At 62.4% G+C, this 451,906-nt stretch carries 396 protein-coding genes, 1 other RNA gene, 14 pseudogenes and 2 riboswitches (2 of these 413 only partly in view); of the genes and pseudogenes, 182 read left to right on the top strand and 229 right to left on the bottom strand.

The genetic code is table 11. The features are described from left to right. The 5 genes from parE to ACNQP3_RS26530 form a co-directional block, all read right to left on the bottom strand. On the bottom strand, positions 1–1,169 hold the 5' portion of the coding sequence (parE, locus tag ACNQP3_RS26510) for a DNA topoisomerase IV subunit B (RefSeq protein WP_060493956.1). It extends 736 nt beyond the left edge of the window; 1,169 of the gene's 1,905 nt are visible here — the first part of the coding sequence; its start codon is at positions 1,167–1,169; its stop codon lies beyond the left edge, outside the window. Positions 1,170–1,204: 35 nt separating this feature from the next. Further along, positions 1,205–1,813: a YqiA/YcfP family alpha/beta fold hydrolase gene (locus ACNQP3_RS26515; protein ID WP_012274480.1), complete on the bottom strand. Its 609-nt coding sequence runs from the start codon at positions 1,811–1,813 to the stop codon at positions 1,205–1,207. A gap of 110 nt (positions 1,814–1,923) precedes the next feature. Then, a complete protein-coding gene (gene cpdA, locus ACNQP3_RS26520) occupies positions 1,924–2,724 on the bottom strand; it encodes a 3',5'-cyclic-AMP phosphodiesterase (protein WP_012274481.1) in 801 nt (266 codons plus the stop codon). Between the two features lie 85 nt (positions 2,725–2,809). After that, a complete protein-coding gene (locus ACNQP3_RS26525) occupies positions 2,810–3,262 on the bottom strand; it encodes a DUF1249 domain-containing protein (protein WP_041166609.1) in 453 nt (150 codons plus the stop codon). Then, a complete protein-coding gene (locus ACNQP3_RS26530) occupies positions 3,253–3,870 on the bottom strand; it encodes an NUDIX domain-containing protein (RefSeq protein WP_012274483.1) in 618 nt (205 codons plus the stop codon). Before ACNQP3_RS26530 ends, ACNQP3_RS26525 begins: the two co-directional genes overlap by 10 nt. Before the next feature lie 185 nt (positions 3,871–4,055). Here ACNQP3_RS26530 and ACNQP3_RS26535 point away from each other — a divergent pair, with 185 nt between their 5' ends. Beyond that, positions 4,056–4,802 carry an RsiV family protein gene (locus tag ACNQP3_RS26535; protein ID WP_012274484.1) on the top strand — a complete coding sequence of 249 codons (747 nt, stop codon included), beginning with the start codon at positions 4,056–4,058 and terminating at the stop codon, positions 4,800–4,802. On the opposite strand, the gene cytX is transcribed toward ACNQP3_RS26535, so the two are convergent. Next, complete coding sequence (gene cytX / locus ACNQP3_RS26540) at positions 4,771–6,054, bottom strand: putative hydroxymethylpyrimidine transporter CytX (RefSeq protein ID WP_012274485.1); 1,284 nt, start codon at positions 6,052–6,054, stop codon at positions 4,771–4,773. The two genes, ACNQP3_RS26535 and cytX, sit on opposite strands and share 32 nt — an antisense overlap. Positions 6,055–6,219: 165 nt before the next feature. After that, entirely contained in the window at positions 6,220–8,100 is a 1,881-nt protein-coding gene (gene thiC / locus ACNQP3_RS26545; protein WP_060515505.1) for a phosphomethylpyrimidine synthase ThiC, read from the bottom strand. Between the two features lie 155 nt (positions 8,101–8,255). Beyond that, positions 8,256–8,362: riboswitch (TPP riboswitch) on the bottom strand. A 160-nt stretch (positions 8,363–8,522) separates the two neighbouring features. Here thiC and ACNQP3_RS26550 point away from each other — a divergent pair. After that, positions 8,523–9,959 (top strand): TolC family outer membrane protein, encoded by a 1,437-nt coding sequence (locus ACNQP3_RS26550; RefSeq protein ID WP_012274487.1) that lies wholly within the window; start codon positions 8,523–8,525, stop codon positions 9,957–9,959. 90 nt (positions 9,960–10,049) lie between these two features. Here ACNQP3_RS26550 and waaA read toward each other — a convergent pair whose 3' ends face one another. Continuing rightward, positions 10,050–11,321 carry a lipid IV(A) 3-deoxy-D-manno-octulosonic acid transferase gene (gene waaA, locus ACNQP3_RS26555; RefSeq protein ID WP_264316610.1) on the bottom strand — a complete coding sequence of 424 codons (1,272 nt, stop codon included), beginning with the start codon at positions 11,319–11,321 and terminating at the stop codon, positions 10,050–10,052. A gap of 11 nt (positions 11,322–11,332) precedes the next feature. Next, positions 11,333–12,223 carry a LysR family transcriptional regulator gene (locus tag ACNQP3_RS26560; RefSeq protein ID WP_041166801.1) on the bottom strand — a complete coding sequence of 297 codons (891 nt, stop codon included), beginning with the start codon at positions 12,221–12,223 and terminating at the stop codon, positions 11,333–11,335. Positions 12,224–12,310: 87 nt separating this feature from the next. Between ACNQP3_RS26560 and ACNQP3_RS26565 the strand changes: the two genes are divergently transcribed. The 4 genes from ACNQP3_RS26565 (at position 12,311) to ACNQP3_RS26580 (ending at position 15,727) form a co-directional block, all read left to right on the top strand. Continuing rightward, positions 12,311–12,643, top strand: a complete 333-nt coding sequence (locus ACNQP3_RS26565; protein WP_012274490.1) for a DMT family transporter — start codon at positions 12,311–12,313, stop codon at positions 12,641–12,643. A 78-nt stretch (positions 12,644–12,721) separates the two neighbouring features. Beyond that, positions 12,722–13,897, top strand: a complete 1,176-nt coding sequence (locus ACNQP3_RS26570; RefSeq protein ID WP_060515509.1) for an NAD(P)/FAD-dependent oxidoreductase — start codon at positions 12,722–12,724, stop codon at positions 13,895–13,897. Then, positions 13,894–14,706, top strand: coding sequence for an aldo/keto reductase (locus ACNQP3_RS26575; protein WP_012274492.1), 813 nt, complete (start codon positions 13,894–13,896; stop codon positions 14,704–14,706). The genes ACNQP3_RS26570 and ACNQP3_RS26575 overlap by 4 nt, the downstream gene beginning before the upstream one ends. 52 nt (positions 14,707–14,758) lie before the next feature. Next, complete coding sequence (locus ACNQP3_RS26580) at positions 14,759–15,727, top strand: hypothetical protein (protein ID WP_012274493.1); 969 nt, start codon at positions 14,759–14,761, stop codon at positions 15,725–15,727. Between the two features lie 30 nt (positions 15,728–15,757). On the opposite strand, the gene hldE is transcribed toward ACNQP3_RS26580, so the two are convergent. From hldE to ACNQP3_RS26595, 3 genes are all read right to left on the bottom strand, one after another. Further along, complete coding sequence (gene hldE / locus ACNQP3_RS26585) at positions 15,758–17,179, bottom strand: bifunctional D-glycero-beta-D-manno-heptose-7-phosphate kinase/D-glycero-beta-D-manno-heptose 1-phosphate adenylyltransferase HldE (RefSeq protein WP_012274494.1); 1,422 nt, start codon at positions 17,177–17,179, stop codon at positions 15,758–15,760. A gap of 130 nt (positions 17,180–17,309) precedes the next feature. After that, positions 17,310–19,118 carry a lipid A export permease/ATP-binding protein MsbA gene (gene msbA, locus ACNQP3_RS26590; RefSeq protein WP_012274495.1) on the bottom strand — a complete coding sequence of 603 codons (1,809 nt, stop codon included), beginning with the start codon at positions 19,116–19,118 and terminating at the stop codon, positions 17,310–17,312. Positions 19,119–19,133: 15 nt separating this feature from the next. Further along, positions 19,134–20,309, bottom strand: a complete 1,176-nt coding sequence (locus ACNQP3_RS26595) for an O-antigen ligase family protein (protein ID WP_012274496.1) — start codon at positions 20,307–20,309, stop codon at positions 19,134–19,136. 100 nt (positions 20,310–20,409) lie between these two features. On the opposite strand from ACNQP3_RS26595, the gene ACNQP3_RS26600 reads away from it, so the two are divergent. Then, the gene (locus ACNQP3_RS26600; protein ID WP_012274497.1) at positions 20,410–21,015 is read left to right on the top strand and encodes a hypothetical protein; all 606 of its coding nucleotides are present in this window, start codon (positions 20,410–20,412) and stop codon (positions 21,013–21,015) included. Between the two features lie 3 nt (positions 21,016–21,018). Here ACNQP3_RS26600 and ACNQP3_RS26605 read toward each other — a convergent pair whose 3' ends face one another. The 9 genes from ACNQP3_RS26605 to putP form a co-directional block, all read right to left on the bottom strand. Then, positions 21,019–22,110, bottom strand: a complete 1,092-nt coding sequence (locus ACNQP3_RS26605) for a glycosyltransferase (protein WP_060494398.1) — start codon at positions 22,108–22,110, stop codon at positions 21,019–21,021. A 37-nt stretch (positions 22,111–22,147) separates the two neighbouring features. Beyond that, a complete protein-coding gene (locus ACNQP3_RS26610; RefSeq protein WP_012274499.1) occupies positions 22,148–22,921 on the bottom strand; it encodes a glycosyltransferase family 2 protein in 774 nt (257 codons plus the stop codon). Between the two features lie 65 nt (positions 22,922–22,986). Then, positions 22,987–23,943 carry a glycosyltransferase gene (locus ACNQP3_RS26615; protein ID WP_060515513.1) on the bottom strand — a complete coding sequence of 319 codons (957 nt, stop codon included), beginning with the start codon at positions 23,941–23,943 and terminating at the stop codon, positions 22,987–22,989. Between the two features lie 48 nt (positions 23,944–23,991). After that, positions 23,992–25,395: a PIG-L deacetylase family protein gene (locus ACNQP3_RS26620; RefSeq protein WP_264317311.1), complete on the bottom strand. Its 1,404-nt coding sequence runs from the start codon at positions 25,393–25,395 to the stop codon at positions 23,992–23,994. Continuing rightward, positions 25,392–26,288, bottom strand: a complete 897-nt coding sequence (locus tag ACNQP3_RS26625) for an antimicrobial resistance protein Mig-14 (protein ID WP_060515515.1) — start codon at positions 26,286–26,288, stop codon at positions 25,392–25,394. Before ACNQP3_RS26625 ends, ACNQP3_RS26620 begins: the two co-directional genes overlap by 4 nt. After that, the gene (locus tag ACNQP3_RS26630; RefSeq protein ID WP_012274503.1) at positions 26,288–27,418 is read right to left on the bottom strand and encodes a glycosyltransferase; all 1,131 of its coding nucleotides are present in this window, start codon (positions 27,416–27,418) and stop codon (positions 26,288–26,290) included. Before ACNQP3_RS26630 ends, ACNQP3_RS26625 begins: the two co-directional genes overlap by 1 nt. After that, positions 27,402–29,159 carry a carbamoyltransferase gene (locus tag ACNQP3_RS26635; RefSeq protein WP_012274504.1) on the bottom strand — a complete coding sequence of 586 codons (1,758 nt, stop codon included), beginning with the start codon at positions 29,157–29,159 and terminating at the stop codon, positions 27,402–27,404. Before ACNQP3_RS26635 ends, ACNQP3_RS26630 begins: the two co-directional genes overlap by 17 nt. A gap of 107 nt (positions 29,160–29,266) precedes the next feature. Then, positions 29,267–30,103: a 23S rRNA (adenine(2030)-N(6))-methyltransferase RlmJ gene (locus ACNQP3_RS26640; protein ID WP_012274505.1), complete on the bottom strand. Its 837-nt coding sequence runs from the start codon at positions 30,101–30,103 to the stop codon at positions 29,267–29,269. A gap of 106 nt (positions 30,104–30,209) precedes the next feature. Further along, the gene (putP, locus tag ACNQP3_RS26645) at positions 30,210–31,688 is read right to left on the bottom strand and encodes a sodium/proline symporter PutP (protein ID WP_060494400.1); all 1,479 of its coding nucleotides are present in this window, start codon (positions 31,686–31,688) and stop codon (positions 30,210–30,212) included. 357 nt (positions 31,689–32,045) lie between these two features. On the opposite strand from putP, the pseudogene ACNQP3_RS26650 reads away from it, so the two are divergent. The 5 genes and pseudogenes from ACNQP3_RS26650 to putA all read left to right on the top strand — a co-directional run. Further along, positions 32,046–32,210: pseudogene (locus ACNQP3_RS26650) on the top strand (transcriptional regulator); the annotation flags it as partial. Between the two features lies 1 nt (position 32,211). After that, entirely contained in the window at positions 32,212–32,820 is a 609-nt protein-coding gene (locus tag ACNQP3_RS26655; RefSeq protein WP_131949441.1) for an acyl-homoserine-lactone synthase, read from the top strand. Between the two features lie 14 nt (positions 32,821–32,834). Continuing rightward, positions 32,835–33,146 (top strand): annotated as a pseudogene (locus ACNQP3_RS26660) (hypothetical protein); the annotation flags it as partial. Between the two features lie 284 nt (positions 33,147–33,430). Continuing rightward, positions 33,431–34,180, top strand: coding sequence for a helix-turn-helix transcriptional regulator (locus tag ACNQP3_RS26665; RefSeq protein ID WP_006119203.1), 750 nt, complete (start codon positions 33,431–33,433; stop codon positions 34,178–34,180). A 3-nt stretch (positions 34,181–34,183) separates the two neighbouring features. After that, positions 34,184–37,648: pseudogene (putA, locus tag ACNQP3_RS26670) on the top strand (trifunctional transcriptional regulator/proline dehydrogenase/L-glutamate gamma-semialdehyde dehydrogenase); the annotation flags it as partial. A gap of 432 nt (positions 37,649–38,080) precedes the next feature. On the opposite strand, the pseudogene ACNQP3_RS26675 reads toward putA, so the two are convergent. Continuing rightward, positions 38,081–38,191 (bottom strand): annotated as a pseudogene (locus tag ACNQP3_RS26675) (DUF3077 domain-containing protein); the annotation flags it as partial. Positions 38,192–38,826: 635 nt separating this feature from the next. Between ACNQP3_RS26675 and ACNQP3_RS26680 the strand changes: the two are divergent. Together ACNQP3_RS26680 and ACNQP3_RS26685 are read left to right on the top strand one after the other, a co-directional pair. Further along, positions 38,827–39,981 carry a YcaO-like family protein gene (locus tag ACNQP3_RS26680; protein ID WP_264316611.1) on the top strand — a complete coding sequence of 385 codons (1,155 nt, stop codon included), beginning with the start codon at positions 38,827–38,829 and terminating at the stop codon, positions 39,979–39,981. Position 39,982: 1 nt separating this feature from the next. Then, a complete protein-coding gene (locus ACNQP3_RS26685) occupies positions 39,983–41,632 on the top strand; it encodes an ATP-binding cassette domain-containing protein (RefSeq protein WP_264316612.1) in 1,650 nt (549 codons plus the stop codon). Between the two features lie 135 nt (positions 41,633–41,767). Here the strand turns inward: ACNQP3_RS26685 and ACNQP3_RS26690 are convergent, their stop codons facing one another. Continuing rightward, positions 41,768–42,031 (bottom strand): DUF3077 domain-containing protein, encoded by a 264-nt coding sequence (locus ACNQP3_RS26690; RefSeq protein WP_043198192.1) that lies wholly within the window; start codon positions 42,029–42,031, stop codon positions 41,768–41,770. 1,005 nt (positions 42,032–43,036) lie between these two features. Between ACNQP3_RS26690 and ACNQP3_RS26695 the strand changes: the two genes are divergently transcribed. From ACNQP3_RS26695 to yccS, 7 genes are all read left to right on the top strand, one after another. After that, a complete protein-coding gene (locus ACNQP3_RS26695) occupies positions 43,037–44,839 on the top strand; it encodes an acyl-CoA dehydrogenase (protein ID WP_264316613.1) in 1,803 nt (600 codons plus the stop codon). Positions 44,840–44,870: 31 nt separating this feature from the next. After that, positions 44,871–46,313: a TldD/PmbA family protein gene (locus ACNQP3_RS26700; RefSeq protein ID WP_264316614.1), complete on the top strand. Its 1,443-nt coding sequence runs from the start codon at positions 44,871–44,873 to the stop codon at positions 46,311–46,313. Further along, positions 46,313–47,632, top strand: a complete 1,320-nt coding sequence (locus tag ACNQP3_RS26705; RefSeq protein ID WP_264316615.1) for a TldD/PmbA family protein — start codon at positions 46,313–46,315, stop codon at positions 47,630–47,632. The genes ACNQP3_RS26700 and ACNQP3_RS26705 overlap by 1 nt, the downstream gene beginning before the upstream one ends. Positions 47,633–47,741: 109 nt before the next feature. After that, positions 47,742–49,169: a multidrug transporter subunit MdtD gene (gene mdtD, locus ACNQP3_RS26710; protein ID WP_060494365.1), complete on the top strand. Its 1,428-nt coding sequence runs from the start codon at positions 47,742–47,744 to the stop codon at positions 49,167–49,169. Between the two features lie 112 nt (positions 49,170–49,281). Continuing rightward, the gene (dbpA, locus tag ACNQP3_RS26715) at positions 49,282–50,619 is read left to right on the top strand and encodes an ATP-dependent RNA helicase DbpA (protein WP_264317312.1); all 1,338 of its coding nucleotides are present in this window, start codon (positions 49,282–49,284) and stop codon (positions 50,617–50,619) included. 128 nt (positions 50,620–50,747) lie between these two features. After that, complete coding sequence (locus tag ACNQP3_RS26720; protein WP_264316616.1) at positions 50,748–51,929, top strand: NAD(P)/FAD-dependent oxidoreductase; 1,182 nt, start codon at positions 50,748–50,750, stop codon at positions 51,927–51,929. Positions 51,930–52,012: 83 nt separating this feature from the next. After that, positions 52,013–54,196: a YccS family putative transporter gene (yccS, locus tag ACNQP3_RS26725; protein WP_264316617.1), complete on the top strand. Its 2,184-nt coding sequence runs from the start codon at positions 52,013–52,015 to the stop codon at positions 54,194–54,196. Between the two features lie 33 nt (positions 54,197–54,229). On the opposite strand, the gene ACNQP3_RS26730 is transcribed toward yccS, so the two are convergent. Further along, on the bottom strand, positions 54,230–54,967 hold the full coding sequence (locus ACNQP3_RS26730; protein WP_012274515.1) for a substrate-binding periplasmic protein: 738 nt from the start codon (positions 54,965–54,967) through the stop codon (positions 54,230–54,232). Positions 54,968–55,120: 153 nt separating this feature from the next. Between ACNQP3_RS26730 and ACNQP3_RS26735 the strand changes: the two genes are divergently transcribed. After that, on the top strand, positions 55,121–55,573 hold the full coding sequence (locus tag ACNQP3_RS26735; RefSeq protein ID WP_069942947.1) for a GNAT family N-acetyltransferase: 453 nt from the start codon (positions 55,121–55,123) through the stop codon (positions 55,571–55,573). Between the two features lie 114 nt (positions 55,574–55,687). Here ACNQP3_RS26735 and ACNQP3_RS26740 read toward each other — a convergent pair whose 3' ends face one another. From ACNQP3_RS26740 to tkt, 9 genes are all read right to left on the bottom strand, one after another. After that, complete coding sequence (locus tag ACNQP3_RS26740) at positions 55,688–55,984, bottom strand: winged helix-turn-helix domain-containing protein (protein WP_012274517.1); 297 nt, start codon at positions 55,982–55,984, stop codon at positions 55,688–55,690. Between the two features lie 12 nt (positions 55,985–55,996). Then, complete coding sequence (locus ACNQP3_RS26745) at positions 55,997–56,497, bottom strand: M48 family metallopeptidase (protein ID WP_264317313.1); 501 nt, start codon at positions 56,495–56,497, stop codon at positions 55,997–55,999. 39 nt (positions 56,498–56,536) lie between these two features. Beyond that, the gene (locus tag ACNQP3_RS26750) at positions 56,537–58,663 is read right to left on the bottom strand and encodes a putative bifunctional diguanylate cyclase/phosphodiesterase (RefSeq protein ID WP_060515464.1); all 2,127 of its coding nucleotides are present in this window, start codon (positions 58,661–58,663) and stop codon (positions 56,537–56,539) included. 214 nt (positions 58,664–58,877) lie between these two features. Further along, positions 58,878–59,942 (bottom strand): class II fructose-bisphosphate aldolase, encoded by a 1,065-nt coding sequence (fba, locus tag ACNQP3_RS26755; RefSeq protein ID WP_012274520.1) that lies wholly within the window; start codon positions 59,940–59,942, stop codon positions 58,878–58,880. A 100-nt stretch (positions 59,943–60,042) separates the two neighbouring features. Then, on the bottom strand, positions 60,043–60,372 hold the full coding sequence (locus ACNQP3_RS26760) for an MliC family protein (protein WP_012274521.1): 330 nt from the start codon (positions 60,370–60,372) through the stop codon (positions 60,043–60,045). 63 nt (positions 60,373–60,435) lie between these two features. After that, positions 60,436–60,687, bottom strand: a complete 252-nt coding sequence (locus tag ACNQP3_RS26765) for a hypothetical protein (RefSeq protein ID WP_016489511.1) — start codon at positions 60,685–60,687, stop codon at positions 60,436–60,438. After that, positions 60,687–61,850 carry a phosphoglycerate kinase gene (locus ACNQP3_RS26770; RefSeq protein WP_012274523.1) on the bottom strand — a complete coding sequence of 388 codons (1,164 nt, stop codon included), beginning with the start codon at positions 61,848–61,850 and terminating at the stop codon, positions 60,687–60,689. Before ACNQP3_RS26770 ends, ACNQP3_RS26765 begins: the two co-directional genes overlap by 1 nt. Positions 61,851–61,862: 12 nt before the next feature. Then, positions 61,863–62,924 (bottom strand): erythrose-4-phosphate dehydrogenase, encoded by a 1,062-nt coding sequence (epd, locus tag ACNQP3_RS26775; protein ID WP_012274524.1) that lies wholly within the window; start codon positions 62,922–62,924, stop codon positions 61,863–61,865. 190 nt (positions 62,925–63,114) lie between these two features. Next, positions 63,115–65,112 (bottom strand): transketolase, encoded by a 1,998-nt coding sequence (tkt, locus tag ACNQP3_RS26780; RefSeq protein WP_060515463.1) that lies wholly within the window; start codon positions 65,110–65,112, stop codon positions 63,115–63,117. 228 nt (positions 65,113–65,340) lie between these two features. Here tkt and ACNQP3_RS26785 point away from each other — a divergent pair, with 228 nt between their 5' ends. From ACNQP3_RS26785 to ACNQP3_RS26800, 4 genes are all read left to right on the top strand, one after another. After that, entirely contained in the window at positions 65,341–66,333 is a 993-nt protein-coding gene (locus tag ACNQP3_RS26785) for an ArsR/SmtB family transcription factor (RefSeq protein WP_264316618.1), read from the top strand. 18 nt (positions 66,334–66,351) lie between these two features. Next, positions 66,352–67,542: a methionine adenosyltransferase gene (gene metK, locus ACNQP3_RS26790; protein WP_003249375.1), complete on the top strand. Its 1,191-nt coding sequence runs from the start codon at positions 66,352–66,354 to the stop codon at positions 67,540–67,542. 145 nt (positions 67,543–67,687) lie between these two features. Then, on the top strand, positions 67,688–69,388 hold the full coding sequence (ligB, locus tag ACNQP3_RS26795) for an NAD-dependent DNA ligase LigB (RefSeq protein WP_264316619.1): 1,701 nt from the start codon (positions 67,688–67,690) through the stop codon (positions 69,386–69,388). Positions 69,389–69,519: 131 nt separating this feature from the next. Beyond that, entirely contained in the window at positions 69,520–69,912 is a 393-nt protein-coding gene (locus tag ACNQP3_RS26800; protein WP_012274528.1) for a DUF1090 domain-containing protein, read from the top strand. Between the two features lie 70 nt (positions 69,913–69,982). Here the strand turns inward: ACNQP3_RS26800 and ACNQP3_RS26805 are convergent, their stop codons facing one another. After that, positions 69,983–70,441: a c-type cytochrome gene (locus tag ACNQP3_RS26805; RefSeq protein WP_060494506.1), complete on the bottom strand. Its 459-nt coding sequence runs from the start codon at positions 70,439–70,441 to the stop codon at positions 69,983–69,985. A 119-nt stretch (positions 70,442–70,560) separates the two neighbouring features. Here ACNQP3_RS26805 and ACNQP3_RS26810 point away from each other — a divergent pair, with 119 nt between their 5' ends. Next, positions 70,561–71,712 carry a murein transglycosylase A gene (locus ACNQP3_RS26810; protein ID WP_264316620.1) on the top strand — a complete coding sequence of 384 codons (1,152 nt, stop codon included), beginning with the start codon at positions 70,561–70,563 and terminating at the stop codon, positions 71,710–71,712. 50 nt (positions 71,713–71,762) lie between these two features. Here the strand turns inward: ACNQP3_RS26810 and ACNQP3_RS26815 are convergent, their stop codons facing one another. Both ACNQP3_RS26815 and ACNQP3_RS26820 read right to left on the bottom strand, forming a co-directional pair. Next, positions 71,763–72,149 carry an MAPEG family protein gene (locus tag ACNQP3_RS26815; protein ID WP_012274531.1) on the bottom strand — a complete coding sequence of 129 codons (387 nt, stop codon included), beginning with the start codon at positions 72,147–72,149 and terminating at the stop codon, positions 71,763–71,765. Positions 72,150–72,176: 27 nt separating this feature from the next. After that, on the bottom strand, positions 72,177–73,010 hold the full coding sequence (locus ACNQP3_RS26820; protein ID WP_012274532.1) for an EamA family transporter: 834 nt from the start codon (positions 73,008–73,010) through the stop codon (positions 72,177–72,179). 180 nt (positions 73,011–73,190) lie between these two features. On the opposite strand from ACNQP3_RS26820, the gene ACNQP3_RS26825 reads away from it, so the two are divergent. Further along, positions 73,191–74,426, top strand: a complete 1,236-nt coding sequence (locus tag ACNQP3_RS26825; RefSeq protein ID WP_012274533.1) for a cation:proton antiporter — start codon at positions 73,191–73,193, stop codon at positions 74,424–74,426. Between the two features lie 32 nt (positions 74,427–74,458). Here the strand turns inward: ACNQP3_RS26825 and ACNQP3_RS26830 are convergent, their stop codons facing one another. Further along, positions 74,459–74,860, bottom strand: a complete 402-nt coding sequence (locus ACNQP3_RS26830; protein WP_012274534.1) for an acyl-CoA thioesterase — start codon at positions 74,858–74,860, stop codon at positions 74,459–74,461. Between the two features lie 179 nt (positions 74,861–75,039). Further along, a riboswitch (S-adenosyl-L-homocysteine riboswitch) is annotated at positions 75,040–75,136 on the top strand. Between the two features lie 20 nt (positions 75,137–75,156). On the opposite strand from ACNQP3_RS26830, the gene ahcY reads away from it, so the two are divergent. From ahcY to ACNQP3_RS26855, 5 genes are all read left to right on the top strand, one after another. After that, a complete protein-coding gene (gene ahcY / locus ACNQP3_RS26835) occupies positions 75,157–76,566 on the top strand; it encodes an adenosylhomocysteinase (protein WP_012274535.1) in 1,410 nt (469 codons plus the stop codon). A gap of 122 nt (positions 76,567–76,688) precedes the next feature. Then, complete coding sequence (gene metF / locus ACNQP3_RS26840; protein WP_012274536.1) at positions 76,689–77,534, top strand: methylenetetrahydrofolate reductase [NAD(P)H]; 846 nt, start codon at positions 76,689–76,691, stop codon at positions 77,532–77,534. Positions 77,535–77,627: 93 nt separating this feature from the next. Beyond that, positions 77,628–78,704 (top strand): hypothetical protein, encoded by a 1,077-nt coding sequence (locus tag ACNQP3_RS26845; RefSeq protein ID WP_060515460.1) that lies wholly within the window; start codon positions 77,628–77,630, stop codon positions 78,702–78,704. Positions 78,705–78,755: 51 nt separating this feature from the next. Further along, positions 78,756–79,544 (top strand): substrate-binding periplasmic protein, encoded by a 789-nt coding sequence (locus tag ACNQP3_RS26850; protein WP_012274538.1) that lies wholly within the window; start codon positions 78,756–78,758, stop codon positions 79,542–79,544. Positions 79,545–79,761: 217 nt separating this feature from the next. Beyond that, positions 79,762–81,654 carry a DEAD/DEAH box helicase gene (locus ACNQP3_RS26855; RefSeq protein ID WP_264316621.1) on the top strand — a complete coding sequence of 631 codons (1,893 nt, stop codon included), beginning with the start codon at positions 79,762–79,764 and terminating at the stop codon, positions 81,652–81,654. An 85-nt stretch (positions 81,655–81,739) separates the two neighbouring features. Here ACNQP3_RS26855 and ACNQP3_RS26860 read toward each other — a convergent pair whose 3' ends face one another. The 3 genes from ACNQP3_RS26860 to ACNQP3_RS26870 all read right to left on the bottom strand — a co-directional run bounded on the left by ACNQP3_RS26860 (position 81,740) and on the right by ACNQP3_RS26870 (position 84,954). Continuing rightward, positions 81,740–82,318: a YceI family protein gene (locus tag ACNQP3_RS26860; protein WP_012274540.1), complete on the bottom strand. Its 579-nt coding sequence runs from the start codon at positions 82,316–82,318 to the stop codon at positions 81,740–81,742. Positions 82,319–82,350: 32 nt separating this feature from the next. Then, a complete protein-coding gene (locus ACNQP3_RS26865; protein WP_060515458.1) occupies positions 82,351–82,902 on the bottom strand; it encodes a cytochrome b in 552 nt (183 codons plus the stop codon). 201 nt (positions 82,903–83,103) lie between these two features. Then, on the bottom strand, positions 83,104–84,954 hold the full coding sequence (locus ACNQP3_RS26870; RefSeq protein ID WP_012274542.1) for a flavin monoamine oxidase family protein: 1,851 nt from the start codon (positions 84,952–84,954) through the stop codon (positions 83,104–83,106). 210 nt (positions 84,955–85,164) lie between these two features. Here ACNQP3_RS26870 and ACNQP3_RS26875 point away from each other — a divergent pair, with 210 nt between their 5' ends. From ACNQP3_RS26875 to ACNQP3_RS26885, 3 genes are all read left to right on the top strand, one after another. Further along, positions 85,165–85,656: a hypothetical protein gene (locus ACNQP3_RS26875; protein WP_012274543.1), complete on the top strand. Its 492-nt coding sequence runs from the start codon at positions 85,165–85,167 to the stop codon at positions 85,654–85,656. A 79-nt stretch (positions 85,657–85,735) separates the two neighbouring features. Continuing rightward, a complete protein-coding gene (locus tag ACNQP3_RS26880; RefSeq protein WP_060494672.1) occupies positions 85,736–87,142 on the top strand; it encodes an adenosylmethionine--8-amino-7-oxononanoate transaminase in 1,407 nt (468 codons plus the stop codon). A 174-nt stretch (positions 87,143–87,316) separates the two neighbouring features. Next, the gene (locus ACNQP3_RS26885) at positions 87,317–88,036 is read left to right on the top strand and encodes a 16S rRNA (uracil(1498)-N(3))-methyltransferase (protein ID WP_069942951.1); all 720 of its coding nucleotides are present in this window, start codon (positions 87,317–87,319) and stop codon (positions 88,034–88,036) included. Here the strand turns inward: ACNQP3_RS26885 and trhA are convergent, their stop codons facing one another. The 7 genes from trhA to ACNQP3_RS26920 form a co-directional block, all read right to left on the bottom strand. Further along, on the bottom strand, positions 88,037–88,654 hold the full coding sequence (gene trhA / locus ACNQP3_RS26890) for a PAQR family membrane homeostasis protein TrhA (protein ID WP_012274546.1): 618 nt from the start codon (positions 88,652–88,654) through the stop codon (positions 88,037–88,039). It lies immediately after the preceding gene. A 61-nt stretch (positions 88,655–88,715) separates the two neighbouring features. Beyond that, a complete protein-coding gene (locus ACNQP3_RS26895) occupies positions 88,716–89,189 on the bottom strand; it encodes a chemotaxis protein CheW (protein WP_012274547.1) in 474 nt (157 codons plus the stop codon). Further along, on the bottom strand, positions 89,182–94,125 hold the full coding sequence (locus ACNQP3_RS26900) for an Hpt domain-containing protein (RefSeq protein ID WP_012274548.1): 4,944 nt from the start codon (positions 94,123–94,125) through the stop codon (positions 89,182–89,184). Before ACNQP3_RS26900 ends, ACNQP3_RS26895 begins: the two co-directional genes overlap by 8 nt. A 22-nt stretch (positions 94,126–94,147) precedes the next feature. Next, positions 94,148–96,172 carry a methyl-accepting chemotaxis protein gene (locus ACNQP3_RS26905; RefSeq protein ID WP_223296421.1) on the bottom strand — a complete coding sequence of 675 codons (2,025 nt, stop codon included), beginning with the start codon at positions 96,170–96,172 and terminating at the stop codon, positions 94,148–94,150. Between the two features lie 47 nt (positions 96,173–96,219). After that, positions 96,220–96,774: a chemotaxis protein CheW gene (locus ACNQP3_RS26910; RefSeq protein ID WP_012274550.1), complete on the bottom strand. Its 555-nt coding sequence runs from the start codon at positions 96,772–96,774 to the stop codon at positions 96,220–96,222. Next, entirely contained in the window at positions 96,771–97,136 is a 366-nt protein-coding gene (gene pilH, locus ACNQP3_RS26915; protein ID WP_012274551.1) for a twitching motility response regulator PilH, read from the bottom strand. Before pilH ends, ACNQP3_RS26910 begins: the two co-directional genes overlap by 4 nt. A 47-nt stretch (positions 97,137–97,183) precedes the next feature. Further along, positions 97,184–97,585, bottom strand: a complete 402-nt coding sequence (locus ACNQP3_RS26920) for a response regulator (RefSeq protein WP_012274552.1) — start codon at positions 97,583–97,585, stop codon at positions 97,184–97,186. 154 nt (positions 97,586–97,739) lie between these two features. On the opposite strand from ACNQP3_RS26920, the gene gshB reads away from it, so the two are divergent. The 14 genes from gshB to ACNQP3_RS26990 all read left to right on the top strand — a co-directional run bounded on the left by gshB (position 97,740) and on the right by ACNQP3_RS26990 (position 111,603). Then, a complete protein-coding gene (gene gshB, locus ACNQP3_RS26925; RefSeq protein WP_060494475.1) occupies positions 97,740–98,693 on the top strand; it encodes a glutathione synthase in 954 nt (317 codons plus the stop codon). A 91-nt stretch (positions 98,694–98,784) separates the two neighbouring features. Next, positions 98,785–99,690 carry an energy transducer TonB gene (locus tag ACNQP3_RS26930; protein WP_060494474.1) on the top strand — a complete coding sequence of 302 codons (906 nt, stop codon included), beginning with the start codon at positions 98,785–98,787 and terminating at the stop codon, positions 99,688–99,690. 166 nt (positions 99,691–99,856) lie between these two features. Next, positions 99,857–100,426 (top strand): YqgE/AlgH family protein, encoded by a 570-nt coding sequence (locus ACNQP3_RS26935; RefSeq protein ID WP_012274555.1) that lies wholly within the window; start codon positions 99,857–99,859, stop codon positions 100,424–100,426. Next, positions 100,426–100,851, top strand: a complete 426-nt coding sequence (gene ruvX / locus ACNQP3_RS26940) for a Holliday junction resolvase RuvX (protein WP_003249316.1) — start codon at positions 100,426–100,428, stop codon at positions 100,849–100,851. The genes ACNQP3_RS26935 and ruvX overlap by 1 nt, the downstream gene beginning before the upstream one ends. 49 nt (positions 100,852–100,900) lie before the next feature. Next, on the top strand, positions 100,901–101,419 hold the full coding sequence (gene pyrR, locus ACNQP3_RS26945) for a bifunctional pyr operon transcriptional regulator/uracil phosphoribosyltransferase PyrR (RefSeq protein WP_012274556.1): 519 nt from the start codon (positions 100,901–100,903) through the stop codon (positions 101,417–101,419). 12 nt (positions 101,420–101,431) lie between these two features. Next, positions 101,432–102,436 carry an aspartate carbamoyltransferase catalytic subunit gene (locus tag ACNQP3_RS26950; protein WP_008099987.1) on the top strand — a complete coding sequence of 335 codons (1,005 nt, stop codon included), beginning with the start codon at positions 101,432–101,434 and terminating at the stop codon, positions 102,434–102,436. After that, positions 102,433–103,704 carry a dihydroorotase gene (locus ACNQP3_RS26955; protein ID WP_012274557.1) on the top strand — a complete coding sequence of 424 codons (1,272 nt, stop codon included), beginning with the start codon at positions 102,433–102,435 and terminating at the stop codon, positions 103,702–103,704. The genes ACNQP3_RS26950 and ACNQP3_RS26955 overlap by 4 nt, the downstream gene beginning before the upstream one ends. A gap of 257 nt (positions 103,705–103,961) precedes the next feature. After that, positions 103,962–104,492, top strand: a complete 531-nt coding sequence (hslV, locus tag ACNQP3_RS26960) for an ATP-dependent protease subunit HslV (RefSeq protein WP_003249309.1) — start codon at positions 103,962–103,964, stop codon at positions 104,490–104,492. Between the two features lie 76 nt (positions 104,493–104,568). After that, positions 104,569–105,912 (top strand): ATP-dependent protease ATPase subunit HslU, encoded by a 1,344-nt coding sequence (gene hslU / locus ACNQP3_RS26965; protein WP_012274558.1) that lies wholly within the window; start codon positions 104,569–104,571, stop codon positions 105,910–105,912. A gap of 88 nt (positions 105,913–106,000) precedes the next feature. Continuing rightward, the gene (locus ACNQP3_RS26970; RefSeq protein WP_012274559.1) at positions 106,001–106,378 is read left to right on the top strand and encodes a gamma-butyrobetaine hydroxylase-like domain-containing protein; all 378 of its coding nucleotides are present in this window, start codon (positions 106,001–106,003) and stop codon (positions 106,376–106,378) included. Positions 106,379–106,646: 268 nt separating this feature from the next. Next, complete coding sequence (gene phaC / locus ACNQP3_RS26975; RefSeq protein WP_264316622.1) at positions 106,647–108,326, top strand: class II poly(R)-hydroxyalkanoic acid synthase; 1,680 nt, start codon at positions 106,647–106,649, stop codon at positions 108,324–108,326. A gap of 62 nt (positions 108,327–108,388) precedes the next feature. Further along, on the top strand, positions 108,389–109,240 hold the full coding sequence (gene phaZ / locus ACNQP3_RS26980) for a poly(3-hydroxyalkanoate) depolymerase (RefSeq protein WP_012274561.1): 852 nt from the start codon (positions 108,389–108,391) through the stop codon (positions 109,238–109,240). 52 nt (positions 109,241–109,292) lie between these two features. Further along, complete coding sequence (gene phaC, locus ACNQP3_RS26985) at positions 109,293–110,975, top strand: class II poly(R)-hydroxyalkanoic acid synthase (protein WP_060494472.1); 1,683 nt, start codon at positions 109,293–109,295, stop codon at positions 110,973–110,975. Positions 110,976–110,988: 13 nt separating this feature from the next. Continuing rightward, the gene (locus tag ACNQP3_RS26990; protein ID WP_012274563.1) at positions 110,989–111,603 is read left to right on the top strand and encodes a TetR/AcrR family transcriptional regulator; all 615 of its coding nucleotides are present in this window, start codon (positions 110,989–110,991) and stop codon (positions 111,601–111,603) included. Positions 111,604–111,724: 121 nt separating this feature from the next. On the opposite strand, the gene ACNQP3_RS26995 is transcribed toward ACNQP3_RS26990, so the two are convergent. Both ACNQP3_RS26995 and ACNQP3_RS27000 read right to left on the bottom strand, forming a co-directional pair. Continuing rightward, entirely contained in the window at positions 111,725–112,501 is a 777-nt protein-coding gene (locus ACNQP3_RS26995; protein WP_264316623.1) for a phasin family protein, read from the bottom strand. Positions 112,502–112,511: 10 nt separating this feature from the next. Then, positions 112,512–112,931, bottom strand: coding sequence for a phasin family protein (locus ACNQP3_RS27000; protein ID WP_012274565.1), 420 nt, complete (start codon positions 112,929–112,931; stop codon positions 112,512–112,514). Between the two features lie 177 nt (positions 112,932–113,108). On the opposite strand from ACNQP3_RS27000, the gene ACNQP3_RS27005 reads away from it, so the two are divergent. Next, positions 113,109–117,806 carry a DUF6543 domain-containing protein gene (locus tag ACNQP3_RS27005; protein ID WP_264316624.1) on the top strand — a complete coding sequence of 1,566 codons (4,698 nt, stop codon included), beginning with the start codon at positions 113,109–113,111 and terminating at the stop codon, positions 117,804–117,806. A gap of 12 nt (positions 117,807–117,818) precedes the next feature. On the opposite strand, the gene ACNQP3_RS27010 is transcribed toward ACNQP3_RS27005, so the two are convergent. Beyond that, positions 117,819–118,094, bottom strand: a complete 276-nt coding sequence (locus tag ACNQP3_RS27010; protein WP_012274567.1) for a polyhydroxyalkanoic acid system family protein — start codon at positions 118,092–118,094, stop codon at positions 117,819–117,821. A 124-nt stretch (positions 118,095–118,218) separates the two neighbouring features. On the opposite strand from ACNQP3_RS27010, the gene ubiE reads away from it, so the two are divergent. The 13 genes and pseudogenes from ubiE to ACNQP3_RS27075 all read left to right on the top strand — a co-directional run bounded on the left by ubiE (position 118,219) and on the right by ACNQP3_RS27075 (position 128,325). Further along, positions 118,219–118,989, top strand: coding sequence for a bifunctional demethylmenaquinone methyltransferase/2-methoxy-6-polyprenyl-1,4-benzoquinol methylase UbiE (ubiE, locus tag ACNQP3_RS27015; protein WP_012274568.1), 771 nt, complete (start codon positions 118,219–118,221; stop codon positions 118,987–118,989). Further along, on the top strand, positions 118,989–119,612 hold the full coding sequence (locus tag ACNQP3_RS27020) for a ubiquinone biosynthesis accessory factor UbiJ (RefSeq protein WP_012274569.1): 624 nt from the start codon (positions 118,989–118,991) through the stop codon (positions 119,610–119,612). The genes ubiE and ACNQP3_RS27020 overlap by 1 nt, the downstream gene beginning before the upstream one ends. Further along, a complete protein-coding gene (gene ubiB / locus ACNQP3_RS27025) occupies positions 119,609–121,231 on the top strand; it encodes a ubiquinone biosynthesis regulatory protein kinase UbiB (RefSeq protein ID WP_264316625.1) in 1,623 nt (540 codons plus the stop codon). The genes ACNQP3_RS27020 and ubiB overlap by 4 nt, the downstream gene beginning before the upstream one ends. 72 nt (positions 121,232–121,303) lie before the next feature. After that, on the top strand, positions 121,304–121,696 hold the full coding sequence (gene hisI / locus ACNQP3_RS27030; protein WP_012274571.1) for a phosphoribosyl-AMP cyclohydrolase: 393 nt from the start codon (positions 121,304–121,306) through the stop codon (positions 121,694–121,696). A gap of 1 nt (position 121,697) precedes the next feature. Then, positions 121,698–122,033, top strand: a complete 336-nt coding sequence (locus tag ACNQP3_RS27035) for a phosphoribosyl-ATP diphosphatase (RefSeq protein WP_012274572.1) — start codon at positions 121,698–121,700, stop codon at positions 122,031–122,033. A gap of 25 nt (positions 122,034–122,058) precedes the next feature. After that, positions 122,059–122,331: a twin-arginine translocase TatA/TatE family subunit gene (locus ACNQP3_RS27040; RefSeq protein ID WP_012274573.1), complete on the top strand. Its 273-nt coding sequence runs from the start codon at positions 122,059–122,061 to the stop codon at positions 122,329–122,331. A 3-nt stretch (positions 122,332–122,334) separates the two neighbouring features. Then, on the top strand, positions 122,335–122,712 hold the full coding sequence (gene tatB, locus ACNQP3_RS27045) for a Sec-independent protein translocase protein TatB (RefSeq protein ID WP_012274574.1): 378 nt from the start codon (positions 122,335–122,337) through the stop codon (positions 122,710–122,712). Then, positions 122,709–123,497, top strand: a complete 789-nt coding sequence (gene tatC / locus ACNQP3_RS27050; RefSeq protein WP_012274575.1) for a twin-arginine translocase subunit TatC — start codon at positions 122,709–122,711, stop codon at positions 123,495–123,497. Before tatB ends, tatC begins: the two co-directional genes overlap by 4 nt. Further along, on the top strand, positions 123,494–124,201 hold the full coding sequence (locus tag ACNQP3_RS27055) for a 16S rRNA (uracil(1498)-N(3))-methyltransferase (RefSeq protein ID WP_012274576.1): 708 nt from the start codon (positions 123,494–123,496) through the stop codon (positions 124,199–124,201). The genes tatC and ACNQP3_RS27055 overlap by 4 nt, the downstream gene beginning before the upstream one ends. A 218-nt stretch (positions 124,202–124,419) precedes the next feature. Beyond that, a pseudogene (locus ACNQP3_RS27060) lies at positions 124,420–125,364 on the top strand (methyl-accepting chemotaxis protein); the annotation flags it as partial. A gap of 141 nt (positions 125,365–125,505) precedes the next feature. Continuing rightward, positions 125,506–126,219, top strand: a complete 714-nt coding sequence (locus tag ACNQP3_RS27065) for a methyl-accepting chemotaxis protein (RefSeq protein WP_371321170.1) — start codon at positions 125,506–125,508, stop codon at positions 126,217–126,219. A gap of 162 nt (positions 126,220–126,381) precedes the next feature. After that, positions 126,382–127,470: pseudogene (locus ACNQP3_RS27070) on the top strand (methyl-accepting chemotaxis protein); the annotation flags it as partial. Positions 127,471–127,611: 141 nt separating this feature from the next. Beyond that, complete coding sequence (locus tag ACNQP3_RS27075) at positions 127,612–128,325, top strand: methyl-accepting chemotaxis protein (protein ID WP_370739374.1); 714 nt, start codon at positions 127,612–127,614, stop codon at positions 128,323–128,325. A 34-nt stretch (positions 128,326–128,359) separates the two neighbouring features. Here the strand turns inward: ACNQP3_RS27075 and ACNQP3_RS27080 are convergent, their stop codons facing one another. The 14 genes from ACNQP3_RS27080 to hutC all read right to left on the bottom strand — a co-directional run bounded on the left by ACNQP3_RS27080 (position 128,360) and on the right by hutC (position 145,624). Continuing rightward, a complete protein-coding gene (locus ACNQP3_RS27080) occupies positions 128,360–129,094 on the bottom strand; it encodes an amino acid ABC transporter ATP-binding protein (RefSeq protein ID WP_003249271.1) in 735 nt (244 codons plus the stop codon). Then, positions 129,087–130,049, bottom strand: a complete 963-nt coding sequence (locus ACNQP3_RS27085) for an amino acid ABC transporter permease (RefSeq protein WP_012274579.1) — start codon at positions 130,047–130,049, stop codon at positions 129,087–129,089. The genes ACNQP3_RS27080 and ACNQP3_RS27085 overlap by 8 nt, the downstream gene beginning before the upstream one ends. Before the next feature lie 79 nt (positions 130,050–130,128). Further along, on the bottom strand, positions 130,129–130,926 hold the full coding sequence (locus tag ACNQP3_RS27090; RefSeq protein WP_025752328.1) for a transporter substrate-binding domain-containing protein: 798 nt from the start codon (positions 130,924–130,926) through the stop codon (positions 130,129–130,131). Between the two features lie 252 nt (positions 130,927–131,178). Further along, positions 131,179–133,752 (bottom strand): glucans biosynthesis glucosyltransferase MdoH, encoded by a 2,574-nt coding sequence (gene mdoH / locus ACNQP3_RS27095; protein ID WP_264316627.1) that lies wholly within the window; start codon positions 133,750–133,752, stop codon positions 131,179–131,181. Then, positions 133,745–135,484: a glucan biosynthesis protein G gene (locus tag ACNQP3_RS27100; protein ID WP_209976282.1), complete on the bottom strand. Its 1,740-nt coding sequence runs from the start codon at positions 135,482–135,484 to the stop codon at positions 133,745–133,747. The genes mdoH and ACNQP3_RS27100 overlap by 8 nt, the downstream gene beginning before the upstream one ends. 263 nt (positions 135,485–135,747) lie before the next feature. Then, complete coding sequence (dtd, locus tag ACNQP3_RS27105; protein WP_012274583.1) at positions 135,748–136,185, bottom strand: D-aminoacyl-tRNA deacylase; 438 nt, start codon at positions 136,183–136,185, stop codon at positions 135,748–135,750. Then, positions 136,182–137,153, bottom strand: a complete 972-nt coding sequence (gene pip, locus ACNQP3_RS27110; RefSeq protein ID WP_012274584.1) for a prolyl aminopeptidase — start codon at positions 137,151–137,153, stop codon at positions 136,182–136,184. The genes dtd and pip overlap by 4 nt, the downstream gene beginning before the upstream one ends. A 77-nt stretch (positions 137,154–137,230) precedes the next feature. Then, the gene (gene hutG, locus ACNQP3_RS27115; protein ID WP_012274585.1) at positions 137,231–138,034 is read right to left on the bottom strand and encodes an N-formylglutamate deformylase; all 804 of its coding nucleotides are present in this window, start codon (positions 138,032–138,034) and stop codon (positions 137,231–137,233) included. Between the two features lie 10 nt (positions 138,035–138,044). After that, positions 138,045–139,250 carry an imidazolonepropionase gene (gene hutI, locus ACNQP3_RS27120; protein WP_012274586.1) on the bottom strand — a complete coding sequence of 402 codons (1,206 nt, stop codon included), beginning with the start codon at positions 139,248–139,250 and terminating at the stop codon, positions 138,045–138,047. Between the two features lie 15 nt (positions 139,251–139,265). After that, positions 139,266–140,669, bottom strand: a complete 1,404-nt coding sequence (locus ACNQP3_RS27125; RefSeq protein WP_012274587.1) for an amino acid permease — start codon at positions 140,667–140,669, stop codon at positions 139,266–139,268. A gap of 159 nt (positions 140,670–140,828) precedes the next feature. Then, positions 140,829–142,361 carry a histidine ammonia-lyase gene (gene hutH / locus ACNQP3_RS27130; protein ID WP_012274588.1) on the bottom strand — a complete coding sequence of 511 codons (1,533 nt, stop codon included), beginning with the start codon at positions 142,359–142,361 and terminating at the stop codon, positions 140,829–140,831. Between the two features lie 107 nt (positions 142,362–142,468). Continuing rightward, the gene (gene hutU / locus ACNQP3_RS27135) at positions 142,469–144,142 is read right to left on the bottom strand and encodes a urocanate hydratase (RefSeq protein WP_012274589.1); all 1,674 of its coding nucleotides are present in this window, start codon (positions 144,140–144,142) and stop codon (positions 142,469–142,471) included. A gap of 202 nt (positions 144,143–144,344) precedes the next feature. Further along, the gene (locus ACNQP3_RS27140; protein WP_012274590.1) at positions 144,345–144,917 is read right to left on the bottom strand and encodes a HutD family protein; all 573 of its coding nucleotides are present in this window, start codon (positions 144,915–144,917) and stop codon (positions 144,345–144,347) included. Next, the gene (hutC, locus tag ACNQP3_RS27145) at positions 144,914–145,624 is read right to left on the bottom strand and encodes a histidine utilization repressor (RefSeq protein ID WP_171577230.1); all 711 of its coding nucleotides are present in this window, start codon (positions 145,622–145,624) and stop codon (positions 144,914–144,916) included. Before hutC ends, ACNQP3_RS27140 begins: the two co-directional genes overlap by 4 nt. A gap of 145 nt (positions 145,625–145,769) precedes the next feature. Between hutC and ACNQP3_RS27150 the strand changes: the two genes are divergently transcribed. After that, positions 145,770–147,134, top strand: a complete 1,365-nt coding sequence (locus ACNQP3_RS27150; protein ID WP_012274592.1) for a formimidoylglutamate deiminase — start codon at positions 145,770–145,772, stop codon at positions 147,132–147,134. Between the two features lie 31 nt (positions 147,135–147,165). On the opposite strand, the gene ACNQP3_RS27155 is transcribed toward ACNQP3_RS27150, so the two are convergent. The 5 genes from ACNQP3_RS27155 to ACNQP3_RS27175 all read right to left on the bottom strand — a co-directional run bounded on the left by ACNQP3_RS27155 (position 147,166) and on the right by ACNQP3_RS27175 (position 152,529). Then, the gene (locus ACNQP3_RS27155; RefSeq protein ID WP_012274593.1) at positions 147,166–147,738 is read right to left on the bottom strand and encodes a lipocalin family protein; all 573 of its coding nucleotides are present in this window, start codon (positions 147,736–147,738) and stop codon (positions 147,166–147,168) included. Next, positions 147,735–147,989, bottom strand: coding sequence for an outer membrane protein assembly factor BamE domain-containing protein (bamE, locus tag ACNQP3_RS27160; protein WP_003249234.1), 255 nt, complete (start codon positions 147,987–147,989; stop codon positions 147,735–147,737). Before bamE ends, ACNQP3_RS27155 begins: the two co-directional genes overlap by 4 nt. A 222-nt stretch (positions 147,990–148,211) precedes the next feature. Further along, a complete protein-coding gene (locus tag ACNQP3_RS27165) occupies positions 148,212–148,808 on the bottom strand; it encodes a DUF924 family protein (protein ID WP_012274594.1) in 597 nt (198 codons plus the stop codon). 3 nt (positions 148,809–148,811) lie between these two features. Further along, a complete protein-coding gene (locus ACNQP3_RS27170) occupies positions 148,812–149,822 on the bottom strand; it encodes a class 1 fructose-bisphosphatase (RefSeq protein ID WP_012274595.1) in 1,011 nt (336 codons plus the stop codon). A gap of 256 nt (positions 149,823–150,078) precedes the next feature. Beyond that, the gene (locus ACNQP3_RS27175) at positions 150,079–152,529 is read right to left on the bottom strand and encodes a glycogen/starch/alpha-glucan phosphorylase (RefSeq protein ID WP_012274596.1); all 2,451 of its coding nucleotides are present in this window, start codon (positions 152,527–152,529) and stop codon (positions 150,079–150,081) included. Positions 152,530–152,713: 184 nt separating this feature from the next. On the opposite strand from ACNQP3_RS27175, the gene ACNQP3_RS27180 reads away from it, so the two are divergent. Then, on the top strand, positions 152,714–153,118 hold the full coding sequence (locus ACNQP3_RS27180) for a YkgJ family cysteine cluster protein (RefSeq protein WP_003249225.1): 405 nt from the start codon (positions 152,714–152,716) through the stop codon (positions 153,116–153,118). A gap of 113 nt (positions 153,119–153,231) precedes the next feature. On the opposite strand, the gene typA is transcribed toward ACNQP3_RS27180, so the two are convergent. Together typA and thiI are read right to left on the bottom strand one after the other, a co-directional pair. Continuing rightward, complete coding sequence (gene typA, locus ACNQP3_RS27185) at positions 153,232–155,052, bottom strand: translational GTPase TypA (RefSeq protein WP_012274600.1); 1,821 nt, start codon at positions 155,050–155,052, stop codon at positions 153,232–153,234. Between the two features lie 128 nt (positions 155,053–155,180). After that, entirely contained in the window at positions 155,181–156,635 is a 1,455-nt protein-coding gene (gene thiI, locus ACNQP3_RS27190; RefSeq protein ID WP_012274601.1) for a tRNA uracil 4-sulfurtransferase ThiI, read from the bottom strand. A gap of 427 nt (positions 156,636–157,062) precedes the next feature. Here thiI and glnA point away from each other — a divergent pair, with 427 nt between their 5' ends. From glnA to ntrC, 3 genes are all read left to right on the top strand, one after another. Further along, positions 157,063–158,469, top strand: a complete 1,407-nt coding sequence (glnA, locus tag ACNQP3_RS27195; protein ID WP_012274602.1) for a type I glutamate--ammonia ligase — start codon at positions 157,063–157,065, stop codon at positions 158,467–158,469. A gap of 364 nt (positions 158,470–158,833) precedes the next feature. Further along, a complete protein-coding gene (glnL, locus tag ACNQP3_RS27200) occupies positions 158,834–159,919 on the top strand; it encodes a nitrogen regulation protein NR(II) (RefSeq protein WP_003249215.1) in 1,086 nt (361 codons plus the stop codon). Further along, positions 159,916–161,352 (top strand): nitrogen regulation protein NR(I), encoded by a 1,437-nt coding sequence (ntrC, locus tag ACNQP3_RS27205; protein WP_060493013.1) that lies wholly within the window; start codon positions 159,916–159,918, stop codon positions 161,350–161,352. Before glnL ends, ntrC begins: the two co-directional genes overlap by 4 nt. A 458-nt stretch (positions 161,353–161,810) precedes the next feature. Here the strand turns inward: ntrC and ACNQP3_RS27210 are convergent, their stop codons facing one another. Next, positions 161,811–162,248, bottom strand: a complete 438-nt coding sequence (locus tag ACNQP3_RS27210) for a hypothetical protein (RefSeq protein ID WP_041166611.1) — start codon at positions 162,246–162,248, stop codon at positions 161,811–161,813. Here ACNQP3_RS27210 and trmL point away from each other — a divergent pair. Then, positions 162,247–162,708: a tRNA (uridine(34)/cytosine(34)/5-carboxymethylaminomethyluridine(34)-2'-O)-methyltransferase TrmL gene (trmL, locus tag ACNQP3_RS27215; RefSeq protein WP_012274606.1), complete on the top strand. Its 462-nt coding sequence runs from the start codon at positions 162,247–162,249 to the stop codon at positions 162,706–162,708. The genes ACNQP3_RS27210 and trmL overlap by 2 nt on opposite strands. Before the next feature lie 58 nt (positions 162,709–162,766). Here the strand turns inward: trmL and secB are convergent, their stop codons facing one another. From secB to ACNQP3_RS27230, 3 genes are read right to left on the bottom strand one after another with little or no spacing between them, the layout of a single operon-like run. Continuing rightward, positions 162,767–163,252, bottom strand: coding sequence for a protein-export chaperone SecB (gene secB / locus ACNQP3_RS27220; RefSeq protein ID WP_012274607.1), 486 nt, complete (start codon positions 163,250–163,252; stop codon positions 162,767–162,769). Between the two features lie 39 nt (positions 163,253–163,291). Beyond that, positions 163,292–163,546 (bottom strand): glutaredoxin 3, encoded by a 255-nt coding sequence (gene grxC / locus ACNQP3_RS27225; RefSeq protein ID WP_003249204.1) that lies wholly within the window; start codon positions 163,544–163,546, stop codon positions 163,292–163,294. 1 nt (position 163,547) lies between these two features. After that, on the bottom strand, positions 163,548–163,961 hold the full coding sequence (locus ACNQP3_RS27230; RefSeq protein WP_012274609.1) for a rhodanese-like domain-containing protein: 414 nt from the start codon (positions 163,959–163,961) through the stop codon (positions 163,548–163,550). A gap of 206 nt (positions 163,962–164,167) precedes the next feature. Between ACNQP3_RS27230 and gpmI the strand changes: the two genes are divergently transcribed. The 4 genes from gpmI (at position 164,168) to ACNQP3_RS27250 (ending at position 169,333) form a co-directional block, all read left to right on the top strand. Then, a complete protein-coding gene (gene gpmI / locus ACNQP3_RS27235; protein ID WP_179027039.1) occupies positions 164,168–165,703 on the top strand; it encodes a 2,3-bisphosphoglycerate-independent phosphoglycerate mutase in 1,536 nt (511 codons plus the stop codon). Positions 165,704–165,845: 142 nt separating this feature from the next. Then, positions 165,846–167,162, top strand: coding sequence for a murein hydrolase activator EnvC family protein (locus ACNQP3_RS27240; protein ID WP_060493012.1), 1,317 nt, complete (start codon positions 165,846–165,848; stop codon positions 167,160–167,162). 78 nt (positions 167,163–167,240) lie between these two features. Next, the gene (locus tag ACNQP3_RS27245; protein WP_012274612.1) at positions 167,241–168,557 is read left to right on the top strand and encodes a S41 family peptidase; all 1,317 of its coding nucleotides are present in this window, start codon (positions 167,241–167,243) and stop codon (positions 168,555–168,557) included. An 8-nt stretch (positions 168,558–168,565) separates the two neighbouring features. Then, complete coding sequence (locus tag ACNQP3_RS27250) at positions 168,566–169,333, top strand: divergent polysaccharide deacetylase family protein (protein WP_264316628.1); 768 nt, start codon at positions 168,566–168,568, stop codon at positions 169,331–169,333. Between the two features lie 47 nt (positions 169,334–169,380). On the opposite strand, the gene ACNQP3_RS27255 is transcribed toward ACNQP3_RS27250, so the two are convergent. Together ACNQP3_RS27255 and ACNQP3_RS27260 are read right to left on the bottom strand one after the other, a co-directional pair. Beyond that, positions 169,381–174,060: a dermonecrotic toxin domain-containing protein gene (locus ACNQP3_RS27255; protein ID WP_264316629.1), complete on the bottom strand. Its 4,680-nt coding sequence runs from the start codon at positions 174,058–174,060 to the stop codon at positions 169,381–169,383. A 168-nt stretch (positions 174,061–174,228) separates the two neighbouring features. Next, entirely contained in the window at positions 174,229–176,175 is a 1,947-nt protein-coding gene (locus tag ACNQP3_RS27260) for a BCCT family transporter (RefSeq protein ID WP_223296422.1), read from the bottom strand. Positions 176,176–176,708: 533 nt separating this feature from the next. Here ACNQP3_RS27260 and betI point away from each other — a divergent pair. The 7 genes from betI to trxC all read left to right on the top strand — a co-directional run bounded on the left by betI (position 176,709) and on the right by trxC (position 188,023). Continuing rightward, on the top strand, positions 176,709–177,365 hold the full coding sequence (betI, locus tag ACNQP3_RS27265) for a transcriptional regulator BetI (protein WP_012274616.1): 657 nt from the start codon (positions 176,709–176,711) through the stop codon (positions 177,363–177,365). Between the two features lie 39 nt (positions 177,366–177,404). Next, positions 177,405–178,877, top strand: a complete 1,473-nt coding sequence (gene betB / locus ACNQP3_RS27270; protein ID WP_012274617.1) for a betaine-aldehyde dehydrogenase — start codon at positions 177,405–177,407, stop codon at positions 178,875–178,877. A gap of 77 nt (positions 178,878–178,954) precedes the next feature. Then, positions 178,955–180,652 (top strand): choline dehydrogenase, encoded by a 1,698-nt coding sequence (gene betA / locus ACNQP3_RS27275; RefSeq protein WP_012274618.1) that lies wholly within the window; start codon positions 178,955–178,957, stop codon positions 180,650–180,652. 266 nt (positions 180,653–180,918) lie between these two features. Further along, complete coding sequence (locus ACNQP3_RS27280) at positions 180,919–182,661, top strand: potassium/proton antiporter (RefSeq protein ID WP_012274619.1); 1,743 nt, start codon at positions 180,919–180,921, stop codon at positions 182,659–182,661. 35 nt (positions 182,662–182,696) lie between these two features. Beyond that, on the top strand, positions 182,697–186,005 hold the full coding sequence (gene mscK, locus ACNQP3_RS27285) for a mechanosensitive channel MscK (RefSeq protein ID WP_264316630.1): 3,309 nt from the start codon (positions 182,697–182,699) through the stop codon (positions 186,003–186,005). A 45-nt stretch (positions 186,006–186,050) separates the two neighbouring features. Continuing rightward, on the top strand, positions 186,051–187,511 hold the full coding sequence (gene selO / locus ACNQP3_RS27290; RefSeq protein ID WP_012274621.1) for a protein adenylyltransferase SelO: 1,461 nt from the start codon (positions 186,051–186,053) through the stop codon (positions 187,509–187,511). A gap of 77 nt (positions 187,512–187,588) precedes the next feature. Then, a complete protein-coding gene (gene trxC / locus ACNQP3_RS27295) occupies positions 187,589–188,023 on the top strand; it encodes a thioredoxin TrxC (RefSeq protein WP_012274622.1) in 435 nt (144 codons plus the stop codon). Here trxC and ACNQP3_RS27300 read toward each other — a convergent pair. Both ACNQP3_RS27300 and ACNQP3_RS27305 read right to left on the bottom strand, forming a co-directional pair. After that, entirely contained in the window at positions 188,020–188,793 is a 774-nt protein-coding gene (locus ACNQP3_RS27300) for a ParA family protein (RefSeq protein ID WP_012274623.1), read from the bottom strand. The two genes, trxC and ACNQP3_RS27300, sit on opposite strands and share 4 nt — an antisense overlap. A 76-nt stretch (positions 188,794–188,869) precedes the next feature. Beyond that, the gene (locus tag ACNQP3_RS27305; RefSeq protein ID WP_060493006.1) at positions 188,870–189,769 is read right to left on the bottom strand and encodes a LysR family transcriptional regulator; all 900 of its coding nucleotides are present in this window, start codon (positions 189,767–189,769) and stop codon (positions 188,870–188,872) included. Positions 189,770–189,934: 165 nt separating this feature from the next. Between ACNQP3_RS27305 and ACNQP3_RS27310 the strand changes: the two genes are divergently transcribed. Next, positions 189,935–191,122: an MFS transporter gene (locus ACNQP3_RS27310; protein WP_223296423.1), complete on the top strand. Its 1,188-nt coding sequence runs from the start codon at positions 189,935–189,937 to the stop codon at positions 191,120–191,122. Between the two features lie 35 nt (positions 191,123–191,157). On the opposite strand, the gene ACNQP3_RS27315 is transcribed toward ACNQP3_RS27310, so the two are convergent. From ACNQP3_RS27315 to pilM, 12 genes are all read right to left on the bottom strand, one after another. Then, entirely contained in the window at positions 191,158–191,505 is a 348-nt protein-coding gene (locus ACNQP3_RS27315; RefSeq protein ID WP_012274626.1) for a YgiW/YdeI family stress tolerance OB fold protein, read from the bottom strand. 116 nt (positions 191,506–191,621) lie between these two features. Beyond that, positions 191,622–192,686, bottom strand: coding sequence for a uroporphyrinogen decarboxylase (hemE, locus tag ACNQP3_RS27320; protein WP_060493005.1), 1,065 nt, complete (start codon positions 192,684–192,686; stop codon positions 191,622–191,624). Between the two features lie 128 nt (positions 192,687–192,814). Further along, positions 192,815–194,233, bottom strand: coding sequence for an FAD-dependent oxidoreductase (locus tag ACNQP3_RS27325; RefSeq protein ID WP_003249156.1), 1,419 nt, complete (start codon positions 194,231–194,233; stop codon positions 192,815–192,817). A gap of 106 nt (positions 194,234–194,339) precedes the next feature. Next, on the bottom strand, positions 194,340–198,785 hold the full coding sequence (gene gltB, locus ACNQP3_RS27330; RefSeq protein ID WP_012274628.1) for a glutamate synthase large subunit: 4,446 nt from the start codon (positions 198,783–198,785) through the stop codon (positions 194,340–194,342). Between the two features lie 19 nt (positions 198,786–198,804). Beyond that, on the bottom strand, positions 198,805–199,029 hold the full coding sequence (locus tag ACNQP3_RS27335) for a hypothetical protein (protein ID WP_141729057.1): 225 nt from the start codon (positions 199,027–199,029) through the stop codon (positions 198,805–198,807). Between the two features lie 129 nt (positions 199,030–199,158). Beyond that, on the bottom strand, positions 199,159–200,763 hold the full coding sequence (locus tag ACNQP3_RS27340; RefSeq protein ID WP_012274629.1) for an AAA family ATPase: 1,605 nt from the start codon (positions 200,761–200,763) through the stop codon (positions 199,159–199,161). A 15-nt stretch (positions 200,764–200,778) separates the two neighbouring features. After that, positions 200,779–201,876 (bottom strand): 3-dehydroquinate synthase, encoded by a 1,098-nt coding sequence (gene aroB / locus ACNQP3_RS27345; protein ID WP_041166613.1) that lies wholly within the window; start codon positions 201,874–201,876, stop codon positions 200,779–200,781. A 95-nt stretch (positions 201,877–201,971) separates the two neighbouring features. Further along, the gene (gene aroK / locus ACNQP3_RS27350) at positions 201,972–202,490 is read right to left on the bottom strand and encodes a shikimate kinase AroK (RefSeq protein ID WP_041166614.1); all 519 of its coding nucleotides are present in this window, start codon (positions 202,488–202,490) and stop codon (positions 201,972–201,974) included. Positions 202,491–202,494: 4 nt separating this feature from the next. Further along, positions 202,495–203,757 carry a type IV pilus secretin PilQ gene (locus ACNQP3_RS27355; RefSeq protein ID WP_264316631.1) on the bottom strand — a complete coding sequence of 421 codons (1,263 nt, stop codon included), beginning with the start codon at positions 203,755–203,757 and terminating at the stop codon, positions 202,495–202,497. Further along, positions 203,687–204,697, bottom strand: a complete 1,011-nt coding sequence (locus tag ACNQP3_RS27360; protein ID WP_012274633.1) for a pilus assembly protein PilP — start codon at positions 204,695–204,697, stop codon at positions 203,687–203,689. The genes ACNQP3_RS27355 and ACNQP3_RS27360 overlap by 71 nt, the downstream gene beginning before the upstream one ends. Further along, positions 204,694–205,230 carry a PilN domain-containing protein gene (locus tag ACNQP3_RS27365; RefSeq protein ID WP_012274634.1) on the bottom strand — a complete coding sequence of 179 codons (537 nt, stop codon included), beginning with the start codon at positions 205,228–205,230 and terminating at the stop codon, positions 204,694–204,696. The genes ACNQP3_RS27360 and ACNQP3_RS27365 overlap by 4 nt, the downstream gene beginning before the upstream one ends. Then, positions 205,227–206,108, bottom strand: a complete 882-nt coding sequence (gene pilM, locus ACNQP3_RS27370; RefSeq protein ID WP_012274635.1) for a type IV pilus biogenesis protein PilM — start codon at positions 206,106–206,108, stop codon at positions 205,227–205,229. Before pilM ends, ACNQP3_RS27365 begins: the two co-directional genes overlap by 4 nt. A 181-nt stretch (positions 206,109–206,289) precedes the next feature. On the opposite strand from pilM, the gene ACNQP3_RS27375 reads away from it, so the two are divergent. Then, complete coding sequence (locus ACNQP3_RS27375; protein ID WP_370739375.1) at positions 206,290–208,740, top strand: penicillin-binding protein 1A; 2,451 nt, start codon at positions 206,290–206,292, stop codon at positions 208,738–208,740. Positions 208,741–208,923: 183 nt separating this feature from the next. Here ACNQP3_RS27375 and ACNQP3_RS27380 read toward each other — a convergent pair whose 3' ends face one another. The 3 genes from ACNQP3_RS27380 to rpmE all read right to left on the bottom strand — a co-directional run bounded on the left by ACNQP3_RS27380 (position 208,924) and on the right by rpmE (position 211,409). After that, positions 208,924–210,192: a malic enzyme-like NAD(P)-binding protein gene (locus ACNQP3_RS27380; RefSeq protein WP_041166616.1), complete on the bottom strand. Its 1,269-nt coding sequence runs from the start codon at positions 210,190–210,192 to the stop codon at positions 208,924–208,926. A 177-nt stretch (positions 210,193–210,369) separates the two neighbouring features. Continuing rightward, on the bottom strand, positions 210,370–211,191 hold the full coding sequence (locus tag ACNQP3_RS27385) for a thermonuclease family protein (RefSeq protein ID WP_012274638.1): 822 nt from the start codon (positions 211,189–211,191) through the stop codon (positions 210,370–210,372). 2 nt (positions 211,192–211,193) lie between these two features. Then, a complete protein-coding gene (gene rpmE / locus ACNQP3_RS27390; RefSeq protein WP_012274639.1) occupies positions 211,194–211,409 on the bottom strand; it encodes a 50S ribosomal protein L31 in 216 nt (71 codons plus the stop codon). A gap of 167 nt (positions 211,410–211,576) precedes the next feature. Here rpmE and ACNQP3_RS27395 point away from each other — a divergent pair, with 167 nt between their 5' ends. From ACNQP3_RS27395 to ACNQP3_RS27405, 3 genes are all read left to right on the top strand, one after another. Further along, positions 211,577–213,796 (top strand): primosomal protein N', encoded by a 2,220-nt coding sequence (locus ACNQP3_RS27395; RefSeq protein ID WP_060493001.1) that lies wholly within the window; start codon positions 211,577–211,579, stop codon positions 213,794–213,796. Between the two features lie 120 nt (positions 213,797–213,916). Next, positions 213,917–215,653: an arginine--tRNA ligase gene (argS, locus tag ACNQP3_RS27400; RefSeq protein ID WP_012274641.1), complete on the top strand. Its 1,737-nt coding sequence runs from the start codon at positions 213,917–213,919 to the stop codon at positions 215,651–215,653. A 1-nt stretch (position 215,654) separates the two neighbouring features. Beyond that, positions 215,655–216,353: an SPOR domain-containing protein gene (locus ACNQP3_RS27405; RefSeq protein WP_012274642.1), complete on the top strand. Its 699-nt coding sequence runs from the start codon at positions 215,655–215,657 to the stop codon at positions 216,351–216,353. Positions 216,354–216,390: 37 nt separating this feature from the next. On the opposite strand, the gene ACNQP3_RS27410 is transcribed toward ACNQP3_RS27405, so the two are convergent. Next, positions 216,391–216,810, bottom strand: coding sequence for an NINE protein (locus ACNQP3_RS27410; RefSeq protein WP_012274643.1), 420 nt, complete (start codon positions 216,808–216,810; stop codon positions 216,391–216,393). A gap of 166 nt (positions 216,811–216,976) precedes the next feature. Between ACNQP3_RS27410 and ACNQP3_RS27415 the strand changes: the two genes are divergently transcribed. Beyond that, positions 216,977–217,603 (top strand): C40 family peptidase, encoded by a 627-nt coding sequence (locus tag ACNQP3_RS27415; RefSeq protein WP_264316632.1) that lies wholly within the window; start codon positions 216,977–216,979, stop codon positions 217,601–217,603. A gap of 111 nt (positions 217,604–217,714) precedes the next feature. Here ACNQP3_RS27415 and ACNQP3_RS27420 read toward each other — a convergent pair whose 3' ends face one another. Beyond that, positions 217,715–218,713 (bottom strand): type IV pilus twitching motility protein PilT, encoded by a 999-nt coding sequence (locus ACNQP3_RS27420; RefSeq protein ID WP_012274645.1) that lies wholly within the window; start codon positions 218,711–218,713, stop codon positions 217,715–217,717. A 65-nt stretch (positions 218,714–218,778) separates the two neighbouring features. On the opposite strand from ACNQP3_RS27420, the gene ACNQP3_RS27425 reads away from it, so the two are divergent. The 9 genes from ACNQP3_RS27425 (at position 218,779) to ACNQP3_RS27465 (ending at position 225,337) form a co-directional block, all read left to right on the top strand. After that, on the top strand, positions 218,779–219,465 hold the full coding sequence (locus tag ACNQP3_RS27425) for a YggS family pyridoxal phosphate-dependent enzyme (RefSeq protein WP_012274646.1): 687 nt from the start codon (positions 218,779–218,781) through the stop codon (positions 219,463–219,465). Between the two features lie 38 nt (positions 219,466–219,503). Further along, a complete protein-coding gene (gene proC / locus ACNQP3_RS27430; RefSeq protein WP_060492999.1) occupies positions 219,504–220,322 on the top strand; it encodes a pyrroline-5-carboxylate reductase in 819 nt (272 codons plus the stop codon). 10 nt (positions 220,323–220,332) lie between these two features. Next, positions 220,333–220,923, top strand: a complete 591-nt coding sequence (locus ACNQP3_RS27435; protein WP_012274648.1) for a YggT family protein — start codon at positions 220,333–220,335, stop codon at positions 220,921–220,923. 88 nt (positions 220,924–221,011) lie between these two features. After that, complete coding sequence (gene metX, locus ACNQP3_RS27440; protein ID WP_012274649.1) at positions 221,012–222,151, top strand: homoserine O-succinyltransferase MetX; 1,140 nt, start codon at positions 221,012–221,014, stop codon at positions 222,149–222,151. Between the two features lie 7 nt (positions 222,152–222,158). Further along, a complete protein-coding gene (gene metW, locus ACNQP3_RS27445) occupies positions 222,159–222,779 on the top strand; it encodes a methionine biosynthesis protein MetW (protein ID WP_012274650.1) in 621 nt (206 codons plus the stop codon). A gap of 22 nt (positions 222,780–222,801) precedes the next feature. Beyond that, on the top strand, positions 222,802–223,236 hold the full coding sequence (locus ACNQP3_RS27450; RefSeq protein WP_012274651.1) for a DUF4426 domain-containing protein: 435 nt from the start codon (positions 222,802–222,804) through the stop codon (positions 223,234–223,236). After that, on the top strand, positions 223,233–223,829 hold the full coding sequence (gene rdgB, locus ACNQP3_RS27455) for an RdgB/HAM1 family non-canonical purine NTP pyrophosphatase (protein ID WP_012274652.1): 597 nt from the start codon (positions 223,233–223,235) through the stop codon (positions 223,827–223,829). Before ACNQP3_RS27450 ends, rdgB begins: the two co-directional genes overlap by 4 nt. Continuing rightward, entirely contained in the window at positions 223,826–225,001 is a 1,176-nt protein-coding gene (gene hemW, locus ACNQP3_RS27460) for a radical SAM family heme chaperone HemW (protein WP_012274653.1), read from the top strand. The genes rdgB and hemW overlap by 4 nt, the downstream gene beginning before the upstream one ends. A gap of 9 nt (positions 225,002–225,010) precedes the next feature. Next, positions 225,011–225,337, top strand: a complete 327-nt coding sequence (locus tag ACNQP3_RS27465; protein WP_003249095.1) for a DUF3392 domain-containing protein — start codon at positions 225,011–225,013, stop codon at positions 225,335–225,337. Positions 225,338–225,376: 39 nt separating this feature from the next. On the opposite strand, the gene ACNQP3_RS27470 is transcribed toward ACNQP3_RS27465, so the two are convergent. From ACNQP3_RS27470 to ACNQP3_RS27490, 5 genes are all read right to left on the bottom strand, one after another. Next, positions 225,377–225,529, bottom strand: coding sequence for a hypothetical protein (locus ACNQP3_RS27470; RefSeq protein ID WP_171577240.1), 153 nt, complete (start codon positions 225,527–225,529; stop codon positions 225,377–225,379). Between the two features lie 459 nt (positions 225,530–225,988). Beyond that, positions 225,989–226,711 (bottom strand): tRNA (guanosine(46)-N7)-methyltransferase TrmB, encoded by a 723-nt coding sequence (trmB, locus tag ACNQP3_RS27475; protein WP_004575478.1) that lies wholly within the window; start codon positions 226,709–226,711, stop codon positions 225,989–225,991. Between the two features lie 9 nt (positions 226,712–226,720). After that, complete coding sequence (locus ACNQP3_RS27480) at positions 226,721–227,533, bottom strand: thiazole synthase (protein WP_003249091.1); 813 nt, start codon at positions 227,531–227,533, stop codon at positions 226,721–226,723. A 54-nt stretch (positions 227,534–227,587) separates the two neighbouring features. Further along, the gene (gene thiS / locus ACNQP3_RS27485; RefSeq protein ID WP_012274654.1) at positions 227,588–227,788 is read right to left on the bottom strand and encodes a sulfur carrier protein ThiS; all 201 of its coding nucleotides are present in this window, start codon (positions 227,786–227,788) and stop codon (positions 227,588–227,590) included. 102 nt (positions 227,789–227,890) lie between these two features. Then, a complete protein-coding gene (locus tag ACNQP3_RS27490) occupies positions 227,891–228,262 on the bottom strand; it encodes a DUF423 domain-containing protein (RefSeq protein ID WP_012274655.1) in 372 nt (123 codons plus the stop codon). Between the two features lie 64 nt (positions 228,263–228,326). Between ACNQP3_RS27490 and mtgA the strand changes: the two genes are divergently transcribed. Continuing rightward, a complete protein-coding gene (mtgA, locus tag ACNQP3_RS27495) occupies positions 228,327–229,037 on the top strand; it encodes a monofunctional biosynthetic peptidoglycan transglycosylase (RefSeq protein WP_060493015.1) in 711 nt (236 codons plus the stop codon). Between the two features lie 179 nt (positions 229,038–229,216). Here the strand turns inward: mtgA and rpoH are convergent, their stop codons facing one another. The 4 genes from rpoH to ftsY all read right to left on the bottom strand — a co-directional run bounded on the left by rpoH (position 229,217) and on the right by ftsY (position 233,411). Further along, positions 229,217–230,071: an RNA polymerase sigma factor RpoH gene (gene rpoH / locus ACNQP3_RS27500; RefSeq protein WP_015272155.1), complete on the bottom strand. Its 855-nt coding sequence runs from the start codon at positions 230,069–230,071 to the stop codon at positions 229,217–229,219. 111 nt (positions 230,072–230,182) lie between these two features. Beyond that, on the bottom strand, positions 230,183–231,208 hold the full coding sequence (gene ftsX / locus ACNQP3_RS27505; protein WP_012274658.1) for a permease-like cell division protein FtsX: 1,026 nt from the start codon (positions 231,206–231,208) through the stop codon (positions 230,183–230,185). Then, positions 231,205–231,876, bottom strand: a complete 672-nt coding sequence (gene ftsE, locus ACNQP3_RS27510) for a cell division ATP-binding protein FtsE (protein ID WP_012274659.1) — start codon at positions 231,874–231,876, stop codon at positions 231,205–231,207. Before ftsE ends, ftsX begins: the two co-directional genes overlap by 4 nt. A 2-nt stretch (positions 231,877–231,878) precedes the next feature. Continuing rightward, the gene (gene ftsY / locus ACNQP3_RS27515) at positions 231,879–233,411 is read right to left on the bottom strand and encodes a signal recognition particle-docking protein FtsY (protein ID WP_264316633.1); all 1,533 of its coding nucleotides are present in this window, start codon (positions 233,409–233,411) and stop codon (positions 231,879–231,881) included. A 231-nt stretch (positions 233,412–233,642) separates the two neighbouring features. Between ftsY and ACNQP3_RS27520 the strand changes: the two genes are divergently transcribed. The 6 genes from ACNQP3_RS27520 to ACNQP3_RS27545 all read left to right on the top strand — a co-directional run bounded on the left by ACNQP3_RS27520 (position 233,643) and on the right by ACNQP3_RS27545 (position 240,896). Beyond that, the gene (locus ACNQP3_RS27520; protein ID WP_012274661.1) at positions 233,643–234,998 is read left to right on the top strand and encodes a M16 family metallopeptidase; all 1,356 of its coding nucleotides are present in this window, start codon (positions 233,643–233,645) and stop codon (positions 234,996–234,998) included. Further along, positions 234,991–236,481 (top strand): M16 family metallopeptidase, encoded by a 1,491-nt coding sequence (locus tag ACNQP3_RS27525; protein WP_012274662.1) that lies wholly within the window; start codon positions 234,991–234,993, stop codon positions 236,479–236,481. Before ACNQP3_RS27520 ends, ACNQP3_RS27525 begins: the two co-directional genes overlap by 8 nt. Further along, positions 236,481–237,083 carry a 16S rRNA (guanine(966)-N(2))-methyltransferase RsmD gene (gene rsmD, locus ACNQP3_RS27530; protein WP_012274663.1) on the top strand — a complete coding sequence of 201 codons (603 nt, stop codon included), beginning with the start codon at positions 236,481–236,483 and terminating at the stop codon, positions 237,081–237,083. Before ACNQP3_RS27525 ends, rsmD begins: the two co-directional genes overlap by 1 nt. Positions 237,084–237,175: 92 nt before the next feature. Beyond that, complete coding sequence (locus tag ACNQP3_RS27535) at positions 237,176–238,477, top strand: M16 family metallopeptidase (RefSeq protein WP_264316634.1); 1,302 nt, start codon at positions 237,176–237,178, stop codon at positions 238,475–238,477. Further along, entirely contained in the window at positions 238,470–239,843 is a 1,374-nt protein-coding gene (locus ACNQP3_RS27540) for a M16 family metallopeptidase (protein ID WP_264316635.1), read from the top strand. Before ACNQP3_RS27535 ends, ACNQP3_RS27540 begins: the two co-directional genes overlap by 8 nt. Before the next feature lie 60 nt (positions 239,844–239,903). Then, positions 239,904–240,896 (top strand): hydrolase, encoded by a 993-nt coding sequence (locus ACNQP3_RS27545; protein ID WP_264316636.1) that lies wholly within the window; start codon positions 239,904–239,906, stop codon positions 240,894–240,896. Between the two features lie 12 nt (positions 240,897–240,908). Here the strand turns inward: ACNQP3_RS27545 and ACNQP3_RS27550 are convergent, their stop codons facing one another. Beyond that, complete coding sequence (locus tag ACNQP3_RS27550; RefSeq protein WP_012274667.1) at positions 240,909–241,763, bottom strand: sulfurtransferase; 855 nt, start codon at positions 241,761–241,763, stop codon at positions 240,909–240,911. A 35-nt stretch (positions 241,764–241,798) separates the two neighbouring features. After that, positions 241,799–242,464 (bottom strand): TetR/AcrR family transcriptional regulator, encoded by a 666-nt coding sequence (locus ACNQP3_RS27555; protein ID WP_060493828.1) that lies wholly within the window; start codon positions 242,462–242,464, stop codon positions 241,799–241,801. 151 nt (positions 242,465–242,615) lie between these two features. Here ACNQP3_RS27555 and ACNQP3_RS27560 point away from each other — a divergent pair, with 151 nt between their 5' ends. The 5 genes from ACNQP3_RS27560 to ACNQP3_RS27580 all read left to right on the top strand — a co-directional run bounded on the left by ACNQP3_RS27560 (position 242,616) and on the right by ACNQP3_RS27580 (position 247,112). Further along, positions 242,616–244,046: a coniferyl aldehyde dehydrogenase gene (locus ACNQP3_RS27560; protein WP_060514436.1), complete on the top strand. Its 1,431-nt coding sequence runs from the start codon at positions 242,616–242,618 to the stop codon at positions 244,044–244,046. Positions 244,047–244,056: 10 nt separating this feature from the next. Next, the gene (locus ACNQP3_RS27565) at positions 244,057–244,542 is read left to right on the top strand and encodes a hypothetical protein (RefSeq protein WP_012274670.1); all 486 of its coding nucleotides are present in this window, start codon (positions 244,057–244,059) and stop codon (positions 244,540–244,542) included. A gap of 20 nt (positions 244,543–244,562) precedes the next feature. Beyond that, positions 244,563–246,161: a GMC family oxidoreductase gene (locus ACNQP3_RS27570; protein ID WP_264316637.1), complete on the top strand. Its 1,599-nt coding sequence runs from the start codon at positions 244,563–244,565 to the stop codon at positions 246,159–246,161. Positions 246,162–246,273: 112 nt separating this feature from the next. Then, positions 246,274–246,753, top strand: a complete 480-nt coding sequence (gene coaD / locus ACNQP3_RS27575; RefSeq protein WP_012274672.1) for a pantetheine-phosphate adenylyltransferase — start codon at positions 246,274–246,276, stop codon at positions 246,751–246,753. A 107-nt stretch (positions 246,754–246,860) separates the two neighbouring features. Next, positions 246,861–247,112 (top strand): YfhL family 4Fe-4S dicluster ferredoxin, encoded by a 252-nt coding sequence (locus ACNQP3_RS27580; RefSeq protein ID WP_009683359.1) that lies wholly within the window; start codon positions 246,861–246,863, stop codon positions 247,110–247,112. A 148-nt stretch (positions 247,113–247,260) separates the two neighbouring features. Here ACNQP3_RS27580 and mutM read toward each other — a convergent pair whose 3' ends face one another. Together mutM and ACNQP3_RS27590 are read right to left on the bottom strand one after the other, a co-directional pair. Beyond that, positions 247,261–248,073 carry a bifunctional DNA-formamidopyrimidine glycosylase/DNA-(apurinic or apyrimidinic site) lyase gene (gene mutM, locus ACNQP3_RS27585; RefSeq protein WP_012274673.1) on the bottom strand — a complete coding sequence of 271 codons (813 nt, stop codon included), beginning with the start codon at positions 248,071–248,073 and terminating at the stop codon, positions 247,261–247,263. A 3-nt stretch (positions 248,074–248,076) separates the two neighbouring features. Continuing rightward, positions 248,077–248,895 (bottom strand): HDOD domain-containing protein, encoded by an 819-nt coding sequence (locus tag ACNQP3_RS27590; protein WP_171577246.1) that lies wholly within the window; start codon positions 248,893–248,895, stop codon positions 248,077–248,079. Between the two features lie 182 nt (positions 248,896–249,077). On the opposite strand from ACNQP3_RS27590, the gene ACNQP3_RS27595 reads away from it, so the two are divergent. Next, the gene (locus tag ACNQP3_RS27595) at positions 249,078–250,274 is read left to right on the top strand and encodes a class I SAM-dependent rRNA methyltransferase (RefSeq protein ID WP_012274675.1); all 1,197 of its coding nucleotides are present in this window, start codon (positions 249,078–249,080) and stop codon (positions 250,272–250,274) included. Positions 250,275–250,545: 271 nt separating this feature from the next. Further along, positions 250,546–252,387, top strand: a complete 1,842-nt coding sequence (gene ilvD, locus ACNQP3_RS27600) for a dihydroxy-acid dehydratase (RefSeq protein WP_012274676.1) — start codon at positions 250,546–250,548, stop codon at positions 252,385–252,387. 61 nt (positions 252,388–252,448) lie between these two features. Here ilvD and ACNQP3_RS27605 read toward each other — a convergent pair whose 3' ends face one another. The 4 genes and pseudogenes from ACNQP3_RS27605 to ACNQP3_RS27620 all read right to left on the bottom strand — a co-directional run bounded on the left by ACNQP3_RS27605 (position 252,449) and on the right by ACNQP3_RS27620 (position 255,593). Further along, complete coding sequence (locus ACNQP3_RS27605) at positions 252,449–253,537, bottom strand: macro domain-containing protein (protein ID WP_060493824.1); 1,089 nt, start codon at positions 253,535–253,537, stop codon at positions 252,449–252,451. Continuing rightward, positions 253,537–254,031, bottom strand: a pseudogene (locus tag ACNQP3_RS27610) (DUF4433 domain-containing protein); the annotation flags it as partial. The pseudogene ACNQP3_RS27610 and the gene ACNQP3_RS27605, both read right to left, overlap by 1 nt. Then, entirely contained in the window at positions 254,028–254,477 is a 450-nt protein-coding gene (locus ACNQP3_RS27615; protein ID WP_256217835.1) for a DarT ssDNA thymidine ADP-ribosyltransferase family protein, read from the bottom strand. The pseudogene ACNQP3_RS27610 and the gene ACNQP3_RS27615, both read right to left, overlap by 4 nt. A 60-nt stretch (positions 254,478–254,537) precedes the next feature. After that, complete coding sequence (locus ACNQP3_RS27620; RefSeq protein WP_264316638.1) at positions 254,538–255,593, bottom strand: haloacid dehalogenase-like hydrolase; 1,056 nt, start codon at positions 255,591–255,593, stop codon at positions 254,538–254,540. A gap of 244 nt (positions 255,594–255,837) precedes the next feature. Here ACNQP3_RS27620 and ACNQP3_RS27625 point away from each other — a divergent pair, with 244 nt between their 5' ends. Next, positions 255,838–257,229 (top strand): L-cystine transporter, encoded by a 1,392-nt coding sequence (locus ACNQP3_RS27625; RefSeq protein WP_264316639.1) that lies wholly within the window; start codon positions 255,838–255,840, stop codon positions 257,227–257,229. Between the two features lie 35 nt (positions 257,230–257,264). Here ACNQP3_RS27625 and ACNQP3_RS27630 read toward each other — a convergent pair whose 3' ends face one another. Beyond that, entirely contained in the window at positions 257,265–257,780 is a 516-nt protein-coding gene (locus ACNQP3_RS27630; protein WP_060493820.1) for a dihydrofolate reductase, read from the bottom strand. A gap of 54 nt (positions 257,781–257,834) precedes the next feature. On the opposite strand from ACNQP3_RS27630, the gene ACNQP3_RS27635 reads away from it, so the two are divergent. Then, positions 257,835–259,226, top strand: coding sequence for a DUF2868 domain-containing protein (locus tag ACNQP3_RS27635; RefSeq protein ID WP_081366133.1), 1,392 nt, complete (start codon positions 257,835–257,837; stop codon positions 259,224–259,226). After that, positions 259,219–260,583: a GTPase/DUF3482 domain-containing protein gene (locus ACNQP3_RS27640; protein ID WP_012274682.1), complete on the top strand. Its 1,365-nt coding sequence runs from the start codon at positions 259,219–259,221 to the stop codon at positions 260,581–260,583. Before ACNQP3_RS27635 ends, ACNQP3_RS27640 begins: the two co-directional genes overlap by 8 nt. A gap of 17 nt (positions 260,584–260,600) precedes the next feature. Here ACNQP3_RS27640 and ACNQP3_RS27645 read toward each other — a convergent pair whose 3' ends face one another. From ACNQP3_RS27645 to ACNQP3_RS27670, 6 genes are all read right to left on the bottom strand, one after another. After that, positions 260,601–261,149, bottom strand: coding sequence for a phosphonate degradation HD-domain oxygenase (locus tag ACNQP3_RS27645; protein WP_012274683.1), 549 nt, complete (start codon positions 261,147–261,149; stop codon positions 260,601–260,603). Positions 261,150–261,223: 74 nt separating this feature from the next. Further along, positions 261,224–262,249, bottom strand: coding sequence for a putative 2-aminoethylphosphonate ABC transporter substrate-binding protein (locus tag ACNQP3_RS27650; protein ID WP_012274684.1), 1,026 nt, complete (start codon positions 262,247–262,249; stop codon positions 261,224–261,226). Between the two features lie 18 nt (positions 262,250–262,267). Next, complete coding sequence (locus tag ACNQP3_RS27655) at positions 262,268–263,992, bottom strand: putative 2-aminoethylphosphonate ABC transporter permease subunit (protein WP_060493817.1); 1,725 nt, start codon at positions 263,990–263,992, stop codon at positions 262,268–262,270. Position 263,993: 1 nt separating this feature from the next. Beyond that, positions 263,994–265,052, bottom strand: coding sequence for a putative 2-aminoethylphosphonate ABC transporter ATP-binding protein (locus tag ACNQP3_RS27660; RefSeq protein ID WP_012274686.1), 1,059 nt, complete (start codon positions 265,050–265,052; stop codon positions 263,994–263,996). 234 nt (positions 265,053–265,286) lie between these two features. Beyond that, complete coding sequence (locus ACNQP3_RS27665; protein WP_012274687.1) at positions 265,287–266,156, bottom strand: LysR family transcriptional regulator; 870 nt, start codon at positions 266,154–266,156, stop codon at positions 265,287–265,289. A 9-nt stretch (positions 266,157–266,165) separates the two neighbouring features. Beyond that, on the bottom strand, positions 266,166–268,418 hold the full coding sequence (locus ACNQP3_RS27670; RefSeq protein WP_264316640.1) for a heavy metal translocating P-type ATPase: 2,253 nt from the start codon (positions 268,416–268,418) through the stop codon (positions 266,166–266,168). A gap of 82 nt (positions 268,419–268,500) precedes the next feature. Here ACNQP3_RS27670 and cadR point away from each other — a divergent pair, with 82 nt between their 5' ends. After that, positions 268,501–268,944 (top strand): cadmium resistance transcriptional regulator CadR, encoded by a 444-nt coding sequence (cadR, locus tag ACNQP3_RS27675; RefSeq protein WP_012274689.1) that lies wholly within the window; start codon positions 268,501–268,503, stop codon positions 268,942–268,944. A 41-nt stretch (positions 268,945–268,985) separates the two neighbouring features. Here the strand turns inward: cadR and ACNQP3_RS27680 are convergent, their stop codons facing one another. The 3 genes from ACNQP3_RS27680 to ACNQP3_RS27690 are packed head-to-tail and all read right to left on the bottom strand — an operon-like array spanning position 268,986 to position 271,614. Further along, on the bottom strand, positions 268,986–269,957 hold the full coding sequence (locus ACNQP3_RS27680) for a thymidylate synthase (RefSeq protein WP_264316641.1): 972 nt from the start codon (positions 269,955–269,957) through the stop codon (positions 268,986–268,988). 51 nt (positions 269,958–270,008) lie between these two features. After that, positions 270,009–270,815, bottom strand: a complete 807-nt coding sequence (gene lgt / locus ACNQP3_RS27685) for a prolipoprotein diacylglyceryl transferase (RefSeq protein WP_003249027.1) — start codon at positions 270,813–270,815, stop codon at positions 270,009–270,011. 16 nt (positions 270,816–270,831) lie between these two features. After that, positions 270,832–271,614, bottom strand: coding sequence for a sulfite exporter TauE/SafE family protein (locus tag ACNQP3_RS27690; protein WP_264316642.1), 783 nt, complete (start codon positions 271,612–271,614; stop codon positions 270,832–270,834). A gap of 129 nt (positions 271,615–271,743) precedes the next feature. Between ACNQP3_RS27690 and ACNQP3_RS27695 the strand changes: the two genes are divergently transcribed. Continuing rightward, entirely contained in the window at positions 271,744–272,490 is a 747-nt protein-coding gene (locus ACNQP3_RS27695) for an NRDE family protein (RefSeq protein WP_071984744.1), read from the top strand. Between the two features lie 32 nt (positions 272,491–272,522). On the opposite strand, the gene ptsP is transcribed toward ACNQP3_RS27695, so the two are convergent. Continuing rightward, positions 272,523–274,802 (bottom strand): phosphoenolpyruvate--protein phosphotransferase, encoded by a 2,280-nt coding sequence (gene ptsP, locus ACNQP3_RS27700; RefSeq protein WP_012274693.1) that lies wholly within the window; start codon positions 274,800–274,802, stop codon positions 272,523–272,525. Positions 274,803–274,824: 22 nt separating this feature from the next. Further along, a complete protein-coding gene (locus tag ACNQP3_RS27705; protein WP_003249017.1) occupies positions 274,825–275,304 on the bottom strand; it encodes an RNA pyrophosphohydrolase in 480 nt (159 codons plus the stop codon). 141 nt (positions 275,305–275,445) lie between these two features. Between ACNQP3_RS27705 and ACNQP3_RS27710 the strand changes: the two genes are divergently transcribed. After that, the gene (locus tag ACNQP3_RS27710; RefSeq protein WP_060514455.1) at positions 275,446–276,102 is read left to right on the top strand and encodes an HAD family hydrolase; all 657 of its coding nucleotides are present in this window, start codon (positions 275,446–275,448) and stop codon (positions 276,100–276,102) included. 72 nt (positions 276,103–276,174) lie between these two features. Here the strand turns inward: ACNQP3_RS27710 and ACNQP3_RS27715 are convergent, their stop codons facing one another. Further along, on the bottom strand, positions 276,175–276,600 hold the full coding sequence (locus tag ACNQP3_RS27715) for a DUF2269 domain-containing protein (RefSeq protein ID WP_012274695.1): 426 nt from the start codon (positions 276,598–276,600) through the stop codon (positions 276,175–276,177). Between the two features lie 38 nt (positions 276,601–276,638). Then, positions 276,639–278,153, bottom strand: a complete 1,515-nt coding sequence (gene ilvA, locus ACNQP3_RS27720; RefSeq protein WP_060493812.1) for a threonine ammonia-lyase, biosynthetic — start codon at positions 278,151–278,153, stop codon at positions 276,639–276,641. A 133-nt stretch (positions 278,154–278,286) separates the two neighbouring features. Between ilvA and rpiA the strand changes: the two genes are divergently transcribed. Further along, a complete protein-coding gene (gene rpiA, locus ACNQP3_RS27725) occupies positions 278,287–278,961 on the top strand; it encodes a ribose-5-phosphate isomerase RpiA (RefSeq protein ID WP_012274697.1) in 675 nt (224 codons plus the stop codon). A gap of 115 nt (positions 278,962–279,076) precedes the next feature. Here rpiA and ACNQP3_RS27730 read toward each other — a convergent pair whose 3' ends face one another. The 4 genes from ACNQP3_RS27730 to ACNQP3_RS27745 form a co-directional block, all read right to left on the bottom strand. Next, a complete protein-coding gene (locus ACNQP3_RS27730) occupies positions 279,077–279,979 on the bottom strand; it encodes an SdiA-regulated domain-containing protein (RefSeq protein ID WP_060493811.1) in 903 nt (300 codons plus the stop codon). A 90-nt stretch (positions 279,980–280,069) separates the two neighbouring features. Then, on the bottom strand, positions 280,070–280,987 hold the full coding sequence (locus ACNQP3_RS27735; RefSeq protein WP_012274699.1) for an SdiA-regulated domain-containing protein: 918 nt from the start codon (positions 280,985–280,987) through the stop codon (positions 280,070–280,072). A 181-nt stretch (positions 280,988–281,168) separates the two neighbouring features. Continuing rightward, on the bottom strand, positions 281,169–281,834 hold the full coding sequence (locus ACNQP3_RS27740; protein ID WP_264316643.1) for a fumarylacetoacetate hydrolase family protein: 666 nt from the start codon (positions 281,832–281,834) through the stop codon (positions 281,169–281,171). Between the two features lie 21 nt (positions 281,835–281,855). Continuing rightward, complete coding sequence (locus ACNQP3_RS27745) at positions 281,856–283,253, bottom strand: FAD-binding oxidoreductase (RefSeq protein ID WP_060493810.1); 1,398 nt, start codon at positions 283,251–283,253, stop codon at positions 281,856–281,858. Positions 283,254–283,424: 171 nt separating this feature from the next. On the opposite strand from ACNQP3_RS27745, the gene serA reads away from it, so the two are divergent. Then, the gene (gene serA, locus ACNQP3_RS27750; protein WP_012274702.1) at positions 283,425–284,654 is read left to right on the top strand and encodes a phosphoglycerate dehydrogenase; all 1,230 of its coding nucleotides are present in this window, start codon (positions 283,425–283,427) and stop codon (positions 284,652–284,654) included. A gap of 46 nt (positions 284,655–284,700) precedes the next feature. Here the strand turns inward: serA and ACNQP3_RS27755 are convergent, their stop codons facing one another. Further along, positions 284,701–285,177 carry a DUF4399 domain-containing protein gene (locus tag ACNQP3_RS27755; RefSeq protein ID WP_012274703.1) on the bottom strand — a complete coding sequence of 159 codons (477 nt, stop codon included), beginning with the start codon at positions 285,175–285,177 and terminating at the stop codon, positions 284,701–284,703. A 223-nt stretch (positions 285,178–285,400) separates the two neighbouring features. On the opposite strand from ACNQP3_RS27755, the gene ACNQP3_RS27760 reads away from it, so the two are divergent. Further along, a complete protein-coding gene (locus ACNQP3_RS27760; RefSeq protein WP_012274704.1) occupies positions 285,401–285,892 on the top strand; it encodes a transporter substrate-binding domain-containing protein in 492 nt (163 codons plus the stop codon). Positions 285,893–285,953: 61 nt separating this feature from the next. Here the strand turns inward: ACNQP3_RS27760 and ACNQP3_RS27765 are convergent, their stop codons facing one another. Both ACNQP3_RS27765 and ACNQP3_RS27770 read right to left on the bottom strand, forming a co-directional pair. After that, positions 285,954–286,457 (bottom strand): DUF523 domain-containing protein, encoded by a 504-nt coding sequence (locus tag ACNQP3_RS27765; protein ID WP_012274705.1) that lies wholly within the window; start codon positions 286,455–286,457, stop codon positions 285,954–285,956. Beyond that, complete coding sequence (locus tag ACNQP3_RS27770) at positions 286,444–287,076, bottom strand: 2OG-Fe(II) oxygenase (RefSeq protein ID WP_041166805.1); 633 nt, start codon at positions 287,074–287,076, stop codon at positions 286,444–286,446. The genes ACNQP3_RS27765 and ACNQP3_RS27770 overlap by 14 nt, the downstream gene beginning before the upstream one ends. 113 nt (positions 287,077–287,189) lie before the next feature. On the opposite strand from ACNQP3_RS27770, the gene ACNQP3_RS27775 reads away from it, so the two are divergent. After that, entirely contained in the window at positions 287,190–287,942 is a 753-nt protein-coding gene (locus ACNQP3_RS27775) for a DUF2059 domain-containing protein (protein ID WP_012274707.1), read from the top strand. On the opposite strand, the gene ACNQP3_RS27780 is transcribed toward ACNQP3_RS27775, so the two are convergent. Next, positions 287,943–288,869: an alpha/beta hydrolase gene (locus ACNQP3_RS27780; RefSeq protein WP_060494356.1), complete on the bottom strand. Its 927-nt coding sequence runs from the start codon at positions 288,867–288,869 to the stop codon at positions 287,943–287,945. A gap of 248 nt (positions 288,870–289,117) precedes the next feature. On the opposite strand from ACNQP3_RS27780, the gene ACNQP3_RS27785 reads away from it, so the two are divergent. Next, entirely contained in the window at positions 289,118–289,687 is a 570-nt protein-coding gene (locus ACNQP3_RS27785; RefSeq protein WP_060494355.1) for a DUF6436 domain-containing protein, read from the top strand. Here the strand turns inward: ACNQP3_RS27785 and ACNQP3_RS27790 are convergent. Beyond that, positions 289,666–290,232, bottom strand: coding sequence for a sugar O-acetyltransferase (locus tag ACNQP3_RS27790; protein ID WP_012274710.1), 567 nt, complete (start codon positions 290,230–290,232; stop codon positions 289,666–289,668). The genes ACNQP3_RS27785 and ACNQP3_RS27790 overlap by 22 nt on opposite strands. 87 nt (positions 290,233–290,319) lie before the next feature. Between ACNQP3_RS27790 and ACNQP3_RS27795 the strand changes: the two genes are divergently transcribed. Beyond that, positions 290,320–292,683, top strand: a complete 2,364-nt coding sequence (locus ACNQP3_RS27795; RefSeq protein ID WP_264316644.1) for a penicillin acylase family protein — start codon at positions 290,320–290,322, stop codon at positions 292,681–292,683. Between the two features lie 35 nt (positions 292,684–292,718). Here ACNQP3_RS27795 and ACNQP3_RS27800 read toward each other — a convergent pair. Beyond that, positions 292,719–293,363, bottom strand: a pseudogene (locus tag ACNQP3_RS27800) (transporter substrate-binding domain-containing protein); the annotation flags it as partial. On the opposite strand from ACNQP3_RS27800, the gene rhlR reads away from it, so the two are divergent. Then, positions 293,362–294,087: a transcriptional regulator RhlR gene (rhlR, locus tag ACNQP3_RS27805; RefSeq protein WP_347063173.1), complete on the top strand. Its 726-nt coding sequence runs from the start codon at positions 293,362–293,364 to the stop codon at positions 294,085–294,087. The pseudogene ACNQP3_RS27800 and the gene rhlR sit on opposite strands and share 2 nt — an antisense overlap. Here the strand turns inward: rhlR and ACNQP3_RS27810 are convergent. The 18 genes and pseudogenes from ACNQP3_RS27810 to ACNQP3_RS27895 all read right to left on the bottom strand — a co-directional run. Beyond that, positions 294,087–294,317, bottom strand: a pseudogene (locus ACNQP3_RS27810) (glutamine ABC transporter substrate-binding protein); the annotation flags it as partial. The gene rhlR and the pseudogene ACNQP3_RS27810 overlap by 1 nt on opposite strands. Beyond that, complete coding sequence (locus ACNQP3_RS27815) at positions 294,314–295,087, bottom strand: amino acid ABC transporter ATP-binding protein (RefSeq protein WP_012274713.1); 774 nt, start codon at positions 295,085–295,087, stop codon at positions 294,314–294,316. The gene ACNQP3_RS27815 and the pseudogene ACNQP3_RS27810, both read right to left, overlap by 4 nt. Next, entirely contained in the window at positions 295,084–295,743 is a 660-nt protein-coding gene (locus ACNQP3_RS27820; protein WP_060494352.1) for an amino acid ABC transporter permease, read from the bottom strand. Before ACNQP3_RS27820 ends, ACNQP3_RS27815 begins: the two co-directional genes overlap by 4 nt. Then, positions 295,724–296,389, bottom strand: coding sequence for an amino acid ABC transporter permease (locus ACNQP3_RS27825; protein WP_012274715.1), 666 nt, complete (start codon positions 296,387–296,389; stop codon positions 295,724–295,726). Before ACNQP3_RS27825 ends, ACNQP3_RS27820 begins: the two co-directional genes overlap by 20 nt. A 323-nt stretch (positions 296,390–296,712) precedes the next feature. Next, positions 296,713–297,498 carry a MetQ/NlpA family ABC transporter substrate-binding protein gene (locus ACNQP3_RS27830; protein WP_012274716.1) on the bottom strand — a complete coding sequence of 262 codons (786 nt, stop codon included), beginning with the start codon at positions 297,496–297,498 and terminating at the stop codon, positions 296,713–296,715. Between the two features lie 175 nt (positions 297,499–297,673). After that, positions 297,674–298,504: a sigma 54-interacting transcriptional regulator gene (locus tag ACNQP3_RS27835; RefSeq protein ID WP_012274717.1), complete on the bottom strand. Its 831-nt coding sequence runs from the start codon at positions 298,502–298,504 to the stop codon at positions 297,674–297,676. 64 nt (positions 298,505–298,568) lie between these two features. Then, the gene (locus tag ACNQP3_RS27840) at positions 298,569–299,150 is read right to left on the bottom strand and encodes an alpha/beta hydrolase (RefSeq protein ID WP_012274718.1); all 582 of its coding nucleotides are present in this window, start codon (positions 299,148–299,150) and stop codon (positions 298,569–298,571) included. A 194-nt stretch (positions 299,151–299,344) separates the two neighbouring features. Beyond that, positions 299,345–299,746, bottom strand: coding sequence for an ExbD/TolR family protein (locus ACNQP3_RS27845; RefSeq protein ID WP_012274719.1), 402 nt, complete (start codon positions 299,744–299,746; stop codon positions 299,345–299,347). 1 nt (position 299,747) lies between these two features. Then, positions 299,748–300,467 carry a MotA/TolQ/ExbB proton channel family protein gene (locus ACNQP3_RS27850; protein WP_264316645.1) on the bottom strand — a complete coding sequence of 240 codons (720 nt, stop codon included), beginning with the start codon at positions 300,465–300,467 and terminating at the stop codon, positions 299,748–299,750. Between the two features lie 30 nt (positions 300,468–300,497). Then, on the bottom strand, positions 300,498–301,298 hold the full coding sequence (locus tag ACNQP3_RS27855; protein WP_012274721.1) for an energy transducer TonB: 801 nt from the start codon (positions 301,296–301,298) through the stop codon (positions 300,498–300,500). A gap of 403 nt (positions 301,299–301,701) precedes the next feature. Then, positions 301,702–302,691 (bottom strand): sulfate/molybdate ABC transporter ATP-binding protein, encoded by a 990-nt coding sequence (locus tag ACNQP3_RS27860; protein ID WP_012274722.1) that lies wholly within the window; start codon positions 302,689–302,691, stop codon positions 301,702–301,704. Between the two features lie 3 nt (positions 302,692–302,694). Beyond that, a complete protein-coding gene (cysW, locus tag ACNQP3_RS27865; protein WP_012274723.1) occupies positions 302,695–303,567 on the bottom strand; it encodes a sulfate ABC transporter permease subunit CysW in 873 nt (290 codons plus the stop codon). Between the two features lie 11 nt (positions 303,568–303,578). Continuing rightward, entirely contained in the window at positions 303,579–304,397 is an 819-nt protein-coding gene (gene cysT, locus ACNQP3_RS27870; protein ID WP_012274724.1) for a sulfate ABC transporter permease subunit CysT, read from the bottom strand. 185 nt (positions 304,398–304,582) lie between these two features. Next, positions 304,583–305,590, bottom strand: coding sequence for a sulfate ABC transporter substrate-binding protein (locus ACNQP3_RS27875; RefSeq protein ID WP_012274725.1), 1,008 nt, complete (start codon positions 305,588–305,590; stop codon positions 304,583–304,585). Between the two features lie 48 nt (positions 305,591–305,638). Continuing rightward, positions 305,639–305,821: a sulfur starvation response protein OscA gene (gene oscA, locus ACNQP3_RS27880; RefSeq protein WP_012274726.1), complete on the bottom strand. Its 183-nt coding sequence runs from the start codon at positions 305,819–305,821 to the stop codon at positions 305,639–305,641. Between the two features lie 194 nt (positions 305,822–306,015). Beyond that, positions 306,016–309,078, bottom strand: a complete 3,063-nt coding sequence (locus tag ACNQP3_RS27885; protein WP_012274727.1) for an efflux RND transporter permease subunit — start codon at positions 309,076–309,078, stop codon at positions 306,016–306,018. Then, a complete protein-coding gene (locus ACNQP3_RS27890; protein WP_264316646.1) occupies positions 309,075–310,142 on the bottom strand; it encodes an efflux RND transporter periplasmic adaptor subunit in 1,068 nt (355 codons plus the stop codon). Before ACNQP3_RS27890 ends, ACNQP3_RS27885 begins: the two co-directional genes overlap by 4 nt. Next, on the bottom strand, positions 310,139–311,227 hold the full coding sequence (locus ACNQP3_RS27895) for an efflux RND transporter periplasmic adaptor subunit (protein WP_012274729.1): 1,089 nt from the start codon (positions 311,225–311,227) through the stop codon (positions 310,139–310,141). The genes ACNQP3_RS27890 and ACNQP3_RS27895 overlap by 4 nt, the downstream gene beginning before the upstream one ends. Positions 311,228–311,499: 272 nt before the next feature. On the opposite strand from ACNQP3_RS27895, the gene ACNQP3_RS27900 reads away from it, so the two are divergent. Next, positions 311,500–311,955 carry an REP-associated tyrosine transposase gene (locus ACNQP3_RS27900; protein WP_264316647.1) on the top strand — a complete coding sequence of 152 codons (456 nt, stop codon included), beginning with the start codon at positions 311,500–311,502 and terminating at the stop codon, positions 311,953–311,955. A 107-nt stretch (positions 311,956–312,062) separates the two neighbouring features. Here ACNQP3_RS27900 and ACNQP3_RS27905 read toward each other — a convergent pair whose 3' ends face one another. The 7 genes from ACNQP3_RS27905 to ACNQP3_RS27935 form a co-directional block, all read right to left on the bottom strand. Then, on the bottom strand, positions 312,063–312,956 hold the full coding sequence (locus ACNQP3_RS27905; RefSeq protein ID WP_012274731.1) for an ABC transporter permease subunit: 894 nt from the start codon (positions 312,954–312,956) through the stop codon (positions 312,063–312,065). Beyond that, positions 312,953–313,873 (bottom strand): ABC transporter permease subunit, encoded by a 921-nt coding sequence (locus ACNQP3_RS27910; protein WP_012274732.1) that lies wholly within the window; start codon positions 313,871–313,873, stop codon positions 312,953–312,955. Before ACNQP3_RS27910 ends, ACNQP3_RS27905 begins: the two co-directional genes overlap by 4 nt. Beyond that, the gene (gene potA, locus ACNQP3_RS27915; RefSeq protein ID WP_012274733.1) at positions 313,870–315,012 is read right to left on the bottom strand and encodes a polyamine ABC transporter ATP-binding protein; all 1,143 of its coding nucleotides are present in this window, start codon (positions 315,010–315,012) and stop codon (positions 313,870–313,872) included. Before potA ends, ACNQP3_RS27910 begins: the two co-directional genes overlap by 4 nt. A 60-nt stretch (positions 315,013–315,072) precedes the next feature. Further along, complete coding sequence (locus ACNQP3_RS27920) at positions 315,073–316,167, bottom strand: polyamine ABC transporter substrate-binding protein (RefSeq protein WP_060494596.1); 1,095 nt, start codon at positions 316,165–316,167, stop codon at positions 315,073–315,075. 158 nt (positions 316,168–316,325) lie between these two features. Beyond that, positions 316,326–317,423 (bottom strand): polyamine ABC transporter substrate-binding protein, encoded by a 1,098-nt coding sequence (locus tag ACNQP3_RS27925; RefSeq protein ID WP_012274735.1) that lies wholly within the window; start codon positions 317,421–317,423, stop codon positions 316,326–316,328. 170 nt (positions 317,424–317,593) lie between these two features. Further along, positions 317,594–318,955, bottom strand: coding sequence for an aspartate aminotransferase family protein (locus ACNQP3_RS27930; protein WP_264316648.1), 1,362 nt, complete (start codon positions 318,953–318,955; stop codon positions 317,594–317,596). Between the two features lie 48 nt (positions 318,956–319,003). Beyond that, on the bottom strand, positions 319,004–320,362 hold the full coding sequence (locus tag ACNQP3_RS27935; RefSeq protein WP_012274737.1) for a glutamine synthetase family protein: 1,359 nt from the start codon (positions 320,360–320,362) through the stop codon (positions 319,004–319,006). 574 nt (positions 320,363–320,936) lie between these two features. On the opposite strand from ACNQP3_RS27935, the gene ACNQP3_RS27940 reads away from it, so the two are divergent. Then, a complete protein-coding gene (locus ACNQP3_RS27940; protein WP_012274738.1) occupies positions 320,937–322,313 on the top strand; it encodes a glutamine synthetase family protein in 1,377 nt (458 codons plus the stop codon). Between the two features lie 151 nt (positions 322,314–322,464). Here the strand turns inward: ACNQP3_RS27940 and argA are convergent, their stop codons facing one another. Beyond that, on the bottom strand, positions 322,465–323,763 hold the full coding sequence (gene argA / locus ACNQP3_RS27945) for an amino-acid N-acetyltransferase (RefSeq protein WP_264316649.1): 1,299 nt from the start codon (positions 323,761–323,763) through the stop codon (positions 322,465–322,467). 124 nt (positions 323,764–323,887) lie between these two features. Then, positions 323,888–325,030, bottom strand: coding sequence for an acetylornithine deacetylase (argE, locus tag ACNQP3_RS27950; RefSeq protein WP_012274740.1), 1,143 nt, complete (start codon positions 325,028–325,030; stop codon positions 323,888–323,890). A gap of 117 nt (positions 325,031–325,147) precedes the next feature. On the opposite strand from argE, the gene ACNQP3_RS27955 reads away from it, so the two are divergent. Beyond that, positions 325,148–326,515: a CYTH domain-containing protein gene (locus ACNQP3_RS27955; protein WP_012274741.1), complete on the top strand. Its 1,368-nt coding sequence runs from the start codon at positions 325,148–325,150 to the stop codon at positions 326,513–326,515. Positions 326,516–326,688: 173 nt separating this feature from the next. Here the strand turns inward: ACNQP3_RS27955 and ACNQP3_RS27960 are convergent, their stop codons facing one another. Continuing rightward, positions 326,689–327,159, bottom strand: coding sequence for an Lrp/AsnC family transcriptional regulator (locus ACNQP3_RS27960; RefSeq protein ID WP_012274742.1), 471 nt, complete (start codon positions 327,157–327,159; stop codon positions 326,689–326,691). 126 nt (positions 327,160–327,285) lie between these two features. Here ACNQP3_RS27960 and ACNQP3_RS27965 point away from each other — a divergent pair, with 126 nt between their 5' ends. The 3 genes from ACNQP3_RS27965 to ACNQP3_RS27975 all read left to right on the top strand — a co-directional run bounded on the left by ACNQP3_RS27965 (position 327,286) and on the right by ACNQP3_RS27975 (position 329,778). Next, positions 327,286–327,591 (top strand): hypothetical protein, encoded by a 306-nt coding sequence (locus ACNQP3_RS27965; protein WP_012274743.1) that lies wholly within the window; start codon positions 327,286–327,288, stop codon positions 327,589–327,591. A 110-nt stretch (positions 327,592–327,701) separates the two neighbouring features. Further along, positions 327,702–329,375: a GspE/PulE family protein gene (locus ACNQP3_RS27970; RefSeq protein ID WP_060493206.1), complete on the top strand. Its 1,674-nt coding sequence runs from the start codon at positions 327,702–327,704 to the stop codon at positions 329,373–329,375. Between the two features lie 88 nt (positions 329,376–329,463). Next, the gene (locus ACNQP3_RS27975) at positions 329,464–329,778 is read left to right on the top strand and encodes a DUF2388 domain-containing protein (RefSeq protein WP_060493205.1); all 315 of its coding nucleotides are present in this window, start codon (positions 329,464–329,466) and stop codon (positions 329,776–329,778) included. Between the two features lie 51 nt (positions 329,779–329,829). Here ACNQP3_RS27975 and gcvP read toward each other — a convergent pair whose 3' ends face one another. From gcvP to ACNQP3_RS28025, 10 genes are all read right to left on the bottom strand, one after another. Next, complete coding sequence (gcvP, locus tag ACNQP3_RS27980) at positions 329,830–332,703, bottom strand: aminomethyl-transferring glycine dehydrogenase (protein WP_012274746.1); 2,874 nt, start codon at positions 332,701–332,703, stop codon at positions 329,830–329,832. A 132-nt stretch (positions 332,704–332,835) separates the two neighbouring features. Continuing rightward, the gene (gene gcvH / locus ACNQP3_RS27985; RefSeq protein ID WP_012274747.1) at positions 332,836–333,219 is read right to left on the bottom strand and encodes a glycine cleavage system protein GcvH; all 384 of its coding nucleotides are present in this window, start codon (positions 333,217–333,219) and stop codon (positions 332,836–332,838) included. A 51-nt stretch (positions 333,220–333,270) separates the two neighbouring features. Beyond that, a complete protein-coding gene (gcvT, locus tag ACNQP3_RS27990) occupies positions 333,271–334,353 on the bottom strand; it encodes a glycine cleavage system aminomethyltransferase GcvT (protein ID WP_012274748.1) in 1,083 nt (360 codons plus the stop codon). A 123-nt stretch (positions 334,354–334,476) separates the two neighbouring features. Next, positions 334,477–336,099, bottom strand: coding sequence for an ABC transporter permease (locus ACNQP3_RS27995; protein ID WP_060493204.1), 1,623 nt, complete (start codon positions 336,097–336,099; stop codon positions 334,477–334,479). Between the two features lie 162 nt (positions 336,100–336,261). After that, the gene (locus ACNQP3_RS28000; RefSeq protein ID WP_012274750.1) at positions 336,262–337,263 is read right to left on the bottom strand and encodes an extracellular solute-binding protein; all 1,002 of its coding nucleotides are present in this window, start codon (positions 337,261–337,263) and stop codon (positions 336,262–336,264) included. Positions 337,264–337,481: 218 nt separating this feature from the next. After that, entirely contained in the window at positions 337,482–338,699 is a 1,218-nt protein-coding gene (locus ACNQP3_RS28005; RefSeq protein ID WP_171577245.1) for a 2-octaprenyl-3-methyl-6-methoxy-1,4-benzoquinol hydroxylase, read from the bottom strand. Positions 338,700–338,708: 9 nt separating this feature from the next. Further along, positions 338,709–339,191 carry a DUF4442 domain-containing protein gene (locus ACNQP3_RS28010; RefSeq protein ID WP_264316650.1) on the bottom strand — a complete coding sequence of 161 codons (483 nt, stop codon included), beginning with the start codon at positions 339,189–339,191 and terminating at the stop codon, positions 338,709–338,711. Further along, a complete protein-coding gene (ubiH, locus tag ACNQP3_RS28015; protein WP_012274753.1) occupies positions 339,188–340,387 on the bottom strand; it encodes a 2-octaprenyl-6-methoxyphenyl hydroxylase in 1,200 nt (399 codons plus the stop codon). Before ubiH ends, ACNQP3_RS28010 begins: the two co-directional genes overlap by 4 nt. Beyond that, a complete protein-coding gene (gene pepP / locus ACNQP3_RS28020) occupies positions 340,384–341,718 on the bottom strand; it encodes a Xaa-Pro aminopeptidase (RefSeq protein ID WP_060493203.1) in 1,335 nt (444 codons plus the stop codon). The genes ubiH and pepP overlap by 4 nt, the downstream gene beginning before the upstream one ends. Before the next feature lie 21 nt (positions 341,719–341,739). Beyond that, on the bottom strand, positions 341,740–342,294 hold the full coding sequence (locus ACNQP3_RS28025) for a YecA family protein (RefSeq protein WP_016489744.1): 555 nt from the start codon (positions 342,292–342,294) through the stop codon (positions 341,740–341,742). Between the two features lie 181 nt (positions 342,295–342,475). Here ACNQP3_RS28025 and ACNQP3_RS28030 point away from each other — a divergent pair, with 181 nt between their 5' ends. The 4 genes from ACNQP3_RS28030 (at position 342,476) to ACNQP3_RS28045 (ending at position 343,866) form a co-directional block, all read left to right on the top strand. Further along, complete coding sequence (locus ACNQP3_RS28030) at positions 342,476–342,658, top strand: TIGR02449 family protein (protein WP_041166806.1); 183 nt, start codon at positions 342,476–342,478, stop codon at positions 342,656–342,658. After that, the gene (locus ACNQP3_RS28035) at positions 342,655–342,975 is read left to right on the top strand and encodes a cell division protein ZapA (RefSeq protein ID WP_010955726.1); all 321 of its coding nucleotides are present in this window, start codon (positions 342,655–342,657) and stop codon (positions 342,973–342,975) included. The genes ACNQP3_RS28030 and ACNQP3_RS28035 overlap by 4 nt, the downstream gene beginning before the upstream one ends. 17 nt (positions 342,976–342,992) lie before the next feature. Further along, positions 342,993–343,172, top strand: a non-coding RNA gene (ssrS, locus tag ACNQP3_RS28040) — 6S RNA. Between the two features lie 85 nt (positions 343,173–343,257). Continuing rightward, positions 343,258–343,866: a 5-formyltetrahydrofolate cyclo-ligase gene (locus ACNQP3_RS28045; RefSeq protein ID WP_060493202.1), complete on the top strand. Its 609-nt coding sequence runs from the start codon at positions 343,258–343,260 to the stop codon at positions 343,864–343,866. An 18-nt stretch (positions 343,867–343,884) separates the two neighbouring features. On the opposite strand, the gene ACNQP3_RS28050 is transcribed toward ACNQP3_RS28045, so the two are convergent. Then, on the bottom strand, positions 343,885–344,037 hold the full coding sequence (locus ACNQP3_RS28050; RefSeq protein ID WP_012274758.1) for a hypothetical protein: 153 nt from the start codon (positions 344,035–344,037) through the stop codon (positions 343,885–343,887). Positions 344,038–344,216: 179 nt separating this feature from the next. Between ACNQP3_RS28050 and ACNQP3_RS28055 the strand changes: the two genes are divergently transcribed. From ACNQP3_RS28055 to ACNQP3_RS28070, 4 genes are all read left to right on the top strand, one after another. Beyond that, entirely contained in the window at positions 344,217–344,666 is a 450-nt protein-coding gene (locus ACNQP3_RS28055; RefSeq protein WP_060493201.1) for an EVE domain-containing protein, read from the top strand. Between the two features lie 95 nt (positions 344,667–344,761). Further along, on the top strand, positions 344,762–345,721 hold the full coding sequence (locus tag ACNQP3_RS28060; protein ID WP_264316652.1) for an HlyD family secretion protein: 960 nt from the start codon (positions 344,762–344,764) through the stop codon (positions 345,719–345,721). Then, complete coding sequence (gene rbbA / locus ACNQP3_RS28065; protein WP_264316653.1) at positions 345,718–348,438, top strand: ribosome-associated ATPase/putative transporter RbbA; 2,721 nt, start codon at positions 345,718–345,720, stop codon at positions 348,436–348,438. Before ACNQP3_RS28060 ends, rbbA begins: the two co-directional genes overlap by 4 nt. A gap of 1 nt (position 348,439) precedes the next feature. Further along, on the top strand, positions 348,440–349,552 hold the full coding sequence (locus tag ACNQP3_RS28070) for an ABC transporter permease (RefSeq protein WP_012274762.1): 1,113 nt from the start codon (positions 348,440–348,442) through the stop codon (positions 349,550–349,552). Positions 349,553–349,645: 93 nt separating this feature from the next. Here the strand turns inward: ACNQP3_RS28070 and ACNQP3_RS28075 are convergent, their stop codons facing one another. Further along, a complete protein-coding gene (locus ACNQP3_RS28075) occupies positions 349,646–350,050 on the bottom strand; it encodes a flagellar basal body-associated protein FliL (protein ID WP_012274763.1) in 405 nt (134 codons plus the stop codon). A 157-nt stretch (positions 350,051–350,207) separates the two neighbouring features. Between ACNQP3_RS28075 and ACNQP3_RS28080 the strand changes: the two genes are divergently transcribed. Further along, positions 350,208–351,185 carry an NADPH:quinone oxidoreductase family protein gene (locus ACNQP3_RS28080; RefSeq protein WP_012274764.1) on the top strand — a complete coding sequence of 326 codons (978 nt, stop codon included), beginning with the start codon at positions 350,208–350,210 and terminating at the stop codon, positions 351,183–351,185. Between the two features lie 53 nt (positions 351,186–351,238). Here ACNQP3_RS28080 and ACNQP3_RS28085 read toward each other — a convergent pair whose 3' ends face one another. The 5 genes from ACNQP3_RS28085 to trxA all read right to left on the bottom strand — a co-directional run bounded on the left by ACNQP3_RS28085 (position 351,239) and on the right by trxA (position 356,507). Next, complete coding sequence (locus ACNQP3_RS28085; RefSeq protein ID WP_012274765.1) at positions 351,239–351,889, bottom strand: gamma-glutamylcyclotransferase; 651 nt, start codon at positions 351,887–351,889, stop codon at positions 351,239–351,241. A 246-nt stretch (positions 351,890–352,135) separates the two neighbouring features. Next, positions 352,136–353,104, bottom strand: coding sequence for a CDP-6-deoxy-delta-3,4-glucoseen reductase (locus tag ACNQP3_RS28090; protein ID WP_264316654.1), 969 nt, complete (start codon positions 353,102–353,104; stop codon positions 352,136–352,138). Then, positions 353,104–354,570: a 4-hydroxy-3-polyprenylbenzoate decarboxylase gene (ubiD, locus tag ACNQP3_RS28095; protein ID WP_012274767.1), complete on the bottom strand. Its 1,467-nt coding sequence runs from the start codon at positions 354,568–354,570 to the stop codon at positions 353,104–353,106. Before ubiD ends, ACNQP3_RS28090 begins: the two co-directional genes overlap by 1 nt. A gap of 123 nt (positions 354,571–354,693) precedes the next feature. Next, entirely contained in the window at positions 354,694–355,953 is a 1,260-nt protein-coding gene (gene rho / locus ACNQP3_RS28100) for a transcription termination factor Rho (protein WP_003253661.1), read from the bottom strand. A 227-nt stretch (positions 355,954–356,180) separates the two neighbouring features. After that, positions 356,181–356,507, bottom strand: a complete 327-nt coding sequence (trxA, locus tag ACNQP3_RS28105; RefSeq protein ID WP_012274768.1) for a thioredoxin TrxA — start codon at positions 356,505–356,507, stop codon at positions 356,181–356,183. Positions 356,508–356,763: 256 nt separating this feature from the next. On the opposite strand from trxA, the gene ppx reads away from it, so the two are divergent. Beyond that, positions 356,764–358,266: an exopolyphosphatase gene (gene ppx, locus ACNQP3_RS28110; RefSeq protein WP_012274769.1), complete on the top strand. Its 1,503-nt coding sequence runs from the start codon at positions 356,764–356,766 to the stop codon at positions 358,264–358,266. Here ppx and ppk1 read toward each other — a convergent pair. Continuing rightward, positions 358,253–360,496, bottom strand: a complete 2,244-nt coding sequence (gene ppk1 / locus ACNQP3_RS28115; protein ID WP_060515343.1) for a polyphosphate kinase 1 — start codon at positions 360,494–360,496, stop codon at positions 358,253–358,255. The genes ppx and ppk1 overlap by 14 nt on opposite strands. A 213-nt stretch (positions 360,497–360,709) precedes the next feature. Between ppk1 and ACNQP3_RS28120 the strand changes: the two genes are divergently transcribed. After that, positions 360,710–361,354 carry a DedA family protein gene (locus ACNQP3_RS28120; RefSeq protein WP_151884243.1) on the top strand — a complete coding sequence of 215 codons (645 nt, stop codon included), beginning with the start codon at positions 360,710–360,712 and terminating at the stop codon, positions 361,352–361,354. A gap of 501 nt (positions 361,355–361,855) precedes the next feature. Here ACNQP3_RS28120 and ACNQP3_RS28125 read toward each other — a convergent pair. Beyond that, a pseudogene (locus ACNQP3_RS28125) lies at positions 361,856–362,482 on the bottom strand (sterol desaturase family protein); the annotation flags it as partial. Between the two features lie 112 nt (positions 362,483–362,594). Between ACNQP3_RS28125 and elbB the strand changes: the two are divergent. Then, on the top strand, positions 362,595–363,254 hold the full coding sequence (elbB, locus tag ACNQP3_RS28130; protein ID WP_012274772.1) for an isoprenoid biosynthesis glyoxalase ElbB: 660 nt from the start codon (positions 362,595–362,597) through the stop codon (positions 363,252–363,254). Between the two features lie 96 nt (positions 363,255–363,350). On the opposite strand, the gene ACNQP3_RS28135 is transcribed toward elbB, so the two are convergent. Next, complete coding sequence (locus ACNQP3_RS28135; RefSeq protein ID WP_012274773.1) at positions 363,351–363,803, bottom strand: YaiI/YqxD family protein; 453 nt, start codon at positions 363,801–363,803, stop codon at positions 363,351–363,353. Between the two features lie 166 nt (positions 363,804–363,969). On the opposite strand from ACNQP3_RS28135, the gene ACNQP3_RS28140 reads away from it, so the two are divergent. Then, positions 363,970–366,825, top strand: coding sequence for a class I adenylate cyclase (locus ACNQP3_RS28140; RefSeq protein ID WP_264316655.1), 2,856 nt, complete (start codon positions 363,970–363,972; stop codon positions 366,823–366,825). 116 nt (positions 366,826–366,941) lie between these two features. On the opposite strand, the gene rnk is transcribed toward ACNQP3_RS28140, so the two are convergent. The 3 genes from rnk to cyaY form a co-directional block, all read right to left on the bottom strand. Further along, on the bottom strand, positions 366,942–367,352 hold the full coding sequence (gene rnk, locus ACNQP3_RS28145) for a nucleoside diphosphate kinase regulator (protein ID WP_012274775.1): 411 nt from the start codon (positions 367,350–367,352) through the stop codon (positions 366,942–366,944). Positions 367,353–367,498: 146 nt separating this feature from the next. After that, the gene (locus tag ACNQP3_RS28150; RefSeq protein ID WP_012274776.1) at positions 367,499–367,723 is read right to left on the bottom strand and encodes a DUF1289 domain-containing protein; all 225 of its coding nucleotides are present in this window, start codon (positions 367,721–367,723) and stop codon (positions 367,499–367,501) included. Position 367,724: 1 nt separating this feature from the next. Beyond that, a complete protein-coding gene (gene cyaY / locus ACNQP3_RS28155) occupies positions 367,725–368,057 on the bottom strand; it encodes an iron donor protein CyaY (RefSeq protein ID WP_012274777.1) in 333 nt (110 codons plus the stop codon). A 190-nt stretch (positions 368,058–368,247) separates the two neighbouring features. Between cyaY and lptM the strand changes: the two genes are divergently transcribed. Genes lptM through ACNQP3_RS28185 form a run of 6 tightly spaced genes read left to right on the top strand, consistent with a single transcriptional unit; the run spans position 368,248 to position 372,867 of the window. Continuing rightward, positions 368,248–368,460, top strand: a complete 213-nt coding sequence (lptM, locus tag ACNQP3_RS28160) for an LPS translocon maturation chaperone LptM (protein ID WP_012274778.1) — start codon at positions 368,248–368,250, stop codon at positions 368,458–368,460. A 9-nt stretch (positions 368,461–368,469) separates the two neighbouring features. Continuing rightward, positions 368,470–369,717 carry a diaminopimelate decarboxylase gene (gene lysA / locus ACNQP3_RS28165; protein WP_012274779.1) on the top strand — a complete coding sequence of 416 codons (1,248 nt, stop codon included), beginning with the start codon at positions 368,470–368,472 and terminating at the stop codon, positions 369,715–369,717. A gap of 4 nt (positions 369,718–369,721) precedes the next feature. Continuing rightward, positions 369,722–370,552, top strand: coding sequence for a diaminopimelate epimerase (gene dapF / locus ACNQP3_RS28170; protein WP_012274780.1), 831 nt, complete (start codon positions 369,722–369,724; stop codon positions 370,550–370,552). Between the two features lie 13 nt (positions 370,553–370,565). Beyond that, a complete protein-coding gene (locus tag ACNQP3_RS28175; protein WP_012274781.1) occupies positions 370,566–371,276 on the top strand; it encodes a DUF484 family protein in 711 nt (236 codons plus the stop codon). After that, positions 371,276–372,175 (top strand): tyrosine recombinase XerC, encoded by a 900-nt coding sequence (gene xerC / locus ACNQP3_RS28180; protein ID WP_012274782.1) that lies wholly within the window; start codon positions 371,276–371,278, stop codon positions 372,173–372,175. The genes ACNQP3_RS28175 and xerC overlap by 1 nt, the downstream gene beginning before the upstream one ends. Then, positions 372,172–372,867 (top strand): HAD family hydrolase, encoded by a 696-nt coding sequence (locus ACNQP3_RS28185; RefSeq protein ID WP_012274783.1) that lies wholly within the window; start codon positions 372,172–372,174, stop codon positions 372,865–372,867. Before xerC ends, ACNQP3_RS28185 begins: the two co-directional genes overlap by 4 nt. Before the next feature lie 84 nt (positions 372,868–372,951). On the opposite strand, the gene sutA is transcribed toward ACNQP3_RS28185, so the two are convergent. The 3 genes from sutA to glnK form a co-directional block, all read right to left on the bottom strand. Continuing rightward, positions 372,952–373,281 (bottom strand): transcriptional regulator SutA, encoded by a 330-nt coding sequence (gene sutA / locus ACNQP3_RS28190; RefSeq protein WP_011536349.1) that lies wholly within the window; start codon positions 373,279–373,281, stop codon positions 372,952–372,954. A gap of 429 nt (positions 373,282–373,710) precedes the next feature. Beyond that, positions 373,711–375,042 carry an ammonium transporter gene (locus ACNQP3_RS28195; RefSeq protein ID WP_016712640.1) on the bottom strand — a complete coding sequence of 444 codons (1,332 nt, stop codon included), beginning with the start codon at positions 375,040–375,042 and terminating at the stop codon, positions 373,711–373,713. A 46-nt stretch (positions 375,043–375,088) separates the two neighbouring features. Beyond that, a complete protein-coding gene (gene glnK, locus ACNQP3_RS28200; protein WP_002555808.1) occupies positions 375,089–375,427 on the bottom strand; it encodes a P-II family nitrogen regulator in 339 nt (112 codons plus the stop codon). A 372-nt stretch (positions 375,428–375,799) separates the two neighbouring features. Here glnK and ACNQP3_RS28205 point away from each other — a divergent pair, with 372 nt between their 5' ends. From ACNQP3_RS28205 to ACNQP3_RS28215, 3 genes are read left to right on the top strand one after another with little or no spacing between them, the layout of a single operon-like run. Beyond that, the gene (locus ACNQP3_RS28205) at positions 375,800–376,060 is read left to right on the top strand and encodes an accessory factor UbiK family protein (RefSeq protein WP_041166618.1); all 261 of its coding nucleotides are present in this window, start codon (positions 375,800–375,802) and stop codon (positions 376,058–376,060) included. Then, on the top strand, positions 376,061–376,414 hold the full coding sequence (locus tag ACNQP3_RS28210) for a gamma-glutamylcyclotransferase family protein (protein ID WP_060493196.1): 354 nt from the start codon (positions 376,061–376,063) through the stop codon (positions 376,412–376,414). Positions 376,415–376,452: 38 nt separating this feature from the next. Then, positions 376,453–376,881, top strand: coding sequence for a TOBE domain-containing protein (locus tag ACNQP3_RS28215; RefSeq protein ID WP_012274787.1), 429 nt, complete (start codon positions 376,453–376,455; stop codon positions 376,879–376,881). 29 nt (positions 376,882–376,910) lie between these two features. Here the strand turns inward: ACNQP3_RS28215 and ACNQP3_RS28220 are convergent, their stop codons facing one another. Then, the gene (locus ACNQP3_RS28220; RefSeq protein ID WP_264316657.1) at positions 376,911–378,905 is read right to left on the bottom strand and encodes a DUF4034 domain-containing protein; all 1,995 of its coding nucleotides are present in this window, start codon (positions 378,903–378,905) and stop codon (positions 376,911–376,913) included. A gap of 215 nt (positions 378,906–379,120) precedes the next feature. Here ACNQP3_RS28220 and ACNQP3_RS28225 point away from each other — a divergent pair. From ACNQP3_RS28225 to ACNQP3_RS28245, 5 genes and pseudogenes are all read left to right on the top strand, one after another. Then, positions 379,121–380,257 (top strand): annotated as a pseudogene (locus ACNQP3_RS28225) (YifB family Mg chelatase-like AAA ATPase); the annotation flags it as partial. 462 nt (positions 380,258–380,719) lie between these two features. Further along, complete coding sequence (locus tag ACNQP3_RS28230) at positions 380,720–381,565, top strand: site-specific integrase (RefSeq protein ID WP_264316658.1); 846 nt, start codon at positions 380,720–380,722, stop codon at positions 381,563–381,565. Continuing rightward, positions 381,558–383,261 carry a site-specific integrase gene (locus tag ACNQP3_RS28235; RefSeq protein WP_264316659.1) on the top strand — a complete coding sequence of 568 codons (1,704 nt, stop codon included), beginning with the start codon at positions 381,558–381,560 and terminating at the stop codon, positions 383,259–383,261. The genes ACNQP3_RS28230 and ACNQP3_RS28235 overlap by 8 nt, the downstream gene beginning before the upstream one ends. Next, positions 383,261–385,309: a hypothetical protein gene (locus tag ACNQP3_RS28240; RefSeq protein ID WP_264316660.1), complete on the top strand. Its 2,049-nt coding sequence runs from the start codon at positions 383,261–383,263 to the stop codon at positions 385,307–385,309. The genes ACNQP3_RS28235 and ACNQP3_RS28240 overlap by 1 nt, the downstream gene beginning before the upstream one ends. Further along, positions 385,290–385,727, top strand: a complete 438-nt coding sequence (locus ACNQP3_RS28245; RefSeq protein WP_029380251.1) for a hypothetical protein — start codon at positions 385,290–385,292, stop codon at positions 385,725–385,727. The genes ACNQP3_RS28240 and ACNQP3_RS28245 overlap by 20 nt, the downstream gene beginning before the upstream one ends. A 233-nt stretch (positions 385,728–385,960) precedes the next feature. Here ACNQP3_RS28245 and ACNQP3_RS28250 read toward each other — a convergent pair whose 3' ends face one another. Then, complete coding sequence (locus tag ACNQP3_RS28250) at positions 385,961–387,391, bottom strand: DUF2971 domain-containing protein (protein ID WP_264316661.1); 1,431 nt, start codon at positions 387,389–387,391, stop codon at positions 385,961–385,963. A 538-nt stretch (positions 387,392–387,929) separates the two neighbouring features. Here ACNQP3_RS28250 and ACNQP3_RS28255 point away from each other — a divergent pair. After that, positions 387,930–388,949, top strand: a complete 1,020-nt coding sequence (locus ACNQP3_RS28255; RefSeq protein WP_264316662.1) for a hypothetical protein — start codon at positions 387,930–387,932, stop codon at positions 388,947–388,949. Positions 388,950–389,643: 694 nt separating this feature from the next. Here the strand turns inward: ACNQP3_RS28255 and ACNQP3_RS28260 are convergent. The 9 genes from ACNQP3_RS28260 to nthB all read right to left on the bottom strand — a co-directional run bounded on the left by ACNQP3_RS28260 (position 389,644) and on the right by nthB (position 395,820). Further along, positions 389,644–390,627: an acetamidase/formamidase family protein gene (locus tag ACNQP3_RS28260; protein ID WP_034139337.1), complete on the bottom strand. Its 984-nt coding sequence runs from the start codon at positions 390,625–390,627 to the stop codon at positions 389,644–389,646. A 119-nt stretch (positions 390,628–390,746) separates the two neighbouring features. Beyond that, positions 390,747–391,361, bottom strand: a complete 615-nt coding sequence (locus ACNQP3_RS28265; RefSeq protein ID WP_052199002.1) for an ANTAR domain-containing response regulator — start codon at positions 391,359–391,361, stop codon at positions 390,747–390,749. Continuing rightward, on the bottom strand, positions 391,358–392,551 hold the full coding sequence (locus ACNQP3_RS28270; protein ID WP_218176382.1) for a transporter substrate-binding domain-containing protein: 1,194 nt from the start codon (positions 392,549–392,551) through the stop codon (positions 391,358–391,360). Before ACNQP3_RS28270 ends, ACNQP3_RS28265 begins: the two co-directional genes overlap by 4 nt. Positions 392,552–392,560: 9 nt before the next feature. After that, positions 392,561–393,091, bottom strand: a complete 531-nt coding sequence (locus ACNQP3_RS28275) for a DUF1097 domain-containing protein (protein WP_264316663.1) — start codon at positions 393,089–393,091, stop codon at positions 392,561–392,563. After that, positions 393,091–393,807 carry a CbtA family protein gene (locus tag ACNQP3_RS28280; RefSeq protein WP_054572004.1) on the bottom strand — a complete coding sequence of 239 codons (717 nt, stop codon included), beginning with the start codon at positions 393,805–393,807 and terminating at the stop codon, positions 393,091–393,093. The genes ACNQP3_RS28275 and ACNQP3_RS28280 overlap by 1 nt, the downstream gene beginning before the upstream one ends. Before the next feature lie 13 nt (positions 393,808–393,820). Beyond that, a complete protein-coding gene (locus tag ACNQP3_RS28285) occupies positions 393,821–394,015 on the bottom strand; it encodes a CbtB domain-containing protein (RefSeq protein ID WP_034139340.1) in 195 nt (64 codons plus the stop codon). A 50-nt stretch (positions 394,016–394,065) separates the two neighbouring features. Beyond that, positions 394,066–394,416: a nitrile hydratase accessory protein gene (locus ACNQP3_RS28290; RefSeq protein WP_052199003.1), complete on the bottom strand. Its 351-nt coding sequence runs from the start codon at positions 394,414–394,416 to the stop codon at positions 394,066–394,068. Between the two features lie 2 nt (positions 394,417–394,418). Beyond that, the gene (gene nthA, locus ACNQP3_RS28295) at positions 394,419–395,084 is read right to left on the bottom strand and encodes a nitrile hydratase subunit alpha (RefSeq protein WP_052199004.1); all 666 of its coding nucleotides are present in this window, start codon (positions 395,082–395,084) and stop codon (positions 394,419–394,421) included. 52 nt (positions 395,085–395,136) lie between these two features. After that, positions 395,137–395,820 carry a nitrile hydratase subunit beta gene (gene nthB, locus ACNQP3_RS28300; RefSeq protein WP_034139341.1) on the bottom strand — a complete coding sequence of 228 codons (684 nt, stop codon included), beginning with the start codon at positions 395,818–395,820 and terminating at the stop codon, positions 395,137–395,139. A gap of 765 nt (positions 395,821–396,585) precedes the next feature. Between nthB and ACNQP3_RS28305 the strand changes: the two are divergent. After that, a pseudogene (locus ACNQP3_RS28305) lies at positions 396,586–396,758 on the top strand (histidine ABC transporter substrate-binding protein); the annotation flags it as partial. A 63-nt stretch (positions 396,759–396,821) separates the two neighbouring features. On the opposite strand, the gene ACNQP3_RS28310 reads toward ACNQP3_RS28305, so the two are convergent. Further along, a complete protein-coding gene (locus ACNQP3_RS28310) occupies positions 396,822–397,298 on the bottom strand; it encodes a ProQ/FinO family protein (protein ID WP_034139343.1) in 477 nt (158 codons plus the stop codon). Positions 397,299–397,583: 285 nt separating this feature from the next. On the opposite strand from ACNQP3_RS28310, the gene ACNQP3_RS28315 reads away from it, so the two are divergent. Then, positions 397,584–398,429, top strand: a complete 846-nt coding sequence (locus tag ACNQP3_RS28315) for an AraC family transcriptional regulator (protein ID WP_017338310.1) — start codon at positions 397,584–397,586, stop codon at positions 398,427–398,429. A 44-nt stretch (positions 398,430–398,473) separates the two neighbouring features. Here ACNQP3_RS28315 and ACNQP3_RS28320 read toward each other — a convergent pair whose 3' ends face one another. Beyond that, positions 398,474–398,983: a YkgB family protein gene (locus ACNQP3_RS28320; protein WP_200645981.1), complete on the bottom strand. Its 510-nt coding sequence runs from the start codon at positions 398,981–398,983 to the stop codon at positions 398,474–398,476. Between the two features lie 504 nt (positions 398,984–399,487). Between ACNQP3_RS28320 and ACNQP3_RS28325 the strand changes: the two are divergent. The 3 genes and pseudogenes from ACNQP3_RS28325 to ACNQP3_RS28335 form a co-directional block, all read left to right on the top strand. After that, positions 399,488–399,943 (top strand): annotated as a pseudogene (locus ACNQP3_RS28325) (ATP-binding protein); the annotation flags it as partial. Between the two features lie 175 nt (positions 399,944–400,118). Continuing rightward, positions 400,119–401,906 (top strand): monovalent cation:proton antiporter-2 (CPA2) family protein, encoded by a 1,788-nt coding sequence (locus tag ACNQP3_RS28330; protein ID WP_179027467.1) that lies wholly within the window; start codon positions 400,119–400,121, stop codon positions 401,904–401,906. A gap of 391 nt (positions 401,907–402,297) precedes the next feature. Then, the gene (locus ACNQP3_RS28335) at positions 402,298–402,591 is read left to right on the top strand and encodes a hypothetical protein (RefSeq protein ID WP_012274791.1); all 294 of its coding nucleotides are present in this window, start codon (positions 402,298–402,300) and stop codon (positions 402,589–402,591) included. A gap of 176 nt (positions 402,592–402,767) precedes the next feature. On the opposite strand, the gene ycaC (ACNQP3_RS28340) is transcribed toward ACNQP3_RS28335, so the two are convergent. Beyond that, positions 402,768–403,397 (bottom strand): isochorismate family cysteine hydrolase YcaC, encoded by a 630-nt coding sequence (gene ycaC, locus ACNQP3_RS28340; RefSeq protein WP_012274792.1) that lies wholly within the window; start codon positions 403,395–403,397, stop codon positions 402,768–402,770. Positions 403,398–403,532: 135 nt separating this feature from the next. Here ycaC (ACNQP3_RS28340) and ACNQP3_RS28345 point away from each other — a divergent pair, with 135 nt between their 5' ends. Beyond that, a complete protein-coding gene (locus tag ACNQP3_RS28345; protein ID WP_012274793.1) occupies positions 403,533–404,444 on the top strand; it encodes a LysR substrate-binding domain-containing protein in 912 nt (303 codons plus the stop codon). A 76-nt stretch (positions 404,445–404,520) separates the two neighbouring features. Here ACNQP3_RS28345 and ACNQP3_RS28350 read toward each other — a convergent pair whose 3' ends face one another. The 3 genes from ACNQP3_RS28350 to ycaC (ACNQP3_RS28360) all read right to left on the bottom strand — a co-directional run bounded on the left by ACNQP3_RS28350 (position 404,521) and on the right by ycaC (ACNQP3_RS28360) (position 407,724). After that, a complete protein-coding gene (locus ACNQP3_RS28350; RefSeq protein WP_012274794.1) occupies positions 404,521–406,503 on the bottom strand; it encodes an amidohydrolase in 1,983 nt (660 codons plus the stop codon). Between the two features lie 166 nt (positions 406,504–406,669). After that, the gene (locus tag ACNQP3_RS28355) at positions 406,670–406,978 is read right to left on the bottom strand and encodes a hypothetical protein (protein ID WP_012274795.1); all 309 of its coding nucleotides are present in this window, start codon (positions 406,976–406,978) and stop codon (positions 406,670–406,672) included. A 116-nt stretch (positions 406,979–407,094) separates the two neighbouring features. Further along, entirely contained in the window at positions 407,095–407,724 is a 630-nt protein-coding gene (gene ycaC, locus ACNQP3_RS28360) for an isochorismate family cysteine hydrolase YcaC (RefSeq protein ID WP_264316664.1), read from the bottom strand. 232 nt (positions 407,725–407,956) lie between these two features. Between ycaC (ACNQP3_RS28360) and ACNQP3_RS28365 the strand changes: the two genes are divergently transcribed. Beyond that, on the top strand, positions 407,957–409,384 hold the full coding sequence (locus tag ACNQP3_RS28365) for a mechanosensitive ion channel family protein (protein WP_041166807.1): 1,428 nt from the start codon (positions 407,957–407,959) through the stop codon (positions 409,382–409,384). A 46-nt stretch (positions 409,385–409,430) separates the two neighbouring features. Here the strand turns inward: ACNQP3_RS28365 and ACNQP3_RS28370 are convergent, their stop codons facing one another. Both ACNQP3_RS28370 and ACNQP3_RS28375 read right to left on the bottom strand, forming a co-directional pair. Beyond that, entirely contained in the window at positions 409,431–410,717 is a 1,287-nt protein-coding gene (locus tag ACNQP3_RS28370; protein ID WP_012274798.1) for an NAD(P)/FAD-dependent oxidoreductase, read from the bottom strand. A 187-nt stretch (positions 410,718–410,904) separates the two neighbouring features. Further along, positions 410,905–412,395, bottom strand: coding sequence for an aldehyde dehydrogenase family protein (locus ACNQP3_RS28375; RefSeq protein ID WP_012274799.1), 1,491 nt, complete (start codon positions 412,393–412,395; stop codon positions 410,905–410,907). A 136-nt stretch (positions 412,396–412,531) separates the two neighbouring features. On the opposite strand from ACNQP3_RS28375, the gene ACNQP3_RS28380 reads away from it, so the two are divergent. Together ACNQP3_RS28380 and ACNQP3_RS28385 are read left to right on the top strand one after the other, a co-directional pair. Beyond that, positions 412,532–413,422, top strand: coding sequence for a LysR family transcriptional regulator (locus ACNQP3_RS28380; protein ID WP_060515119.1), 891 nt, complete (start codon positions 412,532–412,534; stop codon positions 413,420–413,422). Positions 413,423–413,562: 140 nt separating this feature from the next. After that, a complete protein-coding gene (locus tag ACNQP3_RS28385; RefSeq protein WP_060515120.1) occupies positions 413,563–414,957 on the top strand; it encodes a VOC family protein in 1,395 nt (464 codons plus the stop codon). A 51-nt stretch (positions 414,958–415,008) separates the two neighbouring features. Here ACNQP3_RS28385 and ACNQP3_RS28390 read toward each other — a convergent pair whose 3' ends face one another. Continuing rightward, positions 415,009–415,935, bottom strand: coding sequence for a LysR substrate-binding domain-containing protein (locus ACNQP3_RS28390; protein WP_012274802.1), 927 nt, complete (start codon positions 415,933–415,935; stop codon positions 415,009–415,011). Positions 415,936–416,092: 157 nt separating this feature from the next. On the opposite strand from ACNQP3_RS28390, the gene ACNQP3_RS28395 reads away from it, so the two are divergent. Further along, on the top strand, positions 416,093–417,481 hold the full coding sequence (locus ACNQP3_RS28395) for a NorM family multidrug efflux MATE transporter (RefSeq protein WP_012274803.1): 1,389 nt from the start codon (positions 416,093–416,095) through the stop codon (positions 417,479–417,481). 71 nt (positions 417,482–417,552) lie between these two features. On the opposite strand, the gene ACNQP3_RS28400 is transcribed toward ACNQP3_RS28395, so the two are convergent. After that, positions 417,553–419,217, bottom strand: coding sequence for a putative bifunctional diguanylate cyclase/phosphodiesterase (locus ACNQP3_RS28400; protein ID WP_012274804.1), 1,665 nt, complete (start codon positions 419,215–419,217; stop codon positions 417,553–417,555). Positions 419,218–419,510: 293 nt separating this feature from the next. Here ACNQP3_RS28400 and rep point away from each other — a divergent pair, with 293 nt between their 5' ends. Together rep and ACNQP3_RS28410 are read left to right on the top strand one after the other, a co-directional pair. Further along, positions 419,511–421,520 carry a DNA helicase Rep gene (rep, locus tag ACNQP3_RS28405; protein ID WP_012274805.1) on the top strand — a complete coding sequence of 670 codons (2,010 nt, stop codon included), beginning with the start codon at positions 419,511–419,513 and terminating at the stop codon, positions 421,518–421,520. Between the two features lie 64 nt (positions 421,521–421,584). Next, positions 421,585–422,157, top strand: coding sequence for a xanthine phosphoribosyltransferase (locus ACNQP3_RS28410; RefSeq protein WP_003253535.1), 573 nt, complete (start codon positions 421,585–421,587; stop codon positions 422,155–422,157). Positions 422,158–422,279: 122 nt separating this feature from the next. Here the strand turns inward: ACNQP3_RS28410 and ACNQP3_RS28415 are convergent, their stop codons facing one another. From ACNQP3_RS28415 to dadA, 5 genes are all read right to left on the bottom strand, one after another. After that, positions 422,280–424,136: an acetyl-CoA hydrolase/transferase C-terminal domain-containing protein gene (locus ACNQP3_RS28415; protein ID WP_264316665.1), complete on the bottom strand. Its 1,857-nt coding sequence runs from the start codon at positions 424,134–424,136 to the stop codon at positions 422,280–422,282. Positions 424,137–424,301: 165 nt separating this feature from the next. Next, positions 424,302–424,706: a c-type cytochrome gene (locus ACNQP3_RS28420; protein ID WP_033693936.1), complete on the bottom strand. Its 405-nt coding sequence runs from the start codon at positions 424,704–424,706 to the stop codon at positions 424,302–424,304. A gap of 154 nt (positions 424,707–424,860) precedes the next feature. Continuing rightward, on the bottom strand, positions 424,861–425,409 hold the full coding sequence (locus ACNQP3_RS28425; protein WP_012274808.1) for a cupin domain-containing protein: 549 nt from the start codon (positions 425,407–425,409) through the stop codon (positions 424,861–424,863). Between the two features lie 109 nt (positions 425,410–425,518). Continuing rightward, positions 425,519–426,592, bottom strand: a complete 1,074-nt coding sequence (gene alr, locus ACNQP3_RS28430; RefSeq protein WP_060515121.1) for an alanine racemase — start codon at positions 426,590–426,592, stop codon at positions 425,519–425,521. 146 nt (positions 426,593–426,738) lie between these two features. Then, the gene (gene dadA, locus ACNQP3_RS28435; RefSeq protein WP_012274810.1) at positions 426,739–428,043 is read right to left on the bottom strand and encodes a D-amino acid dehydrogenase; all 1,305 of its coding nucleotides are present in this window, start codon (positions 428,041–428,043) and stop codon (positions 426,739–426,741) included. 156 nt (positions 428,044–428,199) lie between these two features. Here dadA and dadR point away from each other — a divergent pair, with 156 nt between their 5' ends. After that, entirely contained in the window at positions 428,200–428,688 is a 489-nt protein-coding gene (gene dadR, locus ACNQP3_RS28440) for a transcriptional regulator DadR (RefSeq protein ID WP_003258963.1), read from the top strand. A 2-nt stretch (positions 428,689–428,690) separates the two neighbouring features. Here the strand turns inward: dadR and ACNQP3_RS28445 are convergent, their stop codons facing one another. After that, entirely contained in the window at positions 428,691–429,044 is a 354-nt protein-coding gene (locus ACNQP3_RS28445; protein ID WP_060494042.1) for a YkgJ family cysteine cluster protein, read from the bottom strand. 129 nt (positions 429,045–429,173) lie between these two features. Here ACNQP3_RS28445 and ACNQP3_RS28450 point away from each other — a divergent pair, with 129 nt between their 5' ends. Beyond that, entirely contained in the window at positions 429,174–430,466 is a 1,293-nt protein-coding gene (locus tag ACNQP3_RS28450; protein WP_264316666.1) for an NAD(P)/FAD-dependent oxidoreductase, read from the top strand. Between the two features lie 156 nt (positions 430,467–430,622). Here ACNQP3_RS28450 and ACNQP3_RS28455 read toward each other — a convergent pair whose 3' ends face one another. Further along, on the bottom strand, positions 430,623–430,853 hold the full coding sequence (locus ACNQP3_RS28455) for a DUF1127 domain-containing protein (RefSeq protein ID WP_012274813.1): 231 nt from the start codon (positions 430,851–430,853) through the stop codon (positions 430,623–430,625). A gap of 178 nt (positions 430,854–431,031) precedes the next feature. On the opposite strand from ACNQP3_RS28455, the gene ACNQP3_RS28460 reads away from it, so the two are divergent. Beyond that, complete coding sequence (locus tag ACNQP3_RS28460) at positions 431,032–432,462, top strand: PLP-dependent aminotransferase family protein (protein WP_171577243.1); 1,431 nt, start codon at positions 431,032–431,034, stop codon at positions 432,460–432,462. Between the two features lie 60 nt (positions 432,463–432,522). Then, entirely contained in the window at positions 432,523–434,076 is a 1,554-nt protein-coding gene (locus tag ACNQP3_RS28465) for a phospholipase D family protein (protein ID WP_264316667.1), read from the top strand. Between the two features lie 39 nt (positions 434,077–434,115). On the opposite strand, the gene ACNQP3_RS28470 is transcribed toward ACNQP3_RS28465, so the two are convergent. Both ACNQP3_RS28470 and ACNQP3_RS28475 read right to left on the bottom strand, forming a co-directional pair. Next, positions 434,116–435,255, bottom strand: a complete 1,140-nt coding sequence (locus ACNQP3_RS28470; protein WP_012274816.1) for an MFS transporter — start codon at positions 435,253–435,255, stop codon at positions 434,116–434,118. Between the two features lie 104 nt (positions 435,256–435,359). Further along, positions 435,360–436,853: an aldehyde dehydrogenase gene (locus tag ACNQP3_RS28475; RefSeq protein WP_012274817.1), complete on the bottom strand. Its 1,494-nt coding sequence runs from the start codon at positions 436,851–436,853 to the stop codon at positions 435,360–435,362. A gap of 196 nt (positions 436,854–437,049) precedes the next feature. Here ACNQP3_RS28475 and ACNQP3_RS28480 point away from each other — a divergent pair, with 196 nt between their 5' ends. Next, entirely contained in the window at positions 437,050–437,409 is a 360-nt protein-coding gene (locus ACNQP3_RS28480; protein ID WP_060494039.1) for a cupin domain-containing protein, read from the top strand. 70 nt (positions 437,410–437,479) lie between these two features. Here the strand turns inward: ACNQP3_RS28480 and rpmG are convergent, their stop codons facing one another. Continuing rightward, on the bottom strand, positions 437,480–437,635 hold the full coding sequence (rpmG, locus tag ACNQP3_RS28485; protein ID WP_003253507.1) for a 50S ribosomal protein L33: 156 nt from the start codon (positions 437,633–437,635) through the stop codon (positions 437,480–437,482). An 11-nt stretch (positions 437,636–437,646) separates the two neighbouring features. Further along, positions 437,647–437,883: a 50S ribosomal protein L28 gene (gene rpmB / locus ACNQP3_RS28490; RefSeq protein ID WP_003253504.1), complete on the bottom strand. Its 237-nt coding sequence runs from the start codon at positions 437,881–437,883 to the stop codon at positions 437,647–437,649. A gap of 361 nt (positions 437,884–438,244) precedes the next feature. Here rpmB and ACNQP3_RS28495 point away from each other — a divergent pair, with 361 nt between their 5' ends. Further along, the gene (locus tag ACNQP3_RS28495; RefSeq protein ID WP_264316668.1) at positions 438,245–439,852 is read left to right on the top strand and encodes an ABC transporter substrate-binding protein; all 1,608 of its coding nucleotides are present in this window, start codon (positions 438,245–438,247) and stop codon (positions 439,850–439,852) included. A 61-nt stretch (positions 439,853–439,913) separates the two neighbouring features. Here ACNQP3_RS28495 and radC read toward each other — a convergent pair whose 3' ends face one another. Further along, the gene (gene radC, locus ACNQP3_RS28500) at positions 439,914–440,594 is read right to left on the bottom strand and encodes a RadC family protein (protein WP_012274820.1); all 681 of its coding nucleotides are present in this window, start codon (positions 440,592–440,594) and stop codon (positions 439,914–439,916) included. 128 nt (positions 440,595–440,722) lie between these two features. On the opposite strand from radC, the gene coaBC reads away from it, so the two are divergent. The 4 genes and pseudogenes from coaBC (at position 440,723) to argB (ending at position 444,843) form a co-directional block, all read left to right on the top strand. Then, a complete protein-coding gene (gene coaBC, locus ACNQP3_RS28505) occupies positions 440,723–441,934 on the top strand; it encodes a bifunctional phosphopantothenoylcysteine decarboxylase/phosphopantothenate--cysteine ligase CoaBC (protein WP_264316669.1) in 1,212 nt (403 codons plus the stop codon). Between the two features lie 5 nt (positions 441,935–441,939). After that, positions 441,940–442,395: a dUTP diphosphatase gene (gene dut / locus ACNQP3_RS28510; protein ID WP_264316670.1), complete on the top strand. Its 456-nt coding sequence runs from the start codon at positions 441,940–441,942 to the stop codon at positions 442,393–442,395. A 144-nt stretch (positions 442,396–442,539) separates the two neighbouring features. Next, positions 442,540–443,907, top strand: a pseudogene (locus ACNQP3_RS28515) (phosphomannomutase/phosphoglucomutase); the annotation flags it as partial. 30 nt (positions 443,908–443,937) lie between these two features. Further along, entirely contained in the window at positions 443,938–444,843 is a 906-nt protein-coding gene (gene argB, locus ACNQP3_RS28520) for an acetylglutamate kinase (protein ID WP_004575216.1), read from the top strand. A gap of 79 nt (positions 444,844–444,922) precedes the next feature. Here the strand turns inward: argB and pyrE are convergent, their stop codons facing one another. Then, positions 444,923–445,564, bottom strand: a complete 642-nt coding sequence (gene pyrE / locus ACNQP3_RS28525; RefSeq protein WP_003253405.1) for an orotate phosphoribosyltransferase — start codon at positions 445,562–445,564, stop codon at positions 444,923–444,925. Between the two features lie 80 nt (positions 445,565–445,644). Here pyrE and ACNQP3_RS28530 point away from each other — a divergent pair, with 80 nt between their 5' ends. Further along, positions 445,645–446,424 carry an exodeoxyribonuclease III gene (locus ACNQP3_RS28530; protein WP_003253401.1) on the top strand — a complete coding sequence of 260 codons (780 nt, stop codon included), beginning with the start codon at positions 445,645–445,647 and terminating at the stop codon, positions 446,422–446,424. 61 nt (positions 446,425–446,485) lie between these two features. Here ACNQP3_RS28530 and rph read toward each other — a convergent pair whose 3' ends face one another. Continuing rightward, positions 446,486–447,208 carry a ribonuclease PH gene (gene rph, locus ACNQP3_RS28535; RefSeq protein ID WP_012274825.1) on the bottom strand — a complete coding sequence of 241 codons (723 nt, stop codon included), beginning with the start codon at positions 447,206–447,208 and terminating at the stop codon, positions 446,486–446,488. A 228-nt stretch (positions 447,209–447,436) separates the two neighbouring features. Between rph and ACNQP3_RS28540 the strand changes: the two genes are divergently transcribed. Beyond that, positions 447,437–448,300 (top strand): YicC/YloC family endoribonuclease, encoded by an 864-nt coding sequence (locus tag ACNQP3_RS28540; RefSeq protein ID WP_012274826.1) that lies wholly within the window; start codon positions 447,437–447,439, stop codon positions 448,298–448,300. Positions 448,301–448,313: 13 nt separating this feature from the next. Further along, positions 448,314–448,934, top strand: a complete 621-nt coding sequence (gene gmk / locus ACNQP3_RS28545) for a guanylate kinase (RefSeq protein WP_012274827.1) — start codon at positions 448,314–448,316, stop codon at positions 448,932–448,934. A gap of 115 nt (positions 448,935–449,049) precedes the next feature. Here gmk and ACNQP3_RS28550 read toward each other — a convergent pair whose 3' ends face one another. The 3 genes from ACNQP3_RS28550 to ACNQP3_RS28560 form a co-directional block, all read right to left on the bottom strand. Then, positions 449,050–450,591, bottom strand: coding sequence for an APC family permease (locus tag ACNQP3_RS28550; protein WP_012274828.1), 1,542 nt, complete (start codon positions 450,589–450,591; stop codon positions 449,050–449,052). A 119-nt stretch (positions 450,592–450,710) separates the two neighbouring features. After that, positions 450,711–451,478 (bottom strand): gamma-glutamyl-gamma-aminobutyrate hydrolase family protein, encoded by a 768-nt coding sequence (locus ACNQP3_RS28555; RefSeq protein WP_012274829.1) that lies wholly within the window; start codon positions 451,476–451,478, stop codon positions 450,711–450,713. Positions 451,479–451,482: 4 nt separating this feature from the next. After that, a protein-coding gene (locus tag ACNQP3_RS28560) for a glutamine synthetase family protein (protein WP_012274830.1) crosses the window boundary here: on the bottom strand, positions 451,483–451,906 show its final stretch. The gene runs 959 nt beyond the window's last position; 424 of the gene's 1,383 nt are visible here — the last part of the coding sequence; the start codon falls outside the window, past its right edge; its stop codon occupies positions 451,483–451,485.

The raw sequence follows: 451,906 nt of genomic DNA on the forward strand, positions 1-451,906 counted from the left end.
ACCTTTTTACTGGCCTTGAGGCGGCGCCCGGCGTTGCTGATGGCCAGCTCTGCCAGTTGCATGCCCAGCTCGGGGTGGGCGTTGAGCCAAAGGCTGAAGGCGTCCTTGACCACGCCGGAAACGAACGCGGCCGCCTCGCGCGATGACAGGCGCTCTTTGGTCTGCCCAGAGAACTGCGGCTCCTGCATTTTCATCGAGAGCACGAAGGAAATGCGCTCCCAGATGTCCTCTGGCGCAAGCTTCACGCCACGCGGCAGCAAATTGCGGAACTCGCAGAACTCACGCATGGCATCCAGCAGGCCCTGACGCAAGCCGTTGACATGGGTGCCGCCCTGAGCGGTGGGGATCAGGTTGACGTAGCTTTCCTGGATGCTGTCGCCACCTTCTGGCAACCACAGCAACGCCCAGTCCACGGCTTCCTTGTTGCCAGCCAGGCTGCCGCAGAACGGCTCGTCGGGCAGACGCTGGAATTCGCTGACCGAATCGACCAGGTAAGAACGCAGGCCATCTTCATAATGCCACTCGACCTTCTCGCCGCTGGCCTTGTCCTCGAAGGTGACCAGCAGGCCCGGGCACAGTACTGCCTTGGCCTTGAGCACGTGCTTGAGGCGGCTGATGGAGAACTTGGCCGAGTCGAAGTACTTGGGGTCGGGGCTGAAGTACACGCTGGTGCCGGTGTTGCGCTTGCCGACCGAGCCGACCACTTCCAGCTCGCTGGCCTTGAAGCCGTCGGCGAACGTCATCTGGTATTCGTTGCCGTCACGTTTGACACGCACGCGCACCTGGGTCGACAGGGCGTTGACCACCGAAATGCCCACACCATGCAGGCCGCCAGAAAACTGGTAGTTCTTGTTGGAGAACTTGCCGCCAGCGTGCAGCTTGGTGAGGATCAGCTCGACCCCGGACACGCCCTCTTCCGGGTGGATGTCCACCGGCATGCCACGGCCGTCGTCGCTGACTTCCAGCGAGTGGTCGGCATGCAGGATGACCTGCACCGAACGCGCGTGGCCGGCCAGGGCTTCGTCGACACTGTTGTCGATGACTTCCTGGGCCAGGTGGTTGGGGCGGCTGGTATCGGTGTACATGCCCGGCCGCTTGCGGACCGGGTCAAGGCCCGAGAGGACTTCGATGGCGTCTGCGTTATAGGCGCTAGCGCTGGGATTGGCCATAGGGTCTCGTCGTCAGTCTGGTGAGTGCAAAAAAGTCAAAATACAGAAAAATCGAGCGCAGCATACTGCCCACGGGCAATGCCGGCGAACGCCAACAGTGCCGGCAGGCGCTCGGCGAAGCCTTGGAAGCTGTGGTCGCCACCGGCCTGAATGCGCAGGGCACAAGCACGGTAATAGCGCTCGGCGTGGCGATAGTCCAGGGTTTCATCGGCGGTCTGCAGCCACACTTGATAGCGGCTGGCATCTACCGGGGCCGGCACTTCCAGCTCGGCCAGTGCCTGCACGTGGTCGTGGGTCAGCTCCCAGGTTTCACCGCTGTAGTGATTGCGCTGGGTGCCCAGGTAACCGTCGAAATGCTTGTGCGGGGTTACCGCCGGGTTGACCAGCAACGCCTTGAGGCCATGGCGCTCGGCCAGATGGGTGGCATAGTAGCCGCCGAGCGAACTGCCCACCAACAGTGGCGCACCAAGTTCGGCGATGGCCGCTTCGAGCTGGGCGATGGCCTGACGTGGGTGGTGGTGCAAGGCGGGCACACGTAGCTGGGCCGACAAGCCCAGTTGCTGCATCACGGCTTCGAGCTGGCGCGCCTTGGTCGAAAGCGGCGAGCTGTTGAAGCCATGGATATAGAGGATGGAACCCGACATGCTGCCCCCGGAATCTGTGGCTTCGCGCCTGATGGTGCGGGCGCAGGGACGCGCAGTGTAGCGCGTTCGCCGGGTTTTGACGCAGTGTCACGGGTTTCGCAACAATTTCTTCAATACCCTGGGCTATCGAAGTCGAGTTTCACAGCGAAGTCCAGCGCCCGCTCCACCCCGGTTTCCAGCCGCCCGTCGGCATGCAGACGCAACCAGCGGTAGCCCGGCTGTTCTTCGCTCACTTTGAAGTCTTCGCTGCGTGCGGCGAACTGGATACAGGTCGACGGAGTAGCCAGCAAACGCCGCCCCCCGCGTACTTCATCCCACTCCTGATGCACATGCCCCCACAGCAAGGCCCGCACCTGTGGATAACCCTCGACAATGTCGAACAGCGCCTGGGCATTGCGCAAGCCGATCGGCGCGATCCAGGCGCAGCCAATGTCCACCGGCTGATGGTGGAAACACACCAGGCAATGCCGCTCGCCCGCATCTTTCAAGGCTTCTTTCAACACGGCCAACTGGCCATCTTCGAGAAACCCGTGGGTAGCGCCGTGCACGGCGGTGTTGAGCATGATGACGCGCCACGTACCCATATCGGTGACCGCTTGTACCAGCTCTGGCGCCACGTGCGCCATCACCTGGGCCTCGTCATGGTTGCCCGGCAACCAGCGGGTGGGCGCGGCAAACGTTGCGGTCAGTTCACGAAACGCTTCATAGGATGCAACGCTGGCGTCCTGGGACAGGTCGCCCGTACACAGCAACAAATCGACAAGCGGCTGCTCGCGCCGCACCTGGGCCACCACATGGCGCAGGCTGTCACGGGTTTTCAGGCCCAGCATGCTGCCGGCCGGGTCGGCGAACAGGTGGGCATCAGTCAGTTGCACCACATGCACGGGGCGGGATTGGTCTGGCGGCGACAACGGCCATCTCCTCGAACGATTTCAGCACGAATTATGGCTGCGCGAAGGTCACGAGCAAACACCCGCAACCGACCCACGTCACAATTCAGCGAACACTTGCCAGTTCATGGCCACAGGCCAGGCAGTGGCTGAGCCATTCACCGAGGAACAGGTTGAGCTGGGCCTTTTCGTCCGGCTGATGCATGGCCGCGTTCGGGTAGGGGTAAATACTGCGCAGGCGCCGGGTGTGTTCGGCGCTGACCACTTCGGCCATGCGTGCATCGTGGTACACCTGCACCTCCAGGTGCGGCACGGGCAACCACGGCAGGCTGTGTTCCTGGCGCACATGCAGGGTGGTGGTATACGGGCAGGCCAGGACCACGTCGAGTACCAGCACGCCAAGCATCTGGTCGCCCTGGGTCATACCGATACGGCGCGAGCTTTGAGTGGTGCGCATGTCAGGCAACAGACGCATCAGCCGGGCGTAGTTGGCCTCGCAGGCTGCCTGCAGCCCGACCAGGTCGACTCGATAGCGCTCACGCAGCAGGTTCACTTCCACATACCTCGTACTTCGTCACGGTTCAGCGCCAGCCATTGCAGGCCAATGATGGTCGCTGCGTTGCAGATGCGCCCGTCGCGCACCGCCTGCAAGGCATCCTCGAACGACCACACACGCACACGGATGTCTTCACCCTCTTCTTCCAGGCCATGCAGGCCGCCCGCGCCCTGGCTGCTGCAACGGCCAAGGAACAGGTGAACATATTCGTCACTACCGCCAGGCGACGGGAAGTAACGCGTCATAGGCCACAGGGCGCTGAATGTCAGGCCAGCTTCTTCCTCAGCTTCGCGGTGAGCGACTTCCTCGGGTTGCTCGTCCTTGTCGATCAGCCCGGCAACCATTTCGATCAGCCAGGGGTTATCGACCTTGTCCAGTGCACCCACACGGAACTGTTCGATCAGCACCACTTCATCGCGCAACGGGTCGTACGGCAGCACGCACACGGCATCATGGCGCACGAACAGTTCACGGCTGATCTCGCGGCCCATGCCCCCGGCAAACAACTCATGGCGCAGGCGTAGCTTGTCGAGCTTGTAAAAGCCCTGGAAGCAATTGGCCCGCTCGATGATTTCGAAGCCCTTGGGCACTGAGTTCAACGCGTCTGACATGGAAATCCTCATTACCTCGAATACTGCTTCGCGCCATCCTACTCTGCACGCCTGCCGGTTTCACCCCTTTCTGGCAACCGCTGGCGCACTCGGGACAGCAGGTCTTCACTCTGTTAGCTTAGTGGCGAACTGAAGGCCGCGCAGACGGTCAAAGGCCGACTTTTCCCTGTTCTGCAAGGATCATCATGACACTTGTCAAACTGACTTCCGTGGCCGTGCTGGCACTCGCTCTAGGCGCCTGCCAGAGCCTGTTCACGCCCAACTACCGGGCTCCGCTCGAGGTCAAGCGCGACGCCTGGGAGCATGTCAAACCCGGCTGCAGCGAGCGTGACTGCCCGCTGGTGAATATCGACATGGTCCACTTCCCGGCCCTGCCCAAGCTCGATGGCATCGTTGAAAAACGCCTGCTGCAATTGACCGAAGACAATCAGCATGGCACCGCGCCAAGCACCCTGCAGGCCTACGAACAGCAATACCTGGCCAATGCCGACAAACGTAACAGCAGCTACTTGCAGGCCAAGGTACGCGAGCAGCATGACGGGCTGGTGATCATCGAGTTGTCCAGCTACCTGGACAGCGGTGGCGCCCACGGCATGCCGGGGCGTGGCTTCATCAACTACTCGCGCAAGCTGGACAAGGTACTGACCCTGCAGGACATGTTGGTGCCGGGCCAGGAGGACACCTTCTGGAAAACCGTCGAGGAGTCACACCGCGCCTGGTTGATGAGCGTGGGCATGGACAAGGACGCCGAGTTCGTCAAAACCTGGCCGTTCAAGAAGTCGCCGCACATCGCCCTGACGTACGGCGCGGTAGTGGTCAAGTACGAGGTCTATGCCATCGCGCCCTACTCCATGGGCCACGTGGAATTGAAGATCCCCTACCCACGCCTCAATGGCGTGCTCAAGCCTGAGCTGTTTCCCGGCCGCGGCTGAGGCTTAGCAGCCCATGCAGCACACCTGCCAGCAGCAATGCTGGCAGGGTAGCGCCCAGTTCCGGTGCATTAGCGGCAATCAGGTGATAGGCCGCCACACCCGCAAACCAGGCCACCAGCGCTTGCCAGTGCAAGCCATCGATTTGCGCAGGCAGGCGACGACGACGGATCACGTAATGGTCCATCAGCACCACACCGAACAGCGGCGCGAATACCGAACCGATCAGCAACAGGAAGTTCTCATACTGGGCCAAGGGGGCCAGCAGGGCGATCAAGGTGCACAGCACGCCGATCGCAAGTGCCAGGTGCTCGACCTTCAGCGGCAGCAGCACACCGGTTGAAACTGCCGCCGAGTGGATGTCGGCGAAGGCTTTTTCCGACTCATCCAGCAGAATCAGCAGCAACGGGATACCCATGCCGGCCCCCGCCAGCGCCAGCAGCAGCGCATTGACTTCGCCACTGGCGGCGAAAGCCAGGGTGTAGGCCACGCCCAGGCTCATCAGCCAGGTGTTGCCGATGAAATAGCCCACGACCGTGCCACCGAACACATGCTTGCCGTTGCGGGCGAAACGCGAGTAGTCGGCAATCAGTGGCAACCAGGACAGCGGCATGGCGATGACGATATCAAAGCCCACCGCCAGGGACATCGAACCGTCACCCGCGCGGCTCCACAGATCAGCCAGGTCGGCCTTGGCGAACAGGTTCCAGGTGAGCCAGACGCAAGCGCCCAGCAGCAACCAGATCCCCCAGGCGCGCAGCACCTTGCGCACGAAGGCCAGTGGCCCGCTGACGGCCAGCAAGGTGGCTAGCGCACCGAAACACAGGGTCCACAGCATCGGGCTGTTCCAGGCACTCTCCTCACCGAAGGCTCGCGCGCCCAACAGGCTGGCAGCATCGCGCATGACGATGATTTCGAACGCGCCCCAGCCCACCAGTTGCAGCAGGTTGAGCAACGCCGGCAAACGCGCGCCATGGCTGCCCAGGCTGAGTTTCAACGTGCCCATGGCGGACAGGCCGGTGTCGCTGCCGATCACCCCGGCGGCGCCCAGCAACAGCACACCGACACCGGTGCCCAGGGCGATGGCCAGCACCGCGCCGGCAAGGCCCAGGCCTGGCGCCAGCATGGCACCGACTTGCAGCACCATCAGGCCGATGCCTAGGGAGAACCACAGCGAAAACAGGTCGCGGGCACCGAAGATACGCTGGTGGGTGGGGACCGGGTGGTCGGGGGAGAATTGGCTGGGTGATGTCATGGTTGGCGCTCGCCGGCAATGTTGTTGGTGTTCTTGGCAAGGACTTCGTCCTCGAATCGCGACGCAAGGCCGCTTCCACAGGGGCCGCGAAGGCCTTGAGCCTTGTGCGGTCCCTGTGGGAGCGGCCTTGTGTCGCGAAAGGGCCGCTAAGCGGCCCCAGCGTTCTTACACTTTGTGGTACAGCTGGCTGCCTTCCTGGCGGAACCGCTCGGCCTGCTCACGCATGCCTTCTTCGACCGTCACATCCACGGCCTCGATCTTGGCGGCGTACTCACGCACTTCCTGGGTGATCTTCATCGAGCAGAACTTCGGCCCGCACATCGAGCAGAAGTGCGCGACCTTGGCCGATTCCTTCGGCAGCGTCTCGTCGTGGAAGGCACGGGCCGTGTCCGGGTCAAGGCCAAGGTTGAACTGGTCTTCCCAACGGAACTCGAAACGCGCCTTCGACAGGGCGTTGTCGCGAATCTGCGCACCTGGGTGGCCCTTGGCAAGGTCGGCGGCATGCGCGGCGATCTTGTAGGTGATGATGCCGGTCTTGACGTCGTCTTTGTTCGGCAGGCCCAAATGTTCCTTGGGCGTGACGTAGCACAGCATGGCGCAACCGAACCAGCCGATCATCGCCGCACCAATACCCGAAGTGATGTGGTCGTAGCCCGGAGCAATGTCGGTGGTCAGTGGGCCGAGGGTGTAGAACGGCGCTTCGTCGCAGCACTCCAGCTGCTTGTCCATGTTCTCTTTGATCAATTGCATCGGCACGTGGCCAGGGCCTTCGATCATGCACTGCACGTCGTGCTTCCAGGCAATCTTGGTCAGTTCACCGAGGGTTTCCAGCTCACCGAACTGCGCGGCGTCGTTGGCGTCGGCAATCGAGCCAGGGCGCAGGCCGTCGCCCAGCGAGAAGCTGACGTCGTAGGCCTTCATGATTTCGCAGATTTCGTCGAAGTGGGTGTACAGGAAGTTTTCCTTGTGGTGCGCCAGGCACCACTTGGCCATGATCGAGCCCCCACGGCTGACGATACCGGTGACACGCTTGGCGGTCAGCGGCACATAACGCAGCAGCACACCGGCGTGGATAGTGAAGTAGTCCACCCCCTGCTCGGCCTGCTCGATCAGTGTGTCGCGGAACAGCTCCCAGGTCAGGTCCTCGGCCACGCCGTTGACCTTTTCCAGGGCCTGATAGATCGGCACGGTGCCGATCGGCACCGGCGAGTTGCGGATGATCCACTCGCGGGTTTCGTGAATGTGCTTGCCGGTGGACAGGTCCATGACCGTGTCCGAGCCCCAGCGGATGCCCCAGGTCAGCTTGGCCACTTCTTCCTCGATCGAGGACCCCAAGGCGCTGTTGCCGATGTTGCCGTTGATCTTCACCAGGAAATTGCGGCCGATGATCATCGGCTCAACTTCCGGGTGGTTGATGTTGGCCGGAATGATCGCGCGGCCACGGGCGATTTCCTGGCGGACGAATTCGGGGGTGATTTCTTTCGGGATGTTGGCACCGAAGCTGTGGCCAGCGTGCTGCTCTTTGAGCAGGCCAGCTGCACGGGCCTCCTGCAGCTTCATGTTTTCGCGGATGGCCACGTATTCCATCTCGGCGGTGATGATGCCCTGGCGGGCATAGTGCATCTGCGAGACGTTGGCGCCCGCCTTGGCACGACGCGGGTTGCGCACATGGGCGAAACGCAGCTTGGCCAGCTCGGCGTCGTTCAGGCGCTGCTGGCCGAAGTCGGAGCTCAGGCCGTCCAGGCGCTCGGTGTCACCGCGGGCGTCGATCCACGCTGAACGCACGTCGGCCAGGCCTTTGCGCACGTCGATAATCACGTTGGGGTCGGTGTATGGGCCGGAGGTGTCGTACACCAGCACCGGGGCATTGGTCTCGCCACCAAAATCGGTAGGGGTGTCATCCAGGCTGATTTCACGCATGGGTACACGGATGTCCGGGCGCGAGCCTTCGACATAGACCTTGCGCGAACGCGGGAACGGTTGCACGGACTGCTGATCGACTTGTGCCGATTCGCTGAGGTTGATCGCTTTTTCTTGTTTGGTCATCACAGGCTCTCCAGACGGCTTCCTAGCAGTGGAATGTCGGGGTGAACCTGAAACGCGCGGACGCACCCTCTTTGGAGTGCAGTGCCGGGTATGGGGGTGCCTGAAGCTGCATGCAGCTGTGACAATCCCGGACCTGGCACAAGAGGCTCCCCGGGAAGGCGAGCAATCTTGTTCCCTACGCAGGCGCTAACCTGATCAGGTTCAACGGGATCCGCACCTCTGCGATCTCAGCCTTTGCTTCAAGGCACCCCGACAAGAACCTGCGCAGTCTAGACTGGAGTGGTCGGCAAAGCCAAGCGGGTAAATGCGCGGATGATGAAAGGCACACCAAGCGATTGTTGCCGGGTGCGCATGGCACTACACTGGCCCGTCGCGCGATACTCAACAGTTCAGTAATTAAATTTCGTACAAGGATTGCCTCTATGCTGCGCAAACTCTCACTGGCGATAGCCGTGTCTTGTGCGTCCAACGGAGTGGTCTGGGCAGCGGACGTGCCCCAATCAGTAAAGACCGACCTGGTCAGCGTCTATCAGGAAGCGGTCGACAACAACGCCGACCTGGCGGCGGCACGCGCCGATTACGGCGCCCGCAAAGAGGTGGTGCCCCAAGCCCGTGCCGGGTTGCTGCCAAACCTGTCGGCCGGCGCCGAAATGCTGAACACGCGCACCAAGCTGGACGAACCATCGACCACCAGCAACCGCAGCGGCAACACCTGGAGCGCCACCCTGGCTCAGCCGATCTTCCGCGCTGACCGCTGGTTCCAGCTGCAAGCGGCCGAAGCGGTCAACGAACAGGCAGCGCTGGAGCTGTCGGCGACCGAGCAGAACCTGATCCTGCAAACCGCGCAGAACTACTTCGCCGTACTTCGCGCACAGGACAACCTGGCCGCGACCAAGGCCGAGGAAGCGGCCTTCAAACGCCAGCTGGACCAGTCCAACGAACGCTTCGACGTCGGCCTTTCCGACAAGACCGACGTGCTGCAGTCCCAAGCCAGCTACGACACCGCCCGGGCCAACCGGATCATCGCCGAACGCCAGGTGCAAGACGCCTTCGAGGCCCTGGTGACCCTGACCAACCGCGAATACACCTCGATCCAGGGGGTGGTGCACACCCTGCCGGTGCAGGTGCCTACACCTAACGACGCCAAGGCCTGGGTAGAAACCGCTGGTCGCCAGAACCTCAACCTGTTGGCGACCAACTACGCGGTTTCCGCCGCCGAAGAAACCCTGCGCCAGCGCAAGGCCGGCCATGCGCCGACCCTTGACGCAGTGGCCAAGTACCAGAAAGGTGACAACGACAACTTCGGTTTCACCAACCCCGCACCAGCCCCCGTCACGCGCTACGGCGGCGATGTCGAGCAGACCAGCATCGGCCTGCAACTGAACATCCCGATCTACAGCGGCGGCCTGACCAGCTCGCAGGTGCGCGAGGCCTACCAGCGCCTGAGCCAGAGCGAGCAGCAACGCGAAAGCCTGCGCCGCCAGGTGGTGGAAAACACCCGCAACCTGCACCGCGCGGTGAACACCGATGTAGAGCAGGTACAGGCGCGCAAGCAGTCGATCATCTCCAACCAGAGTGCGCTGGAAGCCACCGAAATCGGTTACCAGGTCGGTACACGCAACATCGTCGACGTGCTCGATGCCCAGCGCCAGCTGTACACCTCGGTGCGCGACTACAACAACAGCCGCTATGACTACATTCTCGACAACCTGAGCCTGAAGCAGGCAGCCGGCACCCTGAGCCCGCAAGACCTGCAGGACCTCAAGCGTTACCTGAAAGCGGACTACAACCCGGACAAGGACTTCCTGCCACCGGACCTGGCGGCTGCCGCGGCGAAGAACTTCGAGCGCCGCCCTTGAGATAGATGTTGGCTTTTTCGCGGGCTCGCCCGCTCCCACAATTCAAATCCTGTGGGAGCGGGCAAGCCCGCGAAGAAGGCGATGCAATAATCAGCGGATAAGCGCACTCAGCCCATCGAGCAAGCGCTGCAGCGCCCCCTGATTGGCCTGCATCACCGCCCTGCCCGCCTCACCCATGCGTTGGGCATCCTGCGGCAGCTCGACCAGACGCCGCACAGCACCGGCCAGTCCATCGGTATCATCCACCTGCTGCAACGCCCCCGCCTCGCGCAGCATCGCGCTGATTTCTAGGAAGTTGAACACATGCGGCCCCATGAGCACCGGCAAGGCAAGCGCCGCAGGCTCCAACGGGTTGTGCCCGCCGGTCGCTACCAGGCTGCCACCGACGAAGGCAATGTCGGCCAAGGCATACAGGAACAGCAGTTCGCCCATGGTGTCGCCCAGCAATACCCGGGTTTGCCCATCGACCGGCGTGCCAGCAGAACGGCGCACGGTGGCGAATTGCTCGCTGCACAACGCGTGTACCGCATTGAATCGCTCGGGATGGCGCGGCACCAGGATCAGCAAGGCATCGCCATGCACCTGCAACAACTGCCGGTGCGCCTGCAAAATCAGCGCATCCTCGCCTTCATGGGTGCTGGCAGCAATCCACACCGGGCGCTGCTCGGCACCCCACTGCTCACGCAGTGCCTTTGCACGTGGTAGCAGTTGCTCATCAATCTGCAGGTCGAACTTGATCGAGCCGGTGACCTGCACGCACTCAGTGCGCGCACCCAGGTCACGGAAACGCTGCGCCTCGGTTTCGGTCTGCACGGCAATCAGGCTCATTTCGGCCAGCATCGGCCGGGTCAGCTTGGCAAAGCGCCCATAACCACGGGCCGAGCGCTCGGATAACCGCGCATTGGCCAGCGCTACCGGAATCCCGCGTTTGGCGCACTGGTGGATGTGGTTGGGCCACAGCTCGGTTTCCATGATGATGCCCAGCTTCGGCCGCACATGGTCGAGAAAACGCCCCGCCGCCCATGGCAGGTCGTAGGGCAGGTAGCAGTGCTGCACGCGCGGTTCGTCGGCGAACATGGCGCGAATACGCTCGGAACCGGTGGGAGTCATGCAGGTAAGGGTGATGGGCAGTTCGGGGTAGGCCTTGAGCAGGGCACGCACCATGGGCGCGGCAGCAATGCTCTCACCCACCGACACCGCATGCACCCAGATGCCGCCCTGGCGCATGGTCGGCAGCTTGAAGGCAAAGCGCTCACCGATACGCTGGCCATAGGCCGGCGCCTTGCGTGCGCGCAGGTACAGGCGCAGCGCAACCAGCGGCAGGCCCAGGTGAAACAGCAAGGTATAGAGTGTTCTGTTCATGGCGGCGAAGTTTACCCGATCGCACGCAGGTGTACTGCAAAGCGCTCGGCCAGCCACTGCGCAGCGGGCCCCAGTGGCTCATCGCGGCGCCAGGCCAGCTCCGCCACCAGCGCCGGCGGGCGCCACTCACTGTCCAGTTCGACCATGTGCGCCTGGTAGGTCGGGTACTGCACCACGTGCCGCGGCAGCCAGGCCCAGCCCAGACCACGCATCAGCAGTTCAGCCATGGCGTAGAAGCTGTCGGCACGCCATACCTGCGGGCTGATTGCCTCGCCGCCAGGGTAACCGCTTTGCTGTGGGGTGATGAGTAATTGCCGGTGGCGCGCCAGTTGCTGGCGGGTTGCCCGGCCTTGCCCCGCGAGCGGGTGGCCGACTGCGCACACCGTGACCATTTCGACGCTGCCCAGGACGCGACGCTCCAGCGAAGACGGGATGCTTTCATGGTGGAAGAACAGCCCCAGATCGGCTCGGCGCTCAACCAGCTTGCGCGCTACATCGCCCTGGGCGCCGCTGGCCAGTTGTACCTCCAGGTACGGGAAGCGGCTGGCCAGTTCGTCGAGGCTGTCGATCACCGGTTGATAAGGCATGGCCTCATCCTGAGCAACCCGCAGCAAGGCCTCCTGCCCACGCATCAGGGCCAGGGCGCGACCATCCAGGTGTTCGCACTGGCGCAGCAGTTCGCGGGCGTCTTCCAGCAACGCGCTGCCACTTTCGGTCAGTTTTGGTTGCCGGCCGCTGCTGCGCTCGAACAACGTGACACCCAAGTCTGCTTCCAGCAGGGCGATGGCATTGCTGATGGCCGATTGGGCCTTGCGTTGTTCGCGGGCCACGGCAGAAAACGAGCGCAATTCGGCGACGCGCAAAAAAATACGCAACTGCTCCAGACTCCATTGCTCAGCCATCATCCTATCCCCATATCAGATAGGTAATGACTTTACCGCATCTGGCCAAGGTCTAGAATGCCCAACCAGTTACCGGAGGATCCCGCCATGAATGCCTACACCTACCTCGCCATTGCCATCTGCGCAGAAGTCATCGCCACCGCTTCGATGAAAGCGGTGAAGGGCCTGAGCACGCCGTTGCCACTGCTGCTGATGGTGGTGGGGTATGGCGTTGCCTTCTGGATGCTGACCTTGGTGGTGCGCAGCATTCCTGTAGGGATTGCCTATGCCATCTGGTCGGGGCTGGGGATTGTGCTGATCAGTGTGGCGGCATTGGTGATCTACGGGCAGAAGCTCGATGTGCCGGCGATGCTGGGCATGGCCATGATTGTGGGGGGCGTGGTGGTGATACAGCTGTTTTCGAAAGCGGCTGGGCACTGAGGCTGGCTTGCCGGCGATAGGGCCCTCTCAGGTATAGCCTGTATACTTGCCAGCTGTCCCAGTCTTCGAGGTACCGCCATGCCATCTGCCATTTCCACTGACGTGCTGATCGTCGGCGCCGGGGTCGCAGGCCTCTGGCTCAATGCCCGCCTGCGCCGCCAGGGCTACTCGACAGTGCTGGTGGAGCGCGCCAGCCTTGGCGGCGAGCAGACCATCAAGTCGCAGGGCATCATCCACGGCGGCACCAAGTACGCCCTGCACGGTGCCCTGACCGGCGCCTCGGAAGCCATTGCCGACATGCCGCGCCGCTGGCGCGAAGCCTTGAGCGGCAGCGGCGAACTGGACCTGAGCGGCACTCGCCTGCTGTCCGATGCGCACTACCTGTGGTCGCCAGGCACCCTGGCCGGCAACCTCACCAGCTTCTTCGCCAGCAAGGCCGTACGTGGGCGAGTCGACCAAGTAAAAGGTGAGCAACTGCCGCCGGCCCTGCAAGACCGCGCCTTCAAGGGCAAGGTTTACCGCCTGGCCGAACTGGTCATCGACGTGCCCAGCCTGCTGGCCAACCTGGCCGAACTGGCGGGCGACAGCCTGCTGGCTGGGGAGCGCATTGAGCCGCTGCGCGAAAACGACGAGCTGGTCGGCCTGCGCGTTGACGGTCGCGACATCCGTGCCCAACGCGTCGTGCTCAGCGCCGGCGCCGGCACCGAGGAACTGCTGCACGCCCTGGGCCTGAACCAACCGGCCATGCAAACACGGCCGCTGCACATGGTCATGGCCAAAGGCGCCAACCTGAAACCCCTTTACGCTCACTGCCTGGGTGGCGGGCCCAAGCCGCGCGTTACGGTGACCACTCATCCGGCAGCCGATGGCCAGTGGGTCTGGTACCTGGGCGGCGACCTGGCCGAAGCCGATGGCGTGGCGCGCGAGCCAGCCGCACAAATCGCCGCAGCGCAAAAGGAAATCGCCAACCTGCTGCCATGGGTCGACCAAAGCTTGGTGCGCTGGGCCACCCTGCGCGTCGACCGCGCCGAACCTGCGCAATCGGGCCTGGTACGCCCGGACAATGCCTTCCTTGCCGACCAGCAGCGCCTGCTGGTGGGCTGGCCGACCAAGCTGGCGCTGGCACCTGACTTCAGCGACCGGGTCATCAGCCACCTGGAGCGTGACGGCATCCGTCCACAAGCACAAGCCGACCTGGCCGACCTGCCACGCCCACCGCTGGGCGTACCGGCTTGGGAGCAACTGCTGCCATGACCTTGCCAACCCTGCACGACTTCCATCGCCCGCTGGGCAGCACCGGCTTCAAGGTTTCACCGCTGGGCCTGGGCACGGTAAAACTGGGCCGCGACCAAGGTGTGAAATACCCCACCGGCTTCACCATCCCCGGCGATGACGAAGCCCGCTTGCTGCTGGCCCAGGCCCGCGAGCTTGGCATCAATCTGATCGACACCGCCCCGGCTTATGGCCGCAGTGAAGAACGCCTCGGCCCGCTGCTGCGCGGCCAGCGCGATGAATGGGTGATCGTCAGCAAGGTCGGCGAAGAATTCGATCAAGGCCAATCGCATTTCGATTTCAGTGCCGCCCACACCCGCCGCTCGGTGGAGCGCAGCCTGCGACGCCTGGAAACCGACCGCATCGAACTGGTACTGGTACATTCCGACGGTAACGACCTGGCCATCCTCGAACAGCAGGAGGTCTACCAGACCCTGGCAGCGCTCAAGCAGGAGGGCAAGATCCTTGGCTTCGGCCTGTCCGGCAAGACCGTCGCCGGCGGCCTGAAGGCGCTGGAGCAAGGCGACTGCGCCATGGTCACCTACAACCTCAACGAGCAGGCAGAACGCCCGGTGCTGGACTACGCTGCCGAACACGGCAAGGCCATCCTGGTAAAAAAGGCCCTGGCCAGCGGGCATATCTGCCTGGCCCCGGGCGTTGACCCGGTGCAGGCCAGCTTTGAGCTGCTGTTCGCCCACCCCGGCGTCAGCAGTGCTATCGTCGGCACCATCAACCCGTTGCACCTGGCCCATAACGTGGCCACCGTCGCCCGTATCCTGGGCCAGCATTGAGTTACCCCTGGCCCAAGGGCCAGGAGACTGACCCGACGCAAGGAGTAGCCTCGTGGCGCGAACGCTGATCCGCAAGAACCCGAGCAACTTCAAGACACTGCCACTGCATGTCGAGGCCACGGCTGAAGGCCTGATCTACCAAAGCATCGGCATGCCGCTGAACTTTGCCCAGACCCAGCAGCGGCGCAAGGCGATCCAGTTACCCGACGTGCAGCGTTTTGTGGTCGAACTGGCAAACCTGGGCGTGTCGGTGCGCCTTACCCTGCATTGGCAAAACCGCGATTACTGGGTGCTGGTGCGCCAGCGCCGGCAAGACCGTGGCGACGTGGTGCTGAAACTGATTTCCGGTTATGTACCGGCGCAGGAGTTGAACCTGCCGCTGCACACGGCTGTGCAGGAAGTGGCCGAGGAGTGCCTGCTGGAAACCCCAGAGGGCTGGCTTGGCGGGCGTTTCAACGATACCTGGCTGCCCGTCCCTTACGCTGCCGCCCTGCACTACCGTGAAACGCCGCACTTCGTGCTGGCCCCGCAGTCCGGCGCAGCACGCCCGGTACACTGCGGCCAGCTGATGCTGCTGGAGCGCCCACGGGCCTATGTGCACTTGCCCACCGCCTCGCTGCAACTGATCTACGATATGCGCCTGCAGGTACCCCGTGAGGCCAAGAAACTCAGCCTGTTCCACGTCGATGAACGGCTGGAGGGCGGCCAGCTGGTGGCGCGACTCAACCGCAAACGGCCAGACCTTTATCTGATGCCGTTAAAGGACGGCCAGCCGCTGGCGGAGCTGTATACGCTTAAAAAGGATGAGCTGGTGCCGGCGAGCACACGCGGGCTGTACCTGGCCGAGAGTTTTGCCCGGCAGGAAGGCTGGGTGGTGGCGGATGAGCGGGTACGCTGGAAGGACTGGGTGAAGCAGCAGGGGCTGGTGGAAAACAAGCCGGTGAAGGCATCGCACCTGCAGCGCTTTGGCGACAAGGCGCGGGCACTGCTGGAGCGGGCTCGTACTAGCCTGAACAAGTGATAGCGGGGCTGCTCTGCAGCCCCAGCTGTATCAGTTCTTGCGAATCTTCTCGACAATCGCCGTGGTCGAGCTGTTCTCGACCAGCCCCAGCACCTTCACGGTGCCGCCATAGGCCTTGACGATATCGGCACCCACCACCTGGTCGATGCCGTAGTCGCCACCCTTGACCAGCACATCCGGCTTGACCTGGCTCAGCAGGTTTTCCGGGGTGCCTTCCGGGAAGCTGATCACCCAGTCCACCGCGCCCAAGCCGGCCAGTACGGCCATGCGCCGGTCGACACTGTTGATTGGCCGGCCCGGCCCTTTCAGGCGGCTGACCGAAGCATCGTCGTTGACCGCGACGATCAGGCGATCGCCTTGGGCCCGTGCCTGTTCCAGGTAGGTGACATGCCCGGCATGCAGGATGTCGAAGCAGCCGTTGGTGAAGACGATCTTCTCTTTGTGTGCCCGCGCGTCATCGATGGCCAGCAGCAGTTGCTCCAGGCCCAGCACACCGCGCTCGGAGCCTTCCTCACGCTGGATGGCGCGGCGCAGTTCAGGGGCGCTGATGGCCGCCGTACCCAGCTTGCCGACCACGATGCCTGCCGCCAGGTTGGCCAGGGCCACAGCATGGGGCAGGTCCTCGCCAGCGGCAATGGCTGCGGCGAGGGTGGAGATGACGGTATCACCGGCACCGGTCACGTCGAACACTTCACGTGCCCGCGCCGGCAGGTGCAGCGCCGGCTGGCCCACGCGCAGCAGGGTCATGCCGTGCTCGCCACGGGTTACCAGCAAGGCGCCGAGGTCCAGGTCCTGCAGCAGTTGCAAACCCTTGGCAACCAGGTCGGCCTCATCGGTGCAACGGCCAACGATGGTCTCGAACTCGCTGAGGTTCGGGGTGATTAGGCTGGCACCACGGTAAATGGAAAAATCCTTGCCCTTGGGGTCGGCCAGCACCGGAATGCCTTTGGCCCGCGCCGCCTGGATCAGGCTTTGGTGATTCTTCAGCGCGCCTTTGCCGTAGTCGGACAGAACCAGCACCTTGACGCCCTCGAGCAGGCTGTCGACCTCGGTGGCCAGCGACAATGGGTCGGTGGCGAACGGCTCTTCGAAATCGATACGCAGCAGTTGCTGGTGACGGCTCATGACCCGCAGCTTGACGATGGTCGGCTGGTGCGCGATGCGCTGGAACACCGAACGCACACCGGCAGCCTGCAGGCTGTTGGCCAGGCTGTCGGCAGCTTCGTCCTGGCCGGTGACGCCGATCAGCGAAGCCGGCGCGCCCAGCGCGGCAATGTTCAAGGCAACGTTGGCCGCGCCGCCGGGGCGATCCTCGATTTGATCGACCTTGACCACCGGGACTGGCGCTTCAGGCGAAATACGCGAAGTACCGCCATGCCAGTAGCGGTCGAGCATGACATCGCCGACCACCAGTACCGGGGCTTGATCGAAACGCGGCATGGACAACTTCATGGGCAACCCATATGGAAATAATGAACAGGGGCAGGATATTAGCACAGGGTAGTCGACGGCTTTATGGCCAGATCGTACCCAGAAAATTCCCGTGACAATCGGGGCCATGACGGCCCCGATCAAGGAGGGTTCAGGTGATATCGGCCTTGGCCGGCTCATCCAGGCCCATGGCATGCAAGCGGGCATAATGGCCATTGGCCGCAAGCAGCTCGGCATGCGTGCCACGCTCGACCAGGCGGCCCTGGTCCATGACCAGGATCTGGTCGGCCTTCTCGATCGTCGACAGGCGGTGAGCGATCACCAGCGTGGTACGGCCTTGCATCACGTGATCCAGGGCAGCCTGGATATGCCGCTCGGACTCGGTATCCAACGCAGAAGTAGCCTCGTCGAGGATCAGCAGCGGCGCGTTTTTCAGCAGCGCCCGTGCAATTGCCAGGCGCTGGCGCTGGCCACCGGACAGCAGTACACCGTTCTCTCCCACTTCGGTATCGAAGCCCTTCGGCAGCCGGTCGACGAACTCCTTGGCGTAGGCATCGGCTGCGGCGGCTTCGATGTCTGCGCGTGGGGCACCGGCCAAGTCACCGTAGGCGATGTTGTTGGCCACGGTGTCGTTGAACAGGGTGACGTGCTGGGTTACCTGCGAAACATGGCGACGCAGGTTGCGCAGGCGATAGTTTTCGATTTCCACGCCATCGAGCAGAATCTGCCCCTGGTCGTGGTGATAGAAGCGTGGGATAAGCGCCGCCAAGGTCGACTTGCCACTGCCGGAACGGCCGACCAGGGCGATCATCTGCCCAGGTTCGGCGACAAAACTGATGTCGCTCAGCACTTCACGCTCGGTACCCGGGTAGGTGAAGCTCAGGTTGCGCACTTCCAGGCGCCCTTCCACACGCTCCTTCTCGACAGTACCGGTGTCCAGCTCAGGCTCTTCGTCCAACTGCTCGAAGATGCTCTCGGCACCTGCCAGGCCCTTCTGGATGGTCGAGCTGACTTCTGACAGCTGGCGAATCGGCTTGGGCAGCAGGCCAGCAGCAGTGATATAGGCTACCAGGTCACCGGCGGTGGACTCGCCCCGCAGGAACAGCACCAGGAACATCAGCGCGGCCATGGCGCTGTAGATCACCAGTTGCAGCATCGGCGTGTACAGCGAGCCGGTCTTGGTCATGCGCAGTTGCTTGTCGGTGTTGCTCTGGCTGGCTTTGCCGAAACGCTGCTCCTCGTAGGCCTCGCCGCCGAAGCTGCGGACCACGCGGTAGCCCTGGATGGTTTCCGACGCCACGTGGGTAACGTCGCCCATTGCCACCTGGATCTTCTTGCTCTGCTTGCGGAATTTCTTGCTGGCGATGCTGACCATGACCGCGATCACCGGCAGGATGGCGACCATCACCAGGGTCAGGTGCCAGTTCATCCACAGCAGGTAGGCAAACAGGAACACCACGGTCAGGCCTTCGCGGATCACCACCTTGATGGCATCGGTGGCCGCGCCGGTGACCATGGTCACGTTGAAGGTGATGCGCGAAATCAGGTGACCGGAGTTGTGGTTGTCGAAGTAGCGGTTAGGCAGCACCAGCAGCTTGTTGAACAACTCCACACGCAGGTCGTGCACCAGGCACAGGGACACCTTGGCCAGGAAGTAGTTGCCGAGGAACGAGCCCAGGCCCTGCCAGGCGGCGATCAGGATGATCAGCAGCGGCACCGCCTGCAGCAATTGCAGGTCACGCAGGTAGGGCACGTTGGGGAACAACACCGCTTCGGGGTTGCTCAGGCCATCGACGAAATACTTGAGAATGCCGGCCAGCATCGGCTGGGTCGAGGCAAAGATCACGAAACCGACAATGCTCAGCAGGAAAATGCCGACATAGGGTTTCACATAGCTCAGCAGCCGGAAGTAGATCTTCAGGCTGGAGGTGTGCTCCGCCGGTCGCGGGGTTTCGGCCATTATCGAGCTCGCTGTTCAGGTTGAACCGGAAATTTTACCACAGGCGTCATTTTCGGCACGCCCCCATGGCAGCATCATGGCAAGGCCCACCGGCAGCCAGCTGATGAACCATTCGGCACGCGGCGTACCAGTGAGGCTGGCAGCATCGAACTGCATGGCCAGGGTCGAATACACCCAGAACCCCAGCAGGACCTTGCCGAACAGGGTGCCGCGCGCGCGCACGATTTCACCCAGCGTGAACAGCCATACCATGGTCCACAGCAGCATACCGGGCAGCCCCATCTCGACCGCGATGTGGGTGAACATGTTGTGGGTATGGTCAAAATGCTTGCCAACCGCACTCACCTCGTAGGCCGAGCCCAGGCCCAGGCCAGTCCAGGGATGCGCGGCAATCATGTCCACCACAGCATGGAAGATTTCCGGCCGGTACGACGAGCCACGCTTGGCGATCAGATCGTACACCAAGTAGAAAGCAAGGCCCGTGGCAATGACTGCGAGGATGGAAAACACTCGGCTGTGGCGGTCGCGGAACCACAGCGGCGCCATCACCACGGTGATCACCAGCGCCAGAAGCGCCCCACGGCTCTGGCTGAGCATGGCGAAGGCCCCCAGGCAAGCCAGTGCCGCCAGCCACAACAGCTGCAAGCCTCGTTGCCGAGGTGGCTCGTAGAGCAGGAAGAGCACGGCCGAGCCAATGACATAGGCGCCCAGGATGGGGTGGGATATCTCACCGATACCCGCCAGCCTCATCAGCAAAGGCATGCGCTGCAACCCATAGAACTTGATGATCGAGACCAGTGCCGCAATGGCCAGTAGCGCGCTGCCAAGCAGCAACAGCTGGCGAATACGGCCCAGGCCAAGCTGGGCGAGCAACGGGAAAGCCAACAGGAACACCAGGATGTAGAGCAGCCGTTTGATCTCGCGCCCGTCATCTTCCGCAGATGACCACACCAGGCTCAGCCCGCTCCAGGCCAACAGCAGCAGCACGCTCCCCCACAGCGCCGGCTGGCGCTTCCAGGCCTGCACCAGCACGTCACGCGCCGACCAGGCCAAGACCAGCGTCGGCAGCCACAGGAACAACACCAGCCCCTGCTGATAAACCTTGTTGCTCGGTGCCAGGGCAATCGCCGCCAGGAACCAGACCAGACCCAAACCTAACCAGGCCCGTGCCCAGCTTTTTTGATACAACATCCTTTCCCCCGATGAATCAAAGACACCATCCATGGTGCTACAGCATTATTTTCGGCATTATTGCCGGTCATTTTGCTCGCCAGACGACAAGGCTCTATTCATGCAATGCTCCCGGCTCACCCAGGTCGACTTCGATCAGCTGACACAAGGCGCACAGGTGCTTGAGGCAGACAGCCATGGTGCCAAAGTCTACCTGCTCGCGAATGGAAATTTCCTTAAGGTTTTTCGTAGGAAGCGACTGATTTCATCTGCGCTTTTGCGCCCTTACTCCCAGCGCTTTGTCGATAACGCCGCGCAGCTGGCGCAACTGGGCATCCCCACCCTCGAGGTGATCAGCCAGCACAAGCTCGACCTGCCTGGCCGCACCGCCGTGCTGTATCGCCCGCTGCCCGGGCGCACGCTGCTGCAGATGTCGCGCGATGAAGGCTTCAGCTGGGACGTTTACCTGCCACGCCTGATCGAACTGATTCGCCAGCTGCACCGCAGCGGTGTGTACTTTCGCTCGCTGCACCTGGGCAACGTGGTGGTCACCCCCGACCAGCGCCTGGGCCTGATCGACGTGGCCGATATGCGTTTCCTGCGCCCGCCGCTGTCGGCACGCATGATTCGGCGCAATGTGCAGCATATGGTGCGCTATATCGAGCGGGAGAACCTGGGCGACCGGTTCCCCCTCGCCGCCTTCGAGGCAGCCCTGCTGGCGCGCTGAGCGTCAGCTGCGCAACAGGCTCTGCGAGCCGTTGCAGAACGCCTGCCAGGCCTGCTCCGGCGCCAACGCCTGGCGCTGCTGCGCGGCAACCGCCGAAGCGCTCAACGCCGAACAACGCTCGATCGCCTCGGCCCAGGCGCTCTCGTCGGCAATGGGCAGGTAGCCCCCGGTGTCGCGCAACTGCTCGCGGAACACTTGCAGGTCGCTGCACACCACCGGCACATCGGCCATCACGGCCTCTTGCACTACCAGCCCCAGCCCTTCGGAACGCGAAGGCACCAATAGCCAGTCGAAGGCCCGATACAACTGCTGCAGGTCTTCGCGGTGGCCACATAGATGAACCCGCCCAGCCAGGCCCAGCGCGTCGATACGTGCCTGGAGCGCGGCGTGCTGCGGCCCCTCGCCAATGATCGCCAGTTGCAGGCTCGGTTGCCGAGCACAGGCTTTGGCGAATGCCTCGATCAGCATTTCAAAGCCCTTGCTCTCTACCAAACGCCCTACCGCACCCAACATCACCCCGCCGGCCTGAGGCAATCGCAGCGCCTGCCTGGCCTGGTCCCGGCTCAGCAACGGCTCGACGAACGCCAGTGGGTCGAGCGCCATGCGTAGCGTCTGCACCGGCCTGCCCAGATCGCGTTCCAGCGACTCGGCCAAGGTCTGCGACACCGCTGCGATACTCAGGCGCTCGGCCGGGAGCCTGCGCAACAGGCGAATATCGCTGGCGTGCAGACGCGTCTTGCCATGGAACAGCACCTTGGCGCGCACCTCGGGAATGTTCTGCAGCAACGGCAGCACCAGCCGCGCGACGCCAATACCGTCGAGCAGCACGATTTCTGCCCTGGCTTCGGCCAGCGCCTTGCGCAAGCGCATGCGCAGCCACGGGCGAAGCAAGCGCCACAAGTGCCGCCCTTTGAGCGCACGTGACGGCATGTGCCACTCCCGGGTAGAACCGAGCCCACAGCAGAGCCCGCTGCCCAGCAGCAGCCAGTTACTGATCCGGGCATCGGCACCCGCGTTCGACAACACCTGCCGATGCACCTTGTGGATGGACATGTACGGCGTTCCACCCGCCCACATCATATTGACGATGTTCATGGGCCCTCTCCCGCTCATGTCAGGTGGGACAGCGACTTCATTGAACAAAAATGGTGATACCCATGCCGATCAAGGCACCCGTCACCAGCGTCAATGCCAGCTTTATCCGATCACGTTGACGACGCTTGGCCTTACGCTCCACTTCAATGGGCAAGGTCACGTGATTACCGAATCCTGTGTGCAAGACTGCATCACCCTCCAAGGTGACCGCTGTCAGATTTAACTCAGCGTAGCGTCGGGAAAGCGCCTTCTCTCCAGCATAGGCGGCAAATGGCGCGCAGCGCTGGTAATCGCTCAAGCGACGCAGGCCAGGATTGAGCGAGAATGCCTGCCATTCGGCTTTTTCGGAAAGCAGCGGATAACACGGCACGCCGGCGATTACCTGGCGATCACCCAGGTGGATGTACGGGCTGTGGATAGCCAGGTCGTGGGCATGGCTGCGCAGCCACACCTGCAACAGGTTGGGGCTGACCTCCAGAATGGCCCGCGAGTCTTCGACGAAGCCTTGGCGGTAGAAATGCCAGTCGTCTTCGCAGTGAAAGATGTACGGCGTCTTGACGTGGCTGTAAGCCAGGTCGATAGACGGCAATTGGCCAAGCTTGGGCCGATTGACGAACACCTTGCAGTACGGCTTCCAGTGCTCCGGCACAGCGGCATGCACGGCATCGTCACCGGAATCTTCGGTGATGAATACCTCGCGAATGGGCGCGGTGTTGTAGCGATCGAAACTCTCAAGGGTGTCTTTGAGCAGATCGAACCGCCCACAACTGGTCACGACGAGCGTGACGTCACTCTCATTTGAAAAGCGCACCGGACTCCCTCCGCATTGCGACTGTCGGCTTTCAACAACCCGCTCCTGGGCGTGAAAGCTCTTATTTAGATGCCCAGCTTCAGGCGCAGCCGCTGCCATGCAGACAATGGCGGGTGGGGCCTGAGCGCCGGGCGCATGTGGTCGACGATGCTACGTCCAACTGCGCCGAAACTGAAACGGGAAACCGCCAAATGGCGGCCATTTTCTGCAATCTGCCGGGCCAGATCAGGGTCCGCGCGCAAGCGGCGGAGCTTTTCCTGAAGGGTCGGGATGTTGTCATAGAACACCACGTTGTGCATGTCCTGCAGGCCCAATGCGCGGTTTTCTTCCTCGCCCTGGTCGTACGCCAGCAACACACAGCCACAGGCCATGGCTTCGAAGTTCTTGATCATGTATTCGCCCATACCGACGTCGGCACTGACGAAAAAACGGATACGGTTGAGCGTGTTGCAGTAGTCCTCACCCGACTTGGTGCGGGTTACCAGCAGGTTCTCGACCTGCCCCAACTCGTCCAGCAGCGCCTTGCGACCACTGTAGGCCACGCTGTTGACACTGCCGACGAAGGCCAGTTCGATATCGCGCTCACGCCCCTGGTCCGTCAGCAACTGCTCGTCGTAGCCCTTGGGCACGAATACCGCGTCAAAACCCTCCTGGCGCAGGCGTTCGCTGACCATGTAGCCAGAGCTGATCACCCGGGCCCATGGCAGTTGCCGGTAATGGGCGCTGAACTTGCCGGTGTACTTGCACGGGATGTAGTTCTGGTAGGCGTCGTGCTCGAGGATGACCAGGTTCGGCACGGTACGGATGAAGGCCACCTGGCGTATCTCCTGCTTGAAGCGCAGGAAGAACACGATGCGGTCATAGCGTTCAACCTGCACTTCACGCTTGAAATAGCGACGCAGGTTGCGTTGGTCTTCGCTGGTCAGCCAGCGCAGGTCGCATTCGCAGTTGGCCGCGACGCCGTCGTACAGGCGGTCGAGAATCGCCCGCTGTTCCTTCTGTACCAGAAATAGGACTTTCATTGCTTTCCTTGGGCGCTCTGCGCCATCGCGGTCAACCATGGGGCGTGCTTACAGTTCACGTCGCCAGAACAGTTCGTGTCGGCGCACGGCCTTGCGGAAGAACTCGTTCTCCCCATAAGGCGACGGCCGACGCGCGGCCAGCCAGCGTTGCAACCAGCGGCGCAGGCGGCGCTTGAACGGCGCGGGCGGCTGCAGGTCGTGCATCATGCCCAGGGCCATGGCCTTGTCGTGCTGGGTAGCCCGGTCCAGGACCAGGCTGCAAGGTGCCCAGGCCTGCGCAGCGCTCAACTGCGGAGGCAGGGCCACGCCATCGCCGCTGTCGCCCATAGGCCAGCGGTCGTTGTCATGCAGGTGGTTGGCATAGCACAGCAGGGTTTGTGGCTGCCAGGCCAGGCCTTGCAGGGCTTCCAGCACTGCCGCCTGAGCGCAGATGTGGTCGGGATGCGGGTCGAGTTGCGGGTGCGGCATCACCAACACCTCTGGCCTTGCCAGTTCCAGCAAGGCACGCAGGTCGGCCAGCAGGTTGTGCCAGGTTGGCGCGCCATCGCGGTCGCCCGGCAACGGGAACGGGTTGAACTGGCGGAACAGGCGAATATCGGCGAGGTCGGCTTCACGAGAAACGGCAGGCTGGTCGGGCGCGGCCTGCATGGCAGGCAGTTGCAGGCAGAAGTAACCCAGCTGCACGCAACGCGACTCCGGCACACCGGCCCAACGCGGCACGGCGATGCTGTCCCAGGCACGCAGGCGGCCCTTCAGACGCGCGGCCTCAGCTTTTGCCAGGCCCATCTGTTGATAATGCTCGGCCTCGATCTCACCGGCGGTCAGGGTCACCACCCAGGTTTCGTCGGCCTGACTGTACAGGCCATACGCGGCCAGCTCGGCGTCGTCGGCATGTGGCGCGATTACCATCACCCGACGCCGCTGCAGCTCGACCGCTGGGGTTTTCCACAGCCGAGCCTGGCCTTGCAGCCGGCAATGCCGACCGCGCAGGCACAACGTGCCGGCTTGCAGCGGCGCAGCCAAGCCAGTCAGATTGAGGAAGCGCACGCCATCGACACCACGCTCGAACGTTTGCCGATCGGACTGATCGGCAGCGGTCAGCTCGACCCGAGGGTCGAGAAACCGCCCCAGCCAGCTGCTTTTTACGTGCAGCTCAAGCACCAGGGTTTCGTCGCCCTGCAGCGCGCACTCGGCCTTGAGCAGACCGTCCTGCAGGCTGGCTGGTACCGGTTGCGCCTGGTCGCCAAAGTCGTAGGCATAGTCCTCACCTGGCGCATAGAACAGGTGGTCGGCAAACCAGGCTTCATGGGCAGCCCAGAGCAGCGGCAACAGCAGCAGTGGCAGCCACCACCAGCTGAAAACACCGAGGGCGACAAGCGCGACCAGGCCCACCAGCAGGCCCAGGCGCTTGTTGCGCCGGTGGCGCTTGAGCAACTGCTGCTTGCGGCTCACGCCTGATACACCGGCACGGGGTTGCACCAGCGGTCCTTGTACTCGCGGTCGGCACGGCCGAACGAGAACCGCAGTGGCTTGTTGCGCGCGCGGGCATCTTCCCAGGCGGCCTGGGTATTGAGGAAGCTCAGCACACTGCCGGGGCTGAAGGCCTTGGTTTCAGGGTCGACGCCGCCATTGATGTATTCGACGCTGATCCATTCTGGCGCTTCGACGCGGTACACCAACTGGATGGCAATCGGCTTGCCGTCCAGCAGCAGCACCGAGCCGATCAGCAGCTCGCGCAGGCGCTCCAGCACATCGGCCATGCGCTCGGCGCCTGTGGCTGGAAAGCCCCAGCGGCGCAGGAACAGGTCGCAGTACATGCTGGCGATGTCCTGGGCAGCGAAGTCACTGATCGGGCGCACCACGCCGCCCGCCTCTTCCAGCAGACGCAGTTCGCGGCGCTGGTTGTAGCGAAACTTCTTCGACAGATCTTCGGGCGCCCGGGCCATCGCCAACTGCTCCTTCTGCGCCTTCAGGCCGCTGAAGCGCCCTTGGTTCAGCTCGGACAGGTAACGCACGGTATGGCGCAACGGTGCCGCGGCATCGGCCGCCGCCGGCAGGATGATTTCGGCATTGCCAAGGTCGAACAGGGCTTTCTTGCCGGCACGCTTGAGCACGTCCTTGGCCAGCGCCAGGTGGTGCCCCCAGGTGGGAATGGCGGCCTTGAGCTCACCGGCCTGATACCAACCCAGGTATCGCACCGGGATCTGCGCCAGATCAGCCAGTTGCTCGACCACCAGCGGATGGGTGGCGACACTGCCACCAAAGCGCGCCCATGCCTCGGCATAGGCCTTGGCGTCGACAGTTTGCCAACCGCGTTCGCGGAAGGCCTGGATACGATTGAGCATCAGGCCTGCCCCACCAGCGCACGCACCTGCGGCAGCTGCCAGAAGGCCTCGCGCACTGCCTGGTCGGAGAAACGCTCACGCAGGCGCTGCAGCATGTGCTCGGCACAAGCCTGGCGCTGCTCGGCGTCCAGCGTGGCCATGTGCTTCAGGCCTTGAGCCAGCTGGGCAGCATCGCCCAACGGGAACAGCACGCCAACACCCTCGACGACTTCGCGGGCACCGCCACAGGCCGTGGCCAGCACCGGCACGCCGGCGACCATGGCTTCGAGCAGGACCATGCCGAACGGCTCATGGTCGGAGCTCAGGGCGAACACATCGAAGGCCTGGAAGTAACGCCGCGCATCCGGCACCTGACCCAGGAAGTCCACCTGCCCGGCAATACCGAGCTCGGCAGCCAAGGCCTTGAGTTCGTCCGCCAGGCGGCCCTTGCCGAGGATAGCCAAGCGAGCACCCGCCGGCAGCCCCGGCAGCGCTTGGGCAAAGCCACGCAACAAAGTGGCCTGGTCCTTGTCCGGGTGCAAGCGCCCGACGTTGCCGACGATCCACGCCTGCGCATCCAGGCCCAGGGCCTGGCGCGCCTCGGCATGCGGCACCAGGGCCATTTGCAGGGCGTCGATGTCGATGCGGTTGTACAGGGTCTGGATGCGTTCGGCCGGCCACTGTGGCAGGCACCGACGCATGTCGTCACGCACCGCGTCCGACACACCCAGCAGGCTCAGGCGCTTGCTGAACAGGTTGGCGAACAGCCGGCGGCCCTTGCGCTCATAGTCACCAAAGGCATGGTGCACGCCAATCACCGGCAGGCCGGTACCCAGCAGGGCGACGTAGATGGGCTTGAAGCGGTGGGCGATGCAGAAGGCGAAGTTGCGCTCGGCCGCGATCCGCCGCAACGCGCGGATCGCCCCGAGCTTCAAACCGCGCACGGCCTTGGAGCTGAACTCCAGGAACAACACCTCGTCCGACGCACAGCCGGCCGCTACCTGCGGGTCGGCTGCCCCGGTGAGGAACACCGTGGTGACCTGGTAGCCACGCCCCTGGAACAGGCTGGCGTACTGACGGGCGCAGTCGAGGAAAGGCCCGTCATAACCATGGCAGAACTGCAGGATGCGCGGTTCAGAGCGGCTGGTCATAGGCGGCGGCGCCGTCCTTCACGACCAGGATGTCTTCCATGATCAGGTACTGCAGGTCCGAGCCGAAGAACATGTTCAGGGCATCGGTCGGTGAGCAGATCATCGGTTCGCCACGGCGGTTCAGCGAGGTGTTCAGCGACACGCCGTTGCCGGTCAGGTCTTCCAGCGCCTTCATCATGTCGTAGTAGCGCGGGTTGTACTCGCGCTTGAGCACCTGGGCACGCGAAGTGCCGTCCTCGTGCACCACTTCCGGTACGCGCGTCTTCCACTCCTCAGCCACTTCGAAGGTGAAGGTCATGAATGGCGCCGGGTGGTCGACCTTGATCATCTGCGGGGCAACGGTGTCGAGCATCGACGGGCAGAAAGGTCTCCAGCGTTCACGGAACTTGATCTGGTGGTTGATGCGGTCGGCCACGCCTTCGACGCTCGGGCAGCCAATGATCGAACGGCCACCCAGGGCACGCGGACCGAACTCCATGCGGCCTTGGAACCAGGCCACCGGATTGCCATCCACCATGATCTTGGCGATCTGCTGGGGCATGTTCTCAAGCTTGCGCCACTTCGGCTGGTTCGGATGACGGGCGCAGGCGGCAATCACGTCCTCGTTGGAGTACGAAGGGCCGAGGTAGACGTGTTCCATCTTCTCGACCGGTACGCCACGGGCGTGGGAAACGTAGGCTGCGGCGCCAACGGCAGTGCCGGCGTCGCCGGAGGCCGGCTGGACGAACAGTTCCTTCACGTCCGGGCGGGCGATGATCTTCTGGTTGAGCTTGACGTTCAGCGCGCAGCCGCCGGCGAAGGCCAGCTTGCCGGTTTCACGCAGGGTGTCGCCCAGGTAGTGGTCGATCATCTGCAGCGCCAGCTTCTCGAACAGCGCCTGCATGCTGGCCGCGTAGTGGATGTACGGCTCGTCGGCGATGTCGCCTTCGCGCTTGGGGCCCAGCCATTCGATCAGTTTCGGCGAGAAGTAGAAACCCTTGCCCTTCTCTTTATAGCGGCGCAGGCCGATGACGTTGGCGTACTCGGTGTTGATCACCAGCTCGCCGTTTTCGAAGCTGGCCAGGCGCGAGAAATCGTACTTGCTGGCGTCGCCGTAAGGCGCCATGCCCATGACCTTGAACTCGCCATCGAGCATCTCGAAGCCGAGGAACTCGGTGATCGCGCCGTACAGGCCGCCCAACGAGTCCGGGTCGAAGAATTCCTTGATCTTGTGGATCTTGCCGTTTTCGCCGTAGCCAAAGAAGGTGGTGGCGTACTCGCCTTTACCGTCAATGCCGAGAATCGCGGTTTTTTCCTTGAAGCCCGAGCAGTGGTACGCACTGGAAGCGTGGGCCAGGTGGTGCTCGACCGGCTCGATCTTGACCTTTTTCGGGTCGAAGCCCAGTTGCTCCAGGCACCAGACGATCTTCTTGCGGTAGCGCTTGTAGCGACGGTTGCCCATCAGGATGGCGTCGAGGGCGCGATCCGGGGCGTACCAGTAGCGCTTGGCATAGTGCCAGCGCGCCTTGCCGAACAGGCTGATCGGGGCGAACGGGATGGCTACCACGTCGACGTCGGACGGCTTGATGCCTGCCTGTTCCAGGCAGAACTTCGCCGACTCGTAGGGCATGCGGTTCTTCGCATGCTTGTCACGCACGAAGCGCTCTTCTTCGGCGGCGGCAATCAGCTTGCCGTCAATGTACAGGGCCGCGGAAGGGTCATGGCTAAGGGCGCCGGACAGGCCAAGAATCGTCAATGCCAAGGGATTAGCCTCTTCATTCGGTAAAAATGCGCCAGCTGCCTCTTGGGCGGGTGGCGGCTAAAGGGCGGAATTATAACGCAAACATGTGCGCAACGCGGCAACCTGTATTATTCGGCGATCAGCCAATCCATGCGGTAGCTACCGTCCGTCTGCGCCAGCTCTTTGGCCAGCCAAGGCAACAACTCCTTGAGCTCTTCTTCCAGGCCCCACGGCGGGTTGGCGATGGCCAGGCCCGAACCATTAAGGCCCTGCGGGCTGTCCTGGTGGTGCACGTATAGCTCGACCCGCAGCAATTTCGGCGCGCCGGTGCTGGTCAGGTCCTGGTAATAGCGGGTCAGCGAGCGCTGGTCCTTGATCGGGTACCAGATGGCCACAACCGTCTGACGCATGCGGCCAATCGCCTCTTTCATGGCATTGGTGCAACGCTTGAGCTCATCGGCCTGTTCGAACGGCGGGTCGATCAGCATGATCGCGCGCTTTTCCTGCACAGGCAGCAAGGCACGCGGCACATGCCAGCCTTCGCCCAGATGCACGACCACGCGCGGGTCTTTCTTCATGTTCTCTTTGAGCAGCGGGCCGTCTTCGGGGTGCTTCTCGTTGAGCAGGGCACGGTCCTGCTGGCGCATCAGGCGGCGGGCCAGTTCGGGCGAACCTGGGTAGTAGCGCAGCTCGCCGTCGGCGTTCAGGCGCTTGATGACGCGCAGGTAGTCGTCGGCCATGGCCGGCAGGTCATCGCGGTTCCACAGACGAGCGACGCCTTCCAGGTACTCGCCGGTGCGAGTTGCCTGGTCGCCTTGCAGGTCGTACAGGCCAAGGCCTGCGTGGGTATCGATGTAGGCGAACGGCTGCTCCTTGCGCGACATCAGGGCGATGAGGCGGGTCAGCACGATGTGTTTGAGGACGTCGGCGTGGTTGCCGGCGTGGAAGGCGTGACGATAGTTCATGGCAACTCCTGCGGGGAGGGCAAGTTTACCTTGCCTTGCAGGCGGAGTCAGGCCTGGCTGCTGATTGGCGGCGCCCGCTGAGCAGGCGCCGCCAATTCAACGGGTGTTACTTGTCAGCGTGGTACGCCGCATCGGCAGTCTCGAAGCGCTGCACCATCGCCTTCGAAGGGCTGCCCATCTTGCTCACCAGCACGATGGCGATGCTCGCCAGCAGGAAGCCTGGGATGATTTCGTACAGGCCCCAGGTATCGATCTGCTTCCACACGATCACGGTCACTGCGCCCACCACGATACCGGCCAGTGCGCCGTTGCGGGTCATGCCTTTCCACAGTACCGAAATCAGCACCACCGGGCCGAAGGCAGCGCCGAAGCCGGCCCAGGCGTAGGCCACCAGGCCCAGCACGCGGTTTTCCGGGTTGGCAGCCATGGCAATGGCGATCAGGGCTACGGCCAGCACCATCAGACGGCCGACCCACACCAGCTCGAGCTGCGAAGCGTTCTTGCGCAGGAACGACTTGTAGAAGTCTTCGGTCAGGGCACTGGAGCACACCAGCAGTTGGCAGCTCAGGGTGCTCATCACCGCCGCCAGAATGGCCGACAGCAATACACCGGCGATCCATGGATTGAACAGGATCTTCGCCAGCTCGATGAACACGCGCTCGTGGTTTTCGGTCACCGGGCCCGCCAGATCAGGGTTGGCCGAGAAGTAGGCGATACCGAAGAAGCCCACGGCACAGGTACCGGCCAGGCACAGAATCATCCAGGTCATGGAGATGCGACGGGCTTTGGCAATCGATTTCACCGAATCGGCGGCCATGAAACGCGCCAGGATGTGCGGCTGACCGAAATAGCCCAGGCCCCAACCCATCAGCGAGATGATGCCAATGAAGGTAGCGCCCTTGAACATGTCGAAGTTGGCCGGGTTGACCGCCTCGATGGCAGCGAAGGTGGTGTCGAAGCCACCCGTGGAGATCAGCACGATCACCGGGGTCAGGATCAGCGCGAAGATCATCAGCGAAGCCTGCACGGTGTCGGTCCAACTTACCGCCAGGAAGCCACCCACGAAGGTGTAGGCGATGGTCGCCGCGGCGCCGGCCCACAGGGCTGTCTCGTACGACATGCCGAAGGTGCTTTCGAACAGACGGGCACCGGCAACGATGCCGGAAGCGCAGTAGATGGTGAAGAACACCAGGATGACGATCGCCGAAATGATCCGCAGCAGGCCGCTTTGGTCTTCGAAACGGCTGGAGAAGTAGTCCGGCAGGGTCAGTGCGTCACCGTTGTGTTCGGTCTGCACACGCAGACGGCCGGCCACGAACAGCCAGTTCAGGTAGGCACCAACGGTCAGGCCGATGGCGATCCAGGCCTCGGACAGGCCCGAGAAGTAGATGGCGCCCGGCAGGCCCATCAGCAGCCAGCCGCTCATGTCGGATGCGCCGGCAGACAGCGCGGTGACCACGCTACCCAGGCTGCGACCGCCCAGAATGTAATCGGAAAGGTTGTTGGTGGCGCGATAGGCGGCGAAGCCGATCAGCACCATTGCCGCGATGTAGACCACAAAAGTGATCGTTAGTGGATTGCCCATGCGTGTGCCCTGGCGTTTGTTTTTATCTCATGCACAACCGCAGCCATGGCGGTTGCACCCAGGCGGCGAATCCTATGCAACAACGCAAAGCAGGTGCAACCATTTTTCATTTGCAAGTTGCACCTTGCCGAGCATTTTTCGTAACAGCAGCCTTTTTGCTCCTTTTTGGAGCAAAAAGGCGGTTTTTCAGAATAAAACGCACCGAAAGCACCCCTTTTCAAGGTGTGGAAATGCCTGTCGGACGAGTTGCACCTTCTTCAGAAAAAATTCGGGTTGCACCTGGTTGCACCCGAATTGTCCTACAGCTACTCTTGGCGCCAGCTTAGGCCACAGCCGTGGCAATAACGAGGATAAGAAATGGCGACGACCACCCTTGGGGTCAAACTCGACGACCCGACCCGTGAGCGACTCAAAGCAGCTGCGCAGTCCATTGACCGCACGCCGCACTGGTTGATCAAGCAAGCGATCTTCAACTATCTGGAGAAGCTCGAGGGTGGTGCCACCCTGACCGAACTCAACGGTCATGCGGACCTTCGTTCACGAAGAAGGGCGGTTACCACACGAACTTGCAGCGGATCTCGGGCGCTACCGGCGCCGCGTGTTCGTCGAACAACTCGGTTGGGAGCTCCCGTCGGCGAACGAAAGCTTCGAGCGCGACCAGTTCGATCGCGACGATACCGTGTACGTGTTCGCGCGAAATGCCGGCGGCGACGTGTGCGGATGTGCGCGCCTGCTGCCCACGACGCGCCCGTATCTGCTGCAGTCGCTGTTCGCCGACCTGATCGCCGCAGACATGCCGCTGCCGCAATCGGCGGCCGTCTGGGAGCTGTCCAGGTTCGCGGCGACCGACGACGAAGGCGGGTCGGGCAATGCCGAGTGGGCCGTGCGGCCGATGCTCGCGGCCGTGGTCGAATGCGCGGCGCAGCTCGGCGCGCGGCAGCTGATCGGCGTGACGTTCGCGAGCATGGAGCGGCTGTTCCGCCGGATCGGCATACACGCGCACCGCGCAGGCCCGCCGAAGCAGGTGGACGGACGTCTGGTGGTCGCATGCTGGATCGATATTGATCCGCAAACGTTTGCGGCATTAGGAATCAAGCCGGGGCAGGCAGCCCGGCAAGCCATCGCCGCCTGAATGTCAGCAACCTGGCCGATGATGCCGGTGAAGTCCAGGCCGACCACAGCCACCAGTGCTTCCTCGAATTCGCCGAGAGCATCCTGCCGCAGTCGGTACTGCGCTCGGCGATCACTGCCGCCTACCGCCGCCCCGAGCAGGAAGTGGTGCCGATGCTGCTGGAGCAGGCACGCCTGAGCGCGCCATTGGCCGAAGCCACCAACAAGCTGGCAGCCGGCATCGCCGAAAAACTGCGCAACCAGAAGAGCGCTGGCGGCCGTGCCGGCATCGTCCAGGGCCTGTTGCAGGAGTTCTCGCTGTCGTCCCAGGAAGGCGTGGCACTGCTGCAGATTGAGTAACCGTGAATGTTTGTACAAATGTTTCAAAGATGTTACTATGAGTGTCCCGGCCAGCATCACTTTATATTTTGTGACGTCTGGCCGGACGTTTTCCCTAGTGTTGGCTGTTTTAGCGACCTGGCCGTACAGGTCAGGTTTTTTTTTACCGCTAAACAACTGAAGCCATTGTAACCTCTGAATGATTCATTGTAAGTTACTCTTAAGTATCATCTTGCCTGTACTATAGTGCAGGTTAAGTCCACGTTAAGTAAAAGAAGCAGCATGGAGCCTGAATGTTTTCTTTTTTCCTTGAAAATCAAACAATAACGGATACGCTTCAGACTTACATACAGAGAAAGTTATCTCCGCTGGGTAGTCCGGATTACGCTTACACTGTTGTGAGCAAAAAAAATCCTTCAAATGTTCTGATTATTTCCAGTTATCCTGACGAATGGATTAGGTTATACCGCGCTAACAACTTTCAGCTGACCGATCCGGTTATTCTCACGGCCTTTAAACGCACCTCGCCGTTTGCCTGGGATGAGAATATTACGCTGATGTCCGACCTGCGGTTCACCAAAATTTTCTCTTTATCCAAGCAATACAACATCGTTAACGGCTTTACCTATGTCCTGCATGACCACATGAACAACCTTGCTCTGTTGTCCGTGATCATTAAAGGCAACGATCAGACTGCGCTGGAGCAACGCCTTGCTGCCGAACAGGGCACGATGCAGATGCTGCTGATTGATTTTAACGAGCAGATGTACCGCCTGGCCGGTACCGAAGGCGAGCGAGCCCCGGCGTTAAATCAGAGCGCGGACAAAACGATATTTTCCTCGCGTGAAAATGAGGTGTTGTACTGGGCGAGTATGGGCAAAACCTATGCTGAGATTGCCGCTATTACGGGCATTTCTGTGAGTACCGTGAAGTTTCACATCAAGAATGTGGTCGTGAAACTGGGCGTCAGTAACGCCCGACAGGCTATCAGACTGGGTGTAGAACTGGATCTTATCAGACCGGCAGCGTCAGCGGCCAGGTAGTGAATGTGCCTGGCCGAAGCGCTGCTGCGCATCCCTGACAAGGGCACCCGCGACGCGCTGATCCGCGACAAGATCAGCACCGGCAACTGGCAGCCGCACCTGGGCAACAGCCCGTCGCTGTTCGTCAACGCCGCTACCTGGGGCCTGCTGCTGACCGGCAAGCTGGTCAGCACCCATAACGAATCCGGCCTCACCTCCTCGCTCACCCGCATCATCGGCAAGAGCGGCGAGCCGATGATCCGCAAGGGCGTCGACATGGCCATGCGCCTGATGGGCGAGCAGTTCGTCACCGGTGAAACCATCGCCGAAGCCCTGGCCAACGCCAGCCGCTTCGAGGCCAAGGGTTTCCGCTATTCCTACGACATGCTCGGCGAAGCCGCGCTGACCGAACACGACGCGCAGAAGTACCTGGCGTCCTACGAGCAGGCCATCCACTCGATTGGCAAGGCCTCCCATGGCCGCGGCATCTATGAAGGCCCAGGTATCTCGATCAAGCTGTCGGCACTGCACCCACGCTACAGCCGTGCCCAGTACGAGCGCGTGATGGAAGAGCTGTACCCGCGCCTGCTGTCGCTGACCCTGCTGGCCAAGCAGTACGACATCGGCCTGAACATCGACGCTGAAGAGGCCGACCGCCTGGAGCTGTCGCTCGACCTGCTCGAGCGCCTGTGCTTCGAACCTTCGCTGGCGGGCTGGAACGGCATCGGTTTCGTCATCCAGGCCTACCAGAAGCGCTGCCCGTACGTGATCGACTACGTCATCGACCTGGCCAAGCGCAGCCGCCACCGCCTGATGATCCGCCTGGTTAAAGGCGCCTACTGGGACAGCGAGATCAAGCGTGCCCAGGTCGAAGGCCTGGAAGGCTACCCGGTGTACACCCGCAAGGTGTACACCGACGTGTCCTACGTTGCCTGCGCCCGCAAGCTGCTGGCCGTACCAGAAGCCATCTACCCGCAGTTCGCCACCCACAACGCCCACACCCTGTCGGCCATCTACCACATCGCCGGGCAGAACTATTACCCGGGGCAGTACGAGTTCCAGTGCCTGCACGGCATGGGTGAGCCGCTGTATGAGCAAGTGGTCGGCAAGATTGCCGATGGCAAGCTGAACCGCCCGTGCCGCGTCTATGCGCCGGTCGGCACCCACGAAACACTGCTGGCCTACCTGGTACGCCGCCTGCTGGAAAACGGCGCCAACACCTCGTTCGTCAACCGCATCGCCGACCACTCCATCTCCATCCAGGAACTGGTCGCCGACCCGGTCGCCAGCATCGAGCGCATGGGCACCCAGGAAGGCAGCATCGGCCTGCCGCACCCACGCATCCCGCTGCCGCGCGACTTGTATGGCAACGAGCGGGCCAACTCGGCCGGCATCGACATGGCCAACGAACACCGCCTGGCGTCGCTGTCCTGCGCCATGCTGGCCACCGCTCACAACGACTGGAAAGCCGCCCCGCTGCTGGCCTGCGCCGCCAGCGATAGCGCTGCCGTGCCGGTGCTGAACCCGGCCGACCTTCGCGATGTGGTGGGCCATGTGCAGGAGGCCACCGTCGCCGATGTCGACAACGCCATCCAGTGTGCACTGAACGCCGCACCGATCTGGCAGGCCACCCCACCCGCCGAACGTGCCGCCATTCTGGAGCGCACCGCCGACCTGATGGAGGCCGAGATCCAACCGCTGATGGGCCTGCTCATCCGCGAAGCCGGCAAAACCTTCGCCAACGCCATCGCAGAGGTGCGTGAAGCCGTGGACTTCCTGCGCTACTACGCGGTGCAGGCACGCAACGACTTCAGCAACGACGCCCACCGCCCGCTGGGCCCGGTGGTGTGCATCAGCCCATGGAACTTCCCGCTGGCGATCTTCACCGGCCAGGTGGCCGCAGCCCTGGCTGCCGGCAACCCGGTACTGGCCAAGCCCGCCGAGCAAACCCCGCTGATCGCCGCCCAGGCCGTGCGCCTGCTGCTGGAAGCCGGCATCCCCGAGGGCGTGCTGCAGTTGCTGCCAGGCCGCGGTGAAACCGTCGGTGCTGGCCTGGTCGGTGACGAGCGCGTCAAAGGCGTGATGTTCACCGGCTCCACCGAAGTCGCCCGCCTGCTGCAGCGCAACGTCGCCGGTCGCCTGGACAACCAGGGCCGCCCGATCCCGCTGATCGCCGAAACCGGTGGCCAGAACGCGATGATCGTCGACTCCTCGGCACTGACCGAGCAGGTGGTGATCGACGTGGTTTCCTCGGCCTTCGACAGCGCTGGCCAGCGTTGCTCGGCCCTGCGCGTACTGTGCCTGCAGGAAGACTCCGCCGACCGCGTGATCGAAATGCTCAAGGGCGCCATGGCCGAAAGCCGCCTGGGCTGCCCGGACCGCCTGGCCGTGGACATTGGCCCGGTGATCGACGCCGAAGCCAAGGCCGGCATCGAGAAGCACATCCAGGGCATGCGTGAAAAAGGCCGCTCGGTCTATCAGGTTGCCATTGCCGATGCTGCCGAGATCAAGCGCGGCACCTTCGTCATGCCAACCCTGATCGAGCTGGACAGCTTCGACGAGCTCAAGCGTGAAATCTTCGGCCCGGTACTGCACGTGGTGCGCTACAACCGCCGCAACCTGGACCAGCTGATCGAGCAGATCAACAACTCTGGCTATGGCCTGACCCTCGGCGTGCACACCCGCATCGACGAGACCATCGCCAAGGTGGTGGAAACCGCCAATGCCGGCAACATGTACGTAAACCGCAATATTGTCGGTGCGGTGGTGGGCGTGCAGCCGTTCGGCGGTGAAGGCCTGTCCGGCACCGGCCCGAAAGCAGGCGGCCCGCTGTACCTGTACCGCCTGCTGTCGACCCGCCCGGCCGACGCGATTGGCCGCCACTTCCAGCAGCAGGACGGCGAAGGCAAGCCAGACCGCACCCTGCACGAACAGCTGATCAAGCCGCTGCATGGTCTGAAGGCCTGGGCCGAGAGCAACCAGCTGGCTGACCTGGCTGCGCTGTGCGACCAGTTCGCCAGCCAGTCGCAAAGCGGCATCGCCCGCCTGCTGCCAGGCCCGACCGGCGAGCGCAACAGCTACACCATCCTGCCGCGCGAGCACGTGCTGTGCCTGGCGGACAACGAAGCCGACCTGCTGGCGCAACTGGCTGCGGTACTGGCCGTTGGCAGCTCGGCGGTGTGGGCTGACAGCGAACCGGGCAAGGCCCTGCGTGCCCGCCTGCCGCGTGAGCTGCAGGCCAAGGTCAAGCTGGTGGCGGACTGGAACAAGGATGACGTGGCGTTCGACGCCGTGATCCACCATGGCGACTCGGACCAGCTGCGCAGCGTGTGCCAGCAGGTGGCCAAGCGCGCCGGGGCGATCGTCGGTGTGCACGGGCTGTCCAGCGGGGATCACCAGATTGCGCTGGAGCGGTTGGTGATTGAGCGGGCGGTGAGTGTGAATACTGCGGCGGCGGGTGGTAACGCCAGCCTGATGACCATTGGCTGAGGCTGAGGGTTGTTGAAGAAAAGGGAGGGCTTAGGCTCTCCCTTTTTTATGGGCGGTTGTCTTGAGATAGGGTTGGGCTGACAGGTTCTCGCCACAGCATTATCTGCGCCTGTGAGACCGAGCGCCGCCCGCGCGGCGCATCGCGACGCAAGGCCGCTCCTACATTTGTTTCGGGTCAGTCTCTCCTGTGCCTATGGCGCGCGTACCCTGGGTGGCATGGCTGGAGATCGATAAAGAGCGACTGCGTCCCCTTCGATACCTCATGGAACACACAAGGCGGACAGCGGTGGTCTCACAGGATGGACTGGCCCGAAACAAATGTAGGAGCGGCCTTGCGTCGCGATGCGCCGCGCGGGCGGCGCTCGATCTCATAGGCGCAGAATTTGTTGTGGCGAACACCTGTCAGCCTTCATGCAATCCGAAGGCGACCACTCACTGCTTCATGCCCAACTCGGCATCATCCATCAGCGCCTTGGCCATGGCGCTCAGGTAATGCGCAGCCCATATCATCATCGGTTTCTCGTCCATCAGCCCGGTGATGGTCGGTGCCCCGGTGGTATGCCGGCAAATTTGCTTTACCAACCAGATCGAGCGCCGCCCGCGCGGGCTTCGCAGTACAAGGCTGCCCATCTCTTTCTGGCAAGTTAGGTCTGCACCAATGCGTAAGATTGGCTTGTTTCTTCGGCGTTCTATCTAGAGGAACACCAAGAACCAGGTGATTCCCCAGAAACAACCTTCCCCCCGGACCGATCATGACCCGCCTCTCTGTTGAGGGATCGTAATCCTTTCAGTGTTTTACAAAAAATTTAACCCCCCTAACCCTCCACAAGCGCCAACCCGTTAATTAATGGGTGATTTTTCTGACCCTTCGAAGAAGTGTAGGAATAAAGCTACAAATGCCAGAAAGAATTCCTACGCCGATCTTCCACTAAGAATTCCGGGCAGATCTTGAACCAAGGAAAAAACAAGTGATACAAAAGCCCTGCGCAAAAAGCGCACTCAAACCAACTCTATAGGAGCAGTAGCCATGGGACGTCGTCGTTCTGAAATCAATACTCTGCAAATCCCTCGCGTGATGAACTACACATTTACCGAGTCCGAGATTGAGTTCCTCAACATGCTGTAAGCCATAAACCAGAAGGGGCTTAGCCCCTTCTGGTCCGACATAGGAGCTAGAGATGATTACCGAACGCGAGCTGACCACAGAAGAAGCATACAACCGCCTGATAAGACTGCATCAGCACTTGGGCCTTCACTCGAAAACAAAACTATCAAAAAATAATAGCTTGGTCGCCACATGCCACTTATACAACAGCGCCTACCAAGAAGTGTCCTGCGGTGCAGGAAAGGGAGAACACTGTGAGCTAGGAGCTCTTGCTGAAAGCTTAGAGCATTACTTTGTCGACAAGTCGACGCCAACCACCATCGCAAGCGAAAAAATTTTGCAGTCGATAGACCCGTTTGACGACTGGCTACTAAAGTCAATCCCGCCTCATTGCCAAATACCTTACTTTGGACTTCAAGCACTGGACAGCTATGACGAAATAAAAATACCCGCGATACTGATAGCCCCCTCCTCCAGAAATACCGATGAGATTGAGAAAACCGCGGCAGGGTATCTTGCCAAATATGCGACCAATTCTGGCACAGCTATTGGCTGTACTGAGAGCGAAGCTCTCTTACACGCCATAAATGAATCTATCGAACGCCACACCCTGTCGATGTACTATCTATCGCTTTGCAACCTGACCTCCCCCCTAGAGATCTACCGACCCTCCAATTCATTTCTGGAAGACACCTTCACTCACGACAAGAAACTTTTGCGCCACGCAAGCAACCTAGAAATATACTTGACCCACGATTTCTATGACGTTCCATTTTGCATTGCTATCTCTCGCAACAAAAAAGAAGGCTCTCTCAGCGGCATCGGCTCGGGAAGCTCCATAAACCCATCGATTGCAATGTACCGCGCTGTAACTGAACAGATTCAGTGCGAACAACTTTCCGGACCGAAAGAAAAACAAGAAGATCTCGCCACGAAGAAAGTGCTTGCCTACTCAGAAAAACTTTCTCAACTTCTACACCCACGCCCTAAGTACAACGCGCCTGAATATCATCCGCCTCGTATAGAACTCAGCGTACGCGGACAGATCAAGCGCACGCTAATCAACCTGGGCAAGAATAATAAAACCGTATTCTACCGCACCCTATATGAGCACCCCGACTTCGCCACAGTCGTACAAGTTTTTATACCCGGACTGGAGCGCTTCCATTTGATAAGGTCCGGGATTCCAGTCGCGCCGCAAAGCGCGTTCAAACGCATAAGGCAATGATATGCATATATACCGAGGCATACTCGCCGCCCTGAGCGCGACCTTAGTTCTCAAAGTCGCGACCGTCGTACCTGCCCTGATCCTGGCTGACATTATCGACAACCTGTCCACCTCGGCCTCGTCTTCTCTCGTTCTGCTCGGTGCCTTCATATGCCTTGTCGCCCTACAAGCCTCGTTGACCCCTTTGCAAGCCTGGTGCCTGGCGCGGCTCTGCCAGGAGCGCGTGAAGCAGCTTTCCATGCGCTGGTGCCGAGGGTTGCTGGACAAACGCTTCGAGGCCTATGGACAACTCCATGGCGGAACCTTGGTGAAGGTACTGGATAGAGGAATTACGGCCCAGGAGCGATGGCTAGGCTTTCTGATCGGCTCGGCATGGCCGGTACTGGTCGAAGCTGTGGTACTGATCACGCTGTTCACGTACCTCGGAGCTACCTCGGTATTGATCGGCCTGGTCCCCTTGAGCTTGGCGTATCTGTGGGCAAACGATCGGCTGGTGCGCTGGCGCCGGCCCCGTATCGAGGCAGTCAACTCGCGGGAGGACGAACTGGCGGAACAATGGGTTGATACCTTCGCCAGCGCCTCAACGGTCAAGCTGGAGAAGGCCGAGGATGCCGCAATGATTCCCGTGAACCAGACACTGTCGGGCTATGCCGACTCAGCGGTAGGGGTTGCCTACAGTGGCGGATGGCTTCAGGGCTTGCGTACTCTATTCATTGGCCTGGGCAGTGGTGGTTTGCTCTTGTGGGGTATCCAAGATCAATCACAGGCAACACCGCATCTGAGCCTGGGCGAGCTTGTTGCCCTCTTTACCCTGGTGAGTGGATTGCTCGCCGGCGTTGCACAACTGGCGGAAGCCTGGCGGGTGCTCGACCAATTCAGACTCGACAAACGCAAGCTCGAACACTGGCTCGGGCTTCCTGTGTTCGGACCGACAGTCTCCATAGAGGCAGAACCCAAAAATGAAAACGCAGGGCTTTGCATTACCCCCTGCCAACTCAGCGCTCGAAACGCGCTGCAACTGCTGATCGATGAGCCCTTGGTAATTCGTGCAGGAGAACGGGTCGCACTGGTTGGGCCCAGCGGGTGCGGCAAGTCGACACTTCTGCATGCGCTGGCAGGAACGGTATTCCAGTTGCGCAAGCATGTTTACTTGCACGGCAGATGCCTGGCTGCGCTCGGCGCGTGTGAGCAGTTCCGTCGTTTACGACTCTGCCCTCAGGATGCGTACTTCATACCCGGTCCACTGCCTCGCGCAGTCCTGTTCGAGCATGCTCATGATCGCGTTCAAATCGAACGGTGGCTTGAACACCTGGGGCTGAGCAAAGACTGGTACGAGCTTGATCTGGATGCACGCGCGGAATCCATTTCGGGTGGCGAAGCACGCAGGCTGATGTTGCTTCGCTTGCTTAACCGGCCCGGCGAATTCAATTTTTTTGACGAGCCCACAGCTGGGCTTGATGCCGGATCGGCTGCGCGAACCTGGGATCTGCTGTTCGAAACATTCCAAGGGAAAGGGCTGATCTGCGTAACGCACGATCAGAGTGCCCTGTCACGCTTTGATCGGGTGATCACCATGAGCGAGGGACGGATCATCAACCAAGAGAAAACGAAGATCGCTCAGGACGCTGGGCTACCGGGCGCTCGCACATAACCTACATTGCATTACCAGACCCTGTAGGAGCGGCCTTGTGTCGCGATCCGCCGCGCGGGCGGCGCTCGATCTCACAGGCGCAGAAGTTGTTGTGGCGGACACCTGTCAGCCTTCATGCGATCCGAAGGCGACCACTCACTGCTTCATGCCCAACTCGGCATCATCCATCAGCGCCTTGGCCATGGCGCTCAGGTAGTGGGCAGCCCAGATCATCATCGGCTTCTCGTCCATCAGGCCGGTGATGGTCAGTTCGCGTACATAGCCCATCAATTCCGACGACTGCTCGCGGGCGTCCCTGCAGGGGATGCCGGGCTCGATTCGGAACAGTGGATGCGTGCCGTTTTCGCCTTGGTAAAAAGCGGTCTTGCCGACGGTGAACTGGGTGTCTTCTGTTGTCATTGTTCAATCACCTGAAAATTCTCTAGTGCCTGGGCGGGCCCTTTCGCGGGTTTACCCGCGAAGAGGCCCGTCCAAGCGACACATCACACAAGCCTTAATGCAAAGGCCGAGGCCCTACGGGCATCTGGGCTGAAGCAGCATTGCCTGATGCACCACGGTGGCGGCACATAGCGCGTAGTCCGTGGCCTGGATCAGGGTGTCTTCAAGGGAATGGGCGTTATGGGGTGGATCGAGGACTATCTTCAGCATCATGGTTCACCTAGTGATAAAGGCCACCACACACCTGCTGTCAAACAAGAGGGTGGCAGCTGTACATGGGTTGACAGACCGGTAGGCAAACCAAAACCCGGCGCACACGAAGTGCCCCATGCACAGCTGCCATAAAGGCAGAGCCATGCGGTTTGACCTAAGCAGCCTGTCAAAGCCGGTCACTGATTTGGCAGCGACCACCCGAGACTAGGGCCCGATCCAGAGCACCGCAATGGCTTGAAGGGGTTTGGGAGTATGTTTGGGGAATGGACTACATGGAATAGGTGAAAACCTAAAATTGTCTGCCGAAACTGGCCGGAATGCGGTGAGGCTGGAAGGTGTTCGACTCACCCTTTGCAGCGCCTGTGAGATCGAGCGCCGCCCGCGCGGCGCATCGCGACGCAAGGCCGCTCCTACATTTGTTTCGGGCCAGTCTCTCCTGTGCCTATGGCGCGCGTAGCCTGGGTGCATGGCTGGAGATCGATAAGAGCGACTGCGCCCCCTTCGATACCGCATGGAACAAACAAGGCGGGCAGCGGTGGCCTAACAGGATGGACTGGCCCGAAACAGATGTGGGAGCGGCCTTGCGTCGCGATGCGCCGCGCGGGCGGCGCTCGGTCTCACAGGCGCAGAAAGCATCAAGGCAAGCACCTGTATGCCCCACCCGTTCTAAACCCATATCACCCAAACCTATTAACCTCCCCCCACACCACCCGATTCCCTACACTCGCAGCATCCCGCCTCAGGACCGCCCCCATGCCCGAGACCCTGCTCAGCCCTCGTAACCTGGCCTTCGAGCTCTACGAAGTACTCGACGCCGAAGCCCTCACCCAGCGCCCGCGTTTCGCCGAGCACAGCCGTGAAACCTTCGACGCGGCACTGACCACCGCCCGCACCATCGCCGAAAAGTACTTCGCCCCGCACAACCGCAAGGCCGACGAAAACGAGCCGCGCTACGTGGATGGTCGCGCGGAGCTGATCACCGAGGTGAAGCCTGCCGTCGACGCCTTCCTCGAAGCCGGCTTTCTCAACACCAACCGGGACTTCGAGGTGGGTGGCATGCAGCTGCCCAGCCTGGTGTCGCAGGCCTGCTTCGCCCACTTCCAGGCCGCCAACGCCGGCACCACGGCCTACCCATTCCTGACCATGGGCGCAGCCAACCTGATCGAGAGTTTCGGCACAGAGGAACAGAAGCGCCTGTTCCTGCAACCGATGATCGAGGGCCGCTACTTCGGTACCATGGCGCTGACCGAGCCCCACGCCGGCTCGTCTCTGGCCGACATCCGCACCCGCGCCGAACCTGCACCCGACGGCAGCTACCGGCTCAAAGGCAACAAGATCTTCATCTCCGGTGGCGACCACGAACTGTCGGAAAACATCGTGCACATGGTGCTGGCCAAGCTGCCGGACGCCCCGCCCGGGGTGAAAGGCATCTCGCTGTTCATCGTGCCCAAGTTCAACGTCAACCCGGACGGCAGCCGTGGCCCGCGTAACGACGTGCTGCTGGCCGGCTTGTTCCACAAGATGGGCTGGCGTGGCACCACCTCCACCGCGCTGAACTTCGGCGACAACGGCGAGTGCGTCGGCTACCTGGTGGGCCAGCCGCACCAGGGCCTGGCCTGCATGTTCCAGATGATGAACGAGGCGCGTATCGGCGTCGGCATGGGTGCAGTGATGCTAGGTTACGCCGGCTACCTTCACTCGTTGGAATACGCCCGACAGCGTCCGCAGGGCCGGCTACCGGACAACAAAGACCCACACAGCCAAGCGGTGCCGATCATCGAACATAGCGATGTAAAGCGCATGCTGCTGGCCCAGAAGGCTTACGTGGAAGGTGCCTTTGACCTGGGCCTGTATGCCGCCCGTCTATTCGACGATACTCACACCGCCAGCGAAGAAAGCACCCGCCAGCAGACCCAGGAACTGCTCGACCTGCTGACTCCGATCGTCAAGTCGTGGCCGTCGACGTTCTGCCTCAAGGCCAACGAACTGGCGATCCAGATTCTCGGCGGCCACGGCTACACCCGCGAATATCCGGTGGAACAGTATTACCGCGACAACCGCCTGAACCCGATTCACGAAGGCACCGAGGGTATTCAGTCGCTCGACTTGCTTGGCCGCAAGCTGGCGCAAAACAATGGCGCCGGGCTCAAACAACTCATCCGCCTGATCGCCAACACCGGCGAGCGCGCCAGCCACCACCCCAACCTCGACCCACTGCGCCAGCCACTGGAACAACTGGTCAACCGCCTGCAAAGCGTAACGCTGGCCCTGCTCGGCGACCTGGCACAAGGCAAAGTCGCTGGCACCCTGGCCAACTCAGCCCTGTACCTCAAGGCTTTCGGCCATTGCGTGATCGGCTGGCGCTGGCTGGAGCAGGCGATTCACGCCGAGCTTGGTTTGCTCAAGGGCAACGCTGCCGACCGCGACTTCTACCTCGGCAAGCTCCAGGCCGCACGTTATTTCCTGACCTGGGAAGTACCGGGCTGCCATAATGAGCTGGCATTGCTAGAGGCGCGCGACGATACCTGCCTCGCCATGCAAGACGGGTGGTTCTAGGGGGAGCCACCGTGTACACGGAGGCTTTTGCATGTTCGATTCCAGCGCCCTGCTGCGCCAGCGCTTCGCCGCGCTGCGCAGTACGGCCGAGTTGTTTTCCCTGCGCCATGTGAAACAGTCGCACCAGGCGCTGTCGGTTCGGCGCAACGTTGCCGAACCACCGTTCTTCAGCCAGGACGAAGGCGCCATGCTCACCGTGCGGGTCAACGGCGTGGAGGCCTATGCGGCCACCGCCGACATGTCCCAGGCCGGCCTGCAACGCGCACTGGAACAAGCCGAGGCACTTGCCCGGCAGATCGCTCCGCACAGCCTGCTGGACCTGCGCGAGCAGCCGGTGACCAGCGCTCGTCACGACCACCTCTCACCCCATTTCGACCAGCCCGTGCCTAGCCTCGCCGACTGCCTCGGCCTGCTGGCTGCCGAATCGGCCAGCGTGCCAAAGGACAGCCGCCTGGTGGACTGGCAGGCCAGCCTGGGCCTGAGCCTGGTCGAGCAAACCTACCTGAACTCGGCCGGCGCCGAGCTACGCCATGCCCAGCGTTTCCTGTTCCCAGGCCTGGGTGTGACCGCCAGCGACGGCCAGGATAGCCAAAGCCGCAGCCTGGGCCGCGACAACTTCGGCCAACAGGGCGGTTTCGAGATCATCGAGCGCTGCGGACTGGTCGGCGCCGCGCGGCAGGTCGCCGACGAGGCACTGCAACTGCTGATGGCCCCCAACACCCCAAGCGGCCCGCGCGACCTGCTGCTGATGCCGGACCAGATGATGCTGCAGATCCACGAGTCCATCGGCCACCCGCTGGAGATGGACCGCATCCTCGGCGACGAGCGCAACTACGCCGGCACCAGCTTCGTCAAAGCCAGCGACTTCGGCCACCTGCAATACGGTTCCAGCCTGCTGAACGTAACCTTCGACCCGACCATCGGCGAAGAGCTGGCCAGCTACAGCTTTGATGATGACGGCACCCCGGCCAGCAAGCAGTTCCTGATCCGCGACGGCCTGCTGCTGCGCCCACTGGGCGGCGCGCTGTCGCAGTTCCGCTCTGGCCTGGACGGCGTGGCCAACAGCCGCGCCTGTGGCTGGAACCGTGCCCCGATCGACCGCATGGCCAACCTCAACATCGAACCGGGCGACCAAAGCCTGCAGCAGCTGATCCAGGGCATCGAGCACGGCATCCTGATGCGTACCAACCGTTCCTGGTCCATCGACGATGCGCGCAACAAGTTCCAGTTCGGCTGCGAATGGGGCCAACTGATCGAAAATGGCGAGCTGAAGGGCATCGTCAAGAACCCCAACTACCGTGGCATCTCCGCGCAGTTCTGGCTCAACCTGTCGGCCGTCGGCGACCGCAGCACCTTCCAGGTACTGGGCACGCCCAACTGCGGCAAGGGCGAACCCAACCAGGTGGTGCGGGTCGGCCATGCCTCGCCGGCCTGCGTGTTCCGCCAGATCGACGTATTCGGAGGAGACGCCTGATGCAACATGCTTTCGAAACCCTGGTCGGGGATGTGCGCGCCGCCCTGCAAGCAGGCGAACAGTTCACCCTCGGCTACAGCGCCGAACAGTCGCAATTCGTGCGTTTCAACCACGCCAAGGTGCGCCAGGCCGGTGAAGTGAGCCAGGCCAGCGCTCAACTGCGGCTGGTGCACGATGGCCGCCAGGCGGAACAGCAAGTGACCTTGAGTGGCGAGGTGCAGGTGGACCGCCAGCGCCTGGCCGATGCTCTGGCGCAATTGCGCCAGACCCTGCCGCTGTTGGCCCTCGACCCCTACCTGCGCCTGGACGAAAGCGCCTGGCACAGCCACAGCCTGCAAGAACAACCACTGCCCGAGCTGGACGAAGTGCTGGCCTTGCTCGACAGCGAGGCAGGTGACCTGGACCTGGTCGGCATCTACGCCGCAGGCCCTATCTGCCGAGGCTTTGCCAGTTCGTTCGGGGCCTTTGGCTGGCACCAGGCCAACAGTTTCAACTTCGACTGGAGCCTTTTCCACGAAAACGGCCAGGCGGTGAAGGCCAACTATGCCGGCCAGCTGTGGAGCGCCGAAGACTTCATCGCACGCCTGCGCCAGGCACGTGAACAACTGGGCTTCCTCGGTCGCCCGGCGATCACCCTCAAACCGGGAAGCTACCGCGCCTACCTGGCCCCGGCAGCCATGGACGAGATCGCCGGCATGCTCTGCTGGGGCGGTTTTTCCGCGCAGGCCCTGGCCACTGGCAACAGCGCCCTGCAGCGCTTGTACAACGGCGATGCACGGCTGAGCCCGCTGGTGAGTTTCACCGAGCAGGTCAGCGGGTCGCTAAGCCCGGCGTTTTCCGACGAAGGTGCGCCGCGCCTGGATGTGCCGTTGATCCAGCAGGGCCAGGCCCAGCAGCGATTGATCAGTGCGCGCAGTGCGGCCGAGTTCGAGCTGCTGGCCAATGGCGCCGACAGCTACGAGTCGCCCTGTGCGCTCAGCCTGGCACCGGGTAACCTGGCCAGCGAGCAGGTCCTTGAGCGACTGGGTACTGGGCTGTACATCAGTAACCTGTGGTACCTGAACTACTCTGACCTTCCGGCAGCGCGGATGACCGGTTTGACCCGATTCGCCACTTTCTGGGTGGAAAACGGGCAGATCCAGGGGCCGGTAAGTACCATGCGTTTCGATGACAGCCTGTACAGCCTGCTCGGCAGCCAGCTGGAGGACCTGACCCAGGCGCGCGAAATGATCCTGTCGACCAGTACCTATGGACAGCGCAGTACCGGGTCGAGTCATTTGCCGGGGGCACTGGTCAAAGGCCTGACCCTGACATTGTGATAGGCATTAGCGGCCTCTTCGCGGGCAAGCCCGCTCCTACAGGGAACGCACAATCCTTGTAGGAGCGGGCTTGCCCGCGAAGAGGCCGGCACTGACAAACGAGGAAGTCATGCCCGAACGCACCCCGCTGGACCCCGTCACCGCCCGCTGGATCCCCTGGGTGGTGGCCATCGCCTTCTTCATGCAGTCCCTGGACGGCACCATCCTCAACACCGCGCTGCCGGCCATGGCCCGCTCGCTGGCCGAAGACCCGCTGCGCATGCAGGGCGTGATCATCGCCTACATGCTCACCGTGGCACTGCTGATCCCTGCTTCGGGCTGGATCGCCGACCGCTTTGGCACCAAACGCATCTTCTTCAGCGCCATCCTGCTGTTCAGCTTCGGTTCGCTGCTGTGCGCCGCCGCCAACAGCCTGGGCTTCCTGATCTTCGCCCGCGTCGTGCAGGGACTGGGCGGTGCGCTGATGCTGCCGGTTGGGCGGCTGGTGGTGCTGCGTGCTTACCCGCGCAGCGAACTGGTGCGAATCATGAGCTTCATCACCATCCCCGGCCTGCTGGGGCCATTGTTGGGCCCCACGGTCGGTGGCTGGCTGGTGGAAATCCTCAGCTGGCACTGGATCTTCCTGCTCAACCTGCCGGTTGGCCTGATCGGCTGCATTGCAGTATGGAAGTTCATCCCGGACCTGCGCGGGGCGGAGCGAACCTCGTTCGACGGCCCCGGCTTCCTGCTGTTCGGCGCGGCGATGGTGCTGATCACCATCGCCATGGAAGGCCTGGGCGAGTTGCACCTGCCGCACTTGCGGGTCATGTTGCTGCTGTTCGCCGGTATGGCCTGCCTTGCCGCCTACTGGCTGCGCGCCGGGCGCGACCCGGAGCCACTGTTCTCGCCCAGCCTGTTCCGCGTGCGTACCTTCGCCATCGGCATCCTCGGCAACCTGTTCGCCCGCCTGGGCAGCGGCGCCCTGCCCTTCCTGGTGCCATTACTGCTGCAGGTGGCGCTGGGCTACTCTCCGGCGCAGGCTGGCATGAGCATGATCCCGCTGGCGGCGGCGGCCATGCTTGCCAAGTCCATCGCCAGGCCGCTGATCGAGCGGTTCGGCTACCGCATCATCCTCACCGGCAACACGTTGCTGCTGGGCCTGCTGCTGGCCAGCCTCGGCCTGGTCGACGAGCAAACGCCCTACGCCGTGCTGTTGATCCAGCTGGGCCTGCTGGGCGCGGTCAACTCCATGCAGTTCACGGCCATGAACACGGTAACCCTGATCGACCTGGACGACGCCAGCGCCAGCAGCGGCAACAGCCTGCTGTCGGTGGTCGCGCAACTGGCGCTGAGCCTGGGCGTGGCCTGCGCCGGCGCACTGCTCGGCGGCTTTACCGCAGCGGGCAGTGCCGAGGGCGTGGAAAGCACCCTGGGCGCCTTCCAGCTGACCTTCGTCACCATCGGCATCATGGCCATGCTGGCGGCGGCGATCTTCCTGCAACTGGCGCCGACGGACGGAAGGCGTGCCCGTCGTCCGGAACAACACATGGAACCATAGGGCGAATGGCCACGAGGCTGGTAGACTGTGCGGCATTTTTCGCTTCGCAACGCAGGCCCGCCTCGTGACCACCGAATCCACCGCCTTTGCCACTCTGCCGTTGTCCACCGCCATGCTGGCGAACCTGGACGCCCTCGGCTATGCCTCGATGACGCCGATCCAGGCCCAGAGCCTGCCAGTCATCCTCAAAGGCCAGGACCTGATCGCCCAGGCCAAGACCGGCAGTGGCAAGACCGCCGCCTTCGGCATCGGCCTGCTCAACCCGATCAACCCGCGCTACTTCGGCTGCCAGGCACTGGTGCTGTGCCCTACCCGCGAGCTTGCCGACCAGGTGGCCAAGGAACTGCGCCGCCTGGCCCGCGCCGAGGACAACATCAAGATCCTCACCCTGTGCGGCGGCGTTTCGCTGGGCCCGCAAATCGCTTCGCTGGAGCACGGTGCGCACATCATCGTCGGCACCCCAGGGCGCATCCAGCAACACCTGGACAAAGGCACCCTGGTGCTCGATGGCCTCAACACCCTGGTACTCGACGAAGCCGACCGCATGCTCGACATGGGCTTCTTCGATGCCATCGCCAGCATCATCGGCAAGACCCCGGCGCGCCGCCAGACCCTGCTGTTCTCGGCCACTTACCCGGCTGGCATCAAGCAGCTGGCCGCCGACTTCATGCGCAACCCGCAGCAAGTCAAGGTCGAGAGCCTGCACACCGACAACCAGATCGAGCAGCGCTTCATCGAGATCGACCCGCAGCACCGCCTGGAGGCCGTCACCCGCGTGCTCGGCCACTACCGCCCGCAGTCCTGCGTGGCGTTCTGCTTCACCAAGCAGCAGTGCGAGGACGTGGTTGCCCACCTGACCGCCAAGGGCATCGTCGCCCAGGCCCTGCACGGCGACCTGGAGCAACGTGACCGCGACCAGGTGCTGACCATGTTCGCCAACCGCAGTAGCTCGGTGCTGGTGGCGACCGACGTGGCCGCGCGTGGCCTGGACATCGATGGCCTGGACATGGTCATCAACGTGGAACTGGCACGTGATGCGGAAATCCACGTGCACCGTGTGGGTCGTACTGGCCGTGCTGGCGAGAAAGGGACCGCGGTCAGCCTGGTGGCACCGGCCGAAGGCCACCGTGCCCAAGCCATCGAAGACCTGCAGAAAAGCCCGCTGCGCTGGGACTCGCTGGACAGCCTGAAGAACAAGGGCGGCGAACCACTGCTGCCGGTGATGACCACGCTGTGCATTGCCGCTGGCCGCAAGGACAAGCTGCGCCCTGGCGACATTCTCGGTGCACTGACCGGTGATGCCGGGATCCCGGGCAAGCAGGTGGGCAAGATCGCCATCTTCGACTTCCAGGCGTTCGTGGCCGTGGAGCGGGCGTTGGCCAAACAGGCCATGCAGCGACTGAACAGCGGCAAGATCAAGGGTCGCGCCCTGAAAGTCCGCATTATCTAAAGCCAGGCAAGGTCCCTGTGGGAGCGGGTTTACCCGCGAATTCGATGGTGCGTGCACCGCCCTATTCGCGGGTAAACCCGCTCCCACAGGTTCGGCGTAGCCATTACGAATCCAGATAGGTTTATACCGTGCACTCCACCGACGTGATCATCCTCGGCGCCGGCGCCGCCGGCCTGATGTGCGCCCAGCTCAGCGCCCGCCGTGGCCGCCGGGTACTGCTGCTCGACCACGCCAACAAGCCAGGCAAGAAGATCCTCATGTCCGGCGGCGGGCGCTGCAACTTCACCAACATGTACACCGAGCCAGCCAACTTCCTGTCGCAGAATGCGCACTTCTGTAAGTCGGCCCTGGCCCGCTACACCCAGTGGGACTTCATCGAGCTGGTGTGCAAACACGGCGTGGCGTACCACGAGAAGAAACTTGGCCAGCTGTTCTGCGACAACAAGGCCAGCGACATCCTCGACATGCTGCTGGCCGAATGCGACGAGGCCGGCGCCGAGATCCGCATGCACACCAGCATCGAACAGATCGAGAAGACCGAAAACGGCTACCTGCTGCAGACCAACGGCGGCCAGTTCGCCTGCCAGTCGCTGGTGATCGCCACTGGCGGGCTGTCGATTCCGACCCTGGGCGCCACAGGCTTCGGCTACCAAGTGGCGCGCCAGTTTGGCCACGCGCTGCTGCCGACCCGCGCCGGCCTGGTGCCGTTCACCATCACCGAGCCCCAACTCAAGGCACTGTGCACCGAGTTGTCCGGCACCTCGCTGGATTGCACCGCCAGCTGCAATGGCACCAGCTTCCGCGAGAACCTGCTGTTCACCCACCGCGGCCTGAGCGGCCCGGCAATCCTGCAGATCTCGTCGTTCTGGGAAGCCGGTGACACGGTCGAGATCAACCTGCTGCCCGACCGCGATGCGCTGACCTGGCTGCAACAGATGCAGGCCGAACGCGCCAACGCTGAACTGAAGACCGTGCTGGGTGAAGTGTTCACCCGCAAGCTGGCCAACCTGCTGGCCGAGCAGTGGTTCGAGTCCAAGCCGATGAAGCAGTACACCCCAGCGGAGCTGGCGCAAATCGCCGAAAAGCTGGCGAACTGGCAAGTGGTGCCGGCCGGCACCGAAGGCTATCGCACCGCCGAAGTGACCTTGGGCGGCGTCGATACCCGCGAAGTGTCGTCCAAGACCATGGAGTCGCTGAAAAGCCCTGGGTTGTACTTCATCGGCGAAGTGCTGGACGTCACCGGCCACCTGGGCGGTTTCAACTTCCAGTGGGCCTGGGCATCGGCCAACGCCGCAGCGCAGTTCGTGTAGAGTAGAATCCATTCAGCAGCACGGAACGCTTCTTGCTGGCCCGTGCTGCATTGCATTCTTCGCTCACTGCCTAGCAGGCCATCATGTCATCGAGCTCGTTCCGTCAGTCACTGCGTCGCCTGTGGGGCCAAGACAAGTTCAGCTACAGCATCCGGGTCACCATCGCCCTCACCGGCAGCCTGGCCCTGTGCTGGTACCAGAACGAGATGGCCCTGCTGATTCCGCTGTTCCTCGGCATCATCGCCAGCGCCCTGGCCGAAACCGACGACAGCTGGCAAGGCCGCCTTAGCGCCTTGGCCGTTACCCTGGTGTGTTTCGCCATCGCTGCGCTGGCGGTCGAACTACTGTTCCCCTACCCCTGGGTCTTTGTGGTCGCCCTAGCCCTCGCGGCGTTTGGCCTGACCATGCTCGGCGCCTTGGGCGAGCGCTATGGTGCGATTGCCTCGGCGACACTGATCACGGCGGTTTACACCATGATCGGTGTGGACCAGCGCGGCGGCCAAGTGACGGACTTCTGGCACGAGCCGCTGCTGCTGGTGGCGGGTGCGGCCTGGTACGGGCTGCTTTCAGTACTTTGGCAGGCGCTGTTTTCCAACCAGCCGGTGCAGCAGAGCCTGGCCAAGCTGTTCTACGAACTGGGCAGCTACCTCAAGCTGAAGGCCAGCCTGTTCGAACCGATCCGCACCCTCGACGTCGAGGCCCGGCGCCTGGAGCTGGCCCAACAGAACGGCAAGGTGGTAGCTGCGCTGAACGCAGCCAAGGAAATCATCCTGCACCGGGTGGGCAACAGCCAACCGAACTCGAAGGTCAGCCGTTACCTCAAGCTGTACTTCCTGGCCCAGGACATTCACGAACGGGTCAGTGCCTCGCACTACCCCTACAACGCCTTGACCGAGGCGTTTTTCCACAGTGATGTGATGTTCCGCTGCCAGCGCCTGCTGCGTAAGCAGGGTTCATCCTGCCAGGAGCTGGCCCGCTCAATCCGCCTGCGCCAGCCATTCGTGCTGGCCAGCGGTTATCCCGAAGCCCTCGAGGACCTCAACGCTTCGCTTGAGCACCTGCGTATCCAGAGCAACCCGGCCTGGCGCGGCCTGTTGCGCTCGCTGCGGGCGTTGGCCGCCAACCTGGCAACGCTGGACCGCCAGCTCAGTGCCGCCAGCAACCCGGACAGCCTGGCCGACGCCAGCGACAGCAGCCTGCTCGACCGCTCGCCACGCTCGCTGAAGGACGTGTGGACGCGCCTGCGCACCCAGCTCACACCGACCTCGCTGCTGTTCCGCCACGCCTTGCGCCTGCCGCTGGCGCTGTCGATCGGCTACGGCATGGTGCACCTGATTCACCCGACCCAGGGCTACTGGATCATCCTCACTACGCTGTTCGTGTGCCAGCCCAACTACGGCGCAACCCGGCGCAAGCTGGTGCAGCGCATCTTCGGCACCGCTGTCGGCCTGACGGTGGGCTGGGCCTTGTTCGACCTGTTCCCCAACCCGGTCATCCAGTCGCTGTTCGCCGTGGTCGCCGGGGTGGTGTTCTTCGTCAACCGCACCACCCGCTACACCTTGGCCACGGCCGCGATCACCCTGATGGTGCTGTTCTGCTTCAACCAGATCGGCGATGGCTACGGCCTGTTCCTGCCACGCCTGTTCGATACCCTGGTGGGCAGCCTGATCGCCATCCTTGCGGTGTTCCTGTTCTTGCCTGACTGGCAAGGGCGACGGCTGAACAAGGCGCTGGCCAATACCCTGGCCTGCGCCAGCGTGTACCTGCGCCAGATCATGCAGCAGTATGCCCATGGCAAGCGTGACGACCTGGCTTACCGCCTGGCCCGGCGCAATGCTCACAACGCCGACGCGGCACTGTCCACCACCTTGGCCAACATGCTGATGGAGCCGGGGCATTTCCGTAAGGAGGCCGACGTTGGCTTCCGCTTCCTGGTGCTGTCGCACACCTTGCTCAGCTACCTCTCGGGGCTGGGCGCGCACCGCGACACGGCGTTGCCGGCGCAGGTGCAGGAGCAGTTGATCGAAGGTGCCGGGCAAAGCCTGGCCAGCAGCCTGGACGAGATCGCCAACGGTTTGGCGGCGCGGCTGCCGATCGCGATTCACAGTGATGCCGAAGAAGCACTGGCCAATGCCCTGGAGCAAATGCCGGAAGAACTGGATGAGCATCAACGGCTGGTGCAGACGCAGTTGGCGTTGATCTGCCGGCAGTTGGGGCCATTGAGGACCTTGGCGGCGCACCTGATCAAGGAAGGTGCGCCGGCCTGATTTTGCTCGATAAGCCGGTGCGGGCCTCAGAAGTCAAAAGCCATGTTGGCGCAGCAGCCGGGCATAGCTGCCATCGGCCTTCATCGCCGCAATCGCCTGCTCGAAACGCTCGACGATTCGCTGATGCTCCGGGTGCTTCAGGCTGACCAGGATGTGCAGGGTGTTTTCCCCCAACGGCGGCTCCACCAGCATCACCCCATCACGCACGTCCTGCGGCTCGCGCTGCAGGTTGTAACGCGCCACGTACTCGTCCTCCACCGCCAGGTTCACCCGCCCTGCCGCCAGCATGCGCACCGCGGAAGAGAAGTTGCGCACCGGCACCTTGTGCAGGCGAGTATCGCCGTCGAATTCTGGTGAGTAGGCGTAATCACGCACCACGGCGATGCTGTAGGGGTACAAGTCAGACTGGTGCTTGTAGTGGAACGCTTCGCCCTTGCGCTGCAGCAGGCGAATGCGGTTACTCAGATAGGCTTTGGAAAATTGCCCGATGTTGGCGCGTGAGTCGTTGTACCAGGCATTGATCAGCACGTCGTAGCGCCCTTCACCAACCCCCAGCAACGCCCGCGCCCACGGCACTTCTTCATAGCCGCTGGCGTAGCCGGCACGGGCCAATGCCGTGGTGACGATGCTGGTCGCCAGGCCGCCACCCGCCATGTTGGCATCGGTGAACGGTGGCCAGTTGTCGGCCACCAGGCGTAGCCTGTCGTGACCCGGGGCGGGTGTTGCCAGCATCATTGCCAGTAATCCCAGAACACAAAGCAGTGGCCGCATGCTCACGTCCTTTCGCAATGGGGGGCGCACACTGCCGATGAGATTACACAAAGCCGTTGCCGAGGGCAGCGGCCAATAGTGTCATTTAGCCTCTATTTTGGCCGAAGCACAGATGACGTGCGATGATCGACAGCCCATTCAAGGAGTTCGCCAATGTCCATCGACTGGCTCTGCAAGCACCACACCGACCTCGGCAAGGACCAGCTCTATGCCATTTTGCAATTGCGCACCGAAGTGTTCGTGGTCGAGCAGCGTTGCGCGTACCAGGAAGTCGATGGCCAGGACCTGAGCGGCGATACCTTGCACCTGATGGCCTGGCAGGAAGACAAGCTGGTGGCCTACCTGCGGCTGCTCGACCCGCAGTCACAGGGCGGGGACGTGGTGATCGGGCGCGTGGTGACTGCACCCGAGGCACGTGGGCTGAAGCTTGGTCATACATTGCTGCTCAAGGGGTTGGAAGCTGCGGAGCATTGCTGGCCAGGGGTGCCGGTTTATCTGTCGGCGCAGGCGCACTTGCAGGCTTTCTACGCCCGCCATGGGTTTGTGGTGGTGGGCGAGGAATATCTTGAAGACGACATTCCGCATATCGGCATGCGTAAAGGCTGATGCTACCTGGGGACACTGTGGGAGCGGGCGCGCCCGCGAAGCAGGCACCGAGGTGGATGGCACGGGCTTCGCCCGTGTTCGCGGGCAAGCCCGCTCCTACAGCCGCCCGCTTGATCAGGGGTAACCCAGCACTTCGCGGATCTGCCGCAGGTGCCGGATGATCCACTGCTTGTCGATCGCCCCCCACTCATGGATGCGGTAATGCCCGGCGTGGTTGCGTGCGCCTTCCAGCTGCTCGAACTCGCAGACGATGTCCAGGTCGGCCAGGGCGGCGATGGTGTCCTGGGCTGTGCGCCGGGGCATGCCGGTGGCCTCCATCAGGGCGGGCACGCTGGTCGCGGTCTGGCTGTCGATCAGCCAGGCCACGTATAGGCGCCGGTAGAAGCTGCTCTTGGTCTTGCTCACTTCCATGCTGCATGTTCCTTAGAGGTTGCCCGGCAGCTCCCGGTAGGTCAGGTAGACGCGCAGGTCGAATTCCAGTTGGTGATAGTCCGGCTCCATGTGCTGGCAGAGCTGGTAGAACGCCTTGTTGTGATCGCGCTCGCGCAGGTGCGCCAGCTCGTGCACCACGATCATGCGCAAGAACTGTGGCGCGGCCTCCTTGAACAAGGAGGCAATACGGATTTCCTTCTTCGCCTTGAGCTTGCCGCCCTGCACCCGGGACACTGCCGTGTTCAGGCCCAGGGCGCGGTGGGTCAGGTCGAGGCGGCTGTCGAACAGCACCTTGTCCAGGCCCGGCGCGCTGCGCAGGTACTGCTGGCGCAGATCCTGGGCATAGCCGTACAGCGCCTTGTCGCTTTGCACGTCATGGCGGTCGGGATAGCGGCGCTGCAGGTACTCACCCAGGCGGTCACTGTCGATCATCTGCCGCACCTGCTGCCGCAGGTGCGGCGGGTAGGCTTGCAAGTAACGTAATACGGTCATGGCGCTGTAGTCGGCGTAACGAATGCCGATTCTAGCCAATCATGGCCCTGGCCAGGAGAAAATCGCCGGGAAGCCGCTGGCGTCCGCGGCAGTCATCGGATAAGCCACCAGGAAACCCTGAACGTATTCACAACCATTGGCTTTGAGCCAGGCCGCCTGTGCCGGGGTTTCCACACCCTCGGCGATCACCGTGATGCTGTAGTCGGCACACAGCCCGATAACGCTGCGCACCAGGGCGGCATCCACTGCCGAGTCGGGCAAGCGCGCTACCAGGTGACGGTCGAGTTTCAAGGTGTCGATCGGCAAGTCACGCAGCATGCGCAGCGAACAGTCGCCCGCACCAAAGTCATCCAGGGCCACCCGCACGCCAAGCTCGCGCAAGCGGTGTATCTGTTTGACGGCCGCATCGATGTTGTACATCAGCGAGGTTTCCGCCACCTCCACCTCCAGCTGCGCCGGGACAAGCTGGTAAAGCTGGATGACCCGCTGCAGCTCTTCGACCAGGCCTGGCATCACGAACTGCGCGCGGCTCAGGCTGATGCCAAGCACAAGGTCTGCCGGAAAGCGTTCGTACCAGGCCTGCCGCTGGGCCGCGCCCTGGCGGTAGATCCAGCTGGCCAGGCGGTTGATCAACCGCGCCTCCTCCAGCAACGGGATGAACAGCCCCGGCGGCACATCGCCAACACTGGGGTGCTGCCAGCGCAGCAAGGCTTCGAACCCTCGCAGACGGCCATCGTTGAAGGAGACCTGCGGCTGGTACACCAAGGTGAAGTCTTGCTGCTCGATGGCCGTGCGCACACCGTCCTCAAGCATCAACCGCGAGCGCGCCCTTCCATTGAGTTCCTGATCGTAGAAGCGATATTGCTGGCGGCCGGCCCGCTTGGCCGCGTACATCGCGGCATCGGCTGCGCGTAGCAGGCCTTCTACATTGGCGCCGCAGTCCGGGTAGGTGGCGATGCCGATGCTCACCCCAAGGCATACGTCGAGCCCGTCTACCTCATGGCTGATGGAAACACGCTCGAGCAGCCGTTCGGCATAACGCCCGGCCTGCTCCGGGTAAGGCAAGCTGTCGAACAGTGCGGTGAACTCATCCCCGCCCATGCGCGCCAGCAAAGCCTCACTGCCCAGGCAGTCCTTGAGCTGCTCGGCCACCCAGCGCAACACCCGGTCGCCCGCATCATGGCCAAGCGAGTCGTTGATACGCTTGAAGCCGTCCAGGTCCATGTACATCAACGCCTGCGCCTTGTCCGAGCGCTCGTTGCGCAATAGCGCACCTTCGGCGGCCTGATAGAAACCGCGACGGTTGAGCAGACCGGTGAGCGGGTCGGTAATGGCCTGGTACTCCAGTTGCTGGTGCAGGTTGCGCACCACCGACATGTCCAGCACGGTCACCACCATGGCCTGCTGGTCGACGGGCAACGGTGCGCAGGACAGCGCCACCGGCACCAGTTCGCCCCCCTGTGTGCGTAGTTGGGCATCGTGTACACGGAAAATCTGGCGCCCCAGATAGGCCTGGTAGAAGTCCGATTCGCGCCACAGGCTGGCACTGGCCAGTTGCATCAGGTCGAGCAGGTGGGCGCCCTGCAGCTGCTGCACCGGGGACGACAGCAAGCGCGAGATGGCCGGGTTGGCAAAACTGATGGTGCCTTCGGCATCTACCACCAGGATGCCTTCGGCGGCATTTTCCAGGATCGACGCGTTGAAGGCCCTGGCCGCTTCCAGCTCACGGCTCAGCCGCTGCAGCATGCGACGGTTGCGCTGCTGGTCGAGCAGCGCCTGAACCTTGGGTTTGAGAATCTGCGGGTCGAACGGTTTGAACATGTAGTCCACGGCGCCGCTGGCGTAGCCTTTGAGCACGGCCGCTTCGGACTGTTCGTTGGCGGTGAGGAAAATGATCGGGGTCAGCCGGGTGCGTTGGCTGCCGCGCATCAGCCGGGCAACCTCAAAACCGTCCATTTCCGGCATCTGTACATCCAGCAGCACCAGGTCGACTTCGTGTTCAAGCAACGCACTCAAGGCTTCCATCCCCGAGCTTGCCGTCAACACTTGCCAATCCTGCCGGGCCAGCAAGGCCCGCATGCTGATCAGGTTCTCGGGGTAGTCGTCTACTACCAGAAGAACCGAGCTGCCATCCAGTGGCTGTGGTTGAGGGTGAGCGCCATCCATGCTGCTTCTCTGTTATGTGACCGACTTCAAAATACGGTTGGATCCATCAATACTCTAGACCCGAGGCTGTAACGCGCAATGCAATCAGAACGCTATCAGTGGCTCAACTGTACGGTAGCCGACTAACGGTCGGTCTGCCGAAATTATGCGCAGGCTTTCTTTGCCCATAAAAAAACCCGCATCGCTGCGGGTTTTTTTATGGGCTGCCTGTCGATCAGTTGACCTTGGCGGCCAGCTCACCTTTCAGGTAACGCTGATACATGCCTTCCAGGGAGATCGGCTTGATCTTCGAGGCATTGCCAGCGGTGCCGAAGGCTTCGTAACGGGCGATGCACACGTCACGCATGGCCTTGACGGTTTCACCGAAGAACTTGCGCGGGTCAAACTCGCTCGGGTTGGTCGCCATCAGGCGGCGCATGGCACCGGTAGAGGCCAGACGCAGGTCGGTATCGATGTTGACCTTGCGCACACCGTACTTGATGCCTTCGACGATCTCTTCGACCGGTACACCGTAGGTTTCCTTGATGTCGCCGCCGTACTGGTTGATGATCGCCAGCCACTCTTGCGGTACCGAGGACGAACCGTGCATCACCAGGTGGGTGTTGGGGATGCGCTTGTGAATTTCCTTGATGCGGTCGATGGCCAGCACGTCACCGGTAGGTGGCTTGGTGAACTTGTAGGCACCGTGACTGGTACCGATGGCAATCGCCAGGGCGTCGACCTGGGTCTTCTTGACGAAGTCGGCGGCCTCTTCCGGGTCGGTCAGCATCTGGCTGTGGTCCAGCACGCCTTCGGCGCCGATACCGTCTTCTTCACCGGCCATGCCGGTTTCCAGCGAACCCAGGCAGCCCAGCTCGCCTTCTACCGAAACGCCGCAGGCGTGCGCCATGGCAACGGTCTGCTGGGTAACGCGGACGTTGTACTCGTAGTCGGTCGGGGTCTTGCCGTCTTCACCCAGCGAGCCGTCCATCATCACCGAGCTGAAGCCCAGCTGGATCGAACGTTGGCAGACGTCAGGGCTGGTGCCGTGGTCCTGGTGCATGCACACCGGGATATGCGGGAACTCTTCGATGGCAGCCAGGATCAGGTGGCGCAGGAACGGGGCGCCGGCGTATTTGCGGGCACCGGCCGAAGCCTGGACGATCACGGGGGAATCGGTCTTGTCGGCCGCTTCCATGATGGCGCGCATCTGCTCGAGGTTGTTGACGTTGAAAGCTGGTACGCCGTAACCGAACTCGGCGGCGTGGTCCAGCATCTGGCGCATGCTAATGAGTGCCATTGTGTATCTCTCTCCCGACAAGCGTCGTTTGTTTCGTGCAAGCCTGCCGCAGGGGCGGTTGCTGTTCAAGTAGTGTGGGCCACCCTCGCGGCCCGGCCAGTCACGGTGCCTTGCAGCCCCGCCCAATCAGATCGTTGGTTGCCACCCAGTACACCAGGCCTTCTTCGCCCTTGGTGTGGAAGGCCAGCATGCCATCGCTGTACAGCGCACCCGAAGCACCCGGCTCGGACTTGAGCCGGTAGACCTGGTCACCGCCGCCAAGGCGCACGTCGACCTGGTCGCGTTGTGCATCGGCGAAGCGCCACAGCACTTCGGCCTGGGTGTCGCAGACCCAACGGGTCCAGTTGTCTGCCGGGGCGGGTTGCGCCGGCTGCAGCAGTGAGCATCCTGCCAGTGTCGCCAGGGCCGTCACGGCCAAAAGCGCTTTCATTGCATATCCTCTAGCTGACCACACAGCGGCCGCTTGGTTGCCTGAGCCGACGAAACGCCGGGTTCAAGGGCAGCCTGGTGCCTTGCGCTGGTGGTCTTCGTCGTACTTTTCCAGGCCTTCCGGGCCCACGCGCTTGCTGATGACCGGCACGGTTTCGGCCTGCCACTCGGACTGGTAGCACCCGCCCTTGGGCGGGTGCGCCGGGTCGCCATCGGAGGCCGGGCTACCCGAGCAGGCGCTCAGCAGGCCAGCCAGCATCATCACAGGCAACTGCTTGACCATCAGGCCACTCCCTTTGCCAAGCGCCGACGTCATCAGGCCTTGGCCCGCTCTTCCAGGATTGCCACCGCTGGCAGAACCTTGCCTTCGACGAATTCGAGGAAGGCACCACCCCCGGTAGAAATGTAGGAGATTTCCTTGCTGACGCCATATTTGTCGATGGCTGCCAGGGTGTCACCGCCACCGGCGATGGAAAACGCGGCGCTGTCGGCAATGGCTTTGGCCAGCACCTTGGTGCCGTTGCCGAACTGGTCGAACTCGAACACGCCGACCGGGCCGTTCCACAGGATGGTCTTCGACGACTTCAGCAGTTCGGCGAAGTTGGCTGCGGTTTGCGGGCCGATGTCCAGGATCATGTCGTCGGCGGCAACGTCGGCGATGGCCTTGACGGTGGCTTCGGCGGTTTCAGCGAATTCCTTGGCGACCACCACGTCGACTGGCAGCGGTACGCTGACCTTGGCAGCGATGGCTTTTGCAGTATCGACCAGGTCCGGCTCGTACAGCGACTTGCCCACCGGGTGCCCAGCAGCGGCCAGGAAGGTGTTGGCAATACCGCCGCCGACGATCAGCTGGTCGCAGACGCTGCTCAGGCTGTTCAGCACGTCCAGCTTGGTGGAAACCTTGGAGCCGGCAACGATGGCCGCCATCGGTTTGGCCGGGGCCTTCAGGGCCTTGCCCAGGGCATCCAGCTCGGCCGCCAGCAGCGGGCCGGCAGCAGCGACTTTGGCGAACTTGGCTACGCCATGGGTCGAACCTTCGGCGCGGTGCGCGGTGCCGAAAGCGTCCATGACGAACACATCGCACAGGGCGGCGTATTTCTGCGCCAGCTCGTCGGCGTTCTTTTTCTCGCCCTTGTTGAAGCGCACGTTCTCGAACAGCACCAGCTCACCGGCCTGTACCGAGACACCGTCCAGGTAGTCGGCAACCAGCGGCACATCACGGCCCAGGGCCTTGCTCAGGTAGTCGGCAACCGGCTTGAGGCTGTTCTCGGCAGAGAATTCGCCTTCAGTCGGGCGGCCCAGGTGCGAGCAGACCATTACCGCCGCGCCCTTCTCCAGGGCCAGCTTGATGGTCGGCAGCGCTGCCAGGATACGCGCGTCGCTGGCTACCACACCGTCCTTCACAGGCACGTTGAGGTCTTCGCGGATCAGTACGCGCTTACCTTGCAGGTCGAGGTCGGTCATCTTCAACACGGTCATGAATGCAGTCCTTCAGGGCTGTTTGTTGCGGGTTGGGTGGACGACGTGCAGAAAGTGTTCTGCAACGTCGAGCATACGGTTGGCAAAACCCCATTCGTTGTCGAACCAGGCCAGCAGGTTCACCAGGCGAGGGCCGGAAACACGAGTCTGGCTGGCATCGACGATCGCCGAATGCGGGTCATGGTTGAAATCACAGCTGGCGTGCGGCAGCTCGGTGTAGGCCAGCAGGCCTTTCAGCGGGCCTTCCAGCGCGGCCTCGCGCAGCACCCGGTTGACCTCGGCCGCGCTGGTGTCGCGGGCGGTCTGCAGGGTGATGTCCAGGCACGAGACGTTGACGGTCGGTACCCGTACCGCTTTGGCCTGGATTCGCCCGGCAAGTTCCGGGAGCAGGCGTTCGATGCCACGCGCCAGACCAGTGGACACCGGGATCACCGACTGGAAGGCCGAGCGCGTGCGGCGCAGGTCTTCGTGGTGGTAGGCGTCGATCACCGGCTGGTCGTTCATGGCCGAGTGGATGGTGGTGATCTGCACATATTCGATGCCGAACGCCTGGTCCAGCACCCGCAGCAGTGGCACGCCGCAGTTGGTGGTGCACGAGGCGTTGGACACCAGGCGCTCGCTGCCGGTCAGGCAGGCCTGGTTGATGCCATAGACCACCGTGGCGTCAACGTCGGCCTCGCTGGCCATCGGCTGCGAGAACAGCACCCGGGGCGCACCGGCATCGAGGAAGCGCTGGCCATCGGCACGGGTGTTGTAGGCACCGGAGCACTCCAGCACCAGGTCGATGCCCAGCGCGGCCCAGTCGATGCCTTCGGGGGTGGCACTGCGCATCACCTTCACGCAGTCGCCATTGATATGCAGACAGTCGCCGTCGACCTTCACCTCGCCGGGGAAACGCCCGTGGGTGGAGTCGAAGCGGGTCAGGTATTCCAAGCTGGCCTGGTCGGCCAGGTCGTTCAGCGCGACGATCTCGAAACCGGCCTTTGCCCCCCGCTCGAACAGCGCGCGCAGGACACAGCGGCCGATGCGGCCATAACCGTTGAGTGCAACTTTGTAGGGACGCAGGTGGGGCATTCGTTGGCTCGCTAACGCATGATGGCTTTTGGGGCCGCGTTGCGGCCCATCGCGACACAAGGCCGCTCCTACAGGTACCGCGGCAACATCGGGGTTGCGCGGTACCTGTAGGAGCGGCCTTGCGTCGCGATGGAGGGCGAAGCCCTCCCCTTGCACGACCTGGAGGGCGTCACTGCCCTCCATTGTTACATCAGTCTTCCAGCAGCTCTTCGGCAGTACCCAGGATGTTCTCCAGGGTGAAACCAAACTCTTCGAACAGTGCCGAAGCTGGCGCCGACTCACCGTAGGTGGTCATGCCAATGATACGACCTTCCAGGCCGACGTACTTGTACCAGAAGTCGGCGTGGGCGGCTTCGATGGCGATGCGCGCACCCACTTCAAGCGGCAGCACGGACTGCTTGTAGGCTGCGTCCTGGGCGTCGAACACGCTGGTGCTCGGCATCGACACGACCCGCACCTTGCGGCCTTGCTCGGTCAGCTTGTCGAAGGCCTGAACGGCCAGGCCCACTTCGGAACCGGTAGCGATCAGGATCAGCTCAGGCTCGCCAGCGCAGTCCTTGAGCACGTAACCGCCACGGGCGATGTCGGCGATCTGTGCATCGCTGCGTACCTGGTGCTGCAGGTTCTGGCGCGAGAAGATCAGCGCCGAAGGGCCGTCCTTGCGCTCCAGGGCGTGTTTCCAGGACACGGCGGATTCCACCGCGTCGGCCGGGCGCCAGGTGTCCAGGTTCGGCGTGCTGCGCAGGCTGGCCAGCTGCTCGATCGGCTGGTGAGTCGGGCCGTCTTCGCCCAGACCAATGGAGTCATGGGTGTAGACGTGGATCACACGCTGCTTCATCAGTGCAGACATGCGCACGGCGTTGCGGGCGTATTCCATGAACATCAGGAAGGTCGCGCCGTAAGGCACCAGGCCACCGTGCAGGGCAACGCCGTTCATGATGGCGGTCATGCCGAACTCGCGCACGCCGTAGTACATGTAGTTGCCATTGGCATCTTCATGGCTGACGCCCTTGCAACCTTTCCACAGGGTCAGGTTGGAACCGGCCAGGTCGGCCGAGCCGCCCAGCAATTCCGGCAGCAGCGGGCCGAAGGCGTTCAGGGTGTTCTGGCTGGCCTTGCGGCTGGCAATGGTCTCGCCCTTGGCCGCGACTTCAGCAATATAGGCAGCGGCTTTTTCCGCGAAGTCGGCCGGCAGCTCACCGCTCAGGCGGCGCTTGAGCTCGCTGGCCAGTTCTGGGAAGGCGGCGGCGTAGGCGTCGAAACGCGTGTTCCATTCGGCTTCGGCCTTGGCACCGGCTTGCTTGGCATCCCACTCGGCGTAGATGTCGGCAGGGACTTCGAACGGACCGTGGTTCCAGTTCAGTTCCTTGCGGGCCAGGGCGATTTCGTCGTTGCCCAGCGGAGCGCCGTGGCAGTCTTCCTTGCCCTGCTTGTTCGGCGAGCCGAAACCGATGATGGTCTTGCAGCAGATCAGGGTCGGACGATCGCTCTTGCGGGCGGTCTCGATGGCCGTACGGATCTCGTCGGCGTCATGGCCATTGACGTTGCGGATCACCAGCCAGTTGTAGGACTCGAAACGCTTCGGCGTGTCGTCGGTGAACCAGCCTTCCACTTCACCGTCGATGGAGATGCCGTTGTCGTCATAGAAGGCAACCAGCTTGTTCAGGCCCAGGGTGCCGGCCAGCGAGGCGACTTCGTGGGAGATGCCTTCCATCATGCAACCGTCGCCCAGGAACACATAGGTGTTGTGGTCGACGATGTTGTGGCCTTCACGGTTGAACTGGGCGCCCAGTACTTTCTCGGCCAGGGCAAAGCCCACGGCGTTGGCCAGGCCTTGGCCCAGCGGGCCGGTGGTGGTTTCGACACCCGGGGTGTAGCCGAATTCCGGGTGGCCCGGAGTACGGCTGTGCAGCTGGCGGAACGACTTGAGGTCATCGATGGTGACGTCGTAGCCGGTCAGGTGCAGCAGCGAGTAGATCAGCATCGAGCCATGGCCGTTGGACAGCACGAAGCGGTCACGGTCGGCGAAGTTCGGGTTGCTCGGGTTGTGCTTCAGATAGTCGCGCCAAAGTACTTCGGCGATATCCGCCATGCCCATAGGGGCACCTGGGTGGCCGCTGTTGGCCTTTTGCACGGCATCCATGCTGAGGGCACGAATGGCGTTGGCACGTTCACGACGGCTGGGCATCGCTGATCTCCTGGGGGGCTTGAATAGGTGGTGTCACGAAAAAGGCGGCCATTTTCGCCCACTGGGGGGGCTTGGGGCAATGACGTATGGTCGCAGTCGGGGGATTTTCCTGTGATTGGCATTCAATTCGGGGCAAAACCGGGTTAGCCGCCCCGCTCATCACTCAATATCAAAACTTTTTGATATTGGCCTTGCTAGGGCATCGATGCCTGTCTAGACTGCCGCCCCATGAACCTGCGCACGCAATCGACACCCGAGCAACGCGAAGCATTGGCCGCCCTGTGCAAAGCCAGTGGCGATGCGTTGCGCCTGAACGTATTGCGCGCACTGGCCAACGATTCGTTCGGCGTGCTGGAACTGGCGCAGATTTTCGACATCGGCCAGTCGGGCATGAGTCACCATCTGAAGGTGCTGGCCCAGGCCGAGCTGGTGGCAACCCGGCGCGAAGGCAACGCCATCTTCTACCGCCGCGCCCTGCCTGACGGCCTGCGCCTGGGCGGTCGGCTGCATGTGGCGCTGCTCGAAGAAGTCGACGACCTGGCCCTGCCGCCCGATGTGCAGGCACGCATCGCCCAAGTGCAGCAACGCCGCGCGGCCACCAGCCAGGACTTCTTCCTGCGCGTGGAAGAGAAGTTCCGCGCCCAGCAAGACCTGATCGCCGGCCTGCCGCAGTACCGCGAAAGCCTGCTGGCGCTGCTCGACAAGCTGCATTTCGACCCGGCTGCCAGCGCGCTTGAGGTCGGCCCCGGTGACGGTGGCTTCCTGCCTGACCTGGCACGGCGCTTCGCCCAGGTCACCGCCCTGGACAACAGCCCGACCATGCTCGAACTGGCGCGCCAGGTGTGCCAGCGCGAAGGGCTCGAAAACGTGAACCTGCAGTTGGCCGATGCACTGGGTGCAACGGATGTGGCCGCCGACTGCGTTGTGCTGAACATGGTGCTGCACCATTTCAGCGACCCGGCCCTGGCCTTGCGCCAGCTGGCCAAACGGGTGAAGGCAGGCGGCAGCCTGCTGGTAACCGAACTGTGCAGCCATGACCAGGGGTGGGCGCGCGAAGCCTGCGGCGACCTGTGGCTTGGCTTTGAGCAGGACGACCTGGCGCGCTGGGCCAACGCTGCCGGGCTGGCCCATGGGGACAGCCTGTACGTGGGCTTGCGTAACGGTTTCCAGATCCAGGTCCGCCATTTCCAGCGGACGGCTGACGACATACACCATCGGTAAATTTCAGGAACCTTCGAGATGAGCGAATACTCCCTTTTCACCTCCGAGTCCGTGTCCGAAGGGCATCCGGACAAGATCGCCGACCAGATTTCGGACGCTGTCCTCGATGCCATCATCGCCCAGGACAAGTACGCCCGCGTAGCCTGCGAAACGCTGGTCAAGACCGGTGTCGCCATCATCGCCGGCGAAGTCACCACTTCGGCCTGGGTCGACCTGGAAGACCTGGTGCGCAAAGTCATCATCGACATCGGCTACAACAGCTCCGACGTCGGTTTCGACGGTGCCACCTGCGCCGTGATGAACATCATCGGCAAGCAGTCGGTAGACATCGCCCAGGGCGTGGACCGCTCCAAGCCAGAAGACCAGGGCGCCGGTGACCAGGGCCTGATGTTCGGCTACGCCAGCAACGAAACCGAAGTGCTGATGCCGGCGCCGATCTGCTTCTCGCACCGTCTGGTCGAGCGCCAGGCCGAAGCGCGCAAGTCCGGCCTGCTGCCATGGCTGCGTCCGGATGCCAAGTCGCAGGTCACCTGCCGCTACGAAAATGGCAAGGTAGTCGGCATCGACGCCGTGGTGCTGTCGACCCAGCACAACCCGGAAGTGTCGCAGAAAGACCTGCAAGAAGCCGTGATGGAGCTGATCGTCAAGCACACCCTGCCGGCCGAACTGCTGCACAAAGGCACCCAGTACCACATCAACCCGACCGGCAACTTCATCATCGGTGGCCCGGTGGGTGACTGCGGCCTGACCGGCCGCAAGATCATCGTCGACTCCTACGGCGGCATGGCCCGCCACGGGGGTGGCGCGTTCTCCGGCAAGGACCCGTCCAAGGTCGACCGCTCCGCCGCCTACGCCGGCCGCTACGTGGCCAAGAACATCGTTGCCGCTGGCCTGGCCGAGCGCTGCGAGATCCAGGTGTCGTACGCCATTGGCGTGGCCCAGCCGACCTCCATCTCGATCAACACCTTCGGCACCGGCAAGGTCTCCGACGACAAGATCATCCAGCTGGTGCGCGAGTGCTTCGACCTGCGTCCATACGCCATCACCACCATGCTCGACCTGCTGCACCCGATGTATCAGGAAACCGCTGCCTACGGTCACTTCGGCCGTACCCCGCAGCAGAAGACTGTCGGCGACGACACCTTCACCACCTTCACCTGGGAGCGCACCGACCGCGCCCAGTCGCTGCGTGACGCTGCCGGCCTGTAAGTTTCCTACAGCACCAGGCGAAAGCCCCTGCCGAGCAATCGGCAGGGGCTTTTTTGTGACATATCGGCTGACAATGGTGCTTCAGCAAGCGCCAGAGAACCTGCCTAGTCTGGGGGTTCCTACCTGCCATGCAAGGATGCTGGCCATGCCGTACCTGCTGTTGTTCGCCATGCTGTTTGCGCTAAATACCCCACTGGCCTGGGCCGCCTCATGCCCCGACTGGACCCCGCAAAAGGCCGAGGCTGAAGCCGCGCAACTACAGGCCACCCTTACCGGCTGGGACGAGCACTACCATCGCCAGGGTATCGCGCTGGTGGCTGATGAGCTTTACGACCAGAGCCGCCAGCGCCTGGTGCACCTGCAGCAGTGCTTTGGCCTCGCGCCCAGCCCGTCACCCTTGACCAGCGCTCGCGGTCCACTCCCTCACCCCGTGCCGCATACCGGTGTCGACAAGCTGGCGGACCGCCAGGCCGTGGCACGCTGGATGGCCGGGAAAACCGGGGTATGGGTACAGCCCAAGGTCGACGGTGTCGCAGCTTCCCTCATTTATCGACAAGGCCAATTGGTACAGCTGATCAGCCGGGGGGACGGGCTGCAGGGGCATGACTGGAGCAGGCACATTCCCCAGCTCGATGCAGTCACCCGACAGTTGCCTCAGGCGATTGACCTGCACTTGCAGGGTGAGCTGTACCTGCGCCTGAACGAACACGTACAGGCCAAGGCAGGCAGTGCCAACGCTCGCGGTACCGTGGCCGGGCTGCTCGCACGCAAACAACTGACTCGCGAGCAAGGGAACACGATCGGCCTGTTCGTGTGGGGCTGGCCGCATGGCCCCGAGCGACAGGCCGATCGCCTCGCGCAGCTGGCACAACTGGGCTTCCCGGATAGCCATCATTACAGTATCGCCGTCGACACGCTGGAGGATGCAGCGCGCTGGCGTGAGCACTGGTACCGTTCACCCCTGCCCTTTGCCAGCGACGGCGTGATCCTGCGCCTGGGCAGCCGGCCGCCTGCCGAGCGCTGGCAGGCCAAGGCGCCGTACTGGATCGCCGCCTGGAAATACCCCTATGTACAAGCGTTGGCCGAAGTACGCGACGTGCGCTTTCGGGTTGGCCGCACTGGCAGGATCACGCCCATTGCGCATGTGCAGCCGGTAACCCTCGATGACCGGCGCATCACCCAGGTCAGCCTCGGCTCGCTGGCGCGTTGGCAAGCCCTGGATATTCGCCCCGGTGACCAGGTCGCTATCAGCCTCGCCGGGCTGACCATCCCTCGCCTTGAGCACGTCGTGCACCGCGCGGTCGAACGCCAACCACTGGGCGCGCCTGCACCCGGTCGGCATCATGCCCTCAGTTGCTGGCAGCCCAGCGAAGGCTGCGAGGAACAATTCATCGCCCGGCTCACCTGGCTCAGCGGCAAACAGGGCTTGGCCCTCCCACGTACCGGGCCCGGCACATGGCGTCGGCTGGTCGATGCGGGCCTGGTAACTTCGATGACCGATTGGCTGCAGCTCGATGCCGAACGCCTGCAGCAGGTGCCCGGCATCAGCAGCCTTACAGCGGCCCAACTGCTGGGCAGTTTCGACCAAGCCCGCTCACGCCCCTTCGATCAGTGGCTGCGCGGCCTTGGCGCGCCCATTGGCAAGCATTTGCAACTGACAGGCGGCTGGCAAGAAATGGCTTCGCGCAGCGCGGGTCAATGGCAAACAGTGCCCGACATCGGCGTAAAACGCTCGCGTCAGCTTGTGGGTTTCTTCGCGGCCGCGGAGGTGCAAGCCATTGCCACACGGTTGGCGGAATCCGGCATTGAAGGGTTTTCGCCCCCCCCTGAGCGCATCGAGCAATGATTTTTTACCAAAAAGCCTGCAGGAAAACCCGGGATTCAACCGGAAAACCTCACCAAGGGTTTCTAAATGGGCAAAACCAAGGCAGGATTTCCAGCAACTTTTGCTGCCCCGCCCCGTTCAGGAGGCTTTTCATGAAACGCATTTCGACTCTTTTCCTGCTCGCATCGCTGGGTTTGGCTGCAGGCGCCGTGCAAGCGGCCCAGCCGGACCCTGGCCTGACCGGTTGCGCCGCCAAACGCAGCGCCATCGAGAACCAGCTGAAAATTGCCCGTGACCACGGTAACAGCGACCAAGTCGCGGGGCTGGAAGAAGCGCTGCGCGGCGTAGACAACTGCACGGATGCCAGCCTGCGCAAAGAGCGTGAGCAGAAGGTGCTCGATGCACGTCACGAAGTGGCGCAGCGGGAAAAGGACCTGAAGAAAGCCGAGAAGAAAGGCGACGCGGAGAAGATCAACAAGCGCAAGGACAAGCTGGCCGAATCGCGTAAAGAGCTGCAGGAAGCGGTCGACGACCTCGACCGCTGAGGCATCCGACGGATAAGCGCGGCCGCCCTACAGGAATTCAAGACAGTTCCACAGAGGGCAGCGCAGGCCATCAATGATTACGAAACTCGGTATGGCACGCCTTGCAAGCCGCTTCGACCTTGTCCATCGGCACTTTCAACTGCGCAGCATCCAGCGGCTGGCTGCGGGTTACCTCGACCAGTTCGCCGGTAACACCCTCCAGCTGACGGGCCAGGTCATGAAAGCGCGCCTGACGCTCCCATACTTCGGCACGGGCGGCGCTGTCACCCCCATCGCGTACCTGTGGAAAGTGCTGCCAGGGCTGGTGCGCAAGGCCGTCCAGCTTCAACGCACCGTCGGCAAATTTCACCCCGTCGAACGGCAACCGGCCACGCAACATGCCGCCCAAGTCTTCGCTGGTCTTGAGCATGTCCTTGAAAATTACCTTGCGCTTGCCCAGCGGCGAGTTGGGGTCGACCCTATCGCACCCACTCAGGGCACCGCCCAGGGCCAGTGCGGCCAGAACAACAACGGTCAATCGCTTCAACATCACACTCACTTCGGCCTACGCAAATGGGCAGCCAGTATCGCTGCCCAAGGGCCAAAGACCAATAGCCACATAAAAAACAGGGGCGAATCTTCATGTTCGCCCATGACAGGAATGCACACATGAAATCTGCCCTGCGCCATCTGGCCTGGACACTGCCAGTGCTGGCTTTGCTGGCCGGTTGCAACGGCGGCGAAAACGCCAAGCCCGAGCCCCACGCCATCGCCACCTACGCCCCGGCCACCTGGAAAGACCTGCCCGCGGTCAGCGATGAAGACTTGCTGGCCGGTTTCTACGCCTGGCGCAGCGGCTGCGAAAAGCTCAAGCGTGACGCGGTGTGGGCCGCCACCTGCGAAGCCGCCGGCAACGCCACAGCCAGCGCCGCCCAGGTGCGTACCTTCCTTGAGCAGAACTTGCAGGTTTACGGCCTGCGCTCCGCCGAGAACAATGCCAACGGTCTGATTACCGGTTACTACGAGCCGGTCTACCCCGGCAGCCTGAGGCAATCGGCGAGCAACCATGTGGCGGTCTACGGCATCCCGGATGACATGATCGTGGTGGACCTGGCCAGCGTGTACCCCGAGCTCAAGGGTAAACGCCTGCGCGGTCGGCTCGATGGCCGGGTGCTCAAACCGTACGACACAGCCGAAGTGATCAACCGCAATGGCGTCAAGGCGCCTGTGCTGGCCTGGCTGACTGATCCAATGGACCTGCAGTTCCTGCAGATCCAGGGCTCCGGCCGGGTTCAACTGGAAGACGGCCGCCAACTGCGCCTGGGCTACGCCGACCAGAACGGCCACCCTTACCGGCCGATCGGCCGCTGGCTGGTGGAACAGGGCCAGCTGAAGAAAGAGGAAGTAAGCATGGGTGCCATTCATGCCTGGGCCCAGGCCAACCCGCAGCGCGTACCGGAACTGCTGGCCAGCAACCCCAGCTACGTGTTCTTCAGCACCCGGCCGGACAGCAATGAAGGCCCGCGCGGTTCGCTGAACGTGCCGCTCACCGCCGGCTACAGCGTGGCCATCGATCGCAAGGTGATTCCGCTGGGGAGCCTGTTATGGCTGTCTACCACACGCCCGGACGGTTCACCCGTGGTACGACCGGTAGGCGCACAGGACACCGGCGGGGCGATTACGGGTGAAGTGCGTGCAGACCTGTTCTGGGGCACCGGGCCGGAAGCCGGCGAGTTGGCCGGGAACATGAAGCAGCAAGGGCAGATCTGGATGTTGTGGCCCAAGGGCCAACCACTGCCAGGAGTACCTAAAGTACTTTGATCGGCGTTGGTTTCTTCGCGGGCGTTGCCCGCGAAGCAGGCAACGCGGCTTCAGATGGAAACCACGAAGAACGATACGATAATTGCCAATCCGGCAAACCACACCAGCGAGCGCAAGGCCGCCCAGTCGGCCAGGTAGCAGATGATGTATAGCAGGCGGCTGGTGATATACATCACCCCCAACACATCCTGGGTCACCTGCTCGGCATTGCCGACGATATCCGCCACCAGCACCGCCGCTGCAAATGCCGGAAACGCCTCATAGCCGTTCTGCTGCGCAGCATGGGCGCGCCGTGGCAGGCCCGACAAGGTATCGAGGAAGGCACGCGGATCGTGATTGTCCTTTAGTCCGAACCGGCCACTGCTCACCTTGGCGATCAAGGCACAAAGCGGGTTCAACAGCAGCGCGATCAGGATGCACCACAGGGCAACGGTCATGCTCAAGACTCCTTGTTCGAAAATGGGTTAGAGCTTCATCACCAGCGTGCCTGCCAGGACCAGCCCGCAAGCTAGGAGTCTCGGCCCGCCAAAAGGTTCTTTGAGGTAGCGCATACCCAGCAGCACCACCAGAATCACGCTCAGTTCCCGTAACGCTGCCGCCTCGGCCACCGACCCCAGGTGCATGGCCCACAACACCAGGGCATAACTGAACAATACGCAAAACCCAACCGCCAAACCCAAACGCCATTGCGTTCGCCAAAACAGGACGAACGGTGCTCGCCGCGCCACGCTGGCCAGCAACGGGAACTGCCAGGCGCTGAGCAGGGTCAGCCACACCAGGTAATCCCACGGTTTGCCCCATAGGCGCACGGCTTGGCCGTCGAACCAGGTGTAGCAGCCGATGCACAGGCCAATCAAGGCGACTACCGGCAGCATCGACCAGGGCAGCCGGTCACCGCCGCCGCCCTGCCACAACAGGCACGCCATGCCGCAGGGGATCAGCAGGATACCGATGATCTGCTGCTGGCTCAGCGATTCCCCGGCAAAGGCCAGGGTCAGCCCCAGCACCACCAGCGGCGACAGCCCGCGCATCAGAGGATAGACCAGCCCCAGGTCACCCACGCGGTAGGCCTGGATCAGCAAATAGCGGTACAGCTGCTCGGCCAACGCGGAGGCGATCAGCCAGGGCCAGATTTCGGCAGGTGGCACATCGACGAAAGGCACGGCCAGCAACGCGAACGCAAGCGCCACCGTGTCCATGCTGGCGATGACCAGCAAGCGCTCGCCGCTGAATTTGATCAGGGTATTCCAGGTCGCATGCAGCAGGGCGGCGACCAGCACCAGGGATGTTGCCAACACGCCTTCTTATCCTTGTGCGGTGTTCAAGGGTTGAATATATGGCATTCCAGAGGGCCACTGCATGGGAACGATTACAGAGATTCCGGTCAAACCCTGTGTCCCGAACCCCGCGCCAGGTCATCAAAGAGCTGCCCGAGCCATTCGGGTTACGACTTGGAAGCCACTGTTACAGGATTCGGGATGCTTGAATTAGTTGCCGCGTTTATCTGCCTCACCACCCTCCTTACCTACGTCAATTACCGCTTCATCGGCCTGCCACCCGCCATCGGCGTGATGGTCACGGCACTGCTGTTCTCCCTGATGCTGCAGGGCCTTAGCCTGATCGGCTTCCCTGGCCTGGAAGAACGTGTCGAAGGCTTGATGAACCAAATCGATTTCAACGACCTGCTGATGCACTGGATGTTGGCCTTCCTGCTGTTTGCCGGTGCATTGCACGTCAACCTCAGCGACCTGCGCAGCTACCGCTGGCCCATTGGCCTGCTGGCCACCTTGGGCGTGCTGATCGCTACCGTGGTCATTGGCTACCTGTCGCACTGGGTATTCGCCTTGTTCGGCTGGCAGGTACCGCTGATCTACTGCCTGCTGTTCGGTGCGCTGATCTCGCCCACCGACCCGATTGCCGTACTGGGCGCGCTGCGTACCGCCAATGCGTCCAAACCGCTGAAAACCACCATCGTTGGCGAATCGCTGTTCAACGACGGCACGGCGGTCGTGGTGTTCACCGTGTTGCTGGGCATCATCCAGCTGGGTGAAACGCCAAGCCTGACCGACACGGCGATCCTGTTCGCCCGCGAGGCCATTGGCGGCGTGGTATTCGGCGGCCTGATCGGCTATGCCACGTACCGCATGATCAAGAGCATCGAGCAGTACCAGGTGGAGGTCATGCTGACCCTGGCACTGGTTATCGGTGGCTCGGCGATGTGCTACGAGCTGCACGTGTCGGCACCGATCGCCATGGTGGTGGCCGGCCTGATCATCGGTAACCTGGGGCGAAACCTGGCGATGAATGACATGACGCGCCGCTACATGGACGGTTTCTGGGAGCTGATCGATGACATGCTCAATGCCTTGCTGTTCGCCTTGATCGGCCTGGAGCTGTTGCTGCTGCCGTTCAACTGGATGCACCTGGCGGCCGGCGGCGTGCTGGCGCTGGCGGTGCTGCTGTCGCGGTTGCTGACCGTGGCCCCGGCGATCGTGCTGCTGCGCCGCTGGCGCCCTGTGCCCAAGGGCACGGTACGGGTGCTGACTTGGGGCGGCCTGCGCGGCGGGGTGTCGGTGGCCCTGGCACTGTCGCTGCCGTTGGGCGAGGAGCGTGACCTGCTGCTGTCGATCACCTACATCGTGGTGTTGTCATCGATTCTGGTGCAGGGTTTGAGCATCGGGCGGGTGGTGCGCAAGGTCAGCGCCCAGCCGTGAGGTTTTTGGGGCCGCTTTGCGGCCCCAGAAAATCACTCTACTGCCGAATCCGGGAACTGGTCCTGCACGTACTTGATCTCGGTGCGCCCATGGGCTGCCGGCAAGCCGTCTTCACCCAGGTTTACGAACACCATCTTGTCGACGGTCAGGATGCTCTTGCGGGTGATCTTGTTGCGCACTTCGCACTTGAGGGTGATCGAGGTGCGGCCGAACTCGGTGGCGGTAATGCCCAGCTCGATGATGTCGCCCTGGCGCGACGCACTGACGAAGTTGATTTCCGACATGTACTTGGTCACCACGCGCTGGTTGCCCAGCTGGACGATGGCGTAGATCGCCGCCTCTTCGTCGATCCAGCGCAACAGGCTGCCACCGAACAGGGTGCCATTGGGGTTGAGGTCTTCGGGTTTAACCCATTTGCGGGTGTGAAAGTTCATCTGTACTCCTGACCTGCTTGGCTAACGTGTAGCAATGATGGCAGAGCGGCCGCCATCGCTCCATTGAACATCGACTATCGTCGCGATTAATCGACAGAAAACCTTGGGTGAAGGTGCCGCTCGCGGCTATAATCTGCGCCGCTTCACATGGCTGCCCACAGCGGGGCCATGCCCGCCACCTGTCCGAGGGGCGCTGCAGCAGGCTAGGCCTGTCAGGCTCGGATGGGGCGTTGCTCGCTCTCGCGGGCGCTTAACGCACAACGGCGCCCATTCGCACACTACGAATGGAGGCTCTCATGAGCGCTGCAAACATGCCTGCTGGTTTTACCGATTACAAAGTCGCTGACATCTCCCTGGCCGCCTGGGGCCGTCGCGAAACCATCATTGCCGAATCGGAAATGCCAGCCCTGATGGGCCTGCGTCGCAAGTACCTGACCGAGCAACCGCTCAAGGGTGCGAAGATCCTGGGCTGCATCCACATGACCATCCAGACCGCCGTACTGATCGAAACCCTGGTTGCCCTGGGTGCCGAAGTGCGCTGGTCGTCCTGCAACATCTTCTCGACTCAAGACCAGGCCGCCGCATCGATCGCAGCCGCCGGCATCCCGGTATTCGCCTGGAAAGGTGAAACCGAAGAAGAGTACGAGTGGTGCCTGGAGCAAACCATCCTGAAAGATGGCCAGCCATGGGACGCCAACATGATCCTCGACGACGGCGGCGACCTGACCGAACTGCTGCACAAGAAGTACCCACAGGTGCTGGACCGTGTTCACGGCGTGACCGAAGAAACCACCACCGGCGTGCACCGCCTGCTGGACATGCTGGCCAAGGGCGAGCTGAAAGTCCCGGCGATCAACGTCAACGACTCGGTCACCAAAAGCAAAAACGACAACAAATACGGCTGCCGTCACAGCCTGAACGACGCCATCAAGCGTGGTACCGACCACCTGCTGTCGGGCAAGCAAGCCCTGGTGATCGGCTACGGTGACGTGGGCAAGGGTTCGGCCCAGTCCCTGCGTCAGGAAGGCATGATCGTCAAGGTCACCGAAGTTGACCCAATCTGCGCCATGCAGGCCTGCATGGACGGCTTCGAGCTGGTCTCGCCGTTCATCGACGGTATCAACGACGGCACCGAAGCCAGCATCGACAAGGCCCTGCTGGGCAAGATCGACCTGATCGTGACCACCACCGGTAACGTCAACGTCTGCGACGCCAACATGCTCAAGGCCCTGAAGAAGCGTGCCGTGGTCTGCAACATCGGCCACTTCGACAACGAGATCGACACCGCCTTCATGCGCAAGAACTGGGCTTGGGAAGAGGTCAAGCCGCAGGTGCACAAGATCCACCGCACCGGCGCTGGCAGCTTCGACCCGCAGAACGACGACTACCTGATCCTGCTGGCCGAAGGCCGCCTGGTCAACCTGGGCAACGCCACTGGCCACCCAAGCCGCATCATGGACGGTTCGTTCGCCAACCAGGTACTGGCACAGATCTTCCTGTTCGAGCAGAAGTACGCCGACCTGTCGGCCGAGAAGAAAGCCGAGCGCCTGACCGTTGAAGTGCTGCCGAAGAAGCTCGACGAAGAAGTGGCCCTGGAAATGGTCCGCGGCTTCGGCGGCGTGGTCACCAAACTGACCAAGCAGCAAGCCGACTACATCGGCGTGACCGTCGAAGGCCCGTTCAAGCCACACGCCTACCGCTACTAAGCGGCAAGCTTGAAGCATCGAGCTTCAAGGTTCATGAACGATGCCCAAGCCAGATCGGCCATCACCGATCTGGCTTTTACTTGCAGCTTGCCGCTAGCAGCTGGCTGCTTGAGGAACGAGTGATGTCACAAGAACGCCGCTACAGTTTCGAGTTCTTTCCGACCAAGACCGATGCCGGTCACGAAAAGCTGATGGGCGTCGCCCGCCAGCTGGCCACTTACAACCCGGACTTCTTTTCCTGCACCTACGGTGCCGGTGGCTCGACCCGCGACCGCACGCTGAACACCGTGCTACAGCTGGAAAACGAAGTGAAGGTGCCTGCCGCGCCGCACCTGTCATGCGTGGGTGACTCCAAGGACGACCTGCGCGCCCTGCTGGCCGAATACAAGGCTGCCGGCATCAAGCGCATTGTCGCCCTGCGTGGTGACCTGCCGTCGGGTATGGGCATGGCCAGTGGCGAATTGCGCTACGCCAGTGACCTGGTCGAGTTCATCCGCCAGGAAACCGCCGATCACTTCCACCTGGAAGTGGCCGCCTACCCAGAAATGCACCCACAGGCGCGCAACTTCGAAACCGACTTGGCCAACTTCGTGCACAAGGTCAAGGCCGGTGCCGACAGCGCCATCACCCAGTACTTCTTCAACGCCGACAGCTACTTCTACTTCGTCGAGCGCGCGCAGAAGCTGGGCGTGGACATCCCGGTAGTACCGGGCATCATGCCGATTACCAACTACAGCAAGCTGGCCCGCTTCTCCGATGCCTGCGGCGCCGAGATCCCACGTTGGATCCGCAAGCAGCTGGAAGCCTATGCCGACGACACCGCCAGCATCCAGGCCTTCGGCGAAGAAGTGATTACCCGCATGTGCGAACAGCTGCTGCAAGGCGGCGCACCGGGCCTGCACTTCTATACCCTGAACCAAGCCGAACCGAGCCTGGCGATCTGGAACAACCTGAAGCTGCCACGCTGAAATCTTTTGGCAAAGTCTGCTTAAGAAATGATTAAGGCTTTGGTCATAGACTAAAGCCTTATTCATTTTCGGGTTAAACAGGTCTTGCCTGCCATGCAGCACCCCCAGCCTTCGCGCCCACAGCTTGTCTACCTGGCTTTCGGCCCAGCCACCTATCATCAGGAAGCCTGCTTCAGCATCATCAGCGCCCTCGCCCAACTGGGCAGCGCAGCCAGCGACGCCATAGGCATCCAGGTTTACACCGACAATCCGCAGCCCTACGCCAGCCTGCCCGTCACCGTGCACCTGCTGGACGAGGCCACCCGCCAGGCATGGAACGCCCCGCACGGTTATCACTTTCGCAGCAAGCATGTACTGCTGCGCCAGGTACTGCAGCAACACCCGCTGGCAGTGTTGATCGACACCGACACGTTCTTCCGCACTTCGCCACTGCAACTGTTCGCGCGCGTGGCGCCCGGCCGCCTACTGTGCAACGCCATCGGCCCGCGCTATGGCGCCGACCAGAAGTGCCTGCTGTACAAAAACCTGCTGGCCATTCTCGGCTCACGGGGCCTGGCCGATTGCCAGATGCCACTGATCAACTCCGGGTTGATCGGCCTTACTGCCGAAGACAGCAACACCCTGGACCGCTCCATCGCCATGATGGACGAGTTCTACCCCTTGGCGCGCGAAGCCTACACCCTCGAGGAGTTCTGCTTGGCAGTGGCGGCTTATCGCAAGCTGGAACTGGCCGAGTGCACCGACGTCATCCATCACTACTGGAGCCGCAAGGCGCAGTTCCGCGCCAAGATTCAGGCCTGGCTGCGCAAGCACGGCCACGACCCACTGAGCCCGGCAGCGTTGGCCGACGTTAGTTTGGTCAACGACCAGTTGCCGCGGCCACCCACCCTGCACCGCCTGGGTTACAAGGCACTGAGCCTGACGTTGCCCAGCCAAGAGCGCCAATTCGCCCGCGAATTACTGTATGGCTGCTACCCCTACCCCAACGAATTCGACCGTGCCTGCGCGCCGGCCTGGTGGGACAAGGCCCTGGAAAACCTCAATGCCCGCCATGGCCACATGGAACCCGAGCGACTGCGACAATGCCTGCGCCACCCAGGGTTGCGGTTGTCGCTGGGTGAGCGGCGCAAGGATGTCGAGGCACATCTGCTGCAAACATCGCAAGGCTGAGACATTCGAGGGGCACTGGTCTTGGGCCGGCCGACCGCGTAATCTCCGGCCATGCCACACATCGCCCGCCTGTTCTGGATCCTGCTGCTCGCCTGCCTGAGCCCGTTGGCTCTGGGCGAGCGCCTGCGCCTGGTGACCGACGACTGGGCACCCTATGTGTATCAGCACAACGGCCAACCGCGCGGTATCGACTACGAAGTCACCAGCCAGGTCTTCAAGCGCCTCGGCGTAGAAGTGGAGTGGCAGTTCCTGCCGTGGAAACGCTGCCTGGCCATGGTCGAACAAGGCTTGGCCGATGGCATCCTCGACATCTTCCAGACCGAATCGCGTCAGCCCTACCTGGTGTACGCCCCCGAGCCTATGTCGGACGTCGAATTCGTCCTGTTCCAGGCGCGTGCACGTCGCCATGGCGTAGCCCACCTGGAGGACCTCGCCGGCCTCACCGTCGGCACATCGCCCGGCTACGCCTATGGTGCAGCGTTCAACGACGCCCCCTATTTCGCACGCGAACCCGCGCCTACTCTCGAGGCCAATTTCGGCAAATTGATGCTGGGCCGCATCGACCTGGCGATCACCGACCGTAGGGTTGGGCATTACCTGCTCCATCAGCTGGGCCTGCAACAGCAAGTCGAGGAATTACCGTTGGTGATCAGCCGCCAGACCCAGTATCTGGGGTTGGTGCGCAAGCCCGGGCGGGAAGCACTGGCCCTGGCCTTTGCCGAAGAACTGCAGCGGTTCAAGCAAGAACCGGCCTATGCAGCGATCAGCAACCGCTACACAGGCGACATTGGAAACATTCTCAACGCCGTTGAGCAGCAGGAAAGCAGCACAGCGCGATAGCTCTGTTATACTCGGGCCTTCCCGCCCGGCTCACGCCCGGACGCTCGGCCTCGCAACAGGCATCCCGATCGGCACAGACGCCCCTCGCGTCCAGCCCCCGTTTCCCGGATGTGCAGTGAAAGCCCAGCTGGACCGGACGCGATCGCATCCCACCGATGCCCGTCGCGCCAGGCAGAACATCCCAACGGGCCCAGCCCACACGAGAACAGGATCGCCCATGTCCTTTGCTTCCCTCGGTCTCTCCGAGGCTCTTGTCCGCGCTATCGAGGCTGCGGGCTACACCCAGCCGACCCCCGTGCAACAGCGGGCCATTCCCGCCGTGTTGCAAGGCCGCGACCTGATGGTTGCCGCACAGACAGGTACGGGTAAAACCGGCGGCTTCGCCCTGCCGATCCTCGAGCGCCTGTTCCCGGCCGGCCACCCCGACAAGTCGCAGCGTCACGGCCCGCGCCAGCCCCGCGTGCTGGTCCTGACCCCGACCCGCGAACTGGCAGCCCAGGTGCATGACAGCTTCAAGGTCTATGCCCGTGACCTGCCACTGGTCAGCGCCTGCATCTTCGGCGGCGTTGGCATGAACCCGCAGATCCAGGCCATTGCCAAAGGCGTTGACGTGCTGGTCGCCTGCCCAGGCCGCCTGCTCGACCTGGCCGGCCAAGGCAAGGTCGACCTGGCCCACGTGGAAATCCTGGTGCTCGACGAAGCCGACCGCATGCTCGACATGGGCTTCATTCACGACGTCAAGAAGGTCCTCGCCCGCCTGCCGGCCAAGCGCCAGAACCTGCTGTTCTCGGCCACCTTCTCCAAGGACATCACCGACCTCGCCGACAAGCTTCTGCACAACCCGGAGCGCATCGAGGTCACGCCGCCGAACACCACTGTCGAGCGTATCGAGCAGCGCGTCTATCGCCTGCCCGCCAGCCACAAGCGTGCACTGCTGGCACACCTGATCACCCAGGGCGCCTGGGAACAGGTACTGGTGTTCACCCGGACCAAGCACGGCGCCAACCGCTTGGCCGAGTACCTGGAAAAGCACGGCCTGACAGCCGCCGCAATCCACGGCAACAAAAGCCAGAACGCCCGCACCAAAGCCCTGGCCGATTTCAAGGCCAACAGTGTGCGCGTGCTGGTCGCCACCGACATCGCCGCCCGTGGCCTGGACATCGACCAGCTGCCGCACGTGGTCAACTTCGAGCTACCGAACGTCGAGGAAGATTACGTTCACCGCATCGGCCGTACCGGCCGTGCCGGTCGCTCGGGCGAAGCCATTTCCATGGTCGCGCCAGATGAAGAGAAGCTGCTCAAGAGCATCGAGCGGGTGACCAAGCAACGCATCCAGGATGGCGACCTGATGGGCTTCGACGCCAGCCAGGTAGAAGCCGAAAAGCCTGAAGTGCGCGAGCGCCCGCAGAACAGCGGCCGCGGTGGCCGCAACCAGCAGGGCCGCGGCGAAGGCGGTAAAGACGCCAACGGCGGCCGCAAGGACAAGGGCAAGGACAAAGGCAAGGCCAAGCAGCAAGCTGCAGAAAAGCCGGCCGACAAGGAAAACAGCGGCGACAAGCAACAGCAGCCGCGCAAGCCGCGTGACAAGAAGCCACGCCAACAGCAGCAGGCCAGCAGCAACAGCGTGCCGAAAGTACCGGCCGACCGCGACCCGGAAGAATTCCTGGACGACGATGTCGACAACTTCGGTAACCGTGCCGACTACGTCAGCCCGTACCAAGGCAAGAACCAAGGCCGCAATCGCCGCCCGGGTGGCGGTGCAGGCCAGGGCCAGAATAGCGGTCAACGCAGCAACGCTGGGGGCCAGGGCCAAGCTCGCAGTGGCGGCCAGCAGCGTAGTGGCGGCAGCGGTGGTGGCGGCGAAAAGCGCCCTGCCCGCGCCAACAACGGTGGCGGTGCCCGTCGTGACGGCGGTGGCCGTGGTCGCCCAGCCCGTGATGACGCAGCCCGGCAGGAGCCTGCCGTGCGTAACCCACGCCAGCCAGAAAAACAACCGGTGATCATCCGCAAGGAATCCAAGCTCGACCGTTACCCGACGCCTGAGCAGTTGGATGACGTGCCGACCCGACCACGCGGTGAGCGCCCGGCCTTGTTGACCCGAAAAGGCTGAACCCGGAGTAGCCCGATTTCAGGGCACTCCACGGGAAACGAAAACGCCGCCCAATGGGCGGCGTTTTTCATTGCCAAGGCAATGCTTACTTCTGCTTCACACCTTCGACACTGATATCCAGGTCCAGCGTCTGCGAAGTAGCGCCTGGGCCTTTGATGCCGAAGTCATTCAGGTTCAGGGTGGTGGTGGCGTTGAAACCAGCGCGCTCACCGCCCCATGGGTCCTTGCCTTCACCGTTGAAGGTTGCCTTGAAGGTGACCGGCTTGGTTACGCCGTGCATGGTCAGGTCGCCCGTAACGTCAGCAGTCTTTTCGCCAGTCGACTTGACGGCAGTAGAAACGAACTTGGCTTCAGGATACTTCTTCACATCGAGGAAGTCGGCGCTGGCGATGTGCTTGTCACGCTCGGCGTGGTTCGACCACAGGCTGGCGGTCTTCAGGTCGACGCTGATCTTGCTGGCTTCAGGCTTGGCGCTGTCCCAGGTGAAGTTGCCGTCGAAGTCCTTGAAGGTACCGTGGATGAAGCTGTAGCCCAGGTGGCTGATTTTCCAGTCAACGAACGCGTGCTGGCCTTCCTTGTCGATCTTGTACTCGGCAGCCATGGCCTGGCCAGCGGAGAGCAGAGCGGTACCGAGCGCCAGAGCGGCAAAAGTCTTTTTCAACATCCTGTTCCTTCCTATGCAATTGAGGTTGAGAGTCAAGCTTTGCGGCCCAGCATACGGGTCAGGGTCGCGTCACGGTCGATGAAATGGTGCTTGAGCGCTGCCAGGGCATGCAGCACGGCAAAAATCACCAGGCCCCATGCCAGCCACAGATGAATCACCCCCGCCACATCTGCCTGGTCGGGCAGGTCGCTGACCAGTGCCGGCACTTCGAACAGGCCGAACACCGGAATGCCGACGCCGTCGGCGGTGGAAATCAGGTAACCGGCCGCCATCACCGCAAACAGCCCAAGGTACAGGGCCAAATGGCCCAGCTTGGCCGCCAGGCGTGTGACCGCGCCATGGTTGGCGGGCGCCGGAGGTGGGGGGCTGATGAAACGCCAGACCACCCGCAGCAACATCACTGCCAGCAAAACCAGGCCGATACTCTTGTGCAGGTCCGGCCCGGCTTTGCGCCAGGGGCTGTAGTAGTCGAGACCGACCATCCACAGGCCCAGGCCGAACAGGCCGAAGACTGCCAGCGCCACGCCCCAATGCAGGACGATACTGACCACGCCGTAGCGAGAGGGTGAATTGCGCAGTTGCATGTTGGCGTGTTTCTCCGTGAAAGCTGTGCACAGACTAACGCGTAACGTATCGAATAAAAGCGGAAAAAATTGCTTCGGATTATCGAGAAATCCGATATGTATTCTGTAAGCTTCCCATTAAGGAAACATTAACGATAGCCGGGGAAATAGAGGTTGCCAGTACCGGCCTCGTGCTGCCAAGCGGTCGGTACTGGCGATCGATCAGCCAGCCTTGGCCTGGGTATTGGCCACAGCCTTCTTCGCAGGCTCGGACTTGGCTGTCGCTTTCTTGGCCTCAACAGGTTTGTGCGTCGGCGCATGCTTGGCCGGTGCCGCCTTGGTGGCCGCAGGCTTGGCAGCCGCTTCCTTCACTGCAGGTGCAGGCGCGACCGGGGCGGGCGCGGTTTGGGGAGCAGGCGCTGGGGCTGGCGCCACTGCTTCAGCCTTGGCAATCGGTTCTGCCTTCACCTCGGGCGTGTCCGCCCCACCAAACAGACGCTTGAAGAAGCCAGGTTTGTCCTGCTTGGCCTCATCGACAGGCTTCGACTCAGCTTTGGCAGGCGCCGCGTCAGGCTTGTCAGCCTTGTCAGACGAACCACCAAACATGTTCGAGAAGAACCCACCCTTGCTCGCCTTGGCGGCCGCCGAACCCGCCGCCGCCGCTGCGACCGGTGCCGCCTTGGCAGGGTCAAACGACTTGCCGGCCAGCAGATCCTGGGCCTGGCTGGCCGCACGCTGGCCGCTGCGCAGGGCGCCTTCCAGGGTGCCTGGATACAGGGCGTCGGTGTGCTCGCCAGCAAAAGTGATGCGCTGCACCGGGCGCTCCCACAGGCGCCAGTACTTGCTGATCTGCCCTGGGCCATAGGCCAGATAGGCGCCGCCGGTACCGGCGTCGGTGCTGTAGCGCTTGACCTCATAACCGGTGAAGGCACCACGGGCCTGCGGGTAGAAGGCATGCAGGCGTATCAGCACCTGGTCGACCATCTGCTTGTCGCCAAACGCCTGCAGCAGGCGGGCGTTGTCGCCGGACAGGTTGATGACCACGTTGGCGCCGCCCTTGAGCGCCGGCTCGATCCACAGCATGCCAAGGCCGGCGTTACTGAAGATTTCGCCCGACATGCGCGCGCGGCTTTCCCATACCGGCTTCTTGAACTTGAGCATCAGCTGGTCGCGCCAGCCATAGTTGGTACCCTTGAGCGCGGCCAGGTGCTGGCTGTCCAGGCCTGGGGTCATCTGGATTTTGGCCAGGGCGCGCAGCGGCACGGCCATTACCAGGTAATCCGCCTGGTAGCCGACGCTGCCGACTTTTACCGTGACGCCGTCCTTGTCCTGGACAATGGCGGTGACCGGCGAGCTGGTCTTGATGGTTTTCAATTGCTTGACGAAGGCCTGGGCCAGCACCGGGCTGCCACCGGGCAGCCGCGCGGCGCGCAGGTCGCGGTCGCTGACGCCGCGGTACACGCGGTTCTGCTGGGCGAAATACAGCAACGACAGGCGCGACGGTTCATCGTAGCGCGTACGGATCTGCTGGTTGACCAGCTGGCGGGCGGTGGTCGGCAGTTGCAGTTTGTCCAGCCAGGTGGAGACGTTGATCTGGTCGAGGGCGAACAACGTGCTGTTTGCTTGCGGGTTCAGCGGGTCGTCGATCGAACGGGCCAGGTCGTCGAGGGTTTTCTCGTAACGCTTGAGCGCCTCGGCGGTAGCCGGCTGCTTGGTGGCCAGGTCGGTGGCACTGAAGTACTCGCCGTCGATCAGGTAACCGGGGGTACGCACGAACTCCGGCGCTGGCAGTGTTTCAAGCTTGAAACGGTCCAGGTACTGGTTCAGCACCGGCTGCGCCTTGGCATTGCCGATCCACTCGCTGGTTGCCAGGCCAGAACGCCCGCCCATGCCCGCCTTGGCCTCCAGCAGCGTTACCTGCCAGCCTTTGTTCTGCAACTCGTAGGCGGCCGTCAGGCCTGCCAGGCCGCCACCCACGACAATTGCCGTAGGCGTCTTGTCCTTTGCCAGCGCGGCGCCGCTGGACACACCAATCAATACCAACGCGCACAGGCGCACCCAAGCAGCAGCCATGTTGGCGAACTCCGAGTCAGAGGTTACAGAAACGGGGAGAGGCAGGGATGCCCCAGGAAGATGCGTTAAGAATACGTCAGGTCCGACCACCCTGCCAGCGCAGTGACATCAAGTCCTTTTGGCAACTGACATTTTTGCCAGTAGCCATGTCACACGATGGCAGGTAAAGCTGGCGAAGTTGGCCAGCAGCCCCGCCAGGAGGGCATACGCATGATCTTCGAGGAGCACTTCCAACACGTCGAACGGCAGTATCTGTGGCACAAGCAGACGCTTCATATGGCATCCGGGCTGAGTATCCGCTCCAACAGCACCTCCTGGACCGGCTTTCATGAAGCGTTCAAGGGTGAAGACGGCACCGAACTGGTGATTGGTGAACACAGCGACGTGGAAATCACCTTCGCCCAGGAAGTCGAATGCTTGCGGCTGGAATACTATGTGGTCAGCGATTTTCTCTGCGACGACCTGCACATGTTGTTCGATGCCGAGAACCAAGGCCATGACCTGGCTGCACCGACGCTGCTCAACTTCTACTGGCTTACCTTGGAAGGCAACGGCTTGCGCGACCTGCGCCCCGGCCCCATCGCCACACACCCCTACTACCAGCTGATCGAAGGGCCATTCCGGCGCCTGACCATTTCCACCTCGCAGGCTGGCACCGTGCACATCCGTCGCCTCGAATGGACCGGCACCCACCGCCATTGAACGGCAGCGGTTGTCCTGCCCTGCGGCATTGCTTAAGCTTACGCGGTCGAACCACGCCGTAAAGCCAGGAGAAGTGCCGATGGGCCTCAATGATCAGTGGATGCAACGCGACCTCAAGGTCCTGTGGCACCCCTGCACCCAGATGAAAGACCACGAGCAGCTGCCGCTGATCCCGATCAAACGCGGCGAAGGTGTGTGGCTGGAGGACTTCGAAGGCAAGCGCTACCTGGACGCGGTGAGCAGTTGGTGGGTCAATGTGTTCGGCCACGCCAACCCGCGCATCAACCAGCGCATCAAGGACCAGGTGGATCAGCTGGAACACGTGATCCTGGCCGGTTTCAGCCACCAGCCGGTCATCGAGTTGTCCGAGCGCCTGGTGGCCATGACCCCGGCCGGCCTCGACCGGGTGTTTTACGCCGACAATGGCTCGTCGTGCATCGAAGTGGCGCTGAAGATGAGCTTCCACTACTGGCAGAATGTCGGCAAACCGGACAAGAAGCGCTTCGTCACCCTGACCAACAGCTATCACGGCGAAACCATTGCCGCCATGTCGGTAGGCGATGTGCCGCTGTTTACCGAAACCTACAAGGCGCTGCTGCTCGACACCCTCAAGGTGCCCAGCCCCGATTGCTACCTGCGCCCCGAGGGCATGAGCTGGGAAGAGCACTCGCGCAACATGTTCCAGGCCATGGAACAGACCCTGGCCGAGCACCACGCCTCGATCAGCGCCGTGATCGTCGAGCCGCTGATCCAAGGTGCAGGCGGCATGCGCATGTACCACCCGGTTTACCTCAAGCTGCTGCGCGAGGCCTGCGACCGCTACGACGTGCACCTGATCCACGACGAGATCGCCGTGGGCTTCGGCCGTACCGGCACGATGTTCGCCTGCGAGCAGGCCGGCATCCGCCCAGACTTCCTGTGCCTGTCCAAGGCCCTGACCGGCGGTTACCTGCCGCTGGCCGCCTGCCTGACCACCGACAAGGTGTACCAGGCCTTCTACGATGACTACCCGACCTTGCGTGCGTTCCTGCATTCGCACAGCTACACCGGCAACCCGCTGGCGTGCGCAGCGGCGCTGGCGACCCTGGACATCTTCGAGCAGGACAACGTGATCGAGGCCAACAAGGCTCTTGCCACGCGTATGGCCACAGCCACTGCGCACCTGGCCGACCATGCTCACGTTGCCGAAATTCGTCAGACCGGCATGGCCCTGGCCATCGAGATGGTGAAAGACAAGACTGGCAAGGTTGCCTACCCCTGGCAAGAGCGGCGTGGCCTGAAGGTATTCGAACACGCCCTGACCCGCGGCGCCCTGCTGCGGCCGCTGGGCAATGTGGTGTACTTCCTGCCGCCGTATGTGATCACCCCGGAGCAGATCGACTTCCTTGCCGAGGTGGCCAGTGAAGGCATCGACATAGCCACCCGCGATAGCGTCAGCGTTGCCGTGCCGGCCAACTTCCACCCCGACTTCCGCGATCCGGGCTAAGCCCGAAAGCCGGCGCCGACCCCCTGTAGGAGCGGCCTTGTGTCGCGAAAGGGCCGCGCAGCGGCCCCAAGCAATTCATGCATCGCCGCTGAAACCCTGGGGCCGCTGCGCAGCCCTTTCGCGACACAAGGCCGCTCCTACAACGGGCGAGTAAACCTTTAAAACGAGCACCCCATGAGACTGTCCCGCTTCTTCATCGACGCCCCCCTGAGCCTTGGCGAACACGACCTGCCCGAGGCCCAGGCCCACTACATCGGCCGCGTGCTGCGCATGGCCCCCGGCGACGCCGTGCAGCTGTTCGACGGCAGCGGCCAGGAATACCTCGGCCAACTGCTTGAAGTGGGCAAGAAAACCGTGCGTGTCAGCCTCGACCAAGCCTTCACCGGCCAGGCCGACTCACCGCTGCACGTGCACCTCGGCCAAGGCCTGTCGCGCGGCGAACGCATGGACTGGGCGATCCAGAAGGCCACCGAACTGGGCGCCAACGAAATCACCCCGATCGTCAGCGAACGCTGCGAAGTGCGCCTGAAGGACGAACGTGCCGACAAACGTCTGGCCCACTGGCGCCAAGTGGCGATCAGTGCCTGCGAACAATGCGGGCGCTCAACCTTGCCGGTCATCCACCCACCCGTGCCCCTAACCGAGTGGCTGAGCAGCACTCAGGCTGACCTGAAGCTGGTCCTGCACCCGGTGGCCGAACCGCTCACCAGCCATGCCAAGCCTGCAGGCCTGGCCTTCCTGATCGGCCCCGAAGGCGGCCTTAGCGAAGCCGAAGTCGAACAGGCCAAAGCCGCCGGTTTCCACGCAGCACGCCTTGGCCCACGCGTGCTGCGCACCGAAACCGCGCCGGTGGTGGCGCTGTCGGTGGCACAGCAGCTGTGGGGCGACTTTTAACTAACGCACATAGAACGACACCGCCACGAAGTGCATGAGGCTGCCGGCAATTACGAAGAGGTGCCAGATGCCGTGCCAGTGGCGGAAACGGCTATCGAAGGCGAAGAAGATGATGCCGACGGTGTAGAACACCCCGCCGGCCGCCAGCCAGGTAAAACCTGCGGTGCCCAGCGTATTGAGCAATGGCTTGACTGCAACCAGCACGATCCAGCCCATCACGGCATAAATGATGATCGACAGGATCCGCGCCTCGGAGCGCGGCTTGATCTCCTGCAACATGCCAATCACCGCCAGCCCCCAGACCACACCGAACAGGCTCCAGCCCCACGGGCCGCGCAGGCTGACCAGGCAAAACGGCGTGTAGCTGCCGGCGATCAACAGGTAGATCGACAGGTGATCGAGCTTGCGCATGATCACCTTCGCTCGCCCGCGGGTGCTGTGGTACAGGGTGGAAATGCTGTACAGCAACAGCAGCGTGCTGCCGTAGATGGAGAAACTGACGATCTTCCACGGGTCGCCTTGCAGGCCCGCGACCACGATCAGCCAGATGGCACCGATACAGGCGAGGACAGCACCGACCAGGTGAGTCCAGGCGTTGAAGCGTTCACCGTAATACATGCAAACACAGACCTCCCGAGGTGGGCTGGGTTCCTGAAGCAGTCTTTTTCGGCCTTACATCCTACCCAAGATCAGGTTGCAGATCCGCGTCACGCACCAGCCTTTCCAATGCAACCAGGTCCGGCACCCTTGCCACCTGCTCGCCCACCTGCACCGCCGCCAACTCCAGGCGCCCCAGTGCCACGTCCACATAGTTGAGCTGGCTGTCGAGCTTGCATGAACGCGGGATGTCCTGCAGCAACAGCGCCAGGTAACGCAGCCCGGTATCGCCCAAGGCATTGAGCACCACCACGCGTGCCCGCTCACCGCACGGCGTCTCGCCACCGCACGCCGCCTCGAAACCAATCAGCGGCAAGCGTTGCTGGCGCCAGTCGATCCAGCCCAGGTGCCAAGCGGGATCACCGTGCTGACACACCAGGTTGCGCTGCCCGCTCAACTCGGCCACCGCCACGTTGGGCAGCACCAGGGTGCGGTCACCCAACGGCAGCAACAGCCCGGTCAGGCTGCTGCGTTGGCCGGCAATCAGTTCAAGCATGGGTCTGGCTCCAATGGGCGATGCTCTGCAACAACAGCGACTCCTGGTACGGCTTGCCCAGGTACTCGTTGACGCCGATGGCCATGGCGCGGTCGCGGTGCTTCTGCCCGGTACGCGAAGTGATCATGATGATAGGCAGGTCCTTCAGGCGGGCGTCACGGCGGATACGTGTAGCCACCTCGAAACCATCCATACGTGGCATCTCGATGTCCAGTAGCAACACGTCGGGCCGGTGCTCTTCCAGCAAGGCCATGGCGTCAACACCGTCTTTGGCTGTGAGCACGCTCATGCCGTGGCGCTCCAGCAGGCGGCTGGTGACCTTGCGCACGGTTACCGAATCGTCCACCACCATCACCAGCAAGGGGCGGCGTGGTGCCGGGCCAAGCAGTTGGCGTTGGCTGCCACCAGCGGGCAGGCGAGCCAGCCGTCGCTGCTGGCCGCGCAGCTGGCCCAGCAGGTCAAGAATCAACACCACCCGACCATCGCCCAGCAACGTTGCCCCCGACAACCCGGCAACCGCGGCAAACTGCGGCCCCAGGCTCTTCACCACGATCTCGCGGCTGGGCGACAGGCCGTCGGCCTGGATGGCGAACGATTGCTCCTTGGCATGCACCAGCAGCACCGGCAATGGCACGCTCTGCCCCAGCAGCGTCGGGCGTGGCACACCTTGCAGCAACTCGCCCAGGTAGCGCAGCTCGTATTCGTGGCCGGCGTAGACATAACGTGGCGCGTCCAACTGGTAGCACGCCGCCAGCTCGGCCGGCGGCACACGAACGATACCTTCGATGGTATTGAGCCCAATTGCGTACTGCTCTTCGCCCAGGTGCACCATCAACGCGCGGTTGATGGACACCGTGAACGGCAGGCGGATCAAGAAGCGCGCGCCTTTGCCCTGGGCCGACTCGATGCTCATCGAGCCCCCTAGTTGCTTGACCTCCTCATGCACCACATCCATGCCCAGCCCGCGACCGGAAATTTGGGTGATCTTTTCGGCGGTGGAAAAGCCCGGGCGCAGGATGAACTGCAGGATCTCGTGATCGCTCAACTGGGCCTGCGGGTCCAGCAGGCCGCGTTTGATGGCCTTGCGCCGCACCGCCTCCAGTGGCACGCCGGCACCGTCATCGGTCATTTCGATGACGATATCGGCACCTTCGTGCAACAAATTCAGGTGAATGGTGCCCTGCTCCGGCTTGCCGGCAGCCAGGCGCATTTCGCGGCTTTCCAGGCCATGGTCGACGGCGTTGCGCAGCATATGCTCCAGCGGCGCCACCATGCGTTCGAGCACGCTGCGGTCCAGCTCACCCTCGGCATTGCCGACCACCAGCTCCACCTGTTTGCCCAGCTCGCTGGCCACCTGCCGCACCACGCGCTGCAAGCGCGGCACCAGGCGTTCGAACGGCACCATCAGGGTGGCGGTCAGGCCTTCCTGCAACTGGCTGTTCACCCGCGCCTGCTGCTGCAGCAGGCTATACGCCTCCTGAGCGCGCTGGGCCAGGGTTTCCTTCAGGTCGAGCAGGTCCGAGGCAGACTCGAACAGGGCCCTCGACAGTTGCTGCAGCTGCGAATGGCGGTCCATTTCCAGCGGGTCGAAATCGTCATAGGCATCGCCTTCGAACTGCTGACGGCTGGAAATTCGCCCTTGGGTCTCGACGTCCAGGCGCAGCAACTGGTCGCGCATGCGCTCGAGGGTGGTTTCCATCTCGTTGAGGGTGAACTGCGCATCGTTGACCTGCTGCTCGATGCGCCCACGAATGATCGAGTGCTCGCCGGCCAGGTTACCCAGGTCGTCGAGCAGCTCGGCATCGACCTTGACCATGTCGCCCGGCGCCCGCTCTGGCGCCGCTGCCGGCACTTCGGCGGTTGCAGCCTCCAGCGCTCCCTGGCCCGCGGCACTGTCGGTCAGTGCCGCGCTGCTGAAATTGCGAATGTAGTCGATCAGCGCCGTGGCAGCATGCAGCGGCTGCCCCAGGCGCACGGCATCGAGCATGTGCGCCAGACGGTCGTGGCAGTTCTGTAGCAGGGCGAACAGCGGCGCGCTCGGTGGCAAACGGCCGGCGGCCAACAGTTCGTAGAGAAACTCCAGTTCGTGGGCCAGGTCGCCGATCGGGGCGATTTCGACCATGCGCGCCACGCCCTTGAGGGTGTGCAGGTCGCGCATCAGGTTGTCCACCTCGACGCTGTTGCGCGGGTCGGCCTGCCAGCGCGCCAGGGCTGCTGCGGCGCTTTCGACGATGTCCGAGCTTTCTTCGAGGAACACTTCCAGCAGTTCTTCGCCGGGGTTTTCCGGCTTCTCGACCAGCGGCTCGGCGGCCCCCGGCAGCAACGACGGGTGCCCCAGCCCCAAGGTATCGGTCAGGTCCATGTCCGGGTGCAGCGGTGTGACCGTATCAATGCCCACAAGGCCGGTTGCATCCGGGGGCAGGGCCTGGTCCAACAGGTTGCGCAGGCTGCCAACCAGTTCTGGGCGCGGCGCCAGATCCTGTCCAGCCGCCACTTCGTCGAGCATGTCCAGCAGGGCTTCATGGGCGTGCTGCGCCTGGGCGAAGAAGCGTGCATCGGCGGGCAGGCTGCCCTCTTCTACTGCACCGTACAGGTCGAGCAAGGCCTCGCACACATCATCCATCTGCCACAGGTCAGCCAGGTGAGCGGCATGGCCCAGGGTGGTCATTTCATCAAGCAGGGTGTCCAGTGCGTCACGCTGACCTGGCTGCTGCTGCCAGCGCGACAGCACCGACTCGGCATTGAGCAGAATGTCCATGGCCTGGGCCAGGAAACTGGCGACCAACTGCGGGTCGCGCTTGCTGCGCCGCGCGTGCTGCGGGTCGTCATGCAAGCTGGCCAGGCGGCCGTCCACTGCCTGGCCAACCTGCTCGATCAGCTCCGCAGCGCCGGGAATGGCAGCCAGCGGCGTGCTGTCAAGTTGCGCCAGGCCCAGATGAAACAGCGAGCGCGCGGCTTCCAACCATTCCATCTCGGCCATTTGCAGCGGCAGTTGATGCCCCTTGTACTCACGGGCCAAGCGGTCGAAGGCGGTGGCGAGTTCGGCGACCGGCATCACCCCGGCCATGGCGGCACTGCCTTTGAGCGTGTGCAGGGCACGCTGCAGGCCATCGCTGACCGGCGTATCGTGACCATCGGCGCCCTGCAGGAAGGCATCGAGGCTGGCCAAGTGGCCCTGCGCTTCACTGCGAAAAATATCCAGTAACTGCGGATCCAGGCCATCGATATTGGCCGTGGCTGGTGCGTCGTTTTCAGCCAGGGCGTGCAGGTGCCCAGCCAGTTGCTCGATTTCGGTCAGTTGCGGCAGCTGGCCGGCGGCAAAGTCGGCCAGCAAATCGGGCAGATGGACAAACACCTGCTGCAGGGCCACCACGCCCTCCGGGCTGAGCACGCTGCGGCCTTCCAGTACCCGGTTCAGCAGGTGCTCGGCGCCCCAAGCCAGTTCAGCCACCGCCTCGGCATGCACCATGCGACCGCTGCCTTTGAGGGTATGCAACGCACGACGTACTTCCCCCAGCGCCCCACGCTGCTGGTTGTCCGCACGCCAGCGCAGCCAGTGACGCTCGATTTCCGGAAGCAACTCGCCAGCTTCCTCGAGAAACACTTCGCGCAGCTCGTCGTCGATGCCATCGCCATCGGCTCCCAGGCCCGCTCGGGCGTCAGCCTGCGCACAGTGCACGCCCAGCGCCGCCAGGCTGGCACGCGCCCTGTCGATGAAGGGCTGGCCATCCGCCAACGGGTCGGCCACCCGCCATTGCAGGTAACACTCGGCAGCACTCAGCGCCTCGGCCAGGTGCGTCAGCTCATCGGCGGGCGGCTCTTCGTCCAGGTGCTGCAACCAACGCTGCACATAACTTGCGCAGCCGGCAAACAGCTCGGCCACGGCGGGCAGCATCAACATGGCCAAAGCCCCGCGAACCTGCTGCAATAGCCCTGGCAAAGGTTGCAGGCGCTGCCGAGGCCAGTCGGACTCCAGGTAGTCGCCGATCAGGTCCTTGGCCTGCTGCAATACATTCAGCGACTCGCTCAACACCAGCTGGCGTATCTCGGCCAGGTCCGAGCCCGGCAGGCTACCCTGGCCGTTTTCCTCCAGTGGGCCGACCATGCCGTTCAGCGAAGCCTCCACGTACAGCAAGGCCCCCGCCACATCCATAAGCACCGCATCGTCCACCGACCGCTCGCCCTGGGCCAAGGCCTGCAGCGCCAGCACCTGGTCGATGATCACCCGCCGTGGTTGTTGGAAGCCCAGTACAGCCAGGGTATCGGCCACGTGGCGCAGCGGCGCCAGCAGGGCATCGAGCTGCTCGCTGTGCTGACGATCGCTGCGCACGAACTGGTCCAGGCGCTCCTTGATGCGCATGAGGTCGTCGCAGAGCGCGGTCACCACCGAGCGCAGGGCATCGCGGCCCGGCCCGGCCTGCAATTGATCGCGCCAGTTGCCCAACGACAGGTCGAGGTTGGCCAGGTCGTCGGACCCGGCAAAGCGTTGCGCAGCACCACTTATCAGGCTTGCCTGGGCTAGCGGCTCGATGCCACGGCAGGCGCGCAGCTGGTTGAGCAGTGGCAGCATCACCAACGGCAGATCGTGGCGGGCGCCGCGCAAGCGCTCAAGGTACGACGGCAACTGCTCCAGACCACGGAACAGCGCACCCAGGCAATCGCCCCGTGGGCTGACCTGGCCATCGGCCAACGCCTTGGCGAACAGCTCCAGTTCCTCTGCCAGGCGCGTGGCGCCACGCAGCTCGAGCATGCGCAGGCAGCCATGCACCTGGTGCAAGTTGTCGACCACGAAGGCCAGCATCGACAAGTCGCCCGGTTCGCCGGCGAAGCGCTCCAGCGCCTGCCGTGCCTGGCCCAGGCAATCGAGAATGGCGGCCTTGGTCCAGGCCAGCGCCACCGTTTCGTGGCGCTCGGGGCTTACAGCAGCGACAGCCATGGGCACTCCTCTGCGCGGCGCTTCACTTGGGTTCTGCCGGTGGCGGCAGGGTGAAACCGGACACCGAACGGCGCATCTCGCTGGCCATGCGGGCCAGGTGGCGAATACTGTCGGCGGTGGCACCCGAGCCTGCGGAGGTTTGCGCGGTAATCTGCTGGATCACCGCCATGGTATGGGAGATCTGCCCTGCCGAAGAAGTCTGCAACTGGGCAGCGTCGGAAATGCTGTGGATGAGGTCGGCAAGGTTCTGCGATACCCCTTCGATCTCGGCCAGCGCCACCCCGGCATCCTGGGCCAGGCGGGCGCCGCGCACCACTTCGGCGGTGGTCTGCTCCATGGAGATCACCGCTTCGTTGGTGTCGGCCTGAATGGTGCGCACCAGTGCCTCGATCTGGCGGGTAGCCGACGACGAGCGTTCGGCCAGGCGCTGTACCTCGTCGGCGACCACGGCAAACCCGCGGCCGGCCTCACCGGCCAGCGAGGCCTGGATCGCAGCGTTGAGTGCGAGAATGTTGGTTTGGTCGGCAATGTCGTCGATCAGGCTGACGATGTCGCCGATTTCCTGGGAAGACTCGCCCAGGCGCTTGATCCGCTTGGCGGTGTCCTGGATCTGCTCGCGAATGTTGTCCATGCCGTTGATGGTGTTATGCACCACCTCGTTGCCCTTGTTGGCAATAGCCACCGAGCGCTCGGCCACCTTGGCCGATTCATAGGCATGCGCCGACACCCGATCGATCGACTCGACCATGTCGCCAACCGCCTCGGACGCTTCGCTGATTTGTGCGGCCTGGTGCTCGGAGGCCTTGGCCAGTTGGCGAGCGGTGTTCTGCGTGTCCTGCACAGCGGCGGCAACCTGCATGGCGCTGTGGTTGATGGTGGCGACCAGGTCGCGCAGCTGGTCCACGGAATAGTTGATCGAGTCGGCAATGGCGCCGGTGAAGTCTTCGGTCACCGACACGGTCACGGTCAGGTCGCCGTCGGCCAGCTCTTCGATTTCGTCGAGCAGGCGCATGATCGCCTGCTGGTTGCGTTCGTTCTTTTCTGCGGTCTCGCGCAACTGGCGGTTGGTGGTACGCACCATGACCAGGCCGATGAGGATGATCGAGGCCAGCGCCAGCAGGCCCAGGGCGTAACCGCCAACGGTGTCGAGGGTGCGCCCACCGGCCAGGTTCTCGAAACCGTTGGCCAAGTGCGAGGCTTCGTCGAGCAAGGTTTGCGAAAGGCTGAAAATGTTGCCTGCGGCTTCACGCACACGGAACAGTTCGGGCGAAGTTTCGAGAATTTCATCGACCGAACCTGCAACGAACTGGAACAGTTCGGCAATTTCGGCCAGCCGTGCGCGAGCGTCGGCGTCCTCGACGCGGGTTACCTGGATGGTCGCATTGCCATTGAGCATGCCCTCCAGCACCTGGCCAAAGCGCCCGGCGTCGCGGCCAAAGGCATCGGCCGCCTGGGCTGCGCTGTCGTCACCGGCCAACACCGTGTTGACCGAGCCGAGAATACGCTCGGCCAGCAACAGCTGGCGCTGGGCCACCGCCACCTGATTGGCCGGGGCACCGCTCTGCAGCAGGATCTCGACCACTTTTTCGTATTCCACCTGCAACTGCGGCACGGTCTCGGCCAGGGTCGCCGCCACCTGGTGCAACGACAGCACGGTCTGCTCGCTGGCCAGGATGATGTCGGTGTTCTTACGCAGGTTTTCCCAGTCACGGCGTACCGACTCCATCTCGTCACGCACCGAGGGTGGCGCAGGCGGCAGGCCGGTGGACTTGTCACCCTGACGCAGGTAGCCCCAGCGACGCTCGAAATCGTTGCGCGCATCCGACAGCAGCTTGAACGCCAACGCCTTGCCGGTGGCCGCTTCGGTGGCGTTCTTGGCAATGCGTTGCGACAGCACACGCAGCTCGCCGGCATGGCCGATGTACTGCTTGTCGTAGTTGGACTGGGTATTGAGGTAGGCGAAGTTGGCGAACAGCAGGATGATCGACAGGATCAGGATCAGGAACAGCACGGTGATCTGCGCGATGCTGCGGGTACGTGGGGTCACGGTGGTGGCAGTGACTGGGGTGGCAGGCTTGTTCACGTTCGCAGGTCCTATAACGCCACATCGAGAAAGCCCGGCGCCTGGGCCAGGGCGAAGGGGCTGAAGATCGCCCAGTTGCGTTCACGCGGGAAGTGCCCCTGCACAAAGCGTGCAGCGGCCCGGATCAGTGGTTGCGGCGGCGACAACTGCAAGCTGTCGAGGGCAAAGTGCTGCAGGCCCAGTACCTCGTCCACCAGCAGGCCGACGAACAGGTCATCGTGGTCCAGCACCAGCACCCGCCGCTGCTTGCCTGGGGCGGCGTGGCCCAGGCCGAAGAAGCTGCTCAGGTCCATCACCGGCAACAGCCGGCCACGCAGGTTGGCCACCCCGCACACCCACGGCTGCACGCCGGGAACACGGCTACTGCGCGGTTCGCGCAACACTTCGGCCACTTCGCCCATGGGCGCGACGAACCACTGCCCGGCAATGCGAAAACCGATGCCGCTCCACTGCTGCAGTCGGTTGTCCTGCGGTGGCTGGTCGGCCACCAGCAGGCGGCAGCGCCGGTCGATGTCCAGCAACAACTCGAAGGCGGTCAGCGACGCGCCCTGCGGGCGGGTGGTCAAGCCCCCAGCACTTCTTTGAGCTTGGCGATCAGCGCGTCCTCTTCCACCGGCTTGGTCAGGAAGTCACGTGCACCCTGGCGCGTGGCCCAGATGCGGTCGGTTTCCTGGTCCTTGGTGGTCACCACGATTACCGGGATGGCGCTGGTCTCTGGGTCCTTGCTGAGCTGGCGAGTGGCCTGGAAACCGTTCATGCCAGGCATGACGATGTCCATCAGCACAGCGTCGGGCTTGTCTTGCCGGGCCAGGGCCACGCCATCGGCACCGTTGCTGGCCTTGAGCACCTGGTAGCCGTGCTTCTCCAGCCATTCGGTCAATCTGTACATCTCTGTCGGCGAGTCGTCGACAATCAGAACTCGGGCCATGCTGTTTCCCCATCAGGAAAGTAGGACCGTGCCATGGCGGGGCGCGGTCAGGGTGCGTGTTGTTGAGGTACGGCAAACCCGGGCACGTGGGCGCGGATCGCGTCGAGCAATTCTTCCTTGCTGAACGGCTTGGTCAGGAACTGATCGGAACCGACCACCCGGCCACGAGCCTTGTCGAACAGGCCGTCGCGCGACGACAGCAGGATCACCGGGGTGTCCTTGAAGACACTGTTGTGCTTGATGACCGCGCAGGTCTGGTAACCGTCCAGGCGCGGCATCAGCACATCGACGAAAATGATGCTGGGCTGGTGGTCGACGATCTTGGCCAGGGCATCGAAGCCATCGCTGGCGGTGATCACCTCGCAGCCCGCTTCACCGAGCAACATCTGTGCGGTGCGGCGGATCGTGCGGGAATCGTCGATCACCATCACCTTCAGGGGTTGTTCCATAGACGCCTACCAATGGAAATTAGCTGCACTTTTAGCACACTCCGGAAGGCCATTCCATCTGCGCCGCCCCTTGACCGGCGGCGCTCGCGGCGCCACCCTGAGCCACTTTTCTTTCGAGCCATCGCGGCCAAGCGCCGCCAAGAGGAACCACCCCATGAGCGTTCGCCTCGGCATTGTCATGGACCCCATCGCGTCCATCTCCTACAAGAAGGACAGTTCGCTGGCCATGCTGCTGGCCGCCCAGGCACGCGGCTGGAGCCTGTTCTACATGGAACAGCAAGACCTGTACCAGGGCGAAAGCAAGGCCCGTGCACGCATGCGCCCGCTGAAGGTGTTCGCCGACCCGGCACGCTGGTTCGAGCTGGGCGAGGAGCAGGACAGCCCGCTGGCCGAGCTGGACGTGATCCTGATGCGCAAGGACCCGCCGTTCGACATGGAGTTCGTCTACAGCACCTACCTGCTGGAACAGGCCGAGAATGATGGCGTGCTGGTGGTCAACCGCCCGCAGAGCCTGCGCGACTGCAACGAGAAGATGTTCGCCACGCTGTTTCCGCAGTGCACCACGCCGACCCTGGTCAGCCGCCGCCCGGACATCATTCGCGAATTCGCCGCCAAGCATGCTGACGTGATCCTCAAACCACTGGATGGCATGGGCGGTACGTCGATCTTCCGACACCGCGCTGGCGACCCCAACCTGTCGGTGATCCTGGAAACCCTGACAGCGCTGGGTACCCAGCAGATCATGGCCCAGGCCTACCTGCCGGCGATCAAGGACGGCGACAAGCGCATCCTGATGATCGATGGCGAGCCGGTGGACTATTGCCTGGCGCGTATCCCTGCCAGTGGCGAGACCCGTGGCAACCTGGCCGCTGGCGGCCGGGGCGAGGCCCGCCCGCTGACCGAGCGCGACCGCTGGATCGCCGCCCAGGTCGGGCCGACCCTGCGCGAGAAGGGCCTGCTGTTCGTGGGCCTGGACGTGATCGGCGACTTCCTCACCGAAATCAACGTCACCAGCCCCACCTGCATTCGCGAGATCGATGCCGCCTACAACACCGATATCGGTGGCAAGTTGATGGATGCCATTGATCGCAAGCTCAAGGCGCGCTGACAGCCAACGCGAAGCTAGACCCTAGAGTGGGGTATGATGCCGGTCCTATTCGACTGAGCTACTGCCCCGCCCTGCGGTTGCTGGATACCTGATGACGCTGCCCGCTGACATCCCTGCCGACCTGCTGCCTCCCCGTGTTCGCCCGGTGGACCGGCTCGGCTTCACCCTGTTTCTGGCTGCCCTGGTGCACCTGGCGCTGATTCTTGGCGTCGGCTTCACCGTGGTCAAGCCTGCCGAAATTCGCCACACCATGGACATCACCCTGGCCACCTTCAAAAGCGAGAAAGCGCCCGAGAAGGCCGATTTCCAGGCCCAGGACAACCAGCAGGGCAGCGGCACCCTGGACAAGAAGGCGGTCCCCACGACCACCGAACTGGCCCCGTTCCAGGACAGCAAGATCAACAAGATCACCCCACCACCCGCCGCCAGGCCCGAAGTGGTACCCCCGCCTACCCCGCAGAAGTCGGCGGTAGTGACGACCGCGCCCAAGCCGCAAAAGGTCGAACCCAAGCCCAAGGAAAGCAAGGTGCAGCCCAAACCGGCCGCGCCTGCGCCAGACTTCGACAGCTCGCAGCTGTCCAGCCAGATCGCCAGCCTGGAGGCGGAGCTTTCCAACGAACAGCAGATGTACGCCAAACGCCCGCGCATTCACCGCCTGAACGCCGCCTCGACCATGCGCGACAAGGGCGCCTGGTACAAGGAAGAGTGGCGCAAGAAGGTCGAGCGGGTGGGCAACCTGAACTACCCCGACGAAGCGCGCCGGCAGCAGATTTACGGCAACTTGCGCATGATGGTGTCGATCAACCGTGATGGCTCGCTGTACGAGGTGCTGGTGCTGGAGTCGTCCGGGCAACCGGTGCTGGACCAGGCGGCACAGCGCATCGTAAGGCTGGCGGCGCCGTTTGCACCGTTTACTGGGGATTTGGCTGAGTTTGACCGGTTGGAGATTATTCGGACATGGCGGTTTGCCCGTGGGGACCGTTTGTCCAGTAATTGAGTATTGGCCTTGGGCGTAGGGCTTGCGAGATGCGGTGGCGCGGATATCGAGCGCCGCGCGGGCGGCGCTCGATCTCAAAGACACCAAAAACCTCAAGACAGACACCAACCAAACGACACAAATCCGCACCTTGTCAGCCTCGCCACCTGGCGCCACACTATCCCCCATGAAAACCCTAGCCCCCAGCTACCTCAAGCATCAGTTTCTGATCGCCATGCCGCACATGGCCGATCCGAACTTCGCCCAGACCCTCACCTACATCGTCGAGCACAATGAGCATGGCGCCATGGGCCTGGTGGTCAACCGGCCGCAGGAACTGAGCCTGGCCGACATCCTCGAGCAGCTGCGCCCGGACGAAATGCCGCCGGCCAGCACCTCGCAGGTGCCGATCTACCAGGGCGGCCCGGTGCAGACCGACCGCGGCTTCGTGCTGCACAGCAGCGAGTGCAGCTTCCAGGCCACAGTGGCCCTGGAAGGCCTATCGCTGACCACATCGCAGGATGTGTTGCTTGCGATTGCCGCAGGGGTAGGCCCGAAACAGAGCCTGATCACCCTGGGTTATGCCGGCTGGGAAGCGGGCCAACTGGAGGCCGAGCTGGCCGACAATGCCTGGCTGAACTGCCCGTTCGACCCGGAAATCATCTTCGGCATGGCCAACGACCTGCGCCTGGAAGCTGCAGCCGCCAGCCTGGGGATCAACCTGCACCTGCTGACCAGCCAGGCGGGCCACGCCTGATGGCCGAGCTACGCCTACTGCTGGGCTTCGACTACGGCAGCAAACAGATCGGTGTGGCCGTCGGCCAGGTGATAACCGGCCAGGCCCGCGAACTGTGCACCCTGAAGGCACAGAACGGCGTGCCGGACTGGGCCCAGGTGGAAAAGCTGATCGCCGAATGGAAGCCGGACGCCATTGTCGTCGGCCTGCCACTGAACATGGACGGTACGCCTAGCGAAATGAGCGCCCGCGCCGAAAAGTTCGCCCGCCGCCTGAACGGCCGCTTCAACCTGCCCGTGCACACCCACGACGAGCGCCTGACCACCTTCGAGGCCAAAGGCGAACGCATGGCCCGTGGCGGTCAGCGCGGCAGCTACCGCGACAACCCGGTCGATGCCATCGCCGCTGCCTTGTTGCTGCAAGGCTGGCTGGAGGCCAACACCTGATCATCTTTGCCGCCGGGCCCACCCGGCGCACCCTTCCGAGGAGCCCGCAATGAGCCTACCCAATCCCGCCGAGCTGATCCGGCAGATGGCTGTCGACCTTCGCGCCCACCTGGCCCGCCGTCACATCAGCGAGCCGCGCTATATCGGTATCCGCACCGGCGGTGTCTGGGTTGCCCAGGCCCTGCAGGAAGCCATGGGCGACACCAGCCCCATGGGCACCCTGGACGTTTCGTTCTACCGCGATGACTTCAGCCAGAACGGCCTGCACCCGCAAGTGCGTCCGTCCGAGCTGCCGTTCGAAGTCGAAGGCCAACACCTGGTGCTGGTGGATGACGTACTGATGAGCGGCCGCACCATTCGCGCTGCGCTCAACGAGCTGTTCGATTATGGCCGCCCGGCCAGCGTTACCCTGGTCTGCCTGCTGGACCTGGATGCCGGCGAACTGCCAATCCGTCCGAACGTGCTTGGCGCCACCCTGTCGCTGGCGGCCCATGAACGGGTAAAATTGACCGGACCCGCACCGCTCGCCCTCGAGCGCCAGGACCTCGCCTCCGCTTCCGCCCTTTAAGAGTCCCCCGCGATGACGCCAATCGACGCCAAGCGCCCGCTGCAGCTCAATGATCAGGGCCAGCTGCGCCACTTCCTCTCGCTCGACGGTTTGCCCCGCGAACTGCTCACCGAGATTCTCGACACCGCCGACTCCTTCCTGGAAGTCGGTGCCCGGGCCGTGAAAAAAGTCCCGCTGCTGCGCGGCAAGACCGTATGCAATGTGTTCTTCGAGAACTCGACCCGTACCCGTACCACCTTCGAATTGGCGGCCCAGCGCCTGTCGGCCGACGTGATCAGCCTGAACGTGTCGACCTCCTCGACCAGCAAGGGCGAAACGCTGTTCGACACCCTGCGCAACCTCGAGGCCATGGCGGCCGACATGTTCGTCGTGCGCCACTCCGACTCGGGCGCCGCGCACTTCATCGCCGAACATGTGTGCCCGGACGTTGCCGTGATCAACGGCGGTGACGGCCGCCACGCGCACCCGACCCAGGGCATGCTCGACATGCTCACCATCCGCCGCCACAAGGGCAGCTTCGAAAACCTGTCGGTGGCCATCGTCGGAGACATCCTGCATTCGCGCGTGGCCCGCTCCGACATGCTCGCGCTCAAAGCGCTGGGTTGCCCGGACATTCGCGTGATCGGCCCGAAAACCCTGATCCCGATCGGTATCGAGCAGTACGGCGTAAAGGTCTACACCGACCTCGCCGAAGGCCTGAAAGACGTCGACGTGGTGATCATGCTGCGTCTGCAGCGTGAGCGCATGGCCGGTGGCCTGCTACCCAGCGAAGGCGAGTTCTACCGCCTGTTCGGCCTGACCACCGCACGCCTGGCCGGGGCCAAGCCCGACGCCATCGTCATGCACCCAGGCCCGATCAACCGTGGTGTCGAAATCGAGTCTGCAGTGGCCGACGGCAAGCACTCGGTGATCCTCAACCAGGTCACCTACGGCATCGCCGTGCGCATGGCCGTGTTGTCCATGGCCATGAGCGGGCAGAACGCGCAACGTCAATTCGACCAGGAGAACGCCCAGTGACCATCAGTATTCTCGGCGCCCGGGTCATCGACCCCAACAGCGGCCTGGACCAAGTCACCGACCTGCACCTGGAGGGCGGCCGCATTGCCGCCATCGGCGCCGCCCCGGCCGGTTTCAGCGCCAGCCGCACGATCCAGGCCGATGGCCTGGTCGCCGCGCCCGGCCTGGTCGACCTTGGCGTTTCCCTGCGCGAGCCGGGTTACAGCCGCAAAGGCAACATCGCCAGTGAAACCCGCGCGGCCGTGGCCGGCGGCGTTACCAGCCTGTGCTGCCCGCCGCAGACCAAGCCGGTGCTGGACACCTCGGCGGTGGCCGAGCTGATCCTAGACCGTGCCCGCGAAGCGGCCAACAGCAAGGTCTACCCGATCGGCGCCCTAACCAAAGGCCTGGAGGGCGAGCAACTGGCCGAGCTGGTGGCCCTGCGTGACACCGGCTGCGTGGCATTCGGCAACGGCCTGAAGGAAATCCCCAACAACCGTACCCTGGCTCGTGCCCTGGAGTACGCGGCCACCTTCGATCTGACGGTGGTGTTCCACTCCCAGGACCGCGACCTGGCACAGGGCGGCCTGGCCCACGAAGGTGCCATGGCCAGCTTCCTTGGCCTGCCGGGCATCCCGGAAAGTGCCGAAACCGTGGCCCTGGCGCGCAACCTGTTGCTGGTGGAGCAGAGTGGTGTGCGTGCGCACTTCAGCCAGATCACCAGCGCCCGTGGCGCGCGGCTGATCGCCCAAGCCCAAGCCCTGGGCCTGCCGGTGACCGCCGATGTGGCGCTGTACCAGCTGATCCTCACCGACGAGTCGCTGCGCGAATTCTCCAGCCTGTACCACGTGCAGCCGCCGCTGCGGACCGCAGCCGACCGTGACGGCCTGCGCGAGGCAGTGAAGTCGGGGGTGATTCAGGCGATTTCCAGCCACCACCAGCCGCATGAGCGCGACGCCAAGCTGGCCCCGTTCGGCGCCACCGAGCCGGGTATCAGCAGCGTCGAGTTGCTGCTGCCGCTGGCCATGACCTTGGTGCAGGATGGCCTGCTCGACCTGCCAACCTTGCTCGCCCGCCTGAGCAGCGGCCCCGCTGCCGCCTTGCGCTTGCCAGCCGGCGAGCTGAAAGTGGGTGGGGCGGCCGACCTGGTGCTGTTCGACCCGCAAGCCTCCACCGTTGCCGGCGAGCAGTGGTTCTCGCGCGGCGAGAACTGCCCGTTCATCGGCCACTGCCTGCCGGGTGCGGTGCGCTATACCTTGGTCGATGGGCACGTCTGCCACGAGGCCTGACAAAGCGCGAACTTGCTTTGTGTAGGAGCGGCCTTGTGTCGCGAACGGGCCGCGCAGCGGCCCCAGGGTCTCTGCATCACGCATGAATCGCTGGGGCCGCTTTGCGGCCCTTTCGCGACACAAGGCCGCTCCTACATCGACCGTGCCCGGTTCGAAGACCGGACCAACCATTCATCCCCCACGGTTGAAATCCTTCCCCCCACCCCCATATGAGTCTGCATCAGGCACTTTCGCCCCGCTGCGTGGAGACTCTCCCCTTGACCACCATCGTTTCTGTCCGCCGTAACGGCAAAGTCGTCATGGGCGGCGACGGCCAGGTATCCCTCGGCAATACCGTGATGAAAGGCAACGCCAAAAAGGTGCGCCGCCTGTACCACGGCCAGGTCATTGCGGGCTTCGCCGGTGCTACCGCCGACGCCTTCACCCTGTTCGAACGCTTTGAAGGCCAGCTGGAAAAACACCAGGGCCACCTGGTCCGCGCCGCCGTCGAGCTGGCCAAGGAATGGCGTACAGACCGCTCCCTGAGCCGCCTGGAAGCCATGCTGGCCGTGGCTAACAAGGACGCCTCCCTGATCATCACCGGCAACGGTGACGTGGTCGAGCCCGAAGATGGCCTGATCGCCATGGGTTCCGGCGGCGCCTATGCCCAGGCCGCCGCCCGCGCCCTGCTGAACAAGACTGACCTCTCGGCACGCGAAATCGCCGAAACCGCCCTGAACATCGCCGGCGACATCTGCGTGTTCACCAACCATAACCTGACCATCGAGGAGCAGGACCTGGCCGACTGATTCAGCTGTTCTGGCGCCCCTTCCCGGTGAAGGGGTTTTTCCACGCTGACTCATCTGCCCAAGGACCCTATTGATCATGTCCATGACCCCCCGCGAGATCGTCCACGAACTCAACCGCCACATCATCGGCCAGGACGACGCCAAGCGCGCCGTGGCCATTGCCCTGCGCAACCGCTGGCGGCGCATGCAGCTCCCTGCCGAACTGCGTGCCGAAGTCACCCCGAAGAACATCCTGATGATCGGCCCTACCGGCGTCGGCAAGACCGAAATCGCCCGCCGCCTGGCCAAGTTGGCCAACGCGCCGTTCCTCAAGGTCGAAGCCACCAAGTTCACCGAGGTGGGCTATGTAGGCCGCGACGTCGAGTCGATCATCCGTGACCTGGCCGATGCCGCGCTGAAAATGCTGCGCGAGCAAGAAATCATCCGCGTGCGCCACCGCGCCGAAGATGCCGCCGAAGACCGCATTCTCGATGCCCTGCTGCCACAAGCGCGCGTCACCAGCTTCAGCGAGGAAGCCGCACAGACCAGCAGCGACTCCAACACGCGCCAACTGTTCCGCAAGCGCCTGCGCGAAGGCCAGTTGGACGACAAGGAAATCGAGATCGAAGTGGCCGATGCCGTAGGCGTGGAAATTGCTGCACCGCCCGGCATGGAAGAAATGACCAACCAGTTGCAGAGCCTGTTCGCCAACATGGGCAAGGGCAAGCGCAAAGCGCGCAAGCTGAAGGTGAAAGAAGCGCTTAAGATGGTTCGCGATGAAGAAGCGAGCCGCCTGGTCAATGAGGAAGAACTCAAGGCCAAGGCCCTGGAAGCAGTCGAGCAGCACGGTATCGTGTTCATCGACGAAATCGACAAAGTGGCCAAGCGTGGCAACGTTGGCGGTGCCGACGTGTCCCGTGAAGGCGTACAGCGCGACCTGCTGCCGCTGATCGAAGGCTGCACCGTCAACACCAAGCTGGGCATGGTCAAGACCGACCACATCCTGTTCATTGCCTCGGGCGCGTTCCACCTGAGCAAACCGAGCGACCTGGTGCCTGAACTGCAAGGCCGCCTGCCAATTCGTGTGGAGCTGAAGGCGCTGACCCCAGAAGACTTCGAGCGCATCCTGCAAGAACCGCACGCGTCGCTGACCGAGCAGTACCAGGCATTGCTCAAGACCGAAGGCCTGAACATCGCGTTCCAGGCTGACGGCATCAAGCGCCTGGCCGAGATTGCCTACCAGGTCAACGAGAAGACCGAGAACATCGGTGCCCGTCGCCTGCACACCCTGCTCGAGCGTTTGCTCGAAGAGGTGTCGTTCAGCGCGGGCGACCTGGCCAGCACCCACGACGAAGCGCCGATCCAGATCGACGCGGCGTACGTGAACAGCCACCTGGGTGAGCTGGCGCAGAACGAAGACCTGTCGCGTTACATCCTGTAATACCGCAGGGGGCCGCTTTGCGGCCCCCTTGCACATTCCCCCAAATCTCCTGAAGCTGTGCTTCATCAGCTCCCGAGAGATTCTGCCCATGGCCCGCCTGCCCACTGCCATCAACCTGCACAAAGCCTCGAAAACCCTAAGCCTCACCTACGCCCCCGGCGAGGTCTACCAACTGCCCGCCGAATTCCTGCGCGTGCACTCCCCCTCCGCCGAAGTCCAAGGCCACGGCAACCCCATTCTGCAGTTCGGCAAGATCAACGTCGGCCTCGTCGGCCTCGAACCCGCCGGCCAATATGCACTGAAACTGACCTTCGACGACGGCCACGACAGCGGTCTGTTCACCTGGGAATACCTCGAGCAGCTGTGCCTGCGCCAGGAACAGCTGTGGGCGGAATACCTCGACGAGCTGCACAAGGCCGGCAAATCCCGCGACCCGGCCGAGTCGGTGGTCAAACTGATGCTCTAGCGCAAGGCCTGCGGGGTTTAGAGCGCATTTTCTAAATTCATCTGTTTGAATGGCTTGCAGACAGCCCAGTGAGGGGCTGTCTTGCGCATTACATGAAAGTCGGGTAACCAATGGGTGTGGCAAGTTCCCTGCATCACTTTGCAGGTCGTCAGAACCCCCGCAGCACCGCTGTTCCTTATCACTGGTCACCCGAGTAGCAGTACCGGGCTCAGCGCTGTGCACCCGCCACGGCAACCGGTACTCGTCTCAGGACAACGGAGCGTCGTAGATGAGTAACAAGAACAACGATGAGCTGCAGCGGCAGGCCTCGGAAAACACCCTGGGGCTGAACCCGGTCATCGGCATTCGCCGCAAGGACCTGTTGAGCTCGGCACGCACTGTGCTGCGCCAGGCCGTGCGCCAACCGCTGCACAGCGCCAAGCATGTGGCCCACTTTGGCCTGGAACTGAAGAACGTGTTGCTGGGCACGTCCAACCTGGCCCCGGAAGGCGACGACCGTCGCTTCAATGACCCGGCCTGGAGCAACAACCCACTGTACCGCCGCTACCTGCAAACCTACCTGGCCTGGCGCAATGAACTACAGGACTGGATCGGCAGCAGCGACCTGTCACCCCAGGACATCAGCCGCGGCCAGTTCGTCATCAACCTGATGACCGAGGCCATGGCGCCGACCAATACCCTGTCCAACCCGGCCGCGGTCAAACGTTTCTTCGAAACAGGCGGCAAGAGCCTGCTCGATGGCCTGTCAAACCTGGCCAAGGACATGGTCAACAATGGCGGCATGCCCAGCCAGGTGAACATGGATGCCTTCGAAGTGGGCAAGAACCTGGGTACCAGCGAAGGCGCGGTGGTGTACCGCAACGATGTGCTGGAACTGATCCAGTACAGCCCCATCACCGAGCAGGTACACGCTCGCCCGCTGCTGGTGGTACCGCCGCAGATCAACAAGTTCTACGTGTTCGACCTGAGCCCGGAAAAGAGCCTGGCACGCTTCTGCCTGCGCTCGCAGCAGCAGACCTTCATCATCAGCTGGCGCAACCCGACCAAGGCCCAGCGCGAATGGGGCCTGTCCACCTACATCGATGCGCTCAAAGAAGCAGTCGACGCGGTGCTGGCGATTACCGGCAGCAAGGACCTGAACATGCTCGGTGCCTGCTCTGGCGGCATCACCTGCACCGCACTGGTGGGCCACTATGCCGCCATTGGCGAAAACAAGGTCAACGCCCTGACCCTGCTGGTCAGCGTGCTCGACACCACCATGGACAACCAGGTTGCATTGTTCGTCGACGAGCAGACCCTGGAGGCCGCCAAGCGCCACTCCTACCAGGCAGGCGTGCTGGAAGGCAGCGAAATGGCCAAGGTGTTCGCCTGGATGCGCCCCAATGACTTGATCTGGAACTACTGGGTCAACAACTACCTGCTCGGCAATGAACCGCCGGTGTTCGACATCCTGTTCTGGAACAACGACACCACGCGCCTGCCGGCCGCCTTCCACGGCGACCTGATCGAAATGTTCAAGAGCAACCCGCTGACGCGCCCCGAAGCCCTGGAAGTGTGCGGCACCGCAATCGACCTGAAGCAGGTCAAATGCGACATCTACAGCCTTGCCGGCACCAACGACCACATCACCCCCTGGCAGTCGTGCTACCGCTCGGCACACCTGTTTGGCGGCAAGATCGAGTTCGTGCTGTCCAACAGCGGGCATATCCAGAGCATCCTCAACCCGCCGGGCAACCCCAAGGCACGCTTCATGACCGGTGCCGACCGCCCAGGCGACCCAGTGGCCTGGCAGGAAAACGCCACCAAGCATGCCGACTCCTGGTGGTTGCACTGGCAAAGTTGGCTGGGCGAGCGTGCCGGCGCGCTGAAAAAGGCGCCCACCCGCCTGGGCAACCGTGCCTACGCTGCCGGCGAGGCCTCCCCAGGCACGTACGTTCACGAACGTTGAGTAGCAGCGCCGTGGCCACCTGCGGGGCGCCACGGTGTTTACTTCACCCAAGAGTCACGCGCATGCCGCAACCCTACATTTTCAGGACCGTCGAGCTGGACGACCAGTCCATCCGCACCGCCGTCCGCCCGGGCAAGCCGCACCTGACGCCGTTGCTGATCTTCAACGGCATCGGCGCCAACCTGGAGCTGGTGTTTCCGTTCATCGAAGCATTGGACCCGGACCTGGAAGTCATCGCTTTCGACGTGCCCGGTGTCGGTGGCTCGTCCACCCCACGCCACCCGTATCGCTTCCCTGGGCTGGCCAAGCTGACGGCACGGATGCTCGACTACCTCGACTACGGCCAGGTCAACGTCATCGGCGTGTCCTGGGGCGGCGCCCTGGCCCAGCAGTTCGCGCACGACTACCCCGAGCGCTGCAAGAAGCTGGTGCTGGCCGCCACCGCTGCTGGCGCGGTCATGGTGCCAGGCAAGCCCAAGGTGCTGTGGATGATGGCCAGCCCCCGCCGCTACGTGCAGCCGTCGCATGTCATACGCATTGCGCCGATGATCTATGGCGGCGGCTTCCGGCGCGACCCGGACCTGGCCATGCACCATGCCGCCAAGGTGCGCTCTGGCGGCAAGCTGGGTTACTACTGGCAGCTGTTCGCCGGGCTTGGCTGGACCAGCATCCACTGGCTGCACAAGATCCAGCAGCCCACCCTGGTATTGGCCGGCGACGACGACCCGCTGATCCCGCTGATCAACATGCGCCTGCTGGCCTGGCGGATTCCCAATGCCCAGCTACACATTATCGACGACGGCCATTTGTTCCTGATCACCCGGGCCGAGGCCGTCGCCCCCATCATCATGAAGTTTCTGCAGCAAGAACGTCAGCGCGCAGTCATGCACCCTCGCCCGGCTTCGGGCGTGTAGGCGCGGGCTTGCCCGCGAGGCGGCGCCATGGCCAGAACGAGGGAGTGTTGCCATGAAAGACAAACCGGGCAAAGGATCGACAACGCTCCCCGCCACCCGCATGAACGTGCAGAACGCCATCCTCGGCCTGCGCGGCCGCGACCTGCTGTCCACATTACGCAACGTCGGCCGCCACGGCCTGCGCCACCCGCTGCATACCGCGCACCATCTACTGGCGCTTGGCGGGCAACTGGGGCGGGTGATGCTGGGGGACACGCCCTACCAGCCAAACCCACGTGACGCGCGCTTCAGTGACCCGACCTGGAGCCAGAACCCGTTCTACCGCCGTGGCCTGCAGGCCTATCTGGCCTGGCAGAAACAGACGCGCCAGTGGATCGATGAAAGCCACTTGAACGACGATGATCGAGCACGCGCCCATTTCCTGTTCAACCTGATCAACGATGCGCTGGCCCCCAGCAACTCACTGCTCAACCCGCTGGCAATCAAGGAGCTGCTCAACACCGGCGGTCAGAGCCTGGTGCGTGGCGTAGCCCACCTGCTCGAAGACTTGCGCCACAACGATGGCCTGCCGCGCCAGGTGGACGAGCGTGCGTTCGAGGTGGGCGGCAATCTCGCCGCGACGCCTGGCGCCGTGGTTTTTCGCAATGAGCTTTTGGAGCTGATCCAGTACAAGCCGCTGAGCGAGACGCAGCACGCCCGCCCTCTGTTGGTGGTGCCGCCACAGATCAACAAGTTCTACATCTTCGACCTCAGCTCGACCAACAGCTTCGTCCAGTACATGCTCAAGAACGGCTTGCAGGTGTTCATGGTCAGCTGGCGCAACCCCGACCCACGCCACCGCGAATGGGGCCTTTCCAGTTACGTGCAGGCCCTGGAAGAAGCACTGAATGCCTGCCGCAGCATCAGCGGCAACCGTGACCCCAACCTGATGGGCGCCTGTGCCGGTGGCCTGACCATGGCTGCGCTGCAGGGCCACCTGCAAGCCAAGAATCAGTTGCGTCGCGTGCGCAGCGCCACCTACCTGGTCAGCTTGCTGGACAGCAAGTTCGAGAGCCCAGCCAGCCTGTTCGCCGATGAGCAGACCATCGAAGCCGCCAAACGCCGCTCCTATCAGCGCGGCGTGCTGGACGGTGGCGAGGTGGCACGGATCTTTGCCTGGATGCGGCCCAACGACTTGATCTGGAACTACTGGGTCAACAACTACCTGCTCGGCAAGACACCGCCGGCTTTCGATATCCTGTACTGGAACGCCGACAGCACGCGCCTGCCCGCCGCGCTGCATGGCGACCTGCTGGAGTTCTTCAAGCTCAACCCCTTGACCTACCCGGCCGGGCTGGAAGTGTGCGGCACGCCCATCGACCTGCAGCAGGTCAACCTGGACAGCTTTACCGTGGCCGGCAGCAACGACCACATCACCCCATGGGACGCGGTGTACCGCTCGGCCTTGCTGCTGGGTGGCGAGCGGCGCTTCGTGCTGGCCAACAGCGGGCATATCCAGAGCATCATCAACCCGCCCGGCAACCCCAAGGCTTACTACCTGGCCAACCCCAGGCTGAGCAGCGACCCCCGCGCCTGGTTCCACGACGCCAAACGCAGCGAAGGCAGCTGGTGGCCGTTGTGGCTGGAGTGGATCACTGCACGCTCCGGCCCGCTCAAGGCGCCGCGCAGCGAGCTGGGCAATACCACTTACCCACCGCTAGGCCCCGCGCCAGGCACCTATGTGCTGACCCGATGAGCATGCTGACTGGATGAAAACCCGCGACCGTATCCTGGAATGCGCCCTGCAGCTGTTCAACCAGCAGGGCGAACCCAACGTCTCCACCCTGGAAATTGCCAACGAAATGGGCATCAGCCCAGGCAACCTGTATTACCACTTCCATGGCAAGGAACCCTTGGTATTGGGCCTTTTCGAGCGTTTCGAGGAAGCGCTGATGCCCTTGCTCGACCCTCCCCTGGATGTGCGCCTGGATGCCGAGGACTATTGGCTGTTCCTGCACTTGATCGTCGAGCGCATGTCACAGTACCGCTTCCTGTTCCAGGACCTGTCCAACCTGACCGGGCGCCTGCCCAAGCTGGCCCGTGGCATGCGCGGCCTGATCAATGCGCTCAAACGCACACTCGCGGCGCTGTTGGCCAGCCTCAAGGGCCAGGGGCTGGTAGAGAGTGAGACCCAGGCGCTGGGGCAGCTGGTGGAGCAGATCACATTGACGCTGATGTTTTCGCTGGATTACCAGCGGGTGCTGGGGCGCGAGGGGGATGTGGGGATCGTGGTGTACCAGGTGATGATGCTGGTGGCGCCGCATCTGCAGGCGCAGGCACGGGCGGCGGCAGAGCAATTGGCGGTGCGCTATCTGGAAGGATAAACCTGCTGTTTCGGCGCAGAGGCCTTCGCGGGCATGCCCGCCCCCACAGGGCCTGCGCTGACCTGCTGATCGGCACTGTACCTGTGGGAGCGGGCAAGCCCGCGAAGAAGGCGACGCGGTATCAGATCAGGGTACCGGTGCCAGTCGGAGCCGACGGCGTGCTGCTTGCCGGGGCGGCGGCAGGTGCCGGTGCTGCGGTCGCGGCCGGTGCGGCGCTGGCCGCTGGAGCTGCAGGCTTCGCGGCTGCCGGTTTGGCCGGTGCCTTCTTCACTGCGGGTTTCTTCGCTGCCGCTGGTTTGGCTGCTGCCGGTTTCGCCGCAGGCTTGGCTGCCACGGGTATGGCTGCTGGCTTGGCCGCAGGTTTGGCCGCCGCAGTTTTAGCTGCAGGTTTTGCCGCCGCAGGCTTGGCCGCTGCGGCCTTGGCCAATGGCTTGGTTGCTGCCTTGCTCGCAGCCGGTTTGGCCGCGGCAGTGCGCGACGATATCGGCGTAACCGAAGCACCGGTCAGTTTCTCGATCTGCTTGGTCAGGCTATCCACCTGCTGATGCAGGGCCTTGATCTCGTTGCGGCTCGGCACGCCCAGGCGTGAGATGGCGCTGTTCAGACGCTTGTCGAAAGCCTCTTCGAGCTCGCTCCACTTGCCCAGCGCACGGTCCTTCACACCAGACACACGCGAAGTGGTCGATGATTTGGCGGATTCGGCTACTTCTTCAGCCGTCTTCTTCGCCTGCTTCTCGGCCTTCTCGCCATCTTTCACCAGCGTGTCGAACAGCTTCGGGCCGTCCTGGTCGATCTTCGAATAGATACCCAGCCCCGCCAGCCAGATCTTGCGGGAGTATTTCTCGATCCCGCCGACCCAGGAGCTGCCTTCTTTTTCGGTGTTCTTCTTGCCAGCCATCCTGCTCTCCTTATGGTTTGTGCGCGACGCGTTCAAGCAGTTCGTGCAGCTGTTCAAGCTTGATCGACAACGCCTCAACGTCATGTTTAGACGGAATGCCGAGGCGATTCAAGGCGCGCCCTACCCGTGCGTCGAAAGCTTTTTCGATCTTGTCGAGTTGAATCTCTACCTTGCCGCGTACGCGACTGACTTCTTCAGCGGCTTCATCGATCTGGTTGTTGGCAGCATCGAGCTCTTTGTCGATACGTTTCTTGCCACGCTTCTCGACGCCTTCGCCGGCCTTGACCAGCTCCTGGAAATAATCGGAGCCTTCCTGGCCCACGCGCGCATAAGCGCCGATGCCAGCCAGCCAGATCTTGCGCGCGTAGCCGCGCACTTCGCCCAGCGTACCCAGGGCGTCGTCCTTTTTCTTCACAGTCACTTTGGCCATGCTCTGTACCTCATGCTCATGAGTGGAGGAGGAACCGCCCATGGAGGCTGGGCTTGAGCATAAGGTAGAGGCTGTAATTAGAATCTTCACCCTAAGATCGCCACGCTGACTTATCTACCGCCACTGCTTCAGGTTGGCGTTTCAGCATTCGGCTCCCTTTGACCGGAGCCACAAACCATGCCCCAATCACTGCCCCTGGCATACCTATCATTCAAGCAACAGGTAGCGCAGCAGTTCGCCAACCGCCCCAGCCTGCGCGAAGTCGTAGCCAGCGCAGGTTACGACGCACTCGTGGCACGCTACCCATGGACCCGCGAAAACCACCCAGAGCTGCGCTCCATAGCGGGCTTCAGCATCCTGCATAGCCTGGATGAAGAGCTACCTGCACAGCAAAGCAACTTGGTGGACACACTGCTCGAACATTTTCTCAGCGGCCAGCCCATGGCGCTCGAGCCCACGGATCAGCTCAGCCTGAACCCACCAACCGTCTTTCGCCCCCAGCATGTCGCGCCGGCCATCGATATTCGCATGGCCGACCTGAACACTGACTACGACGATGTGCTGGCAACCCTTTGCGAGACATTTCAGCAGGCACAGATCAGTTACTGGAACGGCCGCGACGGTGACTCGGACGTAACCCGCCTTCAGTGGATGAAACAGGTACTCAAGGCCGCACTGCTCGCCACGCTTGAGCACCAAGGCCTGGACAGTGATCAGAAGGCCTTGCTGTACACCCTGCTCGCTCGATCCCATACAACGGTAGACGTACAGGCTTTGCAGGTTTCGCTCGGCAACCCAGGCAACGTGGCCCATGAGGTGTTGCCGGACCTGCTCATCACGGGCAAAAAAGATGCACGCGATCTGGTTCTGTGGTGCAGCCCCTCCGGTACCGTGCGCGGTTTCAACGGGCTCAGCGCGTTCGCCGCCGCCCTGCGCGACGAGCTTTCCGAGCACCATGCGTTCGATACGATGACCTGGGCCTGCGCGGCATTGACCGAAGACCCGTTCGCCTATCAGGCCCGGCAATTGCTCAACGGCCTGCTGCAAAAGATTGACCGGGTGCAGCTTGGCACTATCGAACATGTTGTTGATCTGGAGCGCGTATTCAGCAAGCTGAGCGACCCCTCATCGATATTCCCGGCGAGCTTTCGTATCGAACGGTCGGCACCCTCGATCACGCTGCCTGACTGGCTTGAAAAAGCCACGGCAACTGACCGCTTCCAATACCACATGGCACTGCTGGAGCTAACGGCAGGGCACATGCTGGCACGCGGTGAAACCTCCCTGGACGGGATCGAAGACTTGCAGCACTACACGGCTCGCCGCCTGCGCGAGCAAATGCGTCATGACCACCCGAACCAGCCGCTTTGCGACCCTGACCAGGTGCGGATCACGATTTCACAAGTCGTGCAGGTGTCCTCCGTGGGGCCCGCAAAGCTTGAGTACCTGAAAACCATCAGCCTGACCGAGCTGGCCATCTCACGTTTGCCATTGGGTAGCGACCAGGTGGCTTCGGCGGTTCAACTGGCCGGGCAACAGCCGCCCGGCAGTTGGATGGACCTTGATTATGTCGATGCACTGATCACTGCCGTGGATGTCGGAGGCCAGTACCCGAAGTATGTCCACGACCAGTTGCAGACGGGTTCTGAGAACGACGAACGTCGCCAGCGCTTTGCTGAAGAATGGCGTGTTGCGCTACTGCTTAGCGCGCTACAGGCCAAGATCACGGGGCAGTTGAACGAGCGCACCTGGCAGGCCGTTGCGGATTTTTGCCGCCGTGAAGCCCATGCCAGTACATCGCTGAAGATGGGGCCACTGTCATTGTGCAGCGTGCCGGGTGGCCCAAAGACCAACCTGGTGCATGGCATGTTCGTCATCGAAGTACCCGCAACTGGGGCCTGGATACTCTACCGGCCCTTGTTTGCCAGGCAGGCCATCAGGCAGTTCGACAGCCGCAGCCAATTGATGACGAGCATTCGGACCGAACACACCCTGCAGCAAGAAGTCCTTGACTGGCTGGATGACGATGCCCGCCCCATTTATGCCAATGATGGTTTCACCCACCCACACTTGCATGCTGGTCTCGCTGAACTGGCCCACCTGTTGGGACCTGGCCCTGGGCTGGCCGCTGATGCCCTCGAGCGCTTGCGAGCACCTGCCACATTGGCTTTCACGCCATGGTCAGGCGATGTGGACAGTTCGATGTACCAGGCCAGGGCGAGCGTTCTCCTGCTACTGGCCTCACGGCAGAGCCTCTCCAATGCCCAGCAACGCTGGGCTTTGGTCGTGCGGCTCGCATGGCTGGCGTTCAACACGGTCACGCCACTGCTGCGTGGGCCGGCAGGTCTGCTGGCCTGGTTGGTAGAAGCCCTGCTCGCCATCAAGGATGACCTGACAGCCTTGACCCAGGGTAGCGACGAAGAAAAGTTGCTCGCCGGTGCCGACATCCTGCTGAACCTGGCCATGCTGCTGGCCCACGGGCCCGGTACTGCCGAGCACGAAGCTGAACTGCCGCTTCAGCCCGAACCGCGCCGTGCTCGCAGCGCAATTGCACAGCAGCCGTCCGAACAGGAAACCTGGCAAGCTCCTGCCGAGCAGTCCCGGCCCGCACCAATCCACATCAGCCAATGGGGCCACGACCAACGGCTCGGCAACCTGCCCCGCGAAGCCCGTGCGGCGCTCGCCACCTTACGCGCCAAGATCAGCCTTAACGAGCAGACTGCGCTGGCCAGCGGCCGTCTGCGGGGCCTGTACAAGGTTGAGGACCGCTACTACGTGAAATTGCAGGATGTCGCCTACGAGGTCGAAGAAAGTTGGAGCGGCGTACGCATCATCGGACCGCAGGTCAGTCACAGCGAATGGTCGCAGTCATGGGGTGCAGCCCCTGACGGCTACTACATTGTCGGCCGCGAACGCAGCCGCGGCCCTTGGCTGACGCGCTGGAACGGAGAATGGATGCTCGACCTGCACCTGTCGGGCGGTATGCCGAGAACAGCCAAGGCACTGATCGACGAAAAAAAACAAGCGCTGAAGAAAATGCAGGAAGACCGAGCGGCGAATGACAAAAAGCTCACCAACACAGAAATATTCCTCGACGGCTATCTGCAACGGGTAAAGCCATATGACGAGGCATACCTGGCATTTCAGCGATCCCTCGATGCCTACCCCGACACAGCCCTCGACGACCTGCCGGAGGAGCTGCAAGCAAGGCGGCGGGCACTGCGCACGCTGCGCAACGAGTCACGTGCGAACTTTGATGTGCTCGCCCTCACCTACGAAAAACAGGCCGAGCTGATAAGGAATCAAGCGCAGCTCTTCGCCAGCATGAGTGACCCCAAATACGCCAGATTCGACCCCAACGCAGTGGCCTCCTTCGCCCGTGGGCAATGGTGGGAACAGTTGCTTACCGCCGACTTGCATCAGTTCCACCGACTGCTCGATATGAATGACTATGCCGCACTTAAAGACCAGTCACGTCGGCTCTTGCAGTTACCCTTCGGCCAGGAGCAGGCACAGCTGTACCTGGACTACAGCAAGAAGGTCGAAGCAGCACTGGCCACCCATAGACGCCTCTTCAACGTCAGCCAACGCCTTGACCACAACCTCAGCGAGGCACTGACAGATGGGCAGATCCAGTTCTCTGGCAAACGCAAGAAGCTCGATGTCATCATCAACAACCGGCGATATTCCACACTGATGGTCCGAGCTCAGATCCTGAGCGACCTGTATCAGTTGGTCGTGAGCAGAGATCAGCTAACTGCGGAGGACTTCGAAAGTGTCCTGCTCTCGCATAAAACCCTGCGTAACAAGCCACTGCACGAAGCGCTGCTTAGCCACGACAGCCTGGCTGCAGCCCAGCTGGCCCCAGAAGAACAGAAAGAGCCACTGGAAAGCGCGTTAGGCGAATACAAACTGTCACTGGGCAATGCCGAGTATTTGCTTTCACGCAACATTCCGGCGGTGAACAGCAGCAAACTCAACGAATACATCGCAGAGCTGAATGCACTGATAACCCTGACTGAGCGTGACTTGGCCGCCACTTCTGCCGCGGCCGATCTGCAGGAAACAGCGCTCGAACAGCCGCTGACCCACAAAGTGCGATCTGTGAAACGCAAGGTTATCCGCACCAGCCGGGGCAAATCAGTGGTGGTCGAAGAAACCAAGGACGGCGACGAAGCCGTGCAGGTCGACCCGTTGACCGAAAAAACGGTTGCGCGCTATCAGCAACAAGGTGATCACTGGGAAGCGGTGCCGCAAGCTGCGTCAGCACCCGACTACACGCGCTTGCGCCGCACCGGCGCCGACCTGCTGGCTCAGAAAGATACCAGGATCGCCCACGCCTCCCGCCACCTGGACGGGCCAAACAGCCTGGCGGACCAGCTTGATTTCTACATTCAGGACATGGCAGACATCGCCGACGCGTTGCGCGCCGGCCCGGACCAAGGGCATGCACTGGCCACCAGGCTGGACCTGGCAGTTACCGAAGTGCGGGCAGAAAAAAAGCGCCTCTTGACCACCGCCTACCTGGGCACTCAGCACCCGGACAGCAAGGCCCTGCATTTCCTCCTGGAGGCAAACGAAATCGAGGTCAAGCTCACCAGGGCCCGCAAAAGGCTCAAGGCCAATGACTTTCTGGATGTCTATGACGTTTATCGCCTGGAACCCAGGCAGAAGCTCTGGGAAGCGCATTTCCACTACACCAGCGCAAATGCCAACCCACGGCGCTTTGCCAAAGGCCATTTGAAGTTCCCGAACACCATGAGCCGCGACGAGCGTTTGCAACGCGCACAGGCCCCGGCAGAGCGATACGAAATCTACCGGGGTGATCTGCGCCTCGAGCAGGTCGAGGACATCATCCCGTTCCCCGATAGCTGAAGGCCGCGGGCGTCAGGCCAGCGCCTTGTCCAGCGCCCGCTCGATCTCACCCTTGATGGTGGCGCTCATCATCGACAGCATCATGCCCAGCTTCAGTTCCACGCGGATGCTGTCATCAAAGATGTGCACACTGCCATTGGCGCCGCTGCGGGCCACATCGACCCGGTCACCGTTCCAGGTGGCCTTGAGGTCATATTCGCGGCTGAGCTTGTCGACCAGCGCTTCGGCCTTGGCGCGGGCGGCATCGCGGCCGAGGGAGTGTTTGCGTTCGACGCTGATCTGGGTCATGCGGGCATTCCTGAAGATGTAGACATAATTGGCATTATGCCCGCCCCTGCCCACTGGCACACCCCGCCAAGACAAATCCGCCCGTTCGCCCTAGAATGGCGGTAATTTTTTTCGGTGAAGCGATATGAACGACCAGCGCAAAGGCGACCACGCCGAACCCACCACTCATTTTGGCTACCAGGACGTGCCTGAAAGCCAGAAGGCGAAGAAAGTCGCCGAAGTGTTCCACTCGGTAGCCGCCAAGTACGACCTGATGAACGACGTGCTGTCCGGCGGCATGCACCGGCTGTGGAAGCGCTTTACCATCGAGCTGTCGGGTGTGCGCAGCGGCAACCGCGTACTGGACATTGCCGGCGGCACCGGTGACCTGGCGGCCAAGTTCTCGCGCCTGGTAGGCCCGACCGGGCAAGTGGTACTGGCCGACATCAACGATTCGATGCTCAAGGTTGGCCGTGACCGCCTGCTTGACCGTGGTGTGGCCGGCAACATCGAGTTCGTCCAGGCCGACGCCGAAAAGCTGCCGTTCCCGGACAACCACTTCGACTGCGTGACCATCGCCTTCGGCCTGCGCAACGTCACCCACAAAGACGAAGCCATCCGTTCGATGCTGCGCGTGCTCAAGCCCGGTGGCCGCCTGTTGATCCTGGAGTTCTCCAAGCCGACCAACAAGCTGATGTCCAGGGCCTACGACGCTTACTCGTTCGCCTTCATGCCGCTGGCCGGCAAGCTGATCACCAATGACGCCGAGAGCTACCGTTACCTCGCCGAGTCGATCCGCATGCACCCGGACCAGGAAACCCTCAAGAGCATGATGGTCGAGGCCGGCTTCGACCGCGTCACCTACCACAACATGACCAGCGGTATCGTTGCCGTACACCGGGGGATCAAGCCCTGATGCTGCTGGCCGGGCTGCTCGCCAGCGTCGAACATGGCCTGAACCGCGTCCTGCGCATGGACAGCACGGCCCTGCCGCGCCTGGCCGCGCTGGAAGGCAAGGTCATCGAGATCGACTGCCGCCAACCGGCCCTGCAGGTGTTCATCCTGCCCGATGAAGACGGCCTGATGCTCGCCGCCCACTGGGAGGGCGAAGTCGACTGCAGCCTGCGTGCCCCGGCTGGCAGCCTGGCGCAGCTGGCCCTGGCCAGGGACAAGACCGCTGTGCTGCACAGCCCGCAGGTCGAGCTGCATGGCGACAGTGCCGTACTGCTCGACCTGTTCGGCGTGCTGCAGGACCTGGAGCTGGACTGGGAGCACGAGCTGCAACGCTGGCTCGGCCCCGTCGCCACGGCCATGCTGGCCGGCCATATCCGCCTGCGTGCACGCTGGACCCGCCAAGGCCTGGCACGTTTCAGCCAGAACCTGTCCGAGTACCTGGCCGAAGAGTCCCGCACCCTGGTCGGCAAGCGCGAAGCCGAAGCCGCCTTCAGCGAACTCGATGCCCTGAAGCTCGATACAGAACGCCTCGAGGCGCGCCTCAAGCGCCTCTCCCGATCCCTTGATACCAGCGATAACGCATGAAGCTGCTCGCCGTCCGCCGTCTTTTTCGCATCCAGCGTGTGGTGATCCGCTACCGTCTCGATGACCTGTTGTTCGAACAGCCACTGCTGCCTTGGTGGCTGGCCAGCCTGCGCCTGCTGATGCCGTGGCGCTGGCTGCCCCGCAAGCCCACCGAACTCAGCCGTGGCGCGCGCCTGCGCCTGGCGCTGCAGGACCTGGGGCCGATCTTCATCAAGTTCGGCCAACTGCTGTCCACCCGCCGCGACCTGCTGCCCACCGACATCGCCGACGAGTTGATGCTGCTGCAGGACCGTGTGCCACCGTTCGACCCGCAAAAAGCCGTGGCGTTGATCGAGGAACAGCTCGGTGCAAAAGTCGGCGAGGTGTTCAGCCGCTTTGACGTCGAGCCACTGGCCTCGGCCTCGGTGGCCCAGGTACATGCCGCCCGCCTGAAAACCGGTGAAGAGGTGGTGGTCAAGGTGGTACGCCCGGGCCTGAAGCCGGTCATCGCCCAGGACTTGGCCTGGCTGTTCCTGATCGCCAAGGCCGCCGAGCGAGCCTCGGCCGATGCCCGTCGCCTGCACCCGGTGGAAATCGTCGGCGACTACGAAAAGACCATCTACGACGAACTCGACCTGCTGCGCGAGGCGGCCAACGCCAGCCAGCTGCGACGCAACTTCGAAGGCTCCGAGCTGATGTACGTGCCCCAGGTGTACTGGGACCTGTGCCGCCCCAAGGTGCTGGTAATGGAGCGCATCTACGGCGTACCGGTAACCGACATGGTCACCCTGGCCGACCAGCGCACCGACATGAAGCTGCTGGCCGAGCGTGGCGTGGAGGTGTTCTTCACCCAGGTGTTCCGCGACAGCTTCTTCCACGCCGACATGCACCCCGGCAACATCTTCGTCAGCACGGTCAAACCGTGGAGCCCGCAGTACATCGCCATCGACTGCGGCATCGTCGGCAGCCTGACCGCCGAGGACCAGGACTACCTGGCGCGCAACCTGATTGCCTTCTTCAAGCGTGATTACCGCCGCGTCGCCCAGTTGCACATCGATTCGGGCTGGGTGCCGGCGCACACCAAGGTCAACGAGTTCGAAGCGGCGATCCGCACCGTGTGCGAGCCGATCTTCGAAAAACCGTTAAAGGATATTTCCTTCGGCCAGGTGCTGATGCGCCTGTTCCAGACCGCGCGGCGCTTCAACATGGAAGTACAACCGCAGCTGGTACTGCTGCAGAAGACCCTGCTCAACATCGAAGGGCTGGGCCGCCAGCTGTACCCTGACCTGGACCTGTGGAGCACCGCCAAACCGTTCCTTGAACGCTGGATGCGCGATCGCTACAGCCCAAAGGCCGTGTTCGGCAACATTCATGGGCAGGTCGAGCAGTTGCCGCACCTGGCCAACATGGCCCGCGACCTGCTCGAACGCCTGTCGCAGCCGCACCTGAACGACCCGCAACTGCCGGAGCGTCGCCGCCAGGGTGACCGCTGGGCACTGCGCCTGCTGGGTGCCGGCCTGCTCGGCGGTGGTGCGGTATTGGCCGCAGGCGCCGCCGAGGCCGCGAGCCTGGCCGGCCCTGCTGCCTGGCCGGCCTGGCTGATGCTGGCCGCCGGCCTTTACCTGATCGTGCGCCAATAGCCAGCCGCGCCCGTGGCTGGCACACTAGCGCAAAGGGCCCGGTACAGGAGCGGGCCCGCTTTGGAGTCGACGATGAAAGACTGGCTGGACGAGATCAAGTGGAACAGCGATGGCCTGGTACCGGCGATCGCCCAGGACCACAAGACCGGACGCGTGCTGATGATGGCTTGGATGAACCGTGAATCGCTGGCCCTGACCGCCACCGAGCAACGCGCCATCTACTGGTCGCGTTCGCGCGGCAAGCTGTGGCGCAAAGGCGAGGAATCCGGGCACGTGCAAAAGCTGCATGAGCTGCGCCTGGACTGCGACGCCGACGTGATCATCCTGATGGTCGAGCAACTGGGCCATATCGCCTGCCATACCGGCCGTGAAAGCTGCTTCTACCGCGTGTATGAAGACGGCCAGTGGAAAATCGTCGACCCGGTCCTGAAGGACCCGGATGCCATCTACAGCGCAGGACACTGACATGAGCGACACCCTCAACCGCCTGGCCGAAGTGCTTGAAGAACGCAAGCACGCGGCGCCTGACAGCTCCTATGTGGCCAGCCTGTACCACAAGGGCCTGAACAAGATTCTCGAAAAGCTCGGCGAAGAGTCGGTCGAAACGATCATTGCTGCCAAGGATGCCGAGCACAGCAAGGATTACAGCGATGTCATCTACGAAACCGCCGACCTGTGGTTTCATAGCCTGGTGATGCTCAGCGCACTGGGCCAGCATCCACAAGCCGTACTCGATGAGCTGGAGCGCCGTTTCGGGCTTTCCGGGCACGATGAAAAGGCCGCGCGTCAGCCCTCGGCTTGAGCACAAAGCATTCTAGGAGAGCACCATGGGTATTTTTGACTGGAAACACTGGATCGTCCTGTTGGTCGTCGTGGTCCTGGTGTTCGGCACCAAGAAGCTGAAAAACTTCGGCAGCGACCTGGGCGAATCGATCAAGGGCTTCCGCAAGGCCATGAACGAAGAAGAGACCAAGCCAGCCGAGCAAACGCCGCCGCCTGCCCAGCCCGTGCCACCGGTGCAAAACACCGCGCAGCCGCAGCAAGGCCACACCATCGATGGCCAGGCCCAACCGGTCCAAGAGCCGCAGCGGAAAGACTGACCCATGTTCGGCATCAGTTTCAGCGAGCTGCTGCTCGTAGGCCTGGTCGCCCTGCTGGTGCTCGGCCCCGAGCGCTTGCCGGGTGCCGCACGCACGGCAGGGCTGTGGATCGGCCGGCTCAAGCGCAGCTTCAACAGCATCAAGATGGAAGTGGAGCGCGAGATCGGCGCTGACGACATCCGCCGGCAGCTGCACAACGAGCACATCCTGCAGATGGAAGAGGAAGCCAAGCGCATCCTCAACCCGCTGACGCCACCCGCGCAGCCGCCGGTAACCACGGCCAGCGTGCAGCCGCCTGCCGGGCTCGAAGCCAGGCCGGTCGAAGCACCTGCCGCCCCGGTCGCACCTTCTGAACCGCCTCAACCGCCGCGAGCCCCATGAGCGAGAATCCGGAACACGACCAGCCTATGCCGCTGGTTTCGCACCTGACCGAACTGCGCACCCGCCTGCTGCGCTGCGTTGCCGTCATTTTCCTGATCTTTGCCGGGCTGTTCTCCTTCGCCCAGCAGATCTACACCCTGGTCTCGGCGCCTCTGCGCGACCATTTGCCGGCCAACGCGACGATGATCGCCACCGACGTGGCCTCGCCGTTCCTCACGCCGTTCAAGCTGACCATGATCGTGTCGCTGTTCCTGGCCATCCCGTTCATTCTCCAGCAGATCTGGGGCTTTATCGCGCCAGGGCTGTACCGCCATGAAAAACGCATTGCCATTCCACTGCTGGTGTCGAGCATTCTGTTGTTCTACGCCGGTATGGCCTTTGCCTATTTCCTGGTGTTCCCGCTGATGTTCAAGTTCTTTGCCGCCGCCACCCCGGCAGGCGTGGCAATGATGACCGACATCGCCAACTACCTCGACTTCGTGATGACGCTGTTCTTCGCCTTTGGCGTTGCCTTCGAAATCCCGGTGGCGGTGGTGCTGCTGGTGTGGATCGGCGTGGTCGACGTGAAGTACCTGAAGAAGATCCGCCCCTACGTGATCATCGGCTGTTTCGTGGTCGGCATGGTCCTCACCCCGCCGGACATCTTCTCCCAGACTTTGCTGGCCGTGCCCATGTGGCTGCTGTTCGAGGTCGGTGTGCTGTGCGGCAGCCTGATCCGCAAGCGTAGTGCCCACGACGAAGAAGCCAACGACCACAACGACCAGCCACCTGCGACCCAACCGTGAACCTGTTGCTTCTTGAAGAGGCCGACTTCGTCTCGGCCGACCGCGTCGTTCTCGCCGACCGACGCTTCATTCACATGCAGGAAATCCATCGCGTGGCGGTGGGTGACAACCTGCGCGTGGGCCGCATCAACGGCCTGATGGGCAAAGCCACGGTGCTGCGCCTGGAAAAGCACGAAGCCGAACTTGAAGTAGCCTTCGACCAGCCACCACCGGCCAAGCTGCCATTAACCCTCATATTGGCGGTGCCGCGGCCCAAAATGCTGCGGCGGCTGTTCCAGACCGTGGCCACCCTCGGCGTATCACGGCTGATCCTGGTAAACAGCTACAAGGTCGAGAAAAGCTTCTGGCAAACGCCTTTCCTGCAGCCCGAGAGCATTCGCGAAAACCTGATCCTCGGCCTGGAACAGGCGCGGGACACGGTGCTGCCCGAGGTGATCATCGAGAAACGTTTCAAGCCTTTCGTCGAAGATCGGCTACCCGCCATCGCCACTGGCACCCTGGGCCTGGTCGGCCACCCCGGCCCCTACCCCGCCTGCCCGCGTGCCGTGGAGCAAGCCGTAACCCTGGCCATTGGCCCCGAGGGCGGCTGGATCCCCTACGAAATCGAGCTGCTGGGCAAGGCTGGGCTGGCACCGGTGCAACTGGGTGATCGCATCCTACGGGTAGAGACCGCCGTCACCGCGCTGCTTTCGCGTATTTTCTGACGTAAACGCCCCTTTTTCACCCATCAAGTTTCCCTCCCCGGGGCCGATGGCCTTGGCAACACAACAACTATTTGTGCTGCCAAGCCGCCGGGGAGTCGTACATGTATCAATGGTTAGCCCAATCGCTGGGCAATGTGAGCGTCAATCGCAAATTGGGGCTGGGCTTCGGCCTGGTGCTGCTGTTGACCTTGGCCATTACCCTGGCCGGCTGGCACGGCATGGACAGCATCATCGACCGTGGCGACAAGCTGGGTAACATCTCGGTCATCCAGCAGTACACCCAGGAACTGCGCATTGCCCGCCAGCATTACGAGCGCCGCAGTGATGATGCGTCGGTGGCCGAGCTGGAAAAAGCCCTGGCCAACCTCGACCGCCAGGTGCAGCTGATGCTCGGGCAGATCGAACACCCCGCCGACCGCCAGCGCCTGGAGCAGCAGCGTGAGGCTGTGCGCATCTACCAGCAGGCATTCAACGAGCTGAAGCAGGCCGGCCAGCGCCGCGAGGCCAGCCGTAGTGTGCTTGGCGACAGCGCCGACAAGGCCGCAGAGCTGATCGGCCGCGTGCAGCGGGGCCTGCTGCAAGGTGGCGATATCAACCAGTACCAGCACGCTGTGGAGGTGAGCGCCCTGCTCCAGCAAGCCCGCTTCCAGGTGCGTGGCTACACCTACAGCGGCAATGCCGAGTTCCAGCAAACGGCGCTGAAGGCCATCGACCAGGCCCTGGCCGAGCTGCGCGCATTGCCGGCCAAAGTGTCGGCCGAACATGCCGCCGGCCTCGACGATGCTGCCACTGCCATGGGCGGCTACCGCGATGCGGTCACCCAGTTCGGCAATGCCCAGGCCGCCAGCGAGCAGGCCCTGCAGCACATGGCCGAGCAAGGTACGCTGCTGCTGCAGACCAGCCAGGCGATGACCACATCGCAGACCGAGGTACGTGACGCAGGCGCAGCCCAGGCCAAGACCCTGCTCGCCGTGGCCACGGTGCTGGCCCTAGCCCTCGGCCTGCTGGCCGCCTGGGCCATTACCCGGCAGATCATCATCCCCCTGCGCCAAACCTTGCGCGCCGCCGAGCGCGTGGCCAGTGGCGACCTGACCCAGAACCTGCAAGTGCAACGTCGCGACGAACTGGGCCAGTTGCAGGCCAGCATGCAGCGCATGACCCAAGGCTTGCGGGAACTGATCGGCGGCATTGGCGACGGCGTCACGCAGATCGCCAGCGCTGCCGAGCAGCTGTCGGCCGTCACCGAGCAGACCAGCGCCGGGGTCAACAACCAGAAGGTCGAAACCGACCAAGTGGCGACTGCCATGAACCAGATGACGGCCACCGTGCACGAAGTGGCGCGCAATGCCGAACAGGCCTCGGAAGCCGCCTTGATGGCCGACCAGCAGGCCCGCGAAGGCGACCGGGTGGTGGGCGAAGCGGTGGCGCAGATCGAGCGCCTGGCGGGCGAAGTGATCAACTCCAGCGAAGCGATGAACCAGCTCAAGGCCGAAAGCGACAAGATCGGCAGCGTGCTCGACGTGATCAAGTCGGTGGCCCAGCAAACCAACCTGCTGGCCCTCAACGCGGCGATCGAAGCCGCCCGCGCCGGTGAGGCCGGGCGTGGCTTTGCCGTGGTGGCCGACGAAGTGCGCAGCCTGGCCCAACGCACCCAGCAGTCGACTGAAGAGATCGAAGAGCTGATTGCCGGCCTGCAAAGCGGCACCCAACGGGTGGCCAGCGTGATGGACAACAGCCGCCAACTGACCGACAGCAGCGTCGAGCTGACCCGCCGCGCCGGCAGCTCGCTGGAAACCATCACCCGTACCGTGTCGTCGATTCAGGCGATGAACCAGCAGATTGCCACGGCGGCAGAAGAACAGACAGCCGTGGCCGAGGAGATCAACCGCAGCGTGATGAATGTGCGGGATATTTCTGACCAGACCTCGGCGGCCAGCGAAGAGACGGCCAGCTCCAGCGTTGAGCTGGCGCGGCTGGGGACCCACCTGCAGGGGTTGGTGGGGCGGTTCAAGCTCTGAGCTGAGAGGTGGTTCGCCTATACAGGCGAACCATCCTACATGCAGCAGTGAAATTTCCTACCTGATTATCAGGTCAAGTCCTACAACTCCGCTGCCGATTGGCAGGGATGTGATGCCGGCAATACGCCTGCATGCATTTTCCCAATCGCTCGGAGATTCCCCATGCTCGGCTACCTCAACCGCAAGCTCGGCAACATCAGTGTCGCTGCCAAGCTGGCCCTCGGCTTCGCCGTGGTCCTGTTACTCACCCTGGCCACCACACTCAGTGGCTGGCGCGCCCTGGATGGCGCGATCGTGCGCTCGCAGCAGCTCGGCGAAATAAACCTGATCAACGACCTGGGCAAAGACCTGCGCGCAGAACGCATCACCTACCGCGTGCTCAGCGACGACACCAGCAAGACGCGCATGACCGGCATCTTCGACCAGCTCGAAAACCTCCTGACCACGTTGCAGCATCGCAGCAGCATCGATGAATCACGGCAGTTGCTGGCTAAAGACCTGGCATTGTTGCAGCGCATGCGCAGCGACTTCAGCGAACTGCAGCAATACGTCGCCAAGCGTACTGGCTTGCGTAAGGCCATGCAGATACAGGAGCAGAAACTCAACGAGGCGATCGACGAACTGCAAACCCAGGCTTTACTGAAGATGCCTGCAGACAGCCAGCAAAACGGTGTACTGGGGCTGATGGACACCCTCACCCGGCATGTCGACGGGGCCAACCAGCAAAGCCTGGTGCCGGCCTATACCTTCGATCCGGTCGAGGATTTCGCCAAAGTCGGCGACAACGCCCTGGATGCCGCCAACAGTAGCCTCGGGCAACTGCTTGCAGGCCTCGCGCCGCTGGGCTTGCCACGCGCAGTCAGCGAGCAGCCTGGTGTCGAGCTGGCCAAGTACCGCGCCAGCCTTGAGCAGTACCGCCACGCCGCCGTACGTGTCGAGCAGTTGCAGAACAACCTGGACATCATGGGCACCGAGCTGCGCGCGACGAGCCTCGAACTGGGCAAACGCAAGGTCGAACAACGCGACAGTGAGGCCCTGGCCGCCCGCTCGCTGCTGACCAGCGTTGCGCTGATGGCACTGGTGGTAGGGGTATTGGCCGCCTGGCTGATCACCGTGCAGATCACCCAACCGTTGCGCCAGACACTCGCCGTGGCCGCGCGTATCGCCAAGGGTGACCTGAGCCAGGTTGACGCAGTGCACCGCCGCGACGAAATGGGCCAGCTGCAAACCAGCATGCGCCAGATGACCTTGAGCCTGCGCGAACTGATCGGTGGCATCGACCAGGGTGTCGGCCAACTGTCACAGGCCGCCACTCAGTTGGCGGCCAGTAGCGAGGACACCAAGCTGCGCATCAACCAACAGCGCGAAGAGACCGACCAAGTGGCCACCGCCATGAACCAGATGAGCGCCACCGTGCAGGAAGTGGCACAGAACGCCGAGCAGGCCTCGCTGGCCGCGAGCAACGCCGACCAGCAGGCACAACTGGGCGACCGAGTGGTGGCAGAGGCCATCGGCCGTATCGAACAACTGGCCGGGCAGATGGACCATTGCCTGGCGGCCATGCAACACCTGGCGGGCGAGAGCCAGCGCATTGGCAGCATCCTCGACGTGATCAAGTCGGTATCCGAACAGACCAACCTGCTGGCCCTGAACGCGGCGATCGAAGCTGCACGGGCGGGAGAAGCCGGGCGTGGCTTTGCCGTGGTGGCCGATGAAGTGCGGGGCCTGGCCCAGCGCACCTCGACGGCGACCGAGGAGATTGGCCAGTTGATCGACAGCCTGCACAACGGTACCGACGAAGTGACCCGCCTGCTGGACAGCAGCAAGAGCCTGACCGAGCAAAGCGTGGAGCTGAGCCGCAAGGCCGGGCAGGCGTTGGGCCAGATAACCGATACGGTGTCGAGCATTCAGGGCATGAACCAGCAAATCGCCACGGCCAGTGAAGAACAGAGCGTGGTGGCCGAGCAGATCAACCGCAGTGTGATCAACGTGCGGGATGTGTCGGATCAGACCAGTGCGGCCAGTGAACAGACGGCGGCTTCGAGCGGGGAGCTGGAGCAGCTGGGGCAGCAGTTGCGGGGGATGGTGGGGCGGTTCAACATCTGAAATTGCTGGGGGGCGCAAAGCGCCCCCCATGCGGTTACAGCACCTGGCGCAGGAAGGCCTGCGCACGCGGGTCTTTCGGGGCGGCGAAGAACGCGGCCGGGGCCGAATCCTCCAGCAGCTTGCCATGATCGAAGAACAGCACACGGTCGGCCACTTCGCGGGCAAAGCCCATTTCGTGGGTGACGCAGACCATGGTCATGCCTTCCTGGGCCAAGGTCTTCATCACGTCCAGTACCTCGCCGACCATTTCCGGGTCGAGCGCCGAGGTTGGTTCGTCGAACAGCATCACTTTCGGGTCCATCGCCAGCGCTCGGGCAATCGCTACGCGCTGCTGCTGCCCGCCAGAAAGCCGAGACGGGAACTCGTTGGCCTTTTGCGCAATGCCGACCTTTTCCAGCAGCGCCCGGGCCTTGGCTTCGCGGTCAGCCTTGTTGCGCTTGCGCACCACCTTCTGCGCCAGGCACAGGTTTTCCAGCACGGTCATGTGCGGGAACAGGTTGAAGTGCTGGAACACCATGCCGACTTCGCGGCGGTAGGCGTTGATGTCGGTCTTGGGGTCGGCCAGCTGCAGACCGTCGATGGCCACATGGCCCTGGTCGAAATGCTCCAGGCCGTTGAGGCAGCGCAGGAAGGTCGATTTGCCCGAACCCGATGGGCCGAGCACCACCACCACTTCGCCCTTGGCGACCTGGGTGGTGACGTTATCCACAGCCCGTACCACCTGGCCACGGGTGTCGAAGACTTTCAGCAGGTCACGGACTTCAATCACTTTGCGCAAGCCTCCGCTCGAGCCGACTGGCAATGTGCGACAGCGGCAGGTTGATCAGCAGGTACAGGCCTGCCACGCAGAACCAGATTTCGAAGGTAGAGAACGAGGTGGTGATAGCCTCACGGCCACTCTTGGTCAGCTCGGTGATGGCGATTACCGACACCAGCGAAGTGTCCTTGACCAGGCTGATGAACTGGCCGGCCAGCGGTGGCAGCACACGTTTGAACGCCTGCGGCAAGATGACGTGGCGCATCGACTGGCCAGCGTTCAGGCCCAGGGAACGAGCTGCTTCATTCTGGCCCTTGGCGATCGACTGCACGCCGGCACGGACAATTTCGGCCACGTAGGCGCCAGTGAACAGCGCCAGCGCCGCCACCCCGGCAAATTCCCGGGACAGGTTGAGCACAGTGCCGATGAAGAAGTAGAAGATGAAGATCTGCACCAGCAGCGGCGTGCCGCGCACCAGTTCGACATAAACGGTCGACAGGTCGCGCAGGGTGGGGTTGTTGGACAACCGGCACAAGCCAGCGAACAGGCCGATCACCAGGCCCAGCGCCCCGGACACCACCGAGATCCACAAGGTGGTCCAAAGGCCCCAGGCCAGCGGGCCCGCTGCCCAATGCCGGGTTACACCAATCGGGTCGCCTTCGGCGACATCGTCGCCACGGCTCAGCTGCAGGCTGTCCTTGGCCACATCGAGCACTTGCTCGGCACCACTCTCATCCTTCAGCGTGACGCGAGCGTTATCGCCGGAGATGACGATTTCCTGCACGGTGCCGTAATTGGCAGCGCGCTGTGTTTCCTCGGCCTTGTAGGCAAAGTACTGCGGTACGCGGTTCCAGCGCCACTCGTAGGAAATCATCGAAGTGGCCATGTACAGGCTGAGCGCCAGGCCCACCAGGACCAGGGCGGTCAGCCCGTGCCAGGGCCACTGGGCTTTCTTGTGTTTGATCACGTGGGGTACTTCCGTAAATGCGAACGCGCAGGGTTTGCCTGCGCGTCGGGGTCATAAAGCCGGGCTTTTGGCCTGGGCCTTATTCCATTTCCTTCAGCCAGTCCTTGTTCTTGAACCACTTGTCGTGGATACGATCGTAGGTCCCGTCATGCTTGATCTGGTGCAGGAAGTTGTTGATGAAGTTGATGCTGTCGTAGTCGCCTTTCTTCAGGCCGAAGGCCAGCGGCTCGTAGGTGAAGGGCTCTTCGAGGAACAGCAGCTTGCCGGCGCCGGCTTTTTCCACGGCAACCACGTTGTATGGGGCGTCATAGACGAAGGCATCGGCCTTGCCGTTGACCACGTCCATCACCGCTTCCTGCTCGTTGTCGTAGCCGTGGTACTTGGCTTTGCCGATCAACTTCTTGGAAACCATTTCGCCGGTGGTGCCCAGCTTGGACGTCAGGCGGTACTTCTCGTTGTTCAGGTCCTTGTACGACTTGATCTCGCCAGCCAGCTCTTTGCGGATCAGCAGGGTCTGACCAACCACGATGAAGGGTTCGCTGAAGTTCAGGCGCAGGTTGCGCTCCTGGGTCAGGGTCATGCCGCTGCCGATCATGTCGAACTTGTCGGTCAGCAGGGCCGGGATGATGCCGTCATAGGCGGTGGACACTGCCTCGAACTTGACGCCCATCGACTTGGCCATGGCTTTGAGGATATCGACTTCGAAGCCGATGATCTCGCCACGCTTGTTGGTCATCTGGAACGGCATGTAGGTCGGGTCCATGCCCACCCGCAAGGTGCCGCGCTTGACCGCGTCATCGATGGCGCCCGCCTGGGCCGCTGTCACGGCGACCAGGGCGGTAACACCGACCAACAGTCGCGAAAGGTATTTCTTGATCATCACCAAGTCCCCTAGCAAGAAAAGTAGCGAATCTTATTGTTGGCACGGCCGTGCAGGCCGATGAGTCGTATCGGAGAGGGATGCTAACGCATGGCGGCCCGGGGACCTAGAGCTGGGGGGGACTTTGTTGGCCAAAATCGGTTATGCAGGGACATTGCTGGCGAGGGCTTCCGCTCCTACAGAGGAATGTATATCCCTGTAGGAGCGGCCTTGTGTCGCGAATGGGCCGCAAAGCGGCCCCAAGATCTATCAGGCGCCGGCGAGTACTGGTTGGCCTTCACTCTCCGGATGCAACGGCAACAGCGGCGAGTGCGGGTCGTTTTTGATGGAAGCACGCCACACATCGATCCACGCCGCATTGTGCTCGGCCCACACCTGCTCGTGCAGGCGCGTCAGTGCCACCGGGTCGCTGAGCAGGGCCAGGCGGGTGTTGAGGTCCAGCCCTTTCGGTCCGACTTCAATCGCCTTGGCCACGCGCTCGGCACGCAGCGCCTCGATTGGCGCCGCCTGGCCGTGACGGGCAGTGGCCATGGCGCAGGCCAGGGCGTTCTGCCGCGGGTCGACCACTGCCCGCACGAAGCCATCATGCAGGGCATGCCAGCGGTTTTCGTGGGTGTACTGGTCGGTAGCCAGCAGCTCTTGCGGGGTGGCGTATTCCTCGGGGATGAGGAACAGCTTCTCGTCCTTGGCCGCCAGGCCCAGGCGGGTGCGGCTGGAAATTACCGACACCGGGATCGACAGCACCAGCGAACCGACGATAGGCGCCAGCCACCACAGGAAGCTTGGGTTCAACCACGCCACCAGCGCGGCCCAGGCAATACCCAGCAGGGTTTGCGGACCGTGGCGACGCACCGCTTCGCTCCACGGCGTGGAGTCGTCGTCACGCTGCGGCGAGTTCCAGGTCGCGGCCCAGCCGAGGAACGCGGCCAGCACGAAGCGGGTGTGGAAGATCATGCGTACCGGTGCCAGCAGCATGGAGAACAGCATCTCCATCAGCATCGACAAGGTAACCTTGATCCGCCCGCCGAACTCGACGGCGCCCTTGGCCCAGATCAGGATGACACTGAGCAGCTTGGGCAGGAACAGCAGCACGATCGTGGTGGAGAATAGCGCCACGGCCTTTTCCGGGTGCCACTGCGGCCACAGCGGGTAAAGCTGGTACGGCTCGATGAAATACTGCGGCTCCATCAGCGTGTTGGTCGCCAGCAGCGCAGTCGACAGCACCAGGAACAGGAACCACAACGGTGCCGACAGGTACGACATGACCCCGGTGAGGAACACCGCACGGTGTACCGGGTGCATGCCCTTGACCAGGAACAGGCGGAAGTTCATCAGGTTGCCGTGGCACCAACGGCGGTCGCGCTTGAGCTCGTCGAGCAGGTTCGGCGGCAGTTCTTCGTAGCTGCCCGGCAGGTCGTAGGCGATCCACACGCCCCAGCCGGCGCGGCGCATCAGCGCGGCTTCGACGAAGTCGTGGGAAAGGATGGCACCGGCGAACGCGCCCTTACCCGGCAACGGCGCCAGGGCGCAGTGCTCGATGAACGGCTTCATGCGGATGATCGCGTTGTGGCCCCAGTAGTGCGACTCGCCCAGCTGCCAGAAGTGCAGGCCAGCGGTGAACAGCGGGCCGTACACGCGGGTGGCGAACTGCTGCATGCGTGCATACAGGGTGTCCATGCCCGAGGCTTTTGGCCCGGTCTGGATGATGCCGGCGTCCGGGTTGGCCTCCATCAGGCGCACCAGGCTGCTCAGGCACTCGCCGCTCATGACGCTGTCGGCGTCGAGCACGACCATGTACTTGTACTCGCCACCCCAGCGACGGCAGAAGTCGTCGAGGTTGCCGCTCTTGCGCTTCACCCGGCGCCGACGGCGGCGGTAGAAGATGCGGCCAAAGCCTTTGGTTTCGCGGCACACGTCCAGCCAGGCCTGTTGCTCGGCCACGGCAATGTCGGTGTCGTTGGTGTCGCTGAGCACGAAGAAGTCGAAGCGGTCGAGGTTGCCGCTGGCGGCCACCGACTCGAACGTTGCGCGCAGGCCGGCGAACACACGCGGCACGTCTTCGTTGCAGATCGGCATCACCAACGCGGTACGCGCCTCGGGTGCAATCGGCTCGTTGCCGGCGCTACTGCCCGAAATCTTGTATTTGTCGCGCCCGGTGAGCAGCTCGAGGAAGCCCATCAGTGCGGTCCAGAAGCCCGCCGATACCCAGCAGAACAGGATGCCGAAGAGGATCAGGATGGAGGTTTGCAAGGCATACGGCCACACCTGCACGACGGTGTCCCACAGCGACTGGCTGAGGATTTCGTCGAGGTCGACGAACGACCAGCCCTGGTACGGCAGGATGCCCTTCATGTACCAACCGGCGACGATGGTCTGGCCGATCATCAGGGCCAGCAGGATGTAACGGCGGATCGACCCAACCGTGCGCCAGCGTGCCGGCGGCAGCTCGCGCTTGGGTGGCTGCGGCGCGTTGGGACGGCCGGTCATGCGCCGCCACATGCGGATCAGCACGTTGGTGCGCCACGGCTCGGGCACGACCTTGGTGCGTTTGATCGGCGGGGCGATCTTCAGGCACAGGCGGCCGCTGCCATCGACACCGAGCATTTCGGCATCTTCCAGCTCGGCAGCACTGCCCACGGTCAAACGTGGACCGACCGAGGCCTGTACGGCCTCGGCAGGGCCGGCGGCCGGGTCGGCCGCCAGACGTTGGTGCAGCTCACTGAACGACGAGCAACTGGCGAGTTCCGCCCGTTGCTCGTCACTCAGTGGCAGGTGAGCCAGGTACTCGCCAAGCGATACTGGCCTTGCGTTTGAGTTACTCATCGGCAGGCAACTGATAGCTCCAGGTCTCGGTCAGCACCTTCTCGGTGGTGGCCGGGGCCCCGTTGGTGGGCGCCGCATCGGCGGCAGGTTGTTCGGCCTTGGCAGGTTGCTCGGCCTTCACGGCTTTCTCGGCCTTGGCATGTTTGGCTGCGGCCTTGTCCTGCTTGGCGTCCTGGGCAGGCTTGGCGGGCTCGACCGGCACATCACGCACCAGCGCGGCACGCATTTCGGTCGACTTGTTGGCTTCCTTGACCTTAAGACGCAGGGTCAGGCGCCAGCCCTTGGTCTCAGGGTTATAGCGCAGATTGTTTTCGACCACCTCGGCGTTGTCGTCAACGCTGATCTGGCTGCGCACGGCGGTATCTTCCGGCAAGGCGGCCAAGGCGGGGCCTGTGAAATCGACCAGGAAGGCCACGCTGCCGTCTGGCTGGCGGATCAGGTTGGACTGCTTGACGTCACCGGTGGAGCGCAGGGTCTGCTTGACCGAGCCCAGATCAGGCGCCTGGAATTTCGCCTCGTCGATGGTCCAGTGCAGGCGGTAGGCGTACTCGATCGGCTTGCCTGGCTCTGGCAGCTTCTCCGGGCTCCAGAAAGCTACGATGTTGTCGTTGGTTTCGTCGGCAGTCGGGATTTCGACCAGGTCGACGGTGCCCTTGCCCCAGTCACCCTTTGGCTCGATCCAGGCGCTTGGGCGCTTCTGGTAGTTGTCGTCGAGGTCTTCGAAGTCGCTGAAGGCACGCTGACGCTGCATCAAGCCGAAACCACGCGGGTTCTCGACGCTGAAGTTGCTCACCGCGAGGTGTTTCGGGTTGTTCAGCGGGCGCCACAGCCACTCGCCATTGCCGGCGTGAATCGACAGGCCTTCGGAGTCGTGCAGGGCCGGGCGGTAGTTGAGCACTTTGGACGGCTGGTTGGGGCCGAACAGGTACATGCTGGTCAGCGGGGCAATGCCCAGGCGGCTGACCTGGTCACGCAGGAACACGCGGGACTGCACGTCGACCACGGTATCGTTGCCTGGGCGCAGGGTCAGCTTGTAGGCACCGGTGGAGCGCGGCGAGTCCAGCAAGGCGTAGATCACCAGGTGCTTGTCGGCCGGCTTGGGTTTCTCGACCCAGAACTCGGTGAAGCGCGGGAACTCTTCGCCCGATGGCAGTGCAGTGTCGATGGCCAGGCCACGGGCCGACAGGCCGTACACATGGCCCTTGCCGACCACGCGGAAATAGCTGGCGCCAAGCAGGGTCATGATCTCGTCCTGCTTGTCGGCCTTGTTGATCGGGTACAGCACGCGGAAGCCGGCGTAACCAAGGTTCTTGGTGGTTTCCGGGTCGTGCGGCACGTCACCGAACTCGAAGCGGCTCGGGTCGTACTTGATTTCCTCGACCTTGGAGGCGGTGACTTCGTTGATTTTCACCGGGGTGTCGAAGTGCATGCCCTGGTGATAGAACGACAGTTTGAACGGGGTCTTGTCCTTGGCCCACTCGGCCTTTTCCTGCAGGAAATGGATTTTCTGGTAGTCCGCGAACTTCATGTCGCGGAACACCGCAGGCAGGTTGCTTTTTGGTGCGTCGTACTTCTGGCCGGCCAGATCCTTTGCCTTGGCTGCAACATCGTCAAGATTGAATGCCCACAGCTGGCCCGCGCTCATCAGGCCGACCAGTGCCACACTGGCCATCAGGGCCTTGCGTAGACGCACGCCGGGGATTCTTGATGCTTTTTGGGGACTAACAATCACGAGCAACCCTCGCCGAAAACAGATCATGAAACCAACGGCCAGCGACAAATGCCGGGTTGGCGAGCACTGTTCGGACCCCGTGAGGGCGTAATGATTCCCCAAACGGATCCAGACAATGCTCGAGTCAGAGTGAAACGAACCTGCGAACGCAGGTCCATGCAGCGCGCGATTATCCAGCAGGTCGCGTGACAACGCATCAGGCTGGAACAACTATTTATCGTACAAAACCCCTTGTTTTCCTATAAACAAAGGGTTTTTTGACCTCACATTTGTAACATAAATGTTACGGGGCCATCATTGACCAGGTGCACCTGCATATCCGCACCGAAGCGGCCGCTGGCCACGTCGGCGTGCTGAGCGTTTGCCTGCTGCAAAAGATAGTCGAACAATTCGGCGCCGAGGGCCGGTGGCGCTGCCGTCGAGAAGCTTGGGCGCATGCCATTGCGCGTGTCGGCCGCCAAGGTGAACTGCGACACCAGCAACAAGCCACCCCCGACATCCTTGAGCGACAGGTTCATCTTGCCTTGCTCGTCGCTGAACACACGGTAGTTCAACAGCTTGTGCAACAGCTTATCGGCCTGTTCACGGGAATCTTCAGGCTCGACCGCCACCAGTACCAGCAGACCCTGGTCGATGGCGCCGACCACCTCCCCCGCTACTTCGACGCGTGCACCGCGCACGCGCTGCAGCAGGCCCCTCATGCTTCTTCCAGGGGCAGGTCGAGCAGGCGCCGGGCCATCTGGTCGGCGGCACGTACCAGGGCATCGGTGATGCCAGGCTCCGAAGCCGCGTGACCGGCGTCACGGATCACTTTCAACTCGCTGTTCGGCCAGGCCTGGTGCAGGGCCCAGGCGTTGTCCAGCGGGCAGATCACGTCGTAGCGGCCGTGCACGATCACCGCCGGCAGATGGGCGATTTTCGGCAAGTCGCGGATCAGCTGATCCGGCTCGAGGAAGGCATTGTTCATGAAGTAGTGGCATTCGATACGGGCGATCGACAGCGCACGCTGCGGTTCGGAGAACCGGTCGACGACCAGCGGGTTCGGACGCAGGGTGGCGGTACGGCCCTCCCAGGTGGACCAGGCCTTGGCCGCATGCATCTGGGCAATCTGGTCGTTGCCGGTCAGGCGCTTGTGGAAAGCCTTGACCAGATCGCCACGCTCTTCCGGTGGAATCGGTGCGATGTAGTCCTGCCAGTAGTCCGGGAACATGCGGCTGGCGCCTTCCTGGTAGAACCATTCGATCTCCTGTGGCCGGCACAGGAAGATGCCGCGCAGGATCAGGCCATGCACACGCTCGGGGTGGGCCTGGGCGTACGCCAGGGCCAGGGTCGAGCCCCACGAGCCGCCGAAGAGCACCCACTTGTCGATACCCAGGTGCTCACGAATGCGCTCCAGGTCCTCGACCAGGTGCCAGGTGGTGTTGTTCTCCAGGCTCGCATGGGGCGTGGAGCGGCCACAGCCGCGCTGGTCGAAGGTGATGATGCGGTACAGCGTTGGGTCGAAGTAGCAACGGCTCTGGGCGTCGCAACCGGCGCCCGGCCCACCGTGGATGAACACCACCGGCAGACCTTCTGGCGAGCCGCTCTCGTCGACATACAGCACATGCGGCGCTTCCACGGCCAGATCGTGCCGGGCGTAGGGTTTGATCTGCGGGTAGAGGGTCTGCATTGCGCACTCCGTGTGAGGATTATTCGGCCGTGGGCCATCATAAACCTGAATTGCGCTTTGAGCACCGCCTCTTCCACTCAACGCGGGTAACGCGCTTCCCCCCAAGCCAGCAGCGCTTGCAAAAGCTGCTTCAATACCACTTGCGTCGGTTGCGCCAAGTCTTCCCGGTAGGCAAACGGCTCGGTTTCCTCCATGTACGTGCTTTGCGCCAGCTCCAACTGCACCGCATGGATATGGTTGGCCGGGTCGCCATAATGCCGGGTGATGTGCCCGCCCTTGAACCGGCCATTAAGCACATGGCTGTAACCTTGCGCCTCGGCGCACACGGCCTGCAGCCGCTCAGCCAGTGCCGGGTCGCAACTGGCACCGTTGAAAGTGCCCAGGTTGAAGTCCGGCAACTTGCCGTCGAACAGGTGCGGGATATGCGAACGGATCGAATGGGCATCCCACAGCAGCGCATAGCCAAACTGCTCGCGCAGCCGGTCCAGCTCGTGACGAAGGGTGTCGTGATAAGGGCGCCAGATTTGCTCCAGGTAACGTTTACGTTCTTCGCCGGACGGCACCAGCCCATCCTTGAACAGCGGCTCGCCTTCGAACAACGTGGCCGGGTACAGGCCCGTGGTGGCGCCGGCGTACAGCGGTTTGTCGTCATCCGGGCGATTCAGGTCGATGACGAAACGCGAATACTCCGCGGCCACCACGCTGGCACCCAGGTCACGGGCAAAGTCATACAGCCGCGGGATGTGCCAGTCGGTGTCCGGCAAGCTGCGCGCCTGGTCGACCAGGCCGTCGCGCACGGCGTCGCTCAGGCGCAGGCCGGCGTGCGGCATGCTGATCAGCAGCGGCAGGCGGCCTTGGTGAAAACTCAGTGCCTTGTCCATCATGCCTCGCTCAGTTGGAGATTTCGTGGCCCTTGCGCACCACGCGCTTGGGCAGGTCGCCACCCAGCCAGTAGGCCAGGTCGGCGGGACGTTCGATTTGCCAGGCGACGAAGTCAGCCACCTTGCCCACCTCCAGCGAGCCGTGGCTGTCGCCCAGGCCCAAAGCAGTGGCGGCATGCACGGTGACGCCGGCCAAGGCTTCTTCCGGGGTCATGCGGAAACAGGTACAGCCCATGTTCAGCATCAAGCGCAGTGACAGCCCTGGCGAAGTGCCGGGGTTGAGGTCGCTGGCCAGGGCAATCTTCACTCCGTGGCGGCGCAAGGCGTCCATGGGCGGCAACTGGGTTTCGCGCAGGAAGTAGAAGGCGCCCGGCAGCAGCACGGCGACCGTGCCGGCTTTTGCCATGGCAATGGCGTCTTCCTCGGTCATGAACTCCAGGTGGTCGGCCGACAGTGCCTGGTAGCGTGCTGCCAGGCTGGAGCCATGCAACGACGACAGCTGTTCGGCGTGCAGTTTGACCGGCAGGCCCAGCGCGCGCGCCTTGATGAACAACCGCTCGACCTGGGCTGGGGAGAACGCCAGGTGTTCGCAGAAGGCATCCACCGCATCCACCAGGCCTTCGGCGGCCAGGGCTGGCAGCATCTCGTCACAGATGTGCGCGATGTAATCGTCGGCCCGGCCCGCGTACTCCGGCGGCAAGGCATGCGCCGCCAGGCAGGTGGCACGCACCGCCAACGGCAGCTCGTCGGCCAAGCGCCGGGCCACACGCAGCATCTTGCGCTCGTTGGCCAGGTCCAGGCCGTAGCCGGACTTGATCTCGATCGTGGTCACGCCATCGCGCATCAGCGCCTGGACCCGCTGGCGAGCACTGGCGAACAGCTCGTCTTCGCTGGCCGCGCGGGTGGCCCGCACGGTGCTGGCGATACCACCGCCTTGCGCTGCGATTTCGGCATAGCTCACGCCTTGCAGGCGCTGCTCGAACTCACCGCTGCGGTTGCCACCGAACACCGCGTGGGTGTGGCAGTCGATCAGCCCCGGGGTGACCCATGCGCCGCCCAGGTCCACCGTGCGGTCAGCCTCGACCGGTGCCAGCTCGGCGCGTGGGCCGATCCATTCGATCAGCCCGGCGCTGGTGACGATGGCCGCGTCTTCGATGGCCGAGTATCGGCCTTCGGCCATGGTTGCCACATGGCAATGCTGCCAGAGGGTTCTCATGCACAATCTCCTTTACTAGCGGTGCAGCTCGGCCGGTTCCACTGCCGGCTGGCCCTGCCCTGCGCGCGGCTTGCACCACAGCAGGTAGGACGCCACCAGGAACACCACCCAGATCACGCCGACGATCAATGCCGCCTGGGTGTCCGGGAAGTAGCCAAGCACGCCAAAGATGAACACCATGAACGCAATGGCCATGGCCGGGCCATAGGGCCAGAACGGTACCGGGAACTTGAGCTGGGCCACTTCCTCACGGCTCATGCTGCGGCGCATGGCCACCTGGGTAAGCAGGATCATCAGCCACACCCACACCGTGGCGAAGGTGGCGATCGAGGCAATCAGCAGGAACACGTTTTCCGGGATCAGGTAGTTGAGCAGCACGCCGATCAGCAATGCAGCGCCCATCACCACCACGGTCATCCACGGCACGCCATGTTTCGACAGCTTGCCGAAGCTGCGTGGCGCATGGCCTTGATGGGCCAGGCCGTACATCATGCGGCCGGCGCCGAAGATGTCGCTGTTGATGGCCGAGATGGCGGCGGAAATCACCACGACATTCAGCACGGCGGCGGCCGAGCCAATCCCCAGGTTGCTGAAGATCTGCACGAACGGGCTGCCCTGGCTGCCGATTTGCGGCCAGGGGTACAGGCACATCAGCACGAACAGGGTGAGCACGTAGAACAGCAGGATGCGCAGGGGCACCGCGTTGATCGCTTTGGGGATGACGCGTTGCGGGTCCTTGGCCTCACCGGCGGTGACGCCGATGATCTCGATACCGCCGAAAGCGAACATCACCACGGCAAACGACGCAATCAGCCCGCCGATGCCGTTAGGCATGAAGCCGCCGTGGTCGAACAGGTTGCTCATGCCCACGGCATGCCCGGTGCCCACCTGGCTGAAACCGAAGGCCATGATGCCGAGCCCGGCCAGGATCATCGCGACGATGGCGCCGACCTTGAGCAGCGACAGCCAGAACTCCATCTCGCCAAATACCTTGACGTTGCACAGGTTGAGGCCGCCGATGATGAAGACGATACCCAGCACCCAGATCCAGCGGGCGACCTCCGGGAACCAGAAGCCCATGTAGATCCCGAAGGCGGTGACGTCGGCGATGGCGACGATGACCATCTCGAAGGCGTAGGTCCAGCCGAGGATGAAGCCGGCCATGGGGCCGAGGTAGGTGCTGGCGTAGTGACCGAAGGAACCGGCCACTGGGTTGTGCACGGCCATTTCGCCGAGGGCGCGCATGACCATGAACACGGCGGCGCCGCCGATCAGGTAGGCCAGCAGCACGGCCGGGCCGGCCATCTGGATGGCCGAGGCGGAACCGTAGAACAGCCCGGTGCCGATGGCGGAACCGAGGGCCATGAAACGGATGTGGCGGGCACTTAGCCCGCGTTTGAGACCTTGAGCTTGTTGCATGTCACGTCCTTAAATTGTTTTTGTGGTCGTGAGATCAGAAGGGGCTGCTGCGTAGCCCATTCGCGGGCACGCCCGCTCCCACAGGAATACCGCAGCTTTGTGCCGTACCTATGAGAGCGGGCGCGCCCGCAAAGGGCCGCAATGCGGCCCCCAGGGGCATTACAGGCTTGGCAGCACGCCCGCCGGCAACAAACCGGTCAGGCTGCCCTTGGCCAACAGTTCCACAGCCTTTTCGATGTCTGGCGCGAAGAAACGGTCACGGTCGTAGTGCGCCACTTCGCTGCGCAGCGCCTGGCGTGCCTTCTCCAGCTTGGCCGAAGTCTTCAGGCCCTTGCGCAGGTCCAGACCCTGGCAGGCGCCCAGCCATTCGATGGCCAGTACGCCACGGGTGTTTTCGGCCATTTCCCACAGGCGCTTGCCGGCAGCCGGGGCCATCGACACATGGTCTTCCTGGTTGGCCGAGGTTGGCAGGCTGTCGACGCTGTGCGGGTGCGACAGGGCCTTGTTCTCGCTGGCCAGGGCGGCAGCGGTCACCTGGGCGATCATGAAGCCGGAGTTCACCCCACCGTTTTCCACCAGGAACGGCGGCAGCTGGGACATGTGCTTGTCCATCATCAGCGAGATGCGGCGCTCGCTGAGCGAGCCGATTTCGGCAATGGCCAGGGCCAGGTTGTCGGCAGCCATGGCCACGGGCTCTGCGTGGAAGTTACCACCGGAAATCACGTCACCCTCGGCAGCGAACACCAGCGGGTTGTCCGACACAGCGTTGGCTTCGACGCCCAGTACCTCGGCGGCCTGGCGCAGCTGGGTCAGGCACGCGCCCATGACCTGCGGCTGGCAGCGCAGCGAGTACGGGTCCTGAACCTTGTCACAGTTCTTGTGCGACAGCGACACTTCGCTGGAATCGCCCAGCAGGTCGCGGAAGCAGGCGGCGGTGTCGATCTGGCCGCGCTGGCCACGCGCTTCGTGGATACGCGCATCGAACGGCGAACGCGAGCCCAATACGGCTTCGACGCTTAGGCCGCCGCAGGCGATGGCGGCGGCATACAGGTCTTCGGCCTGGAACAGGCCACGCAGGGCATAGGCGGTGGACGCCTGGGTGCCGTTGAGCAGGGCCAGGCCTTCTTTGGCAGCCAGGGTCAGCGGTTCGAGGCCGGCAACCGCCAGGGCTTCGGTAGCCGACAGCCATTGGCCCTTGTAGCGGGCTTTGCCTTCACCCAGCAGCACCAGCGACATGTGCGCCAGCGGTGCCAAGTCGCCGGAAGCACCCACGGAGCCTTTCAGCGGGATGTGCGGATAGACTTCGGCGTTTACCAGGGCAATCAGGGCGTCGATGACTTTGCGACGAATGCCGGAAAAGCCACGGCTGAGGCTGTTGATTTTCAGCACCATGATCAACCGCACCAGGTCGTCATCCAGCGGCGCGCCGATACCGGCGGCGTGGGACAGCACCAGCGAGCGCTGCAGGTTTTCCAGGTCGTGGCTGGCAATGCGGGTCGAGGCCAACAGGCCGAAACCGGTGTTGATGCCGTAGGCGGTGCGGTCTTCGGCAATGATTTGCTCGACGCAGGCAACGCTGGCGTCGATGGCCGGCGCGGCGCTGGCATCCAGTTGCAGGCGCACGGGCGCGGCGTGGATCGCGCGCAGCTGGGCCAAGGTCAGGGTGCCAGGCTTGAGGGTGAGTTCGGTCACTTTGCTACTCCAATCGCGTGGAGCCGCAGGCCCGTCGTTGGGTGCCTGCGCGCTCCTTCTTGTTGTTCAGTATCACCCCTTGCGGGGTGCGATCCAAAGCGTGGCGATCAGCCAGTGATCATCGGCAGGTCCAGGCCCTGCTCTTTGGCGCAGTCGATGGCGATGTCATAACCGGCATCGGCGTGGCGCATGACGCCAGTCCCTGGATCGTTGGTCAGTACGCGGGCGATACGCTCGGCAGCTTCATCGGTACCGTCACAGACGATGACCATGCCCGAGTGCTGCGAGAAGCCCATGCCCACACCACCGCCGTGGTGCAGCGACACCCAGGTGGCGCCGCCTGCAGTGTTCAGCAGGGCGTTGAGCAGTGGCCAATCGGAAACGGCGTCCGAACCATCACGCATGGCTTCGGTTTCGCGGTTGGGGCTGGATACCGAACCCGAGTCCAGGTGGTCACGGCCGATCACCACCGGTGCCGACAGCTCGCCGCTGCGGACCATTTCGTTGAAGGCCAGGCCCAGCTTGGCGCGAAGGCCCAGGCCAACCCAGCAGATACGCGCCGGCAGGCCCTGGAAGCTGATGCGCTCGCGGGCCATGTCCAGCCAGCGGTGCAGGTGGGCGTCGTCGGGGATCAGTTCCTTGACCTTGGCGTCGGTCTTGTAGATGTCCTCTGCCTCGCCAGACAGCGCCGCCCAGCGGAACGGGCCGATACCACGGCAGAACAGCGGGCGGATGTAGGCAGGGACGAAGCCTGGGAAGTCGAAGGCATTGGCCACGCCTTCTTCCTTGGCCATCTGACGGATGTTGTTGCCGTAGTCGAAGGTCGGGATGCCCTGTTTCTGGAAGTCCAGCATGGCCTGTACGTGCACGGCCATCGACTGCTTGGCGGCCTTGACCACTGCAGCCGGTTCGGTCTGCGCACGATCGCGGTACTGTTCCCAGGTCCAGCCGGCAGGCAGGTAGCCGTTCAGCGGGTCGTGGGCGCTGGTCTGGTCGGTGACCATGTCCGGGCGCACGCCACGCTTGACCAGCTCTGGCAGGATTTCGGCGGCGTTGCCGTGCAGGGCGATGGAAATGGCCTTGCCTTCGGCGGTGTACTTGGCGATGCGCGCCAGGGCGTCGTCAAGGTCAGTGGCCTGCTCGTCTACGTAGCGGGTTTCCAGACGGAAGTCGATGCGGCTCTGCTGGCACTCGATGTTCAGCGAGCAGGCACCGGCCAGGGTAGCGGCCAGTGGCTGCGCGCCACCCATGCCGCCGAGGCCTGCTGTGAGCACCCACTTGCCTTTCAGGCTGCCACCGTAGTGCTGGCGACCGGCTTCGACGAAGGTTTCATAGGTGCCCTGAACGATGCCTTGGCTGCCGATGTAGATCCAGCTGCCAGCGGTCATCTGGCCGTACATGGCCAGGCCCTTGGCGTCCAGTTCGTTGAAATGTTCCCAGTTGGCCCAGTGTGGCACCAGGTTGGAGTTGGCGATCAACACGCGCGGGGCGTTGCTGTGGGTCTTGAACACGCCGACCGGCTTGCCCGACTGCACCAGCAGGGTTTCGTCGTCTTCCAGGCGGGTCAGGGTTTCGACGATCTTGTCGTAGCATTCCCAGTTACGGGCGGCGCGGCCGATACCGCCGTACACCACCAGTTCTTTCGGGTTTTCCGCGACCTGCGGGTCGAGGTTGTTCATCAGCATGCGCAGTGGCGCTTCGGTCAGCCAGCTTTTGGCGGTCAGCTTGTTGCCACGTGGGGCACGGATTTCAACGTCACGGTATTTGTTGTTGTCGGTCACGGGAAAGGTCCTCTGCGGTCGTCCGCGGGCGGGTATGTCGTGGTGAATATACAAACACACCTTTACTTGTATGTACAAGCATGGACAACCAAAATAATTGGACCTGTGCGTTCCTGGCTTGGGTTTTGTGGTGGTGCATAGATCGAGCGCCGCGCGGGCGGCGCTCGATCTCACAGGCAATGAAAATGCATTGCCAAGCCCATCAGCGCAAAATGAGCTCGATCAAGCAAAACCGCCCCTGAACCTCCAGCCCAAGCAACTCGTCGTTGCCCTCCAGCCGCAGGCAGTCATACAACCCCAACCGCTGCGTCTCACGCCCGGCAACGCCAACCTCGACCTGGCTACCGGCCGCAAACAACAGCACCGTCGACGCCGAGCTGTACAACCGGCTGGTGCCATCGAACCACTGCAACCGCGCCCGATACCGCTGCGGCGCATAGATCAGGTTGAAATCGCGGATCGCCCCCCCCAGCAGCTTGCAACTGACCTGGCTTTCACCGCTGAAGGCAAAGGCATCGAACGGCAGCAACGGCCGGCTGGCCTGGCCGTCGACCATCAAGCGCATGCCGTCGCCCTGCAGCACGGTGATGATTCGCTGATAACCGGCGAAGGTGGAAAAACCACCCGACTCTTCGATATCGGCAATCGACAGGCGCCAGCCAAAGCCATCCAGGCCCTCGCCACTGTCGCGGGTAATTTCTTCGGTGAAACCGCCACCGTTCTTCCACGGCATGCGCGGGTAATCCTGCGCACGCAACAACTGCAGCTGGCTCATTTACTGAAACGTCCTTCCAGGCGATGACGGGAACCGGGGTGGATCAGCCGTGCAGCGGTCACCGGCTGGCGGCCGGACCAGGTACGGCGGCGAATCAGCAGGCACGGCTCGCCCCGCTCGATCTGCAGCAGGCGGCACTCTTCCGGCTCGGCCAGAATGGCCTCGACCACGTGCTCACCTTCGGTCAGCGGCGCCACCTGGGACAGGTAGGCGTAAGGCGTCTGCCGGGTGAAGTCCTGCTTGAGGTAGTCGGGGGCAATGGCCGCGTTGACGTAGCGGTCCTCGATCTGCACCGGCACGCCGTTCTCGAAATGCACGATCAGCGAGTGGAACACGCGCTGGCCTTCGCGCATGTCCAGGGCCAAGGCCCGCTCGGAGCCGGCGGCTTCCTCATTGAGGGTGATCACCTGGCAGCTATGCTGGTGGCCGCGCGCGGCAATTTCGTCGGCAATGTTGTTGACTTCGAACAGCGCCGAACGGCCCTTGGGCTCGGCCACGAAGGTGCCGACCCCTTGCATGCGCACCAGCAGCCCTTCGGCGGTGAGTTCACGCAGGGCACGGTTGATGGTCATGCGGCTGAAGCCCAGCTCGCTGACCAGTTCACTCTCCGAGGGGACCCGGTGATGGGGTGGCCAGCTGCCGTTGTCGATCTGCTGGATGATCATCTGTTTGACCCGGGCGTACAACGGCGCCGGGCCCTCGCCCATCTGGGCAACCAGCGCGGAGACAGGAGGTGTCGGCACGGCGTTGGATCCTTGTGCATATGGAGTGAGCGGTAGCTTGCCGCAGTTTACCCGGCAGGCAAACGGCTGTATATGTATATACAAGTTAACAATAACAGGATTTGCACAGATGTCCGCCTACTTCGCCGAACGCGCCCTGCTCCCCACGGGCTGGGCCAGCCATGTCCGTATCGAGGTCGCCAGCGATGGCCATGTGGCCCGCATCGAGCCCGGCGCTTCGGCCGAAGGCGCCGAGCGCCTGGCCGGCCCGCTGCTGCCCGGCATGCCCAATCTTCACTCGCATGCCTTCCAGCGCGCCATGGCGGGCCTGGCGGAAGTGGCCGGCAACCCCAACGACAGCTTCTGGACCTGGCGCGACCTGATGTACCGCCTGGTCGGGCAGATCACGCCGGACCAGTTGCAGATCATCGCCCGCCAGCTGTACATCGAAATGCTCAAGGCCGGCTACACCTCGGTGGCGGAATTCCACTACGTGCACCATGACCAGGCCGGCAAGCCCTACGCGGACCCGGCCGAACTGTCCTGCCGCATCAGCGCGGCCGCAGCCGACAGCGGCATAGGCCTGACCTTGCTGCCGGTACTGTACAGCCACGCAGGCTTCGGCGGCCAAGCACCGAACGACGGGCAGCGGCGCTTCATCAACTCCACCGAACAGTACCTGAAGCTGCAGGCACAACTGGCCCCGCTGCTGGCCGCGCAACCGGCGCAGCAACTGGGCTTGTGCTTCCATTCACTGCGGGCGGTAACGCCTGGGCAAATCGCCGATGTGCTGGCAGCCAGCGCCCCACAATGCCCGGTGCATATCCACATCGCCGAGCAGCAGAAGGAGGTGGACGATTGCCTGGCCTGGAGTGGCCTGCGTCCATTGCAGTGGCTGTACGAACATGTGGACGTGAACCCGCGCTGGTGCCTGGTGCACGCCACCCACGCCGAGCCGGACGAGGTCACCGCCATGGCCCGCAGTGGCGCGGTGGCTGGGCTGTGCCTGACGACCGAAGCCAACCTGGGCGACGGGATATTCCCGGCGGTGGACTTCCTGGCCCAGGGCGGGCGCATGGGCATTGGTTCGGACAGCCATGTGTCGCTGAGCGTGGTGGAAGAACTGCGCTGGCTGGAGTATGGCCAGCGGCTACGGGACCAGCGACGCAATCGCCTGTATCGTGGCGACCAGCCGATGGTCGGGCGCACGCTGTACGACGCTGCACTGGCAGGCGGCGCGCAGGCGCTGGGGCAGGCGGTCGGGGAGCTGGCCGTGGGCAAGCGCGCCGACTGGCTGGTGCTCGATGGGCAGGACCCTTACATCGCCATGGCGGATGGCGACGCCATTCTCAACCGCTGGCTGTTCGCCGGTGGGGATCGCCAGGTACGCGACGTGATGGTGAACGGACAGTGGGTGGTGCGCCAGGGTCGGCATGCGCAGGAAGCGGAAAGCGCGCAGGCATTTGCCGGCGTGCTGCGCCAGCTCTTGGGTTGAGCGTATTGGGGCTGCAAAGCAGCCCCAAACATCAGTGCATTTTCACGATTTGCTGATCGGACGCTCGCCAGATCAACCGACTGGTGTCATACCCCTGCTGCCGCGCCTTGGACAGCAGGTTCTCGCGCTCCCAGGCCGGCAACGTCGGCGTGCGCGACAGAATCCACAGGTGCTTGCGGTCCGGGCTGCCGACCACCGCTGTGCGGTAGCGATCATCCACGTACAGAATCCAGTACTCGCCCCGCGCCACGCCAGGCACCAGCTTGGTGAACCAGTTATCGAACTCTACCCACAGCTTGTCGGTATGCCCCGGCTCCTGGATGCTGGCATGCCCTTCGGCGCGCAGCCATTCATCACCCATGGTACGGCAGCGGTTGAGCACGCCAAAGGTGCCGTCCGGCTTGAGGTTGTAGTGTGCCTCGGACTGCTCGCAGCCGGTCTGGTAGCGCATGGGCAGGCGCGCCAGTTCGAACCATTTGCCCTGGTAGCGCTTGAGGTCGACATTGCCAGCGGTTTTCGGCGCCAGCGGGTCGTGCACGGAGCCTGCGCAACCACCCAGCAGCAACGCCAGGCATACCCCCATCAGCAGGTACAGGCGCCTCATTTGAGGCCCTGCCCGGAGTACATCAGTACCTTGTCAGCCGCGTACTGCACGCTGATGAAGCTCTTCTCGTCCCCCCAGGTGCAGCTGCTCATGCCCAGCGCGCCCGAACACTCGGTCGGCGTGCCGAGCAACTGCTCGACCTCGGCCTTGTTCATACCGGCCTTGATCTTGGAATAGTTTTCCTGATTGATCTTGCTGCAGGCAGTCAGAACGACGCACAGCGACAACAGGGCGAGGGAACGCAACGACATGAAGGACACTCCTGGAAGATGATACAGGCGAGTGGCCTGCAGTGATCTTCGACGGGAAAATCCCTCCCTGGTTCCCTGCCCCACCCCCTTTGCCCCTACACCATTGGTCGGATGGCCATTACTGTGCGATTAATCACAAAGAAATAGTCGTTCGCCCAATAAAAAGGCCGCCCTGAGGGCGGCCTTGCATCGCGATGGCCTGCGCAGCAGGCCCTTCGGGCATCAGAACCTGGAACCAGGCTCCAGCAAAAAGTCCATCTCTTCGCTGGTACTCGGTCGCTCCAGCACCAGGTTGCGGTGCGGGAAACGCCCGAACCGGGCAATGACTCGCTGGTGCTGCTCGGCATAGTCGAGGAAGCCTTCGAACAGCCGGCGGGTAGCCTCTGGCTGCTCATCCAGCAGCATCTGATAGCGCTCGACACACAAGTTCTGCCAGTCCAGCACCTCGGCATGCTCCAGCACCAGCAGTACGAACACCCGCTGGATGGGCAACAGTTGATAGTCCCAGCCCTTCTGCAGCCCCTGCATGGCCACCACCTGGGCACGCCGGTCGCCCTCGAAGGCGCGCGGCGTGTCGCGGTAAATCATGCGCGGCAGCTGGTCCAGCAAGATCAGCAGGCCCAGCCAGCCCTGCGGGCTTTGCTGCCACTCGTCGAGCCCGCCCGCCAGGGCCTGCTCGACCAGGTCGCCAAACAGCGCATGGGCGTCGGCATCATGATGCTTGCCGAACCACAGCGTGCTCTTCTCGTCAGCCACGGCCTGGGCACTGGTGCCCCAACCGAACCACCACTCCAGCAACGGCTGCCAAGGTGCGAGCATGACTTACTCCTTGTGGTAGGCGGTGACGCGCTCGACCTCTTCCTTCGAGCCAAGGATCACCGACACGCGCTGGTGCAGGCTTTCTGGCTTGATGTCGAGGATGCGATCGTAACCGTTGGTGGAAGCGCCGCCGGCCTGTTCGATGATGAACGACATCGGGTTGGCTTCGTACATCAGGCGCAGCTTGCCCGGTTTGCTTGGCTCGCGGGCATCACGTGGGTACATGAACAGGCCGCCACGGGTCAGGATGCGGTGCACGTCGGCTACCATCGAGGCAATCCAGCGCATGTTGTAGTTCTTCTTCAGCGGGCCGGTTTCACCTGCCAGCAGTTCGCCAACGTAGCGTTGTACCGGGGCTTCCCAGTGACGCTGGTTGGACATGTTGATAGCGAACTCGGCGGTGGTGGCCGGCACCTGGATGTTTTCGTGAGTCAGTACGAAGCTGCCCAGCTCACGGTCCAGGGTAAAGCCCTTGACGCCGTTGCCCAGGGTCAGGATCAGCATGGTCTGCGGGCCGTAGATGGCATAGCCGGCGGCAACCTGCTCGGTGCCTGGCTGCAGGAAGGCTTCTTCGTTGAGGCTTTCGTTCTGGCTCAGGTACTGGTTAGGGCAACGCAGCACCGAGAAGATGGTGCCGACCGATACGTTGACGTCGATGTTCGACGAGCCGTCCAGTGGGTCGAAGACCAGCAAGTAGGCGCCTTTCGGGTACTTGCCCGGGATCTGGTAGGCGTTGTCCATTTCTTCGGACGCCATGCCGGCCAGGTGGCCGCCCCACTCGTTGGCTTCCAGCAGGATGTCGTTGGAAATCACGTCCAGTTTCTTCTGGACTTCGCCCTGCACGTTTTCAGTGCCCATGCTGCCCAGCACGCCGCCAAGGGCGCCTTTGGAGACGTGATGGCTGATTTCCTTGCACGCACGCGCCACCACTTCGATCAGGAAGCGCAGATCGGCAGGGGTATTGTTGCTGCGGGTCTGCTCAATCAGATAGCGACTCAGGGTAACGCGGGACATGTATGGCTCCGAATGGATGGGGGAGATAAAAAACCCCCGCAGTTTACAGGGAGAGTGGCGGGCTAGCGAGTGATGAGACTCGCCACGGCTCTCAGACGGCACAATAGGTCGGTAGTTCAGCCTTCGCCAGGCCGGTGGTCGGAGTGAGGGCCATTCGCGGGTGAACCCGCTCCCACAAGGATCTACACAGGCCTTGCAGCTGTAGATTTCCCTGTGGGAGCGGGTTTACCCGCGAAGAGATCAGCACAGGCTTACATCAATCCAGAGCCTTCCAGATCTCGTTGGCATATTCGCGAATGGTCCGGTCCGACGAGAACCAACCCATCCGCGCGGTGTTCAGCACCGCCATGCGCCACCATTCCTGCGGCGTGTGCCACAGGTCTTCGACCCGTCGCTGGGCATCCCAGTAGGCATCGAAATCGGCGCATACGAGGAAACGATCGTAGGCCACCAGGCCATCGATCAACCCGGTGTAGCGTGACGGGTCGTCTGACGAGAACACGCCGCTGCGAATGGCCTGCAACACATCGCTCAAGCGGCTGGAGGCGGCTATGGCGGCATTGGCACCAAAATCACCGGCCCGCTTGCGTGCCTCGACCTGCTGCGCGGTCAGGCCGAAGATGAACATATTGTCGGCCCCTACCTGCTCGCACATCTCTACGTTGGCGCCATCCAAGGTGCCGATGGTCAGCGCGCCATTGAGGCCGAACTTCATGTTGCTGGTGCCAGAGGCCTCGTAACCGGCGGTGGAAATCTGTTCGGAAAGGTCCGCCGCCGGAATGATGCTTTCGGCCAGGCTGACGTTGTAGTTAGGCAGGAACACCACCTTCAGCAAGCCGCGCACGGTCGGGTCGTTGTTCACCACCCGGGCGATGTCGTTGGCCAGCTTTATGATCAGCTTGGCCTGGTGGTAACTGGCCGCAGCCTTGCCAGCGAAGATCTTCACCCGCGGCACCCAATTGGTGCCTGGGTCATTGCGCATGGCCTGGTACAGCGCAACGGTGTGCAGGAGGTTCAGCAGCTGGCGCTTGTACTCGTGAATGCGTTTGACCTGCACGTCAAACAGCGCCTCGGGGTTGACCGTAACGCCAATGCGGTCCTGGATGATGCTGGCCAGGGCGCGTTTGCTGTGCAGGCGCTGGGCCGCGAACTGCTTGCGGAAACCGGCTTTGTCGGCGAACGGCACCAGGCCGGCCAGAAGCGCCTCCGGGTCGTCCTTGAGTTCCGGGCCAAGCGCCTCGACCAGCATCTCGGTCAGCTGAGGGTTGGACTGGTACAACCAGCGGCGGAAGGTAATGCCATTGGTCTTGTTGTTGATCCGTTGCGGATAGAGCTTGTGCAGTTCGGAAAACACCGTGCTCTTCATCAGCTTGCTGTGCAGCGCCGACACGCCGTTGACGCTGTGCGAGCCAAGAAACGCCAGGTTGCCCATGCGCACCCGACGGCCGTTGTCTTCTTCGATCAACGACACCGCGCGCAGCACGTCGAAATCGTGCAGGCCTTTGGCCCGCAAGGCATCGATATGGAAGGCATTGATCAGGTAGATGATCTGCATGTGCCGCGGCAGCATGCGCTCCATCAACGCTACCGGCCAGGTTTCCAGGGCTTCGGGCAACAGGGTGTGGTTGGTGTAGGCGAGCGTACCGACGGTCAGCTCCCAGGCCTTTTCCCAAGGCACTTCGTGCTGATCCACCAGTAACCGCATCAACTCCGCCACGGCAATCGAGGGGTGGGTGTCGTTGAGCTGGATGGCCGCCGCATCGGGCAGGTTGAGCAGGTCCTTGTGCATGTTCAGGTGACGGCGCAGCAAGTCCTGCAGCGAAGCCGACACAAAGAAATACTCCTGGCGCAGGCGCAACTCCTGACCGGCCTCGGTACTGTCAGCCGGGTACAGCACACGCGAGATGCTCTCGGCACGCGCCACTTCGGCCACCGCCCCCAGATGGTCACCGGCGTTGAAACGCTCCAAGTGCAGCTCTTCCAACGCCCGTGCACGCCACAAGCGCAGGGTATTGACGCTGGCTCCGCGCCAGCCGACCACCGGCGTATCGTAAGCCACCGCCCGCACCGTTTCACCGGGCGACCATACCTGGCGCGGGGTACCGCTGGCATCGTGCACGGTTTCGACACTGCCGCCGAAGCTGATCGGGTAGATCACCTCGGCGCGTTCGAACTCCCAGGGGTTGCCGAAATCCAGCCAGTTTTCAGTCTGCTCCTGCTGCCAGCCATCGACCACCGCCTGCCGGAACAGCCCGTGCTCGTAGCGGATGCCGTAGCCATGGGCAGCGATACCCAAGGTAGACATGCTCTCCATGAAGCATGCAGCCAGTCGGCCCAGGCCACCATTGCCCAACGCAGCATCCGGCTCAAGCAGACGAATACGTTCAAGGTCCACATCCAGCCCTTCCAGCGCATCGCGCGCGATGTCCAACAAGCCCAAGTTGCTCAGGCTGTCGTACAGCAGGCGGCCGATGAGGAACTCCAGGGAAAGGTAGTAGACCCGTTTCTGGCTGCGCCGATAGGCCTGACGCGTATGATCCATCCAGTGATCGACCATGTGATCGCGCGCAGCCAGGGCAATGGCTTCGAACCAGTCATGGTCGAAGGCGTGCTCCGGGTCCTTGCCGACCGCGTAGGTCAGCTTGTTCAGTACAGCAGCGCGAAAATCCGCGACTTCGGCGTCACGAGCTTTAGGTTCCTGGGACATGCGGCATCCTCGGGCAAGTTGACGAAAGCGGAGGGAGATTGATGAGACTAGACCCTTCGACCGGGAGTGACAGTTACGGTTCGCAGTTTTCATGCCGACGCTGCGATTCCGGCAAAAGGTTGTTCATAAATTGAACAATTCCGGTATCATCGCGCGCCCCAAGACCGTGATCCACCCTATAAAGATGAAAACGACCCTGATCGCCGCGGCCGAAGTCGACCGCCTGGAGACCTGGCAGCGCTATACCAGCAACATGTGCCATGGCTGCCATTCGACCTGCTGCACCCTGCCGGTGGAGGTGAAGATCAAGGATCTGATCCGTATCGGCGTGGTCGACGAGTTCGAAAAAGACGAACCGCCGAAGAACGTGGCTAAACGCTTGCAGAAGGAAGGCATCATCGAGCGCTTCAACCAGAAGTCGGGGATTTTCACCCTGACCCGGATGAGCAACGATGACTGCATGTACCTGGATCGTAAAAGCCGCCTGTGCACCATTTATGACAAGCGCCCGGATACCTGCCGCAACCACCCCAAGGTCGGGCCGCGGCCGGGGTATTGTGCGTACAAGCCCAAAGTGGTTGGGCGCTGATCCTGCGTTGCATTTGAGCCCCTGGGGCTGCTTTGCAGCCTCCAAAATCTCAAGGCAAAAAAAAACGCCCCCGGCCTTTCGACCGGGGGCGTTTTCATTCAGCCTGAGCTAACTCAGTTCTTGGCTTTCTTGGCAGCGCGGGTACGCTCGCCTTCGTCCAGGATCTTCTTGCGCAGACGGATCGACTTCGGCGTCACTTCGCACAGCTCGTCGTCCTGGATGAATTCCAGGGCCTGCTCGAGGGTGTGGCGAACTGGCGGTACCAGGGCGATGACTTCGTCTTTGCCCGAAGCACGCATGTTGTCGAGCTTCTTGCCTTTGGTCGGGTTCACGCCCAGGTCGTTATCGCGGCTGTTCAGGCCGATGATCTGACCGTTGTAGATCTCCTGGCCGTGTTCAACGAACAGCTTGCCACGTGCCTGCAGGGTTTCCAGCGAGTAGGTCAGCGCCTTGCCGGTCTCGACCGAAACCAGTACACCGTTGAGGCGGCCGGACATTTGGCCCGACTTCATGGTGTCGTAGCGATCGAAGATCGAGGTCAGGATGCCTGCACCGTTGGTCAGGGTCAGGAACTGGTTACGGAAACCGATCAGACCACGGGCTGGAATGTTGTACTCCAGGCGAACACGGCCTTTGCCATCCGGAACCATGTTGGTCAGGTCGCCTTTACGCAGACCCATCTCTTCCATCACCTTGCCCTGGGATTCTTCAGGGATGTCGATGGTGACGTTCTCGAACGGTTCCTGCTTGACGCCGTCGACTTCGCGGATGATCACTTCAGGACGGCCCACAGCCATCTCGAAGCCTTCACGACGCATGGTTTCGATCAGTACCGACAGGTGCAGCTCACCACGGCCCGAAACCTTGAACTTGTCTGGGGAATCGGTTTCCTGAACGCGCAGAGCAACGTTGTACAGCAGCTCCTTGTCCAGACGGTCCTTGATGTTACGGCTGGTGACGAACTTGCCTTCTTTACCGCAGAACGGCGAGTCGTTGACCTGGAAGGTCATCGAAACGGTTGGCTCGTCAACGGTCAGCGGCTTCATCGCTTCTACCGCGTCCGGGGCGCACAGGGTGTCGGAGATGAACAGCTCGTCGAAACCGCTGATGCAGACGATGTCGCCAGCCTGGGCTTCTTCGACGTCGATGCGGTGCAGGCCATGGTGACCCATCAGCTTCAGGATACGGCCGTTACGCTTCTTGCCGTTGGTGTCGATGGCGACAACCGGGGTGTTCGGCTTGACGCGACCACGGGCGATACGGCCAACACCGATAACGCCGAGGAAGCTGTTGTAGTCCAGTGCCGAGATTTGCATCTGGAACGGGCCGTCACGGTCAACGGAAGGAGCCGGTACGTTGTCGATGATCGACTGGTACAGGGCGGTCATGTCTTCGCCCATTTCGGTGTGGTCCAGACCGGCAATGCCGTTCAGGGCCGAGGCGTAGACCACTTTGAAGTCCAGCTGCTCGTCGGTAGCGCCGAGGTTGTCGAACAGGTCGAAGATCTGGTCCAGAACCCAGTCAGGACGTGCGCCCGGACGGTCAACCTTGTTGATCACGACGATTGGCTTCAGGCCGGCTTCGAAGGCCTTCTTGGTCACGAAGCGGGTTTGCGGCATTGGGCCGTCCTGGGCGTCGACCAGCAGCAGCACGGAGTCGACCATCGACATTACACGCTCAACCTCGCCACCGAAGTCGGCGTGGCCGGGGGTGTCGACGATGTTGATGTGGTAGCCGTTCCAGTTGATGGCGGTGTTTTTCGCCAGAATGGTAATACCGCGCTCTTTTTCCTGGTCGTTGGAGTCCATGACGCGCTCGTCGTTGAGCTCGTTACGCTCCAGAGTGCCGGACTGACGCAGGAGTTTGTCGACCAGGGTGGTTTTACCATGGTCAACGTGGGCGATGATGGCGATGTTACGCAGATTTTCGATCACAAGTGTATCTCGATCAGAGGATTCGGTTGCCGCCCAGTGTAGGCGGCCAATATGTACTGTTTAAGGCTCAGCGGGCCCGGCGGTCGGGAGGGCGATGGCGGATACTGCCGCCATACAGCCCCGGCGTCTTATGTCGGACGATAAACACGCACATTGGCATGTCCCTCACTGAGCAGGTGGTGTGCGTGCAAACGGCTCATCACACCCTTGTCGCAATACAGCAAGTACTGGCGCGTGGGGTCCAGGTGCTTGAACTTGCTGTTGATGGCATAAAACGGCATGGCCTGGACTTCGATACCGTCCAGCACCAGAGGTTCGTCTTCCTGGGCATCAGGGTGACGAATGTCGATGACGATCTGCCCCGACAGAGCCTCGGTCACTTCCTCGATTTCGACGTCCTTGCCCAGCTCGTCGATCACATGGTCGATGGAGATGAGCTTGGCGCGTTCCAGGGCGCGCTCCAGCACCGCCATGTCGAACTGCTTCTCTTCATGCTCCATGCGGTGGCGCTTGGCATGGGTGGTCGGGTTCACCGAAATCACGCCGCAGTATTCTGGCATGTGCTTGGCGAAGTCGGCGGTGCCGATTTCGTTGGCCTGGTCGATGATGTCCTGCTTGTGGCTCGCCAGCAGAGGGCGCAGCACCAGCTTGTCGGTGGCCGAGTCGATGATCGACAGGTTCGGCAAGGTCTGGCTGGATACCTGGGAGATCGCCTCGCCGGTCACCAGCGCGTCGATTTCCAGGCGGTCGGCCATGTGCGCGGCACCGCGCAGCATCATGCGCTTGAGGGTCACACCCATGTAGCTGTTGTCGACCTTGTTGAGGATCTCGCCAACCACCTCTTCGAACGGCACGCTGATGAACAGCACGCGCTGGCTGCTGCCGTACTTTTTCCACAGGTAGTGGGCCACTTCCATCACGCCCAGCTCGTGGGCACGGCCGCCGAGGTTGAAGAAGCAGAAGTGGGTCATCAGGCCACGGCGCATCATCTGGTAAGCCGCCACGGTGGAGTCGAAGCCACCGGACATCAGCACCAGGGTCTGCTCCAGGGCGCCCAGCGGGTAACCGCCGATGCCCTGGTGCTGGTTGTGGATGACGTACAGGCGCTGGTCGCGGATTTCGATGCGCACCAGCACTTCGGGCTTCTTCAGCTCGATGCCGGCGGCGCCACACTGCTGGCGCAGCTGGCTGCCGACGTAACGGTCGACGTCCATCGAGGTGAAGTCATGGTGGCCACCGCGCTTGCAGCGCACGGCGAAGTGCTTGCCGGCCAGCAGGTGACCGAAGTGGTGCTTGCACTTGGCGACGATGTCGTCGAAGTCACCCAGCGGGTATTCCTCTACCTGCAGGAAGTGGGTGATACCCGGCGTGCAGGTGAGGCGCTCGATCATCTCGCGCTGGACTTTTTCGTCCTCGATGCGGGTGACCACTTCGAGATTGTCCCAGACACCATCGACCGCGAGCTCAGGATCGAGGTCCTTGAGCACGTTGCGGATGTTCTTGGCGAGCTGGCGGATGAAACGCTTGCGCACCGGCCGGCTCTTGATGGTGATTTCTGGGAAGACTTTGACGATAAGTTTCATTGGTTAACAGCGCGCGCAGGGCCTGCCGAAAATGAGGGGCGCGAATTATATCGGAAATTGCTCAGGATTTGACCAACTTTTGATCAGAAGCTTTGAGATAAATGCATGAGGCGGGTTTTGTGCCGCCTGTTCCGGCCTTTTCGCGTGCAAACCCGCGGAAAGCCCTCAAAGAAAGCACAAAGCCCAGATCGCGCACTGTATTGGTGCGCTGACACCAAAACTCGCATCTAAAGGGTGCATTTTTACCCGCCACCCCTACGCCAAATGCCCACAAACGCCCCCTTTTATCCCGCCTTCGCCATTTTCGGGCACTGGCATGCAATTTGCTCCCTTGTGAGGCAGGTAAGCTTGGCCGACTATCCGCGCCCGGCAACACCCTTTTTCCAGGGCAGCGGCCCACCGCGCTCTAGACCATCCGGAGGACAACATGTCGAAGTCGGTTCAACTCATCAAAGATCATGACGTCAAGTGGATTGATCTGCGTTTCACGGACACCAAAGGCATTCAGCACCACGTGACCATGCCGTCGCGTGATGCGCTGGACGAAGACTTCTTCGAAGTCGGCAAGATGTTCGACGGTTCCTCCATCGCTGGCTGGAAAGGCATCGAAGCCTCCGACATGATCCTGATGCCGGTCGACGACACTGCCGTCCTGGACCCGTTCACCGAAGAGCCAACCCTGATCATCACCTGCGACATCGTCGACCCGTCGAGCATGCAGGGCTACGATCGCGACCCACGCGCCATCGCCAAGCGTGCCGAAGAGTACCTGAAGAGCACCGGCATCGGTGACACCGTCTTCGCCGGCCCAGAGCCTGAGTTCTTCATCTTCGACGAAGTGAAGTTCAAGTCGGACATTTCCGGCTCGATGTTCAAGATCTTCTCCGAGCAAGGCTCGTGGATGACCGACGCTGACGTGGAAGGCGGCAACAAAGGCCACCGTCCAGGCGTGAAAGGCGGCTACTTCCCGGTTCCGCCGTTCGACCACGACCACGAAATCCGTACTGCCATGTGCAACGCACTGGAAGAAATGGGCCAGACCGTTGAAGTTCACCACCACGAAGTGGCGACTGCCGGCCAGAACGAAATCGGCGTCAAGTTCAACACCCTGGTGAAAAAGGCTGACGAAGTACAGGCGCTGAAATACGTCGTGCACAACGTTGCCGACGCCTACGGCCGTACCGCCACCTTCATGCCTAAGCCTCTGTACGGCGACAACGGCTCGGGCATGCACGTACACATGTCGATCTGGAAAGACGGCAAGAACACCTTCTCGGGTGAAGGCTATGCCGGCCTGTCCGACACCGCCCTGTACTTCATCGGCGGTATCATCAAGCACGGTAAGGCCCTGAACGGCTTCACCAACCCGTCGACCAACTCCTACAAGCGTCTGGTCCCAGGCTTCGAAGCCCCGGTAATGCTGGCCTACTCGGCTCGCAACCGTTCCGCCTCGATCCGTATTCCTTACGTCGGCAGCCCGAAAGCCCGCCGTATCGAAGCCCGCTTCCCGGACCCATCGGCCAACCCGTACCTGGCCTTCGCGGCCCTGCTGATGGCTGGCCTGGATGGCATCCAGAACAAGATCCACCCAGGCGACGCGGCCGACAAGAACCTGTACGACCTGCCACCAGAAGAAGCCAAGAACATCCCGCAAGTGTGCGGCAGCCTGAAAGAGGCTCTGGAAGAGCTGGACAAAGGCCGCGCGTTCCTGACCAAGGGCGGCGTGTTCTCCGACGACTTCATCGATGCCTTCATCGAGCTGAAGAGCGAAGAGGAAATCAAGGTCCGCACCTTCGTACACCCGCTGGAATACGAGCTGTACTACAGCTGCTGATCTGATCGGCGCCTCGTGCCGGTGACGTGATCATAACGGCCTCCCTCGGGAGGCCGTTTTCGTTTCTGCACGCCCTGCAGAAGCACCGCCACCCCGCCATCACGCTATGCTCTATCTTGGTGCACAAATTGACACCGTGCCCTCATTTGCTCCCCAATCTGGGTCAAGTTAAACGTTTCATCCAGACTTTCTGGTCCGAAGTTGCGCAGATCCAGGCCTTTATCGGCAAATTCCGCTTCTTTTCGGAGCTTTGGTTTGTTTCTTGCATTTTCTTGCCGAGAGTCTCGCACCAGCGGAACCACCCCGCGTCCGGCCCAGGCCAAAGCAGTGCCGGGCAAGCGCCAAAAGAGGTCAACGACGCCTTATGACCATCAGCGATGCACAGCACCGTCTGCTTCTGGACAACCTGACTACCGCCACGTTGCTGCTCAACGCCGAGCTGCGCCTGGAGTACATGAACCCGGCAGCGGAAATGCTGCTGGCCGTCAGTGGCCAGCGTAGCCATGGGCAGTTCATCAGCGAGCTGTTCACCGAATCGACCGAGGCACTCAGCTCGCTGCGCCAGGCGGTCGAGCAGGCGCACCCATTCACCAAGCGTGAAGCACAGCTCACTTCGCTGACCGGGCAGACCATCACCGTCGACTACGCGGTAACGCCAATCCTGCATCAGGGCCAGACCCTGCTGTTGCTTGAGGTGCACCCACGCGACCGGCTGCTGCGCATCACCAAGGAAGAGGCTCAGCTGAGCAAGCAGGAAACCACCAAGATGCTGGTGCGCGGCCTGGCCCATGAAATCAAGAACCCCCTTGGCGGCATCCGTGGCGCGGCCCAGTTGCTGGCCCGCGAACTGCCCGAGGAAGGCCTGCGCGACTACACCAACGTGATCATCGAAGAGGCCGACCGCCTGCGTAACCTGGTCGACCGCATGCTCGGCTCGAACAAGCTGCCATCGCTGGCCATGACCAACATTCACGAAGTGCTCGAGCGGGTCTGCAGCCTGGTCGACGCTGAAAGCCAGGGCTGCATCACTTTGGTGCGCGATTACGACCCTAGCCTGCCGGACGTATTGATCGACCGCGAGCAGATGATCCAGGCCGTACTCAATATCGTACGCAATGCCATGCAGGCGATCAGCTCGCAGAATGAGCTGCGGCTGGGCCGCATTACCTTGCGCAGTCGCGCCTTGCGCCAGTTCACCATCGGCCACGTGCGCCACCGCCTGGTGGCGCGGGTCGAGATCATCGACAACGGCCCGGGCATCCCGCCGGAACTGCAGGACACTCTCTTCTATCCCATGGTCAGTGGCCGCCCGGACGGCACCGGGCTGGGCCTGGCCATTACCCAGAACATCATCAGCCAGCACCAGGGCCTGATCGAGTGTGAAAGCCACGCAGGCCACACCGCCTTCTCGATCTACCTGCCCCTGGAACAAGGAGCCACCGCCTCATGAGCCGAAGTGAAACCGTATGGATCGTCGACGATGATCGCTCCATCCGCTGGGTCCTGGAAAAAGCCCTGCAACAAGAAGGCATGACCACCCAGAGCTTCGACAGCGCAGACGGTGTGATGGGGCGCCTGGCGCGCCAGCAACCGGACGTGATCATCTCCGACATTCGCATGCCTGGCGCCAGCGGCCTCGACTTGCTGGCACAGATCCGCGAACAGCACCCGCGCCTGCCGGTGATCATCATGACCGCCCATTCCGACTTGGACAGCGCGGTGGCCTCGTACCAGGGGGGGGCCTTCGAGTACCTGCCCAAGCCATTCGACGTCGACGAAGCGGTCTCGCTGGTCAAGCGTGCCAACCAGCACGCTCAGGAACAGCAGGGCCTGGATGTGCCACAGAACCTGGCGCGTACCCCGGAAATTATCGGTGAAGCCCCGGCGATGCAGGAGGTGTTCCGCGCCATCGGCCGCCTCAGCCACTCCAACATCACCGTGCTGATCAACGGCGAGTCCGGCACCGGCAAAGAGCTGGTGGCCCACGCCCTGCACCGGCACAGCCCGCGCGCGGCGTCGCCGTTCATTGCCCTGAACATGGCCGCCATCCCCAAGGACTTGATGGAATCGGAGCTGTTCGGCCATGAAAAGGGGGCCTTCACCGGCGCTGCCAACCTGCGCCGGGGCCGTTTCGAGCAGGCCGATGGCGGTACGCTGTTCCTCGACGAAATCGGTGACATGCCTGCCGACACCCAGACCCGCCTGCTGCGCGTGCTGGCCGATGGCGAGTTCTATCGTGTGGGCGGCCATGTACCGGTCAAGGTCGACGTGCGCATCATCGCCGCCACCCACCAGAACCTGGAGTCACTGGTGCAAGCCGGCAAGTTCCGTGAGGACTTGTTCCACCGCCTGAACGTGATCCGTATCCATATCCCGCGCCTGGCCGACCGCCGCGAAGACATCCCCGCGCTCGCCCGCCACTTCCTTGCCCGGGCCGCTCAGGAGCTGGCGGTCGAGCCGAAGGTCCTCAAGCCTGAGACCGAAGAGTTCATCCGCAACCTGCCCTGGCCGGGCAACGTGCGGCAGATGGAAAACACTTGCCGCTGGATCACCGTGATGGCTTCCAGCCGCGAAGTGCTGATCGGCGACCTGCCGCCCGAGCTTCTGAACCTGCCACAGGACGCCGCACCGGTGACCAACTGGGAGCAGGCCCTGCGCCAGTGGGCCGACCAGGCGTTGGCGCGCGGGCAGACCAACCTGCTGGACAGCGCAGTGCCCAGCTTTGAACGGATCATGATCGAGACGGCGCTCAAGCACACCGCCGGACGGCGCCGGGATGCCGCGCTGTTGCTGGGTTGGGGGCGTAATACCCTGACGCGCAAGATCAAGGAGCTGGGGATGAATGTGGCAGGTGGGGATGACGAGGAAGGTGACGAGCACTGAGTGCTGGGTTAGCCCGTAAGATCTCTGGGGCTGCTGCGCAGCCCATCGCGACACAAGGCCGCTCCCACAGGACGCCGCTCAGTTCAGAGGCGGTGCTATCCCTGCGGGAGCGGCCTTGTGTCGGGATAGGCCTGCGAAGCAGGCCCGGCTTTTTCAGCCCCGATGCACCGATCCTGTGCCCCATGCACCGCTCAAAGGCACAAATCCCCTCAAAACCCGGCCAATTCCACCTCAAAGCCCAACATTCACGGGCTTTGCAAAACTGGCACGCCCCCTGCAATAGCTAATACATACCCAGTTTCGGGGGCCCTGGTACAGGCAGGCCGGGAAATCCCCTCTTTTATTCGCAGCATCGCCCGTTTTGGGGACCTCGGTACAGGCAGGCCGGGAAATCCCCCCTTTATACGCAGCACCCCTTTTGGGGACCCTGGTACAGGCAGGCCGGGAAATCCCCTCTTTTATTCGTGCAATTTCACCTGCACACGCCAGCGCCCGTCGTCCTCTGCACCGCTCCACTCGCCGTGCAGGGGGCGCGCGGCCACCACCGTCAGCAACAACCCTTCCTGGCTGTTCTGTACCCGCCAGCTCACCGGCTTGCCCTGCAGGCTCAGTTGCCCCTGCTGGGCCTTGCCCTGGGCCTGGAACAGCAATGCCACTGTACCTTCCACGTTCTCGCCGTGCAGCTTGGGCTCTTCGTTGAACCACAGCTGCAGGCCGTCCTGCACCACTTGCACCTGCTGCAGCTCACGCTCGTCGGGCGTAGTCAGGCGACCAATCATTAGCCCCACCATCAAGCCGACAATCGCCAACGACAGCATCACCCGCGGGAAGGCCTTCGAACGCACGTCCGGTTCAGGGGTAGAATGCCCGTCATCTTCACGCTTGGAGCCGTGCATGTTTCACGTCATCCTTTTTCAACCAGAAATTCCGCCGAATACCGGCAACATCATTCGCCTGTGCGCCAACAGCGGCTGCCACCTGCACCTGATCGAACCCATCAGTTTCGAACTGGATGACAAGCGCCTGCGCCGCGCGGGGCTGGACTACCACGAGTATGCCACGCTCAAGCGCCACGAGAGCCTGGCCGGATGCCTGGAAAGCCTGGGCAACCCACGGCTGTTCGCCTTCACCACCAAGGGCTCGCACCCCTTCCACGAAGTGGCTTACCAGCCGGGCGATGCGTTCCTGTTCGGGCCAGAGAGCCGCGGGTTGCCGGCCGAGGTGTTGGACAGCCTGCCGGCCGAACAACGCCTGCGCCTGCCGATGCGGCCGGGGTGCCGTAGCTTGAACCTGTCCAATACCGTGGCGGTGACGGTGTACGAGGCATGGCGGCAGAACGGGTTCGCTGGTAGCTGATCGCCCTTGCAGGCAACAAAAAAGCGCCCCTAGAGGCGCTTTTTCGATACAGGCAGAATTACTGCACGGTCGGCACTTCGCCCGCTTCCTGCATGCGCTGCATTTCTTGCGCGTACAGGGCATCGAAGTTGACAGGCGACAGCATCAGCGCCGGGAACGAACCGCGGGTCACCAGGCTGTCCAGGGTTTCACGGGCGTAAGGGAACAGGATGTTCGGGCAGAACGCGCCCAGGGTGTGGCTCATCGAAGGCGCATCGAGGTTGGCGATCAGGAAGATACCGGCCTGCTGCACTTCAGCGATGAAGGCCACTTCGTCACCGTTCTTGACGGTTACCGACAGGGTCAGCACCACCTCGTGGAAGTCGCCTTCCAGGGCTTTCTGCTTGGTGTTCAGGTCCAGCGCAACGCTCGGCTCCCAAGTCTGGCGGAAGATCTGCGGGCTTTTCGGGGCTTCGAACGACAGGTCACGCACATAGATGCGTTGCAGGGAGAACTGAGGGCTGTTGTCTTCTGCAGCAGCGCCGTTGGTCTGTTGGTCAGTCATGGCAGATCCTTATCCTAATGTTTTTGAATGCAGTGCAAATCAGGCCGCCAGCAGCGCGTCGAGCTTGCCGGCGCGCTCCAGGGCATAGAGGTCATCGCATCCACCGACATGGGTGCTGCCGATCCAGATCTGCGGCACCGACGTACGGCCGGCCTTCTGGCTCATCTCGGCGCGAACTTGCGGCTTGCCGTCCACCTTGATTTCCTCGAAGGCCACGCCCTTGCTCTCGAGCAGGTACTTGGCGCGCATGCAGTAGGGGCAGTAGTCGCTGGAATAGACGATGACGGGCTTCATATCACTTCACCAGGGGCAGGTTATCGGCTTTCCAGCTGGAAACGCCACCGCTCAGTTTGGCGGCGGTGTAGCCAGCCTTGAGCAGTTCGCGGCAGTGGGTGCCGGACTGCTGGCCCATTGCGTCGACGACGATCAGGGTCTTTTCTTTGTGCTTCTCCAGCTCGCTCATGCGGGCGGCCAGTTTGTCCTGCGGAATGTTGATCGCACCGACGATGTGACCGGCCGAATATTCCTTGGCCGGGCGAATGTCGACCACCAGGCCCTTCTCGGCATTGACCAGGGCCGTCAGCTGGCCATTGCTCAGGCTCTGGCCGCCGCGACGGATTTCGTTGATCAGCAGCAGGACCAGCAGAATGAGGAAGATCGCAACCAGGATGTAGTGATCTGTCGCGAATTGAATCAGGTGAGCAACCATCAGCGGTGTTCCAGGCGATTGAAAATGCCGGCCAGTATACACAGCCCCCCAGTGCCACCAAAGCCCGACGGGCCGGCCGGAAAGGTACCTTCATGTTGCCGCATTGGCCGCGCTGGTCAGGGAACAGGACGAATATTCGCCGCAGGTGGCGTATTTGCCCTAAAATGCGTGTCTTTATCATCTTTGAACAACCGTGAGTTTGATTGATGACGAGTACGCCCAAACCCCTGGTCCTGATCATCCTGGATGGCTTCGGCCACAGCGAAGTCCCCGAACACAACGCCATCTTTGCCGCCAATACGCCGGTCTATGATCGCCTGCGCGCTACCTTGCCGCATGGCCTCATTTCCGGCTCGGGCATGGATGTCGGCCTGCCGGACGGGCAGATGGGCAACTCCGAAGTCGGTCACATGAACCTGGGGGCCGGCCGCGTCGTCTACCAGGACTTCACCCGCGTCACCAAAGCCATCCGCGATGGCGAGTTCTTCAAAAACCCGGTGCTCACCGGTGCCGTGGACAAGGCAGCCAGTGCCGGCAAGGCCGTGCACATCCTCGGCCTGCTGTCCGATGGTGGCGTACACAGCCACCAGGACCACCTGGTGGCCATGGCCGAACTGGCTGCGCAGCGCGGAGCGGAAAAGATCTACCTGCACGCTTTCCTCGATGGCCGCGACACCCCGCCACGCAGCGCACAGTCGTCGATCGAACTGCTCGACGCCACCTTCGCCAAACTGGGCAAGGGCCGCATCGCCAGCCTGATCGGCCGCTACTACGCCATGGACCGCGATAACCGCTGGGACCGCGTCAGCGCCGCCTACAACCTGATCGTCGACAGCACAGCCGAATACACGGCCGACACCGCCCAGGCCGGCCTGGAAGCGGCCTACGCCCGTGACGAAAGCGACGAGTTCGTCAAAGCCACGCGCATCGGCGAAGCCGTCAAGGTTGAGGACGGCGACGCCGTGGTCTTCATGAACTTCCGCGCCGACCGTGCTCGCGAGCTGTCCCGTGCGTTTGTCGAGCCGGACTTCACTGAGTTTGCCCGCGCGCGCCTGCCGAAAATGGCGGCCTACATCGGCCTGACCCAGTACTCGGCAAAAATCCCTGCACCGGCAGCCTTTGCGCCCTCCAGCCTGAACAACGTGCTGGGCGAGTACCTGGCAAAAAACGGCAAGACCCAACTGCGCATCGCCGAAACCGAGAAGTACGCCCACGTCACCTTCTTCTTCTCCGGCGGCCGCGAAGAGCCGTTCGAGGGCGAAGAGCGCATTCTGATCCCGTCGCCGAAGGTCGCCACCTATGACCTGCAGCCGGAAATGAACGCACCGCAAGTGACCGATCGCATCGTCGAAGCCATCGAGCAGCAGCGCTTCGACGTGATCGTGGTCAACTACGCCAACGGCGACATGGTCGGCCATACCGGCGTGTTCGAAGCTGCGGTCAAGGCCGTCGAAGCACTCGATACCTGCGTCGGCCGCATCGTCGATGCACTGGAGAAAGTCGGCGGCGAAGCCCTGATCACCGCCGACCACGGCAACGTCGAGCAGATGGAAGACGAATGCACCGGCCAGGCGCACACCGCGCACACCACCGAGCCGGTACCGTTCATCTATGTGGGTAAGCGCAACCTGAAAGTGCGCGACGGTGGCGTACTGGCCGACGTGGCGCCGACCATGCTGCAACTGCTGGGGCTGGAAAAGCCGGTGGAAATGACCGGTACTTCGATTCTGGTCGACGCCTGATCCCAGGCGCTGGGGCTGCCATGCAGCCCCAATGGCACATGAATTCCGGACAAACGCCCCTCTGCACCCGCAGCGAGGCGTTTTTTTTGCCGGCCCAGGCGGGCATACTAGGCCAGTCTCCATCCTTGGTACGCCAAACCCCATGCTTCGCGCCCTGATTCTCCTAGCCCTGTCTTGCCTGCTCAGCCCGGCTATTGCCGATGAGCGTGCGCAGACCCAGCAGCAACTGGACGCCACCCGCCAGGACATTGCCGAGCTCAAGAAGACGCTGGGCAAGCTCCAGGAAGAAAAGGCCGGTGTGCAAAAGGACCTCAAAGCCACCGAGACCGACATCGGCAACCTCGAAAAGCAGGTGGAGGCCCTGCAGCAAGAACTAAAAAAGACTGAAGGCGAGCTGGAGCGCCTTGATACCGAGAAAAAAAAACTCCAGAGCGCCCGCGTTGAACAACAGCGGCTGATCGCCATTCAGGCCCGTTCGGCCTACCAGAACAACGGTCGCGAGGAATACCTCAAACTGCTGCTCAACCAGCAGAACCCCGAGAAGTTCGCCCGCACCCTCACGTATTACGACTACCTGAGCAAGGCGCGCCTGGAGCAATTGCGCACCTTCAACGAGACCTTGCGCCAACTGGCCAACGTCGAGCAGGACATTGCCAGCCAGCAACAACAGCTGCTGGCCCAACGCGCTGACCTCGACAGCCGTCGCCAGGCCCTGGAAACCGAGCGCAGCAAGCGCCAGCAGGTACTGGCCAAGCTCAACAGCGATGTCAAGGACCGCGACCAGAAGCTGCAATCGCGCGAACAGGACCAGGCCGACCTGGCCAAGGTGCTTAAGACCATCGAGGAAACCCTCGCTCGCCAGGCCCGCGAAGCCGAAGAAGCACGCAAGAAGGCCCTGTTGGCGCAGCAGGAAGCGGAAAAGCGCCGCCAGCAGGAAGCGCTGGCCGCCGCCGCCGCACGCGACCGAGCCCGTGAGCCTGCAGAGCCTGTGGAGCCGCCGAAAAAAGCCCGCACCACCCTCGGCCCGCTGGTTTCCAGCGATGGCGCGAACTACGGCGGCGCTTTTTCTGCCGCGCGGGGCAAACTTCCATGGCCAGTCAATGGTCGACTGCTGGCACGCTTCGGTGATGCCCGTGGCAGCGATGCCCGTGCCAAGTGGGACGGGGTGATGATCAGCGCCAACCCAGGCACCCAGGTACGTGCGGTGCACGGCGGGCGCGTGGTATTCGCCGACTGGTTGCGCGGCGCCGGGCTTCTGGTCATTCTCGACCATGGCAACGGTTACCTGAGCCTGTACGGCCACAACCAGAGCCTGCTCAAGAGCGCCGGTGATATCGTCAAGGCTGGTGAAGCCATTTCCACCGTTGGCGACAGCGGTGGCCAGGACGCGGCAGGCTTGTACTTCGCCATTCGCCAGCAGGGTCGGCCTACCGACCCCTCGCAGTGGTGTCGGGGCTAGTCAAATTTCTACGGCGTAGCCTGAGTGCTGCGCCGATGCTCCCCAGGGAGCGCTTACAGGATCAGGAGTTCGTTCGACATGCTGCACTCGCCTCGTCTCACCCAGCTGGCCCTGTCCATCGCCCTGGCGGTCGGCGCGCCCCTGGCCACTGCCGCCGAGCCGGCCAAGGCTGCCGCAGTGCCCGCCACCGAGGTGACCGCCAAGGCACCACTGCCGTTGGAAGAACTGCGCACCTTCGCCGAGGTCATGGACCGTATCAAGGCCGCCTACGTCGAACCGGTAGACGACAAGACCCTGCTGGAAAACGCCATCAAGGGCATGCTCAGCAACCTGGACCCGCACTCGGCCTACCTTGGCCCCGAGGACTTCCAGGAGCTGCAGGAGAGCACCAGCGGCGAATTCGGCGGGCTGGGCATCGAAGTGGGCCAGGAAGATGGCTTCATCAAGGTGGTGTCGCCGATCGACGACACCCCGGCCTCACGTGCCGGCGTGCAGGCGGGTGACCTGATCGTCAAGATCAACGGTGCCCCGACACGCGGCCAGACCATGACCGAAGCGGTCGACAAGATGCGCGGCAAGGTCGGCGAAAAAATCACCCTGACCCTGGTGCGCGATGGCGGCAACCCGTTTGATGTGACCCTGGCCCGCGCGGTCATCCAGGTCAAGAGCGTGAAGAGCCAACTGCTGGAGAACGACTACGGTTACATCCGTATCACCCAGTTCCAGGTCAAGACCGGCGACGAAGTGGGCAAAGCCCTGGCCAAGCTGCGCAAGGACAACGGCAAGAAGCTGCGCGGGGTAGTGCTGGACCTGCGTAACAACCCAGGTGGCGTGCTGCAGTCGGCCGTGGAAGTGGCCGACCACTTCCTGACCAAGGGCCTGATCGTCTACACCAAGGGCCGTATCGCCAACTCCGAGCTGCGCTTCTCGGCCGACCCGGCCGACGCCAGCGAAGGCGTACCCCTGGTGGTGCTGATCAACGGTGGCAGTGCCTCGGCGTCGGAAATTGTCGCCGGCGCACTGCAGGACCAGAAGCGCGCCGTGCTGATGGGGACCGACAGCTTCGGCAAAGGCTCGGTGCAGACTGTGCTGCCGCTGGCCAACGACCGTGCCCTGAAACTCACCACCGCCTTGTACTACACCCCCAACGGCCGCTCGATCCAGGCCCAGGGCATCGTACCGGACATCGAGGTGCGCCCGGCCAAGCTCACCGCCGAAGTCGACACCGAAAACTTCAAGGAAGCCGACCTGCAGGGCCACTTGGGCAACGGCAACGGCGGCGCCGACCGCCCGACGGGCAGCAGCAAACGCAAGGAACGTCCGCAGGACGATGACTTCCAACTGAGCCAGGCGCTGAGCCTGCTCAAAGGGCTGAACATCACCTCGGGCAAATGATTCACGCGATGCGTTACCTGCTGTGTCTGTTGTTGTGCCTGTTGGCCGGAGTCGCGCAAGCGGCGCCGGCCGCCAAGGCCTACCTGAGCATCATCATCGACGACCTGGGCCAGAGCAGCGAGCGCGACAACCGCACCCTCGCCCTCCCCGGCCCAGTCACGATGGCGATCATGCCCGACACCCCCCACGCCAGCGATTTCGCCCGCCAGGCCCACAGGGCCGGCAAGACGGTGATCCTGCACATGCCCATGGACCCGGCCACCGGGCCCTACGCCTGGCACCCCGGCGCGCCATTGCCGGAACTTGCCAGCCGCTTGCAAGCCGCCCTGGCCAAAGTCCCCTACGCAGCGGGCATCAACAACCACATGGGCAGCCGCATGACGGCACAACGTGAACCCATGGCCTGGCTGATGGGCGAACTGCAGCAACGCCACCTGTTCTTCGTCGACAGCCGCACCAGCGCCGCCACCGTGGCGGCGGCCGAGGCCCAACGCATTGGCCTGGCGCACGTGTCGCGGGATGTATTCCTGGACGACGTGCGCACCCCGGAGGCCATCGCCGCCCAGTTGCAACAAGGCGTCGCGCTCGCCCGCAAGCAGGGGTCGGCTGTGCTGATCGGGCATCCCTACCCGCAGACGCTGCAAGTGCTGGAAAGCGCGATGCCTGGTCTCAAACACCAAGGCATCGAGCTGATCCCACTGCGCCAGATGATCGCCGAACGCAGTAACAAGGCGATGCCGGCACATGGCCGACAGGGCGTGTATCAGAACCGCTGAAGGCCGGTAGCACAAGCACTTGCCTGCAGTAAGTGCGCGCCAGCTCTTCACTCGAAGGGAATCAGACCCTCGACATCCGCCCAGCGCAGATTACCGCGATAAATGGCCAGCAGTTCACCGGCGCTGGCAGCAGCGCGCAGCTGTGCCTCCCGCCCCAGCGTGCGCTGCGCCCACAGTTTGAGATGTCCCTTGCTGAACTGCCGCACAGGCGTGTCGGCGGCCGGGTAGTGGAAGTGTGCTTCCCATAACCCCGCACCCTTGGCCTTGCCGGGCGCGGGCACGCGTCGAATCTCGAACACATCGAGAAAATCACCGGCGCCCAGTGGCTTGCGGGTCACGGTCCGAGTGATCCGGACCTGCTCCTGCTCCACCAGAAACCGGAGGCTGTTGGCCGAAGGATGGCTGGTCGAGGTGTAAGTGGAAATCAGGTAATCCCGCTGCACCGATTCCAGGCGCTCGATGTCGTCGGCCAGGCGACTGCCAAACTCGCTTTCGATGCCAGCCCGCTTCAGCAGCTTCCCAGCCTCCTCCAGCTGGCTGACATGATGGTCGATGATGGTACGGATACCAAACGGGTCTTCTGCCTTGGCATACTTGCGCACAAGACGAATCACACCATCGACCTGCTTCAGCGCGGCCCTGGCCTTACCCCTGGCGAGCCCTGCATTGACGGCTGCTTCGGTGCCTTGCTCCTCCGCCACCGCAGGACGTTGCTCAACGAACCTATCGCCGTCCTGGCGGAACGTGCGCAGCACCTGACCCGTGACATCATGCTGCTGAACAACCCGCTCGCCAGAAACCTCGACTTCCTCGCCCACTACACTGCGCCCGTCATAGGTACGCGCTATGCGCAAGGTGCCAGGGCGCTGGGCATACAGACGCGTCTTGGGCTGCGCCGGAGTCGATAGCTCAAGCTCGCGCACCACCTGCGCAAGCAGCTGTTCGGCCTGGCTGGTCAGCCTGTGCAGCACGTCCTTGTATTGCGCGACCTTGGCCTCTACCAACAGCTCGGGAGATGTTTCGGCCAGATAATCCAAGCGTGCCCGGGTGCTCTGGTAGGTATCCAAGGTACTGCTCAGTACCTGCTGTTGAGTGGTCAATGGCAGGCCGTCGGCGGTGATCAACTCTTCATGGGCGGCGCCTGCACTCTTGAGCTCGTCACCAGCCAGATAATCCAGCGCCTGAATCAATTCCCGCTCGTCCACCGGGGCCTCACGCGTCAGGCTCAGTTCACCAAGGTCCAGCAAGCTCCGCAGGCGCAAGCCGATACCGCTGAGCTTGCGGCTATCCTGCAGAAACTTCAGGACGGTACGCTTCTCCACCCTCGTATCGAGCACCGCGTCCCATAGCACGAGACCGTCGCTCTGCAAGCTCTCAATCAGCACATCCAGCACCTCGGACACTTCGATCAGATCCAGCTGCCAGCTCAGCACCTTTTCCAACTTCGCCCTGGCAAACCGATAGTGATTGAGCTCTTCGGCACTCTCCGGCTTGGCGGCCATGCCATTGAGCACATCAGGCAGATCCGCCTCGTTCACCTGCATCACGGCTTCGTTGTAGAACCCCACGCCGTAATCGATCAACTCATGACGTATGATGCCCCGCTGACGGGGCAGCACAGCGAACAACGCCTGAGACGCAAAGCGCTGCTCACTCATTGAAGTCATCACGTCATCCAACCTTATGGTGCAGTCCACCATCTTCTTGAGGTCATCCAGGGAAAGCGCCTTCGCAATGGCAACTTCCCCCTGGACGCTGGCAATCCGCTCATCGAACTTCGCTGCCAGGCTCGAATCGGTGATCGACTGGGCATGCTGGCGCAGCCGATCGAGCTCTGCTTCCTTGGCCTTGACCTTGTCCTTGCTCGCCTCGAAGAAATTGCCCAGGGTGTTGCGCTCTGCAAGCAACTCGTTCTGGCGCTGGTTCAACTGCTCGAAATCGCTCTTGTTCTTCCTTTGCGCCAGCTCCAGGCGACTCTTCGGCCCGCCCCCCACCAGTCTCAGCGCGGTATCGATGCGCCAGTTTCCCTGGCCCCGGACAAGCCAGGGCCCATGCGCATCCTGCGGCCCAACGATGCGTGCAGCGCTTCCCTGCAATTCGACCTGGTAGGTATCACCGGCAAGGATGACGTATTGACGGCCCTGCACCTGATAGACCCCCAAGGCATCCGGCGACACCCCCGTCAGTTCCACGGCCGAAGCCAGACGGCGAAGCGATGTGCGCTGCTGGGAGGTCAGTACATTGACCCCCTGTGCACCTCGCCAGGAGAAATCCAGCACCTGACTGGTACGATTGGCCAGCTGAGACGCCTCGCCTTGTACGGGCATTACCGCCAGCGCGCTGTCCGTGCTGGCCATGGCAAGCCGTGGCAGTGGTTTTGTCATGCGCGTCGGCCCGACAGGGTCGACCGATGGCAAGCGTACATGCACCAACGCCATGCCCAGATTCAGCAGCGCATCCACCACCGCCGCGCTGCGCTCGAATGCGCTGCCCTCGGAGAATGCCTGCGCATCGCGCATAGCCCCCAGCACCGACTGCGCCAGCCAGGCGACCGTGGCAATCGGCCCGCGCAGCAACAGTGTGGCCACATCGAACAACAGCCAGGCGCCCTGCCGTAACAGGGCCCAACGGCTTTGGCGAGTAGAGACCGATTGCCGGCCGGCCAACTCGACCAGCAAGCGGCGATTGCCGTCGTACATCAGCCGGTCGACATCCGCTACCCAGGGTAGTTGGATTAAGGTCGGTGGATCTGCCCGGCCCGGCAACAGCGAAGTATCGATGATCGGCGCCCCCAGGTGTGGCTCGAAGAATCCGCCATGGTCGTATACCGCGCGAGCCTGGGGATCGAGCCATTGCAGGACACTTTCGCGCAGCGCCTTATTGTCGCGAACCGCCTCCATCAGCGCCTCAAAGCCCGAAAACTCGGTCAAGCCCTGCTGGCCATACAGCGGCCGATAAAGTACCAACGAAAACGGCTCGACCGAGTGCAGCACGAACATGCCCATGACCAGATCCGGAGCCGGATGATCCACCGCACGCTGAAACGCCAGCGGCATGAGCGTGGTTCGGGGGCGCTGGGCATCCAACCGTCCGGCACAGTAGTCGACGATAGCTTGCAGACCTACCTCACTCAGCGTGCCGCCCAGCTTGGCGCTGAGGGCACTGAACAGCAGGGAGCAGCGCCATTCGCGGGCAAAGCGGGTGACCCGCTCTGGCTGCAGGGCGGGGTCGAGCTGTTCGGATACATAGGTGGGATAGCGACCGCCGATATCGACACGCTCGACCAGTGATCGTAGATAGTCGCCGGTCAACCAGGGGGCGATCAGTTGCTCGTCACGATGCTCGATTTTCGTGATCACCGCATCGCCCAGCACGCTCAGGTTGCCGATGGCAAATTCGGTCAGCGTGATGCTGCGGGTTTCGATGACGCCATCCCCAGGCCCCACACCCACCCCTCCGGGCACGCCCCGCGCTGTGGTCAGGGTCAGCAGCAAATCGGCGGCGTGGTAGTTCGTTTCATCGGGTTGATCCAGCAGCATCTGCTGCCTGAGCTGCGCATCAGTGTAGCTGTGCAGGTCCTCGACACCCTCGAGGGCAGAGCTGCCTAGCGACTCGGCCTGCGCCAAAGCCAGCTCGAACAGCCCGCGCTGGAACGCGAATTTATCCTGCGCCTGTGCGCGGTAGAGCCCCAAAGGGGTCGAAACGTCGGCCTCGTCCGCTGCGTGATAACCCGCGATGAACCACTGCGCGGGGTCGCTGGCGCTCGAATAGAAATGCTCAAGCGACGCCACATCATTGAACGTCGAAACCTGCCAGCGATCCACCTGGCCCAGCATGCGCTCAAGCAACAGGGTGCACTGCACGGAAAACACGTCGCCAGTGCATTCATGGCGGCGCCAAGTCAACGAGGTAAAACGCTGGGTCTCGGCCAACTCATCGCGCAATGCGGTGGCGAAGGCATCGTAGCCGGAAAACCCTTTGACCACCCCACTGGGGGCACACCACAGCACCTGCTCGCTTTCGTCCCACTCACCGCGCACAAGCAGTTGCGTCTGCAAAAGGTCGACGCTGTCAGCGCCATCATTCAGTTGCACCTCGACGCTGAACACCGAAGGTAGCTGCGCCCCACCCTTGAGCAGCCCCAATACGCAGTCACGTTGCTGGGCATCGAGGTCTTGCAGGGGCAGGCTTTGCAGCAGGGTCGACTTGATGACCTGCGCAAGCCAGCGATCCCGGCTAACGCCATGGAAGCCGACGGCCGCCCAATAGGCGACCTGGGCCTGGCGAAACCGCTCTGGCAGTGTCGACACCAGTCGGTTCAGCTCAGCCAGTACGCCGTCCGCAGCTACCGAGGTAAATTCCAACGGCTCGCCGGCGGTATTACGCATAACGTACGGCAGTGCAACCCGGACAGAGAAAGTTCCACCTGCCAGCCCCATCGCCTCCAACGTGCAGCCCTGGCGCAGGGCATCGAGCAAGGCATCGACCAGTGGCCGCGAAAACCAGGAATCATAAGGGCGGTACTGGCCAGTGACAGCCCCGTCGTAGGGGATATCCAGGATGACAGGGCCTGCATCCGGTAACTCGGCAGCGGCAATGCTACCTAGATGCGCAGCCAGCACTTGCAAGGCCTGCTGCGAGGCCAGCTGGCGCAGGGTCGGGCGATCAGCGAACGCCAGCGACACCGCGCGCTGGTAGTCCGGTGTGGTTCTGGTTTCGATTGGCATGCGAGGTCACCCTGGGTGATGAATGAATCACCCAGGGTGCGTTTTCGCGAAAGGCGGGAGGCACTAATTAATGCTGCACAAGTCATTCACCCGGCTCAACGATCACCTGCAGGAAACAAAAGAGGCCCGATTCCTTCGAACCGGGCCTCTGCCTCACAGCAACAGCAATCAGCTGTACACACGCCCCAGCAACTGGCGGTGGCTTTCGAACTGATCCAGCACATCACGCACGATTTGTTCGCGAGTGAAGCCCATCAGGTCGTATTCCTGGCTGCCGTCGTGCAGGTACACCTCGGCGCGGTAGAAGCGCTGCTGCACCTCCGGCTCGCCTTCGACCGGCGCCTCGCTCGGCGCGGCCAGGTAACCGTCCAGGCTGGCTTCGTAGACGAAGGGGTTGCCCTCTTCCATCATCACCCGCAGGCCCATCATGTTGCGCGACTGGCCAACCCGGGTTTCTACCTCGAAGCCCAGGGTCTGCAGCTGTGCGGCCGCTTCTTTCAGCGCCGGGCTGACCTGCTTGTCCATGAACCGCTGCACCACGGCCTGGGTCGGCTGCAGCTCCAGCTGGCTCAGGCGCTCGCTGAAGCCGCGGCGACCGCGGGCGGCCAGCTCGGCACGCTCCTGCTCGACTGCCACGTCCTGCTTCATGGCCTTGTACAACCCGAACATGAACAGTACCAGCACCACCGAGAACGGCAGGCCCGCCAGCACCACCATGGTCTGCATGGCCTCGAAGTTACCGGCGAACAGCAGGCCGATGGTGACCAGGGTGATAACCACCGACCAGAACACCACCATCCAGTGCGGGGCGTCTTCGTCGACCTTGCCGCCTTTGCACGACAGGTTGGCCATCATCACCGCACCGGAGTCGGCCGGGGTAAGGAACAGCACGAAGCCGACGAACACCGCCACACCAATCACGATCTTGGCTGCCGGGAAGTATTCCAGCAGTTGGTAGATCGACATCGACGGCTGTTCCAGCGCAGTCTTGCCCAGCTCCACGGCGCCCTGGTTGATCACCAAGTCCAGTGCGGTGTTGCCGAAGATCGACAGCCACGCCAAGGTGAAGCCCAGCGGGATCAACAGCACACCCATCACCAACTGGCGCACGGTGCGGCCCTTGGAGATACGGGCAATGAACATACCGACGAATGGGCCCCAGGAGATCCACCAGGCCCAATAGAACACGGTCCACAGGCCCAGCCAGCGCTCGGACTTGCCGGCTTCGCCTTCGTACACATACAGGTCGAAGGTTTTCAGCACGATGCCGTTCAGGTAGTCGCCGACGTTCTGCACGAAGCCGTTGAGCAGGTGCAGGGTTTCACCGCCCAGCAGCACGAAGATCAGCAGGCCGCTGAACAGCATGATGTTCAGGTTGGACAGGCGGCGAATGCCGTTTTCCACACCCGACACCGCAGCCACGGTGGCCACACCGGCCATGACCAGGATCACCACCAGCAGGTTGGTCTTGCTGTGGTCCATGCCGAACAGGTATTCCAGGCCCGAGGATACCTGCATCGAGCCGATACCTAGGTTGGTCACCAGGCCCAGCAGGGTGACGAACATGCCAAAGATGTCGACGGCGTTGCCGGCAGCACCCTTGACCCAACGCTCGCCGACCAGCGGGTACAGCGCCGAACGCAGGGCCAGCGGCTGGTTGTGGCGGTAGGCGAAGTAACCCACGGCCAGGCCGACCAGGGCATAGATCGCCCAGCCGTGCAGGCCCCAGTGCAGGAAGGTCAGCTGCAGGCCCTGGCGCGCGGCCTCGAGGCTGGCTGGGGTGCCTTCCGGTGGGTTGAAGTAGTGGTCCAGCGGCTCGGAAGCGCCGAAGTACAGCAGCGAAATACCGATACCGGACGAGAACAGCATGCCCGCCCAGGCGCCATAGCTGAAGTCAGGCTGGTCATCCTTGCCACCCAGCTTGAGGCTGCCGTAGTCGGAGAAGGCCAGGTAGACGACGAACAGCAAGTAGCCGCAGATGACCAGCATGTAGTACCAGCCAAAGGTACGCGTCAGCCATTTCTGGGCCACGCCCAGCACTTGGCCCGCGGTTTCGGGTACAGCGATCAGCAAGGCAGTCAGAACAAGGATCATCAGCGCGGAGGTGAAGAACACCACGCGGTTGACCCGTACCCTCTCGGCGGGGGGCTTGGTAAGTGAGGCAGAACTCATTGCACGAATGCTCCGGGCAGTACGGCTGTGGAGGCTAATCAGTCTTTCCCGAGCAATTGGTGGAATATCCCCACTGCGTCAGGTGTTATAAAAGCACCCTGGAAACCGTGATCCCGAATCGATACGTTGCAAAAAAACAGACAGGTGGCCTGCTGAAAATGCCACGCATCCGCAGAGGTGCGCGCATTCGTCACAGATCACCCCGCCCGCTCCAAGGGCCTGCCGCAGGGCCAAAAGCCGCGCGGCAGAATCTGCATTTCGCATCGCTCATGCCCGTCAACGCCTTGTATTCCGGGGGTTACGCGATTTCCTGGGGTGTCAATCCGTGCCTTCTCGACCGCCTGAAAAACTGTCAATGGCACAAATTGTCGCAGAGCTTATTCTTTATTGATTGAACGTTCAATCAAAACAAAATAGACTGGCCTTCGCCGAGTCAGCCGCCTGTCGTCTGCTCGCAGGCCTGAGGAGATAGCAAGATGCCCAAGGTCGGTATGCAACCCATCCGCCGCCAGCAGTTGATCGAAGCCACATTGCAGGCGGTCGATCAGGTCGGTCTGGGGGACGCCAGCATTGCGCTGATTGCCCGTTTGGCCGGTGTGTCGAACGGCATCATCAGTCACTACTTTCGGGACAAGAATGGCCTGATCGCAGCGACGATGGGTTACATCATGAGCATGCTCAACGAAGGCGTTAGAGCACGTCGCCAGGCCCTGACGGACGACAGCCCGCGTGCCCACCTGAAAGTGATCATCGAGGGCAACTTCGATGCCAGCCAGGTGAACGGCCCGGCAATGAAAACCTGGTTGGCCTTTTGGGCTTCCAGCATGCACCAGCCCGATTTGCACAGGTTGCAGCGGATCAACGACCACCGCTTGTATTCCAACCTGTGCTGCCAGTTCCGCCGCACCCTGCCGCTCTACCATGCGCGCAAGGCAGCCCGCGGCCTGGCGGCCTTGATCGACGGCTTGTGGCTGCGTGGTGCCCTGTCGGGTGATGCATTCGACACCGACCAGGCAATACGGATCGCTTACGAATACATGGATCTACAACTGGCTAAACAGCACACCCTGGGCACAAACGACCAGGCCGCTGAACAAGCGCGCACGGCCCTTGCCAACCCGGCAGGAGCGTGACGCGCTAGCCAAACCACACACTGCACTTGCGAGGACACTATGGCCCGTTTCGGAACGCAAAAACTCTACATTGATGGCGCTTACGTCGACGCTGGCAGCGATGCCACTTTCGAAGCCATCAACCCGGCCACTGGCGAAGTCCTCGCCCACGTACAGCGTGCCACCGAGGCCGACGTCGAGAAGGCCGTGGAAAGCGCCGAGCGTGGCCAGAAGGTCTGGGCTGCGATGACCGCCATGCAGCGTTCGCGCATCCTGCGCCGCGCTGTCGACATCCTGCGCGAGCGCAACGATGAACTGGCTCAGCTGGAAACCCTGGACACCGGCAAGTCGTACTCCGAAACCCGCTACGTCGACATCGTTACCGGCGCCGATGTGCTGGAATACTACGCAGGCCTGGTACCGGCCATCGAAGGCGAGCAGATCCCGCTGCGCGAATCGTCCTTTGTCTACACCCGCCGCGAGCCGCTGGGCGTGACCGTGGGTATCGGCGCCTGGAACTACCCGATCCAGATCGCCCTGTGGAAATCCGCCCCGGCCCTGGCCGCTGGCAACGCGATGATCTTCAAGCCGTCGGAAGTCACCTCGCTGACCACCCTGAAACTGGCCGAGATCTACACCGAAGCCGGCCTGCCGAATGGCGTGTTCAACGTGCTGACCGGCAGTGGCCGCGAAGTCGGTACCTGGCTGACCGAGCACCCACGCATCGAAAAAGTGTCCTTCACCGGCGGCACCACCACCGGCAAGAAAGTCATGGCCAGCGCCTCCAGCTCCTCGCTGAAGGAAGTCACCATGGAACTGGGCGGCAAATCGCCACTGATCATCTGCGCCGACGCCGACCTGGACAAGGCCGCCGACATCGCCATGATGGCCAACTTCTACAGCTCGGGCCAGGTGTGCACCAACGGCACCCGCGTGTTCATCCCAGCTGAAATGAAGGCTGCCTTCGAAGCCAAGATCGCCGAGCGCGTTGCCCGCATTCGCGTTGGCAACCCGGAAGACGAAAACACCAACTTCGGCCCGCTGGTCAGCTTCGCGCACATGGAAAACGTGCTGAGCTACATCGCCAAGGGCAAAGAAGAAGGTGCCCGCGTCCTGTGCGGCGGCGAGCGTCTGACCGAAGGCGAATTCGCCAAGGGCGCCTTCGTGGCCCCGACCGTGTTCACCGATTGCAGCGACGACATGACCATCGTCAAGGAAGAGATCTTCGGCCCGGTCATGAGCATTCTGTCCTACGAGACCGAAGAAGAAGTGATCCGTCGCGCCAACGACACCGAGTACGGCCTGGCTGCCGGTGTGTGCACCAACGACATCACCCGCGCCCACCGCATCATCCACAAGCTCGAAGCCGGTATCTGCTGGATCAACGCCTGGGGTGAATCGCCGGCCGAAATGCCGGTCGGTGGCTACAAGCAGTCGGGCGTTGGCCGTGAGAACGGCGTCAGCTCGCTGGCTCAATACACTCGCATCAAGTCGGTCCAGGTTGAGCTGGGCGGCTACAACTCGGTTTTCTAAACCCTGTCTAGCCACGCCCGTGCCTCTGTGCACGGGCGTTCCCGCTCCCTGATCACCGCCAACACGAGGGTACTTTCATGTCCCAAGAATTCGATTACATCATCGTCGGTGCCGGCTCGGCCGGTAACACCCTGGCTACCCGCCTGACCGAAGACGCCGGCGTCACCGTCCTGCTGCTTGAAGCCGGTGGCCCTGATTACCGCTTCGACTTCCGCACCCAGATGCCAGCTGCCCTGGCCTTCCCGCTGCAGGGCCGCCGCTACAACTGGGCCTACGAGACCGATCCCGAGCCGCACATGGACGGCCGCCGCATGGAATGTGGCCGTGGCAAAGGCCTGGGTGGCTCGTCGCTGATCAACGGCATGTGCTACATCCGTGGCAACGCCATGGACTTCGACGGCTGGGCAGAACTGCCAGGCCTGCAAGACTGGACCTACCTGGACTGCCTGCCCTACTTCCGCAAAGCCGAAACCCGCGACATCGGCCCGAACGACTACCACGGTGGCGAAGGCCCGGTCAGCGTCGCCACGCCGAAGGCTGGCAACAACCCGTTGTTCCACGCCATGGTTGAAGCCGGCGTACAAGCCGGTTACCCACGCACCGAAGACCTCAACGGCTACCAGCAGGAAGGCTTCGGCCCGATGGACCGTTCGGTCACCAAGAACGGCCGCCGTTCCAGCACCGCCCGTGGCTACCTGGACCAGGCCAAGAAGCGCCCGAACCTGACCATCGTCACCCACGCTCTGAGCGACCGCGTGCTGTTCGACGGCAAGCGCGCCGTAGGCGTGACCTACCTGGTCGGCGACAGTGAAGAGCGCGTTGAAGCCCGCGCCCGCAAGGAAGTGATCGTCAGCTCCGGCGCCATCGCCTCGCCGCAGCTGCTGCAGCGCTCCGGCGTTGGCCCGCGCGCCCTGCTGGAAAGCCTCGACATCCCGGTTGTGCACGATCTGCCGGGCGTTGGCGAAAACCTGCAGGACCACCTTGAGCTGTACCTGCAGTACGCCTGCACCCAACCGGTATCGCTGTACCCATCGCTGCTTTGGTGGAACCAGCCAGCCATCGGTGCAGAGTGGATGTTCAAAGGCACCGGTATCGGCGCCAGCAACCAGTTCGAGGCCGGTGGTTTCATCCGTACCCGCCCTGAGTTCAAGTGGCCGAACATTCAGTACCACTTCCTGCCAGTCGCCATTAACTACAACGGCTCCAATGGCGTGAAGGAACACGGCTTCCAGGCGCACATGGGCTCCATGCGCTCGCCTGCCCGCGGCCGCATCCAGGCCAAGTCGAAAGACCCGCGCCAGCACCCAAGCATCCTGTTCAACTACATGTCCACCGAGCAGGACTGGCAGGAGTTCCGCGACGGTATCCGCCTGACCCGCGAAATCATGGCCCAGCCGGCGCTGGACCCGTACCGTGGCCGCGAAATCAGCCCAGGCGCCGACGTGCAAACCGACGAGCAGCTGGACAAGTTCATCCGCGAGCACGCCGAAACCGCCTTCCACCCGTCCTGCTCGTGCAAGATGGGCACCGACGACATGGCAGTGGTCGATGGCGAAGGCCGCGTGCATGGCATGAAGGGCCTGCGTGTGGTCGATGCGTCGATCATGCCGCTGATCATCACCGGCAACCTCAACGCCACCACGATCATGATCGCCGAGAAAATTTCGGACAAGATCCGCGGCCGCAAGCCGTTGCCGCGCAGCACCGCCAAGTACTATGTGGCGGGTGATGCACCGGTGAAAGGCAAGCCGATGCGTGAAGTGAAGCAGGCGTAAACCTGCACCGGCCTTTTCGCGGGTAAACCCGCTCCCACACGGACATCACAAATCTCAAGTATTGTGAAAATCCTGTGGGAGCGGGCGTGCCCGCGAAGAGGCCCGCCCAGGCAACACACGGAAAGGCACCCACTGCGGTGCCTTTTGCACATCTGCAGAAACGCTTTACATGCTGCCAATTCATCAGGTTAGAATCGATTGGCACGCGACCTGCTAGCGACACGCTATCAAGCCTCCTCCCGCCCGTTGTCCCGGAGTACCTGCCTTTGGATGCAAGCACCATCAACAGCCTGTTCCTGATCGGCGCATTGCTGGTGGGCGCAAGTATCCTGGTCAGTTCGCTGTCGTCGCGCCTGGGTATCCCTATTCTGGTCATCATCCTCGCGGTCGGCATGGTCGCCGGTGTCGATGGTGGCGGCATCATCTTCAACAACTACCCAACCGCCTACCTGGTGGGCAACCTGGCACTGGCCGTGATCCTGCTTGACGGCGGCCTGCGCACGCGGGTGGCAAGCTTCCGCGTGGCACTGTGGCCGGCGCTGTCGCTGGCCACGGTCGGGGTGATGATCACCACCGCCCTCACCGGCCTGGTTGCCGCCTGGCTGTTCAACCTGAGCTTGATCCAAGGCCTGCTGATCGGCGCCATCGTTGGCTCCACCGACGCCGCTGCGGTGTTCTCGCTGCTGGGCGGCAAAGGCCTGAATGAGCGGGTTACCGCCACCCTGGAGATCGAGTCGGGCAGCAACGACCCGATGGCGGTGTTCCTCACCGTTACCCTGATCGACATGATCGCCAGCGGCCAGACCGGCCTGCACTGGAGCCTGCTGGGCCACTTGCTGCGCGAGTTCGGCATCGGCGGGCTGTTGGGCCTGGGCGGCGGCTGGCTGATGCTGCAACTGGTCAACCGCATCAACCTGGCCGGCGGCCTGTACCCGATTCTGGTCGTGGCCGGCGGCCTGGTGGTGTTCTCGCTGACCAACGCCTTGCACGGCAGCGGCTTCCTCGCCGTGTACCTGTGCGGCCTGGTGCTGGGCAACAAGCCAATTCGCAGCCGCCACGGCATTCTGCACATGCTCGACGGCATGGCCTGGCTGGCCCAGATCGGCATGTTCCTGGTGCTGGGGCTGCTGGTCACCCCGCACGACCTGCTGCCCATTGCCCTGCCGGCATTGGGCCTGGCGCTGTGGATGATCCTGGTGGCGCGGCCACTGTCGGTGGTCGCTGCACTGCTGCCGTTCAAGGCCTTCCATGGCCGCGAAAAGGGCTTTATTTCCTGGGTTGGCCTGCGCGGCGCGGTGCCGATCATTCTGGCGGTGTTCCCGCTGATGGCCGGCCTGCCGGACGCCCAGCTGTTCTTCAACCTGGCATTCTTCATCGTGCTGGTGTCACTGCTGGTACAAGGCACCAGCCTGCCGTGGATGGCCAAGCTGCTGAAAGTGACCGTACCACCAGACCCGGCACCGATCTCCCGCTCCGCCCTGGAAGTGCACGTCACCAGCGAATGGGAGCTGTTCGTGTACCGTCTGGGCGCCGAAAAATGGTGTATCGGGGCCGCCCTGCGCGAGCTGAAAATGCCCGAGGGCACACGTATTGCCGCCCTGTTCCGCAACGAGCAATTGCTGCACCCGTCGGGCAGTACCGTGCTGGAAGTTGGCGACATGCTCTGCGTGATCGGCCACGAGCACAACCTGCCAGCCCTGGGCAAACTGTTCAGCCAGGCGCCACAGCGTGGCCTGGACCTGCGTTTCTTCGGCGACTTCGTGCTCGAAGGCGATGCCGAACTGGGTGCGGTGGCAGCGTTGTACGGCCTGAAACTCGATGGCCTGGACGCGAAAATGCCGCTGGCACAGTTCATCCGACAAAAGGTCGGAGGCGCTCCAGTAGTAGGTGACCAGGTCGAATGGCATGGCACGATCTGGACCGTGGCGACCATGGACGGGAACAAGATCCAGAAAGTAGGCGTCAGATTCCCCGAAGGAACGCGACCCGGACCAGGATTGTTCCTCTAAACTTCGTTTCTGCCGGATCCACAAGTAGTCTGCCTATGTCCCTGCGCGCGTACCTTCGCACAGCCCTGCTCGGGCTGTGCCTGTCTCTCCCTTTTGCGGCCTACGCGGCAGAAGCCCCGACCACCGCCAGCATTCAGAACAGCCTCGACAAGATCGCCGAGCGCAAGCTGCCCGAGGCCGACCAGAAAGCCCTGCAGCAGGTGCTCGAACAAACGTTGAGCCTGCTCGCCAGCAAGGAAGACAACGAAAAGAAGCTTGCCGCGCTCAAGCAGCAACTGACCAGTGCGCCGAAAGAAACCAGCGACAACCAGAAAGAACTGGCCAGGCTCAAGGAAAGCAAAGCCCTGCCTGTCGCGCAGCGTTACGCAACGCTGACCGTGCCGCAGCTCGAACAGATGCTCAGCGAGCGCAACACCCAGCAGGGCGAGCTGCAAAAGGCGCTGTCCGAAGCCAACAGCCTGATCATCAACTCGCAAACCCGCCCCGAGCGCGCCCAGGCCGAAATCAGCAGCAGCCAGACCCGCACTCAGCAAATCAACAATATCCTCAAAACCGGCAAGGACGGAGGCAAGTCCATCAATGCCGACCAGCGCAACCAACTCAATGCCGAGCTGGCCTCGCTCAACGCACTGACGCTGCTGCGCCGCCAGGAACTGGCTGGCAACAGCCTGCTGCAAGACCTCGGCAATGCGCGTCACGACCTGCTGATCGAGCGCGCCGCGCGCCTGGAGCAGGAGATCCAGGACTTGCAGACGCTGATCAACGACAAGCGCCTGGCTCAGTCCCAGGAGGCGGTCACCCAGCAGTCGATCGAGGCGCAGAAGGCCGGCGGCAGCAGCCTGTTGGCCACCGAAAGCGCGGTCAACCTCAAGCTCTCCGACTACCTGCTCAAGAGCACCGACCGCCTCAACGAGTTGACCCAGCAGAACCTGCGCACCAAGCAGCAGCTCGACAGCCTGACCCAGGCCGACCAGGCGCTGGACGAGCAGATCAACGTGCTCAAGGGCAGCCTTTTGCTGTCGAAGATCCTCTACAAACAGAAGCAGACCCTGCCGCACCTGAAGGTAGACCGCGACCTGGCCGACCAGATCGCCGACACCCGCTTGTACCAGTTCGAGGTCAACCAGCAACGCGAGCAGATGAGCAGCCCGGTCACCTACGTCGACAAGCTGCTGGCCGCGCAACCGCAGGAAGATGTGACTCCGCAGCTGCGCAAGGCCCTGCTGGAAGTGGCCATCACCCGCAGCGACCTGCTGGAGCGGCTGAACCGCGAGCTGTCGGCGCTGCTCAATGAATCGATCACCCTGCAGCTCAACCAGAAGCAGTTGCTGGGCACCGCGCAGAGCCTGCGCACCACCCTCGACGAACAGATGTTCTGGATCCCCAGCAACAAGCCGCTGGACTGGGACTGGCTGCGTTATGTGCCGGAGCGTCTTGCCGACCAAGTTGCCAACCTGCCGTGGGGCTCGGGCCTGAAGGAACTGGCCGACGGCCTTAGCCAGCGCCCACTGTTGTTCCTGCCACTGCTGCTGGTGATCGGCGCCCTGCTGTGGCGGCGCAAGTACCTGTACCAACGGCTGGGCAAGGTGCACCAGGACATCGGCCACTTCCGCCGTGACAGCCAGTGGCACACGCCCCAGGCGATTCTCATCAACATCCTGCTGGCGATGCCGGTCAGCCTTGGCCTGGCACTGTGCAGCTACGCTTTGCAGATCGACGCCCGTGGGCAGAATGCCAACCTGGGCGCCGCGCTCTGGCAACTGGCCCAGGCCTGGCTGGTGTTCTACACCGCCTACCGCATTCTCGCCCCCGGTGGCGTGGCAGAAATTCACTTCCGCTGGCACAAGCCACAGGTCGAGTTCCTGCGCGGCTGGGTACGCCGCCTGGGCACCGTGGTGCTGGCGCTGGTTGGCGTGGTGGCAGTGGCCGAGCACCAGCCGTCGGCGCTGGCCGACGACGTGCTGGGCATCGGCGTGGTGCTGACCTGCTATGCGCTGATGGCCTGGCTGCTCAGCCGCCTGCTGCTCAGCAGCCCCGCGCACCGTGACACCTCGTTGTTCCGCAGGGCCGTGGGCGTAGCGTTCACCGCCCTGCCCATCGCCCTGTTCGTTGCCGTGTGCTTCGGCTACTACTACACCGCGCTGAAGCTCACCGACCGGTTGATCTACACCCTGTACCTGCTGCTGTTCTGGCTGGTGATCGAGGCCGCGTTCGTGCGTGGCCTGTCGGTAGCGGCACGGCGCCTGGCCTACCAGCGTGCGCTGAGCAAGCGTGCGGCGGCCAAGGAAGGGCTGGACGGCGAGGTCATCACCGAAGAGCCAACGCTGGACATCGAACAGGTCAACCAGCAGTCACTGCGCCTGATCCGCCTGGCCCTGCTCGGCGGCTTCATCGCCGGCCTGTACTGGGTGTGGTCAGACTTGATCTCGGTGTTCGCCTACCTCAACAACTTCGTACTGTACGAATACACCAGCGGCACCGGCGCGGCCGCCAGCATGGTGCCTATCAGCCTCGGCGACCTGCTGGGCGCGCTGGTGATCGTCGGCATCACCTTCGCCCTGGCCGGCAACTTGCCAGGCCTGCTGGAAGTACTGGTGCTGTCACGCCTGAACCTGGCCCAGGGCAGTGCCTACGCCACCACCACGCTGCTGTCGTACACCATCGTCGGTGTCGGGATCGTCAGCACCCTGTCGACCCTGGGGGTGAGCTGGGACAAGCTGCAGTGGCTGGTGGCCGCGCTGTCGGTGGGCCTGGGCTTCGGCATGCAGGAAATTTTCGCCAACTTCATCTCCGGCATCATGATCCTGTTCGAGCGCCCGGTGCGAATTGGCGACACCATCACCATCGGCAACCTGTCCGGCACGGTGAGCAAGATCCGCATCCGTGCCACCACCATCACCGACTTCGACCGCAAGGACATCATCGTCCCCAACAAGACCTTCATCACCGGCCAGCTGATCAACTGGTCGCTGACCGACACGGTCACCCGGGTGACGCTGAAGCTGGGCATCGACTACGGCTCCGACCTCGACCTGGTGCGCGAACTGCTGCTCAAGGGCGCACACGAGAACCCACGAGTGCTCAAGGACCCAGAGCCGATCGTGTACTTCCTCAACTTTGGCGAGAGCTCGCTGGACCACGAGTTGCGCATGCACGTACGTGACCTGGGCGATCGCAACCCGACGCTGGACGAAATCAACCGTTACATCAACCGCGAGTTCAAGGCACACAACATCAAGATCTCGGTGCGCCAGGTCGAGGTGTTCCTGATGGACCAGAAGGGCGGCAAACAGCAGGTTATTCCGCTGGAGCAACCTAAGCCGGATGGCACTGCACAGGCCTGAGTGGGCTCGAATGCTTTATTCTGTGCTGAACCCCAGGAGCAGCCCGTGAAAGCCCTCGACCAACTCAGCTTCGACAACCGCTTCGCCCGCCTGGGCGACGCGTTTTCCACCCAGGTGCTGCCTGAGCCCATCGCCGAGCCGCGGTTGGTCGTGGCAAGCGAATCGGCCATGGCGCTGCTCGACCTCGACCCCGCTCACGCCGAGCTTCCGGTGTTCGCCGAGTTGTTCAGCGGGCACAAGCTGTGGGAAGAGGCCGACCCTCGGGCGATGGTCTATTCCGGCCACCAGTTCGGCTCGTACAACCCGCGCCTGGGCGACGGCCGTGGCCTGCTGCTGGCCGAAGTACTGAACGATGCAGGTGAACACTGGGACCTGCACCTCAAAGGCGCCGGCCAAACGCCGTACTCGCGCATGGGTGACGGCCGTGCCGTGCTGCGCTCGTCGATCCGCGAATTTCTCGCCTCCGAAGCCCTGCACGCCCTCGGTATCCCCACCAGCCGGGCGCTGTGCGTGATCGGCTCCAGCACCCCGGTGTGGCGCGAAACCCGCGAAAGCGCCGCCATGCTCACGCGCCTGGCACAGAGCCATGTGCGCTTCGGTCATTTCGAATACTTCTACTACACCAAGCAACCCGAGCAGCAGCGTGTGCTGATCGACCATGTACTGGAGCAGCACTACCCCGAATGCCGTGATGCCGAGCAGCCCTACCTGGCCATGTTCCGCACCATTGTCGAGCGCAACGCCGAACTGATCGCCCGCTGGCAGGCCTACGGCTTTTGCCACGGGGTGATGAACACCGACAACATGTCGATCCTGGGCATCACCTTCGACTTCGGCCCGTATGCCTTCCTCGACGACTTCGATGCCAACTTCATCTGCAACCACTCCGACGACCGAGGCCGCTACAGCTACGCCAACCAGGTGCCCATCGCCCACTGGAACCTCAGCGCGCTGGCTCAGGCATTGACCACGGTGATCGAGGTTGAGCCACTGAAGGAAACGTTGGGGCTGTTCCTGCCGCTGTACCAGGCCCATTACCTGGACCTGATGCGCCGACGCTTGGGCCTGACCACTGCCGAAGAAGACGACATGGCGCTGGTCGAGCGACTGCTGCAATGCATGCAGCGTGGTGGCGTGGACTACAGCCTGTTCTTCCGCAAGCTGGGCGAACAGCCGGCGGCAGACGCACTCAAGGTGGTGCGCGACGACTTTATCGACCTGGCCGCTTTCGATGCCTGGGGCGCGGACTACCTGGCCCGTTGTGATCGCGAACCCGGTAATGCCGAAGGCCGCCGCGAGCGGATGCATGCGGTGAACCCGCTGTACGTGTTGCGCAACTACCTGGCGCAGAAAGCCATCGAAGCGGCAGAAGCGGGTGATTACAGTGAAGTGCGTCGGCTGCATCAAGTGCTTAGCCACCCCTTCGAAGAACAACCCGGTATGCAGGCCTACGCCGAACGGCCACCAGAATGGGGCAAGCACCTGGAAATCAGCTGCTCCTCCTGATTAACGCCAAACCCTGTGGGAGCGGCCTTGTGTCGCGATGGGCTGCAAAGCAGCCCCTAAAATATCAAGGAAACAACATGTCCGAACCGCTGGTAGTCCCCTGCCCCCACTGTAACGGCCTCAACCGCCTGCCCGCCGAGCGCCTGGGCGATACACCAAAATGCGGCCGCTGCAAACAGGACATGCTGCTGAGCACCCCTTTCGAGCTGACCGAAGCCAGCTACGCCAGCCAGATCAAGGGCGACCTACCGCTACTGGTCGACATCTGGGCCGACTGGTGCGGCCCGTGCAAGTCCTTTGCCCCCACCTTCGAACAGGCCGCCCGCCAGCTGACCGGCCGCTGCCGCCTGGCCAAGCTCGACAGCGAAGCCAACCGCAACCTTGCGGGGCAACTGGGCATTCGTTCGATCCCCAGCCTGCTGCTGTTCAAGAACGGCCGCGAAGTCAGCCGCCAGGCCGGGGCGTTTCCACTCCAGACGTTGCTGGAGTGGGTGCGTAGCCAAGGGGTTTAAGCGTTCTCTTCGAGCAACGAGTGCAACTCGACAAACTGCTGGGTCAGCTTGTGCTTGGGCTCCAGGTGAATCAGCGGCAGGCTGGCGTGGTGCGATTCACGCATCTTCACCGAGCTGCCCAGGTACACCGGCAGCACCGGTAACCCTTCGGCCAGCAGTTCGTCGAGCATCTGCTGTGGCAGGCTGGCACGGGACTGGAACTGGTTGACCACGATGCCTTCGACCATCAGGTCTTCGTTGTGGTCTTCCTTGAGGTCTTCGATCTCGGCCAGCAGGCCATACAGGGCCTGGCGCGAGAAGCTGTCGCAGTCGAAGGGAATGAGCACGCGATCAGCGGCAATCAACGCGGAAACCGCGTAGAAGTTCAGCGCCGGTGGGGTATCGATGTAGATACGCTCGTAGTCCTCGTCCAACTCGTCGAGCAGCTTACGCAGCTTGTTGATCTTGTGCTTGGCCTCAAGCTTGGGCTGCAGGTCGGCCAGCTCGGCGGTGGCGGTGACCACGTGCAGGTTGTCGAACGGCGTTTCGTAGATATCGACCTTGTTCTTCTTGCTGAACGGCCCGCTGGACAGGCTTTGCTTGAAAAAGTCGGCGATACCCATGGGGATGTCCTCGCCGGTCAGGCCAGTGAGGTACTGGGTCGAGTTAGCCTGGGCATCCAGGTCGATCAGCAAGGTCCGGTAGCCTTCATTGGCACTGACCGCCGCAAGGTTGCAGGCGATGCTCGACTTGCCCACGCCACCTTTCTGATTGAATACCACGCGCCGCATGATTGACCTCCGTGTTTCAACGAATGCCCGAGTATGTGGTGACGCTGCGGCAATGGCCAGTGCCATTTGACCGGCATCAGCCCTGGCCGACCACTTGCCCCGTCAACAGCTCGGCAAACGCTTTGGCCATCACCGAATTACCGCGCTCGCGTTGCACCAGCCACACCGCCGACATCGCCCCTTCATCCAGCAGCGTGCGGTACACCACGCCTTCAATGCGCATGCGCTGGAACGACGCCGGCAACACCGACACGCCCAACCCCGCCGACACCAGGCCAATGATGGTCATCGCCTCCCCCGCCTCTTGTGCGAAGTGCGGGCTGAAGCCCGCCTGTCGCGCCAGGCTCAGCAATTGCGCATGCAGGCCGCTGCCATAACTGCGCGGGAAGAACACGAACGGTTCATGGGCCAGTGCCGCCATATAAACACCCTGCTCAGTGCCCTCGGCCAGCGGATGCGAGGCATTGATCACCGCCACCAGCGGCTCGCGGAACAACTCGGTGGCCACCAGCCCTTCCGGTAGCGGCATCGGCCGCATCAACCCCACTTCGATCGATTCATCGAACACCCCTTCGGCAACATCACGGCTGCTCATTTCCTTGAGGTTCAGGTGCACCGACGGGAAGCGCTGACGGAAGGCATGGATCGCCTTGGGAATTTTCGAGGTGAACGGAGCCGACGAGGTGAAGCCTATTTTCATCTCGCCCAGCTCTCCCAGCTGCGCACGCCGGGCCACATCTGCCGCCTTTTCTACCTGCGCCAGCACCTGCCTGGCCTCTTCAAGGAACAGCCGCCCCGCCTCGCTCAGCTCGACCCGACGATTGGTACGGTCGAACAGACGCGCCCCCAGCTCTTGTTCCAGCGCCTGGATCTGCTGGCTCAAGGGTGGCTGTGAAATACCCAGCTGCTGGGCGGCGCGGCCAAAGTGCAGCTCTTCGGCCACGGCGATGAAGTAACGCAGATGGCGCAGTTCCATGATGGGCTCCAAACAGGTCGTAAAACATCTTAAATAGGTCGAACAATATATTGGATCTAATCATTAGCCAGCTATATGCTTTTTTCATTGCGCCAGAGGTACCCGCCCGTGAAAACTGCTGTAGCCCCCCTTCCTGCCGAGCCCGAACCTGCCACCCTGAACGACATGTGGATCGAGAAAGGCACCCCCGCCTTCATGAAGACCGTGCTGGCCCTGTTCAGCGGCGGCTTCGCCACCTTCGCCCTGCTGTACTGCGTACAGCCGATGATGCCGCTGCTGTCCAAGGAATTTGCCATCAACGCGGCGCAAAGCAGCTTGGTGCTATCGGTGTCCACTGCCATGCTGGCGTTCGGCCTGCTGATCACCGGCCCCATTTCTGACCGCATCGGGCGCAAGCCGGTGATGGTGTTCGCCTTGGTCTGCGCCGCCCTGTCCACCCTGGCCAGCGCAGTGATGCCGAGCTGGGAGCTGGTACTGGCCACCCGTGCGTTGGTCGGCCTGTCGTTGAGCGGCCTGGCTGCGGTGGCAATGACCTACCTGAGCGAAGAGATCCACCCGCAACACATTGGCCTGGCAATGGGTCTGTACATCGGCGGCAACGCGATTGGCGGCATGAGTGGGCGGCTAATCACTGGCGTCCTGATCGACTTCGTCAGCTGGCACACGGCGATGCTGACCATCGGTGGCCTGGCCCTGGTAGCCGCACTGGTGTTCTGGAAGGTACTGCCCGAATCGCGCAACTTCCGCCCGCAGATGATGAGCCCGCGCAGCCTTCTGGATGGCTTTGTCATGCATTTCAAGGATGCCGGCCTGCCCTGGCTGTTCCTCGAAGCCTTCCTGCTGATGGGTGCGTTCGTCACCTTGTTCAACTATATCGGCTACCGGCTGCTGGCCGAGCCTTACCACATGAACCAGGCGCTGGTGGGCTTGCTGTCGGTGGTTTATCTGTCGGGCATCTACAGCTCGGCGCAAGTCGGTGCCCTGGCTGACAAGCTGGGCCGGCGCAAGGTGTTCTGGGCCAGTATCGTGGTGATGGCCGGCGGCTTGCTGATGACCCTGGCCAGCCCGCTGGCCATGGTGATCGTGGGTATGCTGGTGTTCACCTTCGGCTTCTTTGGCGCACACTCGGTGGCCAGCAGCTGGATCGGACGCAGAGCGCTGAAGGCCAAGGGACAGGCGTCGTCGCTGTACCTGTTCAGCTACTACGCAGGGTCCAGCGTGGCCGGTACGGCGGGCGGGGTGTTCTGGCACCAGTGGGGCTGGAATGGCATTGGGCTGTTCATTGGCAGCTTGCTGGCGGTGGCGTTGCTGGTGGCGTTGCACCTGAGCAAGTTACCCCCTAAATCGAGCTGACCCAGGGGGCCGCTTTGCGGCCCCAAAATCTCAGATCAGTTGATGATCTCGACAATATCCACATCCACTTCACGGCTCATCAGGTGCTTCTCCACCTCACCGGTCAGCTTGACCTTGGTCTTGTCGTTGAACGGCGTCGGCGGCAGGTCTTCGTCATCGATCTCGACGGTAATGGTGCCGGTGTTGTCCTTGAACTCGTACTTGTCGTCGTTGTTGATCTTCTTGGTCACGAAGCCCTGCAGCACCACTGGGGTGTCATCGGCAGCGTCGTTGGCAGCGGCGACGGTGGTGACCGACTGGGCACCGGGGCCGGTATAGCCAGCAGCAAGTGCGGCAGTGCTGAACAGCGGGGCGAGGATCAGGGCGAGATAACGGGTTTTCATGAGGATAGGGTCCTGTTTCGGTTTCGATGGGACCAGATTAACGACGTTCGCTGAATTAAAACTTAATGCGACAAAAAGCCCGGCACAGGGCCGGGCTTTGCTTTCCAGCAATCAACTCACTGGTGATACTGCGCCGACAGTTCATGCACGGCGTTGATGAACACGCCAGCATGCTCCGGGTCGACTTCCGGGGTAATGCCATGGCCCAGGTTGAATACGTGGCCGGTGCCTTGGCCATAGCTGGCCAGGATGCGCGCCACTTCCTGGCGGATGGCCTCGGGCTTGGCGTACAGCACGGTCGGGTCCATGTTGCCTTGCAGGGCAACCTTGTCACCTACGCGGCGGCGGGCGTCGCCGATCTCGCAGGTCCAGTCCAGGCCCAGTGCATCGGCACCGGCTTCGGCGATGCTTTCCAGCCACAGGCCGCCGTTCTTGGTGAACAGGATCACCGGCACCTTGCGCCCTTCGTGCTCGCGGATCAGGCCGCTGACGATCTTGCGCATGTAGGCCAGGGAGAATTCCTGGTAGGCCGCCGCCGACAGGTTGCCGCCCCAGGTATCGAAAATTTGCACAGCCTGAGCACCGGCCAGAATCTGGCCGTTCAGGTAGCTGGTGACCGACTGGGCCAGCTTGTCCAGCAGCAGGTGCAGGGCTTGCGGGTTGTCGTAGGCCATGGCCTTGGTCTTGCGGAAGTCCTTCGACGAGCCGCCTTCAACCATGTAGGTGGCCAGGGTCCAAGGGCTGCCGGAGAAGCCGATCAACGGCACGCGGCCGTTAAGCTCGCGACGGATGGTGCTGACCGCGTCCATCACGTAGCCCAGATCTTTTTGCGGGTCGGGGATGGGCAGTGCTTCGATGTCGGCCGGGGTGCTGATGACCTTCTTGAAACGCGGGCCTTCGCCGGTTTCGAAATACAGGCCCAGGCCCATGGCATCAGGGATGGTGAGGATGTCCGAGAACAGGATCGCTGCGTCCAGCGGGTAGCGGTCCAGCGGCTGCAGGGTGACCTCGCAGGCAAACTGCGGGTTCATGCACAGGCTCATGAAGTCACCGGCCTTGGCGCGGCTGGCGCGGTACTCCGGCAGGTAGCGGCCGGCCTGGCGCATCATCCACACCGGGGTAACGTCTACGGGTTGCTTGAGCAGAGCACGCAGGAAACGATCGTTCTTCAGGGCAGTCATGTCGGCATCCGGAAAAATAGTGCGGGCATTTTCTCAGACGCACAAAGAAAAGGCACGGCTGTTTGCCGTGCCTTTTCTCTATGGGTATGTCCTGGATCAATAGATTTTGTATACAAAATCTAAAACAGTCAGACCTCGAGGTAGTCCAGAATGCCTTCGGCAGCTGTACGCCCTTCGAAAATAGCCGTCACTACCAAGTCCGAACCACGCACCATGTCGCCACCGGCAAACACTTTCGGGTTGCTGGTCTGGTGCTTGAACTTGCCTTTCTCCGGTGCCACGACACGGCCCTGACTGTCCAGCTGAATGCCATGCTGCTCGAACCACGGCGCCGGGCTCGGGCGAAAGCCGAAGGCGATCACCACGGCATCGGCCGGCAGGATCTCTTCGGAGCCCGGGATCGGCTCGGGGCTGCGGCGGCCACGGGCATCCGGCTCACCCAGGCGGGTCTCGACCACTTTCACGCCTTCGACCTTGTCCTCGCCGACAATGGCGATTGGCTGACGGTTATAGAGGAACTTCACGCCCTCTTCCTTGGCGTTCTTCACCTCTTTGCGCGAACCCGGCATGTTGGCTTCGTCACGGCGATAGGCACAGGTCACTGCCTTGGCACCCTGGCGGATCGAGGTGCGGTTGCAGTCCATCGCGGTGTCACCACCGCCCAGCACCACGACCTTTTTGCCCTGCATATCGACGAAGTCTTCCGGCGACTTCTCGAAGCCCAGGTTGCGGTTGACGTTGGCAATCAGGAAGTCCAGTGCGTCATGCACGCCCGGCAGGTCTTCGCCCGGGAAGCCGCCCTTCATGTAGGTGTAGGTACCCATGCCCATGAACACCGCGTCGTACTCGGCGAGCAGCTGCTCCATGGTCACGTCCTTGCCCACCTCGGTGTTCAGGCGGAACTCGATACCCATGCCGGTGAACACTTCGCGGCGGTTGCTGAGCACGGTCTTTTCCAGCTTGAACTCGGGGATGCCAAAGGTCAGCAAGCCGCCGATTTCCGGGTTCTTGTCGAACACCACCGGGGTTACGCCAGCGCGCACCAGCACGTCAGCACAACCCAGGCCGGCCGGGCCGGCGCCGATGATGGCGACGCGCTTGCCGGTTGGCTTGACCTTGGACATGTCCGGGCGCCAGCCCATGGCGAAAGCGGTGTCGGTGATGTACTTCTCCACAGAACCGATGGTCACTGCGCCGAAGCCATCGTTCAGGGTGCAGGCCCCCTCGCACAGGCGGTCTTGCGGGCACACGCGGCCGCACACTTCAGGCAGGGTGTTGGTCTGGTGCGACAGTTCCGCCGCAGCCAGGATGTTGCCTTCGGAAACCAGCTTCAACCAGTTGGGGATGAAGTTGTGCACCGGGCACTTCCACTCGCAATACGGGTTACCGCAGCCCAGGCAGCGGTGTGCCTGCTCCACGGACTGCTGCGGCTTGAACGGCTCGTAGATTTCCACGAACTCCTTCTTGCGCTGGCGCAGCAGCTTTTTCTTCGGGTCCTTGCGGCCCACTTCGATGAACTGGAAGTCGTTGTTCAGACGTTCAGCCATTTTTCAAAACCTCTTTACCGCAGTTGCCAGCCCTAGGCTGCAAGCTGCAAGACGATCACTTGAGCACGACGGACCCCGCGCACGGGGCCGTCACTTGCAGCTGTTCTTACTGCGGGTTGGCACGGGTGCTGGACAGCAGTTGCTTCAGGTTGGCTGCCTTCGGCTTCACCAGCCAGAAGCGCCGCACGTAGTCGTCCAGGTTCTCCGAGAGCTCACGCCCCCACTCGCTGCCGGTTTCTTCCACGTACTCGGCAAGGACGCGCGCCAAGTGGCTGCGGTAAGCCTCCATCGCTTCACCACTGATGCGCTGAATTTCCACCAGCTCATGGTTGAGTTTGTCGACGAAGGTGTTGTCCATGTCGAGCACGTAGGCGAAGCCGCCAGTCATGCCAGAACCGAAGTTGTAACCGGTCTTGCCCAAGACGCAGACAAAGCCACCGGTCATGTACTCACAGCAGTGATCGCCAGTGCCCTCGACAACAGCGTGGGCGCCGGAGTTACGCACAGCGAAGCGCTCGCCCGCGGTACCGGCGGCAAACAGCTTGCCGCCAGTGGCACCGTACAGGCAGGTGTTGCCGACGATGGCGCTGTGCTGGGTTTCGAACGGGCTGCCGGCTGGCGGCACGATGGTGACCTTGCCACCGGTCATGCCCTTGCCGACGTAGTCGTTGGCATCACCTTGCAGGTGCAGGTTCAGGCCGCCGGCGTTCCATACGCCGAAGCTCTGGCCCGCAGTACCCTTGAAGCGGAAGGTGATCGGGTTGGCGGCCATGCCCTGGTTGCCGTACAGCTTGGCGATTTCGCCAGAGATACGGGCACCGATGGAACGGTCGCAGTTGCAGATGTCGAGGTCGAACTCGCCACCGGCCTGGTCGCGAATCGCTGGCAGGGCCATTTCCACCATTTTCTCGGCCAACTCGCCCTTGTCGAACGGCGGGTTCTTGTCGACTTCGCAGAACTGCGGCTTGTCTGCCGGAATGTGCGAGCTGCCCAGCAGCGGCGACAGGTCCAGGTACTGCTGGCGCTCGGTGTCGCCTGGCAGTACGTCGAGCAGGTCGGTACGGCCGATCAGTTCGCCGAGGCTGCGCACGCCCAGCTTGGCCAGCCACTCACGGGTTTCTTCGGCAACGAAGGTGAAGAAGTTGATCACCATGTCGACGGTGCCGATGTAGTGGTCCTTGCGCAGCTTGTCGTTCTGGGTGGCTACGCCGGTGGCGCAGTTGTTCAGGTGGCAGATACGCAGGTACTTGCAGCCCAGGGCGATCATTGGTGCGGTGCCGAAGCCGAAGCTTTCGGCGCCGAGGATGGCTGCCTTGATCACGTCCAGGCCAGTTTTCAGGCCACCGTCGGTCTGTACCCGTACCTTGCCGCGCAGGTCGTTGCCGCGCAGGGTCTGGTGGGTTTCAGCCAGGCCCAGTTCCCATGGGGCGCCAGCGTACTTGATCGAGGTCAGCGGCGACGCACCAGTGCCACCGTCGTAACCGGAAATGGTGATCAGGTCTGCATAAGCCTTGGCCACACCAGCGGCAATCGTACCGACGCCAGCCTCGGCCACCAATTTGACCGACACCAGCGCCTGCGGGTTGACCTGCTTGAGGTCGTAGATCAGCTGGGCAAGGTCTTCGATCGAGTAGATATCGTGGTGCGGCGGCGGTGAGATCAGGGTCACGCCAGGTACCGCATAGCGCAGCTTGGCGATCAGGCCGTTGACCTTGCCGCCCGGCAGCTGGCCGCCCTCACCGGGCTTGGCGCCCTGGGCAACCTTGATCTGCAGCACCTCGGCGTTGACCAGGTATTCCGGGGTCACACCAAAGCGGCCGGTGGCCACCTGCTTGATCTTCGAGCTCTTGATGGTGCCGTAGCGCGACGGGTCTTCACCGCCCTCACCGGAGTTGGAACGCGCACCCAGGCGGTTCATGGCTTCGGCCAACGCTTCGTGGGCTTCCGGCGACAGTGCGCCCAGCGAGATACCGGCGGAATCGAAGCGCTTGAGGATAGCCTCCAGCGGTTCGATCTGCTCCAGCGCCAGTGGCTGGTCGGCCACTTTCACTTTCAGCAGGTCGCGGATCATCGATACCGGGCGCTGGTCGACCAGCGTGGTGTATTCCTTGAACTTGGCGTAGTCGCCCTGCTGCACAGCGGCTTGCAGGGTGTTGACCACATCCGGGTTGTAAGCGTGGTATTCGCCACCGTGGACGAACTTCAGCAGGCCACCTTGCTGAATCGGCTTGCGCGCGCTCCAGGCTTCGGCCGCCAGCAGCTTCTGGTCGCTTTCCAGGTCAACGAAACGCGCCCCCTTGATGCGGCTGGACACACCCTTGAAGCTCAGACCGACCACTTCTTCGGCCAAACCGATGGCTTCGAACAGCTGCGCACCACGGTACGAGGCGATGGTGGAGATACCCATCTTCGACAGGATCTTCAGCAGGCCTTTGGAGATGCCTTTGCGGTAGTACTTGAAGACTTCGTCCAGGTCGCCCAGCACTTCGCCGGTGCGGATCAGGTCGGCCAGTACTTCATACGCCAGGTACGGGTAAACGGCCGAGGCACCGAAGCCCAGCAGCACAGCGAAATGATGCGGGTCACGGGCGGTGGCGGTTTCCACCAGGATGTTGCTGTCGCAACGCAGGCCTTGCTCGGTCAGGCGGTGATGCACCGCACCAACGGCCAACGACGCATGCACAGGCAGCTTGCCTGGGGCGATATAACGGTCGCTCAGCACCAGCTGGGTCTTGCCCGCGCGCACAGCCTCTTCGGCCTGGTCGGCGATGTTGCGAATGGCCGCTTCCAGGCCGATGCCCTGCTCGTAATTGAGGTCGATCAGCTGGCGGTCGAAGCCTTCGCGCTCCAGGTTCATCAGCGAACGCCACTTGGCGGGCGAAATGACCGGCGAGCTGAGGATGACCCGCGATGCGTGCTCCGGGGACTCCTGGAAGATGTTGCGCTCGGCACCCAGGCAGATTTCCAGCGACATCACGATCGCTTCACGCAGCGGATCGATCGGTGGGTTGGTCACCTGAGCGAACTGCTGGCGGAAGAAATCGTACGGCGACCGCACACGCTGCGACAGCACGGCCATTGGCGTGTCGTCACCCATCGAGCCAACGGCTTCCTGGCCCTGCTCACCCAGCGGGCGCAGCACCTGGTCACGCTCTTCGAAGGTGACCTGGAACATCTTCATGTATTGCTTGAGCTGGTCAGCGTCGTAGCTGGCCACACCCTGGTCGTCGGTCAGCGTCGCCTGAATGCGGGTAGCGTGCTGACGCAGCCAGCGCTTGTACGGGTGACGCGACTTAAGGCGGTTGTCGATGGCGTCGGTGTCGAGGATCTGGCCGGTTTCGGTGTCCACGGCAAGGATTTGACCTGGGCCGACACGGCCCTTGGCCAGCACCTCCTCAGGCTGATAGCCCCAAACGCCGATTTCCGAGGCGATGGTGATGTAGCCGTTGGTGGTGGTTACCCAGCGCGCCGGGCGCAGGCCGTTGCGGTCGAGCAGGCACACCGCGTGGCGGCCTTCGGTCATGACGATACCGGCCGGGCCATCCCACGGCTCCATGTGCATGGAGTTGTATTCGTAGAAGGCGCGCAGGTCGGCGTCCATGGTCTCGACGTTCTGCCAGGCTGGCGGTACCAGCATGCGCACGCCGCGGAACAGGTCGATGCCACCGGTGACCATCAACTCCAGCATGTTGTCCATGCTCGACGAGTCGGAACCGACGCGGTTGACCAGCGGGCCAAGCTCTTCGAGGTCGGGGATCTGGTCGTTGGCGAACTTGGTGCGACGGGCCATTGCCCAGTTGCGGTTGCCGGTGATGGTGTTGATCTCGCCGTTGTGGGCGAGGAAGCGGAACGGTTGCGCCAGCGGCCATTTCGGCAGGGTGTTGGTGGAGAAGCGCTGGTGAAACACGCAGATCGCGGTTTGCAGGCGCTCGTCACCCAGGTCTGGATAGAACGCCGCGAGATCGCGCGGCATCATCAGGCCTTTGTAGATGATGGTCTTGTGCGAGAAGCTGCAGATGTAGTGGTCGCTATCGTGGGCGTTGGCCACCGACGAACGGCGACGGGCACTGAACAGCTTGATGGCGAATTCCTGGTCGCTCAGGCCTTCACCGCCGATGAACACCTGCTCGATCTGCGGCAGACGCTCCAGGGCCAGGCGGCCCAGCACGCTGGTGTCGATCGGCACCTTGCGCCATCCGACCAGCTTCAGGCCAGCGGCGAGGATTTCGCGGTCCATGTTAGCGCGAGCCGCTTCGGCTTTGACCGGGTCCTGGTTGAAGAACACCATGCCGACGGCGTATTGCTTGGGCAGCTCGACGGCGAAGTGTTCCTGGGCCACGGCACGCAGAAATTGATCGGGCTTCTGCATAAGCAGACCGCAACCGTCACCGGTCTTGCCGTCGGCGTTGATGCCGCCGCGGTGGGTCATGCAAGTCAGTGCCTGCATGGCGGTTTGCAGAAGGTGGTGGCTCGGTTCACCCGTCATATGGGCGATCAGGCCAAAACCACAGTTGTCCTTGAATTCTTCGGGATGGTACAGACCTGTTTTCATAGACACATTCTCACCAGGTTCACCTCTCAACGGAGGCAAATCTCTTTTTTAACAACCACTTACCATCCACGCCGATCAAACGCCAGCTTTTTTGCGGTGGCCATGGAAAACCATTGTTGCACAGCGACAGCGATGCCCACAAATTTTCATGTCTCACCATTGAAAATTTATGTCGCAATTTTGAATGTTTTTGCGCCATGCGCCGTGATAGCGGCTTGGCTTGAGTCTGAAGCGTTTCAGCCATGACTGCAACTAGGGGCTTGTGGCCGGCAGTCTGGGACAGAAAAGCCTGCCGCGCTCGGGCGCAGCAGGCTAGTCGAAAGCTAGAATTCGCTTAGCTACAGGGCGGCGGGGTGATGCCGCCCGGAAGGTATCAGCGGGCCGTGGCCAGCTCTTGTTGGACGCTGCCCACGGTACGTGGCCAAGGTTTACCAGCCTGGACCTTCGCTGGCAAGTTCTTGATTGCTGCAACCGCTGCGTCGCGGTTGGCGAAGCTGCCGTAAGTGACTACATACAGTGGCTTGCCCTGCAGGTTTTTCTTGAAGTAGCGATAGTCGCTACCCTGGGCCTTGACGTATGCCTGGGCCGAAGCTTCGGAGCTGGTGCCGAGGATCTGCACCACATAATTACCTGGCTTCTGCCCCGCGTACCAACCACCGCTGCCACCGCCAGCGGCCGCTGGTTTCTCGGCAGGTTTGGCGGCCGGCTTGGCCACGGCAACCTGGGTCGGCGCGGGAGCAGGCTTGGCAGGCGCAACCGGTTTTACGGGCTGGGTTGCAACAGGCTTTGGCGCAGGCGCAACCGGCTGCACAGGCGCACTGGCGACTGGCTGAGCAGGCGCGGGGGCCGGGCCTGCCGGCACACCTTGCGGCGGCGCGATGGTAGTCACGGTAGGTGGTGGGTTGCCAGGCTGCAGGGCGGTATCACCTGCCGGGCTGCCTTCTTCGCCCTCGCCCATGCCTGCGGCCTGGGCCAACGGCTCGCGCATCACCGGCTGCGACTGGCCAACCAGCGGCAGCGGCATGGGCTGGGACGAGCCAGAGAACTCGATGGCAGCACCCTGCTTGCCGTCGCCCAGTGGCAACTGAGCCTGGGCGGCTGGCGCTTCGGCGGGGGCCTTGTCGCTTTTCTTGGGCATCAATACTGCAGCCGCAACGGCGACCACGACCACAGCGGACAGCGCGAGCACATGTTTTTTAGGCATCTTGAACCCCATGGATGGTCGCTTGGCCGTCGAGCGGCTGGCGATCATGGCTTCGATCAAAGTGTCACGGGCGACCTGGTTGATATTGCCAGGCCAACCGTCGGAGTTTTCATGGATATCGGCGATCTGTTCACGGCTGAACACCTCGATGCCCCGGCCGGCGCCCTCCAGGCGCTGCTCCAGGTATTCGCGGGTTTCTTCCTCACTGTAGGGGGCAAGCTCGATGATGTGGAAGCGTTCTTCCTCGACATTGAGCTCGTCCAGCCCGGCAATCAGCGATGGCTCACCGAACAGGAACACGTGCGGGCGCCCTTCCGGCACCCCCGCCGCCAATTCCAGCAACGCTTGGAGTGCCGACTCGTCGAGTTGTTCCGCATCGTCCACCAGCAAATACACTTCCTGCCCGGTCAGTGCCAGCTGCACCACTTTGGACAGGATCGCCTGCACTTCAGGCTGGGCCACACCAAGGTCCTGGGCGACGTGGGCGAGCATGCTGGAGGCATCGCTGGCGCTGCGGGCAGACACCACCACACTTTGCACAGCCTGTTTGTTGGTGCTGGCCACCAAGGCCTGGCGCAGCAGCGACTTACCGCTGCCCAGCGGGCCGCTGACCACCAGCATCAACTGGCTGTAGCGCGCCAGGTGGTGCAGTTGGCCGAGCACGGGCTTGCGCTGGGCCGGGAAGAACTTGAAACCGGGCACGCGGGGCGCGAACGGATCGTGGCTCAACTGGTAATGGTCGAGAAAGGCCTCATCGGCATGCAAACTGGTCATTGCGCTGTCACAACCTCAAAGCTGGGCCACGATCGCGCGGTAATCCGCCGACAGCGTGGCCTGTAGAATCTCTTTCGAATAGTCGTCGGTCACCACGGCCTCGCCCATCTGGCGCAACAGCACCAGACGCAGACGACCGTCGAGCACCTTCTTGTCGACCGCCATGTGCTCCATGAAATGCGCCGGGGTCATTTCCTGTGGTGGCACCACCGGCAAACCTGCATCCTGCAACAGGCGGATACCGCGATCGCGCTCGGCCTGGTCGATCCAGCCAAGACGCATGGACATTTCCAGGGCCATCACCGTGCCCGCCGCCACGGCCTCGCCGTGCAACCACACGCCATAGCCCATGTGGGTTTCGATGGCATGCCCGAAGGTATGCCCCAGGTTCAGCGTGGCCCGTACGCCCGACTCGCGCTCGTCAGCCCCCACTACTGCGGCCTTGGCCGCGCAGGAGCGGCGGATGGCCTCGGTCAGGGCTGCCGAGTCGAGGGCGCGCAGGGCCTGCATATTGTCTTCGAGCCAGGCGAGGAACGGTTTGTCGCAAATCAGGCCGTACTTGATCACTTCGGCCAGGCCTGCGGACAGTTCGCGCGCGGGCAGGGTCTTGAGGCTGGTGGTATCGATCAGTACCGCATTGGGCTGATAGAAGGCACCGACCATGTTCTTGCCCAGCGGGTGATTGATGCCGGTCTTGCCGCCCACCGAAGAGTCGACCTGGGACAACAGGGTGGTCGGCACCTGGATGAAGTCGACACCGCGCTGGTAGCAAGCGGCAGCGAAGCCGGCCATGTCGCCGATCACGCCGCCGCCCAGGGCGACCACGGTGGTGCGACGATCATGGCGGGCTGTCAGCAAGCCATCGAAAATCAGTTGCAGGGTTTCCCAATTCTTGTGGGCTTCGCCATCGGGCAACACCACCGGCAGTACCGAGTAGGCACCCAGGGTCTTGCTCAGGCGTTCGAGATACAGGGGGGCGACGGTCTCGTTGGAAACGATGGCAACCTGCCGGCCGGCAATGTGCGGCGCCAGCAGTTCGGGCTGGTCCAGCAGGCCTTCGCCAATGTAGATCGGGTAGCTACGCTCGCCCAGGTCGACCTTTAGTGTCTGCATGTATCCCCACAATGTACTTGGGCGCGGCGCCATTCGGGCAACCTGCGCGGTAACGTTGAACCTCGCCCCGGCTGGTGGCCGAGAATAGTCCCGGGTTAACGGGGCGGCAACTGCTGCAAGCGCTCAAGAATATCGATCACCACCATGCGTGGCGGCCGCTCATCGGTTTCCACGACCAGGTCGGCGATTTCGCGGTAGAGCGGGTCGCGGGTTTCCAGCAAGGTACGCAAGGTTGCCTCGGGATTGGCGGTACGCAGCAGCGGGCGGTTGCGGTCGCGCGCGGTGCGCCCGACCTGCTGCTCCACCGAAGCATGCAGGTAGATCACCCGGCCTCCCCGATAAAGCGCCTGACGGTTGGCTTCACGCATCACCGCGCCGCCGCCGGTGGCCAGGACCACGCCGTCGAGCGCGCACAGCTCGGCGATCATCGCTTGCTCGCGATCACGGAAACCCGGCTCGCCTTCCTTGTCGAAAATCCACGGGATGTTGGCGCCGCATCGCAGTTCGATTTCCTTGTCGGAATCCTTGAACAGCAGGCGCAGCTCTTTGGCCAATAGGCGTCCGATGGTGCTTTTACCAGCGCCCATGGGCCCCACAAGTATCAAATTTCGCACAGAATCAACGACTCACAGCAATCGCCTGGTCACTCATGATACGCGGAGTCAGGAAGACCAGCAGCTCGGATTTTTTCTCTTGTAATGCATCGCGTCGAAACAGCCGCCCAACATACGGCAGATCGCCGAAAAATGGCACCTTGTCGACCACATTGTTTTGCGAAGTCGAGTAAACGCCACCAATCACGATCGTTTCGCCATCAGCCACACGAACCTTGGCATTTACCTCGTTCTTGCGGATCGGCGGTACGTTGTTCAAGGCATTGACGTAATCCGGCTCGTCCTTGGTCACCCTGACGGTCATGATCACCTTATTGTCCGGGGTGATCTGCGGGGTAACTTCCAACGACAGCGACGCTTCGCGAAAAGATACCGAGGTCGCACCGCTTTGGCTGGTTTCCTGGTAAGGCACCTCGGTTCCCTTGAGGATCCTCGCCGTTTCCTTGTCGGCCGTGACCACCTTGGGCTGCGAAATGATCTCGCCGTTACCACTCTTTTCCATGGCGCTGAGCTCAAGGTCCAGCAACACGTCCCCGCGCAATAACCCAAGGCCGATACTGCCGCCGGCACGCTCGACGCCGAGATCGACGAACAATTCTTTGCCTGGCCGCAGTTGCGCGCCGTATAGCGGCCCGCCCCAGCGCACCCCCAGGCTCTTTTCGTAATCGACGTTGGCCTCGACGATACGCGCCTCGATCGCTACCTGGCGCACCGGCACATCCAACTGCGTCACCAGTTGCCGCAATTCGGCCAGGCGGCCGGCAGGCAGGTGCACCACCAGGGTATTGGTGCGCTCATCGACACTCAGGCTACCCGTGAGAATACCGTCACCCACCAGGCTCGCCTGTAGCAACTCCGCCAAATCGGCAGCCTTGGCGTGGTGAATAGGCAGCAGTTCCCGACGCAAAGGTTGCAACTGCGCTTCCAGCACTTGCCCCGCACGGGTCTCGGCTGACTGTGCGGCAAAGTCGGCGGCAGGCGCCACCAACAGCACATTACCCTCCTGGCGCCGAGCCAGGCCCTTGCTGCGCAACACCAGGTCCAGTGCCTGATCCCACGGCACGTCCTGCAAGCGCATCGTGACGTTGCCTTGCACCGCATCGCTGGCTACCAAGTTTACCCCGGCATAGTCCGCCAGTACCTGCAGTACCGCGCGCACCTCTACATCCTGAAAGTTCAACGATAGCGGCTCACCCTCATAAGACGTCGCCGACGCCAGCGGAACCGACAGCAGGGTTGCCAGCAGATATTTCATCCACGTTTTCATTCTGGTCCGAGGCCTCCTTGCCCAGGCGCTTGGCAAGGGTGATGAACGCCGTGCGTTCGTGCCACTCCCCCGCCATGAACAGCCGCTCCCGCACTTCGACCTGACGTTGGTCGATGTACGCCACCACCCCCTGATCACGCCCTACCCGGTCACCTGGGCGCACGCGGTAAAGCCTGCCAGCCGCCATCAGCAATGCTTCGCGTGCCGCCCCGCGCGCCAGGCTACCGACCATCTCCAGCTGCGCCAGCGGCACACCGGCCAGCCCCGTTGCGGTCAACCGCGCCGCCACAGGGGCAAACGGGTCTACGGCAGGCGCAGCCATTGCAGCCCTTGCCGGTAGCCGCGCCAGCATCGCAGGTGCCTTCATGGGTGCGGGCGCGTCATAGGCATAAACCCGCAACCGCAGGCGCAACAGCCCAGGCTGGCGATCAACAGCAGCCAGGCTCATGTCATCGCTGTGCAGCACTCGCACCTGCCCCAACCAGTCGTCCAACCACAACCGCAAGGCTGAGTAACGCCCCACCACTTGCAACTCCAGCGGCACTTTGCGCAAACCAGCCTGTTGCTCGCCCTTATCGACATCGAGGCGCTCGACCAGCAAACCCTGCGCATGCCCCGTCACCGCCAGGCGCTCAAGCAGGTCACTCATGCCCTCCCCGCCAGCCAGTTGCCAGCGCGCCTCCTGCAACCGCTGCTCGGCGGCCACCACAGCAGCCCGCAACTGCTCAAGCTCGGCCAACCGCAATGCACTGGCTGCCTGCCTCTGATTCAATTCGGCGTACCTGACATCCTCGCGTGACTGCTGCTGAATCAGTGCCGGCAGGCGCATCGCGCAGCCCAGGCTGAACAACACAGCGGCTACCAGCGCTGGCGCCAGTCGTCGGCAGCGATCGGAGCGCTCGACCACAGCCAACCAAGCGAGAAGCTGTGCAGTACTCACGACCAAAACGCCGAAACGCGCGCGGTCAGCAGGAATTCATCGCCGCCCGGCAGGCTCTTGATGCGCTTGAGTTCCAAATCGAGCAAAACGCTCGAGCGGTTCAAGTCACGCATGAACTGCGCAACCACAGCACCGGATGCAGCCAAGCCGGTCATCTGCAGGCGGCCGCTTTCAAGGCTGAGCTCAAGGAGTTGCACACCTTCAGGCAAAGCCCCCTCAAGGTCAGCGAACAGACCGGCCAACATCCCCTGGTGGGCACGCAAGCCTTCCAGCGCCGAGGCCCGGGCGAGCAATGCTGCATGCTGCGTGCGTACATCGGCCAGCGGCCGCAACTGCTCGTCCAGCTCCTCAAGGGCAGCCTGGAACTGGGTATTGGCCAGCGCCTGCTGCTGCCCGCGCTGGCGGGCCAATTGATCGACCAGCATCACGGCGCACAAGGCCAGTAAAGCGCCAGCAACCAGCTGGCCGCGAAAACGCCGCAGCGCAGCCTGACGCTGCCGTTCACGCCATGGCAGAAGGTTTAACCGCATCATGGGCGCAACCCTCCCACGGCCAAGGCACAGGCCAGGAGCATCGACCCATCGACATGCTCAAGCCCCGTCAGGCCGGGCAGGCACCTGCACGGCAGGTTCAGCCGATTGCCAAGCCCTTGCAACCAGCCTGAGTCAATCGCTGAGCTGCTGCTAATCCACAAGCCCGCAGGCAGGTTTTTGTCGGTCAGCAGCGCCTGCAAATGCTCTGGCAACAGCCCGCTAGTCTCCAAACCGGAGACTGGCAGCTCACGGCGCTGGTATACCCTGCCCGGCAGCCAGTCATAGAGGGTCAGGCTGCGAGCGTCGACACGCAACAACGCCGCCCCCTCCGAGCCGCCCCGTGGCAACATGCGGCACAAAGCAATGTTGTCGACCTCGACGGCTTCCAACTGCAAGCCCGCCGCCTCGACCACTGATTCAAGTGACGCCAGCGCGCTCTGCCGACAGGCAGCAACCATCACCTCACTGCAGCCTGGCTGAACACTGGAAGCCCCCAAGACCTGAAAATCCAGGGCCAGGTCTTCCAGTGGAAACGGAAACAGCCGCTCAGCATCGGCCAGCAACCGCGCCTCCAACTGCGCTTCGTTCTGTTGCGCAGGCAGGTGGCACAGTTTGCAGATGACCTGGCTGGCCGGTAATGCCAGCGCCACCCGGCGCTGCTTGAGCCCGCTACGCTGGTAGGCGCGCTGTAACGCAGCCACCACTGCATCAGGCTCCGCCACCCAATCATCACCCAGCGGTGCCATAAGCGGTTCTTGTGCCGACCCCACCACCCGCCAGCGTCGATTGCGCTGCTGCAGTTGCAGCATGCGAACGGCATCCGGGGCAATTTCCACCCCCACGAGTGAACCGGCATCCTTGCCGAAGCGTCCAAGCATCGCGACTTCCCTGCTGTCTGTGGCAACCCCGCGGCAACACTGGGCCGAGGCTATCCATCGAGGCGACGGGTAGCCTGGCCGGTAACCCGGAGAGGCGAAAAAATGCTTATAATGCCCAGCGTTTTTTGGTCCGCCGGACCCGCGTGCAATCCACTCCCAACCTGGACACCGAAAAGCCTTGATACGTCTGCTGAAGTTCTTCTGGTGGTCATCCGTCGCAGTCATCTGCGCGCTCGTACTCGGTGTGAGCGGTGCGTTTCTGTATCTTAGCCCCAGCCTGCCCTCGGTCGAGTCACTCAGAAGCATCCAGTTGCAGATCCCACTCAGGGTGTACAGCAGCGACGGCAAGCTGATTGCCGAATTCGGCGAAATGCGCCGCTCGCCGATCCGCTTCGCGGAAATTCCCCCACAATTCATTCAGGCGCTGCTGTCAGCTGAGGACGACAACTTCCTCAACCACTATGGTGTAGACCCCAGCAGCCTGATGCGTGCCGCGACCCAGCTGGTGAAAACCGGGCACATCCAGACCGGCGGCAGCACCATCACCATGCAGGTGGCGAAGAACTTCTTCCTCACCAGCGAGCGCAGCTTCTCGCGCAAGACCAACGAAATCCTGCTGGCCCTGCAAATCGAGCGTGAGCTGACCAAGGACGAAATCCTTGAGCTGTACGTGAACAAGATCTACCTGGGCAACCGCGCCTACGGTATCGACGCCGCTGCGCAGGTGTACTACGGCAAGTCGATCCGTGACGTGAGCCTGGCGCAGATGGCGATGATCGCCGGCCTGCCCAAAGCACCGTCGCGCTTCAACCCACTGGCCAACCCGGCACGTGCCAAGGAACGCCGCGACTGGATCCTCGGCCGCATGTACAAGCTGGGCAAGATCGACGAGGCCAGCTACCAGGCCGCCTTGGCCGAGCCGCTCAACGCCAGCTACCACGTACCGACGCCTGAAGTGAATGCCCCGTACATCGCTGAAATGGCCCGCGCGGAAATGGTCGGCCGTTACGGCAGCGATGCCTATACCGAGGGCTTCCGCGTCACGACCACCGTGCCCAGCGACATGCAGGAAATGGCCAACAAGGCCGTCCTCAACGGGCTTTCCGATTACGACGAACGCCACGGTTACCGCGGCCCTGAAGCACGCTTCCCGGGCCGTACCCAGGCAGCTTGGCTGCAGGAACTGGGCAAACAACGCACCCTCGGCGGCCTGGAGCCAGCCATTGTCACTCAAGTTGAAAAAACCGGCCTCAAAGTGCTGACCCGTGACGGCCAGGAAGCACAGGTTGCTTGGGACACCATGAAATGGGCGCGCCCGTTCATCAACAGCAACGCCCAGGGGCGCACACCGCAGTCGCCTTCCGACGTGGCACAGGTCGGTGACCTGGTGCGCTTGCAACGTCTGGAAGATGGCAAGTTCAAGTTCAGCCAGGTGCCCGGTGCGCAGAGTGCACTGGTTACCCTTGACCCCTACAACGGCGCCATCCGCGCCCTGGTCGGCGGCTTCTCGTTCGAGCAGAGCAACTACAACCGCGCCATGCAGGCCAAGCGCCAACCTGGCTCTAGTTTCAAGCCATTCATCTACAGCGCCGCGCTGGACAGCGGTTACACCGCCGCCACCCTGGTCAACGATGCGCCGATCGTGTTCGTTGACGAGTCGGTGGATAAAGTGTGGCGGCCGAAGAACGACACCAACACCTTCCTCGGCCCGATCCGCATGCGTGAGGCGCTGTACAAATCGCGCAACCTGGTGTCGATCCGCCTGCTGCAGGCCATGGGCGTGGACCGCACCATCGACTACATCGCCAAGTTCGGCTTCAACAAGCAGGACCTGCCGCGCAACCTGTCGCTGGCACTGGGTACCGCCACCCTGACCCCGATGGAAATCGCCACCGGGTGGAGCACCTTTGCCAACGGTGGCTACAAGATCACCCCTTACCTGATCGACCGCATCGAAAGCCGCAGCGGCGAGACGCTGTTTACTTCCAACCCAGCCCGCGTACCGCAAGGTGCCGAGGACCAGGCTGGCCTGGCCGCACCCGAGCAGCCAATCAGCACCGCCGCCATGCCAGGCGAAGCACCGCCTGCCTTCAGTCAGGTGGCAACTGCACCACAAGCGCCGGCGATAGCCGAACAGATCGTCGACGGGCGTACCACCTACATCCTCACCAGCATGCTGCAGGACGTGATCAAGCGCGGTACCGGTCGCCGGGCACTGGCCTTGGGCCGTACCGACCTGGCGGGCAAGACCGGTACCACCAACGAATCCAAGGACGCCTGGTTCTCGGGCTACAACGCCGACTACGTGACGACCGTGTGGGTCGGTTTCGACCAGCCAGAAACGCTCGGTCGCCGCGAGTACGGCGGTACGGCGGCGCTGCCGATCTGGATGAGTTTCATGGGCGCGGCGCTCAAGGACAAACCGGCGCATGCGCCAGCAGAACCGGAAGGCATCCTCAGCCTGCGGGTGGACCCGGTCAGCGGGCGCGCCGCCTCGCCGAGCACACCGAATGCCTACTTCGAGCTGTTCAAGGCCGAAGACTCGCCGCCATCGGTGGACGAGCTGGGCAATGGCGCGGCACCGGGCAGCCCGCTGCCAGCCGATGAAGCAGCGCCGATGGATCTGTTCTGAAGCAGGGTGTCTGACTCAGGATTTGCGTGGGCGCGCCAATCGAGCGCCGCCCGCGCGGCGCTCGATCTCATAGGCGCCAACAGTCTCATCACAAGCACCTTGCCACCCTGAAACATTTCCACGGCACAACAAAAAGCCCCGGCTCATCCGAGCCGGGGCTTTTTTATGTTGCTACAGCGGCAATCAGCCGTTGAACACTTCATCCACGCTGGTCAGCGGGTAGTGCTTCGGATACGGCAGGGTAGCCACACCGGATTCGATGGCGGCCTTGGCCACGGCGTCGGAAACGACGGTGATCAGGCGTGCGTCCAGCGGCTTCGGAATGATGTACTCACGACCGAACTCCAGGCCTTCGACACCGTAGGCTTCGCACACTTCCTTAGGCACTGGCAGCTTGGCCAGGTCTTTCAGGGCGATAGCAGCGGCGATCTTCATTTCTTCGTTGATGCGCTTGGCGCGAACGTCCAGGGCACCACGGAAGATGAACGGGAAGCCCAGTACGTTGTTGACCTGGTTCGGGTAGTCGGAACGACCGGTAGCCATGATCACGTCGCTGCGAGTGGCGTGCGCCAGCTCTGGCGAGATTTCCGGATCCGGGTTCGAGCAGGCGAACACGATTGGGTTGGCAGCCATCGACTTCAGGCCTTCCGGGCTCAGCAGGTTCGGGCCGGACAGACCTACGAACACGTCGGCACCGTCAAGGGCATCGGCCAGAGTGCGCTTGTCAGTAGCGTGGGCGAACTGCGCCTTGTACTGGTTCAGGTCGTCACGGCCAGCGTGGATCACGCCGCTACGGTCGATCATGTAGATGTTCTCGACCTTGGCACCCATGCTCACCAGCAGCTTCATGCAGGAGATGGCGGCAGCGCCGGCGCCGAGGCAGACGATCTTGGCGTCTTCCAGCTTCTTGCCGGCGATTTCCAGGGCGTTGATCATGCCGGCGGCGGTAACGATGGCGGTACCGTGCTGGTCATCGTGGAACACCGGGATGTCGCACTGCTCGATCAAGGTGCGCTCGATTTCGAAGCACTCAGGGGCCTTGATGTCTTCAAGGTTGATGCCACCGAAGGTGATCGAAATGCGGCGGACGGTGTCGATGAACGCTTGCGGGCTTTCCGACTCGACCTCGATGTCGAATACATCGATACCAGCGAAACGCTTGAACAGAACACCCTTGCCTTCCATGACCGGCTTGGAAGCCAGTGGGCCGAGGTCACCCAGACCGAGGATGGCGGTGCCATCGGAAATCACCGCAACCAGGTTGCCTTTGCCGGTGTATTTGTAAGCCAGCTCTGGATCACGGCCAATTTCGCGTACCGGCTCTGCAACACCTGGGCTGTAGGCCAGGGCGAGGTCACGGGCGGTGGCAGTGGGCTTGGAGAGTTCGACGCTCAGTTTCCCCGGACGAGGTTGAGCGTGATATTCGAGAGCGGCGGTTTTCAGGTCTGACATGGTGGGCATTCCGCTATTTACTGTTCTGACGGACCGCCGAGGATACGCAAAGAGCCGGGGAGTCACAAGACTGGTCGGTCACTTGTGTCAAGGCCTTTAGCCTACGACTTTACGCTATAACCCACGGGGCATACGGCTCACAGTGTGTACAATCCAATAGCGAAATGTCTACATCTTTTAGCCTGAAATTCGCTCCAACATGCTCGGATCGGTCAATGGCAACACCCAACGTCGCTGCCCAGGCTTGAGGCCGCCCCTGCGGGAACGATCCAGCACCCAACCACGCGCTTCGACCTGGCGTCCTTTGAGGTTATCGAAGAAGCTGGCAGGGAAGTTGCGCTGCAGACGAGCGGGAACCTGTAGCACCACAGCATCGTCCAGGGTCAGCCAGACCCCGCCGCGGTTGCGCTCGATGCCCTTGATGCGGCCACCGACCAAAGCAAAACCCGACTGCCTGACAGCGCTTGCGGGCACCACGGGCGAACGGCGCCACAGGTTGCTACCCGCCTTGCGCGCGGCTTGCTCCGCGAGCTGCTGGCAGCCGTTGAGGCGCACATTGGGGGCAACCGCCACGCGATAACCCAAGCCCTCGCTAAGCAACTGTGCTTCCAGATTGTTGCCATTACGGCCATAGACGTGCGCCAGTGTGCGGCCGTATTTGTCCTTGGATTCAACGCCAGGCACCAGCCCGACACGCCCGTCACTTTCCTGAACCAACGCCTGCAGGCGCCGCTTGGCTGCCTCGGCATAGGGCTCGCTGCTGCGCCCTTTGCGGCCGATTTCCGGAGCATTGATACCGATCAGCCGCACACTGCGGCCATCGGCCAGGCGCAAGGTATCGCCATCGACCACCTGTCGCACCGCTACCAACTGGGGCTTGCCTGGCAGCGGGCAGAACGCATGGGCCGAAGAATGCCAGATAGCGGCCACAAAAAAGGCGCCCACAAGGGGCGCCTTCTTCAGCAACAACGCGAAGCCCGAAGGATTCGCCATGCGCATGATTACTTCTTGGTACCGAACATACCGAAGCGGTCGGCGAACTTCTGTACGCGACCACCGGTGTCCAGGACTTTCTGCTTACCGGTGTAGAACGGGTGGCACAGGTTGCAAACGTCGATCGACAGGACATTGCCCAGGGTCGAACGGGTTTCGAACTTGTTGCCGCAGCTGCAGGTGACTGCAACTACTTCGTAGTTCGGGTGGATACCTTCTTTCATGGTCACTTCCTCGAGCTGCGTGCCGCCACCCAACACCAATTGTTGAATACCGCACGTAATTAGGCGGCGAATAATACCAGAGCACACCGTCAGCGCAAGATGTCGCTTGCACCGACCGTCGTCTGCTAGGCTCGCCAGTTCTTGTAACGCCCTCCGAGACTTTTTGCGTGTCCGACGTCATCCTGCGCCTTGCCCTGCCCTCCCCGCTGCGTCGCCTGTTCGACTACAAGGCGCCGGCGAGCATGGCACGCCAGACCTTGACCCCGGGCATGCGCATTCGCGTGCCCTTCGGTCGCCGCGAAATGATCGGCGTGTTGGTGGAGGTGTGCACGCAGAGTGAAGTGCCCGCCGACAAACTCAAGCCGGCCAGCGCCTTGCTCGACCCGGTGTCTCCCATCCCGGCGTCGCTGTTCAAGTTCTGCTTGTGGACAGCCCAGTACTACCAGCACAGCCTGGGCGACACCCTGAGCTGGGCCTTGCCCACGCTGCTGCGCCAGGGCGAACCCGCTGAAATGCGCCAGGAACGCTTCTGGCACATTGCCCCCGGCGCCCGCCTGGAAGACCCGCGCATCGCCCGCGCGCCGCGCCAGCGCGACGCCCTGAAGACCCTGGCCCAGCACCCGCACGGCGTGGCCCACAGCCTGCTGACCAAGCTCAACCTGAACAAGGACAGCCTCGACTTGCTGCTGGCCAAGGAGCTGGTTCAGATCGAGGTGCGCCGGCACCTGCCGGCGCTACGCCATGAGCACTGGCTGGCACAGCCGGAACTCCCGCTCAACGAAGAGCAACGCAATGCCTTCGACGCCGTGCGAGAAGGCTTTGACGGCTTCGGCGCGTTCCTGCTGGCCGGCGTCACCGGCAGCGGCAAGACCGAGGTCTACCTGCAACTGATCCGCGAGACGCTGGAGGCCGGCAAGCAGGCACTGGTGCTGATCCCGGAGATCAACCTCGGCCCACAGACCCTGGCGCGCTTCGAACAACGCTTCAATGCCCGCATCGCCCTGCTGCATTCGGCGGTCAACGACCGCGAGCGCCTGGACGCCTGGCTGGCCGCTCGCGACGGCGAGGCCGACATCATCATCGGCACCCGCTCGGCACTGTTCACGCCGATGAAAAACCCCGGCCTGATCATCATCGACGAAGAGCACGACGGCTCCTATAAACAGCAGGAAGGGCTGCGCTACCACGCCAGAGACTTGGCAATGGTACGCGCCCACCAGGAGAACATCCCGATCCTGCTCGGTTCTGCCACGCCGTCGCTGGAAACCTTGCACAACGCCCTAACCGGCCGCTACCACCTGCTGCGCATGAACCAGCGCGCTGGCGGAGCCCGTCCGCCGCGCATGCTGCGCCTGGATGTAAAGAGCTTGCCCCTGGACAGTGGCATCAGCGGCCCGTTGCAACAAGCCATCCGCCAGACCCTGGAGGCCGGCCAACAAGTGCTGGTGTTCCTTAACCGCCGCGGCTTCGCCCCGACCCTGCTGTGCCACGATTGTGGCTGGCTGTCCGAGTGCCCGCGCTGTGATGCGCGCATGACCGTGCACCAGCGCTCTGGCGTGCTGCGCTGCCACCACTGCGGCTATGACGAACGCCTGCCGCACCAGTGCCCGCAGTGCAATCACGTCGACCTGCGCCCGGTCGGTGCGGGTACCGAACGTGCCGAAGAACGTCTGAAGGTGCTGTTCCCGGACTACCCGATCCTGCGCGTGGACCGCGACAGCACGGCGCGCAAGGACGCCATGCACAACCTGTTCAATACCATTCAGCGCGGCCAGCCGAGCATCCTTGTCGGTACGCAGATGCTTGCCAAGGGCCACCACTTCCCCCGGGTGACCCTGGTGGCCATCCTCGATGCCGATGGCGGGCTGTTCTCGGGTGACTTTCGCGCCAGCGAGCGCATGGCGCAGCTGATCGTACAGGTAGCCGGACGGGCCGGGCGGGCCGAAGAGCCCGGCAAGGTCATCATCCAGACCCACCTGGCCGACCATCCACTGCTGGTGCAGTTGACCGAGCAGGGCTACTTTGCCTTTGCCGAACAGGCCCTGGATGAACGCCGCGCCGCCGGGCTGCCACCTTACTCCCACCTGGCCCTGCTGCGTGCCGAAGCGCACAAGCCGGGGCAGGCCGAAGGTTTCCTCGACGAAGCCTGCGCCGCCGCCGAGCGCCTGGTGGCCGAACAACGCCTGCCAGGCATAGAGCTGCTGGGCCCGGTGCCGGCGCCCATGGAACGCCGCGCCGGGCGCTACCGCGCGCAACTGTTGATACAGGCCAATACCCGGGCCCCTTTGCATCGACTGATCAGCGCCTGGTTGCTAGTGTTGGAGCAAATGCCGAGCGGGCGCCAGGTGCGTTGGTCGCTGGACGTCGACCCGGTCGACCTGTACTGACCTCTGGCGCTGCTTTGCAGCCCCAAAGGTTGGCAACCCGCTTCCAGCAACGGATAATGCCCAGTTTTTCCACCTGCGCATCCAGGCGCTCACCGCGCTTGCGGTCGAAAAGAGATCCCCATGAAAGACACCATTCGCCAGCTGATCCAGCAAGCCCTCACCCAACTCGTCAACGACGGTGTGCTGCCTGAAGGGCTGTCGCCGGCGATCCAGGTGGAAAACGCCCGGGACAAGACCCACGGCGACTTCGCCAGCAACATCGCCATGATGCTGGCCAAGCCGGCTGGCATGAAGCCGCGCGACCTGGCCGAGAAACTGATCAATGCCCTGCCGGCCAGCGCCGACATCAGCAAGGTTGAGATCGCCGGCCCCGGCTTCCTGAACTTCTTCCAGAACACCGACGCTTTGGCCAACCGCCTGGATGCCGCCCTGGCCGACGCCCGCCTGGGCGTGCGCAAAGCTGGCCCGAGCGAAAAGGTCGTCATCGACATGTCGGCGCCGAACCTGGCCAAAGAAATGCACGTCGGCCACCTGCGCTCGACCATCATCGGTGACAGCGTCGCGCGCGTGCTGGAATTCCTGGGTGACAACGTCATTCGCCAGAACCACGTCGGCGACTGGGGCACCCAGTTCGGCATGCTGATGGCCTACCTGCAGGAAAACCCGATCACCAGTGACGAGCTGTCAGACCTGGAAAACTTCTACCGGGCGGCGAAGAAACGCTTCGACGAATCGGAAGAGTTCGCCACTCGCGCCCGTGGCCTGGTGGTCAAGCTGCAGGCCGGCGACCCCGAGTGCCTGGCCCTGTGGACACGCTTCAAGGACATCTCGCTGTCGCACTGCCAGAAGACCTACGAGCTGCTCAACGTCAAGCTGACCATGGCCGACGTGATGGGCGAAAGCGCGTACAACGACGACCTGGCCAACGTGGTGGCCGACCTCAAGGCCAAGGGCCTGCTGGTCGAAAGCCAAGGCGCCCAGTGCGTGTTCCTCGAAGAATTCAAGAACAGCGAAGGCGAGCCACTGCCGGTGATCGTGCAAAAAGCCGACGGCGGCTACCTGTACGCCACCACCGACCTGGCCGCCGTGCGCTACCGCAGCAACGTACTCAACGCTGACCGTGCCCTGTACTTCGTCGACCAGCGCCAGGCCCTGCACTTCAACCAGGTGTTCGAAGTGGCACGCCGCGCAGGCTTTGTCGGCCACCCGATGCAAATGGAGCACATGGGTTTCGGCACCATGAACGGCGCTGACGGCCGCCCGTTCAAGACCCGTGACGGCGGCACCGTAAAGCTGATCGACTTGCTCACCGAGGCCAAGGAGCGCGCCTACGCGCTGGTCAAGGAAAAGAACCCGAGCCTGACCGAAGCCGAACTGCGCCACATCGGCGAAGTGGTGGGCATTGGCGCGGTGAAATACGCCGACCTGTCCAAGCACCGCACCAGCGACTACAGCTTCAACTTCGAGCTGATGCTCAACTTCGAAGGCAACACCGCGCCTTACCTGCTGTATGCCTACACCCGCGTAGCCGGCGTGTTCCGCAAGCTGGGCAAGGGCTTTGACGAAGTTGAAGGCAACATCGTATTGCAGGCGGCCCACGAGCAGGACCTGGCCGCACGCTTGGCGCAGTTTGGCGAAATCCTCAACAACGTCGCCGACAAAGGCACGCCGCACGTGCTGTGCAGCTACCTGTACGACTTGGCCGGCTTGTTCTCCAGCTTCTACGAGAACTGCCCGATCCTCGCCGCCGAAACCCTGGAACAGCAGCAGAGCCGCCTGCGCCTGGCCGCCCTGACCGGCCGTACCCTCAAACAAGGTCTGGAACTGCTCGGCCTGGAAACCCTGGAGCGCATGTAAGTTGGCTGCCAAGAAAAAACCTGCCCCAAAGCGCGGCGCCAGCCGTCAGACGGCGCCGGCCAAACAGCCGATCCCCGGCTGGGTATGGCTGGCAGTCGGCCTGACCGTAGGCGCGTTCATCGTGTTCTTGATGAAGCTCGAACCCGGTGGCGACGACATCAAGCGCGCCAAACCCGAGCAGCAGAAGCCGGAGAAGGTGGCCGAGGCCAGCAAGCCCGCGCAGGCCACCCCGCAGCAGCCGGTGAAGCCGAAGTATGACTTCTACACCCTGCTGCCGGAGTCCGAGGTAATCGTGCCGCCAGAGGCCGTGCCAGAGAAGACGCCTCCGGTCCCGGCACAGCCGGTAACCCCGGTGACCCCGGCCGAAGCGGCGAAGATAGACACCGCTCGTGCACAGGCAGCCTTGCTCGGTCAGACCCCGCCACCGCCACCACCGGTGATCAAGCCGGCAGCGACCACCCAGTACTTCCTGCAGGCGGGCTCGTTCCGCAAGCAGGCCGATGCCGACAAGGTGCGCGCACAGATCATTCTGCTGGGCCAGGCGGTAAAGGTGGAGTCAGGTACGGTCAAGGACGAAACCTGGTACCGCGTGCTGGTCGGGCCGTTCAGCAACCGTGAGCAGTTGACCGGCGCACAGAAGCAGCTGGCCGGGGCTGGGTTCAGCAACCTGTTGCTGCAACAGCGCCAGACCCGCCAGTAAGCCTTGGTTGGGGGCTGCGTTGCAGCCCCCGCCTACCTCATCCCCGCCCCGCATTCCGCTCGGAAACCTGGCTGTTCAGCGTCCAGAAGTCATACAGCACCCCCACCAGGAACAACCCGCCGGTAAAGAAGTAGATGATCGCGGTGATCCATTTACCCTGATACAGGCGATGCAGGCCGAACACCCCCAGGAAGGTCAGCAGAACCCAGGCGATGTTGTAGTCGATACGCCCCGACTGGAACCTCAGGTCAGCCTCACGGTCCATGGACGGGATCAGAAACAGGTCGATCAGCCAACCGATTCCCAGCAGGCCGAAGGTGAAGAACCAAAGGGTCCCCGTAATCGGCTTGCCATAGTAGAAACGATGGGACCCGGTGAAGCCGAAAATCCACAGCAAGTAGCCAATGGTTTTGCTGTGGGTGTCGTGAAAGGGCGCCCCCTGTTGATAACTGTTCATTCATAGCCCCTTTGGGTTATCCGAAAATTTTCTAAAAAAAAATGTGACTTTCTCGTCGCAGGCCGACGTACGGCACCTGGGCAATCGACCAACGGATCAAAGATTGATCAAAAAGCTGTTATAAAGTTGCGCGCCCAACACATAACTATTCATAAGAGCTTCATCTATGCCGCCTTTGATCAAGACATGGCTGACCCTCTGCCTATTATTGCCCCTGGCCGCCCACGCCACCAATCGTGAGCAACGTCTTCCCAATGGTTTCACCGGCTACACCACCAACGCCTCGGTGAAACACGCACCGGTCAAGCAAACCACACTGCGCGCTCGCCCAAGCAATGCCGCCAGCAGCCGCGGCGTGCAGGTTGCCGCCATGTCGCCGAAGCAAAGCAGCGATGTGCTCAGCCGTGCGGTGAATGTGCTCGGTGCCCCCTATGTTTGGGGCGGCAGCAGCCCGAAAAAAGGCTTCGACTGCAGCGGGCTGGTCAAGTACGCCTTCAATGACGTCGCCGATGTCGACCTGCCGCGCACCTCCAATGCCATGGCCCAGGGCCACGGCGTGAAGGTGGCCAAAGGTGACCTGAAGCCTGGCGACCTGATTTTCTTCAACATCAAGAGCCGCCGGGTGAACCATGTTGCCATTTACCTGGGCAACGACCGCTTCATCCACGCCCCACGGCGCGGCAAGCGGGTGAGCATCGACACCCTGAGCAAGCCGTACTGGCAGAAGCATTACGTCGTGGCCAAGCGAGTACTGCCGAAGGAACAGCAGCAGCTGAGCCTGGCCAAGCGTTAAGCAGGCCAGCCTCTTCGCGGGCCAGCCCGCTCCCACAGCGATGACACAGCCCTCAAAATCTGTGCTGACCCTGTGGGAGTGGGCTTGCCCGCGAAAGGGCCGGTGTAAACACTACAGGTCGTTGATCAGCCCCTTCTCCTTCAACCCCCGCATCGCCCCCTCCATCGTCCGCATCCCCTCCACCCCTCCCGCCTGCATCACCGAACACAACTGCGCCATCCGCCCCTCCCGAACCAGATTGCGCACCGCCGGCGTCGCCACCAGCACTTCCCGAGCCGCCACCCGTCCACCGCCCACACGCCTGACCAGCACCTGCGCGACCACCAGGCGCAGCGACTCGGCCAACATCGCCCGCACCAACGGCTTTTCCTCGGCAGCGAATACCTCCACCAACCTGTCGATACTGCTGGCCGCCGAACGTGCATGCACGGTTGCCAGCACCAGATGCCCGGTTTCGGCCGCGCGCAGGGCCAGGCGAATGGTTTCCAGGTCACGCAACTCGCCGATCATGATCACATCCGGGTCCTGGCGCAGCGCACTGCGTAGCCCCTGAGCAAAGCTGTGGCTATGACACCCCACCTCACGCTGATTGACCAGGCTGCGCTGGCTGCCGTGGATAACTTCGACAGGGTCCTCCAGGGTAATGATGTGCAGCGCCCGCTCGCGATTCAGTTGATCAACCAGCGTCGCCAGGGTGCTGGACTTGCCACTGCCGGTCGGCCCGCCCACCAGGATCAAGCCATCACGGCATTGGGCAACAGCTTGAAACACATCTGCCAGATCAAGCTCATCCAGCGTGGCAATTCGCCCCTGAATCAACCGAAAAGTGACAGCTGGGCCATTCAATTGGCGAAACAGGTTCAGCCGAAAACGCCCAAGGGCAGGTAACTCCAGCGCCAGATCCAGTTCATCGCCATGGGCCCACTGTCGTCGCTGGTGGTCATCCAGCACGGCAGCCATGCCATCGATCAAGGCATCCGCCCCCAAGGTCGGCAAATCCATCCCCTGCAACTCGCCATCCAAACGCAGCATCGGTATCTGGCCCGCCGCCAGGTGCAGGTCCGAAGCCCCCGCATCCACGGCCCGGGCCAACAGGTCAGTCACGTCCATGAGACTCCCCAAAGGCCTTCAAGTAGGTAGAATGCCGCAAACCCTTCAGTTGCCGGCATCCGTCCATGTCCACCCTAGCAGACAACCTTTCCGCGATTTCCGCCCGTATCGCCAGCGCCGCCCAGGCAGCCGGGCGCGATCCGGCCAGCGTTCAGTTGCTGGCCGTGAGCAAGACCAAGCCGGCCAGCGCCATCCGCGAGATCCACACCGCAGGCGTGCGCGATTTCGGGGAGAACTACCTACAGGAAGCGCTGACAAAGCAGCAGGAACTCAGCGACTTGCCCTTGATCTGGCACTTCATCGGCCCCATTCAGTCGAACAAGACCAAGGCCATCGCCGAGCATTTCGACTGGGTACATTCCGTGGACCGCCTGAAAATTGCCCAACGCCTGTCCGAGCAGCGCCCTGCCGGTCTGGCGCCGCTGAACCTCTGCCTGCAAGTGAACGTGAGTGGCGAAGACAGCAAGTCTGGCTGCGCCCCCGCAGACCTGCCGGCCTTGGCCAAGGCCGTGGCCGGGCTGCCCAACCTGCGCTTGCGCGGGCTGATGGCAATCCCCGAGCCCACCGACGACCGCGCCGCCCAGGAGGCTGCCTTCGCCCATTTGCGCCAGTTGCAGGAAAACCTGGGGCTTGATCTGGACACCCTGTCCATGGGCATGAGCCACGATCTGGAAGCCGCGATCGCACAGGGTGCGACCTGGGTGCGTATCGGCACCGCCCTGTTCGGTGCCCGCGACTACGGCAACACCTGATTCCATGCTTCACTCACTCTTTTCCACAAGGACCTGACATGAGCAAGACACGTATTGCCTTTATCGGCGCCGGCAACATGGCCGCCAGCCTGATCGGCGGTCTGCGTGCCCAGGGGCTGGACGCCTCGCAGATCCGCGCCAGCGACCCGGGCGCCGAGACCCGCGGCCGTATCCAGGCCGAGCACGGCATCGAAACCTTCGAGGACAACGCCCAGGCCATCGAGGGCGCCGACGTCATCGTGCTGGCGGTCAAACCACAAGTCATGAAGGCCGTGTGCCAGGCCCTGCAACCCAACCTGCGGGATGGCCAACTGATCGTTTCCATCGCTGCCGGCATCACCTGCGCCAGCCTGCAAAGCTGGGTGGGCGCTCGCCCGGTGGTACGCTGCATGCCCAATACCCCCGCACTGCTGCGCCAGGGCGTGAGCGGCCTGTACGCCACCGCCGAAGTGTCCGGCGAACAGCGCCAGCAGGCCGAACAACTGCTGTCGGCCGTGGGCACCGCCTTGTGGTTGCAGCAAGAACAGCAACTGGACGCCGTTACCGCCGTATCCGGCAGCGGCCCGGCCTACTTTTTCCTGCTGATCGAGGCCATGACCGCAGCCGGCGAAAAACTTGGCCTGCCACGCGAAACCGCTTCCCAGCTAACCTTGCAGACCGCCCTGGGCGCCGCGCGCATGGCGGTTGCCAGCGATGTCGATGCCGCCGAACTGCGCCGCCGCGTCACCTCGCCCGCCGGCACCACGGAAGCGGCGATCAAATCGTTCCAGGCCAGCGGCTTCGAAGCCATCGTCGAGCAGGCGCTGCAAGCTGCAGCCACGCGCTCCGCCGAACTGGCCGAACAACTGGGCAAATAAGGAGCTTTAGATGAATGCACTGTCCGGCGCCGCGATCTTCGTGGTGCAAACCTTGGTCAGCCTGTACCTGGTGATCGTCCTGCTGCGCTTCGTGCTGCAACTGGTCAAGGCCAATTTCTACAACCCGCTGTGCCAGTTCGCGGTGCGTGCCACCCAGCCGCTGCTCAAGCCGATCCGTCGGGTCATTCCCAGTGTCGGTGGGCTGGACACCTCGTCTCTGCTGTTGGCAATCGTGATCCAGGCGCTGCTGATGGGCTTTGTGCTGATGGTCACCTATGGCACCTTCGGCGACATCCTGCACCTGCTGATGTGGGCGATCATCGGCATCACTTCGCTGTTCCTGAAGATCTTCTGGGTGGCCATGATCGTCATGGTGATCGTGTCCTGGGTAGCCCCCAACAGCCACAATCCGGCGGCCGAGTTGGCCTACCAGATCAGCGAGCCGGTACTGGCACCGTTCCGCCGCCTGGTGCCCAACCTGGGCGGCATGGACATCTCGCCGATCTTCGCCTTCCTGGCGATCCAGGTGATCCAGTCGTTCGTAATGCCCCCGCTGGCCGCCTACGCTGGCATGCCACAAGAACTGTGGCGCATGATCTGACCCTGCTTACCCCTAGCGGCAAGCCTTTGCTTGCCGCTGGGGGTAGCGCTCTTTAGACTTACGCCTCCGTCAAGCGTGAGCAGGGTCGATGTCCACTGTCTTTCCCGTAGATTCCGTCGGTCTGGTAGTACCGCAAACCGCCCGGTTCGATGAACCGCTGGCCCTGGCCTGTGGCCGCTCCCTGGCCAGTTACGAACTGGTCTACGAGACCTATGGCACCCTGAACGCCAGCGCGAGCAACGCCGTGCTGATCTGCCATGCCCTTTCCGGCCACCACCATGCCGCTGGCTACCATGCCGCCACCGACCGCAAGCCGGGCTGGTGGGATAGCTGCATCGGCCCCGGCAAGCCAATCGATACCAACCGCTTCTTCGTGGTCAGCCTGAACAACCTCGGCGGCTGTAACGGCAGCACCGGCCCCAGCAGTGTCAACCCGGCCACCGGCAAGCCCTATGGCGCCGATTTCCCGGTACTGACCGTGGAGGACTGGGTGCATAGCCAGGTGCGCCTGGGCGAACGTCTGGGCATCCAGCAATGGGCCGCCGTGGTCGGCGGCAGCCTGGGCGGCATGCAGGCGCTGCAATGGACCATCAGCTACCCCGAGCGCGTGCGCCATTGCGTCGACATTGCCTCGGCGCCCAAACTGTCGGCACAGAACATCGCCTTCAACGAGGTGGCCCGTCAGGCCATTCTCACCGACCCCGAGTTCCACGGCGGTTCGTTCCAGGACCAGGGCGTAATCCCCAAGCGCGGCCTGATGCTGGCACGCATGGTCGGCCACATTACCTACCTGTCCGACGACTCGATGGGTGAAAAATTCGGCCGTGAGCTGAAAAGCGACAAGCTCAACTACGACTTCCACAGCGTCGAGTTCCAGGTCGAAAGCTACCTGCGCTATCAGGGCGAGGAGTTTTCCGGCCGTTTCGACGCCAATACCTACCTGCTGATGACCAAGGCGCTGGACTATTTCGACCCAGCCGCCGCCCAGGGTGGTGACCTGGCTGCCACCCTGGCCCATGTCACGGCGGACTACTGCATCATGTCGTTCACCACCGACTGGCGCTTCTCGCCGGCCCGTTCACGCGAGATCGTCGACGCCCTGATGGCCGCGCGTAAAAACGTCTGCTACCTGGAGATCGACTCGCCTTATGGGCACGATGCCTTCCTGATCCCCACACCTCGCTACATGCAGGGTTTCTCGAACTACATGAACCGCATTGCCATCTGAGGACAGCATGAGAGCCGATCTGGAAATCATCCACGACTGGATCCCCGCCGGCAGCCGGGTACTCGACCTGGGCTGCGGCAGTGGCGAACTGCTGGCCTCGCTGCGTGACCGCAAGCAGGTCACCGGCTATGGCCTGGAGATCGACGCCGACAACATCGCCGCCTGCGTGGCCAAGGGCGTCAACGTCATCGAGCAGGACCTGGACAAAGGCCTGGGCAACTTCGCCAGCAACAGCTTCGACGTGGTGATCATGACCCAGGCCCTGCAGGCCGTGGAGTACCCTGACCGCATCCTCGACGAGATGCTGCGCGTGGGCCGCCAGTGCATCATCACCTTCCCCAACTTCGGCCACTGGCGCTGCCGCTGGTACCTGGCGACCAAAGGCCGCATGCCGGTCTCGGACTTCATGCCGTACACCTGGTACAACACACCGAACATCCACTTCTGCACCTTCGCCGACTTCGAAGAACTGGTGCACGAACGACGGGCCAAGGTGCTCGACCGCCTGGCGGTCGACCACCTGCACCGCAACGGGTGGGGTGGCCGGCTATGGCCTAATCTACTAGGTGAGATCGGCATCTACCGCGTCAGCAGCCCGAGCCTGCAAGAGCACCAGCTCGCGGTCTGACGCCCACCGGAGGAATCGCCCCATGCGTCGCCTAGCCCTGTTCCTGATCAGCCTGTGCCTGGCCCTGCCGGTACTGGCTGCCGATGCCGCCCGCCCCGAGCGCAAGGAAGTGTTTGGCGACGTGACGGTGCACTACAGCGCATTCACGTCGAGCATGCTTACACCCGAAGTGGCCGCAGCGACTGGTCTTGTACGCAGCAAGAACCAGGGCGTGCTCAACATTGCCGTGCTCAAGGCCAACAAGTCCACCCCGGCGTTGGTCAGCGGCACGGTCAAAGACCTGACGGGGCGCAGCAGCCCGCTGTCGTTCAAGCAAATTACCGAACAAGGCGCGGTGTACTACATCGCCCAATTCAAGATCGACCAACCAGAAACCGTCACCTTCGACCTGAACATCGAAACCGGCGGGATCAGCAACTCCCTCAGCTTCAACCAGGACGTGTTCCCAGGCGAATGATGAATTTCCAGCAACTCGTATTGGCCAGCCACAACGCCGGCAAACTCAAGGAACTCCAGGCCATGCTCGGCCAGTCCGTGCAACTGCGCTCGATTGGCGAGTTCAGCCAGGTCGAGCCAGAAGAGACCGGCCTGTCGTTCGTCGAAAACGCCATCCTCAAAGCGCGCAATGCCGCCCGTATTTCCGGCCTGCCAGCCCTGGCCGACGACTCTGGCCTGGCAGTGGACTTCCTCGGCGGCGCGCCGGGCATCTACTCGGCACGCTACGCCGATGGCAAGGGTGACGCGGCGAACAACGCCAAGCTGCTCGAAGCGTTGAAAGACGTGCCTGAAGCCGAGCGCGGCGCGCAGTTCGTCTGCGTACTGGCGTTGGTACGCCACGCCGACGACCCGTTGCCAATCCTCTGCGAAGGACTGTGGCACGGCAGCATCCTTTTTGAAGCCAGCGGCGAGCACGGCTTTGGCTACGACCCATTGTTCTGGGTACCGGAGCGAAGCTGCTCCAGCGCCGACCTGGCTCCGGCAGACAAGAACCAGCTCAGCCACCGCGCCCGTGCCATGGCCCTGCTGCGCCAACGTCTGGGCCTGGCATGATCGCAACGCTGTCCACTCCCGGCGCGGTGCGCTTCACCAGCCTGCCGCCGCTGGCGCTGTACATCCACATCCCGTGGTGCGTACGCAAATGCCCTTACTGCGACTTCAACTCCCACGCTGCCGGGCCTGAACTGCCGGAAGACGCCTACGTCACAGCACTGCTGGACGACCTCGACCAGGAACTGGCCGCCGTGCAAGGCCGCCCGATCAGCTCGATCTTTTTCGGTGGCGGTACGCCCAGCCTGTTCAGCGCCAACGCCCTTGGCCGTTTGCTGCGCGGCGTGGAACAGCGCATCCCGTTTGCACCAGACATCGAAATTACCCTGGAAGCCAACCCAGGCACCTTCGAGCAGGACAAGTTCAAGGCCTACCGGCAAACCGGCATCAACCGCCTGTCCATCGGTGTGCAGAGCTTCCAACCGGCCAAGCTGGAGGCGCTGGGGCGCATTCACAACGGTGATGAAGCGGTGCGTGCCGCCGGCATGGCACGCGCCGCCGGCTTCGACAACTTCAACATGGACCTGATGCACGGCCTGCCCGACCAGTCGCTGGATGATGCGCTGGGCGACCTGCGCCAGGCCATTGACCTGGGGCCGACGCACCTGTCGTGGTACCAGCTGACCGTGGAACCAAACACGGTATTCTGGAACCAACCGCCAGAGCTGCCCGAAGACGACATCCTCTGGGACATCCAGGAAGCCGGCCAGGCGCTGATGACCGAGCACGGTTACCGCCAGTACGAGGTATCGGCGTATGCGCAGGCAGGCCGCGCCGCCCGGCACAACCTCAACTACTGGCGCTTCGGCGACTTCATCGGCATCGGTGCAGGTGCCCACGGCAAGCTCACCTTCGCCGACGGGCGCATCCTGCGCACCTGGAAGACCCGCCTGCCCAAGGACTACCTGAACCTGGCCAAGCCGTTCAAGGCCGGCGAGAAGCTATTGCCGGTGGACGAGCTGCCGTTCGAGTTCCTGATGAACGCCCTGCGGCTTACCGATGGCGTGGAAGCCGAACTGTTTACCCAACGCACGGGCTTGCCATTGGAACAACTGCGCGAGGCACGCCGCGCCGCCGAACAAAAGGGCCTTTTGCAGGTCGAACCGGATCGACTGGTGGCCACGCCAAGGGGCCAGTTGTTCCTCAATGACCTGCTGCAGTATTTCTTGACCTAAGGATGACCCATGGATCTGGTACTTGATCTGCTCGCGACGGTTTCCCGCTGGAGCCGCAGCAACCTGTCGGAGATTTCACTGGCCTTGGTAGGCTGCCTGCTGGTGCTGTTCGGCACCGATGTCAAAGCCTGGGCCGAGCAACGCCTGGGTGGCCTGGCGGGTGCCCTGCGCGTGCCGTTCATGGCATTGATGGTGATGATCGGCAGCGGTGCGGCGCTGATCTATGCCACACCGTGGGTGGTGAAGGGGCTGAGCCAGTTCAACAACTACGCGCTGGCACCGGTGTTGCTGGTGGTGCTGGTGTTGATTGGCGTGGTGGCTGATCGCAGGGGTTGAACCGCCGTCGGACTAACGCCTTACCCTGTAGGAGCGGGTTTACCCGCGAACACGGGCAAAGCCCGTGCCAGGCACCGCGTCGCCTTCTTCGCGGGTAAACCCGCTCCCACAGAAATCCCGAACGGTCTTGAGCACTATCAAGATCCGGACAAGCTTCCAGGCGCGGCTCAGCGCATCAAGCAAACGCTTCATATGCCTTGGCCTCCGTGTTGGCGGGCCAGTCTTCCAGCATCTAACTGGCGCTTCGATGCCTTCGAAAACTGTGTGAAGTCTTCAGTGAAGTGGCCAGGTTGATGGCCCTTCGAAGAGTGTCACCGGCATGGTTCTCAAGCCATGTCGAAGGGGCCGGAAAGCAGAATTCTTCTCCTACCCGGCCCATCACTGAATCTACACACAGGAGCGACGCGATAATACCTGGATCATCCAATCAAGGCTGTTAACCGCGCCGACACACGTGATGCCGGATACTTCCGCACATTGACCCAGTTTTCGAAGGTCCCTATGATCAGCTGACTGTGTGAAGTTTTCAGTGAAACCCCAGAGCGCAGGATACTCAGTCCTGTTGCTCACAAAAAAAACGCCTTTCTCAAGGCGGTTTTTTTCGCCTGCATTTCTGCAAGCACTAGCACATCAATAGGCTGACTCAGCCGTTCAATCCACCTTCTCGAACTTCAAGTCCCACACCCCATGCCCCAGCCGCTCGCCGCGGCGTTCGAACTTGGTGATCGGGCGCTCTTCCGGGCGTGGCACGTAAGTACCGTCGGCCGCACGGTTGCGGTAGCCGGGGGCGGCACTCATCACTTCCAGCATGTACTCGGCATACGGTTCCCAGTCCGTGGCCATGTGGAACACGCCACCGGGCTTGAGCTTGCGACGTACCAGCTCGGCAAACTCCAGCTGCACGATACGACGCTTGTGGTGACGCGCCTTGTGCCATGGGTCGGGGAAGAACAGCATCAAGCGGTCGAGGCTGTTGTCGGCCACGCAGCGGTTCAGCACTTCGATTGCATCGCAGTCATACACCCGCAGGTTCTTCAGCCCCTGGGTCAGCACGCCGTTGAGCAGCGCGCCCACACCCGGGCGGTGCACTTCCACACCGATGAAGTCCTGTTCAGGCGCGGCAGCGGCCATTTCCAACAGGGAATGGCCCATGCCGAAGCCAATCTCCAGGGTGCGCGGCGCCGAACGGCCGAACACCTGGTCATAGTCCACCGGGCTGTCGGCCAGCGGCAGGATGTACAGCGGGCCGCCCTGGTCCAGGCCGCGCTGCTGGCCTTCGGTCATGCGCCCGGCGCGCATCACGAAGCTCTTGATGCGGCGGTGCGGGCGAGCTTCGCCGTCGGGGGTGATCGGCGTATCGTGCGATTCAGTCATCAGTTGCTCTTACTTGATCAGACCATCCAGCGGCGAAGAGGCGCTGGCATAGAGTTTCTTCGGCATACGGCCGGCCAGGTAGGCCATGCGACCGGCGACGATGGCGTGCTTCATGGCTTCGGCCATCAGCACCGGTTGCTGGGCGTGGGCAATGGCCGAATTCATCAGCACCGCCTCGCAGCCCATTTCCATGGCGATGGTAGCGTCGGAAGCTGTACCCACACCGGCGTCGACCAGCACCGGCACCTTGGACTCTTCCAGGATGATCTGCAGGTTGTAGGGGTTGCAGATGCCCAGGCCGGTACCAATCAGGCCAGCCAACGGCATGACCGCGATGCAGCCCACCTCGGCCAATTGACGGGCGATGATCGGGTCGTCGCTGGTGTACACCATCACGTCGAAACCTTCCTTGACCAACACTTCGGCGGCCTTGAGGGTTTCGATCACGTTGGGGAACAGGGTTTTCTGGTCGGCCAGCACTTCCAGCTTTACCAGCGTCCGGGATTCATGCGATTTGCGCCCATCCAGCAGTTCGCGGGCCAGGCGACAAGTACGCACCGCTTCCACCGCGTCAAAGCAGCCTGCAGTATTCGGCAGGATGGTGTACTTGTCAGGCGACAGTACATCGAGCAGGTTCGGCTCGCCCGCATTCTGGCCCAAGTTGGTACGGCGCACGGCGACGGTGACGATTTCGGCACCCGAGGCCTCGGTGGCCAGGCGGGTTTCTTCCATGTCACGGTACTTGCCGGTACCGACCAGCAGGCGCGACTGGAAAGTACGCCCGGCCAGGGTGAAGGGCTTGTCGCTACGAACGTTGCTCATCGTTGTTCCTCGGGAAAAGGTTGCTGGGCTTGCTTGTGAACCGCCGGGCTGCTGTCAGCCGCCACCGATGGCGTGGACCACTTCGACCTGGTCGCCGTCGTTCAGCAGCGTGCTGTCGTGCTGGCTACGCGGCACGATATCCAGGTTCAGTTCCACTGCGACACGGCGCCCGGCCAGCTCAAGGCGGGTCAGCAGGGCTGCAACGCTTTCGCCAGCAGGCAGTTCGTAAGGCTCACCGTTCAATTGAATGCGCATGCGCACGGCCACCATTGTTCTTTGGGGCCCGCATTCTAGCGCCGAACCGTCCTGCAACCCAAGGGCGGTGCGCGCCATTAGTCGCGATTGTGGACCACTCGGTCAGCCCAGCCGCCAGGCCGCCAGGCCCAGGCACAGCCAGCCGGCCAAGAAGCACAGGCCGCCAATCGGGGTGATGATGCCCAGCTTGCCCAGACCGCTGAGGGTTAGCAGGTACAGGCTGCCGGAGAACAGCACGATCCCCAGCGCAAACAGGCCGCCAGCCCAGCCCACCAGGCGCCCGGGCAAGTGCACCGAGAGCACGGCAACGCCGAAGATCGCCAAGGCATGCACCAGTTGGTAAGTCACGCCGGTATGGAAAATGGCCAGGTAGTCCGCCGTCAGGCGGTTTTTCAGGCCGTGGGCGGCGAAGGCACCCAGGGCGACCCCGGTAAAGCCGAAAAAGGCGGCAAGCATCAGGAAGCTGCGAAGCATGGGACGACTCCTTGTATCGGGTCTGTATAATGGCCCCTTCCACCCGTACGGCCAAGCCATCGCCATGCTGCCAACCCTTATCCGTCGCCTCTCCCGCGCCCTGCTCTGGTTCGCTGCCGGCAGCATCGTGCTGGTGCTGGTGTTCCGCTGGGTGCCACCGCCCGGCACGGCGCTGATGGTCGAGCGCAAGGTACAGTCATGGGTGAATGGCGAGCCGATCGACCTGCAGCGCGATTGGGAGCCGTGGGAGAATATCTCCGATGAACTGAAGGTTGCCGTCATCGCGGGCGAGGACCAGAAGTTCGCCAGCCACTGGGGCTTCGACATCCCAGCCATTCAGGCAGCGCTGGCCTACAACGAGCGCGGCGGTAATGTCCGCGGTGCAAGCACCCTGACCCAGCAAGTAGCCAAGAACCTGTTCCTATGGTCCGGGCGCAGCTGGTTCCGCAAAGGGCTGGAAGCCTGGTTCACGGCGCTGATCGAGTTGTTCTGGTCGAAAGAGCGAATTCTCGAGGTTTACCTGAACAGCGCCGAGTGGGGCAAAGGCGTGTTTGGTGCCCAGGCGGCAGCGCGTTATCACTTTGGCGTTGATGCCAGCCGGCTCAGCCGCCAGCAGGCGGCGCAGTTGGCCGCAGTGCTGCCTAGCCCGATCAAGTGGAGTGCCAGCCGGCCGAGTGCCTATGTGGCGAGCCGGGCCGGTTGGATTCGCCGGCAGATGAGCCAGTTGGGCGGGCCCAGCTACCTGATGCAGCTCGATACTTCGCGCAAACTTTGAGCTTTTGGGGGCTGCTGCGCAGCCCATCGCGACACAAGGCCGCTCCTACAGGCGACCGCGATCCCTTGTAGGAGCGGCCTTGCGTCGCGATGGGCCGCAAGGCGGCCCCAAAATCTCACAGGCAAAAAAAAGCCGCTCACCCTATCCAGGCAAGCGGCTCTGTTTACGGCCAGGCTCGATCAGACCGCGATCAGTGCCTTGACCTTGTTCATCGCATTCTTCTCCAGCTGGCGAATCCGCTCAGCCGAAACGCTGTACTTGTCAGCCAGCTCATGCAACGTGGCTTTCTCTTCCGCCAACCAGCGCTGGTAGAGAATATCGCGGCTACGTTCATCCAAACCTTGCAGCGCTTCGTGCAGGTTGCTGGTGGAGTTATCACTCCAATCGGCATCCTCCAACTGCACCGCAGGATCGTAACGATGGTCTTCCAGGTAATGCGCTGGCGACTGGAAGGCGCTGTCGTCGTCAGCTTCCGCTGCTGGGTCGAAGGCCATGTCCTGGCCGCTGAGGCGGCTTTCCATCTCACGCACTTCGCGCGGCTCGACACCAAGGCTTTCCGCCACGCGATGCACTTCGTCGTTGTTCAGCCAAGCCAGGCGCTTCTTCTGGCTGCGCAGGTTGAAGAACAACTTGCGTTGGGCCTTGGTGGTCGCCACCTTGACGATGCGCCAGTTGCGCAGGATGAACTCGTGAATCTCTGCCTTGATCCAGTGTACGGCGAACGACACCAGGCGCACGCCCATTTCCGGGTTGAAGCGCTTGACGGCTTTCATCAGGCCGACATTGCCTTCCTGGATCAGGTCGGCCTGGGCCAACCCGTAGCCGGCATAGCTACGGGCGATATGTACGACGAAACGCAGGTGGGCCATCACCATTTGACGAGCGGCCTCGACATCCTGCTCATAATAGAGACGCTCGCCCAGATCACGCTCCTGCTCGACCGTCAGCAGCGGGATGCTGTTGACCGTGTGCACATAGGCTTCCAGGTTTGCACCGGGCACCAGGGCATAGGCAGGTTGCAACGATGTGGTCATTCAAGAACCTCCGACTTACTAAACTCGCACCTTGTGGGCGCTGCCAACATTGACCTGGAACGACGGTACAAGTTCCGTAGTGAAGAAAATGTCAATGCTGGCACGTAAAAACTATCGCGGCGCCAGCTCGTTCAGGTGACGAGCGACGGCAATCCATGCACCGATATACCCCAACAGCACCGCTCCGATCAAGAGCGACAGACCATCGGACGCTGGCACCCCGCCAAGGGCGAAGTCACTGCCGTACAGCCCGGAAAGCCCCACAACCGCGTCATTCAGCCAGTTCAGGCCGAACGCCAGGATACCCCACGCCAGCACCCCCGCACCCAGGCCATACAAGGCGCCCATGTACAGGAAAGGCCGGCGCACGTAGGCGTCAGTGCCGCCTACCAGCTTGATCACTTCGATCTCGACACGGCGGTTTTCAATATGTAGACGAATTGTGTTACCGATTACTAAAAGCAGGGCAGAAATCAGCATCACGGCCAGGCCGAAGACAAAGCGGTCACCCAATTTGAGGATGGCTGCCAGGCGCTCGACCCACACCAGGTCCAGTTGTGCCACTTCCACCCGCGGCAGTTCCGACAAACGCTGACGCAAGGCATCCAGGGCCGGCTTGTCGACCTCGGTCGGGGTCACCACAACCACGCCAGGCAGTGGGTTGTCGGGCAGCTCGCGCAAGGCTTCACCCAAGCCAGACTGCTGCTGGAACTCCTCCAGCGCCTGCTCGCGGCTGACAAACTGCGCGTCCGCGACCCCGGGCATGCCCTTGATTTCGTCGCGCAGGGCCTCGCCATCGCGGCTACCGGCATCAAGCTTGAGGTACAGCGAAATCTGCGCAGCGCGTTGCCACGAGCCGCCAAGCTGCTCGACGTTCTTCAGCAGCAACGACAGGCCCATGGGCATGCTCAGCGCCACAGCCATCACCAGGCAGGTGAAAAAGCTGCCGATCGGCTGCTTGCCCAGGCGACGCAGGCTGTCCGCCATGCTGGCGCGGTGGCTTTCCAGCCAGGCATGCAGCAGCGTGCGGAAATCCGGTCCGTCATCGTCTTCGCCGCGCTTTTTCTTCGCCGGTTGCGGGTCGGCCGGCTTTGGCGCAACCCGCTCGGAAACTTTCGGCGTTCGTGTAGTGCTCATTGCCCGGCCTCCCCATCGCCGATCAAGCGGCCGCGCTGCAAGGTGAGCATGCGGTGGCGCATGCGCGCAATCAGTGCCAGGTCGTGGCTGGCGATCAATACCGTGGTGCCCAGGCGGTTGATGTCCTCGAATACACCCATGATCTCTGCAGCCAGGCGCGGGTCGAGGTTACCGGTGGGTTCGTCGGCCAGCAGCAGCGCGGGCTGGTGGACAATGGCACGGGCGATGCCCACCCGCTGCTGCTGCCCGGTGGACAGGTCGGCCGGGAACAGCTCGCCCTTGTCGGACAGCGACACACGCTCCAGCGCCGAGTCCACACGCTTGGCGATCTCGGCCTTGGACAGGCCAAGAATCTGCAGTGGCAGGGCAATGTTGTTGAACACCGTGCGGTCGAACAACAACTGGTGGTTCTGGAACACCACGCCGATCTGCCGGCGCAGGAACGGGATTTGCGCGTTGCTGATCTGGCCCAGGTCCTGGCCGGCCAGCATCAGCTTGCCGCTGGTCGGGCGCTCCATGGCCAGCAACAGGCGCAGCAAGGTGCTCTTGCCAGCACCCGAGTGCCCGGTCACGAACAGGAACTCGCCCCGACGCGCCCGGAAGCTCAGCTCATGCAAACCCACATGACCGTTGGGATAGCGCTTGGCAACCTGTTCGAATCGGATCATGGTCAGTCTCGCTCGGCGAACAGAGCCTTGACGAACGGCTCGGCTTCAAAGGTGCGCAGGTCGTCGATACCTTCACCGACACCGATGAAGCGGATTGGGATATTGAACTGCTTGGCCAGGGCGAAGATCACCCCGCCTTTGGCAGTGCCGTCCAGCTTGGTCAGGGCCAGGCCGGTCAGCTCGACGCTCTGATTGAAGTACTTGGCTTGGCTGATGGCGTTCTGGCCGGTGCCGGCATCGAGCACCAGCAACACCTCGTGCGGCGCCTCGGCATCAAGCTTGCCGATGACCCGGCGGACCTTCTTCAGCTCTTCCATCAGGTTGTCTTTGGTGTGCAGGCGCCCGGCGGTATCAGCGATCAGTACGTCGACGCCACGGGCCTTGGCAGCCTGCACGGCGTCGAAGATCACCGAAGCGGAGTCGGCACCGGTATGCTGAGCGATCACCGGAATCTGGTTACGCTCGCCCCATACCTGCAACTGCTCGACCGCCGCCGCACGGAAGGTATCACCGGCAGCCAGCATCACCTTCTTGCCTTCCAGCTGCAGCTTCTTCGCCAGTTTGCCGATGGTGGTGGTCTTGCCGGCACCGTTCACGCCAACCACGAGGATCACATAGGGTTTGTTCTGTGCCTGCACTTTCAGCGGCTGTTCGACTGGGCGCAGCAGCGCGGCCAGTTCTTCCTGCAACGATTTGTACAGGGCATCGGCGTCGGCCAGCTGCTTGCGCGCGACCTTCTGGGTCAGGTTCTGGACGATGGCCGAGGTGGCTTCCACGCCGACGTCGGCGGTCAGCAGGCGCGTTTCGATTTCGTCGAGCAGGTCGTCGTCGATGACCTTCTTGCCAAGAAACAGGCTGGCCATGCCCTCGCCGATACTGGCGCTGGTCTTGGACAGTCCCTGTTTGAGCCGGGCGAAGAAGCCGGGCTTGGCTTGCTCGGTAACGGTTGCGGCGGCGACAGGGGCTGGCTCGGGCTCAGGCTGCACGGGCTCTGCCACCGGGCGCTCGGGGATCGCAGGCGGGGCCTTTGGCTCCAGGTCAGGGACGAGCGCGACGGGCTCTTCGGCAACGGGCAGGACCAGGTTGCTGACAGGGGGTTCGATGATTTGAGTGGCAGGAACAGCTACGGGCGCAGGGGTTTCGACCTGCGGGGCGGCAGACTGCGCACTCGCAGGCAACCCCGCGTCCACAGGGGACAGGGCAGGCTCAGGGGCCGAGGCAACCACCGGGGCGGGTGCAGACTCAAGGACCGGGGCTACCACTGGGGCATTTGCAGGCTCAGGGGCCAATGCTGGCTCGGCAGCTCGAGGGGCTTCAGTTGCAGGCGCTGGGGCCTGTGCAGCCACCGGCTCCATTGGAGCAGCTTCAGGGCGCTCGACGGCGGGCTGCGGCGCTACCGGCTCTGCAGCCTGCGGCTCGGGGGCTTGTGGCTGTTCGGCGACAGGTTGCTGCGGCTTCTTGCGAAACCAGCTGAACAGGCCTTTCTTTTCGCCAGCTTCGGCCGGCGCTTTTTTGTCGTCGTTGGAACCAAACATGGAGGACGGCTATCTCAGGGTAGCGATGGGCCAGCTACGGCGCATCGGGAATTCTCTCTACGCAGAACAGACTATCTTGAAGCCGGCTGGTTCATGCGCAACGTTTTGTCTTAGTGTCCTGTGGGCCAGAACGGCGACAGGCATGGTCGCCAGGCAACCGGATCAGTATCCTAGCACCTCCTGGCCCGTCGACGCTAAACCCTGCGGGCCGCCGAACAGGTTGAACACCTTATGAATGCTCTAGCCCGCCGCGCCGCTGGCCTGTTGCTCGGCACGCTCTGCCTGCCGCTCGCGGCCTTCGCCGCCGATGTGCAACCCACCCACGAATTCATCCTCGACAATGGCCTGAAGGTCGTGGTGCGTGAAGACCATCGCGCCCCGGTGGTGGTCTCGCAGATCTGGTACAAGGTCGGCTCCAGCTACGAAACCCCGGGCCAGACCGGCTTGTCCCACGCGCTTGAACACATGATGTTCAAGGGCAGCGCCAAGGTCGGCCCCGGCGAAGCTTCGCGCATTCTGCGTGACCTCGGCGCCGATGAAAACGCCTTCACCAGCGACGACTACACCGCCTATTACCAGGTACTGGCCCGCGACCGCCTGCCCGTAGCCCTGGAGCTGGAGGCCGATCGCCTGGCCAGCCTGCGCCTGCCAGCCGACGAGTTCAGCCGCGAAATCGAAGTCATCAAGGAAGAACGCCGCCTGCGCACCGACGACCAGCCCAATTCCAAGGCGTTCGAGCTGTTCCGCGCCATGGCCTTCCCGGCCAGCGGCTACCACACCCCGACCATCGGCTGGATGGCCGACCTGGAGCGCATGAAGGTCGAAGAACTGCGCCACTGGTACGAGTCCTGGTATGCGCCCAACAACGCCACCCTGGTGGTGGTCGGCGATGTCACCGCCGACGAGGTCAAGGGCCTGGCGCAGAAGTACTTCGGCAGCATTCCCAAGCGCGCCGTGCCCCCCGCCAAGCTGCCCCTGGAACTTGCCGAGCCTGGCCAGCGTCAGCTCACCCTGCACGTACGTACCCAGTTGCCGAGCCTGATCTACGGCTTCAACGTGCCTGGTTTGCCCACCGCCAAGGACCCACGCACCGTACATGCCCTGCGCCTGATCTCGGCACTGCTCGACGGCGGCTACAGCGCCCGCCTGCCGGCCCGCCTGGAGCGTGGCCAGGAGCTGGTGGCCGGTGCGTCGTCCAGCTACAACGCCTTCACGCGCGGCGACAGCCTGTTCCTGATCTCGGCCACGCCGAACGTGCAGAAGCAGAAAACCCTCGCAGACGTGGAAAAGGGCGTCTGGCAGTTGCTTGATGAACTCAAGACCACACCACCCAGCGCCGAAGAACTGGAGCGCGTACGCGCCCAGGTCATCGCCGGCCTGGTCTACGACCGCGACTCCATCAGCAGCCAGGCCACCACCATTGGCCAGCTGGAAACCGTCGGTTTGTCCTGGAAACTGATCGACAGCGAGCTTGACGAGCTCAAGCGCGTCACCCCGCAGGACATCCAGAACGCCGCGCGCACCTACTTCACCCGCGAACGCCTGAGCGTTGCCCATGTACTGCCTGAGGAGTCCGCTCATGAGTAATCGCCGCGCACCACGCCCAACCCTGTTGGCCACGGGCATTCGCGCCCTGGCGCTGGCGGCAGTGCTGGTCGCCCCGGCAATGGCCGATAACGTGGCCAAGGCCGACAACAGTGCAGCCCGCCCGGCCAATACCTTGCAATCGCTGGCCGAACTGGATGGCAAGGCGCCCAGCCGACGCCAACTGAACATCCAGCACTGGAACACCGCCGAAGGTGCCCGGGTGCTGTTCGTCGAAGCACGCGAACTGCCCATGTTCGACTTGCGCGTCACCTTCGCTGCCGGTAGTAGCCAGGACGGCGGTACACCAGGCGTGGCCGCGCTGACCAACGCCATGCTCAACGAGGGCGTGGCCGGCAAGGACGTGACTGCCATCGCCGAAGGCTTCGAAGGCCTGGGTGCGGACTTTGGCAACGGCTCTTACCGGGACATGGCCGTGGCCTCGTTGCGCAGCCTCAGCACCAAGGACAAGCGCGAGCCGGCCCTCAAGCTGTTTACCGAAGTGGCGGGCAAGCCGACGTTCCCCGAAGACGCGCTCAAACGCATCAAGAACCAGATGCTGGCCGGTTTTGAATACGAGAAGCAAAACCCCGGCAAGATCGCCGGCAAGGCCCTGTTCGGCAATCTTTATGGCGACCACCCCTACGCTCACCCAAGCGACGGCACCGCCGAAAGCATCACGGCCATCAGCCTGGCACAGCTGCGTGCCTTCCACGCCAAGGCCTACACCGGCGGCAACGCGGTGATCGCACTGGTTGGCGACCTCAGCCGTGCCGAAGCCGAAGCCATCGCCGCCCAGGTATCCGCCGGCCTGCCCAAAGGCCCGGCGCTGCCCGCACCGGCCCAGCCCGCTGATGCCAAAGCCGGCCTGACCCACATCGACTTCCCGTCCAAGCAGACTCACCTGATGCTGGCCGAGCTGGGTATCGACCGCCAGGACCCGGACTGGCCAGCCCTGTCGCTGGGCAACCAGATACTCGGCGGTGGCGCCTTCGGAACCCGCCTGATGAGCGAGGTGCGTGAAAAACGTGGCCTGACCTACGGCGTCTACTCGGTGTTCAGCCCGATGCAGGTACGCGGCCCGTTCATGATCAACCTGCAAACCCGCGCCGAGCTCAGCGAGGGCACGCTCAAGCTGGTGCAGGACATTCTTGCCGACTACCTCAAGAATGGCCCTACCCAGCAGGAGCTGGACGATGCCAAGCGCGAGCTGGCCGGCAGTTTCCCACTGTCCAATGCCAGCAACGCCAGCATCGTCGGCCAACTGGGCGCAATCGGCTTTTACAACTTGCCGCTGACCTGGCTGGAGGACTTCATGCAGCAGTCCCAGGCCCTCACCGTCGAACAGGTCAAGGCGGCCATGAACAAACACCTGTCAGCCGATAAACTGGTGATCGTCACCGTTGGCCCGAAAGTGCCACAAAAACCGCTGCCAGCACCCACTGAAAAGCCCTCCGAGCAACCGCTCGGGGTACCGGAGCACTAATGCCAAGATCCACCCCTCCCGCCCGCCCGCAAGCGGGCCAAAGCAAGGGCCAGGGCCACCTGCGCATCATCGCCGGCGAGTGGCGCAGCCGCCGCCTGGCGGTGCCGGAAGGCGAAGGCCTGCGGCCAACGCCTGACCGCGTGCGGGAAACCGTATTCAACTGGCTGGCACCCTACATCGAAGGTGCCCACGTGCTGGACGCCTTCACCGGCAGTGGCGCCCTGGTGCTCGAAGCCCTGTCACGCGGGGCCGAGGACGCTGTGGCGCTGGACAGCAACCCGGCGGCCATCGCCAACCTGAAGAACAACCTTGAGATCCTGCGCTGCCCGCGCGGGCAAATTCTGCAAACCGACGCCCTGCGCTACCTGCAAGGCCAGGCCAAGCAGCAATTCGATGTGGTGTTCCTCGACCCGCCGTTCCATCAGGACCTGCTGGCCAATACCTGTGACCTGCTGGAACAGAACCAGTGGCTGAACGAGCAGGCATGGGTGTACACCGAGAGCGAAGCCGCACCATCGACCTTGCAACTGCCCGGCAACTGGCGCCTGCACCGCGAGAAGAAGACCGGCCAAGTGCACTACGCACTCTGGCAGCGGGGCTGACCCCCTGACGGGTTGGGTGTATTTAGTTACCGCAACCCCGTCCAGGCTCTGGTTGAAGCTGCGCCTTTGTTTCCCGAAGGAGCACTTCAACCATGACCGAACGCCCCTCCCCACCCTTGCCGGCAAGCTCGGTAAGTGCGTTCACCCTTGCCAATGGCCTGCGCGTCTATCTACGCGAAGACCACCGCGCGCCGCTGGTCAGCGCGCAGTTGTGGTATCACGTCGGCTCCAGCTACGAGCCAGAAGGCCACACTGGCCTTTCCCATGCCCTGGAGCACTTGCTGTTCGAGGGCAGCAGCAAACTGGCTGCTGGCCAGTATTCAGCCCTGATGACCCTTTTGGGAGGAGAGCCGAATGCGTTCACCGGCGCCGAGGCTACCGTCTTTCCACTGACACTGCCTGCCAGTCGCCTGGAAATCGCCCTGGAGGCAATGGCCGACATCATGGCCAGCGCCACGCTCAGCGCTTCTCCTTTCGCTCGAGAGCTGGCAGTGGTCATGGCAGAACGACGAGAGGATGTCGACAACAACCCTTTGGCACTGGCAATGGAACATCACCTGTTGCTGGCCTATGGCAACAACGGTTATGGCACCCCGGTGATCGGCCACGCTACCGATCTCGGCCATATGACCCTGGCTGCCGCACGCACCTGGTACCAAACCTGGTACCACCCCAACAATGCTACGCTCGCGGTGGCCGGCAACGTTACCCTGCCACAGCTGCAAACGCTGGTGGCGCGGCACTTTGCAGCGATCCCCGCTCATCGCCTGCCTGTACAGCAAGTACCTACTACGCCCTCTGGGCAGGTCCGGCGCTGCCAGACCCTGCATTTGCAAGGTCTGAACACGGCCGTGATCATCAGTTTCAACCTCCCCAGCCAATGCACCGCCAGCTCTAGCAGCCAAGCCTATGCACTGCGTTTGCTTCCCGAAATGCTTGCCCAAGGCTATGCCAGCATCCTGCAGCGCAACCTGGTGCTGAATGAACCGCTTCTGCAAAGTTTGACGTCGAGATATGAACCCTGGCGGCGCGGTGACAGCCTGTTGACCCTTTACGCGTTCTGCAGCCCGCAGGTAACGCCGGAGGCCGCCGCCGAAAGGCTTACGCTCGAAATCGAAACGTTCCGCCAGTCGGTGCCGGCCACCGCAGACCTCAAGCGCGCCAAAGCGCGCTTGATAGCCCGGCAGGTGTTCGAACGCGATGACATCGCAAAACAGGCACATTTCATTGGCATGCAGGCCACCTGCGGCCTGGACCCGGTTGCGCTGGAGGATGAGCGTCAAGCCATCGAAGCCGTGACAGCCGAGCAGGTCGCAGAGACCGCGCATGCATTCCTCACCGAGGCGCGCACAGCAATCACCTTCATGCATCACAAGGAAAGTGCCGATGAATAATTCAGACGCAGGGGCGCAGCAGCTCGCTGCAGCCAACAGCATTCCTGGCAACCTGGTCTCAGCCCAAGGGCTTGACCTGGAACAGTTCGAATCCCTTCAAACGCCTGTGCATGCCTGGACCACCGAAGGCGGTGCAGGGGTGAAATTCGTCGAGGCCCGCGGGCTGCCGATCGTGGACATCATTTTGCGGTTCAAGGCCGGCACGGCCCAGGACACCGTGCAACCCGGCTTGGCGGCCCTGACGTTGTACATGCTCGATGAGGGTAGCCAGCATTTCACCGCCACCGAGCAGGCCGATCAGCTAGAGCGCCTGGGCGCGATCGTGGACAAGCAGGTACGCCTGGAGCACGCGACCCTGAGCCTGCGTAGCCTCAGCGCGAGCGCGCTGCTCGAGCCGGCGTTGGAGCTGCTCATTGACCTTGTCGCATGCCCCACGTTCCCGCCTTCGGCCCTGGAGAACATGAAGCAGCAACTGATCCTGAACAACGCAACTCGCGAGCGACAGCCCTCTTTCAGAATGATAAGCGAGGCCTACCGGCATTTGTTCCACAGCCACCCCTACGGCAACCCACTCGGGAGCACCCGCGAAGGTATCGAAGGCATCGCCCCTGCCGACTTGAAGCGTTTTCATCAGCGTGGTTATTGCGCCAGCAACCTGGAGATGGTGGTGGTTGGGGACCTTTCCCTGGCGCACGCCCAAGCAATTTCACAACGCATCAGCCAGGCATTGCCCCAAGGCTGGAGCGCCACTGAACTCCCCATCGTTCCACCAGCGACCCGTGCAGCGATCAACGTCGAGCAGTCCGGTACCAGCAGTGCCGTCCTGCTTGCGCTACCCATGAATGTGCCAGCCAATGAGCCAGAGTACCCGGCCTTGGTGTTGGCCAGCGAAGTGCTGGGAGCCGGTATCGAATCTCGCTTGATGAGGGAACTGCGCCAACGTCGCGGCTTGACCTACGGCATCGCTACCGATGTGAAACCCATGAGTGCTGGCGGCCTGTTCACCATCACCTGGGAAATTGCTCCGATGTATGTGGAAAGTTCTGCTCGTCTGGTTGAAGCCGTGCTAAGCGACTTCATCGAGCAAGGGCCAACCCAGGCCGAGCTGCAACTGGCACGGATAAAGTTGGCAGGGCAGTTATTGCGCGCTGTGGCGCAGAACGAGAGCATGGCAGCCTTGCTGACCGTCATAACCGATCAGCGCCAGCCCGCCGATCATCTCGACACCTACGTCGAACGTCTCCGCGCGCTGACACCGGCCGATGTCTGCGCCGTCATGCGGCGCAGGCTGCACCTGGCCGAAAAGGTACTGGTCAGTGTCGGCCCATCGGCCGACCAGCAGCCTCTGCCAGATCTCGACCAATAGCGCAGGTACTGTGGCGCTGTTTCATGGCACTCTAGGCAGGCACATCACGAGTCGCCCAGCATGCCCAGCCTCAGCGCCACCTTCCGTCCGGCCATCGGCCTGTCCAATCCCCACCTGCAAACGCTGTGGGGGCCACTGTGGCGCAAGCTGCCTGAACTACAGCGCAACCGCGAGCGGCTGTGGCTGGCCGACGGCGACTTCATCGACCTGGACTGGCACGGCCCGCACCAGCCCCATGCGCCACTGGTGCTCGTGCTGCATGGGTTGACCGGCTCGTCTCACTCGCCTTACGTGAAAGGCTTGCAGCAAGCGTTGCAAGGTCGCGGCTGGGCCAGCGTGGCGGTGAACTGGCGTGGTTGCTCAGGCGAGCCCAACCTGTTGCCGCGCAGCTACCATTCCGGCGCCAGCGAAGACCTGGCGGAAATCATCAGCCACCTGCGCGCCCAACGCCCGTTGGCACCGCTGTATGCGGTGGGTTACTCGCTGGGTGGCAACGTACTTTTGAAATACCTGGGCGAGAGCGGCGTTGCCAGCCAACTGGAAGCCGCGGTTGCAGTGTCGGTGCCATTTCGCCTGGACCACTGCGCCGACCGTATCGGCCAGGGGTTCTCCAAGGTGTATCAGGCGCATTTCATGCGCGAAATGCGGGCCTATGTTCAGCTCAAGCAGCGGCACTTCCACGACCAGGGCCAGCATGAGCGGCTGGCGGCACTGGAACGCCTGGGCCAACTGACCCACTTGCGCACATTCTGGGACTTCGACGGCAAAGTCACGGCACCGCTCAACGGCTTTCGCGACGCGCATGACTACTATCGCCGTTCATCGAGTCACTATTTCCTTGGCCAGAACCGCACGCCAACGCTGATCATCCATTCAAGCGACGACCCATTCGTGTCCGGCCATAGCCTGCCAACCGCCCGTGAACTGGCACCACAGAGCCGATTCGAACTGCACAGCCGCGGTGGCCATGTGGGCTTTGTCGATGGCAGCCTGCGAAATCCGGGGTACTACCTGGAGCGGCGGATTCCGCAATGGCTGGTGGGCGGCCAATAAAGCGTTGAGCGCTTACTCGCCGGTGGCTACACCATGCTTAGGATCATTGATCCACTCGCTCCACGACCCGGCGTACAGCTTGCCCAGCGGGTACCCCGCCAATGCCATCGCAAACAGGTTATGGCAAGCCGTTACCCCAGACCCGCAGTAAGACACCAACTGCTCCGGTGCCCGCCCAGCGAGCTTTTCGGCAAAGCGCTGCTTGAGCTGGTCCGCCGGCAAAAAGCGCCCATCAGCCCCCAGGTTGTCGGTAAACGCTGCGCACAGGGCCCCGGGAATATGCCCTGCCACCGGGTCGATCGGTTCCACCTCGCCGCGAAAACGCGGTAACGCACGCGCATCGATCAAGGTCAGGTCGGTACTGCCCAGGCGCTTGCCCAGGTGCTCGGCATCGATCAACAGTTTCGCGTCAGGTTCACCACTGAAGGTGCCTTCACGCTTGGGCGCAGGGTCCAGGCTCAGCGGCAGGTGCGCCGCATGCCAGGCCTTCAAGCCACCGTCGAGGATCGCCACACCACTGCGCTTGCCCAGCCAGGCCAGCAGCCACCACGCACGGGCAGCAAAAGCGCCAGGGCCGTCGTCGTACAGCACCACCTCGCTGTCATTGTCCAGCCCCCACTCACGCAGGCGCGCGACCAGCCGCTGCGCATCGGGCAAGGGGTGGCGCCCGGTACGCCCTTTGCTCACCGGCCCGCTGAGGTCGCGGTCCAGGTCGGCAAAATGCGCCCCGGCAATATGCCCCTGGGCATAGCTGCGTTGGCCATAGTCCACATCTTCGAGGGCAAAGCGGCAGTCGAGGATCACCAACTTGGGCGAGTCCAGACGCTCGGCCAACTGCTGCGGGGTGATCAATTGCGCAAGGGGCATGACAATCTCCTGATCGATGGCACTCGTGCCCTGGGCTAATGCTCCAGGGCCTGGTTGAACGGTACATGGAATTCCTGGCACAGCGCGTCCACGGCAGTGCGGGCGCTGTCAGTGACGAAGCCGAGTTCCAGCACCAGCACCTGATAAACGCCGCGCTTGAAGGCTTCTTCACCCAGGTGCGCGGAATGTTCACGCGTGGTGCTGAGAAAACGGACCCACGATGTCAGCACGATCCAGGCGTTGATGGTCAGCGATTCGATCTGCGCCGGCGCCATGGCCAGGATGCCCGCCTCGACGAAACCGCGGTAGATCGCCTGGCCCTGGCGCAGGCAGCGCTCGGAAAAACGCCGATAACGGGCGGCCAGTTCGGCATCGCTGTCCAGCAGGTGCTCAAGGTCTCGGTGCAGGAAGCGGTAGTTCCACATCGCCGCCAGCAAGGCCTTGAGGTAGAAGCGCTTGTCCTCCACGGTGGCCGCGCGCCCTTGCGGCGGGCGCAGGAAGCTGTCCACCAGCGCTTCGTACTGGCTGAACAACAGGGCAATGATCGCCTGCTTGTTGGGGAAGTGGTAATACAGGTTGCCGGGCGAGATTTCCATGTGCGCGGCGATGTGGTTGGTACTGACGCTGCGTTCGCCCTGCAGGTTGAACAGCTCCAGGCTGTTCTGCACGATGCGCTCTCGGGTCTTCATGCGCGGGGCCATGCTCAGCTTCCAGTTCGCGGGCTTTCAATAAAGGGCCATCTTACGGCGATTCACCTCACGGGTGCACCGTTCTGTGCTGTGAAAATAGTCGCACCATGGTACAAATTAGAGTATAGGCTCTAGAGATTTCAAGCTCAGCCGGGAGACCGCCTTGACCTCGCCCATTGCCTTGCCTGCTGTGTATTCCGACACCAACCTCGACGCCACGTTCGCCGCCCAGCGCAAGGCCTTTGCCGGCAACCCCATGCCCCCTGCGGCGCAGCGGCGGCAGTGGCTGAAAAGCCTTTGCGAAGCGCTGCTTGCAGACCAACAGCAGTTGATCAAGGCGATCGATGCCGACTTCGGCGGGCGCAGTGCCGATGAGACCTTGCTGGCCGAGTTACTACCGTCGGTGCAAGGCATCCGTCACGCCGAACGCCACCTGCGGCGCTGGATGCGCCCGGCCAAGCGGGCTGTGGGCCTGGCGTTCCAACCGGCCAGCGCGCGGGTGCTGTACCAGCCCTTGGGCGTGGTTGGCATCATCGTGCCGTGGAACTACCCGTTGTTCCTCGCCATCGGCCCACTGACCTGCGCCCTTGCCGCCGGCAACCGGGTCATGCTCAAGCTTAGCGAAGCGACCCCGGCCACTGGCCTGGCCCTTAAAGCACTGCTGCAACGGGTATTCCCCGAGGACCTGGTCAGCGTGGTCCTTGGCGAAGTCGAAGTGGGCCAGGCGTTCGCTCGCCTGCCCTTCGATCACCTGCTGTTCACCGGCGCCACCAGCATCGGCCGCCAGGTCATGCTGGCTGCCGCACAAAACCTGACGCCGGTGACTCTGGAACTGGGCGGCAAGTCTCCCGCCATCGTTTCGGCCAATGTACCGCTGGAGGTTGCCGCCGAGCGCATTGCCTTCGGCAAGACGCTCAACGCCGGCCAGACCTGCGTCGCCCCCGACTACGTGCTGGTGCCACGCGAGCGTCTGAACGATTTCGTCGATGCCTACCGCAACGTCGTAAGGCGCATGTACCCACGCATCGCCGACAACCCAGACTACAGCGCCATCATCAACCCACGGCAGCTCCAGCGCCTGGAGCATCTGCTGGATGATGCTCGCAGCAAGGGGGCGCAGGTGGTGGACCTGTACCCCGACGAACCGCGCCAAGGCCGACGCCTGCCGCCACACCTGCTGACCAAGGTGAACGACAGCATGCAGGTGATGCAGGATGAAATCTTCGGCCCGCTGCTGCCGCTGGTGCCTTATTCCACCCTCGATGACGCGCTCGCCTACATCAACCAGCGCCCGCGACCACTGGCGCTGTACTACTTCGGCTACGATCGCAGCGAACAGCAGCATGTCCTGCAGTACAGCCATTCCGGTGGCGTATGCCTGAACGACACCTTGTTGCACGTGGCGCAGGACGACCTGCCATTCGGCGGCATCGGCCCTTCAGGCATGGGCCATTACCACGGCCATGAAGGCTTCCTGACCTTCAGCAAAGCCAAGGCGGTACTGGCCAAACAACGCCTCAACGCCGCCCGGCTGATCTACCCGCCTTATGGCAAAGCCTTGCAGCGCCTGGTCTACAAGCTTTTCATCCGCTGAGGGCCAGCCTATGCAACGCCGCGACCTGCTGCGCTTGAGCCTTGGCGCCAGCGCCTTTCTGGCAAGCGCCAGCCTGATTGGCTGTAGCGCGCAAACAGCCGCGACCGGCTATCAAGCCCTGCGCGACGATGACCTGCCACTGCTGCGTGCGCTGATCCCTGTGGTACTGGCCGGTGCACAAGCCACCGAGACGCTGGTGTTGCGTAGCCTCGACCACAAGCTGGCGGCGCTGTCGCCGGAAATGCTCAAGCTGACCCGGCAATTGTTCGACGTACTCAGCCTGCCGCTGACTCGCGGCCCGCTGACCGGTATCTGGGGCAGTTGGGGGCAAGCTGACCCCCGGCAGGTCACAGCCTTCCTGCAGCGCTGGCAGGACAGCTCGCTGAACCTGCTGCGCATGGGGCACGCCTCGTTGCTGCAACTGCTGCAGATGGCCTGGTACGAACGCCCCGAATCCTGGGCCGCCTGCGGTTACCCAGGGCCACCGAAAATCTGAAAACAACAAGAGCATCGCCAATGCCTGTACCCGACCCGTTTCGCCAAGGCCTCGAACGCGGCTGGATCACCCACGACGCCTCACGCCTGGAGCACGATCTGAGCCTGGAGGCCGACATTGCCGTGATCGGCAGTGGCGCCGGTGGTGCCACCAGCGCGCAGATGCTCAGTGCTGCCGGTTTCAAGGTACTGCTGATCGAAGAAGGCCCGCTGAAGACCAGCAGCGATTTCCACCTGCTGGAGAGCGAAGCCTACGCCAGCCTGTACCAGGAAGGCCTGGGGCGCATGAGCAAGGATGGCGCCATTACCATCCTGCAGGGCCGCGCCGTGGGCGGTACCACACTGGTGAACTGGACCTCGAGCTTTCGTACCCCGCCGCAAACCCTGACGCATTGGGCTTCGGCCCACGGCGTGAGCGGCTTGGGCGAGGAGGACCTGCGCCCCTGGTTCGAGCGCATGGAGCAGGAGCTGGGCATAACGCCCTGGGCTTTGCCGCCAAATGCCAATAATGACGTACTGCGCCGTGGCTGCGAACAGCTCGGCTACCGCTGGGCGGTGATCCCGCGCAATGTGCGCGGTTGCTGGAACCTGGGCTACTGCGGCATGGGCTGCCCGGTAAACGCCAAGCAATCGATGCTGGTAACCCGTATTCCTGCCACCCTCGAGCAAGGCGGTGAGCTGCTGTACCTGGCCCGGGCCGAGCGTTTCACGCACAACGGAGCGCGCGTCCAGAGCCTGACCTGCCAGGCCCTGGACGCCCAAGGCATACAGCCCACCGGCAAGCAGGTCAGCGTGCGGGCACGCCATTACCTGCTCGCCGGGGGTGGCATCAACAGCCCAGCCCTGCTGCTGCGCTCTGCCGCGCCCGACCCGCATGGCCGCCTGGGCAAGCGCACCTTCCTGCACCTGGTCAACTTCAGCGCGGCACGCTTCAGCGAGCGTATCGACCCCTACTATGGCGCCCCGCAGTCGATCTACAGCGACCACTTCCAGTGGCAAGGCGGTGCGGACGGCCCGGTTGGCTACAAGCTGGAAGTACCGCCGCTGCACCCGGCCCTGGCCAGCACCCTGCTGGGCGGGCACGGCCACGAGAATGCCCAGCGCATGGCCGAGCTGCCGCATACCCATGTGATGCTGGCGCTGCTGCGCGACGGCTTTCACCCCGAAAGCCAAGGTGGGGCGGTGGAACTGCGCGGGGATGGCTCGCCCGTGCTCGATTACCCGGTCACCGACTACCTGCGTGACGGCTTGCGCCGGGCCTACCGCAGCATGGCGCAAGTCCAATTCGCCGCTGGCGCCATCCAGGTAACCCCCGTGCACAGCGACGCCAGTGCCGCATCCAACCTGGAGCAGGCCCTGGCCATGATCGATACGCTGCGCCTGGAGCCCTTCCGCACGCGCCTGGGCAGCGCCCATGTGATGGGAGGCTGTGCCCTCGGCGAAGACCCGCGCCAGGCGGTGTGCGACAGCCTGGGCCGTCATCACCAGCTGGAAAACCTGTCGATTCACGACGGCTCGCTGTTCCCCACCAGCATCGGTGCCAACCCACAGCTGTCGGTGTATGCCATCAGCGCCAAGCTCAGCGAAGCGCTGGTCGCCCGCCTGGCACACAGCGCATGACAACGAATACGCCCGCTGTCTATAGTGCCATCAGCCGGCCGCATGACTTGGCCGAGGCGCCGTCGCTGCGCTACCATCCGACTCCCCAACGCACTCCAGCCAGGATGACGCGATGAACCGAGTGTTGTACCCGGGTACTTTCGACCCCATTACCAAAGGCCATGGCGACCTGGTCGAGCGCGCCTCGCGCTTGTTCGACCACGTCATCATCGCGGTGGCGGCCAGCCCCAAGAAAAACCCGCTGTTCCCGCTGGAACAACGGGTGGCGCTCGCCCGTGAGGTCACCAAGCACCTGCCCAATGTCGAAGTCATCGGCTTTTCTTCCCTGTTGGCGCATTTCGCCAAGGAACAGGGCGCCAACGTCTTCCTGCGTGGCCTGCGTGCGGTGTCCGACTTCGAGTACGAGTTCCAGTTGGCGAACATGAACCGGCAACTGGCCCCCGATGTGGAGAGCCTGTTCCTGACGCCATCGGAACGTTATTCGTTCATCTCCTCGACCCTGGTCCGGGAAATTGCGGCGCTGGGCGGTGATATCACCAAGTTCGTCCACCCGGTGGTGGCCGACGCGCTGACTGAACGCTTCAAGAAGTAAGCCTGACGCCTGATTGTCGCGCCCGCGTGCACTGCGGGCGCGAATGCGGCACAATTGTGCCCATTGCGTTGAACATGCCCGGGCGAAGCGCCCCGGCCGGAGTCCCCATGTCCCTGATCATCACCGACGATTGCATCAACTGCGACGTCTGCGAACCCGAGTGCCCGAACGAGGCTATCTCCCAAGGCGAAGAGATCTACGTGATCGACCCTAACCTGTGCACCCAGTGCGTGGGCCACTACGACGAGCCGCAGTGCCAGCAGGTGTGCCCGGTCGACTGCATCCCACTGGATGAAGCGCACCCGGAAACCGAAGAACAGCTGATGGCCAAGTATCGCCGCATTACCGGCAAAGCCTGAGCCCCCTCAAGCCTGCTGGGTCCCTGTAGGAGCGGCCTTGTGTCGCGATGGGCCGCGCAGCGGCCCCGGCAATTTCTGCAGCAGAGCTGAAATTTTTGGGGGCGCTTCGCACCCCATCGCGACACAAGGCCGCTCCTACATGTAAGGCTTAGCGCTGGCAGCGCGGGCAGTACACGCTCGCCCGTTGCCCCAGCTTCACCTCGCGCAGCGCCGTGCCGCACACCTTGCACGGCTGCCCGCCCCGCCCGTAGACGAACAATTCCTGCTGGAAGTACCCCGGCTGCCCATCGCCACCGATAAAGTCGCGCAGGGTAGTACCGCCCTGCTCGATTGCCGCCGCCAGCACCCGCTTGATCTCGATCGCCAGCTTCAAATAGCGCGCGCGGGAAATCCCGCCCGCCTCCCGACGTGGGTCGATACCCGCAGCGAACAGTGCCTCGGTGGCGTAGATGTTGCCCACCCCCACCACCACCGCGTTGTCCATGATGAACGGTTTGACCGCCATCGATCGCCCGCGGGACAGCTGGAACAGGCGCTCACCGTCGAACAGGTCGGTCAGCGGCTCCGGCCCCAGGCGCAGCAGCAGTTCGTGGTTGAGCGGGTCCAGGCTCCACAACATGGCACCAAAGCGGCGCGGGTCGGTGTAGCGCAGCATCAGCCCCGACTCCAGCTCGATGTCGACGTGCTCATGCTTGGCCGCCGGCAAGCCCAACTCGACCAGACGCAGGTTGCCCGACATGCCCAGGTGGCTGATCAGCGTACCGACCTCGGCATTGATCAACAGGTACTTGGCGCGTCGTTCGACGCTGACGATACGCTGCCCTGACAGGCGCACATCGAGGTCTTCCGGAATCGGCCAGCGTAGGCGCCGGTCACGCACCACCACACGGCTGACGCGTTGGCCTTCCAGGTGCGGTGCGATACCGCGCCGGGTGGTTTCTACTTCTGGCAATTCCGGCATGTGTCAGTGCCCGCCCAGCTCGCGAATGTTCTGCTTGAGGTTTTCGAAATCGTATTCCGACAAGCCAATGTAATCGAGCACCAGTGGGCCGACTACATTCCATTCGTGGTCCACCGCCTGGTTGCCCAATACCCGGTAGGACGCGCAAATGTGCTCGGCCATCTTCAGTACCGCCAGCAGGTTCTTCAGCTGGCTCTGGGTATTGCGCGAGGTGTCGTCGCGGAACACAGCCAGGGCGTTGTGGTGGTTGGCGATGGCCCCGCTGAGGTGCTCGGGCAAACGCCAGGACTTGGCGGTGAAATAGCCAACCACCGAATGGTTGGTGTTGAACGTGCGGTTTTCGGTGTCGACCACGCGCGTTGCTTCGTCGGCCTTGGCGTATGCCTCTTCCAGCACATCCATGTAATTGGGAAAGCGCTTGAGCATCAGCGGCACGCCACAATCATGGAACAAACCAAGGGTGTAGGCCTCGTCCGCTGCCTGGATACCGGTTCGCTTGGCCAGCGTCAGGCAGGTCATCGCCACATCCTGGGCGGTGTCCCAGAAGCGGTTGAGGGTAACGATGGTTTCGTCGCACATCTCGCCCTTGATCGACTGGGCGTTGATCAGGTTGATGATCGAACGGCTACCCAGCAGGTTCACCGCGCGCTGGATCGAGCCGATCTTGTTGGACAGGCCGAAATGCGGGGAATTGACCAGTTTGAGCAAGGCGCCAGAGAGGCCCGGGTCCTGGGAAATCAGCTTGGCGATGGTTTCCAGGTCCGGGTCAGGCATGTACTGCTCGAACTGCAGGTCGACCATGATCTGCGGTTGCGGCGGGATGGTGATGCCTTGCAAGGCTTGCTGGATCTGTTCGGCGCTGAGTTCTTGGGACATACGTGCACACTCGTTTAGGACGGGGGATTCTAACCCGGCAGGCGCAGCCTTGCCGCCCTTTGTCGAGGCCTGCACCGATCGAAAGGCCAACAGGTTATACTCCCGCTCTTTTTTCCCGGAGCGACGTCATGTCCCTGCCCAGCCTTCGCCTCAAAGCCAATGCCGACCGCCGCCTGCGCGCCGGCCACCTGTGGGTCTACAGCAACGAAGTCGATGTCAGCGCGACCCCACTGCAAGGCTTTCAGGCCGGTCAGCAGGCCATTCTCGAGGCCGCCAACGGCAAGCCGCTGGGCATCGTCGCGCTGAGCCCGAACAACCTGATCTGCGCCCGCCTGCTGTCGCGCGACATCAAGCTGCCGCTGGACAAGTCGCTGCTGGTCCACCGCCTGAACGTTGCCCTGTCGCTGCGCGAGCGCCTGTTCGACCAGCCGTGCTACCGCTTGGTCTATGGCGACTCCGACCTGCTGCCGGGCCTGGTGGTCGACCGCTTCTTCGATATCCTGGTGGTGCAATTGGCCTCGGCTACCATGGAAGCGCACAAGGACGACGTGATCGCCGCCCTGGTGCAGGTGCTCAAGCCCAGCGGCATCCTGTTCAAGAACGACTCCGCCGCGCGTGACGCCGAAGGCCTGCAACGCTACGTCGAGACCGTCTACGGCGAAGTACCGGATTGGGTGCCGCTGGAAGAGAACGGCGTCAAGTTCGAAGCCCCGGTGCGCGAAGGCCAGAAAACCGGCTGGTTCTACGACCACCGCATGAACCGTGCGCGCCTGGCTCCGTACGTGAAAGGCAAGCGTGTACTCGACCTGTTCAGCTACATCGGTGGCTGGGGCGTGCAGGCCGGCGCCTTCGGCGCCAGCGAAGTGTTCTGCGTCGATGCTTCGGGGTTTGCCCTGGATGGCGTGGAGCGTAACGCCGCACTCAACGGCATCAGCGAGAAGCTGACCTGCATCGAAGGCGACGTGTTCGAAGCCCTGCGCGAGCTCAAGGCTGCCGAAGAACGCTTCGACGTGATCATTGCCGACCCACCCGCCTTCATCAAGCGCAAGAAGGACCTGAAAAACGGCGAAGCGGCCTACCGTCGCCTGAATGAACAGGCCATGCGCATGCTGAACAAGGACGGCATCCTCGTCAGCGCCTCGTGCTCGATGCACTTGCCCGAGGACGATCTGAACAACATCCTGCTGACCAGCGCCCGCCACCTGGACCGCAACCTGCAACTGCTCGAACGCGGCGGCCAGGGCCCGGACCACCCGGTGCACCCGGCCATCGCCGAAACCCGCTATATCAAGAGCATCACCTGCCGGTTGCTGCCCAACAGCTGATATCTGCTAAAAAGGGCCGCCCAGCGGCCCTTTCCTGCCGCAATCCCCCCGCCAACCATCCACATGCGCATTCCCTCGCCGCGCCAGCGGTGTAGAATCGGCCTATTCATCGCCAGTCATCCCCGGCGGGTTTATGAGCTCTGGCCAAGCACGCGGCGATCCCGCGCGGTCTTCGGCCCCATCCGTGCCAGTGGCAACCGGCCTGCGGCGCAAAGGACAAGAGAAGCTCACTCCCCTATTTGTGACCTGATTAAGCCGCCAGGAGTGTTTCATGCCTGATTATCGTTCCAAGACTTCCACCCAAGGCCGCAACATGGCCGGCGCCCGTGCCCTGTGGCGCGCCACCGGGATGAAGGACGAAGACTTCAAGAAACCGATCATCGCCATCGCCAACTCGTTCACCCAGTTCGTCCCGGGCCACGTGCACCTGAAGGACCTGGGCCAGCTGGTTGCCCGCGAAATCGAACGCGCCGGTGGCGTGGCCAAGGAATTCAACACCATCGCGGTCGATGACGGCATCGCCATGGGCCACGACGGCATGCTGTACTCGCTGCCAAGCCGCGAGATCATTGCCGACGCCGTGGAATACATGGTCAACGCCCACTGCGCCGACGCCATCGTCTGTATCTCCAACTGCGACAAGATCACCCCCGGCATGCTGATGGCCGCCCTGCGCCTGAACATCCCGGTGATCTTCGTGTCCGGTGGCCCGATGGAAGCCGGCAAGACCAAGCTGGCCAGCCACGGCCTGGACCTGGTCGATGCCATGGTGATCGCTGCCGACTCCTCGGCTTCCGATGAAAAAGTCGCCGAATACGAGCGCAGCGCCTGCCCGACCTGCGGTTCGTGCTCCGGCATGTTCACCGCCAACTCGATGAACTGCCTGACCGAAGCCCTGGGCCTGGCCCTGCCGGGCAACGGCTCGACCCTGGCCACCCACGCCGACCGCGAGCAGTTGTTCCTCACCGCCGGCCGCACCATCGTCGAGCTGTGCAAACGCTACTACGGCGAGAACGACGAGTCGGTACTGCCACGCAGCATCGCCAACTTCAAGGCGTTCGAAAACGCCATGATGCTCGACATCGCCATGGGCGGTTCGACCAACACCATCCTGCACCTGCTGGCCGCAGCCCAGGAAGGCGAAGTCGAATTCGATCTGCGTGACATCGATCGCCTGTCGCGCAAAGTGCCGCAGCTGTGCAAAGTGGCGCCGAACATCCAGAAGTATCACATGGAAGACGTGCACCGCGCCGGCGGCATCTTCAGCATCCTCGGTTCGCTGGCCCGTGGCGGCCTGCTGCACACCGACCTGCCGACCGTGCACAGCCGCAGCATGGAAGAAGCCATCGCCAAATGGGACATCACCCAGACCGATGACGAAGCCGTGCACACCTTCTTCAAGGCCGGCCCTGCCGGTATCCCGACGCAGACCGCGTTCAGCCAGTCGACCCGTTGGGAAACCCTCGACGACGACCGTGAAAACGGCTGCATCCGCAGCTTCGAGCACGCCTACTCGCAAGAGGGCGGCCTGGCCGTGCTGTACGGCAACATCGCCCTGGATGGCTGCGTGGTGAAAACCGCTGGCGTGGACGAATCGATCCACGTATTCGAAGGCAATGCCAAGATCTTCGAGAGCCAGGACAGCGCGGTGCGCGGCATCCTCGCCGACGAGGTGAAGGCGGGCGACATCGTGATCATCCGCTACGAAGGCCCAAAAGGCGGCCCGGGCATGCAGGAAATGCTGTACCCGACCTCGTACCTGAAGTCCAAAGGCCTGGGCAAGGCTTGCGCCCTGCTCACCGACGGCCGCTTCTCGGGCGGCACCTCGGGCCTGTCGATCGGCCACGCCTCGCCGGAAGCCGCTGCTGGCGGCGCCATCGGCCTGGTGCGCGACGGCGACAAGGTGTTGATCGACATCCCCAACCGTTCGATCAACCTGCTGGTCAGCGATGAAGAACTGGCCGAGCGCCGCGTCGAACAGGACAAGAAGGGCTGGAAGCCTGCGGAAGTACGCCCACGCAAGGTGACCACCGCGCTGAAGGCCTATGCCCTGCTGGCGACCAGTGCCGACAAGGGTGCTGTGCGTAACAAGGCGATGCTGGAAGGGCTCTGAAGCTCTGGCTGCATAAAAACCGGCGCCTTGAGCGCCGGTTCTTTTTATTGCTCATTGACGGTCAATGAAGCGAGGTGACGGGGTCCGTTTGAAACATTGACAGCTTTTGGAGAGCGATTCCAAGTGACTCGTCATCGAACAATTTGCTTTTTCGAGCAGCGGCACCTGCCCCTCCAGACCAACTTTTCAGATGTTCGCGAATTGCGCGAATCGTCGGCTCAACACCCTCTTCATGTAATAGCCAATCAACGGTGGCCAGTAGCTCCATACCAAACGGAGACTCGAAACCATCAATCAATTCGGCAGTGAACTCCAACGCCGGCAAATAGGCCTTGGCTTCACTGTTCAAATACGCCTGTACAAATGACTTGCGCCCCTCATCAAACCAGATCACGTCCAGAGGGCCTGCATCGCTGATCCGCTTTCCGCAGTGCAAATAGCTGCCATCCAGATTATCTAGCAGATGTTCAAGCCGGTTGGCGTAAGGACCATACTTATGAGCGACAAACTTCAACTCCAATGGGTTGGAACCTGGCGTGAACCGCTCGATTGATCGCTCCAGAAACCAGGCAAGCTTCTGGACTTCGAGCAAGCTGCACTCCATTCCCAGCACCCAGTAGCGGCGCACCAGCTCTGCGATCAAGGCTCGAGCCGGGGTTAAATTCTCAACACCACTGCGCTTGGAAACGTTCTGATAATTTGCCGTAGGCTCGAAAACGAGAATATCCGCATCCAGATCACCTAGAACACTCTCAATCTGTTCTCGTACCGCAGCCCAAGGCAACCCTCCGTTGCCAGCGCCAAGTGGCGGGACTGCAATCGATGCTACTTGGTTCTCGAGGATGAAGTTCCGCAAATCATGGAGACCATCGACGATCCAGCCAATTTGCGAAGGTGAGCGCCAATGCCGCTTGGTGGGAAAATTCACAATCCAGCGCGGACCATCCAGCTCACGCACCTCAGTAACAAACATCTTCCCGGTAACGACTTCTTTCGCTTTGCAGGCAGCAGCATACAGGCGATAGTTTTCGGCAAAACGCTCCTTGAACATCAGCGCAATGCCTTTCCCCATCACCCCTACTGTGTTGACTGTATTAACCAGCGCTTCGGCTTTTGCCTCCAGCAGGTTACCTTGCATAAAGCGAATCATCAGAAGTACCACCCAGGGCGAGCATATACGGCAAGATTCAGCTGACGTTGCTGAACCTCCTTGTCGATACGACGCTTCAAAGCTTCGTTGTAGCAGACTATTCCCAGAAGGCCAGCGACCGGGACATGTCCATGGATAAGGGCCTCAGCCTGATAGCGCTCCATTTTTCGGGGGTCATCAGGGTCACGCTTGAAGTCCCTGCGCTGCAAAACCTCCCAATCTATTTTGTCGAGCTGCGTAAGGTCGCTGTAGTAACCGGCCCAATGCGGGTAGGCATGTGCGTCCGTGAAGATAAACCGCAGACCCAGCGACTGCGCATGGTACAGGCTGGAGACAAGAATCACGATCTCTTCATTCCGCCGCTGAGAAACGCCCCACCCCGAATGGATGTTCTTCATCATCACGGAGAATGGGGTGAAGTAAAACGGCACATAATCTGCCAGCGTCCCATTGGGCTCTATGGGCACGTGGCGTTGCGCTCGCTTGCTGATCAGTGTTTGCACAAAGGATCACGATACTCTCGTCGCTCCATCATGTCCCAGTCAATCGCTCCAATCCCTGCGTCATAGTCCAGTAACTCAGGAGCACCACCGGCCAATGGATGCTTTGGTATCACCCGCCAGTTGGACTGCCGAGCGTGGCTTCGGGCCACGGCAATCAACACAAAACGCTCGCCCGGTCGGTCCTGATGCACTCTGCCATCGAAGGGGTTTTTCGCAAACCAGTGAAATGGCACAAACTGTTCCAGGGCCTCTCCCCGCCGGCCTTCGATAATTTCAGGATCAGCGATATCGGTGAAACCCGCATCCAGATGGGCTCTTGGAAGCAAGCCCCTTCGTACGATGGAAGGGACATTGTCGATACTTGTTAGGTGGTAGATGAACTGCTGATCTCGAATAGCCACTGGCAACCTCTGGCAAAAATGATATCCATATGCCATCAAACATAGTCATTGGATCCACATCTGCCAGGGCGCAGCCGGCTCAAATAAACCTAACCCTTACTGAATTTGCTCCGGCGTCACGATCACCCAGTTCTTGTCCGCCGTCACCGGCAACCCTTCCTTGGCCTGCGCCGCCGCATTCTTCGCAATCATCCCGTTCAGTTGGTCCATGTACTTGGCCTTGCGGTTTATCCACAAGTGGATGCCACCTTTGCCCACATCCACCCCGTGAAACTGCATGTAGCCATCGCTGGTCGGCGTGTCGCCGCCCACCAGCACCGGTTTCTTCCATTCATCGATATAGGTCAGGATCGCCGCCTGCTTGCCCGCCATCCAGGTGGCCGGGGTCCACAGGTAGGGCGTCAGCTCCAGGCCCTCGTTAGCCTTGGCATCGTAGTGCCCGGCGCCGATCTGCTTGCGCGCGGTGGTCAGTTGGCCGCTGACGCGGTCCTTGAGCAGCAGGCTGACGCCAATCACGTTCTGCGGTTTCACGTTGTAACCGTACTTGGGGTCCGAGGCGACCATGCGCACCAGCTCTTCGGAGGCCGCCGAAATCACGTACACCTCGATGCCGTTCTCCATCAACTTGTTGTACAGCTCGGCCTGGCCCTTGAACACCTTGGGCGGCTGCACCTCGATGGCCTTGACCTGGTCGCCTTCGTAATACGTGCTGGGGATTGGCTTGCTGGAGGCCATCAGCTCATCCACCTGCACCTTCAATTCCTTCAGGGTAAAACCGGAGAACACCTGGGCCACCCACGGGTAGCAGACCATGTCGTCGACTTCACACAGGCGGTAGTAGTAGCTGAACAGGCTTTCCTTGTGCTCGGCGGTGTCCTTGAATGGCATCAGCTTCAACGACGGGTCGAGCTTCTCGCGGCTCAGCAGGCCCTTGTTTTCCATGAACGGCAGCAAGGCTTCTTCCAGGTCATAGCGGTAACTGGTGTTGTCCATGTCGAACACCGCGTAGTTACCCTTGTTGGCATTGGCGGCGATCATGCTGTCGAGCTGCTTGGCGGCGTCGGCAGGCCAGTGCTTGAGCTCGGTGGCGAAGGTTTCGATACTGAACAGCAGGGACAGGCCGAGGGCCACGGCTTTCGGGGCGCGCTTCATGTACGAATCTCCTGAAATGACCCAGAAACGCTAGTGCAACAATCCCTAACGACAACCCTCGATAACGACCTCCAGACAGCTGCAAACGCCGTGTTCATTGCAATCCGCGACACGCCGTTATTCCATAAACGACTATGCACATTCCATTTGGGTATAAATTCGTTTGTTTTCAGGCTGTTAGCATTTCCGTTCGCAATCGCTCACAAGAGGCGATGCTTCCTTTGCTTTTTATGCTGGAGCTTCAATGAACCTGCCGCTGTCTCTTAACCTGCTGGCGTTCCTGGCCCTGTTGCTGGGCCTGGCACAAACCCGCCGCACCGACTGGAGCCTGGCCAAGAAAGTACTGCTGGGCCTGGTGCTGGGCGTAGTCTTCGGCCTCGTGTTGCACACGATCTATGGCGCGGGCCACCCCGTGCTCAAGGCCACCATCGCCTGGCTTGACCTGGTCGGCAACGGCTACGTCGGCCTGCTGCAGATGATCGTCATGCCGCTGATCTTCGCCTCGATCCTAAGCGCCGTGGCACGCCTGCACAATGCCTCTTCGCTGGGCCGCATCAGCGTGCTGAGCATCGGCACCCTGCTGCTGACCACCGCCATTGCCGCGCTGATCGGCATCGTGCTGACCAACCTGTTCAGCCTCAGCGCCGAGGGCCTGGTGGCCGGTGCCCAGGAAAGCGCACGCATGCAAGTTATCCACAGCGACTATGCCGGCAAGGTCGCCGACCTCAACATCCCGCAACTGCTGCTGTCGTTCATCCCCAGCAACCCGGTGGGTGACCTGGCGCGTGCAAAGCCGACTTCGATCATCAGCGTGGTGATCTTCGCCGTGTTCATCGGCCTGGCGGCGCTACAACTGATCAAGGACGATGCCGAGAAGGGCGAACGCGCGCTGTCGGCCATCGATACCCTGCAGGCCTGGGTGATGCGCCTGGTGCGGGTGGTGATGAAGCTGACCCCGTATGGCGTGCTGGCGTTGATGACCAAGGTGGTGGCCAGCTCCAACATGGAAGACATCCTCAAGCTGGGCAGCTTCGTGGTGGTGTCTTATCTGGGCCTGGCGCTGATGTTCGTGGTACACGGCATCATCCTCGCCGCCACTGGCGTGAGCCCACTGCGCTTCTTCCGCAAGGTGTGGCCAGTACTGACCTTCGCCTTTACCAGCCGCTCCAGCGCCGCCAGCATTCCGCTGAACATCGAAGCGCAAACCCGCCGCCTGGGTGTGCCGCAGTCGATCGCCAGCTTCAGCGCATCGTTCGGCACCACCATTGGCCAGAACGGCTGCGCCGGCCTCTATCCCGCAATGCTGGCGGTGATGGTGGCGCCAGCGGTGGGCATCGATACCTTCGACCCGCTGTGGATCGCTACTCTGGTAGCCATTGTCACGTTGAGTTCGGCTGGGGTTGCTGGCGTGGGCGGCGGTGCCACCTTCGCCGCGCTGATCGTGCTGCCGGCCATGGGCTTGCCGGTGGAACTGGTGGCATTGCTGATTTCGGTGGAGCCGCTGATCGACATGGGGCGTACGGCGTTGAACGTGAATGGTTCGATGACGGCCGGCGTGGTGACCAGCCAGCTGTTGAAAGAGACCGACAAGGATGTGCTGGCGGGCGATGAGCATGCCGAACTGAGCCATACCTGACAGTTTGCCGGGGGCGCAACGCGCCCCCGGCAATTTCAAACCTTGTCCCAAACCTCGAAGTGATAAACCGGCTTGCCTTCCTCAGCCTGTGCCTCGCTCGACACCCGCTTCCACTGCCCCTGATCGAACTCCGGGAACCAGGCATCCCCTTCCGGCGCCATTTCCACCCGCGTCAGGTACATGCGGCTGACCAGCCCTTTCTCCAGCGCCTGGCCATACAACTGCGCCCCGCCAATCAGCATCAGTTCCTCAACGCCCTGCTCGCGCGCCCACTGTTCGGCCCGCACCAGCGCTTCTTCAAGCGAGGCGAACACCTCGGCACCCACCAGTTCAAGCCCAGCCTGGCGGCTGACCACGATATTCAACCGCCCAGGCAGCGGCCGGCCCAGCGAATCCCAGGTCTTGCGCCCCATGATGATCGGCTTGCCCAGGGTGGTGGCCTTGAAGTACCTGAAGTCCCCCGGCAAATGCCAGGGCATGGAGTTGTCGATGCCGATCACGCGGTTCTCGGCGTAAGCCGCGATCAGGCTGAGGGGGAGTGATGTATTCATGCCAGCGAGGATAGCACCGGGCGTGTGGGTTATGCTTCTGCCTTGACCTGTGCAATGGAAGACCTTGTGACTGCACCCACGCCACTGGACAAGCGCTGGCTCACCGAAGCGGTACGCCTGCGCGAGGAACACGCCGGCCTGCTGGATGACCAGGAAGCCAACCGCCATGCTCGCCAGCTCGGCGGCGACCTGGCGACGCGCATCGAAAATCGGGCGCTGTTTCTGGCCGAACGCGACGGCATGAGCGCCGCCCTGCGCCACTGGAAGCAAGGCGCGCGCCTGGCGCTGCTGGCCTTGCTGCTGATGGCCGTGCTCAGCGGTGCCGGCCTGGCATTGGCCGCCCTGGGCGACGGGCAGCGACCGGTTAACGTATTCTGGGCCTTGGGCAGCCTGCTTGGGCTGAACCTGTTGATGTTGCTGGGCTGGGCCATCGGTTTTGCCCTGAGCGGCGAACATGGCGCGGGGCTGGGCCGCTTGTGGCTGTGGTTGAGCGAACGCTTCGCCCGCGATGCCAAGGCCGCGCACCTGGCGCCGGCGTTGCTGGTGCTGCTGCAGCGCCAGCGCCTCAACCGCTGGCTGCTCGGCCTGTTGGTGCATGGCCTATGGCTGCTGGCGATGCTCACCGCCCTGGGCATGCTGCTGGCCTTGCTGGCCACCCGGCGCTACGGCTTTGTCTGGGAAACCACCCTGCTTGCCGCCGACCCGTTCATTCACCTGACCCAGGCGCTGGGCGCCCTGCCCTCGTTGCTGGGCTTCGCCGTGCCCGATGAGGCCATGATTCGCGCCAGCGGCGACAGCCAGCCTGCCCTGGAGCTGGCACGCCAGGCTTGGGCCAGTTGGCTGCTCGGCGTGGTGTTGGTGTATGGCCTGCTGCCGCGCCTGCTGCTGGCCGGGTTGTGCCTGTGGCGCTGGCGCCAGGGCCGCGAACGCCTGGCGCTGGACCTGAGCCTGCCCGGCTATGCGCAGTTGCGTGAAGCACTGATGCCGCGTAGCGAGCGAATCGGCGTACAGGACGCCGCCCCCGAAGCCTTGCCGCAATTTGCCGCAGGCCAGTTGGAAAGCGGTAGCAGCGGTGCCCTGCTGGTCGGCCTGGAGCTGGACGACCAGCGCCCCTGGCCACCCGCCCTGCCGAAAAACGTGATCGATGCCGGCGTGCTCGACAGCCGTGAATCGCGCAACCGCCTGCTCGAGCAACTCAGCCGCTTCCCCCCGGCACGCCTCGCCATTGCCTGCGACCCACGCCGCTCACCCGACCGCGGCAGCCTGGCGTTGCTTGCAGAACTGGCGCGCAATGCCGGCGCAACGCGCATCTGGCTGCTCCAGGCCGCCCCCGGCCAGGCCCTGGATGCTCAGCGCCTGGGCGACTGGCACGAAGCCCTCGACCGCCTTGGCCTGGCACACGCCGACACCTCGCCTTTGACCTGGCTGGAGCATGGCCATGACTGAGCCACTTAAACTGGCCGTGGTCGGCCACACCAACGTCGGCAAGACTTCGTTGCTGCGCACCCTGACCCGCGACGTGGGCTTTGGTGAGGTATCCCATCGCCCCAGCACCACTCGCCATGTCGAGGGTGCGCGGCTGTCGGTGGACGGCGAACCCTTGCTGGAGCTGTACGACACCCCAGGCCTGGAAGATGCCATCGCCCTGCTCGACTACCTCGAACGCTTGGAGCGCCCCGGCGAGCGTCTGGACGGCCCGGCCCGCCTGGAGCGTTTTCTGCAGGGCAGCGAAGCGCGCCAGCGTTTCGAGCAAGAAGCCAAAGTGCTGCGTCAACTGCAGGCCAGCAATGCCGGCCTGTATGTGATCGATGCGCGCGAGCCGGTGCTGGCCAAATACCGCGACGAACTGGAAGTACTCGCCAGCTGCGGCAAGCCGTTGCTGCCGGTGCTCAACTTCGTCGCCAGCCACCAGCACCGCGAGCCGCAATGGCGTGAAGCCCTTGCCCGGCTTGGCCTTCACGCGTTGGTGCGGTTCGACAGCGTGGCCCCGCCCGAGGATGGCGAGCGCCGTTTGTACGAGAGCCTTGCCCTACTGCTGGAGGACGCCCGCCCAGCCCTGCAGCGGCTGATCGACGACCAGCAAGCGCAACGCCTGGCCCGCCGGCACAGTGGCAAGCGGCTGATTGCCGAACTGCTGCTGGACTGCGCCGCCTGCCGGCGCAGCGTCGAAGCCGAACCGGCGGCCGAAGCCCGGGCGATGGAAGCCCTGCGTCAAGACATACGCCAACGTGAGCAGCGTTGCGTTGAAGCCTTGCTCAAGCTGTACGCATTCCGCCGCGAGGATGCCCATGCCAGCGACCTGCCGTTGCTCGATGGCCGCTGGGGCGATGACCTGTTCAACCCCGAAACCCTGAAGTTGCTGGGCGTGCGCCTGGGCAGCGGTGTGGCAGCGGGTGCGGCAGCGGGCGCTGGGGTGGATCTACTGGTCGGCGGCCTTACCTTGGGTGCGGCGGCGTTGGCAGGGGCGATTGCCGGCGGCGCGCTACAGACGGCGCGCAACTATGGTTCGCGGTTGATGGGCAAGCTCAAGGGCAAACGCGAGCTGACCGTGGACGATACCGTGTTGCGCTTGCTGGCTCTGCGTCAGCAGCAGTTGATGATGGCGCTGGAGAGCCGCGGGCATGCGGCACAGGACAGTATTCGTCTGGGTGAGGTGGATGAGAAAGCCTGGCGCGAGGGCAAGTTGCCGGAGGCACTGGTGAAAGCACGAGCGCACCCCCAGTGGTCCACGCTCAATCCTGGGGCGAAGTTGAACCAGGCTGAACGGCAAGAACAGCTTGAGGCGCTGGTTACTCAGATCTGAGTAACCAGGCCCATCTTTCAAAGGAGTGCCAGCGCCTTCTGCTTCAATCCCTCCAGATCAACCACTGGCATTCCAATTTCCTTGGCCATTTCATCCCATTCCCGCATCCGCAGGCTGACCTCGAACAGCGGATCCCGCTCGAACGCATCCGCCTCGGCCTCGCTCATCATGCCGCCCTGATACTCCAGGGTCCGCCTGCTCGCTTCACTCAACCGCTGGTAATACCCCGCTTGACGCAAAGTCAGGTAACGCTTGGCCTCCACGTGATACTGCACCAGCCGCGCCATGCGCTCGCCAAAACCACAACGGCGCAAATATTCGGCGCCGATGCGTTCATGGCTGACCACGCCGTAACCGCCCATGCTGGCGTCACCACCACACAGATGGCCGATGTCGTGGAAGAACGCCGCCAGCACCACTTCATCGTCGAAGCCTTCGGCCATGGCCAGTTGCGCGGCTTGGGACATGTGCTCGAGCTGGGTGATGGCTTCGCCGATGTAGTCGTCGCTGCCATGGCGCGCGTACAGGGCAAAGGTGCTATCGATGATCTGGGCTGGAGTAGGCATCGGTATCTAGTAGTCCTGGCTTGATAGCGGCGGTGACCTCTTCGCGGGCGTGCCCGCAAAGAGGCCGGTACAGGTTACTGCTGGGCCACCTTCTCCGACTTGCCGTCATAGCGCTTGCGCCATTCGGTCAGGATTTCATCCCGGTTTTTCGAAGCCCAGGCAAAGTCGTTCTTGATCAGGCGCTGCTCATAGTCTGCCGGCAACTCGGTCTGCGGCTTGGCAATGCCTGGCGCGGCCAGCACGGCGAAGTTTTCCTTGTACAGCTCCATGGCCGCCGGGCTTGCCGAGAAATCAGCCAGGCGCTTGGCCGCATTCGCCTTGGGCGAGCCCTTGATCACTGCAGTCGCCTCGATCTCCCAACCCAGGCCTTCCTTCGGCAGCACGATGTCCAGGGGGGCGCCCTGGCGCTTGAGCTGCACGGCCGGGTATTCGAACGAAATACCGATCGGGAACTCGCCTGCCGCTGCCAGCTTGCACGGTTTGGAGCCGGAATGAACGTACTGGCCGATGTTCTGGTGCAGCGCGTCCATGTAGGCCCAGCCTTGCGGTTCACCGAAGGTCTGCAACCAGGCACTCACGTCAAGGAAACCGGTGCCGGACGAGGCCGGGTTGGGCATGACGATCTTGCCCTTGTACTCGGGCTTGGTCAGGTCCTGCCAGCTAACCGGTTTGCTCAGGCCCTGCTTCTCGGCCTCGATGGTATTGAAGCAGATGGTCGCAGCCCACACATCCATGCCCACCCAAGCCGGTGGGTTGGCAGCGTCCCGGTAGTTGCCGGAGATCTTGCCCAGGTCTTTCGGTGCATAGGCTTCAAGCATGCCGTTCTGGTCGAGAATCGCCAGGCTGGACGCCGCCAGGCCCCAAACCGCGTCGGCTTGCGGGCGGTCTTTCTCGGCCAGCAGCTTGGCGGTGATGATGCCGGTGGAATCACGCACCCACTTTATCTCGATATCCGGGTTGGCTTTTTCGAAGGCTTGTTTGTAGCTCTTCAATTGCTCGGCTTCCAGCGCGGTGTAGACCGTCAGCTGGGTATTGGCGGCCGAAGCCTGCAGGCTGAACACGGCGCAAACAGCAGCGGCAAGTGCAAGGTGCTTGTACATGGGTAGGTTCCTTACAGGTCAGACGGTCGCGGCGCGTTGGCGCCAGGCTTGGGAGCGGCGCAGCAGGCCGCGTGAGGCTGCGGCCAGCAGCAGCGAAGCGCCGGCACTGGTCAGCAAAATCAGGGTGGACATGGCGGCGGCACCGCCAACGTTGCCGGCGTCGTCCATGTTCAGCACGGCAACGGCAGCCAGAATGGTGTCGGGGCTGTACAGGAAGATCGCCGCCGACACGGTGGTCATCGCCGAGACGAACAGGTAGCGGATGATGTCCAGCAACGCCGGCAGGCAGATTGGCACGGTCACCCGCAGGAAGTGCTTGTACAGCGGCGCCTTCAGCGACAACGCAGCGGCTTCGAACTCGCCGTCGAGCTGACGCAGGGCGGTGGTGGCGGTCATCTGCGCGGTGGTCAGGTAATGGGCGATGGTGCACACCACCAGCAGCCCCATGCCGCCGTACAGCACATGCAGCGGGTTGCCGTTGAGGTTGAAGAAGAAAACGTAGCCCAGGCCCAGCACCAGGCCCGGCACGGCCATGGGGATGAAGCTGAGCAGGCGCAGCGCCTGGTTGAGCAGGCGTTGCCCCTGGGTTTTCTCCATCAGGTAGGCACCGGTGAAGATCACGATGCTGCCGATCAGCGCGGTGCCGATGGCCATGGTCACGCTGTTGCGGTAGGCCAGCCAGCCGCCACCTGCGGTGTCGTCGAACAGGTAATGACGCAGTGACAACGAGAGGTTGTATGGCCAGAAGGTGACCAGCGAGGAATACACCGCCATACCGATCACCAGCAACAATGCCGCGCACACCAGCAGCACGATGGCCAGGAAGCAGGCATCGCGGCCACGCGATGGCTTGGGTACGAACACCTGGGCACGGCCGCTCATGGCCTCGCCCTGGCGCCGGCGCAGCCAGGCGTCGACGGTAAAGCTGAACAGCGCCGGCAACAGCAGCACCATGCCGATCAACGCGCCACGGCCAAACTGTTGCTGGCCGACCACCGCCTTGTAGGCTTCCAGTGCCAGCACCTGATAGTCGCCACCGACCACTACCGGCACACCGAAGTCGGTGATGGTCAGGGTGAATACCAGGCACAACGCCGCGAACACCGCCTGGCGTGTGGCCGGCCAGGTAATGCTGGTGAACGCCCGCCACGAGCCGGCACCCATGCTGGAAGCTGCATCGAACAGGCGAGCATCGGCCAGCGACAGCGCCGACAGCAGGATCATCAGCGCATGCGGGAAGGTGTAGATAGCCTCGCCCAGCACGATGCCCCAGAAACCGTAGATGTTGTCGCTGAGCAACCCGCGCAGCAGCCCCTGGTTGCCGAACAAGTAGACCAGGGCGATGGCCGGCAGCATCGACGGTGCCAACAGCGGCAGTAGCGAAATCCCCCGCCACAGGCCCTTGGCCGGAATCAGCGTGCGTTGCAGGGCATAGGCGAACAGGTAGGCCAGCGGCACCACGATGGCCGCAACCGTCAAGGCCACCGACAGGCTGTTGCCCAGCAACCAGTGGAAGTTGTCGCTGGCGAACAGTTCACGGGCCGCCAGCAATCCGCCGCCTTGGCCCGCTTCACCGCTGAAACCACGCCAGAAGATCGCCAGCAGCGGCATCAGCACGGCCAGCACCAACAGGATCAGCAGCAGGCTCTTGCCGCCGACGACGAACAACCGGTCACCCAGGGCGACGCCAGCACGCGGCGCGGCTTTGGCCTGGCCCAGTGGCAGGGACATTGGCGCGGCCATCTCAGGCAAACACCTGCAGGCTCTGCGGCGGCAGTGCCACCCAGATGTCCTGCGAACCCAGGCGCGGCATGGCTTCGGGGGCCAGTTCAGCCAGCAAGGCATGGCCTGGCAAGGCCTTGAGTTCAAAGCTCATGCGACAGCGGTTACCGAGGAAGGTGATTTCGCGAACCATGGCCGGGAACAGGTTTTCTTCGTGTACCACCGGGTTGACCGTGATCGCCTCTGGGCGGCAGAACAGCCGACCGCTGCTGGCCTGGGCCGAACCCGGCGCCAGGCGCATGTTCATGCCGCCAACCTGGGCATGGCTGTCGCTGCTGCGCTGAAACGGCAGCCAGTTACCTTGGCCGACGAACTCGGCGACGAACGGCGTGGCCGGCTGGTCGTAGATTTCCTGCGGGGTGGCGTACTGCTCGACCTGGCCGTTGTTCATTACCGCAATGCGGTCGGCCATCAACATGGCCTCGTCCTGGTTGTGGGTCACCATCAAGGTGGTGATGCCCAGCTGCCGTTGCAGCTGGCGCAGCTCGGTGCACAGGTGCTCGCGCACCCGCGCATCCAGCGCCGACATCGGCTCGTCGAGCAGCAACAAGGAAGGCGACGGTGCCAACGCGCGGGCCAGGGCCACACGTTGCTGCTGACCACCGGAAAGCTGGCCGGGGTACTTTTTCTCGCTGCCGGCAAGGCCCACCAGCTCGAGCATTTCGGCCACACGCTGACGGGCCTGCTCGCGGCCACTGCCGGTCAGGCCGTAGGCGATGTTGGCTTCGACGGTGAGGTTGGGAAACAGCGCGTAGGACTGGAACAGGATGCCGTAGTCACGGGCCTGGGGCGGCAGCTCGGAAATATCGCGTTCGCCGATGTACAGCGTACCGCGGTCCTGGCGCTCCAGGCCGGCAATGCAACGCAACAGCGTGGTCTTGCCGCAACCGGACGGGCCAAGCAGGCACACCAGCTCGCCGGCGGCGATGTCCAGCGAGACATCGTTCAGCGCCGTGAAGGCACCGAAGCGCTTGTGGATGTTGCGCACGGTCATTTGTGCGCCGGGGGTGGTGTGGTTCATGGCAGGGCCTCATCGAAGAGATGGGGGCCATGCTAGGAAGGCTGTGCGAAGGTTCTGTGGCGTTTGGGCAAAAGTCGATGATAGTGATATAGGCAGATTTTGTAGGAGCGGCCTTGTGTCGCGATGGGCTGCGCAGCAGCCCCGGCAATTCATGCGGCGGAGCTGAAACCCCGGGGCTGCTGCGCAGCCCATCGCGACACAAGGCCACTCCTACAGTGCCTGTGTACTCCTGAATCAGAAGTGTGAGCCAGCCACTTCCTGCGCCACCCCAAGAAAGGCAGCCGGCAAACGGGCCTGGCGACGCTCCTTCAGGCAATACAAATACTCATGCATCACCGGCGCATTCTCCAGCGCCAGCACCCGCAGCTCAGGGTTGTGCGGCACCTCATGGCGGGCAATCACGCTGATGCCGATGTTGCGCAGCACCGCCTCGCGAATCGACTCGCGGCTGCCGATTTCCAGCAAGGCGCCGGCCTTGACTCCGGCCTCCTGCATCATCTGTTCGGTTAGCTTGCGCGTGGTCGAGCCCTTCTCGCGCATCAGCAGGCAATGCCCGGCTACCCCCTCGATGGACACCGACTGGCGATGGGCCAATGGGTGGTTGCGGTGCACCGCCACCACCAGCGGATCAGTCCCCAGTACCCGCCGCACCAACCGCGCATCCTCCACCAGTTGCGAAGACGCGGCGATATCCACCCGGTAGTCTTCGAGCATTTCCAGCACCTGCTGCGAGTTGCCGATCTCCACCGCCACTTCTACCTGAGGCAGCCGTTCGCGGTAGATTTTCACCAGGTCAAGGATGTAGTAAGGCGCCGTGGCTGCGATGCGCAGGCTGCCCTGCGCCTGGCCGCTGTTGCGCAGCTCGAACTCGATGTCGGCCTCCTGCTGCAGCAGTGCCTTGACCATCGGCAACAGGCGCACGCCCTCCTCGCTCAGCACCAGGCGCCGACCGCCACGGTAGAACAGCTCCACGGCGTACTGGCCTTCCAGGTTGCGGATCTGCGTGGTTACCGTGGGCTGGCTGAGCCCAAGCTTCTTCGCCGCCAGGGTGATGCTGCCCAGACGGGCCACCATGTAAAAGGCTTTCAGCTCCGAACTCAGCATGCACGTCCTCTATTTGCGCAACAGGCGCAAGCCGTTGAACACCACCAGCAGGCTCACGCCCATGTCGGCGAACACCGCCATCCACATGGTCGCCATGCCAGCAAAGGTGATGGCCAGGAATATCGCCTTGATGCCCAACGCCAGAACGATGTTCTGCATGAGGATCGCCGCGCTTTGGCGCGACAGCCTGACGAAGGCCGGAATTTTCCGCAAGTCGTCGTCCATCAGCGCTACGTCGGCGGTCTCGATGGCGGTGTCGGTACCGGCGGCGGCCATGGCAAAACCGATCTCGGCGCGGGCCAGAGCTGGCGCGTCGTTGATACCATCACCGACCATGCCCACCCGGTGGCCTTCTGCGTACAAGGCCTCGATGGTTTTCAGCTTGTCGGCTGGCAGCAGGTTACCCTCGGCGCGGTCGATGCCCACCACAGCGGCGATGGCCTGGGCGGTATGCGGATTGTCACCGGTCAGCATGACAGTCTTGATACCCAGTTCATGCAGCTCGGCGATAGCCTGGCGGCTGCTGTCCTTCACGGTGTCGGCAACGGCAAACAGCGCCAATGGCCCGGAACGGTCGAGCAGCAGCACCACGGTCTTGCCCTGACGCTCCAGCGCATCCAGTTTGGCTTCCAGCGCTGGCGAGCACAGGCCCAGCTCTTCGACCAGGCGGTGGTTGCCCAAGTGGTAGACCTCACCGTCGATGGTGCCACGCACACCGCGCCCGGCCAGGGCGGCGAAGTCATCCACTTCACTTAGAGCCAGCCCTTGCGCCTTGCCGAACTGAGCGATAGCGCGGGACACCGGGTGGTCCGAGCGCTCGCCCAGGCTGGCGGCCAGGGCTTGAGCGCGGGCTTCGAACTGCGGCGCCAGCACTTCGGCGTCAGTCTGTACCGGTTTGCCGTGGGTGATGGTGCCGGTCTTGTCCAGGGCCAGGAAGTCCAGGTGGCGGCCGCCCTCCAGATAGACGCCGCCCTTGATCAGGATGCCTTTGCGCGCGGCAGCCGCCAGGCCGCTGACGATGGTCACCGGGGTCGAGATCACCAATGCGCAGGGGCACGCAACCACCAGCAATACCAGAGCACGGTAGACCCAGTCGAACCAGGCACCGGCCATGAACAACGGCGGGATCACCGCCACGGCCAGGGCAATGGCGAACACCACCGGGGTGTAGATGCGCGAAAAACGGTCGACGAAGCGCTGGGTAGGTGCCCGCGCGCCTTGTGCCTCCTCCACGGCCTTGATGATCCGCGCCAGGGTAGACTGCCCGGCAGCAGCGGTAACGCGGAACTCCAATGCTCCCGCCTGGTTGATGGTACCGGCGAACAGTTTGTCGCCCACTGCCTTCTCTACAGGCAGGCTTTCACCGGTGATCGGTGCCTGATCGACGCTGGACTGCCCACTGGTCACTTCACCGTCCAGGCTGATGCGTTCGCCGGGGCGCACCCGCACCAACGCACCGATGGCCACTTCACGCACGTCCAGCTCGCGCCACAGGCCATCGGCCTGCTGCACCGTGGCCATGTCCGGGGCCAACTGCATCAACCCGCCGATGGCATTGCGCGCACGGTCCAGCGAGCGCGCTTCGATCAGCTCGGCGACCGTGAACAGCACCATCACCATGGCTGCTTCCGGCCACTGGCCGATCAGCACCGCACCGGTCACGGCAATGCTCATCAAGGCATTGATGTTGAGGTTGCGGTTTTTCAGGGCGATCCAGCCCTTCTTGTAGGTACCCAGGCCGCAGCCGAGGATCGCCAACAGCGCCAGCCCCGCTACCACCCATTCCGGGGCCAGCGCAGCGAAGTGCACGATTTCGGCGGTAATCGCAGCAATACCCGACAGTGCCAGCGGCCACCAGCGGGTCTTGGCCGGTTGTGCCACGCTGGTGGTGCCGTCGTTCTCGGCAGCAATCGGCTCGGCCTTCATGCCCAGGCTGTCGATGGCCCGCTCGATTTCAGCCGTACCGTTCAAGGTATGGCGCACGCCAAGCACGCGGTTGATCAGGTTGAATTCCAACTGCTCGATTCCGGCCAGCTTGCCCAGTTTGTCCTGGATCAGCGTCTGCTCGGTGGGGCAGTCCATGGCGTCGATGCGAAAACGGCTGAGCTGCGCCTGGGCACTGGCCGTTTCGCTCAGTTGCACCAGCGATGGCGCGGCTTTGGAGCCGCAGCAGCTGTGGCCGTGGGCAGCATGGCCGTGGTCGTCATCGCCATGGGCGTGATCGTGCGAGTGCTTGTGGTCGTGGCTGACAGGCTGGTTCATGGGGTCATCCTTAAAGTGAGCCTGTTGCCAAGTGAACACCCTGTAGCCACTATAGGGTCAAGCCTATTGCTGGAGATTCGTGATGAAAATCGGAGAACTGGCCAAAGCCACCGACTGTGCGGTGGAAACCATTCGCTACTACGAGCGGGAAAACCTGCTGCCGGAGCCTGCGCGCAGTGACGGCAACTACCGGCTGTATACCCAGGCTCACGTCGAGCGGCTGACCTTCATCCGTAACTGCCGCACCCTGGACATGACCCTGGACGAAATTCGCAGCCTGCTACGCCTACGCGACAGCCCGGATGACTCGTGCGGCAGTGTCAACGCGCTGATCGACGAGCATATCGAGCATGTGCAGGCGCGTATCGACGGTTTGGTGGCGTTGCAGGAACAGCTGGTAGAGCTGCGGCGGCGCTGCAATGCGCAAGGGAGTGAGTGTGCGATTTTGCAGCGATTGGAGACGAACGGGGCGGTATCGGTGCCGGATACCGAGCATTCGCATGTGGGGCGCAGCCACGGGCATTGAGATCGCCGGGGGCGCTTTGCGCCCCCCGGCAATCTAGAAAATCACACCGCCATCGGCGCTGTCATCGGCGCATGGTGCTCATAACCTTCCAACCAGAAATCACTCGGTTCGATCTTCTCCAGCCACTCCGGCTCGTACTTACCCGTCTCGGCAAACGCCGGCACGCGGTCGCTGATCACCAGTTTCGGCGCCTCCAGCGGCTCGCGCTTGAGCTGCTCATGCAGCATGTCCAGGTGGTTTTCATACACATGGGCATCACCGATGAAGTAGGTGAACCAGCGCGGGGTGTAACCGGTCAGGCGGCCGAACAGCGACAGCAACGCCGCGCCTTCGGTGAGGTTGAACGGTGTGCCCAGGCCCAGGTCGTTGGAGCGGATGTAGAGGGTCAGGGAAATTTCCTTGGTCTCGACATTTGGGTGGAACTGGTACAGCAGGTGGCACGGCGGCAGGGCCATTTCGTCCAGCTGCGCGCAGTTCCAGCCGTGGAACAGGATGCGGCGGCTGCCCGGGTCGTTGGCGATGGTGTCCAGGCACTGGCGCACCTGGTCGATGGCCTTGTACAGGATGACGAAGGCGACGCCGTCCTCTTCGTCCTGGGCAATACGGCGGAAGCCTGCCTTTTCGGCCATTTCGATGGCGGCCGAGTTGCTCAGCGGGATGCGCTTGTAGCCTGGCCATTGGCGCCATTGCACGCCGTAGATCTCGCCCAGGTCGTCATGGCCCTGGCGGAACGGGTTGGCCAGCCACTGAGCGTTTTCGTTGGCGTTCTGGTCCCAGACCTTGCAGCCCAGCTCGCGGAATTCACCTGCGTTTTTCACGCCCCGCAGAAAACCGACCATTTCGCCGATTGCCGACTTGAACGCCAGTTTGCGCGTGGTGATGGCCGGAAAGCCCTTTTGCAGGTCGAAACGCAGCATGGCGCCCGGCAGTGTGATGGTGCGAATGCCGGTGCGGTTGCCCTGCATCGTGCCGTTTTCGATGACGTCGCGGACCAGGTCCAGATACTGTTTCATGGCTTACCTGTAGCAAAAACGGCAGGGGGATCGCCCCTGCCGTGGGATTAATCAGGCGGGTTTCGCCGTAGGCTTGCGATTATAAGCCCACCAGATCAGGCCAAGGCCAGCCAGGATCATCGGCACGCACAGAATCTGACCCATGGTCAGCCAGCCCCAGGCGATATAGCCCAGCTGGGCATCCGGCACCCGCACGAATTCGACGATGAAGCGGAAGATGCCGTAGAACAGCGCGAACATGCCCGATACCGCCATGGTCGGCCGCGGCTTGCGCGAGAACAGCCAGAGGATGACGAACAGTGCCACGCCCTCCAGGGCGAACTGGTACAGCTGCGACGGGTGGCGTGGCAGCTGGGCTGGGTCGCTGAACGGCGGGAAGATCATCGCCCATGGCACGTCGGTGGGTTTGCCCCACAGCTCGGCGTTGATGAAGTTGCCGATACGCCCGGCACCCAGGCCGATCGGCACCAGCGGGGCAACGAAGTCCATCAGTTCGAAGAACGACTTGTTGTTGCGCTTGCCGAACCACAAGGCCGCCAACATCACGCCGATGAAGCCACCGTGGAACGACATGCCGCCCTTCCACACCTCGAAGATCAGCGTCGGGTTGGCCAGGTAGGCGTGCAGGTCGTAGAACAGCACATAGCCCAGGCGCCCGCCGACAATCACACCCATCGACAGCCAGAACACCAGGTCGGAAAGCTTCTCGCGGCTCCAGGTGGGATCGAAGCGGTTCAGCCGGCGCGAGGCCAGCAGCCAGGCACCGCCGATGCCGATCAGGTACATCAGACCGTACCAATGGATTTTCAGCGGCCCGATGGCCAGGGCCACGGGGTCTATCTGCGGGTAAGGCAGCATGGAACTTCCTCTCGATTCAAATCAAAAAGCTGAGGCCGACACAGAACAGCAGCGCTGCGAACAGGCGTTTCAACAAACGGGGCGACAGCTTGTGCGCCAGACGCGCGCCAAAGCGGGCGAAAAACATGCTGGTCACGGCAATGCCGATCATCGCCGGCAGGTACACGTAGCCCAGGCTATGGGCCGGCAGGTGCTCTTCGTGCCACCCCAGCAGCATGAAGCTCAGGGCACTGGCCAGGGCGATCGGCAGGCCACAGGCCGAGGACGTGGCCACCGCCTGCTGCATCGGCAGGCTGCGCCAGGTCAGGAACGGCACGGTCAGCGAACCACCGCCGATGCCGAAGATGGCCGAAGCCCAGCCGATCATTCCACCGGCCCCAACCAATGCAGGTTTACCGGGGATGCCACGGCTGGCCTTGGGTTTGAGGCCCAGTGCCATCTGCGCGGCGATGACCAGGGCAAACACACCGATGATCTTTTGCAGCAACGGGCCTTGGATCAACGAGGCGGTCTTGGCACCGACGCCGGCCCCCAGCAGGATGCCGAGGGTCATCCAGGCGAAAATCGGCCATTGCACGGCACCCTTTCGGTGGTGCTCGAGCACAGCGTTGATCGAAGTGAATACGATGGTTGCCAGTGACGTGCCGACTGCCAGATGGGTCAACACCGAGGCATCGAAGCCCTGCAAGGTGAAGCTGAACACCAGCACCGGCACGATGATGATGCCACCGCCCACGCCGAACAGCCCGGCCAGCACACCAGCACAGGCGCCCAACAGCAGATAGAGCACGAATTCCATTCGGCGTCCCCGAGAAATCAATCCGGCATGGTAACGGAAGCCGGGCTCGGGGCTCTAGTGAACTCTGTGACAGGATGGATCGGCCATGCTGCTGTGGGTACAGTGGCAGAAAACACAGAGGCCCAACCGATGTGCCTGATCGTATTTGCCTGGCGGCCGGGGCACGCCCTGCCGCTGATCGTGGCGGCCAACCGCGACGAATTCTATGCCCGCCCCACCCAGCCCCTGGCAGCCTGGGACGATGCGCCCGGCGTACACGCCGGGCGAGACCTGGAAGCCGGTGGTACCTGGCTGGGCGTGGGCCCACAGGGGCGCTTTGCCGCGCTGACCAACATCCGCGACCCGGGCCAGGCGCTGGGGCCACGCTCGCGGGGTGAGCTGGTGGCGGCGTACCTGCAGGGTGAAATGGGTGTCGAGGCTTACCTGGGCCAGGTGGCCAGCCGAAGTGGGCAGTATTCGGGGTTCAACCTGCTGGTGGGTGATGGCCAGCAGCTGGGATATCTGAATGCTCGGGAAGCCACGCCGCGCCTGCTGCATGCCGGGGTGTACGGGTTATCCAATGCCGGGCTGGATACGCCATGGCCGAAGCTGGTGAAGGCACGTAGCGGGCTGGAGGGCCTGCTGGAAGCGCCCGAGCCGCATCGGTTGCTGGCGTTGCTGGCAGATAACGAGCCTGCGGCTGAGGGTGACCTACCCGAGACGGGCGTGGGAGTAGCGACCGAGAAGTTGCTGTCGAGTGTGTTTATTGCCAGCCAGAATTATGGGACGCGGGCAAGTACGGTGCTGATTGTGGATGATCAGGGCAAAAGACGACTGGTTGAGCGCAGCTTCGGGCCTTTTGGTGGGCACTTGGGGGAAGTTGAGCTTACGGTCTGAGGGCCATGGGGCCGCAAGGCGGCCCCCGAATTTCACAGGGTTTTATTGGCCCCAGGCCCAATCATCCGCGCCAACCCAAGGTTCTTCAGTGCCAACTGCAGCGAGCTGTGGATAACCTGCGGGTTGTCATGGCTCAGGGCCTCGGCCAGCAGTTCCGTGGCCTTGCTCATGTTCACCTGACGCAGCATCCACTTCACCTTCGGCAGGTTGGTGGCGTTCATCGACAGGCTGTCGAAGCCCATGGCCATCAACAGTATCGCCGCCGCTGGGTCACCGGCCATCTCACCACAGATGCTCACTGGCTTGCCTTCGCCATGGGCGTCGCGCACAACCGTGTTCAACGCCTGCAGCACCGCCGGGTGCAGGTAGTCGTAAAGGTCGGCGACCCTCGGGTTGTTGCGGTCAACCGCCAGCAGGTACTGGGTCAGGTCGTTGGAACCGACCGACAGGAAGTCCACCTGCCGCGCCAGCTCCTTGGTCTGGTACACCGCTGCCGGGATTTCCACCATCACACCCACCGGCGGCATCGGCACGTCGGTGCCTTCGTCACGCACTTCGCCCCAGGCGCGGTGAATCAGGTGCAGCGCCTCTTCCAGCTCGTGAATGCCGGAAATCATCGGTAGCAGGATGCGCAGGTTGTTCAGGCCCTCGCTGGCCTTGAGCATGGCGCGGGTTTGTACCAGGAAGATTTCCGGGTGGTCGAGGGTGACGCGGATGCCGCGCCAACCCAGGAAGGGGTTTTCTTCCTTGATCGGGAAGTACGACAGCGCCTTGTCACCCCCAATGTCGAGGGTACGCATGGTCACCGGCAGCGGGTGGAAGGCCGCCAGTTGCTCACGGTAAATGGCCAGCTGCTCTTTCTCGCTGGGGAAGCGCTGGTTGATCATGAACGGCACTTCAGTGCGGTACAGGCCGACCCCTTCGGCGCCGCGTTGCTGTGCACGGGCCACGTCGGCGAGCAGGCCAGTGTTGACCCACAGCGGCATGCGATGGCCATCGGGGGTAACGCATGGCAGTTCGCGCAGGGCATCCAGGCCCTGGGCCAGCTGACGCTCTTCCTCGACCACTTCGCTGTACTGCTTGCGCAGCACTTCGCTGGGGTTGGTGAACACCTCGCCCTTGTAACCGTCGACGATCAGTTCAATGCCATCGACTTTGGAGTACGGCAGGTCCACCAGGCCCATGACCGTGGGAATGCCCATGGCGCGAGCGAGGATGGCAACGTGAGAGTTGCCCGAACCCAGCACCGAGACCAGGCCTACCAGCTTGCCTTCCGGCACTTCACCGAGCATGGCCGGCGTCAGCTCTTCACTGACCAGGATGGTGTTGTCGGCATACACCAGCGATTGCGAGCGGGCTTCCTGCAGGTAGGCCAGCAGGCGCCGGCCAAGGTCCTTGACGTCGGAGGCGCGCTCGCGCAGGTAGTCATCGTCCATCAGCTCGAAGCGGTTGACGTGCTCGCCAACCACCTGGCGCAGCGCGCCCTGAGCCCATTGGCCGGTCTTGATGACCTCGGTCACCTCACCGCCCAGGGCTGCGTCTTCAAGCATCATCAGGTACACATCGAACAGCGCGCGCTCTTCCGGGCGCAGCTGGGTGGCCAGCTTGGCCGACAGCTTGCGCATGTCGTCGCGCACGCCTTCAAGGGCGTTCTGGAACAGCTTCAGTTCAGCGTCGATGTCATCGACAGTCTTGTCCGGCACCACTTCCAGGTCGGCCGGCGGCAACATCACCACCGCGCGCCCCACGGCAGCGCCAGGCGAGCCAGGCACACCCACGAAGCGCGCTTCCTGAATACCCTTGCCCTGGCGACCCAGGCCACGGATCGAGCCCGTGGCTTCGGCATGGGCGATTACCCCGGCGAGCTGGGCGCTCATGGTGACCAGGAAGGCTTCCTCGCCCTCGTCGAACTGGCGGCGCTCCTTTTGCTGAATGACCAATACCCCGACCACACGGCGGTGGTGGATGATCGGTGCACCCAGGAAGGAGGCGAATTTCTCTTCGCCGGTTTCGGCAAAGTAGCGATAACGCGGGTGGTCGGCGGCGTTTTCCAGGTTCAGCGGCTCTTCCCGGGTACCCACCAGGCCAACCAGGCCTTCGTTGGGGGCCATGCTGACCTTGCCGATGGAGCGCTTGTTCAGGCCTTCGGTAGCCATCAGCACGAAGCGGTTGGTTTCCGGGTCGAGCAGGTAGACCGAGCAGACTTGGCTGCCCATGGCTTCCTTGACGCGCAAGACAATGATCCCCAACGCCGACTTGAGATCTTTGGCGGAGTTTACTTCCTGGACGATCTTGCGCAGCGTATTGAGCATGGCTCGGGGTCGAACTCCGTCGTCAGTCGCGCGTCAGTAGACGCGGTGCTAGCTCTTTCAGGGCGCGTCGGTACACCTCGCGCTTGAATGTCACAACCTGGCCCAGCGGATACCAATAGCTCACCCAGCGCCAGCCGTCGAATTCCGGCTTGCCGGTCAGGTCCATCCGCACCCGTTGTTCGTTGCTGACCAGGCGCAGCAGGAACCACTTCTGCTTCTGGCCGATGCACAGCGGCTGGCTGTGGGTACGTACCAGTCGCTGCGGTAAACGATAACGCAACCAGCCACGGGTGCAGGCAAGAATTTCCACATCGTCGCGTTCAAGGCCAACTTCTTCGTTCAGCTCGCGGTACAGGGCATCTTCAGGCGTCTCGTCAGGGTTGATACCACCCTGGGGGAACTGCCAGGCATCCTGGTTGATCCGTCGAGCCCATAGCACCTGCCCGGCATCATTCGTAAGAATGATCCCGACATTGGGGCGAAAACCATCCGGGTCGATCACGGCAGCAACCTCGCAAACGCATGTCCCCGCATTGTTCCACAAAGCTTGCGAGCGCAGCAACGCGCCCGCCAAGCTTATGTGCAGCAGCGTGAAAACTCCGTATTCTGCGGGCCTACCCTGTGGCTGATGCGAGTGACCGCGATGCGCCTGGCTTTATTCGACCTGGACAATACCCTCCTCGGTGGCGACAGCGACCATGCCTGGGGTGACTACCTTTGCGAGCGTGGCATCCTCGACCCACTCGCCTACAAGCAACGCAACGATGGTTTCTACCAGGACTACCTCAACGGCACCCTGGACCTGCAGGCCTACCTGGCCTTTTCCATGGAGATCCTGGCGGCAACGCCCGTGGCCCAGCTCGACGAATGGCACCGCGACTTCATGCGCGACTGCATCGAACCGATCATCCTGCCCAAGGCCCTGGCCCTGCTGCAGCAGCACCGCGAGGCGGGCGACCAGTTGGTGATCATTACCGCTACCAACCGCTTCGTCACCGCGCCAATTGCACGGCGTCTTGGCATTCGCGTGCTGCTGGCAACCGAGTGCGAGATGCGCGACGGTCGCTATACCGGGCGTAGTACCGATATACCGTGTTTCCGTGAAGGCAAGGTGACGCGGCTGGACCGCTGGATGCTGGAGAACGGCTTTGATCTCGAGGACAGCTACTTCTATAGCGACTCGATGAATGACCTGCCGCTATTGCAGCGGGTGACGCATGCGGTGGCGGTGGACCCGGACCCGAACTTGCGGGCCGAGGCCGAGAAGCGCGGGTGGCCGGTGGTTTCGCTGAGGGATTGAGATTACAGGGATTCGCGCTCCCCTGTGGGATCGGCCTTGCGTCGCGATGGAGGGCGAAGCCCTCCTCTGGCCTCAAACTGGCTTGGCACCCATCAGCCCGGCAATGGACAGGAAGCACACCCCGCTGAACACCGCCAGCGCCAGGGTAAACCGCAGCCCTACCACTTCGGCCTTGCGCAGCCGGTTCAGCCGTACCAGCAGCCACCACACGGCAAACGCGCCAAAGGTATAGATGACGCTGGACGCCAGCACCCAGGTCTGCCCCAGCGGCCAGCCCACCAGATGCACCAGCCACCAACCGGTAAGCGGCATGCTCACCAGGCACAGGCCCATCACCAGCCAGACAAATACCAACGGCCGGCGCAGCAGCTTTGCATAAGCCTCGGCATCACCCTGACGGCGGGCGCGAACGGTCCAGGCCGCCAAGCCCAAGGCGCCCAAAAGCAGCAGTGCGGTGGCAATGATGTGCAAGGTCTTGAGGGTGGTCAGGTGTTCCATGTCTTCACATCCTTGAGCGATAAGCCAAGCTTAGCCGCTCAGCCCAGGAACAGCTTGTAAGCGGGGTTTTCGGTCTCGTCCCAGTACGGGTAGCCGATCTTGGCCAGCGCCGCCGGTACCAGGTGACGCTCATCCTCCGGCACCTGCAGGCCTGCCACCACACGCCCGTCAGCTGCGCCATGGTTGCGGTAGTGGAACATCGAGATGTTCCAGCGCCCGCCCAACTTGTTGAGGAAGTTGAACAGCGCCCCTGGCCGCTCGGGGAACTCGAAGCGCAGTACCATTTCGTCACTGGCACCGGCCGAATGGCCACCCACCATATGGCGGATATGCAACTTGGCAAGCTCGTTGTCGGTCAGGTCGGTAACTGGGAAGCCCTGCTCGGTCAGTTGCTGCACCAGCGCTGCACGCGGGTCGTTTTCCGGGTGGGTCTGCACGCCCACGAAGATATGCGCTTCGTCCGAGGTGTGCTTGCGGTAGTTGAACTCGGTGATCTGGCGCTTGCCAATGGCCTCGCAGAAGGCCTTGAAGCTGCCCGGTCGCTCGGGAATGGTCACGGCGATGATCGCCTCACGCTTTTCACCCAACTCGGCACGCTCGGCCACATGGCGCAGGCGGTCGAAGTTGACGTTGGCACCAGAGTCGATAGCCACCAGCGTCTGCCCGGTCACGCCATACAGCTCGACGTACTTCTTGATGCCCGCAACGCCCAAGGCGCCGGCAGGTTCGGTGATCGAGCGGGTATCGTCGTAGATATCCTTGATTGCTGCGCAAATCTCGTCTGTGCTGACGGTGACGACTTCGTCCACATGGTGGCGGCAGATATCGAAGGTGTGCTGGCCAATCTGGGCCACCGCCACACCGTCGGCGAACAGCCCGACCTGCGGCAGCACCACGCGCTCACCGGCGGCCATGGCCGCCTGTAGGCAGTTGGAGTCGTCCGGCTCGACGCCGATTACCTTGATTTCCGGGCGCAGGTACTTCACGTAGGCGGCAATACCGGCGATCAGGCCACCGCCACCCACCGGCACGAAGATCGCGCCCAGCTGGCCAGGGTGCTGGCGCAGGATTTCCATGGCCACGGTGCCCTGACCGGCGATGGTGTGCGGGTCGTCGTAAGGGTGAACATAGACAAAGCCCTTTTCGTCGACCAGTTTCAGCGAATAGGCCAGCGCCTCGGGGAACGAGTCGCCATGCAACACCACCTTGCCGCCCCGTGAGCGCACGCCCTCGACCTTGATTTCCGGGGTGGTCTTGGGCATCACGATGGTGGCCTTGATGCCCATTTCGCGCGCAGCCAGGGCCAGGCCCTGGGCGTGGTTGCCGGCCGAGGCGGTGACCACGCCACGGGCCAGTTCCTCTGGGCTCAGCTGGGCCAGCTTGTTGTACGCCCCGCGGATCTTGAACGAGAACACCGGCTGCAGGTCTTCGCGCTTGAGCAAAATCTGGTTGCCCAGCCGCTTGCTCAGTTGCCCGGCGCTCTGCAACGGGGTTTCGACGGCAACGTCATAGACGCGCGAGGTGAGGATCTTCTTGACGTACTGTTCGAGCATCGGGAATGCATCACTGGGCCGCGGGACAAGGGCTGGAAGTCTACCCCAGCGCTACGTCGGGCGACCACAGCAAAGCCGTGCGAGCCGTTATACTAGGCAACTTTGAAACCGCCCTGCCCCTTTCGGAGCCCGCATGACCCAGGACCAACTCAAACAGGCCGTCGCCCAGGCCGCTGTCGACTTCATTCTGCCCAAGCTGGATGAAAAGAGCGTTGTCGGCGTCGGTACCGGTTCGACCGCCAACTTCTTCATCGACGCCCTGGCTCAGCACAAGACCGCCTTCGACGGCGCAGTCGCCAGCTCCGAAGCCACTGCCCAGCGCCTGAAGGGCCATGGCATCCCGGTGTACGAGCTGAACAGCGTCAGCGAGCTTGAGTTCTACGTGGACGGCGCCGACGAAAGCGACGCGCACCTGAACCTGATCAAGGGCGGCGGCGCAGCCCTGACCCGCGAGAAGATCGTCGCGGCCGTAGCCAAGACCTTCATCTGCATCGCCGACGGCAGCAAGCTGGTGCCCGTGCTGGGCGCCTTCCCGCTGCCGGTTGAAGTGATCCCGATGGCCCGCAGCCACGTGGCGCGCCAGCTGGTCAAGCTGGGCGGCGACCCGGTGTACCGCGAAGGCGTGGTCACCGACAACGGCAACGTGATCCTCGACGTGCACAACCTGCAGATCACCAACCCGGTGGAGCTGGAAGCGCAGATCAACGCCATCGTTGGCGTGGTCACCAACGGCCTGTTCGCGGCGCGACCGGCGGACCTGCTGCTGCTCGGTACCTCTGAAGGTGTGAAGAGCCTGAAGGCCGAGTAAGCTTCGGCGAGGGCTTCGCCCTCGTGTCGCGACACAAGGCCGCTCCTACAGGGGTACGCCATCTCCTGTAGGAGCGGCCTTGTGTCGCGATGGGCTGCAAAGCAGCCCCACCTGCTCACTCCGTTACCTGCTTGAACACATAAAACAGGTTCGGCTCACTGACCAGGTAAATGGTCCCCACCTCATCCATCGCAATCCCCTCCGCCTGCGGCACCGTCGCCTGCAACCCCTGCGACCCCTTGCGCAGCGACAAGGTACTCAGCGGCCTGCCTTCTACATCCAGCTCCAGCACCAGCCGCGACTCGTCCGACAGCGCCAGCAAGTGCCCGCTGCGCTCATCGAACTGCAAACTCGACAGGTCCCTTACAAACAGCCGTGAATCGCGCTTGCGGTCCTGTACCACATGCACGGCGTAGGGCTTTTCCGGGTTGTCATGCGGGAAGCCATGCACCTCATAGATCAGCATCGGGTCGCGCTCCTTGGCCACGAACAGCCGCTTGCCCGCCGAATCGTATGCCAGGCCCTCGAATCCCTTGTTGCCGTTCAGGCCAATGCCCAGGCTGAGCTGTTCGGCGTCACCGGCATCGAGGAACATCGTGTCGTCTTCCAGCCTTACGCGAATCAGCCGTTGCTGACGCTCGTCGGTAATCACATAACTGTTTGGCCCAACGTACTCCACAGCCTCCGGGTCGCCGAAGCCGGTCAGCGGCACGCGGCGCAGGATGCGGCCGTCCAGCGACAGCTCGATCAGCTCCGAACGGGCATTGGTGACGGTGAAAAGGGTTTTGCGGTCGGGGTCGTAGGTTAGCGCCGAAATGTCATCATCCAGCCCTTCGACCGGCTGCGCCTCCAGCACTACCCGGTAGCGGTCCAGGCCAATGCTCCGCTCGGCAGGGTGCCACCAGGTCTTCAGGTTGAACCAGCCACGCTCGAACAGGCGAAACTCCTGCCCGGCCCAGCCAAGCATGAGCAGGCCAAGGGCAACCAGAACAAGGAACAGGCGAACAAAACGGCGCATAAGAGCAGACTCGACACAGGGGTGGCGAATCTAATCATTAATGGCTGAAACGAAGCTTAATGCCAGCATCAGGCAAATCTGATGATGTTGTCAGTTCTTCTTGAAGCGATAGAACAGCGCCGGCTCGCTGACCATGTACAGGTTGCCCTTATCGTCCATGGCCACCCCTTCAGCCCGCGGGATGGTGTCTTCAAGCCCGTTGAAGCCGCCCAGCAGGGTCATGAAACTGACTTGCTGGCCCTGCTCGTCCAGCTCCAGCAGCATGTTGGAATCGGCCGACAGCACCAGCAAGTGGCCGGTGCGTGGGTCAACGCCCAGGGCAGAGAGGTTGCGCAAGTCGAGCTCTTCGCTGGGCAGCGGCTGCTTCTCACCCTGGAGCGGGCTGCGACCATCGGTGTTCCAGGTGTACAGCTTGGGTGGGCGCTCCTCGCCGATGATCAAGCGCTGACGCAGCGGGTCCCAGGCGATGGCCTCGAAACCCTTGTTGCTTTTCACCGACTGGCCCAGGTCGTGGCTCTGGAAGTCGCCGTGGTTCAGTGCCGTGGTCTGCGCGTCCACCTTGACCACGGTCAGGTCGTGCAGACGCTCGTCGGTAATGGCCAGGTTGCCGTCTTCCAGCACGGCGACACCCTCCGGGTTGCTCCAGCCGTTGAGCGGGATCTTGCGCAGAACATCGCCCTCCAGGCTCAACTCGACCAGGATCGGGTTCTTGCCCATGACCGCGAACAGGGTACGGGTATGCGGGTTGAAGGCCACGTCCGAGGCTTCGTCATCGTCCATGCCCGGTAGCGGTTTGGCGTCGATGTCCACCTGATAGTCCGGCAGCCACACGCTTTCGCTGCGCTCGGCGGTGCTTTCGAAGCTCTCCTTTACCCACAGTGCACCACGGTCATCCCAGTGCATGGCTACCGATACGCCATAACCGATCACCGCCGCCACAGCCAGGCCGAAGGGCCAGCGCAGAAAGAAGCGACGCTTGGGTGTTGCCGGGGCGGAGGGTGATGGCATGCGCGGTTCCTGGGAAATGGGCGTGGGTGCGCGCATTATCCTGATCGGGTGTGAAAAATCGGTAAACAGGTCCGGCCTCTTCGCGGGTAAACCCGCTCCCACAGGTACTGCACAGCTCTCAAGCCTTGTGCAGTACCTGTGGGAGCGGGTTTACCCGCGAAGAAGGCAACACGGTTTCGAGTCAGAACACTCGGCTTTCGAAGCGGCTGACACCCGGCAGCTCCAGCGCCAGCTCGTCACCGACATTGAACGGCCCCACACCCGCCGGGGTACCGGTGAGGATCACATCCCCCGCCTGCAGCGAAAAATGCGCCGCCATGTACTGGATCATCGGCACGATCGGGTTAAGCATCATCGCGCTGTTGCCGTCCTGACGCACTTCGCCGTTGACGGTCAGGCGCACCGGGATGTCGGTGACATCCTCGAAACTGGCGGCCGAGACGAACGGCGGCAGTACGCAGGCCCCGTCAAAGCACTTGGCCAGTTCCCACGGCAGGCCCTTCTCTTTCAGTTTGGCCTGCACGTCGCGCAGGGTCAGGTCCAGCGCCGGGGCGTAGCCGGAAATGGCATCCAGCACCTCTTCCTCGCTCGGGTGGGCCGACAGCGGCTTGCCCAGCAGCACGGCAATTTCGGCCTCGTAGTGCACCGAACCCCGCTCGGCCGGGATCTTGAAGCCGCCTTCGGCCGGCACCACACAGCTGCCTGGCTTGATGAACAGCAGCGGTTCGGTGGGGATCGGGTTGTCCAGTTCCTTGGCATGCTCGGCATAGTTACGGCCGATGCACACCACCTTGCCCAGCGGGAAGTGAATGCGCGTGCCGTCTACGTACTGGTGCTGGTAACTCATGGCCGACTCCTCTACTGCTTTTTATACGGGAGCGAAGATCTTACCCGGATTCATGATGCCGTTAGGGTCGAACACGGCCTTTATTGCCTTCATGCAGGCGATTTCTTCCGGCGAGCGGCTGTAGCCCAGGTAGTCGCGCTTGGTCATACCCACGCCATGCTCGGCGGAGATCGAGCCGTTGTAGCGTTTGACGATATCGAACACCCACTTGTTGACCTTGGTGCACGAGGCGAAGAAGTCGTCTTTGCTCATGTGCTCGGGCTTGAGGATGTTCAGGTGCAGGTTGCCGTCGCCGATATGGCCGTACCACACCACTTCATAATCGGGGTAATGCTCCGCGACGATGGCGTCGATATCGCGCAGGAACGCGGGCACTTTCGACACGGTGACGGAAATGTCGTTCTTGTACGGGGTCCAGTGCGAGATGGTTTCAGACAGGTACTCGCGCAGCTTCCACAGGTTTTTCAGCTGGGTTTCGCTCTGGCTCATCACCCCGTCCAGCACCCAACCCTGCTCGACGCAGTGCTCAAAGGTGGCCAAGGCTTCGTTGGCCACCGCTTCGGTGCTGGCCTCGAACTCCAGCAGTGCGTAGAACGGGCAATCGGTCTCGAACGGCGCCGGCACGTCACCGCGTGCCAGGATCTTGGCCAAGCCCTTGTCTGAGAAGAACTCGAAGGCGGTCAGGTCCAGCTTGCCCTGGAAGGCGTGCAGCACCGGCATGATCGAGTCGAAGTCCGGTGTACCCAGCACCATCGCGGTAAGGTTGCGCGGCGCCCGGTCCAGGCGCATGGTGGCCTCGACCACGAAACCCAACGTGCCTTCGGCACCGATGAACAGCTGGCGCAGGTCGTAGCCGGTGGCGTTCTTGATCAGGTCTTTGTTCAGTTCCAGCAACTCGCCCTTGCCGGTGACCACTTTCAGCCCTGCGACCCAATTGCGGGTCATGCCGTAGCGAATCACCTTGATCCCGCCGGCATTGGTGCCGATGTTGCCGCCAACCTGGCTAGAACCGCTGGAAGCGAAGTCCACCGGGTAATACAGGCCCTGCTCTTCGGCGTAGGCCTGCAATTGCCGGGTGATGACCCCTGGCTGGCAGACCACGGTGCGGTCGAAGGCATTGAAGCCGAGAATCTGGTTCATGTAATCGAAGGAAACGACAACCTCGCCATTGGCCGCCACAGCGCCGGCAGAAAGCCCAGTGCGCCCGCCAGACGGCACCAGCGCCACCTGGTGCGCATTGGCCCAGCGCACAATGGCCTGCACCTGCTCGACCGTCTTGGGAAAGACGATGGCGCTGGGCGCCGGCGGATAATGCTTGGTCCAGTCCTTGCCATAGGCTTCGAGGGAAGCCGCGTCGGTCAGGACCTTGCCAGGGTCGACAAGGGTCATCAGTTCTTCAATAACAGCGGGGTGGGTCATCGCTGGAACTCTCGACTTATTCATAGTCACCCTGAGTACTCTTCACCTGTCGGGATAAGCTCAGATTGTGTCGCGTATGCTAGCATAGCCCTCCCGCTGTTCATGCTAAGGCTGCCCTCGCGCCTGGCATCACCCCTCGCCATTTTTTCTCCGGGATACAGGTTTACGCAGATGAGCAAGACTTCTCTCGACAAGAGCAAGATCCGGTTCCTTCTTCTTGAAGGTGTGCACCAGAACGCAGTCGATACCCTCAAGGCTGCCGGCTACACCAACATCGAATACCTCACTGGTTCGTTGCCGGAAGCCGAGCTGAAGGAAAAGATCGCCGATGCCCACTTTATCGGCATCCGTTCACGCACCCAGCTTACCGAAGAGATCTTCGACTGCGCCAAGAAACTGGTCGCTGTTGGCTGCTTCTGCATCGGCACCAACCAGGTTGACCTGGAAGCTGCCCGCCAGCGCGGTATCGCCGTGTTCAACGCGCCATACTCCAACACCCGTTCGGTCGCCGAGCTGGTACTGGCCGAGGCCATCCTGCTGCTGCGCGGCATCCCAGAGAAAAACGCTTCCTGCCACCGTGGTGGCTGGATCAAGAGTGCGGCCAACTCGTTCGAAATCCGTGGCAAGAAACTGGGCATCGTCGGCTACGGCTCGATCGGTACCCAACTGTCGGTCCTGGCCGAAAACCTGGGCATGCAGGTGTACTTCTACGACCCGCTGACCAAACTGCCACTGGGCAACGCCGTGCAGGTCACCAGCCTGAACGAGCTGCTGGGCCTGGCCGACATCGTCTCGCTGCACGTGCCTGAGCTGCCGTCCACCCAGTGGATGATCGGCGAGAAGGAAATCCGCGCGATGAAGAAAGGCGCGATCCTGATCAACGCCGCCCGTGGCACCGTGGTCGAACTGGACCACCTGGCCGCTGCCATCAAGGACAAGCACCTGATCGGCGCCGCCATCGACGTGTTCCCGATCGAGCCGCGCTCCAACGACGAAGAGTTCGAAAGCCCGCTGCGCGGCCTGGACAACGTGATCCTGACCCCGCACATCGGTGGTTCCACCGCCGAAGCCCAGGCCAACATCGGCCTGGAAGTGGCCGAGAAGCTGGTCAAGTACAGCGACAACGGTACTTCGGTATCTTCGGTCAACTTCCCGGAAGTGGCCCTGCCGGCGCACCCAGGCAAGCACCGCCTGCTGCACATTCACGAAAACATTCCCGGCGTACTCAGCGAGATCAACAAGGTCTTCGCCGAGAACGGCATCAACATCTCCGGTCAGTTCCTGCAGACCAACGAGAAAGTCGGTTACGTGGTAATCGACGTTGACGCCGAGTACTCGGACCTTGCGCAAGAAAAACTGCAACAGGTCAAGGGCACCATCCGTTCCCGCGTGCTGTTCTAAGTTTGCTTGCTGCATGAAAAAGGGAGGCCCTTGGGCCTCCCTTTTTTTATTTCACTTCAACCGTGATCTTCTTCGATTCCACGCTTGGCTTGAACGGCACGTGATACTGGTCCCCCAGGATCAGTTGCAAGGTGTGCTTGCCCGGCGTCAGGGTGATGCTGGTTTCGGTCTGCGCCTTGCCGAAGTGCAGCACCTGCGGGCCCGCCGGCAGTGCGGTGCCAGCCTCCGGCATCAGGCTGGTCGGCAGCGGCATGTCAGCCACTGGCTCTTTGTCCACATCCACCAGCAGGTGGTGGTGCCCGGTGTGCGGGGTCTGATCACCCGCAGGCTTGAGGGCCATACCCTCGATGCCGAACTTGACGGTGAAGGTCTTGTCGACCGTAGCGCCATCGGCGGGGGAAACGATGAAGACCTTGGCATCCTTGGGCGGCTCCTGGCTCTTCAGGGCGTCCGCGGCACTGGCGAACACCGACGCGCCCATCAACAGACCGGCAACGGCAGCACGCGAAATTAGGCTGTTCATTCACTTCTCCTGTGATTCACTTATTGACCGCAGCCTGGGATCCGACGGCGGCGGTAGTTCACATTAGTTGAATTATTCGCCAAGGTGTTCACATTGTCCGACAGAAATATTTCGGTCAGGGTTAAACAATGCCGAGGCTTCAAGGTCATAGGCTGCGTTCGATCACGGCGAGGAAGAAAGCCGTGGCGACAGTATTCAATCTGCTAAAAGAAAAGGGGCATTCATGCGTTCGACCATAGGGGTACTGCTGGCAGTACTGATCAGTCCATTGGCCCAGGCGGAGCTGATCGACGAAATCGCCGACCGGGGCGAACTGCGCATTGCCGTACAGGCTGATAATTCGCCGTACGCATTCAAACAAGACGACCACCTGACGGGTTTCGACATCGAATTTGGCCAGGACCTGGCCAGGGAGCTGGACTTGCGCGCCGAGTTCGTCGAAGCCCCTGCAACAGAAGTGCTGACAGGTGTCGAGAGCGGCAAGTACGACATCGCGCTCACGCCATCGACCGATGCGCTCAAGGGCGACGACGGCCCGCTCGATGTAAGCCTTCCCATTGGCGAAAAAAAGCTGGTGATCCCGTTCCAGAAGGACAACCCGGCGTTCGAAAGCGCGGTGAACAATGCGTTGCAGCGCTTGAAAGAAAGCGGACGCACTGCCGAGCTGGAGCAGAAGTGGTTCAAGGGCGTGCAGGAGACTGCGGCCGGGCAGTAAGATTTATTGCTGCCTGTACCGGCCTCTTCGTGGGTGAACACGCGAGGAGGCCGGTACAGGCTTACAGTGACAGTTCAGCCAGCGCCTGCGCCGCCTGCTCCAGCTCCAATTCGCTGAACACCTGCACCCCAGCCCGCCGCAACAGCGCCGTGGTCACCCCTTCCCCCGCTACCTTCACACCGCTGAACGTGCCGTCATAGGTCAACCGGTTACCACACGAAGGGCTACCCGCCTTCAACACCGCCACGCGGATGCCATGCCGCTGCGCCAGTTCCAGCGCCAGCTGCGCCCCAGCCAGAAACTCGGCACTGACATCGCTGCCCGTCACTGTGAGCACCTGCGCGCCGCCATCGAGCACCGCCCCGCCCTGCCCGCCTGGTATCTCCGCTGGCGGGCGCGGGGTCGGCAAGCCACCGGCTACCTCCGGGCACAAAGCCACAACGCGCCCTTCGGCCTGCCACTGCTGCAACAGGCCCGGGTGCCCACTGGCCCGGCCGTCATAGCGCACCGGCTGCCCCAACAGGCAGGCGCTGACCAGCACCTTGGCCACATCAGAACGGGTCATTGCCACGCCGCCTGAACCAGCCGGTCAACGACAACCGCTCACGCCTGGCCGGCAACACCTCGTGGGGCACTTCGCCGGACAGGAATATCACCAGGCAACCCGCCACTGGCTCCACATCGTGCTCGACACCCTCAGCCAGGAACATGCGCAACTGGCCGCCGTCCTCCGACTGCCACCCCTCGTTCAGGTACAGCACCGCCGAGACCATGCGCCGGTCATCGTCGCGAAAACGGTCCAGGTGCCGGCGATAGAACGCCCCCGGTGGGTACAAGGCAAAATGGCATTCGAAGTCTTCCAGGCCCAGGAACAGGCCCTGGTTGATCGCCAGCCGCAGTTGGTCCATGGCCGCCAGGTACTGGTCGCAGGCCTCGGCCTGCCCCGGGTCGATCCACTGGATCTGGTCGCCGCGTATGGCTTCGCGCACCTCCTGGGTAGCACCACGCCCAACCCCCGCAGGGTTGAGTTCGCCTTCGGCATCACGGCGTCGGCACTCGGCCGCCAGCGCGCGCACCAGTTCGGCAGGCAGAAAGAGCGCCTGCTGGGACCAGCCTTGGGTGGCCAGATCGTCGACGACGGCCGTAACCATCGGGTGTTCAGGGGAGATGTGCATGGCGCGCATCATATCCATTCGCCCTGTCGCCGCACAGCGCCACTTGGCCGAGAAACACGCGCATATCTCGACAAACCAGCGCTGGGCCAAGGACAATAGCCACCTGCCGACAGGAGTCCTGAATGCGCCGTCTGTTTTCCCTGATTCTGCTGATGATCTGCACCACGCCTGTCTGGGCAGACAACCTGGATCAACTGTACAAGGCCGCCGGCTGGCCCGACCAGCGCGCCCACTTCAACGATGCCCTGACCGCCGCCCAGGCGCGCTATCGCAACAGTTTGCCACCCGCCGTGTACCAGGCGCTGGTCAACAACAGCAACCAGCGCTTCCAGGCCCAGGCGGTAGACCGTCGTGCCCAGGCGCAGTTGCGCGCCACCCTGGCCAACCCCTCGCCGGCCCTGGCTTTCTTCCAGTCGCCGCTGGGGCGCAAGGTGGTGGCAGCGGAACTCAAGGCCACTCGCAAGGACGAACTGGCCAAGAATGCCAAGGGCCTGCCGAAGATCCAGGCCAGCGACGACCGCCTGCTGGTCATCGGCCACCTGGCCCAGGCCCTGCCAGCGCGTGAAGCCGGCGCCGAAGTCAGCCTGGCCATCGCCGGCGTGGCAGCCGACAGCCTCAGTTCGATGATCCCCGGCCTGTTCGGTGGCGGCCAGGCCCAGGGCCTGCTCGACGGCCAGCGCCAGCGCCTGATGAACCAGATCGGCGAAGACCTCAACAACACCTTGTTGTACGTCTACCGCGACCTGTCCGACGCCGAGCTGGAAGAATTCGCCACCTTCGCCGAGTCCCCTGACGGCAAGGCCTACTACCAGGCGGCCCTGGCCGCTGTCCGCGCGGGCCTGGCGGTTGGCCAGAGTACCAACGAGCTGAAGTGATCAGCCCAGGCGCTGGTCGATGAAGTCGAAGTAGCGCTGGCGAATGCCCGGCAGCTCGTTGGCCAAGTGGTGACGGGCCTCGGGCAGCATCAGAATTTGCGGCTCGGCAAACTTGGCCTTGAGCACTTCAAGGTTGTAGGGCCAATCCACCGTGCCATCGGCCTCCCCCTGCACGATCAACGGCCGCCGCGAACTGCGTGGCGCGGCCTCTATGCGTTTGACCCATGCGATCAGTGCCCCCACCCAGGCGGTTGGCAGGCGGCGCGGTTGCAGCGGGTCGGCCTCCAGAAACGGCAGGAAGGCCGGGTCGTTGGTGTTCTCGCTGAAGCGGCGCTCGATGCCGCTCACAAAGTGACGCAACACCCGATAACTCAATTTCGACCAGCGCCAGGAACAGGGCCGTACCAACGGTGCCAAGAGGATGACCTGGCCATCGATGGGGCTGCGCGCGCCTTGGTGCAGCAGGTGGTCCACGGCAATGGCGCCACCGGTGCTCTGCCCGCACAGGTGCCACGGGCGCGGCAGTTGCAGCGCCCGTGCCTGTTCGAACAACACCTCCAGCACCTGCTGGTAAACCGCAAAATCACTGATGCTGGCCCGCTCGCCACTGGACAGGCCATGACCGGGCAGGTCACAGCTGATCACAGCGAAACCCTGTTTGAGTGCCCATTCGATCACATGCCGGTAGAGGCCCATATGGTCGTAATAACCGTGCAACAGGAACAGCGTTGCGATGGGCTGCTCGGGTAACCAGGCCTGCCCGACCAGGTCGAACCCCGCCGCCTGGAAGCCGCCCAGCCAGCTGTGTGCCGACAGGTCCAGGCCGTAGAAGCGCTGGTATCCCTGGGCCTCGGCCGTTAACGGCTGGCAAGCGGTCAACGGTGCCAGGCAGGTGCGCAGGTGGTCGGGTTGAAAAGCAGCGGGCATCGGGTACATCCACATTGACGCAAGTATTGATCCGGAATCTTCAGCTCTGGCCGGCGTCATGGCAAGCTTGCTCACCTCGAACAACCAGCACCGATCTGGTTGTCGGATTACTGCCTTGCTCAAATCTGGAAATTTGCGCGATCACTGTGGGAGCGGGCTTGCCCGCGAACACGGGCATAGCCCGTGCCATCCACCGCGTAGTCTGCTTCGCGGGCAAGCCCGCTCCCACAAAGGTCCACCGACGCTTCATGAGTAGCCGAATCATCAAACCGTTGTGCACGGTGCTTGCCCTAGTGGTCGGCGTTGCCATCCTCTGGCAGGCCTACACCACCTTCCAGGCCCGCTACCTGCGCCCGTTCGACAACCAGACCACCCTGTTCGACGGCAGCCAACTGCACCTGCCCCCAGAACTGGCCGGCCCAGGCCCGATCCGCGTGGTGCACTTCTGGGACCCCGCCTGCCCGTGCAACGTCGGCAACCAGCAGCACCTGGGCGACCTGGTCAGCCAGTTCGCCGGCCAGGGCGTCACCTTCCATGTGCTGCAAAAGCCCGGCAGCCACGGCCAGTTGCCCGCCAACCTCTCCGCCCTCAAGCCGCTCGCCAGCCTGCCCGGCAGCGAACACCTGCCCGCCTCCCCGGCCGTGGCTATCTGGGACCGGCAAGGGCGCCTGGCCTACTTCGGCCCCTACAGCGAAGGTGCGGTGTGCAATGCCAGCAACAGCTTCATCGAGCCCATCCTCAAGGCCTTGCTCGATGGCCGCCAGGTCAGCGCCTCCAATACCCTGGCAGTGGGTTGCTACTGCCCTTGGGCGGGCTGACGTACCCGCGCCGGGTTACCCACCACCGTCGCACCCGCCGGCACATCCCGGGTCACCACACTCCCAGCACCCACCACGGCATTGTCGCCAATGGTCACCCCCGGCAGGATGATCGCCGCGCCGCCGATCCACACGTTGTTGCCGATGGTCACCGGTCGCCCGCTCTCCAACCCGCTGCGCCGCAAGTCAGGGTCGAGAGGATGGTCGGCGGTGTAGATCTGCACGTTAGGGCCGATCTGGCAGTCGTCGCCGATGCGCACCGGTACCACGTCGAGGATCACGCAGTTGAAGTTCATGAAGGTATTGCGGCCAACACTGATGTTGTAGCCATAGTCGCAATAGAACGGCGGGCGGATCACCGCGCCTTCACCCACCTGGCCAAAGTGCTCCAGCAGCAGCCCGTGGCGCGCATCGTTGAGCAGTTCGACACTGTTGTTGTAACGGTGCATCCAGTGCTTGTTGGCGATCTGCTCGGCCTGCAGCTCGGGGCAGCCGGCGTGGTAGAGCTGGCCTGTAAGCATCTTCTGTTTTTCGCTGAGTGACATGGAATCTCCTTCCCGGGGGCTATGCTCTGTTCGCGAATCCGCCGATGATCGGACCACATTTTCCGCTTGAACGCACAAGGAGCTTGCATGAAGCGCAGCCTGACCCTGCTGGCCATGGTGGTTGCCGTGGCCGCCGGCGCCGGTTACTGGTACGTACAGGGCAAGCTACCGCAACGCGAAGGCGAGGTAGCCATTGCCGGCCTGCAAGCACCGGTCAGCGTGCGCTACGATGCCCGCGGCGTGCCGCACCTGCAGGCCCAGAGCGAGCCGGACCTGTACCGTGCGCTGGGCTACGTGCATGCCCAGGACCGGCTGTTCCAGATGGAAATCCTGCGTCGCCTGGCCCGTGGCGAGCTGGCCGAGGTGCTGGGCGACAAGCTGCTGCCCACCGATACCCTGTTCCGCAGCCTGCGCATTCGCGAACAGGCCGCCCTGATGGCCAAGCAACAGGACCCGCAGTCGCCGGCATGGCAAGCCCTGCAAGCGTACCTCGACGGGGTCAACAACTGGCAAGCCAGTCACCCCAAGCCCATGGAATTCGACCTGCTCGGTATCACCCCGCGCCCGTTCACCGCCGAAGACACCCTGAGCGTCGCCGGCTACCTGGCCTACAGTTTTGCTGCCGCGTTCCGCACCGAGCCTGCGCTGACCTACATCCGCGACCAGCTGGGCCCTGAATACCTGAAAATATTCGACCTAGGCTGGCAACCCGAGGGCGCTCTGGGCACGCCGCTGGCCGCCGCCGACTGGCACGGCCTTGAAGCCCTCGCCCGCCTCAGTCATGAGGCACTGGGCGACGCCGGTATCCCGCAGTTCGAAGGCAGCAACGCCTGGGCGGTAGCGGGTAACCGCACCCGCAGTGGCAAGACGTTGCTGGCCGGCGACCCGCACATCAGCTTCGCGGTACCAGCCGTGTGGTACGAGGCCGAGCTGTCAGCGCCCGGCTTCAACCTGTATGGCTACTTCCAGGCGCTCAACCCGTTTGCGCTGCTCGGTCATAACCGTGACTTCGGCTGGAGCCTGACCATGTTCCAGAACGATGACGTCGACCTGATCGCCGAGCGCACCAACCCGGCCGACGCCAACCAAGTAATGATCGATGGCCGATGGCAGACGCTCGAAAAGACCGAGCAGCAAATCGCCGTCAAAGGCGAAGCGCCGGTCACAATCAACTTGCGCCGCTCGCCCCATGGCCCGATCGTCAACGACGTACTGGGCAGCACTACCGGCCCCACGCCCATCGCCATGTGGTGGGCATTTCTGGAAACCGAAAACCCGATCCTCGACGGCTTCTATCAGCTCAACCGCGCCGACACCCTGGGCAAGATGCGCGAGGCCGCCGCCAAGGTCCACGCCCCTGGGCTTAACTTTGTCTGGGCCAATGCCCGTGGCGATATCGGCTGGTGGGCGGCGGCAAAGCTACCGATCCGTCCCGACGGCGTCGACCCCGCGTTCATCCTCGACGGCGCCAGCGTGCAGGCGGACAAGCTTGGTTTCTACCCCTTCAGCGTCAACCCGCAACAGGAGAACCCAGCGCGCGGCTACATCGTTTCGGCCAACTACCAGCCGCCAGCGGCGGTGCCGATACCGGGTTACTACAACTTGCCCGACCGTGGCCGCCAGCTCGATCGGCACCTGGCCAACCCCGAGGTGAAATGGGACACCCAGAACAGCCAGGCACTGCAGTTGGACACTGCCAGCGACTACGGCCCGCGCACCCTTGCCCCGTTGCTGGCAACCCTGCGCGCAGTGGCCGAAGGTGACGAACAGAAGGAGCTGGTTGAGCAACTGGCGGCCTGGGCGGGCGACTACCCGCTGGACTCGACCAGCGCCACGCTGTTCAACCAGTTCCTCTACGAACTGGCCTTCGCAGCCCTGCATGACGAGCTGGGCGACACCTGGTTCCCGGTGCTGATAAGCACCCGCGCCATTGACGCCGCCCTGCCACGCCTGGCAGTGGATGCAGACTCACCCTGGTGGAACACCCGTGGTGGCAACCTGCGTACCGACCGTACAGCCGTTGTGCGCACGGCTTGGCAGAACAGCTTGAAACACCTGCGTGACACCCTGGGCAGCGACCCGGCCAGCTGGCAGTGGGGCAAGGCCCATACCCTGACCCACAACCATCCGCTTGGGGTGAAAAAGCCGCTGAACCTGTTGTTCAACGTCGGCCCCTTCGCTGCACCCGGCACCCATGAAGTGCCGAACAACCTCTCGGCGAAGATCGGCCCGGCGCCATGGCCGGTTAACTATGGGCCATCGACACGGCGGCTGGTCGACTTTGCCGATGCCGGACAGGCGCTGACCAGCAACCCGGTAGGGCAGAGCGGCGTGCCGTTCGACCGGCATTATGCGGACCAGGCCGAGGGGTATGTGCAGGGGCAGTATCAGCGTGCACAGATGGGGGTGATTCCGGCGCAAAGTACCTTGCGATTAGTACCAGGCGAATGACCGAGAAGGGCTGCACAGCAGCCCCAATCACACCGTCAACCCTGCCACTTGCCCCCTTCGACGATCACGCTTTCCGGCTTGGTGTCATCGCTCAGTTCCTTGCGCACATACTGGTCATACAGCTTCAGCAAGAACTTCTCTTCCCCCAGTTTGGCCAACTCGGCATTCACCCAGTCTCGCAGCTCGGTGTTGCCCTTCTTCACCGCCGGCGCAATCGGCGCTTCGTCACCCAGCAGCTCAGGCAGCACGCGGTAACCCGGGTTCTGCTTGGCCCAGCTGAACAGGATCAGGTTGTCCTGGGCATAGGCATCGCCACGGCCGGTGGCCAGGGCTTGCAGCGATTCGCTGTTCTTCTCGAACTTGAGCAGCTTCCAGTCGGGATGATTTTTGGTCAGCCAGATATCGGCCGTGGTGCCGGTGGTCACGATGATGGTCTTGTCGGCCAGGTCGTCGAGCTTCTGCACCGGGCTGCCATCCGCCACGATGGCCTGCACGGCAACGCGCAGGTTGGGGTTGGTGAAGTCCACCGCTTCCTTGCGCTCCGGGGTCACGGTCATGTTGGCGAGGATCAGGTCGACCTTGTCGCTCTGCAGGAACGGAATACGGCTGGCCGGTTCCACGGCAACGAACTCGACCTTGTTTTCATCGCCCAGCAGGTCCTTGGCCAGGCGCCGGCCAATGAGGAATGACGGAGGCTTTTTGCTGTGGTGGGACGGTTTGCGTAGCGAGATGCAGCCGATCCACGACAGCCAGGGCGTGTTCGCCGTCCTGGAAAAGGAAGTGCGGCGCCTGGGCTTCGATTACTACGCCTATGGCGTGCGCCACACGATTCCCTTCACCCGGCCGAAGACCGAGGTCCATGGCACCTATCCCAAGGCCTGGCTGGAGCGATACCAGATGCAGAACTACGGGGCCGTGGATCCGGCGATCCTCAACGGCCTGCGCTCCTCGGAAATGGTGGTCTGGAGCGACAGCCTGTTCGACCAGAGCCGGATGCTCTGGAACGAGGCTCGCGATTGGGGCCTCTGTGTCGGCGCGACCCTGCCGATCCGCGCGCCGAACAATTTGCTCAGCGTGCTTTCCGTGGCGCGCGACCAGCAGAACATCTCCAGCTTCGAGCGCGAGGAAATCCGCCTGCGGCTGCGTTGCATGATCGAGTTGCTGACCCAGAAGCTGACCGACCTGGAGCATCCGATGCTGATGTCCAACCCGGTCTGCCTGAGCCATCGCGAACGCGAGATCCTGCAATGGACCGCCGACGGCAAGAGCTCCGGGGAAATCGCCATCATCCTGAGCATTTCCGAGAGCACGGTGAACTTCCACCACAAGAACATCCAGAAGAAGTTCGACGCGCCGAACAAGACGCTGGCTGCCACCTACGCCGCGGCGCTGGGCCTCATCTGAATGTCGGTGTCAAAGCCCACATAGCGGCCTTTCTCATCGACGAAGCCGAACGGCGGCTTGTCGGTGAACACGCCGACAATCAGCTTGTCGCGGGCCTTGATGGTTTCCAGGTAGCTGGTGGCTGGCGATGCCGCCGCCGGCTTGGGCGGTTCGTCGGCCTTGTTGCAGCCGGCCAGCAAGGCCAGGCCGAACAACGGTGCCAGCAGTTTGGTGAGGTTGGCAGTTTTCATGACAGTTCCTTGTGCAATGTCTTTGGCAGGCTTTCTACGAAGGAGAATTTCTCCAGGAACTGCTGCGCGCGTGCGGTCCGCGGTCGGGTGAAGAAGCTCTCGGGGTCACCCTGTTCAAGGACCCTGCCGGCCTCCATGAACACGATGCGGTCGGCCACCGCGCGAGCGAAGGCCATTTCGTGGGTAACGATGAGCAAGGTCATGCCGTCGCGGGCCAGGCCCTGAATTACCTGCAGCACCTCCTTGACCATTTCTGGGTCGAGGGCAGCGGTAACTTCGTCGAACAGCATCACCTCGGGGTTCATGCACAACGCGCGCACGATGGCGATGCGCTGTTGCTGGCCCCCGGACAATTGCCGGGGGAACGCGTCGCGCTTGTCCAGCAGGCCGACCCGCGCCAGCAGCGCCTCGGCCTGGGCCTGGGCTTCGGCCCGCTCGCGCTTTTGCACTTTCAGCGGGCCCAGCAGCAGGTTGTCGATCACGCTCATATGGCCGAACAGGTGGTAGCTCTGGAACACCATGCCGACCCGCTGGCGGATGGCGCGCCAGTCGGTGTGCGGGGCGAGCAATTCTTGCCCGGCCAGGCGCAGGTGCCCGCTGTGGGCCTGCTCAAGGCCGTTGAGGCAGCGCAGCAGCGTGCTTTTGCCACAGCCACTGGGGCCGAGGATGACCACCACTTCACCGGCCGCCACCTGCAGGTCGACGTCCTTGAGCACCTGGTGCTCGCCAAAAAACTTGTTGAAACCCTGGAATTCGATCAGTGCGCTCATGAGTGTGCCCAGCGGCGTTCCAGCACGCGCGAAGCGGCGGACAGCGGATAACAAACGATGAAGAAGAACAGGAACAAGGCGCCATAGATCAGCACCGATTCGTAGGTGCGTTCGATGATCTGCTGACCGGCCTTGATCACCTCGACCACGCCGATCAGCACCGCCAGCGAGCTGGTCTTGATGATCCGCGTGTAGATGTTGATGGTGGGCGGGGTCATGCGCTTGAGCGCCTGCGGCAGCAGCACGTAGCCATACAGCTGCCACCCCGCCAGGCCGATCGACAGCCCGGCTTCGCGCTGGCCGCGCGGCACCGAACGCAGCGCACCGCGTACCACCTCGCCCACCTCGCTCGCGCCCCACAGGGCCAGTACCAGCACCGCGCACCAGAAGCTGGGGATGCTCAGGGCAAAGAAGATCGGCAGGCCGAAGAACACCAGGTACAACCAGACCAGCACCGGGATGGCGCGAAACAACTCAAGGTACACCTGCAAGGCGATGTTCAGGGCACGGTTGCCCAGGGTTGCCAGCACGCCGTACAGCACGCCACCCAGCGTTGCGAAGAGGATGCCCAGTGCCGAGATGGCCAGGGTCTGCGCGGCGCCGCCGGCCAGCTGCGGCAGCGCCTGCAGCAACAGGTCAAACGCCGAACTGGCCATGTTGCAGCCTCCTTTCCACGTAGCGCAGCAGCAACGACAGCGGCAGGAACAGCAATACACAGAGCAGGGTCAGCACGGTGAGCATTTCGTAGGTCTTGTAGTACAGCGCGATGTAGTTTTTGGTGGTGTAGAGGATTTCCGGCACGGCCACCGCCGACACCACGGTGGTTTCCTTGAGCAGGAAGATGAAGTTGGCGAACAGTGCCGGCAGGCTGAGGATACCGGCCTGGGGCAGCACCACATGGCGCAGCAGTTGGCCCTCGGACAAGCCGATGGAGCGCCCAGACTCCAGCTGCGCACGCGGCACCGCTTCGATGCCGGCCCGTAACACCTCGGTGAGGTAGGCACCGCCCATGAAGGTCATGGTGATGATCGCCGCGGAAAAACCGGAAATCTTCAGGCCCAGGCTTGGCAAGGCGAAGTAGACGAAGAACAGTTGGATCAGCAGCGGCGTGTTGCGCGCCAGCTCCACGTAGGCTTTGACCAGGCGCCACAGGTAGGGCGTGCGCAGGACAAGGAGCGTGGCGTTGACCAGGGCGACCAAGAGCGAGGTGGCGATGGCGATCATGCCGACCTGCAAAGTCACGCCCACGGCCTTGAGAAAAGCGGGTAGCGTGCTGAGGATGAATGCGATGTCGAGGGTCATGGGTAGAGCAAGTCTGCAGGGTGCGCGGGGGCACAATGAATAGACTCTAATGATCTAAAAATTTTTTAATAAATACCTTTATTGCATATGCATAGTACAGGCATAGACGCCCTTTGTAGGAGCGGCCTTGTGTCGCGAAAGCGCCGCAAAGCGGCCCCGGCAATAGCAGGTGAATTGCAAAAATCCTGGGGGCGCTCCGCCCCCCTTTCGCGACACAAGGCCGCTCCTACAGGGGATCGCTTCTCCCCAAAATGCATGTCAAAGAAATAAAAACGCCGACTCATATGAGTCGGCGTCAGGTCATGCAAGGGAATGCAACTGCATCAGAACGCTGGCAGCACCGCACCCTGGTACTTCTTGGCGATGAATGCCTTCACTTCCGGGCTGGTCAGGGCCTTGGCCAGTTTCTGGATGGCTTCGCTGTCCTTGTTGTCCGGGCGGGCAACCAGGAAGTTCACGTATGGCGAATCGGCACCTTCGATCACCAGCGCATCCTTGGCCGGGTTCAGGCCGGCTTCCAGGGCGTAGTTGGTGTTGATCATGTCCAGGTCAACCTGGTCCAGCACGCGCGGCAGCATGGCCGACTCAAGCTCGCGGAACTTCAGCTTCTTCGGGTTCTCGGCAATGTCCTTGGGGGTGGCCAGGGCATTTTTCGGGTCTTTCAGGGTGATCAGGCCAGCCTTCTGCAGCAGGATCAGGGCGCGGCCGCTGTTGCTGCCTTCGTTAGGGATGGCAACAGTGGCGCCTTCCTTCAGCTCGGACAGGTTCTTGATCTTCTTGGAGTAGCCACCGAAGGGTTCGACGTGCACGCCGACCACGGTTTCCAGGTGGGTGCCTTTACCTTCGTTGAAGCTTTTCAGGTACGGCAGGGTCTGGAAGTAGTTGGCGTCCAGGCGCTTCTGGTCCACTTGTACGTTTGGCTGCACGTAATCGGTGAAGACCTTGATCTGCAGGTCCACACCTTCTTTTGCCAGGGTCGGCTTGATCAGCTCAAGGATTTCGGCGTGCGGAACCGGGGTAGCGGCAACCACCAGTTTCTCGGCAGCGGCGGCCAGGCCGGAGAACGACAGGGCAGCAGCCAGGGCAGTGGTCAGCAGGGTCTTCTTCATGGTGGTCCTTGTTCTGAATCTGGGCCATCGACGATGGCGAATCGGGTGCCCAACCGGTTCACCAGTGGGCGTGAGGCGGACAATACCTAGATTTTTTATTCCGTAACAATATCTTTTACTTAGCTGCTTATTCCAAAAACAAACTGCCACCAGCCACTTTGCTTATGAGCGATGTCTAGCGCGCGGGATTGGCCAGGTCGAGGTCCTCCGGCAGGATCTCTGCGCCGTCATTCACCAGCAAGGCAAAGTGGATCACGTTCTCCAGCTCGCGGGTGTTGCCGGGCCAGAAATGCGCTTCCAGCACCTGCTGCGCCGCCTCGCTCACCAACGGCACGGGCCGCTGCAGGCGCACGCTGTAAATGCCCACGAAGTACTCGGCCAGCGGCAGGATGTCGCCCGGCCGTTCACGCAGCGGCGGCAGTTCCAGCGCCCCCTCGCGCAGGTACTGGTACAGGCGCTCGTTGAAGCGCCCCGCACGCACCACGCGCGCCAGGTCGATGCTGGTAGCGGCGACCAGGCGTACATCCACTGGCTGTGGCTGCTGCGCGCCAACCCGGGTGACCTCACGGTTTTCCAGGGCCGCCAGCAACTTGCCCTGGATGGCCAGCGGCAAGTCGGCAATCTCGTCCAGGTACAGCGTGCCGCCATTGGCCGAGCCAAACCAGCCGGCGCGGCTGCTGGCCGTGCCGCCATGACTGCCGGCGCTATAGCCGAACAATTCGGCATCGGCGTAGGTGGGGCTGATGGCCGCGCAGTTGACCGACACGAACAGCCCGCCACGGTCGCTGGCACGGTGGATCTGCCGGGCCAGCAGCTCCTTGCCGGTGCCGGTTTCGCCACGGATCAGCACCGGCACAGGTTGTGGCGCCAGGCGCTCAAGGTCCTCGCGCAGCTGCTGCGAGCGCGGGTCGATGAACACCAGCGCCTTGGCACGAATGCTCAGCGGGCTCTTGTCCAGCTCGGGGAAGGTCAGCAGCGGCTGGCCAAACGGGTTTTGAAAAGTCATGACGAACTCCCGCCCCTGGCCTGCAATGGCCGGGCGTCAGGCAAACGGTAAACAGTAAGGGTGATCAGGCGCGGCGCAGTGCGCGCTGCTCTACCCGGCTCTGCAAGCGATACAAGTAGGCGAAGCCTTGTTCCCAGCGCTCATGGCCGGACTTGACGTTGATGTGCCCGGCATTGCTCAGCAACCCCGCTTCGGCGCCCCATGCCTGGGCCAGGTACAGCGCCCGCGGTACGTTCACGGCCGGGTCGTTGTCCGAGCTGACGACCTGGCTGGGGAACGGCAATGCATCGGTCGGGATCGGCGCAAAGTTGCGCAGGGCTGGCGCGCAGGTGGGCCGCTCGACGTCTGCCGGCGCCACCAACAGTGCACCACGCACCCGCCGCAGCAAGGCCGGCCTGGCTTGCGCAGCCCAATGGGCGACAGTGATGCAGCCCAGGCTGTGGGCGATCAGGATCACCGGTGAGCGCTCGGCGGCAATTGCCTGCTCCAGCGCCTGCACCCAATCCTGCCGCTGCGGGGTGAGCCAGTCGTGTTGCTCCACCCGGGCACTGTTAGGCAGGGTGCGCTGCCAGTGACTTTGCCAATGGTTGTCTGGCGATCCTTGCCAGCCCGGCACAATCAGGTAACGAATCGACTCATTGCGCATGGGGACGCCTCCAGTAAGTTTGCGTGCTTGGAGACAAGTATAGGGAGGGAGTTATATTCGTAAAGGAATAAGAAGCTATTTATTAATAACCAAAAACCAATTCCTGCGACAGGGCCCTCACAGGCAAAAAAAAGGGCCAACCCCTGCCAAGAGATGTGGCCCATAAGCACTTGCCTGAAGAGGTGTGCCGGGTATCAACGTGCGGTAATCACCGCCAGCTTGCTGATCCCCGCGCGTTCGATGGCCGCCATGGCCCGTGCCACTTCGCCGTAGTTCACGCCGTCATCGGCCTGCAGCTGCACGCGCACGTCCGCGTCCTTGTCCTTGGCGGCCTTGAGATTGGTTTCCAGCAGATCGGGCTGGATCTGGTCCTTGTTGATGAACAGCTTGCCCTCGCCATCGATGCTGACCACCAGCGGGTCCTTCTGCTCCACCGGGGCCACGGCCTCGGTCTTGGGCAGGTTGATGGGAATGGCGTTGGTCAGCAGCGGCGCGGTGACGATGAACACCACCAGCAGCACCAGCATGACGTCCACCAGGGGCGTGACGTTGATTTCACTGAGGACTTCGTCGCTGTCCTGGGTCGAAAAGGCCATATCAGGACGCCTCCTTCACTGGCTGGGTGAAACCGGCCTGGGCTTTTTGCACAGCAGGGTGCACCAGCACGCGGAAGGCACTCTTCTGCGCCAGGCTGTAGAAGTCGTGGGCGAAGTCATCGAGGTCGGCGGCGGTCAGCTTGAGGCGCCGCAGGAAGTAGTTGTAAACCAGCACGGCCGGTACCGCGACGGCGATACCCACACCGGTCGCCACCAGTGCCGCACCGATTGGTCCGGCGACGGTTTCCAGGCTGGCGGAGCCGGCCGCGCTGATGCCCTTGAGCGCTTCCATGATGCCCCACACGGTGCCGAACAGGCCGATGAAGGGCGAGGTGCTGCCGATACTGGCGACCACCGCCAGGCCGGTTTCCAGCGAGCGGCGCTCACGCACGATCTGCTGGCGCAGGGCGCGCTCCAGGCGGTCCTGGTGGTTGATCGCATGGCTCAGGTCGTTGGCCTGAGTGTCGCCAACGGCGATGGCAGCGTAGCCAGACTGGGCCACACGGCCAGCCGGGCCGGGCAGCTCATGGCTGAGCTCGGCGGCCGAGTCCAGGCTGGAGGCAGCCCAGAACTGCTGGTGGAAGCGCTTGTCCTGGTTCTTCAACCGCACGAACTGCGCGACCTTGACCAGGGCCAGGCCCCAGGTGACGACAGAAAAACCGACCAGCAGCCAGATGACTGCGCTTTCAACGGATTCGAGGGGGGATGCCAGCAGGCTCATGATGATGTCTTCCTGTGTTCTGCGAAAAAGTTAGCGAAGCTTGAAATCGATCGGCACGCTGACCCAGCCGGTCTGGGCCACATCACCCTGCTTGGCGGGCACGAAGCTCCAGCGCTTCACCGCGGCCAGCGCGGCGGCGTCGAGGGCGTCACGGCCGCTGCTCTTCTGAACCTGGATCTGCCCAGGCTTGCCGCTGGGCAGCACTTCGACACGCAACAGCACGGTGCCCTCCCAGCCACGGCGCTGAGCCATCTGCGGGTACTCCGGCGCCGGGTTCTTCAGGTACGCGGCGTTGGCCGATGCCGGGGTTATCGGGGCCGGCGCGGGTGGTGCGGGCGCAGGCGGTGCCGGGGCCGCCACTGGCGCGGGTGGTGGTGCTTCAACCGGCTTGGGCTGTGGCTTGGGCGCTTGCTTGACCACAGGCTTTGGCACGGGCTTCGGTTTGGGTTTGGGCTTGGCGGCCAGTTCGTCGACGACCGGTGGCGGCGGCGGTGGCTCGACCACGGGAGGCGCGGGCGCAGGCGGCGGAGGCTCGACCACAGGCGGTGCGGGTGCCGCGAACTCGATGGTCATGGGCGGCACCTGTGGCGGCACAACCGGCAGTTCGGGCGTGGGCGCCTGGCTGACCCAGTACGCGGCGGCGCCATGCAGGGCCAGCACCAGCAGGCCCAACACCAGCTTGTCGCGGCGCTTGAGCCCGCTCACAGGCGTGCGTTGCAGGCGCAGCTGGCCAAGCGGCAGGCGAAGCGTGCGTCCAAGCTCGACCAGGTCGCCTGGGGCCGGGCGCCATGGCTGGTCGTAGGCCCTGACGGCCGATTGGACATTACCCATTGATCAAACTCCTGGGGTCTCGATTCAGGTGTGTGGCTGAATCATCGGGGCCAGAGGCTTATCTCTTAAAGTAATGTTTAAAATTATGGTTAGAACTTAATTGAATATTGTTTCTGGAGGATCGCGTGAAAGCCACGGATTGCGCGGGCTGTGGCATTCATGGCTAAAGGCTATGCATTGGGGGCATGCAAAATATTCGCGTAAGGCATGAGATTGCCGCGAGGGCTGCGCCCTCGATCGCGACGCAAGGCCGCTCCTACAAAGGACTCGCGCCCCTCGGACCTTACGCGAATCCCTTGTAGGAGCGGCCTTGTGTCGCGATGGGCTGCAAAGCAGCCCCGGCAATCCGACAGGCATAAAAAAACCCGGGACCAAGCCCGGGCTCTTAATCATCAAGGGCAGATCAGATATCCGCCACCTTCTGCCAAACCTTCGGCCGGAAGAACAACGTCTCCCCACGCGCCAACCCGGTCAGGCTGTCATGGTCCTTGACCACTTCGGCCTCGATCAGCTCGCTCTGCCCTTCCACCTTCAAAGTCACCCGCGTGGTCGCGCCCAACGGCCGGATGTCCCGCACCTCGGCCGCGTGGTGCCCTTCGGTCTCATGCCGCGACAGCGACACCTCGTGCGGACGGAACAGCACGTGGTGGCCTTCGCTCAGTGCCAGGCGGTTGGAATCGCCGAGGAAGTGGTAGACGAAATCGTTGGCTGGCTTCTCGTACACCTCGCCCGGCGAACCGATCTGCTCGATCACGCCCTTGTTCATCACCACGATGCGGTCAGCCACTTCCATGGCTTCTTCCTGGTCGTGAGTCACGAACACCGAGGTCAGGTTGATATCCTCGTGCAACCGCGCCAGCCAGCGGCGCAGCTCCTTGCGCACCTTGGCATCCAGCGCACCGAACGGCTCGTCCAGCAGCAGCACCTTGGGCTCCACCGCCAGGGCGCGGGCCAGGGCGATACGCTGACGCTGGCCGCCAGACAGCTGCTCGGGGTAGCGATCGGACAACCAGTCCAACTGCACCATGTTCAGCAGCTCGTGCACCTTCTCGGCGATCTTGCTCTCGCTCGGGCGCTCGCCCTTGGGCTTCATGCGCAGGCCGAAGGCGACGTTGTCGAACACGCTCATATGGCGGAACAGCGCATAGTGCTGGAACACGAACCCAACGTTACGGTCACGCACGTCATGGCCAGACACGTCCTCGCCATGGAACACGATGTTGCCCTGGTCCGGGGTTTCCAGGCCGGCGATGATGCGCAGCAGCGTGGTCTTGCCGCAGCCGGACGGGCCGAGCAAGGCCACCAGCTCGCCGCTGTTGATGTCCAGGTTGATGTTGTTCAGGGCCTGGAAGCTGTTGAAGCGCTTGCTGACATTACGAACTTCGATCGACATGAATCATTCCTCCGCGGCGCTGTGGCGCAGGCGGTTAATACGGTTCTCGCTCCACTGCTTGAGCAGCAGGATGAAGAGCGCCAGGATCAGCAACAGGCTGGCCACGCTGAAGGCCGCCACGTGGTTGTACTCGTTGTAGAGGATCTCTACGTGCAGCGGCAAGGTATTGGTCACGCCGCGAATGTGGCCGGACACCACCGACACCGCGCCGAACTCGCCCATGGCCCGTGCAGTACAAAGCACCACGCCGTAGATCAAGCCCCATTTGATATTCGGCAAAGTCACGTGCCAGAACATCTGCCAGCCATTGGCGCCGAGCAGGCGCGCGGCCTCCTCTTCTTGCGTGCCCTGCTCCTGCATCAGCGGGATCAGCTCACGGGCCACGAACGGCACGGTGACGAAAATGGTCGCCAGGACGATGCCCGGCAGGGCGAACACGATCTGGATGTCGTGGTCCTGCAGCCACGGCCCGAACAGGCCTTGCGCGCCGAACATCAGCACGTAGACCAGGCCGGCGATTACCGGCGACACCGAGAACGGCAGGTCGATCAGGGTGACCAGGATACTCTTGCCACGGAAGGTGTACTTGCTCACGCACCACGCGGCGCTGACACCGAACACCAGGTTCAGCGGCACCGAAATCACCACGGCGAGCAGGGTCAGCTTCAGCGCCGACAAGGCATCAGGCTCGAAGATCGCCTCGAAGAAGGTGCCAAAACCGTTCTTCAGCGCCTGCGACACCACGATCACCAGCGGCAGCAACAGGAACAGCGCGAACACCAACCAGCCAAGGCCGATCAGAATGCGTCGCGAAGTAGCGCTGCCTCGGCGGGCGGCGTTGGCGGCGGCGCTTGTACTCAGGGATGAACTGGACATGCCGGCCTCCTTCAAGGGGTTTCGATGCGGCGCTGCAGCAAGTTGATCAGCAGCAGCAGGATGAAGGAAACCACCAGCATCAGCACGCCGATGGCGGTCGCGCCGGTGTAGTCGTACTGGTCGAGCTTGACCATGATCAGCAGCGGCAGTATTTCGGTCTTCATCGGCATGTTGCCGGCAATGAAGATCACCGAGCCATATTCGCCCACGCCACGGGCGAAGGCCAGGGCAAAGCCGGTGAGCCAGGCCGGTAGCAGGGCCGGCGCCAGAATATGACGGAACACCTGCAGCGGCTTGGCCCCCAGGCAGGCAGCGGCCTCTTCCACTTCACGCGGGATGTCGGCCAGTACCGGCTGCACCGTGCGCACCACGAACGGCAGGGTGACGAAGGTCAGCGCCAGGGTGATGCCCAGCGGGGTGTAGGCGATCTTGAAGCCCAGGTCGGTGGCGAACTGGCCGACCCAGCCCGCAGGCGCGTACAGGGCGGTCAGGGCAATACCGGCAACGGCGGTAGGCAGGGCGAACGGCAGGTCGATCATCGCGTCGATGATCTTGCGCCCGGGGAAGGTGTAGCGCACCAGTACCCAGGCCAGCAGGGTACCGATCACACCATTGATGATGGCGGCGAACAGGGCGGTGCCGAAACTCAGCTTGAGCGCGGCGATTACCCGCGGTGCGCTGATGATGTTCCAGAACTGCTCCCAGGTCAGCTGCGAGGCATGAATGAACATGGCCGCCAGCGGTATCAGCACGATCAGGCTGAGGTACACCAAGGTGTAGCCCAGCGTCAGCCCGAAGCCGGGTATGACGGGGGAAATACGACGTGACATAAGTATCCCTGGTTGAACGCACGAAGCCCGGAATCAATCCCGGGCCGGTGCAAGACTCTGAATCCCGGGGCTGCGTTGCAGCCCAATCGCGACGCAAGACCGCCCCCACAGGAGATTGCGGTTCCTTGTGGGAGCGGCCTTGTGTCGCGATTGGGCCGCAACACGGCCCCGCTTTTCCCTGGCGTTTACTGTGCCTGATAGATCTGGTCGAACACACCGCCATCATTGAAGAATTTGGGCTGTGCAGTTTTCCAGCCACCGAAGTCCTTGTCGATGGTTACCAGGTCCAGTTTCGGGAACTGCTTGCCAAACTCCGCAGCGACTTTCTCGTCACGCGGGCGGTAGAAGTTCTCGGCGGCAATCTTCTGCCCAGCCGGGCTGTACAGGTGCTTGAGGTATTCGGTGGCAATCTCGGTATTGCCTTTCTTCTCGGCGTTCTTGTCCACCACCGCCACAGGCGGCTCGGCCAGGATCGACAGCGACGGCACGACGATGTCGAACTTGTCGGCGCCACCGTCTTCCTTCAGCGCCAGGAAGGCTTCGTTTTCCCAAGCCAGCAATACGTCGCCCTGGCCGTTGTTGACGAAGGTGATGGTCGAGCCACGGGCGCCGGTATCCAGCACCGGTACATGCTTGAACAGCTCCTGTACGTACTCCTTGGCCTTTTCTTCGCTACCGCCGGCTTTCAGGCCATAGGCCCAGGCCGCCAGGAAGTTCCAGCGCGCACCGCCGGAGGTTTTCGGGTTGGGGGTGATGACCGAGACGTCCTTCTTGATCAGGTCGCCCCAGTCCTTGATGCCTTTCGGGTTGCCCTTGCGCACCAGGAACACGATGGTCGAGGTGTACGGGGTGCTGGCGTCCGGCAGGCGGGTCTGCCAGTTGTCCGGCAGGGTCTTGCCGAGCTTGGCTACTTCGTCGATGTCGCCGGCCAGGGCCAGGGTCACCACGTCGGCGCGCAGGCCGTCGATCACCGCACGGGCCTGCTTGCCCGAACCGCCATGGGATTGCTGGATCTTCACCTTGTCGCCCGGGTGGGCCTGCTGCCAGTGCTTGATGAACTCGGCGTTGTACTGCTGGTACAGCTCGCGGGTCGGGTCGTAGGACACGTTCAGCAGTTCGTAGTCCTTGGCGATGGCGGAACCGGCAAAAACAGCACTGGCCAGGGCGGCGAGCGCATAACGGCGGATGGACATGGTGAAGCTCCCGATTGGCATTTTTCTAATTTTGGATGTGAGGCGCGATCAGCTGGGCTTGTTGCCCGGCTGTTGCAGGCGGAACTTCTCCTTGCGCTCGATCTGTACGACCTGAGCGTTGTGCACAGTGATCTCCACCGCACCAAACCGCAGGTCGCGCAAGGCGCTCTGGATTTCACGCAGAATGGTGGCTTCGTCCTGACCGTCGATGCTACGCAGAGATGCACTCATGCTCGTTCTCCTTGGAGTGAGGGTGCCGGGCAGAGGTTTGAAGGGGATTTGCGCCTGGCTTGAGGGCAATAGTAGTGAGGCGGAGATATTCTTAAAAATACTGTTTAAGAATGTTTATATAACCAAATTCAAGAAGAGATTTTGTAGGCGCCAAAATTCCTCTGTGGGAGCGGGCACGCCCGCTCCCACAGGGTTCAGTGTTGGGTTTTGCTACTGTTTTCAGGCTCGCGGATCTTGTACCAGGCCACATACAGCGCCGGCAGGAACAGCAGCGTCAGCAAGGTCGCCACGATGATCCCGCCAATCATCGCGTAGGCCATCGGCCCCCAGAACACCTCGCGGGCAATCGGGATCATACCCAGGCTCGCCGCCGCCGCGGTCAGCAGGATTGGCCGGCGCCGATGGTTAGTGGCCTCCACCACCGCATCCCATTGCGAAAAGCCTTGCGCCACGAATTCATCGATCTGGGTTACCAGAATCACCGAGTTACGGATGATGATGCCCGCCAGCGCCAGGATGCCAAGGATCGCCACAAAGCCCATCGGCGTACCCGTGGGCACCAGCGCCAGCACCACGCCAATCAGCCCAAGCGGCGCCACGCTGACCACCAGGAACAGCTTCTGCACACTGTGCAGCTGGATCATCAGGAAGGTCGCCATCAGGAACAGCATCAGCGGGATCACCTTGCGGATCGGCCCTTGCGCCTTGGCGCTCTCCTCCACCGTACCGCCGGTAGCCACTTCGAAGCCCACCGGCAGCTTGCTGGCGAACTCGTCGATCTTGGGCTTCAACTGAGCTACCAGATCGGTGGGCTGGATGTCGCCGTTGACCGAGGCCTTGATGGTGATGGTGGGCTTGCGGTCGCGGCGCCAAACCAGCGGCTGCTCCATCTCGTAGCGCACCGTGGCAAACGACAGCAACGGGATCGAAGTGCCGTTGGGCGTGAGGATCTGCAGGTTCTGCAGGGTATCAGGCGAGCCGCGCTCGCTGTCTTCGGCACGGGCGACCACATTGACCAGGTAAATGTTGTCGTTGACCTGGGTGATCTGCACGCCGCTGACGATGCTGTTCATCACATTGGCCACGTCTTCCGACGATAACCCCAGCTGGCGTGCCTTGTCCTGGGCGATTTCCACGCGCAGCACCTTACCTGGCTCGTTCCAGTCGTAGATCATCTCGCCGATATGCTCGTTCTGGTCAAGCAGGGTGGCCAGTTCGATGGCGTGTTTGCGCACCTCGTCGATATTTGCGCCACTGACCCGATACTGGATCGGCCGCCCTACCGGCGGGCCCATTTCCAGCGACTGTACGTTGGTACCGATGCCAACGAACTCTTCATGCAGGATCTTCTGCAAGCGATCCATCATGGCCTGACGCTCTTCGAAGCCTTTACTGACGATCACCAACTGCGCGTAGTAGGGGTTCTGCAACTGTTGGTCGAGGGGCAGGTAGAAACGAATGGCACCTTGGCCGATGTAGGTGCTCCAGTGCACCAGGTCCGGGTCATCCTTGATCCGCGCCTCGAAGCGGTCGACCACCTTGCGCGTCTCCTCGATCGAGGCGTTCTGCGGCAGGTTGAGGTCGACCAGAATTTCAGGGCGGTCCGAGGACGGGAAGAACTGGTTCTGGACAAAGCGCTCACAGAAAATGGCCAACGCGAACAACAGCACCGTACCGATGATGGTCAGCCAGCGGTTGCGCATGCACCACAGCAGGCCACCTTCGAACGCTCGCCCTACTCGCCCGGTCTGCTCCTCGTGTGCCTTGACCTTGCTGCTCAGGATATGCACGCCCAGTACCGGAGCGAAGAACACCGCCACCACCCACGACACGATCAACGCCACGGCGATGACCGCGAACAAGGTGTAGGTATATTCGCCCGCCGAGCTGGCATTGAGCCCAATCGGCACGAAGCCGGCAACGGTCACCAAGGTGCCGGTGAGCATGGGGAATGCGGTAGAGGTATAGGCGAACGTCGCCGCCTGCTCCTTGCTCTCGCCCATCTCCAGCCGCGTGACCATGACCTCCACGGTGATCATCGCATCATCCACCAGCAGGCCAAGGGCAATGATCAACGCCCCCAGCGAAATCCGCTGCATGGTGATGCCGCTGTACTCCATGAACACGAACACCATCGCCAGCACCAACGGAATCGAGCAGGCCACCACCAACCCTGCACGCACACCGAGGCTGATAAAGCTCACCGCCAATACAATCACCACCGCTTCGAACAGTGCGCTAGTGAAGCCGCCGACTGCCTGCTTCACGACCACCGCCTGGTCTGACACGGTGTGCACACCCACCCCGACCGGCAGGTCGGTGATCACGCTGTCCATTTTCTTCTTCAGCGCCGCACCGAATACCTGCATGTTGCCGCCGGCCTTCATGCCGATAGCCAGGCCGATCGCGGTCTGGCCGTTGAAGCGGAACATGGGCGTGGGCGGGTCGACGTAGCCACGCTCGATATCAGCGATATCGGCCAGGCGGAAGAAGCGGTCGTTGATCCTCAGGTTGACGGTTTGCAGGTCTTTTTCGGATGCGAACTGCCCGGTGGTGCGCACCGAAATGCGCTCTGGCCCAGCCTCGATCACCCCGGCTGGCGTTACTGCGTTCTGTGATTGCAAGGCCTGCATGACCTGGCGCTGGTCGATACCCAGCGCTGCCAGTTTGCGGGTCGAGAAGTTCAGGTACAGCACTTCGTCCTGGGTGCCGACCAGCTCTATCTTGCCGATGTTGGGCACTTCGCGCACTTCGGCGCGGGCTTGTTCAACGTAGTCGCGCAGTTGGCGCAGGGTCAGGCCGTCAGAGGTAAAGGCGTAGATCGAGCCGAACACGTCACCGAATTCGTCGTTGAAGGCAGGCCCCTGAATACCCTGCGGGAACTGGCCGCGGATGTCCTGGATTTTCTTGCGCACCTGGTACCAGATTTCCGGGATGTCCTTGGCTTTGGTGGTGTCGCGCAGGTACACGTAGACGGTGGACTCACCCGGACGGGTGTAGCTTTTGGTGTAATCGAGGGAATCGAGCTCCTCCAGCTTCTTCTCGATGCGGTCGGTGACCTGGTATAGGGTTTCGTCCTGAGTCGCACCCGGCCAGCGGGTCTGGATGACCATGGTTTTGATGGTGAATGACGGGTCTTCCTCACGCCCGAGGTTGAAGTACGAAAAAATCCCCATCAGCAGGCCAACGAACATCAGGTACCAGACGAATGACTGGTGCTTGAGCGCCCATTCGGAGAGGTTGAAGCTTCCTTTCATTGCGCATCCTCGTCGAAGGTGACCTTCTGGCCAGGCTTCAGGCTGTTCACACCTGCGGTAACCACGCGCTCACCGGGCTGTACGCCCGACGTCAGGACAATGCTGTCGGCGGTGCGGTCGATCAGCGCCACGTCACGGGTTGCCACGGTCTTCTGCTGTGTATCGATCACCCACACCTGAGTCTTGCCGTCACGCTCCAGCAACGCGCTCGCGGGCAGCTCGCTACGCGGCGTCACTTCCGAACTCAGGGTCACGCTGATGGCAGTGCCCAAGTGGAACGCCGCCGGCGTGCTGGCCAGGGTCAGGCGGGCGCGCCGGGTACGGGTGGTGGCGTCGGCCTGGGGCTCCAGCTCGCGTAGGCTGGCCGTGGTATTGATGGTTGGGTCGAGCTGTGAGGCAACGGTAAAGGTCAGGCCTTTGTTCAACTGCTCGGCCAAGCCGATCGGCAGGTCGATCACCGCTTCCTTCACGTCCGGCCGGGCCAAGGTCACCACGGATTGCCCGGCGGTAACGGTTTGCCCGGCTTCGGCCTGCCACGCGGTGATCACGGCGGCGTGGTCGGTGCGCAGGGTGCTGTAGTCGAGCTGGTCACGGGCCTGGCTGAGCGCGGAGCGCGCCTGCTCCAACGCCGCGCTGGTGGTTTTCAGGTTGGTCTGGGCGATGTCCAGCTGGGCCTGGGCGCCCACGCCACGGTCATACAGCTGTTGCTGGCGACGGGCATCGGCCTGGGCGTTGATCCACTGTGCCTGCACCTTGGCCAGGTCGCCTTCGGCGGCACGCAACTGGTTCTGCTGGTCGGTCGGGTCGAGGGTGGCCAGGGTGTCGCCCGGCTTCACCTGGGCACCGACATCCAGCCAGCGCCGGGCAATGCGCCCGGAAACCCGAAAGCCCAGGGTGCTTTCGAAGCGCGCCTGGATACTGCCGGCGAAGCGGCCCAGCTGCGATTGCACCTGGGGTTCGACCTTGACCGACAGCACCGGCCGAATCGGCTCGGGTGCCTCGTCCTCGCTACTGCAGCCCACTAGCAGCACGCCGGCTGACAGCATCAGCAACAGGCGCTTCATAACTCACCCCCTGGGGCCTTGGCATCGACCTTCTGCACCTGCATGCCGGGGTGCAGCAACTGGCCGCCGTTGACCACCACGCTCTCGCCGCCTTTGAGGCCGCTGGCGACCACGATCTTGCCGGTGAGGTAACGGCTGACTTCAACTTTGCGCAGCTCCACCTTGTCGCCCTCGCCCACCACCCACACGGCGGGTTCATGCAAGGCCTTGGTCAACGCCGACCACGGCAGTTCGACGCTGGGCCGGCCCTGAGCGTTGGTGGTAGCAGTGACCGGTGCGCCCAGTTGCATGCCCGGTGGCACGTCTTTCAGGCCAACCTTGACCTGCACCGTGCCGCTTTGCGCCGACACCGTGGGGGTGATTTCGCGCACGAAGCCATGGGCCTGGACCTTGGGGTCGTCCAACAGGCTGACGACCACCCCGGCATCGCTGGGCGGCGCGACCAGCAGCGACTCGTAGACGTTGAACACCGCATCGCGGTCGCCATCGGTAGCCAGGCTGAAGATCGGCATGGTGGCCTGTACCACCTGCCCGACTTCGGCCTGGCGCTGAGTGATTACCCCAGCGGCCTCGGAGACCAGTGCGGTATAGCTGAGTTGTTCGTTGGCGTTGGCCAGCTGCGCCTGGGCGGCCTTGAGGGCGCTCTGGTTGCTGCGCAACGCGGCTTCGGCGGAGTCGTATTCACTCTGGCTGGTGTAGCCCTTGGGCAGCAGTTTCTGCTGGCGCACGAAGGCGGCACTGGTCTGGGTGACCCGCGCTTGCGCGGCGAACACCTCGGCCTTGGCCGAGTCGACGTTGTTCTGCAAGTCTTTTGGGTCCAGCCGCGCCAGCACCTGGTTGGCCTTGACGTGGTCGCCCACGTCCACGCTGCGCGAAATGATCTTGCCGCCTACGCGGAACGAGAGGTCGGTCTGCACCCGCGCCTGCACATCGCCGGTCAGGGTGACCCTGGCAGCGAAATCGGTGGGCTGGACCTGTTGCACACCCACCCGAGGCAGCGTCTCGGGAACCTCTTCCTTGCTACAACCGGTGAGCATGGACAGCAAGCCCAAGCTTGCCAGCAACAGTGGACGCGTCACCCTCATGCAGGCTCCTAGCTTGCGCACAAATGATTTGTGAGATGCGACTGTCAGCGTAGTTCAGGGTTCGGTAAACATCACTGATGGAGATCACTCAGGCATTTTCAGCCCCTGCGCGGGCCCTTTCGCGGGTGAACCCGCTCCCACAGGGTGGACTGCCCCCGAAAAGGTCGGTACAGCCACCCACAAGCCCCCTGCCATATCCAGAAACTATCCAAAGCACTTTCGCGGTTTCACAGCCACTACCTTGGAGAGGTCACTTTTCCAGGAAGAAACCAATGCCTCAGGCTCAATCACACCTGCTCCGCCGTGGTCGCTATTCAGAACTCGGCAGGCTGTACCTGCTTACTACTGTTACCCATCAACGCAAGCCACTGTTCCATGACTTTCATCATGCAAGGCTGGTCATCCACCAACTGCGGCAATCCGAGCATGAGCACGCCTGCCGCTCAATGGCCTGGGTACTGATGCCGGACCATCTGCATTGGCTAATCGAGTTGAAAGGCACGACGCTGGGTACGTTGATGCGCAGATTCAAATCCAGATCCAGTCTGGTTTTGCATCAGGCGGGGGTTGAGCATGACCCGGTGTGGCAGCCTGGGTATCAGGACCGAGCATTGAGACGGGAGGGAAGCATGGTTCAGGTCGCCAGAAACATCGTTGCCAACCCCTTGCGTAACGGGCTGGTGAAGAGTGTCAGAGACTATCCACATTGGGATGCGATATGGCTTTGAATCGGTGGGAGAGCCTTCGCGGGTAAACCCGCACCCACAGGTACTGCGCAGGTCTTGAAGACTGCACATGCCCCTGTGGGAGCGGGTTTACCCGCGAAAGGGCCGGGTCAGGCCGAAGCCGCAACCTGAGCCGGGCGCTTGACCTGTGGCTGCGAGGCGTTGGCCGCAGCACCCTCTTCGATCGCCTGCTGAATCGCCTTGCGACGACGCTCTTCGCTCCGGCGGCTGAAGTACCAGACAAAGAAGGTCACCAGCGACACCGACAGCAGAATCAGACTGGCCACGGCGTTGATCTCTGGCTTCACGCCCAAGCGCACCGCCGAGAACACTTCCATCGGCAAGGTGGTCGAGCCTGGGCCGGATACGAAGCTGGCCAACACCAGGTCATCCAGCGACAGGGCGAACGACATCATGCCGCCCGCCGCCAGCGATGGCGCGATCATCGGGATGGTGATCAGGAAGAACACCTTCCACGGCTTGGCACCCAGGTCCATCGCCGCTTCCTCGATCGACAGGTCCAGCTCACGCAGGCGTGCCGACACCACTACCGCCACATACGCCGCACAGAACGTGGTGTGGGCAATCCAGATGGTGACGATACCGCGCTCCTGCGGCCAGCCGATCATCTGCGCCATGGCCACGAACAGCAGCAACAGAGACAGACCGGTGATCACTTCAGGCATTACCAGCGGCGCGGTAACCAGGCCACCGAACAGCGTGCGGCCCTTGAAGCGGGTGACCCGGGTCAGCACGAAAGCTGCCAGGGTACCCAGCGCCACCGCCGCCACCGCCGTGTAGCAGGCGATTTCGAGCGAGCGCATCACCGAACCCATCAGCTGGGTGTTGTCGAGCAGGCCGACGTACCATTTGATCGACCAGCCGCCCCACACCGTCACCAGCTTGGAGGCGTTGAACGAGTAGATCACCAGGATCAGCATCGGCAGGTAGATGAACAGCAAGCCGAGCACCAGCATCAGCTTGGAGAAACTGAAGCGTTTCATGCGCGGCCCTCCATTTCTTTGGCCTGGCTGCGGTTGAACAGCAGGATCGGCACGATCAGGATCGCCAGCATCACCACCGCCAATGCAGACGCCACCGGCCAGTCACGGTTGTTGAAGAACTCCTGCCACAGCACTTTACCGATCATCAGGGTTTCCGGGCCGCCGAGCAGTTCAGGGATCACGAACTCGCCCACCACCGGGATGAACACCAGCATGCAGCCGGCGATGATGCCGTTCTTCGACAGCGGCACGGTGATTTTCCAGAAGCTGTTGAAGGTGCTCGACCCCAGGTCAGAAGCAGCCTCCAGCAACGAAGGGTCATGCTTAACCAGGTTGGCAAACAGCGGCAGGATCATGAACGGCAGGTACGAATAGACCACGCCGATGTACACCGCCAGGTTGGTGTTGAGGATCTGCAGTGGCTGGTCGATCAGCCCGGTCCACATCAGGAAACCGTTGAGCAAGCCGTTGTTGCTGAGGATGCCCATCCAGGCATAGACGCGGATCAGGATCGCGGTCCAGGTCGGCATCATGATCAGCAGCAGCAGGACCGTCTGGGTCTCCTTCTTGGCGTTGGCAATGGCGTAGGCCATCGGGAAGCCGATCAGCAGGCACAGAATGGTGCTGAAGAAGGCCATCTTCAACGACCCCAGGTAGGCCGAGATATACAGCTCATCCTCGGTCAACAGCCCATAGTTGGCCAGGTTGAGCACCAACTGAATCTTGTCTTCGACGTAGGTGTAGATCTCGGTATACGGCGGGATCGCCACGTCGGCTTCGGCAAAACTGATCTTCAGGACAATGAAGAACGGCAGCATGAAGAACAGGAACAGCCAGATGAACGGCACGCCGATCACCAGGTGCCGCCCCTCCGGGACCAGGCGCTGGAAGGCTCGCTTGAGCTTGCGCAGTTTCATGACCGCAGTACCACGCCGCTGTCGTCTTCCCACCATACGTACACTTCATCGCCCCAGGTCGGACGAGTGCCCTGGCGTTCGGCGTTGGCGACGAACGACTGGACAACCTTGCCGCTCGGCAGCTCGACGTAGAACACCGAGTGGCCGCCCAGGTAGGCGATGTCGTGGACCTTGCCGCGCGACCAGTTGTGCTCGCAGGTCGGCTGCTGGGTGGTGACCAGCATCTTTTCCGGGCGCAAGGCGTAGGTGATGTGCTTGTCTTCCACCGAGGTGGTGATGCCGTGGCCCACGTAGATCTTGCGCTCCAGCTCCGGGCTGGCAATGATCGCGTGGCCTTCGGCGTCGTCGACCACTTCACCTTCGAACAGGTTGACGTTACCGATGAATTCGCACACCAGGCGGCTGGTAGGCGTCTCGTAGATGTCCACCGGCGAGCCGATCTGGGCGATCCAGCCCAGGTGCATGATGGCGATGCGCTGGGCCATGGTCATGGCCTCTTCCTGGTCGTGGGTCACCATCACGCAGGTCACGCCTACGCGCTCGATGATCTCCACCAGTTCCAGCTGCATCTGCGAACGCAGTTTCTTGTCCAGCGCACCCATTGGCTCGTCGAGCAGCAGCAGCTTGGGGCGCTTGGCCAGCGAGCGGGCCAACGCCACACGTTGACGCTGGCCACCCGACAACTGGTGCGGCTTGCGCTTGGCGTACTGGGTCATGTGCACCAGCTTGAGCATCTCGGCCACACGGGCATCGATCTCGGCCTTGGGCATCTTGTCCTGCTGCAGGCCGAAGGCGATGTTCTGCGCCACGGTCATATGCGGGAACAGCGCGTAGGACTGGAACATCATGTTGATCGGCCGCTCGTAGGGCGGCATATCGGTGATGTCGACGCCATCGAGGAAAATCCGCCCTTCGGTTGGGCGCTCGAAGCCGGCCAGCATGCGCAGCAAGGTGGACTTGCCGGATCCGGAGCCACCCAGCAGGGCGAAGATCTCACCCTTGCGGATTTCCAGGGACACATCCTCTACGGCGATGGTTTCGTCGAACTTCTTCGTGACCCGGTCGATTTTGACCAGCACCTGCTTGGGTTGCTGGCCACCCTCGAGGGCTTTCTTATAGGCACCGGAGGCAACTGCCATGAGTGAAACTCCCAACAAGATTTGTGTGCCCGCCCCTGCTTGGACGGCGGGCCTGGATTGTTACTTGCCCGACTTGACCTTGGTCCAGCTACGGGTCATCAAACGTTGCACCTTGGGCGGCAACTCTGAATTCACGAACATCTTGTCCAGCACATCCTGCGGTGGGTAAACCGCAGCGTCGGTCCTCACGGCCTGGTCCATCAGGTCGCCAGCCTTGGGGTTCGGGTTGGCGTAACCGACGTAATCGCTGACCTGGGCGATAACCTCAGGTTTCAGCAAATAGTTGATGAAGGCATGCGCCTCTTTGACGTTCTTGGCGTCCTTGGGGATCGCCAGCACGTCGAACCAGAGGTTGCCGCCTTCCTTGGGAATGGCGTAGGCCAGGTTCACGCCCTTCTTCGCTTCTTCAGCGCGGGCCTTGGCCTGGAACACATCACCCGAGAACCCTGCCGCGACGCAAATGTCGCCGTTGGCCAGGTCGGTGATGTACTTGGACGAGTGGAAGTAGGTCACGTACGGGCGCACCGCCAGCAGCTTCTGCTCGGCCTTGGCGTAATCCTTGGGGTCGGTGCTGTTGGGGTCGAGGCCCATGTAGTTGAGCACCGCCGGGAGCATTTCGTCCGCCGAGTCGAGGAAGGCCACACCGCACTTGGAGAGCTTCTTCATGTTCTCGGGCTCGAACAAGACGGCCCAGGAGTCGATGGTGTCCACGCCCAGCGCGGCCTTCACCTTGTCGACGTTGTAACCGATGCCGTTGGTGCCCCACAGGTAAGGCACGGCGTACTGGTTGCCTGGATCGTTCTTTTCCAGGCGCTTCATCAACGCCGGGTCGAGGTTGGCATAATTGGGCAGCAGGTTCTTGTCGAGCTTCTGGAACGCGCCCGCCTTGATCTGCTTGCCGAGGAAATGGTTGGACGGCACCACTACGTCATAGCCGGTGTTACCGGCCAGCAGTTTGCCTTCCAGGGTTTCGTTGGAGTCGAACACGTCCTGCACGGGCTTGATGCCCGTGGCTTTCTCGAAGTCCGCGAGTGTGGTCGGGCCGATGTAGTCGGACCAGTTATAGAGATGCACCGTTGGCGCCGCTTGGACGCTGCATGCCAGCGTCAGGCCCGCGCCGGCCATCAAGGCCTTGCGGAATACAGAAATAGACAAGTGGGTGGTCCTCACAATCAGTGCCTGGGTAGCGACAGTGCTGCCGCACACGCAAAACCGGCGCGCAACTTACCTTCGCAGCTTCGATGCCGCAATCATCAATTGCCTTTCACTGGCTCTGAGCCGGAAATCCCCGGCCCAGAGGTGCCGCATCGGGCTTACTTGCCCGACTTGATCTTGGTCCAGCTGCGGGTGATCACACGCTGGGCAGAAGCTTCAGGCGCAGCGATTGCGTACAGCTGCTTCTTCACTTCGGCAGGCGGGTAGATGCTCGGGTCGCTGGTAATGTCCTTGTCCACGAACTGGGTAGCCGCAGCATTGCCGTTCGGGAAGCGCACGGCGTTGGTGATTTCAGCCATGACTTCTGGCTGCATCAGGAAGTCCATGAACTGGTAGGCAGCGTCTTTATGCTCGGCATCTTTCGGGATGGCGACCATGTCGTAGAAAGTACCGGCACCTTCTTTCGGAATGATGTAGTCCACTTTGATCTTGTCGCCGGCTTCGTGGGCACGGGCCTTGGCCTGCTCGACGTCACCCGAATAACCGACGGCCACGCAGATGTTGCCGTTGGCCAGGTCGCCAATGTACTTGGACGAGTGGAAGTAGGTGATCGAAGGACGGACCTTGAGGAACAGGTCCTCGGCGGCCTTCAGGTCTTCTTTCTTGGTGCTGTTGCTCGGCAGGCCCAGGTAGTGCAGTGCGGCCGGCAGCATTTCGGTCGGGGCATCCAGGAAGCTTACGCCGCAGCTCTTGAGCTTGGCGATGTTCTCAGGCTTGAACACGGCGTCCCACGAGTCGATGTGGTCGACACCCAGCGCGGCCTTGACCTTCTCCGGGTTGTAGCCGATGCCGATGGAGCCCCACATGTACGGGAAGGCGTGCTTGTTGTCCTTGTCGCTGGCATCGCCAACGGCCTTGAGCAGGTCGGGGTCGAGGTTTTTCCAGTTCGGCAGTTTCGAACGGTCCAGTTCCTCGTACACACCCGCCTTGATCTGCTTGGCCAGGAAGTTGTTCGAGGGCACGACGATGTCATAGCCCGACTTACCTGCCAGCAGCTTGGCTTCCAGGGTTTCGTTGCTGTCGAAGACGTCGTACTTGACCTTGATACCGGTCTGCTTTTCGAACTTGGCGATGGTGTCCGGCGCGATGTAGTCCGACCAGTTGTAGACGTTCAACACCTTGTCGTCAGCCTGTGCAGCAGTAGCCATGGCACCCATCAGGGCTGCGGCCAGCAACGTCTTGCCCATTTTATTCATGCGTCATGCTCCAGAATTTTTTATTTAGCCATCTGTTCAGCAGCCAGGACCTACGGTGCAGAGCGCGCGGCGACTGAAACAGTCGCTAGTCTGGCAAGTTACAAGGCCCTGTATCAAGGAAAGCAGGACCCTGTAACGACTTAATGTCACATCGCTAGCCTAGCAGGTGCTCAGTTGATCGCCTCAAGGGTCAAATCGAGGCATTTGCGCGCCTTTTCCACCAGCTCGTCGATCTCCGCGTGGCTGATGACCAGCGGCGGCGCGATGATCATGGTGTCACCCACCGCACGCATGATCAGGCCGTTGTCGAAGCAGAAGGTGCGGCAGATCATGCCCACGCCCTTGCCTTCGTAACGGCTGCGGGTGGCCTTGTCCTTCACCAGCTCGATCGCACCGAGCATGCCCAGGCCGCGTACTTCACCCACCAGCGGGTGGTCCTGCAGTTCACGCAAACGCTTTTGCAAATACGGTGCCGCTTCTGTGCGCGCCTTCTCGACAATTTTCTCGTCGCGCAGGATGCGCAGGTTTTCCAGGCCCACCGCGGCCGCCACCGGGTGGCCGGAGTAAGTGAAGCCGTGGTTGAAATCGCCGCCTTCGCTGATCACCTTGGCCACGGTGTCACGCACGATCACACCGCCCATGGGGATGTAACCGGAGGTCAGGCCCTTGGCGATGGTCATCAGGTCGGGTTTGAGGTCGTAGTAGTCTGAGCCGAACCACTCGCCGGTACGGCCAAAACCGCAAATCACTTCGTCGGCGACGAACAGGATGTCGTACTTGGCGAGAATCTCCTTCACCTTCGGCCAGTAGGTTTCCGGCGGGATGATCACGCCGCCTGCGCCCTGGATAGGCTCGGCGATGAAGGCGGCGACGTTGTCTTCGCCCACTTCGAGAATTTTCTTTTCCAGCTGCTCGGCTGCCCACACACCGAACGCATCCGGGGTCATGTCGCCGCCTTCACCAAACCAGTACGGCTGCGGGATGTGCACGATGCCGGGAATCGGCAGGCCACCCTGCTCGTGCATGCCGCTCATGCCACCCAGGCAGGCACCGGCGAAGGTGGAACCGTGGTAGCCATTGATACGGCTGATGATGGTCTGCTTGTGCGGCTTGCCCTTCAGCGCCCAGTAGTGGCGCACCATGCGCAGCACGGTGTCGTTGCCTTCGGAGCCGGAGCCGGTGAAGAACACATGGGTCATGCCTTGCGGCGCCACATCGGTGATCGCCTTGGCCAGCTCAAGCGCCGGCGGGTGAGCGGTCTGGAAGAACAGGTTGTAGTACGGCAGCTCGCGCATCTGCTTCTCGGCCGCCTGTACCAGTTCCTCGCGGCCATAACCGACCGCCACGCACCACAGGCCGGCCATGCCGTCGAGAATCTTGTGGCCCTCGCTGTCCCACAAATGCACACCCTGGGCCTTGGTGATGATGCGCGGCCCCTTCTCCTTCAGTTGCTTGTAGTCACTGAAGGGGGCGAGGTGATGCTCCCCACTGAGGGTTTGCCATTCACGGGTTTGCGGGTTGTTGACGCTCATGTGCTTCTCCGTAATTCGACCGCCGCGCTCCTGCGGCACCAGGGTTGATCAGACAGCGAACAGCAGGAACTCACGCTCCCACGAACTGATGACGCGTTTGAAGTTTTCGTGCTCGGCGCGCTTGGTGGCGACATATCCGGTAATGAATTTTTTGCCCAGGTATTGCACCAGCGCACGGCTGTTTTCCATGCGTTCCAAGGCATCTTCGATGGTCAGTGGCAGGCGCAGGTTGCGGCGCTCATAACCACGGCCCTGTACCGGCGCGCTGGCCTCGATGCCTTCGACCATACCGATGTAGCCACACAGCAAGCTGGCGGCGATGGCCAGGTAAGGGTTGGCGTCGGCGCCCGGCAGGCGGTTCTCGACCCGGCGGCTTTGCGGGCCGGCATCCGGTACGCGCAAGCCGACCGTGCGGTTTTCTTCGCCCCACTCCACGTTCACCGGCGCCGAGGTGTCGGGCAGGAAGCGGCGGAACGAGTTGACGTTGGGCGCGAACAGCGGCAGCGCCTCGGGGATGAACTTCTGCAGGCCACCAATGTGGTTGAGGAATAGCGCGCTCATGCTGCCGTCTTCATTGCTGAAGATGTTCTTGCCGGTAGCCACATCGACCACGCTCTGGTGCAGGTGCATGGCACTGCCCGGCTCGCCGGTCATCGGCTTGGCCATGAAGGTGGCGGCCACGTTGTGCTTGAGCGCCGCCTCGCGCATGGTGCGCTTGAACACCAGAATCTGGTCGGCCAGGTGCAGGGCGTCGCCGTGACGGAAGTTGATTTCCATCTGCGCCGTGCCGTCTTCGTGGATCAGCGTGTCGAGGTCCAGCTGCTGCAGTTCGCACCAGTCGTAGACGTCTTCGAACAGCGGGTCGAATTCGTTGGCGGCTTCGATGGAGAACGACTGACGGCCGGTCTCTGGGCGGCCGGAGCGGCCTACCGGGGGCTGCAGCGGGAAGTCCGGGTCTTCGCTGCGCTTGGTCAGGTAGAACTCCATCTCGGGCGCGACGATCGGCTGCCAGCCCTTGTCGGCGTACAGCTGCAGGACTTTCTTCAGCACGTTGCGCGGCGACAGTTCGACCGGGTTGCCCTTTTTGTCGTAGGTGTCGTGGATGACCTGGGCGGTCGGCTCGATGGCCCACGGTACAAGGAACACGGCGTTTTCGTCGGGGCGGCAGATCATGTCGATGTCGGCCGGGTCGAGCAGTTCGTAATAGATGTCGTCGTCGACGTAGTCGCCGGTCACCGTCTGCAGCAACACGCTCTCGGGCAGGCGCATGCCTTTTTCGGCGATGAATTTGTTGGTGGGCGAAATCTTGCCGCGCGTGATGCCGGTCAGGTCACTGATCATGCATTCGACTTCGGTGATCTTGTGCTCTTTCAACCAATCGGTGAGCTGGTCGAGGTTGTTACTCATAAATACCTCAGGAGGTAAGGTGGTCCACGTCTTGATTCTGGATGGAGTAGATTGCTAAAGCAAAAACCCACGCGCAGAGCCACAGTGGATACACTGAAATCAGCTGTGTCCGTAATGAGTTCGAAAGGCAGGAAGACGAAACGAAGGGCGGCAAGCCGCTACGAGGGCGGGCCTGGGAGCACCAAACGTCAATTATTGCGGCCAGGGCGACCACGCCATTGACGATGCTTGCAAAAACGACGGATGTACCTGATGACACCGCGCAGGCAGTGCTTTCAGGTCGCGGCAAGCGGACCATGTGACCCTCGTATTATTGTGTTCTGGGTTGAGACCGAGCTTAGCCTTGTTCATTTTTTTACACAACACCTCCGTAAAAAATAAAACACGGTGCACCGGAGATAGCCCTTTACGCGGTAAATAGCGGATAATGCTTTGCCCCGATATGCAGCAAATCTGCCGTAGATGTGCCATTTCAGGGCATCATGGGGTTGGCTTGACATCAGTATGGCTTTTCGATTGACTGGTCCTGCAAGCCCCCCTTGATTGATATTTTTAACAACAAAGGTGTTGCATCATGTCGGTACCCCCGCGTGCCGTTCAGCTTAACGAAGCGAACGCGTTCCTTAAGGAACATCCTGAGGTTCTCTACGTTGACCTTCTGATTGCAGATATGAATGGTGTGGTGCGTGGCAAGCGCATTGAGCGCACCAGCCTCCACAAGGTTTACGAGAAAGGCATCAACCTGCCGGCCTCCCTCTTCGCCCTGGACATCAACGGTTCCACCGTCGAAAGTACCGGGCTGGGCCTGGACATCGGCGATGCTGACCGCATCTGCTATCCAATCCCCGACACGCTCTGTAACGAGCCGTGGCAAAAACGCCCCACCGCCCAGCTGCTGATGACCATGCACGAACTGGAAGGCGAGCCATTCTTCGCCGACCCACGCGAAGTGCTGCGTCAGGTGGTGAGCAAGTTCGATGAATTGGGCCTGACTATCTGCGCCGCATTCGAACTGGAGTTCTACCTGATCGACCAGGAGAACGTGAACGGCCGCCCGCAGCCACCACGCTCGCCAATTTCGGGTAAGCGCCCGCAGTCGACCCAGGTGTACCTGATCGACGACCTCGACGAATATGCCGACTGCCTGCAGGACATCCTCGAAGGCGCGAAAGAGCAAGGCATCCCAGCCGACGCCATCGTCAAGGAAAGCGCCCCGGCGCAGTTCGAAGTCAACCTGCACCACGTGGCCGACCCGCTCAAGGCCTGCGACTACGCGGTACTGCTCAAGCGGTTGATCAAGAACATCGCCTACGACCATGAAATGGACACCACCTTCATGGCCAAGCCCTACCCGGGCCAGGCAGGCAACGGCCTGCATGTACACATTTCCGTGCTGGACAAAGATGGCAACAACATCTTCACCAGCGAGGATCCCGAGCAGAACGCCGCGCTACGTCATGCTGTCGGCGGTGTGCTCGAGACCCTGCCCGCGTCCATGGCGTTCCTTTGCCCGAACGTCAACTCGTACCGCCGCTTTGGCGCACAGTTCTACGTGCCGAACGCGCCAAGCTGGGGCCTGGACAACCGCACTGTCGCACTGCGCGTGCCAACCGGCTCGGCGGACGCTGTACGTCTCGAGCACCGCGTGGCCGGTGCCGACGCCAACCCGTACCTGATGATGGCTGCCGTGCTGGCAGGCGTGCACCATGGCCTGACCAACAAGATCGAGCCAGGCGCGCCGATCGAAGGCAACTCGTACGAGCAGCTGGAGCAGAGCCTGCCGAACAACCTGCGTGATGCCCTGCGCGAGTTGGACGACAGCGAGATCCTCAACAAGTACATCGATCCTAAGTACATCGACATCTTTGTCGCGTGCAAGGAGAGCGAGCTGGAGGAGTTCGAACACTCGATCTCCGACCTCGAGTACAACTGGTACCTGCATACTGTGTAAACGAAAACGCCGCCCACAAGGGCGGCGTTTTTCATTCCAGGCCGTGTCGCCTGCTTCGCGGGTAAACCCGCTCCCACAGGGATAGCGCCAGCCTCAGGTCCGGTGAAGATCCTGTGGGAGCGGGTTCACCCGCGAAGAGGCCGGCACAGGTTTACAGGGCCTTCTCGAAAATCTTCGAATTACGCTGGTAGTTGTACAGCGAAGCCCGCGCCGCCGGCAGCCGCTCTACCCCACTCGGCGCAAAGCCGCGCTCGCGGAACCAGTGCGCAGTGCGCGTTGTGAGCACAAACAAGGTATTCAAGCCCATCTGCCGCGCCCGGCTCTCGATGCGCTCCAGCAGCTCGTCCCCACGCCCACCATGGCGGTACTCCGGGTTCACTGCCAGGCACGCCAGCTCCCCCGCCTCGGAATCGGCAATCGGGTACAGCGCCGCACAGGCGATGATCATGCCTTCACGCTCGACCACGCTGAACTGTTCGATCTCGCGCTCCAGCACCTCGCGCGAACGGCGCACCAGAATGCCCTGTTCTTCCAGCGGGCTGATCAACTCCAGCAAGCCGCCAACGTCCTCGATGCTCGCCTCACGCACCACTTCGAACTGCTCCTGCGACACCAGCGTACCGCCACCACCACGGGTGAACAGCTCGGTCAGCAGCGCACCATCCTCGGCATAGCTGACGATATGGCTACGTGCCACGCCGCCTTTGCAGGCCTCGGCTGCGGCATCCAGCAGTTCGCCCTGGTAATCGCTGCCCAGGCGCTGCAGATGCGGGGCAACCTGCTGCGGGCGCAGTTCGCGCACCAGTTTACCGTCGGCGTCCAGCAGGCCAGGCTCGGCGCCGAACAACAGCAACTTGTCGGCGCCCAGCTCGATGGCCGCACGGGTAGCCACGTCTTCGCAGGCCAGGTTGAAAATTTCCCCGGTAGGCGAGTAGCCCAGGGGCGACAACAGCACGATGGAACGCTCGTCGAGCAGACGGCTGATGCCCTTGCGGTCGACCCGGCGCACTTCACCGGTGTGGTGGTAATCCACCCCTTCAAGCACGCCGATCGGCCGTGCGGTCACCAGGTTGCCGGATGCCACGCGCAAGCGCGAGCCCTGCATGGGCGAAGCGGCGATATCCATCGACAGGCGCGCTTCGATGGCCAGGCGCAGGGCGCCGACAGCATCGATCACGCAGTCCAGCGTGGCGGCATCGGTAATGCGCATGCCCCGATGGTAGTGCGGGGTCAGGCCGCGATCGGCCAGGCGGCATTCGATCTGTGGGCGCGAACCATGTACCAGCACCAGGCGCACGCCCAGGCTGTGCAGCAGTACCAGGTCGTGGACGATATTGCCGAAGTTAGGGTGCTCCACCCCATCGCCAGGGAGCATGACCACGAAGGTGCAGTCGCGATGGGCATTGATGTACGGGGAGGCATGACGCAGCCAGTTGACGTAATCGGGCATGACAGGGCCTGTGGATAAGTGGACGGAGAACGGCGATACAGGGGGCGTTCAGAATCATCGTCGGAACAGGCTTGCGGTCACGCGCGGTCTCCTCTAGGCAGGAACGAATCAGTTCGATTGACGTTTAGTGCAGGCAATAGTGCCGAATCAAGTCACGCAATAGACGCACGGTAGGCTCGATTCGTGACATTTCAAGGTATTCGCCGGGCTGGTGGGCACAGGCGATGTCGCCAGGGCCCAGCACGATGGTCTGGCAACCCAGCTGCTGAAGATAAGGCGCTTCGGTGCCGAACGCCACCGCTTCGGCGCGGTGGCCGGTCAGCCGTTCCGCGACGTGTACCAGCTCGGCATCGGCGGCCTGTTCGAACGGCGGCACCTCCGGGAACAGTGGCGCGTAGTCGATGCGTACATCATGACGCTCCGCCACGGGCACCAGCTTTTCGCGAATGGCCGCGCGCAGTTGCTCCACGTCCATGCCCGGCAGCGGCCGCAGGTCGAATTCCAGGGCACATTGGCCGCAGATACGGTTGGGGTTGTCACCCCCGTGGATGCAACCAAAGTTCAGGGTCGGGGTCGGCACGGTGAACTGCGGGTTGCGGTAGGTTTGCTGCCATTGCTGGCGCAGGCCCATCAGCTCGCCCATCACCGCGTGCATGGCTTCCATGGCGCTGCGGCCCAGGCTTGGGTCCGACGAATGGCCGCTGCGCCCAAGGATGTCGATGCGGTCCATGAGAATGCCCTTGTGCATGCGGATCGGCCGCAGCCCGGTAGGCTCACCGATAACCGCCGCACGACCAAGAGGCTGGCCGGCCTCGGCCAGGGCGCGGGCGCCGGACATGGAGCTTTCTTCGTCACAGGTGGCGAGGATCAACAGCGGCTGCTTGAAGTCGTGCTCCAGCAGCGGGATGACCGCTTCGATGACCAGGGCGAAGAAGCCCTTCATGTCGCAGCTGCCCAAGCCAACCCAACGGCCATCGGCCTCGGTCAGCTTCAGCGGGTCGCTGGCCCACAGCTGTTCGTCATACGGAACGGTATCGCTGTGCCCGGCCAGCACCAGGCCTCCCGGGCCGGTGCCGCGACTGGCCAGCAGGTTGAACTTGCCGGGGCTGACCTGTTGGATGTCACACCTGAAACCCAAGTCGCCCAGCCAGCCCGCCAGCAGGTCGATGACCTGGCGGTTGGACTGGTCCAGCGCGGGCTGGGTGCAACTGACCGAAGGCGCGGCGATCAAGGCGGCGAACTGGTCTTTCAGCGTCGGCAACGGCATGCGCGTACTCCTCGGAAGCGTTGCCCATCATAGGACTATCCGCTGTCTGGAATAAACCGTTGAGGGCGGACTGCTGTAGACTCTCCGCCAACCACGCCCCCCTCTTTCGAGTCTGTGATGCACAAAGAAACCGAACTGAAGCTCCGCGCCAGCCGCGAGACCCTTGCCGCCCTGCGCGAGCACCCTCTGCTGAAAAAGCGCAACAAGTCCGGCTGGCAGACCCGTGAACTGCTCAACCAGTACTTCGACACCCCCGAGCGTGAGTTGTCCGCCGCCCGTGTCGCGCTGCGCCTGCGCCGCGATGGCGACGCCATCATCCAGACCCTCAAATGCCGCGGTACCAGCGTGGCCGGCCTGTCCGAGCGCAACGAGTACGAATGGAACCTGGACAAGGTCAAGCTCGACCTGAAAAAGCTGGACGCCACTTGCTGGCCCGAGCAGTTGGCCAACCTGGACAAGAAAACCATCAAGCCGCTGTTCACCACCGACTTCAGCCGTGAATACGCCGAAATCGCCTGGGGCCGTGGCAAGAGCAAGGTGGTGATCGAGGCGGCGCTGGACCAGGGTTTCGTGATCGCCGGCAAGCGCAAGGAAGAGATCTGCGAGCTGGAGCTGGAGCTGCGCGAAGGTGACCCGCAAGCATTGCTGGAACTGGCCGCCGAACTCGCCGCCAGCCTGCCACTGATGCCCTGCGACATCAGCAAGGCCGAGCGCGGCTACCGACTGCTGGAGCCGGACAGCTACGAACTGGGCCTGCCGCATACCGAGCTGGAAGCCGAAATGGCCTTGGACGACGCCTATGCCGCCCTGGCCTGGCAGCTGCTGGGCAGCAGCCAGCGCCTTGCCGAGCAGTACCGCCACAACGGCCACTGGCGCCTGCTGCAGGATTGGGTCGAGTGCCTGAGTGAACTGCGTGCCCTCACCGCCAGCCTGGGCCAGGCGGCACCGCGCGCGACCACCCGCGACCTGCGCGCCAGCCTTGACGCGCTGCTCGAAGACTGGCGCCCGCTGGTTCAGGCCGGCAACGATGACGAAGATATCCGCCGCGCCGCGCCCGAGCAGTTCGCCGAAGAGCTGGAAGACGTACGCTGGGGCCAGTTCTCACTGGAAACCTCGCGCTGGCTGCTGGCCCGCGCCTGGACCACAGAGCGCAAGGGCCGTGGCGAGCGCCAGGGCAAGGCGCAGCTGGCCAGCTGGCTGGGGCACCTGCTGGGCGAGGAAGGCCGAGCGTTGAAGCTGCCACTGTACACCCAGCGCCCGGAAGACCTGGCCGAGCAGTTGCCACGTATCGAGCAACTGCTGGCCTGGCTGCACCACGCCCGCCAGGTGCTGGAAGCACCGCAAATGGACCGCCTGTATGGCGACCTGAAGAAGCTGCATGAGCTGGCCGAACTGCCGATCAGCGATGAAGTGCTGGAAGCGCGTATCGAGCAGGCTCGGGCAGTGGATCAGAGCCGCGGTTGGAAGCACCTGCTCAAGGCTTGATCCCCTCTGGAGGCTAACACAGCCTTTGTAGGAGCGGCCTTGTGTCGCGAAAGGGGTGCGAAGCACCCCCAGGATTTGTGCAATTAAGCTGATATTGCTGGGGCCGCTTTGCGGCCCTATCGCGACACAAGGCCGCTCCTACAAGGGACCGCGCCAGCAGGTTTGAAGCTGCCTCACCGCGACAGTGGCAGGCTGGTGGTGGACTTGATCTCCGACAGCGCCACAATCGAGTTCACTTCCTGAATGCCCGGCACGTTCGACAGCTTTTCGAAGAAGAAGCGCTCGTAAGCTTCGATGTCCGATGTGACGATGCGCAGCAGAAAGTCCACAGACCCCATTAGCACATAACACTCCAGCACCTCCGGAAACCCGCGGATCGCCTCGGTGAATTCGGTAAAGTTGGAACGCCCGTGAGCATTGAGCTTCACCTCGGCAAAAATCTGCGTGTTCAGGCCGACCTTCTTGCGGTCCAGCAAGGTTACCTGCCCGCGAATTACCCCCTCTTCCTTCAACCGCTGAATACGCCGCCAGCACGGCGATTGCGAAAGCCCCACGCGCTCGGCGATCTGTGCACTGGACAGTGAAGCGTCCTCTTGCAGTAGTTCGAGAATACGGCGATCGTAGGCGTCCAGCTGGCTGTGCATTGATATGCCTCCAAATACGCGACCTATGAATTGATTAATTCGCAAAGCCCGCGAAAAGATCAAATCATAGCGAAAAAATACCCCGACCAACGTGCAAGAATTTCTCCCACATTTGCGGAGACCAGCATGAACGCACAGCCCCGTACCGACGCCTGGGCCGCCAACAACGCCCACAGCACCGTGCACTATCGCCTGCAGGCCGAAGCCGAGCCTGACAGCCTGTGCCGGGTGCTCAACCTGTTCGCCCTGCAATTCCTGACCCCGCACAGCGTACAGGTCAACCAGCAGGAAGACTGGCTGAACATTGAAGTCGGCATCGGCGGTTTGAGCTGGCACCGGGCCGAGGTGATTGCGCAGAAACTGCGTAACCTGGTGTGTGTTGGCGAAGTAAGCCTGACCAACCTGCAACGGGTGGAACTGGCCGCGGTCTGACAGCGCTGCTGTGGCTGTGCAGCAAAACCCCGAAACCTTTCACCTCCGATGCCTCTGCGCCGCCCGGCTAGCCTTGATCAGCACGCTCTCATCAGGCACGGACGCCCACCATGCATACCCCCGACAGCCCGGCACTCGACCTCAACTGCGTGCTCGAAGCTCTGCTCGCCGACCAGCGCTTGCATGCCAACGACACCTTGCAAGTACTCGAACACGCCACCACCCACCCCACAGGCCACCCGCTGGAGCAGATCGCTGCTTGCAGCCTGGAAGACCGCCACCACACCGGCCAACCCCTGGACCTGGACCACCTCTGCCAATGGCTGGCCAACAAGGTTGGCCAGCCCTACTTGCGCATCGACCCCATGCAACTCGACCTGCCCCAGGTCGCCGGCTTGATCTCCCCTGCCTTCGCCCAGCGCCATGGCATTCTCATCGTCGCCGCCGATGCGTCCAGCGTTACCGTCGCCAGCGCCCAGCCCTATCAGGATGACTGGCAGGCAGACCTGGCCCGTAGCCTCGGCAGATCGGTTCGGCGCGTGCTGGCCAGCCCGCTACAGATCCGCCAGTCCGGGCAGTCGTTTCAGCATCTGGCCCAATCGGTAAAAGGCGCGCAGTACCAGCAGTCGACAAGCCTGGGCGAACTCGAGCAATTGCTGGAACTGGGCAAGCGCCAGGCCGAGGCCGGTGCCGACGACGCGCACATCGTGCATATCGTCGATTGGCTGCTGCAGTACGCCATTGAACAGCGCGCCAGCGATGTCCACTTGGAGCCCCGCCGCGAACAGGGCCAGCTGCGTTACCGCATTGACGGCCTGTTGCACACTGTCTATGCCTTCCCAGCCAGCGTCACCCTGGCGCTGGTCAGCCGCCTGAAACACCTGGGCCGCATGGATGTGGCAGAAAAGCGCCGGCCGCAGGACGGTAGGTTGCAAAGCCGCCTGCCAGGCGGCAGTGAAGTGGAGCTGCGGCTATCCACCCTGCCCACCCCGTTTGGCGAAAAACTGGTGCTGCGCCTGTTCGACCCGCAGCAGCTGCAGGAGGGCTTCGACCACCTCGGCCTGCAAGGCCAGCAATTGGCCCAGTGGCAAGGCCTGCTGCACCAGCGCCAGGGCATTATCCTGGTGACTGGCCCCACCGGTTCCGGCAAGACCAGCACCCTGTACGCCAGCCTCAAGCTGCTGGCCACGCCGCAGGTCAACCTGTGCACCATCGAAGACCCCATCGAGCGCCTCGACCCTGCCTTCAACCAGCTGCAGGTGCAGCCCGCGCTGGACCTGGGTTTTGCCAACGGCGTGCGGGCCATGCTGCGCCAGGACCCGGATATCATCATGATCGGCGAAATCCGTGACCGCGAAACCGCCCTGGTGGCGGTGCAAGCTGCACTGACCGGGCACCTGGTGCTGTCGACCCTGCATACCAACGATGCTTGCGCAGCAATCACACGCTTGCTTGAGCTGGGCGTAGCCGACTACCTGATCAAGGCGACGCTGATCGGGGTCATGGCCCAACGCCTGGTGCGCACCGTGTGCACGGACTGCCAGGCACGTTCATCAGCCACTTGCCAAACCTGCCGAGGCACCGGTTTTCATGGGCGCACGGGCTTGTTCGAGCTGTTGCAGCCCAGCGAAAGCCTGCGTGCATTGATCGGTCCCCACGCCGACCTGGCACATTTACGGCGCCAGGCACTGGCCGACGGCCTGGTTGACCTGCGTCGCTGCGGAGAAGCAAAGGTGGCTAGCGGACAGACCCGTGCGGAGGAAGTGCTACGCGTCTGTAACTGACGAAAAGTCCTTTGTATTCAAGGAACTTGCCTCGTCCGAAAAGATCCAACCGCGCATCTTCAACCCTCACCCTTCGAGGTGTTTCAACATGCGTCTCAAAACCGCCATCGCCGCCGCTGCCTTGCTCTCGCTGCCTATCGGCTCGGCCATGGCCGATACCTTCTGGCGTAACGTGATGACTTCCGGTGCCACTACGGCATCGAGCTACCTGACCTCGCGCGATCACAAGCTGGTCGTGGCCGCGCAGGATGACGCCAGCAGCTTCGTCGCCAGCGAAGGCGCGATTCGCGGGCCGTTCCTGGAAGCGGCCATGCGCCAGGCACGGGCAGAGAACCCGGGGATGCAAGCGTCCGACATGGAGCTGGCCAATGCCATCCTGGCGAAGAATGCGGTAGCCGAGTAACCGCGTCGTCTGTTTCGCGGGCAAGCGCCCGCGACGCACCCACCACCGAACTCAGCGATACGCCTCCACCGGCACACAAGCACAGAACAAATTCCTGTCCCCATACACGTTGTCCACCCGGTTCACCGCCGGCCAGTACTTATGCTGGCGCGCATGAGCACTGGGTGCCACTGCCTGCTCCAGGCTATACGGCCTGTCCCACACCCCCAGTACATCCGCCAGGGTATGCGGCGCATGTTTGAGCGGGTTGTTCTCCGCCGGCCAGTTGCCCTCCTGCACCTCGGCAATTTCCGCCCGAATCGCCAGCATGGCCTCGACAAACCGGTCCAGCTCGGCCTTCGATTCACTTTCGGTCGGCTCCACCATCAGCGTGCCCGGCACCGGGAACGACATGGTCGGCGCATGGAAGCCATAGTCCATCAGGCGCTTGGCGACATCCTCCTCGCTGATGCCGGTCAGGGCCTTCAACGGCCGCAGGTCGAGGATGCACTCATGCGCCACACGCTGGTTTCGCCCGCGATAGAGCACCGGGAAAGCACCTCCCAGCTGGCTGGCCAGGTAGTTGGCCGAGAGAATCGCTACCTCGCTGGCATCGGCCAGCTGCGGGCCCATCATGGCGATATACATCCAGCTGATCGGCAAAATGCTTGCGCTGCCCCAGGGCGCGGCACTGACCGCGCTGTTGTTCGGGTCCAACCCCGGCACCGGCACCACAGGGTGGCTGGCGACGAACGGCGTAAGGTGCGCGCGAATACCAATCGGCCCCATGCCCGGGCCGCCGCCGCCATGGGGGATGCAGAAGGTCTTGTGCAGGTTCATGTGCGAAACATCGGCCCCAATGTCCGCCGGGCGCGCCAAGCCCACCTGGGCATTGAGGTTGGCACCGTCCATGTACACCTGGCCGCCGTGCTGGTGCACCACCTCGCAAATTTCGCGTATGCCCTCTTCGTACACGCCATGGGTCGAGGGGTAGGTGATCATCAGGCACGACAGGCGCTCCCCCGCCGCGTGGGCTTTGGCCTTGAGGTCGGCCAGGTCGACGTTGCCATCGTTGTCGCAATCGACGATGACCACTTCCATGCCAGCCATCTGCGCTGACGCCGGGTTGGTACCGTGCGCTGACGACGGGATCAGGCACAACGTGCGCTGCGGCTGGTGACGGCTGCGGTGGTAGCGGGTTATCGCCATCAGGCCGGCGTACTCGCCCTGAGCACCGGAGTTGGGCTGCATGCAGATGGCATCGAAGCCCGTGATCGCGCACAGCCAGCTTTCCAGCTCGTCGATCATCGCCTTGTACCCGCTGGCCTGGGACGCTGGGGCAAACGGATGCAGGTGAGCGAAACCGGGCCAGGTGATGGGTATCATCTCGCTGGTGGCGTTGAGTTTCATGGTGCAGGAGCCCAGCGGGATCATCGACTGGTTAAGCGCCAGGTCCTTGTTCTCCAGCTGCTTGAGGTAGCGCAACATCTCGGTTTCGCTGTGGTGCAGGTTGAATACCGGGTGGGCAAGCAAGGGGGTGCGCCGTACCAGGCTGGCGGGAATGCCTTCAGGCAGGGCCAACTGGTCGAGGGCGGCGATTTCCAGGCCGTGATCCACGCCTAGGAAAATATCGAGCAGGCGCAGCACCGTATGCTCGTTGCACGTTTCATCCAGGCTCACGCCCAAATGCCCGCGCCCTAGAATGCGCAGGTTGATGTGCGCCGCTTCGGCGCTTTCGATGATGGCCGCCTGCGCCCCTCCAACATCCAGGGTAAGGGTGTCGAAGAAGTGCTGGTTGAGCCGCTTGATGCCTTTGGCCTCAAGGCCGGCGGCCAGGATGAAGGTCAGCCGGTGCACGCGCTGGGCGATGCGTTGCAGGCCTTCCGGGCCGTGGTACACCGCGTAGAAGCCGGCAATGTTGGCCAGCAGCACCTGGGCCGTGCAGATGTTGGAGTTGGCCTTCTCGCGGCGGATATGCTGCTCGCGGGTTTGCAGGGCCATACGCAATGCCGTGTTACCACGGGCGTCGCGCGATACGCCGATGATGCGCCCCGGCATGGCCCGTTTGTAGTCGTCGCGGCAGGCGAAATAGGCCGCGTGGGGCCCGCCGTAGCCCATCGGCACACCAAAGCGCTGGGTCGAGCCCAGCACCACATCGGCACCCAGTTCCCCCGGTGGCGCCAGCACCACCAGGCTGAGCAGGTCGGCCGCCACGCAGGCCAGGGCCTGTTGGCTGTGCAACTGGTCGATCAGCGGGCGCAAGTCGCGCACTTCGCCATGGGTGTCGGGGTACTGCAGCAAAGCGCCGAACACCGCGTGATTGGCAAGGTTATCCACAGCATCGACGATCAGCTCGAAGCCGAAGCCCTCGGCGCGGGTCTTGAGTACCGACAGGGTCTGCGGGTGGCAGTGTTCGTCGGCGAAGAACGCGTTGCTCTTGTTGCGCGCCACCCGCTTGGCCAGGGCCATGGCCTCGGCGGCGGCGGTGGCTTCATCGAGCAGCGAGGCATTGGCCAGGGCCAGGCCGGTGAGGTCGATGACCATCTGCTGGAAGTTCAGCAGCGCCTCGAGCCGGCCCTGGGCAATTTCCGGTTGGTAGGGCGTGTAGGCGGTGTACCAGCCGGGGTTTTCCAGCACGTTGCGCAGGATGACCGTGGGGGTGATGGTGCCGTGGTAGCCCATGCCGATCAGGCTGGTCCACACCTGGTTCTGTTCGGCGTAACCGGCGAGCTTGGCCAGGGCGGCCTGTTCGTCCAGCGCCGCCGGCAGGTCGAGGGGGCGATTGAGGCGGATGTCAGGCGGTACGGTCTGCTCGATCAGCTCGTTGCGGCTGGCGACGCCCAGCACCTTGAGCATGGCCTGCTGCTCGGCGGCATCGGGGCCCAGGTGGCGACGCAGGAAAGGGTTGAGCTCTTGCAGTTGATGCAGGGATGGCGACTGGGACATGACGACGCTCTCTTCCTAGACCGGGTCTCATGGAGACTTACAAGTCTAGGAAGGGATTGCCGATTCTGCGGGGAAACTTGCTCACAGGCCTGGCCTCTTCGCGGCTAAAGCCGCGAAGCAGGCGACGCGGTGTTACTCGCCGATAGCTGCTGCGTAACCAGCAGCGTCCAGCAGCTTGTCCAGCTCGGCCTTGTCGCTTGGCTTCAGTTTGAAGATCCACGCGCCGTACGGTTCTTCGTTGAGCTGCTCTGGGCTGTCGGCCAGTTCTTCGTTGACGGCAATCACTTCGCCACCGATCGGGGCGTAGATGTCCGAAGCGGCCTTGACCGACTCGACCACGCCGGCAGCGTCGCCAGCGGCGAATACCTTGCCGACTTCGGCCAACTCGACGAACACCACGTCACCCAAGGCTTGCTGGGCGTGGTCGCTGATACCCACGGTCACGCTGCCGTCGGCTTCCAGGCGAGCCCATTCATGGCTTTCGGCAAAACGCAGGTCGGCGGGGATATTGCTCATGTCTTGAATTCCTCGATTGGCTCAGCGGTACGCCCGCCGGTTGATAATTGTTCAGATCAGGATCTTGCCGTGGCGCACGAAGGTCGGTTTGACCACCCGCACCGGGTACCATTTGCCGCGAATTTCCACCTCGGCCCGGTCACCGGTCGCCATGGGTACGCGCGCCAGGGCAATGGACTTGCTCAGCGTAGGTGAGAAACTACCACTGGTGATCTCCCCTTCGCCAATCCCGGCTACGCGCACCACCTGGTGGGCACGCAGCACGCCGCGCTCTTCCAGCACCAGACCGACCAGTTTCTCCTGCACACCGCGCTCGATTTCCGCCAACAGGCCGGCACGGCCGATGAAGTCGCGCTCGGCGGGCTCCCAGGCGATGCTCCAGCCCAGGTTGGAAGTGAGCGGAGTGTGGTTTTCGTCGATGTCCTGGCCGTACAGGTTCATGCCGGCTTCCAGGCGCAACGTATCGCGGGCGCCAAGGCCGCTCGGGGCAATGCCGGCGCCGACCAGGTCGTTGAAGAAGGCCACTGCTTGATCGCCTGGAAAGATGATCTCCAGGCCGTCTTCACCGGTGTACCCGGTGCGGGCAATGAACCAGTCACCTTCGGCGACGCCTTCGAACGGGCGCAGTTCACGAATCAGGGCCGCGCGTGCAGGGCTGAGCAAAGCGGCGACCTTTTCGCGGGCATGCGGCCCCTGGATGGCGAGGATGGCCAGGTCGGGACGGGGCTGGAAGTTCACGGCGAAACCGGCCCGCTGCTGCTCTAACCAGTCGAGCACTTTGGCTCGGGTGGCGGCATTGGTGACCAGGCGGTAGCCGTTTTCCATGCGGTAGACGAGCAAGTCGTCGATTACCCCACCCTGCTCGTGGAGCAGCGGGCTGTACAGTGCCTTGCCGACGTCGTCGAGGCGGGCCACGTCGTTGGCCAGCAAACGCTGCAGCCAAGCGGTGGCATCGGTGCCGTCGACATCGATCACGGTCATATGGGAAACATCGAAGACGCCGCAGTCGCTGCGCACCTGATGGTGCTCCTCGACCTGCGAGCCATAGTGCAGGGGCATGTCCCAGCCACCGAAATCGACCGTCTTGGCGCCTAGCGCCAGATGCAGGTCATACAAAAGCGTGCGCTGTCCCATGGGTTTCTCCTTCCGGGCGTGGCGAAGCGGCGGCGGTCGATGACGTGGGTCGTCAGCTCTTGTTGTAAGTACCCGCCGCGCGAATGCCGCGCATTGTAGCCGCAAGGTCGCCAGCTGGCACCCTCAGTGACTGTGACCGGGTCGACGTGCCGAGCGGCGGATCAGGCCGATGACCGGCAACAGGCCCACCAGCACCAGCGTCAATGCTGGCAGCGAGGCACGCGCCCACTCGCCCTCGCTGGTCATCTCGAATACCCGCACGGCGAGGGTGTCCCAGCCGAACGGTCGCATCAGCAAGGTGGCCGGCATTTCCTTGAGCACGTCGACGAACACCAACAATGCCGCGCTAAGGGCACCGGGTACCAGCAGCGGCAGATACACCTTGAAAAACAATCTTGCGCCACCGACACCGAGGCTTCGGGAGGCTTCGGGCAGTGACGGGCGAATGCGTTCCAGGCTGCTCTCCAGTGGCCCGTAAGCCACTGCGATGAAGCGCACCAGGTAGGCCAGCAGCAACGCCGAAAGGCTGCCTAGCAGCAGCGGCTTGCCGGCCCCGCCCAGCCAGCTGGACAGCGGGATGACCAGGTGGTTGTCGAGGTAACTGAAGGCCAGCATGATCGACACCGCCAACACCGAACCGGGCAAGGCATACCCCAGGTTGGCCAGGCCAACCCCGGCGCGAATACCGCCGGTCGGCGCCTGGCGCCGGGCAAAGGCCAGCAGCAGTGCCACGCATACCGTGACCAGCGCCGCCATGCCGCCCAGGTACAGGGTGTGCAGCACCAGGCCGACATAACGCTCGTCCAGGTCATGCCGACCGCGCTGCCAGAACCACACCAACAGTTGCAGCAGTGGGATGACAAAAGCGCAGGCGAACACCAGCAGGCACCAACCACTGGCCAGCAACGCCTTGACCCCACGCAGGTGATACAGCGCCTGCGCGCGCGGCCGTTCGTTGCCACTGCGGCTAGCACCGCGCGCGCGGCGCTCGCCGTACAGCACCAGCATGACGGCCAACAGCAGCAGGCTGGCCAGTTGGGCTGCACTGGACAAGCTGAAGAAGCCGTACCAGGTCTTGTAGATGGCAGTGGTGAAGGTGTCGAAGTTGAACACCGCCACCGCACCGAAATCGGCCAGGGTTTCCATCAGTGCCAACGCGATGCCGGCGCCGATCGCCGGTCGCGCCATGGGCAGTGCCACACGCCAGAATGCCTGCAGGGGCGACAGCCCGAGCACCCGCGCCGCCTCCATCAGGCCCTTGCCTTGGGCCAGGAACGCCGTGCGTGCCAGCAAGTAGACATAGGGGTAGAACACCAGCACCAAAACGATGATCACCCCGCCGGTGGAACGCACCCGAGGCAGGCGCATTGGCCCGAACACTTCACGCAGGGCGCTTTGCACCGGCCCGGCGAAGTCCAGCAGGCCGACGAAGACGAACGCCAGTACATAGGCCGGGATGGCGAACGGCAGCATCAGCGCCCAGTCCAGCCAGCGCCGACCGGGGAACTCGCAGAGGCTGGTGAGCCAGGCGAGGCTGACGCCCAGCACGGTGACGCCGATGCCTACACCCACCACCAGCGTCAGGGTATTGCCGAGCAGGCGAGTCATCTGGGTGTCGAGCAGGTGCGACCAGATCTGCAGATCAATCGATTGCCAGGACAGCAGCAGCACGCTCAGGGGCAGCAGCACCAGGGCGGCGATCAAGGAGACCGGTAAGTACCAGCGGCGTTGGGGGGTGTGGGGCAAGTTGACTGTCTCTGTGGCTGATTTGCGACCGCTCGGCGGTCGTTCGCGGGCATGCCCGCTCCCACAGGGGCCGCAGGATGCTTGAATCCTGTGCAGTTCCTGTGGGAGCGGGCGTGCCCGCGAAAGGGCCCTGATAGGCCCCGGAAGGATAAAGCCTGGCGCTTAGTTGTAGCCAGCCCGATCCATCAGGCGAATGGCTTCAGCCTGGCGCTTGCCAGCGATTTCCACTGGAATGCTGTCGGCCTTGAAGCTGCCCCACGCAGCCACTTCATCCGATGGTTTGACCTTCGGGTTGGCCGGGAACTCCTGGTTGATGTCGGCGAACAGCTTCTGCGCTTCTTCACCCGTCATCCATTCCACCAGCTTTTTCGCGGCTTCCGGGTGCGGTGCATGCTTGGTCAGGCCAATACCCGACAGGTTCACGTGCACCCCACGATCACCCTGGTTGGGCCAGAAGATCTTCACCGGCAGGTTCGGGTTCTGCTTGTGCAGGCGGCCGTAGTAGTAGGTGTTGACCACACCCACGTCACACTGGCCGGCCTCGATGGCCTGGATCACCGCGTTGTCGTCGGAGAACACATCGGTGGACAGGTTGTTGACCCAGCCTTTGACGACTTGCTCGGTCTTCGCCTCACCGTGGGTTTCGATCAGGGTGGCGGTCAGCGACTGGTTGTACACTTTCTTCGCGGTGCGCAGGCACAGGCGGCCTTCCCACTGCTTGTCAGCCAGGGCTTCGTAGGTGCTCAACTCCTCGGGTTTGACCCGCTCGGTGGAGTAGATGATGGTGCGAGCGCGCAGGCTCAGGCCGGTCCAGTCATGGGACGAGGCGCGGTACTGCGGCGGAATGTTCTGGTCGATGATGTCGGACTTGATTGGCTGCAGAATGCCCATCTGCTCGGCCTGCCACAGGTTGCCGGCATCGACGGTCAGCAGCAGGTCGGCCACGCCGTTGTCGCCCTCGGCCTTGATGCGCTGCATCAGCGGGGCTTCCTTGTCGGTGATGAACTTGATCTTGACCCCGGTCTTGGCGGTATACGCATCGAACACCGGCTTGATCAGCTCGTCGATGCGCGAGGAGTACACCACCACTTCGTCCGCTGCTTGGGCGGTGCCGCCGAACAGGGTCAGGGCCAGAGCGGCCAGTAGGGGCTTGCGTGGCAACATGTGAAGCACTCCTCGGATCGTTTGAGAGGTGCAAATGGTAGTGAATCCCATTTTCTGGCTCATCTACCTAGCCGTTACCGGATGTTGCAGAGGGGGCTGCTGCGCAGCCCATCGCGACGCAAGGCCGCTCCTACAGGGCCCGAGTGACCTCTGGCCTTGTGATATCCCTGTAGGAGCGGCCTTGTGTCGCGATGGGCCGCAAAGCGGCCCCAGCAATCTCAAGCCTTGGCCAAATCCGGCAGGTCCCCACTCAAACCCAGCGCCTGGCGCACAAACACCGCCTTGGCCTCCGGCATCTTCTCCACCAGTTTCAACCCACTATTTCGCAACCAGCGCAACGGCAGCGGATCAGCCTGGAACAACCGTTCGAACCCTTCCATGGCCGCCATCAACGCCAGGTTGTGCGGCATGCGCCGCCGTTCGTAACGGCTCAACACCTTCACATCCGCCAACCGCTCGCCACGCTCGCAGGCATTGACCAGCACCTCGGCCAGCACCGCGGCATCCAGGAAGCCCAGGTTCACACCCTGCCCCGCGAGCGGGTGGATGGTGTGCGCAGCATCGCCGATCAACGCCAGGCCCTCATCCACATAACGCTTGGCGTGACGCTGGCGCAGCGGCACGCACACCCGAGGGTCGGCCTGCAGCACATGGCCCAGGCGCCCCTCGAAGGCACGTTCCAGGGCCTGCAGGAAGGCCGCTTCATCCAGCGCCATCAACTGCTCGGCATGTTCCGGGGTAGTCGACCACACAATCGAGCACCAATCCTGCTGGCCATCGCGGACCAACGGCAGGAAAGCCAACGGCCCCTCATCGGTGAAGCGCTGCCAGGCCGTACCCTGGTGCCCGGCACTGCAGCGCACACTGGTGACGATGGCATGGTGTAGATAATCCCACTCGCGGGTTTCGCAGCCAGCCAGGCGCCGCACCGCCGAATTGGCGCCGTCGGCGGCGATCACCAGCGGAGCACGCAGTTGCCGGCCATCGGCCAGGGTCAGCAGCCACTCATCGCCAGAGCGGCGCAATTGCTCCAGCCGCGCATTGGCCAGCAGGCCGATGTCGCTGTCATGCAGGCGCTCCAGCAGGCCATCCTGCACCACACGGTTCTCGACGATATGGCCGAGCACCTGGGCATGCACGCTGGCCGCCGAGAAGTGAATCTGCCCGGTTCCACTGCCATCCCACACCTGCATGTCGGTGTACGGCGTGGCACGCCGCTGGGCAATGCCTTCCCAGGCGCCAAGGCGCTCGAGGATGCGCTGGCTGGCCGCCGACAGCGCGCTGACACGCGGCTCGAACGGGGCCTGGGCGTCGAAGGGTTTGACCGTCAGCGGGCCACCATCGACCAACAGGATTTGCAGGCCACTGTGGCGCAACGCCAGGGCCAGGGCGCTGCCGACCATACCGGCACCGACAATCAACAGATCTGCGCGCATTTCCATGCCTTACGCCTGCCTCGCTTGCGGCTTGAGCCGCACGTATAGGGTTTTATCGACCCGCGCCACCAGCTCGCCGGCACCATCGCGGATATCGACCTGCAAACGCGGCAGGCACTTCTTGCCGGTGGCGGTCTGCTGGCGGATGTCGGCCAGCAGCGCATCATCGACGTGGAATTCGGCATACACCGGGCCTTTGCCCGGCGAGATGAAATCGATGCTGGCGGCCTTGTCCCAGACGATGTAGTCGCGCCCCAGCTGCTCGATCAACAACAGCATGTAGAACGGGTCGACCATGGCATACAGGCTGCCACCGAACTGGGTACCGACGTAATTGCAGTTCCAGCGCGTCAGTTTCATCGCCACCTTGACGCTGCGCAGGTCCGGGCTGATGTGCTGCACACGGATACCGGCGCCCAGGTACGGTGGGTAAAGGTTCAGCAGCCAGCGCAGCATGCGCGCCCGTCGTGCCAGTTTACGCGGGTTGCTCATGCCTGGCCCCGCGAATCAGGGCGGGTGCCCAGGCCCATGGCCTGGCGGGCGAACCAGCTTTTTGCCGGTGGCAACAGGTCGAGCCCGAGCAGGCCAAGGTTGCGCCCGGCGGCCAGCAGCGGCTGGTTGCTGCCGAACAGGCGGGTGACCTGGTCGGAGAAGCCAATGGTCATGGCCTGGTCCAGGCGCTGGCGCTGGTGATAAGCCTGCAGCGTGGTCAGGTCGCCAGGCTGCTGCGGGCCGGCCAGCAACGCTTCGGCCAGCGACTGCACGTCACGCAGCGACAGGTTGAAGCCTTGGCCGGCGATGGGGTGCAGGCTGTGCGCTGCATTGCCCAGCACCACCAGGTGCGGCCGTACCTGCTCCTGGGCCTCGATCAACGACAGCGGGTAGAGGTGCCGTGCGCCCACCTGGCGCAGCGCGCCCAGGCGATAGCCGAACACTCCCTGCAGCTCGCGCAGGAAGCTGCGCTCGTCGATGTCAGCCAGACGCCGTGCATCCATGCCCTGACGGGTCCACACCAATGCGCAGCGGTTTTCCGGCAGCGGCAGCAGGGCCATGGGGCCCTCTTCGGTGAAGCGCTCGAAAGCCTGGCCACCGTGGGCTTCACCCGGGGTGATGTTGGCGATCAACGCACTCTGCTGGTAAGGCGTGTGGCGCACATGGATACCCAGCTGCTCGCGCAGGCCGGAGCGGCCACCGTCGGCCAGTACCGCCAGGTCGCATTCCAGTTGGGTGTCATCGTTGAGCCGCAGGCGGTAACCGCCTTCGATGGCCTGCATCGCGGTCACTTCCGCCGGGCAGCGCCAGCTCACCACCTCGCTGTCCAGCCCTTGCCACAGGCACTGCCCGAGCCAGGCGTTCTCCACCACGTAACCCAGCGCCGGGACTCCCTCTTCCAGGGCATCCAGGCGGGTGGCGCCAAAGCGGCCACGGTCGGATACGTGAATCTGCCGGATCGGCTCGGCGCGGCGGCCGATGGCTTGCCACAGGCCAAGTTGTTGATAGATCTGCTGGGTGCCGAATGACAACGCCGACGAGCGCGCATCGTAGCTGGGCTGAAAGCTGTCGCCGGGAGCGAACGGCTCGATCAGCAGGATCTTCCAGCCACGCGCCTTGGCCCCTGCCTGCAGCGCCAAGGCCAGGCTTGCACCCACCAGGCCACCACCGATGATCGCCAGGTTTACCCGGTTCATGCCGCGTCCTTGCGGGCGGCCTGCATCAGCGCCTCGATCTCGGCAACCGTGCGCGGCACGCCCGAAGTCAGGATTTCACAACCTTGCCTGGTCACCACCACGTCGTCCTCGATCCTTACCCCAATGCCGCGCCACTTCTTGGCCACGGCCTGATTGTCGGCGCCAATGTAGATCCCCGGCTCCACGGTCAGCGCCATGCCGGGTTCCAGCACCCGCCATTCGCCGCCCACCTTGTAGTCGCCCACGTCGTGCACATCCATGCCCAACCAGTGCCCGGCGCGGTGCATGTAGAAGGCGCGATAGGCCTCGCTGTCGATCAGCGCCTGCACATCCCCTTCCAGCAAGCCCAGCTCCACCAGGCCAGCGGTGATCACCCGTACGGTCGCCTCATGGGCGTGGTTCCAGTGTTTGCCGGGGGCGATTTCGGTAAACGCCGCCGCCTGGGCCTTGAGCACCAGCTCGTAGATGGCCTTCTGCTCGGGCGAAAAGCGCCCGCTGACCGGGAAGGTGCGGGTGATGTCGCTGGCGTAGCAGTCGATTTCGCAGCCAGCGTCGATCAGCACCAGGTCGCCATCCTTGAGCGGCGCGTCGTTCTGCTGATAGTGCAGGATGCAGCCATTGCGCCCGGCCGCGACGATCGAGCCGTAGGCCGGCATCTTCGCCCCGCCCTTGCGGAATTCGTAGTCCAGCTCGGCTTCCAGGCTGTATTCGTGCAGCCCGGCCCGGCAGGCCTGCATGGCCCGCACATGGGCCCGCGCCGAAATGTCTGCGGCCGCGCGCATCACCTTCACTTCCGCCGCCGATTTATACAGGCGCATGTCGTGCAGCAGATGATCCAGCGCAACGAACTCGTTCGGTGGCTGGGCGCCCAGGCGTGCCTTGGAGCGGATCACGTTGATCCAGTCCATCAGCCGGCGGTCGAATTCGGGGTTGCTGCCCATGGCGCTGTAGACCCGCTCACGGCCTTCGATCAGGCCCGGCAAGATCTCATCGATGTCGGTAATGGGGAAGGCATCGTCGGCGCCGAAATCGCCCACCGCGCCTTCCTGGCCGGCCCGCAGGCCGTCCCACAGCTCGCGCTCGGGGTTGCGTTCACGGCAAAACAGTACATATTCGCCATGCTCGCGCCCCGGTATCAGCGCAATCACCGCCTCAGGCTCCGGGAAGCCGCTGAGGTACTGGAAGTCGCTGTCCTGGCGGTACACGTGCTCGACGTCACGGTTGCGGATGGCAACCGCAGCGGCGGGCAGAATGGCGATGCTGTTGGGGACCATCTGCGCCATCAGCGCCTTGCGCCGACGGGCATACTCGGCCTTGGGTATGTGGCTCATGGGCAGACTTCCCCCGGTTGATCAGTGCAGCGATGGCTTGGGCGCGGGTGCGGCCGGCTTGGCCAGCTCGGAGAACAGCAACAGAGGCGCCACGCGCAGGTACTCCATGACTTCCATGTAGTCGCTCTCGCCGTCTTCGGACTCTTCGAGGGCTTCTTGTACCTGGGAAATGGCCACCAGGTCCTGCAGCACATCCTTGGCCTCGTCGGACAGGTCCTTGCCACCGGCATTCAGGCCGAAACCGGTAATGAAGCCTTGGCACCACTGGCCCAGCGCGGTGGCGCGGTCGCTCAGGGCAGCGTCGTCGGAAGGCAGCAGCAGGACGATGGCCATGTCGTCGCTGGTCAGCTCGCCCTTGACCATTTCCTGCAGGCCGATCAGGGCGTTGCGCACGGTGTCACCCGGCTCGGTTTCCAGCAGTTGGGCGGCATCGGCCAGCCAGGCATCGGCATCGAAGCCGGCGCCGGCACAGCTGCGGCCGATCAGCAGGCCGTGCAGTTCGGCAGGGGTGACAGGGTGGCCATTACTGGAAAGCAGCATGGCGAAGGCGATGTAGGGCGATTGAGTATTGGGCATGGGCAGCTAGGCGCCAGACGGCGCAATGACTAGAATGGAGACCTTGTATCCTAGCACCGGCAGGCGCGCCAAGACCATCGGCACTGGCCGTTGCCGCCCAGGGAGAGGCATCATCGCCAGGTGACTCAACGACGGAGCGAATCGAGTGCAACCCACGCAAGAGAACGACCTGCAGGCACTGATGAGCCGATTCGAGTTGCTGATCGAACGCGTCGAGCAACTAAAACGGCAAAATGCACTCCTATTAGCGCAGGAAAAATCCTGGCGCGAAGAGCGCGCCCACCTCATCGAAAAAAACGAGATCGCCAAGCGCAAAGTCGAGTCGATGATTTTACGCCTCAAGGCTCTGGAGCAAGACTCATGAGTTCAAGCAATAGCGTCACCGTGCAGATCCTCGACAAGGAGTACTCGATCATCTGCCCGCCGGAAGAGCGCAACAACCTGGTCAGCGCCGCGCGCTACCTGGACGGCAAGATGCGCGAGATCCGCAGCAGCGGCAAGGTGATCGGTGCCGACCGCATCGCGGTAATGGCGGCGTTGAACATTACCCACGAAATGCTGCACCGCCAGGAAGATCGCAACGACGCGCCGGTCACCGGCACCAACCGCGAACAGGTGCGCGACCTGCTGGATCGGGTAGACAAGGCTTTGTCCGACGACACGGATACCAAAATCGGCTGAGATTGGTATACTGGCGCCACTCCCTGGGGGATGCGCCAGTCGGTTATGTCCCTGAGCCGATACGCACAACCACGGGGGTTGCACGCTGGGGCCGGTGTGCATGTCCGCCCGACGGAAAGCCTTAACGCCCCCTGCAATCTCCACCTTGAACTTTCGGGTTCAAGGGCTACACCGATAGCGGTCTTATCGGGGAGCCTGAATTCTCTTGCCCGCCCCCCGGCGGGCAATTCGTTTTGGCCGACCGCCCAGAGGTTGGCCAGCACACCTGGGATAGCTCGTGCCATGACCGACACTGCGCCGCTCACCCGTCCCCAGCTCCGTCGTCTGCTTCGCAATGCCCGCCGCGCCCTTACCCCTGCCCAGCAACGCCAGGCCACCCTCGGCCTGTACCGCCAGCTGGCGCAACACCCCTTGTTCCGCCGCGCACGCCACATTGCCTTGTACCTGCCCAACGACAGCGAAATCGACCCCTGCCTACTGCTGCGCGAAGCCCAGCGTCGCGGCAAGCGCACCTACCTGCCGGTGTTGCACGCCTGGCCGCGCACGCGCATGGTGTTCCAGCGCTTCGAGCAGGGTGAAAAGCTCAAGCCCAACCGCTTCCGTATTCCCGAGCCGGTCACTGACCGCAAACGCCAACGGCCGATCTGGGCGCTGGACCTGATCCTGCTGCCGCTGGTCGGTTTTGATGAAGTGGGCGGGCGCCTGGGCATGGGCGGTGGCTTTTATGATCGCAGCCTGGCCTACCAGGCGCGTCGGCAGACCTGGAAAAAACCGTTGCTGTTGGGGCTGGCGCATGAATGCCAGAAGGTCGAGCGGCTGGCGCAGGCCAGTTGGGATGTACCGCTGCAGGGCACGGTCTCGGACCGTGGCTGGTACCTGGCGCCGCGTTGAGCGGCACCAGCGGGGGCATCAACGTTGCGGCTGGCCGGCGTCGACCGGCATCTGATAGGCGTTGTCCAGCTTGCGCTCCCAGAACCCTTGCGCATAACCGGTCGTGACCACACCCAGGCCAAAAATGAACACCAGGATCCACAGCAGATCCGGCTTTTTACGTTGATTCATCGAAGATTGCCCCCCAGGCAAACTGTTCAGTGCTCGGCGGTTTTCTGGGCACCGCCGGCGCATAGCGCTTTAAACGGGGCGCATTTTCCGACAACCTGCGTCCACACGCAAACCTTGACGCCAACCGGCTGTCGGTTTCGTGCAACAGGTTATTTCAAACCTTTTCAGGAGCAGCATCCATGGCCTACTGGCTGATGAAATCCGAGCCCGACGAGCTTTCCATCGAAGCCCTCGGCCGCCTGGGCGAAGCGCGCTGGGACGGCGTGCGCAACTATCAGGCGCGTAATTTTCTGCGGGCCATGAGCGAGGGTGACGAGTTTTTCTTCTATCACTCCAGTTGCCCGCAGCCGGGCATCGCCGGCATTGCCAGAATTACCCGCGCGGCCTATCCGGACCCGACCGCGCTGGACCCGCAAAGCCACTATTACGATGCCAAGGCCACCGCCGACAAAAACCCGTGGAGCGCGGTGGATGTAGCCCATGTGCAAACCCTGCCACGGGTGCTGGAACTGGGCTGGCTGAAACAGCAGGCCGGCCTGGCCGAGTTGCCACTGGTGCAAAAAGGCAGCCGCCTGTCGGTAATGCCGGTAACGCCCGAACAATGGGCGGTGATTGTCGCCTTGCGCTAAATGTGTAGCTAAGGTCAAGGGTTTGACCGATATCAACACGCCACCCGTGGCCGCAGGCCATGATGTGCTGTGCATGACCGCAAGGATGCAGAACGATGAACCGATACGCCCCCAGAATTTTCGCCACCGCGCTAATCGCCCTGCTCGCCGCAGCTGGCGGGCTGGGGTACTGGAAGTCGCTCCACGACCAGTTGCCCGAAGGCCTGAGCATGGGCAACGGCCGCCTTGAAGCCACCGAAGTACAAATCGCCAGCAAAATCCCAGGCCGCCTGGCCAAAGTGCTGGTCGACGAAGGTGACAAGGTCACCCGCGGCCAACTGCTGGCGCGTATCGACACCCGCACCATGGAAGCCCAACGCAGCCAGGCCGAAGCCGAAGTGCTGCGCGCCCGGGAGAACTACGCCGCCGCCCAGGCCAGCGTGCAACTGCGCCAGAGCGAACTGCTGCTGGCCAGCCAGGAGCTCAAGCGCGTGCGCGAGATCTTCCAGCGCAAGTACGCCAGCCAACAGTTGCTCGATCAACAGCAGGCGCGCTTCGACACGGCCAACGCAGCGGTAGTCGCCGCCCGCGCCCAGCTTGCAGCGATCAAGGCCGCCATCGGCGCCGCCGAAGCCCAGGTGGCCCAGCTCACCAGTGAAATCGACGACAGCAGCCTGCGAGCGCCCATCGACGGCATCATCCAGCTGCGCCTGGCCGAACCCGGTGAGGTGCTGGGTGCCGGCGGCCGAGTGCTGATGCTGATCGACCCCAGCGACCAGTACATGAACCTGTACCTGCCGGCCTCCACCAGCGGCCAGCTGACCGTGGGCGACCAGGCGCGCATCGTGCTCGACGCCCTGCCCGAACGCGCCCTGCCGGCCAAAGTGGCTTTTGTCGCAGCCAAGGCCCAGTTCACGCCCAAACAGGTGGAGACCCGCGACGAGCGGCAAAAGCTGGTGTTCAGGGTCAAACTCCGCCTGACCGACCCAGGTGTCGTGCCACAGGCTAAACCTGGCATGCCAGGCGCCGGCTATGTGCGCACGGCCGAGGTGGACTGGCCGGCCAACCTGCAATGAACGCCCCGGCACTGCTGGCCGATGGCATCAGCCACCGCTACGGCGACCTGACGGCCCTGCACACCCTGGGTTTCAGCCTGCCTGCGGGCACCCGCTGCGCGCTGATTGGCCCAGATGGCGCCGGCAAGTCCACTCTGCTGGGGTTGATCGCCGGCGTCAAACGCCTGCAGCAGGGTGAACTGCAGGTGCTGGGCGGCTCGATCCGCCAACGGCGCCATCGCGCAGCGCTGTACCCGAAAGTGGCATTCATGCCGCAGGGACTAGGCAACAACCTGTACCCAGAGCTGTCGATCAACGAGAACATCCGCTTTTTCGCCACGCTGTTCGGCCTGGGCCGCCGCGAATGCGAGCAGCGCATGGCCAACTTGCTGCAGGCCACCGACCTGCAGCGCTTTGCCGAGCGCCCGGCCGGCAAGCTGTCGGGCGGCATGAAGCAGAAGCTGGGCTTGTGCTGCGCGCTGATCCACGAACCAGACCTGCTGATCCTCGACGAGCCGACCACCGGCGTCGACCCGCTGTCGCGGCGGCGTTTCTGGGAACTGGTCGAACAGGTTCGCGCGCAGCGCCCGCAACTGACCCTGCTGGTGGCCACCGCCTACATGGAAGAAGCCGAACAGTTCGAGCATTGCCTGATGCTCGATGGCGGCCGCCTGCTGGCCGCAGGCGCCAGCCACGAACTGGCCGCAGTCACCCCCAGTGGCAAACTGGACGACGCCTTCACCCACTACCAGGGCGCGGGCAAGGCGCAGCATCAACCCCTGAGCATTCCACCGCGCCAGGCCACGGATGGCCCGGTCGCCATCGAGGCGCACGACCTGACCCTGCGCTTTGGCGACTTCACAGCGGTGAACAAGGTCAGTTTCGCCATTGGCCGTGGGGAGATCTTCGGCTTCCTCGGCTCCAACGGCTGCGGCAAGACCACCACCATGAAAGTGCTTACCGGCCTGATGCCTGCCAGCGAGGGCAGCGCCAGCCTGCTGGGGCGCCCGGTGGATGCCAGTGACCTGGCCACGCGCAAGCGGGTCGGCTTCATGTCACAGAGCTTCTCGCTGTATGGCGAGCTCAGCACCCGGCAGAACCTGGCCCTCCATGCCCGCCTGTTCGACTTGCCCAAAGCCCAGAGCGCCCAGCGCATCGATGAGCTGATAAATCGCTTCGACCTCGCCGCCATCGCCGACCAACCGTCTGGCGCACTGCCCCTTGGCCTGCGCCAGCGCCTGTCGCTGGCCGTGGCGGTGTTGCATCGCCCTGAAGTGCTGATCCTCGACGAACCGACTTCCGGCGTCGACCCGGCCGCCCGCGACGACTTCTGGCGCCTGCTGGTAGAGCTGTCCCGCGAGCAAGGCGTGACCATTTTCCTCTCCACCCACTTCATGAACGAAGCCCAGCGCTGCGACCGTATTTCGCTGATGCACGCCGGGCGGGTACTGGCCTGCGACACGCCGGAGGCCTTGCAGCGCCAGTACCAGGGCGAAACCCTGGAGGACGCTTTCGTGCGGTGCCTGGAACAAGCCCAGGAGCTCGCGCCGCAAACCACGGATAACACCGTACTGGAGCAAGCAGCTTCGCCTGCCCCACCACTGCGCCAAGGCTTCAGCCTGCGCCGCCTGCTGGCGGTGGCCAGCCGAGAAGGCAAGGAACTGCTGCGCGACAAGGTACGCCTGGCCTTCGCCTTGCTGGGTGCACTGTTCATGATGGTGATTTTCGGCTACGGCATTTCACTGGATGTAGAAAACCTTGCCTTCGCCGTGCACGACCAGGATCAAAGCCCGCAAAGCCGCGCCTACCTCGAAGCCTTCCGAGGCTCACGCTATTTCGCCGAACAGGCGCCGATCCGCGACAGCCGCGAACTGCATCAGCGGCTGCAGCGCTCGGAAATCAAACTGGCACTGGAGATTCCGCCCGGTTTTGGCCGCGACCTGTACGCCGGGCGCCAACCGGTGGTGGCCGCCTGGCTCGACGGCGGCATGCCGTTCCGCGCCGAAACCAGCCGCAACTACGTGGAAGCCGTGCACCAGGCCAACCTGGAGCAACTGGCCAAGGCCAGCCCACAGCCGCAGCCGCGCCAGGACCTGGTGCGCCTGGAAACGCGTTTTCGCTACAACCAGGACGTGGTCAGCGTGAATGCCATCGGCCCGGGCGTGATGGCGCTGATCCTGGCCTTCATACCGGCCATGCTCACTGCACTGGGCATCGTTCGCGAGAAGGAGCTGGGCTCCATCACCAACTTCTACGCCACACCCCTCACCCGCCTGGAGTTCCTGCTGGGCAAGCAGATGCCCTACCTGGCGGTAAGCCTGGTCAACCTGGCGCTGCTGGTGGCGATGAACCGCTGGCTGTTCGCCGTGCCGCTCAAGGGCAGTGTGCTGGCCCTGGCCTGTGGTGGCGTGGCCTACCTGCTGGCCACCACCAGCCTGGGCCTGCTGATTTCAGCATTCACCCGCACCCAGATCGCCGCCATTCTCGGCACCATGATCATTACCAGCCTGCCAACCATCCAGTTTTCCGGGCTGATCGTGCCACGCTCGTCGTTGGACGGCGCGGCGGCGGTGATGGGCCAGCTGTTCCCGGCGGGCTACTTCCTCGACATCGCGGTCGGCACCTTCACCAAGGCGCTGGGCCTGCGCGAGCTGTGGCCGCAGTGCCTGATCCTGTTGGGCTTCTTTGCCGCATTCACCGGCCTGAGCCTGGCCATGCTGAAGAAGCAGGAGGCCTGACATGTCGCGCCTGAACCACACCCTGCGCCTAGGCCTGAAAGAACTGACCAGCCTGCGTCATGACAGCGTACTGCTGCTGTTCCTGCTGTATGCCTTCAGCGTGGCGATCTACATGCCGGCCGCCGGCTCGGTGATCGGTGTGCACAACGCCAGCGTCGCGGTGGTGGACGAAGACCACAGCCTGCTCTCGCGCAAGCTCAGTGAAGCCCTGCAACCACCGGAGTTTCAACCTGCCGTTCCGCTGACCGCGCAACACCTGGACCAGGCCATGGACAGCGGCCAGTACACCTTCGTGATCAACGTACCGGTGAATTTCCAGAGTGACCTGCTGGCCGGGCGCTCGCCGGAGCTGCAGATAAACGTCGATGCCACGGCCATGAGCCAGGCGTTCATGGGCGCCGGCTACATCGGCCGCATCTTCGAGCGCGAGCTGCTCGACTACAGCCAGCGGGGCAACGTGCAAAGCCCGGTGCTGATCAACCCCAAGGCGCTGTTCAACCCCAACCTGGAGGGCGGTTGGTTCCTGGCGGTGATCCAGATCGTCAACAACATCACCATCCTGGCAATCATCCTCACCGGCACCGCGCTGCTGCGCGAGCGTGAGCACGGCACCCTCGACCACCTGCTGGTGCTGCCACTGACCGCGCTGGAGATCATGCTGGCCAAGATCGGCAGCAACGCCCTGGTGGTGGTGATATGCACCTGGATTTCGTTGGTGGTGGTAGTGAAAGGCGCGCTGGGCGTGCCGTTGTCCGGCTCGATGGGGTTGTTCCTGGCCGTGACCGCGCTGTACCTGTTCGCCAGTACGGCGCTGGGTATCTTCCTCGCCACCCTGGCACGCTCGACGCCGCAGTTCGGCCTGCTGGCGATCCCGGTGATCATCCCGATGCTGTTGCTGTCCGGCGGCAGCACACCGCTGGACAGCATGCCGCAGTGGCTGCAGTGGGTGATGCAGGGGTCGCCGTCGACGCATTTCGTCAGCCTGGGGGCCGCGATCCTGTTCCGCGATGCCGGGTGGGCGGTGGTGTGGCCGGATATCCTGGCACTGGCGCTGATCGGCCTGGTATTTTTCAGCGTGGCGCTTTCGCGGTTCCGTCGCAGCCTGGCGTCCTGACCCTGTGGGAGCGGGCGAGCCCGCGAAGCAGGCAGTGCGGTGAATGGCACCGGCTTCGCCGGTGTTCGCGGGCTCGCCCGCTCCCACAGTTGATCACTGCACGATCAGGTTGTTGAACAGCAAGTCTTCAACAATCGGCTTGCCCTCTTCCGCTTCCAGCACCTGCTGCACTTGTTTCAGCGCTTCTTGGCGAAGGTGCTCCTTGGCCTCGACGTTGCTCATGCTGTCAACCGTCTGCTGGGTGAACAGTGCCACCAGCTGATTACGGATCAATGGCTCGTGGTGCTGCACCGCCTTGGCTGCTTCGTCGCCGGTCACGCGCAGGGCCACGTCGGCCTTGTACACCCGCAGCCGCGGGCCGCCGTCGAGGGCATAGTTGCCGACAAAGGGCGGGCTCAGGCTGATGTAGGCGACCTTGGGCGCCCCTTCCTTGGCTTCTTCGGCCATGGCCGCAGCCGGCAGCAGCAACGCCAGCACCATCAAGATCAACGCTTTCACGAATTCGCTCCTCAATACAGTTGGCGCCAGCTTACCCAGCACACCGCTCAAACCCAAGCCCGGGCTTATGCCGGCCCATCAGGGCAGGCCATGCTCGTTGACCCGGCAAGCGGCCCTCCTACACTTATCGGCCATTACCCGCAAAGGAATAGCCCCGATGAAAGCCGTGTTGTGCAAAACCCTGGGTCCGGCGCGCGATCTGGTACTGGAAGACGTGGCCAGCCCGCAGCCGAAGAAAAACGAGATCCTGCTGGACGTGCAGGCTGCCGGGGTCAACTTCCCCGACACGCTGATCATCGAAGGCAAGTACCAGTTCCAACCTCCACTACCGTTCTCCCCTGGCGGCGAAGCGGCGGGGGTGGTGGCTGCAGTCGGGGAAAAGGCTGGCACGTTCAAGGTGGGCGACCGGGTCATGGCGCTGACCGGCTGGGGTGCGTTCGCCGAGCAGGTGGCGGTGCCTTTCTACAACGTGCTGCCGATCCCGGCGAGCATGGACTTCACCACCGCTGCGGCGTTCGGCATGACCTACGGCACCTCGATGCACGCCCTGCGTCAGCGCGGTCAGTTACAAGCAGGCGAGACCTTGCTGGTGCTGGGCGCTTCCGGTGGGGTCGGGCTGGCGGCGGTGGAAATCGGCAAGGCCATGGGCGCGCGAGTGATCGCGGCAGCCAGCAGTGCCGAGAAACTGGCCGTGGCCAAAGCGGCCGGGGCGGATGAGCTGATCGACTACAGCCAGGCCAGCCTGCGCGAAGAAATCAAGCGCCTGACCGGCGGCCAGGGGGTCGACGTGATCTACGACCCGGTCGGTGGCGAGCTATTCGAGCAAGCGGTACGCGGGTTGGCCTGGAATGGCCGGCTGCTGGTGGTGGGTTTTGCCAGCGGCAGCATTCCCCAGCTGGCGGCCAACCTGGTACTGCTCAAGGGTGCGGCGGTGCTGGGGGTGTTCTGGGGCGCGTTTGCCCAGCGCCAGCCGCAGGATAATGCAGCCAACTTCAAGCAGCTGTTTGCCTGGCATGCCGAGGGCAAGTTGAAGCCATTGGTGTCGCAGACTTATCCACTGGCCGAGGCTGGGGCCGCCATCGAGAAGCTGGGGCAGCGCCAGGCTGTGGGTAAGTTGGTGGTGTTGGCCAAGTAAGGCAGTTCAGGCCTCTTCGCAGAAAAACCCGCGAAGAGGCCGGTAGAGGTTGTTCACACTTCGCGCAGGTTATGGCAACGCCGGAACCGCGCCTCCAGGTTGCGATCGGGCATCTGGTGGCTGCGCAAGGCATTCAACGTCTGCTCCACATAGTCGCGCGTGGTGCCATAACGCCCCTTGGCACTGGCCAGAATCTGGCTGAGCAAGGTATCCGGCAGATTCCCCGCATAACAGGGTAAATGCCGCTCCAGCACAAAGCCCAATGCCTGCACCTTGCTGCCATCGCCCAACCGGCAGCTAAGCCAGTGCGGCCGGTAGGCCGGGTACGGCATCTCCCGTTGCCATAGGGCCATCAGCGAGTCATCCAGGCTGCTTTCATCCAGCCGATAGGCAAAGCCGCTGCAGGAGCCACCACGGTCCAGGCCAAACACCAGCCCAGGGGTTTCCGGGGTGCCACGGTGTTCGTGCGACCACAGGTACAAGCCCCGGTGATAACCATGCACCCGCGCGCGCTGACGTTCCACCGAATTGCACTCGGGGCGCCAAATCAACGAACCATAAGCGAACAGCCACACAGGCCCGCCCTGATGCCGAGACATGGTCGTCTTCATGGAGTTGAACAACTGATCGTGAGTATGTTGCTGACCGAAGTCGAGTGCCGGAGGATATGAAACTTCCCAGGACATACTTTCAAGTGCCGACATAAGCTGCCGCCATTATCCCTGTGAACTACGGATGTAGCGAAATTCGATTACGCTGCAGCCCCAGGCCGCTTTACCCGGGGCGCTTGCAGTAACCATAGGCCAGAATTGCAGGAATACTCAAGCCCTCGCGTCAGTGTTTCATGCGCGGTTCCGACGACTGGGAAATACTGTTTCAGCCACTGTGAAAGTTAATGGCCAAGGCGGTAACAATTACCGCCTTATACCCATACTTGCAAACTTTGGTTATTAACCACGTGGCGCGTAGGCAAACACATCGGCACGCATGCGGTGCGCATCCATACCGGCCTCGACCAGGGCGTCGAGGGTGGCGTAGATCATGTTCGGCGAACCGCTGGCATACACATGCACGCTGTTGAGGTCTTCAATGTCTTCGCAAACCGCTTCATGCAACATGCCGCAACGGCCTTCCCAGCCGCACAGGTCGCTGACCACCTGGTGCAGGAACAGGTTAGGCAGGCGCTGCCATTCGTCCCAGTGCTCGATCTGATAGAAGTCTTCGGGCCGGCGCACGCCCCAGTACAGGTGTACCGGGTGCTTGAAGCCATTGGCTCGGCAATGCTCGAGCAGGCTGTGCATCTGGCCCATGCCGGTACCGGCGGCAATCAGCACCAACGGCCCGTCGGGCAACTCGGCCAGGTGGGTGTCGCCAAACGGCATTTCGATACGTGCCAGACCGTCACGCTTGAGTTGCTCGATCAGTTGCTGTGCGCTGGGCTCTCGCGCCAGCACGTGCAGCTCCAGCTCACGCCCGGCGTGGGGGGCGGAGGCCAGCGAAAAAGCGGCCTGCTTGCCACCCTCACGCTCGATCATCAGGTACTGCCCGGCGTGGTAGCGCGGTGGCTTGCCGGCCGGCGCGCGCAAACGCACCCGCCAGACGTCGCCACCAACGTCGACGCATTCGCTGACGCTGCACGCCAGCTTGCGCACCGGCAGCTCGCCCAAGGCGAGCACACCATCCCAGAGCAACACGCAATCCTCCAGCGGTTCGGCAATGCAGGTGAACAACTCGCCATGGTCGCGGACTTCGCCTTCCTGGCGTACCCGGCCTTCGACCAATAACGCGGCGCAGACATGGCAATTGCCATTGCGGCAGCTGTTCGGGCAGTCATAGCCCAGCCGCCGCGCTCCATCCAGGATCCGTTCCCCGGGTTCGAGCGCCAGCACCGCCCCGGACGGCTGCAACGTTACCTGCATCAATCTATTCCCAACTGATCCCACAGCTCATCGATACGGCGGGTGACGGCTTCGTCCTTGACGATAACCCGTCCCCATTCGCGTGTAGTCTCGCCCGGCCACTTGTGCGTGGCGTCCAGGCCCATCTTCGACCCCAGGCCCGATACCGGCGACGCGAAGTCCAGGTAGTCGATCGGCGTGTTGTCGATCATCACCGTATCACGCTTGGGGTCCATGCGCGTGGTAATGGCCCAGATCACATCGTTCCAGTCGCGGGCGTTGATATCGTCATCGGTGACAATAACGAACTTGGTGTACATGAACTGTCGCAGGAACGACCACACACCCAGCATTACGCGCTTGGCATGGCCCGGATACTGCTTTTTCATGGTCACCACCGCCATGCGGTACGAGCAGCCTTCCGGCGGCAGGTAGAAATCGGTGATTTCCGGGAACTGCTTTTGCAGGATCGGCACGAACACTTCGTTCAGTGCCACACCGAGAATCGCCGGCTCATCTGGCGGCCGACCGGTGTAGGTGCTGTGGTAGATCGGTTTGTGCCGGTGGGTGATGCGCTCGACAGTGAACACCGGGAAGCTGTCCACTTCGTTGTAGTAGCCAGTGTGGTCGCCATAGGGGCCTTCCGGGGCCATTTCGCCTGGGTGGATCACGCCTTCCAGAATGATTTCGGCGGTGGCCGGTACCTGCAGGTTGCTGCCGCGGCACTTGACCAGCTCGGTGCGATTGCCGCGCAGCAGGCCGGCAAAGGCGTACTCGGAGAGGGTGTCCGGCACCGGGGTCACGGCACCGAGGATGGTCGCGGGGTCAGCGCCCAGGGCCACGGCGACCGGGAACGGCTGGCCGGGATTCTTCTCGCACCACTCACGGTAATCCAAGGCACCGCCACGGTGGCTCAGCCAGCGCATGATGACCTTGTTGCGGCCGATCACCTGCTGGCGGTAGATGCCCAGGTTCTGGCGGTCCTTGTTCGGGCCACGGGTCACGGTAAGGCCCCAGGTGATCAGCGGCGCCACGTCGCCTGGCCAGCAGTGCTGGATCGGCAGAGCGCCGAGGTCGACATCGTCACCCTCGACCACCACTTCCTGGCACACCGCGTCCTTGACCACTTTCGGCGCCATCGACACGACCTTCTTGAAGATCGGCAGCTTCGACCAGGCGTCCTTCAGGCCCTTGGGCGGCTCGGGCTCCTTGAGGAAGGCCAGCAGCTTGCCGATTTCCCGCAGCTCATCGACCGACTCGGCGCCCATGCCCATGGCCACCCGCTCCGGGGTGCCGAACAGGTTGCCCAGCACCGGGATGTCGAAACCGGTGGGCTTTTCGAACAGCAACGCCGGGCCTTTGGCACGCAGGGTGCGGTCGCAGACCTCGGTCATTTCCAGGACGGGGGAGATCGGAACCTGGATGCGCTTGAGCTCGCCGCGCTGTTCCAGGCCACGGATGAAGTCGCGCAAGTCGCGATACTGCATGCAGGAGCCTCGTGTTGGCCGTATCGGTCGGGGGTGCAGAGTGTAGCGCCGATAGGGCCGCAATAGCCAAAATACAGATAGCAAAAAGCCGGGTTTCCCCGGCCTTTGCGTGGTACGACGATCTTACTTGCGCTTCATCGACAGGAAGAACTCGTCGTTGGTCTTGGTCTGCTTGAGCTTGTCGACCAAGAACTCGATGGCGGCGATTTCGTCCATCGGGTGCAGCAGCTTGCGCAGGATCCACATGCGCTGCAGTTCGTCGTCGGCAGTCAGCAACTCTTCGCGGCGGGTACCGGAGCGGTTGATGTTGATGGCCGGGAACACACGCTTCTCGGCGATGCGGCGGTCCAGCGGCAGCTCCATGTTGCCGGTGCCCTTGAACTCTTCGTAGATCACTTCGTCCATCTTCGAGCCGGTTTCGACCAGCGCGGTGGCGATGATGGTCAGCGAGCCGCCTTCCTCGATGTTACGCGCAGCACCGAAGAAACGCTTCGGCTTCTCCAGGGCGTGGGCATCGACACCACCGGTCAGCACCTTGCCGGAGCTCGGGATCACGGTGTTGTAGGCACGCGCCAGACGGGTGATGGAGTCCAGCAGAATGACCACGTCCTTCTTGTGCTCGACCAGGCGCTTGGCCTTCTCGATCACCATTTCGGCAACCTGCACGTGGCGGGTTGGCGGCTCGTCGAAGGTGGAAGCAACCACTTCGCCGCGCACGGTGCGCTGCATTTCGGTCACTTCTTCCGGGCGCTCGTCGATCAGCAGGACGATCAGGTGGCACTCGGGATTGTTACGGGTGATGTTGGCCGCGATGTTCTGCAGCATGATCGTCTTGCCCGCTTTTGGCGGGGCAACGATCAGGCCGCGCTGGCCTTTGCCGATCGGGGCGCACAGGTCGATGACGCGGCCGGTCAAGTCTTCGGTGGAGCCGTTGCCGGCCTCCATCTTCAGGCGCTTGTTCGGGAACAGCGGCGTCAGGTTTTCGAACAGGATCTTGTTCTTCGCGTTTTCCGGGCGGTCGAAGTTGATGGTATCGACCTTCAGCAGGGCGAAGTAACGCTCCCCTTCCTTCGGTGGGCGGATCTTGCCGACGATGGTGTCGCCGGTACGCAGGTTGAAACGGCGGATCTGGCTGGGCGAGACGTAGATATCGTCTGGGCCGGCCAGGTAGGACGCATCAGCCGAACGCAGGAAACCGAAACCATCCTGGAGAATCTCCAGCACGCCGTCACCCGAGATCTCTTCGCCGCTTTTCGCATGCTTCTTCAGCAGGGCGAAAATCACGTCCTGTTTGCGCGAACGGGCCATGTTTTCGATGCCCATCTGTTCGGCCATTTCCAAAAGATCGGTAATCGGCTTTTGCTTGAGTTCAGTCAGGTTCATAAGGGGAGTGACGTAATCATGTAAGAAGGGAGAATTAAGCTTCTGGCTTAATGAGGCCGCGCCGCTAGATGGCGACAGGATCGCGTACTGATTCGAATTAGGGATGCTTCGGCGACGGCGTGTAGAGGGCACTGGAAAAGCAGTGCGAGGCCGAATGTAACACTTGCTTTTTTCTGCGTCTAGTGCTCTGAAAAAGAAAAGCCCCGCATTTGCGGGGCCTTTTCACATCACAGGTGGGCGTCGAGGAACGCGGCCAGCTGCGATTTGGACAAAGCGCCAACCTTGGTGGCTTCGACGTTGCCGTTCTTGAACAGCATCAGCGTCGGGATACCGCGCACGCCGTGCTTGGCCGGGGTTTCCTGGTTCTCGTCGATGTTCAGCTTGGCGACGGTCAGTTTGCCCTCGTAGGTGGCAGCGATGTCGTCCAGAACCGGAGCGATCATCTTGCATGGGCCGCACCATTCAGCCCAGTAGTCGACCAGCACCGGGCCTTGAGCCTGCAGTACGTCGGCTTCGAAGCTGGCGTCGGTGACGTGTTTGATTTTGTCGCTCATGGAAATCTCCAAGGTCGTAAGCAATAAAAAACGTTGCCCATCATAGCCGCCCCCGCCGCCTACAGGAAGCCGCGGACGATTGAGTGTAACTATAGTTGTGCAAGAAGCCGCGAATCGAAACTGTCATGTCGCCGTCATAGAATCGAATGGCACATTGCCTTGCATCAAGGCCAGCACACCGGCTGAGTGTCACGCGTTGGCGACAGCCTGCTATCGTGGCACGATTGCCAGGTTAACGACCGAGAACAACCAGATCATGCCGCATACCATCGCGAAGAACCTGTCCCTGATCGCCGCCATCGACCTTGGCTCCAACAGTTTTCATATGGTCGTGGCCAAGGCCCACCATACCGAAATCCGTATCCTTGAGCGGCTCGGCGAGAAGGTTCAGCTAGCCGCCGGCATCGACGAAGAGCGCAAGCTCAGTGAAGAGTCTATGGAAAGAGGCCTGGATTGCCTCAAGCGCTTTTCTCAACTGATCAACGGCATGCCGGCAGGCTCCGTACGCATCGTCGGTACCAACGCCTTGCGCGAAGCGCGCAACCGCAACGAATTCATCCAGCGCGCCGAGGCCATCCTCGGCCACCCGGTCGAGGTCATCTCCGGCCGTGAAGAAGCGCGCCTGATCTACCTGGGCGTATCGCACACCCTGGCCGATACCCCCGGCAAGCGCCTGGTGGCAGACATCGGTGGCGGCAGTACCGAGTTCATCATCGGCCAGCGTTTCGAGCCGCTGCTGCGCGAAAGCCTGCAGATGGGTTGCGTAAGCTTTACCCAGCGCTACTTCCGCGATGGCAAGATCACTCCGGCCCGCTATGCCCAGGCGTACACCGCCGCGCGCCTGGAGCTGATGAGTATCGAAAATGCCCTGCACCGCCTGACCTGGGACGAGGCCATTGGCTCGTCCGGGACCATTCGCGCCATCGGCGCCGCCATCAAGGCCGGCGGCCTGGGCAATGGCGAGGTCAACGCCGAAGGCCTGGCCTGGGTCAAGCGCAAGCTGTTCAAACTGGGCGAGGTCGACAAGATCGACTTCGACGGCGTCAAGCCGGACCGCCGGACCATCTTCCCCGCAGGCCTTGCGATTCTCGAAGCGATCTTCGATGCCCTGGAGCTGCAGCGCATGGACCACTGTGACGGTGCCCTGCGCGAAGGTGTGCTGTTCGACCTGCTCGGCCGTCACCACCACGAGGATGTGCGCGAACGCACCTTGAACTCGCTGATGGAGCGCTACCACGTGGACCAGGGCCAGGCTGCGCGTGTGGAACGCAAGGCATTGCACGCCTTCGACCAAGTGGCCGACGCCTGGGACCTTAAAGACGGAAATTGGCGCGATCTGCTTGGCTGGGCCGCGAAAATACACGAAATAGGGCTAGACATTGCCCACTATCACTACCACAAGCATGGCGCCTACCTGATCGAGCACTCCGACCTGTCGGGCTTTTCTCGCGAAGATCAGCAGATGATGGCCCTGCTGGTGCGCGGCCACCGTCGCAACATCCCCAAGGACCGTTACGCTGAGCTGGGTGATGAAGGGGTCAAGCTGCTGCGCCTGTGCGTGCTGCTGCGCTTTGCCATTCTGTTCCACCACATTCGCGGCACCCAGCAGATGCCAAAGGTAGAGCTCAAGGGCGGCGACAACAGCCTGGATGTAGCTTTCCCTGAAGGTTGGCTGGAGCAGAACCAGCTGACCCAGGCCGACTTCGCCAACGAGGCGGAGTGGCTGGCCCGGGTCGGCTTCGTCCTCAGCGTACGTTGAGGACCGGGTTGCTCAGGCGCTCCAGCAGGGTCGCCTGGGCACTGCGCGGGTTCTGGTTGCCGGTCGGGGTGCTACGCACGTAGCGCCCGTCTGGCTGCAACGTCCAGGCGTGGGTGTTGTCGGTCAGGTAGCCTTCCAGCTCCTTCTTCACCCGCAGCAACAACTTCTTGCCTTCCACCGGGAAGCAGGTCTCGACGCGCTTGTCGAGGTTGCGCTCCATCCAGTCGGCGCTGGACAGGTAGATCTGCTCTTCGCCGCCATTGAGGAAGTAGAACACCCGCGTGTGCTCGAGGAAGCGGCCGATGATCGAGCGCACCTGGATGTTGTGCGAAACCCCCGGAATACCTGGGCGCAAGCAGCACATGCCGCGCACCACCAGGTCGATTTTCACACCTGACTGGCTGGCCTTGTACAGCGCCTTGATGACCTTGGCGTCGGTCAGCGAGTTGAACTTGGCGATGATGTGCGCCGGCTTGCCTTCGAGGGCGAACTGGGTTTCCCGCGCGATCATGTCGAGCATGCCCTTTTTCAGGGTGAACGGCGCGTGCAGCAGCTTCTTCATGCGCAGGGTCTTGCCCATGCCGATCAGCTGGCTGAACAGCTTGCCAACGTCCTCGGTGAGGGCGTCGTCAGAGGTCAGCAGGCTGTAGTCGGTGTACAGGCGGGCGTTGCCGGCGTGGTAGTTGCCGGTACCCAGGTGCGCATAACGCACGATCTCGCCCTGTTCGCGGCGCAGGATCAGCATCATCTTGGCGTGGGTCTTGAACCCGACCACGCCGTAGATCACCACCGCACCGGCCGCTTGCAGGCGGCTGGCCATCTGCAGGTTGGACTCTTCGTCGAAGCGCGCACGCAACTCGATCACCGCAGTGACCTCCTTGCCGTTACGCGCCGCGTCCACCAGGGCGTCGACGATTTCCGAGTTGGCCCCGGAGCGGTACAGGGTCTGGCGCACGGCGAGCACATGCGGGTCCTTGGCGGCCTGGCGCAGCAGGTCGACCACCGGGGTGAAGGACTCGAACGGGTGCATCAGCAGGATGTCCTGCTTGCTGATCACGCTGAAAATGTTGTCGGCGTTCACCAGCAGCTTGGGGATTGCCGGGGTGAACGGCGTGTACTGAAGCTCCGGGTGGCTGTCCAGGCCGGTAATGCTGAACAGGCGGGTGAGGTTGACCGGGCCATTGACCTGGTACAGCTCGCTTTCGCTGAGGCTGAACTGCTTGAGCAGGTAGTCCGACAGGTGTTTCGGGCAGGTGTCGGCCACTTCCAGGCGCACGGCATCGCCGTAACGGCGCGAGAACAGCTCACCACGCAGAGCACGGGCCAGGTCGTCGACTTCTTCGGAGTCCAGCGCCAGGTCGGCGTTACGGGTGAGGCGGAACTGGTAGCAGCCCTTCACCTTCATGCCCTGGAACAGGTCGTCGGCGTGCGCGTGGATCATCGACGACAGGAACACGTAGTTGGCACCCGGGCCACCCACCTCTTCAGGCACGCGGATGACCCGTGGCAGCAGGCGTGGGGCAGGGATGATCGCCAAGCCCGAATCGCGACCGAAGGCGTCCACACCCTCAAGCTCGACGATGAAGTTGAGGCTCTTGTTCACCAGCAACGGGAACGGGTGGGTCGGGTCGAGGCCGATCGGGGTGATGATCGGGGCGATTTCGTCGCGGAAATAGCGGCGCACCCAGGTCTTGAGTTTGGGCGTCCAGTAACGACGGCGAATGAAGCGAATCTGATGCTTTTCCAGCTCCGGCAGCAGCACGTCATTGAGGATCGCGTACTGGCGCTCTACCTCGATGTGCACCAGTTCGCTGATACGCGCCAACGCCTGGTGCGGCTGCAAGCCATCGGCACCGGCCTGTTCACGGGCAAAATTGATCTGCTTCTTCAACCCGGCCACGCGGATCTCGAAGAACTCATCGAGGTTGCTGGAGAAGATCAGCAGGAACTTGAGCCGTTCAAGCAACGGGTAGTTCTCGTCCAGTGCCTGTTCCAGCACACGGATGTTGAACTGCAACTGCGAGAGTTCGCGATGAATGTACAGGCTGCTGTCGTCCAGGCCAGGGACAGTGATTGCCGGGGCCGGTGCGGGCACCGGGGCCACAGGCTCGGCCGCCTGCTCCGCTACGGGCTCGGGCGCCGGCGGCAGGTCAGGCGGGGTCTGCACCATCTCTTCTGGGAGCTCCTGGGCATCCTTGATCGCGACAGGGGTGAGCACTTCATTATTCATCTGGCGTTCCTGAGGACGTTAACGCCCTATCATCAATTGAGCGGCAAGATAAGCGCCCATTATGACGCCTGTGTTACACACCAGGGCAAGCCATGGCGCGTGGCCTCTGGCATTGTCTGTGTAGGAATTGTTCACGTCGAGACACATTTGGACACTTTCACGATTGCGCGCGAAGGGGTAGGCTTCGCGTTCATTTCGCCAGCACCTCAGAAAATGCTTCAACAATTCCTGCAGGATTTCGGCTACTTTGCCCTTTTTCTAGGCACCTTCTTCGAAGGCGAGACCATCCTGGTGCTTGCGGGTTTCCTTGCGTTCCGTGGTTACATGGACATCAAGCTGGTGTGCCTGGTGGCCTTCTTCGGCAGCTACGCGGGCGATCAGCTGTGGTACTTCATGGGCCGCCGCCACGGGCGCAGGATCCTGGCGCGCAAGCCGCGCTGGCAGGCAATGGGTGACCGGGCGCTGGACCACATCCGCCGCCATCCTGATATCTGGGTGCTGAGTTTTCGCTTCGTCTATGGCCTGCGCACGGTCATGCCGGTGGCCATTGGCCTGTCGGGCTATCCACCCCGCCGCTATCTGCTGCTGAACGGCATTGGCGCGGCTATCTGGGCAATCGCCCTGGGCGCGGCCGCGTACCACTTCGGCGCCATTCTCGAAGGCCTGCTGGGCAACGTGAAACGTTACGAGCTATGGGTGCTCGGCGGCCTGGTGGCGCTGGGCGGCCTGCTGTGGCTGCGTCGGCGCTTCCGCACCCTGCGCGCGGAGCGCAAGGCGGCGGGCCTGGCCCAGGCCCCAGAGGCTGAGCAAGCTGTAAGCCACGAGCAGGAACCAGGCCAGCGGCGCGACCACCGCTAAGCCCAAGGCGCCGGCCAGGTACAACGCCGGCGCATTCAGCAGCAGCCGCGCCAGCTCCAGGCGCGCAGCCCAGCGCCGGTTCTCCAGCAAAGCGCCCAGCACGAACAGACCAAACGCCATCAGCGACCAGCCGAGCACCAGCGCGGCGATCGGCACGCGGTCGGCCACATCCATCAGGTAGCTGCCCAAAGCCACATACACCACGAACTGCGCCGCCACGTAGGCTTGTTGCGCGCGGCCCAGGGCAATCTCGAACTTGCGAAACAGCGCCAGGTCCTGCTTGGCCTGCGGGTAGCGCGCAGCCACGTCGGCCGGGCGCCAACCGGTGGGCATGAACCAGATGCGCAGCTTGTCCCACAGGCTGGCGGTGTGCCGGGCGTCATGCCAGAGCTGGGCATAGAACTGCAGGTTGGCCCACAACGGGTTCCAGCTGGCCAACGGTGTCGTCACCCCGAACACCACCGGCTCGGCCGGGTCTTCCTCTTTGAAGGTGCCGAACAGACGGTCCCAGAGAATGAACACACCGCCGTAATTGCGATCCAAGTAAGCAGGGTTTTGCGCATGGTGGACGCGATGGTTGGATGGTGTGATAAACACCCACTCGAGCCAGCCAAGCTTGGGGATGTGTCGGGTATGCACCCAGAACTGATACAGCAGGTTGAGCGAGGCCACGGTGATGAACACCAGTGGCGGTACGCCCACCAGCGCCAGCGGCAGGTAGAACAGCCACGAGAAGATGAACCCGCTACTGGTCTGGCGCAGCGCCGTGGTGAGGTTGTACTCCTCGCTCTGGTGATGCACCGAGTGTGCGGCCCACAGCACGTTGCGCTCATGCCCCAGGCGATGCAGCCAGTAGTAACAGAAGTCGTACAGGACAAAGGCCAGCAGCCATACCCACCACGCCTCTGCCGGCAACCGCAAAACCGCCAGGTGTTCGAAGGCCAGCGCATAGGTGACCAGCCCTACCCCTTTGGTCAGCAGCCCGGTACTGGTCGACAGTGCGCCGGTGCTAAGGCTGTTGATCGAGTCGGCCAGGGTGAAATTGCGCTGGCCACGCACGCGGTCAGCTACCAGCTCGACGGCAATCAGCACAAAGAAGAACGGCACGGCCAGCAGTATCAGGTCCATGGGCACGACCTCAGGCGTTATCCACCAAGATTAGGCCGCACCCGCGGGAATCCCTATGGCGACATCTGCCAAACTAGAGGACATTTAGCGCCTCGACACTGGAGTAGTGAACATGACAAAAAAAGTAGCGGTGATTCTTTCCGGCTGTGGCGTGTACGACGGCGCCGAAATCCACGAAAGCGTGATCACCCTGCTGCGCCTCGACCAGCGCGGTGCGCAGGTGCAGTGCTTCGCGCCGAACATTGCACAGATGCACGTCATCAACCACCTGACCGGCGAGGAAATGCCCGAGTCGCGTAATGTGCTGGTGGAATCGGCGCGCATAGCCCGCGGCGAGGTCAAGGACATCCGCGAGGCCAAGGCCGAGGACTTCGATGCGTTGATCGTGCCAGGCGGTTTTGGGGCGGCAAAGAACCTCTCCAATTTTGCCGTGGAAGGTGCCAACTGCAGCATCAACCCGGACGTACTGACCCTGGCCGAAGCCTTTGCCGACGCCTGCAAGCCGGTTGGGCTGATCTGCATCTCGCCGGCACTGGCCGCGAAGATCTACGGGCCGGGCGTGGTCTGCACCATCGGCAGCGACGCCGGCACGGCGGCGGCGGTCGAGAAGATGGGCGGCACCCATGAGGAGTGCGATGTGCACGATATTGTCGAAGACTCCCAGCGCAAACTGGTGACTACGCCGGCTTACATGGAAGCCAAGTCGATCAGCGAAGCGGCGGGGGGCATCTACAAGCTGGTGGACCGGGTGCTGGAACTGACACACGAGTAAGCACCGAAAGCGGCGCGGCCTTCTGTGCCTCGCGAAAGGGCCGCAACGCGCCCCTTTCGCGACACAAGGCCGTTCCCACAGAGAACCGCAAGCTCTTCAGGACTTGGACAGCCGGGCAATGATCCGGTCCAGCGCATTGGCAAATGCCTGCTTCTCCCGCTCGCCATAAGCGCCCTGCCCGCCCCCCACCTGGCCCTGCTCGCGCAGCTCGGTGAACAGGTTGCGCGCCGCCAGGCGGTCGCCCATGTTGCGTTCGTCGAACTCTCGCCCACGCGGGTCCAGTGCCGCCACGCCCTTTTTCACCAGGCGGTCGGCCAGCGGTACGTCACTGCAGATCACCAACTCGCCAGGCACGGCGTGCTCGACCAGGTAATCGTCGGCCGCGTCCATGCCGCTGGGTACCACAATCAGGCGCACGATCGCGAACGCCGGCTTGGCCACGGCCTGCCCCGCCACCATCACCACCTCGAACTTGCGCTTGAGGGCGAACTTGACGATCAGATCCCTGGCCGCTTTGGGGCAGGCATCGGCATCGATCCATACACGCATCGGAAATTCTCGACTTGGACTCAATGCGCCCATCATGCCTGAAGCTCAGCGAAAGCTGGAGCGCGAGAACGCTGGAAAAATGGCGCCAGAATTACAATTACTGCTTATCCGACCCCGCCACTCAGGCTAAACTCGCCACAGCTTCACTGGCCTGCCCGAGCGCGCAATGAACCACCCTCACGAAATCCGCCCTGACCTGGACGAAGGCATCGACCGCAAGGTCCTGGCGACATTGCGTGCGCGCTTCCTGCAGTTAAACCAAGGGCGGCTGCAGCGGGCAATGGAAGGCCTGTCGACACGTCAGCAACAGGTACTGACGCTGCTACCGCTGCTGTTTCACGTAAACCACCCGCTGTTGCCAGGCTACGTCTCGGGCAGTACGCCTGCCGGCGTATCGGGCTATGCGCCAGGTGTCGAGCTGGTGGCGGAGGCCCAGCGCCTGGCGCGCTCGTTCACCTACAAGGCCGCGCATGGCAACCCGCCACGCCCGATTCACGGCCTGTTCCTGATGGGCAGCCTGGGCTCGCTGGCCCAGGCCGAGCACAGCGACATGGACCTGTGGGTGTGCCACGCACCCGGCTTGCCCGAACACCAGTTGGATGAACTGCGCCGCAAGTGCCAGCAACTGGAGGCCTGGGCGGCAAGCCTGGGAGCCGAAGCACACTTTTTCCTGATCGACACGCAGGGCTTCGCCCATGGCGAGCGCGATGGCCAGCTCGGCTCCGACGACTGTGGCACCACCCAGCACTACTTGCTGCTGGACGAGTTCTACCGCACCACCCTGTGGCTGGCCGGGCGCACACCGCTATGGTGGCTGGTGCCGGTGTATCAGGAACACAACTACCACAGTTATACCCAGACCCTGCTGTCCAAGCGGTTCATCCGCAGCCATGACGCCCTCGACCTCGGCAACCTGGCGCACATTCCGCCCGGCGAGTTCGTCGGCGCCGGCCTGTGGCAGCTGTTCAAAGGTATCGACTCGCCCTACAAATCGCTGCTCAAACTGCTGCTGACCGAAGCCTACGCCAGCGAACACCCTGCCGTGCGCTGCCTGAGCCTGGACTACAAGCAGGCCGTGTTCGCCAACCAGCTAGACCTCGACGAGCTCGACCCCTACGTGATGGTTTACCGGCGCATCGAACGCTACCTGCTGCAACGTGGCGAACACGCGCGCCTGGAGCTGGTACGCCGCAGCCTGTACCTCAAGGTGAACAAGAAGCTCAGCGACCAGGGTCGCAGCATGGGCTGGCAACGCCGGCTGCTGCAGCGCCTGACCGACGAGTGGGGCTGGAGCCAGCAACAGCTGGCCTTGCTGGACAGCCGCCGTCAATGGAAAGTGCAACAGGTTGCTGTCGAGCGCCGCGAACTGGTGGCCGAGCTGAACCACAGTTACCGCTTCCTCAGCCAGTTCGCGCTCACCCAGAACGCCAGCAGCCGCGCCGACCAGCGCGACCTCAATGTACTGGGCCGGCGCCTGTATGCGGCGTTCGAGCGCCGCGCCGGCAAGGTCGAAGTGATCAACCCCGGTATCGCCCCAGACCTCGCCGAAGGCACCTTGACCTTGGTCCAGGCACCCAACCGCAAGGAGCCGGGCAACCACCACTGGGAGCTTTACAGCGGCAACTTGAGCACCCACGAGGTGGAGCACTTCAGCCCGATCAAGCGCTGCCGCGAGCTGCTCGAGCTGCTCGCCTGGGCCCATCGCAACGGCGTGATCGACAGCAGCACCCGCCTGGCGCTGCACCCAGGCAGTAGCGACCTTGGCGAGTACGAGCTGTTCAACCTGCTGGGCTGCCTGCAGCAGAGCATTCCCCTGCCCTTGCCGACCGTCAGTGAAGTGCGCCTGCTGCAGCCCAGCGTTGCCGACGAGGTGCTGTTGCTGGTCAATGTCGCCATCGACCCGCTGCGCCATCACCGCGACCTGAACATTCTGATGACCACCGAGCGCACCGACTCGCTGAGCTACGCCGGCGTGCGCGAAAACCTGGTGCTGACCCTGGACCAGGTCACCATCAACAGCTGGAACGAGGTGCTGGTCCAGCGCTATGACGGCGAGCACGCACTGGTGCGCTGCCTGCGCGATTTCCTCAACAGCCCGGTACTGCACGGCCACCGGCCGCGGGTGCGGGTGCGCTGCTTCTGCCAGAGCCGCGCCCAGGCCATCGGCCAGCGTGTAGAGGAGATTTTCGACACCGTGCAACTGCTGCTGGACCAGGGGCTGCACCATCGCTACCTGCTGCAGGTAGCCCAGCACACCCATGTACTGGAGCTGCTACCCCAGCATGTCAGCCTGACCACCCTGGACGAGCATGAGGCGCTGCTAGCCTACCTGGGCGAAGAGCGCGGCGCCTACAGCCCGCTGTACCTGGACGCCAACGCCCTGCAAGACCACGACCTGCGCCTGGTACTGGAGCACGGCAGGCCGGCCTGTATCCAGGTGTTCTATCGCCTGCAGGACGGCTGGGCCGAGCTGTATGTGTTGGATGAGTACAACGCGCTGTGGCAACAACGCCTGCCATTGCATGACGAAACGCACTTGCTGCTGCCGCTGCAACGCTTTCTGCGCTCGGTGGTGATGCGTCGCGATGCCCGCCTGCCGCTCGACGGCCTGCGGCCGGCCTCGCTGGATATCCACTATGCGCAGCTTCTGCCCTCTGGCGCAGGCAAGGCACGCAGCATCGAGCCGCGCCTGGCCCCGATCGAGGGCAGCGACCAGCCTTACTATGAGGTGCAGGCGATCATCCAGGCCGGGGTCGCGGGCGCGGCGCATGTAACGCTGTATTGCGACCAACAGGAGTTTTCCGAGCTGGAGCATGGCGAGCAGCTGTATGCGGTGGTGGCCCGGCAGATCATTGGCCAGCGCCACGGCGCAGGGCAGTACCAGTGCTATATCACCGACCTGGATTTATCCGAGTTGCTGGATGACCGGCTGGGGGCGACGCAGGTGTACCTGAGCTACAAGCGGGTGCTGGAGCAGGCTTTGAATGAGGGGCTGGAGCAGGTTTTGGCGGAAGGCGCCTGAATTGCCGGGGGTGCTTTGCACCCCATCGCGACACAAGGCCGCTCCTACAGGGGAATGCGATTCCTTGTAGAAGCGGCCTTGTGTCGCGATGGGCCGCAAAGCGGCCCCCTTGGCCCTTACAGGTCGAAATCGCCCGCCGCTTCCGGTTGGTATTCCACTTCCAGCAGCTTCAGCTTGAGGGTCTTGCCACCCGGTGCCGGCCAGTCGATCTGCTCGCCCACCGACAACCCCAGCAAGGCGCAGCCAATGGGCGCCAGGATCGAAACCTTGCCCTCCGGCCCGGCATCCTTCGGGTAAACCAACGTCAGGTGGTAATCCTTGCCGCTGGCTTCCTCACGGCAGTGCACGCGCGAGTTCATGGTCACCACGCCCGCTGGCACTTCCTCGTGACCGACCACCTGCCCGGCGCGGTCCAGCTCGTCCTGCAAGGCGAGCACACCCGGCGTACTCTCGTCGAGGCTGTCGATCAGACGCTCCAGACGTTGTACGTCCAATCGGGTGAGGATGAGGGAAGGCTTGGTGCTCATGATCCAGTCAGACTCCTTTGAACAGGCAGTTTTCAATGTGCAAATAAAGCAAAACCCCGCCCAAGGGCGGGGTTTGAGAAGGCTTTGGCGTCACCGACGCAGAACCCGACACTACCACAGCCGGGTAAATACTCAAGCCCCTGCGCTCAGTGTGCCTTAGCCTGATCGCGCAAGGCCTGGGCCTCGCGGCAGATCTGCCGACGCCGTTCGTCGTCAGCCGAGCGCCATTCGCGGATGTGCTCGACATGCCGGTGGCAACCTGTGCACACCCGCTGTTCGTCCAACCGGCATACGCTAATGCACGGCGATGGCACGGCGGGGCTGACGTTGCTGTAAAGCGGCTTGGGCGGCCGAGCCTGGGCGCTGCTCATGTCAGATCTCGTCGAAGTCCAGCTTCTCGCCGGCCCGCTCCCAGACGATGCGCTCGAGCATTTCGCCCAGCAGTTCTTCGCTCTTTTCGCACACCCACTTCTTGCTCTCTTCGTCGTAGTCGAAGTGGAAACCACCGGAACGGTCGGCCAGCCACAGCTGGCGCAGCGGCTCCTGGCGGCTGAAGATCAGTTGGGCGCCGCCCTCGAACTTGACGGTAAGGACGCCGGCGGAGTTCTCCATGTCCAGGTCCATGCCGCTCTCGTCGAACAGGTCTTCCAGGGCCTGTTGGGTCGCGTCGACCAGATCATGGAAACGCGCTTCACTCAAACTCATTGCAGGAACCTCGAAATTGGCTGCGTTACAGGCAAGCCGGGCAAGATACGGGCGCTTGCCGCCGAATGCAAAGATTAGCCACTGAAGGGGGTAAGAATAGCCCGCCCGGCGGACCGGTCCTTGCATAGGCAAGCCGCCGGTCGCTCGGTATACTCGGGCGCAATACTGCATTTTTCTAAGGATTTCACCCATGAAGCGCCTGATTTCCTCCTTCGCGGCGCTGGTCGCTGTTGCCTGCCTCGTTTCTGCCTGCGGCCAGAAAGGCCCGTTGTATCTGCCTGAAGACGGCGATAACGGCAAAGCGCACAAGGCGCACCAGCACCAGCCCAAAGCCAAGCCGGCCCCGGTACAAGAGCAGCAGCCCGAACTGCAGCCCGAGCCCGAGCAGTCGCCAGCGCAGTAAGGAAACCAGATGAACGCTTTCAACTACCGCGACGGTGAGCTGTTCGCGGAAGGCGTGGCCCTGTCGGCCATCGCCGAGCGCTACGGCACCCCCACCTACGTGTATTCGCGCGCCCACATCGAGGCCCAGTACCGTAGCTACGCCGATGCCCTGCAAGGCACTGAACACTTGGTGTGCTTCGCGGTAAAGGCCAACTCCAACCTGGGCGTACTGAATGTACTGGCGCGCCTGGGCGCAGGTTTCGACATTGTCTCCGGCGGTGAGCTGGAGCGCGTGCTGGCCGCTGGCGGGCGCGCAGACCGCGTGGTCTTCTCCGGCGTCGGTAAAACCCGTGAAGACATGCGCCGCGCCCTGGAAGTTGGCGTGCACTGCTTCAACGTCGAATCCACCGACGAACTGGAGCGCCTGCAAGTAGTGGCCGCTGAAATGGGCAAGGTTGCCCCGGTGTCGCTGCGCGTCAACCCGGACGTCGATGCCGGTACCCACCCCTACATCTCCACAGGCCTCAAAGAAAACAAGTTCGGCATCGCCATCGCCGACGCCGAGGCCATCTACGTGCGTGCCGCACAGCTGCCGAACCTGGAAGTGGTCGGTGTCGACTGCCACATTGGCTCGCAGCTGACCACCGTGGAGCCGTTCCTCGACGCACTCGACCGCCTGCTGGTACTGGTCGACCGCCTGGCCGAATGCGGTATCCACCTGCGCCACCTGGACTTGGGCGGCGGTGTTGGCGTTCGCTACCGCGACGAACAGCCGCCGCTGGTGGCCGACTACATCAAAGCCATCCGCGAGCGCGTGGGCGAGCGCGACCTGGCCCTGGTGTTCGAGCCGGGCCGCTACATCGTGGCCAACGCTGGCGTGCTGCTGACCCGTGTGGAATACCTCAAGCACACCGAACACAAGGACTTCGCCATCATCGATGCGGCGATGAACGACCTGATTCGGCCGGCCCTGTATCAAGCCTGGATGGGTGTCAGCGCGGTCAAGCCTCGTGCGGGCGAAGGCCGTGCCTACGATCTGGTCGGCCCTATCTGCGAGACCGGCGACTTCCTTGGCAAGGACCGCGTGCTGAACCTGGCCGAAGGTGACTTGCTGGCCGTAGCGTCTGCGGGCGCCTATGGTTTTGTCATGAGTTCCAACTACAACACCCGTGGCCGTTGCGCTGAAATCCTGGTCGACGGCGACCAGGCGTTCGAAGTACGCCGCCGCGAGACCATCGCCGAACTGTACGCTGGCGAAAGCCTGCTGCCGGAGTAAGCCCATGCTGCTGCGTTTTACCAAGATGCATGGGCTGGGCAACGACTTCATGGTCCTCGACCTGGTCAGCCAGCACGCGCACATCCAGCCCAAGCACGCCAAGCAATGGGGTGATCGCCATACCGGCATCGGCTTCGACCAATTGCTGATCGTCGAGGCGCCGAACAACCCGGAAGTGGACTTCCGCTACCGCATCTTCAATGCCGACGGCTCCGAGGTCGAGCAATGTGGCAACGGTGCTCGTTGTTTCGCCCGCTTCGTGCTGGACAAGCGCCTGACTGCGAAAAAGCGCATTCGTGTGGAAACCAAGAGCGGCATCATCGTGCTGGACGTGCAGAACGACGGCCAGGTGAGTGTCGACATGGGCCCGCCGCGCTTCATCCCTGCCGAAATCCCCTTCGTCGCCGACGCACAGGCGCTGAGCTACCCACTGGAAGTTGACGGCCAGCTGCATTCGATTGCCGCCGTGTCCATGGGTAACCCGCACGCCGTGCTGCGTGTCGACGACGTGCGTACTGCCCCCGTGCATGAGCTGGGCCCGAAGATCGAAAACCACCCACGCTTCCCGCAGCGGGTGAATGCCGGCTTCATCCAGGTCATCGACCGCCACCGCGCCAACCTGCGCGTGTGGGAACGCGGCGCGGGCGAAACCCAGGCCTGCGGCACCGGCGCCTGCGCCGCAGCCGTGGCAGCCATCAGTCAGGGCTGGATGGACTCTCCGGTGTCCCTCGACCTGCCCGGCGGGCGCCTGCACATCGAATGGGCCGGCCCCGGCAAGCCCGTACTGATGACCGGCCCGGCCGTACGCGTCTACGAAGGACAGGTTCGTCTCTAAGCGAGTAACCGCCATGACCGATCAGCCCAAGGTTGTACCCAAGCAGTCCACCGAACTCGATGCCGAAGCGGTGGTCGCCTACCTGCGCGCCCACCCCACCTTCTTCGCCGAGCACGACGAGCTGCTGATCGAACAGCACATCCCGCACCAGCGTGGTGACAGCGTGTCGCTGGTGGAGCGCCAGCTCAAGCTGCTGCGTGACCGCAACATCGAAATGCGCCATCGTCTGTCGCAACTGATGGACGTGGCCCGCGACAACGACCGGCTGTTCGACAAGACCCGCCGGCTGATCCTTGACCTGCTGGATGCCGGCAGCCTGGAAGACGTGGTCATGGCGGTCGAAGACAGCCTGCGCCAGGAGTTCCAGGTGCCCTTCGTCAGCTTGATCCTGTTCGGCGACAACGTCGCGCCGGTCGGGCGCTGGGTCAGCAACGCCGAGGCCCAGCAGGCCATCGGCGCCCTGCTGGGCGGCGGCAAGACGGTCAGCGGCAACCTGCGCGAGCACGAGCTGGCCTTCCTGTTCGGCGAGGAACAGCGCCGGGAAGTAGGCTCCAGTGCCGTGGCCACCCTTGAGTACCAGGGGCTGCATGGGGTGCTGGCCATCGGCAGCCGCGACCCGCAACACTACAAGAGCAGCGTCGGCACCCTGTTCCTCGGCTACATCGCCGAAGTACTCGGCCGCGTTGTGCCACGCGTTACCCAGACCCTGCGCTCGGTACGCTGATGGAACGCCAGCTGGAGGCTTATTGCGCACACCTGCGCAACGAGCGCCAGGTATCGGAGCACACCTTGCTGGGCTACCGCCGTGACCTGGACAAGGTCATCGCCTACTGCAAGGAACACGGGATTGCCGACTGGCAGGCGCTGCAGATCCAGCAACTGCGCCAGCTGATCGCCCGCCTGCACCACCATGGCCAGTCTTCGCGCAGCCTGGCGCGGCTACTGTCGGCCGTGCGCGGCCTGTACCGCTACCTCAACCGCGAAGGCCTGTGCCAGCACGACCCAGCCACCGGCCTGAGCGCGCCCAAGGGTGAGCGCCGCTTGCCCAAGGTGCTGGACACCGACCGCGCTCTGCAATTGCTCGATGGCGGCGTCGACGACGACTTCATCGCCCGACGTGACCAGGCGATCCTTGAGCTGTTCTATTCGTCGGGCCTGCGCCTGTCCGAGCTGACCAACCTCGACCTCGATCACCTCGACCTCGCCGCCGGCCTGGTACAGGTACTGGGCAAGGGCGGCAAGGCCCGCGTACTGCCTGTTGGCCGCAAGGCGCGCGAGGCGCTGCAGGCGTGGTACCGCCTGCGCGGCATTGGCAACCCGCGCGACCGCGCGGTGTTCATTACCCGCCAGGGCAACCGCATCAGCCCCCAGGCCGTCCGGCTGCGGGTAAAGGCCGCCGGTGAGCGCGAGCTGGGCCAGCACCTGCACCCGCACATGCTTCGCCATTCCTTCGCCAGCCATGTGCTGGAATCGTCCCAGGACCTGCGTGCGGTGCAAGAGCTGCTCGGCCATGCCGACATCAGCACCACGCAGATCTACACCCACCTGGACTTCCAGCACCTGGCCGCGGTGTATGACAGCGCCCACCCTCGGGCCAAACGCAGCAAGGGCAATGACTCATGAGCATCAAGCTGATCACCTTCGACCTGGACGATACCCTGTGGGACACCGCGCCAGTGATTGCCACTGCCGAAGTCGTGCTGCGCGACTGGCTCGAAGCCAACGCCCCGATCCTTGGCGGCGTGCCGGTGGAGCACCTGTTCGCCATCCGCGAGCGCCTGGTACAAGCCGAGCCCGGCCTCAAGCACCGCATCAGCGCCCTGCGCCGGCGCGTGCTGTTCCATGCCTTGGAAGAGGTCGGCTACAGCGAGAAACATGCGCAGGAACTGGCCAACGAAGGTTTCGAAGTATTCCTGCATGCCCGCCATCAGGTGGAGATCTTCCCCGAAGTGCAACCGGTGCTGGAGATTCTGCGCCACCACTACACCCTGGGCGTGGTCACCAACGGCAACGCCGATGTGAGCCGGCTGGGGCTGGCGGACTACTTCCGCTTTGCCCTGTGCGCTGAGGACCTCGGTATCGGCAAGCCGGACCCGGCGCCGTTTCTGGAAGCCCTACGCCGTGGAGAATCGGAAGCCAGCGCGGCGGTGCACATTGGCGATCACCCCGGTGATGACATCGCTGGCGCCCAGCGCGCCGGTCTGCGTGCGGTATGGTTCAACCCACAGGGTAAGGCATGGGCGGGCGAACAGGCACCGGATGCCGAGATCCAGCGCCTGTCGCAGCTACCCGACATCCTTTCGCGCTGGCGTTGAAGGCCCGGCCTGCACAGCAACCTGTTCTGAACAACAGGCACAAAAAAGCCCGCAGCGACGGCGGGCTTTTTTGCGATCAGCCACTCAGATAGGGCGGCTGCCGTACTTGTTGTCCGGCTTCTTGGGCGGGTCGGCGACCACGTTGGCCTCGACTTCCTGCACCTTGCCACCGCGCGAAAGGAACTCTTCCATCGCCTTGGCCAGGGCATCACGCTCTTTCTGCTTGGCTTCCATGCTCGGCATCTCGTCTACCGAGACCGCCGCCTTGGATTTGCCCTTGGCAGCGGGTGCCGGGCTGCTGTCGTCATCGCCAGCATCTTCGGCGCCGTCGTCAGCCGCCGCTTCGAGGCCTTCATCAGCCTCGTCTTCGTCGCCTACTTCGAGGTCATCATTTTCCAGATCGTCGTCGCTCATGTTCTACCTCATGACTTGCGAAAAGCAGGTTAGTTATAGACCAGTGCAGCCGTAGACCGGCAGCCACCAGTGAAAATTCAACTGGCCGTGGGTTAGGCCACTGCCCTTGGGTCGGCACTCCTGATGGGAGGCGGCACCCAGCAGGCCCTGCTCCTGGCAGGACCTGACAAATCCATTAACCCCTGCTGGCCACACGCTATTGGCAAGCCTAGCAAAGGCTGGCGAAGTGTGTGGACTACACGTCAAACACCCTTCGGCGCGCATTCTAGCGCGCCCGTGGAAAAAGCAAAGCTCCATAAACGCCCTACGACTTGTAAGTTTTTTACCTACGTCGCGAACGTGTCGAATAAACCGTTTGCCGAGCGCGAAATGCTGAAAATCTGACAAAAAAATGCCCGGCAAGCCGGGCAAATTTTTACCGCGTCGCAGTTACAGGTTGTAGCCGCGTTCGTTGTGCTGAGCCAGGTCGAGGCCGACCGACTCTTCTTCTTCGTTGACCCGCAGGCCCATCACCACATCCAGCACCTTGAGGATCACGTAGGTGACGATGGCGGTGTACACCACGGTGAAGATCACGCCCTTGGCCTGGATCCAGACCTGCATGCCGATGTCGGTGACGGTACCGAAGCCGCCCAGTGCAGGGGCTGCGAACACGCCGGTGAGGATGGCACCGATGATGCCGCCGATTCCGTGCACGCCGAAAGCGTCCAGCGAGTCGTCATAGCCCAGCTTGCGCTTGAGGGTGGTGGCGCAGAAGTAGCAGATCACACCCGACGCCAGGCCAATCACCAGAGCGCCCATCGGGCCCACGGTGCCTGCAGCCGGGGTAATGGCGACCAGGCCGGCAACCACACCCGAGGCGATGCCCAGGGCACTGGGTTTACCGTGGCCGATCCACTCGGCGAACATCCAGCCCAGTGCCGCAGCGGCAGTGGCGATCTGGGTGACCAGCATGGCCATGCCGGCGGTGCCGTTGGCCGCAGCGGCGGAGCCTGCGTTGAAGCCGAACCAGCCGATCCACAGCATGGCCGCGCCCATCAGGGTATAGCCCAGGTTGTGCGGGGCCATCGGCGTGGTCGGGTAGCCTTTGCGCTTGCCCAGCACCAGGCAGCAGACCAGGCCTGCGATACCGGCGTTGATGTGCACCACGGTGCCGCCAGCGAAGTCCAGCACGCCCCAGTCCCACATCAGTGCGCCGTCACCACTCCACACCATGTGCGCGATAGGCGCATACACCAGGGTGAACCAGATACCCATGAACACCAGCATCGCGGAGAACTTCATGCGCTCGGCGAAGGCACCGACGATCAGCGCCGGGGTGATGATGGCAAATGTCATCTGGAAGGTGATGAATACCGCTTCAGGGAACAGCGCGGTGGCCGAGGTCAAGTTCTCGGGCGTCACGCCGCTGAGAAAGGCTTTGGAGAAACCGCCAACGAAGGAGTTGAAGTTGAGCACGCCCTTTTCCATACCGGTGGTATCGAAGGCCATGCTGTAGCCGTAAACGACCCAGAGAATGCTCATCAGGCCGGTGATTGCAAAGCACTGCATCATCACCGACAGCACGTTCTTGGAACGCACCATGCCGCCATAGAACAGGGCCAGGCCCGGAATGGTCATGAACAGCACCAGCGCCGTTGCGGTCAGCATCCAGGCGGTATCGCCGGAGTTCAGCGCTGGGGCAGCTTCCTCTGCCAGGGCAAGCCCGGGCATTACGAGGGACAATAGGGCTCCTAGCCCTGCGATCTTACGCAGAGTCATGTTGTTTTCTCCTGGGGCGTTGGGTTTGGTGAGGCTTTTTTGCTGCTTAGATCGCGTCGGTATCGGTTTCGCCGGTACGGATACGGATTGCCTGCTCCAGATTCACCACGAAAATCTTGCCGTCACCGATCTTGCCGGTGTTGGCTGCCTTGGTGATGGCTTCGATTACCCGATCAAGGTCCTTGTCATCGATGGCGACATCGATCTTCACCTTGGGCAGGAAATCGACCACATATTCAGCACCGCGATACAGCTCGGTGTGGCCCTTCTGCCGACCGAAGCCTTTGACTTCGGTGACGGTGATGCCCTGCACGCCGATTTCCGACAGCGACTCGCGCACGTCGTCCAGCTTGAACGGCTTGATGATGGCTGTGACTAGCTTCATGAAACTCTCTCCCGATTTGGTGGACTTGCCCCAGGAAAACAAACCCGTCTCAAGTCTAAGCGCAGCGCTTGGCTTTGTAACGCGTCGTCGGTATCCGGCTCCGCGTGCGCACTGCCCGGTCACAAGGAACTGCATCAGTGCATGGCTCGTTCAGGTCTTTGCAGAAACCTTGCCAGTTCCGGCAAAGCACCGGAAAACAGTGGGTTATGTGAAACAGTCGGGATTGGCCAGTCGCCAGTATGGAAAACATGCACAATATCGGTGCGCGCTGGCAGGGCGTACTGCGCGAAAAATGTGCAGGGGGAGCGAGCCTGAGTGGCTGAATGGCCCGTGCTACACTGCCGACCACTTTCAGTTTCAGTGGACCGCCCCATGCTCGCGCCAAAAGCCCTTCTCGATGCCCTGAGCGATCAAGCCTCGCGCCTGTTCAGCAACGATACCGCCCAGCCCCGTGCAGAACTGGAAAGCCAGTTCAAGGTGCTGATGCAAGGTGCCTTCAGCAAGCTGGACTTGGTCAGCCGCGACGAATTCGACAGCCAGATGGTCGTGCTGGCGCGCACCCGCGCGCGCCTGGAAGCACTGGAAAAACAAGTAGCCGAGCTGGAAGCACGGCTGAACCCACAAGGTGAGTGAATGCAGCCCTCCAGCGCATACCCGGTACTGCTGTTTTCCTACGGCACATTGCAGGACAAAGCCGTGCAACTGGCCAACTTCGGCCGTGAGCTGAGCGGCCAGGCCGACCGTATGCTTGGCTACCGCCAGGACTGGGTCGAGATCACCGACCCGGGCGTACTGGCCGCCAGCGGCAAGCCCCATCACCCCATCGTTTCCCCCAGCAGCCAGGCCGACGACAGCGTGGCCGGGATGGTCTTCCAGATCAGCGAAGAAGAGCTGGCGGCGGCGGACCGCTATGAAGTCGCCGACTACAAGCGCGTCGCCGTCACCCTCGCCTCGGGCCTGACTGCCTGGGTTTATGTGCGCGCCTGAATCCCTCGGGCGCGGGTTGTTACACGGAGCGTTTCCCCATGAAAGTCAGCGCACGCAATGTTTTCGAAGGCAAAGTCACCCAAGTTCAGCCCGGTGCGGTCAATGCCGAAGTCGAGCTGACCCTCGGTGGTGGTGAAAAACTGGTGGCAGTGGTCACCATGGCCAGCCTGCATAACCTCAACATCAATGTCGGTAAAGACGCCGTGGCGCTGGTCAAGGCGCCTTGGGTGGTGCTGCTGACTGACGCTGCCGGTTACAAGCTGTCGGCCCGTAATGCCCTGGAAGGTGAAGTGGTACGGGTTGGCGATGGTGCTGTGAACGCCGAGGTAGTGCTGAAGCTGGCCGGTGGCACCGAGGTGTATGCCATCGTCACCCGCGAAGCCGTGCAGGAGCTGGGGCTGGCGCCAGGCGTGAAGGCCACCGCGCTGATCAAGGCCTCGCACATCATCCTTGGCGCCAAGCCCTGAATGAGAGGGGGCTGCTTTGCAGCCCCGGTCTAATTCATACAGGCCTGTTTCGGTGGCAACTCGCTGGCATGCAAGGTGCCGCGGAACAATGCCGCGCCACACTGGGTAAACAACGTCTTCACCCGGTTGCGCGAATTGAGGATCTCGGCCTGGATATCCTCGATGGCCGTATCCCCCGGCTGTAATCTGGCCGCCCGGTTGGCCCATTCGATGGCGGCAAAGCGGCTCTGCTTGCGGGTGCCGCGGCCCTGCATCCACGCCAGCCCCAGTTCGGCGCTGGCACGCCCGGCAATCCAAGGGTCCGGGTACTCCACCAGGCTCAGCAGGTAGGTAACTGCCTCGGCTCGCTCCTGTGCTTCACCAAACTGACGCAACAAAATCCCCAGGTGCAAACGTGCACGGGCATTGGTCTGCGCATTGCCCAGTGCGTCGACCAGCAGCTGCCTGACGGCCAGCATGGCACTGCGCTCACTCAGGTCCTCATCGCCATCCATGCGCAGGCAGGCCAGGTTGTACTTGGCCTGCCGGCTGCCCGCTTCCACCGCGCGCTGCAGCCAGTACTCGGCTGCCTCATCATCCAGGTAATGCGCCGGTGTGTTGGCCAAGCCGCCATTGTGCAGCTCGTACAGGCCCAGGGCGGCCCCAGGCAGGTTCAGTTCGGCGCAGCGTTCATACAGGTAGCAGGCCACTTCATGCCGGTTGGCTGCCCACAGCAACTTCGCCACCTCGAGCACCTCGAGCCCCGGTGCCTGACCCGCGCACTGGCGTTTCACCGCCCGCTGCGACCAAAGCCTTGCCTGCTCGACCGAGCGTGGCAGCCCCCACAGCCCGAACCGGTGCCCGGCAGCGCGCAATGCACAGGCGCCCGCATGGGAGCGGCCTTCACACAACCGCTCGATGGCGCTGCGCAACAGGTGTTTCTCATCCGTCATGCCTTTGCGCAGTATCAGTTCGACCAGGCAGCGAAATGGCTCGCCCATGGCACGGATGGCGCCGTGGTCGGTATTGCACGCAAAGCTCGCGGCAAAATCGCGCATTGCGCCGGCATGGTCTTGCACTGCACGGCTGCGCAGCGCCCCCCGCCAGGCCAGCACGACCGCGCTTTCTCGGGGCCTTTTCGGGCGTTGTGACCAGCTTTCGAACACCGGCTGCCATTCGGCGACGGCCTGCAACGGGTTGGCATGCGGCAGCATCAGCCTGCATTCGACGGCCATCCAGCGCAGCGCATTGCGCAAGCTTTCGTCCCAGGTTGAACACAACGGGCCATTGGCCAAAAGCTCAAGCGCATCGAAACTGCCACCCCAGCGGGGCTGCAGGTAAACGGCAATGGCCTGAATCGCTTCGAAGCATCCAGGGCGAGCGACCAGTGCATGGCGCAGCCAGTAATAGCGGGGGTCTTCGTTTTCATGATCGACCCGCCTGCCCAGGCAAGGCGGCAACGCCTGTGGCAGCTCAGCCAGGGGGAATACCCCATGCTTCACCAGCAAGGGCGCTGCGGCTTCCTGCACTTCCACATCAGCATGGGCACTGGGCCTGTAACGCGCTGGATGCCCCTGAAACAGTTCGATCAACCAGCCAGGCTCGCGCAGCTGCGCACTGATACGCAGCATGCCAATGGCCGCGGCCACGGGTTGTGCAGACCGGTCCATTGCACGCAACAGGTGCGCGGTTGCGGTTTCACACATTTGCTCGACGGCCAGCACGCGGGCAGCGTTGCGTTGGCCCCCAACCTGCACCTGGCAGGCTCGGTGGAAGCAATGCATGCCCATGACCACTTGTGGGTGGTACGCCTTGGGGCAGGCGTCAATCCAGGCTTTGAGCGCTTGGCTCAGGGCCCTGTCACCCTGGTTTTCCAGGTCGACCAGCATGTGCCCTTCGATGGCAGCCAGGTAGGCCGGGAACTCGCCGAACGGGGCTTGGCGCCACCGTGCCTCAAGGCTGTCGAAAAAGCGGTTGAGTTCAACGAATGCACTGGCCTGTACCAGTTCGCGGATTACCTGGCGCGTGCGGGTAAGCGTTTGCACGGCGCAATACCTCAAGTCCATTTGAAAAAAGACGCGGTGCCATCCCATGGCAACTGCAATTGCCCAACAACACTAAGCCATACCTGGCGACTGCGCAAAGTCTATTGGATCCATTTTTGCCGGACGGCATCGAAACACAGGGAAAAACACTGCCCTGAAATACCAGGACGCATAGTTGTTGCGCCTGCCGTGGCAGTGCTGGCTATCCTTTGCACCTGCCGCAGGAAGCGGCCCTTTCCAGTGACAACGGAGTGTCCATGTCCCTAGCACTCGTCCACAGCCGCGCCCAAGTGGGCGTGCAGGCTCCAGCAGTCAGTGTCGAAACCCACCTGGCCAATGGCTTGCCCCATCTCACCCTAGTCGGCCTGCCGGAAACCACGGTCAAGGAAAGCAAGGACCGGGTGCGCAGTGCCATCGTCAATTCCGGGCTGAACTACCCGCAGCGTCGCATTACCCAAAACCTCGCCCCCGCCGACCTGCCCAAGGATGGCGGGCGTTACGACCTGGCCATTGCCTTGGGCATCCTCGCCGCCGACGGCCAGGTGCCGGTTGCCGCCCTTACCGAGGTCGAGTGCCTGGGCGAACTGGCGCTGTCTGGCAAACTGCGCCCGGTGCAGGGTGTGCTGCCGGCGGCACTGGCGGCGCGCGAGGCAGGCCGGGCACTGGTAGTACCACGGGAGAATGCCGAGGAAGCCAGCCTGGCAGGCGGGCTGGTGGTGTATGCGGTGGGGCACCTGTTGGAGCTGGTCGCCCACCTGAATGGCCAGGTGCCGCTGCCGCCGTATGCTGCCAACGGCCTGATCCTGCAGCAACGGCCTTACCCGGACCTGAGTGAAGTGCAGGGGCAGCTGGCGGCCAAGCGTGCCCTGTTGCTGGCGGCCGCCGGGGCACACAACCTGCTGTTCACCGGGCCTCCCGGCACCGGTAAAACGTTGCTTGCCAGCCGCTTGCCGGGGCTGCTGCCGCCGCTGGACGAGCACGAGGCGCTCGAAGTGGCGGCAATCCAGTCAATCAGCGGGCATGCACCGCTGAACAGCTGGCCGCAGCGGCCGTTCCGCCACCCTCATCACTCCGCCTCCGGCCCGGCGCTGGTCGGGGGCAGCAGCCGACCGCAACCAGGCGAAATAACCCTGGCCCATCACGGCGTACTGTTTCTGGATGAGTTGCCAGAGTTCGAGCGGCGCGTGCTGGAGGTGCTGCGCGAGCCGCTCGAGTCGGGCGAAATCGTGATTGCCCGGGCCCGCGACAAGGTGCGCTTCCCAGCGCGCTTCCAACTGGTGGCGGCGATGAACCCGTGCCCTTGCACGGTCGACATGGACGACGTGGACAGACATAGTCTACATTGTGCGCCCCATGGACATTTAGACCCTCACACCTAAATGGCAACCCTAGAAAAAATTCGCTACACCCCCAGCCAAATCAAGCTGCTAGACGGTGAGTTGCACAGAACACCAGCGTCAGCTAAGAACATCATCGAGTCACTCCCGCAAATCGTTTGGGCTGACCAGACCCCGTGGAGAGAGGCGAACCTTTGGGCATTCGAGCAGGCGAGCAAAAGTACCGACTCGAAAACTACTTTATCTTCGATCACCCACCTTCATGCTTATGCCAAATGGCTAGAGCGACAAAATGTTCAGTGGTGGCATTTTCCGGCGCGTGAGGCAGATCGATGCTTAGTGAGGTTCCGAGGCGACCTGATCGCGGCTAGAGATTGCGGAGAGCTGGCACCGTCTACGGCGTCTCAACGCATGGCGGCAGTTGTCAGATTCTATAAGTGGTTGGCAGCGTCCCGGTTGCTGTCTACAGAATGGCCCATGTGGACTGACGAGCAAGTCGGCGTCCGGCTGGTGGATGAGTTCGGTTTTGCTAGAACGATGATGGTCGCGACCACAAATTTAGCGATCCCAAATCGCAAGTCTCAGGGAGAAAAGCTTGAAGATGGGCTCATCCCACTTACCGCAGAGGCTGCCAGTCAGGTGGTCAGCTTCGCTTTGATACATGGGAATTATGAGCTCTACCTTCTATTGAGACTCGGCTTCGGCACAGGGATGCGGATAGGCACGCTATGTGATCTGAGGATCGCCACAATTAAGCGGGCCGTGCCTGATCCCATGTTCCCAGGTTTCAACAAGCTTGCAGTTGGCCCAGGAGCGCACCCGCCAGTACACACTAAGTTTGGTGTTACAGGTCAGATCTGGATCAGCGACGAAGATCTGAAGCTTTTGAATGAATACATTTACTCGACACGAAGGTTAGCCCGCCAGAGCCAGGCTGCCCCTGATAGCCGCGATGTGATCTTCCTGAGTCGTTACGGGAAAGCTTTCGGCCACGGAGATGGCAATGCTAGTCGCGGTATCAGTGTACAACTGGGCAGGCTGCGAAAAGACGGAATTTCAAATGGGATCAGTGCCTTTCGAAACTTCCGATTTCATCAAAGTAGGTGCACTTTCGCAACTGAACTCGCTCGCATTGCATTAAAACACGGCTCAGTTAGCACGGCTATTCAACTGGTTCGACAAGCACTGCTACATAAAAGCGAAAAAACCTCCCTTACCTATATTCGCTTCATCGAGAAGATGGAAGTTATGTCAGAAATAGCGGACGCTTTCACACGTGACTTCTTAGGAATAGCCGGCTCGGATGCATTCGGCGATGAGTAAAATTCTAGACCTAACCTTTCCAGCGCTCCCCTATGGCACGCATGAAGCTAAGTTTGACCTAGCTTCTTTGCTCTACATCGGGGCCTCTAAAGCCCCCGCTGACAAGGTTATGAAATTGATTGAGGCTGGCCATTTCGGCCTACCTGACGCTAAGCGATTCCCGCTGGTTCAGGCATTGCATGACGAATTAACCGCACAGATAGTCCGTGGCGTTCAGCAAGTTACTGTCAAAACCAGAATACGAACTTTGCGCACATTTTTCTCATGGTGTGACCAGAACACTTCCCAGGCGACTATAGAGCAAGTCGCTGCGTCCTACCAATCTTGGGTAGAACACTTGATCCAGAGAGTGCGGGTCAATCGAGACTTAAAAAATATGACCGCCTACAGGCAGGCAAAAACGATTGACAACCTACTAAAGCCTTGCCTCCGGCTCACTGTCGGCCTTCTATCCACAACTAGGCTTAGGGTGAGCTCAAAAAAAAATAGAGCCTTGGGCACAGAGGCTGACAAACAAAACTTAGAGGAGCTCTTTAGGTTCGGCAGCTTATTGATGGATCTATCAAATAACTTAACGGTAGAGGCGATGACTGGACCTCTGCCGTTATTAATAAAATTAAAATCCGGCGATGTACTTACTGAACAACCGGGGCTGCTAAACATAAATATCGAAGATTCCTGCCAAGCCACCTCAGAAAAAAATAGATTTTTAGAGCGCAGAGCGGCAATTCCACCTCATCTGGTTTTTGAAAAGCGGAAATCCCTGGTAAACCTCCGGATAGAAGTCGAGATTTTAATTTTCATATCCCAGACCGGAATGAATCTTTCCCAAGCCGCAAGACTGAAAGTTGGAAGTTTTAGATATAAGACCGATGGGGATGACGTTGTAGTTTACAGAGTCTACAAGGGGCGTCTGGGCGGAGAGGCTGAGTTTGTAATATTCAAAGAATATGTACCACTATTCAAGAGATACCTAGAATGGGTTAAAATTTTAGGAGTCGCTGACGACGACCGATTGTTCCCCTTTGTGTACTCAAACAAGATACCCGTCGAGGGTAGCTTTCCAACATTTCAGGGTATTATTTCTCGGTGCAGAACACTAGGAATAAAACATTTCCGCCCTATGGCCTTGCGTAAGTCTAGAATCAATTGGTTACTTCGGAAAAGTCGCAGTCCTGACCTCGTGGCTGAAATGGCCCAGCATACAAAAGAAACCTTGCTACATATATATGAGGAGCCACATCACCAAGCAGCGGCTGTAGAGATATCTCGATTCTATCGAATGACCGATCCAGCTGTCGCGTCAGTGGGGCCCGGAATGTGTATAGCACCAGTTCATCCCATCATGTCGGGCACGTTATTGGATGGAGCCTATAAGCCTGATTGCTCAACACCTGCAGGTTGCCTTTTCTGCGAATACCAACGCGATGTAGATAGCGAAGATTACGTGTGGTCCTTAGCTACCTATAAATACCTAAAAGCGTTGGAACTAGATCGTTCTGTTCCTTCCAAAGAAACAAAAAAAGATCACCCCATAACTACACTGATAAACCGCATAGATACAAAGCTTAACCATTTTTCCAAAAGTGGTGAGCCTCGCACATCTTGGGTGCTAGAATCTGAGAACAGAATGAGAGAAGGCCGCTTTCATCGCAACTATGAGGGACTAATACAACTTATGGAGCTAGCGCGGTGATGCCGAGTATGGTTTTTGCTGGATTGAATATAGTTACAGCCACGGCATCGCCAAGCGACGTGAATTTTATGCCGAGCGCGTGGCCGCCCGCACCTGACTTTCCAATCTGCATATCTACCGAGGGTGAAATAACAGCGAGGTATGGCGATAACGAGTGGGACCTAACACCATGGGCAGGCTTTGTACTAAAGCTAAACTTTGGAGAGTCTAAGAGAAAAAGATCCGGAGATATCAGCCCGGAGAACTCTGAAATCTTCAAACGCATTGTAGCATTTTGGATTTACGGCCCTAATCCGTGTAGAGAAATCCGGACATTAGTGGGTCACTATGAAAATTTTAGACAGATCTTCACATACTGCACAAAGAACAATCTTCTAGCGACTGACTTGTATCGATTCCCAAAAGTTATTGAAAGCTTCTCTAAGGTCGTCTGGCCGTCTCAGGCTCGTCGACTTATCGTACTGCTTCATACCTTATGGGAGCAACGCGAGCATTCTGGCGTATACATTCTTGACGCCAAAGGAATAGCCGAATTACAGTCAAAAATCCCTTCACATGAAAAATCACAGACAGCTTATATCCCACCCCGTATATGGCTATATCAATTAAGTCGACTCCGTGATTTCCTTGAAGACTTCAGGAATAACTTAGGTGCTTTGGAGGCATGTGCGGAATACTGCCTTCAAGCATACGCTCTAAACGCCGGAAGCTTGAGAGCTTCATGCTCACAACAATTGACAAAATATAACCTCCCCTTTGTATCACTAAACAATCCAGCTTTAAAGTCAAAGTTATTTAGCGGTCATAAATTTGGCCCTTTTTATATCACCGCCGAAAATTTTGGGATATTGGATCTGCTAGAGAAATGGTGTGGAGATGTCCGACATAATGGCGCCACCATCTTGTCGCAGTATTTTTCAATGGCTAGCAATATCGGTAAAGCATACTTACTGAATTTTACGCTAATGCGTATCGATGAAACATCCTCGCTCAGATCCGATTGCTTGGTGATTGAAAAAGACAAGATTACAAAAGAGGACATTTACCTCCTTAGAGGCTCGACTAACAAAACAATCGAGGACGATGAAGCATACTGGATCACCTCCCCATCTTCTAACTTGGCCATTGAGGTAATGAACTCCGTAAGCAAATTTAGGACCAGGTGTGCCTCCTTCAACTCAAATATTTCATTGACTGAGGAAGACAAACAAAATCCTTTTCTTGCACTTAGAGCTTACGAGCCATGGCGTAGAAGTACCAGATTTGATACCACCCCCGATATCCGCTGCCATGAACTCCATTACAGTATGTTTCTAAGCAGATATCCAAGATTATTTGATACGAACGAGCTTAAGATCCAGGAAGGCGATTTAGTAGGGGCTCTTTTGATCACTCCAACATTATCCCCTGCAAAATATGCTGTGGGTAAAATCTGGCCGCTTGCATGGCATCAGCTTCGGCGCACGGGGGCGGTTAACATGAGCGCCTCAGGGATTGTGAGCGATCCCTCAGTTCAGTATCAACTGAAGCATGCGAGTCGTGCCATGACTAGGTATTATGGAAATGGGTATTACCATCTCAATGCTAACCTAAATCAAGAAGCGCAGGCTGAGTATATCCGCGCCATGTATGAATCAGTGGCTAGAAGCTTCTCTGCACTCAACACCTCTACCTTCGTAAGCCCACATGGCGAAAAGAGAAAAGATCAAATTTTAAATCTAGTCAGCGTGAAAGATCACAACAAGCTTGTAAAGGCTGCGAAAGATGGCGCGATTGGTTACCGCGAAATTCTTCTAGGAGCATGCGCCAACCCAATGCCCTGCCCCTATGGGGGGATAGATTATGTTGGCAGATGTGGTGGTGGCGATGGCAAACCCCCGTGTCTTGATCTGCTGATTGATAAGGGTAAAAAACAACAAATCCTAAAATTGCGGGAAGTCCTTCAAAAGCGTTCGAGAGATGCCGAAGATGGATCACCATTCCATATATCAATCAACTATCAGCTGCAGGCTGTAGAGAGCGTCTTGGATGTCATCAAAAATTCCTAATTCACCTCGCGGCGGGCGTGCCGAGACAGCGTTCCGTGAGGCTTTTGACAGGCTCAAGCGGGGTAAACCGAACCTATTACCTAAGGGAACGCGGGTTACTCAAAATAACGTGGCCAGGGAGGCGGGTTTAGATCCATCGGCTTTGAAAAAAGCCAGGTTTCCCACACTTGTTGAGGAGATCCAGTATTGGATCAACCAGTACGGTGATGAGCAACCCCGCTCTCCATCACAATCAATTTACGCTCAGCGCAATCGCAATAGGACGCTACGGGAGCAAATTGAGGCACTCAAAAGCCAACGGGATAATGCTCTGGCTCTGCTAGTGGAGGCTGACTCAAAAATCCTTGAACTCACGATGGAAAATCAACGGCTCCAAGCAACAAAGCCAAAAAGCAACATTTCCAAGTTAGGCAGGTAAGCCGAGACTTTCTCACCCATTTGCATTTCGGCATGACCAGATATTTCCGACGGATTTGATCATCTGACGTGCTCGCATCTCCACAGACATTATTGTCAGCGGGTGAAAGTTCGCCGGGGTTGAAATCGGAAAGGGAATGGAAGCTCGAAGGGTGAGAGGTTTTCACATCTTGTTTTCTTCGAGCTTCGATGGGATCGCTCTGAGCAGTCACCGTTTCAGATGGTGCTCGGTGCTCAGTCCCTATGAGTTCTAACACCTTGCTTACTAACGTGAGCAATAGGCCGATAACGAATGGCATCCGTGGATGAATCATAGAACGATTGGTAAAATGTGAATTCTTCGCGACCTCTTATCTTACACATCCTTTCTACCATTTCTAAAAGCTTATACTTATCTGAATCCGCTGTTTTTATCCCAAATATAATTCCGTCCAGGTCATCAAAGCTATAACGAAGCTTCCTATCTTCTTCGTTAAGATAGGAGTTAAACTGAGACTTTAGAATAAGCCTGTACTCCTGTTCATTCGACCAGTGCCTTGTTTTCACTGTAAGGCTTTTAAAATTGTCCCTGTGGTAATTATCCCGCCATTGTGAATAATTCTCGAAGACATCTGATTTTCTCGAGCTTACATTTCCATTTTTATCGGTATACCATTTATCTATAACTTCCTGTGCACCATATGCAGCCAGGCTACAAAAAAAATCAAGATTAGGGCTCTTTTCTGTATAAGATACTTTAGTGAAATGAAATTTGGTTTGAGTCCACCACTTTATGCCCTGCTTTAATCCGGGTTTCATAAGCGAGATCCCTGGCTGCCCTTCCTCATTGTTTACTTTAAATTTTAGACAAACGCCTTGGTGGTTATTGCCATATGTACCCCAGATTGCCGAGTTCTCACAATTCTCCATAAAACAGCTTACGAACCATTCAGAGGTTGTGAGTCTGATCCTGGATGTCAAAAACTCTTCTGGAAAATCTATGCAAAGCCGTGTCCAATTTTTGGATTCGCCTATTTTAGATCTAGCATAACCTTTTACCAAGTCATCACTTCTTAAAAATGCCAGCGCAGAACTATCGAATTCAACGTTTAACAGCTCGTCACCTAGCCCTTCTAGATAATCTAGAAGGTTGGTTGAAACTGCTAGCAACTCTTCATGCGAAGCGCCATTTATACCGAAGCCTTTTTCAACAAGCTTGTAGGAAACTAACACTTCAGAAATAATATGCATTGCAAAGGATTGAATCGATCGCAGGTGCAGTATTAGCTCGTGTTGATTTACTTGCCGCCCCTTAAAAGCCAAAACTGCGATATGTCTTTTTACATTTGGCGAGTCAAAAAATCTCGATACAAGACCGGCGATCTCTTTGTAATTTTCAGGTGGTACTGCTTGAATGTCATAATTTGGAAATATCGGAAAATCTAAAGTTTCAAACTCCCCAGTAAAATATTGAGTATTTCGAATGAGTAAGCAGTCCATGAAGTGCTGGAAGAAATTCTCCCATACGACCGAATCCCCTTTCCATACGATCTCCCGATGTCCTTCCAGTGGGTCGTTGAGCTTTTCCGGTGGCGAGAAATAGATATAGCACCCTTCCAGCTCGCTTTCTCTGGTACCGCCAAGCAGGCTACTGACAGGACGAAACCTATAAAGATGATTGAGCACTGCCGTCCCTCCGTGTCTGTTTGAGCTTCTATTTTTCACCATGCTGGGCATCTGCGCTTAGATCTTCCCTGTGACTGCAAGTCACACTAGCAAGATTACGTCAGTTAACGATCGCTTCGGTCCGTTTTTTGCCGATCATGGTCAAAATGTGTGCATGGCAAATCCGGTGGTATCGATGGTAAGCACGAATGCAGAAGACTGGTCCGGTAGAAGAGCTCAACGGCCTACCACTGCGCATGGCACCTACCCAGTTGTTTAGCGTCTTAACGGGCATCTCTAGCTGGCGGGGAGCCTCGGTTGTGTCAACGCTTTCAGCTAGCGCAACGGCCTGAGCCTTGAACCCATCAGTGTGGTTACGGCGAGTGCTCGAGTACCTGGTAACCTTAGCGATCTAAGTATCGCTTTTTGGCGTCCGTTGTTACGGGAAAGGTCCAGCAATCCTTTTTCACTCCCATAAATGCTGGCCTGTAAACCACTTTTTTTACTTGTAAACCACTTTGGTTTACAGTGAAAAAAGTAGTTTACACGAAGCCAGGACATGCCGGATTTACAAGACGAAGCTAAGACCTACATCGAGTCCGCTCTAGGTGTAAAAGCGCACCTAACGCCGATGCCAATTCGGGTCCCCTACACCATCCGGGATAGCTACAAGACCTACGAATTGAAAATGCCGATGGGGAAAAGTTCGGCGTTCAATATCATGCTGCTGGTCTCGCGTGATGAGGTTGCTTATCCGGGCATCGTGAGCCTTCAGAAGCACATTGAGCTCGTGCACAAGGTCACCAACCAGGTAGTAGTCTACGTCTGCAGATCATTGTCGATTCAAGAGCGCCATAGCCTCATCACGCATCAAGTCAACTTCATCCAGCCCAGATTCCAGATGTTCATACCGGAAATAGCACTGGACCTGCGCGAAAGCTTCCGCCTGCGTCGAGAGCAAAGCGAGCTGTCCGCCCTCTTCCCCGCCGCCCAAGCCATGCTGCTCTCATGCCTGTATGCCGGCAAAACCTACGAAGCCTATTTCACGACGAACGCCCTCTTGGGCGACCTCAATTACAGCCGGGTAACTCTCTCGAAGGCTGTGGAACAGCTGACCTCCCTTGAGGTGATTACCCCTGCAAAGAGCGAGCTTCCGTGGAAGACCTATGCCTTCAACGGGACACCAGCTGAGGTGTTCCGAAAGGCCAAGCGATACCTACGGTCCCCCGTCAGAAAGAGAATTGGCATAACCCGCAACACTCTCCCCATGGCGACCGACGTGTATCTCGCGGGGGAAGCGGCCTTGGCCAAATACACGATGCTAGCGGAGCCTAAGCAGGCCGTATGGGGAATGACCAAGAAAGTGTTCAACGATATGCTGGCGCTTGATGCGTTCGAAGTCATAGATTCGTTGGACGAGATCGAGGAATGGGTAGAGATCTGGGCCTATCCGTCGCTCACCGAAAGGCACTACATAGCAGACGCGGCATCGCTATATCTGAGCCTGGAAGAAAACCCAGACGAACGCATTCAGACTGCGTTGGATGAACTTAAGCAGCAAGTAAATTGGCTAGCGTAAAAGGCTTTAGGCAACCTCTTTCGCTGCGTTACGCATAACTTTCAGATAGCCGATGCTCAGGCCCATGGACTCTGCAGCTAACGAAGCATTCTACGCGGCCAAGGTGGCATCAACTGATGCTACCAGGCATCGCGAGTGAACCAGCAGCGTTCGCCCTCGGCCTTCTCAGCCGGTCGTCATGCATCACACCGGCTATCAACAAGACGGCTACCGCGAGTACGTAGACGCTTAGCTGCCCTTCACGAAGGGCAGCCAACGGCCAGAAGCAGACCTTCGACGTGTTTGGGAAAACTAGGGCTATTCATTGGGGTGAGTTCGAATGCCGCATGTGGGCCAAGCTAAATTAGCAGCCTGGGTCAAAATCGCATCAGCGGCAACAACCTAGGCTCTCTAGCTTGCTGGGGCAGAAGGCCACTAGCAGCAGCTAGTGATCGCCGCTATCCTGAGTTCCATAATTTTCGCACCACGGGACGAATGAGTTCGCCCCGCTCTAGCAGGGACGCACAATGGAACTCTGTTATAAGTCCCTACCCCATTTGCTCAATGGCTCGCCCTTCTCGTCTAGAGTCGTCTCATGCTGGGTGCCAGCCTCGCCCCGTTTGCGGGAGCATGGCTGGCGATCAAACGTGACTGTGCACTGAATGTTTTTTGGAGGACTTTGGCTCGTCAACAACAGGGTGGGTGGCCTTGCTGCTCAGAGGTATCGCTTGTCGATTGCTGCACCGACTGAATATTTTGGGTCGACGAAATTGCCCAGTCTCACCTTGCCGCACTGGCTCAGCATCATGTAGGCGTCCCAGCGATCGAAGCCGTACTCCTTTTCCAGCCAAAGAATTAATTCGCAGTACGCAATGCGCGTCGCGTCTTCCAAGGGGCGTGCACTGCCGATGGCCATCAGCATGGATTCGGTTTCAAGGCGCGGCCAGTCGATGTTCCAGTTCTTGATCAGCTCGACATGGATGGTCGTCGTGCTCTCGAACTCCACGGCCGTGCCGCACACCTCACCATCGCCCTGACACGCATGCGCATCGCCGATGAACAAACGCCCACCTGGCGAGCGCACCGGCAAGTACGTGATGCTCCCTGGGCCCATGTCAGGCAAGTCCATATTGCCGCCGTGGTTGTCGGGCGTAAGGGAGTTGATCGAGTCGATTTCAGGCGAAAGGCTTAGCGTGCCGATGTGCGGCTGATAGGGCAGGGTCACGCGATCACTCCAATGGACATGCTGCTCGTCGACATGGATTTTGCGGGTGATCTCGGGCAATGGGTCGGTCAGCATCGCGGTCAGGTCGGTGCCGGTCAGGGCGCCGAAACGGGGGATCATGCAGCACGTACCCCGAGGGTTTTCACCCCGTGGCAGGATCGACTCGATGCGGACGGCCACCACGTCTCCCTTCTCGGCGCCTGCAATCATGATGGGGCCGCTCTGAGGGTTGAGAAACGGCATGCGCAGCAGTTCGCTGGGGCGATCGTGCTCATGTTTGACTTTGCCTTCGAAGGCATCGGCGGTTTCGACGATAACCCTGTCCCCTGGGCGAATGTGCAGAACCGGGTCCGAGTAGGGGCCCATGGTGTAGTGAAATTTTCCCTGACGATCTGTTGTCAGCTCGTGGGTTTCACCTTCTTTGCCCTGGGCCACGCCCCGGGTAAACATGATCGATTTTTCCAGCCAGTTCATACGTTGACTCCATTTTTTTGGCAAAAAGCTCCCTTTGGCGGACCACCAGCGGTGCGCCATTGAGGGGGGTGATATCGATAAACTGCGGCTTGGGCCGCGAGCGTTTGTGTCTGGCCGAGTCAGGGCCTTCGCTGGTGACGCAGCATGTTCAGCGCGCTTTTCTCACAGCCGCTTTGCAAAAACCGCAGACACATTTCCTCCATGCACATCTGATTGGTCATGCTCGATTCCCTCAGCTGTTCATAGGCTTGGTCATCGTCGATGTTGGCCAACTCCATCAGCTTGACTACGGCTTTGAGCACTACCCGCCGGGCCTTCACACGCTCTTGCAATTGGGTAATTTCAGCGTCGGCCCGGGACCGCGATCCGAATTCAAAAATCGCCTGTTGCAGGGCCAGGAATGTCCCGCTTGAGCGCACCGGTTTGACCAGAAACGCGCACACCCTTTGCGTCAATGACCAGTGAATCCTCTCAGGGGTTTCGGCACTGAACATGGCAATCAACGGCACTCGCGGTTCCCCATCCGGCCAAGGGAAGGTATTTTTGTGGGCCTGATTGGCATCGAAAAAACACACGTCCACCTCCGACCAAGGCAAGGCTTGGCCCTCGACCGGCTCGATGATTTTCAATCCCAGCCTCACCAGTTGCCCGCTCAAGACCTGATAGTCATGGTCCTTCTTGTGCAGGATCAGCACGCGATGGTCACGCAGGTTGGGAAGCTGAGGCCTTTTCATCTGACGATCCTCAACTCCGGTTTAAGGCGATCGCCATGGTCTTCCATCACGGCGCCATCGCCGACTTTGCCCATGTCCAACCATGTGAGGTACGGGTCTGGTTTGCGCGGCTCCTTCGCGCTCGCCAGGATCTCGAAATCCCCGTTGGCGTTGGAGATGCCCAAGCGCGGCGTCAGGTAGCAGTGGTGGTTTTCCGGGTCGATCCACACTGGCCCTTGAGGGGCGTTCAACCGGCTTTGAACGGAGGCGCTTCTGACCTGCTGCACGTCGTCGGTGTCTGCCAGGTGAATGGCTTCGGCCAACAACAGCACCGCGATGAACGAGGCTTCAGCATCGGCGGACGTCACCTGTTGCACGCCGTACCGCTGCTTAATGTCACGAACGAACTCCGCGTTGGCCTGGGTGCCGATGCTCTGGAAGTACACCGATGAACAGATATGCCCGGCGCGCACGCTGGCATCCACGGCTTTCAGTTCCTCCTCCGACAACGTGCAACTGGCCAGCGGAGTGGACGCAGAAATCCGCTGTGTATTTACGGCCTGCCCATAGGCGGCCACGAAGGCTTGGCCGGATTCCCCGATCAACGAGCTGAACACGAAATCCGGCTTGAGGCGTTGGACCTCATCGATGATCTGCTCGACATCGGTGGAGCCAATCGGGAGATAACGCTCGCAGACGACATCGCCGTCGTTGGCTTCCAGTATTTCGCGCATCACCCGATTGCTTTCCCAAGGCCACACGTAGTTGGAGCCCACGCAATAGGCGCGCTTGCCCACGGTGTTCATCAGGTAGCTGATTAGCGGCACGATGTGCTGGTTGGGCGAGGCACCTACGTATATCACGTTGTCGCTGCACTCGAACCCTTCATAGTGCGAGGGATACCAGAGCAAGCCGTCGCGCCGCTCGAACAGCGGTAAAACTTCCTTGCGACTCGACGAGGTGTAACACCCCACGACGTGCCGAATTCCGCTGTCCAGCAGTGCCTGGGTTTGCGCGTAGTACTGGGTCAAGTCCCCGCCCGGATTGACTACTTCAGGCTCAAAACAGAAGGTGAAGCGCGGGTCGCGCGCCACGCGCTCAATGGCCAGCAGCGCCCCACAGAGCATCGCCTGGCCGATGCTCTGGTACGAGCCAGTGGTGGAGCACATCAGGCCGATCCGCACGCACGTCTTGTGAGAAAGGTTTGCCATCATCAGTTCCTACGAAGCTAATGCAGCGCGACGTTGCAGGCGTGCAGCGAAGCGGGCCGACGCAAAGGCAAATACCGCGCCCACGACCATTGACGCGGGCACGATGATCAATGCGTTGGAGAAGCTCAGGCTGGTGAGGTTTTCAGTGCTGAACTTTCCGGGCGTTTGCAGCAGAAATGCAAACGTGCACGCATAGCCGTAGGTCACCGCCGGGATCGAGGAGAACAGGCCAACCCTGGCCGCCGAGATGTAGCAGGCGATGCTGATGCAGACCACGACGCTGGCCCAGATCGTCTCGCCCAACACCGTCGCCCCCGGCACCGAGACGATCACTACCGCCGTCAGCCATGCGGTGAACACGCCAAAACAATTGGAGACGATCGTGGTGCGCAGGGCGCGCACGTCTCCACCTGAGTGGAAAAAACAGGCCCTGGCGGCGAAGGCCGCCCAAATGAGCAGCACCCCCACTGAGAGCGTGAACCAGGTACACACGCCGCCCAGCAGGGCAACACTGATCGCAAGGCTGGTCAATTCAGACATTACGCGTACTCCTGCTGTGGGGATTTGAACAGCCCGGAAGTTGCGGCACGACGGGAAAATACGGTGCAGAGCAGCCCCAGCGTGACCCAGAACGAGGCGTCCGCCATCAACGTCGCGATCACGAACTCGTGATGCAGCGCGGCGGGCGCCAGCATCTCCGGCGACGCTAACTGCGGCGAGCCGATCAGGTGAGGCACCGCCAACAGCACGACGCCAGCCACCTTCAACCAGGCCTTTGGCGCGAAGGCGATGAGCACCAGTCCAATGGCCGTAGCAATCGCTGTACCCACCCACCAGAGTTGCCTGGCGTGCAGATCAGCCGCTTGCGTGCCGGGCAGTTCCGGTGGCAGACCCGCCGAGGGCGCCAGTACAAACACCGCGTACCCGGCCAGCCCCCACAGCACCCCCGTTGAGAGCTTGCGCGGCGGCCGTAGGCTGATCGCCCCCGCAAGCACCAGCCCGAACGCCACGCCGACCACCAAGTTGGCAGCGGCGGTGGACGTCACCCGCTGCCAGCCGTCCTCTGGGGCCCAACCGGCATCTTCGTGATGATGTTCGCCTGCCTCATGGGGATCGGAATGGCCGGCACTGGCCGCCTGCTCATAGGTTTCGGCCTGAAGGATTAGCGGGGACACCCAGATTGCTTGGATGAGCGTCAACACTAGAGCGGCCCCCATCCCGGCGAAACCCGCCGTTTGCAGCATGCGCTTGATCATGGCTCAGGCCCTCTCAGTGGCAAGGAAATGCAGCGGTATGACGGGTATCGTGCGCGGCGTTGTGCAAAGCCGGCAGGCTGGAAAAACCGGCGAAGTACAGCAGCACCGCGCCCAGGGACATCACGCAGCAGGCGTTGAGCACGCGCCGGGCGCTTCGAGCGGACGATACGGTGGTAGTGATGCTTGAAACGGATTGAAGAGTAGACATGATGTGTACCTCGTGTTCGCGCTGTGATGAGGGTGTTGAAGCCAACGGCTTCAGATGACTTCGTCCCGACGACGCTCAAGGAACTCTTGCGTACGAGCGTTGAGGGATTCGGGAGTGACGAGTGCTTTGTCCATCGCCAGTTTTTCCAGCGAGGCCAGCCAGTGCTGGTAGTAATGCCAGTCAGGGTCGTCGGGAGTGTGAGTCTTGTCCCAGGCCCCGATGTTCGAGATCAGCGAAGCGCGGAACTCATCCCACTGGTAAGCGCCTTGTTCGGCGAGCGCCAGGGCTAGGCCGAACGCTCGCCCTTGCCACGGCTCATCAAACACCAAACGTTCCTGGTTTTTCGGCAGGGCGCTGCGGTCGCCGCACAGTTGATCCACTCGGTTTTTCAGCGTGCTCATGATCAGGCTCCTTGCTGCGCCGTGCTAACCAGACCCAATCCCTGCATCGCTTCGGTGGACACTAATGCGGCCAACTGCTCCTCGGAGAAGTGGTCGGTGCCCTCAGGGCGCTGAGGAATCACGAAGAAGCGCACTTGGGCGCTGCTGTCCCAGATCGCGACTTTCTTGGAGCTGTCCAGTTCGACACCGAAATCCTTCAGCACCGCGCGGGGCTCTCGCACCACGCGTGCGCGGAACACCGGATCCTTGAACCAGTAGGGTGGCAGGCCCAACAGCGGCCACGGCCAGCATGAGCACAGCGTGCAACAGACGACGTTGTGGGTGCTTGGGGTGTTTTCGACGACCTTGAGGTTTTCGCCTTCGATGCCTTCACGCAAGCCCAGCTCTTTAATGGCTTGGTTTGCGTCGGCCAGCAGACGCGCTCTGAAAGCCTCATCTGTCCAGGCTTTGGCTACGACCCGGGCGCCGTTGAACGGCCCCATTTCGTGGTCGAAGAAGTGGATGACGCGATCAACGGTGTCGGTGCCGATCAGGCCTTTTTCACGAAACAGCGATTCCAGTGCTTTGGTGCGGGCCGCGTAATAGCTTTCCGGGCCGCGTTCTTCATCGTGGTGATGGTGCTCGCCGGACGCATGTTGATGGTCGTGGTCGTGATCGTGTGTGCTCATCGGTGCAATTCCTTGGTTCGTAAAAGGGGCGAGGCCGCGTGCGCTTGGCGCGTCATTGCTGCTGAACGCTGTCCAGGTAAACTTCAAAAAAGTCGTTGTACAAAACGTCGCCGTGGTCAGGGATCTCTGACCAGATGTCGGTGGTCTTGAAGCGCACGTTGTAAACCGGTTGGGGTGTGCCGAGCCCATCGGTCGGCCCTTTGTCCCAGTACAGGTAGGCGCCGTCGTACACCACTTCCACAACGCCCACTTTGTTGCGTAGGTAGCCGGGTAGCCGGGTATGGATGCCAAGTGGTACATCTTTGACGCAGACGGTGTCGCCGACTTTGAATTTGGGCTGGGTGGCGATGTTTCGATACGGGTTGTCGCCGGTCCAGAGGTAATCGATCACGCGTTCGGTGATCTGCGGATTGCCTTTTTCGGGCAGTGGCGTGTCCGGGTTGTCGAGAAAACGCTGGGTCAGTGCGTCGAGTTCAGCAGCCTCGATATACCCACGTTCCACGAGGAATTCGGCCATCGCGCCTTGCCACTTGATGTAATAGCGGTACTTGAAATAGTCGAGCGGGTTCATGCCCTCGGCTTTAACCCGCAGGTCTGGCCAGGCCCAAATGCTGGTGCCCATCATCGTCGCGTGCACCCCAAATAGACGGGCCTCCCACGGCTGTACGAATACCCGCTTCTCCACCGTGACCGGGCCCAATCCTTCGATTCCTCCCAAAAACTGCTGAAGCTTCATGCGCGTGCTCCTTAAAAAAACCAAAAAAAACCCTCCGAGCCGTGAAGGCTTGAAGGGCTTATTTGCCGATCTGTCAGCGAATAGCTGACAGGTATGTATTTTCGGCCGGCGTCGATGACGCACGTGATGACCGCAGTTGGGTAAAGCAGGACTCGTGCCAAATTTTACAGAAAGAGAAGGGGGAAGTTGAAAGCTATTAAAAACAGATAGTTAGCAGGATTTGGTAACGGATGGGGAGGGCTCGGCCACCTTTCAGAGCTGCACTACGTTGGAACCAGTGCACAAACGCTGGGCAGCTGTGAAATTTTTGATACTGAAAAATACCTCTAGTTTGGATGCTGCCATCCTAGACTTTTAGAGCAAAGTTAGAATTTTCCTGTTGGTGTGAGGCAACCAGCCGACGATGACAAACACAGCTTTCACCCGATGCCCCGAATATCAGTGCAGCATTATTTCCCTCAAAATGGGGGATGTTTTCGAGCGTATCAAAGCGGCTGCCCCCCGATGTATCGTTCGATCCATGGACCCACATGAAAGGAGTCAGGATATGGAAATCGAGCGAAGAATTGAGAAATGGAACGATCTATGGATGATCGTTGCCGGGCGAGTGGTATGCACTGGCTGCCTGGAGAGCCAAGCGCTGGAAGATTGTGAGAGACCGTTTCTGCATGCCGGTACATGCGAGGCTAGCCATGGAAAAAAAGAATACCCGTGGGCTGCGCTTCACGAGATCCTAGACTGCGCGCGAGGGTGAACTGCCCGTTAGTGCTGGAGAAGGTCAATCTTCCTATCGATCTACTCAACCAGAACCTGGCGCTGATGACCAAGGAGCACATCGACTCGCGAAGCTGGCGAAGATATTCTTCAGGGAGCATCTGGAAATCTGGCACGGATGGGTGAGCGATGCGGCCGCACAAAGAATCCAGGCTTCGTTGTAATCGAATCACATTGCAGATGCGACGCTGGGCGTCGCATTTCGCGTAAGGGGCCCGCAAACCCTGTCAGCTTTCGACTGGTGCCGGGACATGCGTTTTCAACTTCGCCCGATTTTTTCGGTCTTGGACGCGTTGCCGCGAAGCTTGCTGCTTCGCCTGAGTGGCGGTCACAGTGCCAACTGCTTGACCGCCCAAGTCCAAGCGTGGCGCATTCTCTACCATGCTTGCCCAGTACCGAGTTCCTCGGCACCAAGTAGAAATTCCTAACTGGAGCTGTTCGCGGGTTAGTCCGAGTAGTTCCAAGTGTTGCTCAGCATCTTTGAGAATGCCTTCCTTGAGCGGAACCTTGGGGGACGGATTGACTGGGAAAGCCAATGGAAAATGCTTCTGCAATGGCCAGATCGCTTCTAACGCAGGATCCTGGCTGAGAGGCTTGGCCTGGGGGGAGGATTTGCACTTGAGGTCTGTCTGGATGACGGCCTTTGCTGGCTCTTTTTCAGCCCGCAGACGGTCACGTAGCTCCGCTAGTTGTTCAAAACCCATCGTTCAATACACTGCTTCGAGGTGGTTGCGTGGAGCTAGGATATTCGATGCGGCGCGCTTTAGCAGCTGTGACTGGAATATCGTCACTGGCTTCGTCGATACCAGATGGCAGCTCATGGCCGATTACTGCCTGTCGTGACGGGTAGTAATCGACGCTAAGCGGCCGTCACTTCAGGCAAAGATTGATCGAACTTAGCCCATCAGGTAATACAGCATTTGAGTCACGATGGGGCGCAATCCGGCGGTGTTATGATCTGGGCGTCTATTTCTGCCAAGAGATTGCCCATGGATCGCTTGTCTACCTTGTTGTCACAGTTCGGCGTGCGCGCAAACCTGTTTTACAGTGGCAAACTGTGCGGCTTGTCGTCTTACGACGGCGCTGACGGTCGTGGGTATATCCATCTGCTACAAGCTGGCAGTGTTACGTTACTGGGAGCCGATCGTAAGGAATTGCTGCTGATCCGGCCCAGCCTGATTTTTATGCCGCGCCCCAGCCGGCATCAATTGTTTGCCGGTGAGTCCGAGGGAGCTCAGTTGTTGTGTGCGTCAATGGAGTTTGAGGGTGGGGTCGATAACCCGCTGTCGGCTTCGTTACCCGATTGTCTGGTGTTGTCCCTGGATGAACTGCCAATGCTGGCCGATACGTTGAAATGGATGTTCGGCGAGGCGGCGGGTGCACATTGTGGTCGGGAGGCAGCGCTGGGACGGTTATTCGAACTGCTGGTCATCCTGTTGTTTCGACATCTGCTTGATCACAACCAGTTGCGTACTGGAATGATGGCTGGACTGGCTGACCCGCGGTTGTCGCGCTCTTTGGTGCAGATTCACAACGCACCTCATCGTGCTTGGTCAATTGCGGAACTGGCGAGCGAATCGAACATGTCTCGCGCGGCCTACGCGGTGCATTTCCGTGCCGTTATCGGGCAGACGCCCGCCGATTATCTGCTGAGTTGGCGTATCAGCCTGGCGCAGAAGCGACTTCGTGAAGGACGGTCGATTACACTGATCGCCTCCGAAGTCGGTTATGAAAGTCCTTCGGCACTTGCGCGCGCGTTTCGACGCAAGACGGGCTACAGTCCTCGGGACTGGATTAAAGACCTGGCAGGTTCAGATGATGGAGCGATGGCCTGAAACATCTAACTGCTCCGGGCCATCCCGGGTGGTCGATCATCGGCTCAACGGCGTTCCAGCTCCGTCAGAGAATGGCCAGCCACGAAAATCGAAGCGGCAAGTAACCCGATGTCTTTAAGTAGAAACTGACCTGGAGCGACCGTAATAGCGGGAAAACCGAGGCCGGGTTCGATCACGCCGGGGGTCGAGAACATGAAGCTCAAGGTGGTGAAAAAGAGTCCGGCAGAGAGCACGCCACCTATCAAAGAAAGCTTCGGTGACAGCAAGCGACCTGCAATCAGTATTCCGATCGAGACCTCCAGAACGCCAAGCAGATTGGAGAAGGTGTCGACACTGAAAATCTCATAAACCCAACCCAGGAAAGGGCTGTTGCTCACCAGCGGAACCAGTCCGACCGCTTCGTAGTGTGTGAACTTCATTCCGCCGAACCAGAAGTAAATGACGGCGAGCGCAAAATAGGCCCCGTAGATGCCAAGCGCCATGGTTTTGAACCCGAGCGTTGAAGGGTTTTGTGCGCTGTTGGTTTCGTAGTTCTCGATTCTGAAGGTTTTCATGATCAATGCTTCCAAGAGTGTGGTGAGGAACGCTAATCAGCAACCCTGCGCGGTGTGCGTTGGGAGTCGATACAGTGTTGCCTTTGTCCGCACGCTCGTGGCGTCTGAACGTATTGCGTTCGGTGCAGATCGTCTCGACTCATTCAGGTCTAAAGCGATCGCCATGCTCCCTGGCGGCACCATTTAAACCGTTTCTGAATGGCATAAAACAAGAGTCCTCGACGTCGGCTTTGGGTCGATAGATGCCGGTCAAGGCGCTCCTACTGTGCTGGTCAGATCCGGTGCAAGCGGCTGGTCAAGTCGAATGCAGATGACCGGTCAGCGGCAATGCAAAAGCGTGGTCAAGTGGAGTGCAATTGCCCAGCCAATGACTAAATCCCATTGCCTATGGACATTTTCGAGTCTGATGTCCACGTTCATTCAAGATATCCATGGACACTTTATGAGCAGTCCAAACCGTTCGTTTACGCCGCCTTCAGCGCTTGTCCATTGATACTATGTCGACCGTGCATGTGCGGCTACCTGGGCGACCCCACCGGCCGCTGCCGCTGCAGCACCGAGCAGATCGCACGGTATCGCAACAAGCTGTCCGGGCCACTGCTGGACCGCATCGACCTGCACCTGACCGTGGCCCGCGAGAGCACCACGCTGAACAACCAACCCTGCGGTGAGCCCAGTGCCGATGTGGCGGCCAAAGTGGCCCAGGCGCGCGCGGTGCAGCACAAGCGGCAAGGGTGTGCGAATGCTTTTCTCGATCTCGAGGGCTTGCGCCGCCACTGCGGGTTGGCGCCGGCGGACCAGGCCTGGCTGGAGGGGGCCTGCGAGCGGCTGACCTTGTCGTTGCGATCGGCACACCGGTTGTTGAAAGTGGCGCGGACACTGGCGGACCTGGAGTGTTGTGAAACGATTGGCAGGCCGCATCTGGCCGAGGCCCTGCAATACCGACCAGGGAGCGGTTAGATTCGCCTTGTGCGGCCCATGGCTGCTCGCCAATTGATCGCTGGCCACCGCTATCGTCTCTTCTATCAGGACAATGTTTCTCCCTGGCAGCAGATTGTCTGCCCCCACTCCAAGCCCCAGAATCGTCGGCCAAACTGTTCAAACGCTGCCCCGGCAGCTCATGGAGTACGAGCCAATGCCACACGAAGGCAGCCTTCTGCAAACCGCGGTGATTTTCCTGCTTGCCGCCGTCCTCGCTGTCCCGCTGGCCAAGCGCCTGCAACTGGGTGCCGTGCTCGGTTACCTGCTGGCCGGCGTGGTCATCGGCCCGCAAGCGCTGGGTTTGATCCGCGACACCGAAAGCGTGGCGCACATTTCCGAGCTGGGGGTGGTGCTGCTGCTGTTCATCATCGGCCTGGAACTGTCGCCCAAGCGCTTGTGGCTGATGCGCAAGTCGGTGTTCGGTGTCGGTACTGCCCAGGTGCTGCTGACCGGCGCGCTGATCGGTGCCATCGCCCTGTTCGGCTTCAGCCAGACACTGCCGGCTGCCATCGTGCTCGGCCTGGGCCTGGCGCTATCGTCCACCGCCCTTGGCCTGCAGAGCCTGGCCGAGAGCAAGCAACTCAACGCCCCGCACGGCCGCCTGGCATTCGCCATCCTGTTGTTCCAGGACATCGCCGCCATACCGCTTATCGCCCTGGTGCCGCTGCTGGCCGCCAGTGGCCCGGACACCAGTCACGGCGACAGCCTGCAACACGGCCTCAAGGTGTTCGCCAGCATCGCCGTGGTGATCATCGGCGGCCGCTACCTGCTACGCCCGGTGTTCCGCACCGTAGCCCGCACCGGCCTGCCGGAGGTGTCCACCGCCACCGCGCTGCTGGTGGTGATCGGCACGGCCTGGCTGATGGAAGAAGCCGGCATTTCCATGGCCCTTGGCGCCTTCCTCGCCGGCCTGCTGCTGGCCGATTCGGAATATCGCCACGAGCTGGAATCGCAGATCGAGCCGTTCAAGGGCCTGCTGCTGGGGCTGTTCTTCATCAGCGTGGGCATGGGCGCCAACCTTCGCCTGCTGCTGGACATGCCGCTGGTGGTGCTGGGCCTGACCCTGCTGCTGGTGGCGGTAAAGCTGGTGCTGCTGATAGGCGTCGGCCGCCTGGTTGGTGGCCTGAACAGCGCCAGCGCCCTGCGCCTGGGCATGGTGCTGGCGGCGGGTGGCGAGTTCGCCTTCGTGGTGTTCAAGCTGGGCAAGGACCAGGGCCTGTTCGACACCCAGACCTACGACCTGCTGCTGATGACCATCACCCTGTCGATGGCCATTACCCCGCTGCTGATGCTGGGCTGCACCCGCGCCCTCAAACGCCCGCAACCGGCGCGTGAAGTGCCCGAGCAGTACAAGCAGATCCAGACGGATACGCCGCGGGTGGTGATCGTCGGCATGGGCCGCATGGGCCAGATCGTCGCGCGCATCCTGCGTGCGCAGAAGATCCCGTTCATTGCCCTGGAAACCTCGGTGGACACCATCGAGATGACCCGCATGTTCGAACAGGTGCCGGTGTTCTACGGCGACCCCCTGCGCCCCGAGGTGCTGCACGCCGCCAAGGTGGGTGAAGCGGAGTACTTCATCATCACCATCGATGACCCTGAAGCTGCCATTCATACCGCCGAACGGGTGAAACGCCTGTACCCACACCTTAAAGTGCTCGCCCGGGCACGTAACCGCCAGCATGTGCACAAGTTGGTGGATGCAGGCGCCGAGCCGATTCGCGAGACGTTCTACTCCAGCCTGGAAATGACCCGCCGGGCGCTGGTGGGGTTGGGCTTGAGCGATGAACAGGCGGCGGACCGTATTGCGCGGTTTACCCAACATGACGAAGAAGTGCTGGTGGCCCAGGGGCATGTGCGCGATGACCGGGCCAAGGTGATGCAGACGGCCAAGGAGGCGCGGGTGGAGCTGGCGCGGTTGTTTGATTCGGATGGGGATTGAGGGCCTTTGTCGTACGCCTTGAGGGTTGTGGCGCCATTACGCGCACCCAAGAAACCATCACGGAATCGTCCGATTCTCAGCAAGATCCTACTTCCCGACCAACCATTTCCTACGTTACCGCCGATCCCGAGGATTTATCCTACACCCCGTGTCGACGCCCGTCTGATTGTCCGGGGAAGGCCTGCTCTCTAGGCTGACCGGGTCGCTGTCGGTTCAGCGATCGGGTGTGGAAACCCGGCAGGTAATCGGAACAGCTGTCGTCATGGCAGTTGCACGCGGGAGGCCGTATGGCCTGCCGGGGTTCCGATAGCCCGGCTTTCCACCCCGCGTGCAGCCGCCACCCTTCGCGTGGAAACGGATGGTGCCGGCCAACCTCTATCGGAGTTTGGCTATGAAAAAGATTGTTCCCGATCCACCCCTCCCCAACACCACACAACGCCCTTTCAGCCGCTGCGATGCCGGCCATCCCCCATTGTTCACCGTAAACCCCGGCGTCTCAGCCCACGACGCCCTGGTACATGTCGCCCAGTACCTGCGCGGTGCCTACGACTGTGGCTACAAAGCCCTGGAGCATCTGGATGAGACAGGCAAAAGCCTGTTCTGGAGCAACCTAAACTCACTCGAAATGGCAGAAGGGCTGGTTGAGGCACTGCTGGATGGGATTGAGTCACAGCCAATGAATTGATGCCGCCTGTACCGGCCCTTTCGCGGGTGACCCCGCTCCCACAGGATCACCACTGGTTCTGAAACTGTGCAGTACCTGTGGGAGCGGGTTCACCCGCGAAGAGGCCAGCACAGCAAACAAAAAAGGCCGGCCCCCTATAGAGAGAGCCGGCCTTTGCGCGCACTGCTATGGGTTGGTTACTTACCCGCAGTCAACGCGTTGTAGCTGGTCATCAAATTCCGATAATCCGGAATGTGGTTGGAGCACAGCGCAGCCAGCCCTTCCACATCGTTGCGCCAGTCGCGGTGCAGCTCACAGGCCACGCCGAACCAGGTCATCAGCTGGGCGCCCGCCTGGCTCATGCGGTCATGAGCAGCATCGCGGGTCATTTCGTTGAAAGTACCGGAAGCATCAGTCACCACAAACACATCGAACTCTTCTTCCAGCGCCGACAGCGCCGGGAAGGCTACGCAGACCTCAGTCACCACACCGGCAATGATCAGCTGCTTCTTGCCGGTGGCCTTCACCGCCTTGACGAAGTCTTCGTTGTCCCAGGCGTTGATCTGGCCTGGGCGGGCGATGTACGGGGCATCCGGGAACAGGGCTTTCAGTTCTGGCACCAGCGGGCCGTTGGGGCCTTGCTCGAAGCTGGTGGTGAGGATGGTCGGCAGGTTGAAGAACTTGGCCAGGTCAGCCAGGGCCAGCACGTTGTTCTTGAACTTGTCCGGCTCGATGTCGCGCACCAGGGACAGCAGGCCAGCCTGGTGGTCCACCAGCAGCACGGCGGCGTCGTCTTTGTTCAGGCGGTTGTAGGTGAATTTGCTCATGGTCTGTGCTCCTAAGGGTTATGAATTTTTCAGCAATTCGGGGTGTTTCGCGTTGATGGGCACAGATTAAAATCATCACCTTCACGGCGGTAGACTGCGAAAAATGCCTTTAGCGTTCCATTTGGAGAACGATCATTGGAAGACCTCAACTCCCTCTACTACTTCACCCAAGTCGTTGAGCACGGTGGCTTCGCCCCAGCCGGCCGGGCGCTGGACATGCCCAAGTCAAAGCTCAGCCGGCGCATCGCCGACCTTGAAGACCGCCTGGGCGTGCGCTTGCTGCACCGCACCAGCCGGCACTGCTCACTGACCGAGATCGGCCAGGCCTACTACAACCGCTGCCTGGCCATGCGCGTAGAGGCCGAGGGCGCGGCAGAGATCATCGAGCGCAACCGCAGCGAACCACGCGGGCTGGTGCGCATCAGTTGCCCGACTACCCTGCTCAATTCCTGGGTTGGGCCGATGCTGACCCGCTACATGCTCAAGTACCCGCAGGTGGAGTTGTTCATCGAAAGTACCAACCGCCGTGTCGACCTGTTGCACGAGGGCTTCGACATTGCCCTGCGGGTGCGCTTTCCGCCGCTGGAGAACACCGACATGGTGATGAAGGTGCTGAGCAACAGCACCCAGTGCCTGGTCGGCCAGCCGCAATACCTGGAGCAATTGCCCAAAGGTTTCGACCCACAGCTGCTCGGCACGCTACCGAGCGTGCACTGGGGCAGTGCCCAGCGTGAGTACCAGTGGGAGCTGTTTCAGGGTGAGGGCAACAGCCGCAGCATCGTCATCCCGCATAAGCCGCGCATGGTGACTGACGATCTGTTCGCGTTGCGCCACTTCGTGGTGGCAGGCGTGGGGATTGCCCACTTGCCGCGAGTGGCGGTGCGTGAAGACCTGGCGGCAGGGCGGCTGGTAGAGCTGCTGCCTGAGTGGCACCCGCGTTGCGGGATCGTGCATGCGATCTTCCCGTCGCGGCGCGGGTTGCTGCCGTCGGTGCGAGCGTTGATCGATCATCTGGCTGAGGAATTTGCCATCAGCGACATGGCTTGAGCACCGGCGAAAGCGCCAGCAGTGAAAGAACAGAAAAGGGGGCCAAAACTGGCCCCCTTTTTCACATCAGTTCAGCTTAGAAAGCAAAGCATGAACAACCCAGCGCACCCCAGAAGCCCTGGAAGTCATTCACCGGTACGCTCGAATGCCGCGCTTTCTCATGGCTGTGCGCATGCACCCCGCATGGCCCGCTGCACTGGTGCACGGCGGCGGCCAACGATGGCGTACCGACGCGCCAGTGCCCCGGCACCTTGACCACCGGCGACCATTCCGGCAACACAGGCACCTGCGGCGGGCCCAGTTTGTCGAACTCACCTGCGCCGTACACCACCTTGCCATCGACGATCGTCAGCACCGACTCGATGCCCTTGATCGCCTCTTCATCGACGCTGAAGAAGTCCAGCGACAACGCCGCCAGGTCGGCCAACTGGCCCACTTTGATCTGGCCCTTCTTGCCCTGTTCGCTGGAAAACCAGGCACTGCCCTGGGTAAACAGCTGCAGCGCGGTATCGCGGCTCAGGCCTTCCGGGTACAGCGCCATGCCGCCAACGGTCTTGCCGCTGACCAGCCAGTACAGCGAGGTCCACGGGTTGTAGCTGGACACACGGGTGGCGTCGGTACCAGCGCCCACCGGCACGCCCATGTCGAGCATGCGCTTGATTGGCGGGGTCTGCTCAGCCGCCTTGGCGCCGTAGCGATCGACGAAATATTCACCCTGGAAGGCCATGCGGTCCTGGACGGCGATACCACCGCCCAAGGCGCGCACGCGCTCGATGTTCTGCGGGGTGATGGTTTCGGCGTGGTCGAAGAACCACGGCAGGCCGTTGAACGGGATGTCGCGGTTGACCTTCTCGAACACGTCGAGCATCCGCGTGATCGATTCGTTGTAGGTGGCGTGCAAGCGGAATGGCCAGCGTTGCTCGACCAGGTGGCGCACCACCGGCTCCAGCTCTTCCTCCATGGTCTGTGGCAGGTCCGGGCGCGGCTCGAGGAAGTCTTCGAAGTCGGCGGCCGAGAACACCAGCATTTCACCGGCGCCGTTATGGCGCAGGAAGTCGGTGCCGCTGTGCAGCTTGACGCTGGCGGTCCACTTCTTGAAGTCGTCCAGTTCTTCCTTGGGCTTCTGGGTGAACAGGTTGTAGGCAATGCGCACGGTCAGCTGGTTGTTGTCGGCCAGCTCCTGGATCACCGAGTAGTCGTCGGGGAAGTTCTGGTAGCCGCCACCGGCGTCGATGGCACTGGTCAGGCCCAGGCGGTTGAGTTCGCGCATGAACTGGCGGGTGGAGTTGACCTGGTACTCCAGTGGCAGCTTCGGCCCCTTGGCCAGCGTGGCGTAGAGGATCATTGCGTTGGGGCGGGCGATCAGCATGCCGGTCGGGTTGCCGAACTTGTCCCGCTGGATTTCACCACCCGGCGGGTTCGGCGTGTCCTTGGAGTAGCCAACAGCCTTGAGTGCCGCGCGGTTGAGCAGTGCGCGGTCGTAAAGGTGCAGCAGGAACACCGGGGTGTCGGGCGCGGCCTGGTTGATCTCTTCCAGGGTCGGCATGCGTTTCTCGGCGAACTGGAATTCGTTCCAGCCACCGACCACACGCACCCACTGCGGCGTAGGCGTGCGTGCGGCCTGGTCCTTGAGCATGCGCAAGGCATCAGCCACCGACGGCACGCCTTCCCAGCGCAACTCCAGGTTGTAGTTCAGGCCGCCGCGGATCAAGTGCAGGTGCGAGTCGTTCAGGCCTGGGATCACCGTGCGCTGTTTGAGGTCGATGATTTGCGTGGCTGCCCCCTTGTGGGCCATGGCCTCGGCATCGTTGCCCACGGCGACGAAGCGGCCATCCTTGATGGCGACAGCAGTCGCGGTAGGTTTTTCACGGTCAACGGTGTGTAGTTTGCCGTTGAACAGAATCAGGTCGGCGGACATGGAACCTCCTTGGCTGGATGCGTGAGCTGAACCGGCTTGGCCGGTGAAGGGCAATGCGGACCAGAGCGCGCCGGCGGCACCGAGCACGGTGCTGGTGGCGAGGAACTGGCGACGGGTCTTGTCGTTGCGGTCCTGGGACATGATGTTCTCCGTCTCTGGGTGCGGTGGCAGGCGCAACTGTGGAGCATGCCGGTTGGTGCTGGGTCAGGGCCTGGATGGCTGTGCGATGGGTTGTAGAAGGTTAGCCCTGATCAAATTTTGTGCCGCCAAGGCTGCCCATTCGAGGTCAAGCCCGAGACGGCGCGGCTCACCCACGCAGCCAATTGGCGCAGCGGCGGGTTACCCAAGGCATGATGTAGAACACCACGGGCAGGATGACGAACAGGTTCACGACCAGGTTGCCGGTGATCGGGCCGCCCAACTGCGGGAAGCGTGCGAACAGCGGCGCCAGCAGTTGCGGAATGACCATGGTCATCGGGCAGATCACCAGGTAGGTCAGCAGCGCCTGCTTCCAGCGCGGCGGTTGAGCTACCGTGGCGCCCGTTGGGCTACCGAGCACCTTGTGTTGCAGGCATACGGTCACCACTTCGCGGTTGTCTTGGAGTGCGGTGTTCATCGGCGTTCCTTGGGATGAGCTTGCCCGCATCCACTGTGCAACGGCGGACGGGCGGTGGATTGGATGGGTATGCAGCCCTGGCCGGGCACCGCCTGGGGGTGCCCGGAAAGGTTGGCTTACTTGCCGGCGTTGAAGGCGTTGTAGCTAGTCATCAGGTTGCGGTAGTCCGGGATGTGGTTGGAGCACAGCGCGGCCAGGCCTTCGATGTCGTTGCGCCAGTCGCGGTGCAGCTCACAGGCCACGCCGAACCAGGTCATCAGCTGCGCACCGGCCCGGCTCATGCGGTCATGGGCGGCGTCACGGGTCATGGCGTTGAAGGTCCCGGAGGCATCGGTCACCACGAACACTTCGAACTCTTCCTCCAGTGCCGCCAGGGCCGGGAAGGCAACACACACTTCGGTCACGACGCCGGCGATGATCAGCTGCTTCTTGCCGGTGGCCTTCACGGCCTTGACGAAGTCTTCGTTGTCCCAGGCGTTGATCTGGCCTGGGCGGGCGATGTATGGGGCGTCCGGGAACAGCGCTTTGAGCTCCGGCACCAGCGGGCCGTTGGGGCCTTGCTCGAAGCTGGTGGTGAGGATGGTCGGCAGATTGAAGAACTTGGCCAGGTCGGCCAGGGCCAGCACGTTGTTCTTGAACGCGTCCGGCTCGATGTCGCGGACCAGGGACAGCAGGCCAGCCTGATGGTCGACCAGCAGTACGGCGGCGTCGCCTTTGTTCAGGCGGTTGTATTTGAAGTGAGTCATGGTGGCAGCTCCTGATGGTTTTGATTTTCAGTAAGTGGGGTGTTTCGCGTTGATGTTTGAAGATTAAAACCAGGACCTTTGGAGCGGTAGATGGTGGTTTTTGGCTTGAGCGTTCTGTTTTAGGAACGATAGATTGGCGTTGGTTTTGCTGGCCTCTTCGCGGGCTGCCATTGCCTGCCCTGCAAACCTGCTCTATTACTACCCACAGCCCTCCCCTCACCCCGAGACCACCATGCTGGCGTTCATCCAGTCATCCCCGTTGTTGCTCGGTACCGCCCTGATCCTGCTCGACCTCGTGCTCTGGCAAGCCATCCCCATGCAGCGCCGAGCCTGGCGCATCGGTACGCGGCTGGTGATATTCCTGCTGTTCAGCTCAGTGCTGGTGGCCGCCGGCATGAGCCCGTTGCAACCACCGCCCTGGCCCGACGATGTCTCGCGCAACCTGATGGCCACGGTGCTGGCGATCGGCTGGTGGCTGTTTGGCGCACGCACGGTGACCGTGGTGTTCGGCCTGTTGCTGGTAGCCCGTGGCAGCCATGGCGGGCGGTTGCTGCAGGATGTGCTGGGGGCGTTGATCTTCCTGGCCGCCGTGGTGGCTGCCGCAGGCTATGTGATGCAGCTGCCGGTGAAGGGCCTGCTGGCCACCTCCGGGGTGATGGCCATCGTCATTGGCCTGGCGTTGCAGAGCACCCTGGCCGACGTGTTCAGCGGCATCGTGCTGAACACCACGCGGCCCTACCAGATCGGCGATTCCATCTCTATCGACGGCACCGAAGGCAAGGTGCTGGACATCGACTGGCGCGCCACCCGCTTGCTCACCGGCAGCGGCAGTTTGGCGGTGATCCCCAACTCGGTGGCGGCCAAGGCACGGCTGCTCAACCACAGCCGCCCGGCCGATGTGCATGGGGTCACGATCAGCGTGGTGGTGCCGGCCAAGGTGCGCCCCAAGCGGGTGTTCGACGCGCTGGAAAAGGCCTTGCAAGGCGTCAGTGCCATTCTTGCCACCCCAAAACCGAAAGTAACGGTGAAGGCCTCGACGCTGGAGTCAGTGGAGTACGAGGCCAGTGGCTTCGTGGCCGATATGGGCGCCAAGGGTGACGCGCGCAACCAGCTGTTCGACCTGGCGCACCGGCATCTGGAAGCCAGCGGAGTGATGTGGAACGTCGACCTGGCCGTGCCGCCGCGCAGCCGCCAGCGCGAAGTGCTGGACGAGGTCCGCGTGTTCCGCTCGCTGAGCGATGAAGAGCGAGACGCCTTGAGCCAGCGCATGACCGCAGTGGAGTACCTGCCGGACCAGGTGATCCTGGGGGTTGGCGAGCATTCAGATCATTTGCTGGTGATTGGCAGCGGGGTGGTATCGGCGTCGGTGCGCGATGGCGACAAACTGCTGGAAGCCGGGCGCATGGGGCCGGGTGAAGTGCTGGGGATCGAGGGCATCATCGACGAAGACGATTCGCTGGCCGAGTTCCGCACGCTGACCAGCTGCGTGCTGTACCGCATCGACAAGGAACAGGTGAAGAGCTGCCTGCAGCAGCGTGGCGAAGTGCAGACGGCGTTGAGCAAGTTGCAGCGGTTTCGGCGGCAGAACCGCGAGTCGTTGTTGCTGCAGAAGCCGGCCCTGATCAAGAAAGGCGGCTTCCTCAGCTGGTTACACAAGTAAGCCGGTACTGGCCTCTTCGCGGGTTCACCCGCGAAGAGGCCAATGCTTACAGCACAACTCTCAAGCATTGCCCCGCGTGGTACAGCGAGAAGCCGGACTCATAGAACGCGGTGCGCAATGAAGGCGCACTCACCCCGCTCATGGGCGAAAACGGAATCGGCAGGCTGTCCGCTTCCCCTTTCAGCAAAAACTCGGCAAATGCCCGACCGATCACGGTGCCCGTGGTATTGCCCCGCCCGTTGTACCCCGTCACCGCCACCAGCCCCGGCGCCGGCTCGAACAGGCGCATCAGGTGGTCGGGGGTGAAGTCGATGCAACCGGTCCAGTGCATTTCCCACTCGACCTTGCCCAGTTCCGGGTAGTAGTGGCTCTGGATCCGGTCCGCCCAGCTGCGCACGAACCACGCTGGCTTGTTGTCGACCCGGCCCAGGCTGCCGAGCAACAGGCGGCCCTGGTCGTCGCGGCGGATGCTGCTGAGCACGGTGCGGGTGTCCCACGAGCCCTGGCCATGCGGCAGCACCTTGTCGGCGGCTGCGCCTTGCAAAGGCTTGGAAGCCACCTGGTAGTAGTAACCGCGGAAAAACTGCTTCTGCAGGTTGCTCCAGTCGCCTTCGGTGTAGGCACCAGTGGAAATCACCACCTTGTCGGCGCGCACCGAACCCCGCGCAGTCTTCACCCGCCAAGCATCGCCGTCACGCTCCAGGCCTTCGACCGAAGACTGCTGGAACAGCTTGCCGCCCAGGCGGGCCACGGCGGCGGCCAGGCCCTGGGTGTAGCCCATCGGGTTGATGGTGCCGGCGCGGCGGTCGAGCAGCGCGGCAGAGATCTTGTTGGTGCCGCAGTATTCCTGGCATTGGGCGCCGGTCAGCAGCTCGACGTCGGCACCACGGCGGCGCCATTGTTCGTGGCGGGCTTCGAGGTCGGCGATGCCCGTGGCGTTATGCGCCATGTGCAGCGTGCCTTTGTGCTGGGCCTGGCAGTCGATGCCAAGGCGTTCGATCATGGCGAACACTTCAGCCGGGGCTTCGCCAAGCACCTTGTTCAGGCGGCTGCCTTGCTTCTGGCCGAGGGTGGCCTCGACGTCGTCGGGGCGGATCCAGGTGCCAGCGTTGACCAGGCCGACGTTGCGCCCGGAACCACCGTGGCCGATCTTCCACGCCTCCAGCAAGATCACCGACTTGCCCTGTTCGAGCAGATGGATGGCTGCCGACAGACCGGTGATACCGCCGCCGATCACGCAGACATCGGCCTTGTGCTCACCGGCCAGGGCCTGGGCGGCAACGCTCGGTTTGCTGACGAATTCCCACAAGCATTCTTGACGCAGTTCGGACATGGCCCGGCTCCAGCAGTGTTGTTCTTATTGCAGGTGCATCTGGTTTATTGGGGCCGCTTTGCGGCCCATTCGCGGGTGAACCCGCTCCCACAGGGACATCACAGGTTCCGAAAGCTGTGTTGTCCCTGTGGGAGCGGGTTCACCCGCGAACCGGGGGCATAGCCCCCGGCCATGCAGCATCAAACCATCAGTCGAACACGATACCCTGTGCCAGCGGCAGCTCACGCGAATAGTTCACGGTGTTGGTCTGACGACGCATGTAGCCCTTCCAGGCATCCGAACCCGACTCACGGCCACCACCGGTTTCCTTCTCGCCACCGAACGCACCGCCGATCTCGGCGCCGCTGGTGCCGATGTTGACGTTGGCGATGCCGCAGTCGCTGCCCGAAGCACTCTGGAAGCGCTCGGCTTCGCGAATGTCGGTGGTGAAGATGCACGACGACAGGCCTTGTGGCACTTCGTTGTTCAGGCGCAGGGCCTCTTCGAAGTCGTCATAAGCCAGCACGTACAGGATCGGGGCGAAGGTTTCGTGGCGCACCACATCGCTTTGCGCCGGCATTTCGGCAATGGCAGGCGACACGTAGTAGGCGTTCGGGTACTGGTCGGCCAGCTGACGCTCGCCACCAAATACCTGGCCACCCTCGTCGCGGGCCTTGGCCAGCGCACCTTGCATGGCGTCGAACGACAGCTTGTCGATCAGCGGGCCCACCAGGTTGTCCTTGCGCGGGTCGCCAATGCGCACTTTGCCGTAGGCGGCTTTGACGCGGGCAACCACTTCGTCCTTGATCGAGCGGTGCACGATCAGGCGGCGCAGCGTGGTGCAACGCTGGCCGGCGGTGCCGACAGCGGAGAACAGGATGCCGCGCACGGCCAGGTCCAGGTCCGCGCTCGGGGCCAGAATCATGGCGTTGTTGCCGCCCAGTTCCAGGATGCTGCGGCCAAAGCGGGCGGCCACACGTGGGCCGACTTCGCGCCCCATGCGGGTGCTGCCGGTGGCGCTGACCAGCGGGACACGCGGGTCATCGACCATGGCTTCGCCGGCTTCACGGCCGCCGATCACCAGTTGCGCCAGGCCAGCCGGGGCGTCGCCAAAGGCTTTCAGGGCTTTTTCGAACAGCGCCTGGCAGGCCAGGGCGGTCAGCGGGGTCTTCTCGGACGGCTTCCACACTACCGAGTTACCGGCCACCAGGGCCAGCGCGGTGTTCCAGGCCCACACCGCAACCGGGAAGTTGAAGGCGCTGATTACACCGACCACGCCCAGCGGGTGCCAGGTTTCGCGCATGTGGTGGCCTGGGCGCTCGGAGGCGATGGTCAGGCCGTACAGCTGGCGCGACAGGCCCACGGCGAAGTCGCAGATGTCGATCATTTCCTGCACTTCACCCAGGCCTTCCTGAGTGATCTTGCCGGCTTCGATCGAAACCAGCTCGCCCAGGTCGGCCTTGTGCTCGCGCAGCACTTCGCCGAACAGGCGTACCAATTCGCCACGGCGCGGGGCCGGCACAGTGCGCCAGGCGTCGAAGGCGCTTTGGGCCTGATCGATGCGGGCGATGGTCTCGGCCTTGCCGAGCAGTTTCACCGAGGCGATCTGGCTGCCGTCGATCGGCGTGTGAACAGGGTAGTCGCCCTGGGTGTAAGCCTCGGCGGCAACGCCAAGGCGCTCGAGCAATCCAGCAACCATTAGTGCTTCTCCTACATCGGGTGATGGGGTGGAAAATTGATGGGGATCAGTATTAATCCGATCACATAGGTACAACAAACGACCTTTATTCCGCATATCATTCCACCAGGTAATGATTCGAGCCGCAGAGACCGCTATGTCCAAACGCCTGGTGCCTTCCATGACCGCCCTGCAGTGCTTTGAAGCTGCAGCCCGCCACTTGAGCTTTACCCGTGCCGCCGAAGAGCTGCACCTGACCCAGAGCGCGGTCAGCAAGCAGGTGGCGCAGCTTGAAGACATGCTGCGCCACCACCTGTTCCTGCGCATCCGCCGGCGCCTGCAGCTGACCCCGGCCGGAAGCCTGTACCTGGCCGAGGTCAACAAGATCCTCACCCAGGTGGATATGTCCAGCCGCTACGTGCTCACTTATGGCGAGCAGACCGAGATATTGAAGGTAGCCACGCAACCGAGTTTTGGCGTGCGCTGGTTGATCCCGCACCTGAAGGGCTTTGGCAAACGGCACAGCAATATCCACCTGGACATCCGCAACGAGATGGAGCCGTTCGCCTTGCTACAGGGTTCGGCTGACGTGGTGTTCTTCTATGGCCAGGGCACTTGGCCGGGGGCTACCTGCGTGGAGCTGTTCCGCGAAGAGGTGGTACCGGTGTGCGCGCCGGAGCTGCTGGCCGGGCGCACGCTGGGCGATGCCGCAGAGCTGGCCGACCTGGTGCTGTTGCAGAGCACGTCGCGACCGGAGGCCTGGCATGAGTGGTTCCTGGAGCAAGACCTGCAGAGCGTCAACGCCTATCACGGGCCACGCTTCGATACGTTCTATATGGCGTTGAGCGCGGCGCAGGCCGGGTGCGGCGTGGCGCTGGTACCGCGCTACCTGGCGGCAAAGGAGTTGGCCGAGGGTAGCCTGATGGTGCCGTGGAACCATGCGATGCGCAGTGCCGGGGCACATTACCTGGCGTATGCCGAGCATGCGGCGGAGGTGCCCAAGGTAAGGGCATTGGTGGAATGGATTCGTGAGCAACTTCAGGCTTGAGGGCTTCTTCGCGGAGTTACCTGCGAAAGCGCCCTGAAGGTCGATCAAAAAAGGAATGACACACTCACTTTTTTTCGCTTGTGAGCCAAGTGCATTCCCAGCTTTCATGTAAGCGTCCGAACCCAACCAGGAAGCTAGCGATGCCCGCCCACGATTTCGTCAGCCCAGACAGCATTCGCGCGCAGTTCTCTGCCGCCATGTCGCTCATGTACAAACAGGAAGTGCCGCTGTACGGCACGCTGCTGGAGCTGGTGAGCGAAATCAACCAGCAGGTCATGGCCCAGCAACCCGAAGTGGCCGAGGCCCTGCGCTGGACCGGCGAAATCGAACGCCTGGACCAGGAGCGCCACGGCGCCATCCGTGTGGGCACCGCTGAAGAACTGGCCACCATCGCGCGCCTGTTTGCGGTCATGGGCATGCAGCCGGTCGGCTACTACGACCTCAGCTCTGCCGGCGTGCCGGTGCACTCCACTGCCTTCCGTGCGGTGCACGAGCAGGCGCTGCACGTCAGCCCGTTCCGTGTATTCACCTCGCTGCTGCGCCTGGAGCTGATCGACAACCCGCAGCTGCGCGAGTTGGCCCAGAGCATTCTGGCCAAACGCCAGATCTTCACCGCCCGCGCCCTCGAGCTGATCGCCCAGTGCGAACGTGATGGCGGCCTTAACGCAGCGGATGCCGAAGCCTTCGTGCAAGAAGCCCTGCACACTTTCCGCTGGCACCATGACGCCACCGTCACAGCCGAGCAATACCAGCAGTTGCACGACCAGCATCGCCTGATCGCCGATGTGGTGGCCTTCAAGGGCCCGCACATCAACCACCTCACGCCGCGTACCCTGGACATCGATGCAATCCAGGTCGGCATGCCGGCCAAGGGCATCCCGCCAAAGGCCGTGGTCGAAGGCCCGCCCACTCGTCGCCACCCGATCCTGCTGCGCCAGACCAGCTTCAAGGCCCTGCAGGAAAGGGTCGCGTTCAGCGACCAGCAAGGTAGCGAAGGCAGCCACACCGCGCGCTTTGGCGAGATTGAGCAACGCGGCGCGGCGCTGACGCCGAAAGGCCGCCAGCTGTACGACAAACTGCTCGACGCTACCCGCGCCGCGTTGGGTGGCGCACCGGCCGAGGCCAATGCCGAGCGCTACATGGCGCTGCTGAAGGCAACCTTTGCCGAATTCCCGGACGACCTGGCGCAGATGCGTGAGCAAGGCCTGGCGTATTTCCGCTATTTCGCGACTGAGAAAGGCCTGGCCGCGCGTGACCAGGAAGGCCGCCCGACTACCCTGCAAGGGCTGATCGACGCTGGCCATGTGCACTTCGAAGCGCTGGTGTACGAGGACTTCCTGCCGGTGAGCGCGGCGGGGATCTTCCAGTCCAACCTGGGCGACGACGCGCAGGCCGAGTACGGCAGCAACGCCAACCGCGATGCCTTCGAAGCGGCGTTGGGGCTGCAGGTGCAGGATGAGCTGGCGTTGTATGCACAAAGCGAACGCCGCTCGCTGCAAGCCTGCGCACAAGCATTGAACCTGGGTTCGATGTAAGGCTTTCCGTCCCTTTCGCGGGCTCGCCCGCGAAAGGGACGGCACAGGCGATCAGAGAGGCGGCAGGATTTCCACATCGGGCAAATCCATCGCCGCCACCTCCTGCTCCAGAAACACACTCAAGCGCCGCAACCGCTCGCCGCCTCGCCGGGTTCGCGGCCACACAAGGTAGTAATCCATCCCGCTGGGCACGGCCGTCGGCCAAGGCAGGCTCAAGCGCTTTTGCGCCACGTCCTCGGCCACCATCAGTAAATCGCCCATTGAAATCCCGTAGCCCCGCGCGGCGGCAATCATGCCCAGCTCCAGTGTGTCGAACACCTGGCCACCCTTGAGCGACACCTTGTCGCCAAGCCCCATGCGCTCCAGCCACTCCCGCCAATCGCGCTTGTCCACCGTGGGGTGCAGCAACTCGATGCTAGCCAGCCGGCACACGTCCCAGGGTTGTTCGTCGAGCAGGTCAGGCGCACCGACCGGGATCAGCAGCTCCGGGAACAGCTTGCGCACCTCCCAGTCTGCGGGGAACACCCCATCACTGAGCAACACCGCGCAATCGAACGGCTCCTGGTTGAAGTCCACATGGTCGACGTCCATCCACGCGCTGGTCAGTTGCACCTCGTTACCCGGTTGCAGGTGGCGAAAACGGCTCAGGCACGCCAGCAGCCAGCGCATGGTCAGGGTCGATGGGGCTTTCATGCGCAGAATATCGTCTTCGCCACACAAGGTTTCGCAAGCCCGCTCAAACGCCGCGAAGCCCTCACGTACACCCGGCAGCAACACCCGCCCCGCTTCGGTCAGTTGCAGGCTGCGGCCACTGCGCACGAACAGGCGGCAGGCAAAATGCTCCTCGAGTGTGCGGATATGCCGGCTGATGGCGCTTTGGGTGATCGAAAGCTCCTCGCCAGCACGGGTGAAGGAGCTTAGCCGCGCGGCAGCTTCGAATGCGCGCAAGGCATACAGCGGTGGTAGCTGGCGTGACATGTGGTACCTGCAATATGGGCGTATGACGTGAATCACCGAGGAGCATATATGCATGAGTTCAACTCATGCCAACTATCGGATTTATCCTTTTGTGCAAAGTTGACCGAAGCCTCAGAATCGCCGTTCGTTGATCACCCCAGAATGAAGGATCGCCCCCATGCACGTCGCGCCCACCACAGAACTCAAGGCTTTGCTGCGCCTGGCCGGGCCGCTGATTGCCTCGCAGTTGGCGCACATGCTGATGGTGCTGACCGACACCCTGATGATGGCCCGCATCAGCCCCCAGGCCTTGGCCGGTGGTGGCCTGGGGGCGGCCAGCTACTCGTTCGTGTCGATTTTCTGCCTGGGCGTGATCGCCGCAGTCGGCACCCTGGTTGCAATTCGCAAGGGCGCCAATGACATCGAGGGTGCCACCCGCCTGGCGCAGAACGGTTTGTGGCTGGCCTGGGGCCTGGCGCTGTTCGCCGCGCTGGTGCTGTGGAACCTTCAGCCGGTTCTGCTGCTGTTCGGGCAACAGCCCGAAAACGTGGCCTCGGCCGCAGAATTCCTCACCCTGCTGCCGCTGGCCCTGCCCGGCTACCTGACCTTCATGGCCTTGCGCGGCTTCACCAGCGCACTGGGCCGCTCGACCCCGGTGATGGTCATCAGCCTGGTCGGCACCGTGCTCAACTACCTGTTCAACGTGGCGTTGATCGAAGGCATGTTCGGCCTGCCCAAGCTGGGCCTGATGGGCATCGGCCTGGTCACCGCCGTGGTGTCGATGGGCATGGCCATTGCCTTGGCATTGTATATCCGCTGGCACTCGGCCTACGCCGCCTACCCACTGCGCAAGGGCCTGTCGCGCCCATCGCTGCCGGCACTGCGCGAGCTGTGGCGGCTGGGCCTGCCGATTGGCGGCACTTATATGGTGGAAGTGGGCCTGTTCGCCTTCGCCGCGCTGTGCATGGGCGTGCTGGGCAGCACCGAACTGGCGGCGCACCAGATCGCCCTGCAGATCGTGTCCACGGCGTTCATGGTACCGACTGGCTTGTCGTATGCGGTCACCATGCGCGTGGGCCTGTACTACGGCGCTGGCAACCTGCTGGCAGCACGCAGCGCCGGGCGTGTGGGCATTGGCTTCGGGGCAATGATCATGTTTGCCTTTGCCGCGTTGTTCCTGCTGCTGCCCGAGGCGCTGGTGGGGCTGTTCATCGACCGCAATGACCCAGCCTTCGCCGCGATTTTCCAAGTGGCCGTGCAGTTGTTGATGGTGGCAGCGTGGTTCGAGCTGTTCGACGGCATGCAGACAATTGCCATGGGCTCGATCCGTGGGCTCAAGGACGCCAAGACCACCTTCTTGATCGGTCTGGTGTGCTACTGGCTGGTGGGGGCGCCGAGCGCCTGGTTGTTCACCTTCACCCTGGGCGGGGGAGCAGTGGGTATCTGGTGGGGGCTGGCGCTGGGGTTGGCGTGTGCGGCGGTGGCGCTGACCTTTGGCTTTGAGTGGCGGATGAAGCGGCTGTTGAGAAAGGCTGATTTGTCTGGTGGGACTGCGGTGTCTGTTTGATTGCAGGGGCTGCCTTGCAGCCCTATCGCGACACAAGGCCGCGATGGAGGGCAAAGCCCTCCCCTACGACCTCACAGGCTAACCAGCTTCGGCCTGCTGCAATCCAGCAAGAACTCGATCAACTCCCCGACCGGCAATGGCTTGCTGACCAAGAAGCCCTGCACCTGGTCACACCCAAACCCGCGCAACAGCGCCAACTGCTCTTCACGCTCCACCCCCTCGGCCACCACCTCGAGGTTGAGGTTGTGCGCCAGGTTGATCATGGCGTGCACCAGCTTGCGGTTCTCTTCACGCATTTCCATTTCCGCAACGAAGCTGCGGTCCACCTTGAGCAAGGTGATCGGCAGGCTGTTGAGGTGCACGAACGAAGAAAACCCGGTGCCGAAATCATCCAGCGAAAAGCGCACACCCAGGCGCCCCAGCGCGTCCATGGTCTGGCGCACCAGCTCGTTACGACGCATCACCGCCGTTTCGGTCAGTTCGAACTCCAGCCAGCGGGCATCCACACCGTGCTCAAGGATCAACCGGCTCAAGGTGGCCAACAACTGGCTGTCCTGGAACTGGCGGAAACTCAGGTTTACCGCCATGTGCAACGGCTCCAGGCCGCGCTCGCACAGGGCCTGCATATCGCGCAGGGCGCGGGAAATCACCCAGTAACCCAAGGGCACGATCAGGCCGCTCTGCTCGGCCAGTGGCACGAACTCGCTGGGTGGCAGCAGCCCGCGCTCGGCATGGCGCCAGCGCACCAGCGCTTCCAGGCCGACGATGCGCCCGTCTGCCAGGTTCATCCGCGGCTGATAGTGCAGCTCCAGCTCGTCGCGGCGCAGGGCACGGCGCAGTTCGCTTTCCAGGTCGGCAAGGCTGCGGGCGTTGCGGTTGATACGTTCGTTGAACACATGGAAGGTGCAGCCCTGGCTGCCCTTGGCCTGACGCATGGCGATATGCGCGTGCCACATCAGCGGATCGGCGCCGCTCTGCGCGCGAGCATGGGCCAGGCCCAGGCTGCAGCCCAGCAGCAGGCTTTCGCCGTCGATCCAGTAGGGTTCGGCCAAGGCCTCGACGATGCGTTCGGCAATCCATTCGGCGCGATTGGCGTCGCGGCGTGTGTCGATCAACAAGGCGAACTCGTCGCTACCCAGACGTGCCAGCTGGTCACCCGCCTCCAGCTGATGTTTCAGCCGTGCCACTACCTGCAGGATCAGGCGGTCACCACTCTGGTGACCAAGGGCGTCATTGACGTGGCGGAAGTTGTCCAGGTCCAGGTGGCCAAGCGCAACGCCACGGCCTTCGTTTTCGGCCAGGCGTGCGTTGAGCAAAGCCTGGAAGCCTTGGCGGTTGGCGATGCCGGTCAGCGGGTCCTGCTCGGCCAGGCGCTGCAAGGTGGCCACCAGCACGCTGCGCTCACGCACATGGCGCAGTGAGCGGCGCAGGCCATCGGCATTGAGCTGGTCGCGCACCAGCCAGTCGCTGACGGCGCTGGGCGGTGCCTCGGGCTCATGGTCGAGCAGCAGGATGGTCGGCAGCTCGCAACGCCCAGGAGCGGGCTGCAAGGCTGGCGTCGCCAACACGACGGCATGGCGATCATGGCTGAACAGGCTGTCGATCGCCTCCCAGTTCGGCGCGGTCAACAGTACGGCGCTGCCGCCCAGTGCAGGCATGCACGCGCGCAACACGGCGGCCCATTCCGGCTCATCGGCCAACAGCAGCAAACGCAAAGGTTCGACAGGCGTGGACAAGCGGGCTCCTTAGGGCTTGACGGTGCAACGAGATCTGGCGGATATGCTACTGTATTTAATGAAAATGATTTTCACTTTTATACATGTTTCTGATGTAGCAGCCCGACGTATTTTGTCGTGCATCCTGCGCGAAACGAAACAAACCGGCAAATATGATTTTTTCAGCTACTAGCATTAGTGGCACTAATAGTTAGGCGGACAAAAGTCTGACTCAGACGTCAGACGGTCGCGCCACAACCGCTCCATGCCTGTTAGAATGCGCGGCTATTTTCTGGCGACCCCCGGTTTCTAGCATGTCCCGACTCAATCCCCGGCAGCAGGAAGCCCGTGACTATGTCGGCGGCCCTCTTTTGGTGCTCGCCGGTGCAGGCTCGGGCAAGACCAGCGTGATCACGCGCAAGATTGCCCACCTCATCCAGAACTGCGGCATCCGTGCCCAGTACATCGTGGCGATGACCTTTACCAACAAGGCCGCGCGCGAGATGAAGGAGCGTGTCGGCACCTTGCTGCGCCCGGGGGAAGGCCGAGGGCTTACGGTGTGCACGTTCCACAACCTGGGCCTGAACATCATTCGCAAGGAGCACGAGCGCCTCGGCTACAAGCCGGGCTTCTCGATCTTCGACGAGTCCGACATCAAGGCGTTGCTGTCGGACATCATGCAGAAGGAATACTCCGGCGACGACGGCATCGACGAGATCAAGAACATGATCGGTGCCTGGAAGAACGACCTTATCCTGCCGCCAGAGGCCCTGGAAAAAGCACGCAACCCGCGCGAGCAGACCGCCGCCATCGTCTACACCCACTACCAGCGCACGCTCAAGGCGTTCAACGCGGTGGACTTCGACGACCTGATCCTGCAACCGGTCAAGTTGTTCCAGGAACACCCCGAAGTGCTGGAGCGCTGGCAGAACCGCGTGCGCTACCTGCTGGTGGACGAATACCAGGACACCAACGCCAGCCAGTACCTGCTGGTGAAGATGCTGATCGGCATGCGCAACCAGTTCACCGTGGTGGGCGACGACGACCAGTCGATCTACGCCTGGCGAGGTGCCCGCCCGGAAAACCTGATGCTGCTCAAGGAGGACTACCCCTCCCTGAAGATCGTCATGCTCGAACAGAACTACCGCTCCACCAGCCGTATCCTGCGCTGCGCCAACGTGCTGATTGCCAACAACCCGCACGCGTTCGAAAAGCAGCTGTGGAGCGAGATGGGCGTAGGCGACGAGATCCGCGTGATCCGCTGCAAAAACGAGGAAGCCGAGGCCGAACGCGTGGCCATGGAAATCCTCACCTTGCACCTGCGCACCAACCGCCCGTACAGCGACTTCGCCATCCTCTACCGGGGCAACTACCAGGCCAAGCTGATCGAACTGAAGCTGCAGCACCACCAGGTGCCGTATCGCCTGTCGGGCGGCAACAGCTTCTTCGGCCGCCAGGAGGTCAAGGACCTGATGGCCTACCTGCGCCTGCTGGTGAACCCGGACGATGACAACGCCTACTTGCGGGTGATCAACGTACCGCGCCGGGAAATCGGCTCCACCACCCTGGAAAAGCTCGGCAACTACTCCACCGAACGCGGCATTTCGATGTACGCCGCCAGCGAGGAGTTGGGCTTGGGCGAGCACCTGGACGCCCGCTACACCGAACGTTTGCAGCGCTTCAAGCACTGGCTGGACGGGGTGCGTCACAAGGTCGCCCTGGAAGACCCGATTGCCGCACTGCACGAGATGATCCGCGACATCGACTACGAGAACTGGATCCGCCAGCAGACCGCCAGCGACAAGGCTGCGGACTTCCGTATCAGCAACGTCTGGTTCCTGGTCGAAGCGCTGAAAAACACCCTCGAGAAAGATGAAGAGGGTGACATGACCATCGAGGACGCCATCGGCAAGCTGGTGCTGCGCGACATGCTCGAGCGCCAGCAGGAAGAGGAAGAAAACGCCGAAGGTGTGCAGATGATGACCCTGCACGCCTCCAAGGGCCTGGAGTTCCCTTACGTGTTCATCATGGGCATGGAAGAGGAAATCCTCCCGCACCGCTCCAGCATCGAGGCCGACACCATCGAAGAGGAACGCCGCCTGGCCTACGTGGGCATTACCCGCGCGCGCCAGACCCTGGCCTTCACCTTCGCGGCCAAGCGCAAGCAGTACGGTGAAATCATCGACTGCACGCCAAGCCGGTTCCTCGACGAACTGCCTCCGGACGACCTGGCCTGGGAGGGCCTGGACGATGCACCGGTCGAGGTGAAGGCCGCACGCGGCAACAACGCCCTGGCCGATATCCGGGCAATGCTCAAACGCTGATCAACCATTACTCTTTAACTTTGCCGCTATTTGCGGCCACCTTTGCTACATCGAGGAAAACAAAGTGGAAGCACTGCATCAGAAGATTCGCGAAGAAGGCATCGTGCTTTCCGATCAGGTTCTCAAAGTCGACGCGTTTCTCAACCACCAGATCGATCCGGCGCTGATGCAGCTGATCGGTGACGAGTTCGCCCGCCTGTTCGCCGACGCCGGCGTGACCAAGATCGTCACCATCGAAGCCTCGGGCATTGCCCCGGCGGTGATGACTGGCCTGAAGCTGGGCGTGCCGGTGATCTTCGCGCGCAAGCATCAGTCGCTGACCCTGACCGAAAACCTGCTGACTGCCTCGGTGTATTCCTTCACCAAGCAGACCGAGAACACCGTGGCCATCTCGCCACGCCACCTCAACAGCAGCGACCGCGTGCTGGTGATCGACGACTTCCTGGCCAACGGCAAAGCTTCGCAGGCGCTGATCTCGATCATCAAGCAAGCCGGCGCCACCGTGGCAGGCCTGGGCATCGTGATCGAGAAGTCGTTCCAGGGCGGCCGTGCCGAGCTGGACAGCCAAGGCTACCGCGTTGAATCGCTGGCCCGGGTGAAGTCGCTGGAAGGCGGTGTGGTCAGCTTCATCGAATAAGCACCATTGGGGGCCGCTTTGCGGCCCTTTCGCGGCACAAGGCCGCTCCTACAGGAATACGCATAACCCTTGTAGGAGCGGCCTTGTGTCGCGATGGGCTGCAAAGCAGCCCCAGCTATTCATCAGGACGCCGCCAACCCCGCCAGTAGCAACCGCTGATAAAGCTCTTCCTTCAGCCCATGCGGCCTATCAAGCTGCATCCGCTTCAGGTGCCCCTCATACCCCTCCGGCCCCGGCGCATCCAACGCTGCCTTGCCCAGCTCCAGCACCTCGCTCAGCTTGAACTTGCTCTTCAACCAGTTCAGCGCCCGCAACAAGTCCCGCTCTTCAGCCGTAAAGTCCGTCCCCATCGGGTACTCCGGGAACAACCGCGCATGCCGCGCCTTGATCGCCTCCAGCCGCTGTGGCGTATTGTCGGTAAACCGCGCATCCAGCTGAAAATCCCTGGGCAGCTTGCCGGCCTCTTTCGCCTGCTCGATCAGCCCCTGCTGGAACCGCGAATCACACACCGCCAACAACCGCGCAATCACCTCGCTGTCGGTCTGCCCGCGTAGGTCGGCAATGCCGTACTCGGTCACAACGATATCGCGCAGGTGCCGAGGGATGGTGCAGTGGCCATAGGTCCAGAACAGGTTCGAGGTCACCTCCCCGCCCGACTCACGCCAGCTGCGCAGCAGCAAAATCGAGCGCCCGCCTTCCAGTGCATGAGCCTGGGCGACGAAGTTGTACTGCCCACCCACGCCGCTGAGCACACGGCCATCTTCCAGTTGATCGGCCACCCCGGCACCGAGCAGCGTCATACCGAACGCCGTGTTGATAAAACGCGCATCGCGTCGCTGACGGCGCTTCAGTTCCTCCTGCCCGTACAGCTCGTTGATGAAGCTGATACGGGTCATGGCAAACCGCGCGCGCTGTTCCAGTGGCATCTCTCTCAACCGTTGGTAGAACGCCTGCGGGCCAAGGAAAAAACCGCCATGCACCACGGGCCCCTGCTCATCCGCCGAGCGCCGCAGCAGGCCTGCTTCGGCCAGCACCAGCAGGCCGTTGACGAACATTTCGCTGCAGCCGTACAGGCCTTGGGCAAACGTATCCAGCCCCCCTTCCCGCTCGATCAGTGACTGCCAAGGGCCAACATCCAATTCTTCCAGCAAGGCACGGTAGCCTGCGTTGTCACCCTGGCGCGCCAGCAGCGCGGCGGCGACTGCATCACCCATGGCACCGATGCCGATTTGCAAAGTGCCGCCGTCACGCACCAGGCTGCTGGCGTGCAAGCCGATGCAGTGGTCCTGGGTGCCGACCGGCATGTTCGGCGTGGAGAACAGCCGGCGCTGCTCGGCTTCGTCGATCAACAGGTCGAAGGCATCGATGGGCAGTTCCGCATCGCCCGGCATGTAAGGCAGCTCGGCGTGCACCTGGCCGAGCATGAGGATGGTTTCGCCGGCCGCACGGCGCTTGGCGATCATCGGCAGCAGGTCGAGGGTGATGTCGGGGTTGCAGGCCAGGCTCAAGTGAACAGGCTTTTCAGGTGTGGCGGCCACCATTTGCGCAATCAGGTTCAAACCTTTGGCGTTGATGTCGCGGGCGGCGTGGCTGTAATTGCTGCTGATGTAGTCCTGCTGGGCCGATTCGCTGTGCAGCAGGCTGCCGGGCTGCATGAAGAACTGCTCTACGCGAATGTTTGGTGGCAGGCTGTCGTTGCGCAAGTCGGCGAGGTAGGTGAGCTCTTCGTAGTCGGCGAAGACGCGCTCGACGAAGGGTTCGAGAAAGCGCCGTTGCAGGCCGTCACCCAATGGCGGGCGGCCGAGGGACAACGCGGTGTAGATGGTCAGCCGTCGCTCGGGCAACTCGCGCACTCGGGCGTAGAGCGCGTTGACGAATGCATTGGGTTTCCCCAAGCCCAACGGCAGGCCCATGTGGATATGAGCAGGCAGGCGCGACAGGACTTGCTCGACAGCCAGGTCGATGGAGCAGAGGTGCATCGGGGCCTCCTGAGACATCCATGGGTTCAGGGGTTGGACACAGTCCGGGCGTGATTGGTTGCCTGTACCGGCCCCTTCACGGGCGAACCCGCGACAGGGAGAGTGCCGGCACCCCAAAAACAAAGCCCGCCATCAATGGCGGGCCTCGTGCGATTCAGCTGTGTCTTACAGGCCGGACATTTTCTTGATCGCCCCTTTCAGGTCGTCATCCGAGCAGTCCGCGCAGGTGCCTTTGGGCGGCATGGCGTTGATACCGGTAATGGCCTTGGCCAGGATGCCGTCGAGGCCGCCCTGGTGATCGGCGCGCTCTTTCCACGCGGCGGTATCGCCAATTTTCGGTGCCCCCAGCAGGCCAGTGCCATGACAGGCATTGCAGTGCTTGGCGATGATGTCATCTGGCGTCTTGGCGCCCCCGCCCCCCGCTGCTGCAGCCACTTCCATGCCCTTGCATTCCTGGCCCTGGACGCACACCTGGCCAACCGGCTCCAGGCGTTTGGCGATGTCGTCATTGGTCGCAGCGGTTGCGCTCATTGCCCAGAGGGCGAATACGGCTGCTGGTACGGCCAGCATCTTCTTGATTTGGTTCACGCGAACACCCTCATGGTGGCTAATCACGCTCGCGGCCACGGATCGGCGAGCGTTGAAAAGTATAGCGGGAACCCAGAGGCCGTGAAACGACCCCACACGGGAAAGGGGTATTGCCGAATCAATGCACTGCGCTGGATCAAAAGTTTGAAGGCGTCGCCGCACTGATCAACCGCGCCGGCTGGTCGAACGGGTTGCGAAAGCGATGCGGGCGAGTGCTTTCAAAGTAGTAGCTATCGCCTTCTTCGAGGATGAAGATCTCGTTGCCGACCACCAGTTCCAGGCGCCCCTCAAGCAGGATGCCGGTTTCCTCGCCGTCGTGGGTGAGCATCTCGGCACCGGTGTCGGCACCTGGCGGGTACACCTCGGTGAGAAAGGCGATGGCACGATTGGGGTGCGACTTGCCGACCAGCTTCATGGTCACCGCACCGTCCGAGATATCGATCAGCTCATGGGCCTTGTAGACGATCTGCGTGGGGCTTTCAGGTTCCAGCTCGACCGAAAAGAACTCGACCATGGACATGGGAATCCCACTCAACACCTTGCGCAGCGAGCTGATGGAGGGGCTTACGCTGTTCTTCTCGATCATCGAGATGGTGCTGTTGGTCACGCCGGCACGCTTGGCGAGTTCGCGCTGGGACAGGCCCTTGAGCTTGCGGATGGCTTGCAGTCGTTCGCCGACGTCCAAAGCTGGAGCCTCCTGAAACGGTGGGAAGGGGGGTGAATGTGAACGATATCATGGCAATGCCGTTCAGTATTTACAACACACCGCCCTTCAACCTGTCCGCTTCAGCGTGTCATTCGCCGATGTAGTCCCGCGGCACCCGCTTCAAGTTGCAGAAGATCTGGTACGGAATGGTGCCCGCCTGCGCGGCCACTTCGCTGGCCAGCACCTGCTTGCCCCACAGTTCGACCGAGCTACCGACGGTGGCTTGAGGCACGTCGGTCAGGTCGATGTTGAGCATGTCCATCGACACCCGGCCAATCACCTGGGTGCGCTGGCCGGCCACCAGCACCGGGGTGCCGTTGGGCGCCTGGCGTGGGTAACCATCGGCATAGCCCATGGCGACCACGCCAACGCGGGTTGGCCGTGGGCTGACGAACTTGGCGCCATAGCCTACCGGCTCGCCGGCAGGCAACTCGCGCACGCTGATCACCCGCGACTGCAGGGTCATCACCGGCTGCAACCGCGTAGCTTCTGCCTGGGGCACTTCGAACGGTGTGGCGCCGTACAGCATCAAACCAGGGCGTACCCAGTCGCTGGGCGCTTGCGGCCAGCCCAGCACACCGGGCGAGTTGCGCAGGCTGCATTCGGCGGCCAGGCCCTGGCGGGCGGCCTCGAACACGGCGATCTGCTGGGCGGTAGCGTCAGCGTCCAACTCGTCGGCACGTGCGAAGTGGCTCATCAGCACGATGCGCGAAACCTTGCCGCAGGCCAACAGGCGCTGATAGGCGTCGTGGTAGTCCTTGGGGTGCAGGCCAACACGGTGCATGCCGCTGTCTAGCTTCAGCCAAACGGTGAGCGGCTTGTGCAGCTGGGTTTTCTCGATGGCTTCGAGCTGCCACAGCGAGTGCACCACGCACCACAGGTCGTGCTCGGCAATCAGCGCCAGCTCGCTGGCTTCGAAAAAGCCTTCCAGCAACAGCACCGGGGCCTTGATACCGGCGGCGCGCAGCTCCAGCGCCTCTTCGATGCAGGCCACGGCGAAGCCGTCGGCTTCGGCCTCCAGGGCCAGGGCGCAGCGCACGGCACCGTGGCCATAGGCATCGGCCTTGATCACGGCGAGGGCTTTGGCACCGGTCAGTTCACGGGCCAGACGGTAGTTGTGGCGCAGGGCCTGGAGGTCGATCAGGGCGCGGGCGGGACGCATGGCGGCTGCCTTATGGTGGTTCACAGGTTGAAAACGGTGTTGGGTTCTTCGCGGCTAAAGCCGCTCCCACAGAGGACCCCTCAATGTCCATGAACATGCGGTCCGTGTGGGAGCGGCTTTAGCCGCGAAGAGGCCGGTGCAGGCTATTACTGCTGGTGAGCCGGCGCGGTCTGCCCGTGCTTGGCCACTTCCCGGCTGTTGCCATAACGGGAAATGTCCAGGCCTTCGGCACTGATCTGCGGCTTCTTGCGCGCGATCAGGTCGGCCAGCAGGCGACCGGAGCCACACGCCATGGTCCAGCCCAAGGTACCGTGACCGGTGTTCAGGAACAGGTTGCGGAACGCTGTGGCGCCAACGATTGGCGTGCCGTCCGGGGTCGCCGGGCGCAGGCCGGTCCAGAAGCTGGCCTGGCTCAGGTCACCGCCGCGAGGATAAAGGTCGTTGACGATCATCTCCAGCGTTTCGCGCCGACGCGGGTTCAGCGACAGGTCAAAACCGGCGATTTCAGCCATGCCGCCGACACGGATGCGGTTGTCGAAACGGGTGATGGCGACTTTGTAGGTTTCGTCGAGGATGGTCGACGTCGGCGCCATGTCGCCGTTGGTGATCGGCACGGTCAGCGAGTAGCCTTTCAGCGGGTACACCGGGGCTTTGATGCCCAGCGGCTTGAGCATCTGCGGCGAGTAGCTGCCCAACGCCAGCACATAGCGGTCGGCAGTTTCCAGCTTGCCGTCGATCCACACACCATTGATGCGGTCGCCTGCGAAGTCCAGGCGCTGGATGTCCTGGCCGAAGCGGAACTCCACGCCCAGTTTCAGCGCCATGTCGGCCAGTTTGGTGGTGAACAGCTGGCAGTCGCCCGTCTGATCATTTGGCAGGCGCAGGGCACCGGCCAGGATGTCTTTGACGCCGGCCAGGGCAGGTTCGACGCGGGCAATGCCGTCGCGGTCGAGCAGCTCGTAAGGCACGCCGGACTGCTCGAGCACGGCAATGTCCTTGGCCGCGGCATCCACCTGGGCCTGGGTGCGGAACAGCTGGGTGGTACCCAGGCTGCGGTTTTCGTAGTTGATGCCGGTTTCGGCGCGCAGTTCATCGAGGCAGTCACGGCTGTACTCGGACAGACGCACCATGCGCTCCTTGTTCACCGCGTAACGGCTGGCGGTGCAGTTGCGCAGCATCTGCGCCATCCACAGGTACTGATCGACGTCGCCGGTGAGCTTGATGGCCAGGGGCGCGTGGCGCTCGAGCAGCCACTTGATGGCTTTCAGTGGCACACCCGGGGCAGCCCAGGGCGAGGCATAGCCGGGCGAGATCTGACCGGCGTTGGCAAAGCTGGTTTCCATGGCCACCGCCGGCTGGCGGTCGACCACCGTCACTTCAAAACCTTGCCGGGCCAGGTAATAGGCACTGGCGGTTCCGATTACACCGCTACCAAGTACCAAAACTCGCATCGTTCTATCCCTCACACGCGGCACGCCGCAGACTTTTATTGAAATGGCATGAATGCGCGCAGTATAGGAATTTGAGACCAGTGCAATTCACTATATAAAAGCCTATTATTGGCGAGAATTCTCGGCAAAATCGCCTTTCACGGAGGGGCATCCCCTATGAGAACCCAGCACCAGAGCAAGCGTGAACTGGACAAGATCGACCGCAACATCCTGCGGATCCTGCAGAATGACGGCCGTATTTCCTTCACCGAACTGGGCGAGAAAGTTGGGCTGTCCACCACCCCTTGCACCGAGCGGGTTCGCCGCCTGGAGCGCGAGGGCATCATCATGGGCTACAACGCCCGCCTGAACCCGCAGCACCTCAAGGGCAGCCTGCTGGTGTTCGTGGAAATCAGCCTGGACTACAAGTCGGGCGACACCTTCGAAGAGTTCCGCCGTGCGGTGCTGAAGCTGCCGCACGTACTGGAGTGCCACCTGGTTTCCGGTGACTTCGACTACCTGGTGAAAGCGCGCATTTCGGAGATGGCCTCGTACCGCAAGCTGCTCGGCGACATCCTGCTGAAGCTGCCGCACGTGCGCGAATCGAAGAGCTACATCGTGATGGAAGAGGTTAAGGAGAGCCTCTGCCTACCGATCCCGGACTGAGGCTAGACCAGCACCTGGCGGGTGGTGGCTATGAACTGGTGGACCAGCTGCTCGGCGGCGGGGTCGATCATCGGCTCAGGGCCACGGCCACGCGGGCAGGCCATGCGCGGCGTGGTGCCGAACAGGCGGCAGATCATCGGCCGCTCTTCATACACCGTGCAGCCATTGGGGCCCAGGTGCACGCAGTCCAGACGCTCCAGCGCGGCGCTCTGCTCTTCCTGGGACTTGCGCGGCAGGCGGGCCATTTCTTCCGCCGACGTAGTGACCGGGCCGCAGCAGTCGTGGCAGCCGGGCTCGCACTCGAATGAGGGGATGAGTTCGCGCAGGAAGTGGATCTTGTGGCGGTTGCAGGACATGGCGGAATACAAAGCAAGGATCTTGACCGGATTATAGGCCCATTCGCGGGCGCAGCCCTCGCCTTGTTGCCCACTACCCTACCCCGGCTTATCCTCCTCCCCTAGCCCACCACCCCCAGGAACGAGCCAATGGTCCACAGCGCGCAGCACGCCGCCTCCTATTACGCCGCCAGCAGCGCGCCACACCCTGACTACTCCTTCCTGCAAGGCGAGCACAGCGCCGATGTATGTATCGTCGGCGGCGGCTACTCGGGCCTCAACACCGCCATCGAGCTGGCCGAACGCGGCTTATCGGTGATCCTGCTGGAGGCACGCAAACTTGGCTGGGGTGCCAGCGGGCGAAATGGCGGGCAACTGATCCGTGGCGTCGGCCACGGCCTGGAGCAGTTCCTCCCGGTGATTGGCGAGGACGGCGTGCGCAGCATGAAGCTGATGGGCCTGGAAGCCGTGCAGATCGTCCGCGAGCGCGTCGAGAAGCATGCCATCGCCTGCGACCTGACGTGGGGCTACTGCGACCTGGCCAACAAACCCGCCGAACTGCTGGGCTTTGCCGAAGACGCCGAGGAGCTGCGCAGCCTGGGCTATGCGCATGAGCTACGGCTGGTCGGCAAGGACGATATCCACAGCGTGGTCGGTGCCGACTGCTATGTGGGCGGGCTGATCGACATGGGTTCCGGCCATCTGCACCCGCTGAACCTGGCCCTGGGCGAAGCGGCCGTGGCCAGCCGCCTGGGCGTGAAGCTGTTCGAGCAGTCCGAGGTCACCCGCATCGACTACGGCCCCGAAGTGCAGGTGCATACCGCCCAGGGCCGGGTACGCGCCAAGACATTGGTACTGTGCTGCAACGCCTACCTCAACGGCCTCAACCGCGAGCTGGGCGGCAAGGTGCTCCCGGCCGGTAGCTACATCATCGCCACCGAGCCACTGGGCGAAGAACGCGCCCGCGCATTGCTGCCGCAGAACATGGCGGTGTGTGACCAGCGCGTGGCGCTGGACTACTACCGCCTGTCCGCCGACCAACGCCTGCTGTTCGGCGGTGCCTGCCACTATTCAGGGCGCGACCCGAAAGACATCGCCGCCTACATGCGGCCGAAGATGCTAAAGGTATTCCCACAGTTGGCCGACGTGCGCATCGACTACCAGTGGGGCGGCATGATCGGCATTGGCGCCAACCGCCTGCCGCAGGTCGGCCGCCTGGCCAGCCAGCCGAACGTGTATTACGCCCAGGCCTACTCGGGCCATGGCCTCAACGCCACCCACCTGGCCGCGCGCCTGTTGGGCGAGGCCATCAGTGGCCAGCAAAGCGGGCGCTTCGACCTGTTCGCCAAGGTGCCACATATCACCTTCCCTGGCGGCAAGCACCTGCGCTCGCCGCTACTGGCGTTGGGGATGCTGTGGCACAGGCTCAAAGAGCTGGCCTGACAGCTGGCGCGGTCAGTGTAGGAGCGGCCTTGCGTCGCGAAAGGGGTGCGAAGCGCCCCCAGGTTTCCAGCTTCGCCACAGATATCGCTGGGGCCGCTTTGCGGCCCTTTCGCGACGCAAGGCCGCTCCTACAGGGACCGCGCAGCGTCACATTGGTCAGTCCTTCCAGAAGGGTTTGCGCCCTTCTGTACGGGCCTGCTCCCAGCTCAGCCCGACATCGCGCAACTCGTCATCGGTCAGTTGCAGCAGCGCCCTGCGGGTATGCCAGCGATGCAGCATCAGCCCCAAACGCCCGAGTCCTTGCGGCGCGTTGAACACCTTGGCCTGCTGCCCGGCTTCCAGCTCCTTGGCCAACAGTTGCAAGCGCACATCGCTCATGCCACCCATCACTGCACCCTCCCGTTCAGTTGATACCGTGGAGAAAGCATGCGCGTCGGCACCATCGACAATACAGATCCAATACAACCTTATTATTCCCATACAGAATTAGCCATTGGCCGACTGAATGCTGTATTTTCACCCCAACTGTACCGGTCGCTATGCCAATGCAGCGCAGGAGTATGCCGTGACCCTTTACCTGAACCTCGCCGAACTACTCGGCGCCCGCATCGAGCAGGGCCTGTACCGCCCCGGCCAACGCCTGCCGTCGGTACGAGCCCTGAGCGTGGAGCATGGGGTCAGCCTAAGCACCGTGCAGCAGGCCTATCGCATGCTCGAAGACAGCGGCATGGTCTCGCCACGGCCCAAGTCCGGCTACTTCGTCAGTGACCACCGCCACCTGCCGGCCCTGCCTGCCGTCAGCCGCCCGGCCCAGCGCCCGGTGGATATTTCACAGTGGGAGCAGGTGCTGGAGCTGATACGCAGCACCCCGCGCAAGGACGTGATCCAGCTTGGTCGTGGCATGCCCGACATCGACAGCCCCACCCTGAAGCCGCTGCTGCGCAGCCTCGCCCAGCTGAGCCGGCGCCAGGACATGCCTGGCCTGTACTACGACAACATCCATGGCAACCTGGCCCTGCGCGAACAGGTGGCCCGGCTGGTGCTCGACTCCGGCTGCCGCCTGGGTGCTGCCGACCTGGTGATCACCACCGGCTGCCATGAGGCGTTGTCCTGCAGCATCCGAGCGGTTTGCGAGCCTGGCGACATCGTTGCGGTCGACTCGCCGAGCTTCCACGGCGCCATGCAAACCCTCAAGGGCCTGGGCATGAAAGCGCTGGAAATCCCCACTGACCCGGTCACCGGCATCAGCCTGGAAGCGCTGGAGCTGGCTCTGGAGCAGTGGCCGATCAAACTCATCCAGATCACCCCCAGCTGCAACAACCCGCTGGGTTACATCATGCCCGAGGCGCGCAAGAAGGCCCTGCTGAGCCTGGCTCAACGCTATGACGTGGCGATTCTGGAAGACGATGTGTACGGCGACCTGGCCTACACCTACCCGCGCCCGCGCACCCTCAAGTCGTTCGACGACGATGGCCGCGTGCTGCTCTGCAGCTCGTTCTCCAAGACCCTCGCCCCCGGCCTGCGGGTCGGCTGGGTGGCGCCCGGGCGCTACCTGGAGCGCGTGCTGCACATGAAGTACATCAGCACTGGCAGCAGCGCCAGCCAGCCGCAACTGGCCATCGCCGACTTCATCGCCGGCGGGCACTACCAGCCCCACGTGCGGCGCATGCGTAGCCAGTACCAGCGTGGCCGCGACCTGATGAGCGACTGGGTAACCCGTTACTTCCCGCCAGGCACCCGGGTCAGCCGGCCCCAGGGCGGCTTCATGCTGTGGGTGGAATTACCCGAACATTTCGATACGCTGCGGCTAAACCGCGCTTTACTGGAGCAAGGCGTGCAGGTTGCCGTAGGCAGCATCTTCTCGGCCTCGGGCAAGTTCCGCCACTGCCTGCGCATGAACTTCGCCGCGCGGCCGACGCCGCAGATCGAAGCCGCCGTGCGCAAGGTAGGTGAAACCGCCCTTCGTCTACTGGATGAAGAAAGCGCCGACGCGTAACTTTGCGCCGCCCGCCACGGTCCAACCCCTAAAGCCCTTGCTGCACAGGACGATCCACCCTTGACACTCCAGCGAGCCTTGCCTCTGCTGCTGGTGCTGTCGCTCGGCCTTGCCGGCTGCGCCAGCGTCAGTGCGCCCCGCGAAACCAGCCAGGCGCTGCCCGCCAACGACTCGGCATTCGGCCGTTCGGTGCTGCGCCAGGCCGCGCCATACGGCGGCCGCTCGGGCTTTCGCCTGCTGCCCAACAGCAACGAGGCATTTCGCGCCCGTGCCGAGCTGATCCGCAACGCCCAGGCGAGCATCGACCTGCAGTACTACATTGTCCACGACGGCCTCAGCACCCGCGCCCTGGTGCATGAGCTGCTGCGCGCCGCCGACCGTGGCGTGCGCGTGCGCATCCTGCTGGACGACACCACCAGCGATGGCCTGGACACCATCATGGGCACCCTCGATGCCCACCCGAACATCCAGATTCGCGTGTTCAACCCGCTGCACCTGGGCCGCAGCACCGGTTTTACGCGCGCTGCCGGCCGGCTGTTCAACCTGTCCCGCCAGCACCGGCGCATGCACAACAAGCTGTTCCTGGTGGACAACAGCATGGCCATCGTCGGCGGGCGCAACCTGGGCGACGAGTATTTCGATGCCGAGCCCAACCTCAATTTCACCGACATCGACTTGCTGGGTGTGGGCCCGGTGGCCGAGCAATTGGGGCACAGCTTCGACCAGTACTGGAACAGCGCCCTCAGCCGGCCGATCACCGACTTCCTCTGGTATGACCCGGATGCCAACGACCTGCGTGCCAGCCGCCACCGCCTGGAAGTGTCGCTGGCCGAAGCCAGAACCCGGCGCAAGGCCCTGTACGATCGCTTGATGGCCTACCAGTCGCAGCCGCGCCTGGACGTCTGGCGCAATGAGCTCATCTGGGCCCACGCCCAGGCGCTATGGGATGCGCCAAGCAAGGTGCTAGCCGACGACGAACCTGACCCGCAACTGCTGCTGAGCCAGCAGCTGGCGCCGGACCTGGCCAGCGTGCAGCGCGAGCTGATCCTGATGTCGGCCTATTTCGTACCGGGCGAACCGGGCCTGCTGTACCTGACCGGCCGCGCCGACGCCGGCGCCTCGGTGAAGCTGCTGACCAATTCGCTGGAGGCAACCGATGTGCCGGCGGTGCATGGTGGATATGCGCCCTATCGCCGTGCCTTGCTTGAGCATGGCGTACAGCTGTTCGAACTGCGGCGCCAGCCGGGCGACCCCAGCGCGAGGCGACTGAGCTTCCGTGGCAGTTCGGATTCAAGCTTGCACACCAAGGCAATCGTGTTCGACCGGCGCAAGACGTTCATCGGGTCGTTCAACTTCGACCCACGTTCAGTGCTGTGGAACACTGAAGTCGGGGTGCTGGTGGACAGCCCGGAGCTGGCCGAATACACCCGCGAGCTGGCCCAACAGGGTATGGCGCCTGCGTTGAGCTACCAGGTGAAGCTGGTGGGCGACAAGCTGGTGTGGGCGACCGAGGACCATGGCAAACGGCATATGCTGACCTCTGAGCCAGGGGGGATCTGGCGGCGGTTCAATGCCTGGGTCAGCAAGGCGGTTGGCTTGGAGAAGATGCTGTAGCCGCAAATGCGGGGGGCCGCCTTGCGGCCCCAAAATCCATCAGGCAGACACTGCCTCGAAAGCCCCGCGCCGCTGGGTCAACACCACCAGCCCGGCAGCCCCTGCTGCCATCAGGAACAACAACGCATGCCCGCTGACCCACTGGCTCCCCGCCCCCGCCAGCAAAGGCCCGAGCAAGCAGCCAATACCCCACAACTGCGCAACATGGGCATTCGCCCGCACCAATTCATCATCCCGGTAGCGCTCGCCAATCAGCACCAGCGACAGGGTAAACAGGCCACCAGCACTGGCGCCGAACAACACCCACAATGGCCAGATCACCGGCGTATGCAACAGCAGCGGAATCGCCAGGCTAGAAACCAGCAACGTCACTGCACAGCCTGTAAACAGCGTACGGCGCGACATATGGTCAGCCAGCGCGCCAATAGGCAACTGCAACACTGCATCCCCCACCACCACGGTACTGACCATGAACAGGGCGATTTCGGTGCTGAAGCCCTGCTGCAGGCAATACACCGGCAGCAAGGTGAGGATCATCGCCTCGAACGAAGCGAACAGGGCAATGGCCCAGGCGATTACCGGCAAACGCCGGCAGAAGGCGAACAGGTCGCGGAAGGTGACACTGCAGGCTTCGGTGCTCGGCGCACCGCCACGCCCCAGCAGCACCAGCGGCGCGGCCAGCAACAGGCCGGTCGCGGCCCAGAAACCGAAGTCGTCATCAGAGCCGAGAAAGCCCAGCACCAACGGCCCGGCCAGCTGGCTCAGGGCGTAGCTGCTGCCATACAGCGCCACCAACCGGCCACGCCACTGCTCGACCACCAATTGGTTGATCCAGCTTTCGCCGAGGATGAACACCACGGTCAGGGACATGCCGATCATCAGCCGCAGCAGCAGCCACAGCGGGTAACTGGGCAACAGTGCGAGCAGGCCGATCGACAGCGCCCCACCCCACAGGCACAGGCGCATCGCCGAAGGCACGCCCACCCAGCCTGCCAGGCGGCTGGCCAGGCTGGCACCTGCCAATACCCCCAGCGCCGGCATCGCCGCCATCACGCCGATGGCAAAGCTGCCGTAGCCCCAGGCCTCCAGGCGCAGGGACACCAGCGGCATGCTCACGCCGAGCGCCAGCCCGACGCTGAGCACCGATGCCAGTACGGCGAAATAGGTACCCCAACGCATTGCAGCCTCCCAGCAGAATTCTTGAACAGCAAAAACGACGAAGCCGGGGCAGCGTAAGCCGACCCGGCTATGGCTGGGGCTGCTGTGCAGCCCCCTTCACTGGATTACAGCTTGATCCAGGTCGCCTTCAGCTCGGTGTATTTCTCCAGCGCATGCAGCGACTTGTCACGACCGTTGCCCGACTGTTTGAAGCCACCAAACGGCGCGGTCATGTCGCCGCCGTCGTACTGGTTGACCCAGACGCTGCCAGCGCGCACGGCACGGGCGGTCTTGTGGGCCTTGGAAATGTCCGAGGTCCAGATACCAGCCGCCAGGCCATACGGCGTGTCGTTGGCAATGGCGATGGCTTCTTCGGCGGTGTCGAAGGCGATCACCGACAGCACAGGGCCAAAGATTTCTTCCTGGGCAATGCGCATGGCGTTGGTCACGCCGTCGAAGATGGTCGGCTCGACGTAGGTGCCGCCAGTCTCTTCCAGGGTGCGCTTGCCGCCGGCCAGCAGCTTGGCGCCGTCCTGGTGGCCAGCCTCGATGTACGACAGCACGGTGTTCATCTGCTGGGTGTCGACCAGGGCACCGACCGTGGTCTGTGGGTCCAGCGGGTTGCCTGGCTTCCAGCCTTTGAGGGCCTCGACCACCATCGGCAGGAATTTGTCCTTGATCGAACGCTCGACCAGCAGACGCGAGCCTGCGGTGCACACTTCGCCCTGGTTGAAGGCGATGGCGCTGGCAGCGGCCTCAGCGGCAGCTTGCAGGTCCGGCGCATCGGCGAAGACGATGTTCGGGCTCTTGCCGCCGGCTTCCAGCCAGATGCGCTTCATGTTCGATTCACCCGCGTAAACCATCAACTGCTTGGCGATCTTGGTGGAACCGGTGAACACCAGGGTGTCGACGTCCATGTGCAGGGCCAAAGCCTTGCCCACGGTGTGGCCGTAACCTGGCAGCACGTTCAGCACACCAGCCGGGATGCCGGCTTCGATGGCCAGCTGGGCGATGCGAATGGCCGTCAGCGGCGATTTTTCGGACGGCTTGAGCACCACCGAGTTACCGGTGGCCAGCGCAGGGCCGAGTTTCCAGCAAGCCATCAGCAGCGGGAAGTTCCACGGCACGATGGCACCCACCACGCCCACCGGTTCGCGGGTAACCAGGCCAAGCTGGTCGTGCGGGGTCGGGGCGACTTCGTCGTAGACCTTGTCGATGGCTTCGGCAGTCCAGTGGATGGCTTGGGCCGCACCTGGGATGTCGATGCTGGAGGAGTCGCCGATCGGCTTGCCCATGTCCAGGGTTTCCAGCAGCGCCAGCTCTTCGACGTTCTTGCGCAGCAGGTCGGCGAAGCGAATCAGCTTGGCCTTGCGCTTGGCCGGGGCCAGTTGCGACCAGACGCCGGAATTGAAGGTGGCGCGGGCGTTTTCCACAGCGCGATTGGCATCGGCCAGGTCGCAGCTGGCAACCTTGGCCAGGAAGCGTCCGTCGACCGGGCTCAGGCACTCGAAGGTTTCACCGGATGCGGCATCGGTGTATTCGCCGTTGATGAAGGCGCGGCCTTCGATCTTCAGTTGCTGGGCACGTTGTTCCCAGTCCGCACGGGTCAGGGTGGTCATACGAAACTCCTCCTCTTGTTTAGGTGCAACGCCGCACTGAGGACTCACAGGCGTTGTCAGAATTCTGGCCGGGCGACGAGCGCACACTGGCTAGCGATACCCTAAACCAGCCGGTGTAAACTATCAATATATTTGACACGGAAGGCCCAAATGCCTACTGATGTTCATTTTATTAAACAACAACAGGAGCCGCACCATGCGCATAGACAGCATCATCGACTTCGCCCAGGTCATCACAGAGGCCGAACGCTACCGCCCAGCGGCGGAAAAAATCCTCAAGGGTGAGCCAGACCAGGCGGTCTACAACCACTATTCCAGCCCGTGCGGGCAGTTTGCCGCTGGCGTGTGGGAGGGTGAGGTGGGCCAGTGGACGGTGAACTACACCGAGCATGAATACTGCGAGATCGTTCAGGGCGTTTCGGTGCTGCGCGACCAGGAAGGCGGAGCGAAAACCCTGCGTGCCGGCGATCGGTTTGTCATCCCCGCCGGGTTCAAGGGCACCTGGGAGGTGCTTGAGCCGTGCCGCAAGATCTATGTGATGTTCGAGCAGAAATGACCTGAGGCCAACGCAGGCATAAAAAAACCCGCGTCCTTTCGGATGCGGGTTTTTTCAGGTTGCCGATCAATTACTTGATCTTGGCTTCCTTGTACACCACGTGCTTGCGAACAACCGGATCATATTTCTTGATCTCGATTTTGTCCGGAGTGGTGCGCTTGTTCTTGTCGGTGGTGTAGAAGTGGCCGGTACCGGCACTCGAAACCAGACGGATCAATTCACGCATGATGTTCTCCCTTAAACCTTGGCGCCAGCTTTACGGATGTCAACCAGAACGGCGTCGATGCCGCGCTTGTCGATGATACGCATGCCCTTGGCGGAAACGCGCAGACGCACGAAACGCTTCTCGGATTCAACCCAGAAACGGTGGTGCTGCAGGTTCGGCAGGAAACGACGACGGGTTTTGTTGTTTGCGTGGGAAATGTTGTTCCCGGTTACTGGACCCTTACCAGTAACTTGACAGACTCTCGACATGACTCAGCCCTCTAAAACCACATGCCCAACCCGGCATGGGTTGGCCGCTTAATCTCTCAGTCTTTGGCGCCTGGGCGCCGTGATTCTGGAGGTCTTATCGACCGGATCCGCTTATGCGACAGGCCGAGCCCCTAGAAAAGAGCGCTGCTTTATACCAGAAAGACTTGGCTGCAACAACAGGAGATGCACATTGCCGCACGCCAGAACGCGCCGGGCCAGCATAGCGGCAGGCCCCGCCAGCCGTCGACCACTCGTCGCCAGATTTGTAAAAAAGGGTGTGGTCATTTGCCGGCAGGCGCACTAGGGTAAGCCTTTTCCAGACTGCACTGGCAGATGGGCCACCGACAGCCAAGGAGCCACCATGCGTGCTGCCGCCCTTTCCTTATTGTTCAACTCTCTGTTCGCCGCCGGCGCTCTGTTCGCTGCCGGCGCAGCTCAGGCCGCGCCGCTGAGCGTTTGCAGCGAAGCCAGCCCCGAAGGCTTCGACGTGGTGCAGTACAACTCGCTGACCACGACCAACGCCACGGCTGACGTGCTGATGAACCGCCTGGTGGAGTTCGACGCGGCGCAAGGCAAGGTGGTGCCAAGCCTGGCGGCCAGTTGGGCAGTATCGGCCGACGGCCTGGTGTATGACTTCACCCTGCGCGACGGCGTGAAGTTCCACAGCACCGCCTACTTCAAGCCAAGCCGCGAGCTGAACGCCGACGATGTGTTGTTCAGCTTCCAGCGCATGCTCTACCCGGCACATGCGTGGCACAAGACGGCACCGGGCGGCTACCCGCATGCTCAGTCGCTGCAGTTGGGCAGCCTGATCAAGGCGATCGAGGCACCTGCACCGAACGCCGTGCGCTTCACCCTCAGCCACCCGGACGCTACCTTCCTGGCCACCCTGAGCATGGGCTTCGCCTCGATCTACTCCGCCGAGTATGCCGACAAGCTGCTCAAGGCCGGTACGCCCGAGAAGCTCAACAGCCAGCCGATCGGCACCGGGCCGTTCGTATTCCAGCGCTTCCAGAAGGACGCCGTGGTGCGCTACCGCGCCAACCCGGACTACTTCGCCGGCAAGCCGGCGGTCGACCCGCTGATCTTCGCCATTACCACCGATGCCAATGTGCGCCTGCAGAAGCTCAAGCGGGGCGAGTGCCAGGTTGCCTTGTCGCCCAAGCCGCTGGACATTGCCGAAGCAGGCAAGGACAGCAACCTCAAGGTAGCCACGACGCCGGCGTTCATGACCGCCTTCGTCGCCATCAACAGCCAGCACCCGCCGCTGGACAAGCCGGAAGTGCGCCAGGCCATCAACCTGGCCTTCGACAAGCAGGCTTACCTCAAGGCCGTGTTCGAAGACTCCGCAGTGGCCGCCAACGGCCCCTACCCGCCCAATACCTGGAGCTACGCCAAGGACCTGCCCGGCTACCCGCTGGACCAGAAGAGAGCCAAGGCGCTGCTGGCCAAGGCCGGCTTGGCCGAAGGCTTCAGCACCACGATCTGGACCCGCCCGTCGGGTAGCCTGCTCAACCCCAACCCCAGCCTTGGTGCACAGATGCTGCAGGCCGACCTGGCCAAGATCGGCATCAAGGCCGAGATCCGCGTGATCGAATGGGGTGAACTGATCCGCCGTGCCAAGGCGGGCGAGCATGACTTGCTGTTCATGGGCTGGGCAGGCGACAACGGCGACCCGGACAACTTCCTCAGCCCGCAGTTTTCCTGTGCGGCGGTCGAGTCGGGCACCAACTTTGCCCGTTTCTGCGACAACCGCCTGGACCAGCTGATCAGCGCCGGGCGCACCACCAACGACCAGAGTGTGCGCAGCCGGCTTTACCAGCAGGCGCAGACGCTGATTCAGCAGCAGGCGCTGTGGGTGCCACTTGCGCACCCGACGGCGGCGACCTTGCTGCGCCAGGAGGTCGAGGGGTATCAGGTGAGCCCGTTCGGGCGACTGGATTTCAGCAAGGTGTCGGTGACCAAGTAAACCTGCACCGGCCTCTTCGCGGGCTCGCCCGCGAAGAGGCCCTAACAGGCAGCACAAAGGCCTAAGCCACAATCCACCCATGCTCGACCATCGACAACGGCTCCCCGTCGCCGATGATAATGTGGTCCAGCACCCGCACATCGATCAATGCCAGCCCCCTCTTCAGCGACAGGGTCAAATGCACATCGTCCTGGCTCGGCTCACTGCTACCCGAAGGGTGGTTGTGGCACAGGATCAAAGCCGCTGCGTTATGCAGCAACGCCCGCCGCACCACCTCCCGAGGGTAGACACTTGCCCGGTCTATCGTGCCCCTGAACAGGATTTCGAAAGCCAACGGCCTGTGCTTGCTGTCGAGAAACAGGCAACCGAAAACTTCACTGACCTCATGGCGCAACATGGCCTTGAGGTACCGCCGCACCGCCGCCGGGCCGTCAAGAGCCGCTGCGCGCTTGATGTTCTCGTCCAGATATCGCCGACCAATCTCCAACAGCGCCTGCAACTGTGCGTACTTCACCATCCCAATGCCTGGCTCACGTAACACCGCTTCGCGCTCAGCTTCAAGAAACTGCCTGAGCCCGCCGAAACGCACCAACAGCCCCCTCGCAAGGTCCAACACATTGCGCCCGGCAACGCCAGAGCCCAGCAACACGGCAAGCAATTCGGCGTCCGTCAACACCACCGCCCCTCGCTGCAACAACTTCTCCCTAGGCCGTTCTTCCGCCGGCCACTCCCTGATATTCATCCCCGCCCCCTGCCCTTGCTGCGGCCCATTTCGACCCTGTGTTAATCTATTTCGCCTCGTACATGCGACGTACTGCCGCAGGCAATTTCAAACGTCGCCGCCCGCTCTCACTGGAAAAAGGCAAGCCTATGCAGCGGCTGTATCGCAAGCGCATCGTTCTCGGCGTGGGTGGCGGCATTGCCGCCTACAAAAGCGCCGAGCTGATTCGCCGTCTCCTGGAGCACGGCGCGCAAGTGCGCGTCGTCATGACCCGTGGTGGGGCCGAGTTCATCACCCCGCTGACCCTGCAGGCGCTGTCGGGCCACCCGGTGCACATGGACCTGCTGGACCCGGCCGCCGAAGCGGCCATGGGCCATATCGAACTGGCCAAGTGGGCCGACCTGGTGCTGATCGCCCCGGCCACGGCCGACCTCATGGCGCGCATGGCCCAAGGCATGGCTGACGACCTGCTGACCACCCTGGTGCTGGCCACCGACGCCACCGTCGCCGTCGCCCCGGCCATGAACCAGGCCATGTGGCGCGACCCGGCTACACAAGCCAACCTTGAGCTGCTCAAGAGCCGTGGCATCCAGGTGTTCGGCCCTGCCTCCGGCAGCCAGGCCTGTGGTGACGTGGGGCTTGGCCGCATGCTCGAAGCCACCGACCTGGCCTGGTGCGCCGCAGAAAGCTTCAAGCGCCAGGCACTGACCGGCAAGCACGTGCTGATCACCGCCGGCCCGACCCAGGAAAACATCGACCCGGTGCGCTACATCACCAATCATAGCTCCGGCAAGATGGGCTTCGCCCTGGCCGAAGCGGCTGCCGAAGCCGGGGCTCGGGTTACCCTCGTCACCGGCCCTGTGCACCTGCCAACCCCCGACCGGGTCAGCCGCATCGACGTGGTCAGCGCGCGGGACATGCTCGCGGCCTGTGAAGCGGCCATACCGTGCGACCTGTTCATCGCCTCGGCGGCGGTCGCGGACTACCGTCCTGAAGTGGTTGCCACACAGAAACTCAAGAAAGATCCTACGACCGGCGACGGCATGCTGCTGCAGATGGTGCGCAATCCCGATATCCTTGCCACCCTTGCTGGCCGCGCCGACCGCCCGTTCAGTGTCGGCTTCGCCGCCGAAACCGAGCACTTGCTCGATTACGCCACGCGCAAGCTCAAGGACAAGAACCTCGACCTGATCGTCGCCAATGATGTGGCCAACCCCAGCATCGGCTTCAACAGCGAAGAAAACGCCTTGACCGTGATCGACCGCCAGCAGCACCAGACTCTCTTCGCGCAGACCAGCAAGGGCAAGATCGCCCGGCAACTGGTCGCCTTCATCGCCGAACGGCTCAACCAGGTTCAATAAGTTACATGCACGCTCTTCAAGCCAAGATCCTCGACCCACGCCTGGGCAGCGAATTCCCGCTGCCGACTTACGCAACCCCCGGCTCCGCCGGCCTGGACCTGCGCGCCCTGCTCAAGGAAGACACCGCCCTCGAGCCAGGCCAGACCCTGCTGATTCCGACCGGCCTGTCGATCTACATCGGCGACCCAGGCCTGGCGGCAGTCATCCTGCCCCGCTCGGGCCTGGGCCATAAGCACGGCATCGTGCTGGGCAACCTGGTCGGCCTGATCGACTCGGACTACCAGGGCGAGCTGATGGTTTCGTGCTGGAACCGCGGCAACACGCCGTTCACCATCGCAGTTGGCGAACGTATCGCCCAGCTGGTGCTGGTACCGGTGGTGCAGGCCCATTTCGACATCGTTGAAGCATTCGATGAAAGCCAGCGTGGCGCTGGCGGCTTTGGTCATTCCGGCAGCCACTGAGCCGGCAAATGACCGTTCAGGCCAAGGATGGCGAACTCTCTGGCGAAAGCACCGTCCAAGCGTTCAGTTTGCGCCTGCCCAGAAAGCCTTTGATTATTGGAGCTTCCAGAGATGAACGACATGGCCCACCTGGTCCCCGCCGCACTACCAGACAGCATTTTCCGCGCGTATGACATTCGCGGCGTGGTCGGCAAAACCCTTCATGCCGATACCGCCTACTGGATCGGCCGCGCCATCGGTGCACAGAGCCTGGCCCAGGGCGAACCGCAGGTTTCGGTAGGGCGCGATGGCCGCCTGTCGGGCCCGATGCTGGTCGAACAGCTGATCAAAGGCCTGGTCGATGCCGGTTGCCAGGTCAGCGACGTTGGCCTGGTACCCACCCCGGCGCTGTACTACGCGGCCAATGTGCTGGCCGGCAAGTCCGGCGTGATGCTGACCGGCAGCCACAACCCGTCGGACTACAACGGTTTCAAGATCGTCATTGCCGGCGACACCCTGGCCAACGAGCAGATCCAGGCCCTGCTGACCCGCCTGAAAACCAACGACCTGACCCTGGCCCAAGGCCGCGTGGAAAAGGTCGAGATCCTTGACCGCTACTTCCAGCAGATCGTCGGCGACGTAAAGCTGGCGAAAAAGCTCAAGGTGGTGGTGGACTGCGGCAACGGCGCCGCCGGCGTGATCGCACCGCAGCTGATCGAAGCCCTGGGCTGCGAAGTGATCCCGCTGTTCTGCGAGGTCGACGGCAACTTCCCCAACCACCACCCAGACCCAGGCAAGCCGGAAAACCTCGAAGACCTGATCGCCAAGGTCAAGGAAACCGGCGCTGACATCGGCCTGGCCTTCGACGGTGACGGCGACCGCGTCGGCGTGGTGACCAACACGGGCAGCATCGTCTACCCCGACCGCCTGCTGATGCTGTTTGCCCAGGATGTACTGGCGCGCAACCCCGGTGCCGAGATTATCTTCGACGTCAAATGCACCCGTCGCCTGAGCCCGCTGATCGAGCAACACGGCGGCCGCGCGCTGATGTGGAAGACCGGCCATTCGTTGATCAAGAAGAAGATGAAACAGACCGGTTCGCTGCTGGCCGGCGAAATGAGCGGTCACATCTTCATCAAGGAACGCTGGTACGGTTTTGACGACGGCATCTACAGCGCCGCGCGCCTGCTGGAGATCCTCAGCAAGGCCGGGCAGAGCGCCGAAAACCTGTTTGCCGCCTTCCCGAACGATATTTCCACGCCGGAAATCAATATTGATGTGACCGACGAGGGTAAATTCAGCATCATTGATGCACTGCAACGCGACGCCGACTGGGGCGAAGCCAGCCTGACTACCATCGACGGTGTGCGGGTGGACTACACCCACGGCTGGGGCCTGGTTCGCGCCTCCAACACCACCCCGGTGCTGGTGCTGCGCTTCGAGGCCGACAGCGACGCCGAATTGCAACGTATCAAGGATGTATTCCGTACCCAGTTGCTGCGGGTTGAGCCTGAGCTGCAACTGCCGTTCTGACCGACTATCTGTTCCTTACAGGAGCCCTGCATGACCCTCGATCGCGATGCCGCTTCCCATGTAGCCGAGGTTTTGTCCGAAGCACTGCCTTACATCCGCCGCTTTGTCGGCAAGACCCTGGTGATCAAGTACGGCGGCAACGCGATGGAAAGCGAGGAGCTCAAGACCGGCTTCGCCCGCGACATCGTGCTGATGAAGGCTGTGGGCATCAACCCCGTGGTAGTCCACGGTGGCGGCCCGCAGATCGGCGACCTGCTCAAGCGTCTGTCGATCGAAAGCCACTTCATCGATGGCATGCGCGTCACCGACTCGGCGACCATGGATGTGGTGGAGATGGTGCTGGGTGGCCAGGTGAACAAGGACATCGTCAACCTGATCAACCGCCACGGCGGCAGCGCGATCGGCCTGACCGGCAAGGATGCGGAGCTGATCCGCGCCCGCAAGCTGACCGTCAGCCGCCAGACGCCCGAGATGACCACCCCGGAAATCATCGACATCGGCCACGTGGGCGAAGTGGTGAGCGTGAACACCGACCTGCTGAACATGCTGGTGAAAGGCGACTTCATCCCGGTGATCGCGCCAATCGGCGTGGGCGCCAACGGTGAGTCGTACAACATCAACGCCGACCTGGTGGCAGGCAAGGTAGCCGAGGCGCTGAAGGCCGAGAAGCTGATGCTGCTGACCAACATCGCCGGCCTGATGGACAAGCAGGGCCAGGTACTGACCGGCCTGACCACCGAGCAGGTCAACGAACTGATCGCCGACGGCACCATCTATGGCGGCATGCTGCCGAAGATCAAGTGTGCGCTGGATGCGGTGCAGGGCGGCGTGAACAGCTCGCACATCATCGATGGCCGCGTGCCGAACGCTGTGCTGCTGGAAATCTTCACCGACAGCGGCGTGGGTACCCTGATCACCAACCGCAAGCCGCGCTGAGTGATCGATTAGCCGGTACAGGTGATACAAAAAAGGCGATCTTCTTGCGAAGGTCGCCTTTTTCGTTACCAGGCCGGGATCAGATCCCGTACTGCGCCCGGTACGCCTCTACAGCCGGCAGATGCTGCTTGAGCTGCGGATCGTCCGCCAGGAATTCCAGCACCTGGGTCAGCGAAACGATGCTGACCACCGGGATACCGAAGTCACGCTCCACTTCCTGGATCGCCGACAGTTCGCCATTGCCACGCTCTTCGCGGTTCAGCGCGATCAGCACGCCAGCGGCCTTGGCCTGCTGGGCGTTGATGATCTGCATGACCTCACGGATAGCGGTACCGGCAGTGATCACGTCGTCGATGATCAGCACGTCACCGGCCAGCGGCGCGCCGACCAGGCTGCCGCCTTCGCCATGGTCCTTGGCTTCCTTGCGGTTGAAGCACCAAGGCACGTCGAGCTGATGCTGGTCGGCAAGGGCCACGGCGGTGGTCGCCGCCAAAGGGATACCCTTGTAGGCCGGGCCGAACAGCACGTCGAACGGGATCTTGCTGTCGACGATGGCGGCGGCATAGCAACGCCCCAGCTCCGCCAGTGCGGAACCGGTGTTGAACAGGCCGGCATTGAAGAAATACGGGCTGGTACGCCCCGATTTCAGGGTGAATTCACCGAAACGCAGTACCCCGCGATCGATGGCAAAACGGATAAAGTCGCGCTGATACGGCTGCATGGATAGTCCCGGATACCACGGATTTAGCTAAATGGGTTGAGCTCGGGTATCATACACGCACGAGATTTTTGGGGCCATTTATGCGGATCATCAGTGTGAACGTTAATGGCATTCAGGCTGCAGCCGAGCGTGGATTGCTCAGCTGGTTGCAAGCCCAGAATGCCGACGTCATCTGCCTTCAGGATACCCGCGCCTCGGCCTTTGAACTCGACGACCCAGCTTTCCAGCTCGATGGCTATTTCCTTTATGCCTGCGACGCGGAGGTGCCCGCCCAAGGTGGTGTGGCCCTTTATTCGCGCATGCAGCCCAAGGCAGTCATCACCGGCCTGGGCTTCGAGACAGCCGACCGCTACGGGCGTTACCTGCAAGCAGATTTCGACAAAGTCAGTATTGCCAGCCTGCTGTTGCCTTCGGGCATGAACGGCGACGAAGACTTGAACCAGAAGTTCAAGTTGATGGACGACTTCGCCAAGTACCTGGACAAGCAGCGTCGCAAGCGTCGCGAATACATCTACTGCGGCTCGTTCTACGTGGCGCAGCAGAAGCTCGACATCAAGAACTGGCGTGACAGCCAGCAGTCGCCGGGTTTCCTGGCGCCGGAACGCGCCTGGATGGATGCGATCACTGGCGAGATGGGCTACGTCGATGCCCTGCGCGAAGTCAGCCGTGAAGGCGACCAGTACAGCTGGTGGCCAGACAACGAGCAGGCCGAGATGCTCAACCTGGGCTACCGGTTCGACTACCAGATCCTCACGCCGGGCCTGCGCCGCTTCGTGCGCAATGCTCGCCTGCCGCGTCAGCCGCGCTTCTCCCAGCATGCGCCGCTGATCGTGGACTATGACTGGACGTTGACCATCTGAGTGCTGTTCAGATACGAAAAAGCCGACATTAATGTCGGCTTTTTCGTATCTACAGGAACAGTCAGTCAGCCAGTGCGGCCTGCTGCAGTTCGAAGATCTCGTTCATGCCCTTCTGCGCCAGGGCGAGCATGGCGTTGAAGTCTTCCGGCTGGAACGGTGCGCCTTCGGCAGTACCCTGCACTTCGATGAAGCCGCCGGCACTGGTCATGACCACGTTCAGGTCGGTTTCGGCAGCGGAGTCTTCCGGGTAGTCCAGGTCAAGTACGGCTTCGCCCTGGTACATGCCCACCGACACGGCAGCGATCATGTGCTTGAGCGGGTTGCCGGCCTTGAGGCCACCGCGCTTCTTGATCACCGCCAGGGCATCGCACAGGGCGACCATGGCGCCAGTGATGGACGCGGTACGGGTACCGCCATCGGCCTGGATCACGTCGCAGTCAACGTACAGGGTGATGTCACCGAGCTTGCTCATGTCGAGCGCCGCACGCAGCGAACGACCGATCAGGCGCTGGATTTCCAGGGTGCGGCCACCCTGCTTGCCACGGCTGGCTTCGCGCTGGTTACGTTCGCCGGTGGAGCGCGGCAGCATGCCATATTCGGCGGTCAGCCAGCCTTGGCCCTGGCCTTTGAGGAAGCGCGGTACACCGTTTTCCACGCTGACCGTGCAAATGACCTTGGTGTCACCGAACTCAACCAGTACCGACCCTTCGGCGTGCTTGGTGTAGTTGCGGGTGATGCGGATCGAGCGGAGCTGATCGGCGGCGCGACCACTTGGACGTTTCATCTGGGATACCTGTACTGGGACTTTGAATCTGCCGAGCATTATAGAGCCCGCAGCCTGGGGAAGACATGCCTATTGTCGCGCCCGGCACAGCCCGTCGCCTTTTCCTACTTGCGCGGCCACCCGTCGGTAACATAGGTGGATTGGGCGCCACGGCCCCACTGCGCTACAATCCTGCGCCTTGCAGCCAAGAGGCTGCCACCGTTCATTCATCTACGCGAGGTACTCCCCATGGTGCACAGCATGACCGCTTTTGCTCGTGTCGAGCGCGCCGGCAGCCAAGGCACCCTGGTCTGGGAGCTGCGCTCGGTCAACCACCGCTACCTGGAGCCGCACCTGCGTCTGCCCGAGGCCCTGCGCGACCTCGAAGGCGGTGTACGTGAAGGCCTGCGCCAGGGCCTTTCGCGAGGCAAGGTGGAGTGCACCTTGCGCCTCAACGAAGACAGCAACGGCAAACCGCTGAAGGTGGACCACGCGCGCGCCGCGCAACTGGTTGCCGCGGCCGAGGAAGTCGCCAGCCTGATCAAGCAGCCAGCGCCCTTGAACCCCCTGGAAGTGCTGTCGTGGCCGGGCGTGCTGGTGGCTGACACCAGCGACCCGCAGGCCCTGAACGCTGAAGCCATGGCGCTGTTCGACGAAGCACTGGCCGAGCTCAAGGCCGGGCGCCAGCGCGAAGGCCAGGAACTGGCCCGGCTGATCAACGAGCGCCTGGACAACATGGCCAGCGAAGTCACCACCCTGCGCGCCTTGGTCCCGCAGATGCTGGCAGCACAGCGGCAAAAGATTCTCGACCGCTTCGGCGATATGCAGGCCGAGCTGGACCCGCAGCGCCTGGAGCAGGAGATGGTGCTGCTGGCCCAGAAGAGCGACGTGGCCGAAGAACTCGACCGCCTCAGCACTCACGTTACCGAAGTGCGCCGGGTACTCAAGGGTGGCGGCGCCGCCGGCCGACGCCTGGATTTCCTGATGCAGGAACTCAACCGCGAAGCCAACACCCTCGGCTCCAAGGCCTTCGACCCACGCAGCACGCAAGCGGCGGTCAACCTGAAGGTATTGATCGAACAGATGCGTGAACAAGTACAGAACATCGAGTAAGGCCACCCCGACCATGAACCACAGCAGCGGCACCCTCTACATCGTTTCGGCCCCTTCGGGCGCCGGCAAGACCAGCCTGGTAACGGCCCTGACCAAGGACGACCAGCAAATCCGCGTCTCGGTCTCGCACACCACCCGCGCCATGCGCCCGGGCGAGGAACACGGGGTGAACTACCACTTCGTGGTCCACGAAGAATTCAAGGCGCTGATCCAGCAAGGCGACTTCCTGGAGCATGCCGAAGTGTTCGGCAACTTCTACGGCACCTCGCGCAGTGCGCTGCAGCAGACCCTGGACCAGGGCTATGACCTGATCCTGGAAATCGACTGGCAAGGCGCCCAGCAGGTGCGCAAGCTGATGCCCCAGGCATTGTCTGTGTTCATTTTGCCGCCAAGCCAGGAAGCGCTTCGTCAGCGCCTGGACGGCCGCGGGCAGGACAGCGAAGAAATCATCGCCGGGCGTATGAAGGAAGCGGTCAGCGAGATGGTGCACTACGACGAGTATGACTACGTGATCATCAATGATGATTTCGACGTGGCGCTGGAAGACTTGAAAGCGGTGTTCCGCTCCAATCGCCTGCTGTTGAAGAAACAGCAACAGCGTCATGCGGCGCTGCTGAAGCAAATGATCGGCTGAAGATTGATGGGGCCTCTTCGAGGCCCTTTCGCGACACAAGGCCGCTCCCACAGGAGATTGAGTTCCTTGTGAGAGCGGCCTTGTGTCGCGCCAGGGGCGCAAAGCGCCCCCCGCTTTATTCCTGCAGCGGCAGGGTAGCCTGCTGACGCAGGGTAGCCCCCAGGAAGTATGCCGGCGCGCGCATGCGCGACAGCATCATCAACCCGATGCCCAGCACCGAGATGATCGCGGCAATCACGAACACCAGCCCCAGCCCGCCCACATGCGAGCCACTGCCGAAGTCCGGCGAGGCGCTGTCGATGGCGGTACGCGCGAAGATCACCGACAAGATCACCCCACCCACCAGCGGGCACAGGCCGCGCATGATGAAGTGGCGCAGGCTGTCGAACAGGCTGTCGCGGAAATACCAGACGCAGGCGAACGCGGTCAGCGAATAGTAGAAGCAGATCATCATGCCCAGCGCGGTGATGGTATCCGCCAGCACGTTCTCGCTGAGGGTACGCATGGTCACGTAGAACAGCCCTGCCGCCAGGCCAGCGCAGATGGTGGCGTAGCGCGGGGTTTGCGAACGCGGGCAGACGCTGGCGAACTTCGGCGGTACCGCACCGTAGTAACCCATGGCCAACAGGGTGCGCGCCGGTGCCACGAAAGTGGACTGCAGCGACGCCGCGGTGCTGGCCAGCACTGCGATGGACATCAGGATCGCCAGCGGCCCCATGACCGGGCCGGCCAGGTGAGCGAACACGTTCTCCTGGATACGCGGGTTGTTCAGGCCCAGGCCCGTTTCGCTGATACCCGCGAACTGCAGGGTGGCGATGGCGGTGAACAGATACAGGCCAAGAATCAGCATCACGGTCCAGGTGGCGGCCTTGCCCGGTACCTCTTCGCTGCCCACCGATTCTTCACTGACGGTCAGGCAGGTGTCCCAGCCCCAGAAGATGAAGATCGACAACGACAGCCCGGCGGCAAAGGCCGAGAACGACTCGACGCCGAACGGGTTGAACCAGGCGAAGTCGAACTCCAGCGGTGGCGGCGCCGTGGTACCGCCGAAGGCGGCAACGGCAAAGCCGATCAACACCACCAACTGCAAGGCCACCAGGCCGTATTGCACGGTCATGGTGGTGGCTATACCGCGGCAGCAGATCCACACCGCCAGGGCGATGAACACGCAACAGGTGGTGATGTTGATCAGCAGGTTGTCAGCCAAGGCCGCCAGCTCATGCTTGCCAGTGATCTGGCCCAGGAACAGGTAGAAGAAGTCGACTGCCACCCCCGCCAGGTTCGACAGCACGATAGTCGTGGCAACCACCAGTCCCCAGCCGCCGATCCAGCCGATCATCGGGCCGAATGCTCGCGCCGACCAGGTAAACGAAGTGCCGCTGTCCGGCTCTGCCGAGTTCAGTTCGCGGTAGCCCAGGGCCACTAGCAACATCGGCAGGAAGCCGACGATGAACACGGCAGGCAGGTGGGCACCGACCTCACGCACGGTCGGGCCAAGGGCGCCGGTCAGGGTGTAGACCGGGGCGATGGTGGAAATGCCCAGCACCACGCTGGCCAACAAGCCCAAACGGCCTTTGGCCAGGCCTTTGCTGCGTTGAGTGTTGCCCGCGTCGGCCGCCACGTCGGGTGGGCGGCCGGCTTCTGTATAATTGCTCATGAGTATTTGCCGTAAATTTTGGAATTGTTTTCACAGGCCTTGCGTACAAGGCCCGCTTTCACTCATTGAAAGCTTGCTGCCGGGGACAAGTCATCCGAGACCTTCGGCTGACGTCAGAATCATTCCTGCCGTGCACCCTCCCGTGCTGCATAGGCAATGCAGGCCTCGCGAAACGCCTGAAACAGGCGCAGCGAGACCGGGTTTTCGTTGAAGCGCCACTCCGGGTGCCACTGCACGCCAAGCACAAAGCCCGGCGCGTCGGGCATGGACACTGCTTCGATCAGGCCATCCGGGGCCCGTGCCTCGACGCGCAGGCCTGGGGCCAGGCGGTCGATGCCCTGACTGTGCAGCGAGTTGACCTCGAACTGCGCCGCCAGGCCCAAGCGCTCGAACAACCCGCCAGGCTCGATGCCGACCGGGTGACGAGGGCCGTACTGCACCTCCAGGGGGGCATCCTCAGGTTCGCGGTGATCCAGGTATCCAGGCAGTTCCTGCACGCGCTGGTGCAGGCTGCCGCCAAGGGCCACGTTCAGTTCCTGGTAGCCACGGCAAATGCAGAACACCGGCACACCGGCGGCAATGGCCGCCTGCAGCAGCGGCAGGGTCAGGCGATCACGCGCCAGGTCATGCCGGGTACCTGCCACACTGGGGGCGCCATTGTAATGATGCGGTTCGATATTTGAAGGCGAGCCGGTAAAAACAATGCCGTGCAGGCGAGCCAGCAGCGCATGCGTGTCGCTGCCGCCATCACGGGCCGGCAAGATCAGCGGTAAGCCGGCAAAGCCGGCCGCCTCGACATACTTGTCGCCCACCGTGTGCGACGAGTTCTTCCCCACCTGCTGACGGCAGGCGCTGACACCGATCAAGGGGACCGCAGTTGCGCTCATGGGCTTACACCGTGTGCAGGTACCAGTTGTACTCGAGGTCGGAAATCGACACTTCGAACTCGGCCAGTTCGCTTTCCTTGCAGGCCACGAAGATATCGATGTAGTCCGGGCTGATGTATTGGTTGAGAACTTCGCTGTCATCCAGCGCGCGCAGGGCGTCGCGCAGGTTGTTCGGCAGGCTTTGCTCCAGCTGTTCGTAGGAGTTGCCTTCGATCGGCGCCTGGGGCTCGACCTTGTTGGTCAGGCCGTGGTGAACACCGGCAAGGATCGCGGCGAGCATCAGGTACGGGTTGGCGTCGGCGCCAGCCACACGGTGCTCCAGGCGCACGTTGTCGCTGCTGTCGGTGGGCACGCGTACTGCCACGGTGCGGTTGTCCAGGCCCCAGCTCGGCGCATTGGGCACGTAGAACTGCGCACCGAAGCGGCGG

The organism is Pseudomonas sp. LFS074 (assembly GCF_047978165.1).
GTDB classification, from domain to species: Bacteria; Pseudomonadota; Gammaproteobacteria; order Pseudomonadales; family Pseudomonadaceae; genus Aquipseudomonas; species Aquipseudomonas putida_P.

What these genes read in the sequence shown, in the direction of transcription:
- ACNQP3_RS26515 (WP_012274480.1), bottom strand. Translation starts at nt 1,813, where the DNA reads ATGTCGGGTTCCATCCTCTATATCCATGGCTTCAACAGCTCGCCGCTT.
- ACNQP3_RS26530 (WP_012274483.1), bottom strand. Translation starts at nt 3,870, where the DNA reads ATGTCAGACGCGTTGAACTCAGTGCCCAAGGGCTTCGAAATCATCGAG.
- ACNQP3_RS26535 (WP_012274484.1), top strand. Translation starts at nt 4,056, where the DNA reads ATGACACTTGTCAAACTGACTTCCGTGGCCGTGCTGGCACTCGCTCTA.
- cytX (WP_012274485.1), bottom strand. Translation starts at nt 6,054, where the DNA reads ATGACATCACCCAGCCAATTCTCCCCCGACCACCCGGTCCCCACCCAC.
- thiC (WP_060515505.1), bottom strand. Translation starts at nt 8,100, where the DNA reads ATGACCAAACAAGAAAAAGCGATCAACCTCAGCGAATCGGCACAAGTC.
- ACNQP3_RS26550 (WP_012274487.1), top strand. Translation starts at nt 8,523, where the DNA reads ATGCTGCGCAAACTCTCACTGGCGATAGCCGTGTCTTGTGCGTCCAAC.
- waaA (WP_264316610.1), bottom strand. Translation starts at nt 11,321, where the DNA reads ATGAACAGAACACTCTATACCTTGCTGTTTCACCTGGGCCTGCCGCTG.
- ACNQP3_RS26560 (WP_041166801.1), bottom strand. Translation starts at nt 12,223, where the DNA reads ATGGCTGAGCAATGGAGTCTGGAGCAGTTGCGTATTTTTTTGCGCGTC.
- ACNQP3_RS26565 (WP_012274490.1), top strand. Translation starts at nt 12,311, where the DNA reads ATGAATGCCTACACCTACCTCGCCATTGCCATCTGCGCAGAAGTCATC.
- ACNQP3_RS26570 (WP_060515509.1), top strand. Translation starts at nt 12,722, where the DNA reads ATGCCATCTGCCATTTCCACTGACGTGCTGATCGTCGGCGCCGGGGTC.
- ACNQP3_RS26575 (WP_012274492.1), top strand. Translation starts at nt 13,894, where the DNA reads ATGACCTTGCCAACCCTGCACGACTTCCATCGCCCGCTGGGCAGCACC.
- hldE (WP_012274494.1), bottom strand. Translation starts at nt 17,179, where the DNA reads ATGAAGTTGTCCATGCCGCGTTTCGATCAAGCCCCGGTACTGGTGGTC.
- msbA (WP_012274495.1), bottom strand. Translation starts at nt 19,118, where the DNA reads ATGGCCGAAACCCCGCGACCGGCGGAGCACACCTCCAGCCTGAAGATC.
- ACNQP3_RS26595 (WP_012274496.1), bottom strand. Translation starts at nt 20,309, where the DNA reads ATGTTGTATCAAAAAAGCTGGGCACGGGCCTGGTTAGGTTTGGGTCTG.
- ACNQP3_RS26600 (WP_012274497.1), top strand. Translation starts at nt 20,410, where the DNA reads ATGCAATGCTCCCGGCTCACCCAGGTCGACTTCGATCAGCTGACACAA.
- ACNQP3_RS26605 (WP_060494398.1), bottom strand. Translation starts at nt 22,110, where the DNA reads ATGAACATCGTCAATATGATGTGGGCGGGTGGAACGCCGTACATGTCC.
- ACNQP3_RS26615 (WP_060515513.1), bottom strand. Translation starts at nt 23,943, where the DNA reads ATGAAAGTCCTATTTCTGGTACAGAAGGAACAGCGGGCGATTCTCGAC.
- ACNQP3_RS26625 (WP_060515515.1), bottom strand. Translation starts at nt 26,288, where the DNA reads ATGCTCAATCGTATCCAGGCCTTCCGCGAACGCGGTTGGCAAACTGTC.
- ACNQP3_RS26630 (WP_012274503.1), bottom strand. Translation starts at nt 27,418, where the DNA reads ATGACCAGCCGCTCTGAACCGCGCATCCTGCAGTTCTGCCATGGTTAT.
- ACNQP3_RS26640 (WP_012274505.1), bottom strand. Translation starts at nt 30,103, where the DNA reads ATGAACTATCGTCACGCCTTCCACGCCGGCAACCACGCCGACGTCCTC.
- putP (WP_060494400.1), bottom strand. Translation starts at nt 31,688, where the DNA reads ATGGGCAATCCACTAACGATCACTTTTGTGGTCTACATCGCGGCAATG.
- ACNQP3_RS26655 (WP_131949441.1), top strand. Translation starts at nt 32,212, where the DNA reads ATGCGGACCTTCGTTCACGAAGAAGGGCGGTTACCACACGAACTTGCA.
- ACNQP3_RS26665 (WP_006119203.1), top strand. Translation starts at nt 33,431, where the DNA reads ATGTTTTCTTTTTTCCTTGAAAATCAAACAATAACGGATACGCTTCAG.
- ACNQP3_RS26680 (WP_264316611.1), top strand. Translation starts at nt 38,827, where the DNA reads ATGATTACCGAACGCGAGCTGACCACAGAAGAAGCATACAACCGCCTG.
- ACNQP3_RS26685 (WP_264316612.1), top strand. Translation starts at nt 39,983, where the DNA reads ATGCATATATACCGAGGCATACTCGCCGCCCTGAGCGCGACCTTAGTT.
- ACNQP3_RS26690 (WP_043198192.1), bottom strand. Translation starts at nt 42,031, where the DNA reads ATGACAACAGAAGACACCCAGTTCACCGTCGGCAAGACCGCTTTTTAC.
- ACNQP3_RS26695 (WP_264316613.1), top strand. Translation starts at nt 43,037, where the DNA reads ATGCCCGAGACCCTGCTCAGCCCTCGTAACCTGGCCTTCGAGCTCTAC.
- ACNQP3_RS26700 (WP_264316614.1), top strand. Translation starts at nt 44,871, where the DNA reads ATGTTCGATTCCAGCGCCCTGCTGCGCCAGCGCTTCGCCGCGCTGCGC.
- ACNQP3_RS26705 (WP_264316615.1), top strand. Translation starts at nt 46,313, where the DNA reads ATGCAACATGCTTTCGAAACCCTGGTCGGGGATGTGCGCGCCGCCCTG.
- mdtD (WP_060494365.1), top strand. Translation starts at nt 47,742, where the DNA reads ATGCCCGAACGCACCCCGCTGGACCCCGTCACCGCCCGCTGGATCCCC.
- dbpA (WP_264317312.1), top strand. Translation starts at nt 49,282, where the DNA reads ATGCTGGCGAACCTGGACGCCCTCGGCTATGCCTCGATGACGCCGATC.
- yccS (WP_264316617.1), top strand. Translation starts at nt 52,013, where the DNA reads ATGTCATCGAGCTCGTTCCGTCAGTCACTGCGTCGCCTGTGGGGCCAA.
- ACNQP3_RS26730 (WP_012274515.1), bottom strand. Translation starts at nt 54,967, where the DNA reads ATGCGGCCACTGCTTTGTGTTCTGGGATTACTGGCAATGATGCTGGCA.
- ACNQP3_RS26735 (WP_069942947.1), top strand. Translation starts at nt 55,121, where the DNA reads ATGTCCATCGACTGGCTCTGCAAGCACCACACCGACCTCGGCAAGGAC.
- ACNQP3_RS26740 (WP_012274517.1), bottom strand. Translation starts at nt 55,984, where the DNA reads ATGGAAGTGAGCAAGACCAAGAGCAGCTTCTACCGGCGCCTATACGTG.
- ACNQP3_RS26745 (WP_264317313.1), bottom strand. Translation starts at nt 56,497, where the DNA reads ATGACCGTATTACGTTACTTGCAAGCCTACCCGCCGCACCTGCGGCAG.
- ACNQP3_RS26750 (WP_060515464.1), bottom strand. Translation starts at nt 58,663, where the DNA reads ATGGATGGCGCTCACCCTCAACCACAGCCACTGGATGGCAGCTCGGTT.
- fba (WP_012274520.1), bottom strand. Translation starts at nt 59,942, where the DNA reads ATGGCACTCATTAGCATGCGCCAGATGCTGGACCACGCCGCCGAGTTC.
- ACNQP3_RS26760 (WP_012274521.1), bottom strand. Translation starts at nt 60,372, where the DNA reads ATGAAAGCGCTTTTGGCCGTGACGGCCCTGGCGACACTGGCAGGATGC.
- ACNQP3_RS26765 (WP_016489511.1), bottom strand. Translation starts at nt 60,687, where the DNA reads ATGACGTCGGCGCTTGGCAAAGGGAGTGGCCTGATGGTCAAGCAGTTG.
- ACNQP3_RS26770 (WP_012274523.1), bottom strand. Translation starts at nt 61,850, where the DNA reads ATGACCGTGTTGAAGATGACCGACCTCGACCTGCAAGGTAAGCGCGTA.
- epd (WP_012274524.1), bottom strand. Translation starts at nt 62,924, where the DNA reads ATGCCCCACCTGCGTCCCTACAAAGTTGCACTCAACGGTTATGGCCGC.
- tkt (WP_060515463.1), bottom strand. Translation starts at nt 65,112, where the DNA reads ATGCCCAGCCGTCGTGAACGTGCCAACGCCATTCGTGCCCTCAGCATG.
- ACNQP3_RS26785 (WP_264316618.1), top strand. Translation starts at nt 65,341, where the DNA reads ATGAACCTGCGCACGCAATCGACACCCGAGCAACGCGAAGCATTGGCC.
- metK (WP_003249375.1), top strand. Translation starts at nt 66,352, where the DNA reads ATGAGCGAATACTCCCTTTTCACCTCCGAGTCCGTGTCCGAAGGGCAT.
- ligB (WP_264316619.1), top strand. Translation starts at nt 67,688, where the DNA reads ATGCCGTACCTGCTGTTGTTCGCCATGCTGTTTGCGCTAAATACCCCA.
- ACNQP3_RS26800 (WP_012274528.1), top strand. Translation starts at nt 69,520, where the DNA reads ATGAAACGCATTTCGACTCTTTTCCTGCTCGCATCGCTGGGTTTGGCT.
- ACNQP3_RS26805 (WP_060494506.1), bottom strand. Translation starts at nt 70,441, where the DNA reads ATGTTGAAGCGATTGACCGTTGTTGTTCTGGCCGCACTGGCCCTGGGC.
- ACNQP3_RS26810 (WP_264316620.1), top strand. Translation starts at nt 70,561, where the DNA reads ATGAAATCTGCCCTGCGCCATCTGGCCTGGACACTGCCAGTGCTGGCT.
- ACNQP3_RS26815 (WP_012274531.1), bottom strand. Translation starts at nt 72,149, where the DNA reads ATGACCGTTGCCCTGTGGTGCATCCTGATCGCGCTGCTGTTGAACCCG.
- ACNQP3_RS26825 (WP_012274533.1), top strand. Translation starts at nt 73,191, where the DNA reads ATGCTTGAATTAGTTGCCGCGTTTATCTGCCTCACCACCCTCCTTACC.
- ACNQP3_RS26830 (WP_012274534.1), bottom strand. Translation starts at nt 74,860, where the DNA reads ATGAACTTTCACACCCGCAAATGGGTTAAACCCGAAGACCTCAACCCC.
- ahcY (WP_012274535.1), top strand. Translation starts at nt 75,157, where the DNA reads ATGAGCGCTGCAAACATGCCTGCTGGTTTTACCGATTACAAAGTCGCT.
- metF (WP_012274536.1), top strand. Translation starts at nt 76,689, where the DNA reads ATGTCACAAGAACGCCGCTACAGTTTCGAGTTCTTTCCGACCAAGACC.
- ACNQP3_RS26845 (WP_060515460.1), top strand. Translation starts at nt 77,628, where the DNA reads ATGCAGCACCCCCAGCCTTCGCGCCCACAGCTTGTCTACCTGGCTTTC.
- ACNQP3_RS26850 (WP_012274538.1), top strand. Translation starts at nt 78,756, where the DNA reads ATGCCACACATCGCCCGCCTGTTCTGGATCCTGCTGCTCGCCTGCCTG.
- ACNQP3_RS26855 (WP_264316621.1), top strand. Translation starts at nt 79,762, where the DNA reads ATGTCCTTTGCTTCCCTCGGTCTCTCCGAGGCTCTTGTCCGCGCTATC.
- ACNQP3_RS26860 (WP_012274540.1), bottom strand. Translation starts at nt 82,318, where the DNA reads ATGTTGAAAAAGACTTTTGCCGCTCTGGCGCTCGGTACCGCTCTGCTC.
- ACNQP3_RS26865 (WP_060515458.1), bottom strand. Translation starts at nt 82,902, where the DNA reads ATGCAACTGCGCAATTCACCCTCTCGCTACGGCGTGGTCAGTATCGTC.
- ACNQP3_RS26870 (WP_012274542.1), bottom strand. Translation starts at nt 84,954, where the DNA reads ATGGCTGCTGCTTGGGTGCGCCTGTGCGCGTTGGTATTGATTGGTGTG.
- ACNQP3_RS26875 (WP_012274543.1), top strand. Translation starts at nt 85,165, where the DNA reads ATGATCTTCGAGGAGCACTTCCAACACGTCGAACGGCAGTATCTGTGG.
- ACNQP3_RS26880 (WP_060494672.1), top strand. Translation starts at nt 85,736, where the DNA reads ATGGGCCTCAATGATCAGTGGATGCAACGCGACCTCAAGGTCCTGTGG.
- ACNQP3_RS26885 (WP_069942951.1), top strand. Translation starts at nt 87,317, where the DNA reads ATGAGACTGTCCCGCTTCTTCATCGACGCCCCCCTGAGCCTTGGCGAA.
- trhA (WP_012274546.1), bottom strand. Translation starts at nt 88,654, where the DNA reads ATGTATTACGGTGAACGCTTCAACGCCTGGACTCACCTGGTCGGTGCT.
- ACNQP3_RS26895 (WP_012274547.1), bottom strand. Translation starts at nt 89,189, where the DNA reads ATGCTTGAACTGATTGCCGGCCAACGCAGCAGCCTGACCGGGCTGTTG.
- ACNQP3_RS26900 (WP_012274548.1), bottom strand. Translation starts at nt 94,125, where the DNA reads ATGGCTGTCGCTGCTGTAAGCCCCGAGCGCCACGAAACGGTGGCGCTG.
- pilH (WP_012274551.1), bottom strand. Translation starts at nt 97,136, where the DNA reads ATGGCCCGAGTTCTGATTGTCGACGACTCGCCGACAGAGATGTACAGA.
- ACNQP3_RS26920 (WP_012274552.1), bottom strand. Translation starts at nt 97,585, where the DNA reads ATGGAACAACCCCTGAAGGTGATGGTGATCGACGATTCCCGCACGATC.
- gshB (WP_060494475.1), top strand. Translation starts at nt 97,740, where the DNA reads ATGAGCGTTCGCCTCGGCATTGTCATGGACCCCATCGCGTCCATCTCC.
- ACNQP3_RS26930 (WP_060494474.1), top strand. Translation starts at nt 98,785, where the DNA reads ATGACGCTGCCCGCTGACATCCCTGCCGACCTGCTGCCTCCCCGTGTT.
- ACNQP3_RS26935 (WP_012274555.1), top strand. Translation starts at nt 99,857, where the DNA reads ATGAAAACCCTAGCCCCCAGCTACCTCAAGCATCAGTTTCTGATCGCC.
- ruvX (WP_003249316.1), top strand. Translation starts at nt 100,426, where the DNA reads ATGGCCGAGCTACGCCTACTGCTGGGCTTCGACTACGGCAGCAAACAG.
- pyrR (WP_012274556.1), top strand. Translation starts at nt 100,901, where the DNA reads ATGAGCCTACCCAATCCCGCCGAGCTGATCCGGCAGATGGCTGTCGAC.
- ACNQP3_RS26950 (WP_008099987.1), top strand. Translation starts at nt 101,432, where the DNA reads ATGACGCCAATCGACGCCAAGCGCCCGCTGCAGCTCAATGATCAGGGC.
- hslU (WP_012274558.1), top strand. Translation starts at nt 104,569, where the DNA reads ATGTCCATGACCCCCCGCGAGATCGTCCACGAACTCAACCGCCACATC.
- ACNQP3_RS26970 (WP_012274559.1), top strand. Translation starts at nt 106,001, where the DNA reads ATGGCCCGCCTGCCCACTGCCATCAACCTGCACAAAGCCTCGAAAACC.
- phaC (WP_264316622.1), top strand. Translation starts at nt 106,647, where the DNA reads ATGAGTAACAAGAACAACGATGAGCTGCAGCGGCAGGCCTCGGAAAAC.
- phaZ (WP_012274561.1), top strand. Translation starts at nt 108,389, where the DNA reads ATGCCGCAACCCTACATTTTCAGGACCGTCGAGCTGGACGACCAGTCC.
- phaC (WP_060494472.1), top strand. Translation starts at nt 109,293, where the DNA reads ATGAAAGACAAACCGGGCAAAGGATCGACAACGCTCCCCGCCACCCGC.
- ACNQP3_RS26990 (WP_012274563.1), top strand. Translation starts at nt 110,989, where the DNA reads ATGAAAACCCGCGACCGTATCCTGGAATGCGCCCTGCAGCTGTTCAAC.
- ACNQP3_RS26995 (WP_264316623.1), bottom strand. Translation starts at nt 112,501, where the DNA reads ATGGCTGGCAAGAAGAACACCGAAAAAGAAGGCAGCTCCTGGGTCGGC.
- ACNQP3_RS27000 (WP_012274565.1), bottom strand. Translation starts at nt 112,931, where the DNA reads ATGGCCAAAGTGACTGTGAAGAAAAAGGACGACGCCCTGGGTACGCTG.
- ACNQP3_RS27005 (WP_264316624.1), top strand. Translation starts at nt 113,109, where the DNA reads ATGCCCCAATCACTGCCCCTGGCATACCTATCATTCAAGCAACAGGTA.
- ACNQP3_RS27010 (WP_012274567.1), bottom strand. Translation starts at nt 118,094, where the DNA reads ATGACCCAGATCAGCGTCGAACGCAAACACTCCCTCGGCCGCGATGCC.
- ubiE (WP_012274568.1), top strand. Translation starts at nt 118,219, where the DNA reads ATGAACGACCAGCGCAAAGGCGACCACGCCGAACCCACCACTCATTTT.
- ACNQP3_RS27020 (WP_012274569.1), top strand. Translation starts at nt 118,989, where the DNA reads ATGCTGCTGGCCGGGCTGCTCGCCAGCGTCGAACATGGCCTGAACCGC.
- ubiB (WP_264316625.1), top strand. Translation starts at nt 119,609, where the DNA reads ATGAAGCTGCTCGCCGTCCGCCGTCTTTTTCGCATCCAGCGTGTGGTG.
- hisI (WP_012274571.1), top strand. Translation starts at nt 121,304, where the DNA reads ATGAAAGACTGGCTGGACGAGATCAAGTGGAACAGCGATGGCCTGGTA.
- ACNQP3_RS27035 (WP_012274572.1), top strand. Translation starts at nt 121,698, where the DNA reads ATGAGCGACACCCTCAACCGCCTGGCCGAAGTGCTTGAAGAACGCAAG.
- ACNQP3_RS27040 (WP_012274573.1), top strand. Translation starts at nt 122,059, where the DNA reads ATGGGTATTTTTGACTGGAAACACTGGATCGTCCTGTTGGTCGTCGTG.
- tatB (WP_012274574.1), top strand. Translation starts at nt 122,335, where the DNA reads ATGTTCGGCATCAGTTTCAGCGAGCTGCTGCTCGTAGGCCTGGTCGCC.
- tatC (WP_012274575.1), top strand. Translation starts at nt 122,709, where the DNA reads ATGAGCGAGAATCCGGAACACGACCAGCCTATGCCGCTGGTTTCGCAC.
- ACNQP3_RS27065 (WP_371321170.1), top strand. Translation starts at nt 125,506, where the DNA reads ATGAACCAGATGACGGCCACCGTGCACGAAGTGGCGCGCAATGCCGAA.
- ACNQP3_RS27075 (WP_370739374.1), top strand. Translation starts at nt 127,612, where the DNA reads ATGAACCAGATGAGCGCCACCGTGCAGGAAGTGGCACAGAACGCCGAG.
- mdoH (WP_264316627.1), bottom strand. Translation starts at nt 133,752, where the DNA reads ATGAGTAACTCAAACGCAAGGCCAGTATCGCTTGGCGAGTACCTGGCT.
- dtd (WP_012274583.1), bottom strand. Translation starts at nt 136,185, where the DNA reads ATGAGGGGCCTGCTGCAGCGCGTGCGCGGTGCACGCGTCGAAGTAGCG.
- pip (WP_012274584.1), bottom strand. Translation starts at nt 137,153, where the DNA reads ATGCAGACCCTCTACCCGCAGATCAAACCCTACGCCCGGCACGATCTG.
- hutG (WP_012274585.1), bottom strand. Translation starts at nt 138,034, where the DNA reads ATGGACAAGGCACTGAGTTTTCACCAAGGCCGCCTGCCGCTGCTGATC.
- hutI (WP_012274586.1), bottom strand. Translation starts at nt 139,250, where the DNA reads ATGAGAACCCTCTGGCAGCATTGCCATGTGGCAACCATGGCCGAAGGC.
- ACNQP3_RS27125 (WP_012274587.1), bottom strand. Translation starts at nt 140,669, where the DNA reads ATGCAACAAGCTCAAGGTCTCAAACGCGGGCTAAGTGCCCGCCACATC.
- ACNQP3_RS27140 (WP_012274590.1), bottom strand. Translation starts at nt 144,917, where the DNA reads ATGAGCCAGCTGCAGTTGTTGCGTGCGCAGGATTACCCGCGCATGCCG.
- hutC (WP_171577230.1), bottom strand. Translation starts at nt 145,624, where the DNA reads ATGGGCGAGGGCCCGGCGCCGTTGTACGCCCGGGTCAAACAGATGATC.
- ACNQP3_RS27150 (WP_012274592.1), top strand. Translation starts at nt 145,770, where the DNA reads ATGTCCGCCTACTTCGCCGAACGCGCCCTGCTCCCCACGGGCTGGGCC.
- ACNQP3_RS27155 (WP_012274593.1), bottom strand. Translation starts at nt 147,738, where the DNA reads ATGAGGCGCCTGTACCTGCTGATGGGGGTATGCCTGGCGTTGCTGCTG.
- bamE (WP_003249234.1), bottom strand. Translation starts at nt 147,989, where the DNA reads ATGTCGTTGCGTTCCCTCGCCCTGTTGTCGCTGTGCGTCGTTCTGACT.
- ACNQP3_RS27165 (WP_012274594.1), bottom strand. Translation starts at nt 148,808, where the DNA reads ATGCTCGCACCTTGGCAGCCGTTGCTGGAGTGGTGGTTCGGTTGGGGC.
- ACNQP3_RS27170 (WP_012274595.1), bottom strand. Translation starts at nt 149,822, where the DNA reads ATGTCCCGCGTTACCCTGAGTCGCTATCTGATTGAGCAGACCCGCAGC.
- ACNQP3_RS27175 (WP_012274596.1), bottom strand. Translation starts at nt 152,529, where the DNA reads ATGTCCCAGGAACCTAAAGCTCGTGACGCCGAAGTCGCGGATTTTCGC.
- ACNQP3_RS27180 (WP_003249225.1), top strand. Translation starts at nt 152,714, where the DNA reads ATGAAAACGACCCTGATCGCCGCGGCCGAAGTCGACCGCCTGGAGACC.
- thiI (WP_012274601.1), bottom strand. Translation starts at nt 156,635, where the DNA reads ATGAAACTTATCGTCAAAGTCTTCCCAGAAATCACCATCAAGAGCCGG.
- glnA (WP_012274602.1), top strand. Translation starts at nt 157,063, where the DNA reads ATGTCGAAGTCGGTTCAACTCATCAAAGATCATGACGTCAAGTGGATT.
- glnL (WP_003249215.1), top strand. Translation starts at nt 158,834, where the DNA reads ATGACCATCAGCGATGCACAGCACCGTCTGCTTCTGGACAACCTGACT.
- ntrC (WP_060493013.1), top strand. Translation starts at nt 159,916, where the DNA reads ATGAGCCGAAGTGAAACCGTATGGATCGTCGACGATGATCGCTCCATC.
- trmL (WP_012274606.1), top strand. Translation starts at nt 162,247, where the DNA reads ATGTTTCACGTCATCCTTTTTCAACCAGAAATTCCGCCGAATACCGGC.
- ACNQP3_RS27210 (WP_041166611.1), bottom strand. Translation starts at nt 162,248, where the DNA reads ATGCACGGCTCCAAGCGTGAAGATGACGGGCATTCTACCCCTGAACCG.
- secB (WP_012274607.1), bottom strand. Translation starts at nt 163,252, where the DNA reads ATGACTGACCAACAGACCAACGGCGCTGCTGCAGAAGACAACAGCCCT.
- grxC (WP_003249204.1), bottom strand. Translation starts at nt 163,546, where the DNA reads ATGAAGCCCGTCATCGTCTATTCCAGCGACTACTGCCCCTACTGCATG.
- ACNQP3_RS27230 (WP_012274609.1), bottom strand. Translation starts at nt 163,961, where the DNA reads ATGGTTGCTCACCTGATTCAATTCGCGACAGATCACTACATCCTGGTT.
- gpmI (WP_179027039.1), top strand. Translation starts at nt 164,168, where the DNA reads ATGACGAGTACGCCCAAACCCCTGGTCCTGATCATCCTGGATGGCTTC.
- ACNQP3_RS27240 (WP_060493012.1), top strand. Translation starts at nt 165,846, where the DNA reads ATGCTTCGCGCCCTGATTCTCCTAGCCCTGTCTTGCCTGCTCAGCCCG.
- ACNQP3_RS27245 (WP_012274612.1), top strand. Translation starts at nt 167,241, where the DNA reads ATGCTGCACTCGCCTCGTCTCACCCAGCTGGCCCTGTCCATCGCCCTG.
- ACNQP3_RS27250 (WP_264316628.1), top strand. Translation starts at nt 168,566, where the DNA reads ATGCGTTACCTGCTGTGTCTGTTGTTGTGCCTGTTGGCCGGAGTCGCG.
- ACNQP3_RS27255 (WP_264316629.1), bottom strand. Translation starts at nt 174,060, where the DNA reads ATGCCAATCGAAACCAGAACCACACCGGACTACCAGCGCGCGGTGTCG.
- betI (WP_012274616.1), top strand. Translation starts at nt 176,709, where the DNA reads ATGCCCAAGGTCGGTATGCAACCCATCCGCCGCCAGCAGTTGATCGAA.
- betB (WP_012274617.1), top strand. Translation starts at nt 177,405, where the DNA reads ATGGCCCGTTTCGGAACGCAAAAACTCTACATTGATGGCGCTTACGTC.
- betA (WP_012274618.1), top strand. Translation starts at nt 178,955, where the DNA reads ATGTCCCAAGAATTCGATTACATCATCGTCGGTGCCGGCTCGGCCGGT.
- mscK (WP_264316630.1), top strand. Translation starts at nt 182,697, where the DNA reads ATGTCCCTGCGCGCGTACCTTCGCACAGCCCTGCTCGGGCTGTGCCTG.
- trxC (WP_012274622.1), top strand. Translation starts at nt 187,589, where the DNA reads ATGTCCGAACCGCTGGTAGTCCCCTGCCCCCACTGTAACGGCCTCAAC.
- ACNQP3_RS27300 (WP_012274623.1), bottom strand. Translation starts at nt 188,793, where the DNA reads ATGCGGCGCGTGGTATTCAATCAGAAAGGTGGCGTGGGCAAGTCGAGC.
- ACNQP3_RS27305 (WP_060493006.1), bottom strand. Translation starts at nt 189,769, where the DNA reads ATGGAACTGCGCCATCTGCGTTACTTCATCGCCGTGGCCGAAGAGCTG.
- ACNQP3_RS27310 (WP_223296423.1), top strand. Translation starts at nt 189,935, where the DNA reads ATGTGGATCGAGAAAGGCACCCCCGCCTTCATGAAGACCGTGCTGGCC.
- ACNQP3_RS27315 (WP_012274626.1), bottom strand. Translation starts at nt 191,505, where the DNA reads ATGAAAACCCGTTATCTCGCCCTGATCCTCGCCCCGCTGTTCAGCACT.
- hemE (WP_060493005.1), bottom strand. Translation starts at nt 192,686, where the DNA reads ATGACTGCCCTGAAGAACGATCGTTTCCTGCGTGCTCTGCTCAAGCAA.
- ACNQP3_RS27325 (WP_003249156.1), bottom strand. Translation starts at nt 194,233, where the DNA reads ATGGCTGAACGTCTGAACAACGACTTCCAGTTCATCGAAGTGGGCCGC.
- gltB (WP_012274628.1), bottom strand. Translation starts at nt 198,785, where the DNA reads ATGAAAACAGGTCTGTACCATCCCGAAGAATTCAAGGACAACTGTGGT.
- ACNQP3_RS27335 (WP_141729057.1), bottom strand. Translation starts at nt 199,029, where the DNA reads ATGGCTGAAACGCTTCAGACTCAAGCCAAGCCGCTATCACGGCGCATG.
- ACNQP3_RS27340 (WP_012274629.1), bottom strand. Translation starts at nt 200,763, where the DNA reads ATGACCAGTTTGCATGCCGATGAGGCCTTTCTCGACCATTACCAGTTG.
- aroB (WP_041166613.1), bottom strand. Translation starts at nt 201,876, where the DNA reads ATGCAGACACTAAAGGTCGACCTGGGCGAGCGTAGCTACCCGATCTAC.
- ACNQP3_RS27355 (WP_264316631.1), bottom strand. Translation starts at nt 203,757, where the DNA reads ATGAAAACGTGGATGAAATATCTGCTGGCAACCCTGCTGTCGGTTCCG.
- ACNQP3_RS27365 (WP_012274634.1), bottom strand. Translation starts at nt 205,230, where the DNA reads ATGATGCGGTTAAACCTTCTGCCATGGCGTGAACGGCAGCGTCAGGCT.
- pilM (WP_012274635.1), bottom strand. Translation starts at nt 206,108, where the DNA reads ATGCTTGGACGCTTCGGCAAGGATGCCGGTTCACTCGTGGGGGTGGAA.
- ACNQP3_RS27380 (WP_041166616.1), bottom strand. Translation starts at nt 210,192, where the DNA reads ATGTCAGACCTGAAAACCGCCGCTCTCGAATATCACGCTCAACCTCGT.
- ACNQP3_RS27385 (WP_012274638.1), bottom strand. Translation starts at nt 211,191, where the DNA reads ATGCGCATGGCGAATCCTTCGGGCTTCGCGTTGTTGCTGAAGAAGGCG.
- rpmE (WP_012274639.1), bottom strand. Translation starts at nt 211,409, where the DNA reads ATGAAAGAAGGTATCCACCCGAACTACGAAGTAGTTGCAGTCACCTGC.
- argS (WP_012274641.1), top strand. Translation starts at nt 213,917, where the DNA reads ATGAAAGACACCATTCGCCAGCTGATCCAGCAAGCCCTCACCCAACTC.
- ACNQP3_RS27410 (WP_012274643.1), bottom strand. Translation starts at nt 216,810, where the DNA reads ATGAACAGTTATCAACAGGGGGCGCCCTTTCACGACACCCACAGCAAA.
- ACNQP3_RS27415 (WP_264316632.1), top strand. Translation starts at nt 216,977, where the DNA reads ATGCCGCCTTTGATCAAGACATGGCTGACCCTCTGCCTATTATTGCCC.
- ACNQP3_RS27420 (WP_012274645.1), bottom strand. Translation starts at nt 218,713, where the DNA reads ATGGACGTGACTGACCTGTTGGCCCGGGCCGTGGATGCGGGGGCTTCG.
- ACNQP3_RS27425 (WP_012274646.1), top strand. Translation starts at nt 218,779, where the DNA reads ATGTCCACCCTAGCAGACAACCTTTCCGCGATTTCCGCCCGTATCGCC.
- proC (WP_060492999.1), top strand. Translation starts at nt 219,504, where the DNA reads ATGAGCAAGACACGTATTGCCTTTATCGGCGCCGGCAACATGGCCGCC.
- ACNQP3_RS27435 (WP_012274648.1), top strand. Translation starts at nt 220,333, where the DNA reads ATGAATGCACTGTCCGGCGCCGCGATCTTCGTGGTGCAAACCTTGGTC.
- metX (WP_012274649.1), top strand. Translation starts at nt 221,012, where the DNA reads ATGTCCACTGTCTTTCCCGTAGATTCCGTCGGTCTGGTAGTACCGCAA.
- metW (WP_012274650.1), top strand. Translation starts at nt 222,159, where the DNA reads ATGAGAGCCGATCTGGAAATCATCCACGACTGGATCCCCGCCGGCAGC.
- ACNQP3_RS27450 (WP_012274651.1), top strand. Translation starts at nt 222,802, where the DNA reads ATGCGTCGCCTAGCCCTGTTCCTGATCAGCCTGTGCCTGGCCCTGCCG.
- rdgB (WP_012274652.1), top strand. Translation starts at nt 223,233, where the DNA reads ATGATGAATTTCCAGCAACTCGTATTGGCCAGCCACAACGCCGGCAAA.
- hemW (WP_012274653.1), top strand. Translation starts at nt 223,826, where the DNA reads ATGATCGCAACGCTGTCCACTCCCGGCGCGGTGCGCTTCACCAGCCTG.
- ACNQP3_RS27465 (WP_003249095.1), top strand. Translation starts at nt 225,011, where the DNA reads ATGGATCTGGTACTTGATCTGCTCGCGACGGTTTCCCGCTGGAGCCGC.
- ACNQP3_RS27470 (WP_171577240.1), bottom strand. Translation starts at nt 225,529, where the DNA reads ATGAAGCGTTTGCTTGATGCGCTGAGCCGCGCCTGGAAGCTTGTCCGG.
- trmB (WP_004575478.1), bottom strand. Translation starts at nt 226,711, where the DNA reads ATGACTGAATCGCACGATACGCCGATCACCCCCGACGGCGAAGCTCGC.
- ACNQP3_RS27480 (WP_003249091.1), bottom strand. Translation starts at nt 227,533, where the DNA reads ATGAGCAACGTTCGTAGCGACAAGCCCTTCACCCTGGCCGGGCGTACT.
- thiS (WP_012274654.1), bottom strand. Translation starts at nt 227,788, where the DNA reads ATGCGCATTCAATTGAACGGTGAGCCTTACGAACTGCCTGCTGGCGAA.
- ACNQP3_RS27490 (WP_012274655.1), bottom strand. Translation starts at nt 228,262, where the DNA reads ATGCTTCGCAGCTTCCTGATGCTTGCCGCCTTTTTCGGCTTTACCGGG.
- mtgA (WP_060493015.1), top strand. Translation starts at nt 228,327, where the DNA reads ATGCTGCCAACCCTTATCCGTCGCCTCTCCCGCGCCCTGCTCTGGTTC.
- rpoH (WP_015272155.1), bottom strand. Translation starts at nt 230,071, where the DNA reads ATGACCACATCGTTGCAACCTGCCTATGCCCTGGTGCCCGGTGCAAAC.
- ftsX (WP_012274658.1), bottom strand. Translation starts at nt 231,208, where the DNA reads ATGAGCACTACACGAACGCCGAAAGTTTCCGAGCGGGTTGCGCCAAAG.
- ftsE (WP_012274659.1), bottom strand. Translation starts at nt 231,876, where the DNA reads ATGATCCGATTCGAACAGGTTGCCAAGCGCTATCCCAACGGTCATGTG.
- ftsY (WP_264316633.1), bottom strand. Translation starts at nt 233,411, where the DNA reads ATGTTTGGTTCCAACGACGACAAAAAAGCGCCGGCCGAAGCTGGCGAA.
- ACNQP3_RS27520 (WP_012274661.1), top strand. Translation starts at nt 233,643, where the DNA reads ATGAATGCTCTAGCCCGCCGCGCCGCTGGCCTGTTGCTCGGCACGCTC.
- ACNQP3_RS27525 (WP_012274662.1), top strand. Translation starts at nt 234,991, where the DNA reads ATGAGTAATCGCCGCGCACCACGCCCAACCCTGTTGGCCACGGGCATT.
- rsmD (WP_012274663.1), top strand. Translation starts at nt 236,481, where the DNA reads ATGCCAAGATCCACCCCTCCCGCCCGCCCGCAAGCGGGCCAAAGCAAG.
- ACNQP3_RS27535 (WP_264316634.1), top strand. Translation starts at nt 237,176, where the DNA reads ATGACCGAACGCCCCTCCCCACCCTTGCCGGCAAGCTCGGTAAGTGCG.
- ACNQP3_RS27540 (WP_264316635.1), top strand. Translation starts at nt 238,470, where the DNA reads ATGAATAATTCAGACGCAGGGGCGCAGCAGCTCGCTGCAGCCAACAGC.
- ACNQP3_RS27545 (WP_264316636.1), top strand. Translation starts at nt 239,904, where the DNA reads ATGCCCAGCCTCAGCGCCACCTTCCGTCCGGCCATCGGCCTGTCCAAT.
- ACNQP3_RS27550 (WP_012274667.1), bottom strand. Translation starts at nt 241,763, where the DNA reads ATGCCCCTTGCGCAATTGATCACCCCGCAGCAGTTGGCCGAGCGTCTG.
- ACNQP3_RS27555 (WP_060493828.1), bottom strand. Translation starts at nt 242,464, where the DNA reads ATGGCCCCGCGCATGAAGACCCGAGAGCGCATCGTGCAGAACAGCCTG.
- ACNQP3_RS27565 (WP_012274670.1), top strand. Translation starts at nt 244,057, where the DNA reads ATGCAACGCCGCGACCTGCTGCGCTTGAGCCTTGGCGCCAGCGCCTTT.
- ACNQP3_RS27570 (WP_264316637.1), top strand. Translation starts at nt 244,563, where the DNA reads ATGCCTGTACCCGACCCGTTTCGCCAAGGCCTCGAACGCGGCTGGATC.
- coaD (WP_012274672.1), top strand. Translation starts at nt 246,274, where the DNA reads ATGAACCGAGTGTTGTACCCGGGTACTTTCGACCCCATTACCAAAGGC.
- ACNQP3_RS27580 (WP_009683359.1), top strand. Translation starts at nt 246,861, where the DNA reads ATGTCCCTGATCATCACCGACGATTGCATCAACTGCGACGTCTGCGAA.
- mutM (WP_012274673.1), bottom strand. Translation starts at nt 248,073, where the DNA reads ATGCCGGAATTGCCAGAAGTAGAAACCACCCGGCGCGGTATCGCACCG.
- ACNQP3_RS27595 (WP_012274675.1), top strand. Translation starts at nt 249,078, where the DNA reads ATGTCCCTGCCCAGCCTTCGCCTCAAAGCCAATGCCGACCGCCGCCTG.
- ilvD (WP_012274676.1), top strand. Translation starts at nt 250,546, where the DNA reads ATGCCTGATTATCGTTCCAAGACTTCCACCCAAGGCCGCAACATGGCC.
- ACNQP3_RS27605 (WP_060493824.1), bottom strand. Translation starts at nt 253,537, where the DNA reads ATGATTCGCTTTATGCAAGGTAACCTGCTGGAGGCAAAAGCCGAAGCG.
- ACNQP3_RS27615 (WP_256217835.1), bottom strand. Translation starts at nt 254,477, where the DNA reads ATGGCATATGGATATCATTTTTGCCAGAGGTTGCCAGTGGCTATTCGA.
- ACNQP3_RS27620 (WP_264316638.1), bottom strand. Translation starts at nt 255,593, where the DNA reads ATGAAGCGCGCCCCGAAAGCCGTGGCCCTCGGCCTGTCCCTGCTGTTC.
- ACNQP3_RS27625 (WP_264316639.1), top strand. Translation starts at nt 255,838, where the DNA reads ATGAACCTGCCGCTGTCTCTTAACCTGCTGGCGTTCCTGGCCCTGTTG.
- ACNQP3_RS27630 (WP_060493820.1), bottom strand. Translation starts at nt 257,780, where the DNA reads ATGAATACATCACTCCCCCTCAGCCTGATCGCGGCTTACGCCGAGAAC.
- ACNQP3_RS27635 (WP_081366133.1), top strand. Translation starts at nt 257,835, where the DNA reads ATGGAAGACCTTGTGACTGCACCCACGCCACTGGACAAGCGCTGGCTC.
- ACNQP3_RS27640 (WP_012274682.1), top strand. Translation starts at nt 259,219, where the DNA reads ATGACTGAGCCACTTAAACTGGCCGTGGTCGGCCACACCAACGTCGGC.
- ACNQP3_RS27645 (WP_012274683.1), bottom strand. Translation starts at nt 261,149, where the DNA reads ATGCCTACTCCAGCCCAGATCATCGATAGCACCTTTGCCCTGTACGCG.
- ACNQP3_RS27650 (WP_012274684.1), bottom strand. Translation starts at nt 262,249, where the DNA reads ATGTACAAGCACCTTGCACTTGCCGCTGCTGTTTGCGCCGTGTTCAGC.
- ACNQP3_RS27655 (WP_060493817.1), bottom strand. Translation starts at nt 263,992, where the DNA reads ATGGCCGCGCCAATGTCCCTGCCACTGGGCCAGGCCAAAGCCGCGCCG.
- ACNQP3_RS27660 (WP_012274686.1), bottom strand. Translation starts at nt 265,052, where the DNA reads ATGAACCACACCACCCCCGGCGCACAAATGACCGTGCGCAACATCCAC.
- ACNQP3_RS27665 (WP_012274687.1), bottom strand. Translation starts at nt 266,156, where the DNA reads ATGCTGAGTTCGGAGCTGAAAGCCTTTTACATGGTGGCCCGTCTGGGC.
- ACNQP3_RS27670 (WP_264316640.1), bottom strand. Translation starts at nt 268,418, where the DNA reads ATGAACCAGCCTGTCAGCCACGACCACAAGCACTCGCACGATCACGCC.
- cadR (WP_012274689.1), top strand. Translation starts at nt 268,501, where the DNA reads ATGAAAATCGGAGAACTGGCCAAAGCCACCGACTGTGCGGTGGAAACC.
- ACNQP3_RS27680 (WP_264316641.1), bottom strand. Translation starts at nt 269,957, where the DNA reads ATGAAACAGTATCTGGACCTGGTCCGCGACGTCATCGAAAACGGCACG.
- lgt (WP_003249027.1), bottom strand. Translation starts at nt 270,815, where the DNA reads ATGCTGCCTTACCCGCAGATAGACCCCGTGGCCCTGGCCATCGGGCCG.
- ACNQP3_RS27690 (WP_264316642.1), bottom strand. Translation starts at nt 271,614, where the DNA reads ATGGAATTCGTGCTCTATCTGCTGTTGGGCGCCTGTGCTGGTGTGCTG.
- ACNQP3_RS27695 (WP_071984744.1), top strand. Translation starts at nt 271,744, where the DNA reads ATGTGCCTGATCGTATTTGCCTGGCGGCCGGGGCACGCCCTGCCGCTG.
- ptsP (WP_012274693.1), bottom strand. Translation starts at nt 274,802, where the DNA reads ATGCTCAATACGCTGCGCAAGATCGTCCAGGAAGTAAACTCCGCCAAA.
- ACNQP3_RS27710 (WP_060514455.1), top strand. Translation starts at nt 275,446, where the DNA reads ATGCGCCTGGCTTTATTCGACCTGGACAATACCCTCCTCGGTGGCGAC.
- ACNQP3_RS27715 (WP_012274695.1), bottom strand. Translation starts at nt 276,600, where the DNA reads ATGGAACACCTGACCACCCTCAAGACCTTGCACATCATTGCCACCGCA.
- ilvA (WP_060493812.1), bottom strand. Translation starts at nt 278,153, where the DNA reads ATGCTCGAACAGTACGTCAAGAAGATCCTCACCTCGCGCGTCTATGAC.
- rpiA (WP_012274697.1), top strand. Translation starts at nt 278,287, where the DNA reads ATGACCCAGGACCAACTCAAACAGGCCGTCGCCCAGGCCGCTGTCGAC.
- ACNQP3_RS27730 (WP_060493811.1), bottom strand. Translation starts at nt 279,979, where the DNA reads ATGCGCCGTTTTGTTCGCCTGTTCCTTGTTCTGGTTGCCCTTGGCCTG.
- ACNQP3_RS27735 (WP_012274699.1), bottom strand. Translation starts at nt 280,987, where the DNA reads ATGCCATCACCCTCCGCCCCGGCAACACCCAAGCGTCGCTTCTTTCTG.
- ACNQP3_RS27740 (WP_264316643.1), bottom strand. Translation starts at nt 281,834, where the DNA reads ATGAGTTACCAGCACCAGTACGTAGACGGCACGCGCATTCACTTCCCG.
- ACNQP3_RS27745 (WP_060493810.1), bottom strand. Translation starts at nt 283,253, where the DNA reads ATGACCCACCCCGCTGTTATTGAAGAACTGATGACCCTTGTCGACCCT.
- serA (WP_012274702.1), top strand. Translation starts at nt 283,425, where the DNA reads ATGAGCAAGACTTCTCTCGACAAGAGCAAGATCCGGTTCCTTCTTCTT.
- ACNQP3_RS27755 (WP_012274703.1), bottom strand. Translation starts at nt 285,177, where the DNA reads ATGAACAGCCTAATTTCGCGTGCTGCCGTTGCCGGTCTGTTGATGGGC.
- ACNQP3_RS27760 (WP_012274704.1), top strand. Translation starts at nt 285,401, where the DNA reads ATGCGTTCGACCATAGGGGTACTGCTGGCAGTACTGATCAGTCCATTG.
- ACNQP3_RS27765 (WP_012274705.1), bottom strand. Translation starts at nt 286,457, where the DNA reads ATGACCCGTTCTGATGTGGCCAAGGTGCTGGTCAGCGCCTGCCTGTTG.
- ACNQP3_RS27770 (WP_041166805.1), bottom strand. Translation starts at nt 287,076, where the DNA reads ATGCGCGCCATGCACATCTCCCCTGAACACCCGATGGTTACGGCCGTC.
- ACNQP3_RS27775 (WP_012274707.1), top strand. Translation starts at nt 287,190, where the DNA reads ATGCGCCGTCTGTTTTCCCTGATTCTGCTGATGATCTGCACCACGCCT.
- ACNQP3_RS27780 (WP_060494356.1), bottom strand. Translation starts at nt 288,869, where the DNA reads ATGCCCGCTGCTTTTCAACCCGACCACCTGCGCACCTGCCTGGCACCG.
- ACNQP3_RS27785 (WP_060494355.1), top strand. Translation starts at nt 289,118, where the DNA reads ATGAGTAGCCGAATCATCAAACCGTTGTGCACGGTGCTTGCCCTAGTG.
- ACNQP3_RS27790 (WP_012274710.1), bottom strand. Translation starts at nt 290,232, where the DNA reads ATGTCACTCAGCGAAAAACAGAAGATGCTTACAGGCCAGCTCTACCAC.
- ACNQP3_RS27795 (WP_264316644.1), top strand. Translation starts at nt 290,320, where the DNA reads ATGAAGCGCAGCCTGACCCTGCTGGCCATGGTGGTTGCCGTGGCCGCC.
- rhlR (WP_347063173.1), top strand. Translation starts at nt 293,362, where the DNA reads ATGAGGAATGACGGAGGCTTTTTGCTGTGGTGGGACGGTTTGCGTAGC.
- ACNQP3_RS27815 (WP_012274713.1), bottom strand. Translation starts at nt 295,087, where the DNA reads ATGAGCGCACTGATCGAATTCCAGGGTTTCAACAAGTTTTTTGGCGAG.
- ACNQP3_RS27820 (WP_060494352.1), bottom strand. Translation starts at nt 295,743, where the DNA reads ATGGCCAGTTCGGCGTTTGACCTGTTGCTGCAGGCGCTGCCGCAGCTG.
- ACNQP3_RS27825 (WP_012274715.1), bottom strand. Translation starts at nt 296,389, where the DNA reads ATGACCCTCGACATCGCATTCATCCTCAGCACGCTACCCGCTTTTCTC.
- ACNQP3_RS27830 (WP_012274716.1), bottom strand. Translation starts at nt 297,498, where the DNA reads ATGAAGAAGACCCTGCTGACCACTGCCCTGGCTGCTGCCCTGTCGTTC.
- ACNQP3_RS27835 (WP_012274717.1), bottom strand. Translation starts at nt 298,504, where the DNA reads ATGACTTTTCAAAACCCGTTTGGCCAGCCGCTGCTGACCTTCCCCGAG.
- ACNQP3_RS27840 (WP_012274718.1), bottom strand. Translation starts at nt 299,150, where the DNA reads ATGCGCAATGAGTCGATTCGTTACCTGATTGTGCCGGGCTGGCAAGGA.
- ACNQP3_RS27845 (WP_012274719.1), bottom strand. Translation starts at nt 299,746, where the DNA reads ATGGCCTTTTCGACCCAGGACAGCGACGAAGTCCTCAGTGAAATCAAC.
- ACNQP3_RS27850 (WP_264316645.1), bottom strand. Translation starts at nt 300,467, where the DNA reads ATGAGCCTGCTGGCATCCCCCCTCGAATCCGTTGAAAGCGCAGTCATC.
- ACNQP3_RS27855 (WP_012274721.1), bottom strand. Translation starts at nt 301,298, where the DNA reads ATGGGTAATGTCCAATCGGCCGTCAGGGCCTACGACCAGCCATGGCGC.
- ACNQP3_RS27860 (WP_012274722.1), bottom strand. Translation starts at nt 302,691, where the DNA reads ATGTCGATCGAAGTTCGTAATGTCAGCAAGCGCTTCAACAGCTTCCAG.
- cysW (WP_012274723.1), bottom strand. Translation starts at nt 303,567, where the DNA reads ATGTCCAGTTCATCCCTGAGTACAAGCGCCGCCGCCAACGCCGCCCGC.
- cysT (WP_012274724.1), bottom strand. Translation starts at nt 304,397, where the DNA reads ATGTCACGTCGTATTTCCCCCGTCATACCCGGCTTCGGGCTGACGCTG.
- ACNQP3_RS27875 (WP_012274725.1), bottom strand. Translation starts at nt 305,590, where the DNA reads ATGTCCATCCGCCGTTATGCGCTCGCCGCCCTGGCCAGTGCTGTTTTT.
- oscA (WP_012274726.1), bottom strand. Translation starts at nt 305,821, where the DNA reads ATGAGTGCATCTCTGCGTAGCATCGACGGTCAGGACGAAGCCACCATT.
- ACNQP3_RS27885 (WP_012274727.1), bottom strand. Translation starts at nt 309,078, where the DNA reads ATGAAAGGAAGCTTCAACCTCTCCGAATGGGCGCTCAAGCACCAGTCA.
- ACNQP3_RS27890 (WP_264316646.1), bottom strand. Translation starts at nt 310,142, where the DNA reads ATGAAGCGCCTGTTGCTGATGCTGTCAGCCGGCGTGCTGCTAGTGGGC.
- ACNQP3_RS27895 (WP_012274729.1), bottom strand. Translation starts at nt 311,227, where the DNA reads ATGAGGGTGACGCGTCCACTGTTGCTGGCAAGCTTGGGCTTGCTGTCC.
- ACNQP3_RS27900 (WP_264316647.1), top strand. Translation starts at nt 311,500, where the DNA reads ATGCCTCAGGCTCAATCACACCTGCTCCGCCGTGGTCGCTATTCAGAA.
- ACNQP3_RS27905 (WP_012274731.1), bottom strand. Translation starts at nt 312,956, where the DNA reads ATGAAACGCTTCAGTTTCTCCAAGCTGATGCTGGTGCTCGGCTTGCTG.
- ACNQP3_RS27910 (WP_012274732.1), bottom strand. Translation starts at nt 313,873, where the DNA reads ATGAAACTGCGCAAGCTCAAGCGAGCCTTCCAGCGCCTGGTCCCGGAG.
- potA (WP_012274733.1), bottom strand. Translation starts at nt 315,012, where the DNA reads ATGGCAGTTGCCTCCGGTGCCTATAAGAAAGCCCTCGAGGGTGGCCAG.
- ACNQP3_RS27925 (WP_012274735.1), bottom strand. Translation starts at nt 317,423, where the DNA reads ATGAATAAAATGGGCAAGACGTTGCTGGCCGCAGCCCTGATGGGTGCC.
- ACNQP3_RS27930 (WP_264316648.1), bottom strand. Translation starts at nt 318,955, where the DNA reads ATGAGCGTCAACAACCCGCAAACCCGTGAATGGCAAACCCTCAGTGGG.
- ACNQP3_RS27935 (WP_012274737.1), bottom strand. Translation starts at nt 320,362, where the DNA reads ATGAGTAACAACCTCGACCAGCTCACCGATTGGTTGAAAGAGCACAAG.
- ACNQP3_RS27940 (WP_012274738.1), top strand. Translation starts at nt 320,937, where the DNA reads ATGTCGGTACCCCCGCGTGCCGTTCAGCTTAACGAAGCGAACGCGTTC.
- argA (WP_264316649.1), bottom strand. Translation starts at nt 323,763, where the DNA reads ATGCCCGATTACGTCAACTGGCTGCGTCATGCCTCCCCGTACATCAAT.
- argE (WP_012274740.1), bottom strand. Translation starts at nt 325,030, where the DNA reads ATGCCGTTGCCGACGCTGAAAGACCAGTTCGCCGCCTTGATCGCCGCG.
- ACNQP3_RS27955 (WP_012274741.1), top strand. Translation starts at nt 325,148, where the DNA reads ATGCACAAAGAAACCGAACTGAAGCTCCGCGCCAGCCGCGAGACCCTT.
- ACNQP3_RS27960 (WP_012274742.1), bottom strand. Translation starts at nt 327,159, where the DNA reads ATGCACAGCCAGCTGGACGCCTACGATCGCCGTATTCTCGAACTACTG.
- ACNQP3_RS27965 (WP_012274743.1), top strand. Translation starts at nt 327,286, where the DNA reads ATGAACGCACAGCCCCGTACCGACGCCTGGGCCGCCAACAACGCCCAC.
- ACNQP3_RS27970 (WP_060493206.1), top strand. Translation starts at nt 327,702, where the DNA reads ATGCATACCCCCGACAGCCCGGCACTCGACCTCAACTGCGTGCTCGAA.
- ACNQP3_RS27975 (WP_060493205.1), top strand. Translation starts at nt 329,464, where the DNA reads ATGCGTCTCAAAACCGCCATCGCCGCCGCTGCCTTGCTCTCGCTGCCT.
- gcvP (WP_012274746.1), bottom strand. Translation starts at nt 332,703, where the DNA reads ATGTCCCAGTCGCCATCCCTGCATCAACTGCAAGAGCTCAACCCTTTC.
- gcvH (WP_012274747.1), bottom strand. Translation starts at nt 333,219, where the DNA reads ATGAGCAATATCCCCGCCGACCTGCGTTTTGCCGAAAGCCATGAATGG.
- gcvT (WP_012274748.1), bottom strand. Translation starts at nt 334,353, where the DNA reads ATGGGACAGCGCACGCTTTTGTATGACCTGCATCTGGCGCTAGGCGCC.
- ACNQP3_RS28000 (WP_012274750.1), bottom strand. Translation starts at nt 337,263, where the DNA reads ATGTTGCCACGCAAGCCCCTACTGGCCGCTCTGGCCCTGACCCTGTTC.
- ACNQP3_RS28005 (WP_171577245.1), bottom strand. Translation starts at nt 338,699, where the DNA reads ATGCGCGCAGATCTGTTGATTGTCGGTGCCGGTATGGTCGGCAGCGCC.
- ACNQP3_RS28010 (WP_264316650.1), bottom strand. Translation starts at nt 339,191, where the DNA reads ATGAGCAACCCGCGTAAACTGGCACGACGGGCGCGCATGCTGCGCTGG.
- ubiH (WP_012274753.1), bottom strand. Translation starts at nt 340,387, where the DNA reads ATGAACCGGGTAAACCTGGCGATCATCGGTGGTGGCCTGGTGGGTGCA.
- pepP (WP_060493203.1), bottom strand. Translation starts at nt 341,718, where the DNA reads ATGAGCCACATACCCAAGGCCGAGTATGCCCGTCGGCGCAAGGCGCTG.
- ACNQP3_RS28025 (WP_016489744.1), bottom strand. Translation starts at nt 342,294, where the DNA reads ATGCCCAATACTCAATCGCCCTACATCGCCTTCGCCATGCTGCTTTCC.
- ACNQP3_RS28030 (WP_041166806.1), top strand. Translation starts at nt 342,476, where the DNA reads ATGAGCCGATTCGAGTTGCTGATCGAACGCGTCGAGCAACTAAAACGG.
- ACNQP3_RS28035 (WP_010955726.1), top strand. Translation starts at nt 342,655, where the DNA reads ATGAGTTCAAGCAATAGCGTCACCGTGCAGATCCTCGACAAGGAGTAC.
- ACNQP3_RS28045 (WP_060493202.1), top strand. Translation starts at nt 343,258, where the DNA reads ATGACCGACACTGCGCCGCTCACCCGTCCCCAGCTCCGTCGTCTGCTT.
- ACNQP3_RS28050 (WP_012274758.1), bottom strand. Translation starts at nt 344,037, where the DNA reads ATGAATCAACGTAAAAAGCCGGATCTGCTGTGGATCCTGGTGTTCATT.
- ACNQP3_RS28055 (WP_060493201.1), top strand. Translation starts at nt 344,217, where the DNA reads ATGGCCTACTGGCTGATGAAATCCGAGCCCGACGAGCTTTCCATCGAA.
- ACNQP3_RS28060 (WP_264316652.1), top strand. Translation starts at nt 344,762, where the DNA reads ATGAACCGATACGCCCCCAGAATTTTCGCCACCGCGCTAATCGCCCTG.
- rbbA (WP_264316653.1), top strand. Translation starts at nt 345,718, where the DNA reads ATGAACGCCCCGGCACTGCTGGCCGATGGCATCAGCCACCGCTACGGC.
- ACNQP3_RS28070 (WP_012274762.1), top strand. Translation starts at nt 348,440, where the DNA reads ATGTCGCGCCTGAACCACACCCTGCGCCTAGGCCTGAAAGAACTGACC.
- ACNQP3_RS28080 (WP_012274764.1), top strand. Translation starts at nt 350,208, where the DNA reads ATGAAAGCCGTGTTGTGCAAAACCCTGGGTCCGGCGCGCGATCTGGTA.
- ACNQP3_RS28085 (WP_012274765.1), bottom strand. Translation starts at nt 351,889, where the DNA reads ATGTCGGCACTTGAAAGTATGTCCTGGGAAGTTTCATATCCTCCGGCA.
- ACNQP3_RS28090 (WP_264316654.1), bottom strand. Translation starts at nt 353,104, where the DNA reads ATGCAGGTAACGTTGCAGCCGTCCGGGGCGGTGCTGGCGCTCGAACCC.
- ubiD (WP_012274767.1), bottom strand. Translation starts at nt 354,570, where the DNA reads ATGCAGTATCGCGACTTGCGCGACTTCATCCGTGGCCTGGAACAGCGC.
- rho (WP_003253661.1), bottom strand. Translation starts at nt 355,953, where the DNA reads ATGAACCTGACTGAACTCAAGCAAAAGCCGATTACCGATCTTTTGGAA.
- trxA (WP_012274768.1), bottom strand. Translation starts at nt 356,507, where the DNA reads ATGAGCGACAAAATCAAACACGTCACCGACGCCAGCTTCGAAGCCGAC.
- ppx (WP_012274769.1), top strand. Translation starts at nt 356,764, where the DNA reads ATGCCGCATACCATCGCGAAGAACCTGTCCCTGATCGCCGCCATCGAC.
- ppk1 (WP_060515343.1), bottom strand. Translation starts at nt 360,496, where the DNA reads ATGAATAATGAAGTGCTCACCCCTGTCGCGATCAAGGATGCCCAGGAG.
- ACNQP3_RS28120 (WP_151884243.1), top strand. Translation starts at nt 360,710, where the DNA reads ATGCTTCAACAATTCCTGCAGGATTTCGGCTACTTTGCCCTTTTTCTA.
- elbB (WP_012274772.1), top strand. Translation starts at nt 362,595, where the DNA reads ATGACAAAAAAAGTAGCGGTGATTCTTTCCGGCTGTGGCGTGTACGAC.
- ACNQP3_RS28135 (WP_012274773.1), bottom strand. Translation starts at nt 363,803, where the DNA reads ATGCGTGTATGGATCGATGCCGATGCCTGCCCCAAAGCGGCCAGGGAT.
- ACNQP3_RS28140 (WP_264316655.1), top strand. Translation starts at nt 363,970, where the DNA reads ATGAACCACCCTCACGAAATCCGCCCTGACCTGGACGAAGGCATCGAC.
- rnk (WP_012274775.1), bottom strand. Translation starts at nt 367,352, where the DNA reads ATGAGCACCAAGCCTTCCCTCATCCTCACCCGATTGGACGTACAACGT.
- ACNQP3_RS28150 (WP_012274776.1), bottom strand. Translation starts at nt 367,723, where the DNA reads ATGAGCAGCGCCCAGGCTCGGCCGCCCAAGCCGCTTTACAGCAACGTC.
- cyaY (WP_012274777.1), bottom strand. Translation starts at nt 368,057, where the DNA reads ATGAGTTTGAGTGAAGCGCGTTTCCATGATCTGGTCGACGCGACCCAA.
- lptM (WP_012274778.1), top strand. Translation starts at nt 368,248, where the DNA reads ATGAAGCGCCTGATTTCCTCCTTCGCGGCGCTGGTCGCTGTTGCCTGC.
- lysA (WP_012274779.1), top strand. Translation starts at nt 368,470, where the DNA reads ATGAACGCTTTCAACTACCGCGACGGTGAGCTGTTCGCGGAAGGCGTG.
- dapF (WP_012274780.1), top strand. Translation starts at nt 369,722, where the DNA reads ATGCTGCTGCGTTTTACCAAGATGCATGGGCTGGGCAACGACTTCATG.
- ACNQP3_RS28175 (WP_012274781.1), top strand. Translation starts at nt 370,566, where the DNA reads ATGACCGATCAGCCCAAGGTTGTACCCAAGCAGTCCACCGAACTCGAT.
- xerC (WP_012274782.1), top strand. Translation starts at nt 371,276, where the DNA reads ATGGAACGCCAGCTGGAGGCTTATTGCGCACACCTGCGCAACGAGCGC.
- ACNQP3_RS28185 (WP_012274783.1), top strand. Translation starts at nt 372,172, where the DNA reads ATGAGCATCAAGCTGATCACCTTCGACCTGGACGATACCCTGTGGGAC.
- sutA (WP_011536349.1), bottom strand. Translation starts at nt 373,281, where the DNA reads ATGAGCGACGACGATCTGGAAAATGATGACCTCGAAGTAGGCGACGAA.
- ACNQP3_RS28195 (WP_016712640.1), bottom strand. Translation starts at nt 375,042, where the DNA reads ATGACTCTGCGTAAGATCGCAGGGCTAGGAGCCCTATTGTCCCTCGTA.
- glnK (WP_002555808.1), bottom strand. Translation starts at nt 375,427, where the DNA reads ATGAAGCTAGTCACAGCCATCATCAAGCCGTTCAAGCTGGACGACGTG.
- ACNQP3_RS28205 (WP_041166618.1), top strand. Translation starts at nt 375,800, where the DNA reads ATGCTCGCGCCAAAAGCCCTTCTCGATGCCCTGAGCGATCAAGCCTCG.
- ACNQP3_RS28210 (WP_060493196.1), top strand. Translation starts at nt 376,061, where the DNA reads ATGCAGCCCTCCAGCGCATACCCGGTACTGCTGTTTTCCTACGGCACA.
- ACNQP3_RS28215 (WP_012274787.1), top strand. Translation starts at nt 376,453, where the DNA reads ATGAAAGTCAGCGCACGCAATGTTTTCGAAGGCAAAGTCACCCAAGTT.
- ACNQP3_RS28230 (WP_264316658.1), top strand. Translation starts at nt 380,720, where the DNA reads ATGTGGACTGACGAGCAAGTCGGCGTCCGGCTGGTGGATGAGTTCGGT.
- ACNQP3_RS28235 (WP_264316659.1), top strand. Translation starts at nt 381,558, where the DNA reads ATGAGTAAAATTCTAGACCTAACCTTTCCAGCGCTCCCCTATGGCACG.
- ACNQP3_RS28240 (WP_264316660.1), top strand. Translation starts at nt 383,261, where the DNA reads ATGCCGAGTATGGTTTTTGCTGGATTGAATATAGTTACAGCCACGGCA.
- ACNQP3_RS28245 (WP_029380251.1), top strand. Translation starts at nt 385,290, where the DNA reads ATGTCATCAAAAATTCCTAATTCACCTCGCGGCGGGCGTGCCGAGACA.
- ACNQP3_RS28255 (WP_264316662.1), top strand. Translation starts at nt 387,930, where the DNA reads ATGCCGGATTTACAAGACGAAGCTAAGACCTACATCGAGTCCGCTCTA.
- ACNQP3_RS28260 (WP_034139337.1), bottom strand. Translation starts at nt 390,627, where the DNA reads ATGAACTGGCTGGAAAAATCGATCATGTTTACCCGGGGCGTGGCCCAG.
- ACNQP3_RS28265 (WP_052199002.1), bottom strand. Translation starts at nt 391,361, where the DNA reads ATGAAAAGGCCTCAGCTTCCCAACCTGCGTGACCATCGCGTGCTGATC.
- ACNQP3_RS28270 (WP_218176382.1), bottom strand. Translation starts at nt 392,551, where the DNA reads ATGGCAAACCTTTCTCACAAGACGTGCGTGCGGATCGGCCTGATGTGC.
- ACNQP3_RS28275 (WP_264316663.1), bottom strand. Translation starts at nt 393,091, where the DNA reads ATGTCTGAATTGACCAGCCTTGCGATCAGTGTTGCCCTGCTGGGCGGC.
- ACNQP3_RS28280 (WP_054572004.1), bottom strand. Translation starts at nt 393,807, where the DNA reads ATGATCAAGCGCATGCTGCAAACGGCGGGTTTCGCCGGGATGGGGGCC.
- ACNQP3_RS28285 (WP_034139340.1), bottom strand. Translation starts at nt 394,015, where the DNA reads ATGTCTACTCTTCAATCCGTTTCAAGCATCACTACCACCGTATCGTCC.
- ACNQP3_RS28290 (WP_052199003.1), bottom strand. Translation starts at nt 394,416, where the DNA reads ATGAGCACGCTGAAAAACCGAGTGGATCAACTGTGCGGCGACCGCAGC.
- nthA (WP_052199004.1), bottom strand. Translation starts at nt 395,084, where the DNA reads ATGAGCACACACGATCACGACCACGACCATCAACATGCGTCCGGCGAG.
- nthB (WP_034139341.1), bottom strand. Translation starts at nt 395,820, where the DNA reads ATGAAGCTTCAGCAGTTTTTGGGAGGAATCGAAGGATTGGGCCCGGTC.
- ACNQP3_RS28310 (WP_034139343.1), bottom strand. Translation starts at nt 397,298, where the DNA reads ATGGGTTTTGAACAACTAGCGGAGCTACGTGACCGTCTGCGGGCTGAA.
- ACNQP3_RS28315 (WP_017338310.1), top strand. Translation starts at nt 397,584, where the DNA reads ATGGATCGCTTGTCTACCTTGTTGTCACAGTTCGGCGTGCGCGCAAAC.
- ACNQP3_RS28320 (WP_200645981.1), bottom strand. Translation starts at nt 398,983, where the DNA reads ATGAAAACCTTCAGAATCGAGAACTACGAAACCAACAGCGCACAAAAC.
- ACNQP3_RS28330 (WP_179027467.1), top strand. Translation starts at nt 400,119, where the DNA reads ATGCCACACGAAGGCAGCCTTCTGCAAACCGCGGTGATTTTCCTGCTT.
- ACNQP3_RS28335 (WP_012274791.1), top strand. Translation starts at nt 402,298, where the DNA reads ATGAAAAAGATTGTTCCCGATCCACCCCTCCCCAACACCACACAACGC.
- ycaC (WP_012274792.1), bottom strand. Translation starts at nt 403,397, where the DNA reads ATGAGCAAATTCACCTACAACCGCCTGAACAAAGACGACGCCGCCGTG.
- ACNQP3_RS28350 (WP_012274794.1), bottom strand. Translation starts at nt 406,503, where the DNA reads ATGTCCCAGGACCGCAACGACAAGACCCGTCGCCAGTTCCTCGCCACC.
- ACNQP3_RS28355 (WP_012274795.1), bottom strand. Translation starts at nt 406,978, where the DNA reads ATGAACACCGCACTCCAAGACAACCGCGAAGTGGTGACCGTATGCCTG.
- ycaC (WP_264316664.1), bottom strand. Translation starts at nt 407,724, where the DNA reads ATGACTCACTTCAAATACAACCGCCTGAACAAAGGCGACGCCGCCGTA.
- ACNQP3_RS28365 (WP_041166807.1), top strand. Translation starts at nt 407,957, where the DNA reads ATGCTGGCGTTCATCCAGTCATCCCCGTTGTTGCTCGGTACCGCCCTG.
- ACNQP3_RS28370 (WP_012274798.1), bottom strand. Translation starts at nt 410,717, where the DNA reads ATGTCCGAACTGCGTCAAGAATGCTTGTGGGAATTCGTCAGCAAACCG.
- ACNQP3_RS28375 (WP_012274799.1), bottom strand. Translation starts at nt 412,395, where the DNA reads ATGGTTGCTGGATTGCTCGAGCGCCTTGGCGTTGCCGCCGAGGCTTAC.
- ACNQP3_RS28380 (WP_060515119.1), top strand. Translation starts at nt 412,532, where the DNA reads ATGTCCAAACGCCTGGTGCCTTCCATGACCGCCCTGCAGTGCTTTGAA.
- ACNQP3_RS28385 (WP_060515120.1), top strand. Translation starts at nt 413,563, where the DNA reads ATGCCCGCCCACGATTTCGTCAGCCCAGACAGCATTCGCGCGCAGTTC.
- ACNQP3_RS28390 (WP_012274802.1), bottom strand. Translation starts at nt 415,935, where the DNA reads ATGTCACGCCAGCTACCACCGCTGTATGCCTTGCGCGCATTCGAAGCT.
- ACNQP3_RS28395 (WP_012274803.1), top strand. Translation starts at nt 416,093, where the DNA reads ATGCACGTCGCGCCCACCACAGAACTCAAGGCTTTGCTGCGCCTGGCC.
- rep (WP_012274805.1), top strand. Translation starts at nt 419,511, where the DNA reads ATGTCCCGACTCAATCCCCGGCAGCAGGAAGCCCGTGACTATGTCGGC.
- ACNQP3_RS28415 (WP_264316665.1), bottom strand. Translation starts at nt 424,136, where the DNA reads ATGCACCTCTGCTCCATCGACCTGGCTGTCGAGCAAGTCCTGTCGCGC.
- ACNQP3_RS28420 (WP_033693936.1), bottom strand. Translation starts at nt 424,706, where the DNA reads ATGCTGGCCGTACCAGCAGCCGTATTCGCCCTCTGGGCAATGAGCGCA.
- alr (WP_060515121.1), bottom strand. Translation starts at nt 426,592, where the DNA reads ATGCGTCCCGCCCGCGCCCTGATCGACCTCCAGGCCCTGCGCCACAAC.
- dadA (WP_012274810.1), bottom strand. Translation starts at nt 428,043, where the DNA reads ATGCGAGTTTTGGTACTTGGTAGCGGTGTAATCGGAACCGCCAGTGCC.
- dadR (WP_003258963.1), top strand. Translation starts at nt 428,200, where the DNA reads ATGAGAACCCAGCACCAGAGCAAGCGTGAACTGGACAAGATCGACCGC.
- ACNQP3_RS28445 (WP_060494042.1), bottom strand. Translation starts at nt 429,044, where the DNA reads ATGTCCTGCAACCGCCACAAGATCCACTTCCTGCGCGAACTCATCCCC.
- ACNQP3_RS28450 (WP_264316666.1), top strand. Translation starts at nt 429,174, where the DNA reads ATGGTCCACAGCGCGCAGCACGCCGCCTCCTATTACGCCGCCAGCAGC.
- ACNQP3_RS28455 (WP_012274813.1), bottom strand. Translation starts at nt 430,853, where the DNA reads ATGGGTGGCATGAGCGATGTGCGCTTGCAACTGTTGGCCAAGGAGCTG.
- ACNQP3_RS28470 (WP_012274816.1), bottom strand. Translation starts at nt 435,255, where the DNA reads ATGCGTTGGGGTACCTATTTCGCCGTACTGGCATCGGTGCTCAGCGTC.
- ACNQP3_RS28475 (WP_012274817.1), bottom strand. Translation starts at nt 436,853, where the DNA reads ATGACCACCCTGACCCGTGCGGACTGGGAACAACGTGCCCAGCAACTG.
- ACNQP3_RS28480 (WP_060494039.1), top strand. Translation starts at nt 437,050, where the DNA reads ATGCGCATAGACAGCATCATCGACTTCGCCCAGGTCATCACAGAGGCC.
- rpmG (WP_003253507.1), bottom strand. Translation starts at nt 437,635, where the DNA reads ATGCGTGAATTGATCCGTCTGGTTTCGAGTGCCGGTACCGGCCACTTC.
- rpmB (WP_003253504.1), bottom strand. Translation starts at nt 437,883, where the DNA reads ATGTCGAGAGTCTGTCAAGTTACTGGTAAGGGTCCAGTAACCGGGAAC.
- ACNQP3_RS28495 (WP_264316668.1), top strand. Translation starts at nt 438,245, where the DNA reads ATGCGTGCTGCCGCCCTTTCCTTATTGTTCAACTCTCTGTTCGCCGCC.
- radC (WP_012274820.1), bottom strand. Translation starts at nt 440,594, where the DNA reads ATGAATATCAGGGAGTGGCCGGCGGAAGAACGGCCTAGGGAGAAGTTG.
- coaBC (WP_264316669.1), top strand. Translation starts at nt 440,723, where the DNA reads ATGCAGCGGCTGTATCGCAAGCGCATCGTTCTCGGCGTGGGTGGCGGC.
- dut (WP_264316670.1), top strand. Translation starts at nt 441,940, where the DNA reads ATGCACGCTCTTCAAGCCAAGATCCTCGACCCACGCCTGGGCAGCGAA.
- argB (WP_004575216.1), top strand. Translation starts at nt 443,938, where the DNA reads ATGACCCTCGATCGCGATGCCGCTTCCCATGTAGCCGAGGTTTTGTCC.
- pyrE (WP_003253405.1), bottom strand. Translation starts at nt 445,564, where the DNA reads ATGCAGCCGTATCAGCGCGACTTTATCCGTTTTGCCATCGATCGCGGG.
- ACNQP3_RS28530 (WP_003253401.1), top strand. Translation starts at nt 445,645, where the DNA reads ATGCGGATCATCAGTGTGAACGTTAATGGCATTCAGGCTGCAGCCGAG.
- rph (WP_012274825.1), bottom strand. Translation starts at nt 447,208, where the DNA reads ATGAAACGTCCAAGTGGTCGCGCCGCCGATCAGCTCCGCTCGATCCGC.
- ACNQP3_RS28540 (WP_012274826.1), top strand. Translation starts at nt 447,437, where the DNA reads ATGGTGCACAGCATGACCGCTTTTGCTCGTGTCGAGCGCGCCGGCAGC.
- gmk (WP_012274827.1), top strand. Translation starts at nt 448,314, where the DNA reads ATGAACCACAGCAGCGGCACCCTCTACATCGTTTCGGCCCCTTCGGGC.
- ACNQP3_RS28550 (WP_012274828.1), bottom strand. Translation starts at nt 450,591, where the DNA reads ATGAGCAATTATACAGAAGCCGGCCGCCCACCCGACGTGGCGGCCGAC.
- ACNQP3_RS28555 (WP_012274829.1), bottom strand. Translation starts at nt 451,478, where the DNA reads ATGAGCGCAACTGCGGTCCCCTTGATCGGTGTCAGCGCCTGCCGTCAG.